The 452,348-nt window shown below is 70.5% G+C and carries 431 protein-coding genes, 11 pseudogenes and 1 riboswitch (2 of these 443 running past the window's edge); of the genes and pseudogenes, 264 read left to right on the top strand and 178 right to left on the bottom strand.

Translation table 11 applies throughout. The features are described 5' to 3' along the window. On the top strand, window positions 1-1,029 hold the 3' end of the coding sequence (locus OG504_RS46050; RefSeq protein ID WP_405995121.1) for a right-handed parallel beta-helix repeat-containing protein. It extends 1,407 nt beyond the left edge of the window; only the last 1,029 of its 2,436 coding nucleotides appear in the window; the start codon falls outside the window, past its left edge; it ends in the stop codon at window positions 1,027-1,029. Here OG504_RS46050 and OG504_RS46045 read toward each other — a convergent pair. After that, window positions 999-3,341, bottom strand: coding sequence for a hypothetical protein (locus tag OG504_RS46045; RefSeq protein ID WP_405995120.1), 2,343 nt, complete (start codon window positions 3,339-3,341; stop codon window positions 999-1,001). The two genes, OG504_RS46050 and OG504_RS46045, sit on opposite strands and share 31 nt — an antisense overlap. Window positions 3,342-3,630: 289 nt before the next feature. On the opposite strand from OG504_RS46045, the gene OG504_RS46040 reads away from it, so the two are divergent. The 3 genes from OG504_RS46040 to OG504_RS46030 all read left to right on the top strand — a co-directional run bounded on the left by OG504_RS46040 (window position 3,631) and on the right by OG504_RS46030 (window position 5,409). Further along, on the top strand, window positions 3,631-4,458 hold the full coding sequence (locus OG504_RS46040) for a DeoR/GlpR family DNA-binding transcription regulator (protein ID WP_405995119.1): 828 nt from the start codon (window positions 3,631-3,633) through the stop codon (window positions 4,456-4,458). A 70-nt stretch (window positions 4,459-4,528) separates the two neighbouring features. Then, on the top strand, window positions 4,529-4,999 hold the full coding sequence (locus tag OG504_RS46035; protein WP_405995118.1) for an SRPBCC family protein: 471 nt from the start codon (window positions 4,529-4,531) through the stop codon (window positions 4,997-4,999). A 68-nt stretch (window positions 5,000-5,067) separates the two neighbouring features. Then, complete coding sequence (locus tag OG504_RS46030; RefSeq protein ID WP_405995117.1) at window positions 5,068-5,409, top strand: hypothetical protein; 342 nt, start codon at window positions 5,068-5,070, stop codon at window positions 5,407-5,409. Between the two features lie 103 nt (window positions 5,410-5,512). Here OG504_RS46030 and OG504_RS46025 read toward each other — a convergent pair whose 3' ends face one another. Next, window positions 5,513-6,637 (bottom strand): PLP-dependent cysteine synthase family protein, encoded by a 1,125-nt coding sequence (locus OG504_RS46025; RefSeq protein WP_405995116.1) that lies wholly within the window; start codon window positions 6,635-6,637, stop codon window positions 5,513-5,515. Between the two features lie 362 nt (window positions 6,638-6,999). Here OG504_RS46025 and OG504_RS46020 point away from each other — a divergent pair, with 362 nt between their 5' ends. Both OG504_RS46020 and OG504_RS46015 read left to right on the top strand, forming a co-directional pair. Next, complete coding sequence (locus OG504_RS46020; RefSeq protein WP_019058105.1) at window positions 7,000-7,323, top strand: hypothetical protein; 324 nt, start codon at window positions 7,000-7,002, stop codon at window positions 7,321-7,323. Window positions 7,324-7,736: 413 nt separating this feature from the next. Continuing rightward, complete coding sequence (locus tag OG504_RS46015) at window positions 7,737-8,282, top strand: ATP-binding protein (RefSeq protein ID WP_405995115.1); 546 nt, start codon at window positions 7,737-7,739, stop codon at window positions 8,280-8,282. Window positions 8,283-8,722: 440 nt separating this feature from the next. Here the strand turns inward: OG504_RS46015 and OG504_RS46010 are convergent, their stop codons facing one another. The 3 genes from OG504_RS46010 to OG504_RS46000 are packed head-to-tail and all read right to left on the bottom strand — an operon-like array spanning window position 8,723 to window position 12,341. Then, window positions 8,723-11,284: an ABC transporter permease gene (locus OG504_RS46010; protein ID WP_405995114.1), complete on the bottom strand. Its 2,562-nt coding sequence runs from the start codon at window positions 11,282-11,284 to the stop codon at window positions 8,723-8,725. Further along, window positions 11,281-12,033, bottom strand: a complete 753-nt coding sequence (locus OG504_RS46005; RefSeq protein WP_405995113.1) for an ABC transporter ATP-binding protein — start codon at window positions 12,031-12,033, stop codon at window positions 11,281-11,283. The genes OG504_RS46010 and OG504_RS46005 overlap by 4 nt, the downstream gene beginning before the upstream one ends. Further along, the gene (locus OG504_RS46000; protein WP_405995112.1) at window positions 12,030-12,341 is read right to left on the bottom strand and encodes an SHOCT domain-containing protein; all 312 of its coding nucleotides are present in this window, start codon (window positions 12,339-12,341) and stop codon (window positions 12,030-12,032) included. The genes OG504_RS46005 and OG504_RS46000 overlap by 4 nt, the downstream gene beginning before the upstream one ends. Before the next feature lie 223 nt (window positions 12,342-12,564). On the opposite strand from OG504_RS46000, the gene OG504_RS45995 reads away from it, so the two are divergent. The 6 genes from OG504_RS45995 to OG504_RS45970 all read left to right on the top strand — a co-directional run bounded on the left by OG504_RS45995 (window position 12,565) and on the right by OG504_RS45970 (window position 17,043). Beyond that, window positions 12,565-13,131 carry a TetR/AcrR family transcriptional regulator gene (locus OG504_RS45995; protein WP_405995111.1) on the top strand — a complete coding sequence of 189 codons (567 nt, stop codon included), beginning with the start codon at window positions 12,565-12,567 and terminating at the stop codon, window positions 13,129-13,131. Between the two features lie 12 nt (window positions 13,132-13,143). After that, window positions 13,144-13,539 carry a cupin domain-containing protein gene (locus OG504_RS45990; RefSeq protein WP_405995110.1) on the top strand — a complete coding sequence of 132 codons (396 nt, stop codon included), beginning with the start codon at window positions 13,144-13,146 and terminating at the stop codon, window positions 13,537-13,539. A gap of 11 nt (window positions 13,540-13,550) precedes the next feature. Continuing rightward, on the top strand, window positions 13,551-14,135 hold the full coding sequence (locus OG504_RS45985) for a DUF4865 family protein (protein WP_405995109.1): 585 nt from the start codon (window positions 13,551-13,553) through the stop codon (window positions 14,133-14,135). Further along, window positions 14,132-15,043 carry a phosphotriesterase gene (locus OG504_RS45980; protein WP_405995108.1) on the top strand — a complete coding sequence of 304 codons (912 nt, stop codon included), beginning with the start codon at window positions 14,132-14,134 and terminating at the stop codon, window positions 15,041-15,043. Before OG504_RS45985 ends, OG504_RS45980 begins: the two co-directional genes overlap by 4 nt. A 204-nt stretch (window positions 15,044-15,247) precedes the next feature. Then, window positions 15,248-16,261 carry a permease gene (locus OG504_RS45975; protein ID WP_405995107.1) on the top strand — a complete coding sequence of 338 codons (1,014 nt, stop codon included), beginning with the start codon at window positions 15,248-15,250 and terminating at the stop codon, window positions 16,259-16,261. Then, window positions 16,258-17,043 (top strand): TIGR03943 family putative permease subunit, encoded by a 786-nt coding sequence (locus tag OG504_RS45970; protein ID WP_405995106.1) that lies wholly within the window; start codon window positions 16,258-16,260, stop codon window positions 17,041-17,043. The genes OG504_RS45975 and OG504_RS45970 overlap by 4 nt, the downstream gene beginning before the upstream one ends. Window positions 17,044-17,082: 39 nt before the next feature. On the opposite strand, the gene OG504_RS45965 is transcribed toward OG504_RS45970, so the two are convergent. Then, window positions 17,083-18,552 (bottom strand): ketol-acid reductoisomerase, encoded by a 1,470-nt coding sequence (locus tag OG504_RS45965; RefSeq protein ID WP_405995105.1) that lies wholly within the window; start codon window positions 18,550-18,552, stop codon window positions 17,083-17,085. Between the two features lie 88 nt (window positions 18,553-18,640). Here OG504_RS45965 and ilvY point away from each other — a divergent pair, with 88 nt between their 5' ends. After that, window positions 18,641-19,492 carry an HTH-type transcriptional activator IlvY gene (gene ilvY, locus OG504_RS45960; RefSeq protein WP_405995104.1) on the top strand — a complete coding sequence of 284 codons (852 nt, stop codon included), beginning with the start codon at window positions 18,641-18,643 and terminating at the stop codon, window positions 19,490-19,492. Window positions 19,493-19,587: 95 nt separating this feature from the next. Here the strand turns inward: ilvY and OG504_RS45955 are convergent, their stop codons facing one another. The 4 genes from OG504_RS45955 to OG504_RS45940 all read right to left on the bottom strand — a co-directional run bounded on the left by OG504_RS45955 (window position 19,588) and on the right by OG504_RS45940 (window position 23,170). Then, the gene (locus OG504_RS45955; protein WP_363100859.1) at window positions 19,588-20,769 is read right to left on the bottom strand and encodes an SPFH domain-containing protein; all 1,182 of its coding nucleotides are present in this window, start codon (window positions 20,767-20,769) and stop codon (window positions 19,588-19,590) included. A 10-nt stretch (window positions 20,770-20,779) separates the two neighbouring features. Then, window positions 20,780-21,031, bottom strand: coding sequence for a hypothetical protein (locus tag OG504_RS45950; protein ID WP_033278775.1), 252 nt, complete (start codon window positions 21,029-21,031; stop codon window positions 20,780-20,782). A gap of 130 nt (window positions 21,032-21,161) precedes the next feature. Continuing rightward, window positions 21,162-22,403, bottom strand: a complete 1,242-nt coding sequence (locus tag OG504_RS45945) for an ROK family protein (protein ID WP_405995103.1) — start codon at window positions 22,401-22,403, stop codon at window positions 21,162-21,164. A gap of 125 nt (window positions 22,404-22,528) precedes the next feature. After that, entirely contained in the window at window positions 22,529-23,170 is a 642-nt protein-coding gene (locus tag OG504_RS45940) for an alpha-ketoglutarate-dependent dioxygenase AlkB family protein (RefSeq protein ID WP_405995102.1), read from the bottom strand. Between the two features lie 77 nt (window positions 23,171-23,247). Here OG504_RS45940 and OG504_RS45935 point away from each other — a divergent pair, with 77 nt between their 5' ends. Next, complete coding sequence (locus tag OG504_RS45935) at window positions 23,248-24,381, top strand: methyltransferase (RefSeq protein WP_405996592.1); 1,134 nt, start codon at window positions 23,248-23,250, stop codon at window positions 24,379-24,381. Here the strand turns inward: OG504_RS45935 and OG504_RS45930 are convergent. Both OG504_RS45930 and OG504_RS45925 read right to left on the bottom strand, forming a co-directional pair. Continuing rightward, window positions 24,371-25,240: a ketose-bisphosphate aldolase gene (locus tag OG504_RS45930; protein ID WP_405995101.1), complete on the bottom strand. Its 870-nt coding sequence runs from the start codon at window positions 25,238-25,240 to the stop codon at window positions 24,371-24,373. The genes OG504_RS45935 and OG504_RS45930 overlap by 11 nt on opposite strands. Before the next feature lie 34 nt (window positions 25,241-25,274). Then, the gene (locus OG504_RS45925) at window positions 25,275-26,156 is read right to left on the bottom strand and encodes an SIS domain-containing protein (RefSeq protein ID WP_405995100.1); all 882 of its coding nucleotides are present in this window, start codon (window positions 26,154-26,156) and stop codon (window positions 25,275-25,277) included. A 139-nt stretch (window positions 26,157-26,295) separates the two neighbouring features. On the opposite strand from OG504_RS45925, the gene OG504_RS45920 reads away from it, so the two are divergent. After that, complete coding sequence (locus tag OG504_RS45920; protein WP_405995099.1) at window positions 26,296-27,075, top strand: DeoR/GlpR family DNA-binding transcription regulator; 780 nt, start codon at window positions 26,296-26,298, stop codon at window positions 27,073-27,075. Between the two features lie 35 nt (window positions 27,076-27,110). Here OG504_RS45920 and OG504_RS45915 read toward each other — a convergent pair whose 3' ends face one another. From OG504_RS45915 to OG504_RS45900, 4 genes are all read right to left on the bottom strand, one after another. Next, entirely contained in the window at window positions 27,111-27,701 is a 591-nt protein-coding gene (locus tag OG504_RS45915; protein WP_405995098.1) for a dihydrofolate reductase family protein, read from the bottom strand. A 55-nt stretch (window positions 27,702-27,756) separates the two neighbouring features. Beyond that, entirely contained in the window at window positions 27,757-28,209 is a 453-nt protein-coding gene (locus OG504_RS45910) for a phospholipase (RefSeq protein ID WP_405995097.1), read from the bottom strand. A 217-nt stretch (window positions 28,210-28,426) separates the two neighbouring features. Then, window positions 28,427-29,182 carry a TIGR03943 family putative permease subunit gene (locus OG504_RS45905; protein WP_405995096.1) on the bottom strand — a complete coding sequence of 252 codons (756 nt, stop codon included), beginning with the start codon at window positions 29,180-29,182 and terminating at the stop codon, window positions 28,427-28,429. Next, a complete protein-coding gene (locus OG504_RS45900) occupies window positions 29,179-30,222 on the bottom strand; it encodes a permease (protein ID WP_405995095.1) in 1,044 nt (347 codons plus the stop codon). The genes OG504_RS45905 and OG504_RS45900 overlap by 4 nt, the downstream gene beginning before the upstream one ends. A gap of 110 nt (window positions 30,223-30,332) precedes the next feature. Here OG504_RS45900 and OG504_RS45895 point away from each other — a divergent pair, with 110 nt between their 5' ends. After that, window positions 30,333-31,175, top strand: coding sequence for a PhzF family phenazine biosynthesis protein (locus OG504_RS45895; protein ID WP_405995094.1), 843 nt, complete (start codon window positions 30,333-30,335; stop codon window positions 31,173-31,175). Window positions 31,176-31,303: 128 nt separating this feature from the next. Here OG504_RS45895 and OG504_RS45890 read toward each other — a convergent pair whose 3' ends face one another. Continuing rightward, window positions 31,304-32,011, bottom strand: coding sequence for a FadR/GntR family transcriptional regulator (locus OG504_RS45890; protein ID WP_405995093.1), 708 nt, complete (start codon window positions 32,009-32,011; stop codon window positions 31,304-31,306). A gap of 293 nt (window positions 32,012-32,304) precedes the next feature. Here OG504_RS45890 and OG504_RS45885 point away from each other — a divergent pair, with 293 nt between their 5' ends. From OG504_RS45885 to OG504_RS45855, 7 genes are read left to right on the top strand one after another with little or no spacing between them, the layout of a single operon-like run. Next, window positions 32,305-33,201 (top strand): proline iminopeptidase-family hydrolase, encoded by an 897-nt coding sequence (locus OG504_RS45885; RefSeq protein WP_405995092.1) that lies wholly within the window; start codon window positions 32,305-32,307, stop codon window positions 33,199-33,201. A gap of 58 nt (window positions 33,202-33,259) precedes the next feature. Continuing rightward, on the top strand, window positions 33,260-34,987 hold the full coding sequence (locus tag OG504_RS45880; RefSeq protein ID WP_405995091.1) for an ABC transporter substrate-binding protein: 1,728 nt from the start codon (window positions 33,260-33,262) through the stop codon (window positions 34,985-34,987). Next, window positions 34,984-36,012, top strand: a complete 1,029-nt coding sequence (locus tag OG504_RS45875; RefSeq protein WP_405995090.1) for an ABC transporter permease — start codon at window positions 34,984-34,986, stop codon at window positions 36,010-36,012. Before OG504_RS45880 ends, OG504_RS45875 begins: the two co-directional genes overlap by 4 nt. 5 nt (window positions 36,013-36,017) lie before the next feature. After that, window positions 36,018-36,986 (top strand): ABC transporter permease, encoded by a 969-nt coding sequence (locus OG504_RS45870; RefSeq protein WP_405995089.1) that lies wholly within the window; start codon window positions 36,018-36,020, stop codon window positions 36,984-36,986. Then, window positions 36,979-38,052, top strand: coding sequence for an ABC transporter ATP-binding protein (locus tag OG504_RS45865; RefSeq protein WP_405995088.1), 1,074 nt, complete (start codon window positions 36,979-36,981; stop codon window positions 38,050-38,052). The genes OG504_RS45870 and OG504_RS45865 overlap by 8 nt, the downstream gene beginning before the upstream one ends. After that, window positions 38,049-39,056 carry an ABC transporter ATP-binding protein gene (locus OG504_RS45860; protein WP_405995087.1) on the top strand — a complete coding sequence of 336 codons (1,008 nt, stop codon included), beginning with the start codon at window positions 38,049-38,051 and terminating at the stop codon, window positions 39,054-39,056. The genes OG504_RS45865 and OG504_RS45860 overlap by 4 nt, the downstream gene beginning before the upstream one ends. A gap of 34 nt (window positions 39,057-39,090) precedes the next feature. After that, complete coding sequence (locus tag OG504_RS45855) at window positions 39,091-39,558, top strand: DUF5990 family protein (RefSeq protein ID WP_405995086.1); 468 nt, start codon at window positions 39,091-39,093, stop codon at window positions 39,556-39,558. Between the two features lie 6 nt (window positions 39,559-39,564). Here OG504_RS45855 and OG504_RS45850 read toward each other — a convergent pair whose 3' ends face one another. The 3 genes from OG504_RS45850 to OG504_RS45840 form a co-directional block, all read right to left on the bottom strand. Further along, entirely contained in the window at window positions 39,565-41,298 is a 1,734-nt protein-coding gene (locus OG504_RS45850; RefSeq protein WP_405995085.1) for an LCP family protein, read from the bottom strand. A 187-nt stretch (window positions 41,299-41,485) separates the two neighbouring features. After that, complete coding sequence (locus OG504_RS45845; protein ID WP_405995084.1) at window positions 41,486-43,240, bottom strand: hypothetical protein; 1,755 nt, start codon at window positions 43,238-43,240, stop codon at window positions 41,486-41,488. 197 nt (window positions 43,241-43,437) lie between these two features. Continuing rightward, window positions 43,438-44,307: a helix-turn-helix transcriptional regulator gene (locus tag OG504_RS45840; protein ID WP_405995083.1), complete on the bottom strand. Its 870-nt coding sequence runs from the start codon at window positions 44,305-44,307 to the stop codon at window positions 43,438-43,440. Window positions 44,308-44,452: 145 nt separating this feature from the next. On the opposite strand from OG504_RS45840, the gene OG504_RS45835 reads away from it, so the two are divergent. After that, the gene (locus OG504_RS45835; protein ID WP_405995082.1) at window positions 44,453-45,322 is read left to right on the top strand and encodes an SDR family NAD(P)-dependent oxidoreductase; all 870 of its coding nucleotides are present in this window, start codon (window positions 44,453-44,455) and stop codon (window positions 45,320-45,322) included. Window positions 45,323-45,339: 17 nt separating this feature from the next. On the opposite strand, the gene OG504_RS45830 is transcribed toward OG504_RS45835, so the two are convergent. The 4 genes from OG504_RS45830 to OG504_RS45815 all read right to left on the bottom strand — a co-directional run bounded on the left by OG504_RS45830 (window position 45,340) and on the right by OG504_RS45815 (window position 49,828). Further along, window positions 45,340-46,149 (bottom strand): DUF1963 domain-containing protein, encoded by an 810-nt coding sequence (locus tag OG504_RS45830; RefSeq protein WP_405995081.1) that lies wholly within the window; start codon window positions 46,147-46,149, stop codon window positions 45,340-45,342. 137 nt (window positions 46,150-46,286) lie between these two features. After that, entirely contained in the window at window positions 46,287-47,162 is an 876-nt protein-coding gene (locus tag OG504_RS45825) for a PhzF family phenazine biosynthesis protein (RefSeq protein WP_405995080.1), read from the bottom strand. 136 nt (window positions 47,163-47,298) lie between these two features. After that, window positions 47,299-49,047: an esterase gene (locus OG504_RS45820; RefSeq protein WP_405995079.1), complete on the bottom strand. Its 1,749-nt coding sequence runs from the start codon at window positions 49,045-49,047 to the stop codon at window positions 47,299-47,301. Window positions 49,048-49,219: 172 nt separating this feature from the next. After that, entirely contained in the window at window positions 49,220-49,828 is a 609-nt protein-coding gene (locus OG504_RS45815; RefSeq protein WP_405995078.1) for a serine/threonine-protein kinase, read from the bottom strand. Window positions 49,829-50,384: 556 nt separating this feature from the next. Here OG504_RS45815 and OG504_RS45810 point away from each other — a divergent pair. Further along, on the top strand, window positions 50,385-51,491 hold the full coding sequence (locus OG504_RS45810) for a sugar ABC transporter substrate-binding protein (RefSeq protein WP_405995077.1): 1,107 nt from the start codon (window positions 50,385-50,387) through the stop codon (window positions 51,489-51,491). Here the strand turns inward: OG504_RS45810 and OG504_RS45805 are convergent. The 3 genes from OG504_RS45805 to OG504_RS45795 form a co-directional block, all read right to left on the bottom strand. Beyond that, on the bottom strand, window positions 51,425-51,958 hold the full coding sequence (locus OG504_RS45805; RefSeq protein ID WP_405995076.1) for a hypothetical protein: 534 nt from the start codon (window positions 51,956-51,958) through the stop codon (window positions 51,425-51,427). The two genes, OG504_RS45810 and OG504_RS45805, sit on opposite strands and share 67 nt — an antisense overlap. A 724-nt stretch (window positions 51,959-52,682) precedes the next feature. Beyond that, window positions 52,683-53,153, bottom strand: coding sequence for a hypothetical protein (locus OG504_RS45800; RefSeq protein WP_405995075.1), 471 nt, complete (start codon window positions 53,151-53,153; stop codon window positions 52,683-52,685). A gap of 484 nt (window positions 53,154-53,637) precedes the next feature. Then, the gene (locus OG504_RS45795) at window positions 53,638-54,114 is read right to left on the bottom strand and encodes a MarR family winged helix-turn-helix transcriptional regulator (RefSeq protein ID WP_405995074.1); all 477 of its coding nucleotides are present in this window, start codon (window positions 54,112-54,114) and stop codon (window positions 53,638-53,640) included. Between the two features lie 69 nt (window positions 54,115-54,183). Between OG504_RS45795 and OG504_RS45790 the strand changes: the two genes are divergently transcribed. The 8 genes and pseudogenes from OG504_RS45790 to OG504_RS45755 all read left to right on the top strand — a co-directional run bounded on the left by OG504_RS45790 (window position 54,184) and on the right by OG504_RS45755 (window position 61,120). Beyond that, window positions 54,184-55,107: an alpha/beta hydrolase gene (locus OG504_RS45790; RefSeq protein WP_405995073.1), complete on the top strand. Its 924-nt coding sequence runs from the start codon at window positions 54,184-54,186 to the stop codon at window positions 55,105-55,107. Between the two features lie 335 nt (window positions 55,108-55,442). Beyond that, complete coding sequence (locus tag OG504_RS45785) at window positions 55,443-55,955, top strand: transposase (RefSeq protein ID WP_405995072.1); 513 nt, start codon at window positions 55,443-55,445, stop codon at window positions 55,953-55,955. Window positions 55,956-56,122: 167 nt separating this feature from the next. Beyond that, the gene (locus OG504_RS45780) at window positions 56,123-56,683 is read left to right on the top strand and encodes a hypothetical protein (protein ID WP_405995071.1); all 561 of its coding nucleotides are present in this window, start codon (window positions 56,123-56,125) and stop codon (window positions 56,681-56,683) included. 240 nt (window positions 56,684-56,923) lie between these two features. Beyond that, entirely contained in the window at window positions 56,924-57,280 is a 357-nt protein-coding gene (locus tag OG504_RS45775; protein ID WP_405995070.1) for a DoxX family protein, read from the top strand. 543 nt (window positions 57,281-57,823) lie between these two features. After that, a pseudogene (locus OG504_RS45770) lies at window positions 57,824-58,012 on the top strand (ATP-binding cassette domain-containing protein); the annotation flags it as partial. 430 nt (window positions 58,013-58,442) lie between these two features. Next, a pseudogene (locus OG504_RS45765) lies at window positions 58,443-58,731 on the top strand (response regulator transcription factor); the annotation flags it as partial. A gap of 233 nt (window positions 58,732-58,964) precedes the next feature. Continuing rightward, window positions 58,965-60,143 carry an MFS transporter gene (locus tag OG504_RS45760; protein ID WP_405995069.1) on the top strand — a complete coding sequence of 393 codons (1,179 nt, stop codon included), beginning with the start codon at window positions 58,965-58,967 and terminating at the stop codon, window positions 60,141-60,143. A 161-nt stretch (window positions 60,144-60,304) separates the two neighbouring features. Further along, window positions 60,305-61,120: an SAM-dependent methyltransferase gene (locus OG504_RS45755; protein ID WP_405995068.1), complete on the top strand. Its 816-nt coding sequence runs from the start codon at window positions 60,305-60,307 to the stop codon at window positions 61,118-61,120. A gap of 32 nt (window positions 61,121-61,152) precedes the next feature. On the opposite strand, the gene OG504_RS45750 is transcribed toward OG504_RS45755, so the two are convergent. Then, a complete protein-coding gene (locus OG504_RS45750) occupies window positions 61,153-62,043 on the bottom strand; it encodes a helix-turn-helix domain-containing protein (RefSeq protein ID WP_405995067.1) in 891 nt (296 codons plus the stop codon). A 350-nt stretch (window positions 62,044-62,393) separates the two neighbouring features. Here OG504_RS45750 and OG504_RS45745 point away from each other — a divergent pair, with 350 nt between their 5' ends. The 6 genes from OG504_RS45745 to OG504_RS45720 all read left to right on the top strand — a co-directional run bounded on the left by OG504_RS45745 (window position 62,394) and on the right by OG504_RS45720 (window position 68,592). After that, window positions 62,394-63,485: a sugar ABC transporter substrate-binding protein gene (locus tag OG504_RS45745; protein WP_405995066.1), complete on the top strand. Its 1,092-nt coding sequence runs from the start codon at window positions 62,394-62,396 to the stop codon at window positions 63,483-63,485. Window positions 63,486-63,553: 68 nt separating this feature from the next. After that, window positions 63,554-64,648, top strand: coding sequence for a mandelate racemase/muconate lactonizing enzyme family protein (locus OG504_RS45740; RefSeq protein WP_405995065.1), 1,095 nt, complete (start codon window positions 63,554-63,556; stop codon window positions 64,646-64,648). Next, window positions 64,645-65,709: an ABC transporter permease gene (locus OG504_RS45735; RefSeq protein ID WP_405995064.1), complete on the top strand. Its 1,065-nt coding sequence runs from the start codon at window positions 64,645-64,647 to the stop codon at window positions 65,707-65,709. The genes OG504_RS45740 and OG504_RS45735 overlap by 4 nt, the downstream gene beginning before the upstream one ends. Next, window positions 65,706-66,749, top strand: a complete 1,044-nt coding sequence (locus OG504_RS45730; RefSeq protein WP_405995063.1) for an ABC transporter permease — start codon at window positions 65,706-65,708, stop codon at window positions 66,747-66,749. Before OG504_RS45735 ends, OG504_RS45730 begins: the two co-directional genes overlap by 4 nt. Further along, entirely contained in the window at window positions 66,746-68,272 is a 1,527-nt protein-coding gene (locus OG504_RS45725; RefSeq protein WP_405995062.1) for a sugar ABC transporter ATP-binding protein, read from the top strand. Before OG504_RS45730 ends, OG504_RS45725 begins: the two co-directional genes overlap by 4 nt. Continuing rightward, complete coding sequence (locus OG504_RS45720; protein ID WP_405995061.1) at window positions 68,269-68,592, top strand: L-rhamnose mutarotase; 324 nt, start codon at window positions 68,269-68,271, stop codon at window positions 68,590-68,592. The genes OG504_RS45725 and OG504_RS45720 overlap by 4 nt, the downstream gene beginning before the upstream one ends. Window positions 68,593-68,631: 39 nt before the next feature. Here OG504_RS45720 and OG504_RS45715 read toward each other — a convergent pair whose 3' ends face one another. The 3 genes from OG504_RS45715 to OG504_RS45705 form a co-directional block, all read right to left on the bottom strand. After that, window positions 68,632-69,360, bottom strand: coding sequence for a GntR family transcriptional regulator (locus OG504_RS45715; RefSeq protein ID WP_405995060.1), 729 nt, complete (start codon window positions 69,358-69,360; stop codon window positions 68,632-68,634). Window positions 69,361-69,451: 91 nt separating this feature from the next. Continuing rightward, a complete protein-coding gene (locus OG504_RS45710) occupies window positions 69,452-71,026 on the bottom strand; it encodes an MFS transporter (protein ID WP_405995059.1) in 1,575 nt (524 codons plus the stop codon). A 287-nt stretch (window positions 71,027-71,313) separates the two neighbouring features. Continuing rightward, on the bottom strand, window positions 71,314-71,685 hold the full coding sequence (locus OG504_RS45705; protein WP_405995058.1) for a winged helix-turn-helix transcriptional regulator: 372 nt from the start codon (window positions 71,683-71,685) through the stop codon (window positions 71,314-71,316). A 107-nt stretch (window positions 71,686-71,792) separates the two neighbouring features. Here OG504_RS45705 and OG504_RS45700 point away from each other — a divergent pair, with 107 nt between their 5' ends. The 4 genes from OG504_RS45700 (at window position 71,793) to OG504_RS45685 (ending at window position 77,658) form a co-directional block, all read left to right on the top strand. Then, window positions 71,793-72,161: a DoxX family protein gene (locus OG504_RS45700; RefSeq protein WP_405995057.1), complete on the top strand. Its 369-nt coding sequence runs from the start codon at window positions 71,793-71,795 to the stop codon at window positions 72,159-72,161. A gap of 340 nt (window positions 72,162-72,501) precedes the next feature. Beyond that, on the top strand, window positions 72,502-76,170 hold the full coding sequence (locus OG504_RS45695) for a helix-turn-helix domain-containing protein (protein WP_405995056.1): 3,669 nt from the start codon (window positions 72,502-72,504) through the stop codon (window positions 76,168-76,170). A gap of 55 nt (window positions 76,171-76,225) precedes the next feature. After that, a complete protein-coding gene (locus OG504_RS45690; RefSeq protein WP_405995055.1) occupies window positions 76,226-76,816 on the top strand; it encodes an RICIN domain-containing protein in 591 nt (196 codons plus the stop codon). 233 nt (window positions 76,817-77,049) lie between these two features. Then, window positions 77,050-77,658: a flavin reductase family protein gene (locus OG504_RS45685; RefSeq protein WP_405995054.1), complete on the top strand. Its 609-nt coding sequence runs from the start codon at window positions 77,050-77,052 to the stop codon at window positions 77,656-77,658. A gap of 32 nt (window positions 77,659-77,690) precedes the next feature. Here OG504_RS45685 and OG504_RS45680 read toward each other — a convergent pair whose 3' ends face one another. Further along, on the bottom strand, window positions 77,691-78,512 hold the full coding sequence (locus OG504_RS45680) for a class I SAM-dependent methyltransferase (protein WP_405995053.1): 822 nt from the start codon (window positions 78,510-78,512) through the stop codon (window positions 77,691-77,693). Window positions 78,513-78,709: 197 nt separating this feature from the next. Here OG504_RS45680 and OG504_RS45675 point away from each other — a divergent pair, with 197 nt between their 5' ends. Continuing rightward, complete coding sequence (locus OG504_RS45675) at window positions 78,710-79,366, top strand: TetR/AcrR family transcriptional regulator (RefSeq protein ID WP_405995052.1); 657 nt, start codon at window positions 78,710-78,712, stop codon at window positions 79,364-79,366. 102 nt (window positions 79,367-79,468) lie between these two features. On the opposite strand, the gene OG504_RS45670 is transcribed toward OG504_RS45675, so the two are convergent. Both OG504_RS45670 and OG504_RS45665 read right to left on the bottom strand, forming a co-directional pair. Beyond that, a complete protein-coding gene (locus OG504_RS45670; protein ID WP_405995051.1) occupies window positions 79,469-81,106 on the bottom strand; it encodes an MFS transporter in 1,638 nt (545 codons plus the stop codon). Between the two features lie 302 nt (window positions 81,107-81,408). Then, window positions 81,409-81,864 (bottom strand): MarR family winged helix-turn-helix transcriptional regulator, encoded by a 456-nt coding sequence (locus OG504_RS45665; RefSeq protein ID WP_405995050.1) that lies wholly within the window; start codon window positions 81,862-81,864, stop codon window positions 81,409-81,411. Window positions 81,865-82,066: 202 nt separating this feature from the next. Here OG504_RS45665 and OG504_RS45660 point away from each other — a divergent pair, with 202 nt between their 5' ends. Together OG504_RS45660 and OG504_RS45655 are read left to right on the top strand one after the other, a co-directional pair. Continuing rightward, window positions 82,067-83,035, top strand: coding sequence for an alpha/beta hydrolase (locus OG504_RS45660; protein WP_405995049.1), 969 nt, complete (start codon window positions 82,067-82,069; stop codon window positions 83,033-83,035). 66 nt (window positions 83,036-83,101) lie between these two features. After that, window positions 83,102-83,836, top strand: a complete 735-nt coding sequence (locus tag OG504_RS45655; RefSeq protein WP_405995048.1) for a maleylpyruvate isomerase family mycothiol-dependent enzyme — start codon at window positions 83,102-83,104, stop codon at window positions 83,834-83,836. Window positions 83,837-83,849: 13 nt separating this feature from the next. Here the strand turns inward: OG504_RS45655 and OG504_RS45650 are convergent, their stop codons facing one another. Next, the gene (locus OG504_RS45650; RefSeq protein WP_033278418.1) at window positions 83,850-84,227 is read right to left on the bottom strand and encodes a MarR family winged helix-turn-helix transcriptional regulator; all 378 of its coding nucleotides are present in this window, start codon (window positions 84,225-84,227) and stop codon (window positions 83,850-83,852) included. 87 nt (window positions 84,228-84,314) lie between these two features. Here OG504_RS45650 and OG504_RS45645 point away from each other — a divergent pair, with 87 nt between their 5' ends. Next, window positions 84,315-85,805, top strand: a complete 1,491-nt coding sequence (locus OG504_RS45645) for an MFS transporter (protein ID WP_405995047.1) — start codon at window positions 84,315-84,317, stop codon at window positions 85,803-85,805. A gap of 135 nt (window positions 85,806-85,940) precedes the next feature. Continuing rightward, the gene (locus OG504_RS45640) at window positions 85,941-86,228 is read left to right on the top strand and encodes a DUF6332 family protein (RefSeq protein WP_405995046.1); all 288 of its coding nucleotides are present in this window, start codon (window positions 85,941-85,943) and stop codon (window positions 86,226-86,228) included. On the opposite strand, the gene OG504_RS45635 is transcribed toward OG504_RS45640, so the two are convergent. The 3 genes from OG504_RS45635 to OG504_RS45625 form a co-directional block, all read right to left on the bottom strand. Beyond that, on the bottom strand, window positions 86,189-86,854 hold the full coding sequence (locus tag OG504_RS45635; RefSeq protein ID WP_405837399.1) for a response regulator: 666 nt from the start codon (window positions 86,852-86,854) through the stop codon (window positions 86,189-86,191). The genes OG504_RS45640 and OG504_RS45635 overlap by 40 nt on opposite strands. Next, window positions 86,851-88,059: a sensor histidine kinase gene (locus tag OG504_RS45630; RefSeq protein ID WP_405995045.1), complete on the bottom strand. Its 1,209-nt coding sequence runs from the start codon at window positions 88,057-88,059 to the stop codon at window positions 86,851-86,853. The genes OG504_RS45635 and OG504_RS45630 overlap by 4 nt, the downstream gene beginning before the upstream one ends. Window positions 88,060-88,219: 160 nt before the next feature. Beyond that, window positions 88,220-88,912, bottom strand: a complete 693-nt coding sequence (locus OG504_RS45625) for a TetR/AcrR family transcriptional regulator (protein WP_405995044.1) — start codon at window positions 88,910-88,912, stop codon at window positions 88,220-88,222. Window positions 88,913-89,079: 167 nt separating this feature from the next. Between OG504_RS45625 and OG504_RS45620 the strand changes: the two genes are divergently transcribed. Next, complete coding sequence (locus OG504_RS45620) at window positions 89,080-89,529, top strand: nitroreductase family deazaflavin-dependent oxidoreductase (RefSeq protein WP_405995043.1); 450 nt, start codon at window positions 89,080-89,082, stop codon at window positions 89,527-89,529. Here OG504_RS45620 and OG504_RS45615 read toward each other — a convergent pair. Beyond that, a complete protein-coding gene (locus OG504_RS45615) occupies window positions 89,519-90,787 on the bottom strand; it encodes a geranylgeranyl reductase family protein (protein WP_405995042.1) in 1,269 nt (422 codons plus the stop codon). The genes OG504_RS45620 and OG504_RS45615 overlap by 11 nt on opposite strands. A 132-nt stretch (window positions 90,788-90,919) precedes the next feature. Between OG504_RS45615 and OG504_RS45610 the strand changes: the two genes are divergently transcribed. The 3 genes from OG504_RS45610 to OG504_RS45600 are packed head-to-tail and all read left to right on the top strand — an operon-like array spanning window position 90,920 to window position 93,683. Beyond that, window positions 90,920-92,275 carry a dipeptidase gene (locus OG504_RS45610; RefSeq protein WP_405995041.1) on the top strand — a complete coding sequence of 452 codons (1,356 nt, stop codon included), beginning with the start codon at window positions 90,920-90,922 and terminating at the stop codon, window positions 92,273-92,275. 38 nt (window positions 92,276-92,313) lie between these two features. Beyond that, window positions 92,314-92,616 (top strand): DUF1905 domain-containing protein, encoded by a 303-nt coding sequence (locus tag OG504_RS45605; protein ID WP_405995040.1) that lies wholly within the window; start codon window positions 92,314-92,316, stop codon window positions 92,614-92,616. 14 nt (window positions 92,617-92,630) lie between these two features. After that, window positions 92,631-93,683 (top strand): protein kinase family protein, encoded by a 1,053-nt coding sequence (locus OG504_RS45600; RefSeq protein ID WP_405995039.1) that lies wholly within the window; start codon window positions 92,631-92,633, stop codon window positions 93,681-93,683. Here OG504_RS45600 and OG504_RS45595 read toward each other — a convergent pair. The 8 genes from OG504_RS45595 to OG504_RS45560 form a co-directional block, all read right to left on the bottom strand. Beyond that, a complete protein-coding gene (locus OG504_RS45595) occupies window positions 93,656-94,726 on the bottom strand; it encodes an ABC transporter ATP-binding protein (RefSeq protein ID WP_405995038.1) in 1,071 nt (356 codons plus the stop codon). The genes OG504_RS45600 and OG504_RS45595 overlap by 28 nt on opposite strands. Continuing rightward, window positions 94,723-95,820 carry an ABC transporter ATP-binding protein gene (locus tag OG504_RS45590; protein ID WP_405996591.1) on the bottom strand — a complete coding sequence of 366 codons (1,098 nt, stop codon included), beginning with the start codon at window positions 95,818-95,820 and terminating at the stop codon, window positions 94,723-94,725. The genes OG504_RS45595 and OG504_RS45590 overlap by 4 nt, the downstream gene beginning before the upstream one ends. A 17-nt stretch (window positions 95,821-95,837) precedes the next feature. Next, window positions 95,838-96,758 (bottom strand): ABC transporter permease, encoded by a 921-nt coding sequence (locus tag OG504_RS45585; protein WP_327405882.1) that lies wholly within the window; start codon window positions 96,756-96,758, stop codon window positions 95,838-95,840. Next, window positions 96,751-97,737, bottom strand: coding sequence for an ABC transporter permease (locus tag OG504_RS45580; protein WP_405995037.1), 987 nt, complete (start codon window positions 97,735-97,737; stop codon window positions 96,751-96,753). Before OG504_RS45580 ends, OG504_RS45585 begins: the two co-directional genes overlap by 8 nt. 118 nt (window positions 97,738-97,855) lie before the next feature. Then, window positions 97,856-99,673 (bottom strand): ABC transporter family substrate-binding protein, encoded by a 1,818-nt coding sequence (locus OG504_RS45575; protein WP_405995036.1) that lies wholly within the window; start codon window positions 99,671-99,673, stop codon window positions 97,856-97,858. A 250-nt stretch (window positions 99,674-99,923) separates the two neighbouring features. Beyond that, complete coding sequence (locus OG504_RS45570; protein WP_405995035.1) at window positions 99,924-100,964, bottom strand: NUDIX domain-containing protein; 1,041 nt, start codon at window positions 100,962-100,964, stop codon at window positions 99,924-99,926. Window positions 100,965-101,107: 143 nt separating this feature from the next. After that, window positions 101,108-101,302, bottom strand: a complete 195-nt coding sequence (locus OG504_RS45565; protein ID WP_078652246.1) for a hypothetical protein — start codon at window positions 101,300-101,302, stop codon at window positions 101,108-101,110. A gap of 30 nt (window positions 101,303-101,332) precedes the next feature. Beyond that, entirely contained in the window at window positions 101,333-102,304 is a 972-nt protein-coding gene (locus tag OG504_RS45560) for a TIGR01777 family oxidoreductase (protein WP_405995034.1), read from the bottom strand. Between the two features lie 184 nt (window positions 102,305-102,488). On the opposite strand from OG504_RS45560, the gene OG504_RS45555 reads away from it, so the two are divergent. Beyond that, window positions 102,489-104,513 (top strand): NPCBM/NEW2 domain-containing protein, encoded by a 2,025-nt coding sequence (locus tag OG504_RS45555; protein WP_405995033.1) that lies wholly within the window; start codon window positions 102,489-102,491, stop codon window positions 104,511-104,513. Window positions 104,514-104,591: 78 nt separating this feature from the next. Here OG504_RS45555 and OG504_RS45550 read toward each other — a convergent pair whose 3' ends face one another. After that, window positions 104,592-105,545, bottom strand: a complete 954-nt coding sequence (locus tag OG504_RS45550; protein ID WP_405995032.1) for an ROK family protein — start codon at window positions 105,543-105,545, stop codon at window positions 104,592-104,594. Between the two features lie 178 nt (window positions 105,546-105,723). Between OG504_RS45550 and OG504_RS45545 the strand changes: the two genes are divergently transcribed. Together OG504_RS45545 and OG504_RS45540 are read left to right on the top strand one after the other, a co-directional pair. Next, window positions 105,724-106,788 (top strand): LacI family DNA-binding transcriptional regulator, encoded by a 1,065-nt coding sequence (locus OG504_RS45545; protein WP_405995031.1) that lies wholly within the window; start codon window positions 105,724-105,726, stop codon window positions 106,786-106,788. A 19-nt stretch (window positions 106,789-106,807) separates the two neighbouring features. Next, on the top strand, window positions 106,808-107,557 hold the full coding sequence (locus OG504_RS45540) for a hypothetical protein (RefSeq protein WP_405995030.1): 750 nt from the start codon (window positions 106,808-106,810) through the stop codon (window positions 107,555-107,557). Between the two features lie 79 nt (window positions 107,558-107,636). On the opposite strand, the gene OG504_RS45535 is transcribed toward OG504_RS45540, so the two are convergent. From OG504_RS45535 to OG504_RS45520, 4 genes and pseudogenes are all read right to left on the bottom strand, one after another. Beyond that, window positions 107,637-108,098 carry a hypothetical protein gene (locus tag OG504_RS45535; protein WP_405995029.1) on the bottom strand — a complete coding sequence of 154 codons (462 nt, stop codon included), beginning with the start codon at window positions 108,096-108,098 and terminating at the stop codon, window positions 107,637-107,639. A gap of 60 nt (window positions 108,099-108,158) precedes the next feature. After that, window positions 108,159-108,854 carry a hypothetical protein gene (locus OG504_RS45530; RefSeq protein WP_405996650.1) on the bottom strand — a complete coding sequence of 232 codons (696 nt, stop codon included), beginning with the start codon at window positions 108,852-108,854 and terminating at the stop codon, window positions 108,159-108,161. Window positions 108,855-109,625: 771 nt separating this feature from the next. Then, window positions 109,626-110,831: pseudogene (locus tag OG504_RS45525) on the bottom strand (serine/threonine-protein kinase); the annotation flags it as partial. Window positions 110,832-110,902: 71 nt separating this feature from the next. Next, window positions 110,903-112,210 (bottom strand): DUF6986 family protein, encoded by a 1,308-nt coding sequence (locus OG504_RS45520; protein ID WP_405995028.1) that lies wholly within the window; start codon window positions 112,208-112,210, stop codon window positions 110,903-110,905. Between the two features lie 179 nt (window positions 112,211-112,389). Between OG504_RS45520 and OG504_RS45515 the strand changes: the two genes are divergently transcribed. Beyond that, a complete protein-coding gene (locus OG504_RS45515) occupies window positions 112,390-113,286 on the top strand; it encodes an endonuclease/exonuclease/phosphatase family protein (protein WP_405995027.1) in 897 nt (298 codons plus the stop codon). A gap of 55 nt (window positions 113,287-113,341) precedes the next feature. Here the strand turns inward: OG504_RS45515 and OG504_RS45510 are convergent, their stop codons facing one another. The 4 genes from OG504_RS45510 to OG504_RS45495 form a co-directional block, all read right to left on the bottom strand. After that, window positions 113,342-114,304, bottom strand: a complete 963-nt coding sequence (locus OG504_RS45510; protein ID WP_405946332.1) for an electron transfer flavoprotein subunit alpha/FixB family protein — start codon at window positions 114,302-114,304, stop codon at window positions 113,342-113,344. 70 nt (window positions 114,305-114,374) lie between these two features. Continuing rightward, a complete protein-coding gene (locus OG504_RS45505) occupies window positions 114,375-115,163 on the bottom strand; it encodes an electron transfer flavoprotein subunit beta/FixA family protein (protein ID WP_318014726.1) in 789 nt (262 codons plus the stop codon). Between the two features lie 243 nt (window positions 115,164-115,406). Next, window positions 115,407-115,922, bottom strand: coding sequence for a flavin reductase family protein (locus OG504_RS45500; protein ID WP_405995026.1), 516 nt, complete (start codon window positions 115,920-115,922; stop codon window positions 115,407-115,409). A gap of 208 nt (window positions 115,923-116,130) precedes the next feature. Further along, window positions 116,131-116,544, bottom strand: coding sequence for a TlpA family protein disulfide reductase (locus OG504_RS45495; protein WP_405995025.1), 414 nt, complete (start codon window positions 116,542-116,544; stop codon window positions 116,131-116,133). A gap of 75 nt (window positions 116,545-116,619) precedes the next feature. On the opposite strand from OG504_RS45495, the gene OG504_RS45490 reads away from it, so the two are divergent. Beyond that, on the top strand, window positions 116,620-117,036 hold the full coding sequence (locus tag OG504_RS45490) for a DUF4395 domain-containing protein (RefSeq protein WP_328684979.1): 417 nt from the start codon (window positions 116,620-116,622) through the stop codon (window positions 117,034-117,036). A 185-nt stretch (window positions 117,037-117,221) separates the two neighbouring features. After that, window positions 117,222-117,950 carry a 1-acyl-sn-glycerol-3-phosphate acyltransferase gene (locus OG504_RS45485; RefSeq protein WP_033278392.1) on the top strand — a complete coding sequence of 243 codons (729 nt, stop codon included), beginning with the start codon at window positions 117,222-117,224 and terminating at the stop codon, window positions 117,948-117,950. Window positions 117,951-117,954: 4 nt separating this feature from the next. Here the strand turns inward: OG504_RS45485 and OG504_RS45480 are convergent, their stop codons facing one another. From OG504_RS45480 to OG504_RS45460, 5 genes are all read right to left on the bottom strand, one after another. Beyond that, on the bottom strand, window positions 117,955-118,647 hold the full coding sequence (locus tag OG504_RS45480) for a B3/4 domain-containing protein (RefSeq protein ID WP_405995024.1): 693 nt from the start codon (window positions 118,645-118,647) through the stop codon (window positions 117,955-117,957). A gap of 8 nt (window positions 118,648-118,655) precedes the next feature. Next, on the bottom strand, window positions 118,656-119,228 hold the full coding sequence (locus tag OG504_RS45475; RefSeq protein ID WP_405995023.1) for a transglutaminase domain-containing protein: 573 nt from the start codon (window positions 119,226-119,228) through the stop codon (window positions 118,656-118,658). A gap of 97 nt (window positions 119,229-119,325) precedes the next feature. Continuing rightward, a complete protein-coding gene (locus OG504_RS45470) occupies window positions 119,326-120,396 on the bottom strand; it encodes a threonine aldolase family protein (RefSeq protein WP_405995022.1) in 1,071 nt (356 codons plus the stop codon). Beyond that, the gene (locus OG504_RS45465; protein WP_318021570.1) at window positions 120,393-121,139 is read right to left on the bottom strand and encodes an SDR family oxidoreductase; all 747 of its coding nucleotides are present in this window, start codon (window positions 121,137-121,139) and stop codon (window positions 120,393-120,395) included. Before OG504_RS45465 ends, OG504_RS45470 begins: the two co-directional genes overlap by 4 nt. Before the next feature lie 38 nt (window positions 121,140-121,177). Next, complete coding sequence (locus OG504_RS45460) at window positions 121,178-122,575, bottom strand: DUF6421 family protein (RefSeq protein WP_405995021.1); 1,398 nt, start codon at window positions 122,573-122,575, stop codon at window positions 121,178-121,180. Window positions 122,576-122,991: 416 nt separating this feature from the next. Between OG504_RS45460 and OG504_RS45455 the strand changes: the two genes are divergently transcribed. Then, window positions 122,992-123,675, top strand: coding sequence for a glycerophosphodiester phosphodiesterase (locus OG504_RS45455; RefSeq protein WP_405995020.1), 684 nt, complete (start codon window positions 122,992-122,994; stop codon window positions 123,673-123,675). A gap of 12 nt (window positions 123,676-123,687) precedes the next feature. Here OG504_RS45455 and OG504_RS45450 read toward each other — a convergent pair whose 3' ends face one another. Further along, window positions 123,688-124,227: a GNAT family N-acetyltransferase gene (locus tag OG504_RS45450; protein WP_405995019.1), complete on the bottom strand. Its 540-nt coding sequence runs from the start codon at window positions 124,225-124,227 to the stop codon at window positions 123,688-123,690. A 77-nt stretch (window positions 124,228-124,304) separates the two neighbouring features. Here OG504_RS45450 and OG504_RS45445 point away from each other — a divergent pair, with 77 nt between their 5' ends. The 4 genes and pseudogenes from OG504_RS45445 to OG504_RS45430 all read left to right on the top strand — a co-directional run. Further along, window positions 124,305-124,697 (top strand): VOC family protein, encoded by a 393-nt coding sequence (locus OG504_RS45445; RefSeq protein ID WP_405995018.1) that lies wholly within the window; start codon window positions 124,305-124,307, stop codon window positions 124,695-124,697. Between the two features lie 97 nt (window positions 124,698-124,794). Then, complete coding sequence (locus OG504_RS45440; RefSeq protein WP_405995017.1) at window positions 124,795-125,574, top strand: VOC family protein; 780 nt, start codon at window positions 124,795-124,797, stop codon at window positions 125,572-125,574. Between the two features lie 60 nt (window positions 125,575-125,634). Continuing rightward, window positions 125,635-125,808: a hypothetical protein gene (locus OG504_RS45435; RefSeq protein WP_405995016.1), complete on the top strand. Its 174-nt coding sequence runs from the start codon at window positions 125,635-125,637 to the stop codon at window positions 125,806-125,808. 67 nt (window positions 125,809-125,875) lie between these two features. After that, a pseudogene (locus OG504_RS45430) lies at window positions 125,876-126,295 on the top strand (aldo/keto reductase); the annotation flags it as partial. 206 nt (window positions 126,296-126,501) lie between these two features. Here the strand turns inward: OG504_RS45430 and OG504_RS45425 are convergent. From OG504_RS45425 to OG504_RS45415, 3 genes are all read right to left on the bottom strand, one after another. Further along, window positions 126,502-129,135 carry a cellulosome protein gene (locus tag OG504_RS45425; RefSeq protein ID WP_405995015.1) on the bottom strand — a complete coding sequence of 878 codons (2,634 nt, stop codon included), beginning with the start codon at window positions 129,133-129,135 and terminating at the stop codon, window positions 126,502-126,504. A gap of 118 nt (window positions 129,136-129,253) precedes the next feature. Continuing rightward, the gene (locus OG504_RS45420) at window positions 129,254-129,826 is read right to left on the bottom strand and encodes a MarR family winged helix-turn-helix transcriptional regulator (RefSeq protein ID WP_405995014.1); all 573 of its coding nucleotides are present in this window, start codon (window positions 129,824-129,826) and stop codon (window positions 129,254-129,256) included. Further along, window positions 129,823-131,541, bottom strand: a complete 1,719-nt coding sequence (locus OG504_RS45415) for an FUSC family protein (RefSeq protein ID WP_405995013.1) — start codon at window positions 131,539-131,541, stop codon at window positions 129,823-129,825. Before OG504_RS45415 ends, OG504_RS45420 begins: the two co-directional genes overlap by 4 nt. A 189-nt stretch (window positions 131,542-131,730) precedes the next feature. On the opposite strand from OG504_RS45415, the gene OG504_RS45410 reads away from it, so the two are divergent. The 5 genes from OG504_RS45410 (at window position 131,731) to OG504_RS45390 (ending at window position 135,681) form a co-directional block, all read left to right on the top strand. Further along, window positions 131,731-132,300, top strand: coding sequence for a DUF5134 domain-containing protein (locus OG504_RS45410; RefSeq protein WP_405995012.1), 570 nt, complete (start codon window positions 131,731-131,733; stop codon window positions 132,298-132,300). Window positions 132,301-132,394: 94 nt separating this feature from the next. Beyond that, window positions 132,395-133,330, top strand: coding sequence for a M56 family metallopeptidase (locus tag OG504_RS45405; RefSeq protein WP_405995011.1), 936 nt, complete (start codon window positions 132,395-132,397; stop codon window positions 133,328-133,330). A gap of 70 nt (window positions 133,331-133,400) precedes the next feature. Further along, window positions 133,401-134,048 carry a phosphatase PAP2 family protein gene (locus OG504_RS45400; protein ID WP_405995010.1) on the top strand — a complete coding sequence of 216 codons (648 nt, stop codon included), beginning with the start codon at window positions 133,401-133,403 and terminating at the stop codon, window positions 134,046-134,048. Window positions 134,049-134,146: 98 nt separating this feature from the next. Further along, window positions 134,147-134,866 carry an HAD family hydrolase gene (locus OG504_RS45395; protein WP_405995009.1) on the top strand — a complete coding sequence of 240 codons (720 nt, stop codon included), beginning with the start codon at window positions 134,147-134,149 and terminating at the stop codon, window positions 134,864-134,866. 113 nt (window positions 134,867-134,979) lie between these two features. Beyond that, window positions 134,980-135,681, top strand: a complete 702-nt coding sequence (locus OG504_RS45390; RefSeq protein WP_405995008.1) for a Clp protease N-terminal domain-containing protein — start codon at window positions 134,980-134,982, stop codon at window positions 135,679-135,681. A 64-nt stretch (window positions 135,682-135,745) separates the two neighbouring features. On the opposite strand, the gene OG504_RS45385 is transcribed toward OG504_RS45390, so the two are convergent. Further along, the gene (locus OG504_RS45385; RefSeq protein ID WP_033278377.1) at window positions 135,746-135,994 is read right to left on the bottom strand and encodes a DUF2630 family protein; all 249 of its coding nucleotides are present in this window, start codon (window positions 135,992-135,994) and stop codon (window positions 135,746-135,748) included. A gap of 262 nt (window positions 135,995-136,256) precedes the next feature. On the opposite strand from OG504_RS45385, the gene OG504_RS45380 reads away from it, so the two are divergent. After that, the gene (locus OG504_RS45380) at window positions 136,257-136,976 is read left to right on the top strand and encodes a TetR/AcrR family transcriptional regulator (RefSeq protein WP_405995007.1); all 720 of its coding nucleotides are present in this window, start codon (window positions 136,257-136,259) and stop codon (window positions 136,974-136,976) included. A 9-nt stretch (window positions 136,977-136,985) separates the two neighbouring features. Here the strand turns inward: OG504_RS45380 and OG504_RS45375 are convergent, their stop codons facing one another. Further along, window positions 136,986-137,447 (bottom strand): DUF6214 family protein, encoded by a 462-nt coding sequence (locus OG504_RS45375; protein ID WP_405995006.1) that lies wholly within the window; start codon window positions 137,445-137,447, stop codon window positions 136,986-136,988. Window positions 137,448-137,674: 227 nt separating this feature from the next. Here OG504_RS45375 and OG504_RS45370 point away from each other — a divergent pair, with 227 nt between their 5' ends. The 3 genes and pseudogenes from OG504_RS45370 to OG504_RS45360 all read left to right on the top strand — a co-directional run bounded on the left by OG504_RS45370 (window position 137,675) and on the right by OG504_RS45360 (window position 141,466). Further along, window positions 137,675-139,021: an FAD-dependent oxidoreductase gene (locus tag OG504_RS45370; protein ID WP_405995005.1), complete on the top strand. Its 1,347-nt coding sequence runs from the start codon at window positions 137,675-137,677 to the stop codon at window positions 139,019-139,021. 136 nt (window positions 139,022-139,157) lie between these two features. Then, a pseudogene (locus tag OG504_RS45365) lies at window positions 139,158-139,871 on the top strand (solute carrier family 23 protein); the annotation flags it as partial. A gap of 29 nt (window positions 139,872-139,900) precedes the next feature. Further along, window positions 139,901-141,466 carry a recombinase family protein gene (locus OG504_RS45360; RefSeq protein ID WP_405995004.1) on the top strand — a complete coding sequence of 522 codons (1,566 nt, stop codon included), beginning with the start codon at window positions 139,901-139,903 and terminating at the stop codon, window positions 141,464-141,466. Here the strand turns inward: OG504_RS45360 and OG504_RS45355 are convergent. Beyond that, window positions 141,453-141,863 (bottom strand): hypothetical protein, encoded by a 411-nt coding sequence (locus OG504_RS45355; protein ID WP_405995003.1) that lies wholly within the window; start codon window positions 141,861-141,863, stop codon window positions 141,453-141,455. The two genes, OG504_RS45360 and OG504_RS45355, sit on opposite strands and share 14 nt — an antisense overlap. A 120-nt stretch (window positions 141,864-141,983) precedes the next feature. Further along, a complete protein-coding gene (locus tag OG504_RS45350; protein ID WP_405995002.1) occupies window positions 141,984-142,484 on the bottom strand; it encodes a hypothetical protein in 501 nt (166 codons plus the stop codon). A 159-nt stretch (window positions 142,485-142,643) separates the two neighbouring features. Between OG504_RS45350 and OG504_RS45345 the strand changes: the two genes are divergently transcribed. From OG504_RS45345 to OG504_RS45240, 22 genes are all read left to right on the top strand, one after another. Then, a complete protein-coding gene (locus tag OG504_RS45345) occupies window positions 142,644-142,886 on the top strand; it encodes a helix-turn-helix domain-containing protein (protein ID WP_405995001.1) in 243 nt (80 codons plus the stop codon). Next, window positions 142,883-143,047, top strand: a complete 165-nt coding sequence (locus tag OG504_RS45340; protein ID WP_405995000.1) for a hypothetical protein — start codon at window positions 142,883-142,885, stop codon at window positions 143,045-143,047. Before OG504_RS45345 ends, OG504_RS45340 begins: the two co-directional genes overlap by 4 nt. A 90-nt stretch (window positions 143,048-143,137) precedes the next feature. Continuing rightward, a complete protein-coding gene (locus tag OG504_RS45335) occupies window positions 143,138-144,307 on the top strand; it encodes a hypothetical protein (RefSeq protein ID WP_405994999.1) in 1,170 nt (389 codons plus the stop codon). Beyond that, entirely contained in the window at window positions 144,304-144,741 is a 438-nt protein-coding gene (locus OG504_RS45330; RefSeq protein WP_405994998.1) for a hypothetical protein, read from the top strand. Before OG504_RS45335 ends, OG504_RS45330 begins: the two co-directional genes overlap by 4 nt. Next, entirely contained in the window at window positions 144,738-145,256 is a 519-nt protein-coding gene (locus OG504_RS45325; RefSeq protein ID WP_405994997.1) for a hypothetical protein, read from the top strand. The genes OG504_RS45330 and OG504_RS45325 overlap by 4 nt, the downstream gene beginning before the upstream one ends. Window positions 145,257-145,264: 8 nt before the next feature. Beyond that, a complete protein-coding gene (locus tag OG504_RS45320; protein ID WP_405994996.1) occupies window positions 145,265-145,735 on the top strand; it encodes a LuxR C-terminal-related transcriptional regulator in 471 nt (156 codons plus the stop codon). Then, window positions 145,732-145,968 carry a hypothetical protein gene (locus OG504_RS45315; RefSeq protein WP_405994995.1) on the top strand — a complete coding sequence of 79 codons (237 nt, stop codon included), beginning with the start codon at window positions 145,732-145,734 and terminating at the stop codon, window positions 145,966-145,968. Before OG504_RS45320 ends, OG504_RS45315 begins: the two co-directional genes overlap by 4 nt. Next, window positions 145,937-146,155 (top strand): hypothetical protein, encoded by a 219-nt coding sequence (locus OG504_RS45310; protein WP_405994994.1) that lies wholly within the window; start codon window positions 145,937-145,939, stop codon window positions 146,153-146,155. Before OG504_RS45315 ends, OG504_RS45310 begins: the two co-directional genes overlap by 32 nt. Window positions 146,156-146,225: 70 nt before the next feature. Further along, entirely contained in the window at window positions 146,226-146,960 is a 735-nt protein-coding gene (locus tag OG504_RS45305) for a hypothetical protein (protein WP_405994993.1), read from the top strand. Further along, on the top strand, window positions 146,957-147,496 hold the full coding sequence (locus OG504_RS45300) for a DeoR family transcriptional regulator (protein WP_405994992.1): 540 nt from the start codon (window positions 146,957-146,959) through the stop codon (window positions 147,494-147,496). Before OG504_RS45305 ends, OG504_RS45300 begins: the two co-directional genes overlap by 4 nt. A 156-nt stretch (window positions 147,497-147,652) precedes the next feature. Further along, window positions 147,653-147,889, top strand: coding sequence for a hypothetical protein (locus OG504_RS45295; RefSeq protein WP_405994991.1), 237 nt, complete (start codon window positions 147,653-147,655; stop codon window positions 147,887-147,889). Then, window positions 147,886-149,001, top strand: coding sequence for a glycosyltransferase family 2 protein (locus OG504_RS45290; protein ID WP_405994990.1), 1,116 nt, complete (start codon window positions 147,886-147,888; stop codon window positions 148,999-149,001). Before OG504_RS45295 ends, OG504_RS45290 begins: the two co-directional genes overlap by 4 nt. Before the next feature lie 50 nt (window positions 149,002-149,051). Next, window positions 149,052-149,225 carry a hypothetical protein gene (locus tag OG504_RS45285; RefSeq protein WP_405994989.1) on the top strand — a complete coding sequence of 58 codons (174 nt, stop codon included), beginning with the start codon at window positions 149,052-149,054 and terminating at the stop codon, window positions 149,223-149,225. A gap of 70 nt (window positions 149,226-149,295) precedes the next feature. Continuing rightward, a complete protein-coding gene (locus tag OG504_RS45280) occupies window positions 149,296-149,673 on the top strand; it encodes a hypothetical protein (protein WP_405994988.1) in 378 nt (125 codons plus the stop codon). Continuing rightward, on the top strand, window positions 149,670-149,924 hold the full coding sequence (locus OG504_RS45275; protein ID WP_405994987.1) for a hypothetical protein: 255 nt from the start codon (window positions 149,670-149,672) through the stop codon (window positions 149,922-149,924). The genes OG504_RS45280 and OG504_RS45275 overlap by 4 nt, the downstream gene beginning before the upstream one ends. Window positions 149,925-149,930: 6 nt before the next feature. After that, the gene (locus OG504_RS45270; protein WP_405994986.1) at window positions 149,931-151,334 is read left to right on the top strand and encodes a hypothetical protein; all 1,404 of its coding nucleotides are present in this window, start codon (window positions 149,931-149,933) and stop codon (window positions 151,332-151,334) included. A 23-nt stretch (window positions 151,335-151,357) separates the two neighbouring features. Then, window positions 151,358-151,705 (top strand): hypothetical protein, encoded by a 348-nt coding sequence (locus OG504_RS45265; protein ID WP_405994985.1) that lies wholly within the window; start codon window positions 151,358-151,360, stop codon window positions 151,703-151,705. After that, window positions 151,702-152,106, top strand: a complete 405-nt coding sequence (locus OG504_RS45260; RefSeq protein WP_405994984.1) for a hypothetical protein — start codon at window positions 151,702-151,704, stop codon at window positions 152,104-152,106. Before OG504_RS45265 ends, OG504_RS45260 begins: the two co-directional genes overlap by 4 nt. Further along, complete coding sequence (locus tag OG504_RS45255; RefSeq protein ID WP_405994983.1) at window positions 152,103-152,483, top strand: hypothetical protein; 381 nt, start codon at window positions 152,103-152,105, stop codon at window positions 152,481-152,483. The genes OG504_RS45260 and OG504_RS45255 overlap by 4 nt, the downstream gene beginning before the upstream one ends. Further along, complete coding sequence (locus OG504_RS45250; RefSeq protein WP_405994982.1) at window positions 152,480-152,662, top strand: hypothetical protein; 183 nt, start codon at window positions 152,480-152,482, stop codon at window positions 152,660-152,662. The genes OG504_RS45255 and OG504_RS45250 overlap by 4 nt, the downstream gene beginning before the upstream one ends. Before the next feature lie 118 nt (window positions 152,663-152,780). Beyond that, the gene (locus tag OG504_RS45245; protein ID WP_405994981.1) at window positions 152,781-153,200 is read left to right on the top strand and encodes a hypothetical protein; all 420 of its coding nucleotides are present in this window, start codon (window positions 152,781-152,783) and stop codon (window positions 153,198-153,200) included. Next, window positions 153,193-153,900: a hypothetical protein gene (locus OG504_RS45240; RefSeq protein WP_405994980.1), complete on the top strand. Its 708-nt coding sequence runs from the start codon at window positions 153,193-153,195 to the stop codon at window positions 153,898-153,900. The genes OG504_RS45245 and OG504_RS45240 overlap by 8 nt, the downstream gene beginning before the upstream one ends. Before the next feature lie 8 nt (window positions 153,901-153,908). Here OG504_RS45240 and OG504_RS45235 read toward each other — a convergent pair whose 3' ends face one another. Then, on the bottom strand, window positions 153,909-154,277 hold the full coding sequence (locus OG504_RS45235; RefSeq protein WP_405994979.1) for a DUF6233 domain-containing protein: 369 nt from the start codon (window positions 154,275-154,277) through the stop codon (window positions 153,909-153,911). A 205-nt stretch (window positions 154,278-154,482) separates the two neighbouring features. Between OG504_RS45235 and OG504_RS45230 the strand changes: the two genes are divergently transcribed. The 31 genes from OG504_RS45230 to OG504_RS45080 all read left to right on the top strand — a co-directional run bounded on the left by OG504_RS45230 (window position 154,483) and on the right by OG504_RS45080 (window position 176,956). Next, window positions 154,483-154,713, top strand: a complete 231-nt coding sequence (locus tag OG504_RS45230) for a MerR family transcriptional regulator (RefSeq protein ID WP_405994978.1) — start codon at window positions 154,483-154,485, stop codon at window positions 154,711-154,713. A gap of 169 nt (window positions 154,714-154,882) precedes the next feature. Continuing rightward, window positions 154,883-155,137 (top strand): hypothetical protein, encoded by a 255-nt coding sequence (locus OG504_RS45225; protein ID WP_405994977.1) that lies wholly within the window; start codon window positions 154,883-154,885, stop codon window positions 155,135-155,137. A gap of 15 nt (window positions 155,138-155,152) precedes the next feature. Then, complete coding sequence (locus tag OG504_RS45220; RefSeq protein WP_405994976.1) at window positions 155,153-155,437, top strand: HNH endonuclease; 285 nt, start codon at window positions 155,153-155,155, stop codon at window positions 155,435-155,437. A gap of 2 nt (window positions 155,438-155,439) precedes the next feature. Continuing rightward, on the top strand, window positions 155,440-155,811 hold the full coding sequence (locus OG504_RS45215) for a hypothetical protein (RefSeq protein WP_405994975.1): 372 nt from the start codon (window positions 155,440-155,442) through the stop codon (window positions 155,809-155,811). 25 nt (window positions 155,812-155,836) lie between these two features. After that, window positions 155,837-156,277, top strand: a complete 441-nt coding sequence (locus OG504_RS45210) for an AAA family ATPase (protein ID WP_405994974.1) — start codon at window positions 155,837-155,839, stop codon at window positions 156,275-156,277. Between the two features lie 306 nt (window positions 156,278-156,583). After that, window positions 156,584-156,892, top strand: a complete 309-nt coding sequence (locus OG504_RS45205; RefSeq protein ID WP_405994973.1) for a hypothetical protein — start codon at window positions 156,584-156,586, stop codon at window positions 156,890-156,892. Beyond that, the gene (locus tag OG504_RS45200) at window positions 156,889-158,454 is read left to right on the top strand and encodes a terminase (protein ID WP_405994972.1); all 1,566 of its coding nucleotides are present in this window, start codon (window positions 156,889-156,891) and stop codon (window positions 158,452-158,454) included. The genes OG504_RS45205 and OG504_RS45200 overlap by 4 nt, the downstream gene beginning before the upstream one ends. Then, window positions 158,436-158,633, top strand: a complete 198-nt coding sequence (locus OG504_RS45195; protein ID WP_405994971.1) for a hypothetical protein — start codon at window positions 158,436-158,438, stop codon at window positions 158,631-158,633. The genes OG504_RS45200 and OG504_RS45195 overlap by 19 nt, the downstream gene beginning before the upstream one ends. Continuing rightward, entirely contained in the window at window positions 158,626-158,871 is a 246-nt protein-coding gene (locus OG504_RS45190; protein ID WP_405994970.1) for a hypothetical protein, read from the top strand. Before OG504_RS45195 ends, OG504_RS45190 begins: the two co-directional genes overlap by 8 nt. Beyond that, window positions 158,868-160,196 carry a phage portal protein gene (locus tag OG504_RS45185; RefSeq protein ID WP_405994969.1) on the top strand — a complete coding sequence of 443 codons (1,329 nt, stop codon included), beginning with the start codon at window positions 158,868-158,870 and terminating at the stop codon, window positions 160,194-160,196. The genes OG504_RS45190 and OG504_RS45185 overlap by 4 nt, the downstream gene beginning before the upstream one ends. Next, a complete protein-coding gene (locus OG504_RS45180) occupies window positions 160,196-161,008 on the top strand; it encodes an HK97 family phage prohead protease (RefSeq protein ID WP_405994968.1) in 813 nt (270 codons plus the stop codon). Before OG504_RS45185 ends, OG504_RS45180 begins: the two co-directional genes overlap by 1 nt. Further along, window positions 161,005-162,462: a phage major capsid protein gene (locus tag OG504_RS45175; RefSeq protein ID WP_405994967.1), complete on the top strand. Its 1,458-nt coding sequence runs from the start codon at window positions 161,005-161,007 to the stop codon at window positions 162,460-162,462. The genes OG504_RS45180 and OG504_RS45175 overlap by 4 nt, the downstream gene beginning before the upstream one ends. A gap of 66 nt (window positions 162,463-162,528) precedes the next feature. Beyond that, window positions 162,529-162,909, top strand: a complete 381-nt coding sequence (locus OG504_RS45170) for a hypothetical protein (protein ID WP_405994966.1) — start codon at window positions 162,529-162,531, stop codon at window positions 162,907-162,909. After that, window positions 162,906-163,328 (top strand): hypothetical protein, encoded by a 423-nt coding sequence (locus OG504_RS45165; protein ID WP_405994965.1) that lies wholly within the window; start codon window positions 162,906-162,908, stop codon window positions 163,326-163,328. The genes OG504_RS45170 and OG504_RS45165 overlap by 4 nt, the downstream gene beginning before the upstream one ends. 10 nt (window positions 163,329-163,338) lie before the next feature. Then, window positions 163,339-163,896 (top strand): head-tail connector protein, encoded by a 558-nt coding sequence (locus OG504_RS45160; protein ID WP_405994964.1) that lies wholly within the window; start codon window positions 163,339-163,341, stop codon window positions 163,894-163,896. A 21-nt stretch (window positions 163,897-163,917) separates the two neighbouring features. Beyond that, on the top strand, window positions 163,918-164,376 hold the full coding sequence (locus OG504_RS45155; protein WP_405994963.1) for a hypothetical protein: 459 nt from the start codon (window positions 163,918-163,920) through the stop codon (window positions 164,374-164,376). A 14-nt stretch (window positions 164,377-164,390) separates the two neighbouring features. Further along, window positions 164,391-164,723, top strand: coding sequence for a hypothetical protein (locus tag OG504_RS45150; RefSeq protein ID WP_405994962.1), 333 nt, complete (start codon window positions 164,391-164,393; stop codon window positions 164,721-164,723). Between the two features lie 8 nt (window positions 164,724-164,731). After that, on the top strand, window positions 164,732-164,896 hold the full coding sequence (locus OG504_RS45145; RefSeq protein WP_405994961.1) for a hypothetical protein: 165 nt from the start codon (window positions 164,732-164,734) through the stop codon (window positions 164,894-164,896). Continuing rightward, complete coding sequence (locus OG504_RS45140) at window positions 164,896-165,381, top strand: hypothetical protein (protein ID WP_405994960.1); 486 nt, start codon at window positions 164,896-164,898, stop codon at window positions 165,379-165,381. Before OG504_RS45145 ends, OG504_RS45140 begins: the two co-directional genes overlap by 1 nt. Before the next feature lie 2 nt (window positions 165,382-165,383). Further along, window positions 165,384-165,893, top strand: a complete 510-nt coding sequence (locus OG504_RS45135) for a hypothetical protein (RefSeq protein WP_405994959.1) — start codon at window positions 165,384-165,386, stop codon at window positions 165,891-165,893. Between the two features lie 13 nt (window positions 165,894-165,906). Next, a complete protein-coding gene (locus OG504_RS45130; protein ID WP_405994958.1) occupies window positions 165,907-166,347 on the top strand; it encodes a hypothetical protein in 441 nt (146 codons plus the stop codon). Between the two features lie 148 nt (window positions 166,348-166,495). Further along, entirely contained in the window at window positions 166,496-169,279 is a 2,784-nt protein-coding gene (locus tag OG504_RS45125) for a hypothetical protein (protein ID WP_405994957.1), read from the top strand. Further along, window positions 169,280-170,254, top strand: a complete 975-nt coding sequence (locus tag OG504_RS45120; RefSeq protein WP_405994956.1) for a phage tail protein — start codon at window positions 169,280-169,282, stop codon at window positions 170,252-170,254. After that, window positions 170,251-171,420 carry a siphovirus ReqiPepy6 Gp37-like family protein gene (locus OG504_RS45115; RefSeq protein WP_405994955.1) on the top strand — a complete coding sequence of 390 codons (1,170 nt, stop codon included), beginning with the start codon at window positions 170,251-170,253 and terminating at the stop codon, window positions 171,418-171,420. The genes OG504_RS45120 and OG504_RS45115 overlap by 4 nt, the downstream gene beginning before the upstream one ends. Before the next feature lie 6 nt (window positions 171,421-171,426). Continuing rightward, a complete protein-coding gene (locus tag OG504_RS45110) occupies window positions 171,427-172,365 on the top strand; it encodes a hypothetical protein (RefSeq protein ID WP_405994954.1) in 939 nt (312 codons plus the stop codon). After that, window positions 172,365-173,801, top strand: a complete 1,437-nt coding sequence (locus OG504_RS45105; RefSeq protein ID WP_405994953.1) for a hypothetical protein — start codon at window positions 172,365-172,367, stop codon at window positions 173,799-173,801. Before OG504_RS45110 ends, OG504_RS45105 begins: the two co-directional genes overlap by 1 nt. 12 nt (window positions 173,802-173,813) lie before the next feature. After that, entirely contained in the window at window positions 173,814-175,130 is a 1,317-nt protein-coding gene (locus OG504_RS45100; protein WP_405994952.1) for a CHAP domain-containing protein, read from the top strand. A 76-nt stretch (window positions 175,131-175,206) separates the two neighbouring features. Beyond that, window positions 175,207-175,458, top strand: coding sequence for a hypothetical protein (locus OG504_RS45095; RefSeq protein WP_405994951.1), 252 nt, complete (start codon window positions 175,207-175,209; stop codon window positions 175,456-175,458). Beyond that, the gene (locus OG504_RS45090) at window positions 175,458-176,438 is read left to right on the top strand and encodes a glycoside hydrolase family 25 protein (RefSeq protein WP_405994950.1); all 981 of its coding nucleotides are present in this window, start codon (window positions 175,458-175,460) and stop codon (window positions 176,436-176,438) included. The genes OG504_RS45095 and OG504_RS45090 overlap by 1 nt, the downstream gene beginning before the upstream one ends. 3 nt (window positions 176,439-176,441) lie before the next feature. Next, window positions 176,442-176,669 (top strand): hypothetical protein, encoded by a 228-nt coding sequence (locus OG504_RS45085; RefSeq protein WP_405994949.1) that lies wholly within the window; start codon window positions 176,442-176,444, stop codon window positions 176,667-176,669. Next, entirely contained in the window at window positions 176,666-176,956 is a 291-nt protein-coding gene (locus OG504_RS45080) for a hypothetical protein (protein ID WP_405994948.1), read from the top strand. Before OG504_RS45085 ends, OG504_RS45080 begins: the two co-directional genes overlap by 4 nt. Before the next feature lie 58 nt (window positions 176,957-177,014). Here the strand turns inward: OG504_RS45080 and OG504_RS45075 are convergent, their stop codons facing one another. Then, on the bottom strand, window positions 177,015-177,335 hold the full coding sequence (locus OG504_RS45075; protein WP_405994947.1) for a 4a-hydroxytetrahydrobiopterin dehydratase: 321 nt from the start codon (window positions 177,333-177,335) through the stop codon (window positions 177,015-177,017). A gap of 3 nt (window positions 177,336-177,338) precedes the next feature. After that, window positions 177,339-178,604, bottom strand: a complete 1,266-nt coding sequence (locus tag OG504_RS45070) for a Twin-arginine translocation pathway signal (protein ID WP_405994946.1) — start codon at window positions 178,602-178,604, stop codon at window positions 177,339-177,341. 133 nt (window positions 178,605-178,737) lie between these two features. Between OG504_RS45070 and OG504_RS45065 the strand changes: the two genes are divergently transcribed. The 4 genes and pseudogenes from OG504_RS45065 to OG504_RS45050 all read left to right on the top strand — a co-directional run. Further along, entirely contained in the window at window positions 178,738-179,316 is a 579-nt protein-coding gene (locus tag OG504_RS45065) for a hypothetical protein (RefSeq protein WP_405994945.1), read from the top strand. Further along, complete coding sequence (locus tag OG504_RS45060; RefSeq protein WP_405994944.1) at window positions 179,313-179,861, top strand: hypothetical protein; 549 nt, start codon at window positions 179,313-179,315, stop codon at window positions 179,859-179,861. The genes OG504_RS45065 and OG504_RS45060 overlap by 4 nt, the downstream gene beginning before the upstream one ends. Beyond that, window positions 179,858-180,379, top strand: a complete 522-nt coding sequence (locus OG504_RS45055; RefSeq protein WP_405994943.1) for a hypothetical protein — start codon at window positions 179,858-179,860, stop codon at window positions 180,377-180,379. The genes OG504_RS45060 and OG504_RS45055 overlap by 4 nt, the downstream gene beginning before the upstream one ends. A gap of 123 nt (window positions 180,380-180,502) precedes the next feature. Then, window positions 180,503-181,168: pseudogene (locus OG504_RS45050) on the top strand (solute carrier family 23 protein); the annotation flags it as partial. Between the two features lie 98 nt (window positions 181,169-181,266). Here OG504_RS45050 and OG504_RS45045 read toward each other — a convergent pair. After that, window positions 181,267-182,553 (bottom strand): SGNH/GDSL hydrolase family protein, encoded by a 1,287-nt coding sequence (locus tag OG504_RS45045; RefSeq protein ID WP_405994942.1) that lies wholly within the window; start codon window positions 182,551-182,553, stop codon window positions 181,267-181,269. Window positions 182,554-182,632: 79 nt separating this feature from the next. Further along, a complete protein-coding gene (locus tag OG504_RS45040) occupies window positions 182,633-183,958 on the bottom strand; it encodes a PHB depolymerase family esterase (RefSeq protein WP_405994941.1) in 1,326 nt (441 codons plus the stop codon). Between the two features lie 238 nt (window positions 183,959-184,196). Between OG504_RS45040 and OG504_RS45035 the strand changes: the two genes are divergently transcribed. Both OG504_RS45035 and OG504_RS45030 read left to right on the top strand, forming a co-directional pair. Further along, complete coding sequence (locus tag OG504_RS45035) at window positions 184,197-185,168, top strand: polysaccharide lyase family 1 protein (RefSeq protein WP_405994940.1); 972 nt, start codon at window positions 184,197-184,199, stop codon at window positions 185,166-185,168. A 32-nt stretch (window positions 185,169-185,200) separates the two neighbouring features. Continuing rightward, a complete protein-coding gene (locus OG504_RS45030) occupies window positions 185,201-185,995 on the top strand; it encodes a pectate lyase (RefSeq protein ID WP_405994939.1) in 795 nt (264 codons plus the stop codon). Window positions 185,996-186,066: 71 nt separating this feature from the next. On the opposite strand, the gene OG504_RS45025 is transcribed toward OG504_RS45030, so the two are convergent. Further along, on the bottom strand, window positions 186,067-186,606 hold the full coding sequence (locus tag OG504_RS45025) for a GNAT family N-acetyltransferase (protein WP_405994938.1): 540 nt from the start codon (window positions 186,604-186,606) through the stop codon (window positions 186,067-186,069). Between the two features lie 43 nt (window positions 186,607-186,649). Further along, the gene (locus OG504_RS45020) at window positions 186,650-187,405 is read right to left on the bottom strand and encodes a PaaX family transcriptional regulator C-terminal domain-containing protein (RefSeq protein WP_405994937.1); all 756 of its coding nucleotides are present in this window, start codon (window positions 187,403-187,405) and stop codon (window positions 186,650-186,652) included. A gap of 74 nt (window positions 187,406-187,479) precedes the next feature. On the opposite strand from OG504_RS45020, the gene OG504_RS45015 reads away from it, so the two are divergent. Next, window positions 187,480-189,147 (top strand): acyl-CoA dehydrogenase family protein, encoded by a 1,668-nt coding sequence (locus OG504_RS45015; RefSeq protein WP_405994936.1) that lies wholly within the window; start codon window positions 187,480-187,482, stop codon window positions 189,145-189,147. 86 nt (window positions 189,148-189,233) lie between these two features. Further along, entirely contained in the window at window positions 189,234-191,318 is a 2,085-nt protein-coding gene (locus tag OG504_RS45010; protein ID WP_405994935.1) for a HEAT repeat domain-containing protein, read from the top strand. Between the two features lie 444 nt (window positions 191,319-191,762). Here the strand turns inward: OG504_RS45010 and OG504_RS45005 are convergent, their stop codons facing one another. Next, entirely contained in the window at window positions 191,763-192,347 is a 585-nt protein-coding gene (locus OG504_RS45005) for a hypothetical protein (protein WP_405994934.1), read from the bottom strand. Between the two features lie 214 nt (window positions 192,348-192,561). Between OG504_RS45005 and OG504_RS45000 the strand changes: the two genes are divergently transcribed. The 4 genes from OG504_RS45000 to OG504_RS44985 all read left to right on the top strand — a co-directional run bounded on the left by OG504_RS45000 (window position 192,562) and on the right by OG504_RS44985 (window position 196,556). Beyond that, window positions 192,562-193,713: a WD40/YVTN/BNR-like repeat-containing protein gene (locus tag OG504_RS45000; protein WP_405994933.1), complete on the top strand. Its 1,152-nt coding sequence runs from the start codon at window positions 192,562-192,564 to the stop codon at window positions 193,711-193,713. A 133-nt stretch (window positions 193,714-193,846) separates the two neighbouring features. After that, entirely contained in the window at window positions 193,847-194,524 is a 678-nt protein-coding gene (locus OG504_RS44995; protein WP_266868406.1) for a uracil-DNA glycosylase, read from the top strand. Beyond that, window positions 194,521-195,537: an N-acetylglucosamine kinase gene (locus tag OG504_RS44990; RefSeq protein WP_405994932.1), complete on the top strand. Its 1,017-nt coding sequence runs from the start codon at window positions 194,521-194,523 to the stop codon at window positions 195,535-195,537. Before OG504_RS44995 ends, OG504_RS44990 begins: the two co-directional genes overlap by 4 nt. Window positions 195,538-195,632: 95 nt before the next feature. Further along, window positions 195,633-196,556 carry a sirohydrochlorin chelatase gene (locus OG504_RS44985; RefSeq protein WP_078652243.1) on the top strand — a complete coding sequence of 308 codons (924 nt, stop codon included), beginning with the start codon at window positions 195,633-195,635 and terminating at the stop codon, window positions 196,554-196,556. A gap of 91 nt (window positions 196,557-196,647) precedes the next feature. Here the strand turns inward: OG504_RS44985 and OG504_RS44980 are convergent, their stop codons facing one another. Both OG504_RS44980 and OG504_RS44975 read right to left on the bottom strand, forming a co-directional pair. Further along, on the bottom strand, window positions 196,648-197,685 hold the full coding sequence (locus OG504_RS44980; RefSeq protein ID WP_405994931.1) for a lactonase family protein: 1,038 nt from the start codon (window positions 197,683-197,685) through the stop codon (window positions 196,648-196,650). 367 nt (window positions 197,686-198,052) lie between these two features. Further along, a complete protein-coding gene (locus OG504_RS44975; protein WP_405994930.1) occupies window positions 198,053-199,546 on the bottom strand; it encodes an FUSC family protein in 1,494 nt (497 codons plus the stop codon). 179 nt (window positions 199,547-199,725) lie between these two features. Here OG504_RS44975 and OG504_RS44970 point away from each other — a divergent pair, with 179 nt between their 5' ends. After that, complete coding sequence (locus OG504_RS44970) at window positions 199,726-200,202, top strand: Lrp/AsnC family transcriptional regulator (protein WP_393753578.1); 477 nt, start codon at window positions 199,726-199,728, stop codon at window positions 200,200-200,202. 19 nt (window positions 200,203-200,221) lie between these two features. Then, window positions 200,222-200,905: an HAD family hydrolase gene (locus OG504_RS44965; RefSeq protein ID WP_405994929.1), complete on the top strand. Its 684-nt coding sequence runs from the start codon at window positions 200,222-200,224 to the stop codon at window positions 200,903-200,905. A 10-nt stretch (window positions 200,906-200,915) separates the two neighbouring features. Here OG504_RS44965 and OG504_RS44960 read toward each other — a convergent pair whose 3' ends face one another. The 4 genes from OG504_RS44960 to OG504_RS44945 are packed head-to-tail and all read right to left on the bottom strand — an operon-like array spanning window position 200,916 to window position 205,843. Further along, entirely contained in the window at window positions 200,916-202,142 is a 1,227-nt protein-coding gene (locus OG504_RS44960) for an XdhC family protein (protein ID WP_405994928.1), read from the bottom strand. Next, entirely contained in the window at window positions 202,135-204,270 is a 2,136-nt protein-coding gene (locus tag OG504_RS44955; RefSeq protein ID WP_405994927.1) for a xanthine dehydrogenase family protein molybdopterin-binding subunit, read from the bottom strand. The genes OG504_RS44960 and OG504_RS44955 overlap by 8 nt, the downstream gene beginning before the upstream one ends. Next, window positions 204,267-205,259 (bottom strand): FAD binding domain-containing protein, encoded by a 993-nt coding sequence (locus OG504_RS44950; RefSeq protein ID WP_405994926.1) that lies wholly within the window; start codon window positions 205,257-205,259, stop codon window positions 204,267-204,269. The genes OG504_RS44955 and OG504_RS44950 overlap by 4 nt, the downstream gene beginning before the upstream one ends. Further along, window positions 205,256-205,843 carry a 2Fe-2S iron-sulfur cluster-binding protein gene (locus OG504_RS44945; protein WP_405994925.1) on the bottom strand — a complete coding sequence of 196 codons (588 nt, stop codon included), beginning with the start codon at window positions 205,841-205,843 and terminating at the stop codon, window positions 205,256-205,258. Before OG504_RS44945 ends, OG504_RS44950 begins: the two co-directional genes overlap by 4 nt. A 245-nt stretch (window positions 205,844-206,088) precedes the next feature. On the opposite strand from OG504_RS44945, the gene OG504_RS44940 reads away from it, so the two are divergent. From OG504_RS44940 to OG504_RS44925, 4 genes are all read left to right on the top strand, one after another. After that, a complete protein-coding gene (locus OG504_RS44940) occupies window positions 206,089-206,667 on the top strand; it encodes a TetR/AcrR family transcriptional regulator (RefSeq protein WP_405994924.1) in 579 nt (192 codons plus the stop codon). A gap of 97 nt (window positions 206,668-206,764) precedes the next feature. Next, a complete protein-coding gene (locus OG504_RS44935; RefSeq protein WP_405994923.1) occupies window positions 206,765-208,957 on the top strand; it encodes a hypothetical protein in 2,193 nt (730 codons plus the stop codon). Between the two features lie 197 nt (window positions 208,958-209,154). Next, window positions 209,155-209,835 carry a class I SAM-dependent methyltransferase gene (locus tag OG504_RS44930; protein WP_405994922.1) on the top strand — a complete coding sequence of 227 codons (681 nt, stop codon included), beginning with the start codon at window positions 209,155-209,157 and terminating at the stop codon, window positions 209,833-209,835. A gap of 53 nt (window positions 209,836-209,888) precedes the next feature. Further along, window positions 209,889-211,676, top strand: a complete 1,788-nt coding sequence (locus OG504_RS44925) for a SpoIIE family protein phosphatase (RefSeq protein WP_405994921.1) — start codon at window positions 209,889-209,891, stop codon at window positions 211,674-211,676. An 18-nt stretch (window positions 211,677-211,694) separates the two neighbouring features. On the opposite strand, the gene OG504_RS44920 is transcribed toward OG504_RS44925, so the two are convergent. Then, a complete protein-coding gene (locus OG504_RS44920; protein ID WP_405996590.1) occupies window positions 211,695-213,176 on the bottom strand; it encodes an MFS transporter in 1,482 nt (493 codons plus the stop codon). A gap of 211 nt (window positions 213,177-213,387) precedes the next feature. Here OG504_RS44920 and hutH point away from each other — a divergent pair, with 211 nt between their 5' ends. Then, window positions 213,388-214,986 carry a histidine ammonia-lyase gene (gene hutH, locus OG504_RS44915; RefSeq protein ID WP_405994920.1) on the top strand — a complete coding sequence of 533 codons (1,599 nt, stop codon included), beginning with the start codon at window positions 213,388-213,390 and terminating at the stop codon, window positions 214,984-214,986. Next, entirely contained in the window at window positions 214,983-215,882 is a 900-nt protein-coding gene (locus OG504_RS44910; RefSeq protein WP_405994919.1) for an amidohydrolase, read from the top strand. Before hutH ends, OG504_RS44910 begins: the two co-directional genes overlap by 4 nt. 7 nt (window positions 215,883-215,889) lie before the next feature. Here OG504_RS44910 and OG504_RS44905 read toward each other — a convergent pair whose 3' ends face one another. Further along, window positions 215,890-217,350 carry a glycoside hydrolase family 76 protein gene (locus OG504_RS44905; RefSeq protein ID WP_405994918.1) on the bottom strand — a complete coding sequence of 487 codons (1,461 nt, stop codon included), beginning with the start codon at window positions 217,348-217,350 and terminating at the stop codon, window positions 215,890-215,892. A gap of 34 nt (window positions 217,351-217,384) precedes the next feature. Continuing rightward, window positions 217,385-218,998 (bottom strand): glycoside hydrolase family 27 protein, encoded by a 1,614-nt coding sequence (locus tag OG504_RS44900; RefSeq protein WP_405994917.1) that lies wholly within the window; start codon window positions 218,996-218,998, stop codon window positions 217,385-217,387. 213 nt (window positions 218,999-219,211) lie between these two features. Here OG504_RS44900 and OG504_RS44895 point away from each other — a divergent pair, with 213 nt between their 5' ends. Then, complete coding sequence (locus tag OG504_RS44895) at window positions 219,212-220,384, top strand: glycoside hydrolase family 76 protein (RefSeq protein ID WP_405994916.1); 1,173 nt, start codon at window positions 219,212-219,214, stop codon at window positions 220,382-220,384. Window positions 220,385-220,386: 2 nt separating this feature from the next. On the opposite strand, the gene OG504_RS44890 is transcribed toward OG504_RS44895, so the two are convergent. The 4 genes from OG504_RS44890 to OG504_RS44875 all read right to left on the bottom strand — a co-directional run bounded on the left by OG504_RS44890 (window position 220,387) and on the right by OG504_RS44875 (window position 224,775). Beyond that, window positions 220,387-221,418: a LacI family DNA-binding transcriptional regulator gene (locus OG504_RS44890; RefSeq protein WP_405994915.1), complete on the bottom strand. Its 1,032-nt coding sequence runs from the start codon at window positions 221,416-221,418 to the stop codon at window positions 220,387-220,389. A gap of 93 nt (window positions 221,419-221,511) precedes the next feature. Continuing rightward, window positions 221,512-222,807 (bottom strand): ABC transporter substrate-binding protein, encoded by a 1,296-nt coding sequence (locus tag OG504_RS44885; protein ID WP_405994914.1) that lies wholly within the window; start codon window positions 222,805-222,807, stop codon window positions 221,512-221,514. 65 nt (window positions 222,808-222,872) lie between these two features. Next, window positions 222,873-223,784 carry a carbohydrate ABC transporter permease gene (locus OG504_RS44880; protein WP_405994913.1) on the bottom strand — a complete coding sequence of 304 codons (912 nt, stop codon included), beginning with the start codon at window positions 223,782-223,784 and terminating at the stop codon, window positions 222,873-222,875. Next, complete coding sequence (locus OG504_RS44875) at window positions 223,768-224,775, bottom strand: carbohydrate ABC transporter permease (RefSeq protein WP_405994912.1); 1,008 nt, start codon at window positions 224,773-224,775, stop codon at window positions 223,768-223,770. The genes OG504_RS44880 and OG504_RS44875 overlap by 17 nt, the downstream gene beginning before the upstream one ends. Window positions 224,776-224,904: 129 nt before the next feature. On the opposite strand from OG504_RS44875, the gene OG504_RS44870 reads away from it, so the two are divergent. Both OG504_RS44870 and OG504_RS44865 read left to right on the top strand, forming a co-directional pair. Next, complete coding sequence (locus tag OG504_RS44870; RefSeq protein ID WP_405994911.1) at window positions 224,905-226,338, top strand: glycoside hydrolase family 125 protein; 1,434 nt, start codon at window positions 224,905-224,907, stop codon at window positions 226,336-226,338. Window positions 226,339-226,429: 91 nt separating this feature from the next. Then, complete coding sequence (locus tag OG504_RS44865) at window positions 226,430-227,623, top strand: hypothetical protein (protein ID WP_405994910.1); 1,194 nt, start codon at window positions 226,430-226,432, stop codon at window positions 227,621-227,623. A gap of 396 nt (window positions 227,624-228,019) precedes the next feature. On the opposite strand, the gene OG504_RS44860 is transcribed toward OG504_RS44865, so the two are convergent. After that, window positions 228,020-229,684: a glycosyl hydrolase family 28 protein gene (locus OG504_RS44860; protein WP_405994909.1), complete on the bottom strand. Its 1,665-nt coding sequence runs from the start codon at window positions 229,682-229,684 to the stop codon at window positions 228,020-228,022. Window positions 229,685-229,975: 291 nt separating this feature from the next. Here OG504_RS44860 and OG504_RS44855 point away from each other — a divergent pair, with 291 nt between their 5' ends. From OG504_RS44855 to OG504_RS44830, 6 genes are all read left to right on the top strand, one after another. Beyond that, window positions 229,976-231,511 (top strand): acyl-CoA carboxylase subunit beta, encoded by a 1,536-nt coding sequence (locus OG504_RS44855; RefSeq protein ID WP_405994908.1) that lies wholly within the window; start codon window positions 229,976-229,978, stop codon window positions 231,509-231,511. A 71-nt stretch (window positions 231,512-231,582) separates the two neighbouring features. Next, complete coding sequence (locus tag OG504_RS44850) at window positions 231,583-233,325, top strand: fatty acyl-AMP ligase (RefSeq protein WP_405994907.1); 1,743 nt, start codon at window positions 231,583-231,585, stop codon at window positions 233,323-233,325. After that, window positions 233,322-237,269, top strand: a complete 3,948-nt coding sequence (locus tag OG504_RS44845) for an acyltransferase domain-containing protein (RefSeq protein ID WP_405994906.1) — start codon at window positions 233,322-233,324, stop codon at window positions 237,267-237,269. Before OG504_RS44850 ends, OG504_RS44845 begins: the two co-directional genes overlap by 4 nt. Window positions 237,270-237,278: 9 nt before the next feature. Then, on the top strand, window positions 237,279-238,226 hold the full coding sequence (locus tag OG504_RS44840) for an alpha/beta hydrolase (RefSeq protein ID WP_405994905.1): 948 nt from the start codon (window positions 237,279-237,281) through the stop codon (window positions 238,224-238,226). Between the two features lie 122 nt (window positions 238,227-238,348). Continuing rightward, window positions 238,349-239,626, top strand: coding sequence for a PucR family transcriptional regulator (locus OG504_RS44835; protein WP_405994904.1), 1,278 nt, complete (start codon window positions 238,349-238,351; stop codon window positions 239,624-239,626). 94 nt (window positions 239,627-239,720) lie between these two features. After that, the gene (locus OG504_RS44830; protein WP_405994903.1) at window positions 239,721-240,362 is read left to right on the top strand and encodes a cutinase family protein; all 642 of its coding nucleotides are present in this window, start codon (window positions 239,721-239,723) and stop codon (window positions 240,360-240,362) included. An 81-nt stretch (window positions 240,363-240,443) separates the two neighbouring features. On the opposite strand, the gene OG504_RS44825 is transcribed toward OG504_RS44830, so the two are convergent. The 3 genes from OG504_RS44825 to OG504_RS44815 all read right to left on the bottom strand — a co-directional run bounded on the left by OG504_RS44825 (window position 240,444) and on the right by OG504_RS44815 (window position 244,769). Further along, window positions 240,444-242,114, bottom strand: coding sequence for a hypothetical protein (locus tag OG504_RS44825; protein ID WP_405996589.1), 1,671 nt, complete (start codon window positions 242,112-242,114; stop codon window positions 240,444-240,446). 224 nt (window positions 242,115-242,338) lie between these two features. Beyond that, entirely contained in the window at window positions 242,339-242,773 is a 435-nt protein-coding gene (locus tag OG504_RS44820; RefSeq protein ID WP_405994902.1) for an OsmC family protein, read from the bottom strand. 82 nt (window positions 242,774-242,855) lie between these two features. Next, window positions 242,856-244,769, bottom strand: a complete 1,914-nt coding sequence (locus OG504_RS44815; RefSeq protein WP_405994901.1) for an N-acetylmuramoyl-L-alanine amidase — start codon at window positions 244,767-244,769, stop codon at window positions 242,856-242,858. A 654-nt stretch (window positions 244,770-245,423) separates the two neighbouring features. Between OG504_RS44815 and OG504_RS44810 the strand changes: the two genes are divergently transcribed. Both OG504_RS44810 and OG504_RS44805 read left to right on the top strand, forming a co-directional pair. Further along, a complete protein-coding gene (locus OG504_RS44810) occupies window positions 245,424-246,185 on the top strand; it encodes a class I SAM-dependent methyltransferase (protein ID WP_405996588.1) in 762 nt (253 codons plus the stop codon). A gap of 220 nt (window positions 246,186-246,405) precedes the next feature. Continuing rightward, window positions 246,406-249,639, top strand: a complete 3,234-nt coding sequence (locus tag OG504_RS44805; protein WP_405994900.1) for an alpha-L-rhamnosidase — start codon at window positions 246,406-246,408, stop codon at window positions 249,637-249,639. Window positions 249,640-249,719: 80 nt separating this feature from the next. On the opposite strand, the gene OG504_RS44800 is transcribed toward OG504_RS44805, so the two are convergent. Beyond that, window positions 249,720-250,148 (bottom strand): secondary thiamine-phosphate synthase enzyme YjbQ, encoded by a 429-nt coding sequence (locus OG504_RS44800; protein ID WP_405994899.1) that lies wholly within the window; start codon window positions 250,146-250,148, stop codon window positions 249,720-249,722. Window positions 250,149-250,272: 124 nt separating this feature from the next. On the opposite strand from OG504_RS44800, the gene OG504_RS44795 reads away from it, so the two are divergent. The 6 genes from OG504_RS44795 to OG504_RS44770 all read left to right on the top strand — a co-directional run bounded on the left by OG504_RS44795 (window position 250,273) and on the right by OG504_RS44770 (window position 255,456). Next, entirely contained in the window at window positions 250,273-250,356 is an 84-nt protein-coding gene (locus tag OG504_RS44795) for a putative leader peptide (protein WP_350495123.1), read from the top strand. Between the two features lie 126 nt (window positions 250,357-250,482). After that, the gene (locus OG504_RS44790) at window positions 250,483-251,376 is read left to right on the top strand and encodes an ABC transporter permease (RefSeq protein WP_405994898.1); all 894 of its coding nucleotides are present in this window, start codon (window positions 250,483-250,485) and stop codon (window positions 251,374-251,376) included. Next, complete coding sequence (locus OG504_RS44785) at window positions 251,349-252,116, top strand: ABC transporter ATP-binding protein (RefSeq protein ID WP_405994897.1); 768 nt, start codon at window positions 251,349-251,351, stop codon at window positions 252,114-252,116. Before OG504_RS44790 ends, OG504_RS44785 begins: the two co-directional genes overlap by 28 nt. Window positions 252,117-252,158: 42 nt before the next feature. After that, on the top strand, window positions 252,159-253,184 hold the full coding sequence (locus OG504_RS44780) for an ABC transporter substrate-binding protein (protein ID WP_405994896.1): 1,026 nt from the start codon (window positions 252,159-252,161) through the stop codon (window positions 253,182-253,184). 1 nt (window position 253,185) lies between these two features. Next, entirely contained in the window at window positions 253,186-254,328 is a 1,143-nt protein-coding gene (locus tag OG504_RS44775) for an LLM class flavin-dependent oxidoreductase (RefSeq protein WP_405994895.1), read from the top strand. 42 nt (window positions 254,329-254,370) lie between these two features. Beyond that, window positions 254,371-255,456 (top strand): NAD(P)-binding domain-containing protein, encoded by a 1,086-nt coding sequence (locus OG504_RS44770; RefSeq protein ID WP_405994894.1) that lies wholly within the window; start codon window positions 254,371-254,373, stop codon window positions 255,454-255,456. 287 nt (window positions 255,457-255,743) lie between these two features. On the opposite strand, the gene mltG is transcribed toward OG504_RS44770, so the two are convergent. Next, on the bottom strand, window positions 255,744-256,586 hold the full coding sequence (gene mltG / locus OG504_RS44765) for an endolytic transglycosylase MltG (protein ID WP_405994893.1): 843 nt from the start codon (window positions 256,584-256,586) through the stop codon (window positions 255,744-255,746). Between the two features lie 43 nt (window positions 256,587-256,629). Then, window positions 256,630-258,432: an ABC transporter ATP-binding protein gene (locus OG504_RS44760; RefSeq protein WP_405994892.1), complete on the bottom strand. Its 1,803-nt coding sequence runs from the start codon at window positions 258,430-258,432 to the stop codon at window positions 256,630-256,632. 130 nt (window positions 258,433-258,562) lie between these two features. Between OG504_RS44760 and OG504_RS44755 the strand changes: the two genes are divergently transcribed. After that, complete coding sequence (locus OG504_RS44755; protein WP_405994891.1) at window positions 258,563-259,063, top strand: MarR family winged helix-turn-helix transcriptional regulator; 501 nt, start codon at window positions 258,563-258,565, stop codon at window positions 259,061-259,063. Window positions 259,064-259,146: 83 nt separating this feature from the next. Here the strand turns inward: OG504_RS44755 and OG504_RS44750 are convergent, their stop codons facing one another. Then, window positions 259,147-259,785 carry an HD domain-containing protein gene (locus OG504_RS44750; protein ID WP_405994890.1) on the bottom strand — a complete coding sequence of 213 codons (639 nt, stop codon included), beginning with the start codon at window positions 259,783-259,785 and terminating at the stop codon, window positions 259,147-259,149. Between the two features lie 142 nt (window positions 259,786-259,927). Here OG504_RS44750 and OG504_RS44745 point away from each other — a divergent pair, with 142 nt between their 5' ends. Further along, entirely contained in the window at window positions 259,928-260,896 is a 969-nt protein-coding gene (locus OG504_RS44745; RefSeq protein WP_405994889.1) for a GlxA family transcriptional regulator, read from the top strand. Between the two features lie 15 nt (window positions 260,897-260,911). Here OG504_RS44745 and OG504_RS44740 read toward each other — a convergent pair. Beyond that, window positions 260,912-261,526: pseudogene (locus OG504_RS44740) on the bottom strand (TetR family transcriptional regulator); the annotation flags it as partial. 65 nt (window positions 261,527-261,591) lie between these two features. Between OG504_RS44740 and OG504_RS44735 the strand changes: the two are divergent. After that, window positions 261,592-262,443 carry an SDR family NAD(P)-dependent oxidoreductase gene (locus OG504_RS44735; protein WP_405994888.1) on the top strand — a complete coding sequence of 284 codons (852 nt, stop codon included), beginning with the start codon at window positions 261,592-261,594 and terminating at the stop codon, window positions 262,441-262,443. Window positions 262,444-262,521: 78 nt separating this feature from the next. On the opposite strand, the gene OG504_RS44730 is transcribed toward OG504_RS44735, so the two are convergent. The 3 genes from OG504_RS44730 to OG504_RS44720 all read right to left on the bottom strand — a co-directional run bounded on the left by OG504_RS44730 (window position 262,522) and on the right by OG504_RS44720 (window position 266,545). Continuing rightward, window positions 262,522-263,937: a cation:dicarboxylate symporter family transporter gene (locus OG504_RS44730; protein ID WP_405994887.1), complete on the bottom strand. Its 1,416-nt coding sequence runs from the start codon at window positions 263,935-263,937 to the stop codon at window positions 262,522-262,524. Window positions 263,938-264,111: 174 nt separating this feature from the next. After that, complete coding sequence (locus OG504_RS44725; protein WP_405994886.1) at window positions 264,112-265,773, bottom strand: peptide-N4-asparagine amidase; 1,662 nt, start codon at window positions 265,771-265,773, stop codon at window positions 264,112-264,114. Window positions 265,774-265,783: 10 nt separating this feature from the next. Further along, window positions 265,784-266,545, bottom strand: coding sequence for a L,D-transpeptidase family protein (locus tag OG504_RS44720; protein ID WP_405994885.1), 762 nt, complete (start codon window positions 266,543-266,545; stop codon window positions 265,784-265,786). A gap of 226 nt (window positions 266,546-266,771) precedes the next feature. On the opposite strand from OG504_RS44720, the gene OG504_RS44715 reads away from it, so the two are divergent. The 4 genes from OG504_RS44715 (at window position 266,772) to OG504_RS44700 (ending at window position 271,735) form a co-directional block, all read left to right on the top strand. Beyond that, the gene (locus OG504_RS44715; RefSeq protein ID WP_405994884.1) at window positions 266,772-268,784 is read left to right on the top strand and encodes an ABC transporter ATP-binding protein; all 2,013 of its coding nucleotides are present in this window, start codon (window positions 266,772-266,774) and stop codon (window positions 268,782-268,784) included. Then, complete coding sequence (locus OG504_RS44710) at window positions 268,781-270,562, top strand: ABC transporter ATP-binding protein (protein WP_405994883.1); 1,782 nt, start codon at window positions 268,781-268,783, stop codon at window positions 270,560-270,562. Before OG504_RS44715 ends, OG504_RS44710 begins: the two co-directional genes overlap by 4 nt. A 372-nt stretch (window positions 270,563-270,934) precedes the next feature. Beyond that, window positions 270,935-271,411, top strand: a complete 477-nt coding sequence (locus tag OG504_RS44705) for a DUF5709 domain-containing protein (RefSeq protein WP_405994882.1) — start codon at window positions 270,935-270,937, stop codon at window positions 271,409-271,411. Between the two features lie 51 nt (window positions 271,412-271,462). Next, window positions 271,463-271,735, top strand: coding sequence for a type B 50S ribosomal protein L31 (locus OG504_RS44700; RefSeq protein ID WP_405994881.1), 273 nt, complete (start codon window positions 271,463-271,465; stop codon window positions 271,733-271,735). A gap of 38 nt (window positions 271,736-271,773) precedes the next feature. On the opposite strand, the gene OG504_RS44695 is transcribed toward OG504_RS44700, so the two are convergent. After that, a complete protein-coding gene (locus OG504_RS44695; protein ID WP_405994880.1) occupies window positions 271,774-272,565 on the bottom strand; it encodes a metal-dependent hydrolase in 792 nt (263 codons plus the stop codon). 145 nt (window positions 272,566-272,710) lie between these two features. Here OG504_RS44695 and OG504_RS44690 point away from each other — a divergent pair, with 145 nt between their 5' ends. After that, window positions 272,711-275,224: a DUF3516 domain-containing protein gene (locus OG504_RS44690; protein WP_405994879.1), complete on the top strand. Its 2,514-nt coding sequence runs from the start codon at window positions 272,711-272,713 to the stop codon at window positions 275,222-275,224. A gap of 19 nt (window positions 275,225-275,243) precedes the next feature. After that, window positions 275,244-276,107: an acyl-CoA thioesterase II gene (locus OG504_RS44685; protein ID WP_033278304.1), complete on the top strand. Its 864-nt coding sequence runs from the start codon at window positions 275,244-275,246 to the stop codon at window positions 276,105-276,107. A 24-nt stretch (window positions 276,108-276,131) separates the two neighbouring features. Here the strand turns inward: OG504_RS44685 and OG504_RS44680 are convergent, their stop codons facing one another. Together OG504_RS44680 and OG504_RS44675 are read right to left on the bottom strand one after the other, a co-directional pair. Next, the gene (locus OG504_RS44680; protein ID WP_405994878.1) at window positions 276,132-277,190 is read right to left on the bottom strand and encodes a DUF6397 family protein; all 1,059 of its coding nucleotides are present in this window, start codon (window positions 277,188-277,190) and stop codon (window positions 276,132-276,134) included. Window positions 277,191-277,316: 126 nt separating this feature from the next. Continuing rightward, entirely contained in the window at window positions 277,317-277,730 is a 414-nt protein-coding gene (locus OG504_RS44675) for a roadblock/LC7 domain-containing protein (RefSeq protein ID WP_019062680.1), read from the bottom strand. A gap of 92 nt (window positions 277,731-277,822) precedes the next feature. On the opposite strand from OG504_RS44675, the gene OG504_RS44670 reads away from it, so the two are divergent. Next, on the top strand, window positions 277,823-278,251 hold the full coding sequence (locus tag OG504_RS44670; RefSeq protein WP_405837578.1) for a PPOX class F420-dependent oxidoreductase: 429 nt from the start codon (window positions 277,823-277,825) through the stop codon (window positions 278,249-278,251). A gap of 10 nt (window positions 278,252-278,261) precedes the next feature. Here the strand turns inward: OG504_RS44670 and OG504_RS44665 are convergent, their stop codons facing one another. From OG504_RS44665 to OG504_RS44645, 5 genes are all read right to left on the bottom strand, one after another. Further along, window positions 278,262-278,867 (bottom strand): GTP-binding protein, encoded by a 606-nt coding sequence (locus OG504_RS44665; RefSeq protein ID WP_405994877.1) that lies wholly within the window; start codon window positions 278,865-278,867, stop codon window positions 278,262-278,264. A 182-nt stretch (window positions 278,868-279,049) separates the two neighbouring features. Further along, on the bottom strand, window positions 279,050-279,463 hold the full coding sequence (locus tag OG504_RS44660; RefSeq protein WP_405994876.1) for a DUF742 domain-containing protein: 414 nt from the start codon (window positions 279,461-279,463) through the stop codon (window positions 279,050-279,052). Between the two features lie 22 nt (window positions 279,464-279,485). Then, complete coding sequence (locus tag OG504_RS44655; RefSeq protein ID WP_019062684.1) at window positions 279,486-279,923, bottom strand: roadblock/LC7 domain-containing protein; 438 nt, start codon at window positions 279,921-279,923, stop codon at window positions 279,486-279,488. Next, window positions 279,920-282,445, bottom strand: coding sequence for a nitrate- and nitrite sensing domain-containing protein (locus tag OG504_RS44650; protein ID WP_405994875.1), 2,526 nt, complete (start codon window positions 282,443-282,445; stop codon window positions 279,920-279,922). The genes OG504_RS44655 and OG504_RS44650 overlap by 4 nt, the downstream gene beginning before the upstream one ends. Before the next feature lie 63 nt (window positions 282,446-282,508). Beyond that, on the bottom strand, window positions 282,509-283,282 hold the full coding sequence (locus tag OG504_RS44645) for an MHYT domain-containing protein (protein ID WP_405994874.1): 774 nt from the start codon (window positions 283,280-283,282) through the stop codon (window positions 282,509-282,511). Window positions 283,283-283,434: 152 nt separating this feature from the next. Here OG504_RS44645 and OG504_RS44640 point away from each other — a divergent pair, with 152 nt between their 5' ends. The 3 genes from OG504_RS44640 to OG504_RS44630 all read left to right on the top strand — a co-directional run bounded on the left by OG504_RS44640 (window position 283,435) and on the right by OG504_RS44630 (window position 285,673). Next, window positions 283,435-284,034 carry a class I SAM-dependent methyltransferase gene (locus OG504_RS44640; protein ID WP_405994873.1) on the top strand — a complete coding sequence of 200 codons (600 nt, stop codon included), beginning with the start codon at window positions 283,435-283,437 and terminating at the stop codon, window positions 284,032-284,034. Between the two features lie 238 nt (window positions 284,035-284,272). Then, window positions 284,273-284,569 carry a hypothetical protein gene (locus tag OG504_RS44635; protein ID WP_405994872.1) on the top strand — a complete coding sequence of 99 codons (297 nt, stop codon included), beginning with the start codon at window positions 284,273-284,275 and terminating at the stop codon, window positions 284,567-284,569. Between the two features lie 135 nt (window positions 284,570-284,704). Next, window positions 284,705-285,673 carry a hypothetical protein gene (locus OG504_RS44630; protein WP_405994871.1) on the top strand — a complete coding sequence of 323 codons (969 nt, stop codon included), beginning with the start codon at window positions 284,705-284,707 and terminating at the stop codon, window positions 285,671-285,673. 201 nt (window positions 285,674-285,874) lie between these two features. Here the strand turns inward: OG504_RS44630 and OG504_RS44625 are convergent, their stop codons facing one another. Together OG504_RS44625 and OG504_RS44620 are read right to left on the bottom strand one after the other, a co-directional pair. Continuing rightward, on the bottom strand, window positions 285,875-286,057 hold the full coding sequence (locus OG504_RS44625) for a hypothetical protein (RefSeq protein WP_033278297.1): 183 nt from the start codon (window positions 286,055-286,057) through the stop codon (window positions 285,875-285,877). A 133-nt stretch (window positions 286,058-286,190) separates the two neighbouring features. After that, the gene (locus OG504_RS44620; RefSeq protein ID WP_405994870.1) at window positions 286,191-287,255 is read right to left on the bottom strand and encodes a fatty acid desaturase family protein; all 1,065 of its coding nucleotides are present in this window, start codon (window positions 287,253-287,255) and stop codon (window positions 286,191-286,193) included. Window positions 287,256-287,632: 377 nt separating this feature from the next. Between OG504_RS44620 and rox the strand changes: the two genes are divergently transcribed. Continuing rightward, the gene (gene rox, locus OG504_RS44615; protein WP_405994869.1) at window positions 287,633-289,057 is read left to right on the top strand and encodes a rifampin monooxygenase; all 1,425 of its coding nucleotides are present in this window, start codon (window positions 287,633-287,635) and stop codon (window positions 289,055-289,057) included. Between the two features lie 23 nt (window positions 289,058-289,080). Here rox and OG504_RS44610 read toward each other — a convergent pair whose 3' ends face one another. Further along, window positions 289,081-289,317: a hypothetical protein gene (locus OG504_RS44610; RefSeq protein WP_405994868.1), complete on the bottom strand. Its 237-nt coding sequence runs from the start codon at window positions 289,315-289,317 to the stop codon at window positions 289,081-289,083. A gap of 175 nt (window positions 289,318-289,492) precedes the next feature. Here OG504_RS44610 and OG504_RS44605 point away from each other — a divergent pair, with 175 nt between their 5' ends. Beyond that, window positions 289,493-290,839 (top strand): esterase-like activity of phytase family protein, encoded by a 1,347-nt coding sequence (locus tag OG504_RS44605; RefSeq protein WP_405994867.1) that lies wholly within the window; start codon window positions 289,493-289,495, stop codon window positions 290,837-290,839. A 23-nt stretch (window positions 290,840-290,862) separates the two neighbouring features. Here the strand turns inward: OG504_RS44605 and OG504_RS44600 are convergent, their stop codons facing one another. Further along, the gene (locus OG504_RS44600) at window positions 290,863-291,075 is read right to left on the bottom strand and encodes a hypothetical protein (RefSeq protein ID WP_405994866.1); all 213 of its coding nucleotides are present in this window, start codon (window positions 291,073-291,075) and stop codon (window positions 290,863-290,865) included. A 388-nt stretch (window positions 291,076-291,463) separates the two neighbouring features. Further along, entirely contained in the window at window positions 291,464-292,630 is a 1,167-nt protein-coding gene (gene xylA / locus OG504_RS44595; RefSeq protein WP_033278292.1) for a xylose isomerase, read from the bottom strand. A 187-nt stretch (window positions 292,631-292,817) separates the two neighbouring features. Between xylA and xylB the strand changes: the two genes are divergently transcribed. From xylB to OG504_RS44560, 7 genes are all read left to right on the top strand, one after another. Further along, a complete protein-coding gene (gene xylB / locus OG504_RS44590) occupies window positions 292,818-294,263 on the top strand; it encodes a xylulokinase (RefSeq protein WP_405994865.1) in 1,446 nt (481 codons plus the stop codon). A gap of 28 nt (window positions 294,264-294,291) precedes the next feature. Continuing rightward, the gene (locus OG504_RS44585; protein ID WP_405994864.1) at window positions 294,292-295,524 is read left to right on the top strand and encodes an ROK family protein; all 1,233 of its coding nucleotides are present in this window, start codon (window positions 294,292-294,294) and stop codon (window positions 295,522-295,524) included. A 219-nt stretch (window positions 295,525-295,743) separates the two neighbouring features. Next, window positions 295,744-297,204, top strand: a complete 1,461-nt coding sequence (locus tag OG504_RS44580) for an APC family permease (protein ID WP_405996587.1) — start codon at window positions 295,744-295,746, stop codon at window positions 297,202-297,204. Then, on the top strand, window positions 297,201-298,214 hold the full coding sequence (locus tag OG504_RS44575; RefSeq protein WP_405994863.1) for an acetamidase/formamidase family protein: 1,014 nt from the start codon (window positions 297,201-297,203) through the stop codon (window positions 298,212-298,214). The genes OG504_RS44580 and OG504_RS44575 overlap by 4 nt, the downstream gene beginning before the upstream one ends. Window positions 298,215-298,282: 68 nt before the next feature. Continuing rightward, window positions 298,283-298,882, top strand: a complete 600-nt coding sequence (locus OG504_RS44570; RefSeq protein WP_405994862.1) for an N-acetylmuramoyl-L-alanine amidase — start codon at window positions 298,283-298,285, stop codon at window positions 298,880-298,882. A gap of 207 nt (window positions 298,883-299,089) precedes the next feature. Next, a complete protein-coding gene (locus OG504_RS44565) occupies window positions 299,090-300,367 on the top strand; it encodes a GAF domain-containing protein (RefSeq protein ID WP_405996586.1) in 1,278 nt (425 codons plus the stop codon). A 310-nt stretch (window positions 300,368-300,677) separates the two neighbouring features. Beyond that, window positions 300,678-302,201: an aldehyde dehydrogenase family protein gene (locus tag OG504_RS44560; protein WP_405994861.1), complete on the top strand. Its 1,524-nt coding sequence runs from the start codon at window positions 300,678-300,680 to the stop codon at window positions 302,199-302,201. 537 nt (window positions 302,202-302,738) lie between these two features. Here the strand turns inward: OG504_RS44560 and OG504_RS44555 are convergent. The 3 genes from OG504_RS44555 to OG504_RS44545 form a co-directional block, all read right to left on the bottom strand. Continuing rightward, complete coding sequence (locus tag OG504_RS44555) at window positions 302,739-303,584, bottom strand: SDR family oxidoreductase (RefSeq protein ID WP_405994860.1); 846 nt, start codon at window positions 303,582-303,584, stop codon at window positions 302,739-302,741. Window positions 303,585-303,639: 55 nt separating this feature from the next. Further along, window positions 303,640-304,407 (bottom strand): SDR family NAD(P)-dependent oxidoreductase, encoded by a 768-nt coding sequence (locus tag OG504_RS44550; RefSeq protein ID WP_405994859.1) that lies wholly within the window; start codon window positions 304,405-304,407, stop codon window positions 303,640-303,642. Between the two features lie 173 nt (window positions 304,408-304,580). Beyond that, window positions 304,581-305,159: an ester cyclase gene (locus OG504_RS44545; protein ID WP_405994858.1), complete on the bottom strand. Its 579-nt coding sequence runs from the start codon at window positions 305,157-305,159 to the stop codon at window positions 304,581-304,583. A 214-nt stretch (window positions 305,160-305,373) separates the two neighbouring features. On the opposite strand from OG504_RS44545, the gene OG504_RS44540 reads away from it, so the two are divergent. The 3 genes and pseudogenes from OG504_RS44540 to OG504_RS44530 all read left to right on the top strand — a co-directional run bounded on the left by OG504_RS44540 (window position 305,374) and on the right by OG504_RS44530 (window position 307,261). Continuing rightward, window positions 305,374-306,333, top strand: a complete 960-nt coding sequence (locus tag OG504_RS44540; protein ID WP_405994857.1) for a helix-turn-helix transcriptional regulator — start codon at window positions 305,374-305,376, stop codon at window positions 306,331-306,333. A gap of 91 nt (window positions 306,334-306,424) precedes the next feature. Next, window positions 306,425-306,601 (top strand): annotated as a pseudogene (locus OG504_RS44535) (aldo/keto reductase); the annotation flags it as partial. A 132-nt stretch (window positions 306,602-306,733) separates the two neighbouring features. Continuing rightward, the gene (locus tag OG504_RS44530; RefSeq protein ID WP_405994856.1) at window positions 306,734-307,261 is read left to right on the top strand and encodes a hypothetical protein; all 528 of its coding nucleotides are present in this window, start codon (window positions 306,734-306,736) and stop codon (window positions 307,259-307,261) included. Window positions 307,262-307,455: 194 nt separating this feature from the next. Here the strand turns inward: OG504_RS44530 and OG504_RS44525 are convergent, their stop codons facing one another. After that, the gene (locus OG504_RS44525) at window positions 307,456-308,142 is read right to left on the bottom strand and encodes a DUF2848 domain-containing protein (RefSeq protein ID WP_405994855.1); all 687 of its coding nucleotides are present in this window, start codon (window positions 308,140-308,142) and stop codon (window positions 307,456-307,458) included. 196 nt (window positions 308,143-308,338) lie between these two features. Here OG504_RS44525 and OG504_RS44520 point away from each other — a divergent pair, with 196 nt between their 5' ends. From OG504_RS44520 to OG504_RS44510, 3 genes are read left to right on the top strand one after another with little or no spacing between them, the layout of a single operon-like run. Beyond that, the gene (locus OG504_RS44520) at window positions 308,339-309,781 is read left to right on the top strand and encodes an MFS transporter (protein ID WP_405994854.1); all 1,443 of its coding nucleotides are present in this window, start codon (window positions 308,339-308,341) and stop codon (window positions 309,779-309,781) included. A 49-nt stretch (window positions 309,782-309,830) separates the two neighbouring features. Next, complete coding sequence (locus OG504_RS44515; protein WP_405994853.1) at window positions 309,831-310,622, top strand: carbon-nitrogen hydrolase family protein; 792 nt, start codon at window positions 309,831-309,833, stop codon at window positions 310,620-310,622. After that, window positions 310,619-310,957 (top strand): cupin domain-containing protein, encoded by a 339-nt coding sequence (locus OG504_RS44510; RefSeq protein WP_405994852.1) that lies wholly within the window; start codon window positions 310,619-310,621, stop codon window positions 310,955-310,957. Before OG504_RS44515 ends, OG504_RS44510 begins: the two co-directional genes overlap by 4 nt. A 16-nt stretch (window positions 310,958-310,973) precedes the next feature. On the opposite strand, the gene OG504_RS44505 is transcribed toward OG504_RS44510, so the two are convergent. Beyond that, window positions 310,974-311,600 (bottom strand): GntR family transcriptional regulator, encoded by a 627-nt coding sequence (locus OG504_RS44505; RefSeq protein WP_405994851.1) that lies wholly within the window; start codon window positions 311,598-311,600, stop codon window positions 310,974-310,976. Window positions 311,601-311,846: 246 nt separating this feature from the next. Here OG504_RS44505 and OG504_RS44500 point away from each other — a divergent pair, with 246 nt between their 5' ends. Continuing rightward, complete coding sequence (locus OG504_RS44500; RefSeq protein WP_405856777.1) at window positions 311,847-312,341, top strand: peptidylprolyl isomerase; 495 nt, start codon at window positions 311,847-311,849, stop codon at window positions 312,339-312,341. Between the two features lie 118 nt (window positions 312,342-312,459). Here the strand turns inward: OG504_RS44500 and OG504_RS44495 are convergent, their stop codons facing one another. The 7 genes from OG504_RS44495 to OG504_RS44465 all read right to left on the bottom strand — a co-directional run bounded on the left by OG504_RS44495 (window position 312,460) and on the right by OG504_RS44465 (window position 319,618). After that, the gene (locus tag OG504_RS44495; RefSeq protein WP_405994850.1) at window positions 312,460-313,509 is read right to left on the bottom strand and encodes an alpha/beta fold hydrolase; all 1,050 of its coding nucleotides are present in this window, start codon (window positions 313,507-313,509) and stop codon (window positions 312,460-312,462) included. 58 nt (window positions 313,510-313,567) lie between these two features. Then, the gene (locus OG504_RS44490) at window positions 313,568-314,434 is read right to left on the bottom strand and encodes an alpha/beta fold hydrolase (protein ID WP_405994849.1); all 867 of its coding nucleotides are present in this window, start codon (window positions 314,432-314,434) and stop codon (window positions 313,568-313,570) included. A gap of 72 nt (window positions 314,435-314,506) precedes the next feature. After that, the gene (locus OG504_RS44485) at window positions 314,507-315,685 is read right to left on the bottom strand and encodes a DUF5624 domain-containing protein (RefSeq protein WP_405994848.1); all 1,179 of its coding nucleotides are present in this window, start codon (window positions 315,683-315,685) and stop codon (window positions 314,507-314,509) included. A gap of 41 nt (window positions 315,686-315,726) precedes the next feature. Continuing rightward, window positions 315,727-316,833 (bottom strand): hypothetical protein, encoded by a 1,107-nt coding sequence (locus OG504_RS44480; RefSeq protein WP_405994847.1) that lies wholly within the window; start codon window positions 316,831-316,833, stop codon window positions 315,727-315,729. A 65-nt stretch (window positions 316,834-316,898) separates the two neighbouring features. Further along, window positions 316,899-317,516, bottom strand: coding sequence for a TetR/AcrR family transcriptional regulator (locus tag OG504_RS44475; protein ID WP_405994846.1), 618 nt, complete (start codon window positions 317,514-317,516; stop codon window positions 316,899-316,901). A 117-nt stretch (window positions 317,517-317,633) separates the two neighbouring features. Next, window positions 317,634-318,341, bottom strand: coding sequence for a response regulator (locus tag OG504_RS44470; RefSeq protein WP_405994845.1), 708 nt, complete (start codon window positions 318,339-318,341; stop codon window positions 317,634-317,636). After that, the gene (locus OG504_RS44465; protein WP_405994844.1) at window positions 318,338-319,618 is read right to left on the bottom strand and encodes a sensor histidine kinase; all 1,281 of its coding nucleotides are present in this window, start codon (window positions 319,616-319,618) and stop codon (window positions 318,338-318,340) included. Before OG504_RS44465 ends, OG504_RS44470 begins: the two co-directional genes overlap by 4 nt. Before the next feature lie 216 nt (window positions 319,619-319,834). On the opposite strand from OG504_RS44465, the gene OG504_RS44460 reads away from it, so the two are divergent. Together OG504_RS44460 and OG504_RS44455 are read left to right on the top strand one after the other, a co-directional pair. Continuing rightward, on the top strand, window positions 319,835-320,194 hold the full coding sequence (locus tag OG504_RS44460) for a DUF779 domain-containing protein (protein ID WP_405994843.1): 360 nt from the start codon (window positions 319,835-319,837) through the stop codon (window positions 320,192-320,194). 75 nt (window positions 320,195-320,269) lie between these two features. Next, window positions 320,270-321,508, top strand: coding sequence for a phosphodiester glycosidase family protein (locus OG504_RS44455; protein ID WP_405994842.1), 1,239 nt, complete (start codon window positions 320,270-320,272; stop codon window positions 321,506-321,508). Window positions 321,509-321,546: 38 nt separating this feature from the next. Here OG504_RS44455 and OG504_RS44450 read toward each other — a convergent pair whose 3' ends face one another. The 6 genes from OG504_RS44450 to OG504_RS44425 all read right to left on the bottom strand — a co-directional run bounded on the left by OG504_RS44450 (window position 321,547) and on the right by OG504_RS44425 (window position 326,916). Then, the gene (locus OG504_RS44450) at window positions 321,547-321,741 is read right to left on the bottom strand and encodes a hypothetical protein (protein ID WP_026150825.1); all 195 of its coding nucleotides are present in this window, start codon (window positions 321,739-321,741) and stop codon (window positions 321,547-321,549) included. 107 nt (window positions 321,742-321,848) lie between these two features. Then, entirely contained in the window at window positions 321,849-322,712 is an 864-nt protein-coding gene (locus OG504_RS44445) for a phosphatidylinositol-specific phospholipase C/glycerophosphodiester phosphodiesterase family protein (protein WP_405994841.1), read from the bottom strand. Window positions 322,713-322,893: 181 nt separating this feature from the next. Then, on the bottom strand, window positions 322,894-323,967 hold the full coding sequence (locus OG504_RS44440; RefSeq protein ID WP_405994840.1) for an acyl-CoA dehydrogenase family protein: 1,074 nt from the start codon (window positions 323,965-323,967) through the stop codon (window positions 322,894-322,896). Then, window positions 323,964-325,169: an acyl-CoA dehydrogenase family protein gene (locus OG504_RS44435; protein WP_405994839.1), complete on the bottom strand. Its 1,206-nt coding sequence runs from the start codon at window positions 325,167-325,169 to the stop codon at window positions 323,964-323,966. Before OG504_RS44435 ends, OG504_RS44440 begins: the two co-directional genes overlap by 4 nt. Then, window positions 325,166-326,143 carry an NADPH:quinone oxidoreductase family protein gene (locus OG504_RS44430; protein ID WP_405994838.1) on the bottom strand — a complete coding sequence of 326 codons (978 nt, stop codon included), beginning with the start codon at window positions 326,141-326,143 and terminating at the stop codon, window positions 325,166-325,168. The genes OG504_RS44435 and OG504_RS44430 overlap by 4 nt, the downstream gene beginning before the upstream one ends. A 191-nt stretch (window positions 326,144-326,334) precedes the next feature. Continuing rightward, window positions 326,335-326,916, bottom strand: a complete 582-nt coding sequence (locus OG504_RS44425) for a helix-turn-helix domain-containing protein (protein ID WP_405994837.1) — start codon at window positions 326,914-326,916, stop codon at window positions 326,335-326,337. Window positions 326,917-326,995: 79 nt separating this feature from the next. Between OG504_RS44425 and OG504_RS44420 the strand changes: the two genes are divergently transcribed. The 9 genes from OG504_RS44420 (at window position 326,996) to OG504_RS44380 (ending at window position 335,454) form a co-directional block, all read left to right on the top strand. Continuing rightward, window positions 326,996-327,937: an NAD(P)/FAD-dependent oxidoreductase gene (locus tag OG504_RS44420; RefSeq protein ID WP_405994836.1), complete on the top strand. Its 942-nt coding sequence runs from the start codon at window positions 326,996-326,998 to the stop codon at window positions 327,935-327,937. A 29-nt stretch (window positions 327,938-327,966) separates the two neighbouring features. Further along, complete coding sequence (locus tag OG504_RS44415; RefSeq protein WP_405994835.1) at window positions 327,967-329,505, top strand: ATP-dependent DNA ligase; 1,539 nt, start codon at window positions 327,967-327,969, stop codon at window positions 329,503-329,505. Beyond that, the gene (locus OG504_RS44410; RefSeq protein ID WP_405994834.1) at window positions 329,502-329,978 is read left to right on the top strand and encodes an NUDIX domain-containing protein; all 477 of its coding nucleotides are present in this window, start codon (window positions 329,502-329,504) and stop codon (window positions 329,976-329,978) included. Before OG504_RS44415 ends, OG504_RS44410 begins: the two co-directional genes overlap by 4 nt. A 74-nt stretch (window positions 329,979-330,052) precedes the next feature. Next, entirely contained in the window at window positions 330,053-331,438 is a 1,386-nt protein-coding gene (locus OG504_RS44405; RefSeq protein ID WP_405994833.1) for an NADP-dependent succinic semialdehyde dehydrogenase, read from the top strand. A 25-nt stretch (window positions 331,439-331,463) separates the two neighbouring features. Beyond that, on the top strand, window positions 331,464-331,700 hold the full coding sequence (locus OG504_RS44400) for a DUF6213 family protein (protein WP_033278262.1): 237 nt from the start codon (window positions 331,464-331,466) through the stop codon (window positions 331,698-331,700). Between the two features lie 337 nt (window positions 331,701-332,037). Further along, a complete protein-coding gene (locus OG504_RS44395; RefSeq protein WP_363093211.1) occupies window positions 332,038-333,102 on the top strand; it encodes a type III polyketide synthase in 1,065 nt (354 codons plus the stop codon). Between the two features lie 7 nt (window positions 333,103-333,109). Beyond that, a complete protein-coding gene (locus OG504_RS44390; RefSeq protein WP_405994832.1) occupies window positions 333,110-334,324 on the top strand; it encodes a cytochrome P450 in 1,215 nt (404 codons plus the stop codon). A gap of 7 nt (window positions 334,325-334,331) precedes the next feature. After that, window positions 334,332-334,853: a cupin domain-containing protein gene (locus OG504_RS44385; protein WP_405994831.1), complete on the top strand. Its 522-nt coding sequence runs from the start codon at window positions 334,332-334,334 to the stop codon at window positions 334,851-334,853. Between the two features lie 61 nt (window positions 334,854-334,914). Beyond that, window positions 334,915-335,454, top strand: coding sequence for a GNAT family N-acetyltransferase (locus tag OG504_RS44380; RefSeq protein WP_405994830.1), 540 nt, complete (start codon window positions 334,915-334,917; stop codon window positions 335,452-335,454). Window positions 335,455-335,611: 157 nt separating this feature from the next. Here the strand turns inward: OG504_RS44380 and OG504_RS44375 are convergent, their stop codons facing one another. After that, a complete protein-coding gene (locus tag OG504_RS44375) occupies window positions 335,612-336,841 on the bottom strand; it encodes an acyl-CoA dehydrogenase family protein (protein WP_033278259.1) in 1,230 nt (409 codons plus the stop codon). 171 nt (window positions 336,842-337,012) lie between these two features. Between OG504_RS44375 and OG504_RS44370 the strand changes: the two genes are divergently transcribed. Then, window positions 337,013-337,657 (top strand): TetR family transcriptional regulator, encoded by a 645-nt coding sequence (locus OG504_RS44370; protein WP_019070916.1) that lies wholly within the window; start codon window positions 337,013-337,015, stop codon window positions 337,655-337,657. 151 nt (window positions 337,658-337,808) lie between these two features. On the opposite strand, the gene def is transcribed toward OG504_RS44370, so the two are convergent. Beyond that, window positions 337,809-338,348, bottom strand: a complete 540-nt coding sequence (gene def / locus OG504_RS44365; RefSeq protein ID WP_405994829.1) for a peptide deformylase — start codon at window positions 338,346-338,348, stop codon at window positions 337,809-337,811. 154 nt (window positions 338,349-338,502) lie between these two features. Here def and OG504_RS44360 point away from each other — a divergent pair, with 154 nt between their 5' ends. From OG504_RS44360 to OG504_RS44330, 7 genes are all read left to right on the top strand, one after another. Then, on the top strand, window positions 338,503-339,741 hold the full coding sequence (locus OG504_RS44360; RefSeq protein ID WP_405994828.1) for a MurT ligase domain-containing protein: 1,239 nt from the start codon (window positions 338,503-338,505) through the stop codon (window positions 339,739-339,741). 21 nt (window positions 339,742-339,762) lie between these two features. Next, the gene (locus OG504_RS44355; RefSeq protein ID WP_019059556.1) at window positions 339,763-340,491 is read left to right on the top strand and encodes a type 1 glutamine amidotransferase; all 729 of its coding nucleotides are present in this window, start codon (window positions 339,763-339,765) and stop codon (window positions 340,489-340,491) included. Between the two features lie 189 nt (window positions 340,492-340,680). Next, the gene (locus tag OG504_RS44350) at window positions 340,681-341,706 is read left to right on the top strand and encodes a 6-phosphofructokinase (RefSeq protein ID WP_405994827.1); all 1,026 of its coding nucleotides are present in this window, start codon (window positions 340,681-340,683) and stop codon (window positions 341,704-341,706) included. 187 nt (window positions 341,707-341,893) lie between these two features. Next, entirely contained in the window at window positions 341,894-342,844 is a 951-nt protein-coding gene (locus OG504_RS44345) for a cytochrome c oxidase assembly protein (protein ID WP_405994826.1), read from the top strand. Between the two features lie 116 nt (window positions 342,845-342,960). Then, complete coding sequence (locus tag OG504_RS44340) at window positions 342,961-344,232, top strand: DUF6777 domain-containing protein (protein ID WP_405994825.1); 1,272 nt, start codon at window positions 342,961-342,963, stop codon at window positions 344,230-344,232. 25 nt (window positions 344,233-344,257) lie between these two features. Further along, entirely contained in the window at window positions 344,258-346,090 is a 1,833-nt protein-coding gene (locus OG504_RS44335; protein ID WP_405994824.1) for a protein kinase domain-containing protein, read from the top strand. A 13-nt stretch (window positions 346,091-346,103) separates the two neighbouring features. Further along, on the top strand, window positions 346,104-346,262 hold the full coding sequence (locus OG504_RS44330; RefSeq protein WP_019070924.1) for a hypothetical protein: 159 nt from the start codon (window positions 346,104-346,106) through the stop codon (window positions 346,260-346,262). Window positions 346,263-346,268: 6 nt separating this feature from the next. On the opposite strand, the gene OG504_RS44325 is transcribed toward OG504_RS44330, so the two are convergent. From OG504_RS44325 to OG504_RS44310, 4 genes are all read right to left on the bottom strand, one after another. Further along, window positions 346,269-347,474, bottom strand: coding sequence for a sensor histidine kinase (locus tag OG504_RS44325; RefSeq protein WP_033278251.1), 1,206 nt, complete (start codon window positions 347,472-347,474; stop codon window positions 346,269-346,271). A 67-nt stretch (window positions 347,475-347,541) separates the two neighbouring features. After that, entirely contained in the window at window positions 347,542-349,254 is a 1,713-nt protein-coding gene (locus tag OG504_RS44320) for a cation acetate symporter (RefSeq protein ID WP_405994823.1), read from the bottom strand. Between the two features lie 5 nt (window positions 349,255-349,259). Further along, the gene (locus OG504_RS44315; RefSeq protein WP_033278249.1) at window positions 349,260-349,619 is read right to left on the bottom strand and encodes a hypothetical protein; all 360 of its coding nucleotides are present in this window, start codon (window positions 349,617-349,619) and stop codon (window positions 349,260-349,262) included. A gap of 2 nt (window positions 349,620-349,621) precedes the next feature. Next, on the bottom strand, window positions 349,622-350,371 hold the full coding sequence (locus OG504_RS44310; RefSeq protein WP_033278248.1) for a LytTR family DNA-binding domain-containing protein: 750 nt from the start codon (window positions 350,369-350,371) through the stop codon (window positions 349,622-349,624). Window positions 350,372-350,448: 77 nt separating this feature from the next. Between OG504_RS44310 and OG504_RS44305 the strand changes: the two genes are divergently transcribed. From OG504_RS44305 to rocD, 3 genes are all read left to right on the top strand, one after another. Next, window positions 350,449-350,952, top strand: a complete 504-nt coding sequence (locus OG504_RS44305; RefSeq protein WP_365307304.1) for an Lrp/AsnC family transcriptional regulator — start codon at window positions 350,449-350,451, stop codon at window positions 350,950-350,952. A gap of 123 nt (window positions 350,953-351,075) precedes the next feature. Beyond that, the gene (gene ddaH / locus OG504_RS44300; protein WP_405994822.1) at window positions 351,076-351,888 is read left to right on the top strand and encodes a dimethylargininase; all 813 of its coding nucleotides are present in this window, start codon (window positions 351,076-351,078) and stop codon (window positions 351,886-351,888) included. Beyond that, window positions 351,885-353,123, top strand: a complete 1,239-nt coding sequence (gene rocD, locus OG504_RS44295; RefSeq protein WP_405994821.1) for an ornithine--oxo-acid transaminase — start codon at window positions 351,885-351,887, stop codon at window positions 353,121-353,123. The genes ddaH and rocD overlap by 4 nt, the downstream gene beginning before the upstream one ends. A 768-nt stretch (window positions 353,124-353,891) precedes the next feature. Here rocD and OG504_RS44290 read toward each other — a convergent pair. The 3 genes from OG504_RS44290 to OG504_RS44280 form a co-directional block, all read right to left on the bottom strand. Continuing rightward, window positions 353,892-354,131: a hypothetical protein gene (locus tag OG504_RS44290; protein ID WP_405994820.1), complete on the bottom strand. Its 240-nt coding sequence runs from the start codon at window positions 354,129-354,131 to the stop codon at window positions 353,892-353,894. Window positions 354,132-354,334: 203 nt separating this feature from the next. Beyond that, window positions 354,335-354,538: a hypothetical protein gene (locus OG504_RS44285; protein ID WP_405994819.1), complete on the bottom strand. Its 204-nt coding sequence runs from the start codon at window positions 354,536-354,538 to the stop codon at window positions 354,335-354,337. A gap of 193 nt (window positions 354,539-354,731) precedes the next feature. Further along, window positions 354,732-354,965 carry a hypothetical protein gene (locus tag OG504_RS44280; RefSeq protein WP_405994818.1) on the bottom strand — a complete coding sequence of 78 codons (234 nt, stop codon included), beginning with the start codon at window positions 354,963-354,965 and terminating at the stop codon, window positions 354,732-354,734. Between the two features lie 276 nt (window positions 354,966-355,241). Between OG504_RS44280 and OG504_RS44275 the strand changes: the two genes are divergently transcribed. From OG504_RS44275 to OG504_RS44260, 4 genes are all read left to right on the top strand, one after another. Next, a complete protein-coding gene (locus OG504_RS44275) occupies window positions 355,242-356,528 on the top strand; it encodes an EfeM/EfeO family lipoprotein (protein WP_405994817.1) in 1,287 nt (428 codons plus the stop codon). Then, window positions 356,525-357,742, top strand: coding sequence for an iron uptake transporter deferrochelatase/peroxidase subunit (gene efeB, locus OG504_RS44270; RefSeq protein ID WP_405994816.1), 1,218 nt, complete (start codon window positions 356,525-356,527; stop codon window positions 357,740-357,742). Before OG504_RS44275 ends, efeB begins: the two co-directional genes overlap by 4 nt. Window positions 357,743-357,915: 173 nt before the next feature. Beyond that, the gene (locus OG504_RS44265; RefSeq protein ID WP_405994815.1) at window positions 357,916-359,793 is read left to right on the top strand and encodes a phospholipase C; all 1,878 of its coding nucleotides are present in this window, start codon (window positions 357,916-357,918) and stop codon (window positions 359,791-359,793) included. Between the two features lie 203 nt (window positions 359,794-359,996). Next, complete coding sequence (locus OG504_RS44260) at window positions 359,997-360,716, top strand: lysophospholipid acyltransferase family protein (protein ID WP_405994814.1); 720 nt, start codon at window positions 359,997-359,999, stop codon at window positions 360,714-360,716. Between the two features lie 94 nt (window positions 360,717-360,810). Here OG504_RS44260 and OG504_RS44255 read toward each other — a convergent pair whose 3' ends face one another. From OG504_RS44255 to OG504_RS44220, 8 genes are all read right to left on the bottom strand, one after another. After that, on the bottom strand, window positions 360,811-362,391 hold the full coding sequence (locus OG504_RS44255) for an alpha/beta hydrolase (protein ID WP_405996585.1): 1,581 nt from the start codon (window positions 362,389-362,391) through the stop codon (window positions 360,811-360,813). A gap of 164 nt (window positions 362,392-362,555) precedes the next feature. Next, a complete protein-coding gene (locus tag OG504_RS44250) occupies window positions 362,556-363,323 on the bottom strand; it encodes an urease accessory protein UreD (protein WP_405994813.1) in 768 nt (255 codons plus the stop codon). Next, a complete protein-coding gene (gene ureG, locus OG504_RS44245) occupies window positions 363,311-363,988 on the bottom strand; it encodes an urease accessory protein UreG (RefSeq protein WP_405994812.1) in 678 nt (225 codons plus the stop codon). Before ureG ends, OG504_RS44250 begins: the two co-directional genes overlap by 13 nt. A gap of 407 nt (window positions 363,989-364,395) precedes the next feature. Next, a complete protein-coding gene (locus OG504_RS44240; protein ID WP_405994811.1) occupies window positions 364,396-365,070 on the bottom strand; it encodes an urease accessory protein UreF in 675 nt (224 codons plus the stop codon). Then, entirely contained in the window at window positions 365,070-366,791 is a 1,722-nt protein-coding gene (locus OG504_RS44235; protein ID WP_405994810.1) for an urease subunit alpha, read from the bottom strand. The genes OG504_RS44240 and OG504_RS44235 overlap by 1 nt, the downstream gene beginning before the upstream one ends. Beyond that, window positions 366,784-367,095, bottom strand: coding sequence for an urease subunit beta (locus OG504_RS44230; RefSeq protein WP_328684781.1), 312 nt, complete (start codon window positions 367,093-367,095; stop codon window positions 366,784-366,786). The genes OG504_RS44235 and OG504_RS44230 overlap by 8 nt, the downstream gene beginning before the upstream one ends. A gap of 9 nt (window positions 367,096-367,104) precedes the next feature. Continuing rightward, window positions 367,105-367,407, bottom strand: coding sequence for an urease subunit gamma (locus OG504_RS44225; protein ID WP_019059531.1), 303 nt, complete (start codon window positions 367,405-367,407; stop codon window positions 367,105-367,107). A gap of 310 nt (window positions 367,408-367,717) precedes the next feature. After that, window positions 367,718-368,014 (bottom strand): type II toxin-antitoxin system Phd/YefM family antitoxin, encoded by a 297-nt coding sequence (locus tag OG504_RS44220; RefSeq protein WP_366437279.1) that lies wholly within the window; start codon window positions 368,012-368,014, stop codon window positions 367,718-367,720. A 63-nt stretch (window positions 368,015-368,077) separates the two neighbouring features. Between OG504_RS44220 and OG504_RS44215 the strand changes: the two genes are divergently transcribed. The 3 genes from OG504_RS44215 (at window position 368,078) to OG504_RS44205 (ending at window position 370,025) form a co-directional block, all read left to right on the top strand. Next, complete coding sequence (locus tag OG504_RS44215) at window positions 368,078-368,713, top strand: ATP-dependent Clp protease proteolytic subunit (protein ID WP_405994809.1); 636 nt, start codon at window positions 368,078-368,080, stop codon at window positions 368,711-368,713. A 7-nt stretch (window positions 368,714-368,720) separates the two neighbouring features. Further along, complete coding sequence (locus OG504_RS44210; protein WP_390168918.1) at window positions 368,721-369,029, top strand: hypothetical protein; 309 nt, start codon at window positions 368,721-368,723, stop codon at window positions 369,027-369,029. 339 nt (window positions 369,030-369,368) lie between these two features. Next, a riboswitch (cyclic di-AMP (ydaO/yuaA leader) is annotated at window positions 369,369-369,548 on the top strand. Window positions 369,549-369,551: 3 nt separating this feature from the next. Further along, on the top strand, window positions 369,552-370,025 hold the full coding sequence (locus tag OG504_RS44205) for a C40 family peptidase (RefSeq protein ID WP_033278230.1): 474 nt from the start codon (window positions 369,552-369,554) through the stop codon (window positions 370,023-370,025). Window positions 370,026-370,109: 84 nt separating this feature from the next. On the opposite strand, the gene OG504_RS44200 is transcribed toward OG504_RS44205, so the two are convergent. Continuing rightward, window positions 370,110-370,568, bottom strand: a complete 459-nt coding sequence (locus OG504_RS44200; protein WP_405994808.1) for an ATP-binding protein — start codon at window positions 370,566-370,568, stop codon at window positions 370,110-370,112. Window positions 370,569-370,780: 212 nt separating this feature from the next. On the opposite strand from OG504_RS44200, the gene OG504_RS44195 reads away from it, so the two are divergent. Both OG504_RS44195 and OG504_RS44190 read left to right on the top strand, forming a co-directional pair. Further along, window positions 370,781-371,650 carry a helix-turn-helix domain-containing protein gene (locus tag OG504_RS44195; protein WP_405994807.1) on the top strand — a complete coding sequence of 290 codons (870 nt, stop codon included), beginning with the start codon at window positions 370,781-370,783 and terminating at the stop codon, window positions 371,648-371,650. Between the two features lie 9 nt (window positions 371,651-371,659). Then, window positions 371,660-371,884 (top strand): DUF397 domain-containing protein, encoded by a 225-nt coding sequence (locus OG504_RS44190; protein ID WP_405994806.1) that lies wholly within the window; start codon window positions 371,660-371,662, stop codon window positions 371,882-371,884. Window positions 371,885-371,928: 44 nt separating this feature from the next. Here OG504_RS44190 and OG504_RS44185 read toward each other — a convergent pair whose 3' ends face one another. Continuing rightward, entirely contained in the window at window positions 371,929-373,056 is a 1,128-nt protein-coding gene (locus OG504_RS44185; protein WP_405994805.1) for an 8-amino-7-oxononanoate synthase, read from the bottom strand. A gap of 146 nt (window positions 373,057-373,202) precedes the next feature. Between OG504_RS44185 and bioB the strand changes: the two genes are divergently transcribed. The 3 genes from bioB to bioD are packed head-to-tail and all read left to right on the top strand — an operon-like array spanning window position 373,203 to window position 376,447. Continuing rightward, window positions 373,203-374,411 (top strand): biotin synthase BioB, encoded by a 1,209-nt coding sequence (gene bioB, locus OG504_RS44180; protein ID WP_405994804.1) that lies wholly within the window; start codon window positions 373,203-373,205, stop codon window positions 374,409-374,411. Further along, window positions 374,404-375,696, top strand: a complete 1,293-nt coding sequence (locus OG504_RS44175; RefSeq protein ID WP_405994803.1) for an adenosylmethionine--8-amino-7-oxononanoate transaminase — start codon at window positions 374,404-374,406, stop codon at window positions 375,694-375,696. Before bioB ends, OG504_RS44175 begins: the two co-directional genes overlap by 8 nt. Before the next feature lies 1 nt (window position 375,697). Next, window positions 375,698-376,447 (top strand): dethiobiotin synthase, encoded by a 750-nt coding sequence (bioD, locus tag OG504_RS44170; RefSeq protein ID WP_405994802.1) that lies wholly within the window; start codon window positions 375,698-375,700, stop codon window positions 376,445-376,447. On the opposite strand, the gene OG504_RS44165 is transcribed toward bioD, so the two are convergent. Further along, the gene (locus OG504_RS44165) at window positions 376,444-378,795 is read right to left on the bottom strand and encodes a LuxR C-terminal-related transcriptional regulator (RefSeq protein ID WP_405994801.1); all 2,352 of its coding nucleotides are present in this window, start codon (window positions 378,793-378,795) and stop codon (window positions 376,444-376,446) included. The genes bioD and OG504_RS44165 overlap by 4 nt on opposite strands. A 115-nt stretch (window positions 378,796-378,910) precedes the next feature. Here OG504_RS44165 and OG504_RS44160 point away from each other — a divergent pair, with 115 nt between their 5' ends. Continuing rightward, window positions 378,911-379,597 carry an esterase/lipase family protein gene (locus OG504_RS44160; RefSeq protein ID WP_405994800.1) on the top strand — a complete coding sequence of 229 codons (687 nt, stop codon included), beginning with the start codon at window positions 378,911-378,913 and terminating at the stop codon, window positions 379,595-379,597. 106 nt (window positions 379,598-379,703) lie between these two features. Beyond that, the gene (locus OG504_RS44155) at window positions 379,704-380,390 is read left to right on the top strand and encodes a class I SAM-dependent methyltransferase (RefSeq protein WP_405994799.1); all 687 of its coding nucleotides are present in this window, start codon (window positions 379,704-379,706) and stop codon (window positions 380,388-380,390) included. Here OG504_RS44155 and OG504_RS44150 read toward each other — a convergent pair whose 3' ends face one another. Both OG504_RS44150 and OG504_RS44145 read right to left on the bottom strand, forming a co-directional pair. Next, window positions 380,391-380,765: a hypothetical protein gene (locus OG504_RS44150; RefSeq protein ID WP_019059515.1), complete on the bottom strand. Its 375-nt coding sequence runs from the start codon at window positions 380,763-380,765 to the stop codon at window positions 380,391-380,393. A 4-nt stretch (window positions 380,766-380,769) separates the two neighbouring features. After that, window positions 380,770-381,009 carry a hypothetical protein gene (locus OG504_RS44145; protein ID WP_033278219.1) on the bottom strand — a complete coding sequence of 80 codons (240 nt, stop codon included), beginning with the start codon at window positions 381,007-381,009 and terminating at the stop codon, window positions 380,770-380,772. Between the two features lie 235 nt (window positions 381,010-381,244). On the opposite strand from OG504_RS44145, the gene OG504_RS44140 reads away from it, so the two are divergent. From OG504_RS44140 to OG504_RS44110, 7 genes are all read left to right on the top strand, one after another. Continuing rightward, window positions 381,245-382,105, top strand: coding sequence for an ABC transporter ATP-binding protein (locus OG504_RS44140; RefSeq protein WP_405994798.1), 861 nt, complete (start codon window positions 381,245-381,247; stop codon window positions 382,103-382,105). A 4-nt stretch (window positions 382,106-382,109) separates the two neighbouring features. Beyond that, complete coding sequence (locus OG504_RS44135; RefSeq protein ID WP_405994797.1) at window positions 382,110-384,680, top strand: ABC transporter permease; 2,571 nt, start codon at window positions 382,110-382,112, stop codon at window positions 384,678-384,680. A gap of 66 nt (window positions 384,681-384,746) precedes the next feature. After that, the gene (locus OG504_RS44130; RefSeq protein ID WP_405994796.1) at window positions 384,747-385,658 is read left to right on the top strand and encodes an LLM class F420-dependent oxidoreductase; all 912 of its coding nucleotides are present in this window, start codon (window positions 384,747-384,749) and stop codon (window positions 385,656-385,658) included. Then, the gene (locus tag OG504_RS44125; RefSeq protein WP_405994795.1) at window positions 385,651-386,076 is read left to right on the top strand and encodes a GNAT family N-acetyltransferase; all 426 of its coding nucleotides are present in this window, start codon (window positions 385,651-385,653) and stop codon (window positions 386,074-386,076) included. Before OG504_RS44130 ends, OG504_RS44125 begins: the two co-directional genes overlap by 8 nt. Before the next feature lie 156 nt (window positions 386,077-386,232). Further along, window positions 386,233-387,597 carry a hemolysin family protein gene (locus tag OG504_RS44120; RefSeq protein WP_405994794.1) on the top strand — a complete coding sequence of 455 codons (1,365 nt, stop codon included), beginning with the start codon at window positions 386,233-386,235 and terminating at the stop codon, window positions 387,595-387,597. Next, window positions 387,594-388,607 carry a hemolysin family protein gene (locus OG504_RS44115; protein WP_405994793.1) on the top strand — a complete coding sequence of 338 codons (1,014 nt, stop codon included), beginning with the start codon at window positions 387,594-387,596 and terminating at the stop codon, window positions 388,605-388,607. Before OG504_RS44120 ends, OG504_RS44115 begins: the two co-directional genes overlap by 4 nt. 497 nt (window positions 388,608-389,104) lie before the next feature. Beyond that, window positions 389,105-389,944, top strand: coding sequence for an SGNH/GDSL hydrolase family protein (locus OG504_RS44110; RefSeq protein ID WP_405994792.1), 840 nt, complete (start codon window positions 389,105-389,107; stop codon window positions 389,942-389,944). Window positions 389,945-390,596: 652 nt separating this feature from the next. Here the strand turns inward: OG504_RS44110 and OG504_RS44105 are convergent. Together OG504_RS44105 and OG504_RS44100 are read right to left on the bottom strand one after the other, a co-directional pair. Then, window positions 390,597-391,259, bottom strand: a complete 663-nt coding sequence (locus tag OG504_RS44105) for a sulfotransferase family protein (RefSeq protein WP_405994791.1) — start codon at window positions 391,257-391,259, stop codon at window positions 390,597-390,599. 14 nt (window positions 391,260-391,273) lie between these two features. Continuing rightward, the gene (locus tag OG504_RS44100) at window positions 391,274-392,455 is read right to left on the bottom strand and encodes a glycosyltransferase (RefSeq protein ID WP_405994790.1); all 1,182 of its coding nucleotides are present in this window, start codon (window positions 392,453-392,455) and stop codon (window positions 391,274-391,276) included. 1,216 nt (window positions 392,456-393,671) lie between these two features. Here OG504_RS44100 and OG504_RS44095 point away from each other — a divergent pair. From OG504_RS44095 to OG504_RS44070, 6 genes are all read left to right on the top strand, one after another. After that, complete coding sequence (locus OG504_RS44095; RefSeq protein ID WP_405994789.1) at window positions 393,672-394,889, top strand: cytochrome P450; 1,218 nt, start codon at window positions 393,672-393,674, stop codon at window positions 394,887-394,889. A 570-nt stretch (window positions 394,890-395,459) separates the two neighbouring features. Further along, a complete protein-coding gene (locus tag OG504_RS44090; RefSeq protein WP_405994788.1) occupies window positions 395,460-396,491 on the top strand; it encodes an aminotransferase class I/II-fold pyridoxal phosphate-dependent enzyme in 1,032 nt (343 codons plus the stop codon). A gap of 4 nt (window positions 396,492-396,495) precedes the next feature. Then, complete coding sequence (locus tag OG504_RS44085; RefSeq protein ID WP_405994787.1) at window positions 396,496-397,554, top strand: polyprenyl synthetase family protein; 1,059 nt, start codon at window positions 396,496-396,498, stop codon at window positions 397,552-397,554. 2 nt (window positions 397,555-397,556) lie between these two features. Beyond that, window positions 397,557-398,657, top strand: a complete 1,101-nt coding sequence (locus OG504_RS44080) for a UbiA family prenyltransferase (RefSeq protein ID WP_405994786.1) — start codon at window positions 397,557-397,559, stop codon at window positions 398,655-398,657. After that, complete coding sequence (locus OG504_RS44075) at window positions 398,654-400,357, top strand: prenyltransferase/squalene oxidase repeat-containing protein (protein WP_405994785.1); 1,704 nt, start codon at window positions 398,654-398,656, stop codon at window positions 400,355-400,357. The genes OG504_RS44080 and OG504_RS44075 overlap by 4 nt, the downstream gene beginning before the upstream one ends. Continuing rightward, on the top strand, window positions 400,347-401,612 hold the full coding sequence (locus OG504_RS44070; protein WP_405994784.1) for an FAD-dependent oxidoreductase: 1,266 nt from the start codon (window positions 400,347-400,349) through the stop codon (window positions 401,610-401,612). Before OG504_RS44075 ends, OG504_RS44070 begins: the two co-directional genes overlap by 11 nt. A 59-nt stretch (window positions 401,613-401,671) precedes the next feature. On the opposite strand, the gene OG504_RS44065 is transcribed toward OG504_RS44070, so the two are convergent. Next, window positions 401,672-402,712 (bottom strand): methyltransferase, encoded by a 1,041-nt coding sequence (locus tag OG504_RS44065; protein WP_266868999.1) that lies wholly within the window; start codon window positions 402,710-402,712, stop codon window positions 401,672-401,674. Between the two features lie 197 nt (window positions 402,713-402,909). On the opposite strand from OG504_RS44065, the gene OG504_RS44060 reads away from it, so the two are divergent. Next, window positions 402,910-403,770 carry a TauD/TfdA dioxygenase family protein gene (locus OG504_RS44060; RefSeq protein ID WP_405994783.1) on the top strand — a complete coding sequence of 287 codons (861 nt, stop codon included), beginning with the start codon at window positions 402,910-402,912 and terminating at the stop codon, window positions 403,768-403,770. Window positions 403,771-403,936: 166 nt separating this feature from the next. Here OG504_RS44060 and OG504_RS44055 read toward each other — a convergent pair. Next, window positions 403,937-404,185 (bottom strand): annotated as a pseudogene (locus tag OG504_RS44055) (ISAs1 family transposase); the annotation flags it as partial. Between the two features lie 55 nt (window positions 404,186-404,240). On the opposite strand from OG504_RS44055, the gene OG504_RS44050 reads away from it, so the two are divergent. Both OG504_RS44050 and OG504_RS44045 read left to right on the top strand, forming a co-directional pair. Further along, window positions 404,241-404,423 carry a hypothetical protein gene (locus OG504_RS44050; RefSeq protein WP_405994782.1) on the top strand — a complete coding sequence of 61 codons (183 nt, stop codon included), beginning with the start codon at window positions 404,241-404,243 and terminating at the stop codon, window positions 404,421-404,423. A 6-nt stretch (window positions 404,424-404,429) separates the two neighbouring features. Next, window positions 404,430-404,779: pseudogene (locus tag OG504_RS44045) on the top strand (DUF4326 domain-containing protein). An 82-nt stretch (window positions 404,780-404,861) separates the two neighbouring features. Here the strand turns inward: OG504_RS44045 and OG504_RS44040 are convergent. Together OG504_RS44040 and OG504_RS44035 are read right to left on the bottom strand one after the other, a co-directional pair. Beyond that, on the bottom strand, window positions 404,862-405,428 hold the full coding sequence (locus tag OG504_RS44040; RefSeq protein ID WP_405994781.1) for a hypothetical protein: 567 nt from the start codon (window positions 405,426-405,428) through the stop codon (window positions 404,862-404,864). 65 nt (window positions 405,429-405,493) lie between these two features. After that, window positions 405,494-406,102, bottom strand: coding sequence for a hypothetical protein (locus OG504_RS44035; RefSeq protein ID WP_405994780.1), 609 nt, complete (start codon window positions 406,100-406,102; stop codon window positions 405,494-405,496). Window positions 406,103-406,325: 223 nt separating this feature from the next. Between OG504_RS44035 and purB the strand changes: the two genes are divergently transcribed. Both purB and mug read left to right on the top strand, forming a co-directional pair. Continuing rightward, the gene (gene purB / locus OG504_RS44030; protein ID WP_405994779.1) at window positions 406,326-407,768 is read left to right on the top strand and encodes an adenylosuccinate lyase; all 1,443 of its coding nucleotides are present in this window, start codon (window positions 406,326-406,328) and stop codon (window positions 407,766-407,768) included. Further along, a complete protein-coding gene (gene mug / locus OG504_RS44025; RefSeq protein WP_405996584.1) occupies window positions 407,765-408,310 on the top strand; it encodes a G/U mismatch-specific DNA glycosylase in 546 nt (181 codons plus the stop codon). The genes purB and mug overlap by 4 nt, the downstream gene beginning before the upstream one ends. 4 nt (window positions 408,311-408,314) lie before the next feature. Here mug and OG504_RS44020 read toward each other — a convergent pair whose 3' ends face one another. The 3 genes from OG504_RS44020 to OG504_RS44010 all read right to left on the bottom strand — a co-directional run bounded on the left by OG504_RS44020 (window position 408,315) and on the right by OG504_RS44010 (window position 410,485). Continuing rightward, window positions 408,315-408,758 carry a hypothetical protein gene (locus OG504_RS44020; RefSeq protein ID WP_405994778.1) on the bottom strand — a complete coding sequence of 148 codons (444 nt, stop codon included), beginning with the start codon at window positions 408,756-408,758 and terminating at the stop codon, window positions 408,315-408,317. An 81-nt stretch (window positions 408,759-408,839) separates the two neighbouring features. Then, a complete protein-coding gene (locus tag OG504_RS44015; RefSeq protein ID WP_405994777.1) occupies window positions 408,840-409,562 on the bottom strand; it encodes an ABC transporter permease in 723 nt (240 codons plus the stop codon). A gap of 2 nt (window positions 409,563-409,564) precedes the next feature. After that, window positions 409,565-410,485 carry an ABC transporter ATP-binding protein gene (locus OG504_RS44010; protein ID WP_405994776.1) on the bottom strand — a complete coding sequence of 307 codons (921 nt, stop codon included), beginning with the start codon at window positions 410,483-410,485 and terminating at the stop codon, window positions 409,565-409,567. 108 nt (window positions 410,486-410,593) lie between these two features. Here OG504_RS44010 and OG504_RS44005 point away from each other — a divergent pair, with 108 nt between their 5' ends. From OG504_RS44005 to OG504_RS43995, 3 genes are all read left to right on the top strand, one after another. Further along, window positions 410,594-411,748, top strand: coding sequence for a sensor histidine kinase (locus OG504_RS44005; protein ID WP_405994775.1), 1,155 nt, complete (start codon window positions 410,594-410,596; stop codon window positions 411,746-411,748). A gap of 14 nt (window positions 411,749-411,762) precedes the next feature. Next, window positions 411,763-412,425 carry a response regulator transcription factor gene (locus OG504_RS44000; RefSeq protein ID WP_318014945.1) on the top strand — a complete coding sequence of 221 codons (663 nt, stop codon included), beginning with the start codon at window positions 411,763-411,765 and terminating at the stop codon, window positions 412,423-412,425. Between the two features lie 99 nt (window positions 412,426-412,524). Next, window positions 412,525-413,679: an ROK family transcriptional regulator gene (locus OG504_RS43995; RefSeq protein ID WP_405994774.1), complete on the top strand. Its 1,155-nt coding sequence runs from the start codon at window positions 412,525-412,527 to the stop codon at window positions 413,677-413,679. A gap of 153 nt (window positions 413,680-413,832) precedes the next feature. Here OG504_RS43995 and OG504_RS43990 read toward each other — a convergent pair whose 3' ends face one another. Both OG504_RS43990 and OG504_RS43985 read right to left on the bottom strand, forming a co-directional pair. Next, complete coding sequence (locus OG504_RS43990; RefSeq protein WP_405994773.1) at window positions 413,833-414,594, bottom strand: GntR family transcriptional regulator; 762 nt, start codon at window positions 414,592-414,594, stop codon at window positions 413,833-413,835. Between the two features lie 239 nt (window positions 414,595-414,833). Beyond that, the gene (locus tag OG504_RS43985; RefSeq protein WP_405994772.1) at window positions 414,834-415,718 is read right to left on the bottom strand and encodes an RNA polymerase sigma-70 factor; all 885 of its coding nucleotides are present in this window, start codon (window positions 415,716-415,718) and stop codon (window positions 414,834-414,836) included. Window positions 415,719-415,876: 158 nt separating this feature from the next. On the opposite strand from OG504_RS43985, the gene OG504_RS43980 reads away from it, so the two are divergent. Further along, the gene (locus OG504_RS43980) at window positions 415,877-416,707 is read left to right on the top strand and encodes an alpha/beta fold hydrolase (protein ID WP_405994771.1); all 831 of its coding nucleotides are present in this window, start codon (window positions 415,877-415,879) and stop codon (window positions 416,705-416,707) included. 45 nt (window positions 416,708-416,752) lie between these two features. Here OG504_RS43980 and OG504_RS43975 read toward each other — a convergent pair. Then, window positions 416,753-417,589: pseudogene (locus OG504_RS43975) on the bottom strand (DMT family transporter); the annotation flags it as partial. A gap of 47 nt (window positions 417,590-417,636) precedes the next feature. On the opposite strand from OG504_RS43975, the gene OG504_RS43970 reads away from it, so the two are divergent. The 5 genes from OG504_RS43970 (at window position 417,637) to OG504_RS43950 (ending at window position 426,642) form a co-directional block, all read left to right on the top strand. After that, entirely contained in the window at window positions 417,637-419,103 is a 1,467-nt protein-coding gene (locus OG504_RS43970; RefSeq protein WP_405994770.1) for a PLP-dependent aminotransferase family protein, read from the top strand. Between the two features lie 136 nt (window positions 419,104-419,239). Continuing rightward, window positions 419,240-420,823: an alkaline phosphatase D family protein gene (locus OG504_RS43965; RefSeq protein WP_405994769.1), complete on the top strand. Its 1,584-nt coding sequence runs from the start codon at window positions 419,240-419,242 to the stop codon at window positions 420,821-420,823. Between the two features lie 141 nt (window positions 420,824-420,964). Next, complete coding sequence (locus tag OG504_RS43960; RefSeq protein WP_405994768.1) at window positions 420,965-422,392, top strand: SWIM zinc finger family protein; 1,428 nt, start codon at window positions 420,965-420,967, stop codon at window positions 422,390-422,392. Next, window positions 422,389-425,052: a DUF6493 family protein gene (locus OG504_RS43955; protein WP_405994767.1), complete on the top strand. Its 2,664-nt coding sequence runs from the start codon at window positions 422,389-422,391 to the stop codon at window positions 425,050-425,052. The genes OG504_RS43960 and OG504_RS43955 overlap by 4 nt, the downstream gene beginning before the upstream one ends. Window positions 425,053-425,232: 180 nt before the next feature. Beyond that, window positions 425,233-426,642 (top strand): GNAT family N-acetyltransferase, encoded by a 1,410-nt coding sequence (locus OG504_RS43950; protein WP_405996583.1) that lies wholly within the window; start codon window positions 425,233-425,235, stop codon window positions 426,640-426,642. Here the strand turns inward: OG504_RS43950 and OG504_RS43945 are convergent. After that, entirely contained in the window at window positions 426,611-427,876 is a 1,266-nt protein-coding gene (locus OG504_RS43945; RefSeq protein ID WP_405994766.1) for a trans-sulfuration enzyme family protein, read from the bottom strand. The genes OG504_RS43950 and OG504_RS43945 overlap by 32 nt on opposite strands. Window positions 427,877-427,918: 42 nt before the next feature. Here OG504_RS43945 and OG504_RS43940 point away from each other — a divergent pair, with 42 nt between their 5' ends. Next, entirely contained in the window at window positions 427,919-428,413 is a 495-nt protein-coding gene (locus OG504_RS43940; protein WP_405994765.1) for an Lrp/AsnC family transcriptional regulator, read from the top strand. A 33-nt stretch (window positions 428,414-428,446) separates the two neighbouring features. Next, window positions 428,447-430,138 (top strand): DUF885 domain-containing protein, encoded by a 1,692-nt coding sequence (locus OG504_RS43935; RefSeq protein WP_405994764.1) that lies wholly within the window; start codon window positions 428,447-428,449, stop codon window positions 430,136-430,138. Between the two features lie 317 nt (window positions 430,139-430,455). On the opposite strand, the gene OG504_RS43930 is transcribed toward OG504_RS43935, so the two are convergent. After that, window positions 430,456-430,974, bottom strand: coding sequence for an immunity 21 family protein (locus OG504_RS43930; protein WP_405994763.1), 519 nt, complete (start codon window positions 430,972-430,974; stop codon window positions 430,456-430,458). 120 nt (window positions 430,975-431,094) lie between these two features. After that, window positions 431,095-431,583 carry a rhodanese-like domain-containing protein gene (locus OG504_RS43925; protein ID WP_405994762.1) on the bottom strand — a complete coding sequence of 163 codons (489 nt, stop codon included), beginning with the start codon at window positions 431,581-431,583 and terminating at the stop codon, window positions 431,095-431,097. 147 nt (window positions 431,584-431,730) lie between these two features. Here OG504_RS43925 and OG504_RS43920 point away from each other — a divergent pair, with 147 nt between their 5' ends. Next, entirely contained in the window at window positions 431,731-432,186 is a 456-nt protein-coding gene (locus OG504_RS43920) for an Lrp/AsnC family transcriptional regulator (RefSeq protein ID WP_405994761.1), read from the top strand. A gap of 20 nt (window positions 432,187-432,206) precedes the next feature. Here OG504_RS43920 and OG504_RS43915 read toward each other — a convergent pair whose 3' ends face one another. From OG504_RS43915 to OG504_RS43905, 3 genes are all read right to left on the bottom strand, one after another. Then, window positions 432,207-435,197 carry an AAA family ATPase gene (locus OG504_RS43915; protein ID WP_405994760.1) on the bottom strand — a complete coding sequence of 997 codons (2,991 nt, stop codon included), beginning with the start codon at window positions 435,195-435,197 and terminating at the stop codon, window positions 432,207-432,209. A gap of 76 nt (window positions 435,198-435,273) precedes the next feature. Continuing rightward, the gene (locus tag OG504_RS43910; protein ID WP_405994759.1) at window positions 435,274-436,437 is read right to left on the bottom strand and encodes an exonuclease SbcCD subunit D; all 1,164 of its coding nucleotides are present in this window, start codon (window positions 436,435-436,437) and stop codon (window positions 435,274-435,276) included. A 101-nt stretch (window positions 436,438-436,538) separates the two neighbouring features. Next, window positions 436,539-437,354 (bottom strand): SDR family NAD(P)-dependent oxidoreductase, encoded by an 816-nt coding sequence (locus OG504_RS43905; RefSeq protein WP_405994758.1) that lies wholly within the window; start codon window positions 437,352-437,354, stop codon window positions 436,539-436,541. A 143-nt stretch (window positions 437,355-437,497) separates the two neighbouring features. Between OG504_RS43905 and OG504_RS43900 the strand changes: the two genes are divergently transcribed. Further along, a complete protein-coding gene (locus OG504_RS43900) occupies window positions 437,498-439,438 on the top strand; it encodes a protein kinase domain-containing protein (RefSeq protein WP_405994757.1) in 1,941 nt (646 codons plus the stop codon). A gap of 47 nt (window positions 439,439-439,485) precedes the next feature. On the opposite strand, the gene OG504_RS43895 is transcribed toward OG504_RS43900, so the two are convergent. Next, complete coding sequence (locus tag OG504_RS43895; protein WP_405994756.1) at window positions 439,486-440,112, bottom strand: YigZ family protein; 627 nt, start codon at window positions 440,110-440,112, stop codon at window positions 439,486-439,488. Window positions 440,113-440,236: 124 nt separating this feature from the next. Here OG504_RS43895 and OG504_RS43890 point away from each other — a divergent pair, with 124 nt between their 5' ends. Further along, window positions 440,237-442,222 carry an amino acid transporter gene (locus OG504_RS43890; RefSeq protein WP_405994755.1) on the top strand — a complete coding sequence of 662 codons (1,986 nt, stop codon included), beginning with the start codon at window positions 440,237-440,239 and terminating at the stop codon, window positions 442,220-442,222. A gap of 212 nt (window positions 442,223-442,434) precedes the next feature. Next, window positions 442,435-443,283 (top strand): helix-turn-helix domain-containing protein, encoded by an 849-nt coding sequence (locus tag OG504_RS43885; protein WP_405994754.1) that lies wholly within the window; start codon window positions 442,435-442,437, stop codon window positions 443,281-443,283. A 24-nt stretch (window positions 443,284-443,307) separates the two neighbouring features. On the opposite strand, the gene OG504_RS43880 is transcribed toward OG504_RS43885, so the two are convergent. Further along, window positions 443,308-443,850 carry a SixA phosphatase family protein gene (locus OG504_RS43880; RefSeq protein WP_405994753.1) on the bottom strand — a complete coding sequence of 181 codons (543 nt, stop codon included), beginning with the start codon at window positions 443,848-443,850 and terminating at the stop codon, window positions 443,308-443,310. After that, window positions 443,847-444,614, bottom strand: a complete 768-nt coding sequence (locus OG504_RS43875; protein ID WP_405994752.1) for a hypothetical protein — start codon at window positions 444,612-444,614, stop codon at window positions 443,847-443,849. Before OG504_RS43875 ends, OG504_RS43880 begins: the two co-directional genes overlap by 4 nt. A gap of 414 nt (window positions 444,615-445,028) precedes the next feature. On the opposite strand from OG504_RS43875, the gene OG504_RS43870 reads away from it, so the two are divergent. Next, a complete protein-coding gene (locus OG504_RS43870) occupies window positions 445,029-445,844 on the top strand; it encodes a carboxypeptidase regulatory-like domain-containing protein (RefSeq protein ID WP_405994751.1) in 816 nt (271 codons plus the stop codon). 11 nt (window positions 445,845-445,855) lie between these two features. Here the strand turns inward: OG504_RS43870 and OG504_RS43865 are convergent, their stop codons facing one another. Beyond that, on the bottom strand, window positions 445,856-446,737 hold the full coding sequence (locus OG504_RS43865) for an alpha/beta fold hydrolase (protein ID WP_405994750.1): 882 nt from the start codon (window positions 446,735-446,737) through the stop codon (window positions 445,856-445,858). Window positions 446,738-446,852: 115 nt separating this feature from the next. Between OG504_RS43865 and OG504_RS43860 the strand changes: the two genes are divergently transcribed. Then, on the top strand, window positions 446,853-448,832 hold the full coding sequence (locus OG504_RS43860) for a BTAD domain-containing putative transcriptional regulator (RefSeq protein WP_405994749.1): 1,980 nt from the start codon (window positions 446,853-446,855) through the stop codon (window positions 448,830-448,832). Window positions 448,833-448,847: 15 nt separating this feature from the next. Here OG504_RS43860 and OG504_RS43855 read toward each other — a convergent pair whose 3' ends face one another. After that, the gene (locus OG504_RS43855) at window positions 448,848-450,806 is read right to left on the bottom strand and encodes a hypothetical protein (protein ID WP_405994748.1); all 1,959 of its coding nucleotides are present in this window, start codon (window positions 450,804-450,806) and stop codon (window positions 448,848-448,850) included. A 191-nt stretch (window positions 450,807-450,997) separates the two neighbouring features. On the opposite strand from OG504_RS43855, the gene OG504_RS43850 reads away from it, so the two are divergent. Together OG504_RS43850 and OG504_RS43845 are read left to right on the top strand one after the other, a co-directional pair. After that, on the top strand, window positions 450,998-451,993 hold the full coding sequence (locus OG504_RS43850) for a LacI family DNA-binding transcriptional regulator (RefSeq protein ID WP_405994747.1): 996 nt from the start codon (window positions 450,998-451,000) through the stop codon (window positions 451,991-451,993). Between the two features lie 173 nt (window positions 451,994-452,166). Then, a protein-coding gene (locus OG504_RS43845) for a right-handed parallel beta-helix repeat-containing protein (RefSeq protein ID WP_405994746.1) crosses the window boundary here: on the top strand, window positions 452,167-452,348 show its 5' portion. It continues 1,693 nt past the right edge of the window; 182 of the gene's 1,875 nt are visible here — the first part of the coding sequence; it begins with the start codon at window positions 452,167-452,169; the stop codon falls past the right edge of the window.

Below are 452,348 nucleotides of genomic sequence, written 5' to 3'. Positions count from 1 at the left end.
GGTTACGAGTTCGCGGACGCCGGACCGGACGCGGCACCCGGCACGGGACCCGTCGTCGAGGACTGCACCAGCGACGAGAGCGGCCTCAAGCCGCCCACCACTCACGAGACAGCTGTGGAGACGGCGAGCCAGTCGACCAGCGTGCTGGGCGCGATCCCCACGCAGCGCACGGCCGAGCAGGACCCGCTGATCCCGGCGACGGACCCGGAGAAGGAGTCCCGCTCCTCCAAGGACGTCCTCGGTGAACTCGACGCGCTGGTCGGCCTGGACAGCGTCAAGCGCGAGGTGCGCGCCCTCACCGACATGATCGAGGTGGGCCGCCGCCGCAAGCAGGCCGGCCTCAAGGCGGCCTCCGTCAAACGGCACTTGGTCTTCACCGGCTCCCCCGGCACCGGCAAGACGACCGTCGCCCGGCTCTACGGCGAGATCCTCGCCTCCCTCGGAGTCCTGGAGAAGGGGCATCTCGTCGAGGTGTCCCGCGTCGACCTGGTCGGCGAGCACATCGGCTCCACCGCGATCCGCACCCAGGAGGCCTTCGACAAGGCGCGCGGCGGAGTCCTGTTCATCGACGAGGCGTACGCCCTCTCTCCGGAGGACTCGGGACGCGACTTCGGTAAAGAAGCCATCGACACGCTCGTGAAGCTGATGGAGGACCACCGGGACGCGGTCGTGGTGATCGTCGCGGGCTACACGGCGGAGATGGAGCGGTTCCTGTCCGTCAACCCCGGTGTGGCGTCCCGTTTCTCACGGACCATCACCTTCAGCGACTACAACCCCGAGGAACTGCTCAGGATCGTCGAGCAGCAGGCCGAGGAGCACGAGTACCGGCTGGCCGAGGGCGCGTCCGAGGGGCTGACGAAGTACTTCACGGCGATCCCCAAGGGCGCCGCGTTCGGCAACGGCCGTACCGCGCGGCAGACCTTCGAGGCGATGGTGGAGCGACACGCGAGCCGAGTCGCCCAGTTCGAGGAGCCAAGCACGGACGACCTGACCCTGCTCTACGCGGAGGACCTGCCCGAGCTGCCCTGAGGCGGCACCTCGGGCCGCAGCCGGGCCAGCAACCGCTCGCGCTCCTCCGCGAACGCCGGGTCGGCCTGGTAGTCGGAGTGGCCGAGGATCGGCGCGGGCAGCGGATGCCGTGCCGTACGGCCGTACTCCAGAGGGTCCTTGAGGGGTGGTTCGTGGTCCACCTCGGGGCCGCAGTCGCCGGACACGCGCACCGGGCCGCCGATGGGGTCGGTGAGCCGGTACAGATTTCGCCAGCAGTCGACCTCGCGGTGCAGCCGGGTCAGCGCCGCCGGTCCGAAGTGGGCCGGGAACCAGCGGCCGTAGAGGCGCTCCAGGGGTGAGCCGTAGGTGAGCAGGGCTACGCGTTTGCGCTGGGCGGGCTTGAGTTGCCAGGCTGCCGCGGCGGCGAGGACGCTGCCCTGGGAGTGGCCGGAGATGACGAGGCGGCCGCCGGTGGCGCGGGTCCAGGTGGCCATGCGCCAGGTCAGGTCGGGGACCGCACGCTCGGCGTAGCAGGGCGGGGCGAAGGGGTGGGCGGCGCGTGGCCAGAAGGTGCCGACGTCCCACAGGATGCCGATCGTGCGCCGCGCGGAGGCGTCTTTGTAGGCGCGCCTGCCCCAGGTGACGAACAGTATGAAGCCGAGTCCGATCAGCCAGGACCCGAGGCCCTGCGAGGTCTGCGCGGCGCCGTGCACGAAGGCATGGCCGTCCTCCCCGGCCCGTTCCGGTGTCCTGTCGGTGGTGAAGGCGCCGACAAGCGCTCCGGCGCCCAGGAGCAGGGTCGCGGTGGAGATGACGGCGACGAGGAGGGGGCCGCGGTCGGTGAGCGCGGCCATCGCGCGCGTGCTCGCGATCTTGGCGGTGCGCGCCCGGTCCTTCCGCCCGCCCGGGTAGTCGCGCGCCACCGCGGCCAGTTCGCTACGGCGCAGCCGCCAGGTGCGGTGGCCGATCCCGGCGCAGAGGACGAGGACGACGACGAGCAGCGGCGGGATCACCGAGGCCTGCCAGGTGAGCAGCACGGGCGGGCCCGCGATGGACGTTCCGGTGCCGTCCAACCAGTCGGAGACCCGCTGCGAGACCCCGCCGGACATCACCCCGCCCAGAGCGCAGGCCAGCATCGCGACGGCCGGTCCGCCGAGGCCCCGCATCGCGGAGCGCGGATCGGGATGGGTGCGGTGCAGGAGATGGGCCACGACGGCCAGCGCGACCACCAACAGGCCCTGAACGAGGGCGATTCCGCCGAAGGCGGCGTCACCCGGCAGCCGCCCTGACGACTGCCACGCCGGGCGCGACCAACCGGCGTAGAGGAGGGAGAGGGCGAGCAGCAGGAGTGCGCCGAGCGGCAGGCGGCGGACGAGACGGCGGTCGAGGGCCTGGTCGAGGCGGTTCTCGCTGCGGCCCCGACGGCACACTACGTAGACCACGACGAACGCGACGCCGACGAGGGCGGTCTCCAGGAGCGTGCCGAGGCGGGCCAGTGGGTCGGAGCCCTCGGGCCCGCGGTCGAAACGGGCCGCCGAGACGGTGACGGCCGCGGCGACCGTCAGCAGGCCGGCCGCCGTGTGGGCGGCGCGCAGTCGGGCCACCAGGCGGCGGCCGTACCAGAAGCCGGGGCGGCCCAGGGAGCTGTGGTCGGGCTCGTCGTCGGGTTCCGCTCTGCGGGGTATCGGCTGCTGGGACTCGTACTCGCTCCAGGTGCGGCGGGAGAGGTACCAGAGGAGAACGGTGAGCGCGGTCGGCACCAGGGCGGCGAGCGCGAGGCGGCGGCCGGGGCGGCTCCACCAGCTGTCGTGGGACATCGTGGGCGACAGGAAGCCCAGCCAGGTGTGCCGTTCGGCGCACGCGCGCGTGCCCGCGCACTGCCAGGCCGCGAGGTCGAGGGCGACCTCGCACGCGGCCGCGACGAGCAGCACGGTCAGGGTCAGTCCCGCGAGCCGCACCAGCAGGCCGTAGAAGCGGACCGTCCATTTTCGGTCGCGGGCGGTGGGGCGCATCCAGTGCGCGAGGTTGACGACCATGAACGGCAGCAGCAACAGCCACAACGCGCGCGTGCCGTTGCCGGAGGTGAGGTTGCACCAGACATAGGCCTCGCGGATCGGTCCGGTGTGCTGGTCGGCGGGCCGGGACTCGGCATCCACGTCGGCGGCGCGCCGGAAGACGGCCGCCGTGTCGTCGCCGGTGATCCGCACCGTGCGTGGATCGCCGAGCATCTCCTCGGGAGTGGCGCCGCCGACTCCGTGAACCAGGAGTTCCAGGGCGGGTTCGGTCTGTTCGGGCCGTCCGGCGAGCGTCTTCGCCTCGCTCGTGACGGCGTGTTCCTGTACACGCTCCACTGTTCGCACATCCCCCGTGACGCACTGTCTGTCCGTGTCCGTGTGCACACCAGGATCGTCCTTTCCGGCGCGTCGCACACGCCCCGTCACCGAATCTCCCCGATCCGTGTGACACGCGAGCGACGGATGATGACCGAATGACATGTGCGCGTCGGGACAGGCGGTGGCGCGGTGCTTGCGGGGGCGTGCGAGGATTGGGGCGTCCGCGCACCGCCGCCGGGGAAAATGTCCTGGTCGGGGCGGGCGCGCGGGCAGTCTGACGGGTTGCGGCGAAAGGACCGGAGCGTACGTGAGTGAGAATCAGAACCTCCTCGCGGAGCAGCGGCGCGCCCTGATCCTCGACGAGGTCCGGCGCCGCGGTGGCGTCCGCGTCAACGAACTGACCCGCAAGCTCGGCGTGTCGGACATGACCGTGCGCCGCGATCTCGACGCGCTGGCCCGCCAGGGCGTCCTGGAGAAGGTGCACGGCGGGGCGGTACCGGTCGTCGAGGCGAGCACGCACGAGCCGGGTTTCGAGGCGAAGTCGGGGCTGGAGCTGACCGCCAAGGAGGACATCGCGCGGGCGGCGGCGGAGTTGGTGGCGCCGGGTACGGCGATCGCGCTCTCGGGCGGTACGACGACGTACGCGCTCGCGCATCACCTGCTGGAGGTCGCCGACCTCACCGTGGTCACCAACTCGGTGCGGGTGGCGGACGTGTTCCACGCGGCGCAGCGGACGTCGGGGCAGCGACAGGGGGCGGCGACGGTCGTGCTGACCGGTGGAGTGCGCACGCCCTCCGACTCGTTGGTGGGGCCGGTGGCCGACCAGGCGATCGCGGCGCTCCACTTCGACATGCTGTTCCTCGGCGTGCACGGCATATCGATCGAGGCGGGTCTGTCGACCCCGAACCTCGCGGAGGCCGAGACCAACCGCCGGCTCGTGCAGTCCGCGCGACGGGTCGTGGTCGTCGCCGACCACACCAAGTGGGGGACGGTGGGCCTGAGTTCGTTCGCCGCGCTGGAACAGGTCGACACGCTCGTGACGGACGCGGGGTTGCCTGCGGAGGCGCGCGCCGACATCTCCGAGCATCTACGGCTCGTGGTGGCGGGCGAAGTCGGTGACGGGGCAGACATCTGACGGGTCGCCAGCTATCGTGACGTCGCCCACCCCGGTCAACTTCCCTTAACCGTCAAGGGGGTTCGCGTCCATGGCCAACCAACTGCGGCCCGTCGGGCTCGACTTCATCGACACCGCTCCGGTGCGTCTGGTCTTCACACAGGAGATGTCCGCGGCGCCGGACGCGGTCTTCCATGCCCTCAACGACGATGTGCCTGGGTGGGCGGAATGGTTCTCGGCCGTCACCAGTGCGCGGTCCGTCGACGACGGGGCCGGGCGTGACATCCGGCTCACGGGTGGCGGGTACTTTCGCGAGACGGTGATCGCGGCGAAGCCGGCGGAGGTGTACGCGTATCGGGTTGACGTCACCAACGCGCCGGGCGCCCGTGCGATGGCTGAGGAGTGGCGGTTGAGCCCCGCGGGGAGTGGGACTCGGGTTCAGTGGACGTTCGCCGTGGAGGGGAACGCGGTGTTCCGGGGTGCGGTGAGGTTGGCCGGTCCTGGGTTGGGGCGGGCGTTCAAGGGAGCGGTGACGGCGTTGGACCGGCGGTTGGCCGGTTAGGTCCTTTCCTGTGGACCATCGGTGCCGATGAGCGTCGAGCCGGGTCGGGCCGTCGTTAGTCTGGCCAGGTGAGCAAGATCGAGCCTCCGCTGCTGTCGCACGTCTATCCCGCGCTGGTCTCGTTCCTGGACGCGGCGCTGGTCGGAGAAGGTGAGCCCCGCCTGGCTCAAGCTCTGGTGCGGTTACGCTTCCACGGATGGTGCAGGTGCAGGCCGACCTGCCGGTACCTCCGAACCGCTCCCACAACCCGCGCGGCCAACGGCTGGATCCATCTCGACGACGAGGACGCGCCTCGCGTATGGCTTCAACTCGACCAGGACCATGCTTCGTTCGCGGGCATGGATATCTGCGAGTTCGACCTGGGTCCCGCCCCGGCGCTCGATCCCGATCGACCCGTCGACGTGTGGTGACTCACAGGCGGGCTGTTCGGACGAAACGGTCGCGTTCATGTACAGCACGGGGCGCGCTAGGCCTACAGATCCAACTTCAGTACGGCAAAGGCCACTTGGCGACTCAGGCCGGCCACACGCCCGTCGCCAGCAGCGACTTGATCGCCTCACTGTACGGACCGATGTCCAGGCCCTGTTCCGTCAGCCACGTGTCCGAGTAGTACTTGTCCAGGTAGCGGTCGCCCGGGTCGCACAACAGGGTTACTACGCTGCCCTGTTGGCCCGTTTCCACCATCTCGGCGATGATTTTCAGGGCGCTCCAGAGGCCGGTGCCGGTGGAGCCGCCCGCCTTGCGGCCGATGGCTTGTTCCAGGGCTCTTACGGCGGCGACGCTGGCCGCGTCCGGGACCTTCATCATGCGGTCGATGGCCCCGGGGACGAAGCTCGGTTCCATACGGGGGCGGCCGATGCCCTCGATGCGGGAGCCGCAGTCGCGGGTGACGTCCGGATCGCCGGTGGTCCAGCCCTCGAAGAAACAGGAGTTCTCCGGGTCGGCGACACAGACGCGGGTGTCGTGCTGCATGTAGTGGACGTAGCGCGCGAGGGTCGCCGAGGTACCGCCGGTGCCGGCCGTGGCGACGATCCACGCGGGCTCCGGGAAACGCTCCAACTCCAGCTGGCGGAAGATGGATTCGGCGATGTTGTTGTTGCCGCGCCAGTCCGTGGCCCGCTCCGCGTAGGTGAACTGGTCCATGTAGTGGCCGCCGGTCTCCACCGCAAGGGCGGCCGACTCCTCGTACATCTTGCGCGGGTCGTCCACGAAGTGGCACTGCCCGCCGTGGAATTGGATCAGGCGGATCTTCTCGGCGCTGGTCGTGCGCGGCATGACCGCGATGAAGGGCACCCCGATCAGTTTGGCGAAGTACGCCTCGGAGACCGCCGTGGAACCGCTCGACGCCTCGATCACCGGGCGGGTGGGCCGGATCCAGCCATTGCAGAGGCCGTAGAGGAAGAGGGAGCGGGCAAGGCGGTGCTTGAGGCTGCCTGTGGGGTGGGTCGACTCGTCCTTCAGGTACAGGTCGATGCCCCAGCTCTCCGGGAGCGGGAAGCGGAGGAGGTGGGTGTCCGCCGAGCGATTGGCGTCGGCCTGGACCTTGCGGACGGCTTCTTTCAGCCAGCTCCGGTAGGCGGTGTCGCTGCGGTCGACGTCGAGGGTGGCACCGGTCAGGGCCTGGGGGGTGGTGCTCACGGCGGGGCTCCTTACGCGTTGCGCCGACGGCGTCTAGCGCGGCCGACGCCTCGATCATATGCACCTTCCGCACGCTTCTCACCTGCATAAACACACCTTTGGGCGGCTCAAAGGCGGCCCTGGGGCAGGGCTTCAGCGGGCTCGTAGTGGGTTTGCGGTCACTTTGCTACGGGTTTGCGATCAGCCGCCCGTGGGGCTCGGGGGCGCACTCGCGCGAGTGCTTCGGATACTCACCGTGACCGGGCCGTACGTACTGGTGCTCGACGGCCTCGGCGGGCAGACTGCACCGGAGCGGGACGAACGTCCTGAACGGGGGCACACACTGGATCACCAGATGTCCTGGACCAAGGGGGCGGGGAAGCATGGCGGAGCCGGAGTTCACGGCCACGGGCGTGCGGATCGGGAAGCGGCTGCGCTCGCTCACCCGGGCCGGACAGGTCCGGATCAATGACGGCAGGCTGGAGTTGCTCACCAGTTACGGCAGCGAGATCGACAGCGCGCCGGTGCAGGCGGTGCGTGCGTCGAAGCCGTGGTTCGCGCCCGAGGACCGGGCGTTGGCCGACCTCAACGGCAACAGGTATCTGTTGACCCTCGGCGAGCATGACCCCGCACCCGGGCAGCCTGGGCCGCCCGCGGCACGGCGGTTCATCGAGGCCGTGCGGAAGGCGGCGGGGCGGGGCGGTTGAGCTGTGCGGTCGAGCTGCGCGGTGGGGGCCTTGCGGTGGGGTCCTGCGGTCAGAGTCGTGGCGCGGGTGCCATGGCGCGGGAGTGGCCGATCCGTTCTGCCTGGGTGGCCGATCCGTGCGGTGGGGTGGCCGATCCGTGCGGTGGAGCAACTCAGCGGCGCCATGGAGCGGCCCGTCCGGGCCGTAGAGCCGATCGCCGTGGAGCGTCGCATCCACGCCATTGATGAGCAATGACCGGCCGCGAGTTGCGGGACCGCGGCCCCTGAGTCACTCTGGTCTCACGTCACTCTGGGTTTACCGGCGATAACGCTGCGAACCAGCCCGCCGGACACAACAGCAGGCGGCCGTTCTCCGACCACTCTGCTGGATCCGAACTCCGTGTTCTTCCGGACCTCAGTCGGGGAGTCGCAGCCGTGATCAGTCACCCAAGCAGGCACTGCACGGTGGAGCTCCAAGCCCTGCCGTCGCGGATCGGCCAGGTCCGCAGAATCGTATCTGCGCAATTGCGCTACTGGCATCTGGACCCTCTGATAGACCGGGCCGCGCTCGGTGTGACAGAGCTTCTGACCAACGTCCACCGGCACGCCCAGCCGGACAAGACGTGCGTCGTCGAGATCGAGCTGCTGCTGGACCAGCTGATGGTCTCGGTGCGCGATCACGATCCCCGGCTTCCGGTGGTGGGCGACATCGACGAGGTCTCTCCTACGGCCACTTGTGGTCGGGGGCTCGCCATGGTCGCCGCGGTGAGCGAGAACTGGGGAGTGCGGCCGGACGGTGAGTCCGGCAAGGTCGTGTGGTTCACGCTGACCGCGCCCTCGTCCGCCACGGCTGCGCCGGCTCGTCCGCCGCGCCGTACGGTCGCGGAGAAACCCGCGCACCGGTTCGTCACCGAGGTCGAGCACCCGGTCGACGGCCACCGGCCCCAACACGCTCCCGCCCGGTCCGCCGTTGCCGGTTGATCGGGCGGTGATTCGTTACGGGTTGCGGGGGGGGAGGGGGGAAGCGGGTGAACGGCGGGACGCCCGACGCGGGCTTCAGATGGCGACACGCCTGCGCCCGTCCTGGAAACTCGCGGTAACTGGACCGGTGTTCAGACGGAGCGACACCCTGGCTTGTCTTCAGACAACGACACGCCTGGGCCGGTCTTGAAAGCACGCGATACCTGGGCCTGTGCTGTGAACGCACCCGCACCTCTTTTGGTTCGGTCGCCTACGGGGCGCTGGAAGCCGGTGTCGAGAGCCCCACCGTGCTCGACCCTTCGGGCCTCCGCGCGCTGGGGCTCTCGACACCGGCGCGCCCCTACGGCTCCCTCTCGGCCGTCCGCGTGGGGGCAGTTGGACTTGGTGGGCCCGCACCGCTGGTGAAGGTTGACGCCGTTCGCTTCTCCCCCGGTGTCAGATCACTCGGTGGCAATCGCCCGCAGTACGTCCAGCCGGGCCGCGCGGCGTGCCGGGCGCAGGCCCGCGAGGGCACCTGCGGCGACGCCCACCAGGGCCACCACCACGAGTTGAAGCGGTGGAACCGCGAAGGCGAAGGCGCTGTCGCTCGCGCCGTCCGAGGCCTTGACCAGGACCCAGCCCAGGAAGGCGCCGAGGGCCAGGCCGCCCAGCGTGCCGAAGGCCGCTACCAGGACCGACTCCCAGCGGACCATCGCCCGGAGTTGGGAACGGGTCTGGCCGACTGCCCTCAACAGGCCCAGTTCGCGGGTGCGTTCGTGGATTGCCAGGGTGAGGGTGTTGGCGATGCCCAGGAGCGCGATCAGGACCGCGAGGGCGAGCAGCGCGTAGACGAGGGTCAGCATCATGTCGATGCCGCCGGCCGAGGACTGCGCGTATTCGTGGCGGGTCTGGACTTGTGGGTTGCCGTAGTCGGCGGCGACCTTCTCGACCGCCGCCTTGCCCTTGGCCGTGCTCACGCCGTTCTTGAAGGAGACGGCGACCAATGTGTCGGAGTCCTGGGTGCGGTGCGGGGCCCAGGCGGCGCGGGTGATGACGTAGTCGCCGGCGAGTTCGGACTCGCCGTAGACCGCCCGGACGGTGAAGGTCTGCTTCTTGCCGTCGGTGAAGGCCAGTTGGGCCTTGCTGCCGGTGGTCAGGTGTTGGCGGTCGGCCTCTGTTCTGGTGATGGCGATGCCGTCCGCGCCGAGGGTGCTCAGGGAGCCGTGGACTGTTCCCAGGTCGAAGGTGCGGGCCAGGGCTGTGGGATTCGTGACGGTCAATGCCCGCCCCTTGCCGTCTACTTCGGCTACTCCTCGGCCGAGTCCCACTGCCGTGCTCACCTCGGGCAACTTGCCGATGGCTCCGGCGAGTTGGGGGCTCAGGCCGCTGCCGCCCGCGCCGAAGGACGGGGTGCTGACGGCCACGTCACCGGCGAAGGAGCGGGACACCGTCTGGTCCATCGTCGCCTTCAACGAGGCGCCGAACACGGTGAACAGGGACACTACGGCCACGCCGATCATCAGCGCGCTCGCGGTGGCGGCCGTACGGCGGGGGCTGCGCAGGGCGTTGCGGCGGGCTAGGCCGCCTGTGACGCCGCGCAGGCGGTCGAGGGGGCTGCCCAGGACGCGTACCGCCGTGGAGGAGGCGACCGGGCCGAGGACCACGAAGGCGACCAGGGCCAGTACCGCCCCAAGTCCCGCCAGCGGCAAGGACGGTGAGATCAGTACGCCGGTCAGCGTCGCCGCGACGGCAAGGACGGCCAGGGCCATTCCCGTCACCGCTCGGACGCGGGACGCACCTGACTGGTCTACGGCCGTCTCGCGCAGTGCCGCGAGGGGTGCGGTGCGGCCTGCTCGTACCGCCGGCATGAGTGCGGAGCCCAGGCAGACGATGATGCCGACTGCCAGTGGCAGGGCCATGGAGAGCGCTTTGATCACCAAGTCGCCCTCGGGGAACGGGAATCCGATTGCCGGGAACAGTGCCTTCAGCCCGGCCGCGATACCGACTCCGCCCGCCAGTCCTGCGGCGGATGCGGCGACCGCGACGACGCTCGCCTCGGTGACGGTGGCCGCGGTGACCTGGCGGCGGGAGGCGCCGAGGGCCCTCAACAGGGCGTTATCTCGGGTGCGTTGGGCGATGACGATCGCGAACGTGTTGTGGATGGAGAAGGTCGCGACCAGGAGAGCGATGCCGGAGAACACCAGGAGGAACGTGGTGAAGATGGTCAGGAACTGGGACGAGATCATGTCCGTGTTCTCCTGCGCCGACTTCTGACCCGTGATCGCCTCAACTCCCTTGGGGAGTACGGGAGTCAGGCGGTCGACCAGTTCTTGTTGGCTTACGTCCGGGCCTGCCCGGACCTGGATCGTCGCCGCCTCGCCCGGCTTCGCGGTGAGGTACTTCTCCGCGTCGGACTGCGTCATGCCGGTGAAGGTCACCTGGGCCATGCCGTCCTCGCCGCCGAAGGTCGCGAGGCCGACGATCGTCACCTTGACGGGGTCGGGGGTGCGCAGGGTCGTCGTGTCGCCGATCTTCAGGTGGCCCTTGTCGGCGGCACCTCGGTTGATGACAACCTCGCCCGGCCTGGCCGGAGTTCGTCCTTCTGCGAGTCGGTACGGGTTGAGCTTCCGGTCGGTGATCCAGTTGCCGGCGAGGGTCGGCGGGCCCTTGCCGCCGATGGCCTCGCCGTTGGCGCCGACGAGTTGGCCCGCGCCCTGGATGCTGGGGGCGGCGGCCGCGACGCCGGGGACCTGCTCGACGGTCTTCACCAGGGACGTGGGCACCGGTTGCCGAACGCCCTGGCTCTCGCCCGGTGTTGTGATGGCGTCGGCGCTGCGGACCACGGCATCGGTGCCGCTGGTCGCGTCGCCGAACATGGTGTCGAAGTTGGCGCGCAGGGTGTCGCCCATGACGAGGGTCCCGGCGAGGAAGGCGACCCCGAGGAACACGGCGAGGAACGTACCGGCGAAGCGCCTTTTGTGGGCCCGCAGGGAGGACATGCTCAGGCGCACGGACGCGTTCATGACCTCACGTCCTCGAAGGCCTTCAGGCGGTCCAGGACCTTTTCGGCCGTGGGGGCTTCCATACGGTCCACCAGGCGTCCGTCCGCCAGGAAGACGACCTCGTCGGCGTGGGCGGCGGCTACCGGGTCGTGGGTCACCATCACGACCGTGCGGTCCGTCTGCGCCACGGCGCGGCGGAGCAGGCCGAGGACCTCGCCGCCGGAGCGGGAGTCGAGGTTGCCGGTCGGCTCGTCGGCGAAGACGACCTCGGGGCGGCCCGCGAACGCCCTTGCCACGGCGACGCGTTGCTGTTGGCCGCCGGAGAGTTCGGAGGGGCGGTGGTGGAGGCGGTCGCGCAGGCCGACGACGTCGACGAGTGCGTCGATCCACTCCCGGTCGCCCCTGGTTCCGGAGAGGTCGAGGGGCAGGGTGATGTTCTCCGCGACGGTCAGCGTCGGCACCAGGTTGAACGCCTGGAAGACGAAGCCGACGCGGTCTCGGCGGAGGAGGGTCAGGCGGCGGTCGTCGAGGGTGCCGAGTTCCGTGTCGCCGATGTACGCGGCGCCGGTGGTGAGTGTGTCGAGGCCTGCCGCGCAGTGCATCAGGGTGGATTTGCCGGAGCCCGAGGGGCCCATGATCGCGGTGAAGCGGCCGGCCGGGAAGTCGACGCTCACCCCGTCCAGGGCGCGCACGGCGGTGTCGCCGACGCCGTAGACCTTGACGGCGTCGGCGACCCGCGCGGCCGTGCGGGTGGTGGTCGCGGTGGTCATGCCGGGCCGCCGCCCTTGCCTGCGGTGCGGCCGAACTGCTCGTCCAGGACGGACAGGCGGCGCCAGTACTCGTCCTCGTCGATCTCGCCGGAGGCGAAGCGGCGGCCGAGGACGGCGAGCGGGGAGTCGCCGGTGGGGCGGGTGTCGGCCATCGCGCGCCACGGTCCGCCGCGCCCGATCCCCCGGCCGCGCCAGACGGTGCGGCGCAGGACGGTCACCACGCCGACCACCACGGCCGCCCAGATCAGCGGGAGGAACAGGATCCACGGGCCGGGGCCGCCGCCGTGCCAGTTCGCCAGAGTCTGCATGTCGATTCATCTCCTAGAGGTCCGGAGCCCCGGAGGGGGCTTCCTGTGAATCCGGTGATGTCCGGTGATGTATCGAGACTGGCTCGGGGAGGGGGTCCGGGTCGTCGTACGGCCAGCGGCACTGTGCGTACCTCCCGGGGAGTACGCGGGGTCGTTCCGGCTGCTCCCGCCGCCCGTCGATAACCCCTCGACTTCTGTACCTACTAGTATGTACAGTCCTGCCATGAGCACCCCGGAGCGACTGATCGAGTCCACCCGCGAGCTGTTGTGGGAGCGCGGCTACGTCGGCACCAGTCCCAAGGCGATCCTGGAGCGCGCGGGCGCCGGGCAGGGCAGCATGTACCACCACTTCAAGGGCAAGCCGGAGCTGGCGCTGGCGGCGATCCGGCGGACGGCCGAGGAGTTGCTGGCCACCGCCGAGGGAGTACTCGACGGGTCCGGCACGCCGTACGAGCGGATCGAGGCGTATCTGCGGCGTGAGCGCGATGTGCTGCGGGGGTGTCCGGTCGGGCGGCTGACGATGGATCCGGACGTGATCGCCAGCGCCGAGCTGCGGGAACCGGTCGACGCGACGCTCGACGCGATCCGTGAGCGGCTCGCCGGGATCGTCGAAGAGGGCAAGGAACAGGGGCAGTTCGGGCCGGAGCTGGACGGCGAGGAGATCGCCGCCACCATCCTCGCGACCGTGCAGGGCGGATATGTGCTCGCCCGCGCGTCCGGGTCGCCGGCCTCCTTCGACGCCGGTGTCCGGGGACTGCTCTCCCTTCTCTCGCCCATGTCCTCCCGATAGGAGTCCAGGTACGTGCGGATCAGTAGGAAGCACCCCGACACACGGCAGGGCCCGGCGGAGAACTTCACCGGCACGGTGTGGCTCGACGAGATCGTCTCGCCCCAACCGCCGTCCCGGATACGGATGTTCAGCGTGCACTTCACGCCGGGCGCGCACACGGCGTGGCACACGCACCCGCACGGTCAGGTGCTGCACGTGACGGAGGGCAAGGGTCTGGTGCAGCGCAGGGGCGGTGCCGTCGAGCCGATCCGCGCGGGCGACACCGTGTGGATCGAACCGGACGAGTGGCACTGGCACGGCGCCACACCGCGCACGTTCATGACGCATCTCGCGGTCGTCGAGGCCGCGGAGGACGGTACGACCGCCCGCTGGTACGAGCATGTCGGCCCTGCGAACTACCCTGCCTGAGGGGGCACTTGATGCACGCGATGCAGTACGAACTCACTCTGCCCGCGGACTACGACATGGGCATCGTCCGGGGCCGGGTCGCGCGGGTCGGGCATCTGCTCGACGACTGGGACGGGCTCGGCTTCAAGGCGTTTCTCCTGCGTGAGCGCGGGATGCACGGTTCGCCGGTCAACCAGTACGCGCCGTTCTATCTGTGGAACACGGTCGAGGGCATGAACCGCTTCCTCTGGGGCGGCGCCTTCCAGGGGCTCGTCGACGACTTCGGGCGGCCGGAGGTCCTGCAGTGGACTGGCCTCGCCTACGAGGAGGGCGGCGCCGCGGGCTCACCGGCGGCCGTCGCGGTGCGGCGGCGTCAACGGATAGCAGGGAGTGGGGAGTTGGCAGCAGTGATGGAAGAGGCGGTGAGCGAGACCCGGCGGCTGGCCGGGGAGGACGGTGCGGTCCTCGCGGCGGCGGCCGTCGACCCGCACAGCTGGGAGATCGTCCACTTCTCGCTCTGGGAACACGACACGCCCAAGGCGGAGGGGGACGTGTTCCAGGTGCTGCATCTTTCGGCACCGGGGCGGGGCGGGTTACCGCGAGGTCGGCAGTGGTGAGCGTCGCCGTCCGTACGGTACTTGGGGATGTGGACCCACGGCTGTTGGGTGTGTGCGACGCGCACGACCATCTCTTCCTGCGCAGCCCGCAACTCCCCGGTCAGGAACTGGGCGACGCCTCGGCCGCGCAGGCCGAGTTGAACGTGTTCCGCTCCGTCGGCGGGGGCAGCGTCGTGCAGTGGACGCCGTACGGGATGGGGCGGCGGGTCGCCGATCTGCCGCTGCTGTCCCGGTCCACCGGGGTGCACGTGGTCTGCGCGACCGGGTTGCACCAAGCGGCGCACTACAGCCCGGAGTTGCTGGAAAGTCTGCGCGGCGGGCTGGCCGAGGTCTTCGTCACCGAGCTGACGAAGGGCGTCGGTCCGTCCGGGGTCCGCGCCGGGATCATCAAGGTCGCGGGCGGCTTCCACGGCCTCGACGCGCACGCCCGCTGGACGATGACCGCCGCGGCCGAGGCCCACCACACGACGGGCGCGCCCATCGCCGTCCACCTGGAGCTGGGCACGGGTGCACTGGACGTACTCGACCTGCTCTGCGGCGAGTTGGGGGTCGAACCGCACCGGGTGATCCTCGGCCACCTCAACCGCTCCCCCGACCTCGTGGTCCACCGCCAGGCCGCCGACGCGGGCGCCTACCTGGCGTTCGACGGCCCGTCCCGCGCCCACCACGCCACGGACTGGCGGATGCCGGAAGCCGTCCGGGCGCTGGCCGAGGCCGGGTTCGGAGACCGGCTGCTGCTCGGCGGGGACACGGTCGTCGCCGGGGCACGCTCGGTGGACGGCGGTCCGGGCATGCCGTACCTGCTGCGGCGGGTGCGGCCACGGCTCGCGGTGGAGCTGGGTGAGGAGCTGGTGGGGCGCGTGTTCACGGAGAACCCCGCCAAGGCGTTCTCTGTCGAGTGGCGTTGACGGAAATCCCGTGAGGCCGAACTCGCCCACACGTACGCGGGGACCGAGCCCCGGAACGTGTTCGTCACGGTGACCGGGCGACCAGTCGATCGACTGGTCGCCCGGCGATGGTGTCGCGCAGCACGCCCTCGCGCCGGAGGCGGTCGCCGAGGGCTGAGGCGGGCCCGCTATGTTCGACGCGAACATCGAACATGTGGAGCTCGTGTGCAGACGACGACGGTGGAGCCGCCGAGAGCGGCGGAAGCGGATGTCGCGGCGGCCGGGTGGCCCCGGTCCTGGCCGCTCATGCTGCTCGGGGCGGCTGTCGTTCCGGGGCTGCTGCTGTTCGTCGTCGGGCGGTGGCTGGACGCGCCGGCCGTGCAGGCCTGGCGGACCGTGTGTCTCGCCATCACCACGCAGGCACTGCCCTTCCTGCTCCTCGGTACGGCGCTGTCGGGGGCGATCAACGCGTTCGTGCCGGCGCGGGTGTTCACGAAGGTGCTGCCCAAGCGGGCCGCGTTCGCCGTGCCGGTGGCGGGGATGGCGGGGGTCGTACTGCCGGGGTGTGAGTGCGCGTCGGTGCCGGTCGCGAACAGTCTGATCGGGCGCGGGGTCACCCCGGCCGCCGCGTTCGCGTTCCTGCTCTCGGCGCCCGCGATCAACCCGGTCGTGCTGACCGCCACCGCGATCGCGTTTCCCGCCAGCCCGGTCATGGTGCTGGCCCGGCTGCTCGCCTCGCTCGCGACGGCCGTGGTGATGGGCTGGCTGTGGCTCTGGCTGGGGCGCGAGGAGTGGCTGCGCCCGGTCGCGCGGCACACCGGTCACCGGCCGGGGCACAGCCGCTTCACGGAGTTCCGGACCGGTTTCCAGCACGACTTCCTGCACGCGGGCGGGTTCCTGGTCGTCGGGGCGATGGCGGCGGCGACCTTCAACGTCGCGGTCCCGCGCTCCGTGCTGGACACCTTCGCCGGCTCGCCCTGGCTGTCCGTGCTGTTCCTGGCCGCGCTCGCGATCATCCTGGCGGTCTGCTCGGAGGCCGACGCGTTCGTCGCGTCCTCCCTCACGGGCTTCTCCCCCACTGCCCGGCTCGCCTTCATGGTCGTGGGCCCCATGGTGGACCTGAAGCTGATCGCCCTCCAGGCAGGCACGTTCGGCCGGGCCTTCGCGGCTCGCTTCTCCGCCGCCACGACGGTCGTCGCGGTGCTGTCCAGCGCGCTGATCGGAGCCGTACTGCTGTGAGACGCCCCCTCCAGGTGACCCTGCTCGTCCTCAGCGGCCTGGGCCTGCTGCACGCCTCGCTCTTCACCGACCTGTGCCTGCGCTACGTCAAGCCGAGCATGCGCCCGATGCTCGTCGTCTCGGGGTTCCTGCTGATCCTGCTCGGCATCGCGGAGGCGTGGTCGCGGTCCCGGCAGAACGCGGACGTGGGCGACCACCACATGGGCCACGACCACACGGACGGGAACCACACCGAACACCCCGAAGAACACATGGGCCACAACCACTCCAAGGTCCCCCGCGTCGCCTGGCTGCTCTTCCTCCCCGCCCTCAGCCTCCTCTTCTACGCCCCGCCCGCCCTCGGCGCCTATACCGCCTCCCGCGCCGCCACCAAGGCCGTCCCCGTACAGGACGCCTTCGATCCGCTGCCCGCGACCTCGCCGCTGCCGATGACCCTCACCGACTTCACGACCCGCGTGCAGCAGGACCACAAGCGGGCCATCAAGGGCCGCACCGTCCAGATGACCGGGTTCGTCACGCCCGACAAGGGGTCCGCCTACTGGGACCTGACCCGCATCATGATCTCGTGCTGCGCGGCGGACGCCCAGTCCATCAAGGTGCGGGTCTACGGCATCCCGGCCCTGTCGGCCAACACCTGGGTGACGATCACCGGGACCTGGCACGCGAGCGGAACCCTGGGGACGAGTTCCGCCGTGGCCGCGCTCGACGGCGTCACCGTCGCGAAGGTCGCCAAGCCGGTGAACGCCTACCAGGACGCCCTGCCGTTCGGGTCCCCACGCTGAGCCGGGCCACCGAGCCGGGCAACTCGGCAGGCAGCTGAGCTAGGCCACCGAGATGTCCACCGAAGGGCGCAGTTTCGCCGCCGCGGCCAACGCCTCGTGCATGGGATGGGTATCGAAAGCCGCCAACAGGGCCTCGTCCGCCGGGAGTTCGGACCCCGGGAAGGCGATCTGCTCGTAGGCCGCCTGGAAGCGCGGACCCCAACGCCGGGCGCCCAGGCGGGCCGTACGGGAGCAGTTGTCGACCATGTAGGCCACGTCCCGGGCGTGCATGTACGGCAGCAGGGAGTCGACCGCCTCGATGACGGACTCGTTGACGATCTCCGACCAGGGGTGGCCGCGCTCGGCGAACTCGTCGACCTGGGCGGTCATCGTCGCCACGAACACCCCGGCGGTGAACGGCTCGACGGGCAGGGCGCGTTGGGCTCGCCGCGCCCGCACCTCCGCCCCCGCCGCCCACATCGGCGAACCGCCGATCCCGCTCATCTCCCGTGCCCCGAGCCGCTGTTCGGCGAGGACGACGCTGCGCAGCTCGGTGCCGTCGGCGACCTCGTCGTAGATCTCGGCGACGATCTCGCGGGCGGGGCCGTACGTGGCCGAGTACGCGCGGTCGAAGACCTCCCGTCCGGCCGGGTCCAACTCCTCGCGGACGGCCCGGAGTCCGGCCTGGGAGATGGTGCGGGCGATCGGGCCGGTGACGTTCTCACAGGAGCGCTCGTACGCGGTCACCGCCTCGTCGCCGGTCAGGCGGTAGCGCGTGAAGAGACTCTCGACGATGCCGTGCACGGCGCCGAGGAGGATGGCACGCTCGCCGACGATGTCGGAGCGGTACTCGCTCTCCAGGGTCGTGCGGAAGGTGTACGGCGAGCCGAGCGCGACCGACCAGCCGAGCGCGCGGTCGGTGGCCCTGCCGTCGGGGTCGGCGTGGACGGCGTAACTGCTGTTGATTCCGGCGCCGTTGATCTCGGCGCCCTGTTCGTAGAGCCGGCGCACGGAGTCACCCATGCCCTTGGGACAGACCGCGATGACCCCGTGTCCGGACGGGAACTCCCCGCCCGTTTCCCGGAGATGACCGAGCAGGAAGCCGTGCGAGAGACCGATGGTCGCGCCGGGCTTGAGGGCCGCGAAGATCTCCTCGTGGTGGGCGGCGAGGGCCGCGTCCGCGATGAGCAGGATCACCAGGTCGCTCTCGGCGGTGACGGCGAGCCAGTCGCCGAGCGAGCCGTCTGCTTCAGTGAAGCCGTGCGCGCGGGCATCGGCCGCTGATGCCGAGCCGGGGCGCAGGCCGACGCTCACCCGGATGTCCGTGCCGTCGAGGGAGTCGCGCAGGTTGCGGGCCTGGGCGCGGCCCTGTGGGCCCCAGCCGATCACGCCGATGCGGCGGACGCCGGCGAAGGCGTGCGGGAGCAGCGGAAAGAGGTGCCGGCCGCCGCGCAGGATGGTCTCCGTGCCGCCGGGCACGTCCATCGTTTCGAGGGTGAAAACGGCGGAGGTGTACGTGGTCGAGGTCATGGTGGAGTTGTAGGCTCCCGGCGAGTGTTGCGGCAAGCGCAACCTGCGCAGCGGACTGTTGCACGAACTGAAATGGACAGGTCACAGCATGCGGGACGACCATCGGGAGCTGCGGCTTTTCCTGCATCTGGCGCAGACGCTGAACTTCGGGCGGACGAGTCTCGACTGCCATGTCAGTCCGGCGACGCTCACGCGGACCGTGCAGCGGCTGGAGGCCGACCTCGGACACCGGCTGTTCGACCGCGGGGCGCGCGGGGTCTCACTGACCGCGGAGGGACACCGCTTCCGTGAATACGCCGTCCAGTCACTGGAGTTGTGGCGTGCCTACCGCGAGGAGCATCCCGACCCGGCCGAACTCACCGGCAGACTCGCCCTGTTCGCCACGGTGACCGCCTGCCAGGCCCTGCTGCCCGACCTGTTGGCGCCCTTCCGCGCCGCGCACCCTCAGGTACGGCTCGACCTGCGCACCGGCGACGCGGCGGCCGCGCTGGCCCGCCTCGACGAGGGCGAGGTGGACGTGGCGGTCGCGGGCATCCCGGCCCGCCTCCCGGAGCCGCTGGTGAGCCGCACGGTCGCGGTGACCGAGTTGGTCCTGGTCACCGCGCTCGACCGCCCCGACCCGGAACTGGCGGGCCCGTTCGTCCTCCCGCACCGGGGCCTGGTCCGCGAGGCGGCCGACCGCTGGTTCCGCACCCGGGGCACGACACCCGACGTGGCCTGCGAACCGGACGGCCACGAGGGCCTGTTGACCCTGGTCGCCCTCGGCTGCGGGACCGGGGTGGTACCCCGCCTCGTCCTGGAGAACAGCGCCGTACGGGACCGGCTGACGGTGATCCCCGCGGACCCACCCCCGGAGCCGTTCCCGATCGGCCTGTGCGTACGGCGAGCGGATCTACGCCGCCCACTGGTGTCGGCCCTATGGAGCCTCACAGCACCGTAGGCGCCCCAAAGGGGCGCGGGGAACTGCGCGCCCAGCCACGACGGCGCAGCGGCAAACAGACGACGCACACCGCCCCGCTACCCCCAGGAGAGCACCTAGTCCAGATCAACCGGCCCGTCGTTCTTCTTCTCGTCCTTCTTCGCCTGCAACTGCAGCAGGTTCTTGACCTCGTCACCGGGCCGACGCCCGTCGGGGTCCGACCCGCTCAGATTCCCCCGCACCGAGTCCAGAATCGTCAGCCCCTGCGAAACCAGCCCCGCGGCGATCTCGCCGAGCCCGTCCGCCCCGTTGAGGACGTTGACATTGGCCCCCGCAAGACCCCCCGCGGCCTCCTTCACGATCTGCGGAAGCTGGTCGATCAGCATCCGGTCGAGCGCGACTCGGTCGTACGACGCCGCCGCCTCGGCCTGGATCTTCATCCGGTCCGCCTCGGCGATGGCGAGCAGCTTGATCCGCTGGGCCTCGGCCTCGGCCGGCTTGACGATCTCGGCGACGAGCTGCTGCTGGCGCAACTCGGCCTGGCGCTGGGCCAGTTCGGTCTGCGCGGCCAGCACCTCCTGCTGGGCGTGGGCCTGCGCGAGCGGTCCGGCCTGCGCGGCCTGCGCCTGGGCGCGGTCGACCTCGGCCGAGTACTCGGCCTTGACCACCGCGGTCTGCCGGGCGTACTCCGCCTGGTTACGGGCCGCGACCTGCTCCGCCTCGACGGAGGCCTGGGTGGCCTGGGCCTGGGCGATCTGAGCCTGCCGCTGAATGGCCGCCTTGTGCGGCGCGGACATGGCCTCGATGTAGCCGACCTCACCGTCGTCGATCGACTGGATCTGCAGCGAGTCCACGATCAGACCGATCTTGGCCATCTCGACCTTTGACGTGTCCAGAACCTCGGCGGCGAGCTTCTGCCGCTCCGTGACGATCTCCTCGACCGTCATCGAGCCGATGATGGACCGCAGGTGACCGGCGAAGATCCGGCCGGTCAGCACCGACATCTGGTCCTGGTCGGAGAGGAACCGCTGGCCCGCGTTGATGATGCTCTCGGTGTCGTTGCCGACCTTGAACGCGATCACGGCGCGGACGTGCAGCGCGATGCCCTGGCGGGTCACACAGGTCTCGGTGACCTCGGCCTCGCACATCGACAGCGTGAGAAAACGGGTCTTGCGGAAGACCGGCAGCACGAACTTTCCGTGCCCCGTCACCACTCGGAACGGCGCGCCCCCCAGTCCCCGCCTGCCACCCGAGATCAGCATCGCCTCATCGGGGGCGGGAACGCGGTAACCGAACATGTCTTGCTCCTCACTCTGCGCCGGCGGGTTCGCCGTCCAGCGCGTCCAATGGATCCGCCCACTCGATGACGTGCACGGCACGTCGTCCACGGGACTCGATCACGAGCACCCTGGCCCCCGTGGGCAGGGGATCATCCGACCAGGCCAGGAATGTCTCGGAGCCGCCCCGGACCCGCACGAGGATCTCGCCGGGGCCCGCGCTTCCCCGGGTCTCGATGATCACCTCTCCCGTGCATCCGATCACGGGCTCGTCCTGCGGCATCACCGGCCGCCTCCATCCTCTGGCCTTAGGTTTCCGACGATAGACCCACTCGGGTCACGGACCCAACGGGCCCACCACACGCCTTTTGTACGACGTCCTCCGGGCGACGGCCGGGCGGCACCGTCCGCGGTCAGGACAGGGCGGCCAGCGGGTCGTCGAGGACCGGCTGCCACGCCAACTCGGCTGCTCCGACCAGGCTGTTGTGGTCGAGGGTGCAGGCGAGGATCGGCACGCCCCCGCTCTGCCCCCACAGGCTCCGGTCGGCGACGACCGCGCGCAGCCGGTCCGGGTCGGCGTCGAGGAGGGTGCGGTGCAGTCCGCCGAGGATGATCCGGTCGGGGTTGAGGATGTTCACCAGGCCCGCGAGCCCCAGTCCGAGCCGGTCGATGAGGGCCTCGGCGGCCTTCCGGACGGACGGGTCGTCGTAGTGGTGGCGGATCAGCTCGTTGGACTCCTGGAGCAGGGACACCTCGGGGCCGGGCTCACGGCCGGCGGCCGTGAGGAACGCGAGCGGGTCGGCCTCGACGTCGAGACAGCCGCGGCTGCCGCAGTAGCAGGGGCGGCCCTCGGGGTTCACGGTGAGGTGCCCGACCTCGAGCGCGAGACCCGAACTCCCGGTGTGCAGACGCCCGTCGAGCACCAGCGCGCCGCCGACGCCCCGGTGCCCGGTCGCCACGCACAGCAGGTCGCGGGCACCTCGCCCCGCGCCGTGCCGGTGTTCGGCGAGCGCGGCGAGGTTGACGTCGTTGCCCGCGAACGCGGGTCCGGTGAGGCCGGCCGCGCGCACGCACTCGGCGAAGATCCGCCGCACGGGGGCGCCTGCGGGCCAGGCCAGGTGGAGGGGGTTGAGCGCCAGCCCGTCGGGCTCGGCGACGGCGGACGGTACGGCGAGTCCGGCACCGACGCATCGCCGGCCGGTCTCACGCAGGAGATCCGCACCGGCCTGGACGACAGACCCGAGCACCTTCGCCGGGTCGGCGTCCACGGCCTCGCAGCCGGGGGCGGTCGCGACGATCTGGCCGCCGAGGCCCACCAGTGCGGCGCGGAAGCCGTCTGCGTGTACCTGGGCTGCGAGGACTACAGGGCCGTCCTCGGCCAGCGCAAGGCGGTGCGAAGGTCGTCCCTGTGAACCGGCCGCGGCGCCGGGCCTGGCGTCGACCCTGATCAGGCCGAGGGCCTCCAGCTCGGCGGCTACCGCGCCGGCCGTTGCGCGGGTCACGCCCAGTTCGGCGGTGAGTACGGCTCGGGTGGGGGCGCGGCCGGTGTGCACGAGTTCCAGTGCGGGGCCGAGCGCTCCGCGGCCCCGGTCCAGTCGTGCTCTTGAGGTGGTTCCATCCCCCGCCGGCCGGGGGTCCGCCTTGCCGCCGCTCATGAGGGCGAGTCTCCCATGATCCGTAGGAGTGGCGACGAGGTGTGCAGGTCGTGTTCACAGTGCGGGCCGGTGGGGGCTGGTCGCGCCCACGCGGCGGAGCCGCATATCGATACAGCCCCGCGCCCCTAAAGACCGCTCACCCTGAGCGTGATGTTCAACCTGCCCCTCAGGCCCAACTCCCCTGGCCCCGTACCCTCGTAGACCCTCGGCACCCCGTGATACGCAAGCCGCGACGCCCCGCCGAACACAAACAGGTCGCCGCTCCTCAACTCGACGTCCGTGCACGGCTTGGTGCGGGTCTCGGTGTTGCCGAAGCGGAAGACGCAGGTGTCGCCGAGGCTGAGGGAGACCACGGGGGCGTCGGACTGTTCGTCGGCGTCGCGGTGCATGCCCATGCGGGCGTCGCCGTCGTAGAAGTTGATCAGGGCGATGTCGTACGACGCCGTCGGTGCCCCCAGTGCGTCGGTGACCGCCCGCTGCGCGAGGTCGTCGAGCCAGGTCGGGAAGGGCTTCACCGGGGTGCCGTCGCCGTCGGTGACCGTGCGGGAGTAGGCGTACGGGTACCAGTGCCAGCCCAGGCAGACCTGCCTGGCGGTCATCCTGCCGCCGCCGGGGGTGCGGACCGTGCGGAGACCTGCCGGGGACCTGGCCCACTCGCGGCAGGCCGTCAGGAGGTCGCGCTGGCGGTCCGGGGAGAGCCAGTCGGGCATGTGCACCGCGCCCGGCGCGATCTCCGTACGAACCCTCGGAAACAGCTCGGCGTCCATGGCCCCATCCTGCCCCGACCGGCCATGAGCTGGCACTCGGTTAGCCTTGGCGCACGATGGACGACCATATCGACCGAATGACGACTCCGTGGGGCGACCGCGCCCTGGCCCGCTTCCCCGAGGACCCGCGCGACCGGCTGCGCGCCTGGGACGCCTCCGACGAATACCTTCTGCGGCAGCTCGCGGAACAGGACACCCCGCTGTCCGGCACGGTCGTGATCGTGGGCGACCGCTGGGGCGCCCTGGCCACGGCCCTCGCGGAGCACGGTCCGGTGCAGATCACGGACTCGTTCCTCACCCAGGAGGCGACCAAGGCGAACCTCGCGCGCAACGAGGTCGACGCGGATTCCGTACGGCTGCTCACCACCCAGGATCCGCCGCCCGAGCGCGTCGACGTGCTGCTGGTCCGGGTGCCCAAGAGCCTCGCGCTGCTGGAGGATCAGTTGCTGCGGCTGGCGCCCGCGGTGCACGCGGACACCGTCGTCGTCGGGACCGGCATGGTGAAGGAGATCCACACCTCGACACTGAAGCTGTTCGAGCGGATCCTCGGCCCGACCCGGACCTCACTGGCCGAGAAGAAGGCCCGCCTGATCCACTGCACGCCCCGGTCGTCAGTGGCACGTGGCACCAATCCCTGGCCGCACAGTTACGCCCTGCCCGACGGCATCGGTGTCGTCTCGGGACGGACCGTGGTCAATCACGCGGGTGTGTTCTGCGCCGAACGCCTCGACATCGGGACTCGTTTCCTCCTCCAGCATCAGCCGTCAAGTCGCGGGCTCGGCAAGGTGGTTGACCTCGGGTGCGGGAACGGTGTCGTCGGTACGGCGGTGTCGCTGGCCGATCCGGAGGCCGAAGTCCTCTTCGTGGACGAGTCGTTCCAGGCCGTGGCCTCGGCGGAGGCGACGTACAAGGCCAACGGCGCACCCGGGCATGCCGAGTTCAGGGTCGGGGACGGGCTGGTCGGGGTCCCGGCCGACAGCGTGGACCTCGTGCTGAACAATCCACCGTTCCACTCCCACCAGGCGACGACCGACGCGACGGCCTGGCGGATGTTCTCCGGTGCCCGGCGCGCGCTGCGGCCGGGCGGCGAGCTGTGGGTGATCGGCAACCGGCATCTCGCCTACCACGTGAAGCTGAAGCGGCTGTTCGGCAACAGTCAACTGGTCGCCAGCGACGCGAAGTTCGTGGTCCTGAAGGCCGTCAAGCGGTAACCCCACCGCCTCCGGTGAGTACGCCGATGATCCGGGCCACCGCCCCGGCCATCGCCTCCCGCCCCACGCTCAGGTACTTGCGGGAGTCGACCGCCTCGGGGTGGTCGGCGAGGAACGCGCGGATCGCGCCGGTCATCGCCTGGTTGAGAGCTGTGCCCACGTTGACCTTGGTGATGCCGCCGGCGACCGCCGCGGTCAGTTCGTCGTCGGGGACTCCCGAGGAGCCGTGCAGGACGAGGGGGACCTCCAGGGTCGCGGTGAGCCGCTTGAGGAGGTCGTGGTCGAGGGTGGCGGTGCGGGTGGTCATGGCGTGCGAGCTGCCGATGGCCACGGCGAGCGCGTCCACGCCGGAGTCGGCGACGAAGGCGCGGGCCTGGGCGGGGTCGGTGCGGGCGCCGGGTGCGTGGGCATCGAGGGGCGGCTCGCCGTTCTTGCCGCCGACCTCTCCCAACTCGGCCTCGATCCACAGCCCTTGGGCGTGTGCCCAGTCGGCGGCGGCGCGGGTCGCGGCCAGGTTCTCGGCGTAGGGCAGGCGGGCCGCGTCGTACATGACGGAGCTGAAACCGGCGGCCTGTGCCTGTCGTAGCAGGTCGTCGCTCTGGACGTGGTCGAGGTGCAACGCGACGGGTACGGCGGCCCGTTCGGCGGCGGCGACGGCCGCGCGGGCGAGCGGGAGGAGACGGCCGTAGCGGAACTTGACGGCGTTCTCGCTGACTTGGAGGACGACGGGGGCGCCGGTGGACTCGGCGCCGGCGATGACCGCCTCGACGTGTTCCAGCGTGATGATGTTGAAGGCGGCGACCGCGGAGCGGGTCTCGGCGGCGCGGGTGACGAGCTCGCCGGTGGTGACGAGGGGCACGGTCTTCCCTTTCCTGACCTGGAGTACCGGGGCTTCAGGGGGCGAGGATCACCGAGCGGGTGAGGTGGCGCGGGCGGTCGGGGTCGAGGTCCCGGTACGCGGCGACGGCGACCGCGAGGCGCTGGGCGCGGACGAGTTCGGCGAGCGGGTCGAGGCCGCCCTCGATCCACAACCCGCCGGTGGCGCCCACCTGTTGGGCGAGTCCCTCGGGCGCCTCGCCGAACATCCAGGTGGCGGTGCCGTGGGTGGTGATGCTGATCGGGCCGTGTCGGTACTCCATCGCCGGGTAGGCCTCGGTCCAGGACAGTGAGGCCTCGCGCATCTTCAGCCCGGCCTCGTTGGCGAGCCCGACGGTCCAGCCGCGGCCGAGGAAGGTGAACTGGGTGCAGGCGACGAGCTGTTGGGGCAGGTCGGCGGCGAGCGCGGTGCGGGCGTCGGCGACCGCGGCGTCGGTGTGCAGGCCCAGGTGGGCGCGGAGCAGGGTGACGGCGGTGGTCGCGAACCGGGTCTGGACGACGGACCGTTCGTCGGCGAAGTCGATCACGACGATCTCGTCGGCAGCCGTCATGACGGGGGTGTGCGGGTCGGCGGTGATCGCGGTGGTGCGGGTGCGCCCCCTCAACTCCCGCAGGAGTTCCAGCACTTCGGTGGTGGTGCCGGAGCGGGTGAGGGCGAGGACCCGGTCGTACGTCCGCCCGTGCGGGAACTCCGAGGCGGCGAAGGCGTCGGTCTCGCCCTGGCCCGCTCCCTCGCGCAGGGCGGCGATCGCCTGGGCCATGAAGTACGAGGTGCCGCAGCCGACGATCGCGACCCGCTCCCCCGGCGCCGGCAGTACGTCCCGGTATCGGGGCGCCTCCGCCGCGGCGCGTATCCAGCACTCGGGCTGGCTCTTCAGCTCGTCCTCGACATAGGTCATGCCCGTACCCCTCCCCGTTGATGCTTGTTCCTGCAAGATATAGCGAGCTTTCGAGCACAATCAAGCAATTGGGTGAGGATCGTGTGCGCTAGGGTCGCCGGAGAAACAAGGAACGGAGAGAAACGGAGAGTGAGTGCGGATGTCGCGCGACGCCCGCTGGAAGGCGCTGCTGGACCTGCTCGTGGAGCGCGGGCGGCTGGACGTCGAGGAGGCTGCGGCGGACCTCTCGGTGTCGGCCGCGACGATCCGCCGTGACTTCGACCAACTCGCCGAGCAGCAGATGCTGGTGCGCACCCGGGGCGGCGCCGTCGTGCACGGGGTGTCGTACGAACTGCCGTTGCGCTACAAGACCGCCCGGCACGCCTCCGAGAAGCAGCGCATCGCGAAGGCGGTCGCCGAACTCGTCGCGCCCGGCGAGGCGGTGGGCCTGACCGGCGGGACGACGACCACGGAGGTGGCCCGCGCCCTGGCCGTCCGCGGCGACCTCACCTCCGGAACACCGGCACTGACCGTCGTGACCAACGCGCTCAACATCGCCAACGAGCTTGCCGTACGGCCCCAGTTCAAGATCGTGCTGACCGGCGGGGTCGCGCGCCCGCAGTCGTACGAACTCGTCGGACCCCTCGCCGACGGGGTGCTCTCGCAGATCACCGTCGATGTCGCGGTGCTCGGCGTCGTCGCCTTCGACGTGACGCACGGCGCGGCGGCCCACGACGAGGCGGAGGCCGCGATCAACCGGCTGCTGTGCGAGCGGGCCGAGCGGGTGGTCGTCGCGGCCGACTCCAGCAAACTCGGGCAGCGGGCGTTCGCCCGGATCTGCTCGGCCCAGGCGGTGAACACGCTGGTGACGGACGCGGGGGTGGGGGCCGACATGGTGCGGCGGTTCGAGGAGGCGGGGGTACAGGTCGTCGCCGTGTGACGGCGGGTCCGCGCCGGGCCACCTCCGACACCCGGTCAGTGCTTGGTCAGGACTTCGAAGCGCAGGTGGGTGATGTCCGGCGACTCGCGCGTCCAGAGCCGGCGGAGTTCGACGGGACCGCCGAGGTGGTCGAAGAGCCGCTTGCCCGCGCCCAGCAGCACGGGGACCAGCATGATGTGCACCTCGTCCAACAGACCGGCGTTCAGGGCCTGTTGGGCGACGGTCGCGCCATGGACACCGACGTCCCCGCCGTTGGCGGCCTCTTTGGCGCGGGCCACCGCGGACTCGATGCCGTCGGTGACGAAGGTGAACACGTCGGGGGCGACGACGTCCGCCGGGTCGGGGGCGTGGTGGGTGAGCACGACACAGGGGACCTTCCCCACGGGCCCTCCGTCGCCCCAGCCGCCTTCGCCTTCGCAGACGTCGTATGAGTGGCGGCCCATGAGGACGGCGCCGACGCCGTCGGCCATCTCGGCCAGGATCTTGGCGTCGGCGTCGTCCATTTCCTGGACCCATCGGTGCAGGCGTTCGCCGCCGACGCCGAAGGGGTTGGCGCGGGTGTCGTCCGGGGCGGTGATGAAGCCGTCGAGGGACATGGACATTCCCGAGATCACTTTGTCAGTCATGTCAGGTAGACCGTCCGCGCCGCCCGAACTCATCGCCTGAGCGGTCTGCAATCCGTCAGCCGAAGACCTTGACGGCCTGGTAGTACGTCCACGCCGTGCTGTTGCACGTGGTCGCGGTGGCACTGCTGTAACCCGCGCAGACGCGCCTGAGGTCGTCGTAGAAGGCGCTGTCGAGCCGCGACTTGTTGGCGCTGAAGGTGTTCGCGGCCTTGTAGTTGCGGTAGCCGAAGTCATGGCGGGCGCAGGAGGTGGCGAAGGGGAAGCCGAAGGGGTTGTCGGGCGAGTCGGAGCAGTAGTCGGTGGACCAGTCGAACGCGTAGGCGGACCAGGCGGTCCGGTTGGCGCGGGCCGCGGCCCAGAGGCTGTAGCTCGACGCGCTGGTCTGGGTCCAGTTGGAGAGGACCTGCGGCTTGTCGGCCGGGGCGGCGGTGGCGGCTGTCGCGGTGGCGACGACGGCTGCCAGAGCCAGAGTTGAGGCGGCAAGACCGGTGGCGAGTCTGCGGTGCATTCAACACCTCCATGAGACCGCGATCCGCCCGTCGGATCGCAGGTTCATGACAAGATGATTTACGTGTTGCCCCCCTCTTCACACCGCATGTGCCCCAATGACCCGTTAACTCTCGGACATGGCAGGCGATCGGAACATGGACCCGGCGGGACAAACCGGCAGAGGGGATGCGCAACACCCCTGCTGCCGGCCGGAGTTCATGCCCGCGGAAAGGGGTTCAGGACGGGGTCAGGGGCAGGTCGTCCGTGAAGGCGTTCACCGGTTGGGCGATGGGCCGGGTGGCGTGGACGTCGAGGGCCGCCGCCGCGGTTCGCGTGCCGAGCGCGCCCTGTGTGTGCCAGGTCCCGGTGACGGCCAGCCAGGTGTTGGCGGCCGGGGCCGGGGTGCCGTACATGTGGACCTTGACCGTCTGGGCGTCCGCCGCGCAGCAGGTGAAGATGATCCGGGTCAGGTCCCAGCCGCCGCTCCGGACCGGCGTCGCGAACCCGGTCATCTCGACACTGCGCCCCTTGATGGCCAGCTCCTTGTCCTGCTGGACCCGGGTGGTGAAGTCCGTGAGCGTCATCGGCAGAGGTGAGGTCGCGGGCAGCGCGGCGAACCCCTTCTGCTTCTTGACGGCCTCGCTGCCCGCGTGGGAGGCGGTGTAGGCGCCGAGGGCGGGTGGGGCGTAGAAGAGGAGGCTGAGCGCGGGGAGGAAGAGCAGCCAGGCGATGCGGGGGGCGGTGGAGTGGTCGTGCCCGTGGCCGTGCTCGTGGTCTTGGTCATGCTTGTGCTCGTGCTCCGCCGCGTCGCCGGATCCGCGGTCGAACATCGCGTGCGCCAGGCCCAGGAGCAGGAGGAGCGCGCCGGAGATGATCAGGAGCGGGCGCAGGCCCTCCTTGACGTAGCGCAGGTAGAGGTCGGTGAAGAGGGCGGTGTGCAGGAGGCCCAGGCCGGTCAGGACCAGGAGGAGTACTTGCGCGGTGCGCTTCACAGCAGGGCGCCTCCGATCAGGACGCTGGCGGCCACGGCCACGACGGTGGTCGCGGTGGAGAAACGCACCGCGAACGCCCGGCCGAAGGTGCCGGCCTGAAGAGCGATCAGCTTCAGGTCGACCATCGGGCCCACGACCATGAAGGCGAGGCGGGCGGTGGGCGAGAAGCCGGTGAGCGAGGCGGCGACGAACGCGTCGGCCTCGGAGCAGACCGCGAGGACGACGGCGAGACCGGCCAGGAACAGCACGGACAGCCAGGGCGAGCCGGAGAAGGTGTCGAGGACCGAGCGCGGGACGGTCACGTTGAAGGTGGCCGCGGCCATGGCGCCCAGCACGAGGAAGCCGCCGGCGTGCAGGAAGTCGTGCTGGAAGCCGAGCCGGAACTCCGTGAAGCGGCTGTGCCCCGACCGGTGTCCGGTGTGCCGTACGACGGGCCGCAGCCACTCCTCACGCCCCAGCCAGAGCCACAACCAGCCCATGACGGCGGCGGTGGCGAGCGAGGCGAGCAGCCGGGCCAGCACCATGGCGGGGCTGCCCGGGAAGGCGACGGCGGTGGCGGTCAGCACGATCGGGTTGATCGCGGGCGCCGAGAGCAGGAACGCGAAGGCGGCGGCCGGGGTGACACCCCGCCGGATCAGGCTGTTGGCGACCGGCACGGACGCGCATTCGCAGCCCGGCAGGACCACGCCCGCGATGCCCGCGACGGGGACGGCGAGCGCGGCCCGCTTCGGCAGCACCTTGGTGAACAGGTCCGCCGGGACAAAGGCGTTGATGGCCCCGGACAGGGCGGTGCCCAGGAGGAGGAAGGGCAGCGCCTGCACGGTGATGGCCAGGCAGACGGTCCGCCAGGCCGCCACGGCGGGGTCGTTCGGCCACGGCGTGCCCGACAGCACGAGGACGGCCACCGCGAGGCCGAGCGCGATGACGAACGCCGTTCTCGGCGGGGGCCTGCGGAGGACGCGGCGCCGTCGCTCGGGTGGGCGGACGGCGGCCGGGAACACCGTCTCCGTCACATCAAGCAGCTCATCCGTTTTTGGCATTTTTGCTCCGAATGTCTGATGTTGCGACCGAACATAGCGAGGAGTACGGCCGCTGCCGCGCCCACACGCCGTCCGGACCGCAGGTCGGGGCTCGGGAGTACGGTGCTCGTGTGATCAGCCGACTGCCCGTCACGATCGTCCGCGCGTGTCTGCGGGAGGGGCGGGGCGGAAGTCCGACCGCGGTGCTGGACGAGACGCCGTTGAGCGACGAGGAGCGGTGCCGGGTACCGGTTCTCGCCGGGACGTCACACGCCGTCTTCGTCGCGGTGCGCGGGTCGGCCGTGGCCCTTCGGTTCTTCACCGCCGAAGGCGAACTGCCCGCGTGCGGCCACGGTACGATCGCCGCCCTGGCCTTCCTCCTGGAGCGTGCCGGGGGGTCGGAGTACCGAGGCGCCCTGCGGGCGGCGGGGCGTTCCTTCGCCGGGTGGGCCGTACGGGAGGGGGCGCGGGTCCGTGCCGCCTTCGAGCCCGGTTCCGTCGAACTGCGTGAGCCGACCCCGGCCGAGTGCGGGCTCGTCCTGCCGACGCTCGGCGTCGGCCGCGACACGCTCACTCCCGGTGTCCGCGTGGCCTCGGTCGGCCGGGCACGGTTGCTGGTCCCCGTCAACTCGCGGTCCGCCCTCGCCGCACTCGCCCCGGACTTCGGTCGACTCCGGTCGGCCTGCGACCGGTTCGGGCTCCTCGGCTGCTACGTCTACTCCGCGCCGACGCGCTCGGGCCGGATCGCGGCGCGCATGTTCGCGCCGTCGATCGGCGTCCCGGAGGACATCGCGAACGCCAACAGCACCGCCTGTCTCGCCGCCGATCTCGCGGGCCGGGGCGTCACCGGGATCGCCGTCGACATGGGCGACTCACTGGGCAGCCCGGCCACGATCACCGCGACGGCGCGGCCCGGACCGGTGGTGCAGCTGGGCGGCACCGCCGAAGTCACGGGCGTCGTGCGGCTGCCGTAATCGGCCCGTGCCGGCCTGAGCGGGGCCGATGAAGTCCGGTGAGGTACAGCGCCCCCTAAGGGGTGCGGGGAACTGCGCGACCAGCCACGACGGACCCGCAGACGACGCACCGGCCTCCAGTGGAGCGCTCAGCTCGCCCGGACCCTCGCCAGCACGTCCCGGATCAGGTCGGCGCTGATCGTGAAGTGGCCCCGGGCGATCTCCTCGGCGCGCTCGGGCTCGCCCGCGGCGATGGCTTCGTACAGGGCCTTGTGGTCCTCGCCGCCCTGATGGAAGTGGGTCGGCTCGCCCTTGCCCCAGGGTTCGACCGGGAAGCCGAGGCTGATGCGCGCCAGCAGGTCCTGGCTGAGCATGACGATCTGCGGGTTGCCGGTGGCGGTGCGGACGGCCTGGTGGAAGGCGCTGTCCGCGGTGTGCGCGGCGCGCTGGGTGCTCGCGGAGAGGTAGGCGGACAGGGCGTCCCGCATGGGTTCGAGGTCCTTGGCGCTACGGCGCCGGGCGGCCGTCGCGGCGACCATGCCCTCCACCAGACCCCGCAGGTCGAAGAGTTGCTCGAACTCCTCCCAGCGGGGCAGCAGGGTGTGCCGGACGGCGGCCGCCGTCGACTCGGTCCAGCTGTCGCGGACGTAGGTCCCGCCGTTGCGGCCGCGGCGGATCTCGACCACGCCTACGGCCTGGAGGCGGGCGACCGCCTCGCGGACCGTGGGGCGGCTGACCCGCAGCAGGCCGGTGAGTTCGCGCTCGGCCGGCAGCCGTTCGCCGGGGAGGAAGTCGCCGACGGCGATCGCGGTGAGCAGCCGGTCGGACACCTCGTCGACCGCCGACGCGACCCGCACCGGGCGCAGCGCGGAGGTCGGGGAGCCGCCGAGGAGGACGCGGTCGAGGACGCGTGAGAACTCGTCCCCCGCTTCGGATGCCTCAGGTACGGATGTCAGTTGTCCTCCCCCTTCAGTGCCGCTTCTGTAAACGCGGGCGGGCCACGTGAACTCGCCGTTACGTCTTGCCCAGTCCCCGCTAAAAGGTCTTGTGCGCTGACCTTTTACCCAATCACCATCACAGCCATCCGTCACTTCCTTTTCCGATTCCGCCAGAGGCCGGCTCGCGTCCGGCCCGTCTGGGAGGCCCTCGCGTGGCGATTCCCGAACCGAATCACACCGGCACCGTCGACTTCAAAGGCCATTCGACCTGGTACCGGATCACCGGCGAGCCCGGCAGGACACCGCTGGTCGTCCTGCACGGCGGACCCGGCGCCGGTCACAACTACACGCTCAGCATCGCGGGCATCGCCGAGCAGGGCCGCCAGGTGGTGCACTACGACCAGCTCGGCACCGGCCTGTCCACCCATCTGCCCGACGAGGGCGCCGACTTCTGGACCGTCCAGCTCTTCCTCGACGAACTAGACAATCTGCTCAAGGAGTTGGGCATCGCCGATGCCTACCACCTCCTCGGCCAGTCCTGGGGCGGCATGCTCGCCGCCGAGCACGCGGTCCGCCGGCCGGCCGGGCTGCGCGGTCTGGTCATCGCCAACTCCCCCGCGTCGATGGAGCTTTGGCTGGCGGCCGCGGCCGAACTGCGTGCCGCGCTGCCGCCCGAGGTCCAGCGCACCCTGCTCGTCCACGAGGCGGCCGGGACCACCGACCACCCCGACTACCTCGCCGCCGAGCAGGTCTTCAACGAACGCCATGTGTGCCGGCTGAACCCCAACCCGCCCGAGGTGCAGGCGACTTGGGAGAACATCGCGGCCGATCCGACCGTGTACCACACGATGAACGGGCCGAACGAGTTCCATGTCGTCGGCACCATGAAGGACTGGTCCGTGATCGACCGGCTGCATCTGGTCGAGGCACCGACGCTGCTGGTGTCCGGCCGGTACGACGAGGCGACTCCCGAGACCCTGCGCCCGTTCGCCGACCACATCCCCGACGTGCGCTGGCACATGTTCGAGCGCTCCAGCCACATGCCCCACGTCGAGGAGGAGGAGCTCTACCTCCGGGTCGTGGGCACCTTCCTCGACTCCACCGACTGAGCCTTCGGCCCATTCCCCGGCCCACCCGACCGCCGTTCCCCCGACGGGAGTTCCCTGGATGTCCCGCAGCACGAGACGGAGCGCGTTCGCCGCCGCCACCGTCGCCCTCGCCCTGACCACCGCCGCCTGTTCGTCCTCCGACAGCGGCTCCTCCGACCCGGCCGGCTCCTCGTCCTCGTCGGCGGCCGGCTCCTCTGTTTTCCAGCCGCAGCACAAGGGCGGCACGCTGAAGCTGGTCGCCCACGCGGCCGGCGGCAGCTTCGATCCGCAGGTCAACTACACGCTCCAGTACTGGCAGTTGTACCAGTCGATGTACGACGGGCTGCTGTCGTTCAAGAAGGTCGGCGGCCAGGAGTCGTTCACGGTCGTCCCGGACCTGGCCGCGGCCATGCCGAAGGTCACCAACGACGGGAAGACGTACACCTTCACGCTCCGCAAGGGCATCGCCTTCTCCAACGGCAAGGCGCTGACCACCGATGACGTGGTGGCATCCTTCCAGCGCATCTTCAAGGTCTCCAGCCCCACCGCCGGCACCTTCTACAACGGCATCGTCGGCGCCGCCGCCTGTCTGAAGACCCCCGCGTCCTGCACCCTCAAGGGCGGCGTGACCGGCGACGCGAAGGCGAACACGGTCACCATCAACCTGACGGCGCCGGACTCGGAGTTCCCGTACAAGCTGGCCGTCCCGCACGCCAGCATCGTGCCGAAGGACTCGCCGACGAAGGACGCGGGCACCAAGCCGCTGCCGACGACCGGCCCGTACATGGCGGCCTCGTACGACCCGAACCGTGCGCTGAAGCTGGTGCGCAACCCGCACTTCAAGGAGTGGTCGCGGGAGGCCGAGCCGCAGGGCTACCCGGACCAGATCGACTACGCCTTCGGGCAGACCGTCGAGTCCGAGGTCACCGCCGTCGAGAACGGCCAGGCGGACTGGATGTTCGACCCGCCGCCCGCCGACCGGCTCAACGAGATCGGCACCAAGTACACGTCCCAGGCGCATGTGAACCCGCTGACCGCGTTCTGGTACGCGACGCTGAACGTCAACTCGGCCCCGTTCAACAACAAGTTGGCGCGCCAGGCCATCAACTACGCCGTGGACAGATCGGCCGTGGTGCGGCTCTACGGCGGCACCAACCTCGCATCCCCCGCGTGCACGATCCTGCCGCCGGGCTTCCCCGGGCACGTCGACTCGTGCGACTACACCAAGGGCGGCGGAAAGACCTGGACGGCCGCGGACCTGGCCAAGGCCAAGGCGTTGGTGAAGAAGTCCGGTACGGCGGGGCAGGCGGTCGGCATCGTCGTGCAGGACGACGACGTCAACAAGTCGATCGGGCAGTACCTGCAGAGCCTGCTCACCCAGCTCGGCTACAAGGCGACGCTCAAGCCGCTGTCGGCGAACATCCAGTTCACCTACATCCAGAACACGAAGAACAAGGTCCAACTCGCCCTGACGTCCTGGTACCAGGACTATCCGGCGGCCTCGGACTTCCTCAACGTGCTGCTGTCCTGCGCCGCCTTCCACCCGGGCAGCGACTCCAGCATCAACATCTCCGGCTTCTGCGACAAGGGCATCGACGCGAAGATGCAGACCGCGCTGAAGACCGCGCAGACCGACCCGACGGCGGCGAACAAGCAGTGGGGCGCGATCGACCAGTCGATCATGCAGCAGTCCCCGGTCGTCCCGCTGATCAACCCGAAGATCATCGACTTCACGTCGAAGCGCCTGGGCAACTACCAGTTCAGCAAGCAGTTCTACATGCTCGTCGGCCAGACGTGGGTCAAGTGAGCACCGCCACACCCGAGTTGGCCACCGCGGAGGCCCGGCGCTCGCCGGGCCCCTGGCGGACGGCCGGCGCCGACCTGCTGCACAACAGGTCGGCGCCGGCCGCGGCTGCCGTCCTCTTCCTCGTCGTGCTGGCGACCCTGTGCGCACCGCTGTACGCGCACCACATCGCCCACACCGACCCCTTCCAGTCCCATGTCTCCGGCACCACCGTCGTCGACGGAAAGACCGTGCCGGTGCTCACCCCGAGCAGCACCGGCCTCGGCCTCGGCGTCACCCCGATCGGCCCGACCTGGGACCCCGCCCACTATTTCCTCGGCGCCGACAACCAGGGCCGCGACGTCATGGCCCGTCTCCTCTACGGCGGCCGCACGAGCCTGTTCATCGGGTTCACCGCGGCCCTGCTCACCTGCGCCCTCGGCACGGTCGTCGGAGTCGTCGCCGGATACGCGGGCGGTGCGGTGGACGCCGTCATCTCCCGTGTCCTGGACGTGATTTGGGCGTTCCCGGTGTACCTGCTGGCGATCTGCCTGTCGGTCGTCCTCCTCACCGACGGACTGCACCTCGGGCCGCTCACCGTCGAGGCAGGAAGTCTGTGGCTGCCCGTCGCGATCATCGCGGCGATCTATGTGCCGTACATCGCCAGGCCGTTGCGCGGTCAGGTGCTGGTGCTGCGCAACAAGGAGTACATCCAGGCGGCCATCGGATCCGGGGCTCCGACCGTGCGCATCCTGCGCCGCGAGGTGCTGCCGAACGTGCTGCCCACGGCGATCGTGTTCGTCCCGCTGATGACCGCGCTCGCCATGCTCACCGAGTCGGCCCTGTCCTTCCTGTCCGTCGGGGTCCAGCCGCCGGACGCCAGTTGGGGCACGATCATCGAGGACGGACTCGGGCTGCTCTACACCCGGCCCGCCGTGACGATCGCCCCCGGCCTGCTGATCGCGCTGACCACGGCTGCCCTCAACGTCCTCGGCGACGGCGTGCGCGACGCGCTCGACCCGGGCGCCCGGCTGCGCGGCGGGGTGTGACACTCATGCTCCGGTTCATCGTCAAACGCTTCGCGTCCGCCCTGCTGGTGATGTTCGCGATCAGTGTGCTGGTCTTCCTGATCTTCTTCGCCACACCGGGAGTTGACCCCGCCGCCCGCATCGCGGGCCGCAACGCCGACCCGGCCACGCTCGCCCAGGTCCGGCACTCCTTCGGCCTCGACCGGCCCATGCCGATCCGCTATTTGCTGATGATGCGTCATCTGCTCATCGACCGTGACCTGGAGTCGTTCGTCAACCGCGGCTCCCGCGTGATCCCGCAGATCGTGCAGGCCACCCCGGTGACCCTCTCGCTCGTCATCGGCGCCGCGCTGATCTGGATGACGGCCGGCATCGTCATGGGCACCGCCGCGGCGGCCCTGCGCGGCAAGGCGGCCGATCCGCTGATCATGCTCGTCGGCGTGGTCGGGGTCTCGCTGCCGGCCTACTGGCTCGGCGAGGTCGTGAACCTCATCACCCAGAAGCAGCTGCACAGTTCGGTGTTCTCCTGGGTCCCGCCACCGGGATACGTGGACCTGAGCCACTCCCCCGGCCAGTGGGCCCTGCACCTGCTCTTCCCCTGGCTGACCCTCGCGCTGCTGTACGCCGGGATCTACGCCCGGCTGCTGCGCGGCGAGGTCGTCACCGCCCTGAACGAGGACTACGTCCGCACCGCGCGCGCCAAGGGCCTCTCCGAGCGGCGCATCCTGATCCGCCACGCCCTGCGCTGTTCCCTGATCCCGATCGTGTCGCTGTTCGGCCTGGACTTCGGCGCGTTGGTGGGCGGCGCCGCGCTGCTCACCGAGGTGGTCTTCGGCCTCCCCGGCATCGGCAAGCTGACCTTCGACGCCCTGCAGAACCTGGACCTGCCCGTGATCATGGGCACCGTCCTGTACGCGGCGTTCTTCGTGGTCCTCGCCAACGCACTGGTGGACATCCTGTACGCCCGACTCGACCCGAGGGCCCGCCATGCCTGACGAACCCCTGCTGGACGTCCGCGACTTGAGGGTGTCCTTCCGCACCCGCCGAGGCTCAGTCACCGTCGTCGACGGCCTGTCCTTCTCGGTGTCCCCCGGCGAAATCCTGGGCGTGGTGGGCGAGTCGGGCTCCGGCAAGAGCGTCTCGATGCTCGCCGTGCTGCGCCTGATCACCAGTCCGAACGTGACCGTCGAGGGCCACGTGCACTTCCGTGGGCGGGACTTGCTCACCCTCCCCGACAAGGAGATGCGGGCGGTACGGGGCCGGGAGATCGCCATGGTCTTCCAGGACCCGATGACCGCGCTCACGCCCGTGTACACGGTGGGCTGGCAGATCGCCGAGCAGATCCGGGCGCACGAGAAGGTGTCCCGCAAGGAGGCCCACGCGCGCGCCGTCGGCCTGCTCTCCGACGTCGGCATCCCGGACGCGGCCTCCCGGGCGAACGCCTACCCGCACGAGTTCTCCGGCGGCATGCGCCAGCGAGCGGTCATCGCGATGGCCCTCTCCTGCGGCCCGACACTGCTGATCGCCGACGAACCGACCACGGCCCTGGACGTGACGGTGCAGGCTCAAATCCTGGACCTGATGCGGGAGTTGAACACCCAGGGGTCGGCGGTCGTCCTCATCACGCACGACATGGGCGTGATCTCGCAGATCGCCGACCGGGTCCTGGTCATGTACGGCGGCCGGGCGGCCGAGGAGGGTCCGCGCCGGGCGGTGTTCCACGGACCGCGGCACCCGTACACGTGGGGGCTGCTCGACTCGGTGCCCCGGGTGGGCGGGCCCCGGTTGCGGCGGCTGCCCACCATCGCAGGGATGCCCGTCGCGCCGGGGAGTCTGCCGGAGGGGTGCGCGTTCGCACCCCGGTGCAGGTTGCGGCACGAACGGTGCGAGGAGCGGCCGGAGTTGAGAACGGGCTCGGTCTTCGAGTCCGGCGCCGACCTCGGTGACAGCGCGCACCGCGATGCCTGCTGGCTGCCCGACGACGACCGCGCCTCGCTGCGCCTGACCTCCCGCGCGACGGCGACGGACGTACCGGACAAGGAACGAGAGGCGACACCATGAGCGCGCTGACGACATCGACAGACGTGCTGCTGCGCGCCACGGACGTCACCAAGCACTACCCCCTGCGCGCGGACGGCCTCTCTCCGCGCCGCAAAGTGCTGCGCGCCGTGGACGGTGTGTCGTTGGAGGTGCGTGCCGGTGAGACGCTCGGCATCGTCGGCGAGTCGGGCTGCGGCAAGTCCACGCTCGGCCGCTGTCTGGTCCGGCTCACCGAACTCACCGGCGGGCAGGTCGAGTTCGACGGCCGGGACATCAGCACGCTCTCCACGCGCCGGCTGCGTCCCGTCCGTCCGGGGATGCAGCTGGTGTTCCAGGACCCGCAGGCCTCGCTGAACCCCCGCCGTCGCGCTGGGGACATCGTGGCGGAGCCGCTGCTCGTGCACCGGTACGGCGACGGGGCCGCCGTGCGCCGTCGGGTCGCCGAGCTCTTCGACGTCGTAGGGCTGGCGGCGGCCCATCTGGAACGGTATCCGCACGAGTTCTCGGGTGGGCAGCGGCAACGCATCGGTATCGCGCGGGCGTTGGCGACGAACCCGAAGCTGATCGTGGCGGACGAACCGGTGTCCGCGCTCGATGTGTCCATCCAGGCGCAGGTGTTGAACCTGTTCGCCGATCTGCAGGAGGAGTTCGCGCTCACCTACGTGTTCATCGCGCACGACCTCGGGGTGGTCCGGCATGTGTCGGACCGGATCGCGGTCATGTATCTCGGGGAGATCGTCGAACTCGCCGAGACCGAGGCGCTGTACAAGGAGCCCGCGCATCCGTACACGCAGGCGCTGCTGTCGGCCGTACCGGACATCGACGACGGCACGTTCACCGATGAGGCTCCGCGGGAGCGGATCGTGCTCTCCGGTGAGGTGCCCAACCCGGTGGACAAGCCGACGGGGTGTCCGTTCCGGACCCGGTGCCCCTACGCGCGGGAGCGCTGTGCCGTGGAGCGGCCCCGGCTGACTGTGACGGCCTCCGGTCGGCACACCGCCTGCCACTTCCCCTTGATCGACTGAGGATGCGGCGGGCGGACCCTGCATGATGGGCCGTATGCACCTCCGCATCGACGCCGTCGACCTGCCCGGCCGTACCTTCCCCGCCCCTGCCGACAAGCCTGTCGCGACGTACGACAACGTCCATGTCGCCGTGCAGCGCCGGGACCGGCCGGCCGAACTCCTCGACCCGCGGCCGGGGGACGCCGCGTCCGCGACCTGGACGCTGGAGTGCACGGCGGAGGTGACACCGGACGGCGTCGTGGTCACGGGCCCCTATGTGCAGCACCGGATGGGGCTGCGGTTCGTCTATCTGTCGTGGGGGACGGTCGACGCGGCCGGTATCTTCACCATGTTCCGGCGCGCCAAGCTCATGCTCGACTCGGTGCCGGACGACGTCCTGGCCGCGGCCGCGCCCGACGGTCTGCTGGTCGGGCGGCTCGGTCTGACGGACGCGAACGGCGGCCCGCTGTGTGCGCGGGTGGATCCCCCGCACATCACCTGGACCGCCGAGAGCGTCGTATAGCGCCCGTCAGGACGCCGAGTCCTTCTTGTTCGTCGCCAGCCGGTACGCCTGGGTCGGGGTCATCGCGACGCCGTTCAGGCTGACCGTCTTGTAGGTGCTGACCTTGGCGCAGGACTTCGACTGGTCGGCGGTCGAGGCCTGGGCGTTGGAGGTGGCCGCCTTGGTGTCGGCGGGGGCCGGGGACGAGGTGGCGCCGGGGTACGTCGTGCCGCTCGGCCAGTCCGTGCCGATCACCAGGGTCAGGCCGGTGCCGGTGCCCTGCTTGAGGTGCGAGGAGGCGAGGCCGAGAGCCTTCGCGACCGTCTGCGCCTCGGCCTTCTGATCGGTGCCGTAGGTGAGCGTGGTCGTGGTCGCGCTGACGGAGGCGTTGCCCGTGGTGGTGTCGGAGCTGAAGCCGCCGTCTATCAGGGAGGTGGCGACCGTGGAGGCGCGTCCGCTGATGCTGGTGCCGTTCTCCACCGTCACGGCGATCTGCGCGGCGGGTACGGCCGCCGCCGTGGCGGTCGCGGTGGCCGCGGAGGACTTCTTGCCGGAGGAGTTGGTCAGCGACTGGTCGTTGGCGATGGTCGCGAACAGGCTCTTGGCCGCGGCGGCGGGCACGACCCGGTCGGCGTTGCTCGGGTCGGCGCCGGTCTGCATCGTGGTGAACGTCATGCGCTTCGTGGGGACCTTGTCGAGGTCCGCGGCGAGCCCGATGAGCTTCTTGACGGTGCCGAGGCCGGTGTCCACGGTGAGCGCCTTGGTGGCGGCGTCGGCCAGGTTGTAGACCGCCTGGGGGTCGGTGAGCGTGCCGGCGCTCTTGAACTTGCGGATCATCGCGCTCAGGAACAGGTGCTGGGAGACGGTACGGCCGAGGTCGCTGCCGTCGCCGAAGCCGTGCCGGGAGCGGACGAACTCGAGCGCCGCGTCGCCCTTGAGGGTGTGGGTGCCCTTGGCGAGCTTCAGGTGCGAGTAGGTGTCGTAGACGTCGGCGTCGACGCACACCGAGACACCGCCGACCGCGTCGGACATCTTCACCACGCCGGAGAAGTCCATCTGCACGAAGTGGTCGATGGTGATGCCGGTGAGCTGGTGGACGGTCTTGACCTGGCACTCCTGGCCGTACTGCAGCGCGCTGTTGATCTGGCCGTAGTAGCCGGCCGTCGACTGGCTGCTGTCCGGGTCCTTGCAGGCGGGGACCTGGGTCATGGTGTCGCGCGGGATGCTCATCACGGTGGCGTTCGAGCGGTCGGCGGAGATGTGCACCACCATCTCGACGTCGGCGTTGCCGTTCCCGGTCTGCACGCCGGTGGTCGAACAGCCGCCGCCGAGCTTGCAGTCGGTCGCGCTGCTCCGGGCGTCGCTGCCCATCACGAGGAGGTTGATCGGCGTCCGGCCGAAGGCGTCGGCCTTCTCCTTGCCGCCCGCGCCGTCGTCGATCGCGATGCTGTTGATGTTGCCGTTCAGGTGCTCGTAGAACCACCAGCCGGCGCCCGCGGTCACCATGATCAGCACCGACAGGGATATCGCGCTGATCTTCAGTACCCGCTTGCCGCCCGCGGTCTGCTTGACGCGGCGGCGCGAGGCGGTGCGGCCGCGTGCGCGGGATCCGCCGCGCGGGGCCTGCCGGGCCGCGGCGCGGGCGGCGGCCCGGCCGCCGGTGGGCAGCGGTTCGTCGGCCTCACTCGCACGCGGCCTGGGCACGCCTCGTGTGCGGCTGCGCGTGGCGTGTCCCACGGGGCCGTCCCCGAGGTCGGTCATCTGGCACTCCCACGTACGGTCGGGCCGTTCAGGCCGTTCGATGCTGCGGCCAGGGGCGCGCGGCCGTGTCGGGTCGGGCGAGGCAGGGGGCCTGCCTCTCTTGCGTGGTTGCGCAATATAACAATCTCAGATGAGAACCCTGTAGGGCCTTTCTCATTTACGGGATATCCTTTTACGTCAAACTCGGTCAACTGATCGGAATCCGTGCGCTGGTGATGGTCATCGGGGTACCGGTCACGGCGATGAGATAGAAGCGCGGATGCGACCCTCCCGGCGCCCGCCGCACACCGCCGGGCGGCTTCACGTCGTACGTCGCGGAGGCGTGCGGGGCGAGGGTCTCGGGGCCGCCGGAGGCGGTCCACCAGTCGGAGGCGCCCTGTCCGAGGCGGCTGGCGAAGTGGGGGGTGAGCCGGGTGCCGGTGATGTTGACGACCCGGACCGCGAGACCGGTGATGTCGAGGTGGCCGGCCCGCTCGGCGAAGCTCGGTGTGACGGTCATCCGCAGCGGCGGCGAACTGGCCGCGGCGACCGTCGCGCACACCACGGCGGGCGTGACGAGCGCCACCGCGAGGACGGCCTTGGCCCGGTGCCCGGTCAGGTGCGGGATGCGGGGTTGCCAGGCCGGGGCGAACGCGGAGGCCGGGACGGTGGCGGCCGCCGCGAGCCACAGCGGGGTCATCATCAGGAAGTAGCCGTCCTGGGACCGGGTGGCGAGGTAGAAGCTCAGCCAGGGCAGCACGGTGATCGCCGGTCCGAGCCGACGTACGAAGAGCAGCGTGGCGGCGAGCAGGCCGAACAGGAGCAGCTGGCTGCCGTACGAGTAGTAGTCGAGGTGCCTGCTGCCCGCGGTGAAGTAGTACGAGATCCCCATGAGGCCCTGGCCGTGCAGGATCGCCTTCTGGGTGAGCGGGAGCAGCAGGCCGTGCAGCCAGGTGTGGAAGTCCTGGGTGGCGAAGTAGGCGTTGATCGCGGCCCAGGTGAGGGCGGCGGTTCCGGTGTAGCGGGCGATCACGCCGAGGGCGGGCCGGGGTCCGAGGTCGCCGCGGCGGACGGCGTGGAGGCCGATGAGGAGGAACGGCGTGAGGAACCAGGCGAGTTGCTGGGTGGCGCAGGCCGCGCCGAGGCAGAGGGCCTGGACCACTCCGGGGAGTCCGAGCCGGCCGCCGGCGCCGGTGTCGGGCCAGCGGACCACCACCGGGATGAGGAGCACCAGGGCGAGGACGGCGGGGTATCCGGAGTAGGCGTAGCCGGGCAGGAAGCCGAAGCCGAGGCACACGGCGGTGGCGCCGGACCGCCAGGGTGCCGGGAGCAGCCACCACAGCAGGACGGCTCCGCCGAGCAGCGCGCCGGTGGTGACTAGGGTCGCGGCGGCCGTCGAGTGGACCACGGCGTGGACGGGGGCGGCGAGCAGCGCGGTCAGGGGCGGATAGCCGTAGGTGTAGTCGGCGCCGCCCGACATGGTCTTCGTGATGCCGACCGACGAACGGTCGAACAGCCACGGCCAGGGCTGCCCGTAGATGGGGTGTCCGTGCAGGATCTCGTGGGCGGCCTGCGCGGTGAGGACGCCCTCGTCGGTGCCGGCGTGGTTGAGCCAGTACCCGCACAGCACCAGCACGACGGCGAGCAGCAGGACACCCGCGTCCACCCGGGTCAGGGCGCGCCGGGTGCGGGTGGTGAGGGCGAGGACGCCCGCGACCAGGATCCCGGCGTAGCAGACGGAGATGATCCCGGCGACGTCCGGACGGGACGTCATCGCCCTCGTCCAGGCGTCACGCGTGCCGATGAACAGGCTGATGACGGCGATCAGCGTCATCCCCCGGTGCAGCTGCTGCGGAGCGGCCGGCTCGGTCATGAGCGGCCGGGCCCACTGCGGCCCCGCCACGGCGGGCGCGTCGCGCCGCCTCAGCCGCAGACCACCGCCGGCACGGGGACCGTCATCCATGGCGTCCTTCTCCTCGCTCCGTCCCGGTCGGTCGGCAGTTCACTCCGGGGCAACCTCCACTACACGTCGTAGAGGTGAAAGGAGCCGACGAGGTTCACCGGCGGAAGGAAAGAGCTGGGGAAGAAAGTGAGGAAAGTGCCGACACGCAGGGCGCGTTGACGCGTCAGGCAGGGCCGTAGCCCTCGGTACTCGCAGGATCACTCGATGCCGGGGGCGAACCGGTCGGTGCCGAGCACGGTGAGGAGGGCGAGTTTCTCTTGGCTTTCCGTACCGGGGGTGGCGGTGAAGACGAGGAGCGACTGGCCCTGGTCCGGCTCCAGCAGGAGTTGGCAGTAGAGGTCCAGTCGGCCGACCTGAGGATGGACGAACCGTTTGGTCTCGCTCCAGCGCAGGCCCACCTCGTGCCGCTCCCACAGCCGGGCGAACTCGTCGCTGGTGCGCCGCAGGACGTCCGCCAGGCCCGCCGCGGGGGAACCGGGCCCGTCCCGGGTGGCGGAGGCGCGCAGCAGGGCGGCGTTGGTCCGGCTGTTGTCGTCGTGCTGCTCGGGGTCGTAGCGCTCCCGCTCGGCCGGGTCGGTGAACCAACGGAACGTCGCACTGCGGGAGTTGCCGGTGTACTGGGTCTGCTCGCCGAGCAGTGCCACCGCGGACGGCGTCTGCAGGAGGGTCTCCCCCAGCGGTCCCATGACCTGTGCGGTAGTGCCGGCCAGGCCGTCCATGACCCGCATCAGCCCGGGGCTCACGTGCTGGAGACACAGATCGTGGCGGGCGGTGCGGTAGCCGGCGAGCAGGAACAGGTGATCGCGTTCGTCCGGTGTCAGCCGCAGGCCGCGGGCGATGGCCGCGAGCATCTGCTCCGAGGGCTGCGGGCCGTCGCCGCGTTCCAGTCGGGCGAAGTAGTCGGCGGACATGGTGCACAGCTCCGCCACCTCCTCGCGGCGCAGGCCCGGAGCGCGCCGGCGCTGCCCTCGGCGCAGCCCGACGTCCTCCGGTTGCAGGGCCGCACGCCGGGTGCGCAGGAAGGTGCCGAGGGACGTGCGGTCGAACGTGTGGTCCATGGTTCTCATCGTTGGCCATCCGGCGCGGGTTAGCCACGACCTGCCGTTCAGTGGTTGCGGAGGTCCTTCCGGCGCCCGTGGTGCGGCGAGTTCACTGGCGATGCGATCACCGGTCGCCGCCCACCGCACACCTCCGAGCCAGGAGCCAAGTCCCATGAAAAGTACGGCTAGTTGGACAGCCAACGACCTCCCGGACCTGACCGGCCGTACGGTGCTGATCACCGGCGCCGGCCGCGGCCTCGGCCTGATCACGGCACGCGAACTCGCTCGCGTGGGTGCCCGTGTCGTGCTCGGGGTACGCGACACCGGCAAGGCCGGCGGCGCCGTCGCCGGTCTGCCCGGCACCTTCGACGTCCGGCCGCTCGACGTGTCGGACCTGACCTCGGTACGCGCCTTCGCCGACGCCTGGTCCGGCGACCTCGACATCCTGATCAACAACGCCGGCGTGATGGACATCCCGGCCGCGCGCACCGCCGACGGCCTCGATCTCCAGACCACCACCAACCACACCGGCCCCTTCCTGCTGACCACCTTGCTCCTCGAGCACATCACCGACCGCGTCGTGCACGTCACCAGCGAGCTGCACAAGCAGGGCAGGCTCGACCTGGACGACCTCGACTGGCGCACGCGCAAGCACAACGGAATGCAGGCCTACCAGGCGTCGAAGCTCGCGGTCGTCCTGTTCTCACTGGAGCTCCAGCGCCGGCTGACCGCCGCGGGCAGTCCGGTCCGCTCGGTCCTGGCCAGTCCGGGCATCGCCCGCACCTCGCTGGCGGCCCACTCCCGGTCGAACGTCGTCAACCGGTTCACGTTCCTCACCAACGCCCCCGAGCGCGGAGCCCTGTCCCTGCTCTACGCCGCGACGCAGGACGTCCCCGGCAACTCCTACGTCGGCCCGGACGGCCTGGGTGGTTTCCGGGGCTCTCCGGCCGTACGGCGACCGGGCAAGGCCGGCCTGGACGCGGCCGTGGCCGGGCGGCTGTGGGACGCGACTGCCGACCTCGTGGGGGCAGTCGCCGGCTGAGCCGAACGACGGGGTGCCTAGCACTGCTGCTCGTACTGGAGCCCGGCGTACTGCCGGGCCGCGACGTCCTCCCGGGTCCCCACGATCAGGTTCATCGTGAACACGTTGTAGTCGACCGCCTGCCCGGCCAACTGCGCGAAGAGGACGAGTTCGCCCGTGTCCGGTGCCATGTCCCACGGGTCGGAGAAGCCACCGATCCGGACGCAGACGCCGGGGCGATGCCCGCCGTAGGCCAGGTCCCCGACGGCTTCCTCGAAGCCGTCCAGCGCCTCCTGGTCGCCGTCGCCGTCGAGGAACTCGCTGATCTGCGGGCCCCCTTCCCACTCGGCGTCGAAGGTCAGGCCGGGCACGGGGTACAGGGTGCGTGGTTCATAGACCCTGATCTCCCTGGCCTCACCGTCGAGTTGATACGACGCGGAGCGCTCCGTGGTGCGTACTCCGGCAGGTATGTGGAGCACCGCGGACGACTCCGGCGGGTACTCGATCTCGGTGAAGAGCAACAGGTGCCCGTCGGCGGGCAGTTCGATGTCCAGGACGCCCCGAGGCAGGGCCGCACAGTCCACGCTGAGCACCAACGGCTCCCTCCCGTCAGGCCAGTTCACCCCGTCCGGCAGCGCGGGAAGCCCACCCGTCCGTGCGGCGGGGCGGATGCCCTCCCGACGAGCCTCAGGCACTTCGTCGTACGGCACCAGATAGAGGCACGGCCGCGCCTGGGCCATCAACTCCCGTACTACGGGGGCGGGTACGCCGTACTTGGCGGCCGTCTCAAGTAGGAGGGGTTCGTCGATCGATGTCATGCCGGCGATCGTGCCACGGGTCACTGACATGTCGCGGATCGTCCATGGACTGGCTGGACAACTGCGGCAACCGTTGACACCCGGAACCAACGAGGCTCCCGTGCCGGTGGGTTGAGGCCTCGACCACCTCTCCCCAGGGCACGGGAGCCTCGTGCGTTGCCGGGGCTTCAGGCGATGCGTGTTCCCGCGCCGCCGACGCGGACCCGCGGGTCGCCCGCGCGCAGGGTCACCGTGAGTTCGCCGGGGCGGCCGAGGTCCTCGCCCTGGTGCAGGGTGAGGACGGAGTCCTCGGGGACCAGGCCGAGTTCACGCGCGTACGCGCCGAACGCGGCCGCCGCCGCACCGGTCGCCGGGTCCTCGACGACACCGCCGACGGGGAACGGGTCACGGACGTGGAAGACGGTGGCCGACTCCCGCCACACCAACTGGACGGTGGTCAGGTCGAGTTGGTGCATCAGGGCTTCGAGGCGGGCGAAGTCGTAGGAGAGGTCCGCGAGCCGGGCGCGGGTCGCCGCCGCGAGGACTAGATGCCGGGCGCCGGCGAAGGCGATCCGGGGCGGGAAGGCGGGGTCGAGATCGGCCTCCGGCCAGCCGAGCGCGGTGAGCGCCTCCGTGAGGTCGGCGTCGGTGATGTCCTCGATGTGCGGTTCGACGCTGGTGAGGGTGGCCCGGAGTGTCCCGTCCTCCTCGACCACCCGTACCGGTACGGTGCCGGCGCGCGTCGCGAACACCAACTCCCCGGGGCCCACCCGCTCGGCGAGCGCCACGGCGGTCGCGACGGTGGCGTGCCCGCAGAACGGCACCTCGGCCTTGGGGCTGAAGTACCGGATGGTGTACGCCCGCCCGTCCTCACCGCCGAGACCCTCCGGGGGCGCGGACAGGAACGCGGATTCCGAGTATCCGAGGTCGGCGGCGATGGCCAGCATGGCGCTGTCGTCCAGAGCGGTGGCGTCCAGGACGACGCCCGCGGGGTTGCCGCCCGCCGGGTCGCTGGAGAAGGCGGTGTAGCGCAGAACCTCGGGCTGTGGCGCGGTCGTCGTCATGCTCGGGGCAACCGGGGTGGCGCCGCGGTCATTCCCGCACGTGGGCGGAGACGGTGCCGTACGGCGGCCTGCCGTTCGGTGCCGGGCGCCCGACCGAGGCTGGTCGGCCGGGCGCCCGGGCTGTCCGGACCGGGGGTCACTTCTTGACGACGGACTCCACCCAGCTGATGAAGTTGGTAGTCGGGTCGCCGGCGCGCTCGGCCATGGTGTGCGCCAGGGCCCACACGGTGGCGAAGTCGACGTCACGGATGCCGTAGTTCAGCAGGGCCAACCGGACGTTGATCTCGGTCGTGTTGGCCGTGTCGCCCTGCATGATGCCGGTGCGGATGCGCCAGTGCCGCGCCACCTTCGACTGCCGGTAACCGGCGAAGGCGGGCGAGAGGAAGTACAGCGGGTTGTACGCGTCGCCCCGCCAGGCCATGTCCTTGCCGACGCTGTCCTTCTTGGCGAAGTCGCCGTCGTACGCCGAGACGCCGTAGTCGGTGTTCCAGTCGGAGTACGTGGCGTACGTCGTCTCGTTCGCCTTGATGACGTCACGCGTGAGCGGCGCGAAGTGCGACGGGGCGTTGAGTCCCATCGCGAAGACGCTGTTCTCGCCCTGCCCGCGGGAGTACCCGTCGAACGCGCCGACCGGCTTGTTCGCGGTCTTCTGGCTGTTGACGAAGCCTTCGAGGCCGGACACCGTGGCGGTGTTCGTCGCCGCGTCGTAGGTGACCCAGGTGCTGCCGGTGTTGAGGTAGGCGATGTAGTCGGCGACCGTCTCGTACGTGGTCGAGGTCCCCGTCTGGCCCGATCCGGGCGGACCGCCCTGGGTCGTGATGGTGTACGGGAAGGTGTTGTCCGACAGGAAGTTGTTCAGCGAGGTGGTGATCACCTCGATCAGGTGGTCGTAGTAACTGCCGGACAGGTACGTGCCGTTGCCGGACTCGGTCAGCTCCAGGCGCTTGCCGTGCTCGTCGCGCAGGCCCAGGCGGTTGAGGTACTTGGGCCAGGCCTTCGCGAGGTCCGCCGAGTAGGCGCTGGTCCACGTGGTGGACGCGCGCGTGCCGGTCGAGGCGAACTGGCCCATGTTCCACTCGTAGGACAGGTTGGCCTCGGCGAGGTCGGTGATCGGGCACCAGGCCATGACGCCGGCGACCGCGTCGCTGAGCGGCCGGCCCTGGGCGTCCTCCATCGCCGCGCCGATCGTGCGCAGGTACGGGTGGAACAGGGGGCTGTCGCCGGAGGTCCCCGCCACGGTGTCCTGGGCGCCGCCGCCGCTCATGCCGAACAGGACGATGTCGTCCGTGCTGCCGGGCAGGACGCTGCGGTTGTACCGGAGGAAGCGGACCGCGGCCTTGAGGTCGGTCACGCCCCAGGGGGCCGCGTCGGAGCGGGTGCTGGTCGAGCTGTCCCGGCCGCGCAGACCCGGCCACACGTAGACGAGCCCGGCCTCCAGGTACGCCGACACGCTCGTGTAGCTGTAGGACGTGGCCGGTGCCTGCTGGGCGTAGCCGGGGGTGTTGACCGGGATCACGATCGGCGCCGTGCGTCCCGAGTACGCGCCGACGGTGCCCTTCGGGTTGGCCTTCGCGGTGTACGTGGTCCCGTCGCTGTTCGCGGTGGCCGTCAGATAGGCGCCCGGCACATAGATCGACAGGTTCTCGTAGTCCGTCGCAGCCGGGTTCGCGACGTACACCTTCCCGATCTGGTAGTACACGTCGTTGGTCGAGTCGTACGACCAGGCGGTGGGGTCGAGCTCCAGCGAATACGCCGAGGACGTGCTCGACGAGCTGCTCGACGACGAGGTGGCGGCGAACGCCGTGCCTGCCGTGCCCTCGGCGACTCCGAACGTGGCAAGGGCTGCGACGCCCGTGGCGCTACGGATAACCGTTCTGCGGTTCATGTCCACCCGTGGACCTCCTTGTACAGCAAGTTGCGTGGTCACAGCCGTACTTGGGCACCACCCCGGCGATGCCGCGGGCAAGTCGGGCTGTGCGGCTCGTACGAGTCCCAGACTGTAGGCCGGGACCCTGAGCCGGAGCCGGGCATTGTTAACAATTTCGATGATAATTTTGTTAGAAGACGTCACCGCGCCGACACTTCGGTCGCGGTGAAGCGCTCGAAACCCGCGTGGTAGGCCGCGCCCCGCGGGTCGGTCGCGCTGTAGGCGACATGTACGCGGGCGGGCCGAGCACGCTGCCCGGTGTGGTGAGCGCCGACTCCAGCGACCGGTCGTCGCGGGCGATCCCGAAGTCGATGATCCGCGGTCCGTCCGGAGAGAGCAGGATGTTGGACGGTTTGATGTCGCGGTGCACCACGCCCACCCGGTGCACCTGTGCCAACGCGTGCGCGACGGCCGGCCCCAGGGACTGGAGCCGGCCGGAGGGCAGCGGACCACCGGCGGCCACATGCTGCTGGATCGTCGGACCCTGGACGAACTCGCCGACGATGTAGGGGTGTTGTCCGGTCAGATCGGCGTCGAGGACGCGTGCGGTGGCGAGTTCACCGACCCGGCTCGCCGCGCCGAACTCCCTGCGTACTCGGGCGAGCACGACCTCGTCGAACTCCGTGCCGGGTAACAGGAACTTCACCACGCCCTGCTGCCCCGGCCGGTCCCGGGCGAGCCACACCACTCCCTGTCCGCCCCGGCCGAGTTCACGCTCACGGACGTATCCGCCCGACAACCGCTTCCGCGGATCCGTGCCCCCGCCCCAAGCCCCGCCCCCGGTTCACGGCTGTCCTGCAGCGAATCGGCAACACCGGGCCCCGACAGGCCTCTTGGCGCGGAACGGAAGTCCCGGCATCGGCGCGGTGCCGATGGACGGCGGGACCGTAGTCCCCAACACCCGCTGCAACGCGCGCGGTTACGACACCAGGGCGATGTCGGGGCGCCACCAGAGCGATGTCAGGGCGATCGTGCTTCCCCCGTGCCCTCCGGACGCGGCCGCATCAAACCGGGTCACCGAAGCCGCCACAACCTCTCCCCGCGATCACCACCCCGTCCACATCAAGGAAGTGCGACGGTGACGGCCGGAGACAGGAATCGCACAGGCGAAGGAGCAACTCCCGGTCGCGGAAGCCGATTCGAAGCCTTCCTGCCCCGCGCAAGCAGGGGCCAAGTCCCCCCGCCCGACAGCCACTTCTCACCGGACATCAACGCCCCCGAAAGCCACCCGGCCCCCTCCCCCTCACACTCGAAAGGCGCCTCACGTGAGCGCTCCCGCCCTCTGTGGAATCCCCGTGCGTCACCTCGCGACGGCCCTGACCGCCTCCGCATCCGCGCTCGCGCTCACCGCGTGCGGCGTCGTCGACGGAGTCGTCGGAAGCGACGGTTCCGCGTCTCCGAAGAAGGGCGACGACATCACGGTGGGGCTGCTCCTGCCCGACAGGGACACCGCACGCTTCGAGGCCTTCGACCACCCCGTCATCGTGAAGGAGGTCGCCTCCCTCACCAACGGCAAGGGCAAGGTCGTCTACGCCAACGCCGAGGCGAGCGAGGCCAAGCAGAGCCGGCAGTTCCAGCAGATGGTGGACCAGAAGGTCGACGTCATCCTGGTGGACGCGCTGAACTCCAAGGCCATCGCGCCGGACGTCCGGAAGGCGAAGGACGCCGGCATCCCCGTCATCGCCTACGACCGGCTCGCGGAGGGCCCGATCGCCGCGTACGTCTCGCACGACAACGAACTCGTCGGCGAGATCCAGGCCCGCGCCCTCATCACGGCGCTCGGCAGCAAGGCGGCCTCCAGCAAGGTCGTCATGATGAACGGCGACCCCGCCGACACGAACTACGCGAAGTTCAAGGACGGTGCCCTCGGCGAACTCAAGGACAAGGTCCGGATAGCCAAGGAGTACGACACCGCCGCATGGTCGCCGACGGTCGCCGAGGCGAACATGAAGAAGGCGATCAAGTCCGTCGGCCTCGACAACATCGCCGCGGTCTACGCGGCCAACGACGGCCTGGCGGGCGCCGTCATCAAGGCGCTGAAGGACGCGGGCGCCACCAAGATCCCACCGGTGACGGGTCAGGACGCGAACCTGGACGCGGTGCAGCGGATCGTCTCGGGCGAGCAGTACATGACCGCGTACAAACCGTTCCCGGAGGAGGCCACCCGCGCCGCGGAGATGGCGGTGTACAAGGTCCAGGGCCGCGACATCCAGTTCGACGCGCTGACCCGCGACACGGTCGACAGCCCCACCGAGGAGAAGATCCCCACGATGCTGGTGCCGGTGGTCTCCCTCACGAAGGACAACATCCAGGACACGGTGATCACGGACGGCATCTACACCGTCAAGGACATCTGCACCCCGCAGTACGCGGCGGCGTGCGCCGCGATCGGCCTGAAGTAGCGGCCACACTCGATACGGCTCCATGAACACCGTGCGGCACGGGACAGGTCACCGACCGCCGCACGGAACAGCCCACAAGGGAACGGCGGTTGACCTCCGCCGTCAGCAAACAGACCGGCGTCGGGGACGGGCGCGGGCGGCAGATCGGCCTCGAGTCCCCACTCGCTGTTGAACATGACGACTGTGCCGCCCGGCAGCACGTTGTTCCTGAGCCAGAGGGCGAGCCGGGCCGCCGAGTGAGCCGTGCGGTCCAGGACCGACACGCCTTCGGGCGACAACAGGGCCATGCCCTCCAGTTGCTCCTCGCCCAGGGTGACGCCGAAATGCATCGACGAGCCGCGGACCGGGCCGTCGGAGCCGTCGTCGACGCGGACGAACTCCTCGGGGTTCCGCTCACGCAACCCGGCTTCCAGGCCCTCGTACGTCAGGCCCCAACTCCGTCCGTCCGGTGGGGTGAAGACGTACATGGTTCCACGGCGATCGCCGGCACCCGTAGCCCCGACCAGCTCAGCTCGATCATCCACGCCCGCATCACCGCATCCCGCGGAGCCTTCCTCGCCCGCGACAAGCGGCGAACGACGGACCGCTCGTCCTCGTCACGCCCCGGTCGTGCCCGTAAAACCATCGCCCAGCACTAGCGCTACCACAACGATCCGACCCATAGACCGTCCGGACTGGCCAACGCACTATTTCTTTACCCTGACGTGCGCCTGGGGCCTGTGGATCTTCCGCGCGAAGGAGGCGCACCCGTCGGCACCGATCAGGTGCCTCCACGGTCGCGCGCGGAATGAGGGAGGCACGGGAGGCAGCTCCCCGAGTGCGGGTGGAAGGGCTGTGGGAGGAAGTCGCCCGGCTGGCCGGGGTGTTGGAGGCCGCCGACGCCACCGCCGCGACCAGGGCTGAACAGGAAACCGCGCCCGCGCCGCTGCCGAGATCCATCGCGCCACCTGGGCGTCAAGGATTGCATCGCCTCGCAGCCGACGGGCAACGTCTCGTAGCCCCGAGCCAGTTGGCGCGAATGCATCAACTACGCGAACGTGCGCTTGACGATCTCCAGGGTGAGCACGAGTTTCTCGTGGCACTCCGGCACTGCGCGGCTGGATTCTGAGACCCGGGCATGACTGGTCCCGGCCACGTACCGCAGGACAGCTGTCTCTCGCGAGGCAGCTGTCCGTGGAGTGCGGCTATGCCCTATTGCAGGAGCCAATGCGTAGCCTCGTACCCGATGTTGGGTGAGCTCGTGCATGTGCTGGAAGTGGAGACCTCATACCAGCCACCCCAGGTGTTGGTTGCGTAGTCAAGGTAACTGCAGTAAGAACTACTCGTCGTGACGACTTTTACGGCTTTCCCGATGTTCTGAGCATTCTGGGAAATGCCGTCGTAGATGTCATAAGCATTTGCGACATACGAGGCACGGCCGCTGCCCGGCATCTCGTACCACGTGTCGGCAGTCTGCCATGTGTGCCAAATACTGCCGGACGGCGCGACGCCAAAGCATTCACTTTCGCCTCGGTCCCAGTCCACCAGGAGAAGCCAGTTGGCGTTGAAGTTTCCCGTTTTCCCGTAACAGGTGCGCTCCACGGCCGAAGCGGGTGATGCGAGAGTGCCCAACAGGGCCGCCAGTGCAACGGCGAGGACGAACGGCAGGCGAAGTACCTTCACGTGTTTCTCCCGTATTCGGAAACCACGGATACTGGCTGGATACTGGCTGGATACTGGCTCTTGTCGTCTTATGGTCGGCGATCCGAGTGCACGCCAGACAGTAGCGGCAGACGCCCCAACAAAAATCGAACGAGAAGTGAACAGCCTCACCCCAAGTCGCCCACCGGGTCCTGGCGTTCGACTTCGGTCGGTCACACATATGGTCCACATGTAACGGCGCCATGTGTCCCAGTTCCAAACTGAAGTTTCGCCATTCTCGTGATCGGCTACTGGGTTGCGAGTGACGGTGTGTGAGGTTGGCTGGTCGTCAGGGGGTTGGCGGGTGGGCCGACCCGGAAGCCAGGCACGGAACGCATAAGCGCGCCCCGGCCTACGGCACCCAATTGCGGACCGCGAAGAGGCATCATTCCGGGGCCGACCCTGATGGTGCGCCGAGGCCGACCATGCCTGGCCGTTGCCGTTTCGACCCGGTTGCGAAAACGCGTCAGCCTGTGGGCGCGCCGATCCGGTCGCGCTCCAGGACGGAACGCAGCTCCGAGAGGGCCTGCGCGGCGGCTCTCAGGGGGGACGCCTTGAGCGCATCCGCGGTCAGCTCGGCCAACCGCTCGGTAAAGGTCTCTTCTGCTGCGTCGACCAACTGCAGGCCGTCGTCGGTCAGGGCCAGCAGTGAGGACCGGCGATCGGATGGATTCGGCTGCCGAACGGCCCATCCCTGCTTCTCCAGACGGTCGATGGTCTTGCTGGCCGCCCCGATGCCGATGGCGAACTCGGCGGCGAGGTCAGCCACGCGGGACTCGGGGTGGTCGCGCAGGTGGCGCAGGGCCTCGAACTGCGAGGTGACGATCCCGTGCCGCTCACGGAGACGGTCGTTGAGGGCGTTGTAGAGACGCGTCTCGCATCGGACCAGGTCAGCGAAGAAGCCCGGAAGGTCGACCGTGTCACTGCTTGTTTTGGATGCCACGGCATGTAGTTTACGATACATGCCACGGCATATAGTGCCGTGGAAGTCACTTGTGGCAGGGGAAGAACGATGAGCAAGGAACAGCGGGCGCAGATTGACGCGATGCTGCGGCAGCCGCGGCCCGAAGGCCCCAGGTCTCTCGAGGCGATCCGAGCCGGATTCGAGGCGCTGATGGCCAAGATGATCGTGCCCGACAACATCCGCACCACGCGGACCACGCTCGGCGACCGACCCGCACTGCGCGTCGAGCCGGGCGACGGTCTGCGCGCCGGGACGATCCTGTACTTCCATGGCGGCGGCTGGGTATACGGCTCCCCCGAAAGCGTCCTGTCGCTGACGGGACACCTCGTTGCCAAGACCGGCTTCGGGGCATACTCGGTGGACTACCGGCTTGCCCCCGAGCACCCGTTCCCGGCCGCGATCGACGACGCACTGAGCGCCTACCGCGCCCTCCTCGACAGGGGCCAGGACCCTTCGACCATCGCGTTCGCCGGTGACTCGGCCGGCGGCGGCCTCACCGTCACGACCTGCCTGGCCGCCCGCGACGCGGGCCTCCCGCTGCCCGCCGCCGTCGTGACGTTCTCCCCGGGCCTCGACGCCACCCGCACGGGCGAGAGCATGGACACCAAGGAAGACATCGACCCGATCCTCACCCGCAAGTCCGTGGAACACACCGGAGCCATGTACCTCGCCAAGCAGGACCCGCACCAGCCCATGCTCAGCCCAGCCGTCCTCGCCGACCTGACCGGCTTCCCCCCGATGCTCATCCAGGCGGGCACCAACGAGATCCTGCTGGACGACTCCACGCGCCTGGCCGCCCGCGCCCGCGCAGCCGGAGTGGACGTCATCCTCGACATCACCGCCAACGTACCCCATGTGTTCCAGTCTTTCGCCGGCGTTCTCGACGAGGCCGACCAGGCACTGGACCGCGCAGCCCTGTTCCTCACCCAGCACGTCCACATCCCCGACACAGCAGCCGCGTCAGCCGGGTAGATCTCGGAGCCGTCTGGCGATACAGCAGGCTGGGCGGCTTTGAGCTTCGCAGGGAATAGACGGCACCACGAGTCGACCGTCCGCAGAGGCGGAACGGGCCGGGGTGGCAGAAGAAAACCTCCGTGTCAGGCCAGAGTTCTTGCGGGCGTAGGAAAGGGTGCGCGGTGCAGGAGCCCCGGGTGGGCTGGTCCGGACGCGGTGCGGCGGATCGGGTCATAAGCGGTGTCCGCCCTTGCCGGAGGTGGCGGATGCGCCGCGCGTGGCTATACCGGGGAGGTCCAGGTGCCGGTGACCGTACCGTCATCCCTGTTGATCGTGCTGGAAGTCCTGCGGCCGTGCTTCACCCCCCTTCGTGCACGACGATGGCGGTGCTGGTCACCGGGGTGCCGTCGGGGAACAGTCCGCACACCGTCACCGGGATGTGGCAGACCGCCGGACCGGCCGGGAAGGCCCACTGGCCGCGAGCGCACCGGTTCTTCTCACGGGCGGTTTGGGACCTGGACCAGGTCGGACTCGCCCTGGCCCGTGCGGTCGTGGCTCGCTTCGTGCCCCGGGGCGCGGCGGTGACCCTCGCGGTGGACGACACCCTGTTCCACCGCTATGGAAAGAAGGTCCACGGCGCGAAGTACCAGCACGACGGCTCTGCCAAAGGACGCGACGGCATCGGGCGCGGCAACTGCTTCGTGATCATCGGGATCGTGGTGACCGTGCCGTTCCTGGCCCGTCAGGTCTGCCTGCCCGTCCTGTTTCGCCTGCACATACCCAAGACCAGCATCTCCAAGACCGAGCAGCCAGAACCATGGTCGACCTCTTCGTCCAAGCCCTGCCCGACCGCGTCGTCCACATAGTGGGCGACGCCTTGTACCGGGGGCCGGCCTGGTGTGGCCTGCCCGCTCGGGTCACCTTCACCACCCGCCTGGCCGCCAACGCGGTCCTGTACGGACCCCAGCCACCACGCACCGGCAAACGCTGACATCCCGCCTGGAAGGGCGAACGCCTGGGCACCGCTGCCGAGATGGCCGTCTGCGCGACCTGGACCCGTGCTCGCGTGACGCGCTACGGCGTGACCAAGGACGTGGACCTCGCAGTGATCGCCTGCCTGTGGTGGGGCAGCCTGCACCGCACCCCTATCCGCGTGGTCCCGGTCCGGGACCTGGACGAGACCCGCCCCTGCACTCTCGCCTTGGCCAGCACCCACCTGACCACCAGCGCCGAACATCTTGTGGCCCGGTACGCCTCCCGCTGGTCCATCGAGCAGTCGATCAAGGACGGGAAGAACCTCCTGGGCGCGGGCGATGCCCAGAACCGTCCACCCGCCGCCGTCGAACGCACCACACCCCTGGGACTGGCGAATCTGACCATCCTGGTCCTGTGGTACGACCACGCCGGCCACCCCGCCGCCGACCTCAACTCCCGCCGCCAGGAGGCCCCCTGGTACCGCCACAAGCGCCACGTCTCCATCGAAGACATGATCACCGCATTCCGGCGCACCCGGACAACCAGCGACACCGCAGCCCAGGGCACATCCGCCCTATTGGGCGAGAACACCCCCACCAGCCAAGCAACCGCCGCGTAACGGCGAAACTTCAGTCCAAAGGACGAGGCCGAGAAAGCCCGTATGCCTCCGCATGTGCGGAGCAGGCGCCGTAGCTGTGCTCGGTGCGCAGGGCGTCACCGGTCTGCGCGCTCGTTCCCGACCGACGGCGCGCCGGACTGGCAACTCATGTCACAAATCGAGTCGTTGGACCTCTCCAAGAGAACGACATCCCCCGACGGAGTACCCAGCCACACAACTCCCCACAGAAACGGAGAAAGCGTGTTCACCGCCTACGTCACGGTCACCGTCCTCGGCGCGGTCTTCAACGGTGCCGCCGCCGTCACCTACCTGATCGGCCACGAATACCCCAAGGCCCAGGCGGACATGAAGGGCATACCCCGGAAGTGGGTCCCCGTGCTGGGCGTACTGCTGGCAGCGGGCACCACGGGTCTGCTGGCCGGGCTCGCCGTGCCGCTCCTGGGCACCCTCGCCGCCTCCGGCCTCGTGCTGTACTTCATCGGCGCGATCATCGCCCACCTGCGAGTGGGCTCACGCAACATCGTGGGCGGACTCGTCTTCCTCGCCAGCGCTGCCGCCGCTCTGGCCCTCGGCCTGGCCGACCACGGCCCCTGGTAACCCGCGGGCCCAGAGGTTCCGCGTCCGTACACCGCGACTGCCGTCGCCCGTCCCGGCGGCACCGGATGGTCACTGCTGGAAGCGTGTCCGCCAACACCTTGGAGGTGGGCAGGTGCCGTGGGTGAACCTCCAGAACCAGCCGGTGAGTCACTCGTTTCCTGGTGTCCGGACCGGGACTACCGGACCGCGCTCGTCAGACGCCGGGTGAGGTGGACCGGGCGGGCACGGGTGTCATCGAGGACGAACAGACGGGGGCCGTGCTGTCGTCGCCCGCGGCCTTGTTCCGGATGCGCAGTGCGGATCACGGAGGGCCCCGGAGACGACGCGACGGCATGCCCGAGGCTGACGAAACCGGCTCTCGCATCGGACCCAGGTGGTCGGCGATTCGGCTGATCCACAGCGTCCGTCACAAACCGGACGATGGCGGGGTTCCCAGCCAGGTGCGGGCCCGCGTCCTCGTCCTGGCGCCGTCTGTGCCCTTGGTCGGAGCAATAGCCCGTACCCACTGTCACGACGCCCACCAACCCTCGCCCCCGCAGCGGCGTGGCTGCCCGGGCGACCGAACTCTCCAAGGTCTACGGACAGGGCGCGGCCCAGATGGTCGACCTTGACCAGGTGCCGGTCAGTTTCGAGCGGTCCCGGTTCACCGCGATCATGGGGCCCTCTGGATCCGGCAAGTCCACGCTGCTGCACCGCGTCGCCGGGCTCGATGGCTTCTCCTCGGGCCCTGTGTGACCCCACCGCCATCAAGAGCGAGGAACCAGTCGGGGGCGGGCCGGGGGCGTACCCGGCCCTGACCGACCCGTCCTCGGGACAGGTGTCATGTCGGCAGTCGAGGGCGATCGGGAAGTCGTCCCGGTCGAAGCCTTCGTCTGTGCGGTGCCGGCGGGTGTGAATACCGCGCGGTCCCTGGCCGTCGTTCGTGACGGCCGAGGTGCCGGCCACGTGCGTGATCACATGGACGCTGCCGAGGACCGCACGTCTCGGTGACATGCGCGGCGAACCCCTTCCACCTGCTGGTGTGCCGGTGAGGCACCCTCCTCTCCATTGCGTTGAGGTAGCTCCAGCAAGTCGACAGGCGGCGTCACCGAAGGCGAGAATCCCGTCTTGGGCCAGGTGGGGATCTTGCCCCCCGGGGGGGGCGACGCGGCGCGGGCCACTTCCTGTTCCTACCTTCCGCCTGCTCAAGCACGTCACCGCCCGACCACGGACACAGCCAAACCGGCCCCTCCCGCACCGGCACCGCGCGAGCCCCTCACCGAACGCGAGGCAGAGGTCGTCCAGCTGGTAGCCCTGGGCCGTAGCAACGCCGAGATCGCCGCCGCGCCGTACGTCTCCCTCTCCACCGTGAAGACTCACCTCTCCAGCGTCCAACTGAAACTCGCCGCGCGAAACCGCGTCGAGATCGCGCCTGGGCCTGGCAGCACGGCCAGGTGCGGCCAGGTTCCTGAGCCGTGCGGCGACTGCATCAGAGGCAGGGGCAACGCACAGGGCGACTTCAGGGAAGGCGTCTGCGGGAAGAGCCCTGAATCCCCCGAAGAGAACTACACAACGAAAACCCGAGCCCCGTCGCAACCTCTGAGGTCGGGCGACCTGCACCCGCCGACTCCCCCTTGTCCCTGTACCAGGATCCCCCTAGCCTCAATTTGTGCCGCAAATAAACAAACCCCGAACGCACAACGCCGTGCCGGGCACCCCCACCGACCTCACCCGCCTCCGGATCACCCTCACCGCGTTCTTCGCCCTGGACGGCTTCATCTTCGCCGGCTGGGTCGTCCGCATCCCCGCCATCAAGGAACAGACCGGCGCCTCGGCCAGCACCCTCGGACTCGCGCTCCTCGGTGTCTCCGCCGGCGCCGTCATCACCATGATGCTCACCGGCCGCCTCTGCCACCGCTACGGCAACCACCAAGTCACCGTCGTCTGCGCCGTGTTGCTGTCCCTGAGCGTCTCCCTCCCCCCGCTCACCCACTCGCCACTCACCCTCGGCCTCGTCCTCCTGGTCTTCGGCGCGGCCTACGGCGGGATCAACGTCGCTTTTAACAGCGCCGCGGTCGACCTGGTCAGGGCCATGCGGCGGCCCATCATGCCCAGCTTCCACGCCGCGTTCAGCCTCGGCGGCATGGTCGGCGCCGGGCTGGGCGGACTGGTCGCCGGGTTTCTGACCCCGACCCAGCACCTGTTCGGCCTCACCCTGATCGGCCTGCTCGTCACCGCCGTCGTAGGGCGCGAGCTGCTGCGCCTGAAGCCCCCGGCACTTCCCGAACCTCCCGAGGATTCCCCGAAGCAGGAGACCGCCCCCCGCCGCCTCAACCCCCGCACCCGCGGCCTCGTCTTCACCTTCGGCCTGATCGCCCTCTGCACCGCCTTCGGCGAGGGCGCGCTCGCCGACTGGAGCGCCCTGCACCTGGAGCAGGACCTCGACGCCACCGCCGGTGCCGCCGCCATCGGCTACTCCTGCTTCGCGCTCGCCATGACCGCCGGCCGACTCTCCGGCACGCGACTGCTCGAACGCCTCGGCCGCACCCGCACCCTCGTCTCCGGCGGCACGACCGCCGCCCTCGGCATGCTGCTCGGCGCGCTCGCGCCCACCCTGTGGGCCGCAGTCCTCGGCTTCGTGATCACCGGGCTCGGCCTCGCCAACCTCTTCCCCGTCGCCGTCGAACGCGCCGGCACCCTCGCCGGCCCCGACGGAGTCGCCATCGCCTCCACCCTCGGCTACGGCGGCATGCTCCTGGGACCGCCCGCCATCGGCTTCATGGCCGACTGGTACTCCCTCCCCGCCGCCCTCACCAGCGTGGCCGTACTCGCCGCCGTCGCGGCCCTCATCGGATTCCTCACCCGGCACGCCGCAGAGGGCTGATTCCACGTCACCGGGCGCAGCGAACCAGCCAACGAGCGGGCCGGTACGGGCAGTTGGGGCCGACGAGGCGCACGAGTCGCGCCGCGGGGGAATAACGTGGGTGTCCACGGCCGATCTTCGACGGTTCCGTGGTTCTCACCGCCGTACGCACAGGAGCTTCCATGACCGAAGCGGCAGACAACTCCGAGCAGGATCCGCTCGCCAGGTTCGACACCACCGTGCCTCAGTCGGCCCGGATCTGGAACTACTGGCTGGGCGGCAAGGACAACTACGAGGTGGACCGTCTCGCCGGTGACGCGTTCCGCGAGATCTTCCCCGGGATAGAGACCGGCGCCCGCGCCGCCCGCTACTTCCTCGCCCGCGCCGTCCGGCACCTGGCCGGCGAGGAGGGCGTCCGGCAGTTCCTGGACATCGGCACCGGGCTGCCCAGCGTGGACAACACCCACGAGATAGCCCAGCGCGTGGCTCCCGAGTGCCGCATCGTCTACGTCGACAACGACCCGCTGGTGCTGGCCCACGCCCGCGCGCTGCTCACCAGCTCCCCGGAGGGCGTCACCAACTACGTCGACGCCGACCTCCGCGACCCGGTCACCATCGTCCGCGAGGCCGGCAAGACACTCGACTTCGACAAGCCCGTCGCCCTCATGCTGATGGGCATCCTGGGCCACATCGAGGACTACGACGAGGCCCGCTCGATCGTACGGCGCCTGGTGGACGCCCTGCCCTCCGGCAGCTACCTCGTGCACTACGACAGCACCGACACCAGCGAGGCCTACGTCGACGCCATCCGCCAGTACAACGAGGGCGGTTCGATCCCGTACATCCTGCGCAGCCCCGAGCAGATCGCGGGCTTCTTCGAGGGTCTCGAACTGCTCGAACCGGGTGTGGCCTCCTGCTCGCGCTGGCGTCCCGACGAGAGCGCCTGGGGCCTGCCGGCGGAGGTGCACCAGTACGGCGGTGTCGCCCTCAAGCGCTAGAACCCGCCCGGCAGTTCAAGTTCCTTGAAGGATCACGTCTCCTGAAGGATGCGATGCAGGATCGTCGGAGTCTCCTCCGGCGATTCCGCCTCCACCACCAGCCGGTTCATGACGTCCCAGTAGCACTCGATCTCGGTCGGCCGGTCGGGGTAGAGGGCGGTGACCCGCTGCTCCAGGTAGACCATGTCGGGCAGCCGGCCCCCCGGCAGCCGCAGGATGGTCACCGGACCGGCCTCCCCCGCGTGCCCGCCCGCGAGGAACGGCATCACCTGGACGGTGACCTGCGGCAGCCGGCAGATCTCGATCAGATGCCTCAACTGGGCCCGCATCGTGCCGATTCCGCCCACCGGGCGCCGCAGCGCCGCCTCGTCGATCACGGCCCAGAGCTGTGCCGCCGGCCGCCGGCGCAGAATCCGCTGCCGGGTCATCCGCAGCTTGACCCGCCGGTCGAGTTCCGCCCTCCCGGCGCCCGCGTGGGTGAGCCGGAGGGAGGCGCGCGCGTAGTCCGGGGTCTGCAGCAGGTGGGGAACGCGCTGGACCTCGAAGCAGCGGACGAGGCTCGCCGCCTGTTCGGCCCCGAGGTAGGCCCGCGCCCACGTGGGCACCACATCGTTGAAGTGCTGCCACCAGGCAGGGGAGTTGGCCTCCTCGGCGAGGGCCAGCAGGGTGGCGCGCTCAGCGTCGTCCGTAACGCCGTAGAGCGTGAGCAGGTCGGCCACGTCGCGCGGCTTGAAGCGGTGGCGGCCTGCCTCCAGGCGGCTGATCTTGGAGCGGGAGGCGCGGATGGCCTCGCCGGCGACCACGCGGGCGATGTGCCGGTCCTCCCGCAGTTCGCGCAACCGCGCGCCCAGCACCAGCCGCGGCACCACGGGGCCGGCCGACAGCCCGTCCAGCGGCGTGGTTAAGACCTCATCGGAACCCATGCACGATCTCCCTGCGGTGAACTGCCCCTGCATGCCGGCGAGTTGTACGTCTACGACGTGCACGCCGGCGAACGCTGAAGCCAGCCATCCTAGAGGGCTGCCGGGCCCGCGATCTTCGACTTGCGGGAATGATCTGTACCTTTACGGCCAGGCCGACACGTAGGCATTTCCTATACGATTTTGCGCTCAGCTGGCCTCAACGACAGACGCGGGCACGGTCCGCCGGAGTCATAAAACCCCTATCCACCAGACCAGTTCATGTCGCAAGTCTTGACGCGCCCGGCTTCCTCCCCCACGATCGCCGCATCGATTTCCTATCTGATTCCTATCTGAATCCGCAGGGGTGGGTCATGCGCTTCCCAACCAGATCTGTCCTGCCCGGAGTTGTCGCCGTCGCGCTGCTGGCGACGGGGACAGCGGCCTGTACCTACAAGAACTCCGGTGCGCAGTCCGGCAGTCAGGCCGCGCCGGCCGCCCGGACCGGTGGCGGGGCCGAACTCGGGGACGCTTCAGGGACCAAGATCGCCCTCGTGCCCGGCGGCGCCCACCCGTACTTCCAGCCCTGGAAGACCGCGGGCGCCGCCGCGAAGAAGACGTACGGCCTCGGAGCCGTGGCCTTCGACGAGACGGCGGAGTGGGACCAGCAGAAGCAGAACAACCTGCTGTCGACGCTCGCGGCGCGCGGCTACAACGCGTTCGGGGTGTTCGGCGTCTCCCCCACCGACATCAACTCGACCTTCGCGGACCTCAAGTCTCAGGGTTTCCCGGTGGCTTCGCTGGGTTCCTGCCCCGCGGGCGACAAGGACGACGCCGACTTCTGTCTCTCCACGGACGTCCAACTCGCCGCCTACAAAGCCGCGAAGGCGGCGATCGCGGCCATGGGCGGCAAGGGCACCCTGGTCCACCTCACCGGCAACAACGTCGACGCCAACACCCAGTTGAGGATCAAGGGCGTCGCCCAGGCGGTGAAGGAGTCGGGCGGCAAGGTGAAGCTCCTGCAGACCATCACCGACATCGACACGGACCTGCAGACCGCGCAGAAGGCGGTGTCCGACCTGATGGCCGCGAAGGGCAGTCAGATCACGGGCATTGTCGCGACCGCCTACAACCCGGCCGTCGCCGCGGCCGACGTCGTCAAGTCGTCCGGGTCGAAGGCGAAGGTCATCGCCATCGACGACGACGCCAAGATCCTCAGCGGCATCAAGCAGGGCACGGTCACCGCCACCGTCGTACAGAACCCGGTCGGGCAGGCCGAGATCGGCACATGGGCGCTGGCGCTGCTCCAGACGAAGCAGTGCACGGTGCGTTCCCCGGGCGTGGAGGTGGACTCGGGTTCGTTCGTCGTCACCAAGGCGAACGTCGCCGGCTACGACAAGGCGCGGCAGGCGAAGACCGCCGAACTGAAGAAGCAGTTCGCCGACAAGATCCTCTCCTGCGCCTGACGGCCGGCCGCCACGACCGCCCGGCATCGCTGATCGCCAACTCCCCCGACAGAAAACGGAATTGCTGAATGAGCAGCAGCATCATCACGGCCGCGACCGCCCGGCTGGCCGACATCGCCGTCGAGCAGGACCGCACCGACGCGGTGCAGTCGTTCGTCAAACAGGAGACGGTCCTGGTCGACCTGGAGACGGCGGACGGCCTCGCGGGAACCGGCTACTCCTACACGATCGGCACCGGCGGCAGCTCCGTACTCGCCCTGCTGCGCGACCACTTGCTGCCCGTGCTCGTCGGACAGGACGCCCGCAATGTCGAGGCGCTGTGGCAGCGGCTGTTCGCGCTGACCCGGTCCACCACCACCGGCGCCATCACCTCGCTCGCCCTCGCCGCCGTCGACACCGCCCTGTGGGACGTGCGGTGCAAACGCGCGGGCGAGCCGCTGTGGCGGCTGGCCGGCGGTCACCGCCAGGAGGTGCCGGTCTACGACACGGAGGGCGGCTGGCTGCACCTGAGCGCCGAGGAACTGGTCAAAAGCGCCCTGCGCGCACAGGAGTTGGGCTGGGCGGGCGTCAAGATCAAGGTGGGCCGGCCGCACCCCGCCGAGGACGCGGAGCGCCTGCGCGCGGTACGCGAAGCAGTCGGACCTTCCCTCCACATCATGACCGACGCCAACCAGTCCCAGACGGCGTCCTCCGTCCTACGGCTCGCGGCCGCGCTGGAGCCGTACGACCCGTACTGGCTGGAGGAGCCGCTGCCCGCCGACGACATCAGCGGGCACGCGCGGCTCGCGGCGGCGACCCGTATCCCGGTCGCCGTGGGCGAGTCCATGTACTCGCTCGTGCAGTTCCGCAGCTATCTGGAGGCCGGTGCCGCGTCCGTCGTGCAGGTCGACGCCGCGCGGATCGGTGGCATCACACCGTGGCTGAAGGTCGCGCACCTGGCGGAGAGCCACAACGTCGCGGTCTGCCCGCACTTCCTGATGGAACTGCACGTGAGCCTCGCCGCCGCCGTGCCGAACGGCCAATACGTCGAGTACATCCCGCAGTTGAGGGCGGTGACCCGCACCGAACTGACCATCCGCGACGGGAAGGCCGTGGCACCGGACTCACCGGGCATCGGCATCGACTGGGACCCGGACGCACTGGACGACCGGAGGGTGGCATGACGACCTCGATCAGCCCACCGGACACCGTCCCGGAGGAGAGGACGGCCGCTCACCGCATGCCGTTCTGGGTCAACCAGCGGCTCGGCCTGCTGGTCCTCGTCATCGCGCTCAGCGTCCTGTTCGGCGTGCTCCGACCGGCGTTCCTGGACCAGCGGTTGGTGCTCTTCCCGCTCCTGCGCGACGTCGCCACCCTCACCGTGGTCGCGCTCGCGCAGATGGTCGCCCTGTCCGTGGGCCACATGAACCTCGCGGTCGGCCGCATGGCCGCCTTCGGCGCGATGTTCGCGGGCCTCGGCTACGACCGTCTCGGCGTCCCCATGCAGGTCGGGCTGTTGATGTGCCTGGCCGCCGGGGCGGCGATCGGTGCGGTCACCGGCTGGCTCATCGCCCGTACCGGAGTGAGCTCCTTCGTCGTCACCCTGGCCATGGACTTCGCCCTCCTGGGCCTGGTCTCCCTCCTCTACTCGTCCCTCACCGACGACGCCGCCTTCACCACCCACCCCGCCGGAATCGACGCCCTGCGCTCCTACTCCCTCGCCGACATCTGCGCGGGCCCCGTCTGCGGTTTGCCGGCCATCCCGCAGATCGCCCAGTTCACCGTCCTCGCGATGCTCGCCCTCGGTTTCCTCTACGGCTGTACGCGCATCGGCCGGGAACTGCTGCTCACCGGCGCCAATCCGGCCGCCGCGGAGCTGTCCGGCATCCCCACCGGACGCCGGATCCTGCTCGCGCACACGCTCTCGGGGCTGCTCGCGGCGCTCGCCGGGTTCATGGCGGCGGCCGGCACGGGTACGTTCCGTGCCTCCATCGGCGACGACTTCATGCTGCCGTCCTTCCTGGGCGCGGTACTGGGCGGCACCCTGCTCACCGGCGGGGTGGTGTCCGTGCTGGGCACGCTTCTCGGCACCGCCCTGGTCGGGGTGATCCGCAAGGGTCTCGACCTGCTCGGCGTCGGGCTGGAGAGCCTGAACATCTATCTCGGCTGTGTCCTCCTGCTGGCCCTGTCGGCCGACCGGATCCGCACGGTGGTGTCCTATCGCAAGGTGGTGCGCTCCACATGAACCGCTTGAACGTGACGCTGGGCCAAGGGAGTTGGGGCGGCGAGACGCTGCGCCGGTTCTCCCGTTCGACGGCGGCGATGCTGCTGTGCGTGGTCGTGGTGGGCTATGTGGCGCTGGGCATCGCCTCGTCGGGCTCGTTCTTCGAGGGGCCCTCGGTGCGGGTCTTCCTCCAGTACCTCGCGACTCCCGTTCTCATCGGGCTGGCCCAGATGGTGGCGCTCTGCGTGGGCCAACTCAACCTAGCGGTAGGCGCGTTGGGCGGCTTCACCGCCTGTCTGATGGGCGTTCTCATGGCCGACCACGGTGTGCCCGCCGGAGTCGCCGTGATCGCGGGCCTGTTGACGGCCACGGCCATCGGGCTGGCGACCGGTGTCGCCATCGTGGGCACCCAGATCAACGGGTTCATCGTCACCCTCGCCACGATGACGATCCTCCTGGGGGCGCAGTACCGGCTCACCGGCACCCGTACCGTCGACGGCTACTCCCGCACCCTGCGCGACTTCGGCACGGCGGCGCCGCTGAACATCCCGCTCGTCTTCGTCACCGCGCTCGTCGCGGCGGCGCTGCTGGCCGCGTTCATGTACCGCACGGTCGCGGGCCGACGGCTCCTCGCGGCGGGCGGCAACCCGCTCGCGGCCCGGCTGTCCGGCATCTCCACCGACCGGCAGATCGTGGCCGCCCACACGCTCTCCGGGCTGCTGATCGGCGTGGCCGCCGTGACCGCCACGGCCTCGCTGCCCGGCGTCAACCGCAGCGTCGGCGGCGACTGGCTGCTGCCGAGCTTCGCCGCGCCGATCATCGGGGGCGTGGCCCTCACCGGCGGTTCGATCGCCGTACTGGGCACGGTACTCGCCGCCTTTGTGACGCGGCTGATCGACGCCGCGCGAGCCCAGTTCTCGCTGGACCCGAGCTGGGTGAACCTGCTGATCGGCCTGGTCGTGCTGGGCACGGTCGCCGGTGGCCGACTGCACCAGACGCGCCTGGAGAAGTCCGCGACGACCGACGGCGCCGTCCTGCCCCAGACCGGAGGTGCCCAGTGAGCGACACGGTTCTTCTCGAATGCGAGGAACTGGTCAAGGCCTTCCCCGGTGTCCGGGCGCTGGACGGTGTGGGGCTACGGCTGACCGCCGGTTCCGTGCACGCGCTGCTCGGCGAGAACGGCGCCGGCAAGTCGACCCTCATCAAGGTCCTCACCGGCGTGCACTCCCCCGACGGCGGCAAGCTCACCTGGAACGGCCAACTGGTCCATCTGCGCTCGCCGTTGGAGGCGACCCGCACCGGCATCGGTGTCGTCCACCAGGAACGCAACCTGATCCCGGGTTTCTCGGTGGCGGAGAACATCACCCTGCAGAACCCGCCCTCGCACCGCGGCCTGGTCGACCGCGAGGCCATGACCGCACCGGCCGTCGCGTGCCTCGCGGAACTCGGCGTCGACCTCGACCCACAGCGACCGGTACGCGAACTCTCCGTGGCCCAACAGCAGTTGGTGGAGATAGCCAAGGCCCTCTACACCGAGAGCCGGGTGCTCCTGTTCGACGAGCCCACCGCGTCCCTCTCCCCGCAGGAGACGGAACGCCTCTTCGAGGTGATCCGGCGCCTGGCCGCCCGCGGCGCGTGTGTCGTCTTCGTCAGTCACAAGCTGGAGGAGGTCTTCGAGGTCTGCGACACGGTCACCGTGCTGCGCGACGGCAAGTCGGTCCTGGAGTCCTCGCCCCTGTCGGACCACACCCACGACGACATCGTCGGCCTCATGGTGGGCCGCGCCCACGCGGCGACGGAGATGCGCCCCCGCACGGTCGACCGCACCGCCACCCCAACTCTCGTACTGGACAAGGTCTCCACGGCCGGCGGCCACCGTGACATCAGCCTGGAGGTCCGCCCCGGCGAGATCGTCGGCCTGTACGGACTGGTCGGCGCCGGACGCAGCGAACTGGTCAAGGCGGTGCTGGGCCTGGACCGCATCACGGGCGGCGAGGTCCGGGTGCACGGCAGCCCGGTCCGCATCACGTCACCCCGCCAGGCTCTGCACGAGTACGGCATCGGGTACGTCACCGAGAACCGCAAGGAGGAGGGCGTCTTCCTGGAGCAGCCCATCGTCCGCAACATCACGGTGACGGTGTGGAAGCGACTCGCCAAGGCCCTCGGGTACGTCTCGGCACGCGAGGAGCGCGACGTCGCGCAGGACCTCGTCGACCGGCTCGGCATCCGCGTCTCGGGGCTCGGACAGAACGCCGGTGAACTCTCGGGCGGGAACCAGCAGAAGGTCAGCCTCGCCAAGTGGCTTGCCGCGGACACCAAGTTGCTCGTCATCGACGAACCGACGGTGGGCGTCGACGTCCGTACCAAGCGCGCCTTCCACGAACTGATCTGGGACCTCGCCCGCGACGGCCTCCCCATCCTCCTCATCAGCAGCGACCTCGCCGAGATGGTCACCCTCGCCGACCGCATCGTCGTCATGACGGACCACCGCATCCGCGGCGAACTCGACAACGACCGCGACTACGACCGCATGAGCGGCCGGGTCATCCGCCTGATCCACGACCGCGACGCGGTGCGCTCGTGAAGCGCGTGGCCCAGGTCATCGCCGTACACCCGGAAAAGCTGGACGCATACCGGGAGTTGCACCGCGACGTGCCCCGGCCGGTGCTCGACCGCATCCGGCGCAGCCACATCTTCAACTACTCGATCCATCTGCTGGGCGACCGCCTGTTCAGCTATTTCGAGTACGACGGCGACGATCTCGCGGCGGACCTGGCCCTGATGGCCGAGGACGAAGCCACCCGGCGGTGGTGGGAACTCACCGCCCCGTGTCAGGTGCCCGTGCCGGAGGCGGCGCCCGGCGAATGGTGGGCCACGGCGGAGCAGGTGTTCCTCATGGAGTGAGCGGGGACAGGCCCCAACTCCGGCTTCAGCAGCGGCCGTTCAGGACCCAGACCCCTCGCCGTCCTCGATCTGCCGCTCCAGGCTGCGCGTCAGGTGCTCCGTCATCGCCTCCGCCGCCCGCTCGGGGCTGCGGCGGAGCACCGCGCGGACGATCCGCTCGTGCTCGGCGACGGTCGGCCCCCAGGCGCCAACTACCTTGCTGAGCCGGAAAATGTGCAGATGCGCGTGGAGCCGTTCCACCGCGTCCGCCAGCAGCGGTCGGTGCGCGGCCCGGCCGATGGCCTCGTGGAAGCGCTGGTCGAGGGCGGCGAAGTCGCGGTAGGACGCGTACCGTTCGTTCGGGCTCGGGTGGGCCTGCATCTCCTCGACGATCCGCTCAAGGCCGTCGAGTTGCGCTTCGGTCGCGTTGACGGCGGCCAGCGCGGCTGCCTTCGGCTCCAACAGCAGCCGCATTTCGAAGAGTTCGTCGAGACCCTGACCGGTGAGCAGCTGCGTCGCCCGGTATCCGGAGAGTGCCCGCTTCACGACCAGGCCGTCGGACTCCAGCCGGGCGAGCGCCTCCCGTACGGGAGTTGGGGAGACCTTGAGGGTGCGGGCGAGTGCCTCGATGCCGACGCGGGCGCCGGGGGCGATCTCGTGGTCCATGACCATCGCCTTGATGCGCTCGTACACACTGTCCGACAGCGCCTGCCGGACGGGCGGCACACTCCGCTCGTCACCCTCGCCCTCGTCCGGCACCCCGGCCGCGGAAGGACTGTGCGGCGGCATCCCGGCTCCCCCTCAAGGCACTTGGCGTTCCCGACAGTTTACCCAGGTAGACGGGTCGGGAGGGGCTCGCGCGGAGGATTGGTTCGGCTCGTCACCCCGCCTCCGCGGCGACCGTCGCCGCTTCCCCGCTCTTCTCGGTCAGGTCGAGGCTGCTGCGCAGGCTGACCGGCTTCAGCAGGATCGCGGCGATCACCGCGAGGAGGGCCGCGGCGGCGGAGAGGAGGAAGATCCGCGCGGTGGCGTCGCCGTAGGCGACACGGATGATCTCCTGTACGGCGGCGGGCTGCGCGGAGACATCCGTGGCGGTGCCCGTGGTCCGCAGTCCCGCCGAGGCGAGGCCGTGCGCGATCTGGTCCTGGACGTGCCGGGCCAGTACGGCGCCGAGGACGGAGACACCGATCGTGCCGCCGAGGGAGCGGAAGAACGACACCGTGGAGCTGGCCGCGCCGATGTCCCTCAGCGGCACGGTGTTCTGCACGACGAGCACCAGGTTCTGCAGCGTCATGCCGACGCCCATCCCGACGCACAGCATCGCCACGGCGAGAAGGAGCATCGACGTCCTGGAGTCGATGGTGCCGAGCACGGCGAACCCGACCGTGAGGAGGACGGCACCGGTGATGATGAACGGCTTGATCTTCCCGGTCCGGCTGATCAACCGGCCCGCGACCGTGGAGGCGATGAGAATCCCGGCCATCATGGGAATCGTCAGCAGGCCCGCCTCGGTCGGGCTGTGCCCGCGGCTGAGCTGGAAGTACTGGCTGAGGAACACCGCGGCGCCGAACATCGCCGTACCGACGGAAAGACTTCCGACGATCGCCAGCGCGGTCGTGCGCTGCTTCACGATGTGGAGCGGTACGACGGGTTCGGCGGCCCGCGACTCCACCCACACGGCCGCGCCGATCAGCACCAGCCCGCCGCCCACCATGACCGCGGTCTGCCACGAGGCCCAGCCGAAGGAGTTGTCGACGAACGACACCCACACCAGCAGCACGCTGACACCCGAGGCGATCAACGTCGCCCCCAGGTAGTCGATCCTGACGTTCTCGCGCCGGAGGACGGGAAGGTTCAGCGTCCGCTGGAGCATGAACAGCGCTACGGCCGCGATCGGCACGCCGATGAAGAAGCACCACCGCCACCCCAGCCACGAGGTGTCCACGACGACTCCGCCGAGCAGCGGTCCGCCGATGGTCGACGTGGCCGTGACACTGCTCAAGTAGCCGCTGTAGCGGCCGCGTTCGCGCGGCGGGATCATCGCCGCGAGGGTGATCTGGACGAGGGCCTGCACACCGCCGACGCCGACACCCTGCAAGGCCCGCGAGGCGATGAGCTGCCCCGCGGTCTGGCTCACCCCGGATGCCACGGCGCCCAGTACGAAGACGCCGATGGACACCTGCACGAGGGTCTTCTTGCTGAACAGGTCGGCGAGCTTGCCCCAGATCGGCGTCGTCGCCGTGGTGGTGAGGAGCGTCGCGGTGACGACCCACGTGTACTGCGTCTGCGACCCGTGCACCGCCCCGATGATCTTCGGCAGCGCGCTGGAGACGACCGTACTGCTGAGGGTGGAGACGAACAGCGCGAGCAGCAGCCCGCTGAGCGCCTTCAGCACCTTCCGGCGGGCCGCGGGGGACATGTCCGACGGACTCGACTCGTTCACTGCCGTGCTCATACGCCGGACTCCAAGCGACCCGTTCGCTATACACCGCGTATAGCGACATCGGCTCACCATACATGGCGTATAGCAGGGGAAAAAGAGCCGCTACCCCGGGCCGGCGCGGGCAGGTCCGGTCGAAGCGCGGCGGCCGGGGCTCATCTCGGCGATCTTGGCGCGCCCCTCCTGCGCCAAGCGCGGGAAGCTCTAGAACTGCACGCCGAGATGCCGCACCCACGGTCGGAAGTCGTCATCGCCGCCGCGAAGGAGCTGCGGCGCGGGCCACTTCGAGACCGGATCAAGGACTACTCGCCGGACCTGCGACGGGCGTTGATCTGCTCGTGGTTGGCCATCGCCCACTCGGCGAGCGCCATCACCAGCGGCACCAGGGTCCGGCCCAACTCGGTCACCTCGTACTCGACCCGAGGTGGCACCTCGGCATAGGCGGTGCGCACGAGCAGACCGTCCTCGACCAGGTGCTTGAGCGTCAGCGTCAGCATCCGCTGCGAGATACCGGCAACGGCTTCCCGGAGCTCACCGAACCGGAGCGGCCCGGAACGCAGGGCGCCGATCACCATCAGGCTCCACTTGTCGCCGATCCGGTCCAGTACCTCACGGACCGCGCCGCCGTCCCGGATCCGCGGCGGGCCGTCGGTCTCGCGTGTGACCTTCGCCATACCTGAGCCTCCTTCCTGGACACATACATTGATGTGCCTTTTGTGGCCGACCCCGTGCGCACGGACCATCAGGTCACGCACACGTGACAACGACGGGGGAAAATACGGTGAACACCGCACTGTGGATCGTCCAGGGTCTGCTCGCACTGTCCTACCTCGCCGCGGGCGGGCTCAAGGTCGTACGGCCGCGCGAACAGCTGGTCGCGTCGGGCAACTTCGAGTGGATGAAGGACTCGTCGGATGCCGCGGTGAAGGCGGTCGGGCTGGTGGAGATCCTCGGCGCGCTCGGCGTGATCCTGCCCTGGCTGACCGGGATCGCCCCGGTCCTCACCCCGATCGCCGCGATCGGCCTGGCCGTTGTGCAGATCGGCGCACTCCGGGTGCACCTGGCTCGCGACGAACGCCGGCCGTTGCCCGTCAACGCGCTCCTGCTGCTGCTCGCCACCTTTGTCACGGTCGGCCGCTTCCTGGGCTGAGCGATCGTTCCGCAGGGCGTCCGAAAAACTCGTCAGCGGACGCCGGGGGCTACGGGGTTCGGACGGCGGACCGGTCCATTTGAGCAGCTCCGCCCAACTCCGCCTTTCTGTGCGCCAGTTCCTATTGATTGACGGCCCTGAAAGGGCTGCCAATCAACTGTCTGCCGGGTGGACTCGGTGCAGAGGGGGAGGTCGTCCCGCGTCCCCTGGGGAAGGGGCGCGGGACCTTCGACCGGCCCGCGGTTCCGCGGGTGACGCTCCAGAGAACGGGAATCCCCGTTCGAACAGAACATCCGGCGGGGACGGACGGTGTCGTCGCGTCGCGCAGAGGGGGAATGGCATGGGGCGTCCGGAGAGTCCACTGGACCCTGAGGCCGGGCCGGTGCAGCGGCTCGCGTACGAGTTGCGTCAACTGCGGCGGGAGGCAGGGGGGATCACCTATCGGGCCATGGCCGGCCGGGTCGAGTTCTCCGCGGCCACGCTGTCGGAGTCGGCGGCCGGCGAACGCCTCCCGTCCTTGGCCGTCGTCCTCGCCTACGTACGGGCCTGCGGCGCGGACCCCGGTGAGTGGGAGCGGCGTTGGCGGCACGCGGCCGAGGAGGAGGCCGGGCGGCCGGCCGAGGACGAAGAGGGGGCCACGCCGCCGTACCGGGGGCTGTCACGGTTCGAACCGGGCGACAGCGACCGCTTCTTCGGTCGGGACCAACTGGTCGCCGATCTCGCGGAGTTGACCCTGGACCACAGGTTCGTGGCCGTCGTCGGCACCTCGGGCAGCGGCAAGTCGTCCCTGCTGCGGGCCGGACTGGTCCCGGCCCTGCGCGGCGACGCCTGGCCGGGAGCCCGCCCGACGGCCGTACGCATCCTGACCCCTGGCGAGCACCCCGCGCGCACCCACGCCCGCGCGCTCACCCCCGCCGGCACGGAGGGCGGGGAGACGTGGGTGATCGTGGACCAGTTCGAGGAGGTGTTCACGCTCTGCCGGGACCCCGCCGAGCGCGCCCGCTTCCTCTACCGGCTGCTGGCGGGCTCCCGGGCCGCGGGCGGGCTGCGGGTGGTGATCGCCGTACGCGCCGACCTCTACGGCCGGCTCGGCGAACACCGCGGTCTCGCGGCCGCTCTGCACGGCGCGAGCCTGCTCGTCGCCCCGATGACCCCGGACGAACTGCGCGACGCCATCGCGAAACCCGCCACGGCCGACGGCCTGAGCGTCGAACGGGCCCTGGCCGACCGGATCATCGCGGACGTCACCGATCAGCCCGGCGGCCTCCCCCTGATGTCCCACGCGCTCCTGGAGACCTGGCGCCGCCGCCGCGGCCGCACGCTGACCCTCAAGGGGTACGAGGCCGCCGGCGGTGTCAGGGGCGCGATCACCCAGACCGCCGAGGACCTCTACGGCAGCCTGTCCCCACAGGAGGCCACGATCGCCCGCCAGGTGATGCTGCGGCTGATCGCCCCCGGCGAGGACAGCGACGACACCAGCCGTCCCGCCCACCGCGCCGAACTCGAAGGCGCCGGCGACACGGCCGTGGTCCTGGACCGGTTGGCCCGGGCCCGACTGATCACCCTCGACGACGACACCGTCGGCCTCGCCCACGAGGCCCTGATCACCGCATGGCCCCGGCTGCGTGAATGGATCGACCGCGACCGTGAGTCGCTGCGCAGACGCCGATTACTCACCGAAGCGGCCACCGCCTGGGAGCAGTTGGACCACGACACCGGCGCCCTGTACCGCGGGGCCCGGTTGACCGCGGCCGAGGAAGCCTTCACCGGCTCGCGCAGTACCGACCAACTCACCCCGCCGGAAAGGGAGTTCCTCACCGCGAGCCTCCGGACGCGGGACGCGGAGGAGCGCGTGGCAGCCCGTACGACCCGCCGGCTGCGCGCTCTGATCGCGGCGCTGGCCGCCCTCCTCGTGCTGGCGGTCGTCGCCGCCGGACTGGCGTTCGTCCAACGGCAGAGTGCCGTCACCGCCCAGCGCATGGCGCTGTCCCGGCAACTCGCCGCCCAGTCCGCGGCGTTGCTGGACACCGACCCCGACCTCGCCTCACTGCTCGCGGTCCAGGCGTACCGCACGGGCCCCAGCGCCGAGGCCGTCACCAGCCTCTACACGGCAGCCGCCCTGCCACTGCGCCACCGCCTGAACGTCGGTGGAAAGGTGCGGTCGGTGGCGTTCAGCCCGGACGGGCGCACTCTGGCCACCGCGAGCACCGACGAGACCGTCCGGCTGTGGGACACCACTACCGGCACACTGCGGGTCACACTCGCCGGCCACACCGGACCCGTCCGGTCGGTGGCCTTCAGTCCGGACGGCCGTACGTTGGCCGATGGCGGGGATCACGGCCTTGAGCTCTGGGACGTGGCCACGGGCACGGCCCGCGGCAGACTCACCGCGCATGGCCGGGTGGTGGCGGTGGCGTTCAGCCCCGACGGCCGTACGATCGCCGCTGCCGCAGTCACGAAGGTGAGCCTGTGGGACGTGGCCTCGCGGAAGATCCGTGCCACGCTCAAGGGGCACACCGACACTGTCTGGTCGGTGGCGTTCAGTCCCGACGGCCATCTCCTTGCCACCGGCAGCGACGACGGCACCACACGTCTGTGGGACGCGGCGACCGGGAAGCCCAGGGCCGTCCTGCACGGCAACGGCGCCCAGGTGTACTCCTTGGCCTTCAGCCCCGACGGGCAGACCCTCGCCGGCATCGTCGGCTACACCGTCCGGACCTGGCAGGTACGGGCTGCACTGTCTCCCCACGGCGGGAGCGGTACCGGCCGCGTCCTGCTCTCCAACCACCCCGGCGTGGAGTGGTCGCTGGCCTTCAGCCCGGACGGCCGCACCCTGGCCACCACTGGGAACGACAAGACACTGCGGCTGACGAACTTGGCCACCGACGAGACCCGGTTCATCACCACCGGGCACACAGAGGGAGTGAACGCGGTGGCCTTCAGTCCGGACGGCCGTACCTTGGCCACCGGCAGCGACGACCGCACGGCCCGCCTGTGGCAACTGGACACCGGAAAGGCCCGTACGACCTTCAGCAGCCCGCCCGGTTCCATCATGTCGGCGGCCCTCAGCCCCGACGGCCGCACCCTGGCCACCGGCGGACTCGACGGGAAGGTCCGCCTGCGGAACACGGCTGGCGGGGCTCTCAGGGCCACCCTCGTCGGTCACACCGCACCCGTCGAGTCGGTGGCCTTCAGCCCGGACGGCCGGACTCTGGCCACCGGTGGCGTCGACTGGACCGTCCGATTGTGGGACGTGCGCACGGCGAGGTCTCGCCTGGTTCTGCGCGACACGGCCTCCGTCATGTCGCTCGCCTTCACCCCGGACGGCCGCAGCCTGATCGTCCGTTACAACAGCCGCGTGAACGAACTGCGACGGTGGGACACGGTGACGGGCAAGGCACACACCCTCACCACCCAGCACACCAAAGCCATCTGGTCCGTGGCCGTCAGCCCGGACGGTCGCACTCTCGCAACCGGCTCGTACGACAACACCATCGAGCTCCAGGACCTCGCCACCGGCGCCATCCGTGCCACCCTCACCGGCCACACCAACGGCGTCCGAGCGCTCACCTTCAGCCCTGACGGACGGACCCTCGCCAGCGGCGGTGCGGACCGCACCGTACGGCTGTGGGACACCGCCACCGGCAAGCAGCGGGCTGTCCTGAGCGGCCACGGCGACGAAGTAAGGACGGTGGCCTTCAGCGCCGACGGCCGCACCGTGGCCAGCGGCAGCGCCGACGGCACGGCACGGCTGTGGGACGTGGCCACGGGAAGGCTTCGAGCCACGTTGAGCGGCGGCCTCGGGACCGTACGGTCCGTGGCCTTCAGCCCCGACGACCGCACCCTCGCCACCGCCGCCGACGACGGGACCGCTCGGCTGTGGAGCCTGACTCTGCTCGACCCGGAGCAGGCCGCCGACAAGATCTGCGCCGCCGTGCACCGCGACCTCACGCCGCTCGAACGCGCCACCTACCTCGGCGGCCACCGGGACGCGACCTGCCCCGCCTGACCACCCTGCGCCTCTCTCCGCACCAGCCGTTCTTCCTCAACAGAAGGAGAAGAGCATGTCCATGTCCGTATTCAAGCGAGTCTTCGCCATGGCGACCGCCATGGCCGCCGCGGCGGTGGTCTTCACGACGCCGAGCGCGAGCGCGGTCCCGTCCACTCCGTCGGGCTTCACCCTGGTCACGCACGGCGACGTGTCGCCCAACGTGGTGGACGGCCTGTACTACTGGCAGAACGCCGCGAGCAGCCAGTGCCTGAACCAGGACTACAGCGGCGGAACCGCGCACCACGACGTCCTCGCGTGGGCCTGCGACAGCGCTGCGGACAACCAGTGGTGGTGGCTCTCCAGCGATTCCAGCAACAGCGCTCTGTGGATTCTGGAGAACTACGAGAGCAGCCAGTGTCTGAACCAGGACTACAGCGGCGGGACCGCGCACCACGACGTCCTCGCCTGGCCCTGTGACAGCTCGGCGCTCAACGAGAAGTGGTACCTCTACGCGAACACGGCCAGGACCGTGTTCTATCTCCAGAACGCCGAGAGCGGGCAATACCTGAACCAGGACTACAGCGGCGGGACCGCGCACCACGACGTCCTCGCCTGGCCCTGGGCCGGCGGCACTGCCAACGAGCGGTGGTACCGAGAGTCGTAGGCCACCGTTCGCCACCAGGCGGTGTACGCGGCCACGCGTCATCCAGACGCGCGGCCCGCGTACCGACTCCGCTCGCCACCTGCGATGGAGGCCTTTCATCGGCCTCCTGCGCGTCGTTGTCGCAGCCGTCGATTTTCGCGTCGGCGCACGGTCCTTTCCCGTGGACGTGCTGTCCGGCCGGAACCGCCGGGACGGCAGCGCGGTGCCTCGTGGGTATCTGATATATCGCTGGTATGCGCACTGAATACAACCCGGCCCAGCTGGATCCGATGGCGGTCTATCGCCTGCTCACCTCGACCGTCGTTCCACGCCCCATCGCCTGGGTCTCGACGGTCTCGGCCGATGGGACCGACAACCTCGCCCCGCACTCCTTCTTCACGGTCTCGTCGGTCGCGCCGCCCATCGTGCAGTTCACCTCGGTCGGCCGTAAGGACTCGCTGCGCAATGTGGAGGCGACCGGGCAGTTCGTGGTCAACCTCGCCCCGGAGTCGCTCATCGACGAGGTGAACAGGACCGCCACGGACTTCCCGGAAGGGGTCAGCGAGTTCGACGCCGTGGGAGTGGAGCGCGAGGCCAGTACGCGGGTGAAGGCACCACGCGTCGCCCACTCCCCCGTGGCGCTGGAGTGCGAACTGCACAGCACCCTCCGACTGGGCAACTCCACCGTGGTCTTCGGCCGGGTGGTCCACCTCGCGATCGACGAGACCGTCCTGCACGACGGCCATCCCGAGGTCACCCGGCTGCGCCCCCTGGCCCGTCTGGGCAAGGACGAGTGGAGCACCATCGGCGAGGTTCTCGACCTGCGCCGCATCCGGTACGCCGACTGGTCCGAGTCGAGCTGAGACGAGGTCAGAGGTCTGCCTCTCCTCCCAGCTCAGTTCATCCGTCCCCACGCGGCGACCAGCTCCGACAGGTAGAGCGTCGCCTGCACTTCCGCGCACGCGTCCGACAGCCGGCCGCGCAGAGTCTCGACGTCCACTTCCTGGCCGTCGGCGGCGCCGCTGCGCTCGATCAGCGGCAGGAGACTGCGCACGGTCTCGGCGACGAGTGTCATCGCCGTCGAGTCCGCGTCTCCGGTCGGCACGGCGACGGCGACGGCGGGGTCGGTCAGCCCGGCGGATCGCAGCACCTGAGCCAGTTGTTCACCCATGTCGGGGTTGCTGCCCGCCTCTCGCTGCCCCGCGCAGATCCACTCCCGGCACCGCGTCACCAACGGCACGTCAGGGATGGCCCGCGCCCGTGAGATGTTGATCTCCTGGAACGTCACAATCCCGCCGGGACGTACCAGCCCGGTCAGCTCTTTCACCACGGCCGCCGGGTCGGCGAGATGCATCAGGATGAGTCGGCCCACCACCGCGTCCACAGGCTCCGAGAGTTCGACATCGGGCAGCACATGGCGCTCGAAACTCACATTCCCGATGGCGGCCGCGGCGGCGTTCCCGCGCGCGACCTCCAACACCTCGGGATTCATGTCCACGCCGACGACATGACCGTCCGGGCCGACGATGCGCGCGGCCGCGAGAGAGACTCCGCCCGTGCCGCAGCCGACGTCCAGGACGCGCATTCCCTCCCGTAGGCCGGCGGCCCTCAAGAGGTATTCGGTGCACCCCGCGTACAGCGCGTCCTGAACGTCCAGCCGGACCGCCTCCCCGGAGGTGTTGCCCATCGCGTATGTGGTCGCGTCCGTCCCTGGCATGTCCGTTCCGTTCTCTCGCGTTCGTGAGCACCGGGCGGGAGACTGCGTCTCCGTCGGAAAGGCCGGTGCGGTCCAGACTCTGCCAAGGCCGGACGAAGCCGTCTTTCGCGTCGGCGCACAGCCCTTTCTCCTGGACGTGTTGTCCGGCCGGAACCGCCGAGCCGCAGGTCGCACCGCACACGGCGTACAGTCGCCCCATGCCGGAGACTGGGCGAATGGAGCCGACGCCGCCCCGCAAGAACCTGCGCGAGGAACAGAAGCTCCTCACACACCGCCGACTGCTCGACGCGGCCGTCGCGGTGTTCACGGAGAAGCCGTTCCTCGACGCACGGATGGAGGACATCGCCCAGGCGGCGGGGGTGACCCGGGCCACGGTCTACGCCCACTTCCCCGGCAAGGCCGAGATCGTCGACGCGCTGGTGGAGCGTGTCTACGGCGTGATGGGCGAGGCGTACGCCGACCTGGCCGCGCTGCCGCGCTGGACCCGGGCCGGCGTCCGCACCTGGCTGGAGGAGGCCGCGGCCCGCTGGCGCGAGATGGCGCCGGTCCGCCGTGTCGCCAACTCAGCGGCCCCGGCGGCGCTTCGCAGTCTCGGCGAGGGCCGGGTGCAGTACGTCGAGGCGCACGAGCGGTATGTCGCGATGCTGGTCGCTCCCCCGGAGCGGTGGCGGGGCGTCGACCCCGCGGAGGCTCGCCAGCGGACGCTCATGGCCGTACTGCAGACCGAGTCGTTCTTCGCCGCCTGGATCGCCGTGGAGTGGCCGCTGGAGACCGCCGACCCGCTGTACCTGCTGGCCGACTCCCTGTGCCATCTGCTCGCGCCCGCATTGGAGAACGACGGCGGCCTCATCTGATCGTGGGCCGCCGGAGTCGACCAACGGGACGTACAGCAAGGGCAGTTGGCCATCTGAGCCCTACGGCCGATGGCCAACTGCCCCTCAGGCAGCAGCCGTTACTCAGGCGCTCTCACCAACACCCGCCGCCCCGGCGGCTGGATGCACCGCCGAAGGCGCCTCCCCCTCGCCGTGCGGCGCCCGGGCACGGATGCCGATCGTGAAGAGGGCGACGGCCGCGGCCACCAGCATGCCGATGCCGCCGACGAGGGCGCAGGTGTGCAGCGCGTCAGTGAAGCTCGCTCCGTAGGCGGCCAGCGCCTGGCCCGTCGCCTCGCCGGTGTTCAGGTGCAGGAAGGCGCCCGCCTGGATGCCGGCGCCGTTGACCATGCCGATGACCTGGCCCTGGTCGGCCGGGTTGAGGCCGGACGCGGCGACGTGGGCGGGCAGGGTCTCCAGGGTGCGGTGGGTGAGGACGACGCCGAAGATGGCGGGGCCCAGGGCGCTGCCGATCTGGCGGAGGGCGCTGTTGGCGGCACCGCCGGTGCTGCCCAGGCGGCGCGGCAGGCTGTTCATGGCGATGGTGGTGATCGGGGCCATCGCCAGCGCGATGCCGATGCCCAACACGGCGATGACCAGGGCCGCTTCGCCGGTACCGGTGGTCGCGTCGAAGAGGTTCACCAGGAGCGCCCCGATGCCACCGACGAGCAGGCCGGTCACCAGCACGAGGCCGGGCGAGAACCGGTGCATCAGCCGGCCGACGACCGGGCCGAGGACGACGGTGAAGCCGTTGAGCGCGATCAGGCGCAGCCCGATGTCCCACGTCGAGGCGTGGTGGACGAGCCCGAAGTACTCGCTGAGCGAGAAGACCAGACCGACCTGCGCGAACAGGGTGAGCGCCATGACGAACGCGGCCCCGGAGAACGCCCGGGACTTGAACAACCGCATGTCCAACATCGGGCAGCGCGACCGCAGTTCGACCAGGACGAAGGCCGGCAGGGCGAGCACCGCCACGACGAACGCGGTGACGACCTCGGCCGAGCCCCAGCCCGGGGCGCCGCCGCCCTCGATGACGCCGTAGACGATGGCGGTGATGGTGACGACGGCGAGGAGTTGGCCGGGGATGTCGAGGTGGCGTTCGCGGTCCGAGCGGGAGTCGGTCAGGGCGAAGGCGCCGATCAGGACCGTGACGGCGCCGATGGCCAGGGTCGGCAGGAAGATCCAGCGCCAGCTCGCGTGCTCCACGATCAGGCCGTTGAAGAGCGGGCCCAGGGTCAGGCCGAGGCCGAGGGCGGCCGTCCACAGGGCTATCGCCGCGCCCCGTTTGCGGTGGTCGGGGCAGACGTGGCTGATCAGACCGAGGGTCGCGGGGAGCAGGGCGGCGGTGCCCACGCCGGTGAGCGCCTGGCCGACGCAGACCTGGACGACGCTGTGGCCGGTCAGGGCGACGAGACAGCCGAGACAGGACAGCGTCAGGCCGATCAGGTACATCTTCTTGCGGCCGTAGAGGTCACCGATGACACCGCAGGTCAGGAGCAGTGCGGCGGTCGGCAGGATGAACGCGTCGGTGATCCACTGGAGCCCGGTGGTGGACGCGTCGAGCGCCTGCTGGATCACCGGCAGGGCGACCGACACCCCGACGACCGGCAGGTAGGAGACGAAGACTCCCACGCAGGCCAGCACGATGGTCACGGTGACGTTCCGGGACGGACTGTCCGGCTGCGGGGCCGGGGGCGAGACTTCGGAGACCAGGGTCGGCATGGCACCTCTTCGACGCGTCGTACGGGGGCGGATTGACCGGGTGTGAACTGCGCGTGGTGTTGCGTGCGCGGCTAGGGCGGGGGTGACGGTGCCGACTCCGTCAATCGCGCCCCGCGGCCCGGAAGTTGACCTGGCTGTTCGGCTTTAATCTCCATTGACGTAAGCCATTTCTTTTCGGGAAATCGCTTCGGACCGTATACCGGGGACCCGGTCCAGGAGATGCCGTTGGGCCTGCAAACTAAGGTGAACAGCGGCGACGACACACCGCCCCGAGAGGCGGGAAAGCGCAGGTGGCGGGTGGTTCAGCCCGCGGCGACGTTGGCGGTGATCAGCCGGAGGAGCTGCTTGGCCAGGGCGTCCTGAGCGGGGGTCAGGCCCATCGCGTCGCCGATGGCGAGGGGCACGGCGGCGGCCTGCTCACGCATCCGCTCCCCGGTGTCGGTGAGCCGGATGGCGACCGAGCGTTCGTCGTCCCGCCGGCGCTCGCGGCGCAGCAGACCGTTCGCCTCCAGCCGCTTCAGGAGCGGGGAGAGAGTGCTGGACTCCAGTTGGAGCGCGGCGCCCAGGTCCCGTACGGAGATCGAGTCCTGCTCCCAGAGGACGAGCATGACGAGGTACTGCGGGTAGGTCAGACCCAGCTCTTCCAGCAGCGGCCGGTAGCGGGCGGTCACCGCACGGGACGCCGCGTACAGCACGAAGCACAACTGGTCGTCGAGGAGCAGCGATCCCTCGGCCGGTTCCGCGGCGGCTGGGCTCATGGTGCGACTCCTCGCTCCGGCGTCTACGACGTCTGCGGCGCTCTTCAGGGCAATCACCACCTTATCGTTCGAGTCCACCCGATTCTATCGAGCACGCTTTAGTTGTGCACGACTTAATCGCACGCTACTCTCATCTTCGTCCCGCACCACCGGCCGAGACCCGGCCGGAACCCGTCGCGGCACCCGATCCGAGGAGATCGCCATGACCGACAGCACCGCATCCCGCCCCGTCCTCGAACCCGCCGCCCAGGCCTTCGCCGAGGCGACCGCGAACCCGCCGTACCTCTTCGACCTCGCCCCGGCGGAGGGCCGCAAGGCGGTCGACGAGGTGCAGTCCGGGGAGATCGCGAAGCCCGCCGTCGACGAGGAGTGGATCACCGTGTCCGGCGGCCCGACCGGGCAGGTCAGGGCCCGTGTCGTCCGCCCGGCCGGGGTCACCGGCACGCTCCCCGTGATCCTCTACATCCACGGCGCCGGCTGGGTCTTCGGCAACGCCCACACCCACGACCGCCTGGTGCGCGAACTCGCCGTGGGCGCGAACGCCGCCGTGGTCTTCCCGGAGTACGACCTCTCCCCCGAGGCCCGCTACCCGGTCGCCATCGAGCAGAACTACGCCGTCGCCCGGTGGATCGTCCAGGAGGGCGCGGGCAAGGACCTCGACCCGACCCGCATCGCGGTGGCCGGCGACTCCGTGGGCGGCAACATGACCGCCGCGCTGACCCTGATGGCCAAGGAGCGGGGCGATGTTCCCCTCGTGCAGCAGGTGCTGTTCTACCCGGTCACGGACGCGAACTTCGACACCGGTTCCTACCACCAGTTCGCCACCGGCTACTTCCTGCGCCGCGACGGCATGCAGTGGTTCTGGGACCAGTACACGACCGACGAAGCGGAGCGCGCCCAGATCACGGCCTCCCCGCTGCGGGCGACCACCGAACAGCTCACGGGCCTGCCCCCGGCCCTCGTCATCACCGGCGAGGCCGACGTCCTCCGCGACGAGGGCGAGGCCTACGCCAACAAGCTCCGCGAGGCCGGAGTCCCCGTCACCGCCGTCCGCTTCCAGGGGATCATCCACGACTTCGTGATGCTGAACGCCCTGCGCGAGACGCACGCCGCCGAGGCCGCCCTCACGTTGGCCACAACCGTCCTGCGCAGGGCCCTCGCCTCCGGCTGACACACCCGCCGCCCTCCCGGGACGACGACGCCCGTCGACCGCACTTCCTACGGCACACTCGGCCCCATGGACATCGATGCGTTCGTACGGACACTGGACCAGGAGGGTGGCCTGCTGGCCTCGGCCGCCGAGGCGGCGGGCGTCGAGGCCGAGGTGCCGCCCTGCCCGGGGTGGCAGGTGCGGGATCTGCTGCGGCACACGGGGATGGTGCATCGCTGGGCGACCGCGTTCGTCGCCGAGGGGCACACCGAGTACCACCCCGACGGTGGCCTCCCGGACCTGGACGGCGCCGAGTTGGTGACCTGGTTCCGGGCGGGGCACCGCTCCCTCGTGGACACCCTGTCCGCCGCTCCGCCCGACGTGGAGTGCTGGCAGTTCTTCGCGGCGCCGTCACCGCTCGCGTTCTGGGCACGGCGGCAGGCGCACGAGACGACCGTGCACCGGATGGACGCCGAGGCGGCGCGCGGCGGGGTGGCCGGCGAGATCGCCCCGGACTTCGCGGCCGACGGCATCGACGAGTTGCTGCGCGGCTTCCACCGCCGTGAAAGAAGCAGGGTCCGCAGCGAGGAGCCCCGGGTGCTGAGGGTGCGGGCGACGGACGCGGACGACGCCGTGTGGACCGTACGACTGTCCCAGGAACCGCCCGTCGCCGAGCGGGACGGCACCGGGGACGCCGACTGCGAACTGGCCGGTCCCGCAGGGCAGTTGTATCGGGCGCTGTGGAACCGGGGGCCGTTCCCGAGCGTCACCGGGGACGTGTCGGTCGCCGCGCTGTGGCGGGAGAAGTCCGCCGTCACCTGAAGCTGACGATCCGTCAGCCGGTCAGCATCTTCGTCAACACCGCGCGCTGCAACGGGAGTACCTCACCGTGCAGCGCGCGGCCCTTGTCCGTGAGGGTCACACGGACGCCCCGCCGGTCCTCCGCACACATGCCCCGCTCGACCAGACCGTCCTTCTCCAGCCGGGCGATCAGGCGGGACAGAGCACTCTGACTCAGATGGACCCGCTCGGAGATCTCCTGGACGCGGAACGCGCAGGCCTCGGCGGACAGGACGTCCAGAACCTCGAAGTCGCTGCCGCACAGGCCGTGTTGATGCAGAGCACGGTCGAGTTCGCACTGGGTGCGGGCGTGCAGCGCCAGCATCTCCCGCCACTGGTCCACGAGCGCCTGCTCGGCCTTCTTCGCCGCCATGACAGCGCACCGTAGCAGAGAAACGAGTTTGTTGCATCGGAATTAAATGTGCTCGCATTCAATGCATGCGCATGTATTGTCTGCGGCATGACCTCTCCGCTCTCCCCTCCCGCGGCCCCGTCCTCGGCGGTTCGCTGGACCCCACGGCTGTGGGGCACCCTGCTGGTGCTCTGCGCCGCGATGTTCCTGGACGCGCTCGACGTGTCGATGGTCGGCGTCGCACTGCCCTCCATCGGCACCGAACTCGACCTCTCCACCTCGACGCTCCAATGGATCGTCAGCGGCTACATCCTGGGCTACGGCGGCCTGCTCCTCCTCGGCGGCCGGACCGCCGACCTGCTCGGCCGGCGTCAGGTCTTCCTGGTCGCCCTGGGTGTCTTCGCGGTCGCCTCGCTGCTCGGCGGCCTGGTCGACTCGGGCCCCCTGCTGATCGCCAGCCGCTTCATCAAGGGCCTCAGCGCGGCCTTCACCGCACCGGCCGGCCTGTCGATCATCACGACGACCTTCGCCGAGGGCCCGCTGCGCAACCGCGCCCTGTCCATCTACACCACCTGCGCGGCCACCGGCTTCTCGATGGGCCTGGTCCTCTCCGGCCTGCTCACGGAGGCCAGTTGGCGCCTCACCATGCTGCTCCCCGCGCCGATCGCCCTGCTCGCCCTCCTCGCCGGTCTGAAGCTGCTGCCGCGCAGCGAACGCGAGAAGGACCACAACGGCTACGACATCCCGGGCGCGGTCCTCGGCACCGCGTCGATGCTCCTGCTGGTCTTCACCGTCGTACAGGCACCGGAAGTCGGCTGGGCCTCGGCCCGAACTCTCCTGTCCTTCCTGGCAGTTGCCGTCATGCTGACCGTCTTCGTGTACGTCGAGCGACGCTCCGCGGGGCCGTTGATCCGGCTCGGGGTGCTGCGCTCCGGCAACCAGATCCGCGCCCAGCTCGGCGCGATGGCCCTCTTCGGGTCGTACGTCGGCTTCCAGTTCCTGGTCACGTTGTACATGCAGCAACTGCTCGGCTGGTCGGCGTTGCAAACGGCGCTCGCCTTCCTGCCGGCCGGTGCGCTGGTGGCGGCGTCCTCGACGAAGATGGGGGCGATCGTCGACCGGTTCGGTACCCAGCGGCTGATCGTGGTGGGCTTCGCGCTGATGGCCGTTGGCTATGCCCTGTTCCTGCGGGTCAGTGTCGATCCCGGGTACGCGTCGATGATCCTGCCGTCGATGCTGCTGATCGGCGCGGCCTTCGCGCTGGTCTTCCCCTCGCTCAACATCCAGGCGACCAACGGGGTCGACGACCACGAACAGGGCATGGTCTCCGGACTGTTGAACACCTCGGTGCAGGTGGGCGGCGCGATCTTCCTGGCCGTCGTCACGGCCGTGGTCACCGCGCACGCGCCCGCGCAGGCCACCCCGCAGGCAGTGCTGGACAGTTACCGGCCGGGGTTGGTCGTGGTGACGTTCATCGCGCTCGCCGGGCTGCTGATCACGCTGCCGGGGTTGCGTACCCGGCGTGCCCAACAGTCCATCGTCGTCGCCAAGTCCACTGTGGCGGAGGCGGAGGCGGAGCGGGTGGCGCTGCGCGACTAAGAAATCGGCTGGACGGGCAGTGCGTCGTCTGCAGGTCCGTCGTGGCTGGTCGCGCAGTTCCCCGCGCCCCTTTGGAGCGCGTACGCCCGGCGGAGTTGATTGCTCCGTCGGGCGTACGCGTGTGAGACTTTCGGGATGACTATGTACGGGGGACGGCGTACGCAGGCCGAGCGGGATGCGATGACCGTGGAGATCGGGTACGCGCTGGTCAGCGCGGCGTTCGTGGCAGCGGTGCTGTTCGGGGTGATTGCCGGGCCCGCGCTGCTCTTCGAACTGCCGGGTGCTGTCGAGACGTTGCTGCTGCGCGGCGGGCTCGTGCTCGCGCCGGTCGTGTTCCTCGTGCGGGTGGCGACCGTGCTGTACCGGTATCGGCAGGAGTCGGGTCAGCCCAGCCAGCCCGGGCGTACCAACCCCGACTCGTAGGCCAGCACGACCAGTTGGGCCCGGTCCCGGGCGCCCAGTTTCACCATCGTGCGGCTGACGTGGGTCTTCGCGGTGAGGGGGCTGACGACCAGGCGGCGGGCGATCTCGTCGTTGGAGAGGCCGATGCCGACCAGAGCCATCACCTCCCGTTCCCGCTCGGTGAGTTGGGTGAGGGCGTCGGCGGTCGCGGGTTCCTTGGAGCGGGCCGCGAACTCGGCGATCAAGCGGCGGGTCACGCCCGGCGACAGCAACGCGTCGCCCTCGACCACCGCCCTTACCGCGCGCAGGAGTTCGTCCGGTTCGGTGTCCTTGACCAGGAAGCCGGAGGCGCCGGAGCGGATCGCTTCGAAGACGTACTCGTCGAGTTCGAAGGTCGTCAGCATGACCACCTTCACGTCCTTGAGGTCGCCGTCCCCAGTGATCCGGCGGGTCGCGGCCAGCCCGTCGAGCAGCGGCATGCGGATGTCCATCAGGACGACGTCGGGGCGCAGTTCACCCACCGTGCGCACGGCCTCCTCCCCGTCGGACGCCTCGCCCGCCACCTCGATGTCCGGCTGCGCGTCAAGCAGCGCCTTGAAGCCGGCCCGGACCAGGGCCTGGTCGTCGGCGAGCAGTACCCGGATCACCGGTCGTCCTCCTTCGTCGTGACCTTCAACGGCAGTACGGCGAGCACCCGGAAGCCGCCGTCCGGGCGGGCGCCCGCCTCGATCGTGCCACCGAGCGCGGCGGCCCGTTCCCGCATTCCGGCCAGCCCGTTGCCGCTGCCCCCGGCGTCCGCGCCGGTCGCGGGCCCGTCGTCGTCGATGCGCAGCCGTAGCGCACCGCCTTCGTGCCCGATGTGCACGCGCGCGTGCCGCGAACCGGAGTGCCGTACGACATTGGTGAGCGCCTCCTGGACGACGCGGAAGGCGGCGAGGTCGGCGCCGGGCGGGAGGCGGGGCGGTGTTCCGTCGACCGTCACGGTGAGGCCCGCGCTCGCCGCCTGCTGCACCAGTTCGGGCAGCCGGTCGAGGCCGGGGGCCGGGGCGCGCGGGGCGTCGCCCGGAGCGCGCAGGGTGTCGAGGACCTGGCGGACCTCGCCGAGCGCCTCCTTGCTGGCGGCCTTGATGGTGGTCAGGGCCGTGCGGGCCTGCTCGGGGTCGGAGTCGAGGAGGGCGAGGCCGACGCCCGCCTGGACGTTGATGACGGAGATGCTGTGCGCGAGGACGTCGTGCAGTTCGCGGGCCATCTTCAGCCGCTCCTCGTCGGCGCGGCGCCGGGCCGCCTGGGCACGCTCCGCCCGCTCCCGGGTCCACTGGTCGCGGCGGGTGCGGGCCAGTTCGGAGATCGCGGCGATGGCCACCACCCAGGTGGCGACGGCCACTTCACCGCTCCAGGGCATCGCGTGGTCGTGTTGCGGGGGCAGCCAGCGGTACAGCCAGTGCGAGATCAGGAGATGCGCCGCCCACAGCACACCGAGCGCGCTCCAGGCGGCCCAGCGCCGCCCGGCGACGACCGCGCTGAAGCACCCGAGGGCGACGGTCACGAAGACCGGGCCGTACGGATATCCGGCGCCGACGTAGAGCACGGTGGCGAACACGGTGCCGAAGGCCACCCACACGGGGTACCGGTGCCGCCACAGCAGCAGCGCCGACCCGGCGATGAGCAGCACGCGCGCGTAGAGGTCGAGGTGGACACGGTCGGGCTGGCTGTGCGAGGCGAAGTTGCTGCCGCCCAGCACGAACACGGTGACCAGCAACGTGGAGCGCCACGGCCACCGCGCCGAGTCACCCCACGGCGGCCCGTGCCGCCACCAGGGCGGTCCCCCGCCGCCAACCCGCTGCTCGTCCATGCACGTCACGCTAGACGCCGAGCTGCGCTGGGGGCGTCAGCCAGGCGGGGTGATCACACGTACTCCCCGGGGAGTACAGCGCCCCTTGAGGGGCGCGGGGAACTGCGCGACAAGCCCCCACCGGCTCGCAGACAAAAGAACTCCTCACCCACCGGAGCACTCACACATCCGCAAGCCCCACCCCAAGCGCAAGCCGTCGCACCGCATGCCGAAAGAACACCTCCCGCTCCTCCACCACACGCCGGAACTGACCGAAGAGCTCAAAGCTGACCAGCCCATACAGCTCGGCCCACGCGGCCACCAGGGCCACAGCCACGGCAGGCGGCAGGTCGCCGGCGAAGTCCGCGACCATCCGCTCCCCCTCGGCGCGGAGATCCCCCGGGAGCGGAGGCTCGGTCAGCCCCCCGGCCTCGTGCGCGTCCCGCGTGATGCCAATGAGAAGAAGGGCAACACGGGCAGCGGGCGGAACGGTGGTCTCGGGAGCGACATACCCCGGAACCGGCGACCCGTAGATCAACGCGTACTCGTGCGGATGCCCGAGCGCCCACCCCCGCACCGCCTCACACACAGCGACCCACCGCGGCAGCGGAACCGCATCCGCCACCTCGGAGTGCGCCGCTTCCGCGGCCTCGCCCAGAGAGTCGTACGCATCGATGATGAGAGCGGTCAGCAGGTCGTCACGGCTGGGGAAGTACCGGTACAGCGCGGAGGAGACCATGCCCAGCTCACGCGCCACGGCACGCAGCGAAAGCTTCGACGCACCCTCCGCGGCGAGCTGCCTGCGCGCCTCGTCCTTGATGGCCGCGGTGACCTCGATCCGGGCTCGGGCGCGGGCGCCTTGTGTGGTGCTCATACGAGCCAGTGTGGCACGGAATCAGAGCAGCGCACACAATCAAGAGCACCGAACAAAAAAGAGAGCACCGCTCTTGCATTGCATCGCCGAGCCGATGCAGACTGTTCCCGAGAGCGAGAGCAGTGCTCACAAAAGTGAGCCACGCTCTCCAAAATCCAGGAGTCGTCATGAGCACCCATGTCCAGAAGCCCGGCTGGTTCACCGTGAACGTCTTCAACCGCGCCGTCGCCTGGTTCACCCGCCGCGGTCTCAGCGTCTGGGGTTCACGCGTGCTGGCGGTCCGCGGCCGGAAGAGCGGCGAGTGGCGGACCACCCCGGTGAATCTGCTGACGGTGGACGGCCGGCAGTACCTCGTCGCCCCGCGTGGGCACGTCCAGTGGACGCACAACATGCGGGCGGCGGGCGGCGGCGAGCTGCGGCTCGGCAAGAAGGTGGACGCGTTCACCGCGACCGAGGTCACCGGCGACGACAAGGTGCCGCTGCTGCGCGCCTACCTCAAGCGGTGGAAGGCCGAGGTCGGGGTGTTCTTCGGAGGAGTCGGCCCGGACTCCTCCGACGACGAGCTGCGCCGGATCGCCCCCGACCACCCGGTGTTCCACGTCACGGTCAGGAGCTGACCTCGCCCTCCACGGGCTCCGTGGGCTCCACGCGCTCCACCGGCTCCGCGTTCCTGCGGTCCATCGCGGTCAGCGCGCGCTGTGCCATCGGATGGCTGCGCACGAGTTCGCCCAGCGTCGTCGAGCCCCGGGTGATGTCCATGAAGGCCTTCCAGGCCGGCCGGAAGCCGGTGAGCGCGGCGTGGAACAGACCGGGGCGCTTCTCGAAGATCGCCAGCATGCTCTTGCCGACGCTCATCTCGACGCCGAGCCCCGCCTTGATCGCGAACGCGTAGTTCAGCGCCTGGCGGCGGGTGTCCACCGCATCGTGCGCCTCGGCGATCCGCACGGCCCACTCCCCCGCGAGCCGCCCCGACCGCAGCGCGAACGAGATGCCCTCCCGGGTCCACGGCTCCAGGAGTCCCGCCGCGTCGCCGCAGACCAGCACCCGGCCGCGCGACAGGGGCGAGTCGTCCGCCCGGCAGCGGGTCAAGTGCCCTGAGGAGATGCTCGGTTCGAAGCCGGCGAGGCCGAGCCGGGCGATGAAGTCCTCCAAGTACCGCTTCGTGGCGGCGCCTTCACCGCGCGCGGAGATCACGCCGACCGTGAGCGTGTCGCCCTTGGGGAAGACCCAGCCGTAACTCCCGGGCATGGGGCCCCAGTCGATGAGCACCCGGCCCTTCCAGTCCTCGGCGACCGTCTCCGGCACCGGGATCTCCGCCTCCAGGCCCAGGTCCACCTGGTCGGTCTTGACCCCGACGTGTGCCCCTATGCGGCTGGCGCTGCCGTCGGCGCCGACGACGGCCCGCGCGAGCACCGTCTCACCGCCCTGCAGGACGACCGCGACCGTACGCCGGTCCGGGACCGCGGAGCCGTGCTGCTCGACTCGTGTCACTGTGACGCCCGTACGCAGCTCGGCGCCCGCCTTCTGCGCGTGCTCGACGAGCTGCTGGTCGAACTCGGGCCGGTTGATCAGCCCGAACAGCATCTGCCGGGACCGGCGGGTGCGCGTGAACCGCCCGTTGTTCGAGAAGGTCATGGCGTGCACCCGGTCCTTCAACGGCAGTTCGAAGCCGGGCGGGAGGGAGTCGCGAGAGGGTCCGATGATGCCGCCGCCGCATGTCTTGTAGCGGGGCAGCTCGGCTTTCTCCAGCAACAGCACGCGCCGTCCCGCGACCGCCGCCGCATAGGCGGCCGAAGCCCCTGCGGGTCCCGCGCCCACCACGACGACGTCCCACACCCGCTGTTCGTCGTCCGCCGAAGAGTTCTCGCTGCTCACGATGGTCTACTGCTCCCGATCAAGCCGCTGCCGCACCTGTCCCCCGCATCCTACGGCGGACATCGCCACAGACCGCTGTGGGAGGATCGACGGCATCATTCGTACAACGTCGCACCCACAAGGAGCGTGCCCATGTCGTCGCATCCGGTCGCCGAGACCGTCGCCTCGCTGATGCCCACGGCGCGGACCGAGCTCACCGAGCTCGTGGCTTTTCGATCGGTGGCTGACTTCGACCAGTTCCCGAAGAGCGAGAGCGAGGGCGCCGCGAACTGGGTCGCCGACGCGCTGCGCACCGAGGGTTTCCAGGACGTGGCCCTGCTCGACACCCCGGACGGCACCCAGTCGGTCTACGGCTTCCTGCCCGGCCCCGAGGGCGCCAAGACCGTGCTCCTGTACGCCCACTACGACGTGCAGCCGCCGCTGGACGAGGCCGGCTGGACGAGCCCGCCCTTCGAACTGACCGAGCGCGACGGCCGTTGGTACGGGCGCGGTGCCGCCGACTGCAAGGGCGGCGTGATCATGCACCTGCTCGCGCTGCGCGCCCTCAAGGCCAACGGCGGTGTCCCGGTGCACGTGAAGGTGATCGCCGAGGGCTCGGAGGAGCAGGGCACCGGCGGGCTCGAGCGGTACGCGGAAGAACACCCCGACCTCCTCGCCGCCGACACGATCGTGATCGGCGACACAGGCAACTTCCGGGTCGGTCTGCCCACGGTCACCTCGACCCTGCGCGGCATGACCATGGTGCGCGTGCAGGTCGACACCCTCGAAGGCAACCTGCACTCGGGCCAGTTCGGCGGTGCCGCGCCCGACGCGCTGGCCGCGCTGATCCGCGTACTCGACTCGCTGCGTGGCAAGGACGGCTCGACGACGGTCGACGGACTCGCGGCCCACGCGACCTGGGAGGGGCTGGCCTACGACGAGGAGCAGTTCCGCGAGGACGCGAAGGTGCTGGACGGCGTCGAGCTGATCGGTTCCGACGCGGTCGCCGACCGCATCTGGGCCCGTCCGGCCGTCACGGTCCTCGGCATCGACTGCCCACCGGTCGTGGGCGCCACCCCGTCCGTGCAGGCCGGCGCCCGCGCGCTGGTCAGCCTGCGGGTGCCGCCGGGCACGGACGCGGCCGAGGCGACCAAGCTGCTCCAGGCCCACCTGGAGGCCCACACCCCGTGGGGCGCCCGCGTCCGCACCGAACAGATCGGCCAGGGTCAGCCGTTCAGCGCCGACACGACCAGCCCGGCGTACACGGCGATGGCCGACGCGATGGCGGTCGCCTACCCCGGCGAGGAGATGCAGTACGCCGGCCAGGGCGGCTCCATCCCGCTGTGCAACACCCTCGCAGCCCTCTACCCGCAGGCGGAGATCCTCCTCATCGGCCTCAGCGAGCCGGAGGCCCAGATCCACGCGCTGAACGAGAGCGTGTCTCCTGAGGAGTTGGAGCGGCTGTCGGTGGCGGAGGCGCTGTTCCTGCAGAACTACGCGGCCAACTGAGCCTGAGCTGACGGTCCTTGAGGAAGGGCACCGCATCGATGAGGTTCGTCTTCACCGGCCGGGTGATCGAGTGGCGCGGCCCTTCGCCGTACTACTTCGTCCCCGTGCCGGACGAGGAGTCGGCGGACATCCGTGAGGTCGCCGCCCTGGCCTCGTACGGCTGGGGTGTCATTCCGGTCGAGGCCAGGATCGGCGACGTGGTCTTCACCACGTCCCTCTTCCCCAAGGACGGCGGCTATCTGCTGCCGCTCAAGAACGCCGTGCGCAAGCCGCAGGGTCTCGGGGCGGACGACGAGGTGAGCGTCGAGCTGTCCGTCCGCCTCCAACTCGGCGCCATCTGAAGGAGGATAGGCGTATGTCCCGCACCTCGCGCGTCGCCGCCCACAGTGACATCACCACGTCCCTCGCTCTCCTCTCCGACCACGAACTCGCCGAACTGGTCGACGCCGGTGCGCCGTTGGGGTCCGGCATCGGTGGGCGCTCGGCACTGATCGAGGTCGACGGCAGAAAGGTGTTCGTGAAGCGGATGCCGCTCACGGACGTGGAGCAGCGGCCGGAGAACGTTCGGTCTACGGCCAACGTGTTCGGAATGCCCGCCTATTGCCACTACGGCCTCGGAAGTCCGGGCTTCGGTGTCTGGCGGGAGCTGGCCGTGCACACGATGACCACGAACTGGGTACTGGCGGACCGGTTCCCGGGCTTTCCCCTGATGTACCACTGGCGGGTACTGCCCGACTCGCCCCAGCCTCTGCACGAGGAACTGGCGGATGTGGAAAGGGTTGTGGCCTACTGGGGCGGCAGCCGACAGGTGCGTGACTACATCGAGGCACGACGCACGGCGAGCGCGAGCCTGACCCTGTTCATCGAGCACTTCCCGCACACACTCCACGACTGGTTCGACGACCAGCTACGCACCGGCGATCCGGACGCCGCCTGCACCCTCGTCGAGCAGCAGCTGAAGACCACCACCGAGTTCCTCCACAAGCACCAACTGCTGCATTTCGACGCCCACTTCGAGAACATCCTCACCGACGGCCGACAGCTGTATCTCGCCGACTACGGCCTGGCCGTCTCATCCCGCTTCCGACTCGACCCCGAGGAACGGGAATTCTTCGACCGGCACCAGCACTACGACCGCTCTTACGCCACCGCTCGGCTGGTGAACTGGCTCGTCGTCGCCCTGTACGGATACGACCTCCCGAAGCGCGAAGCCTTCGTGCGCGCCTGTGCCGGCGGGGAGCGGCCCAACGGAATCCCCGAAGCCGCTGCCTCGATCATCACCCGGCACGCGCCCCTCACCGCTGTGCTGGCCGACTTCAACCGCCGTGTGCAGAACGAGAGTCGGCTCACCCGGTACCCGGACGACGAACTGAGCCGCGTCTACAACAGCTCCACGCTCTCCGCATAGTGACAGGCGACCGGATTGCCCCCACCCCGGTCCACCAGCGCCGGTATCTCCTCGACGCACGACGTCCGTTCGCTGTCGGTGAGTTGGTTGGCGAACTTGGGACAGCGGGTGCGGAAGCGGCACCCGCTGGGCGGGCGGACCGGGCTCGGGACGTCGCCCTGGATGGTGATGCGTTTCCGGGCGCGTTCCTTGCGCGGGTCGGGCAGTGGGATGGCCGAGACCAGGGCCTGGGTGTACGGGTGTGCCGGGCGTGCGAACAGCTGCCGGGCCGGGGCGATTTCGACCAGCCGTCCCAGGTACATGACGGCCACCCGCCCGGCCACGTGCCGCATCACCGACAGGTCGTGGGCGACGAAGAGGAACGACAGGCTGAGTTCGCTCTGCAGGTCCATCAGCAGGTTCAGGACGCCCGCCTGGATGGACACGTCGAGCGCCGACACCGGCTCGTCGAGGATGATCACCTTGGGGTGCAGGGCCAACGCCCGTGCGATACCGATGCGTTGGCGCTGGCCGCCGGAGAACTCGTGGGCGAAGCGGTTGCCGTGCTCGGGGTTGAGTCCGACCAGACGCAGGAGTTCGCTCACCTCGCCGGCCGCCCCGGACCCGTACCGGCCGTGGATGCGCAGAGGCTCGGCAACGATCTCGTGGACGGTCATCCGCGGGTCGAGGGAGGCGTACGGATCCTGGAAGACGATCTGCAACTCGCGCCGTAGCGGCCGCATCTGACGTCTGCTCAGCTCGGTGAGTTCGTGTTCCCCGTAGCGGACCTGGCCCGAGGTGGCCCGTTCCAGGCCGAGGACGGTGCGGGAGATCGTCGTCTTGCCCGAGCCCGACTCCCCCACCAGGCCCAGGGTCTCGTTCTCGTAGAGGTCGAAGGAGACTCCGCACACGGCGTGCACGTCGCCGACGCGGCGGCGGATGACGCCCTTGGACATGACGGGGAAGTGCTTGACCAAGTCCCTTACCTGGAGGACCGGTTCGCCGGTGCCGCCGTGGCCGGGCAGCGGCGGCAGGGGGGTGACGGCCTGCGCGGGCGCGGTCATACGGCGTCCTCCTCGGGGTTCGTGGCGGGGGCCGCGTCGGCGAAGCGGGCCAGGGCCTCGGTGTCCGCGCCCACCGCGTCGAAGACCTGACCGGCGCCGGTGTCGACGAGTTCGTCGGCGAAGTGGCAGGCGCTGAGGTGGAGGTCGCCGCCGGCCCGGCGCAGGGCGGGTTCGTCGGTGTCGCACACGTCGCGGTGCATGGGGCAGCGGGGTGAGAAGGGGCAGCCCGGTGGCAGGTTGAGCAGGCTCGGCGGTGAGCCGGTGATGGGGGTGAGGCGTGCCTCCTCACGGTCCATGCGCGGCAGGGAGCCGAGCAGGCCCAGGGTGTAGGGCATGCGCGGGGTGTAGAAGATGTCCTCGACGGAGCCGGTCTCCACTATCCGTCCGGCGTACATGACCGCGACCCGGTCGGTGTGGCCGGCCACCACCCCGAGGTCGTGGGTGATGAGGACGAGCGCCGCGCCGGTCTCGGCGCGGGCGGTCTCCAGGGCTTCGAGGATCTGGGCCTGCACGGTGACGTCGAGGGCAGTGGTCGGCTCGTCGGCGATGATGACGTCCGGGTCGTTGGCCATCGCGATGGCGATGACGACGCGCTGGCGCATACCGCCCGACATCTCGTGCGGGTAGCTGTCGACGCGCCGCTCGGGGCTCGGGATGCCGACCGTGCCGAGCAGCTCGATCGCCCGTCTGCGGGCGTCCTTGTGCTTCATCTCGGGGTTGTGACGGAGCAGGGTCTCGGCGATCTGATAGCCCACGTTGTAGACGGGGTTGAGCGAGGTCATCGGGTCCTGGAAGATCATCGCGATGCCGCTGCCGCGCAGGTCGGACAGGCGCGCGTCGGACAACCCGAGCAGTTCGGTGCCCTCGAAGCGGACCGAGCCGCGCACCCGGGCGCCGGACGGCAGCAGCCCCATCACGGCGAGCGCGGTCACCGACTTCCCCGACCCCGACTCCCCCACGATGCCCAGCGATTCGCCCCGGTCGAGCCGGTAGCCGACGCCGCGCACGGCCCGTACCAGCCCGTCCTCGGTCGCGAACTCCACGCTGAGGTCCTCGACTTCGAGCACGGCGGACGTCACGGGGACCTCCCGCACTCCATGACTCGTGGTCGTCACTGTCGCACCCTTTGCTGCCGGGGGTCGAAGGCGTCGCGCAGTCCGTCGCCGATGAAGTTGATGGTCAGCGCGATGGCGATGATGAACGCGCCGGGTATGTAGAAGAGCCAGGGCCGGGTGTCGACCGCCGTCTGCGCCTGGGAGACCAGCAACCCCAGTGAGGTGTCCGGGGGTTGGACGCCGAAGCCGAGGAAGGAGAGCGCGGTCTCGGTGAGGATGCCGGTCGCCACCAGGATCGTCGCGTTGACGATGATCGGGCCGAGCGCGTTCGGCAGCAGATGCCGGAAGATGATCCGGGTGTCCGAGGCCCCGAGCGCCCGCGCCGCTTCGATGAACTCCTTCTCGCGCAGCGACAGTACGGCCGAGCGCACGACACGGGCCACGTACGCCCAGGTGAGTCCGGCGATCACGATGGCGATCCAGTACCAGGAGCCGCCGGTGCGCGAGGAGATGACCAGCGCGATGGCGAACAGGGGCAGCGTCAGCACCAGGTCGGCGATGCGCATCATGACCGCGTCGACGATGCCCCGGTAGAAGCCGGCGACGGCTCCCCAGATCGCGCCGAGCAGCGTGGAGCCGAGCGCGATCATGATGGCGATCTTGAGCGAGGTCTGGGTGCCGCGCATGACCTGTGCGTAGCCGTCGTAGCCCGAGGAGTCGGTGCCGAACGGGTGCTTGAGGGAAGGGGGTTTGGAGTTGTCCTCGGTGTACTTCTGGTACGAGTAGTGCCACAGGTGCGGGCCGATGAACGCCCACAGGATGATCAGCACGAACACGACCAGGCTGACCATCGCGGCCCGGTGGCGCACGAACCGACGTAGCACCAGCTGGGTCTGGGTGCGCTGTCGTACGGTGAACTCGTGGTCCCCGCGCGGAAGTTGAGTGCCCGCGGACCCCGGCGCCTCGATGTCAGTCATAGCGGATCCTCGGGTCGAGTACGGCGTAGAGCAGATCGGCGATGAGGTTGAACCCGATGACGACGACGGCGGAGAGCAACAGCCAGGCCATGGTGCGGTAGACGTCGAGCGTGGTCGCCGCCTGGACCAGCATCTCGCCCATGCCGTGCCACTGGAAGATCGTCTCCGTGATCACCGCGCCGCCCAGGATGATCGCGATGTCGAGCGCGGTCACGGTGGCGAGCGGGATGAGGGCGGTGCGCAGCGCGTGCCGGGTCATCACCCTGCCGCGCCGCAGCCCCTTGGCGCGGGCGAGCCGTACGTAGTCGCTGTTGAGGACCTCCAGCATGGAGGCACGGGTGTAGCGGGTCCAGGACGCGAAGGAGACCAGCGCGAGGGTGATGGTGGGCAGGATGAGGTGGCCGACGTGATCGGTGAACTGGTTCCAGGTGGTGTCGACTTCGAGGTACGGCGACTTCTCGCCGATGGTGCCGAGGAACTGGCTGCCGGTCTTCTGGTTGAACCAGATCCCGGCCTGCTTGAGCAGGACCGCGAACCAGAACACGGGCATGGCGAGGAACAGGAAGCCGAAGAAGGTGATGGTGTAGTCGGCGGCCGAGTACTGGCGGATCGCGCTGAACACCCCGAAGACCACGGCCATGATCAGCGCGAGGATCATCGCGGCGGCGACCAGGGTGATGGTCACCTTGAAGCGGGTGAACAGGTCGTGCCCGATGTTCAGGTTGGCCTGTACGGAGGGGCCGAAGTCGCCGTGCAGGACGCCGGTGATCCAGTTCCAATAGCGTTCCATCACCGGCTGGTTGGCGTGGATGTGCCGGGCGAAGGCGGCCACCGCCGCCTTGCTGGGCGCGGGTTGGCGTGAGGTGGCGAAGTTCGCCACCGGGTCACCGGAGTTGATGACGACGAGGAACACGACGAACGTCGAGATGATCAGGACGGGTATGGAGACGAGGATGCGACGCACGGTGTAGGCGAGCATGCGGTCTTCTCTCGGAGGCCGGCGGGTCGAGGATGCCGTCCCGGCCGGGCCCGGCCCCGGTGTTGCCGGGGCCGGGCTCGACGGGCGTGCCGGTGGAGCTGTTCCCTCGGGGGGTGGGCTACTTCTTCAGGCCCCACGCGCCGGTGTTGTAGGCCGGACCCACGTTGGTGGAGTTGTTCCGCATGTTCACGAACCGCGTCTGCGTCGCGAAGAACGTCGGCTTCTGGTAGAGCGGCAGCACGTAGGCGTCGTTCGCCATGAGCTGGTCGGCCTGGTTGAGGAGGGCCGCGGCCTTCGTCGCGTCCGTCTCGCCCACAGCCTGGGAGATCAGGGCATCGGCCGTCTTGTTGCTGTAGCCGCCGTAGTTGCCGCCACCGCCGGTGAACCAGTTCTGCTGGGCGTTGCTGGTCGGGAACGGTGCCGCGACCCAGGCGAAGACGATGATGTCGTACTGGTGCCCGGCGAGGACCGTACCGAGGTCGGCCGCGCCGATCGGCTTGATGGTGACCTTGATGCCGAGGCTCGCCAGGTTGCTCTGCAGGATCTGGCACTCGCTCTGCCGGATCTGATTGCCGGTGGTGTAGCGGCAGTTGAAGGGTCCGACGGTCTTGCCGTCAGGTGTCTTCAACGCCGTGCCCACACCGGTGAACTTGGCGGCCGTGAGATCCGCCTTCGCCTTGGTCAGGTCACCCGACCCCTGACCGGTGCCGGTGACCACGTCCTTGTAACCGGCCTGCCCGGGAACGAAGTTGTGGCTGCCGAGCGGCTTCACGGCCGGGTCGAACTGGCCGACCGTCTTGGCGATGATGTCCTTGATGTTGATCGCCGTGAACATCGCCTGCCGTAGCGCCAGATACTTGCCGATCACCGCGTTGTGCAGGTTGAGGTCGAAGTGCTCCCAGGTCAGTCCGTTGCCGATGGTGTAGGTGACACCGGGGATGTCCTTGACCTGGTTGACCAGGTCCACCTCGGGCTGCGGGTAGATGCCCTGAACCTCGTTGTTCTTCAAGGCTGTTGGCTCTTGGGTGGCGTCCGAGATCACCTTGAAGATCAGCCGCTGGAGGGTCGCCTTCTTCGCGCCGGTCCACTTGGGGTCGGACACATAGGTGGCATGGTCGTTGTCGACCCACTGCTGCATCTTGTAGGCGCCCGCGGTGGGGTACTTGGTGGGCGGAGTCTTCAGGAAGTACTGCCAGGCCTGCGCCATCTGGGCGGCCGTCATGGCGGTGGCGTCACCGGCCTTGGCGCCGGAGATCTTCTCCGCGGTGTGGGCCGGATAGAGCGGATAGCCCGCGCCGAACAGGGACTTCCAGTCGGAGTACGGCTGCGACATCACCATGGTGAAGGTCTTGCCGTTGTCGGAGGGCGTGAGCGACTTGATCCGGTCGTAGCCCGCGGTGCTCTCCGGCAGACAGCCCTTGGTCTGCGTGGAGTCGCTGGCGGGCGGCGGCGGGCAGTCCTTGCCGTTGTTGGTGCGCCAGTAGTAGATGAAGTCGTCGGCGGTGATGGGCGTCCCGTCGTTCCACGACGCCTTCGGGTTGATCTTGTAGACGATGGTCTGCGGGCTGGTGCTGGTCTGCGTGGCCGAGGTCACCAGGTCGGTGTTCAGAGCGACGGTGAAGTCCGGCTGGGGTATGAACACCTGCGGCAGGACGACGTCCATGGCCTCCCCGTTCTCGAAGGAGTTGCCGTTGACGTCCTGGACGTTCCACTGCTGGATGTTCTTCTCCAGCACATAGGTGTACGTCCCGCCGGACTTGGTGGTGGCCGAGTTGCAGGTGTTGGCCTTGCCCACGGTGTTGCAGGACGTGAGCCCGGCGGAGCTGCCCTTGCTGGAGCCGCCGCCCCCGCCACTGCTGCTGCAGGCGGTGAGCGCCAGGGTGAGCCCGGCGGCGAGAGTGAGGGCCCGGGTGAGGGCCGAGGATGGCGCGCGCATGTTCCTCTCCTTCGACCGGCGATGTGTCCGGTCCCGTCGAGGCGGCCGGCGGCCGCGAGAGAACTGAGCTGCGCAAAGACGTTAGAGCTCCGATGTACCTTCTTCACGTTCTTGTTCATACCGGGAAGGCGACAATTCACCCTCGCTTTGTTATCGGAATGACCCGCACCCCGCAAAATCGCCAGGTGGTGTCCCCGAAAAGGCAAAGTCACGTCCAACATCGTTGATCTGACCGCAAATTGACGTGTCGTCAGCCAAGCGGTACGCCCGCCTCCAGGTAGAGCGCGGCCCCGCGCTCCCGGGCCCGGAGCGCCCACCGCAGCCGCTCGTAGCGGACCGGCGGCAACAGATCGGCGGCCTCCTCCTCGCTGGCGAAGCACCAGCCGCGCAACTCCGGCCCGGGCAGCAGCAGTTGGTCGGCCACCGCGGCGTCCAGGCGGCCGCCGTCGAAGAGGAGGCGCAGCCCGCCGTAGCCGGGTGGTACGGGCGGTTCCCAGTCGACGACGAGCAGTCGGGGGACCTCGTCGAGCACGATGCCGGTCTCCTCGGTGACCTCGCGCATGCCGGCCCGGGCGGGTGCCTCGCCGGATTCGACGACGCCGCCGGGGAACTCCCAGCCGGCCTTGTAGGTGGGGTCGACGAGCAGCACGCGGTCCTGTTCGTCGAAGAGGAGCACTCCGGCCGCGAGGGTCTCGGAGGTGGGTTCCGGGGTCTGCACGATGTCGCACACCGGCACGGCACCGCTGCCGACGGCCCCGGCGATCCGGGCGGCCGTCTCGTACGGGGTGAGGGCGCTGGTGTCGACGAGATGGGCGTCGGCGGTGAGCCAGGAGCCGAGCGCGGCGCGGTACGACTCGATGTGGTCGTACGCCCACTGCCGTGTCCGGATCTCACCGTCGGGGAGGTCCGGTGGGACCTCCCGGCCGGCTATTCGCTCGCGCAGGATCGTTTCCGCCGGAGCCAGGAGGACATGCCGGACCGTGACCCGGCGGGCCGCCAGACCACCGAAGATCTCGTCCCGGTACTCCTGGCGCAGCAGGGTCATCGGGACGACGAGGGTCCCGCCCAACTCGGCGAGCATGGCCGCCGCCGTGTCGATCACGAGCCGTCGCCACATCGGCAGGTCCTGGAAGTCGCCGACCTCTGCGAGGTGCTTGGGCGGGAGCAGGTGCGGCAGTGCTCCGCCAATGACCTCGGGGTCGAAGAGCGTGCTGTTCGGGATCAGTTCGATCAGTTCCCGTGCGGTGGTGGTCTTGCCTGCACCGAACGCGCCGTTGATCCAGACGATCACGGACAGTTCCCCCTCTTCTATTGGCCCCCTGAGGCTTGCCCGTTCCACCCTGCCACGGAAACCAGCCGCAGTTGAGAGCGCACATACGACGGCGCCGGTGCCCCCTCCGACGAGGCACCGGCGCCGTACGCTTTCGGCCGGTATCAGGTGTTCTCTCCCAGGGCCCCCTCGTCGGTGGCGAAGCTGCCGTCACTGACGAGGTGATCCACGGAACCCACGGTGTCCTTGACGTTCAGATCGCCGAGCACGTCGTGGTCGTGGGAGTGCGACGGGGAGATCGCGGCGACGACGAACCCGGTGGCGAGGGAGGCGATGGCCAGCATGCTGCGCTTCTTCATGCCCCGTTCAACTGACGAAGCGCGCCGGGGTCACGCCCGGACCGGCCGCCGGATGGAACCCGCCCCGTCCCGCGCCCGCCGCACGAGGTCCACGGCAGCCTCGGGCCACTGCGGATGGTCGAAGGTGAACCCCTCCGCCAGCAGCCGTCCCGGTACGACCCGGCGGCTCTTCAGCAGGAGTTCGGTGTCCGAGCGCAGCGCGAGGGCGCCCAGTTCCGCCATCCACTTCGTGGCGGGCAGCCCGACGGGGACACCCCGGGCGGCGCGCAGCACACGCATGAAGGCGCGCTGCGGGAGCGGTCCGGGGGCGGCGAGGTTCACCGGCCCGGCGATGTCGCCCCGGTCGATCAGGAACTCGACCGCGCGGACGAAGTCCTGGTCGTGGATCCAGGAGACGTACTGGGCGCCGCCCGCGACCGGCCCGCCGAGCCCGAGCCGGACCAGCCCCGACAGGACGTCGAAGACGCCGCCCCGGTCGGGGCTCATCACCATGGCGGCACGCAGGGCGACCTTGCGGGTGTGCGGGGTGTCGGCGCGCTCCTGCTCGCGTTCCCAGTTCTTGGCGATCTCGACGCTGTACGACCAGTAGTCGGGTACGTCCGGTTCGGCGCCGCCGATCACGCCGGTCGCCTCGTCGTTGGGGGCGTCGTGGCGGTGGGCGTAGACGGTGGCGGTGCTCATCTGCAGCCAGACGCGCGGCGGGCTCACGGCGGCCGCAACGGCCTCGCCGACGACCCGGGTGGAGCGCACGCGCGAGTCCATCATGGCCCTGAGGTTGGCGGGAGTGTAGCGGCAACTGACGCTGCGGCCCGCCAGGTTGATCACGGCATCGCTGCCGTCGATCTCCCGGGCCCAGGAGCCCGGGTTCTCGCCGTCCCACCACACCTCGCGGTCGCGCGACGGCCGCCGGGTCAGGACGACGACCTCGTGACCGGCCTCGGTCAGCGCGCGGTCCAGGATCGCGCCCACCTGTCCCGTGCCACCGGGAATGACGATCTTCACCGGGCTCCCCCTTCTGTCGGGAGTGAGCCTAGCGCAGAAAGTTGAACGCGTTCAAAACTTGCGCGATGGAAAGTCGAACAATAAATACGCAACTCTTCCAACAGAGTTCGACACGTCCTACCGTAATCGCGCACATGACATGCACAGGAAGTGATCCCATCTTTCGCGAGTCCGGAGGAACGTAATGACGCGTCACCCTCACACCCGCACGACCCGCCGAAGAGTTGTCGGAGCGCTCGCCGCAGGGCTGTTGTGCACGGCGGGCCTCGCCGCCCCGGCCGTAGCCGCTCCCCCGCAGGACCCCGTCTCCCCCGCCCTGGCCGACGGTCAGGCGCTCACCCCTCCGATGGGTTTCAACAACTGGAACTCCACCAACTGCCGTGCCGAGTTCAACGAGTCGATGGTCGAGGGCATCGCGGACCTCTTCGTCAGCAAGGGCCTCAAGGCGGCCGGTTACCAGTACGTCAACCTCGACGACTGCTGGGCCCTGCCGTCCCGCGACGCCGACGGCAAGCTCGTCCCCGACCCGGTCCGCTTCCCGCACGGCATCAAGGCCGTCGCGGACTACGTGCACTCCAAGGGACTCAAGCTCGGCATCTACACCAGCGCGGGCACGAAGACGTGCAACGACGCCGGATTCCCGGGCGGCCTGGGCCACGAGTACAGCGACGCGCAACAGTTCGCCGACTGGGGCGTGGACTATCTCAAGTACGACAACTGCAACAACCAAGGCGTGGACGCCAAGTTGCGCTACAACACGATGCGCGACGCCCTGAAAGCAACCGGCCGCCCGATCGTCTTCAGCATCTGCGAGTGGGGCGAGAACAAGCCCTGGGAGTGGGCCGCGGACGTCGGGCATCTGTGGCGCACGACCGGTGACATCAGCGACAACTGGGGCTCGATGCTCTCGATCCTCAAGCAGAACCTGCCACTTGCCCCCTACGCGGGACCCGGGCACTGGAACGACCCCGACATGCTGGAGGTCGGCAACGGCGGCATGACGGACACCGAGTACCGCTCGCACTTCTCGATGTGGTCGATCATGGCCGCGCCCCTGCTCATCGGCTCGGACCTGCGCACGGCGACCGCCGCGACCTTCGACATCCTCGACAACAAGGAGGTCATCGCGGTCGACCAGGACCCGCTGGGCAAGCAGGGCAACGTTGTCACGTCCGAGGGCGGACGCTGGGTCGTCGCCAAGGAGATGAAGGACGGCAGCCGTACGGTCGCGCTCTTCAACGAGACCGGCAGCGCCCAGCGCATCGCCACGACCGCGGCGGCCGTAGGCCTCCCCGGCGCCCACGCGTACACCCTGCGCGACCTGTGGCAGCACAGGAGTTACAACACCGCGGGCGCGATCTCCGCGACCGTACCGGCTCACGGAACGGTCCTCGTCCGGGTCTCCGCCGACCGGCACGCGCTCAAGAACCCGCCCGCCGTCGAACTCGGCCTGGACAGCGCCCCGTTGGTCCAGGCGGCCACTCCGACCCCGCTCACGACGACGGTCACCGACCTGGGCCGTACGACCGCCGAGCACGTCTCCGTGAGCCTGACCGGGCCCGCGGGCTGGAAGGTGCGGGCCAAGTCGTCGACGACCGCGAGGGCCGTACGGACCGGCAAGGCGCTGCGCACGAAGTGGACGGTCACCGCTCCCGCTGGGACGCCCACGGGGTCGTACGACCTGACGCTCAGGGCGAGTTACCGCTCGCCGACCGGCGCCCGGGTCACCAGCACGCTGCCGTTCACCGCGTCCGTGGTGGTGGCACCGCCCGCGGGGACGTCGTACCTCGGCGACCTTCCGTGGATGTCAACGGCCAATGGATACGGGCCTGTTGAGCGCAACACCAGCAACGGGGAGAGCGCGGCGGGGGACGGTCGTCCGATCACCCTGGGTGGAGTGGTGTACTCCAAGGGACTTGGTGTGCACGCAGAGAGCGATGTGGACTACTACACCGGGAAGGCGTGCGAGAAGGTCACCGCGGACGTCGGTGTGGACGACGAGAAGGGCGCCAACGGGACCGTCGCCTTCGAGATCTGGGCGGACGGCACGAAGGTCGCCTCGACCGGCGTCCTCACCAACGCGATGCCCGCCCAGCCGGTCACGGCGGACGTGACCGGCGCCCAGGTGGTCCGACTCGTCGTCACCGACGGCGGCGACGGGATCGACTCGGACCACGCGGACTGGGCGGACGCTCAACTCACGTGCTGAGCAAGGTCGAACAAGGTGGGACTCAGGTACCGAACTGGTGCGTAGGCCGCTGAACGAACGTTTCGGCCGGTCCGTTCCTCACACCCCGGCCGCGGTCGTGCTCGCCCGCCCGGCGAGCGCGGCCGCGGCCGCTCCCACCAGCCCGGCGTCCGTGCCCATCTGAGCCGGCGTCACCGTAAGGCGCTGCACGAAGGACAGCGTCGCGTAGTCGCTCAGCGCCTTCCGCAGCGGCGTGAACAGCACGTCGCCCGCCTTGCCGACTCCCCCGCCGATCACGGCGATGTCGATCTCGACGAGGGTCGCGGTGGCCGCGATACCGGCGGCGAGGGCCTGCGCGGCCCGCTCGAAGGAGGCCACGGCGATCGGGTCACCGGCACGCGCGGCGGCGGCCACGGCCGCGGCCGAGGCGTCGCCGTCGGGACCCGGCCGCCAGCCGCCCTCGACCGCCCGCCGGGCGATGTTGGGACCGCTGGCGATCCGCTCGACACAGCCGCGCGAACCGCACGGGCAGGGGTCGCCGTCCAGGTCCACGCTGATGTGGCCGATGTGGCCCGCGTTGCCGGTCGGCCCGGGATGCAGCTGCCCGTTGAGGACGAGGCCGCCCCCGACTCCCGTGGAGACCACCATGCACAGCGCGTTGGCGTGCCCGCGCGCGGCGCCCTGCCAGTGCTCGGCCGCCGTGATCGCCACGCCGTCGCCGATCAGCTCGACGGGCAGGTCGCCGGCCGCCGCACGGACCCGCTCGACGAGCGGATAGTCGCGCCAGCCGGGCACGTTGACCGGGCTCACAGTGCCGGCGGAGGCGTCCACGGGACCCGCGCTGCCGATGCCGAGGGCGCTCGCGCGCGACCACGAAGGTGATGCGGTGAGCTCCGCGAGCACCTCCTCCACGGCTCGCATCACGGTGTCGCCGTCGTCCTGCGAGGGCGTCGGGCGCTGTGCTCGCACCAGGATCTTGCCGTGGCCGTCCACCAGCGCCCCGGCGATCTTGGTGCCGCCGATGTCGAGCGCGGCCACGAGGTCGGTGTGCATCAGTGTCAGATCTCCCCGTCAAACATGAGAACCACCAGAAGGTGAGTTGGGCCGGTCTCGCGGTGGGGGCGCAGGCCGGAGATATCGGTGGACAGTCTCTCTCGCATATGACAACGTTGTCCAGGCTCTATGCTCGACGCCACATCCTCATACAAGCCCATGGACCTATGCATCCCCCGTGGACGACAGGACAGGACAGCGCATCGTGCCAGAGACCGCCCGCCGCCCCGAGAACCGCTACGGCAACCGTCCGACGATGAAGGACGTGGCCGCACGCGCCGGTGTGGGCCTGAAAACGGTGTCGCGCGTGGTCAACGGCGAACCGGGCGTCACCCCCGACACCGAGCGCCGGGTCCAGGAGGCCATCGACGCCCTCGGCTTCCGTCGCAACGACAGCGCCCGCGTCCTGCGCAAGGGCCGCACGGCCAGCATCGGCCTCGTCCTGGAGGACCTCGCCGACCCGTTCTACGGCCCCCTCAGCCGCGCCGTCGAAGAGGTCGCCCGCGCCCATGGCGCCCTGCTCATCAACGGTTCCAGCGCCGAAGACCCGGACCGCGAGCAGGAGTTGGTGCTCGCGCTGTGCGCCCGGCGCGTGGACGGTCTGGTGGTGATCCCGGCCGGTGACGACCACCGTTACCTGGAGCCGGAGATCAAGGCGGGCGTCGCGACGGTGTTCGTGGACCGCCCGGCCGGGAAGATCGACGCCGACGTCGTCCTGTCGGACAGCTACGGCGGCGCCCGCGACGGCGTCACCCATCTCATCTCCCACGGCCACCGGCGCATCGGCTTCATCGGCGACATGCCCCGCATCCACACGGCCGCCGAGCGTCTGCGCGGATACCGGGCCGCCATGGAGGACGCGGGGATACCGGTCGAGAGCGCCTGGATGTCCCTCGGCGTGACCGACCCCGTCCGGGTGCGCCGGGCCGCCGAGGAGATGCTGACCGGCCCCTCCCCCGTCACCGCGATCTTCGCCGGCAACAACCGTGTGACGGTCACCGTCGTCCGGGTCCTCGCCGAACAGTCCCGCCGGATCGCCCTGGTGGGCTTCGACGACTTCGAACTCGCCGACCTGCTCCAGCCGGGCGTGACCGTCGTCGCGCAGGACGCGGCGACCCTCGGCCGTACGGCCGCCGACCGTCTCTTCCGCCAGCTGGACGGCACGCTCCTCGCGCCGGAGCGGATCGAGCTGCCGACCCGGTTGATCACCCGGGGCTCGGGCGAGCTGCCGCCGTCGGACTGAGGGGCGCATGTACGACGGCGTGAGTGAGCGTAGGGGCGACCGCGTGGATGACGGTGTGGACCGGACGTTGGAGGCGCTGGGGCTGGCTCGGGCGCCGCGCGAGGATCCGCTCGCCTACCCGGGCGCGTGGCCCACCGAGTCCGGACTCCTCGTCGGGGACCGGCTGTTGCCCCTCGACGAGGACACCGCGTATGCGGATCGCACGCCGGTCCTGGCGATCGGCTCCAACGCCTGCCCCGGCCAACTACGGCACAAGATGGCCGAGTTCGGGATCACATCTCCCGTCCCGATGCTGAAGGTACGGGTCACGGGCGTCGACGTCGGTGTCTCCGCGCATGTGAGTCGCGTGGGGTACGTGTCGGCGTCGCCGGTCAAGGCACCGGGTGTCGTACGGGAGTTGTTCGTGACGTGGTTCGACGCGCGGCAGCTCGCGGTGGTGGACGCGAGTGAGGGGGCGTACGACCGGGCGTGGTTGGCCGGGCCCGGGTTCCGTTTGGAACCGGACTCCGGGATGTCGCTGCCAGGCGCGTACGTCTACGTCAACCGGCATGGCGTCCTGCACGACGGCACGGGCGTACCGCGTCGGCACCCGGGCGAGCGGACGCTGCTCACCGAACTGCTGGCTGCTTCGGCGGAGTTGAGGGCGCTGTTCGGGCGGACACCGGAGGAGTTCTGTGAACGGGCGCGCTCGGACCGGGAGTTGTGCGAGCGGGGTACTCGACTGTTCCGGGATGAGGGGCTGGTGACGGCGTCGGGCCTGGAACGGTGAGCGACGATCGCGCGCCCAGGGCACGTCGTTGGTGCGCGTGCGTGAGGTCACGCCGACGGGGCCGAGTGCTTCAGCCGACCTAGTGCCAGATCCAGGCCCCGATGAGGACGAGGCAGCCACCGAGGAAACCCAGCGCGGTCGCCAGGCGGAAGCGGGTCGTTCCGTTCCGGGGAACCCGGGCCGCCTCCATCGGCTCGTCTGTCTGCTGGAGCGCGATGTAGTCGGCTGTGCCCACGGTCACAGCACTCAGCGCCTCGGACGGCTCACCGCCGGGGGCGCAGCGGAAGGAAGTCGCCTCCCCCGGTTCCACCATGGCTGTGAGGGTCGGGCTGGTGCACCAGGCGATCCTCAGTTGCAGCCGGTGAGGGCCGGCCGGCAGGTCGAGGCGCACGGTCTGTCCGCGGCCGATCAGGCCGACTTGGGCGTCGTCGACGAACACCTTGTAGCGCCGGAACTGATCACGGCCACCGTCCGGTGCCCTGGACACCACGATGGTGCCTTGCTTCTGCCGATCCGCCTCTGCGGACGGGACGTTGTGCACAATCGTCACCTCATGCGATCGGTTCCGGGAATGACGACGGACAGTCCCCGGACGGGGACCTCAACAGACCGGGAGGCCCGGCACCGGCTCGTCGTTGTCCCCGCCCTTGAGGTAGACGTCGCTGACATGGACGTCGGTGTTGCCGCTGTCGTCGTCCGTCTTCGCCCACCAGGTGTTGGTCCACTGACCGTACGTCTCGCGGCGGCCCAGGTTCTCCTGGCAGAAGAAATAATTGGTACCCGCGCCGAGGACACCGACTTCGGTACCGGACGCGGTGTAGGACTTGGCGCTGCGCCACACCTGGCAGTTGTACTTGCCGCCGCCGATGGACTGGCAGGCGGAGGCGGGGCTGGAGCTGGGACTGGCTCCGCCCGTCGTGGACGCGCTGCCGCCGGTGCCTCCGCCGCCAGAGGACGTGGACTTGCTCGGGGCGACCGTGGGAGCCTGCCCCGCCGCCGTGCCCTTCCCCCTGCCGGTGTGCTGCTCCGTCGGCGCCTGGGTCCCGTCGTCGCCCTGCTCGGCGGGCTTGGCGTCGGCCGAGGGACGGGTGTCCTTACGACCATCGGGCGAGGCGGGGTCGCCACCGGCACCGGCCGGCGGTGAGTCGCTGGGCTGCGAAGTGACCGTGGTGTCGCCGGAGTTGGCCATGCGGGCGACGACCACTCCGGCACCGACGAGGACGGCGGCCACGACAGCGGCGGCTATCAGGATGCGGGCCCTGCGCCTGTGGCGGGGTGTGGTTGGGCCGGCGGCCATGGGACCGATGGGCGGGGACGGCTGGGGTACGGAGGCCACGAAAGCGAGGGGCGGGCCGAAGCCTTGGGGTACGGACGCGGAAGGGGCCGCAGAAGTGGGTGGGAGGGTGTCCGGTGCGGGCCACCCGGAGAAACCGGGGCCCTGCTCCACCGATCCGGACGGTGCCGTCGCGGCAGACCTGTACGCCGATGCCTCAAGTGGCCGCGAAGACCCGGGTGTTGATCCTCCCGGTCCGGACGGTCCCGCCTCGGCGGACCCGCATGCCGATGCCTCAAGTGGCCGCGAAAGCTCGGGAGTTGACCCTCCCGGTCCGGGCTGTCCCGTCGCGACAGACCCGTACCCCGATGCCTCAGGCGGCCCCGAAGACCCGGGCGTTGACCCTCCCCCGGACCGAGCCGGCGCAGCAGACCCGAACGCCGATCCCTCAAGCGGCCCCGAAGGCTCGGGAGTTGACCCTCCCGGTCCGGGCTGTCCCGTCGCGACAGACCCGCACCCCGATGCTTCAAGCGGCCCCGAAGGCTCCGGAGTTGACCCTCCCGGTCCAGGCTGTCCCGTCGCGACAGACCCGCACCCCGATGCTTCAAGCGGCCGCGAAGGCTCGGGGATTGACCCTCCCGGTCCGGACGGTGCCATCGCGGCAGACCAGTACCCCGATGCCTCAAGCAGCCCCGAAGACCTGGGCGTTGACCCTACCGATCCAGACCGCCCCAAGGCACCGGCGCCGGTATCCTCCACTCCCGCCTGCTCGGACGAACCGCCGGTCTCCGGTCCATCGCCGCCGCTGACCGGCTCGTCCGTGCCAAACCTCTGCCCGGCTGGAGCAGCATGCTGCACAGCCCCGAGGCCCTGCCCGCTCTCCGTCGGCTCCGCTCCCCGGAGCCCAGCCCCGGTATCGAGATCGACATCGCCCAGTGCCGCACCCGAGGCCCCAACACCCGCCGCCCGCGCCTCCGTTGACTCCTTCGACTCCTCCGGTTCCGGAACCCCCGCTCCCGTCCCCGCGCTCCCCCGCGACCCCACCGCTCCGAACCCCGGCGGCACCGCAGGAACCCCGCCCCCGGTCCCCCGCAGCACGGCCGTGGGCAGATCCACCCAGGGCGCCCCCGCAACCTCCTCCAGCAACCCCCGCGCCAAATCCGCCCCGGGCCGCAGCTCCGCCCGCTTCTCCATCAGTTGCCGCAGAACGGGCCCGAGTCGCCCCGCCCGCCGGGGTTCCGGCAAGGGCTCGGAGACGATCGCCGTGAGGGTGGAGTACGTGGACGTGCGGCGGAACGGGGAGGCGCCCTCGACCGCCGCGTACAAGGTCGCGCCCAGGGCCCAGACGTCCGACGCAGGCCCCGGATCCTCCCCCTGCGCCCTCTCGGGGGCCAAGTAGTCCAGGGAGCCGATGAGTTCACCGCTCCGGGTGAGGTGCGTGGCGGAGCCGTCGCCCGGGTCGTCCATCGTCGCGATGCCGAAGTCCGTGAGGACGACGCGGCCCGAGCGGTCCAACAGGATGTTCCCGGGCTTCACATCACGGTGCAGGACGCCCACGGAGTGCGCCGCGGCCAGCGCCTCCATGACCTTCGCGCCGATCCCGGCAGCCTCGCGGGGGTCGATCGGGCCGCGCCCGCTCAGCACGTCGTCCAGGGAGGGACCGTCGATCAGCTCCATGACGATCAGCGGACGTCCGTCGACCTCGGCGATGTCGTGCACGGCGACCACGGCGGGGTGGCGGACCCGCGCCGCAGCCCGGGCCTCGCGCTGCATCCGCAGGCGCAGGTCGGCCAGTTCGGGTCCGTGGGCGTCGGTGAAGGTGCGCAGTTCCTTGACGGCGACCTCACGGCCGAGGACCTCGTCCACGGCCCGCCAGACCACGCCCATGCCGCCGCGCCCGAGCCGGGCCACGACGCGATAGCGCCCGGCCAGCAACCGGTCGGCCCCGTCCACGCGTCCGCTCTCCCCCGAAGGCACCGCCGCTCCGTCCCTGTGGCACATCCATGAACGCCGTACAGCCTACGGGGCGGCAGTGACAACAGAAGCCGGCGCCAACACCTGTGACAGGTCCGCTACTTGGCGGACGCCGTGAGGTCACCCCGGCGCGGCGACGCGAAGCCCTCCAGGTCCATCCGGGTCAGCCCGGTCGCCCTGGCCACCTCCGCGATGTCGAGCGCGCCGCAGTCCAGGCCGCGCAGCAGATACCCGCTGAGGGCCTTGGCGGTGGCGGGCTCGTCCATGACGTCGCCGCCGGCGTGGTTGGCGTAGCGGGCGAGGCGGGCGGCGGCCTGCTCGAAGCCCTCGCGGTAGAAGGCGAAGACGGCCGCGTAGCGGGTGGGGATGTGGCCGGGGTGCATGTCCCAACCCTGGTAGTACGCGCGGGCCAGGGCTCGGCGGGTGAGGCCGTAGTGCAGGCGCCAGGCGTCGTGCACCTTCGCCGTGGGGCCGACCGGCAGCACGTTCGTCGAGCCGTCCGAGACGCGTACGCCCGTCCCCGCCGCGGCCACCTGCATGATCGCCTTGGCGTGGTCGGCGGCCGGGTGGTCGCTGGCCTGGTACGCGGCGGAGACGCCGAGGCAGGCGCTGTAGTCGAAGGTGCCGTAGTGCAGGCCGGTGGCGCGGCCCTCGGCGGCCTGGATCATGCGGGCGACGGTGGCGGTGCCGTCCGTGGCGAGGATGGACTGGCTGGTCTCGATCTGGATCTCGAAGCCGATCCGGCCCGGCTCCAGCCCGCGCGCCTTCTCGAAGGCCTCCAGGAGGCGCACCATCGCGGTGACCTGCTCGGCGTACGTGACCTTGGGGAGCGTCAGGACCAGGCCGTTCGGCAGCCCGCCGGCCTCCATCAGTCCGGTGAGGAAGATGTCGAGGGTACGGATGCCCCGGTCGCGCACCGGCGCCTCCATGCACTTCATCCGGATGCCCATGTACGGAGCCGCCGTGCCCTGTTCGTACGCCTCGGCGATCAGGCGGGCCGCGCGGGCGGCGGCCTCGTCCTCCTCGGCGTCGGGGCGGGGGCCGTAGCCGTCCTCGAAGTCGACGCGCAGGTCCTCGATGGGCTCGCGTTCCAACTTGGCCCGCACGCGCGCGTGGACGGGTTCGGCGAGGTCGTCGGAGAGGCCGAGGACGGCGGCGAAGGAGGCCGCGTCGGGGGCGTGCTCGTCGAGGGCGGCCAGCGCCCGGTCGCCCCAGGTGCGGACCGTGTCGGCGGCGAAGACGTCACCGGGGACGTAGACGGTGTGGACGGGCTGGCGGGTGCCGGGGTCGCCGGGGTAGCGGCGCTCCAGTTCGGCGTCGACCGGTGCCAGGGAGGCGCTGATCTCCTCGCTGACCGCGCCCGCGAGGCTCGTCGCCACCTTCTCGTGCTCCTGGCCCATTCCCACACCCTCCAGTTTTCCGCTCTACGGAATCAACAATCCGTAGAACGAAGTTATCCATGGAGCTTCCCGCCGGTCAACACCCTGTCCACGCCGTGAACCCGTCGCGTTCACTGCCGTCCCCAGGCCCTCTTCCGTCCAGCGCCTCGCCCCTTCATCCTGACTCCCAAGGGGAGGGGACGCACATGTCGACTGCCAGGACGGTCACCCGGCGCGCGGGGCTGAGCGCGCTGGTGGCGGCCGCCATCGCCCTGCCACTCATCGGAACCGCACGCTCCGCCTCCGTCCGGAAGGAGACCCGTCTGCTGGACGTCATGACGTTCAACCTGCGCTACGCCGACACCACCGAACCCAACAGCTGGAAGGTCCGCCGCCCGGTGATGCGCGACCTGCTGCTCCGCGCGGCCCCCGACATCATCGGCACCCAGGAGGGCCTCTACGCGCAGCTCCAGGACATCAAACGGGACCTCCCGCACTACGACTGGATCGGCGGCGGCCGCAAGGGCGGCAGCTTCGACGAGGAGACGGCGATCTTCTACGACACCCGGCGCCTCGCCCCCGTCGAGTACGACCAGTTCTGGCTCTCCGACACGCCCGCCGTGATCGGGTCGAACACCTGGGGCGGCGCCCACCCGCGCATCGCCACGTGGATCCGCTTCCGCGATCTCGGGGACGACGGCCGGGAGTTCTACGTCCTCAACACCCACCTGGACAACGCCAGTCAGTACGCACGCGAGCGTGCGGCCACACTCATCGCCGAACGCCTCGCCCGCCTGGACAGCTCCCTGCCGCTCGTGGTGACCGGCGACTTCAACACCGCCGCGTACACCACCTCGGTCTACTCCACGATGCTGGACGCGGGCGCGGGCCTCAGGGACACCTGGGACGCGGCGGCCGCGCGCGGGGAGCTCTACGGCAGCTTCCACGGCTACCGCGCGCTAGTGCCGGAGGGGCCCCGCATCGACTGGATCCTGGTCTCCCCGGGAGTCACCGTGCGCCGGACGGCCCTCAACACCTTCTCCGAGAACAGCCAGTTCCCGAGCGACCATCTGCCCGTGCAGTCGACCATCAGCCTGGGATGAACGAAGGCTCCCGCGACCACATGGGTCACGGGAGCCTCGTACAGCCGGAAAAGCGTCAGCCCTTGCGGGAGTTGACCTCTTCGGTGAGCTGCGGGACGACGTCGAAGAGGTCGCCGACGACGCCGTAGTCGACGAGGTCGAAGATCGGGGCCTCGGCGTCCTTGTTGACGGCGACGATCGTCTTCGAGGTCTGCATGCCCGCGCGGTGCTGGATCGCGCCGGAGATGCCGTTGGCGATGTAGAGCTGCGGGGAGACGCTCTTGCCGGTCTGGCCGACCTGGTTGGAGTGCGGGTACCAGCCGGCGTCCACGGCGGCGCGCGAGGCGCCCACGGCCGCGCCGAGGGAGTCGGCCAGGGCCTCGATGATCGCGAAGTTGTCCGCGCCGTTCACACCGCGGCCGCCGGAGACGACGATCGCGGCCTCGGTCAGCTCCGGACGGCCGGTCGACTCGCGCGGGGTGCGCGCGGTGACCTTGGTGCCGGTGGCCTTGTCCGAGAAGGTGACCGCGAGGGCCTCGACGGTGCCGGCGGCCGGGGCGGCCTCCACGGCGGCCGAGTTCGGCTTCACGGTGATGACCGGGGTGCCCTTGGAGACCCGGGTCTTGGTGGTGAAGGAGGCGGCGAACACCGACTGCGTCGCGACCGGGCCCTCGTCACCGGCCTCCAGGTCGGTGGCGTCGGTGATGATGCCGGAGCCGATGCGTACGGCCAGACGGGCGGCGATCTCCTTGCCCTCGGCGGAGGACGGCACCAGGACGGCGGCCGGGGAGACGGCCTCGACGGCGGCCTGCAGGGCGTCCACCTTCGGGACGACGAGGTAGTCGGCGTACTCCGCGGCGTCGTGCGTGAGCACCTTCACCGCGCCGTGCTCGGCAAGCGCGGCGGCGGTGTTCTCCGCACCGGCGCCGAGGGCGACCGCGACGGGCTCGCCGATGCGGCGGGCCAGGGTCAGCAGCTCCAGGGTGGGCTTGCGGACGGCGCCGTCCACGTGGTCGACGTAGACGAGAACTTCAGCCATGGGAATGATCTCCTGCGTGCGTGCGAAGTCTGAGGGGCGGTAAGCGAGTTGGGCCTTGAGCCTTGGGGCCTTAGATGAACTTCTGGCCCGCGAGGAACTCGGCGAGCTGCTTGCCGCCCTCGCCCTCGTCCTTGACGATCGTGCCGGCGGTGCGCGCGGGGCGCTGGGCCGCGGAGTCGACGGCGGTCCAGGCGCCTTCGAGGCCGACCTCGTCCGCGTCGATCTCCAGGTCGGAGAGGTCCCAGGCCTGAACCGGCTTCTTCTTGGCGGCCATGATGCCCTTGAAGGACGGGTAACGCGCCTCGCCCGACTGGTCGGTGACCGACACGACGGCCGGCAGGGAGGCCTCGAGCTGCTCGGAGGCGGTGTCGCCGTCACGGCGGCCCTTGACGACGCCGTCCTCGACGGAGACCTCGGAGAGCAGGGTGACCTGCGGGACGCCCAGGCGCTCGGCCAGCAGGGCGGGGATCACACCGGCGGTGCCGTCGGTGGAGGCCATGCCGGAGACGACCAGGTCGAAGCCGGCCTTCTCGATCGCCTTGGCGAGCACCAGGGAGGTGCCGATGGCGTCGGTGCCGTGCAGGTCGTCGTCCTCGACGTGGATCGCCTTGTCGGCGCCCATGGACAGCGCCTTGCGCAGGGCGTCCTTGGCGTCCTCCGGGCCCACGGTCAGGACGGTGATCTCCACGTCGTCGTCCGAGTTCTCGGAGATCTGCAGCGCCTGCTCGACCGCGTACTCGTCGAGCTCGGAGAGCAGACCGTCCACGTCGTCCCGGTCGACGGTCAGGTCATCGGCGAAGTGCCGGTCGCCAGTGGCGTCGGGCACGTACTTCACAGTGACAACGATCCTCAAGCTCACGCCGGCTCTCCTACTGCATCGTCATTTTCGGCTGCCTACTTCCAGGCAGCATAGGCGCCCTGAACGGCCGTTCCCGGTGGGGGCGACCGGTGCTCCGAGCGAAATATTACTCGCCAGTACGCACTCCTACGCTCCCCCAAGGGGTGCCCGCTAAGCAAGCGCTTTGAACTGTGACCTGTGCAACGCAGCGTAATCGGAACTCGACGCTTCCGCAGGGTGGCCCGTCACCCACCCGGAGTGGCCTCAGTCACGCAGCCCGTTGAAGCGCCCCTGGTGGTAGAGGAGCGGGCGGCCGGTGCCCGCATGGTAACCGAGGACGACCTCGGCCAGGACGATGCGATGGTCCCCCGCGGGCACGCGCGCGACGACCCGGCACACCAGCCAGGCGAGCACGCCGTCGAGGACCGGCACACCCTCGGGACCCTCGCGCCAGACGGTGGGCGCCCCGAACCGGTCGGCGCCGCTGCGGGCGAAGGTGGCGGCCAACTGCTCCTGGTGCTCGCCGAGTATGTGCACGCCGACATGGTCGACGGCGGATATCGCGGGCCAGCTGGAGGCGCCGGTGCTGATCCCGAAGGACAGCATCGGAGGCTGCGCGGAGACGGAGCTGAGCGAGGTCGCGGTGAAGCCGACCGGGCCGTTCTCACCGCGCGCGGTGATCACCGCCACACCGGCCGCGTGCTGCCGGAAGACGGAACGCAGCAGGTCGGGAGAGGCGTGCTGATGGTCACGGGTGCCGAGGTCGGGCGTCGCCGTCATGGAACTGTCCTTCTGCCGAGGGGACGAGCGGGGTCCGTGGCTGCTCAACAGCCCGGACAGCGCGCGCTCGCGGTGCGGGCCAGGTCGACGTGCACCCGCCCGTAGAGAAGGAGTTCCGAAGGCATACGGTCAGGCTGACGATAGGTGGTGCGCGCAGTCAAGTACGTTCCGACATATGGGAGATGACTCACCGTCGTCCTCACGACCGTCAGACCGCCTCCCCCAGAGCCGCGATGACATCCGCCTTGCGGGGGAGGCCGGTGGCACGCCGTACGACCCGCCCGTCGGCGTCGAGAACCAGCACGGTGGGGGTCTTCAGGATGTCGAGTTCCCGCACGAGGTCCAGGTGGTCCTCGGCGTCGATCTCGATGTGGCTCACGCCGGGGACCATGCCGGCCACCTCGCCCAGCACCCGGCGCGTGGCCCGGCAGGGCGCACAGAAGGCGCTGGAGAACTGCACCAGGGTGGCCTTCTCGCCGAGGTCGCCGCCCAGCTCGGTCGCGCCGAGCCGTTTTCCGCCGTCGCGCCCACGCACGCGTACTCTCCCGCTCCGCCGCCGATGCAGCACTCCGTAGGCGCTCGCCGCCGCGAGCACCGCCACGCACACCACAAGTCCGGTCATCGTCCCTTCCAGCGTTCACGAGACTGCAAAGATTCCCGGCACCCCTAATCCTTTCCGTTGCGGAATCCTTGATTCATGGACATCGACGTAAGAGGACCGCGCTTCGGGGCGGCCCTGACGACTGTGGTGCTGGCGGTCGTGCTGATCACCGGCAGCTTCTGGCTGCTGGCCTGGCAGACCCTGGCGTTCGCGCTGGGCGCGGCGGGCGGCGTGGGCCGTTCGCCGTACGGCTGGCTGTTCCGGAAGGCCGTACGGCCCCGGATCGGGCCGCCGACCGAGTTCGAGTCGCCGGAGCCGCCGCGGTTCGCGCAGGCGGTCGGTCTGGTCTTCGCCGGGGTGGGCCTGGTCGGTTTCGGCCTGGGTCCCGACTGGCTCGGGCTCGCGGCGACCGGGGCCGCGCTCGCCGCCGCGTTCCTCAATGCCGCGTTCGGGTACTGCCTGGGGTGCGAGATGTACCTGCTCGTGCGCCGAGTGACAGTTCGCGCACAGTAAAGGGAACTTAAAAGGCCGAGGTGGATCAAGCGATGTACGTGACGAGGATCTCGCCGTTCTGGGGCACGGGGACTGGCCACTCGTCCGTTCTTGGGGCACGATCTGCGCAATGCCGTAAACCTACGGCTGCGTAACTTTCCCGCCCGGAGAACCCCTTCAGGCAGAGAGAAGGGTCCACCCCGTCCATGGCTGAGCTTGTCTACCGCCCCGTCATCGGTCTCGCCCAAACGCTGTTCAAGGCCTGGGACCTCAAGATCGACTGCAAGGGGTCGGAGAACATTCCGCGCTCGGGCGGCGCCGTGCTGGTCAGCAACCACATCAGCTACCTGGACTTCATCTTCGACGGTCTCGCCGCCCTGCCGCAGAAGCGCCTGGTGCGCTTCATGGCGAAGGAGTCGGTGTTCCGGCACAAGATCTCGGGTCCGCTCATGCGCGGCATGAAGCACATCCCGGTGGACCGCAAGCAGGGCGAGACGGCCTACCAGCACGCACTGGAGTCGCTGCGGTCCGGCGAGATCGTCGGCGTCTTCCCCGAGGCGACGATCTCCCAGTCCTTCACCCTGAAGAGCTTCAAGTCGGGTGCCGCGCGCATGGCCCAGGAGGCCGGCGTCCCGCTGATCCCGATGGCGCTGTGGGGCACCCAGCGCCTGTGGACCAAGGGCCACCCGAAGAACTTCAAGCGCAGCCACACTCCGATCACCATCCGGGTCGGCGAGCCGGTGGAGGCCCCGCAGGACCAGTACGCGGGCGCGATCACCCGCCGCCTGCGCGAGCGCATCCAGGAACTCCTCGAAGCCGCCCAACGCGCTTATCCGGTACGGCCCAACGGCCCGGACGACACCTGGTGGATGCCGGCCCATCTCGGCGGCACGGCACCCACTCCCGAAGAGGTCAAGGCGGCCGAGGCTCGCTGAATCGTCACACCGGGGCGTGGACGGTGATCCGCGCCCCGGGGCTGAACTTCTCGAGCAGTTCGGCCAGTTCGGCCCCCGCGCGCTCGACCTCGGCTACGGACATCGGCGCCAGACTCTCCAACAGGAAGACGGCGGAGGTCGTTTCCTCCGTGAGCCTGGTGCGCGGCCCCTGCCGCCAGTTCCAGCGCCGGCACGTGACACCGACCGCGTCGGTCCACACCACCTCGCCCGCGTCGGGATGCTCGACGACCTCCTCGCCGCCCGCGACGGTCACGAACTCCTCGTCCCCGGTGGCCCGTTGAAGGGTCATCGCACCCTGGATGCGGTCGGTGTCCTCACCGCCCACGGGGATCAAGTGGGCGACGCTGATGGCGTTGTAGAGGTCGACCAGCACATTGATCCGGGGCAACCCGCCCTCGGAAAGCGCCCTCTTGGCCAGCGCCTCCGCCGAGTTGCGCGTCCGCGACGGCTTCGACCCGAACGCCGTGTACACCTCGCGCCAGGCCACCATGTGCGGGTCCTCGTGCGGGGCGCGCCCGTCCAGTCGTACGGCGAGACGGCGGGCCGCGTCGTCGAGGAGCGCCGAACTCGCTTCGGTACTCGGCCCGTTGACCAGTCCGTCGGCCTCGATCGCCACGTGGGTGAACCCGGGGGCGAGGGCGCGGACTTCGTCGGACACGGTCAGAGTGAGGGTCATGGGCTGCCTCAGAGTGCGGTCGGGAGTGTCTGCCAGAGGTGCGGCCGGTCGGGGGCGGCCTTGAGGGCGCTCAGCACGACCGGGTGCGGTTCAGCGTACAGCACTGGATAGTCCATCTCATTGAACTCGGGATCGGGCACGAAGGCCAGCCGCTCACCATCCAGCGAGAACTGCGCGTCCACGCCCGGCTTGTTGCCGCGCGGATCCTGACGGTGCCAGCCCCCGTTGAACCGCACGGCGACCAGCCCGTGCACCACGTCGAACTTCTGATAGCAGAGCGCCACAGGAATGTCCTCGGCCCGCAGCAGCGCGGCCAGCGCGTGCGCCTTGGCGTAACAGATGCCGGTGCCATGCTCCAGGACGTCGGAGGCCCGCCAGGTGACGCGCGGGTCACCGGAGTCCTGCGAGTGGGGAATGCCGTCCCGCACGAACTCGAACGCGAGGCGTGCATAGCCATACGAGTCGGCGGCACTTCTGGCCAGCCGCGCGGCCGTCTCCCGTACGAGGGGATGCTCATGGTCAATGACCTCGTCGGCAGCCAAGTACGCGGACAGGTCAGGGGTGTTCTGGATCAGCTCCATGACCGCAGAGCATAGGAAAGCGACCACCCGAGAGTCAATTACTTTTCAGGTGACCGCATACCTATGCACAACGCCATCCGACTCCGAGTCGGCAGACTCAGCGCGCCATCTCCTCCTTGAGCGCCGCCAGGAACGCGTCCACGTCGTCCTCGGTCGTGTCGAAGCCGCACATCCAGCGGACGTCTCCGGCGGCCTCGTCCCAGAAGTAGAAGCGGAAGCGCTTCTGAAGGCGCTCGCTCACGTCGTGCGGGAGGCGGGCGAAGACGCCGTTGGCCTGCACGGGGTAGAGGATCTCCACGCCGTGCACCGCGCGCACGCCCTCGGCGAGGCGCTGGGCCATCTCGTTGGCGTGGCGGGCGTTGCGCAGCCACAGGTCCTTGGCGAACAGCGCCTCCAACTGCACCGAGACGAAGCGCATCTTGGAGGCGAGTTGCATGGACAGCTTGCGCAGGTGCTTCATGTGGCTGACGGCGTCCTGGTTGATGACGACGACCGCCTCGCCGAAGATCGCACCGTTCTTCGTTCCTCCCAGGGAGAGGATGTCGACGCCGACCGCGTTGGTGAACGTCCGCATGGGGACGTCGAGTGAGGCCGCCGCGTTGGCTATCCGGGAACCGTCGAGGTGGACCTTCATGCCGTGTGCGTGGGCATGGTCGCAGATCGCGCGGATCTCGTCGGGCGTGTAGAGGGTGCCGAGTTCGGTGCTCTGGGTGATCGAGACGACCTGCGGCATCGCGCGATGCTCGTCGTCCCAGCCGTAGGCCTGCCTGTCGATCAGTTCGGGCGTGAGCTTGCCGTCGGGGGTGGGGACCGTGAGGAGTTTCAGGCCGCCCATACGCTCGGGGGCGCCTCCCTCGTCGACGTTGATGTGCGCGCTCTCGGCGCAGATGACCGCGCCCCAGCGGTCGGTGACCGCCTGGAGGGCGACGACGTTCGCGCCGGTGCCGTTGAAGACCGGGAAGGCCTCGGCCGTGGCGCCGAAGTGGCTGCGGATGACGCCTTGGAGGTTCGCCGTGTAATCGTCCTCGCCGTAGGCGACCTGGTGGCCGCCGTTGGCGAGGGCGAGGGCGGCGAGCACCTCGGGGTGGGCGCCGGCGTAGTTGTCGCTGGCGAAGCCGCGGATCTCCGGGTCGTGATGGCGACGGGCGTCGGTCTTCGGAGGGTTCACGGCTTCTCGGTCAGCCACAGACGGTTTCCGTTCACTTCGGTGGCGGGCTTGTCCCAGACGCCTGCGATGGCCTCGGCGAGGTCCTTGACGTCGGTGAAGCCCGCGAACTTCGCGTTGGGACGCTCGGCGCGCATCGCGTCGTGCACCAGCGCCTTCACCACCATGACGGCGGCCGCGGAGCTGGGCCCGTCCTCGCCGCCGGCCTTGCGGTAGCCGTCGGCCATGGCGAGGGTCCAGGCCTCGGCGGCGGCCTTCGAGGCGGAGTACGCCGCGTTGCCCGCGGTGGGCTTGCTCGCGCCCGCCGCGCTGATCAGCAGATAGCGCCCGCGGTCGCTGCGCTCCAGGCCGTCGTAGAAGGCCAGGGAGGTGTGCTGGACGGTGCGGATGAGGAGCTTCTCCAGCAGGTCCCAGTCGGCGAGGTCGGTGTCGGCGAAGGACGCGCTGCCGCGCCAGCCGCCGACGAGGTGGACCAGGCCGTCGACCCGGCCGAAGTCCTTCTCGATGTGCTCGGCCCAGTCGCGGGTCGCCTGCGGGTCGAGCAGGTCGACGGTGTCTCCTACGACGGTTGCCCCGCCGTGTGCGTAGCGGGCCGCGTCCACGGCCTCCGCCAGCCGTTCGGGATGCGCGTCCGCGCCGACGACGGTCGCGCCGGCCTCGGCCAGCCGCAGCAGCACGGCACGGCCCGCGGGGCCGCCCGCTCCCGCCACCGCGATCACCGCGCCGTTGAGCGCCCCGTTCCCCATGGTCCTCGCCTCCTGAGCCACTTCGGTCGTACGGTCGCTCACGCGGCGATCCGCTCGGCGTTCTCCGCCGTGATGCCCCGGGTCGACGCGATCACGTTCTTGAGCTTCTTGGAGAGTGCCTCATAGAACATGCTCAGCGGAAACTCGTCCGGAAGCACGTCATCCACGAGTTTCCGCGGCGGCAGGCTCAGGTCCAGGGCGTCGGGGCCCTTGGCCCAGCGGGAGCCCGGGTGCGGGGCGAGGTAGGTCGCGACCAGCTCGTAGGCCTTGAACCAGTGGACGAGCTTGGGGCGGTCGATGCCCGCGCGGTAGAGGTCCTCGATCTCGGCGCACAGCTGGTTGGTGACCTCGGGGGCGCGCTGCCAGTCGATGTGCAGCTTGTTGTCGGTCCAGCGGACGACGTCGTGCTTGTGCAGGTAGGCGAAGAGGAGCTGGCCGCCGAGACCGTCGTAGTTGCGGACGCGCTCGCCGGTGACCGGGAAGCGGAACATGCGGTCGCAGAGGACCGCGTACTGCACGTCACGGGCCTGCGGGACGCCGTCGGCCTCCAGCTTCACGGCCTCCTTGAAGGCGGTGAGGTCGCAGCGCAGCTCTTCCAGGCCGTACATCCAGAACGGCTGGCGCTGCTTGATCATGAACGGGTCGAAGGGCAGGTCGCCGTGGCTGTGGGTGCGGTCGTGGACCATGTCCCACAGGACGAAGGCCTCCTCGCAGCGCTTCTGGTCGTCGACCATCGTGGCGACGTCCTCGGGCAGTCGCATGCCCAGGATGTCCACGGCGGCCTCGGTGACCCGGCGGAAGCGGGCGGCCTCGCGGTCGCAGAAGATGCCGCCCCAGGAGAACCGTTCCGGCGCCTGCCGTACGGCGATGGTCTCCGGGAAGAGGACGGCCGAGTTGGTGTCGTAGCCGGAGGTGAAGTCCTCGAAGGTGATGCCGCAGAACAGCGGGTTGTCGTAGCGGGTCGCCTCCAGCTCGGCCAGCCAGTCGGGCCAGACCATGCGCAGGACGACCGCTTCGAGGTTGCGGTCCGGGTTGCCGTTCTGCGTGTACATCGGGAAGACGACCAGGTGCTGGAGTCCGTCCCGGCGGTTCGCGGCGGGCTGGAAGGCCAGCAGCGAGTCGAGGAAGTCGGGCACCTGGAAACCGCCGTCGGCCCACTGCCCCAGATCCCTGACCAGTGCGGCGTGGTAGGCCGCGTCGTGCGGGAGCAGCGGGGAGAGCTCTTCCACGGCGCCCGTCACGCGGCGCACGGCGGACTCGGCCTCCGTGCGGCCCGGGGCACCCTCGGCCGCGAAGTCGATCGAGCCGTCCTTCGACTGCCATGGCCGGATCCGCTCCACGGCGTCCTTGAGCACGGGCCATGCCGGATGCTCCACCACCGTGGTCACGGGAGGAAGCCGCTCCTCAAAACCCACCTGCACAAGAATTTCCGTCATGTCCCATCCTCCACGGGAGAACCTCGCGTATGGACACCGTATGCGTTCGGGGTTTCCTCTAGCAAGGCAAGGCTCCGCAAATTATCCTGCACCCTCCGTTTGTCACCGCTCTTTTTCCTGCCGGACACAGAGAAGGCGATTACTTCCGCTGTGGCGGGGTAGGCACGCTGGCGCCTGCGCCCCAGGGCCACCGAAGGCCGGTTTCGGTCAATGCGCGGCGGACTCGCCCACGGCCGGGTGACGGCGGCGCGCAGTACGCTCCGGATACACCCCGGTCGTCGCCCCCAATCCCCCGTGTACGCACGGGTACAACGCCGGGCCCGGCCGTTAGGCTGCGGCTCTGCCGCGTGGACGCCGGTGTCCGGCCGCGCTCACGCGCGCATGCCGAGCCGCCGTCGACGGAAGCGAGTTGAACCTTGAACTTCCTTACCATCGGTCACCGCGGAGTCATGGGTCTCGAACCCGAGAACACTCTCCGTTCCTTCGTCGCCGCCGAGCAGGCCGGCCTCGATGTCATCGAACTCGATCTGCATCTGAGCAAGGACGGCGCTCTCGTCGTCATGCACGACGCCGACGTGGACCGCACGACCGACGGGACCGGTCCGATCGCCGAGCGGACCCTCGGCGAGCTGCGCACCCTGGACGCGGGCCGCGGCGAGCGCGTCCCGACCTTCGAAGAGGTCCTGGACGCGGTCAAGTCGCCGGTCCAGGCCGAGATCAAGGACCTGGCGGCGGCGCGGGCGCTGGCCGAGGTCATGCACCGGCGGAACCTGGTCGAGCGGGTCGAGGTGTCCTCGTTCCACGACGAGGCGATCGCCGAGATCGCCCGCCTGGTGCCCGGCGTACGGACCGCGCTGATCGCCAGCCGCTTCGGCCCCGACGTGGTGGAGCGCGCCACCGAGGCCGGTGCCGAGACGGTCTGCCTCAACATCCGCCGGCTGACCCTGGAGGTCGTCGAGGCGGCCCGCAAGGCGGACCTGAGGATCATCGGCTGGGTGGTGAACACACAGGACCAGCTGCGGCTCGTACGGGCCCTGGGTCTGGACGGCGCGACCACCGACTACCCGGAGATCAAACGCACGGGCCGCTTCACGGCGTAACTGCCGTGACGATCAAGCGAGTTCCTTGACCAGCAGCTCGAACTGCAGGTCGTCGCGCTGCGGAATGCCGAACCGCTCGTCGCCGTACGGGAACGGGGTCATCCGGCCCGTACGGCGATAGCCGCGGCGCTCGTACCAGGCGATGAGGTCGTTCCGTACGGAGATCACGGTCATGTGCATCTCCCGTACACCCCAGGTCTCCCGGACCGTGCGCTCCGCCTCCGCGATGATGACCTTGCCGAGACCGCCGCCCTGGAGCTGCGGGCTGACGGCGAACATCCCGAAGTAGGCGTACTCACCCCGGTGTTCGAGCTGGCAGCAGGCGACTGCCCGACCCTCGCGCTCGACGACGAGCAGCCGGCTGTCGGGCGACTTGATGACCGCCAGCACGCCCTCGGGGTCGGTCCGCTGCCCTTCGAGGATGTCCGCCTCGGTGGTCCAGCCGGCCCGGCTGTCGTCACCCCGGTAGGCCGACTCGATCAGCACGACGAGGGCGTCCACATCGGCGTCGGTGGCGTCGCGGAAGGTCAGTCCGGTGGCGGCGGTGTCCATGGGTGCACAACTCCGATCAGGGCGCGGCTCAAGCAGAGACGAGGGTAACGCGGCCCCGGAGACTAGGCTCCGCCCCCATGGTGCACGTACTGAGCAGCCGCATCCTGCTGCGCCCCACCGACCCCGAACGCTCCCGAGTCTTCTACGGCGAGCAGCTGGCCCTGCCCGTCTACCGGGAGTTCGGCACGGGTCCGGAACGCGGAACCGTCTACTTCCTCGGCGGCGGCTTCCTGGAGGTCTCCGGCCGCTCCGACACGCCGCCCTCCCCCGCCGTACAGCTGTGGTTGCAGGTCGAGGACGCGGGCGCCGCGCACAAGGAGCTACGGACGAAGGGGGTCGAGATCGCACGTCCGCCGGCGAAGGAGCCATGGGGCCTGGTGGAGATGTGGATCTCGGACCCGGACGGCACACGGATCGTCCTGGTGGAGGTCCCGGCGGATCATCCGCTGAGGTACCGGCCGGGGATGTAGGCCTACGGCGGCCAGGGCACCCGTTCCCCGCCGGATGGCCGGGGTCGTGGCGCGGGCTTAGCGTGCTGGGAGGGGAGCTTTCTGCGGAAGGAACGCCATGAAGCTCGACAGGCCGGTGACCGGCGGCCCCTGCTGGACCGAGCTCGGGACCAGTGATCTGGAGGCGGCCAAGCGGTTCTACTCGGACGTGTTCGGCTGGCGTCCGGAGACCGATCCCCGGCCGGAGGCGGGCGGTTACACGGTCGCGCACATCGGGGACGCGGCGGTCGCCGCGCTGACACCGCTGTTCCAGGAGTCGCAGCCGGTGGCGTGGAACGTGTCGTTCGCTGTCGCGGACTCCGATGCGACGGCGGAGCGGGTGCGCGCGGCGGGCGGAACCCTGCTGATGGAGCCGATCGACGTGTTCGACATCGGGCGCTTCGCGGTCGCCCTCGACCCGGGCGGCGCCGCGTTCCAGATGTGGCAGGCGCGGACCTTCCCGGGCGCCGGGCTGTTCAACGCGCCCGGCGCGCTGGGCTGGGTGGAACTGCTGACACGGGCGCCCGAGCGGGCCGAGAGCTTCTACACGACCGTGTTCGGCTGGACCGTCCGCCCCTCGGAGCACTACCCGCAATGGGGCATCGATGGCGCCGACTTCGGCGGCATGATGACGATGGACGCGAAGTTCCCGCCGGAGGTGCCTCCGCACTGGCTGCCGTACTTCGCGGTCTCGGACGTCGACGCCACCGCCGCGTCGGCCACGGGGGCGGGCGGCACGGTCCTGATGGAGCCGACGTCCATCGGGGACGTGCGGCGGATCGCGGTGCTGCGGGATCCGCAGGGGGCGATGTTCGGGGTCTATGCGGGTGAGGAGGGCCGACGGGGCGCCTTGCATTGAGGTGCAGGTCGGCGAACTGAGCCTCGTCACCGGGCTGTTCGGCAGGGACCGGGGTGAAGCGTGGGTGAGAACACCAGCGCCCCGTTGCTCGACGGCTACCCGGACGCGGGCGGCAACCTCGTCGACGCGGCGGCCGAATACACCGACGGCAGAACAGAGTTGACCTCGGCGAACGGCTCGGCACCTCAGCCTGGCGAGCACGTTCACGTCCGGGACGCACCCCGGCGATGCTGATCGGATCAGGAATCACCGGTGACAGCTGCGCACCGACCGGCTCGACGACCTCATCCGTACCGGCAAGGTGCTGTACGTCGGTGTCTCGGACTGGCCCGCTTGGGAGATCGCGCAGGCCAACACGCTTGCGGAGCTGAGGGGTTGGACCTCGTTCGTGGGTTCGCAGCTGCGTTACAACCTGTTGGAGCGGATGCCGGAGCGGGAACTGCTGCCGCGGGCACGGGCGTTCGGTCAGGCGGTGCCGGCGTGGGCGCCGTTGGCGGCCGGGAAGCTCACCGGCAAGTACCGCCGGGGTGAGGCGGGTCGGCTCGACAGTTGGGGCGACAAGCCGAACTCGCGGGAGGAGGACGTCATTTCCGCCGTCCTGGAGATCGCCGAACAGGGCGGCTGGAGTCCGGCCCAGGTCGCGCTGGCCTGGCTGCTGGGCCGGCCCGGCAACGTCGTCCCGATCGTCGCGGCCACAAAGGTGCACCAACTCGCCGACAACCTGGGCGGCTTGGACGTCCGCCTCGACGCCGACGCCGTCGCCCGGCTCGACGAGGTGAGCGCGGTGGACCTCGGCTTCCCGCACGACTTCGTACGGAGCCGTCGTGCGGAACCTCTGCGGCGACCGCTGGGCCGACATCGACGACCGGCGCTCCGGCTACCGCCGCTCGGCGACCGTGGTCCTCCAGCGCCCCGGCGGCGTCGGTGTCACGCCAGCGGTGTCACCGTCACCCGGTCGATCACCGGGGCGTACGCGGAGCGTTGGCCGTACTGGTTCCTGGAGTGGCCGTCGTGGTCCGGGAGTTCGTCGGCGGTGAAGGTGAGGGTGTTGGCGCCCTGGTCGAGGGTGACGGGGACGGAGAGGTCGTGGAAGTTGTTGAAGTGGAAGGTGGTGGGGAACAACACGCGCTGTGGGACCGACCCGTTGACCGAGATGTCCGCGTGGCGGCAGACCGGGTCCGGGTTGTAGTGGGTGGCGGGCGCCTGCTCGCCGTTGGAGTAGCGGATCGTGAGCGCGTGACGGCCGGCGCGCTCCGCCGTCACGGTGAGCGTGAGCGCGTTCGCGGGGCCGCGGCCGATGCCATCGACCGCCTTGCCGCCCGTGGCGAACGTGTGGGCGCCGGTGACCCGGGCGCCGCCGGTCGTGGCGCCTTCCTCGGCCGGGTGCGTGGAGGTGGGGAGGAGGCCGCGCGAGGGGCCTACCTGGAGGCGGTCCAGGACCAGTTGATCCGAAGTGGCGGTGACGGTGACCTTGTTGATGCCCGACATGAGGAACAGGGGGACGGGGGATCGTTCAACAATCCCCACGTCCCCTCCCTCCACCATCCCCATGTCGTCTCCGCCCACCATCCCCACGTTCTCCCCGTTGATCGTCAACTCGCCCTCCCCCGAGCCGATCCGATCGACGCCCACAGCGGCCTCCCCGTCCTCCGCCGCGTGCACCCAGAACGTGGCGGTACCGCCCCGCGGCAGCACGACGACACCAGGGCCCGACGCTCCACGCTGCCCGTAGTCCACGCGAGCCCCGCCGCCCAGGGCCGCGAACTCCGCGTCGTACAGCGCGGGCGCGGTCACCTGGTCGTCCCGCAGGGCGAGGTCGAGCCGGTCGACGACCGCGTCACCCCGCGTGACACCGAGGTCATGGTCCTGCGCGGCGAGGGTGATCGTGTGCGCGCCGGCGGTCAGTTCGACCCGGGTGTCGGCGTGGCCCCACACCGCCCACTTGTAGCCGAGGGGCAACCGGAGTTCCTGCGGATCCCCGCCGTCGACCCGGAGGAAGACGTTGGTGGGTCCTTGCTCGCGCACAGCGTCGGCCAGGTTGTAGGAGTTGGCGAAGACGCTCACTTCGTACGTCCCGTCCCGCGGGACCTCCACGGAGAAGACGAGCACTCCATCGGAACCGGTGCGCAGTCCACCCACGTGGTAGCCGGTCGAGCCCGCGAACTTGTCGACGTCGGACGGGGACCCCTCGGGTCCGTTCAGCGCATGGCCGTCACCGATGTAGGCCGCGTCCTCCGACTGGTACGAGCGCCGCCAGCCGACCGAAGGCGGCAGCGCTACGGCCCCCTTGCCGCCCGGGGACAGGATCACCTGGTACGCCGACATCGCTTCCAGGTCGGGCAGACGCAGCGTCACTTTGCCTTCCGCGACGGGGAGTTCACGATCACCGAGCCTCAACGGCTGCGCGGAGGCGCCGACTTGACCGGTCCAGGGGATCTCAAGGAGCCGTACGTGGACGGTCGTACCGAAGACTTCCGGGTCGACGTGCTCGAACACGACGTCCGCGGAGCCGCCCGCGCCGCCGAGCAGCACCCGAGCCTGCCGCTTGGTGCGGTCGAGCGCTGCAACGCCCTGCAACGTGTACTGGACGTTGGGGTGGGGCGCCGTGACCTGGACCGTGTCGCCCGTGAACTGCCCGTAGGCGTTGAACAACCACCACTGCCCGTTGCCCTTGTTGGCCTCCACCACCGAGTCGTTGAGGTTGCCGTCGATGTTCCAGTACGCCATGTCGGCGTCGACCTTCGACTCCTCGATCGCGGCGATCCACTGGATCATCTGGCCCGGCACGGACAAGTGGTAGTTGTGGGCGTACTCGTTGATGTTGACGGGCAGTGGCCCGATGCCCAACTCCCGTTCCAACGCACGGTACTTGGCGACGCTCGTACGGATCTCGTCGGGCGTGGTCAGCTCGTGCCAGGTGATGACGTCGGGCAGTACGTCCTCGGCCCGGGCGAACTCCAGGAAGCCCCTGACCTCGTCGTACAGGAGGCAGGTGTTGGGGCCGGCGATTCGGGCGCCGGGGTCGAGTTCCTTGATGAGGCGGTAGAGGTCCCGCCAGGCGGTGAAGTAGCGGTGCGGGTCGGTGCGCCAGGAGGTCCGGTCGTAGCTCCACTCCTCCGTCCCGAACATGTTGCCCTCGGGTTCGTTGAACGGGACGTACACGACATGGGACTTGTACGCGCCTAGGGTCAGCACCTGCTCCACCTGGTGGCGGACGCGGGCCGTGAAGTCGGCGAGGCGCTCGGCTCCGGTGTCGCCGGGCCATTCGTAGGGGAAGCCGCGGTAGATGTCGGTCATGTAGACGTAGACGTCCTTGCCGCCCGCCTCGACGAAGGGGCGCAGGATCTCCAGGGCGTCGGCGCCCGGGTGCTGGGTGCCGTCCTGGGCCTTGGTGGAGACCGTGCGGACGTACATGCCCTCGACCGCGTTGCGGCTGGGGACGCCGTCGCCGTACAGGCCGTAGAGCGTGCCGCTCGCTCCTCCGTGGAAGGGGCCCGTGCCGGTGCCGAGGTCGATGGTGAGGTTTCCGGAAACAGGAGCGGCGGAGGCTGCGGCTGCCACGGCATCAATCCCTTGTTCGGCATGTCGTACGTCGGTCGGCTTCCCGGACCGGCTTGATCGAACGTAGGGAGATCACGCGACCCGCGTCAACGGTCCGTCGGCGTCCGCGTACGGCGGGTCAGACGCGCAACATGCCCAGCCGGCCTTCCAGCTGGACCAGCAACTCGCCGAGCAGGGAGGCGAGTTCGCCCTGTCCGGGGGTGTCGAGACCGGCGAGTACGGTCGTCTCGTAGGCGAGCTGCTCGGGCAGGATCGCGTCGACGAGGTCGCGGCCGGTGTCCGTGAGGCGGACGTGGGCGACCCGCCGGTCGCGGGTGTCGCCCCGGCGCTCGACCAGTCCGCGTTCGGTCAGCAGCTTGAGGCGCTTGGTGACGGCGGCGCCCGAGGAGAAGGTCTCCCGGGTCAGCTCGCTCGGTGTCAGCTCGTGCCCGGTGCGGCGGAGCGCGCCGAGCAGGTCGAACTCGGGGCGGCTGAGCCCGGCCCGGCGCAGCGGCGCGTCCTCGGCCTGCTGGAGCAGGGCGGCGCACCGGTTGATCCGGCCGATGATCTCCATCGGGCCGGTGTCGAGGTCGGGGTGCACGGCCTGCCACTGCCCGACGACGGCGGCGACGGTGTCGCGCCGGGTCGCTCTCGGAGGGGTCGGGCGGGCCGCGCCGTCGCCGTCGACCGGCCGTCCGTTCATTGCCGTCATCCCCGTACGCCCTCCGTCTTTCCGCCCGTGCGCCGATCCCCGGTCGGCCAGGAGTGCGACTCCCGGCGTCGTACCGTCGCGGCGAGCGTACGGTGTCCGGACTGTTCGGCGAGCACGACCCGCTCCTGCGGCAGGGCGCGCTGCCACCACTCGCCGGACGCGGCGTCGACGGTGGCCCGCAGTTCGACGAGCGCGGCGGCGAGCGCGCGGTGCACGGAATCGAGGCTCCCGCGCGCGGGAGCCTGCTCCGCCAGGAGCCGCGCGGCCCGCTCCCGGGCCCGTTCCACGGCGGTCAGCGCCTCCTCGATACGGTCGGTCGCGCGCCGGTTGGTGACGGCGAACGCGGCGACGAGGCCGACCAGGGCGCCGACGAGGGTGTCCACGATCCGCTCGGTGATCAGCTCGCCGGGCTGCTGGGTCCGCGCGAACTCCGTGATGAGCAATGCCATCGGGGTCACACACACGCTGCCGAGCCAGTAGTTGCGGCCGATCAACGCCTCCGCACCGAAGTTGAAGGCGAGGCAGCACAGCACGAGGGCCGCCGGGTGCGCGTGGGCGAGCGGGGCGACCGCGGCGAAGACGAGCACCCCGGCGAGGTTCCCGACGACCCGTTGTACACCCCGGCCCCAGGTGAGCGTGATGTTGGCCTGGTAGAGGGAGGCTGCGGTGACGAGGGCCCAGTAGGGGCGGCCGACCCCGAGGGCGAGGGACGCGTATCCGGCGAGCGCACACCCGAGCGCCGTACGCAGCACGAGCGGGGTGAGCGGACCGAGCCTGGTCCACAACGGGCGGGCGGGGGCGGCCAGTTCGGCGTCCACACCGAGGAGTTCGTCGGCTACGGCGCCTGCCGGGGCGTCGGTCTGCGGGACCGGTCCACGGCCGCGCAGTTCGCGGGCCCAGGTGCGGAGCAGCTCCGGGTCGGCGTCGGCGGGCGCGGCGAGGGCGACCTCGGCACGGACGAGGAGGTGTTCGAGAGCGCGCCGGGGTGGGGTGGGGGTGCCGGTCGCGAGCAGGGATTGCCAGGCTGCGTGGACGGCGGCCGCCGCGGCGGCACGCGCGCGTGAGAGGTCGTCGACGGCACGCGCGCGTGCATGGCTCCTTCCGGTGCCATGTACGGCGGCGTACGCGGCGACGGCGTTCAGAGCCTGGGCGGTGGCGCGGCGCTCCGGGCCGTAGGGGCGGACGAGTGCGGGCGCCATGCCGACGAGCCATGCCCAGACGCCTGCGGCGGCGGCCAGCGCGAGGTGGCCGGGGACCTGGCCGAGCGTCTGCGGCGCGAAGAGCGAGGCCGAGCTGATGAAGGTGAGGACGACGTTCCCGGGCGGGCCGATCCGGGTCGCGTCGCACAAGCCCTTCTGTACGGCGGCCAGGGCGGCGCCGACCGTGACCAGCACGACGGCGTTCGTGGTGAGGGAGGCCGTGACCAGCGCGACGGCGAGACCGGCGATCATGCCGAGCACCACCCAGACCAGGGCGCGGGCCCGGGCGGCGTAGGGCTTGTTGTGGGCGTAGAGCGCGCACAAGGAGCCGGCCATCGTGTACATCGCCAGGTCGAGGCGGCCGAGGGCCAACAGGGTCAGGTTGGGCGGGGCGACCGAGGCGACCGCGCTGAGCGCGGGCTTGAACCAGATGTCGGAGGGCCGGCCGAGGCGCAGCGCGCCGGTGAGCGGGAGACGTCGGACGCGCGGGGTGGGGGCGGGGGTCGCACTGCTCATGGGAAACAAGTTTAGCAGGTGTTTTACTCGTGAAATATTTTCGTCGAGCAGGCCACCGGGGCGCCACTGACCTGCCGCGCTCCGTCGAGTGCTCCCCGTGTACACCGTTGCGCTTGATTGCGCCCCGTGCGGCACGGGCATCCTGTGACCGAACGTCGACGGAGAGCGATGTCCGGGGCGGAACGGGGGATGCGCGTGCATGGTGGACCGGCTTCGCCCGGCTGGCTGCTGGTCGCGCTGTGCGCGGCGACCGGGGCCTACTGCCTGCTGCGGATGCGCAGCCCCGTCGAGGAACAGCGCCGGGCCGCGGGCGGCGAGGCACTGATGGGCTTCGGCATGGCCGCGATGGCCGTACCCGCCGCGGTGTTCACGCCACCCTCTTGGGCATGGCCCGGCTACGCGGCGGTGTTCGGCGCGGCGGCGCTGCGCGCCCTGTGGTCGGCGCGCAGGAGCCCGCACCACGTGCACCATCTGCTGGGCACCGCGGCCATGGTCTACATGGCGCTCGCGATGGCCGCCTCGCCCGCGCACCACCACGAGCACGGCGACTCCGGAGTCCCGCTCGTGACGGGTGCGTTGCTCCTCTACTTCGTGGGATACGTGCTGCTGTCCGGCATCCGGCTGGTGCCGGGCACCGGGGGGGTCACCGGCGCGGCCGTCGGCGGCGGGAGCGTCGGCTGGGGCGACCGGCCGGAGCTGGCGCGGGCGTGCCGGCTGTCGATGGGGATCGGCATGGTCGCGATGTTGCTGACGCTCTAGGCAGGACCGGCGCGGCCGTACGAAATGGTGGCCTGCGTCACTTTGCCGCAACAAGCCGTACCCCTGATCACCGCGGCGCTCATAGGGTGCTTCCATGATGGTCCCCGCGGCACTGTTGCTGCTCGGCGCCTTGGCCGCCGTCGTCGCCCCACGGCTGCTCGCCCGGGCCGACTGGCCGGACCATGAGCCGGTGCTCGCGCTGTGGGTGTGGCAGTGCGTGGTGGCGGCCGTCCTCCTGTGCTGTGCCCTGTCGATGACGCTCAGCGCGGCCGCCGCGTGGCAGGCGGTGCGCGGGCACGTGTTCGCCAACGCCCCGCACGCGGTCGTGGACGCCTATCCCCTGGTGACGACCGGGCCTTGGGCCGCCACGACCGCGGTGGCCCTCGCGTGCGGCGGGGCGTGGACCGCGGCGATGCTGGTCCGTGAGGTCGTACGGGCCCGGGCGCGGCGTCGGCTGCGGAGGGCCGAACTCCTCGTCCGCGCACCGGTGTTGCCCGGCGAGGAGCCGGGTGCCGAGCCGCTGGTCATCCTGGAGGCGGAACGGCCGGACGCGTGGTGGATGGCCGGCACCGCGCCCCAACTGGTCATCACCACGGCCGCGTTGAGGCGCCTCAAGGGGCGGCAACTGGACTCGCTGCTCGCGCACGAACAGGGCCACGCGCAGGCCCGGCACGACTGGTTGCTGCACTGCTCGGGCGCGCTCGCGAACGGGTTTCCGCAGGTACCGGTGTTCGCCGCGTTCCGGGACGAGATGCACCGGCTGGTCGAACTCGCCGCCGACGACATGGCCTCCCGGCGCTTCGGCCGCCTCACGACCGCCCTCGCCCTGGTCGAACTCAACGAGGACCGCGGGGTGTTCGGGCCGTGCCCCACTCCGCACGCCCATGTCCCGCAGCGGGTGAACCGGCTGCTCACTCCCCCGGACCGCCTCACCGCGATGCGCCGCCTGGGCTGGACCGCGACGGCGGCACTGGTGCCGGTGGTTCCGGTCCTGGTGGCGTTCGTGCCGGGGTTGCGGGCGCTGGGCTGAGGAGGGGCCGGGGGGTGTGGTCCCTGAGCGGGATTGGCTCCGCCCACCATCAGTCGGCGAGGATCGTTCCATGCACCACCCGCCCCGCCCGACCCTCCGACAGACGACCAGCATCACCCTCGCCCTGTGCTCCGCGCTGCTCCTCACCCTGGTCGCGGTGGAGTGGCGTCCGCTGATCGACGCCGACGAGCGGATCGCCCGGACCACACATCGCTGGGCGGTCGAGAACCACGGCCTGACGCATACGTTCCGCATCCTGACGGACTGGGTCTGGGATCCACTGACCATGCGCCTCGTGTGTGCGGCCGCGATGATGTGGCTGGTGTGGCGGCGTTCAGCATGGAGAACGGCTCTATGGCTGGCGGCCACATGTGCGCTGGGCACACTGCTCCAACAGACCCTGAAGGCACTGGTCGACCGCCCCCGCCCGACATGGCCCGACCCCGTCGACTCGGCCCACTACGCCGCCTTCCCCTCGGGCCACGCCATGACCGCCACAGTGGTCTGCGGCCTGCTCCTGTGGCTGCTCCACGACTACGGCACCGGACGCGCTGTATGGCGTACGGCCCTGACCCTGGCCGTGATCTCCGTCGCGGGCGTGGGACTCACCCGTGTCTGGCTGGGCGTGCACTGGCCGTCGGATGTGGTGGGCGGGTGGCTGCTGGGGGCGTTCGTGGTGACGGTGGCCGTGGGGGCGTACGAACGGTGGCGGGTGTGAACACGGCCTGGTGGCGGCACCGCCATGTCGGACCGGCGGAGTTGTTCTGCGGGAGCGACCTTCCCGCCACGTGGAACATCGCTGCGTAAGATCACCGCATGAATGCCGTCCTCTTCGACTTCTCCGGGACCCTCTTCCGTATCGAGTCCACCGAGTCCTGGCTGCGTGCCGTGTTGCGTGAGACCGGGATCGCGCTGCCGGAACCGGAGTTGGTGGAGGCGGCGCGGGCGCTGGAGGTGGCGGGAGCCATGCCTGGTGGTGCACAGCCGGAGCAACTGCCCGAGGAGTTCGCCGAGATGTGGGCGATCCGGGACGAGAGTTCCGCGCTGCACCGGGCCGCGTACACCGGCGTCTCCCGTCAAGTCCCGCTCCCCGACCCGGCGTTGCACGACGCGCTGTACGAGCGGCACATGACGCCGGCCGCGTGGACGCCGTACCCGGACACCGTGGACGTACTGGGGACCCTGCACGAGCGCGGGATCGGCGTGGGTGTGGTCAGCAACATCGGCTGGGATCTGCGGCCGGTGTTCCGCGAGCACGGGCTCGACCCGTATGTGGACGCGTACGTCCTGTCGTACGAACACGGCATCCAGAAGCCCGACCCGCGGCTGTTCACCGTCGCATGCGAGGCGCTCGGCGTCGACCCGAAGGACGTGCTGATGGTCGGTGACGACCGGCGGGCGGACGGCGGGGCGGCGGCGCTGGGGTGCGGGGTGCACTTCGTGGACCACCGGCCGGTGACGGAGCGGCCGGACGGTCTGCGTCCCGTGCTCGAACTGGTCGGGCAGGGGCGGGGGTTGGACGGCCTCCGGAGCTGACCGGTCACTGGGCCCGCCGGGTCGTAGCCCCACGGATCTCCACGCCGGAGCACCCTCGCACCAATCGTCAATTACAGGTTGACGATCGGGAATCGTCAATTTAAAGTTGACGCATGAGCCCACTCGACATCAGCCTCGCCGACCTGATCGCCCGCCTCGACGAGGAGCTCCCCGAAACCGACGAACTGGCCCGCATCAGCGAAGCGCGACTGCGTGCCCAGACCCTGTCCGACCTCGGTGACCAGCTCATCGACCACTACGTCAGCAAGGCCAAGCAGGTCGGCGCGTCGTGGACCGAGATCGGCGACGCCATCGGAGTGTCCAAGCAGGCCGCCCAGCAGCGCCACGCACCCGGCCCTTTCGAGCGGTACACCAACCTGAACCGGCACAGCATCGTGCTCGCGCAGGAAGCCGCACGGACGCACAAGCACGACTCCATCGGCACCGAACACCTCCTGCTCGGCCTGCTCGGCGAACCGCGGGGCCTGGCGTACGAGGTGCTGGTGGCGAAGACCGAGTCGGAGCAGCGGATCCGTGACGCGATCGCGGAAGCCCTGCCGCCGGCCGGGGAGAAGGCGCTGCGGGGTCACATCGCGTTCCGGCCGGAGAGCAAGGAGGCCATCGGACAGGCCCGCCGCGCGGCGGCCGACCTCGGCCACGACTGGGTCGGCACGGAGCACGCGCTGCTGGGTCTGATCCGGGTCGAGGAGAGCCCGGCCGCCCAGATCCTGCGCAACCTCGGCTTCACCTCGGACGAACTGCACGAGACGGTCAAGGCCGAAATCTCCAACAGGCTTGCCGCGCGCGGCAATTAGCGAGGAAACGACCAGCGACCGCGGAGCACCGGGCCGCCGCGGCCACCCCACCCGTCACCTCACGTCACCCCTGATACCCCTCCACCTCGGACTCCGGCCGCACCCGCGCCTCGTCCGGGTTCTCCCCGAACTCCACCTTCGCGCGACGCTGGCGCAAGAGGTCCCAGCACTGGTCGAGTTCACGTTCCAGCTGCCCGAGGCGCTGATGCTCCGTGGCACTGTCGATCGCACCGGACGCGACGGCCTCCCGGAGCTTGCGCTCGTCGTCGACCATCTCGTTGATCCGCGCGAAGATCTGCTGGTCCTGCTCCATGCCCGTGCGCCTCCTCGGCTCGACACCCGTGCCCACTCTAGGGACGGATCACGTGCCGTGCGACAGATGTGCGAGAAGGCGGCGCCGGACGCCGGTTCAAAAGTCGCCCAAGGAAACCATTGGGGTGAAAAGGAGCCGCCCGCCTGAGACGATCCCCCGCGTCGCCCCAGACGGACGGCAGCATGCGCCAGGCCCCCTCGACGGGAGACCCGGACGTCCTGAGTATAGTTGGCTGATAGCCAGTCAACGCAGGAGTTACAGCATGTCCCCGCGAAGCGCATCGGTCAATGAAGAGTTGCGCAGGCGTTCCCGGGAACGGCTCCTGCAGGCGGCCGTGGAGCTGGTCAGCGAGCGTGGGTACGAGGCCACGACCTTGGGCGACATCGCGGACCGGGCCGGTTCGGCGCGCGGACTGGTGTCGTACTACTTCCCCGGAAAACGCCAGCTCGTCCAGTCCGCCGTACACCGTCTGATGCACCGGACGCTGGAGGAGGCCCTGGAGCGCGAACCCCGGACCGACGACGGGCAGGAGCGGATGGCCCGGGCCATCGACGCGATCCTGGGTCTCGCACACGACCGCCCCGTGCTGATGCGCCAGCACATGGCGGGACTGCTGCAGGGCGAGGGCTTCGTCCAGTGCCCGGAACAGCGGCGCCTGTCCGAGCTGCTCGGGCAGACGATCGCGGGGTACGGGTCGGGGAACGTCCCCTCCGACTACCCCATGCTCCGCGCGCTGCTCATGGGCGCGGTCTACTCGGCGCTCGTGCCCGGGGTGCCGATGCCGATTCCGGTGCTGCGCACCGAGTTGTTCGAACGGTACGGCCTCGACTGGGAGTTGGGGATCCCGCCGGGGTCAGGTGAGCGGGCCGGAGCGGCCGACACGGACCTGTCACGGTTCTTCGCGACGGACGACAGATCCACGCCCCCGTCCGCGGCCGAAGACCCGGCCGACGACCGGCCGACCGAGCCCTCCGACGCGTAACTTCCCTGTTCAGCGCCGGGCATGACGAGGTGTCAGAAACCCCGCGTCCCGCGCCTGCGAGATGAGCCGGAGCGACCGGCGCCGACTGTGCCCGGTCGCGCACATCACCGCGAGGACGGGGTCAACTCCCTCGTCCTGCGCGGCCCGATACTCCTGGGCGATCTGCCACCGCCCCTCGATGCCCCGCGGCCAGGCCGGCCGCGCCCGGCGCGCCCCGCCCGACTCCGCCCCCTCCTCCTCGGGTTGCAGCCCGCACGCCTCGAAGAGCGGCCCCTCCAGCCAGTCGGCGAGCACCGTCAAGTCGTCGAGGGACAGGGCAGGTTGGGCCCGTACGTCCTCGACGGAGACGGTCTGCTCGCACACCACGGCGAGTGCGTCGACCCGGGCGCCGTCGGTGAAGGCGAGCCGGACGTGGAACCACGAGGTGGCTCCGTCGTGCTCCTGCACTTCCCACGCGGGCCACACGGACACCGCACCGTCCGACGGAGAGCGATCAGAAAGATTAACGAAGGATGCTTCTAGCACATACGCAACGTAACCGCATGATCACATTCCATACGAACGGACACGCGCGCCCTCAGCGTGTACGGGTTCGTTCGGCACCCTGTCAGCGGAGCACCGGTGGTGCGATCCTGGAGGCGTCAGTGATCTGGCGAATCAGCGATCTCCTGCGTGCCTGACGGGTGAGGAGTTCCGCCGTGCTGCGTGTCGCCGTCGTCGGCTCCGGGCCGAGCGGGGTCTACACCGCCCAGAGTCTGGTCCAGCTGGAACCCGGGGTGCTGGTCGACGTCCTGGACCGGCTGCCGTGCCCGTACGGTCTGGTGCGCTACGGCGTGGCACCGGACCACGAGAAGATCAAGTCGCTGCAGAACAACCTGCGGACGGTCCTGGAGCACGGGCGGGTGCGGTTCCTCGGCGGGGTGCCCGTGGGACCCGGCGGTCTGTCGGCCGCCCGGCTGCGGGAGTTGTACGACGCGGTCGTGTACTGCGTGGGTGCCGCCACCGACCGTCACCTGGGGATTCCCGGTGAGGAGCTGCCGGGCAGCTGGTCGGCGACCGAGTTCGTGTCCTGGTACAGCGCCCACCCGGACTCCACCGCCGACGGTTTCGTGCTCGGCGCGCGTTCGGCCGTGGTCATCGGCGTGGGCAACGTCGCGGTGGACGTCACGCGGATGCTGGCGCGCGGCGCGGCCGAGTTGAGCCGTACCGACATCCCGCAGGCCGCGCTCACCGCGCTGGCCGCGAGCGGGATCACGGACGTCCACATGGTCGGCCGGCGCGGCCCCGCGCAGGCCCGCTTCACCACCAAGGAACTACGCGAACTGGGCGGGCTCCCCGGCACCGAAGTGACCGTGGATCCGGCCGAGTTGGCGCTCGACCCGGACTGCGCCGACCTCTCCGCCCTGCCCGGCGCCCAGCGCCGCAACGTGGAGGAACTTCGCCACTGGGCCGCGCTCCCGCCCCAGGGCGCCGCACGCCGTATCCACCTCCGTTTCTTCCTCCGTCCTGTCCAACTCCTCGCCGACGCGGGGCGCGTGGGCGCGGTCCGCTTCGAACGCACCGCGCCGGACGGGCGGGGCGGCGTGGTCGGCACGGGTCGATTCGAGGAGATCGAGGCGCAGTTGGTGCTGCGTTCGGTGGGCTATCGCGGAGTGCCGCTGGACGGGCTGCCGTTCGACGCCGAGCACGGCACCGTGCCGCACCGGGCGGGCCGTGTCGTACGCGAAGGGCGGACCGTGCCCGGCGAGTACGTGGCCGGCTGGATCAAGCGGGGCCCGACCGGCGTCATCGGCACCAACCGCCCGGACGCCAAGGAAACGGTGACGTCCCTGCTCGCGGACGCGCCCGTGCTCGTACGACGGGACCCGACCGAGGACCCGCTCCCCGCACTGCGCGCCGAGGGGATCGAGCCGGTCGAGTGGGGCGGGTGGGAGGCCATCGAGCGGGCCGAGGCGGAGTTGGGGGCCTCGCTCGGGCGGGGCGGTGTGGTCAAGCTGCCGGACTGGGACGCCCTGCTGGCGGCGGTACGCGAGGCGCGCATCTAGAGATATGTGGGGCGCACACATAGCAGCTGGGCAAGACACACGGCGGCAACAACCCAGAAATCAACAAACTGTTCAAGGCGCCTACGGTCTCGAACTGTTCGCACGTTTCCCCCCTCTCCGCCGCTCAGGAGTGCCCATGGCCACGACCACACCCGTGCATCCCGTCGACGAGGTCCCACCCGTACGGCAACTGGCCGCCTTCGGGCTCCAGCACGTGCTCGCGATGTACGCGGGCGCGGTCGCGGTGCCGCTGATCGTGGGCGGGGCGATGAAGCTGTCGGCCGCCGACCTGGCGTATCTGATCACCGCGGACCTGCTGGTGTGCGGGATAGCCACGCTCATCCAGTGCATAGGTTTCTGGCGGTTCGGCGTGCGGCTGCCGATCATGCAGGGCTGCACGTTCGCCGCTGTCTCACCGATGGTGCTGATCGGTACGACGGGCGGCGGACTGCCCGCGATCTACGGCTCCGTGATCATCGCCGGGCTCGCCATCGCGCTCCTGGCCCCCGTCTTCGGCAGGCTGCTCCGCTTCTTCCCGCCGCTGGTCACCGGCACGGTGATCCTGATCATCGGCCTGTCACTGCTCCCCGCGGCGGGCAACTGGGCGGCCGGCGGTCAGGGCGCGAAGGACTTCGGCGAGCCGAAGAACATCGCGCTCGCCGCGTTCGTCCTCGCGGTGGTCCTCGGTGTGCAGCGGTTCGCGCCGGCCTTCCTCAGCCGGATCGCGGTGCTGATCGGCATGGCCGTGGGGCTCGTGGCCGCGGTGGTGTTCGGGTTCACGGACTTCAGCGGGGTCGGGGACGCCGACTGGGTCGGCATCAGCACGCCGTTCCACTTCGGTACTCCCATAGATGCATTGGGACATAGGACAATGGCCGCATGCCCGCACCTGAGATAACGACGCCGCCGCCTCGCATCAACGGGGACTACGCTCGCGTCTCCGAGGACGACCGGGGAGCCGCCGAGGGAGTCGAGTCCCAGCACGAGGAGTGCGTCCAGTTCGGCGACGAGATCGGCCGACCGGTCACCGCCTCCTATCAGGACAACAGCCTGAGCGCGTTCACCGGCCGTGCGCGGCCTGAGTTCGAGCGCCTCCTGGCGGACGTCGACGGCGGTGTGCTCGCCGCCGTCATCATCTGGCACGCCGACCGCCTCACCCGCGATGTCGGCGAGGCACTCAGGATCATCGAGCTGTTCCGCAAGCACAGCGTGCGCCTGTACTCCGTCCAGAAGGGCGGCGAGTACCTCCTGACTCGCGCATCAGGGCGGGCCGAGTTCATCTCGGACATCAACGCCGCGGCACGGGAGTCCGGCCACAAGGGCGAACGCATCACGCTGGCGCGCAAGCGGCAGGCGCGCACGGGTGCCTACGGCGGCGGCGTCCGGCCCTTCGGCTGGGGCGCACCCACGGGTCGCGTCCGTAGCAAGTGCATCAACCCCAAGGCTCCGCTGGACGAACGCGAGTACGTCGACGTGCCCGTCCTCGACATGGGGAAGCACCGCAAGGACGAGGCGAAAGAGATCCGCCGCTGGGCCCGGGAGCTGCTCGCCACGAAGGGCAACATCAAACAGCTGCTCGCAAGCATCCGGGAACGTGGCGTGCCGACCGTGAGCGAGTCCGGCCACCGCACCGTCAAGTACCGAGGAAAGCCAGCGGTACACCGCGGTTGGCGAAGCGTCACCGTCCGGAAGATCCTCACGTCGCCGCGCGTGTCCGGGCACTCCGTGCACGACGGCGTGATCATCAAGTGGGACGCGTGGCCGCCGATCCTTCCGGAGGAAACCCGACAGGCGCTGATCACTCTCCTGGAAGACCCGTCTCGGATGACCAGTCCGGGCAACACCCCGAAGTGGCTGGTATCGCACTCGCCCGGCGCGCAGTGCGGGCAATGCGATGCAGGCGGCGTAGTCACCGTCCGGCACAACTCCAAGGGGGCGATCTACCGGTGTGACGTCTGTGGCCGCGGCAACCAACTCGCCGAAGCGATAGACGAGTACCTGGCGGCGGTCGCCTGTGAGCGGCTGTCGCGCCCGGACTTGACGGAGCTCATCGCGCCGCCGCGCCCGGGCGTCGACGTAGCAGCACTGCGCGATGACATCGCTGCCCTTCAGCAGCAGAAGACCGAGGCGAGCCTGGCCTACGCCCGCCGCTCGATCGACCTGTCGATGCTGGAGACCGTGAAGGCCGAGTGCGACAAACAGATCTCGACGAGCCGTACCCAGCTGGCCGAGGCCGCCTCCGACAGCCCCCTCGTCGACTTCCTCGACGCCCGCTCGGGGGAGGCCGTCTCTAAGTTGTGGCGGTCCAAAAGCATCGGTCAGCGGCGCGAGATCGTGAGGCTCCTGATGGACGTCGTCATCCTCAAGGGTGACCCTCACCGCCTAGACCCCGACACGCTGCTGATCACGCCGAGGCGTACGGCCGAGGACATCAGTCGCGCCTGACCGGCCGATGCGTCCGCACCGCGACGTCCGGCCGGTACCCCAGGGGCCGGCGGTTCTCGCTCGCCGGGACCGAGGAGGAACGTTTCTTCCCCGGCCTCGGCGAGCGCGACACGAGCGTCAGGTGGGCCTTTGACCGCGGCCTGACGTCGGCCTCTGCGGTGCCAACGTTGTCCGGCTCCTGGGTGAAGAGGTCGAAGCGTGCCGCCGCCAGTCGGGCGATGGCCTCGACGCGCTCGGCGTCGTCGTCCACTACACGCTCCGGTGTCGGTGGCCCGGCGATCTGGTCGTCTGCTCGGCTCCGCTGTCTCAGGCGGTGCATCTCGATCCCGAGCAGCGCTGCGATCGGCAGCATCGCCCCCGTGGCAATCGCGGCGACCACTTGCGCAAGGCTGATCATCACCTCTGAACCCCCCAGTCCAAGCCGGTGACATATGCACGCATGTGCAATGAGTGATCAGCCTGTGACGCAAGCGGTTGCTTTTGGTTGAATACCAGTCAGCCGTAACCTAATCGTGACTTAGCTGGCGCGATCCTTGCGGACCCCTTTTCCGTCCTCGCTGCGTGCCGCCTGGCGCTCCTTGATCAGCTCCACCGCTCGGCGGTACGCCGCGTCCAGCTGCTCGGGAGTCAGGTCGAAACCCTCTGCTGTGCTGGCGACCATCTCGGCCAGCATTTGCTGCTCGCGCGTCGTGAGCGTCTCGGGGTTCGCGGGCTCTTCACCCTCGCCGCGCAGGATCTCCCGAAGGATCGCTGCTGCGTCGTCACGGCCGGCCTCGGCGAGCCGCTCTGGGGTTGTGCCGACTGTGTGCGCCATGTGGGCGAGGGTGAGCGCCGGCGCGAATGAGCGCTTGGGTGGGTTCTTCCTGTCGAAGCCGCTCTCGATCTGCCTCCAGCGGCCGCCCTTGATCTGAACCGGAGTCAAGTCCGCAGCAACTTCAGGGCTCATCCCTCGTGCTTGTCGCGCCAGCCGGATGAGTGCGCCCTCTGGCGTCGGTTGCAACTCGTTGGCACCGCTCACGCCCTGGTCTCCGATCAATGAATACCACTGGACATCACTGAACTTTAGCGAATATCAGCGCAGGTCACAGCCGGGGCGCCACTGTCCCACGTTGGGTCACGTTGAAACAGTGAGCATCAATGGATTGCAATGACTATCAATCTGTTCTAACGTTTGGGCATGAAGTCCTCGCCAAATCAGGACCCCTACCTCGTGCGGCGTCGGCGGGTACAGACCGGCCTGACACAGGGAGAACTCGCAGTTCGAGCCGAGATCTCGCAGTCGTACATGTCGATGCTGGAGCGCGGGCACGCCAGCGCTTCTGCGCCAGTTTTGAAACGACTCGCAGATGTCCTCGGGTGCGAGATCGCCGAGCTGATGCCGCCACTGTCCGCCCCGCGCGTTGTCGGGGCTGCGGCGTGATTCGCCCGGAGTGGCAGGAGCGCATCCGACGCATGGTGGACGGCTGGCCGCCTGTCACGCCTGAGACCTACGCCCAGCTCGCGCTGCTCCTGGCCCCGGAAACGGGCCCGGCCCTCTCGCCCGCTGAGCGCGAGCAGCCGGCCCGGCCGATGGCCGCCTGACCACATGAGAACGGGGCCGCGCCCGGCTGGACCCCGGACACGACCCCTCGGCACAGCCCACCCCCGCACCTACTGAAGGAGTGGAAGACCGTGAACGCATCATCCCAGACCCCGGGGCCCATGCCCCCCGCGTCCCCGCCGGCTGCGACGCCGGAGCAGGTGCGCGAGGTGTTCGCCGCGTACGACGTGGCCCTGCCCGTGCCCGCCGGCACCACGTACGCCGACCCGTGGGAGCAGAACCCGGACGTCCCCTACAGCCTGCGCTCGCCGTTCCCCGAGCCTGCTACTCCGCAGTGCTGCACGTGCGGACTGCCCGCCGGATCCGCCCGGCACGGCACTCCGCTGCGCCCGGACCCGGCCGGTCACAGGTACCCGTCCGGTGCGCAGGTCCTCTACTGCTTCCCGCACCTGCCCGCCGCTGCGGCCGAGGTGCCAGTGTCGGTGGAGGAGGCGGCCGCGGCCGGCGTCCTCGACGCCGTCCGCGCCCAGAACGCCGAGGCCACCTCGCTGGACCTCGCGGCAGCTGAGGCCCGCGCCGGGATCCTGTTCGACGCCACGCACGTCCAGGAGGCGGTCGACGCCGCGGCGGCGCAGGCCCGCGCCGAGACGCAGGCCGAACTCACCGAGCTGCACACCCAGCTGGCGACGCTGGCCGGTGCCCACCGGCGGGTGCAGGCCGTACTGCGCCTGTGCGAGGGCCGCCATGGTGACGACATGCTGCTCGTCTCGGCGGTCGCGGTCGCGGCCGAGTCCGGCACCACCGCCCTCGACGGCCTGCCGATGACGCTGACCTGGACCGGGCGGACCGAGGTCCATCCCACCCGCGGGCGGGCGTCCGTCGAGTGCACCTCCTCGTACGGCGGCCGCGCCGACCTCGTCCTCACCGACGAGCAGTGCGCGTCCCTCGCGAGGCAGCTCACCCCCTGGACCGTCCGCGACCTCGACGCGAAGTGTGAGACCCCGGGCTGCGGTGCGGCCGCCGATGCTCAGCTGTCCGACCTGTTCGGCTGGTCCCGCCTGGAGATCGCCAGCCTCAGGCACGGGCCCCGCTGGTACTGCTGCGACATGTGCGTCTTCGACGCCCTGGCCCGCGCCGGCCACGAGCTCGCCGCCGCCGACGACCTGGACGCGCGGTACGGGGTCGGCGCGTCGGACGAGCACGACCAGCAGGTGGCCGAGGCGATCGACTCCGCGTTCGACGACGAGCGCGGCGACGTCGACGAGGCCGACGGCCAGGCCGAGACGGGCGGCGACCTGTGAGCGGCCAGACCGAGCACACGCCGATCGAGGCCGTCGAGGCTCTGGAGTCCGGTGCGTTCCGCGTGGGCCAGGTGATGCGCCGCCTGCTCGCGGAGCACCCCGACCTTCCCATCCGCAGCATCCGCCCGAGCGTCTACGTCTCCGGGTACTTCGACGAGAAGGCATCCGTGGCGGCCAGGGTGGACGTCAGTTCGGGGAGCGTCGACGGCGTACGCGCCTGGGCGGAGGCGCTGGGCGGCGAGCCGGTGATCCGGATCATCGGGCCGGACCAGCCGTTCGAGCACGCCGAGCTGGTGGTGGACGTCGACGGCGTGAGTGTGGAGGTCGCCGGAACCCGTCGCCTGTCCGACGACGAGACCGAGGCGTGGCGGGCCGAGCAGGACCGGGCCGCCGCCGAGGAGAGCGGCGCCGTCCCGGTCGGTGATGCCGGATGACCGCCCTCGAGGAGCCCGGCACTGCCGGGCCCGTGAAGAGCACCCAGGGCAGCAGCCAGCTGTCGGTGGGCGATGCCACCCGGGCCCTGGACGTGCCGCAGCTGCCGTACGGGGACGCCGTCCACGCCGAGCTCCTCGCCGTGGCCATGCCCCCGGAGGCGTTCGAGACCGGCATCCGCGACGGCCGCAGCGGTGCCCCGGAGTTGTTCCTGCGGGCGGTGTGGCCGGCGGGCACCGCGCTCCTCGACGACCGTGTCCGCGGCCGCGGGCTGACGCTGGCCTGGTCGCACGTGACCGGGTGGAGCGCGCACGACGCCTACGGCATCTGCCGCCTCCTCGACGTCGACGCGCTCGCCGACCCCCGGCTGATCGCCCACGCGGCCCTGCACCTGGCCGAGGAACCCCTCGACGAGGGCGCCATGTGGGCGCCGCCGCCCGGGCTGGGGCGCTGGTCCGAGGCCGTCTACCTGGACATCGCGCTCGCTCACTACGACGAGCGGGAGGTGACGTGGTGATCGAGCCCATGTCGGACAGGACCATCAAGCGCCTGAGCCAGGCCGGGTTCGAGCGGCCGCGGCCGCCGTACCCGGGCAAGTTGTGGCAGCCGCACACCGACGCCGAGGGACACCTGCTGCGTGAGGGGTTCCGCCTGGACCGGGCACGGCAGTTGCTGCTCGTCGAGATCGGACGGCTGCGTGCAGAGAGCGGGACGCGGTCGCGTCAGGACGTGACCGCGTCCGCGGCCCGTGAGGCGGAGCGGCTGCGTGAGTGCCCGCTGGCACAGCGGCAGTGGCACGTCATCGCCGCGGCGGCCGCCGGCGAGACCGTGGAGGGCACCGCGGCCCGGATGTTCCTGACGTGCGACGCCATCAAATCGCACCGGCAGCGCGCACTGCTGCGCCTGAACGCCCACAACCTCACCCACGCCGTGGCCATCTGCGTGGCGGCCGGATGGGTCAGTGCCGCGCCGGTCGAAGAGGGGGCCGCACGGTGAGCGCTGTGGCCTGGCTCCTCGTCTTCGCCGTGGGCGTCGTCCTGTGGTGGGTGGTAGCGGCCGTCGCCGACACCCACATCGGTGTCCGTGCGGCCGGCGTCGTGCACCGCATCCGTCAGCCCGTCCGTGCGGCCGTGCCACACATGCCGTCTCCCGCCCGCGCCGTCTGGCACCGGGCCCGTACCGGAGAGGAGGTGCCGGATGCCGTCACGCCGCCCCGGGATCGTCGCTGAGGCCGCGACGGCGGTCCTGGCCGCCCGCATCTCGATCGAGGTCCCCGGCCTGGAGGAGGCGGAGGTCCAGCGGATCGCCCGCCGCCAGGCCGACGACCTCGTCAAGGCCGGATGGAAAGTCACCGCCCCCGTCGGCGTGATCCCCACCACCGCGCGCCGCCTCAAGGCCGAACGCACCACCACCTGATCTCCCGGTCGGTCGGGCCGTGACCTCACCCGGCCCGACCGACCGAGGCACAACGAATCTGGAGTGGCTCATGTACAACCTCGCACCGGCGAACGCGCCCTGGTTCGAGCACCTCATCGACAGCGTCCGCGCCCTCGGCGAGGCGGCCCTCGAATGGAAGCTGGTCCAGCGGGACGCCGGCACCGCCCTCATGAAGGCGGACCGCCTCCTCCACTTTCACGAGGGCAAGGTGACTGGCCGCCCGGGCCCCGAGGCCCAGGGCTGGGAGTCGCGCCCCATCGACCGCACGCCGCACTCCTCTGCCGTGTTCGGGATCCGGAAGGAGTACCTGGACGCCTTCCACCGTGCTGACAACGCCTATGAGCTGGCCGCGATGTGCTTCGCCTCGGGTGCGGCCTGGGCCGTGCGCCAGGTCCAGGACGGCGAGACGCCGCCGCTGGTCGTCCTCGGTCTGACCGACGACGGCCGGCGCCAGCTCGCACCCGGATCGCTGGACGTGCACCTCGACCGCATGGAGGGCCGATACGCCGGCATCGGCAAGCTGAGCACCGCATACAAGCGCGTGTGCGAGTGCCTGTACGCCCGGGAAGTCGCGGAGGACATCGGGGCGCAGAGCTACGTGTCCGATCACGAGGCCTCACAGATGACGGACGCCTCGGAGGCGGGCGAGGGCCTGGCTGATGCTGCCTACGCGTACGGCCTCCTGGCGGAGCGCGCCCTCAGCTTTGTCCTCCTGGGTCCGAAGGACGCCCACCGCAAGCAGCTCGCCGTGGCGCGCGCCGAGGCCGACGAGGTGGCGCAGTGACGCGTGGGGACCGGCGCACGCTGGTGCACAAGCTGCGCGACGAGGAGGGGCTGAGCCAGCGCCAGATCGCGCGGCGTCTGAACATCTCCAAGGACACGGTGCGCCGCGACCTTGAGATTGCGCCGGAGGCCGCGCCGGACGATGCGCCGCCCGCTGAGCCGGACACGCCGCTAGCGCCGCAGGCCGGCGAGGGCGACGCCGCTGAGCGTGCGCCGGGTCATGAGCCGGACGATGCGCCGGATGCCAGGGCGGCGCTGCCGCGCCGGTTCCTGGCCGATCCGCTGGCCGGCATCGACGTGAGCCAGGCGCGCGCGCTGCGCCGAGACCTCGCGGTGCTGGCGCAGTCCGGCATGTCCGCGGAGGCGGTGGTGCACCTGGCGGTCGTCTGCCTGGCGCACCAGTACGGCAAGGAGCTCGCGGCTGGACGGATCAGGCCCGGGCAGCGGTTCGTCGTCCGCTCCATGGACCTGCGCCCGAGCGGGTCGCCCCCGCCCCCGGTCGTCGCGGCCGCAGGGCCGCCGACGGCGGCCACCTGAGACCGGGTCCGGCCGCCCGGCCGCTCCCCCCGCTGAGGGGCGGCCGGACCCACCTGAACGTCCGTACGAATCGCGGAGGCTGGCGTGTACCGGATGTGGCTGCTGTTCTCCCTGCTCGCCCTGTGGGCCGTCCTCGGCCTGGCCGGCGCGTAGGCCGTGCCCGTCGTCGACGAGGCGTTCGCCCGGGCTTTCTTCGGGCTGCACGTCGACCTCGGGGACTGGCACACCAAGCGCGGCATCTGGCTGGCGTTCCCGGCCGCCCGCTTCACCTGCCGGTGGGGGTGCGTCCTGGAGGCCTCCGGCCCCGTCGACGTCGCCAACCTCACCGAACACCTGTCTGAGGATCACGCCCGGATCTGCCCGGGCCCGTCACTTGAGGACCTGCTGAGATGACCCTGACCGAGACCACGATGCAGCTGCGCACCGTGGCGAGACCGGAGCGTGCCGGGCCGCGGATCGTGGCGCTGATACCGGCCCGCAACGAGGGCGAGCGGATCGCCGCGGCGATCGCCGGGCTGCAGGCGCAGACCCGCCGCCCCGACGAGATCATCGCGGTGACGAACAACTGCACCGACGCCGGCGCCACCCGTGAGACGGCCCGCGACGCGGGCGCCTGGGTCCTGGACCTGCACGGCGTAGAGGGCAAGAAGGCCGGCGCCCTCAACACGGCGCTGGACGAGGTCCTGCCCGGCCTGGCCGACCGCGACCTGGTCCTGATCCAGGACGCCGACACCGTGCTCAACCCGGGCTTCGTCGAGCACGCCGCCGCGGCGATGCGCCGCAAGGTGGGCGCGGTCGGCGGTGTCTTCTACGGCGAGGACGGCGGGGGCCTGCTGGGCCAGCTCCAGCGCATGGAGTACCAGCGCTACGCGTGGGAGATCGGCCGCCGCGGCGGCCGCGCCACCGTCCTGACCGGCACCGCGAGCCTGTTCAGCGTGCGGGTGCTGCGCGAGGTGCGCGCCGCGCGCCTCGACGATCGCCTCCCCGGCGGCTCCGGCTACTACACGATCGCCTCCCTCACGGAGGACGACGAGATCACCAAGGCCGTCAAGACCCTCGGCTACCGCACCATGTCCCCGGCCGCCTGCACGGTCACCACCGAGGTCATGACGAGCCTGCCCAAGCTGTGGAATCAGCGGCTTCGGTGGCAGCGCGGCGCCCTGGAGAACCTGCGCTCGTACGGCCTGACCAAGGTCACCGCCCGCTACTTCGGGCAGCAGATCATGATGGGCCTCGGCGCGATCGCGTTCGCCCTGTTCCTGTGGCTCACCGCCTGGCAGCTGCTGTTGTTCGGCGCCCTCGCCGTCTCCCCGTTCTGGACCTCGCTCGGTCTGGTCTTCGTGGTCGAGAAGGTCGCCAGCGTGTGGCGTGCGGGCTGGCGCTCCCGCCTCCTGGCCGCCGTGCTCGTCGTCGAGCTGGCCTACGACCTGTTCCAGCACGCGGTCTACTTCCGCGCCCTCATCGACCTCGCGCTGCGACGCGAGGAGCGCTGGACCGCCACCTGACGGACCCAGCGGAATCTCCAACACCCCACTACAGGAAGGCAGTTCACAGCATGTATGGAGCCATCGGCAGCGCCACGGCGGGAGTGGCCGGCACGGCCGCGCTCGCCGCGACCGGCGCGGGATTCGACGTCCTCGCCTCGGTCGTCGCGGTCACGACCTTGATCGCGGCCGGCCTCGCGCTGCACAAGCTCGCTCCCCGCCGCCGCACCCGCACCGGCAGCTGACCCGTCCGCACGGTGCCGGGCCCCGGCTCACATCCGGGGCCCGGCCACCACCCATCCGAATCGAGGAGACATGGACACCGCAACCACCATCACGCCGGCGACCGCACCGCACGGCCCGCACTTCGACCGCAGAGCCTGGGAAGCCGCGCTCCTGACCGGCGACCGGACGCGGGACCAGCGCCAGACCGGCCTGGTCCTGGCCCACCTCGCCGACGCGTCCGGCGAGCTGCCCGCGGGCGGACCGCAGGAGGCGGGACGGCTGGCGGGGCTGGCACGCGTGGCGCCCAAGCACGTGCGCATGGCCCTGAACAGCTTGGAGAACGCCGGGCTGATCAGCCGCCCGTCCATCCATGAGTGGTCGCAGCAGAGCGTCGTACGGCCCGTCACGCTCACCGTCCCCGCGCTGCGGCGGACCGAGCCACCGCATACCGGCGGGACGGAGCGGTGAACGGCCAGTCGCAGTTAGCGCTGCTGCCCGACGACCCGCCCGCCTACGGCGGCCCCGCGGCCGCCGCCGTCGAGCCGATCCGCACCCAGGGCCGCACCGAGTACGCCGTGCACTGCACCGGCCCGACCGGCTGCGGCGCTGTTCACCGCCACATCTTCCCCGGCGTGCGCCGGGGCCCGTGCGGCGCCGCGTACACCGTGCCCGGCGCCGCCACCGACGACGACACCGAGCCCGCCGACGACACCAGCTAGGACCCGATGGACCAGGCCCGCGCGCTTCCCGCCGAGCCCCGCCGCAGCAGCGGCGGGGCCGGTGGTGCTGCCCGCGGACAGTGGACCACCACCCCCATGCGGATCGTGTGGGGCGCCGACGCGTACGCGGACGCCGATACCAAGGTGTACGTCAAGGTCAAGGCCCTGACGCGCGGCCGCCCCTGCACGGCTTCGGTCGAGCGGCTCGCCGAGTACACCGGCCTGGCGCCCTCGACCGTCGAGAAAGCCCTTTCCCGCCTGTCCCGCCCCGCCCCGCCGGACGGCATCACGGAGCTGACCCGGCGCCAGCGCTCCCACGAGGTGACCGGCAACGGCCGTACGAACGAACGCACCTGCCGCGCGCTGGGCCGTGACGAGCGGTACGTGTCCGCCCCGGTCCTGGCCGCGGACACCCTGCGCGGCACCCTGCACCGCCTCTACCTCCTGCTGCGCTACACCGAGATCGTCGAGCGCCGTCAGCTCACCCTCGCCGAGATCGCGTGGGTGCTGCGCCACCACTCCGGCAAGCGGGTGGGCCTGCCGCTCGCCGAGGCGGTCGTGACTCGCCTCCTGGCCGAGCTCGCGGGCCTGGGCTGGATCACCCTCGACCGACGCGCCGGCTACCGCGGCCGCCACCTCGTCACCGTCCACGACGACCCCGTCCACCCCGTCGACGGGCCCGAACCCACTCCTGACGCTGAGGGTGGGGCGGCTCCCGATCTTGAGGGCGGGGCCCTCGCGTATAAGGAAGACCACTCACCACTGAACGACCTGGGAACAACGACGGAAGCTGGGGACTTCCGCCGCAGGCGAGCTGAACGTAAGTGGGCCGCCGGCCCTGTGGACAACGCCGCCGGGCCACTCGCTCCGGTCGCCGCGACGTTCCGGCCCGCACCGGCTGTGCGCCCCCTTGAGCGCCCCGCGTACGCCGGGCCGCCGTTCACCCTCAGCCGGGACGCCTGGACGCTCCTGGGCCCCGTCCTGGAGCCCGTGAGCGACCTCCTGCCGCGCATCTCGCCGTACATGACCCGGCGCATCGTCCGCGAACTCCTCCGCCAGATCCGGGAAGACGGGATCTGGCCCGAGGAGATCCGCGACCAGATCACCCGCATGCGCCGCTGGACACCCGACGAGGACATCACCGACCCCGGCCGCTGGCTCCTCGGCGCCGTCCTGCCCGTCCGCTCCCGCTGCGGCATGACCGGCTGCCACTGGGGATTCCTCGCCCATACCGGCATGCCCTGCAAGGCCTGCGCCGAGTCACCCACCGGCCGCGTCCGCGGACAACCCCCGCCCGCCACGCCCACCCAGGCCCTGCTCGCATGCCCCGGCTGTGACGCCCCCTACCGCCCACCCCTGCGCCACACCAACTGCCGCCTCTGCCACACCGACCTCACCGACACCGCCTGACCCGGAAGGACCACCGAACTGCCATGTACGAGAGCCCCACCCGCCGGACCACCACCGGCTACGGCACCTGCGACGACTGCGGGAGGCGCGTCCTGTACGCCCTCACCACCAAGCACCGCAAGATCATCGCCATAGACCCGCGCGAGGACCCCACCGGTAACCAGGCCGTCAGCGTGAAGGACACCTTCTACTGGACGCGCCAGCTCAGCAGCGACCGGCCCACCGCCGAGGAGCGCGAGGTCCTGCGGCAGCCGCACGTCTCCTCCTGCCCCGTCGCCCGGGCCCGGGCACGCACGCGCGCAGCAGCTGCACGGCGCACCGCCGGCCGCGCCCTCACCGGCGTACGCCCCACCCCCTGGCGGCCGCGATGAACCGACGCCAGCAGCTCGACGACGAGATCGCCGCCATGCTCCGCGCCGGCGCCACCCACCAGCACATCGTCAACACCCTCCACGTCGGCCACGTCCGCGTTGTCCGCGTCCGCGCCGAACGGCGCATCCCCCTGCCTGCCAGCCGGAACGGACTTACCCCCGCCGAGCGCCGCGCCCGGGAAGAACAGGCCACCGCCATGCTCCGTGCCGGCGCCACCTACCAGCAGATCTACGACGCCACCCGCCTCCAGTACGACCGCATCAGCGCCCTGCGCAAACACCACAACATCCCCGTCCCCAACCGTCGCCCCAACCGCCCCACGACCGCCGGTACGCCAGCCCCCACCCACGACCTCGACGCCCTCTACGACGCGATCTTCCACCCCGGAGCCACGCCATGACCCACCCCGTACCACTGCCCGCCACACCCCGGGAGGCGATCGCCGCAGCCCTCGACGCCTACTGGATCACCACCCCGCCCGGCGAGGACATCTACTGGACCGTCGCCGCCGAACAGATCGACGACTACCTCACCGGCTGCGGCTGGACCATCACCACCACCGCGGCCGCCGCCGTACCGCACTGCACCTGCCCGCCCCCCAGCCGCGCCAACGTCGCCGTCACCGCCCTCCTCGCCCTGGCCTGTCTCACCGCCTGCCTCGGCGCCTGGATACGCGGCGAGGAGACCTGGGCGTTCATCGCCCTCATCGGCGCCACCGCCCTCGCCAACGAGGCCGCCGACAACCTCCGCCTCCGCACCCGCCAGGCCAGCAGATGAGCAGCAACGGCACCCTCTTCGTCGAGGCACTCACCACCCTCGCCGCCCTCCTCCACGCCTACTACCGCTGGTACATCGCCCTCATCGCCACCCTCACCGTCCTGCTGCTCGCCCTCGTCGCCGTCCTCAACGCCCTCGTCACCCGCACCCGACGCCCCCGCAAGGGCACGAGCCCATGACCGTCTCGCGCGCACGCGCCTGCGATAACCGCGCGCGGAACGCGGGCGCGTGCGCGCGAGAGAACTGTCATTACTATCCAGTAGCCATGGCCGTACACCCCGGCCGGAAAGAACGATCATGAGCCAGCCCGGCACCGAAGAACTCCGGCAGATACGCGACCAGCTGCAGGAAGAGATCCGCGAGGCCCGCGGAACCCTCAAGGACCTCCGCTACGAGATCAAGACCGCCCGCGACCTCACCGCCACCACGCACCAGCTCGTCACCGAACTCGCGGAGACCCAAGTCCGTGACCTCCTGGCGGCCGAGGTCACCCGCCAGGTCACCGCCCTCGGCGAGGAGACCGGGAAGCAGATGAGCAAGTCCACCGCCAAGGTGATCGCCGAGTTCGACAGGCTCCGCGACCTGCTCCTCGGCCGCGAACACGTCGCTGACGGCCGTGAGGAACGCTCCATCCCCGAACTCCTCCAGGACCCCGCCATCCTCGCCCGCGCCCAGCACGCAGCACGCCGCAACGCCGCCGAGGCCGACCGTGAGTAGCTGCCCCCTGTGCCCCCGTACCGCGCCGGACGGCCAGCACCTGTGCCAGTTGCACGCCGGCGAACTCCGCGGCTGGCTCACCGAGTTGCCCGGCCAGGCCGTCCTGCTCGAACAGTTCGTCGCCGCCGGCGGACGGCCCGCCGAAGGCCGCCTCGGTGGTAGCGGCCGCGCCTACGCGCCGCTGCCTGTCGACCTCCGCGTCCTGGTCCTCCTCGGCCCCGGCCGCTACGACGCCGTACCGGGCACCGACGACGACGGCGAGGCACCGATCGCCGCCGTCCTCGGCGCCTGGGCCGGACACATCGCCTACCAGCACCCGGCCGCCGCACGCGACGCGTACGGCACCGCCCGCACCCAGCCCTGCGAGCAGGCCTCGCCCCGCAAGGGCGAGACGATCCCCGGCTGGTGCGCGTGGCTTCTCGCGTACCTTCCGTTCGCGCTCACGCTGCCCGTCGCCGCCGAGCTCCACCGCCAGATCGGCGACCTCATCCGGCGCATCCGGAACCTCACCCACACCACCCCGCAGCAGCACCCCCGCGCCGCGCCCTGCCCCGTGTGCGACCTCTGCACGCTCGTCCGCACGGACGGCCGCTGGCACATCCACTGCCTCGACTGCGGCCACCAGCTGAGCCCCGACGAGTACGACCAGCACGCCGCGCAGTACCTCGCCGACCGCCAGACCCAACCGGCGCAGACCTGACCGGGGAGTCAGGGCGCGGGCCGGCACACGTCGCACACGGTGGCCCAGGAGTCCACCAACGCGCCCCGGGCCAACTCGGCGTGCTGCACGGGCTCCAGCCGGCCGGTCGCGGCCGCGCAGTCACCGACATGCAGGACCGGCGCCTCCCCGGGCGCGGCCGGCGCCTGGATCAGCCACGGCCAGTGCTCCTGAACCGTCGTGGGCACCTGGCTGTAGTCCTTCCCAGGGACAGGCTCCACGGCCTTGGCAGGGAGCTCGACGGTGACGCCGTACCACCAGCGGCCGTCGGGATCGCGGCGGCGGGCCTGGAGCTGACCGTCGAGGACATGCCCGTCCGGGAGCACGACGTGGACACGCCTGTCACCGATATCGCCCATGTGTTCGATTGTAGGACGCCGACACCCGCGCGTTCCTGCTGGACAAAGATCACCACTTAGCGTCACACTCCTCCCAGTAGCACACCTGTGCCCATAGCTACCCGTTGATGATCACCAGCGCCACAACAGCCGGACGTCGCGCACCGGCCCGCAGCCCCGGACCACCCAGGCCCGGGGCTGCGGCACATCCCGGGGGAGGTGAGCCGTGCTCTACACCACCGCCCAGGCAGCCGACCACGCCACCAGGTGGCGCCAGTTCGGCACCGGCACCCCCGCGACCGTCACCCCCGCCGCCGTCCGCAAGTGGGCCTCCCGAGGCCACCTCGACCCCGCCGGCCTCGACGACCAGGGCCACCCCCTCTACGCCCTGCCCGACATCGCCCGCGCCGAGGCAGCCACCCGCGACCGCGCCCTGCGTCTCGTCGGCGCCCAGTAGCCCCCGCTGCCCGGCGAGGCGGCCGGACCTTCGCGGGCGCCCCAACGCCCCAGCGCGGGCCCGGGACCGGGCAGCGGGACGGACGTCACGGAACGGCCACACGCTCATCACGCAGCGCGTACGCCACGGCATGATGCCCTCAGCCGACCGATCGTCCTTGGGGGGACACATGAGCGACTACCGCGCTGTCCAGTCAGCCGTACGCGTCGAGAAGTTCCGCGTCTGGTTCGCGTGGGCCAGTGGCAACGTGATCATGTTCTTCATCGCCAGAGGCACCCAGCACATCCACATCGTCAGCGTGGTCACGCAAGCGCTGTTCGTCGCCCTCTTCCTGCTGCTCACCTTCACCGCCATACGGATGAGCAACGCCTACAACCGCAAGGCCGCCGCCGCCCGTCGTGAGGTCCTCGGCGACGACCTGTAGCCGGAGGTGGCGCCCGTGGCCGGCAACCCCCGCAACGGGCGCCCCTACCGCACACTCTGCGTCCAACAGCGCGCCCTCGGCCTGCCCTGCTGGTGGTGCGGCCACGAGATCGACTACACCCTCACCGGCTACGCCGCACAGCGCAGCCGCTGGGCCTTCACCCTCGACCACGCCATCCCACTCACACGCGGCGGCGACCTCCTCGACCCCGCCAACGCCCGCTCAGCGCACCGCAAGTGCAACAGCGCCCGAGGCAACCGCATCACCCAGCCGCAGCCCCGAGCATCGAGGAGATGGTGACCATGAGCGACAGCGAGCAGAGCCGCGAAGAGCAGCGCACCGGGCGGCTGCGCGAGGCCCAAGAACGCGCCCTCTTCTGGGCCTGGACGGCGAACGGCGAGTACGTGGAGGCGATCGAGTACGAGAACCGCTCGCGCGCCCCCTACGACTCCGCCGCCCCCCGGCAGGGCGACCGCATGGCCCAGGAACGCCGCCTCGCCGACTTCCATGGCGTACGGTCCACCGAAGCCCTCAAGCTCGCCGAGATGTGGTCCCACGTGGCTCAGGCCCTCGCCACCGGCGAACTGCCCGTGACCAACCTGGTGAACGTCCCGGACCCCGCCCGGCCCCGCGACTACGCGGACTCGGTTCCCGGCGGCCGCAGTCACCCGTAGCCGCCACGGCGGGAGGTGACGCAGTGTGCTGTACGTCATCACGGGCCCGCCGGCCTCGGGCAAGAGCACATGGATCCAGGCGCACGCCAAGGCCGCGGACATCGTCATCGACCTGGACCGCATCACCATGGCCCTCACCGGCCCGGGCGCACCGCAGTGGTCACAGGACCGTGTGCACGTACGCGTCGCCCAGCGCGCCCGGTACGCGGCCATCGACGAGGCCCTCCAGCACATCGAGGACGTCGACGTCTACCTGATCCACACCATGCCCAGCCCCAAGGCCCGTGCCCGCTACCGGCGCTTGGGTGCCGAGATCGTCACCGTCGACCCAGGCGAAGACGTCGTGCGCGAGCGCGTCGCCGCGATGCGCTCGCCTGCCATGGACGGTGTGGTCACCAAGTGGTACCGGGACTACCGCAAGGGTGGGTCACGCCCCGTCACTGCCCAGACGTCCCGCGCCTGGTGACTCGGCTCGGTCGGTGTCGGACGCGGTCGGAGTCGTCGAGTGATCAGCGTTCGTGTCCGATTCGCACCGCTTGCCGAGGCGATCGAGTCCGGAGGGGAGGGGGGCCGTGGGCCGACGTGAATCGAAGGGGCGGGCGACCCAAAAGCCCTTGTCGCCCGTTTCTCTCCCCGCGCGGCGCGCACTAATCCGCTGGCCTGCGCTTCAGCGAATTAGTGACACTACGTCACCATTCATGCGGTGACACTTAGTTACTGATCATCTATCGCTGTCCGTGACTGTCTGTGTTGTTACGGGGGGTGATGTCCGATGGATGACGCTCCGAAGCGGCGCACCCTCCGCGCCGGCGCCGTTACCAAGGCGACGCAGGCCGAGCTCGCCGAACTCGGCGTCAAGCCGGACGGGAACGCCCAGGCCGCAACCGCCGTCCGGCTCGCAAAGGAACTCGACTGCGCTCCGGACCCCAAGGCCGCAGCCGCAGTAGCGCGCGAACTGCGTATGGCTATGAGAGTCGTCGTCGCTGCCGCTCCCCCCAAGGAGAGCGGCGACCGGATCGACGAGATCGCCAAGCGCCGCGAGCGGCGGATCTCCCCCCGGGCTGCCAAGGGGTCCCGGTGATCGGCTGCCAGACGCCGCGCATCCTGTCCGTCCCATGGCGGCGCCGCATCGACACAGGGCGGTGGGACGGCGTCGAGGACCAGGAGGCGCTCGACTTCACGTCGCCCGCCGGGCAGGAGTGCGTCGACCTCGCCGAGGACTCGAACGTCGACCTCGATCCGTGGCAGCGGCTCGCCCTGCACCACTCCCTGGTGGAGGACGACGAGGGCCGCTGGGCCGCGCTGGACGTCGTCATCAACGTTGCCCGCCAGAACGGCAAGGGCGGCTTCCTGGAGATCAGGCAGCTGGGCGAAGTCATCCTGTTCGGCGGGAAACTCGTCATCCACACCGCCCACCAGTTCAACACCGCCCAGGAGAGTTTCCTGCGGCTGGACCAGATGATCGAGGGCTCCTACGCCCTGTCACGCCGTGTGAAGAACGTCCGCCGCTCGCACGGCGAAGAGGGGTTCACGTTCTTCAACGGCGCGCGGATCCGGTTCCTGGCCCGGGGCGGTGACAGCGGCCGAGGGTTCTCCGGCGACCTGGTCCTCATGGACGAGGGCATGAAACTCCGGGCGGCTCCCATCGGCGCCCTCATGCCCGTTCTCTCCGCCCGCCCCAACCCGCAGCTGGTGTACACCGGAAGCGCCGGCATGGGAGACGAGAGCGAGCAGCTGGCGCTGCTGCGCGCCCGGGCCCTGGCCGACGGCGAGCCTGATCAGTCGCTCTGCTACATCGAGCACTCGATCGCCCCGCACGTGAAGGAATGCGCGACCGACCCCGAGGGCCGCATCGTGTGCGAGTCGCACGACGACCGCGGCGAGGAGGCCTCGTTCGCCCGGGCCAACCCGGCGCTGGGCATCCGCATTCGGACGGCGTACGTGCTGCAGGAGATGCGCAGCATGCGACCGGACCTGTTCGACCGCGAGCGCCTGGGCGTGGGCGACTACCCCCAGGTCTCCGACGAGACCTGGCAGGTCATCCCCAAGGCCACGTGGGAGGACCTGACCGATACCTCGTCGCAGCCCGGAGATCCGGTGGCGTTCGCCATCGACACCAACCCCGAGCGCACCTGGACGGCGATCAGCGTCGCCGGCGCCTCGGGCGAGTCCGTGCACGCCGAGGTCGTCGAGCACCGACCCGGCACGGACTGGGTCGTCGACTGGGTCGTCGAGCGCGACCAGCGCTGGAATCCGTGCGCCTGGGTCATCGATGAGGGCGGGCCGGCCGGATCCCTCGTCGAGGCCCTGCGCAAGGCCCTGCGGTACGAGGACGACGAGGACCTTGAGGACCGCTCCGAGAAGATCGTCTGTCCGAAGGTCCGCCAACTGGCGCAGGCCTGCGGCCAGTTCTACGACCGTGTCACCGACACCGGGTCGATCGCGCACCTCGGGCAGGCGCCCCTGGCGGCCGCGCTCGCCGGCGCGCAGAAACGCGACCTCGGCGACGCCTGGGCCTGGACACGCAAGAGCGACGGCGTCGACGTGAGCCCCCTGGTGGCCACGACCTACGCCGTGTGGGGGTGGGAGATGTACCACGACGTCGAGCAAGAGGAGGCGGAGCCGTGGGGCGCCTACGTGTGACCCAGTGGTCGCAGCTGGCCCGGGCGCGGCTCGGCTACTGGATGGGGTGTGCAGGCCTCTCCGTGGGTGCGGCAGTGCAGTTCGGGCCCGGATACGGGCTGATGGCCGGCGGGGCGCTCACGGCCGCCTCGTTCCTGCTGCTGGTCGACGTCGAGGGCGAAGGAGAGAGCGATGAGTGACGAGCTGACCCTGCGCCGCGTGCCCGGCGGGATCGAAATCCTTGAGGCCCCGCACAGCGCCTGCATCTCACTGGAGGTGCTGCACGAGGCGTGCGGCCACGAGATGCAGGTGCACGGCGACAAGATCACGCTTGCCGACCAGGTCGTCTACCAGGTCACGGCCTGGCAGGCATCCCCGCCCGGCCTGCGGTGCTTCCTGATCGAGGACCGGCGGCCGCGGCCCGAGGGGGAGCGTTGACGAGCCTGTGGCAGCACGCGCGGCGGCCGGCCACACGGGACGACGACTCATGGTCGGTGGCCGGGAACGTCTACTACGGCACCGGCCGGCCGATCGACGGCATGGAACGGCCGTTCTCTCCGGAGTTCGAGGCCAAGGTCCGGCACGCCTACAAGAGCAACGGCCCTGTCTTCGCGCTGATGACGGTGCGGCAGATGCTGTTCAGCGAGGCGCGGTTCCAGTTCCGGCAGATGCGCAACGGCCGGCCCGGCGAGTTGTTCGGCACGGCGGACCTGGCCCTGCTAGAAACGCCGTGGCCCGGGGGAACGACCGGGAATCTGCTGTCGAGGATGATCCAGTTCGCCGACCTTGAGGGCAGCGCCTACGTCACGAACTACAACCCGGGGCGGCTGAAGATGCTCCGCCCCGACTGGGTGACGATCATCACCGGCTCCGAGGAGGAGCCCAGCCTCGCGAGCGAGGCGATCGACTCCGAACTGCTCGGCTACATGTACGACCCGCCCACCGGCAGCGAGCCATGGTTCCTCCTGCCCGAACAGGTGGCGCACTTCGCGCCGATCCCGGACCCGGAGTTCCAGTTCCGCGGCATGTCGTGGATCACCCCCGTCATCCGCGAGATCGTCGGGGACACCGCGGCGACCCGGCACAAGCTGAAGTTCTTCGAGAACGGGGCGACACCGCAGGTCGTCGTGTCCCTGGACCCGTCCGTGACGCCGGAGAAGGTGAAGAAATTCCAGGCGCTCATGGACTCCGACCACCGCGGCGTCGACACCGCCTACAAAACGCTCTACCTGGGCGGCGGAGCCGACGTCACGGTCGTAGGCAAGGACCTGCACCAGCTCGACTTCAAGGCCACCCAGGGCGCCGGCGAGACGCGCCTGGCGGCCGCGGCCGGTGTCCCCTCCGTGGTCGTCGGCTTCTCCGAGGGCCTGGCCGGTTCGTCCCTCAACGCGGGCAACTACTCCTCGTCGAGACGGCGCCTGGCGGACGGGACCATGCGGCCGCTGTGGCGCGAGGCCGCCGGATCGCTGGCGCAGATCGTCAACGTCCCCGCCGGCGCAGACCTCTGGTACGACGACCGTGACATCGCCTGGCTGCGCGAGGACCAGCACGACGCGGCCGAGATCCAGGGCCTGCAGTCGCGCACGATCCGCACGCTGGTCGACGCCGGCTACGAGCCCGAGACGGTCGTCGCCGCGGTGGCGGCCGAGGACTACAGCCTCCTTAAGCACAGCGGCCTGTACTCGGTCCAGCTGCAGAAACCCGGCACCGGCTCGGGTGCCCCTTCCCCGACTCCCCCGACGACGGACCCGGAGGTGCCCTGATGGACGCGTTCCTGCGTTACTTCCCGCTCGAAGACATCCACGTCCGCGCAGGCGGGGACGGCCGCACGGTCGAGGCCTACGCCTCGGTCTTCGACACCCCGTCCGAGATCCACGACCAGGACGGCCACTACAACGAAGTCATCGACCGCCGCGCGTTCGACCGCACGCTGACCCAGCTCGCCCCTGCCGGCAACCGCAGCACATGGCGGGTGGGAGTGCTCTACAACCACGGCAGGACCCTGTTCGGCACGCCCTCGGAACGCGGGGCGATGCCGATCGGTACACCGGTCGAGATCAAGGCCGACACCCGCGGCCTGCTGACCGTCACCCGCTACAACAAGACCGAGCTGGCGGACGAGGTCCTGGAGAACATCCGCGAAGGATCGATCAGCGCACAGTCGTTCTCCGGCGGATTCCTGCGCTCCGACCCCGGCCGTACGCCGCGCGGCGGCTACCGGCCCGACGCCGGCGGCAAACTGCGCACCGTACGGCGCCAGGAGATCAAGCTGCGGGAGTACGGGCCCACCCCGTTCCCCGCCTACCCCGACGCCGCGGTGATCGGTGTCCGCGCCGAGCAGGCCGCGCGCCTGCTGGCAGACCTTCCCCCCGACGAGCGCGAACGGCTCGTCGACATGCTTCGGACCGGCACCCCGCTGGACTCGCCCCCGGGCGAGACTCCCGCGGGCCCGCCGGCCAACGGCGACCCCGATCCGGGCCCCGCCGCCGAGGACCCGCCCGCAGGGCACTCCGCTCGGCAGAAGATCGCGTGGATCAAGATCCGCGCGGACATCAAGGCCAGGAGGGCCCTGTGACCACCAAGCGGAAGAAGAAGAGCGACAAGCTCAAGGAATCGCTCGAAGCGCTGCGCTCGGAGCTGTTCGAGCTGGAAGACGTCGAGGAGCCGGACGAGGAGCAGGTCACGCGCGCCAGAACGCTGCTGACCGAGGTCGACACCGCGCAGGAGGCGTTCGACGAGCAGCTGGCGCACGAGCAGCGCGTCGACGCCGTACGGGCGGCCGCAACCGTCCCCGGCAGCCAGGAGCGGCCCAGCGGGGACGGCCCACAGCACATGCGCTCCCGCGGCAACCCCTACGAGGACCTGGACCGGGTCCGCGGTGCGAACCTGACGGACCGGGCGACCAAGGCCGATCTGCGCTCGCGCGCGCTGTACGCGGTCGAGCTCGCGGCCGAGGAACTGAGCGAGGACCAGCAGGAGCGCGTCGAGCGCCTGGTGCGCGGGGACCGTCGCGGCCGGATCGCGCAGCACCTGCTGCTGACCGGCTCCGAGGACTACATGCGCGCCTTTGAGGCGCTGCTCTCCAACGGCGGCAACCCGGCACTCCTGGAGGACGACGAGGCGGCCGCGTACAAGCTGGCCGAGGCACACCGCCGGGCGATGACCCTGACGGACTCGGCGGGTGGCTTCCTCGTTCCGTTCACCCTGGATCCGACGATCATCCTCACGAACGCCGGATCGGCGAACCCCTTCCGGCAGGTGTCGACGATCAAGACGATCACCACCGACACGTGGAACGGTGTCTCCAGCGCCGGCGTGACCGCGGAGTGGCTGGCCGAGTCCAACCAGGCCGCCGACGCATCGCCGGCGTTCGCGCAGCCGTCCATCACGCCCAAGAAGGCAGCCGCCTGGGTGCAGGGCTCGTTCGAGGTGCTGTCCGACTCCGGGTTCGGTGCGGAGGTCGGGCCGCTCCTGGCGGACGCCAAGGACCGGCTGGAGGCGACGGCGTTCGCCCTGGGCAACGGCAGCACACAGCCCAAGGGCGTCGTCACCGCGGTGTCCGCGGTCTCCGGCTCCGTCGTCAACTCGGCGAGCACCGACACCTACGCGGTGGCCGACGTGTACGCCGTCGAGCAGGCGCTGCCGCCGCGCTACCGGCTGACCTCGTCGCCGTCCTGGATGGCGAACAAGACGATCATCAACAAGACCCGGCAGTTCGACACGGCGGGCGGTTCCAGCTTCTGGGCCAACCTCGGCATGGGCCAGCCCGAGCAGCTGCTCGGCGCCCCCATCTACGAGGCCTCGGCGATGGACGGCGTCATCAACGCCAGCGCCGAGAACTACAGCCTGCTGCTCGGCGACTTCCGCAACTTCTACATCGTCGACCGGGTCGGAATGACCATGGTCTACGAGCCGCTCGTCAAGGGCTCCAACGGCCGGCCGACCGGTGAGGCGGGCTGGTTCGCCTACTGGCGCGTCGGTTCCGACGTCGTCAACGCCGACGCGTTCCGGCTGCTCGACATCACCTGATCCCCATCCACCCCCGGGGCGCGGCCATCACCAGGCCGCGCCCCTTCCCGTTGCAGGAGACCAGTGATGTACCGAGCGAAAGAAACGTTCTGGGCGCCGGACAACCGGCGCATCGTCAAGGGCGACCTGGTCGCCCCCCACGATCCTGTCGTCAAGGGCCGCGAGGAACTGTTCGAGGCCGTCGTCATCCCGCAGGCACTCGACCCCGCGCAGGCCGCCGCAGCGCGGCAGGAGGCCGAGCCCGACGCCGACACCGCGGCGGCCGCCGATGCGGACCCCGGCGACCCGGAGCCGACGCCCGACACCGGCGACGTCCCCGCCGCGGCGGCCGACGACGCCGGCAGCAACGGGGACACCGGCGCCGCGACCCCGCCGGCAGCCAAGAAGGCCCCGGCGAGGAAGACCACCGCGGCGTCCTCGAAGCCTGCAGGAGGTGACGCGAAGTGAAGCGCAGCGTCTACAACCACGTCCGCGCCAAGGCCTCACTCGCCATCGCTGCCCGGACGACCGCCACCAACGGCACCGCCGTCGACCGGATGCTGTCCGGTGCCTCCGGCGCCAACGAATGGCACCAGTCGGTGATGCTGCTGGTCCACACCGGCACCATCACCGACGGAACCCACGTCATCACCCTGGAAGTCAGCGACGACAACTCGTCCTGGGCGGCGGCCGCGGCCGGCGACGTGCAGGGCACCCTGCCCACCATCGCCGCCACGGACGACGACAAGCTCTACGAGGTCGGCTACACGGGCACCAAGCGCTACCTGCGCGCGGTCACCACGCCCTCGGGTGTCACCAGCGGCGGCGTCTACGGCGCGGTGATCCTCTTGGGCTTCCCCAACACCCTCCCGATCTCCCGGACATGAGGGGGACGGCATGGCGCTGCTGACCCTGGCCGAGGCCAAGAAGCAGCTCAACATCACCAGCGACACGGACGACGACGAACTGCAGACGTACGTCGACGCGGTCACCCCCGTGATCGAGGAGTACATCGGCCCCGTCGAGCCGCGCGAGGTGACCGAGCGGCTCGACGCGGAATCCGGGCGCCGCGCCCTGGTCCTGCGCACCACCCCCGTCCTGTCCCTGACATCGGTGGAACCACTCCTGACGGGCGGCATCACCTACCCGGTCGACGGCCTGGTCCTGGACCCGGACACCGGCGAGGTGCGCCGCCGGGACGGCGGCTGGTTCCGGGGCCTGCTGCTGTTCACCCTGCAGGCCGGACGCACGGAGGTCACGCCGACGGTCAACCTCGCGGCACGGATGCTCGTCCAGCACCTGTGGCGAACCCAGCACCCCAGCCGTAGCGGGGGGCTGCCCGGTGGCGGCGAGGACTACAGCGTCGGCCAGCCGATCCCCGGGTTCGGCTACGCGGTGCCCAACCGCGTCCTCGAACTCCTCGCCCCGTACCGACTCCCCCCAGGAAGTGCGTAGATGCCATCACGGATACCCGAAGTGATTGACGCCCTCGTGGCGTTGGGCAATTCCGAGCCCGCATACGAGCCGGCCGACGACGACACGCCCGGTGTCGTCGTGGCGGACGGCCCGCAGGTCACCGACGACTCGACGCCCGACTGGCTGGTCATCGGGTTCGACGGCGACCCCAACGGCGACTTCGAGGCCGCTACATCCGTGGGCGGCTGGGCCGATCTGTCGACCGGCCGCGAGGAAGAGTTCCAGGTCACTGTCGCGGCGATCGCCAGCCGAGGCGACACGGACATCGTCACCGCCCGCCGGCGCGCGTACGAGATTGCCGCACCGGTCGAGGCGTGGCTGCGCGAAGACCCGAGCATCGGCCTGCGCTCCGTCGAGGCGGCCATCGTCGGCACGCGGCTGACGCAGGACCAGACAGATCAGGGTGCGCAGGCCGTGTTGCTGCTGTCGGTGGCCGGCCGCGCCTTCACTCTCCCCTAGGAAGGAACGGACACATGGCTGCACTTGCTGCGCAGGTGGTACCCCTGACCGGTGTTGCGGTGACGTTCACCGCGGCCGCCGGTGGCGGCGACACCTGCCCGACCGGAGCCGGTGTGCTGCTGCTGGTGAAGAACGGCGACTCCGGATCGCACACGGTGACGCTGGCCACGCCGGGCACCGTCAACGGGCTGGCGATCGCCGACCGGGCCATCGCGGTGGCGGCCGGCGCCCAGGTCGCGATCCCCGTCACCAGCGACTACCGCGACCCCTCCACCGGTCGGGCCGCGGTCACCTATGACGGTGTCACCTCCGTGACCGTCGCCGTCGTGCGGGCGCTCGTCTCATGAGCGCGACGGTGACGATGACCCATCCCGATCTGCCGGAGCAGCCGATCACGGTGCGCGAGCAGGCCATCGGCCACTACCAGGCTGCGGGCTGGCAGGTCGACGAGGGCACCCCGACCAAACGCAGGCCCAGGACGGCGGCAACGCGCCGGCGGCAGACAGGAGATGAGAGCTGATGGCAGCCACACCGATCAACGCCAGCATCCGCTACTACCGGCGCGGCACGACCAAGGTCCTGTGGGCCCCGGCGATCGCCAACAAGAACAGCCCTTCCCGCTCGGAGATCAACGCGAGTACGGCGCTGGAGGGCGAGACCGGGGCCATGGGCGGCTGGCAGACCACGTCGGCCACCGTGGGCACCCCGGCGCTCGGCTCGCGGTTCACGCCGGTGGTGGGCGGTGAGATCACCGCGGCGGACAGCTCGCTGACGTTCTGGGCGTCGAAGGACGGTGACGACGTCCGCCTGCTGCTGCAGCGCGAGGACGAGGGATTCGTCATCTGGATGGACGAGGGCGACGTCGAGGGCCAGACCATGGACGTCTTCCCGGTCACGGTCACCTCGCAGGCCAAGGTCCGCGAACTCGACAGTGCGGCGCAGATCATGGCGCAGTTCGCCATCACCTCGGAGCCGGCCGAGAACGTCACGATCCCCGCGGCCTGACCATGCCGAGTTCCGTACAGATCCTCGGCACCGGGCAGCTGCTGGAGCTCTCGCGCCGCCTGCGTGCGGCGGGCGGCCCGCGGCTGCGCCAGAACACCGCACGCCGGATCCGCCGGGCGGCCGAGCCGCTGCAGAAGGACCTGCAGGACACGATCCGGACGGTCGAGCTGGCGGGCTCGGGGCGCAAGGTGCGCGGTGGCCCCTCGCCTACCAACCGCCCGCTGCGGGCTGCGCTGGCGGGCGCGGTGCGGATCAGCGTCCGCTCCGGTGCCAGCCCGGGCGCGCGGGTGTGGCTGGACCACTCCCGGCTGCCGGACGACATCACGGCGGGAGTGGCGGCCCGGATCGATGACGGGCGCCTGCGCCACCCGGTGTTCGGCAACGGCAAGCGCTGGACGAACCAGTGGGCGCGCCCGTCCGGCTGGTGGACCAAGACAGTCCAGGACGGCATGCCGCGGATGCGGGCCGAAGTCGACCGGATCCGCGACGACGTACGCCGCGACCTCCAATGAGAAGAGACAACGGATGATCATCACCTACAAGCCGGGGGACGACCTCCCCGAGGAGCGGTACTTCACCGACGAGCTGTCGGCGATCGAGGCGGCCGCCATCGAGGAGGCCACGAACGGAACGGCGTGGCGGCGCATCGAGGACCTGCTGCGCGCGCAGGACCCGACCTCGCTGCGCGCGGTCCTGTGGGCGTTCCGCCGGCGTACCCAGCCCGGGCTGGTGTTCAGCGAGTTCGACGTGCCCGGGTGGAAGCGCCGGCTGTTCGCGCGGATCGAACGCGTCGAGATCGACGACGTCCTCAACACCCTCGTCACGGAGGCCCTCGCCAACAACGAGGACGCGGCGATCGACTCGATGCTGCCGCACCTGCGCAGGCTCGCCCACGACCAGGCCGACGTCGAGGCGGCGCTCGACGCGCTGGGAAAAGGCCACCTGGCAGCGGGCCCGGAGGACTGAGGGGCCTCGTCCTGGAGTACGAGCCGCTGTTCCTGCACTACCTGAACATGCAGCCCTCCGAGTACGACCGGCTGTCGGTCGACCGGTTCCTGCGCCTGGTCGTGTGGATCGACCGGCACGCCGCCACCAGATGACGAGGGGGTGAGTCGTGGTCGACCGCCTCACCTTCACCCTCGCCGGCCGTGACGAACTGAGCCGGGTTCTCAACAACACCGCGGACGCGTCCGACCGGCTGCGGCTGCGGATGGCCGGCATCACCGGGGATGCCGACGGCCGGCTGCGCGACCTGCAGGGCAACCTCGTCACCACCGCCGATGCGCAGCGCCGCCTCGACGACCGTACGGGCCTGCTCCGCAGCCGCTTCGATGAGCTGTCGACCGCGAGCGGCAAGCTGGGCGAGAAGCTCAAGGCGAACCTGATCAGTCTGGTCCCCGCGGCGATCCCCGCCTCGGCCGCGCTGGCGCAGTCTGCCGGTGTCCTCGCCGGGCAGTTCGGGGCGGTGGCCGTCTCGGCGGCCGCCTACGGGCTGGCGCTCAAGCCGCAGATCGCCGCGCTCGGCGAGGCCGTCGACGCGCAGGCCAAGTACGAGGACGCGGTCCGCACCAGTGGCGCCACCTCCGACGAGGCGATCAAGGCGCAGGTCGCCTATCAGCAGCAGCTCAACAAGCTGCCGCCCGCCACCCGCGAGGCCGCGGTCGCGGTGGGCCTGCTCAAGGACAACTACCAGAAGTGGTCCGACTCTCTCGCGGGCGATGTGATGGCCCCGTTCAACAAGGGCGTGGCGATCGCCAACGACCTGCTGCCCAAGACCACGGGCCTGGTCCAGGGCGCGTCGACCCAGTTCGACCGGCTGATCACCGAACTCGGCGGAGCCATCTCCACGCCGGGGTTCGACAGCCTCACCGGGAAGTTCACCGACTTCGCCGACAAGACGATGGATCACGCCGTCGACGAGCTGAACATCTTCTTGGCCAAGCTCGACGCCGGCGAGATCGGCGGAGACTTCGAGAAGTTTCTCGACTACGCGAAGGCCAACGGGCCCGCCGTGTGGGACACCCTGCGCAATGTCGCCGACGCGCTGATCAACGTGCTGCAGGCCGGATCCGACGTCGGGGTCGGCATGCTCGACGTCGTCAACGCCCTGTCGGGGATCGTCGCCGCGGTACCGCCCGAGGCGATCGCGGACATGCTGCAACTGGCCATCGCCATCAAGGCCGTGAGACTCGCTGCGGCCGGCGCCGGTGCCGCCCGGGCCGCGCTCCTCGCCCTGGGCCTGCAGATCGCGGTCATGAACACCACGGCCGCCGCCACGCCTGGCCTCGTCGCCGGGGTGCGGGCCGCGATCATGGGCCTGTCCACCACCGCCAAGGTGGCGATCGCCGGTACAGGGTTGGGTCTGCTGCTCATCGGGCTGAGCGAGTTGTCCAGCCGCAGCCAGAAAGCGCCGCCGGACGTCGACAAGCTGACCACCAGCCTGAAGATTTTCGCCACGACCGGCAAGGTCTCCGGCGAGGCCGCGCGGTCCTTCGGCAAGGACCTGTCCGGACTCGGGGACAGCCTGCAGAAGATCACCGATCCCAAGGGGCTCGACAAGGTCCAGCAGTCGATCATCAGTTTCTTCGGGACCGACTCGACGCCGATCAAGAATGCGAAGGAGGACGTCGACGCCTTCGACAAGTCGCTGGCCAGCCTGGTCTCCGGCGGCAACGCCACGATGGCCGCGGCCGCCCTGCAGGACACCATCAACAAGCTCGACGCGCAGGGCAAGGACACCAGCAAGCTGCGCGGCCAGCTCGACGACTACAACGACGCGCTGGCGGGCCAGGCCCTCGAACAGCGGCTGGCCGCCGAATCGATGGGCCTGTTCGGCGAGCAGGCCCAGGCTGTGCAGGCCAAACTCAACGACCAGAAGCAGTCCGCCGACGGCTTGAGGCAGTCGATCCAGGCGCTCAACGACGTCAACCGGCAAGGCCTCTCCGGGATGATCGGGTTCGAGGCCGCCATCGACGCGTCGACGAAAGCCGCGCAGGAGAACGCCGGCGTCCTCGACATGCAGGGCGGCCAGCTGACGCTGGCCACCGACAAGCAGCGCGCCGCCGCCACGGCGCTGAACGACCTCGCGGCCAAGACCGACGAGGCCACCGCGTCCGCACGTGAGTCGGGAGCCTCCTGGAAGGAGGTCAACGACATCTACGAGCGCGGCCGCCAGGCGCTCATCAAGAGTGCCGAGCAGATGGGCCTGACCAGGACCGAGGCCAAGAAGCTGGCGGACCAGATCCTCAGCACGCCCGACAAGACGGCCAAGCTCAAGGGCAACATCGAGGACCTGCAGGCGAAACTCGCCGACGCCAAGAAGCGGCTGGCCTCCGTGCCCGACTCCCGCAAGGCGAAGGTCCGCGCCGACATTGCCCAGCTGCAGGCGCAGATCGCCGAGGCCAAGCGGCAGCTGGCGATCCTCAACGGCACCACGGTGACGGTCTACATCAACGGCAAGGCGACCGGCGTCAACGCCAGCGACTACTACTCGCAGGGCCCGCACAAGGCGCGCGGCGGACTCATCGGCCGTGCGCACGGTGGACCGATCCCGGGCTTCGCCAGCGGCAGCGGACTTCTGCGCGGTCCGGGCACCTCGACGTCGGACTCGATCCTGCTGTGGGGTTCGGCCGGCGAGTACATGGTCAAGGCCGCGTCCGTCGACAAGTACGGCGAGAAGTTCATGGACTCCGTCAACGACGGCACCCTGCCCGTCGGCAGGGCGGCGCCGCGGGCCGGACTGCCCGCGGCGACGACGGCGGCCGCCGCGGCCGCCGGGAGCGACCGGGCGCAGGTGACGTACAACCTGTACCCGCGCGCATCCGTGATCGATGTGGAGGACCTGCGGCTGATCCAGCGGCAGGAGGAGGCGCGTCAGCGTGTGGGGAGGCCGAGGTAGATGCCCCTGGTCACAGCACCGGTCACCACCACCCCGACAGAACCCCCACCGCCTCCGGTCGAGGTGCCCGAGATCGGCTATGCGGTCATCACGTACATCGACCCGACCGGTACACGGTGGCCGATGACCGACCTGTCCGCGCAGTGGTACACCCTGGCCGAGGGCGTGTCCGGGCTCGGCGCGAGCCCGTACGTGCTGACGTCGGACGATCACCCCAGGGGCGGTGCGCGGCTGCGGCACGTGCAGCCGCAGGCCCGCACGATCGTGTGGCCGGTGCTCGTCAAGGGCGCCGACCACACCGCGTTCACGGCGAACTGGCGGGCGCTCGCGCGCGCGTTCACCCGCACGCTGCGCAAGCAGCCGGACGGATCCTGGTCACCGGGCGTCCTGGAGGTGGCGCGCCCGGACGGCACCGTCCGCACGATCAGCGTGTACTACGACAGCGGCTGGGAGGGGCGCGGCCAGACCGCGACGGGCATCACGTGGGACTCCGCGGTCCTCACCCTGTGGTGCGAGGACCCGTACTGGGCCGACGCCGACCCGGTGGTCGTGCACCGGGAGACGGCCACGCCCGAGGACTACCTCGACCCGTTCCCCTCGGTGTCCTCCAGCCAGGTCCTCGGCGCGACCACCGTCGACAACCCGGGCGACGTCGACGTCTGGCCGACCTGGGTGGTCACTGGACCGGCCTCGGCGATCGAGTTCACCCGGGAGGACACCGGCGAGGCTTTCACCCTCGACATGACGGCCACCGACCACGGCGACCTCCTGGACGGCGAGACGGTGACGATCTCCACCGACCCGCCGCGCGTGCGCTCCGGCACCGGCGAGAACCTCGTCGCCGGACTCAACTGGCCCTCGGCCGTGCTGTGGTCCCTGCCGCCGGGGCCGACGCCGGTCACCTTCCAGCTCGATGGCGCCGCGACCGGCAGCGCCGTCGACCTCGTCTTTCACCCGAGGTACGAGACGGCATGACGATTCAACTCCTGGTCACCGACCGCAACTTGAATTTCCTCGGCGACCCGCTCGACGGGTGGACCAAGCTGGCGTGCGACCTGAACTTCAACGCCCCCGCGTCCGGGTCCCTCACGCTGCCGGCGCGCCCGCAGTACGTCGAGCTGCTGCAGCCCGGCAACCGGCTCGTCATCATCCGTGACGAGGCGATCTGGTGTGCGGGGCCGCTGGAGGAGCCGCAGAACTTCACGTGGGACCTGAGCACGAACGCCGGATACGGCACGATCACCGCCAACTTCACCGACGACCTCGCGCGGGTGGCCGGCTACGTCACCTACCCGCAGCCCGACTACGAGTTCACCGACCAGATCACGGCCGTCAACTTCACGCGGGACATCAACACGACGAACGCCGAGGTGATCATCAGGACGCTCGTCGACGAGAACTGCGGCCCGGGCGCCCTGACCGCCCGGCAGATCGAGCGCCTGGTCCTCGACGACGTCGCCGGGGTCGGAGGCACCCGGACGATCAGCACGCGGTTCGAGGCGCTGCTCGACGTCTGCCGTACCGCGGCCGCCACGGACGGGCTGGGCTTCCGTACCCGCCAGGTCGGTGACGAGATCAGGTTCGGCGTGTACGCGCCCGCCGACCGCACCGGCACGGCGCGCTTCTCCGCCGGGCTGGGGAACCTGCGGTCGGTCGGCTTCACGCTGGGCGCCCCGCTGGCGACGAGCGAACTCGTCATGGGCGGCAACGACCCAGCCGAGGCTGCGACCCCGCCCAACACCCGCGTCTACGTGGAGGTCGACGCGACCACCGACTGGTACCGCGTCGAGAAGCTGATCGACATGACCGGCACCGAGGACGACTCCAAGGGCCAGCTCACTCAGGCCGGCGTCTTCGCCCAGGGCGACGACGGCCCGCAGGCCAGCCTCGCCACCGTGACGATCGACACCGCCGACTTGAAGGCCGGCCGCGACTACGGCCTCGGCGACAAGGTCACCGTCGTCCTGCCCACCGGCCTGCAGGTCGCGGACATCGTCCAGACCATCCGTCTCGAAGCCACCCCCAAGGACGGCGAGGTCGTCACCTCCGTCATCGGCAACTCCGACAAGACCACCAGCTCGGCGATGGTGCGCCTGGTGCGCGACCTCGACCGCCGACTCGGACGACTGGAAGCGAGGTAACCCACCGTGGCTCAGGACTCCTGGCCCTCACCGGACCACAACGACCGGGGCGTGACGGACGTCGAATACGAGCAGCTCTCCGCCCGCTTCTCCGACGACGGTGTCTACGGCGACCCCACCGATGACCCGGTCGTCACCGCCGGGACCGGCCTGTCCGTCAACGTCCGCTCCGGTGTGTACGCCTCGGTGCGCGGACACGTGTGGACCTCCGGCGCCTCCACCGTCAACCTCACCGTCGCCGCGAACGTCTCGGGTTCCACACGGTTCGACCGGGTGATCCTGCGGCTGGACCGCTCCACCTGGAACGTCACCGCTGTGATCAAGCAGGGCACCCCCGGGGCGGATGTGCCGGCCCTCACCAAGGACATGGGCAGTACCGGCGTGTACGAGATCCCGCTCGCCACCGTGTCGATCACCGCCTCCGCCACCACCGTGGGCGTGGCCGGCAAGGAGCTGTACGTCGGGACCAGGGTCCGGCCGTGCACGTCGATCTCCCTGCCCGACCCGACCGCCCCGGGCGAACTGGCCTGGGAGGTGGGCGAGGACCGGCTGCTGCTGTGGACCGGAACGCTGTGGAAGGTCGTCTACAGCTACTCGGGGATCGTGTCGTGCAACGCGACTCTGTCCGCCTGGACGATCACCACGGACTCCGTCCTGGAGGAACGCAACGGCAGCGTTCACCTGCGCCTGGGGAGTTTCCAGCGTGCGGGCGCCCTGGCCGGGGCTGATGAGTCCCGGCTGCCCGTGCTGATCCCCGCCGCCTACCGGCACCCGAGCCGCGACCAGTACGCCCTGGCCTACTGCTCGGGGGTGGAGGTCGCGAGGATGATCATCTCCTCGGCGGCCAGTGACCGGGCCGGACAGGTGTGGCTGACCAACCATCCCGCGCTCGCCAGTGGGGACTTCGTCCTGCCCGGGTCCGGCGTCAGTTGGGTGGTGAGCTGATGCGGTACGCGTTCGGGGCGGGCGCGGCGGACTTCGTCGTGACACCGTCCGACGGCCTGTGGGCGGTCGGCCAGAACACGGCTGTCACGTTCTGGTCGGCGGCCCATGACGGCGCCCAGTACACCGACCTGCTGACCGCGGGCGGCGACGCGGTCACATCCGTCACGTCCGACACCTACGGAGCGGTGCCATCGTTCTTCGGCCCCGACGAGATCAGCGGCATGTGGGCCGAGGCCGGGGGCGGTGCCACCCGGGCATGGATGGCCGCGCGGGAGGCGTACGCGCCCACCGCCGGCACTGCCGTGGAAACTAGGGGGCTGTACGTACGGCCCGGCTGGGGCTCGTTCTGGCGGCCCGCCCGGGACGCGGCCGCCAGCGGCAGCATGGCGACCGTGGCCGTCATCGGCGGCAGCAGCACGATCGGCTTCTACGCCTCCGACCTCGTCACGAAGAACTGGCCGGCGCTGCTCGGCTCGTCGCTGCAGACCGCCTACGGAGACGGCGGCTCAGGCTTCCGGTCGGCGCTGTTCTCCGCGAACGGCATCGCCGGGCAGGACGCTGCCGCCATCACGGCCTGGACCGCCACCGGCAGCCTCGTCGTCCAGTCCGGGACCTGGGCCACCGGCGGCTACACCGCCGGACCCGGCTGGGGATACACCTACAGCAGCACCGCCAACAACTACGTGACGTTCACCGTGCGCGGGACATCAGCGGTCATCTACACCCTCGGCTCGGACGGCGGCCGCGCCTCCTGGGCGTACAGCGTCGACGGCGGCAGCGAGACCACCGTCACCGACACGGCCACGACCGGCCTTGCCGTACGGACCCGCACGATCACCGGCCTGTCCGCCGGCAGCCACACCGTCAAGATCCGCCACGCGGGCACCACGGGCCAGTACCTGTCCGTCCTCGGCGTGGCCGGCGCCAACGCCGCCGGGGTGGTCCTCAACAACTTCGGCAGGAAGAACGCCGTCGCCTCCGACTACAACGTCACCCTGCGGACGGGATGGAACGGCGGCCCCAACTACCCGGCAGACCTGGTCGTGTACGCGGTCAGCCCAGAGGACGTCACCTCCGGCCTGAGCGCGGACGACTGGGCCGCACAGACCCGCCAGCACCTGGCCAACATCCGCGACGGCGGCAGCCTCACCGGCGCCACCGACCTCGTCCTGGTCCTCCCGCACATCGGCACCGCCGACGCCCTGGGCTGGCGCTACCAGGACTACGTCGACCGCGCGCACTCCCTCGCCATCGCGCACGAGGCCGCCCTCGTCAACCTCTGGGCGCTCGGCCGCAACTCCTGGAACTACTGGTCCAGCCTCGGCTACTGGGGCGACCCGACGTCCCCGGGCACCGCGGGCACGGATGCCGTCCAGATGTCCGACGCCGGCCACGCCTACACGGCGTCCGTGATCAGCGCGCTGCTGAAGAGCTAAGGAGGCCAGCACATGGCAACAACGCAGGTCGCCCAGGTGATCGCGGTCGCCCGGTCGCAGGTCGGCTACCGGGAGGGCTACGCCGAGGGCGGCTGGAACAACATCGTGCGGTTCGCCCTGGAGGTCCCCGGCCTGTCGGGGTATCAGGGCCAGTCGTGGTGCATGACCTACACCAGCTGGGTGGCCATGCGCGCCGGAGTGCCGTCCCTGTTCCCGCGCGGCGTGGACTGCAGCGCGGGCGTCGCCTGGTTCACGGCCGCGTCCCGATGGTCCTACTACCCGGCGCTCGGCGCCCAGGTGTTCTACGGCTCCGGCGGCAGCGAGCACACCGGCATCGTCTACGCCTACGACGCCACCTACATCTGGACCATCGAAGCCAACACGAACGACAACGGCAGCCTGGAGGGGGACGGCGTCTACCTGCGGAAACGCAAGCGGACCGACAGCGTCGTCTACGGGTACGGCCTGCCCGCCTACGCGGAGGGCGTCATCACCGCGGACGCCGCCCTCTCGGGGGTGGCCGGCTACACCTACGCCACCGCCAACACCGGCCCGGGCCCGGCGTCCCTGCTGCGGGCGGCGCTGCTCGCGGGCAACGTCGTCGCCGACGCTCTGACCGTCGCCGGCCGTCTCAATGCCGGCCGGGTGAACATCCAGCAGAACGATCTGAGCACCATCGGTCTGGACGTCATCGGCTTCTCCTCGTCGGCGGTGTCCATCGCCCGCTTCCGTGACGCCGACGGCAACACGGTGTTCGAGATCGACGGCGCCGGCCGCATCATCTCCGCAGTCAACTCCAACGCCTGGAGACCGGTCGACCAGGGCCTCGTCGCCTGGACGATGGACCCCGCCTCCTGCACGCCCGCCGGATCCTCCCTGAGCGCCGGATACATCTACTTCATGGAGGTGATCCTGCGGAACGCCGCCACGATCACCAGCCTCTGCGCGGTCGTCGGGACAGCGGGCAGCGGCCTCACCTCCGGCCAGTGCCTCGCCGGCCTGTACACCGCCAGCGGCACACGGGTCGGGGTCACGGCGGACATGTCGACGACCTGGAACTCGGCCGGTGACAAGACGATGGCGCTGACCTCGTCCTACGCCGCGGCCGCCGGGAAGTACTACATCGCGTTCCTGCACAACGGCACCACCAGTCCGGTATTCGCGGCCGGCTCGTCGCTGGGCGCAACCTTCACCCCGGGCAACGCGCACCTGGCCAGCGGGAGTTACCGCTTCTGCCGCTCCGCCTCGGGGCAGACCTCGCTGCCCACCAGCTACACGATGACGAGCGCGACCGCGGACGCCAACAACATCTGGGCCGCCGCCGCCTGAGTCACCGTCCTACGCCCCTCACACTCAGCCCCGCGCCGACCGGCCCGGGGCTTTCCCCGTTCCGAAGGAGGCCATCGTGGCCGTACGCGCGAAGTTCACCTGCACCACCGAAACCACCAAACGGTGGGGCTCCGCCGATTCTCAGTCCGCCCGCTCCTACGAGTTCATGGCCGTGTACGACCAGACCATCCCCGAGGACCAGCGCTACGCCAAGGCCTCGCCCTCGGGGAGCCTCACGATCCAGGTCGACAACCCCGCCGTCACCTTCGAGCCCGGCCAGGCGTACTACCTGGACTTCACCCCGGTCGCCGAGGCGGGGGCCAGCTGATGGCCACCTGCCGCGGCATGGACGTCAGCGCGTACCAGGGCACCCAGAACTGGGCCAGCCTCAGGCGGGACGGCTTGGTCTTCGCCTTCGCCAAAGCCTCCGAGGGCCAGCACTCGCGCGACGCGAAGTTCGACACCCACATCGCCGGCATCATCAAGGCCCAGCTGATTCCCGGCGCCTACCACTTCGCGTGGCCCAACCAGCCGGTCGCGGCGGAGGCCGCGAACTACATCAGCGCCGTCAAGCCGTACGCCAAGGCGGGGGTCGGGTTCACGCACTGGCTGGACCTTGAGCGGTACTCCGACGGCCGCAACTATGCCGGCCGGAGCGCGGCCCAGATCAAGGCCTGGGCCGCGGCGTGGATCGCCGCTGTGAAGGCCGCATTCCCCGGCCAGGCCGTCGGCATCTACACCAGCGCCTCCGACCTGACGGCCGGCCACGTGCCCGCCGGCGTCCCGCTCTGGTACCCCGCCTACCCGGGCACGCGCGTCGACACCTACGCCGAGGCCGAGGCCACCGCGCAGCCCCGGCCGAGCGGACGGTACCCGCTCATCTGGCAGTTCACGTCAGACCCCGCGGGCGCCGCCCGCGTTGACCAGTCCATCGCCTACCTGTCCGAGGCTGCGCTCCGCGCCTGGGCCGGAGGCGACACCACCACCCAGGAGGACGACATGGGCCTGCAAGACAAGATCCTGCTCGGGGACTGGATCCCCGCCGCGTGGCCCAAGGATGAGGGTCTCGCCGACAAGCAGATCACGGTGAACACGGCGCTTGGCTCCGGCTATGCGCACGCCCGCCGCGCGGCCGACAACACGACGGCGATCCTCGCCCAGCTCGGCGCGCAGCAGGCCACCATCGCGAAGCTCGTCGACGCGATCGGATCGTCCGGCGGACTCACCGTCGCCGAGGTCCAGGCGGCCGCCGAGGCCGGGGCCAAGGCCGCGCTCGCCACGCTCGGCGACAAGCTGCAGGAGGACTGACACGTGAAGGACTCCACCAAGCGCACGGTGCGTACGGTCCTGCAGACCTCGGTCGGTGTCGCTGTGGCGCTGCCCGGGATCGTCGACGCCTCCGGTGTCCCCGCGTCCCTGCCCTGGGTGGCGGGAGCGCTCGCGGTTGCCGGAGGCCTCGCCCGCGTGATGGCCCTGCCGAGCGTCCAGGCACTGCTCCCGTCGTGGCTGCGGACCGACGAGACGGCGAGCAGGCAATGACCGTGCCGGAGGCCTCGGCCACCGTCGCCGTCGAGCTGGAGCGGCTCCGCGGTACGGTCTCGACCGGATTCGCCGAGGTCAAGGGCTCGCTGTCCGTCCTCGTCGAGCGGTCCGACCGCAACGAACGCGATCTCCAGCAGCTGCGCCAGGACACAGAGAAGGACCTCAGCGAACTCCGCGCGGACGTCGAGGCCTTGAAAAAGAACAGGTGGCCGCTCGCCACGGTGGGCGCGCTTACCGGGATCATCGGCGCGGCCGCGGGCGTCCTGGCCCTGCTCGGCCGCTGAACCACAATGCCCCTTGCACGGCCCACCACGGGCCGTGCAGGGGGCATTCCGCGTGCACTCAACCGTCGAGCGGCTCGGCTCCGTGCGCCGCAGCGATGGAATCGATACGGCGCGCGAGGTCGAAGTCCGCCTCGGTCAGCTTGTGACCGGCATCGTGGGTCGTGATCCCGAACCGGACCTTCCCCCACCGCAGATCAATGTCCGCGTGGTGGCTGATGAGCCGCTCAACATCGGCCACGTGCACGATCATCGCCACGCCGCCGTGATACCGGATGCCGTAAGCGCGGGTGATCTCGTCTCCCTCGCGACGCCACCCCGGCACGCCTTCCAGCGCGATCACGATCTCGTCCTCGGTCAGCGGCACCGGTGCGTCTGTCACGCGTCAGCTCTCCTCAGTCACGGGCGCCAGGACTCCGACGAGGTCCCGGCCGACCGGGGCATCCTGCCACGGTCGCATGGCTCGCTGAAGGGTCGCCAGCTCCCGCCGCATGCGCGCTGAGCGGGTCTCTACCGCGATGTCGGCGACCTGCCGGGCAATCTCCAACGCCTGGTCCGGCTCGCCTGCCCCTGCCGCTGCCGTGGCGTGCCGGGCCATGTAGACGCCGCGGTCGCGGCGCGCGGTCTCGGGGACGATGTCGAGGACCTGTTCCCACAGTGATACGGCCTCGGCTCCGAGGCCGAGGCGCCCGTAGCAGGTGGCGCGCTGGACTTCGAGGTATCCGGGTGTCCGCCGGCAGGCGTTGCCCCACGGCAGGTCGTCGTCGACCCGGCTGAGGAGTCTGGCCGCCTGGTCTATCAACTGGTCGACCGAGTCGCGGTCATTGGTGAGGCTCGCGCCGTGGGCCTGCTGTTGCATGGCCATGATCCGCACCTTCGGCACCAGGCGTCCGGCGTCGTCGAGGGCCGCCTCACACAGGTCGATGACCGCGTGCCCGTCGCCCAAGTCGGTGCGTACCTGCGCCTGGTTGACCAGCGAGTAGCCGATCAGGTGCGGGTCCCGGGACCGCATGGCGATCTCCTGGGTGACCCCACGCCAGAAGTGCGCGCCGTCCATATCGCCAGCGTCCTGGTATAGCCATCCGACCAGCGCGGCATACGCGGCACCGGTACGGAGCAGGCCTCGCCTCGTCTCGCCCTTCGCGGACCGCACGAGCTTGTCGATCAGCTGGTACTGCGCCGACACCGTGCCGATCAGGTCGTGAGGGCCGAGGTACATGTCAGCCACGTAGTGGCCTTCCAACTGCTTCTGGAAGTAGTCGATCAGGGCGGGGTCGACTTGCTGCGGTGCGACTGGTCCGGCGACGAGCGCGGCGGCGGTGACGGAGACAAACGCTCGGCGCTTCACATCAGCCTCTTCGTGGTGCTCGGGGCGGATCCAGCCGGGCGGGGTGGTGAATCCGAGATCTTCAGGCCACCGTCCGAGCGCGTCATGGATGACGATCGCGGTCTCTTCCGCCGGCCAACCGGGGCGGTCGCCCTCCCACCGTCGCCAGGTCCGTGCGGACACGGTGAACTGGCGATCGTCGAGGAGGCGTTGCCCGTGCTCGGTCAGCTTGGCCGCGGCCTGTTCGATGGTGCGCCAGCCAGCCCGGAGCCGTGCGGCTCTCAAGGCGTCGTTGCGGCCCATGCGTCCAGTCTGGAGTGTCATCGCGCCCGTCCCCGGCCATGGCCGCAACGTGGCCACGGGTGGCCACTGCTCGACCTAGTTCCGCTTCTCCGTGCCCGCCCATCATCGCCGTGTGACTAGGACGCGTGCACAGAATGCGACAGAAGTCCCTGAAGTGGGGGAGCCGGACGGTGGCCCGCACATCGTCGAGGCCTCGTCCGTACAGCCCGCGGCGGAACGACGGCTCGCCACGAGCAGTTGGCTTCTGTCGACGGTTCCGGATGGTGGCCGTGAGCGGGCCCGGATGGAGTGGCAGGAACACACGGTGGCGATGCTGCCGCTGGGCACTCTGTTCTCCGCCGTCCGTCTGCCGGGAGACCTGGTGCGCGCCGCGGGCTTCCTGAGGGGGAAACCCGACTTGGCGCAGGTTGACGCCTGCCTCGACGAGGTCCTCGACGGCGGCCCCGTCATCTGCGACCCCCAAGGGCATCGCTACTACGCGCTCGTTCCCGCCGACATGCCCGAGTCGTACAAGGGAGCAGCCGAGGACTGGCGCCCGCTCGGCGTGGAGATCCTGGGCCGCGGCACGTACCTCGGCGTACCGCCGCTCCATGTCGTGGAGTTCAACGAGCAGGCCTGCGTCTCGTACTGGTCGGTACCCATGCAGTCGCCCGCGATGCTGTGCACGCCCCTGAACGTGGCCCGCCTGATCGCGGCGGGCATGCAGCAGCTCGGCGTCGGCGGTGAGTCGTGACCGCACACCCCGAGAACGCGAGCGGCGGCCAGGCCGTCGCCGGCAGCGCCGAACATTGGCTGTTGGCCGCCCTCGACGCGAAGGACCGTGACGACGCCAGCGCGCAGTGGCGGAAGGGCCAGTGCGTCCTGATGCCGCTCGGGGGCCTGTTCAGCGCTGTACGGCTGCCTCAGGACCTGATCCTCGGTCACCACGACAGGCAGTGGGACCCGGCCGTCGCCGAACAGGTCATCGCCGCGGCGTTCGGCAGTGGCCCGGTCATCTGCGACCCATGCCGGATCAGCCGGTGGTACGCCCTCGTCCCCGCCGCAACGCCGGGGTGGCACACGGGGACTGACAACTGGCGGGCGGCAGATGTCATCCCCCTGGGCCTCGGCAGCTACATCAGCGTCCCGCCCGTGGACGCGACCGCGTACGACCCCCGTACGGAGGCGCCGTACTGGTCGATGCCGCTGACGCTGCCCGGCGCTCTGTGCGAGCCCGGACACGTGGACCGGCTGATCACCACCACCCCCGACCGTCTCGCCCAGGAGGCACAGTCATGACCGGGGCCGATGTCCTGATGATGAGCGGCGCGTCATACGACCCCGAGGCGGCACGACTGCTGATCCAGGAGGTCCCCGGCGCCGTCTACCTGACCCGCCAGCAGAACCACGGCGAGGCGTGCGTGTGGTGCGAGGCCGCTGGCGAGGGCGTCGCCCTTGCACCCCTGGGCGGCACAGGCGGCTGGCGGCCCCACGGGTGCGCCGCCTGCCGACAGGCGCGACTCACGTACGTGTGCGCCTACCTGGCCTGGAGGCGGCACGTACTGGACTGCGAGTCGTGCCGCACCGCATGGTGCCCGGACGGCTGGAGCCCGGCCCTCGCGCACCAAATCGCCTACGCGGCCACCGGCAGAAAGGCGCGAGTCTTCTGCGCGTGCGGGTGTCCCCTCGCGCTCACGTCGCGCAGGCTCCGGCCGTACGTCGTAACCACCATCCTGTTCAGCCTGCGCTACAACCACACCGGCCCCTGCCACACTCCCGAGAGGCCCGCTCCGGCCGGACCGGAGGGGACGCAGTGACCGGGCGTGCGCGCAAGAGGATCATCGTCTACGTCGCCGCGCTCGTCGTGCTGGGAGCCGCTGTGGCCTGGGGTATTGCCGCGTCGGGCTCATGCTGACTTTTTATGTCTCAACTCATCTATGGGGACGCCCACCTTCCACGCCTCGGCGATCGTGTCGATGCTGGTGGTGGCGCTGGTGACGATGACCGAGACGACCGGTGACCTGATCGCGGTCGGCGAGATGACCGACCGCAAGATCGAGCCGCGCTCCCTCGCGGACGGGCTGCGTGCCGACGGGCTCTCCACCGTGCTCGGCGGCGTCTTCAACACCTTCCCGTACACGGCGTACGCCCAGAACGTCGGCCTCGTCGGCATGACCCGCGTCCGCAGCCGCTGGGTCGTCGCGGTCGCCGGTGGCATCCTCGTCGTTCTCGGCCTGCTGCCCAAGCTCGGCGCGGTCGTCGCGGCGATCCCTGCCCCGGTACTCGGCGGCGCGGGTCTGGTCATGTTCGGCACGGTCGCCGCGAGCGGTCTGCGCACCCTGACCCAGGTCGACTTCAAGGACAACCACAACCTCACCGTCGTCGCCGTCTCGGTGGCCGTGGGCGTGCTCCCGGTCGGGGTGCCGACGATCTACGCCCAGTTCCCGGACTGGTTCCAGACGGTGATGAACAGCGGCATCAGCGCGGGCTGCCTGACGGCGATCGTCCTGAACCTGCTCTTCAACCACCTTCCGGCGAAGGGAAGTTCACCCGCCACCAGCACCCCGGCTCCCGCCGGCGCTGTCGCGGAGGAGCCGGTCGTCTAGGGCCCGTCCGGCGGATCCAGCCGCGGACGCGGGGCGCGGCACGCACGACAGCCCACTCACCGGTACCGATGCGGCACCGCCGATCCCCTGCGCCCTGATCAGCGCAGCAGTCCGGCGGGGACCGTCGCGGCCAGCACTCCGTACCCCGCCGGATTGAGATGCAGCCAGTCGCCGACCTGGAGGGACGGGAGCAGCCGGCGCGGGTCGGCGGGGTCGCGTACGGCTCGGTCGAAGTCGAGCACCGCGTCGAAGCAACCGGCCGTGCGGATCCAGGAGTTGACCGCCCGGCGGGAGGACTCGCGCTCTCCCGCCGGGTCGTCGTAGGTGTTGCCGCCGAAGGGGAGCAGGGTCGCGCCGAAGACGCGGATGCCCTGGGCGTGGGCGCGGACGACGATCTGGGCGTAGGCGCCCAACAGGTCCTCGGTGACCTGGTGTTGGGCGCTAGGGGTCGCGTCGGCGGTGCCGATGTCGTTGACGCCCTCGAAGACGATGAGGCGGGTGACGCCGCTGCGGGAGAGGACGTCGCGGTCGAGGCGGGCGAGGACGTTGGGGCCGAGCCCGTCGTTGAGGACGCGGTTGCCTCCGGCGGCCTGGTTCAGGATCGCCACGGAGGCGGTGGCGGGGTGGGCACGGAGGCGGTCGTAGAGCTGGTCGGGCCAGCGGTCGTCGGCGTTGGTCGTGGAGCCCCGGCCGTCGGTGAGCGAGTCGCCCAGGATCGCTACGGCCGTGGTGGCACGCGGGGCCAGGACCTCGACGTCGCTCAGCAGATACCAGTGGTCGACCGGTGTCGCCCCGGGCAGCAGGTCCTGGTCCTCGGTGTGGTCGCCGGTGCGGAGGTACGACGTCGTGCGCGAGCCCGGGTGCGAGGTGAGCGCGAGCGAGGGCTGGCCCGTCGCCAGGTACGTCGTGACGGTCAGGACGGACGCGGCACGCAGGTCCAAGTCCAGTGGATCGGAGACCAGTTGGGCGCCGACCGGGACGGTCGCCGATCTGCGTCCGGCGAAGGTGACCGGTCTGCTGCTGCCGGGCACGATCGCGCTCGCGCCTGCCTTCCCGTCCTGCGGGAGGGCCAGCGTCACCGCGGTGAGCGGGAGCGGGGTGTCGCCGTAGGCGTTGGAGAAGCGCAGGCGCAGCTTCCGGCCGCCGGTGGTGACGCGGAGTGTCTGGCGCAGGGTGGTGTCGACGAGGACCGAGGCGGTGCCGGTGAACGGGGCGGGTGGCAGGTTGCCGGGCTCGGTGAGCTGGGGCATCGCCGTCCAGGTGTTCACCCAGTGCGCGACAGATGGTCCCGAACTCCCCTCTGCGTGTGCCGGGTTGGTGGTGACCAGGGCCGACAGAGCCGTTGTCGTCGTGGCGACGATCGCTGTCCGTCTCGTGGGCTGCACGGAACCTGCCTTCCTCTGGCGGGATTTGGGTTCGGGGTGCGTGCCGGACGGAGGCGTCGGGCACGCACCCCGGGGCGGGTCAACCGACCGTGCAGGCCGTCCCGTTGAGCGTGTAGGCCGTCGGCGCCGCGCTGTTGCCGGTGTGGTTCGCCTGATAGCCGATGGTCACGCTCGCGTTGGGGGCGATCGTGCCGTCGTACGAGGCGTTGGTGGCCGTCACCGCGCCGGAGGCCGGTGCGTAGGTCGCGCCCCAGCCGTTGGTGACGGTCTGTCCGGCGGGCAGGGTGAAGCCCAACTGCCAGCCGTTGACGGCACTTGGACCGGTGTTGGTGATGGTCACGGAGGCGGTGAGGCCGGTGTTCCAGGCGCTGGTCGTGACGGCCACCTTGCAGGGGCCGGTCGAGGGCGGGGGTGTGGTGCCGCCCCCGGTCAGACCGAAGAAGGTGAGGACGCGGGCGCCCATGCCGTAGGTGTAGAGGTTGTGGGTGACGCCCTGGAGGCTGATCGCCTCGACGGGGGCCTGGTCACCGGTGGCGCCGTAGCGGGTGCGGGTCCAACCGGTCGCCGGGGAGTCGGTGGCGGCCGGGGTCTGGCCGACGCCCAGCACGTTGGTCCACTGTTTGATCTCCTCGCCGAAGTTGGGGTAACGCAGCGTGTCGTCCGCGGTGCCGTGCCACAGCTGCATGCGGGGGCGGTGGCCGGTGTAGCCGGGGTCTGCGCCCCGGACCAAGTCGCCCCATTGCTGCGGGGTTTGGACGACCGTGCCGTTGGCGCAGGCGGTGTTCCACTCGGAGCCGTCGGTGGTGGCGAAGCAGCCGAACGGCACGCCGGCGAAGGCGGCGCCGGCCGCGAACACGTCGGGGTAGTCGCCGAGGAGGACGTTCGTCATCATCGCGCCGGAGGAGATGCCCAGGGCGTAGACGCGGGAGGTGTCGGCGGCGTAGGTGCTGGTCACCCAGTCGACCATCGACTTGATGCCGACCGGGTCGCTGCCGCCGTCGCGGTGCAGGGCCTGGGGCGAGGAGACGTCGAAGCACTTGCTGGCACGGGTGACCGACGGGTAGACGACGACGAAGCCCAACTGGTCGGCCAGCGAGGCGTATTCGGTGCCGGAGTACATCGCCGGGCCCGATCCCCCGCAGTAGTGCACGGCCACGACGACCGCCGGGTGCGCGGTGACGGCGGCCGGGACGTACACGTACATCTGCAGGTTGCTGGGGTTGGCCCCGAAGCCGGTGACCTCGGTGAGGGTGGCGGCGGGGACGGCCTCGGTGCGGGCGGCGGCCGGGGGTGCCATGAGGGTCAGGGCCGCGAGTAAGGGCACCAGCGCTCCGAAGAGGGCGACGAGTACCGAACGCGGCGGTTTTCTCGATGACTTGAGGGTGTCGGCGGCTGTGGGGCGCACGTCATCGTCCCTTCCTGATCGCGGCTCGTGCGGCATCTTTCGGGGAGAACAATCGGCATCGTGACATGGACACGGATGCCATGGAAGCGCTCCCACGCTTCGAATAGTTTCTGCACAAGCGTTGACTAGAAAGCGCTTGCACCCTACGTTCCGTTCAGAAGTGTGACCGCACGGTCCTTCATGGCGTACATCGTTCACGTACACGATCACCCCATTCCCCCGGAAGGGACGCACCCGCATGCGTACTCGCCCCCCACACGCACATCCACGACGATCGGCTCTGGCGGCGCTCGCGCTCGCCGCGGCGGCCGTGCTCACGCTCCCCCAGTCAGCGTCGGCGGTCGACGCCTCGCCGGTCGGTTTCGGTGCCGGCACGACCGGTGGCGGCAGCGCCGCGGCGGTCACGGTGTCGACGCTGGACGCCTTCAAGTCGGCGGTCACCGGCGGCAGTTCGAAGGTGGTCAAGGTCAACGGGCTGATCTCGCTGAGCGGTCAGGTCGACGTCGGGTCCAACACGACGGTGCTGGGCGTCGGTTCGGCGTCCGGGTTCACCGGCGGCGGGCTGCGCCTGAAGAACGTGACGAACGTCGTCGTCCGCAACCTGAACATCAGCAAGTCGGTCGCGCCCGCCGACGGCATCACCGTGCAGGCGTCGACGAAGGTGTGGATCGACCACAACGCCTTCTCGTCCGACCTCGACCACGGCAAGGACTACTACGACGGCCTGGTCGACATCAGCCACGCCTCCGACTGGGTCACCGTCTCCTGGAACACCTTCAAGAACCACTACAAGGGCTCGCTCGTCGGCCACAGCGACAACAACGCGAGCGAGGACACCGGGCATCTGCGGGTGACGTACCACCACAACTGGTTCGACCAGGTCAACTCCCGTATCCCCAGCCTGCGTTTCGGCACCGGGCACTTCTACGACAACTACGTCGTCGGCGCCGAGACGGCCGTGCACTCGCGCATGGGCGCCCAGATGTTCGTCCAGAACAACGTCTTTCGGGACACGGAGGTCGCCGTCACGACGAACCGGGACAGCGACGTGGACGGCTACGCCAACCTCAGCGGCAACGACCTCGGTGGAGCCGCCACCGAGATCTCGCAGGTCGGCACGTTCACCAGCCCGCCGTACAGCTACACCGCCGAGCCCGCCTCGACCGTCGTCGCCTCGGTGACCGCGGGCGCGGGCACCGGAAAGCTCTGACCACTCCCCCACCTCGGAGAAGGAATCGGGACATGACTTCTTCCGTACGACCGCGCGTACTGACCGGCACACTGGCCGCCTTCGGCCTCTCTGTTGGCATGATCATGGCATCCGGCGCACTGTCGCCGGCCAGTGCCGCGACCTGGCCCACCGCGAGCGGCAGCCAGGCGGTGACCTCGACAATCTCGGTCTCGGGCACCAAGGACTACGGGATGCTGCGCCTGTACGGCAGCGGTGACCTGGGCACGGGCAGCCAGGACGAGGACCAGGGCCCCATCCTGGAGCTGGCCGCCGGTGCCGTCGTCAAGAACGTCATCATCGGCTCGCCCGCCGCCGACGGCATCCACTGCCTGGGCAGTTGCACGCTGCAGAACGTCTGGTGGGAGGACGTCGGCGAGGACGCGGCGACCTTCCTGGGCTCCTCGTCGTCCAACGTGTACACCGTCAACGGCGGCGGCGCGAAGGAGGCGAGCGACAAGGTGTTCCAGTTCAACGGTGCCGGAACGCTCAACGTCTCCAACTTCGCGGCGCAGACCTTCGGTACGTTCGTCCGCTCGTGCGGCAACTGCAAGACGCAGTACAAGCGCACGATCAACCTCAACACCATCGAGGCGACCTACAAGGGCAGCCGGATCGTCGGCATCAACACCAACTACGGTGACAGCGCGACCCTGAAGGCCATCACGATCGTCGGGGACACCAGCAAGAAGATGATCCCCTGCCAGAAGTACATCGGGAACAACACGGGCGCGGAGCCGACCACCAACGGCACGGGCGCGGACGGGACTTACTGCAAGTACGCATCCTCGGACATCACGTACAAGTAGGCCTCCCACGGTGACGGCGGCCGTACGAAGCGTCCCCGCACGGCGCTTCGCACGGCCGCTCCGGCACGAACTCAGCCCGACGGCGCGGCCGTTGACCGCATGCCGAGCCACTGCTCGGCGTCCCACGCCTCGAACCGCTCCACCTCGGTGAACCCCAGTTTCGCCGCGAGGCGCATCGAACGGGCGTTGGCGGTCTGGGTGGTGAGCACCACCGGCTCACCGGGAAGGACCCCGTCGAGCCAGCCGAGCGCCGCCGTGCACGCCTCGGCGGCGTATCCGAACCCCCACACCCGCGGCAGGAACAGGTAGCCGAGATCGACCTTCCCGTCGGCGGACGGGCGGATATGCCCGGCCGCTCTCCTGAGCAGGATCAGGCCGATCATCGCCCCGTCGAGCTCGACGACGAGGCTCCCGGACCGGCGCTCGGGCACCTCGGGCGTCTTGCGCTCAAGCTCATCGCGCGGGCGGGGACCGCCGAGGTACGTGTGCACCTCCGGCGAGGCGAGCAGTTCGATGAACGTGGCACGGTCCCACGCCTCGGAGGCACGGAGCACGAGCCGCCCCGTTTTGATCGGCTCAGGCGGCCAAGCCGCGACTCCCAGATCTTCCATCGGCGCACGCTAACAGACCGTCGAACCCGCCGAGCGGAAGGGCTTATGCCGTGTTCCCGAGCGTGGTCGCGATCAACTCCCGCCGGTGGCGCGTGTATTCGCTGCGCAGAGTCGCGCCCGGCCAGTCGGTGGGCAGGAGTTCGGGAGGCAGGACCGGGTCCGCGAGCAAGTGCCGTACGGCGGCGGCGAGCACGGTGAAGCGGTCGGCCGGGTGGTCCGCGGTGGCGGCGAGACGGGCGAGCAGCGCCTGGGCCGTCTTCGCCCAGGCGTCAAGTGGCCAGAGGGTGAAGGCCAGTTGGCGGGCGGGTTCCGCGGGACGGGTGGTGAAGTGCCGGGCGACCGGGCCGAGTTCGTCAGGGCGGGGTCGTAGGAGATTGGCCGGGCGGAGCCAGACTCCCTCGCGGAGTTCCGCGAGCCGGAGGGCGGTCAACTTGCCGCGCAGGTCGGCGCGTTCGGCGGGGCCGCGGCCGGTCGCGGTGACGACGGTCATCTCCCAGTCACCGCCCCAGGGGCGGGTCTCGGGATGTACGGCGGCGTCCTGGCGGCGCTGGCGTTCCAACAGGCGGTCGCTGAGCCGGTAGACCGCGTCCGTGGTCCGCAGGTCGCCGGCGGCCACCATCCGGCTGAGCGCGGCCCGGAGCGTGGAACCGGCGACGCCCAGGGGCTCGACGGCGCGCAGCAGATCCCGTACGGGCAGCTCGGGCGGGTGCGTGCCCAGCAGCAGGCTCAGGACGACCGACCGCGCGGACAGCGGGCGCAGGTCCACCTCGCCGGGGCCTTCTGACACGTTCATCCGCATGGCCTCGTACTCTACGTGGCGATTCTCGTGTTACATCATTGATGCATTCGCAGAGATAGTGCAACACTTCACCCATGGCCCAGACACTCGCGCACATACCGCCGCAGCCGCGGGACTCCACGCACGACGTCACCAATCAGCCCCCGCCGCTGACCCCGTACGACTCCTCCGAGGACGCGGCCCTGCTGGAGGGGCTGCGCCGGGAGGGCGCCGACTGGGCCGAGGAGGACGTGCGGCGGCTCGGGCGGGCGGCGGGCAGCGAGGAGGCGCAGGAGTGGGGTGAGCAGGCGAACCGGCACGAACCGGAGCTGCGCACGCACGACCGCTACGGCAACCGGATCGACGAGGTCGAGTTCCACCCGAGCTGGCACCGGCTGATGGGCGTCGCCGTCGCCGAGGGACTGGCCGGAGCGCCCTGGGCGGACGAGCGCCCCGGCGCCCATGTGGCCCGTACCGCACGGGGGTTGGTGTGGGGACACACCGATGCCGGGCACGGCTGCCCGACGTCGATGACGTACGCCGCCGTCCCCGCCCTGCGCGCGACGCCCGAACTGGCCGCCGCCTACGAGCCGTTGCTGACCAGCCGGGTGTACGACCCGGTCCTGCGCGTCCCGACCGAGAAGCGCGGGCTGCTCGCCGGGATGGGGATGACGGAGAAGCAGGGCGGCTCCGACGTCCGGACGAACACCACAACAGCCACTCCCACCGCCGAACCCGGCGTGTACACCCTGCGCGGGCACAAGTGGTTCACGTCGGCGCCGATGTGCGACGTGTTCCTCGTGCTGGCACAGGCGCCTGACGGACTGTCATGCTTTCTGGTGCCGCGCGTGCTGCCCGACGGCAGCCGCAACACCTTCCGTATCCAGCGGCTGAAGGACAAGCTGGGCAACCGTTCCAACGCGTCCTCGGAGCCCGAGTTCGACGGGACCGTCGCCTGGCTGGTCGGGCCCGAGGGGCGCGGCGTCAAGACCATCATCGAGATGGTCAACTGCACCCGCCTGGACTGCGTGATGATGTCGGCAACTCTCATGCGCAAGACGTTCGTCGAGGCGGGCCACCATGTGCGGTACCGGTCCGCGTTCGGCGCACGGCTCCTCGAACAGCCCCTGATGCGCAACGTGTTGGCGGATCTGGCGCTGGAGTCGGAGGCCGCCACGACGCTCACGTTGCGGCTGGCGGGTGCGGCGGACCGCGCGGTGCGCGGGGACGGCGCCGAGTCGGCGTTCCGCCGGATCGCCACCGCCGTCGGCAAGTACTGGGTCACCAAGCGCGGCCCGGCCTTCACTGCGGAGGCCCTGGAGTGCCTCGGCGGCAACGGCTACGTCGAGGACTCGGGCATGCCCCGCCACTACCGCGAGGCGCCGCTCCTCTCGATCTGGGAGGGCTCGGGGAACGTCAACGCCCTTGACGTCCTACGGGCGTTGACCCGCGATCCCGGTACGGCGGAGGCGCTGTTCGCCGAACTCGCCCTGGCGCAGGGCGCGGACGCCCGCCTGGACGCGGCCGTCAGTCGATTGAAGAACGCGTTGAGCGAGGCCACCGAGACGGGAGCCCGCCGTCTCGTCGAGCGGATGGCGCTGACCCTCCAGGCCTCCCTCCTGGTACGACACGCCCCGGCCGCGGTCGCCGACGCCTTCTGCGCGAGCCGGCTCGGCGGCGACTGGGGCCACGCCTTCGGCACCCTCCCCGACTCCGCCGACCTCGACACGATCCTCGCCCGCGCCCTGCCCGAAGAAGCCTGACCCTCGGTTACCCCCCGATTCCGCTTCGTTGTCAGTGGCGTGGTGCAGACTCGCGATCAGTTGGCACTGCGCCTGGGGAGGACAACGTGTTCACGGGGATCGACGAGGTCGGCTGGGCCTCACTGCGACATGCGTACGGCAGCGCGGAGGACGTGCCCGGACTGCTCCGGGGACTGGCCTCCGCGGACCCCGTCGAGCGGGCGAGCGCGCTCGACGGGATGTACGGCGCGGTGCACCACCAGGGAATCGTGTACGACTCGACGCTCGCCTGCGTTCCGTTTCTGCTCGCACTCGCCGCTTGCGAAGAGGTTCCGGACCGGGGCGGGTTGGTGGAACTTCTGGTCAGCATCGGACGGGGACACGGGCCGGAGGGGGAGGTTGTCGATACGGGTGACGGGCGGAGGCCGGAGCAGGAAGATGGTGACGGGCGTGGGTCGGCCGATGCCGCTGTCCGCGCGGGCGGCGAGGTCTTCGTCGTCCTCATCGGGGACCGGGACCCCGGTGTGCGCCGGGCAGCTGCCGAAGCGCTCGTCCGGTTCCTGGACCAACCCGCGCGCGTGCTGGGCCTGTTACGGCAGCGCATCGCGGTGGAGCGCGACGACCGGGTCCTGCTCGCCCTCACCGAGAGCGTCGGCCTGTTCGTACGGCAGCACCCGGCCCACGCCCCCGAGGCGCTGGACATCCTGCTGATGCTCGGCACTCCGCCGTACGACCCCGGTCTACGGCTCGCCGCGCTCGGCCAACTCGCGGGCTGCGCACCCGATCTGCTCCCCGCCGACCTCGTCCCGACCGTCGTCGAACTCCTCGGGGAGCGGTCCGAGCAGCGCCGGTCGGGCCGTTCGGCGCCGACGGAGGGCGACCACGTGGACCCGGACACGCTCGCCGGACGGTTACGTCGGCTACGGCCCTCGGACGAGGAGGGCGCGCTGCTGCTGCGTACGCTGCACACCGCGCTCGGCGGGCGGGTGGGCGACCGGATCGCCCTGCTGGAGGGGCAGTTGACCAGCCCGGACCCGGCTGACCGGTGCAACGGGGTGTGGACGGCGGCGGGGTTGTTCCGCGAGTGGCGGGCCGACTACACGGTGCCGGTCGCGCTGATCGGTGAGCAACTGGGCGCGGGGGCACCTCCGTTGCCCGGTGCGGCGGTGTCGGACCGGTTGCGTGATGCCGCGGTGTCGGTCCTGGGCGATCTCTTCCACCTGGCCGCGCCGGCCGCCGACCCCCTCCACGCGCTGGTGATCTCCCGCCCCGACCTGTGGGTGCACCGTTGGGAACGCCGGCCGCCGACCCTGGGCGGTCCGCTCAAGTCCCTTGCCCGCAGCGGCGATCCACGGGCGACACCGGTACTGGCCCAGGTCCTCGCGCAGCCGGTCGTACCCGACGACCTGGGACGCGTGATCGTCTACCTCGGCCGCGCGGGCGCACCCCTCACCCCGGCGCTACGACACCTCCTCGGCCAGCTACCCCTCGACTCCCCCGAGACCTACGACCGTGCCGTACCCCTGCTGTCGGCGCTGACCGCGCTCGCCGATCGGGAGGCAGTGCCGGAGGTGTTGCGGTTGCTCGGCGGGATGGCGGACGGGGTGCGGTCGAGGCCCCGGGTCGTGGAGTCGGCGGTGCGGGCGCTCGGGGTGTTCGGGGGTGGTGCGGAAGGGGTCGTACCCGTAGTGCGGGGGCTGTTGGAGTCCGAGTGCGCCGGTGTCGCCGCGGGTGCGCTGTGGTCGGTGGAGGGGGATGCCTCGGCTGTACTGCCGGTACTGGTACGGGAGTTGGCGGACCCTGACGCGCAACGGCGCCGGGCCGCCGCCGAGGTGCTGGCCCGCCTGGGCTCGGCTGCGCGGGCCGCGGCACCCGGATTGGCGCGGATGCTCGGAGCGGAGTGCGCGTGGGAGCGGACGGCGGGCGCGTGTGCACTGTGGCGGGTCAACGGGGAGGTGGAGAGGGTGCTTCCGGTACTCCGTTCGGCCTGGGTGGAGCATCCGGGTGTGCGGGGCGTCATTGCCGCGTGCCTGGTCGACATGGGGGCGGCCGGGGCGCCGCTGCACGACCTGGTGGAGGCGGAACTCGCCGCGCCGCGACGGCATTTGGTGCGGTCGGGTGGACACGGGAGCCAGGACGTCCTGGAGGACGAGCGGTTGTTGGAGGTGTGCCGGGAGGTGCGGGGGGCTTGAGATCGGGTGGGAGTGGGTGCAGGGAGTGAGGGCGCAGGGGATCGGGTGGATCCGTGTGTCGGCACGTTCGAGTCGAGCAGGGTCGGTCAGGGCCGTCTGCCAAGAGGTACGCGCGGCTTGAGACCGGGCAGGCCGGAGGACCGGAGGCGCGGGCGTGTGAGATCGGACGGGCCCGTGTGCCGAGGCGTTCGGGCGGAGTAGGACCGTCGTGGCTGCCGGGAAGCACACGCGGCTTGAGACCGGGCAGGCCGGAGGACCGTAGGTGCTGGACAAATGACATCGGGCGGGTCCATCCGCCCGGGAGTACGGGCTGGGTAGGACCGGTCAGGGCTGCGCGCCGGGAAGCACGGGCGACTTGGGGCCAATCGGGTCTGTGTGACAGGCACGACGAGGGCCCCTGTCTGCGATTCGCAGGGCAGGGGCTCGTGGCGTCGGGGCGGGCGCTCAGCCCGTCTTGCGGCCCCACAGTGGGCCGAAGCGGGCCCACTCCTCGTCCCATTGGTCCATGCGTCGGCGTTCCAGTCTGCCGCGCAGGGCCCGGGCGCTGACGAGGGGGACGGCTGCCGCGCCCACTCCCAGGAGGGTGCCGATCAGTACGGCCCGCAGTTTGGCCTGCGAGGCGCTGGCGGGCTTGGTGACCAGGTGGCCCTGCGGGTCGGTCCAGACGGTCACCGGAGTGCCTATCGCGCTGCCGGAGGGGACGCGTATCTGGCCGGTGTGGGAGGAGCCGTCCACGGCCGTCCAGCGGACCTTCGCCCAGACCGGTTCGCCGCTCGTTCTGCTCGAGTTCGCCGGGGCGGGACCCGGTGCGTCCTGGACCACCAGGGCCACCGCGGGTTTCCAGTCGACGCGTTCCTGGGCCAGCTCGTGTTCGACGGACTGGGTCGCCGTCAGACCGGCGAGCACCCCGGCGAGGACGGTGATCAGCCAGGCGCCGAGCACGATCCACGATTCCACCGCATCGGCACGGCGCTTGAGCGGATTGCGCCGCCACCGCCACAGCCACACCTTCGGACCTCGGAACGCCATCGAAGGCATCCTCCTCATGAACGCGCTCACCTACCGAACCGCCCTCCCATACGGGAGACGTCTGCTCGATGCTCACGACGAATACCCCGACTCGACGTTCCCATGGCTGCCGGGACTTCCGCAGGCGCTTCGCGGGAAGGCCTCGCGAGTCTGCCCCACGGACCGGAACGGGCCTCCTGACCTGCGGTGATGCCGATTCCAGGGGTGACTGTCAGTGGTGGGGTGCAGACTGGGCGGTGATGGGGGCAAAGTCGCCAAAAACGCAGCGGAGGTGACCGGCATGACGGAGGTACTGCTCGCGGTGGGCACGCGAAAAGGCCTGTTCATCGGGCGCAGGCGGGGTGGGATCTGGGAGTTCGACGAGAGTCCGTACTTCAACGCGCAGGCGCTGTATTCGGTCGCCGTCGACACCAGAGGCCCCACACCGAGATTGCTGGCTGGTGGTGACAGCTCTCACTGGGGTCCGTCCGTGTTCCACTCCGACGACCTGGGCCGGACGTGGGCCGAGCCGGCGCGGCCCGCGGTCAAGTTCCCGAAGGACACGGGGGCTTCGCTGGAGCGGGTGTGGCAGTTGCACCCGGCGACCGCGGAACCCGACGTGGTGTACGCGGGCACGGAACCGGCCGCGCTGTTCCGCTCCGAGGACCGCGGCGAGAGTTTCGAGCTGGTCCGCCCGCTCTGGGAGCACCCGACCCGTTCGCGGTGGGTTCCGGGCGGCGGCGGAGAGGGCCTGCACACCGTCCTCACCGACGAGCGCGACCCGCGCGCCGTGACGGTCGCCGTCTCGACGGCCGGGGTGTTCCGCACCGGCGACGGGGGCGAGAGCTGGGAGCCGTCCAACTCCGGTGTCTCCGCGGTGTTCCTGCCGGATCCGAACCCGGAGTTCGGCCAGTGCGTACACAAGATCGCACAGGACGCGGCGACCCCGGACCGGCTGTATCTGCAGAACCACTGGGGCGTGTACCGCAGCGACGACGCCGGCGCGCACTGGACGGACATCGGCGAGGGACTGCCGTCCACGTTCGGCTTCGCGGCGGCCGCCCATCCCCATCGCGGCGACACGGCGTACGTGTTCCCGATCAACGCCGACGCGGACCGCGTGCCCGCCGAGCACCGGTGCCGGGTCTTCCGTACGGCGGACGCGGGCCGGAGTTGGGAGGCGTTGTCGGCGGGCCTGCCGACCGAGGACCACTACGGCACGGTGCTGCGCGACGCGATGTGCACGGACGGCGCGGACCCGGCGGGCGTGTACTTCGGCAATCGCAACGGTGAAGTGTTCGCGTCGGACGACGACGGGGACAGCTGGCGGCAGTTGGCGTCCCATCTCCCGGACGTGCTGTGCGTGCGCGCGGCGGTGGTCGCGTGAGGGCGGAAGCTTCCGGAAGGGCAACTCCCGGCAGGGCAGGCTTCGTTCACACGCGCCCACGCTTCGGTCGTTCCCGGTCGGGCTTCGAGCACCGGTTGATCGCCGGGCCCTGTACGGCAGTAGGGTGACGCCCGTGGCACCACGACCGTTGCATGAGATCGTCGAACCGGGCTGGGCGAAAGCCCTGGAACCCGTGGCCGGACGCGTCGCCGGGATGGGGGACTTCCTGCGCGCGGAGATCGCCGCCGGGCGCACCTATCTACCGGCCGGACCGAACGTCCTCCGAGCCTTCCAGCAGCCCTTCGACGACGTCCGCGTCCTGATCGTCGGACAGGACCCCTACCCGACTCCGGGGCACGCGGTGGGGCTGTCGTTCTCGGTGGCCCCCGAGGTACGTCCGCTCCCGCCGAGCCTGCTCAACATCTACCGGGAGCTGAACACGGACCTGGGACTGCCCCAGCCGTCCAACGGCGACCTCACCCCGTGGAGCCAGCAGGGGGTGCTCCTCCTCAACAGGGCGCTCACCACGGCCCCGCGCAGTCCGGCCGCTCATCGCGGCAAGGGCTGGGAAGAGGTCACCGAGCAGGCGATACGGGCACTGGCCGGGCGCGGCAAGCCGCTGGTGTCGATCCTGTGGGGCCGCGACGCCCGCAACCTCCGACCCCTCCTTGGCGACCTGCCCTCGGTGGAGTCCTCGCACCCGTCCCCCATGTCGGCCGACCGCGGCTTCTTCGGCTCCCGCCCCTTCAGCCGCGCCAACGACCTGCTGGTCCGGCAGGGGGGACAACCGGTGGACTGGCGTCTGCCGTGACGATTCCGGGGGACGGTTCACCGTATGCCGCGGGCAGGTTCCTCGCCGTGGACTCGGGAGGCTCCGGGCTCCGGGTCGTCGTGGGCGAGGTCGGTAGTGGCCGAAGTTCCGGCCCGCTCTCGTCCGGGGAACCCGTTCGGACCGGTGCCCGTGGGATCGATCCCGGGCATTTCATGGAGCAACTGGCGCCCATGGTGCGCGAGTTGACCGATCACGCCGACGTGTCCGAGGTGGGCACAGCCGTGATCGGGGCCGCCGGGCTCGCCACGCTCGGGGACGGGTTGCGGGCGGAGTTGCCGGGGGCGTTGGCGCGGGAATTCGGGGTGCGGACCGTCGCGCTCGCCGCTGATGCCGTCACCGCTTATGTGGGCGCCCTCGGGGCAAGGCCCGGTGCCGTGGTCGCCGCCGGTACCGGGCTGATCGCGATCGGCACCGATCTCACCGGGTGGCGAAGAGCCGACGGTTGGGGGCATCTGCTCGGCGACTGCGGTGGCGGGGCCTGGATCGGGCGGGCCGGGCTGGAGGCGGCGCTGCGCGCGTATGACGGGCGGGACGGGGGTTCCGAGGCGCTGTTGAGTTGCGCCGAGGAGCAGTTCGGGGCGATGACGGGGTTGCCCGGCAAGGTGTATCCGCGGTCGGACCGGCCCGCCGTACTCGCGGCTTTCGCGCCTCGTGTCGCCGAGTGCGCGCCGGACGACCCGGTGGCCGCCGACATCCTGCGCGACGCCGCCCGGCACATGGCCGAGTCCGCCGTCGCGGTGTGTCCGCCCGCCGGTGAGCCCCAAGTCGCGCTCACCGGTGGCCTGTTCAAGATGGGCGAGCTCCTCCTCGTACCGCTGCACGAGGAGTTGGCGAAGCGGCTGCCGCATGCGCGGGTGGTTCCGGCGGAGGGTGATCCGCTGGACGGTGCCGTGCGGATCGCGCGTGATCTTGCCGCGGGGGCGCTCGCTCTGCCGCGTGACGACGTGATGTTGTCCGTGGTGAGCCCAAAAGGACAAGGTGATCACTTCTGATCCGTACGTAACTCATCAGACAAAACAGGACGGATACCGCTCACCTGCACCCTCCCCGAACAGGGGAGCCCAGGAAGCCAGTAACATGCCTCGCCATGAGCTCCCCCACTGGGCCCGCGTCCGGCCTGCCAGTACGAATGCCGCGACCTCGCCAGCCCGGGCGGCACCGCCGACCCGAGCAGCTGGCGGCTCCCGAGGGCGCGCCCGCGCTGGTCCTGGCCGTGCCGGGCACGCCCAGCGCCGCCACGCGCAGCCTCGCCGAGGAGGTCGTGAGCATCGCGCGCTCCGAGCTGCCCGGTCTCGACGGCCGCATCGGTTATCTCGACGGGGACGACTCCGAGTTCCCCACGCTGACGTCCGTGCTCGCGCACGCCGCTGAGGAGCGCACCGCCCGCTTCGAGCAGGCCAGGGCCGCCGGCGCCGACGTCAAGGAGCCCGACGGGCCGGTGGCCGTCGTCGTGCCGCTGCTCGCCGGTCCGGACAGCGCGCTGCTGCGTCAGGTCCGCCAGGCCGTCATGGACAGCCGGGTCGCGGCCGACCTGACCGATGTGCTCGGTCCGCACCCGTTGCTCGCCGAGGCGCTGCACGTGCGGCTGTCCGAGGCGGGTCTGGCCCGTGCCGACCGTGCCCGGCTGTTCACCGTGGCGACCGCCGCGGACGGCATCATCCTCGCGTCCGTGGGCGGCGAGGAGGCCGTGCAGGCGGCCGGGATCACCGGCATGCTGCTCGCCGCGCGGCTCGCCGTGCCGGTGATGGCGGCGGCTCTTGACCAGGAAGGTTCGATCGCGGCCATCGCGGAGCAGTTGCGCGGGTCGGGTTCGCAGCAGCTGGCGCTCGCGCCGTACCTGATCGGCCCGGAGATCGACCCGGGTCTGCTCCAGGCGGCCGCCGCCGAGGCCGGCTGCGCAGCCGCCGAGGCGCTCGGTCCGTACCCGGCGATCGGCAAGCTCGCGCTGGCCAAGTACACGACGGCGCTGGGCATCGCGCCGCCGCAGCCGCAGGGCGCGCCGGTTCGCTGACCCAACCGGCACGTGTAACGCCGTAGCGCCGAAAGGGCCCCTCCTCACGCGGGAGTGGGCCCTTCGGCATGTGCTGGGGACGACAGCGGGGTCAGTCGAAGACCACGCAGGACGCGGCGGTCACCTTGACCGAGCCGCTGCGGCGCGGGATGCCCGTGGCGGGGTCGACGGTGAACCAAGTGACGTCGCCGGAGCGCTCGTTCGCGACGTACAGGTGGCCTCCGGCCTCGGTGAGGGCGCGCGGCCAGTGGCCTTCGCAGGGCACCGTCCCGATCAGCCGCAGCCCGTCGCCCTCGACGGCGAGGACGGACAGCACGTCCTCGCCGCGGGTCGCCGTCCAGACGAAGCGGCCGTCCGGCGAGGTCGCGATGCCGGACGGGTAGGCGGCGTCGCCGTCGGGCGGGCCGGGCAGGACCGCCACCTCGGTCAGCGGTTTCAGCGCGCCGCTCTCGACGTCCCAGGTGCAGACGGTGACGGTCGGCGTGAGTTCGTTGAGGACGTAGGCGTGGGCGCCGTCGGGGTGGAAGGCCAGGTGGCGGGGGCCCGAGCCGGGTCGGAGCGCGATCTCGCGATGCAGTACGGGACGTCCGTCGTCCAGCGTGCACACCCGCACGGAGTCGGTGCCGAGGTCGACGCTGACCGCCCAACGACCGCTCGGGTCGGGCTGGATCTGGTGGGCGTGCGGACCCTGCTGGCGCTGCTGGTGCGGGCCGGAACCGGTGTGCCGGAGCTGTCCGGAGGGGCGGTTCGCCAGGGTGCCGTCCGGGCGGACCGGCACGGCGGTGACGCTGCCGGAGCCGTAGTCGGCGGTCAGCACGTGCCCCGCGAACAGGCTCAGGTACGTCGGTCCCGCGCCCCCCACACGCACCGGCGACCCCAGCAGCTCGGGCTTGTCGCCGTGCACGCGGTACGCGGCCACCGCGCCCTCGACCGTCTCGCTGACGGCGTAGAGCGTGTCCCCGTCGGGCGCCAGGGCGAGATACGAGGGGTCGGGGACGCCGTCGACGCTGCTCAGGACCGTCAGCGCGCCGCTGTCCGCGTCCACGGCCGCCGCGACGACACCCGGGCCGCCCGCCGCCGTGAACGACCCGATGAAGGCCCGCCGTCCCCGCCTGCCGCCGTCTGCCACCGCTGTCCCCTCTCGGTCAGTGCTGTCCGGGGTGACGGTAGCAGTCGATCATGACCGGTCTAGACCAAACCCCGGAGCTTTCTCCACCCAGCCGTACCGGTTCCGCACCCATACCGGCTCACGGTCCGACAAGCCGCGAACCGGACCGCACGCGCAGCGGTTCGGCGAGTTCGGCGAGGGCACGTTCCAGACCGTGCAGGTGGGCCAGCGCGGGCTCCGCCGGTGGCCGGACCGCAGTGGCCCTCAGCCGCGAGGCGTCGCCGTCGATGAGCGCCTCGGCTTCGATGCATCAGCAGGCGGCAGGCGGGCAGGCAGGCGGATGTCGTGGGCGGCCTCCGCGCCTCCGCCTCGGCCCAGCCGAACCGGCTCAAGCTCCGACAAGCCGCGAACCGGACCGCGCGCGCAGCGGCTCCGCCAGTTCGGCGAGAGCGCGTTCCAGCCCGTGCAGGTGGGCCAGCGCGGGCTCTGCCGGTGGCCGGGCCGCACTGGCCGTGAGCCGGGACGTGTCGCCGTCGGTGAGGGCCTCGACCGCGGTCTCCACGCGCCAGCACGCGGCGGCGAGGCGGGCGTCGTGGGAGGCCTCGGGGTCGGCGGCCACCGCGACGAGGCCGCGGATCTCGCGGGCGCAGTCGTCGAGCAGGGCGAGCACCCGGCGGGCGCGGTGCTTGCGGCCCAGCACCGGGTTCAGCGGGTGCACGAGGGGCGCGACGGACAGCCGTACCCGGCCGAGGAGTTGCTCGAGTTCGGCGACGCGTCCGGCGGGGTCGGCCGTCGCGGAACCGGCGAGGCGGGCGGCGGCCTCGGCGGTGCAGGTGTGGACGCAGCGCAGGGCGCGTTGGATCCAGGCGTCCGTGGTGGTGTGGGTGGTCACCGGCAGCACGAGGAGGACGGCCAGTACGGCACCGAGCGCGCCGACGCCTGTCTCCGCGAAGCGCAGCGCCAGCAGGCCGGGGTTCAGGACGCCGAGGAGGCCGTAGAGCAGTTCTGCCATCAAGGTCACCGAGAGCATCATCCAGGTGTAGGAGACGGCGGCCGAGTAGAAGATGACGAAGACGCAGGCGGCCACCAGGATCGCGGTGGGGACGGGGGCGCCGTGGACCGGTACGGCGACGAGCAGGCCCAGGGCGATGCCGAGGACCGTGCCGAGGACGCGACGGAAGCCGCGGACCACGGTCTCGCCGCGCGAGGCGGTGTTCACGAAGATCCACCAGGTCGCCCCGACGGCCCAGTACCAGCGCTGTCCGGACACCAACTGGCCTACGACGAGGGCGAATCCGGTGCCCGCGGTCGCCTGGACCGCTTGCCGAGTGGTCACACGGGCCAGGCCGCGAGCGGCAGTTGGGGCAGGTACGGCGGTCGGGGGCAGTCGTCGTTCGTAGCACCAGAAGCCGAAGCGGACCGTTGCCGCAGTGAGCACGGAGAGGCCAACTGCCGCGTAGAGCACGGGTAGTTGGTCGGTGGTCGCGTGCAGAAACTGCGCCACGAAGAAGGTCATGAACGCGAAGACGCCGAGGCTGTGGCCGCGCGGTCCCCAGCGGCGGGCGTAGACGCCGGCGCCGACCACGGCAAGAAAGGTGAGGTCACGGGCGACGGGGTGGTCGTGCAGTTCGGCCGCGGCGGCGAGCACCGGCAGGCCCACGCAGGGCAGCAGCGCGGTGGTGACGGCCTGCCCGCGCACCGAGGTGTCCGTCACCGTGAACAGGGCGAGCAGCGCGGCGAGACCGCCGGTCACTGCGCCCGCGAGGGACTGCCCGTTCAGTCCGCACACGACGACCGCGAGGCCGATGCCGAGGACGGCCCGACCGGCGAACCGCAGCCGCACGCGCCCCGGGTCCGGAGCCACGAACACCCTTTTCAGCACTGCTTCCCGCCCCCTGCGCGCACCTCTGGACACCGGCATGAAAAAGGCGCCGCGGAGGTCCGCAGCGCCATCGACATGCCCATGAGAGCATCATCGAGGCGAGTGGCTCAAGTGGCTCCCGATCCACTGGGCCAATGGCCCGGCCCTTAGGGACTAGTCCATTGGTACAGTCTTGCGCCATGAGTGTGGACGAACTCGACACCCGCATCCTCAGGCTGCTTCTGGAGCAGCCGCGTACCAGCGTGCGCGAGTACGCCCGTCTGCTCGGCGTCGCCCGCGGCACGCTCCAGGCGCGGCTCGACCGGATGGAGCGGGACGGGGTGATCACCGGTACGGGCCCCTTCCTCTCCCCCGCCGCGCTCGGGCACCCGGTGCTCGCGTTCGTGCACATCGAGGTCACCCAGGGGCATCTCGACGAGGTCGGGGACGCGCTGGCCGCCGTACCGGAGATCGTCGAGGCGTTCTCGATCACCGGTGGCGGGGATCTGCTGACCCGGGTCGTGGCGCGGGACAACGGTCACCTGGAGGACGTGATCCAGCAGCTGATCAGCCTGCCGGGCGTGGTCCGCACCCGGACCGAGATGGCGCTGCGCGAGCGCGTCCCGCACCGCCTGCTGCCGCTGGTGGAGTCGATCGGCCGCGCGGCCGGCACGTGACCCTTGGCATCCTGAACCCATGAGCAATCCCGGCGGCCTCTCGGTCATCTTCGATCTCGACGGAACACTCGTGGACAGCGAGCCGAACTACTACGAAGCCACCCGGCAGACCCTCGCCGAGCACGGCGTCCCGGACTTCACATGGGCCCAGCACGAGCGCTTCGTCGGCATCAGCACCCAGGAGACCCTCGTCCTCCTGAAGGAGCGCTACGGCCTGAAGGCGCCGGTGGAGGAGCTGCTCGCGGAGACGAACCGCCGTTATCTGGCGCTGGCCCGGGCCGCGACACCCGTGTACCCGGAGATGCGGAAGTTCGTGGAGCTGCTGGCGGCCGAGGGGGTACCGATGGCGGTGGCGTCGGGTTCGTCGCCGGAGGCCATCGAGGCGATCCTGACGGGCACGGGGCTCGACGCGTCGCTGCGGACCGTGGTCTCCGCGGACGAGGTGGCGCGGGGCAAGCCCGCGCCGGACGTCTTCCTGGAGGCCGCACGCAGGCTCGGGGCAGCCCCGGCCGACTGCGTGGTCCTGGAGGACGCGGCTCCGGGCGCGGCGGCGGCGCACGCGGCCGGGATGCGCTGCATCGCGATCCCGTACGTGGCCGCGCAGGCCGACGCCGCCGAGTTCGCGACGGCGGGGCTGCTACTCCGGGGCGGGCAGGCGGAGTTCAGCGCGCAGGCGGCGTACGACTGGCTCACCGAGGACTGACCCATCCACTTCAGGACACCCCCAGCACGACCTTGTCCCGGTCGCGGTGGATCGGTGCCGCCGAGCCGGTCAGCGGCACGCCCGAGCCGCCGTTGCGTACGGCGACGATCTCCGCCGCGATGGACAGGGCCGTCTCCTCGGGCGTACGGCCGCCCAGGTCGAGGCCGATCGGCGAGCGCAGCCGGGTCAACTCCCGCTCGCTGACGCCGACTTCCCGGAGCCGTCGGTTGCGGTCCTCGTGGGTTCGGCGTGAGCCCATGGCTCCGACGAAGGCGACGGGCAGCCTCAGGGCCTCTCCGAGGAGGGGGATGTCGAACTTGGCGTCGTGGGTGAGTACGCACAGGACCGTGCGCTCGTCCGTGGCCGTGTGCCGGAGGTAGCGGTGCGGCCAGTCGACCACGATCTCGTCGGCGTCCGGGAAACGGCTCCGGGTGGCGAAGACGGGCCGGGCGTCGCACACGGTCACCCGATAGCCCAGGAACTTTCCGGCCCGCACCAGCGCCGCCGCGAAGTCGACGGCACCGAAGACGATCATGCGGGGTGCGGGCACGCTGGACTCGACGAAGAGGGTCAGACCACCCGGGCAGTGCGAGCCGTCCTCCGAGATCTCGACGGATCCGGTACGGCCGAGGTCCAGCAGCGCGCGGGCCTGGGCCGCCGACGTGCGGTCCAGGTGGGGCCGACCGGCGCGGGGGCCTTCGTGCGGTCGGTGGCGGCCGCTCTCGTCCGCCTCGCCGAGGCCACACGCGTCCACCTCGCCCGGGCCGTCCGCGCCCCTCGTGCCGAGACTGCCCTCGTGCCTCCCGTCGGGATACACCAGCAGCGCCCTGCCGAGCAGTTCGGCGGGCCCCCGGGCCACCCGGGCGAGCGCCACCGGCTCGCCCCCGGCCGCCGCCGCCAACCCCGCCGCGTAGACCGGGTCGCCCCCACGCACCGGCGTGACCAGGACGTCGATCACCCCGCCGCAGGTCAGACCCACGGCGAAGGCGTCCTCGTCGCTGTAGCCGAAGCGTTCGCGGACCGGCTCGCCGTCCTGGAGCGCCTGTACGCACAGGTCGTAGACCGCGCCCTCGACGCAGCCGCCGGAGACCGAGCCGATCACCGTGCCGTCGGTGTCGACGGCGAGCGCGGCACCGGGTGGGCGCGGTGCGCTGCCGCCCACGGTGACGACGGTCGCGACGGCGAAGTCCCGGCCGTCCCGCATCCAGCGGTCCAACTCCTGGGCGATGTCAAGCACTTGGCGTCCCGCCCGCGGTCATGACCCGGTCGGGGCGGATCGGCAGGGCACGGTGGCGGACACCGGTGGCGTGCCAGACGGCGTTGGCTATCGCCGCTGCGGTCCCTACGACCCCTATCTCGCCGATGCCCTTGATGCCGACCGGGTCGTCCGGGTCGGGGTCGTCGACCCAGTCGGCCTCGATGTCCGGTATGTCGGCGTTGGCGGAGAAGTGGTAGGTGGCGAGGTCCGGTCCGACCTGGGCGCCGGACGCCGTGTCGCGGACCGCCTCCTCGTGCAGGGCCATGGAGATGCCCCAGATCATCCCGCCGACGAACTGACCGCGCGCGGTCAGCGGGTTGATGATCCGTCCGGCGGCGAAGATGCCGAGCAGCCGTCGTACCCGGACCTCACCGCTGGCGACGTCCACGGCGACCTCGGCGAACTGCGCCCCGAAGGAGTGCCGTTCCTTCTTGGCGAGCGCGGCGACGGCCTCGGCGGTGTCGCTTCGCGCGGTGATGCCGTCGGGCGGGATGTCGCCGCCCAGGGCCAGTTGCTCGCGCAGGTCGGCCGCGGCCCGCATCACCGCCCAGGCCCAGGAGCGAGTACCCATCGAGCCGCCCGCGAACATCGCGGCTCCGAGGTCGCTGTCCCCGATGTGCACCCGGACCCGGGACGGCTCCGTCTCCAGCGACTCCGCGGCGACCAGGGTCAGCGCGGTGCGGGCGCCGGTGCCGATGTCCGTCGCGTTGATCCGCACGGTGTAGGTGCCGTCCGCTTCAGCGGTGACGGCCGCCGTGGACGGGCCGACCCCGACGTGGAAGGTGGACGCGGCCATGCCGGTGCCGAGCAGCCAGCGCCCGTCGCGGCGCACGCCGGGGCGGGGGTCGCGGTCGGCCCAGCCGAAGCGCCGGGCGCCCTCGTCGAAGCAGGCGAGCAGGTTGCGGCTGCTGAAGGGGAGTCCGGAAACGGGCCCCACCGCGGGTTCGTTGCGGACGCGCAGGGCGATCGGGTCGAGTCCGCACTTCTCGGCGAGTTCGTCGAGCGCGGACTCCAGCGCGAAGGAGCCCGGCGCCTCCCCCGGGGCGCGCATGAAGGTGGGGGTCGGCAGGTCGAGCCGTACGACCCGGAAGGCGGTGCGGTGGGCGTCGGCGGCGTACAGCGGGCGTCCGAACGCGGCGCTCGGTTCGACGAATTCGTGCACGGTCGAGGTGAGGCTGAGTGCCTGGTGGTCGAGGGCGCGCAGCCGGCCGTCGGGGTCGGCGCCGAGCCTGACGCGCTGGGTGGTGGGGCTGCGATAGCCGACCAGGGTGAACATCTGACGGCGCGTCAACACCACGCGGACCGGGCGCTGGAGAACGGTCGCGGCCATCGTGGCGGCCACCTGGTGCGGCCGTACGCCCTTGGATCCGAAGCCGCCGCCGACGTGTTCGGACCGCACCCGCACGGCCGCCGGGTCGAGGGAGAAGAGTTTCGCGAGTTCGCCGGCCACCCACACGGTGCTCTGGTTGGAGTCGACGACGTCGAGCCGTCCGGCCTCCCAACGGGCCGTCGCGGCATGGGGTTCCAGTGGGCTGTGGTGCTCCTCGGGTGTCGTGTACTCCTCGTCGACGACCACGGCGGACCGGGCGAGGGCGTCCTCCACGTCGCCCTTCACCACCTCGGCCGGTCCGGCGGGCGAGCCCGCGGGCAGGTAGGCGCCGGGGTGCCCGGCGTAGAACGCGATGTCGTGCGGCTCCTCGTCGTAGTCGACCACCAGCGCTTCGGCGGCCTCCCTGGCCTGCTCGGACGTCTCGGCGACGACCAGCGCCACCGGCCAGCCCACGTAAGGGACTTGGTCGTGCTGGAAGAGTCCGAGGGCCGGGTCGGGCGGGCCCACGACACTCATGTAGTCGGTGGTGACACGCGGTGCGTTCGCGTGGTGCAGGACGGCGAGGACGCCGGGCATCGCGAGCACCGGGTCGGCCCGGACGGTGCGGACGCGGCCTCGGGCGACGGTGGACAACACCAGCCAGCCGTGGGCGAGTTCGTCGAAGGGGAAGTCTCCCGCGTAGCGGGCCGCGCCGGTGACCTTGTCCCGCCCCTCGACCCGGGTGTGGGCGGTTCCGAAGGCACCCGTCGACCGGACGGTCTGGGTCGTGGTGGTCATCGGGCGGTCTCCTCGGCGAGTTCGGTCAGTACGGCCACGACGAGATTGCGCAGCAGGGTGACCTTGTAGGCGTTGTCCGACAGCGGCTCGGCGGCCGCCAGTTCGGCGTCCGCGGCCGCCATGAACGCCTCGGCGCTCGCCGGTCCCCCGGTCAGCGCCCGCTCGGCCTGCCGCGCCCGCCACGGCCGTGACGCCACCGCCCCGAAGGCCAGCCGTACCTCGCGCACGACACCGTCGCGCACGTCGAGGGCGGCGGCGACCGAGCCGATCGCGAACGCGAAGGAGGCACGCTCGCGCACCTTCCGGTACCGGGAGTTGGCGGCGACCGGGGCGGGCGGCAGCGTGACCCCGGTGATCAGCGCGCCCGGCGGCAGCGCGGTCTCGCGATGCGGGGTGTCGCCCACGGGGAGATAGAGGTCCGTGAGCGCCAACTCCCCCGGCCCGGCGGCGGTTTCGTACGACACGACCGCGTCGAAGGCCGCCAGCGCGACCGCCATGTCGGAGGGGTGGGTGGCCACGCAGTGCTCGGAGGCACCGAGGATCGCGTGGTTGCGGTGCTCGCCCTTCAGCGCGGGGCAACCGCTACCGGGGGCCCGCTTGTTGCAGGGCTGGGTCACGTCGGTGAAGTAGGCGCAGCGGGTGCGCTGGAGCAGATTTCCGCCGACCGTGGCCATGTTGCGCAACTGGCCGGAGGCGGCGGCCAGCACCGCTTGGGCCAACACCGGGTAACGGAGCCGCACTTCGGGATGCGCGGCGAGGTCGCTGTTGGTGACGGTGGCGCCGATGCGCAGGCCGCCGTCCGCCGTCGTCTCGACGCGGTCCAGGGGCAGTTCGCGTACGTCGACGAGCCGCGTGGGACGCTCCACGCCGGCCTTCATCAGGTCGACGAGATTGGTGCCGCCGCCGAGGAAACGGGCGTCGGGCTCGGCGTCGAGCAGCGCGACCGCGCCGGAGACGTCGAGGACACGCCGGTACTCGAACTCCCTCATGCCACGGCCTCCTTGAAGTCGTCCTGCTCCTCCTCGGCCCGCGGTGCCTCCGTCCGCCGCGCCTCGGCCGCCCGGGCGACCGCCTGGACGATCGACACATACGCGCCGCACCGGCACAGGTTGCCGCTCATCCGCTCCCGGATCTCCTCGGCGGTGAGGGGTGGCGGCCCCGCCTCGGGCCGTACGTCGGCGGTGACGGCGCTGGGCCAGCCCGCCGCGTGCTCCTCGATCACCGCGAGGGCCGAACAGATCTGGCCCGGAGTGCAGTAGCCGCACTGGTAACCGTCGAGGTCGAGGAACGCCTGCTGCACGGGATGCAGCCGGCCTCCGTCGGCCACGCCTTCGATGGTGGTGACGGCGCGTCCCTCGGCGGCCACCGCCAACTGGAGGCAGGAGACGACCCGGCGGCCGTCGAGCAGCACCGTACAGGCCCCGCACTGACCCTGGTCGCAGCCCTTTTTCGTGCCGGTGAGGTCGAGGTGTTCACGCAGGGCGTCGAGCAGGGTCGTGCGGTGATCGACGGGCAGCGTGTGCTTCTCTCCGTTGATGTTCAGGGTGATGACGCTGGACGTCGATGGGGCCATGATCAGCCTTCTCTCGCGGAGGTGGGGCGCGTCGAAGTCGGACGAGGAGATCCGTGAGCCCACGGATCGCACGAGAATTACGGGTCGCACGAGAATTCCGGTCGGCGGTCGGTCCGGCCGTTCGCGCAGCCCGTTCTGCCGGTAGAGTGAGCTCTAAACGGACAACTGTCCGCTATCCAGGAACCTAACGGACAGCTGTCCGCTTAGCAAGGTCGGCTCTGCCGTATTTCCCCGAAGGAGGAGGAGTGCGCGAGGAGTTGGGCACACCACAGCGCTCGGACGCCCAGCGGAACCGCGAGCGCATCCTCGAAGTGGCGCTCGCCGAGCTGACGCTCGCGGCGGACGTCCCGCTGAGTACGATCGCCAGGAAGGCCGGCGTCGGACAGGGCACGTTCTACCGCAACTTCCCCAACCGCGAAGCGCTCCTGCTGGAGATCTACCGCCACGAGATGCAGCAGGTCGCCGACGCGGCGGCCCCGTTGCTTGAGACGAGCGCGCCGGACCGGGCACTGCGGGAGTGGATGGACCGCCTCGCCCGGTTCGCCCGGGCCAAGGTCGGCCTGGCCGGAGCGCTGCGGCAGGCGGCCGGAGCGTCCGGCACCCCGGCCAAGCCCGGGCACGGCGCGGTGACGGAGGCCGTCGCGCTGCTCCTGCGGGCGAACGACGAGGCCGGCACCATCCGCCCGGGCGTCACCCCCGACGACTTCTTTCTCGCCATCGCGGGCCTGTGGCAGATCGAACCGCACGGCGACTGGCAGGGGCGCGCCGAGCGGCTCCTGGACCTGGTCATGGACGGACTGCGGACGGGAGCGCCCGGACGCTGACCGAACGAGGAGGGCTGACCGAACGAGGAGGAAGGTCGCCGCACCCTTCACGGAAACCCGAATGCGCCCGCTTGTTCGGTTCTGGGACCATGCGGGAATGATCGACCGTCTCGAACCACTGGTCCTCCGGCACACGTTCCGCGTCCCCCTCCCCACCGGTCCCCTGGGTGAAGCCACAGGTCCCGCTGGTGAAGGCACCACCGCAGCGCGGCAGTTCGACGCCGCGCTGCTCTCCGTCGGCTTCAAGCTCTCCCCGGACCTGTTGGAACAACTGTCGGGCCTGCCCGAGGAGACCGTCGTCCGTATCGCCGCACGCACGCTGCGGACCGTCCGCGAGCTGGTCGGCGATCACGTCCAGCACAACGCCTACTTCATCGACTTCCCGGCCAACGTGCCCGACACCGTGGACTTCTGGATGTCGTGCGTCGCCGACGCGCTCGACGACGAGGAGACCTCGGCCGCGACGCTGAAGCAGCTGCGGGCCGGCGTGGTGAACCTGCTCAGCCTGCCGACGTACGGCAGGTACCAGCACACGTACGCCGAACTGCTCGCCGCCCAGGACGAGTTGATCGCGGCGGCGGGCGACCGGCTCACGGTGCTGCACGCGGGCGGAGACCTGGCCGACGAACTCACCGCCCTTTACCTGGCGTTGGCGGGAAGCACTACACCCCTGAGCGAGGAGCACCAGGGCGATCTGCGGGTGCTGGCCGAGCGGTGCGTGGCCGGGCCGCAGCCCGAGGCGATCCCGGTCCGGGAGAACCGCGCGATCGTCAACCAGGCCCGGCTGAAGGCGGGTTCGGGACTGTTGCTGGACACCGTGACCGATGTGCTGCGGCTGGCCTGCGCACTGTCGGACGGCGATGTGACGCTGGCGGAGCCGACCCGTTTCCGGTCACCGTCGCGTCCGGTGCGGCGGGCGTTGCTCGCGGGGCTGGACTCCGTGGTCGCCGCATCCCCCGCCAAGCTCGCCGACGTGCACGCGCACCGCGAGGCGTGGAAGCGGCTCGGTGAGCGGCTGCACCCGCACGAGTACCCGCAACTGCCGCGTGCCGCCGAGGTGTTCGCGGTCGCGCGCGGTGAGCTGAAGGCCCCGTCCTTCGACAGCCGGGTCGAGGAACTGCTCGCCCGGCACGATGTGTCGGGGGCGGCGGAGCTGCTGAAGTCGGCGCCGGGCAGGCTGTTCCGCGCGCTGGACCGACTGCTGCGCATGGCGCTCACGCAGGAGGAGCGCAACGCCGTGGTGGCCGCCGCCGAACAGGTCGCGCCCAAGGTGTCGGGCCGGGTCGTGCTGTCGGTGCGCGAGCATCTGCACAACCGGGCCCGGGACACCGGGGAGTTGCGGGTCTTCGTGAACCGGCGCGGCCGGGCCTGGGTGACCGACGACGAGCGAGCGGTCGTAGGACCGGCGGAGCGGGAACGGCTGATTGTCGCGCTCGACGACGAGACGCGGCGTCGACTGCCTTCTCCGGAGCGGCTGTTGGTCGATCCGGAGGTGCTGGACGTGGCGTTGCCGTTGAGCGGGAAGGCGACGGCGGCCGGGCTCGGGGTGCTGCCGCGCGGGTCCCTCTCCATGGTCGAGGGCGAGTTGCTGCGGTTCTTCGTGTACTGGAAGGAGACCGAGCGGCGCACCGACTTCGACCTGTCGGCGCTGATGCTCAACGCCGACTACTCGACGAACACATGGCTGTCGTACACCTCGCTCACCGAGGTCGAGGGCGAGCACTCCGGCGACATCACCGAAGCGCCGGACGGGGCCTCGGAGTTCATCGATCTGCGGCTCGGTGCCGTGCGCGGGGCGTTCGTCGTGCCGCAGGTCAACATCTTCGCGGGCGAGGGCTTCGAGGAGGTCGAGGAGTCGTTCTTCGGGTTCATGCTGCGCGAGGGCGAGCAGCAGGGGCGGCCGTTCGAACCGCGTACCGTGCGGATGAAGTCGGAGCTGCGCGGTGCGGGGCGGGTAGCGCTGCCGCTGGTGTTCCTGCGCGGGGAGGACGGCGCCTGGCGCGCGAAGTGGCTGCATCTGTACCTCAAGGGCAGCCCGTCGGCGAACCGGGTCGAGGAGAACCGCGTGACGGTGGCCAACCTGCTGCGCGGCATCGTCGAGCGCGAGCAGCTCACCGTGCGCCATCTCGTCGACCTGATGAGCGGGGAGGCGACGAAGGTGACCCTGTGGGACGGCGAGACGGTCCCGGACGGACCGGTCACCTTCATCGGTATGAGCCGCCCGGCCGAGCTGCCCGCCGGATCTCTTGTCGTCACTCTCGAAAATCTGCGCGACCTGATCCCCGCCTGACTGATAGCGTCGGTTTCGGCGAGGCCATGGACGGGCTTCCTTCTCAACCACTCCTTGAAACGCAGTCCGTCCGCTTTCCTCGCCCTCGACGTTCCGTGAGGGGTGCCCCAGGGCGCCCCTCACGTTCTTTTTCCGCCGAAACCTCACTTCACAGACTTGTGGGACAATCCTCTATGCGCGGACGAAAGGCCACTTCAGTGAGCGGAACGCACGACGGGTCCGACTACGACAGCCTTCGGCTCGACCGCACCGGTCAGGCCGAGGCCTTCGATGCCATCGGGGACCGGTACGACGAGGCCTTCCCGCACAAGGAGGGCCAGGTCGGCGCCGGTGACTGGCTGATCGAGTCCCTCGATCCGGACGCCCGTGTGCTGGACCTCGGCGCCGGCACGGGCGTGCCGACCTCCCGGCAGCTGGCCGACGCGGGTTTCGAGGTCGTCGGCGTGGACTTCTCCGCCCGGATGGTGGCGCTGGCCCGGGAGTACGTCCCCAACGCCACGTTCCACCAGCTCGACCTCGCCGATCTGCGCCCGGGCGGCTCCCGTGACCTGGGCCGTTTCGACGGGGTCGCCGCGTTCTTCTCCCTGCTGATGCTCCCGCGCGCGGAGATCCCACTCGCCCTGCGCACGATCCACCACCTGTTGAACCCGGGCGGGCTGCTCGCCCTGTCGATGGTGGAGGCCCATGTGGACGACTTCGAGATCCCCTTTCTCGGCCACACGATCCGGGTCTCCGGCTACCTCCTCGAAGACCTGCACAAGATCCTCGACACGGCCGGCTTCGAGATCGTGAAGGAGAACTCCTACACCTACGCCCCGGCGACCGCCGACGTCCCGCCCGAGGAACAGGTCTTCCTCTGCTGCCGACGGCGCGACTGAGGCCGTAGGACCGACACAGCGGCCGCTGCCGTACCAGTGACGGGACGAAGCGTGTGACGGAGCATCCCAGCCCCCGCGAAGGCCCCGCCGGAACCGCCCGGCGAGGCTCTCCGTCGAGCGGCCCCGCGCCCGTCGTACCGCTGGGCCGGACGCCCGTGCGGCAGATGGACCGGCTCCAGTACCTCGATGTCGCCACCCGGCGGATCGCCCGCGGGATGGACCTGGACGAGACACTGCGGGAGCTGCGGTGGGCGGCGGTGCCCGCCTTCGCCGACGCGATCGTGATCCACCTGCACGATCCGCTGCCCGTGGGGGACGAGAAGTCGGCGGCGCCCGTCGTCCTGCAGCTGCACAGCATCGACCGGGCGCCGGAGGCCAGGAGCGCGCTGCTGATGCCGCACGCCGAGTACGCGAGCGTGGCCGAGCGGGTGCAGCCGATGCCCGCCGGTCGGCTCGCGAAGCTGCTTCTGGCCGGGCGGCCGGCCTTCGGCGACGCCTCGGGCATCCACCCTGCCGTAGCCGAACTGCTGGGCCCCGCGGCGAGCGCGCACGGCACGCTGCCGCCGGGCCGCCGGCTGATCATCGCCCCGCTGCACGGCCGCCACCACGTCATGGGCACCGTCGTCCTGCTGCGCCGCCCCGACCGCTCCGCGTTCACCGCCGACGACCTGCTCGTCGCCTCCCAGCTGGCCACCCACACCGCCATCGGCGTCCAGAAGGCGGTGATGTACGGCCACGAGGCCTCCGTCGCGGACACGCTCCAGCACACCATGCTCCCGTCCTCGCTGCCCGAGCCGACCGGCATCCGGCTCGCCAGCCGCTATCTGCCCGCCTCGAAGACCGCGCAGGTCGGCGGCGACTGGTACGACGCGATCCCGCTGCCCGGCAGCAGGGTCGCGCTGATCGTCGGTGACGTCATGGGCCACTCGATGACGTCCGCCGCGATCATGGGCCAGCTGCGCACCATCGTGCAGACCCTCGCGGGCCTCGACCTGCCCCCGCACGAGGTCCTCCACCACCTCGACGAGCAGGCCCAGCGGCTCGGCAGCGACCACATAGCGACCTGCCTGTACGCGATCTACGACCCGATCTCGCACCGCCTGCTCATGGCCAACGCCGGCCACCCGCCCGCCGTGCTGCTGCGCCCGAACGGCCACGCCGAGGTCCTCCAGGTCCCGCCGGGCGCGCCGATCGGCGTCGGCGGGGTCGTCTTCGAGTCCGTGGAGATGCCCGCCCCCACCGGCACGACCCTGGTCCTGTACACCGACGGCCTGGTCGAGTCCCGCGACACCGACGTGGGGACGGGCGTCGAGGCCCTGCGCACCCACCTCCAGTCCACCCCGCACCGACACCGCCTGTCCTCGCTGGAGCGGCTGTGCGACCGCATCCTCACCGCACTGGCGCCGGGCCCCCGCGACGACGACATCGCCCTGCTCACCGCCCGCTTCGACGGCTTCCCGCCGGACAGCGTCGGCTACTGGCACCTCGACCCCCACCCCCTCACCGCGGGCCAGGCCCGCCGGCTGACCCGCAGGGTGTTGCGCCGCTGGGGCCTGGACGCCCTGCTCGACTCCACGGAACTCATGGTCAGCGAGGTCGTCACGAACGCCGTGCGGTACGCCTCCCGCCCCATCTCCCTACGGCTGCTGCGCACCGACGTGCTGCGGTGCGAGGTCACCGACGACTCGCCCCAGGTGCCCCGCATGCGGCAGGCGGCGCCGGGAGATGAGGGCGGCCGGGGCCTGTTCCTGGTCGATCGGCTCGCCCAGCGGTGGGGAGCTACGCGGTTGAGCACGGGGAAGGTCGTGTGGTTCGAGCAGCAGATCCCGAACGGCCAGTGAGATCACGGGCGTCGGCGTTCAGACCGGTCCAACTCCCGTGCCTCCCTTGAGGCGTTCAAGGTCGGAGGGCCGAACCTGGATGACCACTACGGCGATCAGCGCGGCGACGACAGTGAAGATCGCCGCCGTCACGAACGCGGCCGAGGCCCCGGCGGTGAGGACGTGATCGCCCCAGGTGCCCGGTAGTTGACCGGTGCGCTGGAAGCGGATGCGCTCGGCCGGGGTCGCCTGGGCGAGGAACGCGGGGATCTGGTCCTTCGCCTCGTTGCGGCTGGCCGTGCCGAACATCGTGACCAGGATGGACAGTCCGAGCGAACCACCCACCTGCTGCGTCACGTTGAGGAGTCCGGAGGCCGCGCCGGTCTCCTGGACGGGCACGTCGGACAGCGCCATCAGGGTCAGCGAGACGAACTCCATGCCCATGCCGAGGCTGAACACCAGCATCGGGCCGAGGACGCTGCCCAGGTAAGTGGAGTGGACGTCGGTCAGCGTCAGCCAGGACAGGCCCCCCGCCGCGAGAACGGCGCCCACCACCATGAACGGCTTGGGCCCGTAGGTCGGCAGGAACCGTGAGGCAAGGCCCGCGCCGACCGCGATGACGGCACTGACCGGCAGGAAGGCGAAACCGGCCTCGAGCGGGCTGAAGCCCAGCACGTCCTGCACGAAGAGCGTGAGGAAGAAGAACATGCCGAAGATCGCGGCGGCGAGGCAGAGCATGATGCCGTACGTCCCGGCGCGGTTGCGGTCGCGGAACATGTGCAGCGGGGTGATCGGCTGCCGGGAGCGCCGCTCGACCAGCACGAACAGGGCGAGGACGACCACGGCCGCGGCGAACGAGCTCAGGGTGAGCCAGTCCCGCCAGCCCTCCTGCGCGGCCCGGATGAAGCCGTAGACGAGGAACACCACGCCCACGGTGGAGGTCAGCGCGCCGGTGATGTCGAAGTGGCCCGGGTGGCGTTCGGACTCCTTGATCCAGCGCGGGGTGGCGAGGACGATGAGCAGTCCGATCGGGACGTTGACGAAGAGCACCCAGCGCCAGTTCAGCCACTCGACGAGGATCCCGCCCATCAGCAGTCCGATCGCGCCGCCGCCGGCCGAGACACCGGCGAAGACCCCGAACGCCCGGTTGCGTTCCGGTCCTTCGCGGAACGTCGTGCTGATCAGGGCGAGCGAGGTCGGCGAGGCGATGGCACCGCCGACGCCCTGGAGGGCGCGTGCGGCGAGGAGTTCACCGGAGTTCTGCGACAACCCGCCGAGCAGGGAGGCGAGTACGAAGAGCAGCACCCCGAACACGAACACCCGCCGCCGCCCGAGGATGTCCCCGGCCCGCCCACCGAGCAGCAGCAGCCCGCCGAAGGTGAGGGTGTACGCGTTGACCACCCAGGCGAGGCTGGTGGTGGAGAACCCCAGCGAACTCTGGATGTGCGGAAGCGCGATGTTCACGATGGTGATGTCGAGAACCACCATCAGCTGACACGACGCGATGACCAGCAACGCCATCGTGCTGCCGCCACCGCCGGTGTCCCGGGTGGTGGTCTGGTCCGCGGGGGCTTGCTGAGGGCTGCTGCTCATGGTGAATCGCACTCACGAGAGACCGGTGAACGGCTCCGTCCACCAGTTACTCACCGTTCGACGTTACGCCCGCCCCCTGCTCCCCACCACTCGATCATCACGGCCCCAGGCGCTAGGTTCACACATGACAGGACATGGGGTGAAGCCATTGGTGACCGAGGTCGTCGTCGACGGACGGACACTGTCCTACGGCGATGTCGTCGCCGTTGCCCACCACAGTGTTCAAGTCGCCCTGGCGGAAAGGGTATTGCCGCGCCTGGCCCGCGAACGGGCGGTCGTGGACGACGTGGTCGACCGCCAGATCCCGACCTACGGCCTGACGACAGGACTGGGTGCCCGCTCCTCCTACGCCCTCCCCCGCACGGAACTCGACGCGTTCAGCGTGCGCACGGTTCGGGGCCGGGCGAACGCGGTCGGCGATCCGCTGCCGACCCCCGTCGTACGCGCCGCCCTCCTCGCCCGGGTCAACGGCCTCGCGGGCGGCGGCAGCGGAGTGCGGCCGGAGATCGTACGGCTGCTCGTAGCCCTGCTCAACGCACGAGTACATCCGGTGATCCCCGAGGTGGGCTCGATCGGCGCGTCCGACCTCTGCCAGATGGCACACGTCGGCCTGGTCGTCATCGGCGAGGGCAACGCCGAGTACGGCGGCGAGGTGCTCGACGGCGCCACGGCCCTGCGCCGGGCCGGTCTCACCCCGGCGACGCTGGGCCCGAAGGACGGCCATGTCCTGTGCAGCGCAAGCCCGTTGGCGGCCGGCGTCGGCGCCCTCGCCCTGCACGAGGCAGGCGCGGTGCTGGCCTTGGCGCAGGCGGTGACGGCTCTGACCTACGAGGGTTTCCGGGCGAACACGAGCCCGCTCGACGCGCGGGTACTGGCGCTGCGTCCCGCTCCGGGGCAGTCCCGGGCGGCGGGAGAGTTGCTCGCCCTGCTGAACGGCGGCGAGTTGACCGACCCCCGCAACGCCCGCCGGGTCCAGGACCCGGTCAGCCTGCGGTGTGCCGCGCAGGTGCACGGTGCCGGGTATGCGGCGCTGGAGTTCGCGGATGCGGCGCTGGGGCCGGAGTTGAACGGGTGCGGGGACAACCCGGTGGTGCTGATCGGTACCGGAGACGACCTGAAGGGGCTACCCGGTGCCGGAGAAGGCCCTCAACTCCCGGGCAGCACAGGCGATATCGTCTCGTCCGGGAACTTCCACACCCCCGGCCTCGCCCTCGCCTTCGACACCCTCGCGCTGGCCCTGACCCAGACCGCGGCGATCTCCGCCGAGCGTATGCGCCGGCTGCTCGACCCGAGCGTCAGCGGACTCCCCGCGAACCTCTCGCCGTACGGCCCGGAGCGTTCGGGATTCGCACCGCTGGTCAAGACGGCGCAGGCGCTCGTCGCCGAGATCCGGATGCTGTCCGCGCCGGTGTGCACCGATCCCCGGCAGGGCGCGGACGCCGTGGAGGACGACTCGACCAACGCGGCGCTCGGCGCCCGGCGGTTGACGACGATGCTCACCCGGCTGCGCCAACTGCTCGCCGTGGAGGCGGTGGTGGCCGCGCAGGCGGTGGATCTGGCGGCGCCGGGCACGTTGGGGCGGGGGCCGGAGTTCCTGCATCGTGCGATCCGTGAGGTCGTGCCCACCCTGGACGACGACCGGCCGCACGGCGTGGACGTGGAGACCGTGAGCCGCGACATCCTGGGGTCCGACGACGTCCGCAGCACACTGAACGCCTTGGCGGGAGAAGCTACATGACCAACGTCGACGTACACCAGCATCTGTGGACCCCATCGCTGGTGACGGCTCTGCGCGCCCGCCGCGAACCGCCGTACCTGGCCGGCTGGACACTGTTCCTGGACGGTGAACCGCCCTTCGAGATACCGCCCGCCGACCACGACATCGCCCGGCGCGCGGAACTCGCCGCCGCCGACGGTCTCGACCAGGTCCTCGTCTCACTGTCCGCCCCGATCGGCGTGGAGTGGCTGCCCGAGGCCGAGGCGCGGCCCCTCCTCGACGCCTACCACGACGGCGCGGCAGCGCTGCCCGAGCCGTTCGGGGCATGGGCCGCGGCCTGCGTTCGGGACATCGACGCGGACGCGACCGCCAAGGACCTCGCCCGGGGCTTCGCCGGCCTCCAGCTCCCCGCCAACTCCCTTGCCGACGCGGCCGGTTACGCCCACTGTGCCCCGCTGCTCGACCTCCTCGAAGAACGCGACCTCCCGCTCTTCGTCCACCCGGGGCCCGCGGTCGGCTCCTCGGCGGACCCCGCCTGGTGGCCCGCCCTGGTCCCGTACGTCCAGCAGATGCACGCCAGTTGGTACGCCTTCCGCGCCTTCGGCCGCCCCCGCCATCCACGCCTCCGCGTGTGCTTCGCCCTGCTGGCCGGACTCGCCCCGCTGCACGGGGAGCGCCTGGCGGCCCGTGGCGGGCAGCAACAGGAGGGAGACCAGGGCGTGTTCGTCGAGACGTCGTCCTACGGCCCGACAGCCGTCGACGCGATCGTGCACGCACTGGGCGTCAACGCCGTGGTGCAGGGCTCGGACCGGCCCTACGCGGGGCCGCCCCGCCACCCGGGGTACGGGTTGGGCGGGGCGGCTGCCTACGCCTTTCGCATCGCCAATCCGCGACGGCTCCTCACCGGGCAGGGGTGACGGGGCGTCAATTCGCCGCGTTCATCAGGTCGAGCGCGCTCTGTTGCCGGGCCGCGTCGGTGGAGTCCAACGGTCCGGCCCAGTGCAGGCCGTACGCGTCAAGGGAGTTGCGGTCGTTCGCGTAGGCCGTGTCCGCCTGGCGTTTGATGTAGGTGGTGTAAGGGCGGTCGGACAGCCGGGAGTTGAAGGCGCCGAGACCCCGGATGTACGCCCCCTTGAAGGACGGGCCATCGCCTCCGCACCCACTCGTCTCGCACGGTTCCCGCAGGATTCCACCGGAGTTGAGGGCCGTCGACGTGGTCGAGGCGTCCCCGATCTGGCGGCCGGTCGTGAGCAGACCGGCGTCCCCGGTCGCCCGGTACAGCTCCGACAGTCCGCCGAGCAGCACGCCTTGGTTGTACGACCACGTGGTGTCGCCGTTGTTGCCGCAGGTCGCCAGGTTGATGCCGTCGTTGACGAGGTGGGAGCCGTTGATCATGCCGGTGCCCTTGAACCACGACCACTCGGCGTTGGCCCGGCCGAGATACGCCGTGTCGCCCGCGATGCGGTTGTGCAGCGCGGCGTTGAGCTCCAGGTAGAGGGAGTTGGCGATGGCGTTCTTGTAGGTCTTCGCCGTGCTCCACCACACCCCGCCGCCACACGTGCTGTCCCAGTACCGCGCCATGTAATCGGCGTCCGCGCGGGCGGTGTTGAGGTAGCGGGAGTCACCGGTGAGGTCGTACGCGTCGACCCAGGCCAGCCCCCACCACCCCGTGTCGTCGATGTAGTCGTTGGTGAAGTTGCCGCCCTGGGCGGAGAGGTTGCGGTCGTAGGTGTTGGCGATCGCGTACTTGTAGCTGCCCATGCCGGTGACGCGAATGTTGTCGATGAGGGCGGTCAGGGCGTTGGCCGAGTTCCACCAGCCGGTGGTGTCGAAGAGGCCGGTGCCCAGGTTGTACGACTGCATCAGCGCGGTGGCGGCGGCAGTTGGGCGGCTCCCCGCGTTCCACGTCGTCCGGGCCCACGCCGTACAGGCGATCTCAGCCCGGTCCCCCGCCTTGCCGCAGGCGCGCAGGGCGCCCACGCCGAGGGCGTTCCAGTCGTCGACGTTGTACATCAGGGTGCGCCAACCGCCTTGCGCCGCGGGGATGGTGGTGTCCCCGAGCTTGCTGCCCGAGGCCCAGGTGCGGCCGCCGTCGAAGGAGCGGTCGAGCCAGACCTCGTCACCGGGGCTGCCGTTGGTGATCGAGGCCCAGCCCATCGCGTCGGTGTCGTCGAAGTGGAGGGCGATGCTGCGGGAGTAGATGGTCGCGCTCACCGGCTGGCGGTCGCCCGGGGAGAGGGCCGGGTCGCGGGCGTCGCAGTACTTGTTGCAGATCGACGCCTGGGCGGCGGCGTTCGCGACGCCGGTGGAGACCGGCATGAACAGGGCCAGGGCGGCGATCAGACCGGTCCCGACTCTCCTGATGTGTCGTGCTGTTGAGGTCATGCCGGCTCCATCGAGGTGGGGGGAGTACGGAAGGTCAGCCCAGGCGCCACTGCTGGTTGGCGCCGCCGTTGCAGGACCAGAGTTCCAGCGCGGTGCCGTTGACGTTGCCGGCGGGCTGGTCGCCCCCGGTGACGTCGAGACAGAGGCCCGACTGGGTGCCGGTGATCGTGCCGTTGGGGTTGACGCTCCACTTCTGGTTGGCACCACCGTTGCAGGTGTAGAGCTGCACCTTGGTGCCGTTGCTGGTCTGGTTGTTGTAGGCGTCCAGGCACTGAGTACCGCCGTAGAGCCGGAGTTCACCGGCCGCGGTGATGGTCACGGCCTGGTTGGTGCCGCCGCCGCAGTCCCAGATCTCGATCTTGGTGCCGGGGGTGGTCTCGCCGTTGTAGGCGTCGAGGCAGCGGTTGGAGGAGGCGCCGATCAGCGGGTGGGTGGTGCCGACGCTGGTGCCGCTGCCGACGGACACCCGGTACATCACCGAGCCGTGGCCGGGGACGCTCGCCGAGATGGAGCCGCTGGTGCTGCTGACGACGTGCGACCAAAGGTTGTTGAGCTTGTACGAGGACGCCGAGGGGAGGCCGGCCGCCGTCGCCGAGGTGGTGACGGTGGCGGCGGAGGAGTTCTCGTTGAAGAGGACCACCGAGACGTCACCGTTGGCGAGGGGCTTGGAAAGGACGTGCAGGCCACCGGAGTTGGAGATCTCGGTGCCCTGCTTGCCCAGCGAGTCCTGGTCCACGGCGATGACGTCCTTGTTGCCGTAGAGGGAGAGCGTGGCGGCGGTCGCCTTGCGCAGGTCGGTGCCGGCGATCAGCGGTGCGGCCATCTCCGACCAGAGGCTGAAATGCGAGCGGTCCTCGGTGAACGACATCCCGTTGCCGACTTCGAGCATGTCGGGGTCGTTCCAGGCGCCCGGCTCGGCGTACGCGGCGAGTTTGACGTTGGCCTTGTAAATCGACACCACGGTCGAGAAGTTGACGTTGATGTCGTCGGTCGTGCGCCAGCTGTTGCCGACGCCCGCGCCCCAGGTCCACACATCGGCGAGGCCCCAGTTGCAGAGGCTGTAGACGATCGGGCGGCCGGTGTTGGCCAGCGCGTCGCGCATCGCGGTGTAGCGCTGCTGGTCGGGCACGTTCTGATGGTTGCAGTTGTCGTACTTGAGGTAGTCGACGCCCCACGCGGCGAAGCTGTTGGCGTCCGTCTGCTCATGGCCGAGGCTGCCCGGGTAGCCCGCACAGGTGGCGGTACCGGCGCTCTCGTAGATGCCGAGCTTGAGGCCCTTGCTGTGCACGTAGGCGGCGGTGCCGCTGATGCCGTTCGGGAACTTGACCGGATCGGGGACGAGTTGACCGGCGGAGTTGCGCGCCGAGGTCATCCAGCAGTCGTCGATGTTGACGTACTGGTACCCGGCGTCCTTCAGCCCGGAGGAGACGAGGTAGTCGGCGGTCTGCTCGACCAGTTGCTCCGTCACGTTGCAGCCGAAGGCGTTCCAGTCGTTCCAGCCCATCGGAGGCGTCTTCGCCAGGCCGTTGTCGAGGGCCTGCGCGGGCGGCGCGGCGCGCAGTACCAGCAGGGCCGGGACGAGGGCCAGCAGCAGCACCATCGTGAGGGCGGCGCTCAGACGTCTCTTGAAGGGTGACGGGACGGTCATGTCGAGGTCTCCTGCTTCGCCGTGTGGGGCCGGTCGAACTCACTTTGGAAACGTAACCATCGTGAAGGTTCCAACAGCGGAACTGCATCGTCAATGGTCCGGACCAAAATGCCCCCGGAGTGAACTGCCCGTGCCGTCAGATGCGTTGACGACCTCTTCAGTCGATGACAACGTTTCCATCATCGGCACCCACCCGCACCCTTGGAGGCCTCCATGTCGCTGCGTCCCTCCCGGCGCGTGATGATCGGTTCCAGCCTGGCCGCCGCCCTGGCCGCTACGGCCGCCACCCCCTCTTTCGCGGCCGAACGCCCAAGCGCAGCAAGGGCGTTGTCCCGCGCCAGGACCACGTACGCCGCGCTGAGAAGACACTTCGACGTGGACGACGGCTCCGGGCTGGTCCGCGAGCAGATCCCGGCGGCGGCCGGTGACAACCCGTACTCGTACGAATGGCCCTTCTCGCAGGTGCACATCGCCGCGCTCGATCTCACCGTCGTGGCGCCGGAGTTGGAGCCCGAGCTGGCGCGGCGGGCGGCGGCGCAGGAGCACCACTGGAACGCGGGCGGCGGGTCCACCGAGCTGCCCGGTTACGCCTCCTACCCGGTCGCGCCGTACGGAGCGGGCGGGGACATGTTCTACGACGACAACGAATGGGTCGGGCTGGCGAAGGTCCAGCGGTATCTGCAGACCGGGGACACCGCCGCACTAACCCGCGCGAAGGAGATCTTCGACCTGGTCAAGTCAGGCTGGGACACCGACAGCAGCCATGCCGCACCCGGCGGGGTCTTCTGGACCCAGGCCGACTGGAGCCACGACCGCAACACCGTCTCGAACATGCCCGGCGCCCAACTCGCCCTGCGCCTGCACCAGATCACCGGCGAGGCCGACTATCTCAACTGGGCCAAGCGCTTCTACGACTGGACGAACGCGCATCTCCAGAGCCCAACCGGCCTGTACTGGGACCACCTTGACCTGCAAGGGACGATCGAGAAGACCATCTGGTCCTACAACCAGGGCGTACCGGTGGGCGTAGCCGTGCTGCTCTACCAGGTCACGCGCGACCGCGCCTACTTGCGTCAGGCCGAGCAGGTCGCCGAAGCCGCGTACGCCTACTACGTCACACAGGGGCGACTGTTCGCGCAGCCCGTGTTCTTCAACTCGATCTTCTTCAAGAACCTGCTGCTCCTGGAGTCGGTGACCGGGAAGGACACCTACCACCGGGCGATGGCGGCCTACGCCGACCAGGTGTGGGACACGATGCGCGATCCCGCCACCGGCCTCGTGCACTTCGACTCGGCCGGTGGCACGCAGGCGATCCAGCAGGCGGCTCTCGTGCAGCTCTACGCCGTGCTCGCCTGGCCACGCGCCAAGTGGCGGATTCTGTACTGACGTTACGGGTGTGTGATCTCCCCGGTGCCGCGTGCGATCAGCTGCACCGGGAGGACGGTGCGATGGGAAGGGCTGTCGTCGCCGTCAATTCGGTCCAGCAGGATGTGGGCGGCGCGGCGGCCGAGTTCCTCGGTGTCGGAGGTGACGACGGTGACGGGGGTGGGGAGCATGTCGGCGAGCTTGAAGTCGTCGAACCCCACGACGGCGATGGAGACTTGGAGGTCGCGGCAGGCCCGCAGCACGCCCTCGGTGAGGAAGCCCGTGGTCGAGAAGACGGCGGTGGGCGGGTTCGCGGAGGTGAGCAGGGCCCGGGTCGCGGCCTCGGCTTCCTCGGTGGTGCCGCGGCGCAGGGTGACGACCAGGTCGTTGTCGGGCTCGATGCCGCTGCGGCGCAGGGCCTTGCGGTAGCCGCGCAGTCGGCGGCCGGTGCTGTAGTACGAGGGCGCGACGAGGATCGCGATACGGCGGTGGCCCTGGTCGACAAGGTGCTGGGTGGCCTTGTGACCGCCGTCCTCGTTGTCGACCAGCACGACATCGGCCTCGGCGCCGGTGGCCGGCCGGTCGACGAAGACGATGGGCACGTGGTCGTGGCCGTTGATCTCGTTCAGGAAGGCGTGGTCGCCCTGGTCGGGGACGATGATGAGCCCGGCGACCCGGCGGCCGATCAGCTCGCCCACGGCCCGGCGTTCGACCTCGGGGTCCTCGTCGGCGGTGCTCAACAGGACTGCGTAGCCTGCCTCGTTGGCGACTTCCACGGCGGCCTTGGCGAGAGAGGCGTAGAACGGGTTGGTCAGGTCGCCCAGCAGCAGCCCGATGGTCATGGAGTTCTGGCCGGGGCGCAGGGAGCGCGCGATCTCGTTGCGCTGGTAGCCGATCGCGGTGATCGCCGCGTTCACGCGCTCGGCCGTCTCCTCGCGGACCGTGCCGATGCCGTTGACGACGCGGGAGACGGTGACGACGGCGACTCCGGCCCGCTCCGCGACGTCGCGCATCGTGGGCCTGGTGTTCTGGCGGTGCGGGGGACGACTGCTCACGTGAGTTGAAGACCAACCTTCCATCGCGTACCGGGGGCCGGGACCGCCCTCAGGATACGTATCGGGTCCCGGCCCGCCGCTCGGCCCGGGACGCTAACTGTTGTTCTTGATCACATCGTTGATCTTGTCGGTCATCGTCTGCAGGTCGGAGAGCGGCTTCTTGCCGTTGAGGATGTCCGGCCAGTAGGCGGTGATCAAGTCATTTGACTGGCTCGCCCACTGGGTGGTGAAGCGCACGCCGATGGTGGTCGGCGTGTTCAGTCCCGCCTTGACGGTGGCCGCCACGGTCGTCTGTCCGGCCTTGTCGAGGGCGCCGAAGTAGGCGTTCTGGGCGGAGAGATAGGCCGGGGCCGCGACCGGGGAGTCGGGCAGCACCTTGGTCCACACCGTGGAGTCGAGGTACTTGAGGACCTTGAAGGTGGCGTCCGCGTTCTGGGTGTACGACGGGGTGCAGATGCCCACGGCGTCGTAGAGGGTGGCGGGCTTGTCGACCTGGGGCAGGGGCGCGAAGCCGTACTTGATCTTCGGCTTGTCGGTGAGGAAGCCCGCGGCCAGCCACTGACCGCTCCACAGCATCGGGATCTGTCCGGCGGCGAACAGGCCCTGCTGGTTGCTGATGTCGTAACCGGGCGGCGCGATGGCCCCGCTCTTTATGCCGGCCACGACCTTGCTCACGCCCTCGGTGTACGTCGAGTCGATGGTCGTCTTGGTGGGTTGGTGCACGTTGTCCGCGAAGGGCTTGCCGCCTGCGGACAGGGAGTATGTGCTGAGGGAGAAGGGGCCGTCCGTGGAGGTCAACGCGTCGGCGACCAGGCCGTACTTGGCGCCCTTGGCGTGCAGTTTGGCGGCCGCGGCGAACATCTGGTCCCAGGTCCAGCCCGCGGCGGGCACGGTGATGCCGGCGGCCTTGAAGGCGTCGACGTCGTACCAGATGCCGTAGGTGTTCAGCAGGGAGGGGACGCCGCCTATCTTGCCGTCGGCGGTCTTCCAGTTCTTCATCGTGGACGAGACGAAACTGCTCGCGCCGAAGTCGCTGGAGCCGGAGAGCCGGGAGGCCCAGTCGGTGAGGAGACCCTGGCTGGTGTACTGCTGCTCGGTGTCGTTGCCGCACCAGAACAGGTCGGGGAGCTTCTTGGCCTGGGTGAGGGCCGCGAGCTTGTCGCTGTAGTTGCCGTTCGGGGTGTCGACGCGCTTGACCGTGATGTTCGGGTCGTGGAAGCCGGTCAGGGCCTGGTCGATGGCCTTGTTGGTGGCGGCGGACTCCCAGGTCATGAGGGTGATCGTGGCCTTGCCGTCCGACTGTTTCCCGGACGAGCCGCCGCACGCCGCCGTCGCGAGCAGTCCCCCCGCCGACAGCAACACTCCGGCGCAACGGATCCATCGTTTCATCGTGGCCTCCTGATACCTGGCTGGCATACGGCTCGTAGGTGGGTCGGGGTCCAAATCGGCGCCGGTCAGCGCTGGTTGACGGTGCCCAGGGCGCTCAGGCCCTGGATGAAGTAGCGCTGCGCGACGAAGAACACGATCAGCGGCGGGAGCATGTAGAGCAGGTTGGTGGCCATGTAGAGGTTCCAGTCCGGGGTCTGGCCGGCGAACTGGGTGACGAAGGAGGCCATGCCCACGCTCAGCGGCCACTTCTGGGACGAGTACAGGTAGATCAGCGGGTTGAGGTAGTCGTTCCAGGACATCTGGAAGGCCAGGATTGACATCGTTATCCAGGCGGGTTTCGTGATCGGCAGCATCACGCTGAAGAAGATCCGGACATGCCCCGCGCCGTCGACCTTGGCCGCCTCGTCGATGGAGTGCGGGATCGACAGGAAGTACTGGCGGGCCAGGAAGATGAAGAGCGGATTGCCGCCGAGGAAGGCCGGGACGATCAGCGGCAGCCAGGTGTCGTACCAACCGATGTCCTTGAAGAGCTGGAACAGCGGGATGATGCCGACCACCGGGGGCAGCAGCATGCTCCCGACGAAGACGTAGAACCACACCTTGCGGCCGGGGAAGCGCAGCCGGGCCAGCGCGTAGCCCGCCATCATCGAGGTCATGACCCCGCCGACCACCGAAAGACCGGTGATGACAAGGGAGTTGAGCAGCAGGCGCGGGAAGTGGATGACCTTCGGGCCGTCGATGAAGTTCTTGAAGTGGAACTCGTGCGGCAGCAGTTTCGGCGGCACCTCGAAGACCGCCGAGGGACCTTTCAGGGCGACGGTGAGCATCCACAGGATGGGCAGGATCATCACCGAGCTGATCAGCAGCGCGGTCGCGTACCAGGATGCTTTGCGTACGGCCTTGGCGGGCGGCTTCGTCGGTGGGGCTGTCGGGGTCGCCGTCGTCGGCGCCCTCGTGACGTCAGGAGACGTGGTCACTGTAGGTCCAAATCGACGAGAAGCGGGCGGTGGCGGCGATCACGACGACGATGACGAGGAAGAGCACCCACACCTGCGCGGAGGCATAGCCGAACTGGGAGACCTGCCCGAGCCGGGGGAAGCCGTTGTCGTAGATCGACAGCATCAGGGTCCTGGTGCTGAAGCCGGGGCCGCCCTGGTTGTCCGGCGAGAGGATCTTCGGCTGGTTGAACGCCTGGAGGGCCGTCACCATCTGCAGCACCACCTGCAGCATCATGATCGGGCTGATCAGCGGCAGGGTGATCCGGAAGAACACCGTGCGGGGGCCGGCACCGTCGAGTCTGGCCGCCTCGTACAGCTCGGTGGGGACCGCCTGGAGCGCGGCGAGGAAGATGATCATCGTGGAGCCGACGCTCCAGAGCATGACGATCACGATCGACGGCATCGCGGAGTCGTCCCCCGACAGCCACTCGCTCGTGGGCAGGTGGAACCACTTCAACACCTGGTTGGCCAGGCCGACTTGGGGGTTGAACACGAACTTCCAGAGCGTGATCGTGGCCACCACGGGCAGCACGACCGGCAGATAGCACAGGGTGCGCAGCAGGCCGACGCCCCGCATCCGCTGGTTGCAGAACACCGCCAGGGCCAGCCCGATGGCCAGCGACAACGGCACGTACAGCACGACGAGCAGCAGCGTGGCGCGCACCGAGGGCCAGAAGGACGGGTCGGTGGTGAACATGCGGTGGAAGTTGTCCAGGCCGACGAACTTCGGGTCCGTCAGGCCGTTGTAGGTGGTCAGCGCGAAGTACGCGGACCGGAACAGCGGGTAGACGACGAACGCCGTGAAGCCGATGAGCGCCGGGGCCAGGAACACGTACGCGGCCAGGGTGTCCGAGGACCTCTTGGGCGGTCGTCGCCAGGGTCGTCCGAGACGCCCCGAACTCCCCCGGCCGGGCGGCCTGTCCACGGGCGGTACGGCTGTTCGCGTCTCTTGGTGCGGAGCGGCTGTCACACGCGCTCACCTTCTTCCTCCGAGGAGTTGACGATCACTCGGATCACGCGGACCAGACCGTCTGGTGGTCGTCGGCCCGCTCAAGGTAACGTTTCCATTCCCTGGCGATCACACGGTGGCGCACGCCACATGAGGGAGTCAAGAGGCGCGATGGTAACGTTTCCCGGATCAACATCCGGAACAGTGTGGGCAGTTCCGGAGTCGCTGAGCACGCTCGGGCGGCGGCTGTCCGGCGAGTTGCGGGGTGGTCCGGCGGGGGACATCGTCGAGCGGTGCCTGACCAATACGTGGGCTACGTCGATGAGTTGGGGGGATTCGTCGGGCGGGCTGCCAGTCGGGGTGTCGGGCGCGTCGTCAGAAGTCTTCGTGAAGACCGGCGACATCCCGGCGATGTGGCTGCGGGACAGCACGGCGCAGGTCCGGCCCTACCTCGCCGTGGCCACGGACCCGGAGGTCGGTGACGTCCTGGTCGGGGTCTCGCGCCGCCAGATCCGCTGCGTCCTGCTCGACCCGTACGCCAACGCCTTCAACGACGGCCCCACCGGCGCGCACGGCGAACCCGGCGATCTGCCCACTCCGGGCGACTGGGTGTGGGAGCGCAAGTACGAACTCGACTCCCTCTGCGCGCCGTTGCAGCTCGCGTACGCGATCCGGCGGGCGACCGGCCGCGAGGACCATCTCGACGACGCGTTCCACCGCGCCGCCTGGCAGATCGTACGGATGTGGCGGGCGGAGCAGTCCCATCACACGCGGTCGCCCTACCGGTTCGTCCGGCCGTCCGGCCCGTTCGCCGGAGACAGCCTGCCCCTCAACGGCCATGGTGCGGCAGTCGGTTGGACCGGGATGGCATGGTCGGGTTTCCGGCCGAGCGACGACGCGTGCGCCCACGGCTATCTGGTCCCGGCGAACGCGCTGGCGTCCGCGAGCCTGCACGGGTTGGCCGAACTGGCCGCAGCCGTCCTCGATGACACCGAACTCGCCCACGAATGCCGGCGGTTGGCCGACGAGATCGACGCCGGGATCCTGGCGCACGGGGTGACCGAGGTCGACGGCGACTCCGTCCTCGCGTACGAGGTCGACGGCCTCGGGGCGGTGCTGATGTGTGACGACGCGAACCTTCCGAGTCTGCTGAGCCTTCCGCTGAGCGGCTGGTGCGCACCGGAGGATCCGCTGTACCGGGCCACACGGCGTTTCGCACTCTCTGAGGCCAACCCTGCCTATTTCAGGGGGCGTTACGCGTCCGGCATCGGCAGCACGCACACGCCGGACCGGCATGTCTGGCCGCTGGCGATCGCCACGGCGGGCCTGACGGGAGACGGGGACGAGGCGGCTCGGGCGCTGGAGACCCTGGCTGCCACCACCGCCGGTACCGGTCTGATGCACGAGAGTTTCCATGTCGACGCGCCCGGTCGATTCACGCGGGACTGGTTCGGGTGGGCGAACGCGATGTTCTGCGAGCTTGCGCTGGAGGTGTGCGGGGGCGGGGTGCGGCATTTCTTTCCGGTGCACCCGCGGGCGTTGCCTGGTGGGTCGGGGGCGGGGGCGGTTGGCGGGGTGGCATGACGTGGCAGCGAACTCCCCTGGCCAGGCTGCCTGTTGCAGAGCAGCACGCCTCATCTCGACTGTCGTCGTCCCGCCCCCCTGAGGAGCCCCCGTGCCGTGTCTCCCCGACTCCGTCCACGTCATGACCGACGACACCCGACCGCGTACGGCCGCTGAGGTCACCGAAGGTGTCTGGATGGTACGCGGCGCCCGAGTCACCGCCGAGCGCACGGCGGACGGGCTGCGGGTGCGCGTTCGCGCCGGTGTCGAAGGGCTGTCGCGGATCGTGTTGCGTTGGCGGGTCGACTCGTCCGAGGACGCGCGGATTCTCGGGGATGCCTGGGAGCGCGGCTACGGCGATCTTCAGTGGCGGACGTTGCAACCGGATCGCCCGCTGCCCTGGTATGTGCTGATCACCGACGGGGCGTTCGGGGGCCCGACCACCGGGTGGGGAGTGCGGACCAGGGCCGGTGCGCTGTGCTCCTGGACTGTCGACGAGGGCGGTATCGCCCTCTGGGCGGACGTCCGGAGTGGTGGGCTTCCCGTGCTGCTCGGTGAGCGCGAGCTGGATGTGGCGACGGTCGTGACCGCCGCCGGCCCGACCCCGTTCACCGCGCACGAGGCGCTCTGCACCGCCATGAGTCCTGACCAACTCCCCTCCACCGGCCCTGTCGTGGGCTGCAACAACTGGTACTACGCCTACGGCCGCGGCTTCGGCCCCGACGCCGTGCTGCGGGACGCGCGGACGGTCGTCGAGTACGCCGATGGGCATCCCGTCCGCCCGTACTGTGTGATCGACGACGGCTGGACCGAGGGCGGCGGCTCCGTGCCCGGCGGCCCGTGGGACGCCGGACTGCCGGGTGTCTTCGACGACATGGGGGAGTTAGCCGCCCGGATCACGGACACCGGCGCCCGGCCCGGGCTGTGGTTCCGGCCGCTGCTGTCGAGGACCGAGACCACCGCCGTACGGCCGGGCATGCTCAGGGATTCCGGTTTCCCGCTCGATCCCTCGCTGGACGTGGCACTCGACACGGTCGCCGAGGACGTGACCCGGTTCCGGAACTGGGGGTACCAACTCATCAAGCACGACTTCTCGACGTACGACGTGTTCGGCCGCTTCGCAGCCCTCTCCCGCCGAACTCGCCTCGCCGGGCTGGTCGTTGGCCGACCGGACCCGGACCAGCGCCGAGATCCTGGTCCGGCTCTACCGCACGATCGCCGAGGCCGCGGACGACACCGTGGTGATCGGCTGCAACACGGTCGGGCATCTCGCAGCCGGCCTGGTGCGGGTGCAGCGGTGTGGTGACGACACGTCCGGGCGGAGTTGGGAGCGGACCCGGCGGATGGGGGTGAACACGCTCGCCTTCCGACTGGCCCAGCACAACCGGCTGTTCACCCTCGACGCGGACTGCGTGCCCTGCACACCGCAGACCGACTGGAACCTCAACCGGCAGTTCCTGGACCTGGTGGCGCGCTCAGGTACGGCCCTGTTCGTGTCGGTGGACCCCGCCGCCCGCACGGACCGTACGGACGCCGACCTGACGGCGGCCGTACGGCTCGCACTGGACGGCGGGACACCCGGTGGTGTCGAGCCGCTCGACTGGCTCTCCACCACCGCACCCCGTCGCTGGCGGTCCGGCCCCGAGACCCTCGTCTACGACTGGGCCGAACCCTGGGGAGCGACACCCCTGGCCGTCTGACCTCAGGGCGTGATGGTCAAACTGCCGTAGTCCGAGAGGTTGGTGAGGTTCGCCTGGCTCAGGGTGGTCACGCCGGTCGTGCCTCCCGGCATCACGATGTGACTCAGGGCCACGCCCGAAATGGGCGCGCCGGGAAGGCCGTTGACGCGTGCGGCGGTCGTACCGGCGTTGCGGACGCGGACGTTGGAGATCGTGACGCCGGTGACCGGCCCGATGCCCGCCGTGCTGCCGGTCATCATGGCGAGCCAGGTCCGGTTGCCGTCGTTACTGAAGCTGAGCCGTTCGATGTCGATGTCGTCGAACTTGAGGTTCGTCGCGGCGGCCGTGCCGTACTTGTGGTGGACGCCGATGCCGACGGCCGCGTCGTAGACGACGACGTGCTGGAAGGTGACCTTGTTCTGCGACTCGTAGACGCCCTGACCGACCTTGACGCCGTAGCAATAGGTCCAGGAGACAAGGTCGTTGAAGGTGACGTTGTCCAGCGGGCGGGGGGTGCCGGGGACCGAGCTGTAGATGTCGGCGCCGGCGGGCCAGGTCTTGGTGCTGAACGGATCGTCGAGGCCGATGCCGATGGCGTGGTCGACGGTGACGTTGGTGGACTCCATGACGTCGATGCCGTCGTTCTCGCCCATGTCGAACCTGTTGAACATCTTGATGTTGCGGAAGGTCATGTCGGAGGAGCGCAGCGGGATGACCGCCCAACTGCTGGACTCCCGGAAGGTGATGCCGTCGACCGTGAAGCCGCTCGTGTAGATCGGGGCGAGGAGGTTCACGCCGAGGTTGGAGGGCGCGAGCGCGGCCTGGCCGTTGCCGTCGATGATGCCGCGGCCGTAGATCTTGATGTTCGTCGAGGAGTACCGGGTGGAGATGAACCAGGTGAGGTCGCGGCCCTGCGAGGTCTTGTGTCCGTTCACCACATAGTGACTCGCCTCGCCCGTGTAGCGGAGGACCGCGCCTGGGGCGAGATAGAACGCGAGGTTGCTGCGCAGATAGAGATTGCCCAGCGTGTAGACGCCGGCCGGGACGTACACGATGCCCTGGGTGCCGTTCGCCGAGCCGTACGCGGCGGCGTCATCGAGAGCGTCCTGGAAGGGAGTTGTGGTGTAGGCGCCGGTGTTCGGCTGGGCCGAGTAGGGCGCGCTCTGCACGTTGAAGATGCCGGTGCCGCTGGTCGCCGGGCGGTTGGTCTCGGCCGGGTCTGCGGCGATGACCAGGTTGGGGCGGCCGTCGAGCTTGACGATCAGGTACTCGTCGTTCTGGACGGTGAAGGTGAGGGTCGGGCCGCTGACGGTCCCCGTGATGCCCAGCTTCTGCGGGCTGATGCTGTACGCGCCGATGGCCGTGTTGTTGAGCTTGGTCACCGAGACGGTGGCCGTGCCTGTCCCCAGGGCGAGTTGGGCGATGTCGTACCCGGTGTACTTGGTGACCGGCACGGACGTGCCGTTGACGGTCAACCTGTAGTCGGTGGACGCCGGGTAGATGGAGGGGACCGGGTACGCCGACACCGTGCCCGCCGCGGCCTGTGCGGGCTGTGGGGCGCCGAAGAGTGCCGCGACGCCGAGCAGGAGGGCCGTCAACACGAGGGCCAGGGGGCGCAGTACGCGCTTCTCGGTTCCGTCGGCCGCGGTCAACAGCCGTCTGTCGGCCGTGATCAACGGCCGTCTCATCGACGATCTCATCCGGGGGGTCCTCCTGCAGTCACATCGGTGGGGGCACGTGAGACGGAATGGAAACGTTGCCAGTGACATGACCACACTAATGGTCTGGACCGCAGATGCCTATGTGCTGTGCCGGGCCGGCGTCACTCCCTTGTCACCTCAGGACGAACCTCCGTCGCCCAGGACTCAACTCCCGCAAACAGAACGGCGATCCCTCGGTCCGCTCCCGAATCGCTGCCATATTCGAGAACCACTTCGGAGGTGGCTGTGACGCTAGAGGCGACAACATCCCTGACGTCAGTGACAGACACGGCGGACCGCACCGCCGGACGCATCGCCGACCTGGAACACCGGCGGGCACAGGCAGTTGCCACGGCCGCGCCGAGAAGACAGGGCGCTCTCGGTGCGCGGGAGCGCATCGAACGCCTGCTGGACGCGGGCTCGTTCGCGGAGACCGGCGGCTTCGTGCGGGCCCGGGCCGTCGGTGACAGCGCCCAACGCCCTTACGGCGACGGGGTCGTGACCGGGTACGGGACGGTGGACGGACGGCCGGTCTGTGTCTTCGCGCAGGACTCCACGGTCTTCGGCGGCAGCATGGGCGAGGCCTTCGGCGAGAAGACCGTGGCCCTCATGGAACTCGCCCTGAAGACCGGCTGCCCGGTCGTCGGCCTCAACGACTCCGGCGGCGCCCGTATCCAGGAGGGCGTCAACTCCCTCGCTCTCTACGCCGAGTTGGTGCGCCGGAATGTGAAGGCGTCCGGGGTGATCCCGCAGATCTCCGTCGTCCTGGGCCCGTGTGCGGGCGGTGCCGCGTACTCCCCCGCGATCACCGACTTCACCGTGATGGTGGACGGTGCCTCGCACATGTTCGTCACCGGGCCCGACGTCATCGAGGCGGTCACCGGTGAACGCACCACCGCCGAGGAGCTGGGCGGCGCCCGCACCAGCAACTCCGTGAACGGCAACGCCCACTTCCTCGCCGCCGACGAGGGCGACGCACTCGACACCGTACGCGACCTGCTGTCGTACCTTCCCGCCAACAACCTGGAGCGGCCGCCGGAGTACGCGCCCGGTTCCGTCGCCGACGGCACCCCGCTCGACGAGGTCGTGCCCGACCGGCTCGGGCAGGCCTACGACATCCGGGACATCCTGCACGCGGTCGTCGACGACGGTGAACTCCTGCACGTCCAGGAGCTGTTCGCGCCGAACATCATCTGCGCGCTGGCCCGGGTCGAGGGGGCGAGTGTCGGGGTCGTCGCCAACCAGCCGCTGCACTCGGCCGGTGTCCTCGACATCGACGCCTCCGAGAAAGCGGCGCGGTTCGTACGGTTCTGCGACGCGTTCGGCATCCCGCTGCTGACCTTCGCCGATGTCCCCGGCTACCTCTCCGGCGTCCGCCAGGAGCGGGGCGGCATCATCCGGCGCGGCGCCAAACTCCTCTACGCATACGCCGAGGCGACCGTCCCGAAGGTCACCGTCGTGGTCCGCAAGGCGTACGGCGGCGGGTACGCGGTGATGGGTTCCAAGCACCTCGGCGCGGACCTCAACCTCGCCTGGCCCACCGCGCGGATCGCCGTCATGGGTGCTGAGGGTGCCGTGGGTGTACTGCACCGGCGCCAACTCGCCGCCGCCGCCGACCCTGAGGCGCTGCGGGCCGACCTCGTCACCGCGTACGAGTCCACGCACGGGACGCCGTACCCGGCCGCCGAGCGCGGATACGTCGACGACGTGATCGCCCCGCGCGACACCCGCGCCCATGTCAGCCGCGCCCTGCGCGCCCTGCGTGGCAAGCGCGCCCCGATGCCGGAGCGGCGGCACGGCAACATCCCGCTCTGACCGTCCTGTTCACCTCGTTCACCCTCGTCAGCCGACACCGCGATGTTCCGCGATGTGAGGAGTCACACCCGATGGACAGCCGCCGCCCCCCGCTAGCGCCCGCGTACCGGACCCTGCCCGAGTACGTGCGGCACTGGGCCCAAGTCACCCCGGACCGCCGGGCGTTCACGTTCGTCGACCACCCCGCCCCCAACTCCCGTGGCGTGCACCGCATTCTGACCTGGCAGCGCCTGGATCTCCGCGTACGCGCACTGGCCGCACGGATCGCCGAGCACGCCGAACCCGGTTCGCGGGTCGCCCTGTTGTGCCCGCAGGGCACGGACTACATCACCGGTTTCCTGGCGGCGCTGACGGCCGGGATGGTAGCCGTACCGCTGTATCCGCCCGGCCTGCCTGGGCAAGGCGACCGGCTGGTCGGGGTGTTGGGCGACGCGCGCCCGTCCGTCGTGGTGACCACGGACCGCGCTCTGCCCGAGGTGACGGACTTCTGCGAGCGCGCGCAGGTGACAGTCCTCGCGGCGGACCGGGTCCCGGACTCCGCCGCCCTCGACTGGCAGGCACCCGCGCCGGATTCGGCTGCGACCGCCTACCTCCAGTACACCTCCGGCTCCACCCGCGCTCCGGCCGGTGTGGAGATCACGCACGGGAACGTCGTCGCCAACGCCCGCCAGGCACTTGCCGCTTACGGCGCCGACGCGCACCCGATGACCTGTGTGGGCTGGTTGCCGCTCTACCACGACATGGGGCTGGTGCTGAGTGTCGCGGCACCGGTCGTACGGGGCCTGCTGTCGGTGGTCATGGACCCGGCCGCGTTCCTGCACGAACCGGTGCGCTGGCTGAGGCTGTTGGCCGCGCATCCGCAGGCGCTGAGTGCCGCGCCCAACTTCGCCTACGACTACTGCGCCTCCGCCGTCACCGGGGCGCAGAAGGAGGGGCTGCGGCTGGACGGGGTCGCCGCGCTGATCAACGGCAGCGAACCCGTCCGGCCCGGCACCGCCGACCGTTTCCGGGCCGCGTTCGCCGCGCAGGGGCTCGCGGCGGGGGTCCACTGTCCGTCGTACGGGCTCGCCGAGGCCACCGTCTTCGTCAGCGCCGCCCGGCCCGGCCGCCCGCTCGGCCGCATCGCCCTCGACCGCGACGCGCTCGCCGCCGGGAAGGCACTGCCCGCGCGGCCCGAGGATCCGCGAGCCGTGCTACTGGCCGCCTGCGGTACGCCAGTTGGGCAGCGGGTGCGCATCGTCGATCCGGTCGCCCACGCCGTGCTGGCCGAGGGGGAGGTCGGAGAGATCTGGGTACAGGGTCCCAACGTGGGGCGGGGCTACTGGAACAACTCCGTGCAGACCGAGCGCGTCTTCGGCGCCGTGCTCGGCGAGGAGGCGCCGGGCGGTTGGCTGCGCACCGGCGACCTCGGGACCGTGCTGGACGGGCAGTTGATCGTCACCGGCCGGCTCAAGGACCTCATCGTGATCGACGGCCGCAACCACTACCCGCAGGACGTGGAGGCCACCGCGCAGGACGCGCATCACGCCGTACGACGCGACCGGCTCGCGGCGTTCGGGGTGCCGGGCGGCGCGGGCGAGCGGGTGGTGGTGGTCGCCGAGCACGCGCGTACGGCCAGCCTCGCCGACATCGACGTACCGGCCCTGACGCAGGCCGTACGCGCGGCCGTCTCCGCCCGGCACGGGCTGCGGCTCGCCGATGTCGTCCTCGTCGCGCCGGGCACGGTCCCCCGCACCTCCAGCGGCAAGGTGTCCCGGGCGCTGACCCGCACCCGCTATCTGGAGGGCGCCTACGCGGCGGAGACCGCCGTATGACGACCGCCGACACGAGAGCCCTGCTGCGCCGCCGGATCGCGGAACGGGTCGCCGAGTGGAACAACATCCCTGTGGACGACGTCCCGTTGGACCGACCGCTGGCCGAGCTCGGCATGTCCTCGCGGGACGCGGTCGTGCTGGCGGGTGAGTTGTCCGCGCTGACCGGGCACGAGTTGCCGGCGACGCTGCTGTGGGAGGCGCCGACCGTGGGCGCGCTGGTGGAGCGGGTGTGCGGTACGGCCGCGCGAACTGCCGCGGAGGAGGCCCCTGTTGCTGTTACGCCGGGCGAGCCGGTGGCGGTCATCGGGATCGGCTGCCGACTGCCGGGCGGGGTGCGCGGTCCGGCCGACTACTGGCAACTGCTGCTCGACGGCGTCGACGCGATCGGCCGGGCCCCCGAGGACAGACGGGCCGACTTCACGGCGTTCCCGCCGCCCGAAACCCCGCTGTACGGCGGCTACTTGGACGACATCGCCGGGTTCGACGCGGACTTCTTCCGCATCACCCCGCGTGAGGCGGCGGTGATGGACCCCCAGCAACGCATCCTCCTGGAGGTCGTGCGCGAGACCCTCGACCACGCCGCCGTCACCGCAACTTCCTTGGCGGGTACGGCCACCGGCATCTACGTCGGTGTCTCGGCCCCGGAGTACGGACAGCTCACCGGCGCCGACGCGAACGCCGTCGACCCGTGGGCCCCGGCGGGCGCGGCACTGAGTGTGACGGCGGGCCGACTGGCGTACGTCCTGGACACCCGCGGTCCCAACATGGCGGTGGACACGGCCTGTTCGTCCTCGCTCGTCGCCGTGCACCAGGCCTGCGTCAGCCTCCGCACCGGCGAGACCGACACGGCGATCGCCGCCGGAGTCAACGTCCTCCTCTCCCCCGTCGTCGGCGTCGCCTTCGAACGAGCGGGCGCCCTCGCCCCGGACGGCCGCTGCAAGCCCTTCTCCACGGCTGCCGACGGCATCGGACGCGGTGAGGGCTGCGCGGCGGTGCTTCTCAAGCGGCTGTCCGACGCGGAACGGGACGGCGACCGCGTCCTCGCGGTCATCCGCGCGACCGCCGTCAACTCCGACGGCCGTTCCAATGGTCTCCTCGCCCCCAACCCCGCAGCCCAGCAAGCCCTGTTGACCACCGCGTACGCCCGCGCCGGACTCATCCCTGCCCACGTCGACTACGTCGAGGCACACGGCACCGGCACCCCGCTCGGCGACCCGATCGAGGCGGGCGCGCTCGGCGCGGTACTGGGCGCGGGCCGTGACCCCGAACAACCGCTGCTGCTCGGCTCGGTGAAGGGGAACCTCGGGCACCTGGAATCGGCTGCCGGCATCACCGGTCTGGTGAAGACGGTCCTCGCCCTCCACCACGACCTCGTCCCACCGTCGCTGCACGGCAACACCCTCGACGACGCCCGGCTGCGCGTCGTCACCGAGCCCGAACCCTGGCCCCGCTACGGCGGTACGGCCACCGCCGGCATCTCGGGCTTCGGGTTCGGCGGCACCAACGCCCATACCGTGGTGGAGGAATGGCGGCCTGCTGTCCTCCGGGGCGAGGAGCCGGCCGCCCGCCTCCACCTCCTCTCCGACGTCGGCACCGAGCGGGTCCGCGACACCGCGTCCCGTCTCGCCGCATGGCTTCGCACGCCCGAAGGGAGCGCCGTCCGTCCAGCCGATGTGGCACGCACACTGGCGGGGCGGGCCGGGCGCGGGCCCGTACGCGCTGCGGTCGTCGCGCGCGACGGGGGCGAACTGGCCGATGCACTGGGCGCGTTGGCACGGGGTGGCGGCAGCCCGGATGCGCGAGTAGTCACCGGCGACCGTGATCTCGTCGGGCGGGGCCCGGTATGGGTGTTCTCCGGGTACGGCAGCCAGTGGACCGGCATGGGGTGCCAACTGCTCCTGGAGGAACCGGCTTTCGCCGCCGCGGTGGAGAAGGTCGACGCGCAGGTGGCTGACGTGTTCGGCTTCTCCCTCCACGAGCACCTGGTCTCCGCCGGGGATCTCGACCGTCTGGATGTCGCACAACCCGTCCTGTTCGGCGTCCAGTTGGCGCTCGCCGAGCTGTGGCGTGCGTACGGCGTCGAGCCGGTCGCCGTGATCGGTCACTCCCTGGGCGAGGTGGCCGCCGCCGTCTGCGCGGGCGCGCTGGATGTGGCGGACGCGGCCCGGGTGGTCGCCGTACGGGCGCGGCTGCTGGGGCAGTTGCACGGGGGCGCGATGGCCGTCGTGGACCTGCATGACGGTGAACTGGTCTCGCTGGAGCGGGACTTCCCGGGTGTGCACGTCGCCGTCCACTCCTCGCCCCGGCAGAAGGTCGTCACCGGTGACGAGATGGCGGTCGCCCGGTTGGTGCGTCGGTTGGAGGAGCGGGGGTGTGCCGCCCGGGTCATGCGGGTCGTCGGCGCCGGACACTCACCTCAGGTGGACCCGCTGCTGCCGGAACTGACCGAGGCTCTCAGGGACGTCAAGGGCCGGCCGCCACGCATCCCCGTCTACTCCACGGTCCTCGAAGACCCGCGCGGTGCCTGTCAGTTCGACGCCGATCACTGGGCCGCCAACCTGCGCCGGCCGGTGCGTCTGGACCGTGCCCTCGACGCCGCCGCGGCGGACGGTCACACCGCCTTCGTGGAGATCTCGCCGCATCCGGTCCTGGCCAGGTCCGTCGCCGACAACGTGCCCGGCGCCCTCACCGTGGGCACGCTGCGCCGCGACGCGGACGGATCCGCCGCGTTCCTCAAGGAGTTGGGGGCCCTGTACGCGGCGGGACTGGACCTCCCGTTGCCGGGCGGCCGCGTCATCGACCTCCCGGCACCGCGCTGGCGGCACGTCCGGTACTGGTGGACCGACGGCCGAACTGCCGTCGCCACAGCGCCTGCCGCCCACCGCTGGGCCGAGCCGGCACCGGCCGCGGAGGACTCGGTGACCGCCCGCCTCAGCCACCACATCGCCACCGTCACCGGCCATCCGGCGGCCCGCATCACCCCGACCACCGCACTCACGGACCTCGGCCTGGACTCCCTCATGGCCGTCCGCATCCGTTCCGCTCTGCAACGCGACCTCGGTGTCGAGCTACATCTGCGTGACCTGTTCGACGCCGTCACGGTCGCCGAAGTGGCGGAGCATATAAGCCAGTTGACCGACGTGCCATCCAATCTCTCCCCGCTCTTCCTGTTCCACGCCGCCGGCGGGACCACCGACGTCTACCGCGCACTCGCCGAACGCCTGGGCGAAGACCGGCCGGTGCACGGGCTGGACCGGATCGAGGACGCCCACACCGTTTCCGAGAAGGCCCGCCGCTACGCCGAGGTGATCAGCACCGCTCTCACCAACGGGCCTTGCGTGCTTGCCGGTTGGTCCTTCGGCGGCTTCATGGCCCAGGAGACCGCGCGCCAACTCACCGCTTCCGGACGGGACGTCGAACTCGTCGTACTCATCGACTCCGTACGCCCCCTCCCCCAGCCCGACCGCACCCCCGCCGACCGCGTCCGCTCGCACCTCACGGGCTTCGCCCAGCACATCGCCGACACCTACGGCATCCAACTCCCCCTCCCCTACGACGAACTCGTGGCGATGGACGACGACCACGAGCGCATCGACGTCGTGCTGCGCACCCTGCGCGGGGCTGTGCAGGTGCCGCCCGCCGCGTTGGAGCACCAGCGTGCCTCGTACCTGGATCTGCGGATCGGCGAGGCGCATCAACCGGGCCGGTACGAGGGGCGGGTGGTGCTGTACCGGGCCACCGAACCGGCGCCGCACACCGTGCGTGACCCGGCGTACGAACGGGACGACGACGCGCTCGGCTGGGACGAGGTGTGCCCGCGGCTGACGGTCGTACCGGTGGCGGGGCATCACCTGTCGCTGCTCGACCCGCCGTACGTCGACGAGATCGCCGCCCATCTGCGGCGGGTGCTCGCCTCGCCGGAGGGACCCGCCGAACCAGCCTGAGGAGCCGCCATGCCGCACCACCACCCCAACGGGATGTCCCGCCGCGCCGTCACAAGGGCCACCGCGGCCACGGGACTTGCCGTCCTGTTCGGTGCCACGGCCGCCGTGGGCCGGGCCCGGGCCGCGACGCAGGTCTCGGCGCGGACGTTCGACGTGTCCGTGTCGTCGCCCGCGCTGGGCCGCAGCGCGCCGGTGCGGGTGATCCTGCCGTCGGACTTCGACGCGCAGCCCGGTCGGACGTATCCCGTGCTGTATCTGCTGCACGGGGCGCACGACGACTACACGTCCTGGACGCGCGAGACGGACATCGAGGCCTTCACCGAGGGCCGCGATCTGATCGTGGCGATGCCGGACGCGGGGCCGACCGGTATCCCGAGCGCGTGGCGGGACGGTCCCGACTACGAGACCTTCCAACTCACGGAGGTTCCGGCGCTGTTGGCGCGCGACTACCGGGCGTCCGGGGTGCGGGCCGTCGCCGGGGTGTCCACCGGGGGCTACGGCGCGATGGCGCACGCGGCCCGCCACCCGGGGGCGTTCACCGCCGCCGCGTCGTACAGCGGCATTCTCGACACCACGGCCCCCGGGGTGCCCTCGCTGGTGGACGCCATCGTGGCCCGGGAGAACCTGGCGCCGCGCTCCCTCTGGGGCAATCCCCTGCTGGACCTGCTGACTTGGCAGGCCGCCAATCCGCGCGCCCGGGCCGGCGGACTGCGCGGGACGCCCTTGTACGTGTCCAACGGCAGTGGTGTGGCCGGGGGTTCGGGCGACTGGCTGCCCGAGGCGCTGGAGAGTCTGCTGTGGCCCTCCGCACACAGTTTCACCGGTGTTCTCGCGCTGCTCGGCATTCCGGTGACCGCGCACTTCTATTCAGGAGGAGGGCACAGCTGGGCTTACTGGAAAGGGGAGTTCACGACCTCGTGGCCAATGCTCGCCGGTGCGCTGGGGCTGCCGGAGTGATGTCGGTGCAGCCGGGGCACGGAACGGAGCGCAGGGGACGACCGTCCAACACGGGACGTCCCCCTCGTCCCACGGGCAACAGTCCGTGGGCGAGCCGCCTCCGGGGGAAAGGAGTGTCCGTCGTGGCTGTCCCCACCCCACGCGGAGTACCCACCGAGCCCGGAACCGCGCTGGTTCCGCCCGACCTGGCCGAGCTGTTGCGCGCCCAACTCTCCGCCGTCTCCGCGGAGGTGGAGGAGGTGGTCCGCAGACACGTCCCCGAGTACGCGCGGCCGGCCGACGGGACCTACCGCGAGAACCTCAGGTCCGGGGTGGTGCAGGCGCTCACGCTGTTCGTCGACCACATCGCGGACCCGCACGGCCAGAACGCCGCGATGGCGGCGGCGTACTACGAGGAACTCGGGCGCGGCGAGGCCCTGGAGGGCCGCAGCCTGGAGGCGTTGCAGTCGGCGATCCGCGTGGGCGGGCTGCACGCGTGGCGGCTGATGGGCCGTACGGCGGAGGAACTCGGCCTGGATTCCGCGGTGGTGGCCGCGCTGGGAGAGCTGGCGTTCCGGACGGTGCACGAGGTCGCGGAGGCGGCCGCCGCCGGGTACGCGGAGGCGCAGTCGCGCAGCACGGACGAGGTGGAGCGGCGGCGCCGTCGGCTGCTCGAACTCCTGCTGGGTGAGGGGCCGGTGGCCCCGGAGGCGTTGCAGGACCTGGCGCACGGGGCGCGGTGGCGGGTGCCGTCGCGGGTCGCCGTCATCGCGTTGGCGGGTCCCGCGGACCCGCGTGCGGAGGACCGGCCGCCGGCGATGCCGGGCGCGCTGGCGGACATGGAGTCACGGCCGCCGCGCGTGCTGGTGCCGGACCCGGAGGGCTACGGCCGGTTCGGCGGGCGGTCGTTCGTCCTCGGCCTGGGCGGCCGTCCGGCGGCGATCGGTCCTACGGTCCCGGTCGTCGAGGCCGCGCGGTCGCTGCGCTGGGCCACGCGGGCGTTGGGGCTGATGGGCCGCGGGGTGCTGCCCCGGCAGGGCGTGGTGCTGTGCGCCGACCACCTGTCGACGCTGTTGCTGCACAGCGACGAACCACTGCTCGCCCAACTGGAGTTACGGGCTCTCGCTCCGCTCGACGCCGCTTCCGAGGGTCAACGCCCGCGGCTGGCCGAAACGTTGCTCGCCTGGCTGCTCTCCGGCAGCAACGTCCCCGATGTCGCCGCCCGGCTCCATATCCACCCGCAGACGGTCCGCTACCGCCTGCGCCAGTTGGAGAAACTCTTCGGCGCGTCCCTGCACGATCCCGGCACGCGTCTGGATCTGATCCTCGCGCTGCGTTCGGCGGCATTGAAAGAGAGCATCCGCGACTCACGGGGCGGTGAGCGCGACTCACGAGCCGACAAAAACAGAGAGAGTTTCTGAATTCCCGTCCATAACACCGGGTACGGGAACGCGAATACCTTCGGGACAGTCCTTTCCACAGGCGCCGCAAGCGCCCCACCCTCAAAGGATCCCCATGCGTATTCGCTTATGTCTCGCCGCGCTGTCGCTGGTCGGCGGGGCCGGGCTCGCCACCCTCTCCGCACCCGCCGCATCGGCCGCCACCTGCTCGGACCTCGACGTCGTGGCGGCTCGCGGCACCTTCGAGCCGGGCACCCTCGGCCTGATCGTCGGCGACCCGGTGTTCTCCGCACTCCAGAAGAAAATCACCGGAAAGACACTCTCCAGCTATGCGGTGAACTATCCCGCCGACCTTTCCCTGACGTCCGCCGCGACGGGAAACGCCGACGTGGTGAACCACGTCAACGCGCAAGCGGCGGCCTGCCCCAATCAGCGTTTCATTCTCGTCGGCTATTCGCAGGGCGCGAACGTCGTCGACAACTCCATCGGAATCAGCAGCGACGGCGCGGTGGTCGGCAGCCCGATCGTGGCGACCATCCCCGCCGCGCTGGCACCGCGAGTCGCCGCGGTCCTGCTGTTCGGCAACCCGATCCGGGCCCTCGGCAAGAGCGTCACCGGCACCTACCAGAGCCGCACCATCGACTTCTGCGCCAACGGTGACCCGATCTGCCAGAACGGCGGAACGGACGTCCTGGCCCACCTCGGTTACACCTCCGACGCGGACGCGGCTGCCACGTTCGCCGCGGGCAAGGTCTGAGCCGTAGCAATGCACTGATGAGGACCGGGAGTCGATCCTCCCGGTCCTCATCGGTTTCCCGGAACGGCCGTGCAGGAACGGCTACTTGGGTGATGCGGCGAACGCGGCGAGGCTGCTGGAGACAGCCTCGGGGCGGCCGTCGTTCTGGACGGGCGCGGCGGTCAGTACGTCCAAGTGCTGGTAGCCGGGGGCGATCACGGGGTGCAGGTCCGCCGGGATGTGACCGGCGAGCAGCCCGTCGCCGGCGAGGACGGTGAGTGTCGGGTTGGCCGTCAACCCGCCCGGGTGCACGAGGAGTTGCTTCACCTGCGGTGAGGTGGACAGCTCGATGTCGGTGACCAGCTTGGTCGGGAAGTACTGCTCGGTGAAGTCCAGCGGCTGCTCCCCCATGCTGCGGGCCAGTTCGTGGATGTCGGTGACCTCCTTGGAGGCATTGGTGAAGGGGGTACCGTCGGCCGACCGGTACCCGGGGTCGTCGGCGGCGCCGACACGGTCGTAATTCCGCCACGTGTAGAGCGGCCCGTGCGGCTGGTCCGGGATGGCCTTGTACTCGACGCCGAACAACTGCGACTGGTCCGAACTCCCGTTGGTGGCGGGGAAGTTCTTGTCGACGATCGGCCCGCCGTCGAAGAAGCCGACGCTGCTCTGCAGGAACGCGAGGGGTACGGAGTTGTCGTCCATGAGCGACCCGAGCACGGCGTCGTTCGTGAGCCGGAAGTCCTTCACCGCGGGTGAGCCGGTGAGGAACGTGGCCGCGTCCTTGGAGAACAGGAAGCGGTTCGTGGCCTCGATGTTGACGTTGGAGGGGAGATAGGACGGCAGGTCCGCCTCGCCGTCCGGGTTCTGTACGGCGCCCAGGCCGGCGATGGCGAGCAGGGTCATCGTCTCGGGGTTGAGCAGCACGGGCGCGGACAGTGAACGCGACAGCACACCGCTGTCGAGCCCGGCCTGTACGACCGCGTAACCGAGCCCGATGTCAGGCAAGTTGGTGTCGTCCGGGATGCTGCCACTGAGGTCCGACAGGTCGGTGGAGATCGTCGTGTCGAGGGCGAAATACCCGGCGCACTGGTTCTGCCCGGCGTCCGCCGTGGTCGCGGGGTTGCCGTCGAAGTCGGCCGCCGCGAAGTACCCGGTGATGACGCCGCCGAGCGAGTGACCGCCGCACAGCACCTTGCTCTTGCGTACTCCCTGATCGGGCAACTCGGCGACGAGCAGGTCGTATTCGTCCCGTACGGTCTGCTGGATGCCGAGCTTGGCCATCCAGCCGAGCTGGTCGTTGCCGACGAACCCGGCGAAGGTCCGGCCGCCGACCGCCTTGCCCCGGTAGTAGTAGTCGACGGCCGTGTGCTGGTCGCCGGAGGCGATACCGGTGGGATCCTCAAGGCAGTTGGAGCGCCGGTCAAGGGCCCAGAACTCGATGTGCCGTCCCTGCGCGGCGGCTTGGACGACCGTGTTGCGGGCGACGCTGTCGAACGCTCCGGCCCCTTCCAGGATGCCGGGTTGGGCCACGAGGATCCGGTCGGCGTCGGCCGACGCGCTCGGGCCGTCGGCGGAGCGGTAGCGCAGATACGACAGCCAGTCGCACGCCGCCGGACGGGCGCCGAAGGACTGCGGTAACGGCACTTTGACCCGCACCACCGACTCGACCACACCGTCGGCGGGATGCGTCGACGCCACCGGGGTCTCGGTACGGGCGTTCTCTCCCTGGGCCTGTGGAGCGGCCGCGGTGAGCGCGCCCGCGGTCAACAACACCGCGAGCGCGGCACCGCGCCATGTACGTCCTGCGCTCGTGGCTTCGCGCCACGTACGACCTTTGCTCGTGGCTCCGCGCCACGAACTTCCTTTGCTGCGACTCGTGTTCATGGCCGGACCGTAGGACGGCCTGGACCACGGGATCAGGCGGTGCTCACAAGAACGCAGCGCACGCCGGCGCCCTTGTCACCTGCTCGCAGAGAACCTCGCGGCGAACGGGAGGGTCAGGCGTCCTTGATCGTCGCGGTGACGGGTGTGCCGGTCTCGACGGTACGGCTGACCGTGCACAGCCGGTCGTGCGAGACGGTGACCGCCCGGGGCAGGATCGCCCGGGCCCGGTCCCCGACCTCGCCCTCCGGGAAGGTCACGGCGAAGGTGACCGCGAGGTCGGTCATCCGGTTCCCGAGGTCGTCGCTGACCTTGTTGCCGGTCACCGTGACGGTGAACCCGTCCGGCTCCGCGTGCCGGGTGGTCGCCACGTCGACGTCGGCGGCGGTGCAGCCCCCGATCGCGGCGAGCAGCAGCTCGACCGGGGTGAACTCGGTGCCGCCGCCGACTGCGGTACCGAAGTCGATCGTGCCGCCGCGGGCGTTGGTCGCGGTGAAGCGGCCGGGGCCGGTGCGGTCGACGGTGACGAGACGTTGGGGGTTATCGCTCATGGGGAGATCCTCGCAGAGCGCCCCCGGGAAGAGCGTGCACCGGTGCGGGCAGGACCTACGTGTGCTGCCCGCACCGGTCGGTTCAGGAGACCTGCGAGGCGTCGACCAGGACGACCCGGTGGTTGTACTGGATCGTGTAGTACTTGGCCGCGCCGGTGACATAGGTGTCGCCCGAGACGAAGAAGTCGTCGGCGCTGACCGCGGGTTGGGTGGCGACGTAGGCCTGGCCCGCCGGGAAGCCGTAGACGGTCAGGGGCTTCTGGGTGGACGGGGACAGGCCGGACGGGTACTCCGACGCCTGCGGGTAGCCGGAGCCGTAGAGGGTCGCGGCCTGGTCGCCGGAGTGGAGGATCTTCGCGCCCGGCGCGGCGCAGGTGTTGACGCCGCCGGGGTTGTAGAACCACACCTTCGCGCCGCTGAACCAGATGGCGGTCCAGTCACCGTCGACGTCGGCGACCACGAACTCCTGGCCGGCCTGGACGGTGCTGCCCCAGTCGTTGATCGAGTCGGTGCCGGCGGTCGCGCCGGGGTGGATGGCCGGGTCGGCGAACAGGGGCGCGTCCGCACTCGGAGCGGTGCGCACGGGAAGGAAGTTGGAGGGCGCGGTGCTCTCGGTGCAGGCGGTGGTGGCGCCCGTGGGGTCGTCGGCCGGGCAGACCTGGACGGTCTGGTCGTTGGTCGCGAACTCGGGGCTGATCGTGACCGCCGAACCCACCCTCGGGGCGTGCCGGGATGCGCTCTGCGCGTGGACCGCCCTCGTCGGGGCGACCATGTTCATGAACGCCGTCCAGTCCCAGTAGGGGCCGGGGTCCCAGTGCATGCCCCGCACGTAACTGTCCTGCGGGCCGGGCACGTTGTCGTGGCCGATGATGTGCTCGCGGTCGAGCGGGATGTCGTACTGCGCGGCGAGGTACTTCACCAGATCGGCCGTCGCCCGGTACTGCGCCTGCGAGTACCAGGTGGCGCCGTGCGCGGCGTAGCCCTCGTGCTCGATGCCGATCGAGTGCATGTTGAACCAGTAGTTGCCGGCGTGGAACGCGATGTCCTTGGTGTGCGCCATCTGCGTGACGGCCGCGTCCGAGGCCCGCATGACGTAGTGCGCCGAGTCGCCGGAGCCCACCGTCTGGAACGTCTTGATCGCGGCGTCGTAGGACGACTCGGTGTCGTGCAGGACGATGTACTTGATCTGCACGCCGTCAGCCGGGCGGCCCGCGACCTGCCCGTTGGAGGCGGCCGCGGCGAGGAAGGTGCAGTCGACCGTGGCGGGGCACTCGGTGTCGGTGGCCGTCGCGGCGGTCTTCAGCTTCAGTTCGGACAGCTGTCGGGTCTCGGGCTGAATCGCTCGCTGCGCCGCGAGGCGGACGTGCTGTCCGTCGACAGTCGTCCGCGAGGCGCCCGAGGACACGGTCTTGAAGACGCGGTCGGCGAAGAGCTGCGCGGCCTTCTTGTCGGAGGACTGGCTGTACTTGGCCACCGCGCCGTACCAGTCGGCCGGGTCGGTGGAGCTCTTGCCCGTCAACTTCCTTTGGTACGAGGCGAGTAGGGCGGCGCCAGCGCGGATGTTCTCGCGGTCGTCGGTGCGCAGTTTCGTCGCCGGGGTGTCGGTGAGCTTCGCCGCCGCGTCCAGGGTGTGCAGCGCCGGGTCCGACGTCAGCTCGGCGAGGTCACCTCGGCCTGCGGCGCCCGCCGCGCCCCCGGACACCATCGTGGCGGTGACGTCCGTCAGGTTCATCGGGCCGTATCCGCCCGAGGTGTTGTAGTGCCCGTCGTGGTCGTCCCACTGCGACTCCTGGTACGACACGGCCAGGAGCACGGGCAGCGGTACGCCGAACTCCTTGGCGGCGTCGGTGAAGGAGGCCTGCCGGTCGGCACCCGGGGTCTGGGCGGCCTGTGCCGTGGACGGCAGAACGGCGAAACAGCCCGCGGCCACGGCACCGCCGGCCAGGATCGCGGCCAGCACCTTCCGGGGTGATCTTCTACGCGAGGATTGCTGCAAGGCTCTTCCCTTGTGTGTGTTGCCCTGATGCAGACGTGCGGGGCGACGCCTGCCCGAACCACTGTGCGGAAGTTTCCAGCATCACCCACCGGACGTCACAACTCCCGCAACCGCCAAGCGAGTCGGCGCCTTCATCAGTGGTGTCACTGGCCTCGACGTCATCCGGCGCGGTCCGGTTGCGGGGCGGCGTCGGCCTGTCTCGGCGTGGTCGCGAATCCTGCGGTCGCCGACGCTGCGGCCTCCGACTCCGTCTGGATGACGGGGTGTTGCGGGGTCGGCCCGGACGGCGGAAAGCTCCGTACCACTGGATGACGGCCGGCTCGGACGATCCGCGCGATCGCGCCCTCGTCGAGGAGGACAACCCGACCGAGGCCGAGGTGTGCTCCGCGGCCTGATCGACTCCTCGCCGTCAACGCGGTCACCTGAACGAGGGCTTGGTCGTCCCGTTCCGTCCCTCAGCCGAGGAACGACAACCGAACCTGCCGGTCCGGGCTGTGGCGATTCGTATCCGCCGAACGTCGGCCCCGCCCTGTGGCCGGGCGGCGGCACCGACACGAAGCCACGGTGGCTGCGGCGGTCCGCCCCGGGACCTCTCGCGGGGCTAGTGTCCGTCGGGTGAGCACAGACGATGTGAACCGGCTCTGGACACGGTCCATGCCCGAGGCCTACGAACGCCACCTGGTGCCGGTCTTCTTCCGCCCCTTCGCCGCCGACCTGGCCGCCAGGGCGGCAGTGCTGCGCCCCCGCACGATTCTCGAACTCGCCGCCGGGACCGGGGCGTTGACCTCCGCCTTGCTCACCTCGGTCCCCACAGCCTCGGTGGTGGCGACCGACCTCAACGAAGCGATGGTCACCGCAGGATCGGCGCGGGAACCCCGTGCGGACTGGCGGCGGGCGGACGCCCAGGAACTGCCCTTCGAGGACGGCAGCTTCGACCTCGTCGTGTGCCAGTTCGGGGTGATGTTCTTCCCCGACAGACCCGCCGCCTACGCCGAGGTGCTCCGGGTCCTGGCCCCGCGGGGACGGTTCCTGTTCAACAGCTGGGGCCCGCTGGCCTCGCACGGATTCGGGGCCGCCTTCCAGACCGCCCTGGAACAGTCCATGCCCGACGGAGCACCCACGTTCCTGAAGGACGTGCCCCACGGCTACTCCGACCCGGCCGTTGTCACCGCGGATCTGGCGGCCGCCGGGCTGACTCCGGCCACCGCCGAGGAGATCACGCTGGAAGGCGTCGCGGAGTCGGCAGCCTCCATCGCCACCGGTTTCCTCACCGGCACACCGGTGAGCGCCGCCGTGCAGGCCCGCGAGGACGCGCAGGCCATCCAGGCCGCCGTCACACGGAAGATGACGGACCGACTCGGCACCGGCCCCGTGACGGCACCGATGACCGCGACCGTCTACACAGCGCACCGGTAGACAGAGCCCCGCCCAGCACAAGGGTTCGCGGGCCGGGATTGAAACCGTTCAACTCCCGCGCATCCACCTCACGTCCCGACTCCGCCCGCGCCGATCGCGAAGTAGCCGTGTCAGGAAAACAGTTGCACGACGATTGACCCCGGCCTCACCAGGCTCTACGTTACCCACGCCTCTCACAACTGAATCGATTCATCCCATTCCGTGCGAGTGAGGAGTCGTAGTGATCAGCAGGAGGAACATGCTCGCGGGCGCGGTCGCCACGGTCGCGGCAGCGACCGTCGACAGCGTGCCGGCGATGGCCGCGCCGGCATCCGGACAGGCCCAGGCGCAGGCAGGGACACAGGCACAGCGCGGCGGGCTGCGTGTCACGGTGCCGACGGTGGAGTACGTCCAGCACCCGCTGGGGATCGACGCGCAACGCCCCCGGCTGAGCTGGCCGTTGGCGTCCGACGGGGTGGGTGCGCGCCAGAGCGCCTACCAGATCCGCGTCGCCACCACCGCGTCGGGTCTGTCCCGCCCGGACGTCTGGGACAGCGGGAAGGTCACGTCCGGCGAGTCCGTCCTCGTGTCCTATGGAGGTCCTGGTCTCAAGCCCCGTACGCGCTATCACTGGTCGGTGCGCGTGTGGGACGCCGACGGGCACGTCTCCGGCTGGAGCGCGCCCTCGTGGTGGGAGACCGGACTGATGGACGCCGGGCAGTGGACCGCCGACTGGATCTCCGCACCGGCGGGCCTCGTGGACGCGCCGTCCTTCGAGGGCGGTTCCTGGATCTGGTTCCCCGAGGGCGATCCGACCAACAGCGTTCCGGCGGCCACCCGTTGGTTCCGCCATACCGCCCGACTGCCCGACGGGATCACGTCGGCGACGCTCGCCATCACCGCCGACAACGTATACGCCGTCTCCCTCAACGGAGTTGAGGTCGCCCACACCGACCTCGACACCGACAACGAGGACTGGAAGCGCCCGGCGGTGCTCGACGTACTGGACCACTTGCAGACCGGTGACAACGTTATCGCCGTCGTCGCCACCAACGCGACCGAAGGCCCGGCGGGACTCGTCGCCGCCCTTGTCGTCGGGACCGCCTCCGGTGAGCAGACCGTGTTCACCGACGCCTCCTGGAGGGCCACGGATCAGGAACCCGCCGACGGATGGCGGGAGTTGGGCTTCGACGACGGGTCCTGGCCGGCGGTCCGGGTGGCGGCGGCCTGGGGCGGTGGACCGTGGGGGCGGGTCGTCCCCGTGTCGTACGCCGTCACCCAACTGCGGCACGAATTCCGGCTGCCGCGCCGGAAGGTGTCCCGGGCCCGCCTGTACGCCACGGCGCTCGGCCTGTACGAGAGTCACCTCAACGGCAGCCGGGTGGGCCTCGACCAGCTCGCTCCCGGCTGGACGGACTACCGCACCCGCGTCCAGTACCGGACGTACGACGTCACCGAACTCCTGCGGCCCGGCGCCAACGCCATCGGGGCGTATCTGGCGCCCGGCTGGTACGCCGGCAACGTGGGTATGTTCGGGCCCGGCCAGTACGGTCAAGTCCCGGCGCTCCTGGCCCAGTTGGAGGTGGAGTACGCGGACGGGACGAGCGAGCGCATCGTGTCGGGCGCCGACTGGCGGGCCACTGCGGGGCCGATCGTCACCGCCGATCTCCTGAACGGCGAGACGTACGACGCCCGCAAGGAGACCTCTGGTTGGGCCTCACCCGGCTTCGACGACACGGGCTGGCTCGGCGTGCGGGGCATGGGTGGCGTCGGCGACTTCGGTCCCGACCTGATCGTCGCGCAGGTGGACGGTCCGGTGCGGGTGGAGCGGGAGCTGACACCGAAGACCGTGACCCAACCCAAGCCCGGCGTCCACGTGTTGGACCTGGGCCAGAACATGGTCGGCTCGGTGCGGCTGCGTGTGTCGGGCGACGCGGGCACGACCGTCCGGCTCAGACACGCCGAGGTCCTCAACCCCGACGGCACCGTCTACACCGCGAACCTGCGGACCGCGGCGGCGACCGACACGTACACCCTCAAGGGCGGCGGGAAGGAGGAGGTCTACGAGCCGCGCTTCACCTTCCACGGTTTCCGGTACGTCGAGGTGACCGGATTCCCCGGCACGCCCTCGGTGAGGACCGTCACCGGCCGCGTGATGCATACGTCCGCCCCCTTCACCCTCGACTTCGAGACCGACGTACCGATGCTCAACCAGCTGCACCACAACATCACTTGGGGCCAGCGCGGCAACTTCCTCTCCGTCCCGACCGACACCCCCGCGCGCGACGAACGCCTGGGCTGGACGGGAGACATCAACGTCTTCGCGCCCACGGCCGCGTACACGATGGAGTCGGCCCGCTTCCTGTCGAAGTGGCTCGTCGACCTTCGGGACTCCCGGACCGCGGAGGGCGCGTTCACGGACGTGGCGCCGATGGTCGGCACGGTCGGCAACGGCACGGCCGGCTGGGGCGACGCGGGTGTCACGGTCCCCTGGTCCCTCTACCAGGCGTACGGCGACCGCCAGGTCCTCGTGGACGCCTGGCCGTCCGTCCGGACCTGGCTGACGTACCTGGAGAAGAACAGCGACCAACTGCTGCGCCCGAACCAGGGATACGGCGACTGGCTGAACGTCGAGGACGAGACCCCCAAGGACGTCATCGCCACCGCGTACTTCGCGCACAGCGCCGACCTCGCGGCGCGGATGGCCGGGGAACTCGGCACGGACACCGCCCCCTACCTCGATCTCTTCGAGCGGATACGAACAGCCTTCCAGAACGCCTACGTCACCTCCGAAGGCAGGGTGAAGGGCGATACGCAGACGGCGTACGTCCTGGCGCTGTCGATGAACCTGCTCCCGGACGCGTCGCGAAAGCCCGCGGCCGACCGTCTGGTCGCCCTGATCGAGGCCAAGGACTGGCACCTGTCGACAGGATTCCTCGGCACTCCCCGGCTCCTGCCCGTCCTGACCGACACGGGCCACACCGACGTCGCCTACCGCCTCCTGCAACAGCGTTCGTTCCCCAGCTGGGGCTACCAGATCGACCGGGGCTCCACCACGATGTGGGAACGCTGGGACTCCATCCGGCCCGACGGCAGCTTCCAGGACGCGGGCATGAACTCCTTCAACCACTACGCCTACGGCTCGGTGGGGGAATGGATGTACACGAACATCGCCGGCATCTCGGCGGGCCGGCCCGGCTACCGCGAGATCGTCATCCGCCCCCGCCCCGGCGGCGCCGTCACCACCGCCCGCGCCACGTTCACCTCGGTCTACGGCCCCGTCTCCACCCGTTGGCGGCAGCGGTCCGACCGGTTCACGCTGACCTGCGCGGTGCCGCCCAACACGACCGCCGAGGTGTGGATCCCCACGTCCACCCCGGACGCGGTGACCCACACGCACGGGACCTACCTGCGCCAGGAGGACGACTGCGCGGTGTACCGGGTCGGCTCCGGCACCCACCGCTTCACCACCTGATCAAGGCGGTACGGCTGCCCGGAGCGGTCACCGGTCCGGGCAGCTCAACCTGAGGCGGCACCCGGAGATCGGAGACGGCATCAGGACCCCACAAGAAAGGTGAGGCGCACCTTCCGCTCGGGGTTGTCCCTGTTCGTGTCGACCAGACACACCGACTGCCACGTCCCCAACTCCAGCCGCCCGCCCACCACCGGCAGCGTCGCGTGCGGCGGTACGAAGGCCGGGAGGACGTGGTCGCGGCCGTGCCCGGGGCTGCCGTGGCGGTGCCGCCAGCGGTCGTCGGCGGGGAGGAGGGTGTGCAGGGCGGCGAGGAGGTCGTCGTCGCTGCCTGCGCCTGTCTCGAGGATCGCGATGCCCGCGGTGGCGTGGGGGACGAAGAGGTTGAGGAGGCCGTCGCGGCCGGCCGCCGCCTCTCTCAGGAACGCCTCGCAGTCGCGGGTGAGGTCCATGACCCGCTCCCTGGAACCGGTGGTGACGTTCAGGACGCGGGTGGTGAAGGCAGCAGACATGTCTCCATCCTGACCCATGCGGCGGGCTCGCCGTCCGCTTCGGGCCGCCCGGCCCGTGATACGAGGGGTCCAGTCCGCGAGACACCGTTGACCGTGGCACGCCATCTGACCTATTTTCGGCCGCATGTTGCGTTCAGTTCTGCTCACCACGCGCGGTCACATCGACCTGCTGCGGGTGGCCTCCGCCGCGTGTCGCCGCGGCTGCTGACGTCTTCTTCCGCCTCACCCCTTCCTTTCTCCCGCACTCCGTCGCGCCCGTTCACATCGCCGTGACGCGGCGGCGTTGAGGCATACCCCCTCCTCACCGGACGCTCTCCCCACCCGTGGAGCACCCATGAGCATCAGTCATGCACCGCCCGGTTCCTCCGGGCCCGACATATCCCCTATATCGACATCGAAGACCGACTCGGGCGATCCCGCTCCGCTCGATCTCGTCCCCCTCGTCCCCACCTCCTCGCGCCGCACCCGCGTACCCCGCTGGCTGCGCCGCACCACCGGCCCGCTCGTCCTGCTCGCGCTGTGGCAACTCCTGAGCAGTACAGGCGCGTTGACCTCCGACGTGCTCGCCTCGCCCGGGCGGATCGCCCAGGTCGGGTGGGACCTGATCGACAGTGGTTCACTGACCTCGGCCATGGCCACCTCGCTGCAACGGGTCGCTATCGGACTGCTCCTCGGTACGGTCATCGGCACCGGACTCGCCCTGGTCTCCGGCCTGTTCAGGGTCGGCGAGGACCTGGTCGACGCCCCCGTGCAGATGCTGCGGACCGTGCCCTTCGTCGGGCTGATCCCGCTGTTCATCATCTGGTTTGGCATCGGCGAGGCGCCGAAGGTCGCCATCATCACGCTCGGCGTGACCTTCCCGCTCTACCTCAACGTCTACGCCGGAATCCGGGGCGTGGACAGCCAGTTGATCGGGGCCGGCGAGTCGCTCGGGCTGTCCCGCTGGGGGCTCGTACGGCATGTGGTGCTGCCGGGCGCGCTGCCCAACGCGATGACCGGGCTCCGTTACTCCCTCGGCATCGCCTGGCTGGCGCTCGTCTTCGCCGAGCAGATCAACGCGGACGCCGGCATCGGCTTCCTCATGGTGCAGGCCCGGGACTTCCTGCAGACGGACGTGATCGTGGTCTGTCTGATCGTCTACGCCTTCCTCGGCCTGCTGGCCGACTTCCTCGTCCGCACCCTCGAAAGGCTGTTGCTGCAATGGCGACCGACGTTCACGGGCCGGTGACCACCTCATCGGCAACCCCATCGGCGGTGACCACGCAGGCGGTACGCGTCGAGGGGCTGACCCGTTCCTTCGACGGCCGCGCCGTCATCGACCAGCTCCAACTCGACGTACAGCAGGGCGAGTTCGTGGCGCTGCTCGGCCGCAGCGGCTGCGGCAAGTCCACGTTGCTGCGCATCCTCGCCGGGCTCGACCGGGACATCGAGGGCACCGTCCTCGTGCCACGCCGGAAGGCCGTCGCGTTCCAGGCGCCCCGGCTGATGCCGTGGAAGAAGGTGTGGCGCAACGTCCTGCTCGGGCTGCCCGGGAAGCCCGAACGGGCCGTGGCCGAACAGGCGTTGGCGGAGGTCGGGCTCGGGGACCATGCCGATGCGTGGCCCAAGACGCTGTCCGGTGGTGAGGCGCAGCGGGCCTCGCTGGCGCGCGCTCTGGTGCGCGAGCCCGATCTGCTGCTGCTCGACGAGCCGTTCGGGGCGCTCGACGCGCTGACCCGGATCAAGGCCCAGCGGTTGGTGGGCGAACTGTGGCAACGGCGGGGCTGCGCTGTCCTGTTGGTGACGCACGACGTCGAGGAGGCGGTGCTGCTCGCGGACCGGGTCCTGGTGATGGACGACGGCGTCATCGCGCACGAGCAGCGCATCGACCTGGACCGACCGCGCGACATCGCCGACCCCCGGTTCGCCGAACTGCGTGCCGGACTCCTGGAACGTCTCGGCGTCGACACCGCCGCCGAAGCCGCCTGAACTCCCCCACGCATCAACCCAGTTACCGAGAACGGAACCCCCATGCGACGACGTCTCGTCCCCGCCGCCCTGCTGCTCCCCCTCGCCCTCCTGCTCACCGCCTGCGGCGGGAACTCGGCCGCCGAGACCTCGACAGGCACCGACGGCAAGGGCTCCCTCACGCTCAACGTCGGTGACCAGAAAGGCGGTTCGGAGGCAGTGCTGCGGGCCGCCGGTGAACTCAAGAACCTGGACTACAAGATCAAGTGGTCCACGTTCACCTCCGGGCCGCCACTCCTGGAAGCCGTCAACGCCAAGGCCGTCGACATCGGCGGCGTCGGCAACACCCCGCCGGTGTTCGCGGCGGGCGCCGACTCGAAGATCAAGGTGGTGGCCGCCTGGCACGGCACGTCCAACGGTGACGCCGTCCTCGTACCGAAGGACTCGAAGCTGACCTCGCCCCAGCAACTCAAGGGCAAGTCCATCGCCGTGGCCCAGGGTTCGTCCGCGCACTTCCAGCTGGTCGCCTCCCTCAAGGCGGCCGGGCTCAGCATCGGCGACGTCAAGGTGAAGTACCTCCAACCGGCCGACGCCCTGGCCGCGTTCACCTCCGGCAAGGTCGACGCGTGGGCGGTGTGGGACCCGTACACCTCGCAGATCCTCCAGGCCAAGCAGGGCCGCGTCCTCACCACCGGCCAGGGCGTGACCAACGGCCTCACCTTCCAGGTGGCGGCGCCCGGCGCGCTGGCGGACAAGAAGAAGTCCGCCGCCATCAAGGACTACCTCGACCGGTTGCGCCGCGCCCAGACCTGGGTGTTCACGCATCAGGAGGAGTGGGCCAAGGTGTGGTCGAAGGACACCGGGCTGCCGTACGAGGTGGCGCTGGCGTCGGTGAAGCGGACCAACTCCACCCGGGTGTCGGTCGCCGTCGACAAGCCGCTCATCGCCTCCGAGCAGCAGATCGCGGACACCTTCACCCAACTCAAGCTGATCCCGCGGAAGGTGGACTTCGCCGACTTCGTGGACACGCGCTACAACGGCGACCTGCCGGCCTCCACCTCCGCCCCGCGCACCACGGGAGGTTCGTGACATGGGCGTGCGTCTGCACTGGTTCCTGCCGACCGGCGGCGACGGCCGTACGCTCGTCGACCGGCATGCCTACGGGCCCAACCGTGCCGGGGCGGTTCGCGGGGTGCGTCCGCCGGACATCGAGTACCTCGCCCAAATCGCCAAGGCCGCCGAGCAGTTGGGCTTCGAGGCGGTGCTGACACCGACCGGCACGTGGTGCGAGGATGCCTGGCTGACGACGGTCGCGCTCGCGCAGCACACCGAGCGGCTGAAGTTCCTGGTGGCGTTCCGGCCGGGGGTGATCTCGCCGACGCTGGCCGCGCAGATGGCGGCGACCTATCAACGGGTCACGCGTGGGCGGCTGTTGCTCAACGTCGTCACCGGTGGCGACTCGGCCGAGCAGCGCCGCTTCGGTGACCATCTCGGCCACGACCAGCGGTATGCCCGGACGGACGAGTTCCTGTCGGTCGTACGAGGAGTGTGGCGGGGAGAGCCGTACGACTTCGACGGTGTCCACTACCAGGTCGAAGGCGGGCTGACCGCGCTGCCGCCCGATCCGGTGCCGCAGGTGTTCTTCGGCGGGTCGTCGGCGGCGGCCGGGCCGGTGGCCGCCCGGCATGCGGACGTGTATCTCACCTGGGGAGAACCGCCGGCGCAGGTCAAGGAGAAGATCGACTGGATTCGCGGGCTCGCCGAGCGGGAGGGGCGGGACGTACGGTTCGGGGTGCGGCTGCACACCATCTCGCGGGACACGTCGGCGGAGGCGTGGGCGACCGCGAACCGGCTGCTCGACGACCTCGACGCGGACACGATCGCGGCAGCGCAGGCTGCGCTCGGACGCAGTGAATCGGTGGGCCAGCAGCGGATGTTGGCCCTGCACGGCGGTTCGCGGGACGAGCTGGAGATCCACCCGAACCTGTGGGCGGGGGTCGGTCTCGTCCGGGGTGGCGCGGGCACCGCGCTCGTGGGCAGTCATGCCGAGGTGGCCGATCTCATCGAGGAGTACCACTCGCTGGGTGTCGAGCACTTCGTGCTGTCCGGGTATCCGCATCTGGAGGAGGCGTACTGGTTCGGCGAGGGCGTGATTCCCGAGCTGGCGGCACGCGGGCTGGTCGAGGGGAGGACGAAGGGCGGCCTGCCGTTGCTCGTGAGCAGCGGGCGCTGAGGGGGCGGGAAGATCCACGGCCCCGGTGCTGTTCGTACAAACGTGAACAACACGCGTGAGGTCGACGTGGTCGTCATAGGCGCCGGGCAGGCAGGACTCGCCGGCGCCTATCACCTGCGACGCACCGGTTTCGAGCCGGAGCGCGACTTCGTGGTGCTGGACCACGCGCCCGCGCCGGGCGGGGCCTGGCAGTTCCGGTGGCCGTCGCTGACGTACGGCAAGGTGCACGGGATGCACGCGCTGCCGGGCATGGAACTCACGGACGCCGATCCGGCCCGCCCGTCCGCCGAGGTGATCGCCGAGTACTTCGCCGCGTACGAGCGCGCCTTCGACCTCCGGGTGCGGCGGCCGGTGGACGTGAAGGCCGTGCGGGAGGGCGTGGACGGGCGGCTGCTCGTCGAGACGTCGGACGGGTCGGACGGTACGTGGTCGACGCGGGCGCTGATCAACGCGACGGGGACGTGGGACCGGCCGTTCTGGCCGCGCTATCCGGGTCAAGAGACGTTCCGGGGGCGGCAGTTGCACACCGCGCAGTATCCGGGGCCCGAGGAGTTCGCCGGGTTGCGGGTGGTCGTGGTGGGCGGGGGCGCGTCGGGCACGCAGCATCTGATGGAACTCGCCCCGTACGCGGCCGCGACGACCTGGGTGACCCGGCGTCCGCCGGTGTTCCGGGACGAACCCTTCACCGAGGACGTGGGCCGGGCGGCCGTCGCGCTGGTGGAGGAGCGGGTACGGCAGGGGCTGCCGCCGAAGAGCGTCGTCTCCGTGACCGGGCTGCCGCTGAACGACGCGATCCGGCAGGCGATCGCGGACGGGGTCCTGGACCGGCAGCCGATGTTCGACCGGATAACGCCCGACGGGGTGGACTGGAACGACGGCCGGCATGTGGACGCCGATGTCATCCTGTGGGCCACCGGCTTCCGGGCCGCGATCGACCACCTGGCACCGCTGAAGCTGCGCGAGCCGGGTGGGGGTATCCGCGTCGAGGGGACGCGGGCGGTCGCCGATCCGCGGGTCCATCTGGTCGGGTACGGACCGTCGGCGAGCACCATCGGCGCGAACCGGGCGGGGCGTGCGGCCGTACGGGACATCAGGCGGCTGTTGGCCGGGGAGCCGGTGGCGGTCTGAGGTCGTTCTGGCGGGGTCGCTTCACGGGCGGGGCGAAGGTGCCGCGACGCGCGAGCGGTGAGGTTTTACGATCCCGTTCCAGCTTGTTTCGGGCATGGCAGAACTGGACAGCTCCGGCCGGCCAAGGGTCTTTTTGAGGGGCGCGAGGCTGTGACATTAGCGGCTCCGCCGCGGGGCGCGACCAGCCACAGCGAACCCGCCAACGAAATACAAGGCACCCACCCCCGCGACACATCAGGCGGCGCCGGCGGGAAAGCCGAGCGCCGCCCTACGGCATCCCGCCCGGGTCATTTCGTGGGCGACGCGGTGCTCTTCTGGGCCGCGTTGAACTCGGCGACGTTGCGCTGGTGTTCCTCGTAGGTGGCCGCGAAGCGGGTGTCGCCGGGCTTGACCGTGACGAAGTACAGCCAGTCGCCCGGGGGCGGGTTGATCGCGGCGCGCATCGCGTCCTCGCCCGGGTTGTCGATCGGGGTCGGGGGCAGGCCCATGCGCTGGTAGGAGTTGTAGGGACTGTCCAGGCGGGTGTCGCTGCTCGTGGTCTTCAACGTGGCGCGGTTCAGCGCGTAGTTGATGGTGGAGTCCATCTGCAGCGGCATGCCGCGCTCCAGGCGGTTGAAGATGACCCGGGCCACCTTCCCCATGTCGGCCGGGGAGGCCGCCTCGGCCTGCACGATGCTCGCGATGGTGACGGCCTGATAGACGTTCATCGCGTTGCGCTGGGCGCCGGCCGCGACCGGGGCGCCGTTGAACTTCTTGTTGGCCGTGTTGACCATGAACGACAGGAGCGACGCGGGCGTCGACTTCTTCTCCAGCGGATACGTCGCCGGGAAGAGATAGCCCTCGGGGTTGCCCTCCGCGTCGTTCGGCAGCTTCAGGCCGGCTTTCGCGATCGACTTCTTCGTGGTCCCGACCGGCAGCGCGAGGACCTTGTCCACCGCTTCGTAGATCTGGCCCGAGCGCCAGCCCTCCGGGATCACCAGGGACGTGGGACGTGTGTCCCCCTCGCTCTCCAGGCTCAGCAGCGGCACCGCCACGGCGGTGCCGGCCACGACGGCCCCCGTCGCGATGAGGGCGACCCGGCCCCTGCGGGTCAGTCGAATCGTGCTCCGTGGCGGAGTGTTCATCTGCATGCGGGCACGGTAACCCGCATATCGTCACAAACCCGGCATATCTTCAGCTTGTCGGTTCCAGTTGGGCATCCCGGCGTACGAGGGCCGCGTACCGCCCGTCCTGATCGAGCAGTTCCTCGTGCGTACCCCGCTCCGCGACCTGCCCGGAGTCGAGGACCACTATCTGGTCGGCGCTGCGGATGGTGGACAGCCGGTGGGCGATGGTGAGCGTGGTGCGGTTGGCCGACAGGGCGTCGATGGCGTCCTGGACGGCGGCCTCGGTGCGGTTGTCCAGCGCGCTGGTCGCCTCGTCCAGGATGAGGACCGGCGGGTCGCGCAGGATCGTGCGGGCGATGGCCAGGCGCTGCTTCTCACCGCCGGAGAACCGGTGGCCGCGCTCGCCGACGATCGTGTCGTACCCGTCGGCCAGGCCCGCGATGTGCTCGTGGATCTGCGCCGCGCGCGCCGCCGTGTACAGCTCCTCGTCGGTCGCGTCCGGCTTGGCGAAGCGGAGGTTCTCGGCGACCGTGGCATGGAAGAGGTACGTCTCCTGGGAGACGACGCCGACGGCACGCGCGAGCGTGTCGAAGTCCAGGTCGCGGACGTCGACCCCGTCGAGGGTGACCCGGCCGCCCGTCACGTCGTAGAGCCGGGGCACGAGATAGCCGAGGGTCGACTTTCCGGCGCCGGTCGGGCCGACGATCGCGAGGCTGTTGCCCGCGGGGACGGTGATGTCGATGCCGTCGAGTATCGCCCCGCTCTTGTCGTCGTAGTGGAACTCGACGTCCTCGAAGCGGACTTCGCCCTTGATGGTGTCGAGGTGGACCGGGTTCTCGCGCTCGGTGATGTCGATCGGGAGGTCGAGGTACTCGAAGATGCGGGCGAAGAGCGCCAGCGAGGTCTGGATCTGCACGCCGGTCGACAGCAGGCTGACGGCCGGGCGGAACAGGCCCTGCTGGAGCGAGACGAAGGCGACGATCGTGCCGATCGACGCGTCCGGGCCACCCAGGTGGAGGGTCATGCCGGCCGTCCAGTAGATGACGGCGGGCATCGCGGCCATGACGATCGAGATGACGGCCATGCGCCAGCGCCCGGCCATGTTCGACCGGACCTCGAGGTCGACCAGCCCCTCGGACTCCTCGGAGAAGGAGCGGGTGAGCGAGTCGGAGCGGCCCATTGTGCGGCCGAGCAGGATGCCGCTGACGGACAGCGACTCGGTGACCGTGGCGGCCATCTCGGCCATCTGCCGCTGGCGCTGCGTGGCGATCTTCTTGCGTTCGTTGCCGACGCGGCGGCTGATCCACACGAAGACCGGCAGCAGCAGCAGCGAGACGACGGTCAGCCGCCAGTCCAGGGCGATCATGGCGATGATCGTGGCGACCACGCTGGTGAGGTTCGAGACCAGGGAGGTGGCCGTGGAGGTGACGGTGGCCTGCATGCCGCCGATGTCGTTGGCTATGCGGGACTGGACCTCGCCCGTGCGGGTCCGGGTGAAGAAGGCGAGCGACATGCGCTGCAGGCGGCCGTAGACCGCTGTGCGCAGGTCGTGCATGACGCGCTGGCCGACCGTCGTGGAGATGAGGGTCTGCAGCACACCGAAGATGCTGGTCAGGACGGCGCTCAGGATCATGCCGAGCGCGAGCAGGCTCAGCAGGCCCGTGCGGTTCTGCGGGATGGCGACGTCCAGCGTCTCCTTCAGCAGGAACGGGGTCGCCACGGTGACCAGGGACGCGGCGCCGACCAGGAGGCCGACGACCGCGAGCCGGGCGCGGTAGGGCTTGAAGAGCTTGAGGATGCGGCGCACCTGCCGGGGCTGGTCGGTCGAGGTGCCGGGGGACGGTGTCCAGTTGATGTCGTCGCGGGGCATGGTCTCCTACGGATGGTGAGGCGATCAGGACTGGTCAAGCGCTCAGAGCTCGTGGAGCGATGAGGCTTGGTGGAGCATAGCTCATTGTTACCTATACTCACAATGAACCAGGTCCTGATATTGTTCCCGTATGACCACCCCCGATTCCGACGGCCTGCTCGCGGAGCAGCTGCTGCGGCTCACGCGCCGGGTGCACCGCATCCAGAAGCGCCATCTGGAGCAGCGCGACCTCGGCATCACCCCCGCCCAGTCCCGCCTGCTGCGCACCCTCGCGCACTTCGACGCCCCGCCACGCATGGCCGACCTCGCCGAGCGCCTCGAAGTGGTACCGCGCGCCGTGACGACGCTGGTCGACGGGCTGGAGGCGAGCGGCAAGGTGCGGCGGGTGCCCGATCCGTCCAACCGCCGGGTGATCCGGATCGAGATCACGGACGACGGCCGCAAGGCGCTGAGCGAGTTGCGGGGCGCGCGGCGGGGGGCGGCGGACGAGATTCTGGCGCCGCTCACGGACGTGGAGCGCGAGGTGCTGCGGGCGTTGCTGGACACGTTGGTGGACGGGGCGCCCGGTGCGCATGAGGGGCATGGCGCCCATGCGGCGCACGAGGGGCACGGGCACGGGCGTTCCTGCTGACCCGGGTCGGGGCTGCCGCCAAGGCCAAGCTGTCGCCGGAGACCCGGCTCGCGTCCAGGCTGCCGTCGAAGACCGGGCTCGCGTCACTCCGGCCAGTTCGAGGCCTTGATGCGCTCGACGAAGTCACCGCGCACGAAACCGGGTACGAAGTGCTCCAGCACGTCCGCCTTGATGTTGCCGAACGTGGTCTCGGGGCGGTCCTTGATGCCCTCGGTGAAGGCGGCGAGGATCCCGTTCTTGAAGTCCGGGCGGGGGTGTGCCGCCACGACGGCCGCGCGCTGCTCGTCGGAGACGGCGTCGTAGCCGATGCCCACGACGTCCAGCCCCACACCCCGGTTGACCAGGGCGATCTCGGCCGCCATGTGCAAGGGGATCTCCTGCGTGGTGTGCAGGGCGATGCTCGCCCAGACCCGGTCGGCCGGCTCGCCGGTGATGCCGTGCCCGTGCAGGAACCGGCGCGCCTCGTCGGCGCCGTCGATCTCGAAGCGCTGGTCGGTGCGGCGGAACTTCTCGGTGAGCCCGAGGTCGTGGAACATCGCGGCCACGTAGAGCAGTTCGGGGTCGTAGTCGAGCCCCTGCTCCCGGCCGCGCAGGGCGCCCCACAGGAACACCCGCCGCGAGTGGTCGAACAGCAACGGCGACGCGGCCTCGCGCACCAGCTCGGTCGTCTCCCGCACGAGGGCGGTGTCCGGGATCTCCACGCCTGCGATCACTTCACTCATCGTTCTTGCCTCTCCTGGATGCCATTGGCTGCCGTATGCCTCCAGGATCGTCGGCGGCGTACGCTGGGGCCATGTCCTCACAGCCAGGAAAACCACAGATTCGGACATGCCTTCAGGCGCGGCTCCAGAGGTGGCTTCCGGCATGACGCACCGGGTCGGATTCCTCGTCTTCGACGGCGTGACCATGCTCGACGTCAGCGGCCCCGCCGAGGTGCTGCACCAGTCGGGCAAGCTCGGCCACCCCTACGAGCTGGTGCTGGTCTCGCCCCGCGGCGGCACGGTGACCGCCTCGAACGGGCTGACGCTGACCGGTACGGTGACCGCAGCCAAGGCCGGTACGGTCGATACCGTCATCGTCGCCGGAGGTGATCGGCTGGCCCAACTGCCCGCCGAGGAAGGGCTGTTGACCGCGACCCGTACCCTCACCGAGCACGCGGCCCGGGTCACGTCGGTCTGCACGGGCGCCTTCGTCCTCGCCCAACTCGGCCTGCTGGACGGGCGGTCGGCCACGACCCACTGGCGGCACGCCGAGACGCTCGCCCGCCGTTACCCCCGGGTGCGCGTCGAGCCGGACGCCATCCACATCCGCGACGGGCACTTCGTCACCTCGGCGGGCATCAGCGCCGGAATCGACCTGGCGCTCGCCCTCGTCGAGGACGACCACGGCGCGGACGTGGCCCGGGACATCGCGCGCGAGTTGGTCGTCTTCATGCAACGCCCGGGCGGCCAGTCGCAGTTCTCCACCGCGACCGCCACCCCTCCACCGCGCACCGATCCGCTACGGTCGCTGATCGCCTCGGTGTTGGCGGACCCGGCCGCCGACCACAGCCTGCCCGCCATGGCGGCGACCGTGGCCGTCAGCCCCCGCCACCTGACCCGACTCTTCCGTACCGAACTCGGTACCACGCCCGCCCGTTGGGTCGAACGGGTCCGTCTCGACCGCGCCCAGCATCTCCTCCTCGAAGGCCACAGCGTCACCTCCGCGGCGCACCACAGCGGCCTGGGTACCGACGAGACCCTCCGCCGCGCCTTCGCCCGCCACTTGGACACGACGCCGACGCACTATCGCAGTCGGTTCGCCAGTACGCGCGCGCAGTCGCCGACACCGTGACTCACTGGTGGCACTTCACGCCCCCGTCGACCGCGTTCCCTTCACCAACGCGGCCAGGATGCGCGTCAGTTGGGGCTCGACGTCGACCAGCGCATGCGCCAACTCGGGGCGGGATTCGTAGAGCGTTCCGAGGCGGGTACCAGGGGCGGCCATCCGCAACAGCGCCCCGGCCATGCTCGTCGCCGTGGAGATCACATCGATGGCCGAACGCTCGGCGATCGCGAGCACTCGGCACAACTCGGCCACCAACGAGGCCACTTCGCCGAGTACGACCGTCTTGAACTCGTACACCGAGTCGAGTGAGACGTTGGTTGCTCTCGAGGTTCAACGGCGCCTGAGCCAGCAGGTCGCAGAAGAACGGCCGCGCGACAAGTGTCCGCGCGATGACGGCCGCGACCGTGTCGGGGTCGGTGGCGTCGCCGGTGAGTTCGCTCAACCGCGCGCGGAGCACCGCCGGCCAGTCCTCCCGGCCTTCGGCGGTCAGCGCCAGGAAGATCTGCTCCCGGGTCTCGAAGTACCGCAGCATCGCGAACTTGCGTATCCCCACGGCGGCGGCGATGTCCGTGAGGGTGACCTCCGCACGCTGCGTTCGACGCCGAGGGATCTGGCGGCGTCGAGGATCGCCCGCTCGCACTACCGATTGGACATAGCGCAACGCGGTTGCACTAATAACGAAATGGTGTTTCGCTAGACCCATGGCTCAGACATGGTTCATCACCGGTTCGTCCCGCGGCTTCGGCCGCAACCTCACCGTCGCGGCCCTGGAGGCCGGCGACCAGGTCGTCGCGACGGCACGCAAGCCGGAGCAGCTGGACGACCTCGCGGAGAAGTACGGCGACCGCATACTCCCCGTCGCGCTCGACGTCACCGACCGAACGGCCGCAACGGCGGCTCTGCAGTCGGGAGTTGACCGCTTCAGTGGGATCGACGTGGTCGTCAACAACGCCGGGTACGCCAACCTCTCCCCGGTCGAGACGACCCCCGAGGACGACTTCCGCCGACAGTTCGACACGAACTTCTGGGGCGTCTACAACGTCTCGACGGCCGCGATCCCGTTCCTGAGGGCGCGGGGCGCGGGCACGGTCGTACAGTTCTCGTCCGTCGGCGGCCGGGTCGGCGGGAATCCCGGGCTCGGCTCGTACCAGGCCGCGAAGTTCGCGGTCGACGGCTTCACGCGCGTGCTCGCGGCCGAGACCGCGCCGTTCGGCATCAGGTACCTCGTCGTGGAACCGGGCGGGTTCGCGACCGACTGGGCCGGTTCGTCGATGCAGATCCCGGAGGTGGCACCGGAGTACGACGAGACCGTCGGCGCGATGATCCGCCTCCTCGACGGTCCCGTGACCGCCGCGGGCGACCCGAAGCGCGCCGGGGAGATCCTGGTCCGCATCGTCAAGCAGCCGAACCTCCCCTCCCACCTCCTCCTGGGAGTCGTCGCCGTGGAGATGGCGCAGAACTACTCACGCGACCAGATCGCCGAGGCGGCCGCATGGGAGGCGGTGAGCCGCTCGGCCGACTTCGACCAGGACTACCCGGTCGACCTCCCGTAGCCACGACAACGGGCCGCGACTCCCCCACCGTAGAGACGAAGCAGGAGCCGCAGCCCGCGACGGTGAACTGACGTGACGTCAACTTGCCTCAGGGGCAGTCTCCTTGACGCGCTGCGCAGGGATCTCCGCCTCTTCCGGCGCGGCTTCTTCTACGGCCACTTCCGGCACAGCCGCCTCTTCATCCACGGCTTCTTCTGCGTCCGTGATCTCGCCGTCGAGGACCCTCTTGGCCTTCTCGATGTCCAGGGCGCCTTCCCAGCGGGAGACCGCGAAGACGGCGACGCAGTTGCCGAGGAGGTTGGTCACGACGCGCATCGAGTCCATGATGCGGTCGACGCCGAGGAGCAGGGCGACCGCGCCGGCCGGGATCGCGCCGAGCGAGGAGGCGGTCGCGGACAGGGCGAGGAAGGCCGAACCGGGGATGCCGGCCATGCCCTTGCTGGTGAGCATGAGCACCAGGATCACGGTGATCTGCTGGCCGAGGCTGAGGTCGACGCCGACGGCCTGGGCGATGAACAGCGTGCCGATGGAGAGGTAGAGGGAGGCGCCGTCGAGGTTGAAGGAGTAGCCGGTGGGCAGCACCAGGCCGACCGCGTCGTCCCGGGCGCCGGCCTTGCGCAGCTTCTGCATCACGCGCGGCATGACGGACTCGGTGGAGGCGGTGCCGAGCGCGAGCAGCATCTCCTCGCGGATGTAGCGGAGGAACTTCCAGAGGCTGAGCCCGGTGACCATGCGCAGGGCGACGGCGAGCACCACGAGGAAGAGTGCGGCGGCGACGTAGCAGAGGATGATCAGCTTGGCGTAGGTCTTCATGACGCCGAGCCCGTACTGGCCGACGAGGACGGCCATCGCGCCGAAGACGGCGAGCGGGGCGAGTCGCATGACGAAGCCGACGATCGCGAAGATGATCTCCTGGGCCTGCTCGATCGCGGGCAGCACCTGCGGCACCTTGGTGTGGCCGAGGTGGAGCAGCGCGGCGCCCACCAGGCAGGCCAGGATGAGGACTTGGAGCAGGGAGTTCTCGGCGAAGGCGCCGATGAAGCTGGTGGGGAGCGAGTTGACGATGAACTCGGTCGTCGAGGGCAGCGCTGCGCCGCCCGTCTTCGCGTCCACCGCCGAGGTGTTGAGCGTGGCCGGGTCGACGTGCATCCCGGAGCCGGGCTGGACGACGTTGGCGAGGACGAGGCCGATGATCAGTGCCGCGGTGCTGGCGACCTCGAACCAGATCAGCGCCTTGAGGCCGATGCGGCCGAAGGCCTTGAGGTCACCGGCCTTGGCGATGCCGACGACGACCACGCAGAACACGAGCGGCGAGATGATCGTCTTGATGAGCCGGGTGAATCCGTCACCGAGGGGCTGAAGGTCCGTGGCCACGTCGGGCCAGAGCTTTCCGACGAGGATGCCGAGGACGAGCGCGCAGGCGACCTGCGCGAAGAGTGAGGTACGCAGTATGCGTGCGACGCGTCGCGGCAGGGGCGGGACGGACGGCGGCACGGGCACTCCTTGAGGGGGGACGGTCGTTCGCGGAAGTCGATGGGGGGAGACTTCTGCAATACGGAAAGCGGCTTCCGAGTGGACACTTTGAAGCCGTTGTTGATCGTCCGGAAAACCTCCGTGTGACGGCCGTGTAAATCACACATCTGAGTGACGCATCGCACGCACAGCAGGTCAGCAGCCGCTTCGGTCCTCGGTCAGCACCCCCTGCGCGGTCGCCAGCGAACGGTCGTAGCAGCCGCCGGAGCCGTACAGCCGGTAGCGCTCACTCGACGTCCCGACCGCGTGCCGCTGGTCGCGGGGCACGTTCAGCGTGTAGGTCGCGTCCCCGCTGTAGGTGTCGTCGAGCCGCGACGACCCGGTCCGCCGCCCGTCCCACGTGTCGACGACCGCCGCCCGGTCGCCGAGGGTGAGAACGGTCCGCAGCCGGTCGTCCGTCCCGATCGTCGTCGCACCGTTCATCGTGTACGTCCGGTGCGTGGCCGTCGTCCGGGCCGGTCCGCGCCCGTCGACGGTCACCGACTCGTCGTCCGTCCAGGTCGCGTCGAGCCCGTCCATGTTCTCGCCGTCGATCCAGCGGTGCACGGAGGTGTTCGCGAGCGTCCGGTCGACGGTGGTCCGCACCCGGCCGTGCGAGGTGTCGAGGTACCCGGCCGTGGTCAGCCGGTGGCCCGCGTCGGTGTCCACTCGCTCCTCCGAACCGGGCGTGTACACCGAGGAGTTGGCGAGTTCGCCCGCCTTGTCGAGGGTGAGCTTTCCGGTGACATGGGCGCGCTGTGCGTCCTGCCAGACGAGCACGTTCACCGGTGCGCTCCACCCGCTCTGCCCCTCGGGCACGCCCACGACGGAGACGTCGATGTGGTGCGGGCGGCCGTCGTTGAGCAGCCCGGCGAAGGGCGTGAGGTCGTATTCGATCGGCTTGACGTCGAAGGCGCGCGGGCCGGGAATGACGTACCAGAGGAAGGGGTCGGACCAGCCGCCGGTCCACACGTTCGGGAACGGGGCGGCGATTCCGGCGAGTTGACCGTCGACCTTGATCTGCACCTCGCGGTAGGGGCCCTTGTCCGCCTGGCAGGAGTACGGCGCCGAGCCGGGTACCGCGAGATACCAGAACTCCTCGCAGCCGCCGCCGGATCCGGTCGCGTAGACCTCGGCGACGATGCGTTCGGTGTTGCGCGGGGTGGTCACGGTCGAGTCGGCGGCGAGGGTGAGGACGCGGTCGGGGGTCTGCGCCGCCGCGGGTCTGCCCTCGTAGAACGTCAGGGTGGCCTTGACACCGATGACGCCGGTGTAGGTGTCGTCTACGACGTTGCCGATGAGCATCTCGACGTCCTGTGCGCTGCGGAAGGTGGCGCTGTAGCGCGTGACGTCCTTCTCCACGGACCACTTGATGCCGTCGGGCGAGGGTTCCGGTGTGGAGGTACGGAGGATCTCGACCCCGCCGACGTGCAGATAGCCGAGTCGGTCGTACTGCCGTCCGGCGACCGTCCCGTCCAGTCTCAGGACGACCTTGCTCCAGTGGTCGCCGCAGGCCTTGGGCGGGGTGTAAGTGCCCTTGTACGGGGTGAAGTCGCGGAACTCGGTGTCGGCGAGGGTGACTCGGCAGGACTTCGTCGCGGGCTCGGCGATGGGTGGGGCGGCGGTGAGGGGGTCGTGCCAGTCGGTTCCGAACTCGGCGGGGACGTCGGCGACTTGGGCCCTCGCGCCGGCCGCCCGAGCATTCGAGTCGGCCCATTGGGCTTTCGCTTCGGCCGCTTGGGCGGGGCCGGCTCCTAGGAGGGTGCTCGCCAGGAGGGTCGCTCCGGCGAGCATGGACATGACTATCCGGCTTCTCATGGGCGGTGTTCTACCCCTTGAGGTCCGCCCTGTCCCCCATCAGCACCACAGGATGCCGGTTCGGGTCGAGCGTGCGCAGCAGGTACTCCATCGCCTCTTTGGAAAGGCTGACGCAGGCCGACGTACCGCTGCCGTGGTCCAGGTGCAGCCAGATCCCGCCACCCTTGTCCTCGCCCTCGGGCTGCTCCGCGTCGTCGGGCGGGGTGCCGGGGACGCGGTTGTAGTCGATGGCGATGACGTAGTCGAAGTCGTGCCAGTGCGACTCGTCCCAGTCGCGCGGCGCCTCGTACGACTCGTCCTGGGAGTACGGGAGTGCCGTGCCCGGGTCGTCGAGGACACCGCCCGCGGCGGTCAGCGTGAACACGCCGACGGGGCTGCGTTTGTCGCCGAGGTGGTGATCGGTGGTCCAGCCCAGCTTGCCGTTGTGCGCGGGCCAACTGGCCGCCCGGGCCCAGGTGTTGCCGTTCTTGGTGAACAGGACGGCGGTGGAGTCCGAGGAGTCCTTGCCGTCGCCGTAGACCGTGAGGACCTGGCTCGTGTCGGTCGGGATGGCGCGCTGGAGCCGGTCGCCGACGTCCGGGATGCGGGTCGGGTCCGGGGCGGAGGTGGTGACGGCCGGTCTCGGGTGGGTCGCCCGGGCGCCGGGTCTCCCTTCCGTGCCGCCGGGGTGTCCGGTGTGCGCGCTGCCGCACGCGGACAGGGTCGTCATCGTCAGGAGGGAACCGAGAGCCGCCATCGCGACCGTCGCACGCCGTGTGCCGCCACTCTGCATCGAGCCATGGTCACATCGCATTCGGCGGCATTGCGTGAGGTCACGGACATCTCGCCCCTGATGGGTGAACGCCGGTTCTGACCCCCGGCGGGGAAAACCGCTTGCTTCCGACCACGCTGCGACGCGAACCTTTCACGGTTTGTTGCCGCGTTCCGCTCGCGGTCCGTCGCCGCGCTCCGCGGCTCCCTCCTCCCCTTCCCGTCTGAACAAGAGCCACTGGGACGTCATGCAGATTCAAGACCTTCCGTATCCCGACCCGGGTGTGCCGGACGCGCGCTCGGGGCCCCGATTCCTGTGGTGGCTCGGCCGGAATCAGCTCGGTGGCCAGCTGAAGTCCCTGGCCTGGGGGCTGCTGCACTTCGTGTCCGTCTCCGCGCTGCCGTTCTGTGTGGGGTTCGCCGTGCAGGCCGTGGTCGACCGCTCCGGGAGTCGGCTGGCCCAGACCGGTGGGCTGATGGTGCTGTGCGGGGCGGGTATCGCCGTGGGCGACACCTTCCTGCACCGGGCCGCCGTCACCAACTGGATCACGGCCGCCGCCCGCGTCCAGCAACTGCTGGCCCGGCAGGCGGCGCACCTCGGCTCGGCGCTGACCCGGCGGGTGGCTGCCGGTGAGGTCGTGGCCGTGTCGACGGGTGACGTCGAGAAGATCGGCTGGTTCGTGGAGGCGCTGTCCCGCTTCCTGGCCGCCGCCTTGACGATCGTCATCGTGTGCGTCGGCCTGTTCGTGTACCAGCCCGCGCTCGGTGTCGTCGTCGCCGTGGGCGTGCCCGTGCTGGCGGTCTCCGTGCTGCCGCTGCTGCCCCGCGCCACCCGGCGCGCCGACGTGCAGCGCGAGAAGGCGGGCCGCGCCACCGAACTCGCCTCCGACACCGTCGCCGGACTGCGGGTGCTGCGCGGCATCGGCGGCGAGGAACTGTTCCTCGACCGCTACCGCCGCGCCTCCCAGGAGGTGCGCCACGCGGCCGTGCGCAGTGCCCGGATGTGGGCGGTCATCTCCGCGATCCAGGTGCTGATGCCGGGTCTGCTGCTGATCGCGATCGTCTGGTACGGCGTGCACCTGGCCCGCCAGGGCCGGATCACCGTCGGCGAACTGGTCACCGTCTACAGCGCGGTGATGATCCTTTCGTACCCGCTGCGCCACTTCGAGGAAATTGCCATGGCGTACTCCTTCTCCCGGCCCTCGGCCAGACGCGCCGCGCGCGTGCTGTCCCTGGAGCGGGTCACCGACACCGTGGGGACGCGCGCGGCGGAGGTGCCCACCGGGGATCTGTACGACCCGGACACCGGTCTGCTCGCTTCTTCCGGCCTGCTCACCGCGGTGGTGTGCGGCGACCCGGACGCGGCCGGGCGGCTGGCGGAACGGCTCGGCGGACACCCCGCCGAGGCGGGCACCTCCGTGCTCCTGGACGGCGTACCGCTCGACGAACTCCCCCTCGACTCGGCGCGCACCGCCGTCCTCGTCCAGGACAAGGACCCGGTGCTGCTGTCCGGTTCGCTGCGCGAACTGCTCGACGTGCCCGCCTCGGGTGCGGTCGGCGCGGAGGAGGCCCTGGCCGCCGCGCAGTGCGGGGACGTGCTGGTGGCGCTCTCGCAGGGTTCACTCGAAACCGAGGACCCGATGGACGCCCGCATCACCGAACGCGGACGTTCCCTCTCCGGCGGCCAGCGCCAACGGCTCGCCCTGGCACGGTCGTTGATCACGGACCCGGAGGTCCTCGTCCTGGACGAACCGACCTCCGCCGTCGATTCCCACACCGAGGCCCGGATCGCCGACGGCGTACGGGAGGTGAGGACCGGCCGGACCACGGTGGTGTTCACCTCCTCGCCCCTGCTCCTGGACCACGCGGACCGGGTCGTGCTGGTGCACGAGGGCGCGGTCGTGGCGGTCGGCGCCCACCGCGAACTGCTCCGGAGCGAGCCGCGGTACCGGGCGGTGGTGACGCGGGAGACCGAGGAGGAGTCGGCTTCGCGGGAAGCGCGGGACGGTGAACAGGCCGCCCTGCGGGATGAGTCGGAGTCCCGCGCGGCCCCGCCCCGGCGGGCCGTGGAACACGGAGAGGGCACCGCTCCGCGAGGTGCCGCAGCACACGAACAAGCTGCTGCGCGAGGCGAGTTGAACCATGACGAGGCTCCTCTCCGGGGTGCCAAGGACGACGACGGGGGCCCGCTGCGGGCCGCCCTGGACGACGACGAAGCCGCTCTGCGGAGCGCGCTGGAAGAAATCGAGGAGAGCGCATGATCGGCGTGGCGCCCCCGGCCTACGACCCGGCGGCCCCGACCACGGCGAACACCCTGCCGGTCGGCGCCCCCGCGACCGTACGCGCGTACGTGTCCGAACTGTTCCACCGGCATCGCCGTGCCTTCCTCCTTCTCGTCACCGTGAACACGGTCGCCGTGATCGCCTCGATGGTCGGTCCCTATCTGCTCGGCGATCTCGTCGAGCGGGTGTCGGACGGAGCGCGGGAACTCCATCTCGGCCTGACCATCGGGGTGTTCGTGGTCGCGCTCGCCGTCCAGGCCCTGTTCATCCGGCAGGTGCGGTTGCGGGGCGCGATGCTCGGCGAGCGGATGCTGGCCGACCTGCGCGAGGACTTCCTCGTCCGGTCGGTCGGGCTGCCCCCGGGCGTCCTGGAACGGGCGGGCACCGGCGACCTGCTGTCCCGCATCACCACCGACATCGACCGGCTCGCCAACGCGATGCGGGAAGCCGTGCCGCAACTGGCGATCGGTGTGGTGTGGGTGGTGCTGCTGCTCGGCGGTCTGGTCGTCACCGTGCCGCCGCTGGCGCCCGCCGTGCTGATCGCGGTGCCGGTGCTGGTGATCGGCTGCCGCTGGTACTTCAAGCGCGCACCGGCCGGCTACCGCTCCGAGGCCGCCGGGTACGCCGCCGTGGCCGCGGCCCTCGCCGAGACCGTGGACGCCGGCCGGACCGTCGAGGCCCACCGCCTCGGCGACCGGCGCATCGCCCTCTCCGAGCGCCGCGTCAAGGAGTGGACCGCCTGGGAGAACTACACGCTCTGGCTGCGGTCGGTGCTCTTCCCGGTCATCAGCGTCACGCATGTCACGGTGCTCTGCTCGGTCCTGATGCTCGGCGGGGTGTTCGTCCTCCAGGGCTGGATCGGGGTGGGCGAACTGACGACGGGCGCCCTCATCGCGCAGATGCTCGTCGACCCGGTGAACCTGATCCTGCGCTGGTACGACGAGCTCCAGGTCGCCCAGGTCTCGCTGGCCCGGCTGGTCGGCGTCCGCGACATCGAGCCGGACGCCGGGGACGCCGCGCTGTCCCCCGAGGGCCGGGACGTGCACGCGGACCGGGTGCACTTCGGCTACCGCGAGGGCGTCGACGTGCTCCGCAAGGTGTCCCTTGAGGTCGCGCCCGGCACCCGGCTGGCCCTGGTCGGCCCCTCGGGCGCGGGCAAGTCCACCCTGGGCAGGCTGCTCGCCGGCATCTACGCGCCCCGGGACGGCCGGATCACCCTCGGCGGCGCCGAACTCTCCCGGATGACCGCGGAACACGTCCGCTCCCATGTGGCCCTCGTCAACCAGGAACATCACGTCTTCGTGGGCTCCCTGCGCGACAACCTCCTGCTCGCCCGGACCGACGCGGGGGACGCCGAGCTGTGGGCGGCGCTGGGGGCGGTCGACGCGGACGGGTGGGCGCAGGCGCTGGACGACGGCCTCGACACCGAGGTCGGCTCGGGCGGGCTCGCGCTCACCCCGGCCCAGGCCCAGCAGATCGCGCTGGCCCGGCTGGTGCTGGCCGATCCGCACACGCTGGTCCTGGACGAGGCGACCTCGCTGCTCGACCCGCGTGCGGCCCGGCACCTCGAACGGTCCCTGGCCCGCGTCCTCGACGGCCGTACCGTCGTCGCGATCGCCCATCGCCTGCACACCGCCCACGACGCGGATGTCATCGCCGTCGTCGAGGACGGGCGGATCAGCGAGCTGGGGAGTCATGACGAGTTGGTGGCGGCGGAGGGGGCGTACGCGGCGCTGTGGCGGTCCTGGCACGGGTAGCTCCGCTGGTCGAGCGGTGACTGGGTTGCGGGTCGGTGGAATCCTGCGGGCCGGTGGGGGCTGGTCGGGGAGGGAGGTGACTGATCTGCAGGCCGGTGAGTACCTGCCGGCCGGTGGGGGCTGGTCGCGCCCACGCGGCGGAGCCGCATATGTCACAGCCTCGCGCCCCTTTCGGGGCGCCGTACCGCACCGGAACCGGACGCCTGCCGTTGCGCCCGGGGGAAAAGGGGTGGAAGGCTGGGGAGCGGCACCGGTTCGGGGAGTGCCCGGGGACCATGTGGTTCGTGCCGGGCGCCGACTGTGCCCCGCACAGCGGCGACCCGCCGCCGACCGCGGTGAGAACGGGCCGGTCCCCACCACCTGGAGGTACCCGTGAACAGCGCCGACGGATGGGGAGACGACGTCTACCAGCCCGACGGATCCGAGGTGCAGGACGACGCGGGTCTGCTCGACGCGGAGGACACCCTGGTGGCCGACGGTGTCGAGGACCCCCTCGACCGCGGCTGGTCCCCGCCGGAACGCCCCTGGGCGGTGGAACGCGACGACGTGACGGCCGCCGGGCGCGAGCACGGCGAGACGCTCGACCAGCGGCTCGCCGAGGAGATCCCGGATCTCGCCGCGTCCGACGGCGACGGCATCGGCGACTCCGAGGACACCGACGGCGAGCTCCTCGACATCGAGGTCGGTGACACCCGCTCGGGCCGGCTCGTGGCACCCGACGAAGGGGCGCACGAGGACGAGGAGAGCGGCCTGATCGCCACGGACGTGGGCATCGACGGTGCCGCCGCCTCCGCCGAGGAGGCCGCGATGCACATCGTCGACGAGGACGAGGACTCCCTCTACGGCTGACCTCGCCGCCCCTTCGCCGTCCACCGCACCACCGTCGCAGGAGGAGCAGTCATGCAGCAGGACAAGCAGCCCGACTACCACCCCGTGGTCTTCCGCGACCGCGCCGCCGGATACGCCTTCCTCACCCGGTCCACCGCGACCAGCGACCGGACCATCGAGTGGGACGACGGCGAGACCTACCCGGTCGTGGACGTGGAGATCTCCTCGGAGAGCCACCCCTTCTACACCGGCAAGGCGCGGACGGTGGACACGGAGGGCCGCATCGCCCAGTTCGAGCGACGCTACGGCAGCGGCGGAGCGGGCGAGAGCTCCGGCGGGGCGTAGGCAACTGCCCGCGCCGAAGCCGGAACCGAGGCCTGGCCTCAGATCACGTTGAGCGCCGCCGCGCAGCCCACTCCCCCGAGGAGTATGAACGCCGGCATCAGCACCTTGAGCTCGACCCAGCTGCCCGCGCGGAACCGCATCACCTTCGGCGGCCCGATCGGGTACCAGCGCTTGCGGCCCAACGGGATCGGCCACAGGATCGGGCAGCCGGAGACGGTCAGCGCGTCCCCGATGTCGTGCACCAGCGCCCCCAGCACGACCGGCAGCCCCAACCACAGGTACTGGTGCTGTTCCGTGAACAGCCAGTTCGAGCCGTTGCCCGGCTTGTCCAGCACGCCGGCGAGGATCCACGCACTGGTCGCCGCCAGCAGCCACACCAGGATGTCGCTGCTGGAGCCGCGGGCCGCCCGCCACAGCAGACCCTCGATGGCCAGCACCATGTGCACGAAGAGGATCGCCAGCACCCCCCAGCGGCCGCCCAAGATCGCCGCGGCCGAACTCCCCGCCCCGATCAGGACCGCCCACAGCCAGGTGTGGGTGAGGGTGCGGTGTCCACCGGAGCGACGCGGGTCGCCCTGCTTCCTGGTCCCCTTGTACGCGGCGTACGAGAGCTTGTCGACGATCTCGCACAGGCCCCGGGAGACGGGTCCGAAGGCCCGGGAGATGGTGGCCGCCTTGTGGTCGAGGTCCGGGGCGAGCGCGGCACCGGCACAGATCAGGGCGCCCACCAGGATCACCGGCCAGGGCATCGGGTGTCCGGCCGCCGCGGCCGCGGCTCCGACGCCGAGCCAGGCCGCCGCTCCCGACAGTGAGTGTGCTGGTCCCATCATGGCCGTTCCCCGCCCCATTCCTCTTACGCCGCCGGTCAGTTGCTCGGGCGCCCTGACACTCTGTCGGCGACACAGCGTAGCGGTAGCGATCTTCGTCCCCGCAGCCGATTCCCCCATCGGCCACGACGCCAGGCAAGATGGGGGCGTGACCCTCATCGACCAGTTGCCGCCGACCGCAGATCCCGACGCCCTCTACGAAGCCTTCGAGTCGTGGGCCCGGGAGCGCGGTCTCACGCTCTACCCCCATCAGGAGGAGGCGCTGATCGAGGTGGTCTCCGGTGCGAACGTGATCGTGTCGACGCCCACCGGCTCCGGCAAGAGCATGATCGCCGCCGGTGCGCACTTCGCCGCGCTGGCCCGGGACGAGGTCACCTTCTACACCGCCCCGATCAAGGCCCTGGTCTCGGAGAAGTTCTTCGAGCTGTGCAAGATGTTCGGCACCGAGAACGTCGGCATGCTGACCGGCGACGCGTCCGTCAACTCCGACGCCCCGATCATCTGCTGCACCGCGGAGGTCCTCGCCTCGATCGCCCTGCGCGACGGCAAGCACGCGGATGTCGGCCAGGTCGTCATGGACGAGTTCCACTTCTACGCGGAGGCTGACCGCGGCTGGGCCTGGCAGATCCCGATCCTGGAGCTGCCGCAGGCACAGTTCATCCTGATGTCGGCCACGCTCGGCGACGTCGCGATGTTCGAGAAGGACCTCACCCGCCGCACCGGGCGCCCCACTTCGGTGGTCCGCTCGGCGACCCGGCCGGTGCCGCTGTCCTACGAGTACAAGCTGACCCCGCTCACCGAGACCCTGACCGAACTGCTGGAGACCAGGCAGGCGCCGGTCTACATCGTGCACTTCACCCAGGCGCAGGCCGTGGAGCGGGCGCAGGCGCTGATGAGCATCAACATGAGCTCGCGCGAGGAGAAGGACCAGATCGCCGAGCTGATCGGCAACTTCCGCTTCACCACCAAGTTCGGCCGCAATCTCTCCCGTTACGTACGGCACGGCATCGGTGTGCATCACGCCGGCATGCTGCCCAAGTACCGGCGCCTCGTGGAAAAGCTCGCGCAGGCAGGCCTGTTGAAGGTCATCTGTGGCACGGACACGCTCGGGGTGGGTGTCAACGTGCCCATCCGCACCGTGCTGTTCACGGCCCTGGCCAAGTACGACGGCATCCGAGTGCGCACGCTGCGTGCCCGTGAGTTCCACCAGATCGCGGGCCGCGCCGGACGCGCCGGCTTCGACACGGCGGGCCTGGTGGTCGCCCAGGCCCCCGAGCACGTCGTCGAGAACGAGAAGGCGCTCGCCAAGGCGGGCGACGACCCGAAGAAGCGCCGGAAGGTCGTCCGCAAGAAGGCGCCCGAGGGCTTCGTCGGGTGGACGGAAGGCACCTTCGAGAAGCTCATCACCTCCGATCCGGAGCCGTTGACATCCCGCTTCCGGGTCACGCACACGATGCTGCTGTCGGTGATCGCCCGCCCCGGCAACGCCTTCGACGCGATGCGGCATCTCCTGGAGGACAACCACGAGCCGCGCAAGCAGCAGTTGCGGCACATCCGGCGCGCGATCGCCATCTACCGCTCGCTCCTGGACGGCGGCATCGTCGAGAAGCTCGACACCCCGGACGCCGAGGGCCGCATCGTGCGCCTCACGGTCGACCTGCAGCAGGACTTCGCCCTCAACCAGCCGCTGTCGACCTTCGCGCTCGCCGCGTTCGAGCTGCTGGATCCCGAATCGCCGTCGTACGCGCTGGACATGGTGTCCGTCGTCGAGTCCACGCTGGACGACCCGCGGCAGATCCTCGCCGCCCAGCAGAACAAGGCGCGCGGTGAGGCCGTGGCCGCGATGAAGGCGGACGGCGTCGAGTACGAGGACCGCATGGAGCGCCTCCAGGACGTCAGCTACCCCAAGCCGCTGGAGGAGTTGCTCTTCCACGCGTACAACACGTACCGCAAGAGCCACCCGTGGGTCGGCGACCACCCGCTGTCCCCGAAGTCCGTGATCCGTGACATGTACGAACGAGCCATGTCCTTCACGGAGTTGACCTCGTACTACGAGCTGGCCCGCACCGAGGGCATCGTGCTGCGCTACCTCGCCGGCGCTTTCAAGGCCCTCGACCACACCGTCCCGGACGACCTCAAGTCCGAGGACCTGGAGGATCTGATCGCCTGGCTCGGCGAGATGGTGCGCCAGGTCGACTCCAGCCTGCTGGACGAGTGGGAGCAGCTGGCCAACCCGGCGGATATGACCGCCGAGGAGGCCCAGGAGAAGGCCGACCAGGTCAAGCCGGTCACCGCGAACGCGCGTGCCTTCCGTGTCCTGGTGCGCAACGCGATGTTCCGCCGCGTCGAACTCGCGGCCCTCGACCATGTCGACGAACTGGGCGAGTTGGACGCCGAGGCGGGCTGGGACGCGGACGCCTGGGGCGAGGCGATGGACAAGTACTGGGACGAGTACGAGGACCTCGGCACCGGCCCCGACGCCCGCGGGCCCAAGCTCCTGCTCATCGAGGAGGAGCCCCAGCACAACCTGTGGCGCGTTCGGCAGATTTTCGCCGACCCGAACGGCGATCATGACTGGGGCATCAGCGCGGAGATCGATCTCGCGGCCTCCGACACGGAGGGCCGTGCGGTCGTCCGTGTCACCGACGTCGGACAGCTGTGAGCACAGGAGAATCCCACCCATGACGAACCCGGCAGAGCGGCTCGTCGACCTGCTCGACCTGGAGCAGATCGAGGTCAACATCTTCCGTGGCCGCAGCCCGCACGAGTCCCTGCAGCGGGTCTTCGGCGGCCAGGTGGCGGGCCAGGCGCTGGTCGCCGCGGGGCGCACCACGGAGGGCGACCGGCCCGTGCACTCGCTGCACGCGTACTTTCTGCGCCCGGGCCGTCCTGGCGTGCCGATCGTGTACCAGGTCGAGCGGGTGCGGGACGGGCGGTCGTTCACCACCCGTCGGGTCACCGGCGTGCAGCAGGGCCGCACGATCTTCAATCTCACCGCCTCCTTCCACAAGCCTGAGCAAGGTCCGTTCGAGCACCAGCTGCCGCCTCGCGAGGTCCCGGACCCGGAGTCCCTGCCGACGGTGTCGGAGGAGGTCCGGGCCCATCTGGGCGTGCTGCCCGAGCAGTTGGAGCGGATGGCACGCCGTCAGCCCTTCGACATCCGGTACGCGGACGGGCTGCGCTGGAGCGCCGAGGAGATCAAGGACGCCGAGCCGCGCAGCGCGGTGTGGATGCGCGCGGTCGGGCCGCTCGGCGACGATCCGCTGGTCCACACCTGCGCGCTCACGTACGCCAGCGACATGACGCTCCTGGACGCCGTCCGCATCCCCGTCGAACCCCTGTGGGGACCGCGGAACTTCGACATGGCGTCGCTGGACCACGCCATGTGGTTCCACCGGCCGTTCCGCGCGGACGAGTGGTTCCTGTACGACCAGGAGTCCCCGATCGCGACGGGCGGCCGCGGTCTGGCCCGCGGGCGCATCTACGACCTGGAGGGACGCCTGCTCGTCTCGGTCGTCCAGGAAGGGCTGTTCAGAGCGCTGTGACCGGTGGCCGTGCCGCGCTGTAGCTCACGCGCTTCTGCGGCGCAGCCAGCCCAACATGCCGCGTGATCGCTCGGGTTCCGGCGCCGGCTCCCGCTCCAGCGCGTGCTCGCTCGGGGACGACGATGGTCCGACGGGTTCGGCGGCCGGCGACGATCGAGCCGGTTCGACGGTCGGTCGCGGTGCGGTCAGTTCGACGGTCGGTCGCGGTGCAGTCGGTTCGACCGTCGGTCGTAGTGCGGCCCATGCGGCGGTCGGTCGCGGTGCGGCCCGTTCGACAGCGGGCTGTGGCCCGGTGGGTTCGGCTGTCGGTCGCGGTGCGGGGTGGTGGCCGCGTGCCTCGTCCAGCACTTGGGCCAGATCCGCCCGCAGCCAGCCGATCTCGTCCGGGTCCTCCGCCGTCATGATCCGCTCGGCGAGGTGGGCGGCGGGCGAGCCCGGAGCCCCGTGGGCGGGCGGGTCGGGCCGGAAGCGGTTCAAGTAGGCGCGCTCGTACGGGTCCTGGACGATCTCCGCGATCTGGACGGGGTCGAGCAGCGCGGCCAGGGCGCCGGCGCGCTCCCACGGGCCGTCGGCCTGGTGGAGCAGGAACCCGAGATGCCGTCCGCGCCAGTTGCGGGGCCGTAGGTCCAGGCCCTCTTGCAGTTGGTCCCGCATTCCCTCGGGCGTGCGGCCGTTCAGCAGGGCGGTGTGGTTCTTGTCGGCCGCGAACTGCCGTAGTTCTTCGGCGAGATAGAGCCAGACGACGGCCCGATAGCGGTTGAGGTAGAACTTCACCGGCACCACCAGTCCCAGCCGGGCGAGGCGGGTGAACCTGGCGGAGGTGACCTCCATGAGGGCCGCGCCGTCCGTGGTACCCACGGTCCTGACGCCTTCCAGGAGAGTTTCGGGGAATCCGCCCGCCGAGCGCAGTCGGTCGATCTCGGCACAGGCGACGCGTCGGCCGCCGCCTTCGTCGGGCGCGGTGCGGATGCGTCCGAGATGGACGGCGAGGTCGAACTCGCCTCGCTTGAGCCCCAGTTCCCGTGCCGCCCGACCGAGCGTGCACGAGAGGTCGGACGGTTTGGTGATGGTGTTTCCTGCCATGGTCGATCTCCCCCACGGAGTCCAATGCTCACGCTGTGTGCGCTTGCGGTGAACAAACCGTAACCGGGTCGGCGGATCTCGTGGCAGGCCTGTGGATAACTCTGCGAAGGCCAGAGAAATAGCAGGTCAGAGGTCTGTGACGGGGGTCCGCTCGGGTTGGCGGGCGTCCACGCCGAGGTGCTCGCCGACGCGGTTGACGAGGAGTGTCATCTCGTAGGCGATCTGGCCGATGTCGGCGTCCGCGCCGCTGAGGACGCACAGACAGCTGCCGCTGCCCGCGGCGGTGACGAACAGGACGGCGTCGTCGAACTCGATCATCGTCTGCCGTACTCCGCCGGCTCCGAAGTGGCGTCCCGAGCCCTTGGCCAGGCTGTGCAGTCCGGACGAGACGGCGGCGAGGTGTTCGGCGTCCTCGCGGCGCAGTCCCGTGCTCGCGCCCGTCACCAGTCCGTCGTTGGACAGGACCAGGGCGTGGCGTACGTGCTCGACGCGCTCGGTCAGATCGTCCAGCAGCCAGCTCAGTCCCTGGTTCTGTGCCATGTTCCGGCCTCCCCGTGTCGCCTCTCCCCCTGGCCGGAGGATCTCCCGTCAGCCTTCCCCACCTCCGTCGCCCGGGCAAGGAGGATAGGGGCATGGCACAGAAGATGACCGACGAGGAATGGCGGGCGTTCGTCTCGCTCGGCACGCGGACCGGCAAGCTGTCGACCGTACGCGCCGATGGGAGCCCTCATGTGGCGCCGATCTGGTTCCTGCTGGACGGCGACGATGTGGTGTTCAACACCGCGAAGGAAACGGTAAAAGGGCGCAATCTGGCCCGTGACGGGCGAGTCGCCCTGTGTGTGGACGACGATAGGCCGCCGTTCGACTTCGTGGTGCTCCAGGGACGCGCCGAGTTGTCGGAGGAACCGGGCGAACTCCGGTACTGGGCCGCCCGGATCGGGGCCCGGTACATGGGCGAGGAGCGCGCCGAGGAGTTCGGTGCCCGCAACGGAGTCCCGGGCGAACTCCTCGTCCGCGTCACGGTCGAGAAGGTCCTGGCGCAGAAGGGCATTTCGGAGTGAGCTGCCCCCGTCAGCCCACCGAGTCGAGCATGCGGGCGGTGTGCATCCGCCCGGCGTACTCGACGAGCCGGATCAGCACCTCCTTCCCCGAGTCGCGGTCACGGGCGTCGCAGAGGACCACGGGTGTCCCCTGGTCGAGGTCCAGCGCGCGGGAGACGTCGCGGGCGCCGTAACTGCGGGCGCCCGTGAAGCAGTTGACGGCCACCACGAACGGGATGTGCCGGTGCTCGAAGTAGTCGACCGCCGGGAAGCAGTCCTCGAGTCGCCGGGTGTCCGCGAGGACCACGGCCCCCAGAGCACCCTGCGACAGTTCGTCCCACAGGAACCAGAAGCGGTCCTGGCCCGGCGTGCCGAACAGGTAGAGGGAGAGGCCGGACCTGATGGTGATGCGGCCGAAGTCCATGGCGACGGTCGTCGTGACCTTCTGGTCCACACCGTCGGTGTCGTCCACCGACTGACCGGCCTCGCTGAGCAGTTCCTCGGTGCGCAGCGGCCTGATCTCGCTGACCGCGCCCACCATGGTGGTCTTGCCCACGCCGAATCCGCCGGCGACCAGGATCTTCAACGCCAGGGCGGTCGTCTCGCCGTCCTCGGCGTCGGAGTGCTCGGAGACCATCGATCACTTCTCTCGGGAGTGCCGGAAACGCTCGACGTCCGTAGATACGCATCCTGGCAACTGCGGCCTCGCCCTGGGCGGTTGGACCGCTATTTGCCCGATGTGACCGCCTCGCACCCGTTCGGTGAGCGAAAGGGTGCGCAAGTCGGCGTCGTACGCGTTCGAGTGGTTCTGAAGTTTCGTCACAGTGCCCGCAGTCCCTCGATCACCTCGCGCAGAATCCGTTCGTCGGGCAGCTGCGCGGGCGGCACCGGACGGCTGACGGTGACGCAGCCGAGCTCCAGGAGGTCGCCCAGGAGCACCCGGACCACGCCCAGTGGGAGGTCTGCTCCGGCGGCGAGTTCGGCGACGGACTGCGTTTCCGGGCGGCACAGGTCGATGAGCGCCCGGTGTTCCGGTCCGAGCCCGGTGTCGTCGTCGAAGCCGGGCGCGCCCTTGTCCAGCGTGACGAGTGCGATCAGGTCGAAACGCACCCCCGTAGGGCCTGATTTGGTCCGTCCGCCCGTCATCGCGTAGGGGCGGACCAGAGGCCCGGCTTCCTGGTCGTACCACTGGCTGCCCGGCTCGCGCCGGTCGCCGGTCGTGTCCTCGGTCATCGGAACGGATCGCCCTCTCGCCTCATCCGGCTGCGGGCGGCCGCGCACCGACACGCGGCGGCGTGTAGAGGTGCTCGCCGACGCGCTTGACCAGCCGCGCCATCTCGTACGCGACCAGGCCTATGTCGGCCGTGACGGCGGTGAGGACGGCGAGGCAGGAACCGTCTCCGGCCGCTGCCACGAACAGGAATCCGTCGTCCATCTCCACCATGGTCTGCCGTACTCCGCCGGCTCCGAAGTGCCGCCCCGCGCCCTTGGCCAGGCTGTGGAATCCGGAGGCGACCGCGGCGAGGTGTTCGGCGTCCTCGCGCTTGAGGTCGGTCGACGCGCCCACGGCGAGGCCGTCGTTGGACAGCACCACGACATGCCGTACCTCGCTCACGCGCAGCACCAAGTCGTCCAGCAGCCAGTCGAGTTCGCCGGACCGCTGGGCGGCCCTCATGCTCGGGTCCTGGATCACGCGGGGTCTCCTTCGCTGCTGTCGCTGCCCGTTGCGGGACCTGGGGTGGCACCGCGGCCCGGTTGTCTGCCGCCGCCGCGCGTCCAGCCTTCGCGGTAGGCCGCCATCCGGTCCCGTACGACCTCGGGGGTGCGGTGCTCGTCGCGCGGGGCGGCCGGCTTCTGTTCCCGTTCCGCGGTGGGCTGTTCGCGGAGTTGGGGCGCGAGGTGCGCCTGGCGTACGCGGCGCGGGAGGTCGTCGTTCTCGTCGGCCCCTTCGGTGTCCTCGGAGGGACGGTGCAGTCGCAAGGTGGTGACTCCGGGGGGCGGGGTGTCGTTCGCCGAGTCCGCGGCGGCCCGTGTGGAGACCGCCAGGGCGGGCCGGTCGGCCGAGGCCGGGACGGACTCCTGGTGCTGGGGTGCGGTGGGTACGCGCGCGTACTCGCGTTCCACGGCGCGCTCCCCGTCCTCGACCGCCGCGCGCGGGGCACGTTCCGCCGCGCCGCCGTGCAGCAGCGCCGTCGGCAGCAGGACGACCGCCGTCGTGCCGCCGTAGGGCGAGGTCCGCAGGTGCACCTTGATGCCGTGGCGGGCTGCGAGCCTGCTCACCACGAAGAGGCCGAGCCGGTCGCTGTCGAAGAGGTCGAGGGCCTCGGACTGCTCGATGCGGCGGTTGGCGTCGCCCAGGGTCTCCGTGCCCATGCCGAGGCCCCGGTCCTCGACCTCTACGGCGTAGCCGTTGCCGACGGGTTCGCCGGTGACCCGCACGCGTGTGTGCGGCGGCGAGAACTGGGCCGCGTTCTCCACGATCTCGGCGAGCAGGTGCGTGAGGTCGGCGACGGCCGCGCCGACGACGGACGCCTCGGGGAGTTGGCGTACCTCCACGCGCGCGTAGTCCTCGACCTCGGAGACGGCCGCGCGCACGACGTTGGTCAGGGAGACCGGCATACGCCAGGCCCGGCCGGGTGCCGCCCCGGAGAGGATGATCAGGCTCTCGGCGTGCCGTCGCATACGGGTGGTGAGGTGGTCGAGGCGGAAGAGGTCGCTCAGTTCGTTCGGGTCCTCGGAGCGGCGCTCCATGCTGTCCAGCAGGCTGAGTTGACGGTGCACCAGGACCTGGCTGCGGCGGGCGAGGTTGACGAAGACCCCGGAGATGCCGCTGGCGAGTTCGGCACGTTCGACGGCGGCCCGCAGAGCCGCGCGGTGCACGGTGCTCAGGGCCTCGACGACCTGTCCGATCTCGTCCTCCGCGGGCGACCCGGGCGGGGCCTCGGCCCTGATGTCGATCTCCTCCCCCGCGCGCAGTCTCCGCATGGCCTCGGGGAGTTTGTGGCGGGCGATCGCCAGGGCGTCGTTGCGCAGACTCACGAGTTCGACGACGAGGCCGCGTCCGATGCGCACGGAGATGATGAGTGACGCGATGACGGCGGCGAGGCCGAGGAGGACCGCGGCACCGGCGGAGGTGAGCAGCCCGCGGGTGAAGGGATCGGCGCGGTCGGCGACCTCGCTGCCCGCGTCCGACTCGATGGTGCGCATGCCGTCCTGCACGCGTGCGTGCGCGTTGTTCCAGGTGGTCTCCGGAGCCGCGGCGATCGCCCGGGTACCCGAGCCGGTGGCGAGGACCTTGTCCTCGACGGTGCCGACGGCGGCGTAGGCGCTGGTGTCGGCGAGGCGCTGCCAGGCGTCGCGTTCGGAGCCGCGCAGGTCCTCGACGGCGGAGTCGGTGAGAGTTCGTCGGGTGTCGACGGCGCCGGTGAACAGCCGCAGCCGCTCCCCGTCGAGCCTGCCGTCGAGACGGGCGCCGGCGAGCATCACGTCCTCCTGGGAGAGCGATTCCCCGGCCCGGGAGAATTCGAGGAGCACGCGCGCGTCGGATCCCAGGTCGGCGTCCTGGATCCCGGTGAGCGCCCCGCCCACGGCGAACGCCGTCGTGATGGTCTTCGTGTACTGCCCGTAGGTCTCGTCCCATCCCGCGCGGTGCGCGAGCACGTCGGCCCGCAGGGAGCGCAGTTGCTCGGCTCCGGTGACGAAGGTCTTCAGGCGGCGGGCGACTCCGGCAGGCAGTTCCTCGCTGTCGGCGACGGTGTTGTCGTCGCCGAGCCGCAACCGGGCGACCGCCCGGTCCGTGCTCGCCGCCAGCTTCTTCAGATCCCCGCTCTGCTCGGCGTCGGGGTCGGTCGCGTACCGCACGGCGGCCGACCGCTCGGTCTGCAGCGCCGCTACGGCGACCGCGACGGGGCTGCGCACCGCGGAGTCCACGCGCTGCAACTGCCGTAGCCGGGAGACGTCCTGGGCGGTGCTGACGGTGGCGTACGCCCACAGGGCGAGCAGGGAGACGACCGGCACCATCAGGAGGCAGACGATCTTGGCTCGTACGGTGCGGGGACGCAGCCGCCATCGTCCCGCGCGCGGGGGTATGTCCTCCGACGGGGCGTCCAGGGGCTCGTCGAAGAGTTCGTCGGCGGGTGGTCCGGCATGCGCGCGACGACCGCGCACGGGCGGCGCCTCGGCGCCGGCTCTCGGGGTCCTACGGGGGGTACGCATGGCCTCCTCGCTCGGGAGTGGTTCGGGGGCGGGTGTGGGCAACGGCCGCTCCTGGTCCGCCGGTCAGCGGGCGACGCTCTCGACCGGCCGCTGGGCCGAGGCGGTGGCCTCGCGTTCTCCCGTGGTCGGCGACAGCGCGACGAACGCCGAGGTGAGGAACAGGTAGGACCCGAGGCCTACGGCGAGGGGGAAGATGAACTGCATCGCCGTGGCGCCGGGAAGGACCGCCCCGGAGGGCGTGACGTGAACACGCACCGCGAACATGCCGGTGTAGTGCATGCTGCTGACGGCCGCTCCCATGACGAGGGAGGCGGCGGTGACGGCTACGGGGGACTTGATGTTGAGGGCCGCCCACAAGGCCGCCGTCGCCGCGACGACGGCGATGAGCACGGAGAGCCCGACGAGCATCGGGTCGTAGCTCACGCCCCCGTGCAACCGCATCGCCGCCATGCCCAGGTAGTGCATGCTCGCGACGCCCAGTCCGGTGGTGAGGCCGCCGAGGAAGAGCGCGCGGCCCCGGTCGCGGCCGTAGCCGACCGCGAAGACGCCCGCGCAGACGACGACCATGGCGACGAGGAGGCTGAGCACGGTCAGAGGTACGTCGTAGCGGATGTCGGTGCCGGTGACGCCGAAGCCGAGCATGGCCACGAAGTGCATGGTCCAGATGCCGGTGCCGAGCGCGGAGGCCGCGGTGATGAGCCAGTTGCGGCGCGACCGGCCGGTGGCGCCGAGCGCGCGGACGGTGCAGCGCAGCCCGAGTGCGGAGCCCATGCAGGCCATCACGTATGACAGCACGGGGGTCAGCCAGCCGAAGGTGGCGTGGTCCAGGTGTCCCATGACCAGGGGACGCTAGTAGGGGCACGGGTGCACAAAGGGGGCGCATTTCGAAAGGTGTTGCAATCTGACACGGAGAGGCACCTGAACGACCGCGTCACGCTCGAACGTGTGCGCCGAAGCGTCATCCGTGTCGGTGAGGGATCATGCGGAACATGAGCGACGACCACACGCATGTCCAGGAGTTCTTCGGTGCGCGCGCCGCGGACTGGGACAGCCGCTTTCCCGACGACGGCCCCGCCTACGCCGCCGCGGTCGCCGAACTCGGGCTGCGGGCGGGCGACCGGGTCCTCGACGCGGGCTGCGGGACGGGACGCGCGCTGCCGCCGCTCCGTGCGGCCGTGGGGCGCTCCGGAGTGGTGGCCGGGGCCGATCTCACCCCGGCCATGCTGGAGGCCGCTGTACGGGCCGGACGCGACCGTGACGGGCTCCTGCTGCTCGCCGACGTCGCCGCGCTGCCGTTGCGGTCGGAATCGCTCGACGCCGTGTTCGCGGCGGGCCTCATCGCGCACCTGCCCCAACCCGATGACAACCTGCGGGAGTTGGCGCGTGTGGTGCGCCCCGGCGGCACGCTGGCCCTGTTCCATCCGATCGGCCGGGCGGCGCTCGCTGCGCGCCAGGGGCGGCAGATCACGCCGGACGACCTGCGCGCGGAGCCCAATCTCCGTCCGCTGCTGGCCGGTTCGGGATGGCGCATGACGTCGTACGCCGACGAGGACGCCCGCTTCCTGGCGCTGGCCGTACGCGAGAGCTGAGCCCGCGCGCGGGTCACACGCCTCTCGGAGAAGCCCGCGAGCTTCTCCTACGCCGGTGACCGGCCGCTGCGCGCCGAGGAGTTGTTGGACGCGCTCGACGGCTGACCCGTTTCCGCGCGGGGTGTCCGATGCGCTTCACCGCAGCGTCCCCCTTCTGTCACCGCACCTCCAACTCTACGTTGGGTAGCAGTAGATGGACGGTCAGCGACAGAGAACGACGCAGGGGAAGGTGGTCAGCATGTTCGACGGGCCCCGCAAGACCTTCGCCAGATTTCTCACCTCCACGCGCACGGAGCCGAGCAGCGGCCCGCAGCGGCGCCCGCACAATCTCTTCGAGGCCGCGGCCGTCTACGTCTCGGCCCGCGCGGAGGACGACCAGGACCGGATCGACGAGGCCGCGGGCTGGGTGTCGCCGGAGGCGCTGTCCTTCGGGGTGAGCGAGCTGGCGTGCCGGGCCGTCGTCGCGCTCGCCAGGGAACGTGACGAGTCGCCAAGGACGGTGGCTCGTGCGCTTCTTGGGCTCCCCGCGGCCTGACAGTTCGGGCCACCGGAGGTCATTTCGCCCTGTCCAGCCGGAAAACTGCAGCTCCGGGTGTACTTGGGAGTCGTGACAAGCGCCTTCCGCGCACACTAGGGTGCGCGCGGTTGGACGAATGATGGGGAGGCTGGGATGGCCGACACGGATGAAGAGGCCGTCGCCGCCGAGGACGATGCGCTCTATGTGCTCACGGCGGTGCTGCTGACGCCGGCGAAGTTCCCGAGTGTGCTGGGCGACGACTACCCGGAGGCCTGTGCGGCGCTCGGTATGGCGCCGCTCGCCGACGGGTACGGCCTGGTTCTCGGCCAGGACGGCGACGGGTCACGGTGGACCGTCGTCATCGACGACGTGTCGCTGGTCGCGGTCGCCATCGCGTCCTGGGACTGCGGCATGGAGTACGACCTGTCGCCGAGCGAGCGCACAGTGGTCGCCGCCCTGCCGGGCTGGCCGCTCGCGGTCGCCGTGGCGGCTCCCAACGTGCCCGCGCCGCACGATCCGGACCCCGACCTCGTGGACCGGCCACCGCTGACTCCACCGGACACCACCACCTGGGGTCCCGCGCAACGACGGCTGGGTGCCGACGAGATCGCGCTGCAATGGGCCCTGTGGCGCGAGCAGATCGACGACTCGACCTTCTCGACGCAGGAGGTCCAGGAGGCCGAGGAGGCCCAGGACGGGACGAGCGACGCGTCGAAGACGGACAAGGCCGCCGCTGACGCCACCAGCGATGCCGCCACCCCCGACGCCGCGTCCGAGGCGGACGGAACTCCGTCGGACGACAACGCCTCGGGCGGCACCTCTGCGGGCGACAGCGGGGAAGGCCCTCAGGCGGGCCACAGCGGAGTCCGCCGGGTGCTGACGGAGGTCCGCGCCTACGTCGACACCCCGCCGCCCCTCGGCCGCGTCAGATCGTCCTTCGCACCGGGCGACGCACGCACGCTGCGCGCCGACGGCCCCGGCTGGTCGTTGGTGGCCCGGACGGACGACATAGCGTTCGTCCTCCTCGACGACGAGCCCGGCGAGGTCCTGCCGGTCGGCCGGGGCCCCGAGCTTCCTGGTCTCCTGGAAGCACTCGACAAGCTGGCCGTACGGCCGAGTTGAGGCCTTGGGCGCGGATCCGGGCGTTCAGGGCCCGGACGCCCGGGTCACGCTCGATCGACCGGGGCGACGAGAAGTGCTCGGTTCGTGGACGGTGCCCGGCCGCGCACCGTCCGCAGGGCTGTTGCCGGCAGTCCCGCGGACGGCGCTGTGCTGTGCTCTGCTCCCGTACGCCACCCGGGAACGCAGCCGGACATCGGTGCGTCAGCGGCCGATCTCCTTGCCTGCCACGCGGCGCAGCCGACGCCGCTGCGAGGGGTCCAGCGTGAGATATGCGGCCGCCGGCACTCCCACGACGATCAGGAATGAAACCCACCAGGGCAGCCAGATCAACAGGATCAGTCCGACCGCCACACCTCCTACGGCGATCTTCGCGTTCCTCGACATATGTCGCCTCCTCCGCGGCCGCAGCCGCTCTCTGATCTGAAAACGGGTCCGCGCTCCGTACAGTTCCGGATCGCGACCCTGAGACATCCCTGAGGCGCTTCCCCTACTGGTATCCGGGCCGTCGGCCGTTCCGTCACTCCGTCCACTCCATGCGCAGCGGTTCCCCCACCTCGTGGAGGTGGCGCAGGGCCTGCCGGTAGGAGTCGACGAGCCCCGTCTCCACGTAGGGGATACCCACATCCTGACAGTGGGCGCGCACCAGGGGTTGTGCGCGCCCCAGATTGGGCCGCGGCATGCTCGGGAAGAGGTGGTGTTCGATCTGGTAATTGAGGCCGCCGAGGAACCAGTCGGTCAGGAAGCCGCCGCGGATGTTCCGCGAGGTGAGGACCTGACGGCGGAGATGGCCCCACCGTTCGCCGTTCGGGTCCGGCATCTCCATGCCCTTGTGGTTGGGCGCGAAGGCCAGGCCCAGGTGCAGGCCGAACAGGGCCTGGTGCAGCGCGGCGAACGCGAGTGCCTTCCCCGGGGACATCGAGATGAGCAGCAGCGTCGCGTAGGCCACGACATGGCTCACCAGAAGAGCGCCTTCGACGACCCGCTCGCGGCGGGGCTGGCGCCGCAGGTCCTGGAAACCGTGGACCTTGAGGACGACGCCTTCGAGCAGCGTGAGCGGGAAGAACATCCACGCCTGGTTGCGCGTGAGCCAGCGCCGGAACCCTGAGCGGTCCTTGGCCTGCTCGCCCGTGAAGACGAGGATGTCGGCGACGACGTCCGGGTCCTTGTCGATGTGGTTGGGGTTGGCGTGGTGGCGGTTGTGCTTGTCGTTCCACCAGGAGTAGCTCATCCCCAGCAGCAGGTTGCCGTGGATCAGGCCGATGACGCGGTTGACGGCCTTGCCGCCGGCGATCTGGGAGTGGCCCGCGTCATGGCCTATGAAGGCCGTGCGGGCGCCGAACACGGCGAGCAGCGGGGCCAGGAGCAGCGTCAGCCAGGAGTCGCCGATCAGGACGATGCCCGTGACGATGCCGCCCAGCGCGAGGGCGTTGATGGCGATGCAGCGCGCGTACCAGGCATACCGCCGCTCCAGTAGGCCTCTGCCCTTGACCGTGCGCAGGAGGGGCGCGAACTCGCTTCCTGGGGGCGCCGCGACGGCATCCCCCGGATCATGCACGCCGATGACTGCGGTGGTCTGGGACATGTCCGGTCTCCGGCTCTACTCAGGCAACGGGCTGACCTGAGCAAACGTACGAATCGGTGACCGGTCGCGACCATGGCGGAACCCCCCGTGTTCGTACGGGGGTCAGCCGGGTCCTCACAGGGGGGTTGACGACACCCTCGACGACCCGGCCCCACAGGAGTAACGAGCTTGCGGAGAGGTGCCCGAAAACAGGCGATGGCAAGGAGCTCATCCGCTCCTTGCCACACCCAACGTATAGCGCAGTGGGGGGCTTGCGGCAAGGCCCCGGGTGTCCCACAGAATGGCCGACCGAGGCCGGGACCTGCGGAAACGAAGGATTCGCGAGCGCGGGTCCACGGATCGGCGGGCCGGAACAATCTCGTGGGACGGGCGTTTTGATGATTGACGTGATCGTGGTCGGCGGCGGACCGACCGGCTTGATGCTGGCCTGCGAATTGCGGCTGCACGGCGTGCACGTCGTCGTGCTGGAGAGGTTGACCGAGCCGACCGGGGAGTCCCGCGGACAGGGTCTGCACGCGCGCAGTGTCGAGATCATGGACCAGCGCGGCCTCCTCGACCGGTTCCTCGCGGTCAGCGAGAAGTTCCAGACGGGCGGTCTCTTCGGAGCCATCGTCAAACCCTGGCCGGACCGATCGGACACGGCTCACCCGTACGGCGTCGCCACCCCGCAGCCGGTCACGGAGCGGCTGTTGGAGGAGCGCGCCGTCGAACTCGGTACCGAGATCCGGCGCGGCTGCGAAGTAGTCGGGTTGAGTCAGGCCGAGGACGAGGTGACCGTCGAGTTGGTGGACGGCTCGCGGCTGCGCTCGCGCTACGTCGTCGGATGCGACGGCGGCCGCAGCACGGTACGCAAGTTGCTCGGTGTCGGTTTCCCCGGCGCGCCCGCGACGGTCGAGACGCTGCTGGGCGAAATGGAGGTGACCGAGGATCCGGCGACCATTGCCGCCGTCGTCGAGGAAGTCCGCAGGACTCAACTGCGGTTCGGCGTCAGCCCCGGCGAGAACGGCGTGCACCGCGTCGTGGTGCCCGCCGACGGTGTTGCCGAGGACCGTGCGACCGCGCCGACCCTCGGCGATTTCAAGCAGCGGCTACGGGCCGTCGCGGGCACCGATTTCGGCGTGCACTCGCCGCGCTGGCTGTCCCGCTTCGGCGACGCCACCCGGCAGGCCGAGCGCTACCGGGTCGACCGGGTCCTGCTGGCCGGCGACGCGGCACACATCCATCCGCCGACCGGCGGACAGGGGCTCAACCTGGGTGTGCAGGACGCGTTCAACCTCGGCTGGAAGCTGGCGGCCGAGGTCAACAGCTGGGCTCCGGAAGGGTTGTTGGACAGCTACCACATCGAACGACACCCTGTAGGCGCCCGAGTCATCGCCAACACGCGCGCGCAGATCACGCTCCTGGGGACCGATCCCGGTCCGACCGCGCTACGGGAACTGTTCTCGACGCTGATGGACTTCGAGGAGGTGAACCGGTACGTGACCGAGATGATCACCGCGGTCGGGATCCGTTACGACTTCGGCGAGGGCCATGAACTGCTCGGCCGACGGCTGCGCGACGTGAAGCTGAAACAGGGGCGCCTGTACGAGTTGATCCACGCCGGCCGAGGCCTACTCCTCGACCAGACCGGCCGGCTCTCGGTCGCGGGTTGGGCGGATCGCGTCGACTACGTAGTCGACGTCAGCGAGGAACTGGACGCACCCGCGGTGCTTATGCGGCCGGACGGCCACGTGGTGTGGGTCGGCGACGACCAGGAGGACCTGTTGAGTCGGCTGCCCAAGTGGTTCGGTGTGGCCCACTAGTTGCTCTCCCCCGCCCGCTGTGGTCAGTACGCCGGGAACACCCTGCCTCCCGGGTAGAACGGCTCGCGGTCCGCGCGGAACGCCGTCGTCGCGCCGACCAGGACTCCGAGCCGCAGTCCTTGCACGAGAACAGTCGCGGCGAGTGACCCGGATCGGTCAGCAGGTGCGGCAGCGGTCCGCCATCGGCCCTCGTACTCGGTCCAGGAGACCATCTCGAACTCGTCCTCGGCGACCGGGCGAAGGGCACAGGGATCCGTCACCGGGCCTGTGTGGCCGACAGCACCTCGCGACGCGATCGGATTACGGACGCCCCGTCGCCGGTGTCGCGCCCGCCCGACAACCGGCCGACACCCCGGATCCACCTCACCGTCAGGCACCGTTCCTCATGAGCACCAACTCTGGCCGCTGTCAGCCAACTTGTCCTCAGGAGGCCCGATGTCCCCGCACGACCTCGTCCGACGCCGCGTCCGTCGTCCCGTCGCGGCGGGTGTTCCGCTCGCCATGGTGGTCGCCCTCGTGGCCGCCGGTACGGCCGCAGGTGCCCCCGCGAAGGCCGAGGCCGCCCATGTCACGCGGACGGCGACGCTCGGAGACATCCCGCTCGGCGCGTTCAGCAACGCGCTGCTGCCGGGGACGGTGGTCAACGACCGGGGCGTGGACCTCGGCGGCATCGGCAGCGACATCTACCCCGCCGGCCGCAAGGGCGAGTACTGGACCGTCACCGACCGTGGGCCCAACGGCCAGATCAAGGTGAGCGGGACGAAGCGCCGCACGTTCCCCGTGCCCGGTTTCGACCCGGCGATCGTGAAGATCCGTGTCTCCGGGGACAAGGTGAAGGTCCTGGACGCCCTCCCGATCACCACGTCCTCCGGGAAGGCCGTCACCGGGCTGTCGAACCAGCAGGGACGCGACGAGGCCCCGTACTCCTACGACGCGCAGACGGCGCTGTCGTACAACCCGAACGGGCTGGACACGGAGGGCATCGTGCGGGCCGGGGACGGGTCCTTCTGGCTCGTCGACGAGTACGGGCCCTCCCTGGTGCATGTCTCCGCGCGCGGGAAGGTGCTCACGCGGTACGTACCCAAGGGGCTGCACCTGACCGGGGCCGACTACCCGGTGGTGGAGGCGTTGCCGGCCGTCCTGCTGCACCGGAAGATCAACCGCGGCTTCGAGGGGCTCGCCCAACTGCCGGGCGGCGACCTGGTGATGGCCCTACAGAGCCCGCTGTCGCTGCCGGACGGGGACGCCGGGGACGCGTCGCTCAACACCCGCCTGCTGCGCTTCTCCACGAAGAAGAAGGCGGTCACGGCGGAGTACGCGTACCGCTTCGACCCGGTGAACGTGGTCGACCCCGGCGAGGACGACACCTCCGAACTCAAGATCTCCTCGGTGGTCGCCGTGGGCGACGACCGACTCCTGGTCGAGGAGCGCACCGACAAGGCGGCCCGGCTGCAGGTGGTGAAGCTGAGCCGGAAGTCGGACATCCTCGGCGGTCGATACGACGACGACTCGACGTCCCCGTCGCTGGAGCAACTCGACGACCCGGCCGCCTCGGGTGTCCCCGTGCTGGCCAAGAAGCTGGTCGTCGACCTGGGGACCGTCTCCGGGGTGCCGCAGAAGATCGAGGGCATCGCGCGCGTGGATCACGACACGCTCGCCCTCGTGAATGACAACGACTTCGGGATGACGGACGGCGCGGGCGCGTTCGACGCGCAGGGGCGGTTGGTCGACAGCGGTATCAAGACGACCGTGGTGTACCTGAAGCTGCCGCACGGCATCTGAGCGGCCGTCGGCTCCTGAGGCGGCTAGCCGAACAGGGACGGGAGCAGGGACTCGATGTCGCTGGGAACCTCGCTCGGCAGTTCCGAGGGGAAGTTCGACGGAAGCGACGTCGGGAGCTTGGTCGGCAGGCTGGTGGGGATATTCGTCGGGAGGGCGAGGGACGGGCTGCGGCTCGTACTCGAACTGCTCTCCGCGGGCGTCTTCTTGTCCGGTGAGTCGTGTCCCCCGGAGGCCATCAGCACGATGGCGGCGACGGCTCCGGCGGCGACGACCGCCGCGAGCAGTATGAACAGCGGCCGGGGGCGCCTACGGGGAGGTGGTCCGTAGGCCCCGTAGTCCCCTCCCGGCGGGTGTCCGAAGTCTCCGGGAGGTGGTGGTCCGAAGCCGCCTCCCGGAGGCGGGGCGGCGCCGGGTGGCCCAGGCGGTCGAGGCGGTACGGGCGGCATGGCCATACCGTCAAGAGTCGCCTCGCAGAGGTCATGGCGCGACCCCCGCGCGGTGGTTGATACGGGCTCATGCCGTGGATCGCATGATTCCGGAGCATTCCGCGCGGGGGCCGGTCACGAACGGGCACTCACGCACACCCACGGGCTCGCGGGTGACGTGACGCACGCGTGCGTGCCGTCAGCCGCGTGCTCCCAGGAGGTGGTCCATGGCGAGCTGGTCGAGCTGCTCGAAGGCCATACCGCGCTGGGCGGCCGCCTCGATGTCGAAGTCCTCGAAGGCCGAGCGGTCCGCGAGCAGCGACTTGAGGCCGTCCGCCGCGGTCTGCTGCGCCAGTTCGTCCAGACGCGAGGCGCGCAGCGCCTCCTGGACCACCGGGTCGGCGCGGAACGCGGCCGAACGCTCCTTCAGGATCAGGTAGTTGCGCATGCAGCCGGCCGCGGACGCCCACACGCCGTCGAGGTCCTCGGTGCGCGGCGGCTTGAAGTCGAAGTGCTTCGGGCCGGCGTAACCGGCGCTCTCCAGGAGGTCGACCAGCCAGAAGGCGGCACGCAGGTCGCCGTTGCCGAAGCGCAGGTCCTGGTCGTACTTGATGCCGGACTGGCCGTTGAGGTCGATGTGGAAGAGCTTGCCCGCCCACAGGGCCTGGGCGATGCCGTGCGGGAAGTTGAGCCCGGCCATCTGCTCGTGGCCGACCTCGGGGTTGACGCCGTAGAGCTCCGGGCGTTCCAGGCGCTCGATGAACGCCAGGGCGTGGCCGACGGTGGGGAGCAGGATGTCGCCGCGGGGCTCGTTCGGCTTGGGCTCGATCGCGAACTTGATGCTGTAGCCCTGGTCGGTGACGTACTCGCCGAGGAGGTCGAAGGCCTCCTTCATGCGGTCGAGGGCGACGCGCACGTCCTTGGCGGCGCCGGACTCGGCGCCCTCGCGGCCGCCCCAGGCGACGTAGGTCTCGGCGCCGAGCTCGACCGCGAGGTCGATGTTGCGGATCGTCTTGCGCAGGGCGTAGCGGCGCACGTCGCGGTCGTTGGCGGTGAACGCGCCGTCCTTGAAGACCGGGTGCGTGAAGAGGTTGGTGGTCGCCATCGGCACCTTCATGCCGGTCGCGTCGAGGGCCTCGCGGAAGCGCTTGATGTGCGATTCGCGCTCGGTGTCCGAGGACCCGAAGGGGATCAGGTCGTCGTCGTGGAAGGTCACACCGTGGGCGCCGAGCTCGGACAGGCGCTGCACCGTCTCGACGGGGTCGAGGGCACGGCGGGTGGCGTCGCCGAACGGGTCCCTTCCCTGCCAGCCGACGGTCCAAAGGCCGAAGGTGAACCTGTCCTCGGGGGTGGGCTGGTAGTTCATGACGCGGCTCCTTGTTGCTTCGCTGCGACTATTTCGTCATGGCGGTTTACAAATTAGTATGCACACGCAGCTCTGGGAAGGGACAAGGTGTCCCTGAAGGAGTGGGGTACGGGTCACCGCACCCCGGACAGCCTTGAGAACACCAGGTCAGAGCCCGCAGAGCCGCGGAAAAAACAGGGAGAGCCCGATGTCAGCAGCCGAGGGTCCGCTCGTCGTCGGCGTGGACACGTCCACCCAGTCCACGAAGGCACTGGTCGTCGATGTGTCCACCGGACGGATCGTCGCGAGCGGCCAGGCGCCGCACACCGTCTCCTCGGGGACGGGCCGGGAGAGCGATCCCCGCCAGTGGTGGGACGCCCTGTGCGAGGCCCTGCGCCAGTGCGGGGACGCGGCCCACGAGGCGGCGGCCGTGTCGATCGGCGGCCAGCAGCACGGCCTGGTCACCCTGGACGCGCAGGGCGAGCCGGTACGCCCGGCGCTGCTGTGGAACGACGTGCGTTCGGCGCCGCAGGCCACCCGGCTGATCGAGGAACTGGGCGGTCCGAAGGCCTGGGCGGAGCGCACCGGCAGCGTGCCCGGAGCCTCCTTCACCGTCACGAAGTGGGCCTGGCTCGCCGAGCACGAGCCGGAGGCGGTGCGCGCCACGGCGGCCGTGCGCCTCCCCCACGACTACCTCACCGAGCGACTCACCGGGCAGGGCACGACCGACCGGGGCGATGCCTCCGGCACCGGCTGGTGGGCCTCGGGGACCGAGTCGTACGACGAGGAGATCCTGCAGCACGTCGGGCTCGACCCGGCGCTGCTGCCCCGGGTGGTGCGGCCGGGCGAGGTGGCCGGGACGGTGCGCGACTGCCACGATCTGCCGTTCTCCAAGGGCACGTTGGTCGCGCCGGGCACCGGCGACAACGCGGCCGCCGCGCTGGGTCTCGGGCTGCGCCCCGGCGTCCCCGTGCTCAGCCTCGGCACGTCCGGCACCGTGTACGCCGTGTCGAAGCACCGCCCCGCCGACCCGTCCGGCACGGTCGCCGGCTTCGCCGACGCGCACGGCGACTGGCTGCCCCTGGCCTGCACCCTGAACTGCACGCTCGCCGTCGACCGGGTCGCCGCCCTGCTGGGCCTGGACCGGGAAGCCGTAGAACCCGGCACGTCGGTCACGCTGCTCCCGTACCTGGACGGCGAGCGCACCCCGAACCTGCCCAACGCCTCGGGCCTGTTGACGGGCCTGCGCCACGACACCACCGGCGGCCAGCTCCTCCAGGCCGCCTACGACGGTGCCGTGCACGCCCTGCTGGGCGCGCTCGACCTGGTCCTCGACAAGGACGCGGACCGCACGACGCCCCTGCTGCTGATCGGCGGAGGCGCCCGGGGCACGGCCTGGCAGGAGACCGTACGGCGGCTGTCGGGGCGCCCTGTCCAGGTGCCCGAGGCGAAGGAACTGGTCGCGCTCGGTGCCGCCGCGCAGGCCGCGGGGCTGCTGACCGGCGAGGATCCGGCCGCGGTGGCCCGGCGCTGGAACACGGCGGCCGGGCCGGTGCTGGACGCCGTGGAGCGCGACGAGGCGGCGCTGGCCAGGATCTCCGGGGTACTCTCCGACGCGGCTCCGCTGCTCGAACGGGGGCCGGACGCCCGTTGACGCACACCGACCGAGGACTGACGGAGGCATGACCGCACCGCTGCACGAGGCGCACCCCACCGGGTCCGGGCGTGCCCTGCCCGACACCCAGCAGGGCATGCGCCGCCGCAACCTCGCGCGCGTGATGCACACGGTGAGCGCCGAGGGCCCGCTCTCGCGTGCTGGCGTGGCCTCGCGCATCGGGCTGACGCGTGCGGCGGTGTCGACGCTGGTGGACGAGCTGATCCGGTCGGGGCTCCTCGAAGAGCTGGGCCCCGAGCGGCCCGGCCGGGTGGGCAGGCCCGGATCGGCGCTCGCCGTCAGCGGGCGCGGTCCGGCCGGGATCGGCGCGGAGATCGGCGTCGACCATCTCGCGGTCTGCGCGGTCGATCTGCGCGGCGAGATACGCGCGCGTGCCGTGCGGCACGGCGTGAACCGCGGCCGCTCCCCCGAGCCTGTGCTCGCCGAACTCACTGCCCTGGTACGGCAGGTCGTGGCCGAGGCGGAAGCGGAGGGCCTGTGGCCGGCCGGGCTCGCGGTCGCCGTGCCCGGTCTGGTGGCACGCGACGGCCGCACGGTCGTCCGTGCCCCGAACCTCGACTGGCACGACACGGACCTCGGCGCCCTGCTGCCCGCCGGACTCCCGCCCACGGTGGACAACGAGGCCAACTTCGGCGGACTCGCCGAACTCTGGCTGGGCGGGACCACTCCGCGCGACTTCCTGCATGTGTCGGCCGAGATCGGCATCGGCGCCGCGGTCGTGGTGGACGGGGGGCTGCTGCGCGGAACACGGGGATTCGCGGGCGAGTTGGGGCATGTCCCCGTGCGTCCCGACGGGCCGCGGTGCGCGTGCGGCGGGCGCGGCTGCCTCGAACAGTACGCGGGCGAGGAGGCGGTACTGCGCGCCGCCGGTCTGAAGCCGGGCGCGGACCGGGTCGGGCTGCTCGCGACGCGTGCCGCCGACGGCGACGAGGCGGTACGACGTGCCCTGCAGGACGCCGGTACGGCGCTCGGCATCGCGCTGACCGGCGCGGTCAACCTCCTCGATCCGCAGCTGGTGGTGCTGGGCGGCGCGCTGTCCGGGCTCGCGCCATGGCTACTGCCGTCGCTGGAGGCCGAGTTGGCGCGGCGCACGGCGGGGCCTGCCTGTCCGGTGTCGGTGTCGCGGCTGGGGCCCGAGGGTCCGCTGCTGGGGGCCGCGCACTCGGTGGTGCGGGCCGTCCTCGACGATCCGGCGGCGGTGGCCGAACGGGCTGGGGACAACGTGGCTGAACAGGCCTGAAACGGGGCCGACTTCACCCGTCCGAGTGATCGAGTTATCCACAGTTTCGTCGTCGTCCACGGAACCCCGCCACGCCCTACTGTCCAACCCGCAAGCGCCGTACCGTGATTCACGCGAGGCGCAGCCGTCGAGTCGTGACGACGGCGTGCGGATACCGGTGGACGAGGGGGGATTCACGTGTCGGGGGAGACAGTACGAAGGCCGGAGACAGTTCCGGGGCTGAGGCGGGATGCCGTCGGGCTGCGCGAGGTTCTCTTCCAGAGCGTCACGGCGATGGCGCCGGCCGCAGCGGTCGCCGCGTCGATCCCGTCGGGCGCGGCCTTCGCGGGCGGAAGCCTCCCGCTGTCGGTGCTGATCGCGCTGGTGGCCTGCCTGTTCACCGCGTCCTGCGTGGCCGAGCTGGCCCGCGAACTGCCCGCCGCCGGCTCAGTGGCCACCTACGCGGCACAGGGACTGCATCCGGCCGTCGGCTTCCTGGTCGGCTGGGGCTACGTCTTCGTGGAGGCGCTGATCCCACCCCTTCTGCTCCTCCAACTCGGCTTCACCACGGCGGGCACCCTGCACCAGGAGTGGAACTCGTATCCGGAGAACCTGTGGTGGCCTTGGGCGCTCGCGGGCGCCGCGATCATCGCGGCGGCGGGCTGGTTCGGAGTCCGCGCCTCCGCCCGCTTCGGCACGGTCCTCGGGGTCTTCGAGATCCTCGTCTTCCTGGTGTTCGCCGTCTGGCTGATCGGCAAGGCCGGCAGCGCCAACACCCTCTCGGTGTTCGGCACTTCACACACCGGCAAGGACTACCCGGCTCTCGGCGGGGTCTTCGCCGGCTCGGTCTACACGGTGCTCGCGTTCGCCGGGTTCGAGGCCGCGGCACCGCTCGCCGAGGAGACACGGGACCCACGCCGGACGATGCACCGCGCGGTGCTCGGCGCGGCCCTCGGGATCGGCCTGTTCTACGTGCTGACGACCTACGCCATGACGGTGTACTTCGGGCCGGACCGCTTCAGCGGATTCGGTGCCTCCGGTACCGCGTCCTGGGAGGGGGTGGCCCGCGCGTCGTTCGGACTGTTCTGGGTGCTGGTGTTCCTGGCCGTGGTCAACTCGACGATCGCCAACGCCAACGCGTGCGCCACCGTCTCCACACGCACCGCCTTCGCCCTGGCCCGCATCCGGGTGCTCCCTCGCGTCCTGGCCACCCTGCACCCACGCCACCGCTCCCCCGTCGCCGGCATCGCCGTGCAGACCGTCGTCGCGGTGGGGGCCGTCCTGGGCCTCGGCTTCGGCTACGACCCGGTGACCGCGTTCCTCCTCCTGGCCACGGTGATCGTCACGGTCGTCATCGGCGTCTACATCGTCGTGAACCTGGCCTGCGCGGGCTATTTCCTGCGCCGCAGGCGCGAGTTGCTCAAGCCGCTGCGACACCTGCTGGTCCCCCTCCTCGGGATCGTCGCCTTCGTCCCCGCCCTGCTCACCGCGGCAGGCATCCCGGCCTTCGACTTCGTGACCGAACTGACCGCTCCCGTGTCCTACGCCGGACCGGTCGTCGGCATATGGATGGCGGCCGGGGTCGTGGTCCTGCTCGTTCTCCTACGACGGCACCCCGAGCGAATAGCCGAAACCGCCCGTGTCCATCTCGACGAACCCGCCTCCACCGGTCATCCGCAGAACGGAGCAGTACAGCCATGAACGACCCCCGGATCCTGACGGTGCGGCCCGAACCGGGCGAGTACGCCTGGACGTTCGGCGGCGCCCCGCCCGTGGCGCGCATCGCGCCCGGCACGGTTCTCGACCTGTACACGGAGGACTGCTTCGCCGGACGGGTACGGTCCGAGAAGGACCTGGTGTCCGAGGTGTGCGAGTTCCCGTTCCTGAACCCGCAGACCGGCCCCTTCCATGTGGAGGGCGCGGAGCCGGGCGACACGGTCGCCGTCCACTTCGTGTCGATCGAACCCGCCCGGGACTGGGCCGCCTCGACCACGGTCCCGCTCTTCGGCGCGCTCACCTCGACGCACACCACGGCGACGCTGCAGCCGCCGCTTCCGGAGACCGTCTGGATCTGGCAGTTGGACCGGACCCGCCGTACGGCGTTGTTCCGCGCGCGGGACAGCGACATCGAGATCGAGCTGCCCCTCGACCCGATGCACGGCACGGTGGGTGTGGCCCCCGCCAACCTCGAGGTGCGTTCGGCGCTGGTGCCCGACGCCCACGGCGGGAACATGGACACGCCCGAGATGCGGGCCGGGGTCACCTGCTACCTCGGCGTGAACGTGGAGGGCGCACTGCTCAGCCTCGGCGACGGGCACGCCCGGCAGGGCGAGGGAGAGACCTGTGGAGTCGCGGTCGAGTGCGCGATGAACACCGTGGTGATCGTGGAGCTGCTCAAGGGGGTCGCCACGCCCTGGCCGCGCATCGAGTCGGACACGCACATCATCTCGACCGGATCGGCTCGCCCGTTGGAGGACGCGTTCCGGATCTCCCAGCTCGACCTGGTGCGTTGGCTGGTGCGCGACTACGGGTTCAGCGAACTGGACGCCTACCAATTCGCAACCCAGGCGGTCGAATCGCCGTTGGCCAACGTGTGCGACACCAACTACACCTGTGTGGCGAAGATCAGGAAGGAATGGCTGCCCGCGCGCGAGACGCACCGCGGACTGCACGCGCGGCTGCGTGAGACCGCGGCCGCACTCCAGCACTGAGCCCACCGCCCACTCCGAACACCCGGAAGACCCCGAACACCCCGAAGAACTCTGAAAGGCAACCCGCAGTGGACCGTTCAAGACCGCTTCCGAGCAGGCGGCGCATCCTCAAGGGTGCCGCGCTGGCCGCCGTACCGTACGCGTTACTTCCCGACGCGGAGGCCGGTGCGCAGACCCAGGCCGTCGACTATCCGCCGGCCGAGTGGCAGCCGGCGAGCGCCTCCAACTACACGGCGTCCAACCGCCCCGGCACCTATCCCGTCGACTACGTGATCATCCACGTCACGCAGGAGACGTATCCCAACACCCTGTCCATCTTCCAGAATCCGCAGAAGAAGGTGTCCGCGCACTACCTCGTGCGGTCGGCCGACGGGCATGTGGCGCAGTGCGTGCGGGAGGCCGACATCGCCTGGCACGCCGGGAACTGGGACTACAACACGCGCAGTGTCGGTATCGAACACGAGGGCTGGGTGGATCAACCCCAGTGGTTCACCGACGCGTTGTACGAGCAGTCGGCCAGGCTGACGGCGGCGATCTGCGCGAAGTACGGGCTCCCGAAGGACCGGGCGCACATCATCGGGCACTACGAGGTACCGGGTACGGACCACACGGATCCGGGGCCGAACTGGGACTGGACACGCTACATAAGGCTGGTCAACTTCGCCTGAGCCGAGGCGGATCCGAGCCGGTTCCGAGCCGGATCCGAGAGCGTCGCGATTCGTTCGGGGCGTACCTGGTCGAAACGGTTGTCCGGATCCGTCCGCGGAGTGACGATGTCCGCATCCGTTGCGACGCCGTGTCGCTGTCATGTCGTCGCCGTATCGCCGTTGTACCGCCGCTGCACCGCCGTCGTATCGACTTCAGGGGAGGCCGAGTTGACCGATCCATGGGTGGCCCTGGAGCCGGGGGCCGACCCTGCCGAGCGGGTGCGGGTGCTGCGCCGGGCGCACGAGACGTTCGCCGTGGCGGGTACGGTGCCGCAGCCGGTGCGGTCGGTGGTGGCCGATTCCTGGCGGCGTTCCGCGCGGGCCGGGGTCGGCCCCGAGGGCACTGCGAGTGTGGAGCTGACGGACGGTGACCTGGGTGTCCACCGCGCGGAGCATCCGCTGGCGCGGGTGATGCCACTGATCCGGGAGCTGGTGGGCACGTTCGCCGCGGACGGCGAGCATCTGCTGGCGGTGTGCGACGCGCAGGGCAGGCTGTTGTGGGTCGAGGGCGACCCGGCGACCCGGCGGAAGGCGGGCCGGATGAACTTCGTGCCGGGTGCGCGCTGGGCGGAGAGCGCGGTCGGGACGAACGCGCCGGGTACGGCGGTCGCCGTGGACCGGCCGGTGCAGGTGTTCGCGGCCGAGCACTTCATCCGGCGGGTGCAGCCGTGGACGTGCGCGGCTGCTCCGGTACACGATCCCCGCACGGGGCGGGTGCTCGGTGCCGTGGACATCACCGGCGGGAACGGGCTGGCGCATCCGCACAGCCTCGGCTTCGTGCAGGCGGTGGCGCGGGCCGCCGAGTCCCAACTGGCGCTGCTCGCACCGGAACAGACACCCGTCGACGGACCCGAACTGACCGCGCTCGGCCGGGACGAGGCCCAACTGTGCCTCCACGGACGCAAGATGAGGCTGAGCCGCCGGCACAGCGAGATCCTGGTGCTGCTGGCCCGGCATCCCGAGGGGCTGACCGGCGACGAGTTGCTGTGTGCGCTGTACGAGGACGAGTCGGTGCCGCCAGTGACCCTGCGGGCCGAACTCGCCCGGCTGCGGCGCCTGTTGGGCCCGGGTCTGCTCGCCTCGCGTCCGTACCGGCTCACGTCGCCGGTCGAGTCCGACGTGGCGATCGTCGAGCGGCGGCTGGAAGGGGGCACGGTCATGGGAGCGGCGACGGCGTACACGGGTCCGCTGCTGCCCGGTTCGCAGGCACCGGCCGTGGTCCGGCTCAGGACCCGCCTCGCGGACGGCCTCCGTACGGCGTTGATCGCCCGCCGCGACCCCGACCTGCTGGCGGACTGGGCGCACGCGCCGTGGGGCGAAGACGACCTCGATGTCTGGCGGGCGCTCGCGGCGATACGGCCGACGGCGCCGGTGCGTTCGCGACTCGCCGCGCTGGAGTCCGAGCTGGCGGCACCGGCCGGGTGGTCACGGCAGACGGGACGCTGACGTAACTCGCGCTCGACGTAAGGCGCTTACCGCCCAGCCGACTCTCCGCCCTCCGGCTCCCGGCTCCCGGCTCCCGGCTCCCGGCTCCCGGCTCCCGGCTCCGGGGGTGCCCCTGTCTCCAACGCCTCCGTCGTCTACTCCCGCGTCCACTCCCGTCCCGCGTCCACTCCCGCCAGGACGACGGCTCCCGGCCCCCGCCCCCTCCCTCCACCCACCGCTTCCGCGCAACGTACATGCAACGTCTCGCTCCCTAGCCTCGCGCCGAGAGCTGCCCAACGGCGGGCAGCGCTGTTCCGGGAGGCAGACCAGGATGACCCGTTACACGGCACCCGGCACCGAGGGCGCGATCGTCTCCTACCAGGCGCGCTACGACCACTTCATCGGCGGCGAGTACGTGCCGCCGGCCCGCGGGCAGTACTTCGAGAACCCGTCACCGGTGAACGGGCAGCCGTTCACGGAGATCGCGCGCGGCACCGCGGAGGACGTGGAGCGGGCGCTGGACGCGGCGCACGCGGCGGCGCCGGGGTGGGGCCGGACGTCGGTGACCGAGCGTTCCGACATCCTGCTCAAGATCGCCGACCGGATGGAGGCGAACCTGGAGACGCTCGCGGTCGCGGAGAGCTGGGAGAACGGCAAGCCGGTCCGCGAGACGCTCGCCGCCGACATCCCGCTCGCCATCGACCACTTCCGCTACTTCGCGGGGGCGATCCGGGCGCAGGAGGGTTCGCTGGGCGAGGTCGACGACGACACCGTGGCGTACCACTTCCACGAGCCGCTCGGGGTCGTGGCGCAGATCATCCCGTGGAACTTCCCGATCCTGATGGCGACTTGGAAGCTGGCGCCGGCGCTCGCGGCGGGCAACGCGGTCGTCATCAAGCCGGCCGAGCAGACCCCGGCGTCCATCCACTACTGGATGAGCCTGATCGCGGACCTGTTGCCGCCGGGCGTGGTGAACATCGTCAACGGCTTCGGCGTCGAGGCGGGCAAGCCGCTGGCGTCCAGCCCGCGCGTGGCGAAGGTCGCCTTCACCGGCGAGACCACGACGGGGCGGCTGATCATGCAGTACGCCTCGGAGAACATCAAGCCGGTCACGCTGGAACTCGGCGGCAAGTCGCCGAACATCTTCTTCGACGACGTGTCGTCGGCGAACGACGACTTCCTCGACAAGGCACTCGAAGGCTTCACGATGTTCGCGCTCAACCAGGGCGAGGTGTGCACCTGCCCGTCCCGGGCGCTCATCCAGCGCGGCCACTACGCGGACTTCCTCCAAGCGGCTGTCGCCCGCACGGAGTTGATCAAGCCGGGCCACCCGCTCGACACGGACACGATGATCGGAGCGCAGGCGTCCAACGACCAGTTGGAGAAGATCCTCTCCTACCTGGACATCGGCCGGCAGGAGGGCGCGAAGATCCTCACGGGCGGCGAACGCCTCGACTACGACGGGGAGTTGAAGGGCGGCTACTACGTCCAGCCGACGATCTTCGAGGGCGACAACCGGATGCGGATCTTCCAGGAGGAGATCTTCGGGCCGGTGGTCTCGGTGACGTCGTTCGACGACTTCGACGACGCGATCAAGGTCGCCAACGACACGCTGTACGGTCTCGGGGCGGGCGTGTGGACCCGGGACATCAACACGGCGTACCGCGCGGGCCGGGCGATCCAGGCGGGCCGGGTGTGGACGAACTGCTACCACGCGTATCCCGCGCACGCGGCGTTCGGCGGCTACAAGCAGTCCGGCATCGGTCGCGAGAACCACAAGATGATGCTGGACCACTACCAGCAGACCAAGAACCTTCTCGTTTCATACAGTCCGAAGAAACTTGGGTTCTTCTAGAGCCTGAAGTCGGTTGCCTGGAGGCCTGGTTGAGCTCCGGGCAACCCGACTCGACGCATATCCGTAGGCGGCACTCGAACCGCTGACACCACTGCCCCACACTCCGCGGTGCCTTCCGGTGGCAGGCGCATCTCTTAGGTTCCGTGCAGACCGTCCCCCCTGTCGAACCTGGCCTCCAGCGTCCCGGACGGGGCCGGCGACGGACAGATCGATTGCCGTCCCGACCGTTTCCCCTCCAGGGGCAACTCCTCTGTGCCCGGGCCCCCTCTGCGCAGTACGCAACGGCACCACTTCTGTCGCGGCGAGGCGCAGGAGCGGGATGTCCAACTCGGCGCGGCGGTGAGGGTGACGCGCAGCAGTGCGCGTGCCTTGGCCGCCGGACGGGCTGACGAGCGCTCAGGTGCTCCATGGCCGGTGCCGCGCCGTCCGGACAGGAAAGTGATTCCGTCAGCGGGATCCGCGCTCGTCCGAGAGCGCGCACATGTGCGGCCCGGGCTCCTCACCGCGGTGTGAGCCCACAGCCCGGGTCCGGGCGTGTCAGGCGCTGATGTCGTCGTGGCCCAGGTCGCCGCCGAGTTCGCGGGAGGCTTCGGCCTGTGCGAGGAGTTCCCTGGCCTTGGCCTGGACGCCTTCGATGGCGTCGGCACCGGCGACGAAGCGCAGCAGGGGCTTCTCCTGGCCGGCGATGGTCAGCAGGGCGCGGGCGAGCTTGGCGGGGTCGCCGGTCTGCTGGCCGTTCATGCTCTTCCAGGCCGCGATGGTGGCGGTGGTGCGCTCGGCGTAGTCCTCGATGGTCGGCTCGGGCCAGGTGGTGGAGGCGTCCACGAGGAGCTCGGTGCGGAAGAAACCGGGTTCCACGACCGTGGTGTGGATGCCGTAGGGCTCGACGTCGTAGCGCAGGGATTCCATCCAGCCCTCGACGCCGAACTTGGAGGCGGCGTAGGCGACGCAGAACTCCTGTCCGATGATGCCGGCGGAGGAGGAGAGGGTGATGACGTGGCCGGCGCGCTGCTTGCGCAGGACGGGCAGGACGGCGCGGGTGACGTTCATGGGGCCGAAGAGGTTGGTCTCGATCTGCCGGCGCATCTGTGCGGGCGTGATCTCCTCGAAGTAGCCGGCGAAGAAGTTCCCGGCATTGTTGATCAGGACGTCGATGCGTCCGAAGCGGTCTACGGCTGCCTGCACGGCTGCCTCGGCGTCCTCCAGGCTGGTGACGTCCAGCTTGGTGACCAGCAGGTTGTCCTGCGGTCCGCCCAGTGTCTTCTCCACCTCTTCGGGGCGACGGCCGGTGGCGACGACCTGGTGACCGGCGGCGAGGGCTTCGCGGACGATGTCCGTGCCCAGACCGCGTCCGGCACCGGTGACGAGAATGACCTTGCTCATGAGGGGTTCCTTCGCGGGTACTTGGGGTGCTTGGGGTGTTTCGGTGGGTGGGAGGTCAGGCCTGGTCGGTGGGCATGATCCACAGTTCGCCGACGGAGGCGTGGCGGGGCCGGGTGACCATGTAGGCGACGCCGTCGGCGATGTCGTCGGGGGCGAGGACCTCGGTCTGCTCGTAGAAGGTGCCGATCGCATCGCGGACTTCGGGCTTGTGGTCGTTGTGCGAACCCAGCTCGGTGTCCACGCCACCCGGCTCCAGTACGCCGACGCGGACGTGGCGCCGGGTGACCTCCTGGCGCAGGGACTCGGTGAAGCCGTTCACGCCGAACTTGGTGAGGTTGTAGACGCCGTAGCCGTTCCAGGCGACCCGGCCTGCGATGGAGCTGATGTTGACGATGTCGGCGACCCGGCGCGGACCGTCCTCGGCGGCCTTCAGCAGGTGCGGGAGGGCGGCGCGGGTGGTGTGGAGGAGGCCCTGGACGTTGACGGCGATCATGCGCTCCCATTCGTCGGCGTCCGCGCCGACGACCGGGCCCAGGAGCATCAGCCCGGCGTTGTTGACCAGGGTGTCCAGACGTCCGAAGTGCTCGACGGTCCGCTGTACGGCGGCCTCGGCCCGGGTGCGGTCGGTGATGTCCGCTTCCACCACCAGGGCGGTGCCGCCCGCCTTCTCGATCTCGGCGGCGAGGTCGTTCAGTCGGTCCTTGCGGCGGGCCACCAGGGCGACGAAGGCGCCGTCCTCGGCGAGTCGGCGGGCGGTGGCGGCGCCTATACCACTGCTCGCGCCGGTGACGAGCGCGACCGTGTCGGTCAGTTTTGTTGCCATGGGGGTGTCCTGTTCTTCCTTGGTTCTCTGGGTGTGCGGCGCAGGGCCGACGGGGACTCGTACGGGCCGAACCGAGGGGTGCGGCGAGCGCCGGTCATCGCGTCGGCGTAGGGGTGGCCACGGCGGAGGCGGGTGGGGTACGGCGGAGGCGAGTGGAGTACGGCGCTCCGCTGCTATGCGGCGGGCAGGGCGCCCAGCTGCTGGAGGATGCCGAGCATGTCGAGCTGGGCGCGCTCCTCGACGATCTTGCCGTGGGACAGGCGGTAGAACGCGGAGCTCTCCGCGTGGATCTTCGTGCCCGTACCCTCGGCTCCGGCGAAGGGTCCCTCGTGCGTGCCGGTCATGGTGTAGCGGATGGCCACGGTGTCGCCCTCGGCCCGCATGTCCTCCACCGTCCACTTGAGGTCGGGGAATGCCTTCATGTTCGCGGCGACGATGCCGAGATACGTGTCCCGGCCCTGCTGCGCCCGGCCGCCGAAGTGCATGACGATGTCCGGGCTGATGAACCTCCTCGCCGACGCGGGATCACCGGTGGGCAGGAACTCGCTGGTGAAGCGCTGCATGACGCGCTTGTTCAGTTGGGCGGTCCCGTGGTTCCGGGAGGCGGATACCGCGGTGACGCAAGTCGACGACTCGGCGCCGGTGTTGCCGTCGGCCGCGCCGGCCGCGTCCGCGGCACCCGATCCGAAGGCCGTGAGGCCGAGCGTTCCCAGCGCTGTGACTACGACAGCGGGCTTGGTGTATCGACGCATGATCCGTCCTCCGATTCCGGGGATCGCGGCGCCGACGGCGCCGCGGAGGGGCTGGAGAGCGGTGGCAGAAGCACCGCCGTATCCGGGCCGTTCACACCGCCCTGGGCGGTGCACCATCAACAGAACCGGTTGTCACGGGTGTGTGGGAGTCCCTGATGAGGGGGTCACTGAGAGGGACTCCCAGGCGGCGGGAAGCGTTCGTAGAGTGGAGCACATGACAGGAATAAACGACCCTTACGGCACCAACCATGACATCCGTGGTGATTTCCGTGCGGAGATCAGGGAATTCCTGGGCACGCGACGGGCCAGGGTCACCCCCGAGCAAGCCGGACTGCCCTCGTACGGCGGAGACCGTCGGCGGGTCACCGGGCTGCGCCGGGAGGAGGTGGCTCTGCTCGCGGGCATCTCCAGCGAGTACTACACCCGGCTGGAGCGCGGCAACGCCACCGGCGTCTCCGAGAGCGTCATCGAAGGCATCGCGCAAGCGCTGAAGCTCGACGAGGCCGAGCGCGCCCACCTGGTCGATCTCCTGCGTGGCGCCGGCACGGCCCGCCCTCCGCGCCGCCGACCGGCCCAGCAGCGTGTCCGGCCGGCGGTGCGGCGCGTCCTCGACTCGATGACCGGCACGCCCGCGTTCGTCATGAGCGGCCGCCTGGACGTCCTGGCGGCCAACCTCCTCGGGCGGGCGCTGTTCTCCCCGGTCTATGCCGACCCGGTACGGCCACCGAACAACGCCCGGTTCGTCTTCCTCGACCCGCACGCGTCCGAGTTCTTCCGCGACTGGGACGAGGTCGCCAACGACACGGTCGCCATGCTGCGCGCGGAGGCCGGCCGCGACGCCTACGACCGCCGGCTGACGGACATGATCGGGGAGCTGTCCACCCGCAGCGAGGAATTCCGCCGCCGCTGGGCGGCCCACAACGTCCGGATCCACACCACCGGCGCGAAGCGCCTCCACCACCCGGTCGTCGGCGACCTGGACCTGCCGTTCGAGACCTTCCCGCTCGGCGGCGACCCGAGCCAGTTCCTCCTCACCTACACCGCCGAGCCCGCGTCACGATCACAGGACGCCCTCAACCTGCTGGCCAGCTGGGCCGCGACCAACGACGACATCGACGAGTCCGCACCGGTCAGCGATTCCAAGACGGCCGGGACGGCCGAGACGTCAGACTGACTGGCAAGCCGTTGTGTGAGCGCCCCGCGTCCAGCAGGCCGGTAGGAGATCCCTTCTCGTCTCGTGAAGTGCACGGCACGGCGTACGGCGTCGCGCGTTCGACCTGGGCGTCACCTTCATCGGCACCGCCGAGGTCTACGGCCCTTTCGCCAGCGAGGAACTCGTCGGCCGGGCCGTCAAGGGCCGGCGTGACGAGGTGGTGGTGGCGACGAAGTTCGGATTCGTCTCACACTCGGGCCGCGCCGCCGGTTCCCTGGACAGCAGCCCGACCACCGCACCCGCGAACCCGCCCACGCAGACTGCACCACCGCGCCCCGACTCCCTCCGACCCTCCGGAGCCCAGCCGCCGAAATCAAGGAATCCCCTGTGCCCCGGCCTTGATGTGACGGAAGATCCCCGTATGACTCAACATCAGAGTGACCCGGCACCGGCGACCGGCGCGGCCGACTCCTACCTGGCGGGACTCCGTGAACGGCTGGCCGCCGACGGGACGGTGGTGACCGGGACCACCTGGCGCGACCGCCCGGTGATGATAGGCAGCCGGTCGGACCGCAAGGCGCGGTGGTTCGGGACCAAGGCGGAACTGTTCGTCCTCGCCGCCTCGGTCCCCGAGGTCGACCAGGCCCTGCTGACCGAGTACACCGGGTGGGCCCTGGACTACGCGAAGAACCTGCGGGGCGGCCTCGCCGGCGCCCGCAACGCCGCGCTGATCCTGCCCGCACTGGTCACCGGCAGCGCCCGGCCCGACGCGCGGACGTGGGCCGCCAAGGACGCCCGGGTCCTCGGAACGTCCCTGATCGGACGGCCCGTCACCGTGGAGACGTCGGGATCGGGAGTCACCCGGGTCACCATGTATCGGGGCGGGAGCATGTACGGCGGGATGTTCACGGGGCACGTCCTGGAGAAGGCCGCACTGTACTTCCCCTAGCAACTCACCCCGTAACTCCCCTAGCAACTCCCTTGGTTGCTCTCCCTGGTTGATCGGGCATCGGGCCGGGCCGGACGCCGGGAACCGCAACCCGGCCGAATCGTTCACCCCGCCGGACGAAGAGAATCCACCCCGCCGGACGGCGGGAGTTCGCCCCGCCGGACCGCGGGAATTCACCCCGCACGCCCGCCCTGTCAGCCGATGGGCTCCGGCATGGCCCGGACATCGTAGGAGAGGCCGATGACGTCCCCGCCCGCCGGATCCCCCAACTCCACACGCCAGCCGTCGGCGAACTGGTCGACACCCGCGGCCATGGGGATGGTCCCGGAGATCAGGACGGTCCCGGGGATCAGCTCGCCGCGGGAACGCAGAACGTCGACCCAGTAGGCCGGGGTGAGGAGTTCGGCGAGCGTGCCGGTCTGGATCTCGGTCTCCGCGCCGGCGTGGCTGACCCACGCGCGCAGGGTGAGTTCGTCGAGCCGGGACTCCACATCGGCCAGCCGCCAGGCGCGGCGGGCGAGGACGTCGGGACCGGCGTTCTTGCTCCAGGCCACACCGTGCACCTCCAGGTCACGGTCGGTGTGATCGCACGCGGCGGTCAGCAGCAGCTCCCCGCCCTCCGCGACGACCAGCGCCCACTCGGCCTCGCCGGAAGTGCGCCCGTGCTGGACCGCGACCCGCTCGGTCTGCTGGGCGAGGTACGGCGAGACGGGGTAGAGCGCCGGCGTCACGGACGGACCCGGCACGCCCAGCTCGGCGAGTTCCGCGACGTGCGCGGCGACATCGTCCTGGCTGCGCCCGGCGTACCCGGCGTTGAGGACCTGGACGACATCGACCTCGCGCGTCGATCCGTCGGGCAGTTCGAAGGTCAGCACGGACATGAGGACACTCCCAGCGATCGGGGAACAGAGAACGAGGACAGGGAACGGAAGCCCGGGAAACCGGGCTCGGACAATGCCGAGCCGGCCCGCAGAACCTGATTTCTCCACGGTTAACTTCCGGCGCAGGGCTTGCGCATACGACCTGTATACAAGAAGTATGCCGGAAGGTCGATGTTCCCGAGCAAGGATGGGCACCATGCACGACACCCCGAAGGGCGACGCCGGCGCTCCGCGGAACGAACCCGAAGCCCCGCGGAACGCCGCCGACGCCGCGCAGAGCCACCCCGCGCGAAGTGGCATCGACGTCACGGCGAAGCGCTCCGGCGTCCGCCGTGCCTTCATCGCCAGCCTCACCGGCACCGCCCTGGAGTGGTACGACTTCGCCGTCTACTCCGCCGCCGCTGCCCTCGTCTTCGGCGACCTCTTCTTCCCCTCCGAGGACCCGCTCACCGGCACACTCCTCGCGTTCTCCACCTACGCGGTCGGCTACCTCTCCCGCCCCCTCGGCGGCTTCGTCTTCGGACGGCTCGGCGATGTGATCGGCCGCAAGAAGGTGCTGATCGCCACACTTGTCCTGATCGGCGTGGCCACCTTCGCCATCGGCCTGCTGCCCGCCTACGGCACGATCGGCGTCGCCGCACCCATCGCACTGGTCGTGCTGCGCTTCGCCCAGGGCGTCGGCGTGGGCGGCGAGTGGGGCGGCGCGGTGCTGCTGTCCAGCGAGTTCGGCGACTCCCGCCGCCGGGGCTTCTACGCCTCCGCCGCACAGGTGGGACCGCCCGCGGGCAACCTGCTCGCCAACGGTGTGCTCGCCGCCCTCGGCGCCCTGCTGACCGAGGCGCAGTTCGAGTCGTGGGGCTGGCGGGTGGCGTTCCTGCTGTCCGGCGTCCTGGTCGGCTTCGGCCTGTGGATCCGCGCCAAGCTGGAGGAGACCCCGGTCTTCAAGGCGATGGAGGCCGAACAGTCCCGCCCCCAGACCCCGATCCGCGAGGTCTTCACCACCCAGCCCCGCGCCCTGACCGCCGCGATCCTGTGCCGGGTCGGCCCGGACGTCCTCTACGCGATGTTCACCGTCTTCGTGCTGACGTACGCCACCCAGGAACTCGACATGTCACGCGGCTCCGCCCTCGCCGCCGTCCTCATCGGCTCCTCGGTCCAGGTCTTCCTGATGCCCCTGGCCGGCGCCCTCTCCGACCGCGTCAACCGCCGCCTGCTGTACGGCGTTTCGGCGATCGCGGCCGCGGTGTGGCCGTTCGTGTTCTTCCCGATGGCCGCAGGCGGTTCCTGGCTGCCGCTCGCCGCCGGAGTCCTCGTCGCCCTGGTGATCCACTGCTGCCTCTACGGCCCACAGGCCGCCTTCATCGCCGAACAGTTCTCACCCCGCCTGCGCTACACCGGCTCCTCCCTGGCCTACACCCTGGCCGGCATCATCGGCGGCGCCATCGCCCCGCTCCTCTTCACCACCCTGCTGAGCGCCTACGACAGCTGGGTCCCGCTGGCCCTCTACATCGCCCTCGCCTCCGCGATCTCCCTGGTAGGCGTCATCCTGGGCCGCGACCCCGAAGCCGCCGTGGACGAGGACGCACAACTCGCCGCACCGAAGACCCCGGTCGCAGCGGACCTCCCCCTCCCCCGCTGAGAAAAAGCCACGCAACCCAGCTCCCGCCCCAGACAAGGAGGCACCGCCCATGCGGATCGCCCTCAGCCAGCTCACCACCGGCCCCGACCCTGAGAAGAACCTGCGCCTCATCGAGGAGTGGACGCGCCGCGCCGCCGACGCCGGAGCCCGTGTCGTCGTCTTCCCGGAGGCGTCGATGGCCTGCTTCGGCACACCACTCGCCCCGCTCGCCCAGCCCCTCGACGGACCCTGGGCCGACGGCGTCCGCGAGATCGCCCGCACGACCGGCACGGTCGTCGTCGCCGGCATGTTCACCCCGGCCGGCGAGAGCCGGGTGGCCAACACCCTGCTGGCCACCGGACCGGGCGTCGAGGAGTCGTACGACAAGATCCATCTCTACGACGCGTTCGGCTTCCGCGAGTCGGAGACCGTGGCCCCGGGTTCGCGCCCCGCCGTGATCGACGTGGACGGCGTCCGGCTGGGCCTGGCGACCTGCTACGACGTCCGGTTCCCCGAGCTGTTCCGGGCGCATGCCGACGCCGGGGCGGTGGGCACCCTGCTGGCGGCCTCCTGGGGTGCGGGGCCCGGCAAGCTCGACCAGTGGGAACTGCTGGTGCGGGCCCGCGCGTTGGACGCCACCGTCTGGATCGCCGCCGTCGGCCAGGCCGATCCCGGCACCGGTCCGGGCCCGGTGCCGACCGGCATCGGGCACAGCCTGGTGGTGGGCCCCGACGGGACCGTTCGGGCCTCCCTCGGCGCCGAGCCGGAGCTGCTCGTGACCGACCTGGACGTCGACGAGGTCGGCGCGGTGCGCGAGAAGACGTCCGTGCTGGCGAACCGGCGACCGGAGGTGTGGCGATGAGCGGGCCCGAACTGGAGTTCCACCTTCCCGACGGGCCCTGGCGTGCGCCTGCCGGTGCCGGACCCGGCGTAGAGGAGTGCGTGCTGGCCGAGGATCCCGAGAGCGGGCGGCGCACCGCGCTCGTCCGGTGGGCGCCGGGCACGGACTCCTCGGCCGCGGGCGTGGCCCTGCACGACGTATGGGAGGAGGTCTATCTCGTCGAGGGGGCGATGCACGACCTGACGCTGGACCGCACCTTCACGGCGGGCATGTACGCCTGCCGTCCCCCGGGGATGCCGCACGGGCCGTGGACCTCGGCGGACGGCGTGACGATGCTCGTGATCACCTACCCCTGACTCCCGCGGAGTGGCCTCAGCCGTCGAGGAGCACCTTGAGGGTCGACTGCAGGTGGTGGTCGATGGCCGCGCACGCGGCCTGCGCGTCACCGGCGGCGAGGGCGTCGACGATGGCCTCGTGCTCGTCGAGCACCACCTTCTGCCGGCCCTGCTGGTTGAAGACGGCGACCACTCCGGCGCGGACCTGGCGGCTGCGCAGACCGTCGTAGTGCCGGTCCAGCAGCGTGTTTCCCACGGCCGACACCAGGGACGCGTGGAAGCGGTGGTCCACGGTGATGAACTCGTGGGCCTCCTCGGCGCCGGTGAGCGCGCGCTGCTGCTCCAGCAGGGAGCGGAGTTCCTCCAGGGGCACCCGCCCGGCCGCGACGAGCCGCTCGGCCGCGTACCGCTCGACCATGCCGCGCAGCTCCATCAGCTCCCGGACCTCGCGCCCCGTCAGAGGCGCCACCCGGGCACCGCGCTTGGGCACGAGTTCGACCAGGTCCTCCGCGGCGAGCATGAGCAGCGCCTCGCGGATGGGGGTGCGGGAGACGCCGATACGATCGGCGAGGTCCTGCTCCGACAGGAAGGCCCCCTGCATCCCGGGGTCCGTCAGCACCGTGTCCTTGAGATACGCGTAGGCCTTCTCCCGACCGGACGCCACGGCAACCCCCAGACATCGCATACAGTTTGTATACCGACGCTACCACGCGCGTTCCCGCCCGAGAGAGCCGTACGGCGCGGCCGACGCCCCGCCCCTGGAACCCGGCGCCGACGCACGAGCCCTGCTCTGTGGATAGAGTTCGACGGACTGGACTCCGATCAGAGCCCTTTGACGTAACGGCCTGGTGTTCGGCACACGGCCACACCAGGCAGAGGGTGCAATACACCGAAAGTGACAGAATTGACCATGAGCAACGTCTACTTCGACATCACCATCGACGGCGCCCCCGCCGGCCGCATCGTCTTCAACCTCTTCGACGAGGTCGTCCCGAAGACCGCCCGCAACTTCCGCGAGCTGGCCACCGGGCAGAACGGTTACGGCTACGCCGGTTCCGGTTTCCACCGCGTCATCCCCCAGTTCATGCTGCAGGGCGGTGACTTCACCAACCACAACGGCACCGGTGGCAAGAGCATCTACGGTGAGAAGTTCGCGGACGAGAACTTCGACCTGAAGCACGACCGCCCGTACCTGCTGTCGATGGCGAACGCCGGCCGCAACACCAACGGCTCGCAGTTCTTCGTCACCACCGTCGTCACCTCGTGGCTCGACGGCAAGCACGTCGTCTTCGGCGAGGCCGTCGAGGGCACGGAGATCATCGACAAGATCGAGTCCCTGGGCTCGCAGTCGGGCGCCACGAAGGCCAAGATCGAGATCGCGGCGTCGGGCGTCGTCGAGGGCTGAACCAGCCCGTACACGGTCGTGATCGCGGGCCCCGGTGATGAAGTCTCATCGCCGGGGCCCGCGGCATGTTCAGGGCGGGACAGCGGGGCAGACGCCACACAGGCGCTGGTATACGCCCTCAGCCGTGCAAGGTCCGGCCCAGGAAATCCGTGACCAGGTCCATCGTGCGGCGGGTGGACCAGGGCTGCCCGACCTCCGCGTCGGCGAGGACGGCCAGGTCGCCGTGGCCGGCGCCGAGGAGGACGACGCGGGTCGAGTCGGCGCTGTGCGCGCGCAGGGCCTCGTGCAGCAGCAGGGTCTGGCTGGGCGAGACGATCGGGTCGGCGGTGCCGTGCAGGAGCAGGAAGGCGGGCAGCGCCGGCGCTGAGTCGAGGTGGCTGATCGGGTTCGCCTCGGCGGCTGCCTCCGGGTCGCCGGCCAGAGTCGCCCCGCTGGTACGGCCGTTGACGAACATGGCGGCGATGTTGTCCGCCCCCTCGAACGACGCCTGGGTCACCGGGTCGAAGTCGGCCGCGATCTTGGCCAGATCCGAGGCGCCGAAGTTGTCCACTACGGCCTGGACCGCGGCGTCGGGGTCCGTCGTCGCGGGATCGAGCAGTGACCGCCCGCCGAGCACTCCCGTCATCGCGACCAGGTAGCCCCCGGCCGACTCGCCCCACAGCGCGACGCGCCGCGTGTCGATGCCGTACTCCTCGGCGTGGGCGCGCAGATGGCGCAGCGCACTCTGCACGTCGGCGACGGCCTCGCGGAAAGTGGTGCCCTGGGGGATGGTCCGGTACTCGATGCTGGCGACCGCGAAGCCCGCTTCCGCCACATAGGCCTTGGTGTCCGGCGACAGCTCCTTCCTGGCGATCATGAAACCGCCGCCCGGGACGAAGAGCACGAGCGGCGCCGGTTCGTCCGTGTCGGGGACCAGCAGGTCCAGCCGTAGCGGGAACGGGTTGCCGTCGGCGTCCTGCGGAGTCGCGTACACGATGTCGCGCTGCTCGGAGAGCTTCCGCTTGCCCAGGGTGATCTGGGGCTCGCCCGTGGGGTCCACGACGATGCTGGTGCTGGTGTCGCTCTCGGCCACCGTCGTGGCGAAGGCGAGGACGTCGCGGGGCTGCGGCGGGGCCGATGATGCGGGGTCGGCGGTGAACTCGGGGCGCGGGGTGGTGGGTTCGGGCATGGTGTCACGTCCATGAGGGGGGTCGGGAAGGTCTGGAGCGGGGATCCGTGGGGCGCCGTCAGCTGGTCAGGAAGGAGTCCAGGAGGCTGTTGACCAGGTCGGGGCGGGTGGCGAAGGCGAAGTGGTCCGCGCCGGGCAGCTCGGCCAGGCGGGCGCGGGCGATGGTGGTGCGCAGGTACAGGGAGACTCCGGTGGGCACCTCCTGCCCGATGGTGCTCGCCATCAGAAGGGTGGGTGCCTCGATGTCCGGGAGCAGGGCCCGGTCGTCGTCCAGGGAGATGTCCTCGAAGAAGCCGAGCAGGGTCCGTACGCCGGCGTTGTGGCTCATCTCCCGGAACCAGGCGCCGAGTTCGGCCGCGCGGGCGGCGTCCACGTCGGCGAGGACGACCTCGGGGTCGAGCACGGCGTCGGTGATGCCCTCGATGCCGCCCTCGGCCGCCGCGTCGGTGAAGCGGGCGATCCCCTTCTCGTCGAAGCCGTAGGGCCAGTCGGCGGAGCGGCGGAACTTGGGTGAGCCGTTGAGCACCGCCAACTTGCCCACGAGCCCCGGGTGTTCGGCGGCGAGACGCATCACGACGTGTCCCCCGGAGGCGAAGCCGACCAGCATCGGGGCCGTGAGTCCCAGGTGTTCGATCAGGCCCGCCAGGTCGGCAACGTACAGGGCCGTCACGCCGGTCACGTCGGACGGAAGCTCGCTGGAGGCGCCGTAGCCGCGCAGGTCGAGGAAGACATTGCGGGCGCGGGTGTCGAAGAACTCCCGTTGCGCAGACCAGGATCGGGAGTCGAGCGGGAGGCCGTGCACCCAGACGATCACCGGTGCGGCGGGGTGGGTCGCGCCGGTCTCGTAGTAGGCGATACGGCCGCCGTCCGGTACGTCGAGGTGGCGGGCCTGATCGAGGGTGAGGGGGGTGGTGGTCGTGGGCATGGTGAGGTCTCTCCCGGAGGGTGTACGTGGGCCAGGACCGGGGCGGAGGGGTTGGCAGGTGCGGCGATGGATCTACAGGTCGGTGGGGTACGTGACGCCGTCCAGGCCGGGGACGACGACCTTGGCGGGGTCGTTCCCGGCCTCGACGAGTTGGCGTACGGCGAAGTCGGTGACGCAGCCGGAGAGCAGTTGGCGTGGGTCCTCCAGGACCATGCGCAGCCGGGTGGTCAGGGCACGCCGGTCGTCGGGGCCGTGGATCACCGGCATCTCGCTGACCTCGGTGACGGCGGGGTCCGCGACGTCGGGGGCCGTCAACTGCCCCGGGGCGTAACGGGGATAGCCGTCGAACATCAGCTCACCCAGTTCGACGGTGGCGCGGGTGTTGAACCAGATCCGGCGCAACGGCTCCTCCAGCGCGGCGACTTCCGTCAGATCACCGTCGACGGGGGTGGCGAAGGTCGGCGCGTGCGGGGCCATGTAGAGCCGTTCCAGGGGCAGTCGGTACTCGGAGGCGCCCAGGATCATGGTGGCGACGCTGGAGGTGTTCCAGGTGACGCCCGCGGTGGGGCGGCCCTGCTGACCGGCGATCACGACCATCGCGCGGGCCCAGTCGATCTTCTGCGTGGTGAACCAGCGCAGGATGCGGTGGGAGACGTCCAATCCGGTGAGGAAGAACGTCGCGATCATCATCTGGTCGACGGGGACGGGCAGTTGGGCGCCGGGCCCGCCGCCTTCCAGGTAATCCTCGCGCAGCGTACGGGAGTTGAGATACGACTCGTCGGCCAGGGCGGCGCGCAGATAGCGGGCGGTGACCGCGCACGCGTAGTCGACCATGTCGGCGATCGCCTGCTCGCGCCCCCGGTACGCCTCGACGGCGATGGTGTCGCGCCACAACTCGGCGCCGTTGGCGGCGCGGGAGCGCTCGACCTCGCGCAGCAGCCGCTCGGCCTCGGCGCGCCAGCCGAAGTCGGCGTACTTCGCGCGGAGTTGGACGAGGGTGGCCACGGCGGGACCGAGGTGCGAAACACCGGCCAGTTCCTTGAACCCGCGGGTGGAGAAGCGGAAGCCCTCGACGGTGGGCGGCCGGCCGTCACCCGGGTAGAGGGCGAAGTCGGCGCTGGTGGCCACGATCAGCGGGTCTGCGCTGCCGTGCTCGACGGCGGCCCGGGTCAGCTGCGAGCCGATGCTGCCGGGCCCGGCGGTGTAGGTGGTGAACAGGTCGACGAGTTCGGGACTTTGGTGGGACGGCATCGGCGGATCCTTTCTCCAGAGGGGGCAGAGCAGGGCCCGTACTACTCGAAGCGGTACAGAACGGTCCGAGCGGCGAAGCGGATGTCGGCGGTGAGGCTGTTGCTGACGGCCACCAACAGGCCGCCGTCGCGGGCGCGGAGCACGGCGGCATCGGTGGCACCCGTGGTCGGGAAGGACTGCACGGACGTGAGGCGTCCCTCCGCGAACCGGTAGAGCTCGGAGTCCAGCGCGGTGACGGGCTCGGCCTGGGTGCCGAGGATGAAGTTGACGCGGACTACGTACAGCCCGTCCTCGGTGTCGAGGACGGCGAACTCCCGGGCCCCGAGCCCATCCAGAACCTGGTGTTCGACGAAGCGCTCCCCGTCCCAGCGCAGCAGCCGCGAGGGGCTCGCCAGACAGGCCACGAGCAGGTAGGTCTCGCCCTGTCCGTCGGTGAAGTGGGCGAAGGCGCGGCCGTGTTGGGGCGCGAGGTCCTGCACGTGCTCGAACTTCTCGCCGTTCCAGCGCAGCAGCACCGAGGGGCGCACGTGGTCGGCGTAGGCGAGGAAGTGCTCGCCGCCGAGTTCGAAGGCGTGCCAGTTGTAGCCCCAGAGCGCGTCGACGTCCTGCAGCGCGGCGAAGCGGGTTCCGTCCCAGGTGTAGATGCGGGAGGGTCGGTTCTCGTCCTCGTGGCCGGGGACGGTCACGCCCTGCGCCAGGGCGAGGAAGTGCCGCTCGCCGATGGCGAAGTGGCGCCACTGCTTGGCCGCGAAACCCTGGACGCTCTGGAAGGGCGTGAACCGGGTCCCGTCCCACTCGAAGACCGTGGAGTCGGTGGTGTATTCGTACGGCCCCTTGCCCGAGCGGATGTCGGCCACGGCCAGGAAGGCACGCTCGCCGATCCGGAAGAACTCCGCGTCCTCGCCACCGGGCGCGGGCAGGGTCTGGAAGGGCTCGTAGGTGTCGTCGCCCTCGGCCCGGCGCAGCAGGAGCAGCTCGGTGTCGCTGTCCCCGCCGTTCATGCCGGCCGGAGTACCGGGGATGTCGTAGGCGAGTTGGGGGACCGCCAGCAGCCGCATGCCGTCGAGCTCGAAGGGCTCCACGGCACGCGCCCCCGAGGTGGGCAGCACGGCCACCTCCGTCAGGCGCGGAGTGTGGGTGGCGAACATGTGGTTCCTCACTTCGGTCTACGACAGCAGTTCGCGGTACGGCAGCGGAGGCGGGGGCGCCCCGGTCAGCGGGGCGGGTGAGGCAGGTCGGGCTGGAGCACACCGTGCGCCGCCAGCCGCGTCAGCGCCTCGACCGCCGCGTCGCCCGCCGCCTCGCTCTCCGGCGGGGCCACGACCTGGCAGAAACGCTCGATCATGGAGACGACCGCGAGCGCGGTCAGTCGCGCGTCCACATCCGGAGCGGCGAGTCGACGTGCTTCCGCCACATGTGCGGTCCAGATCGTGACGTGCCGCGCCCGCATCGCCTCCCAGTGCGTGGCGAACTCCGCACTGACCAGTGAGGCCTCGTAGATGGCGGTCATCTCCGCGCGGTGGTCGCGGTAGATGTCCCAGTAGGCGCGCACGTGCCCGCGGATGTCGTCGATCCCGTCGAGGGCGTGCCCTTCCCCGGACTGCTCGACCACGCGCTCGCGCAGGGCGGCGGCGAAGTCGTCCGCTATCGAGCGCAACAGGTCGTCCTTGTCGGTGAAGTACCGGTAGAAGATCCCGGCCGACTTGCCCGCCTCGGCGGTGATGTCGCCGATCTTCGTCGACAGGTAGCCCTGGCGCGCTATCACCCGCAGGGCGGCGGCCTTGAGCTCGGCCGCGGAGCGCTCGCCCTTGGACGTGGCGGTTGCGGGCATGGGTCCTCCGACGGTCTCGTCATCAAAAAAGTAAATCTGAATTCAGTTTCAGTTGCGGCCGCGCACTTGTCAACCCGAGCGGAATCCGGGGCAGAGACTGGTGCTCCGCAGGGGGTACTACGCCGGTACTTCGCCGCCGGCGGCGTCCTCGTGCCGCGTCCCCGGGCTGACGAGCCCCGTCTCGTACGCGACGACCACCGCCTGGGCCCGGTCGCGCAGGGAGAGCTTGGCGAGGATGTGGGAGACGTGGGTCTTGACCGTGGCCTCGGAGAGATGGAGCCCGATGGCCAGTTCGGCGTTGCTCAGACCCTGGGCGAGCTGGCGCAGGACGTCCAGTTCGCGGGGTGTGAGGGCGGCCAGGTCGCGGTGGAGGGAGGCTGTCTCCGGGGCCCGGCGGGCGAACCGCTCGACCAGGCGGCGCGTGATGGCCGGGGCGAGCAGCGCGTCACCGGCGCGGACCGTGCGGACGGCGGCGACGAGGTGTTCCGGCGTGACGTCCTTGAGGAGGAAACCGCTGGCTCCGGCGGCCAGCGCCGCGTAGACGTAGTGGTCGAGGTCGAACGTGGTCAGCATGACCACGCGCGGCGCGTCCACGGCGCCAACATCCCTGAGAATGCGTCGCGTTGCCTCCAGGCCGTCCATGTCCGGCATGCGGATGTCCATCAGCACCACGTCGGGCCGGGTCCGCCGGACCGCGTCGACGGCTTCCGCTCCGTCGGTCGCCTCGGCGACCACCTCGATGCCGTGGGCGTCGAGGATCAGCCGGAAGCCGGTGCGTACGAGGGCCTGGTCGTCGGCGACCACGACGCGCGGGGCGCGATTCACAGGTCCTCCAGGGGGATCAGGGCGCGGACACGGTAGCCGCCGAGCGGGCGGGGGCCGGTGCGCAGGGTGCCGCCGTAGACGGCGAGGCGTTCGCGCAGGCCGATCAGGCCGCGGCCGTTGCCGGTGGCCGCGGCGGGGCCGGGCCTGCCACCGGTGTCGGTGACCTCCACGTGCAATTCGCCGTCGCCGTACGACACTTGGACGCTCGCGTCGGCGCCGGAGGCGTGTTTGACGGTGTTGGTCAGGGCCTCCTGGACCACGCGGTAGGCGGCGAGTTCGATGCCTGCGGGGAGGGGCCGGGGCGCTCCGGAGACGGTCAGTTCGACCGGTACGCCGGCGCCGCGCATGCGGCCGACGAGCGCCTCCAGCCGGTCCAGCCCCGGTTGCGGATCCAGATCCAGGTCCAGGCTCTCCAACTCGGCGGGATCCTGGCCCAGTTCCATGGTGAGCAGGCCCATCACGTCACGCAGCTCCCCCATCGCCGCCCGGCCGCCCGCCTCGACGGCGAGGAGCGCCTCGCGCGCCCGCTCCGGGGACTTGTCCATGATCGTGCGGGCGGCGCCGGCCTGGATGACCATCACGCTGACGTTGTGCGTGACGACGTCGTGCAACTCCCGGGCCATCCGGGCCCGTTCATGTTCTACGGCCCGATGCAGCTCCTCGGCCCGGGCGCTCTCCACCGCGGTGAGCCGGGTGCGGGTCTCGGCGGCCCGGAGTTTCCAGGTGCGCAGTCCGATGGCGGCCACGACGATCGGCACCGAGATGAACAGGGGCACGTACTGGGTGGGCACGGTCGGGGCGACGTAGAAGTACGGGTTGGCCGGGCCGACTTGGCCCGATCTGCTGATGACCGCGACCGCCACGGCGAGGCTCGCCAGGGTCGGCAGGCGGTGGGGGCTGTAGGCCGCCGCGCTGTAGGCGCCGATGACGCAGGCGTAGAAGGTGAGCCGGGCGACGTCGTCCGGGGTCAGTGCCGTCGCGACCGTCACGAGCCACAGGACGGCGAGGGGGTAGCGGCGTCGCCACGCGAGCGAAGCCGAGGCGAGGAACACCAGAATGACCAGGTCGGTCATGCGGTGCCGGTGGGCCTCGTCGTAGCCGTCGCCCCACGCGTACTGCACGGACACGCATGTGAGAACGAGCGCGAGCGCGGCGTCGACGAGCCGCTGTTGCCCTGTGGGGCGCGGCAGTCGACCACCGGGGCGCAGCAACAGGCCGACCGCCCGCCGCAGCCGAGCGGAGACCGACCGACCCGGGACTTCCTCTCCCACCGTCACCGGCCCATTCTCTCGGGTACCGACGGCGCCCGGAATCCCTCCGGCGGACGGGCCGCATACATCCGCCGGCTACATCTCAGGGATGACGTCGTGACCCATCACCCCAGTGCGGTACGGCAATTGGTCCGGCCGACCGGCGCGCAACCCTCTCGCAACCTTGCGTGTGATGCCCTGGGTCACCTGCACAACCCCACCCGGCTCCCTGGGACGGCTGACATGGACGACACCACCCCGCGCGTCGAACTCACCCCCGCCGCGGCCGACCTGCTGCGTCAACTCCACGCACAGCACGGCCCGTTGATGTTCCACCAGTCCGGCGGCTGCTGCGACGGCAGTGCGCCCATGTGCTATCCGGAGGGCGAGTTCCGCACCGGCGGTTCGGACGTGCTGCTCGCCGAGCTGGTCGTCGAGGGCGTGCCGGAGCCCGTGACGTTCTGGATCTCGCGCAGCCAGAACGAGGTGTGGAGCCACACCCGGCTGATCGTGGACGTCGTAGCAGGGCGCGGCAGCGGTTTCTCGCTGGAAGCACCCGAGGGGGTGCGTTTTCTCACTCGTTCCCGTGTAGTCGGCGCCTAGCAGCCCCGCCGGTCACCGTCATCTGCTGCACTTCCCCTGAGACTTGAGAGAGTTGACGAGACATCAGGGGATCCTGTGACGCACCGTCAAAAGCCTTTAAGAGCAAGCAGATTCGTACTCACACAGCTCACGGCACTCGGCGCGCTGGCCGGTGCGGCCCTGGTCGGGGCGGCACCGGCCAACGCCGTACCGGGCACCACACAGCTCGCGCCCGGTGTCACCTACCGGCAGTTCGACATCACCGCGGCCAAGGGTGTGACCCACGCCCATGTGGTCGTCGTGGACCTGCGCAACGCCCATGTGCGCGTCAACCTGCTGTACCCGGGCGCGGTGGCGGCCCGCGAGCCCGTCTCCCAGCTGGCCGACTCGGCGGGTGCCGTCGCGGGCGTCAACGGTGACTTCTTCAACATCACCGAGACCCAGCACCCGGGCGTCGAGGCCACCGGCTCCACCGACGGACCCGCCATCGCGAGCGGCATCGCGCTCAAGGCCGCGGTACCGGACGGCCAGCGCTTCGGGCCCGCGCTGCCGCCCGGCACGAACACCCGGAACGTGCTCGGCGTGGGGGTCGACCGGGTCGCCCGGCTGGACAGCCTCGCCCTCAGCGGGTCGGTCAGCACCCCGCACGGGCGGCTGACGCTCGGCGGGTTCAATCAGTACGCGCTGCCGGAGAACTCCATCGGTGCGTTCACCACACAGTGGGGCAGCGTCTCCCGGGTGCGTGCCACATGTGGCACGGACACGAACCGGGCCGGCGCCTGTAGTGCCGACACCTATGAGGTGACCGTCCGCAACGGCCGGGTCGTGTCGGCGTCCAACACCCCTGGCACCGGTGCCATCGCCGCGGGCACCACCGTTCTCGTCGGCCGTGAGGCGGGTGCGCAGCGGCTGCGGAAGCTGTCCACCGGCGAGCGGGTCCAGGTGAAGCACCGTCTCGTGGCGTCGAGGTCCGGAGTTCCGTACCGCTTCGCCCTCGGCGGCTATCCCGTCCTGCGCAACGGCCGGCCGCTGGCCGGTCTCGACAACACGACCTCGGCCGTCCGCACCGCCGTGGGGATCGCGAACGGCGGCCACCGTCTGCTGCTGTTCGCGACGGACGGCGCGGTCGCCTACCGCAACGGACTGACGATCGCCGAAGTCGCCACCGAGATGCGGGAGTTGGGCTCGGTCGACGCCTTCAGCCTGGACGGCGGCGGCTCGACGACCCTGGTCGCCCGCGCACCCGGCGCGAGCGCCGTCACGGTACGGAACCACCCCAGCGGCGGCGCCGAGCGTCCCGTACCGAACGGTGTCGGAGTCTTCTCGACCAACTGATCAACCAGCCGATCCGTCAACCGGTCGGCCGGCTGACCTCACGGATGCAGGCCGCTCACCAGATCCGCGGTGGCCGTCAGGCCGCTGTGGATCGTGGGCGCCATGCTGGTGCTCGCCATGAAGAACCCGAGCAGTGCGCAGACCAGCGCATGGGAGAGCTTCAGCCCGCCGCTGCGCATGAAGATCACCGCAAGGATCAGGAGCAGCAGCACCACAGAGATGGAAATGGCCATCGTCACCCTCCTCCGCCACGCCGCCATGTCTGGTTCGCGGCGTTCGGCCGCAAGTGTGGCGTAGCGGAGGGTTCGTCCGGGCTACCGACGTGTCCCCCGAACGGGTGTCACACGGACCGGCGCGCGTCCAGGAACGCTTCCAGCCCGGCCAGGTCGTCGGTGTTGAGGAAGTCCACGCCGGCGGCGAAGAGTTCGTCCCACAGCGCGTCGCGGGCGGGGCCCGCCACGTCCGGGGTGTTCCAGAACCGCACGGTCTGGTCGTGGGCGTGCGCCCGCGCGACGATCGAGCGCAGCTTCTGCCATTCGGTGTCGGGGAAGGCGCCGGTGCCGAGCCACGTGAAGTTGGCCTGCCAGTCGTCGCTGATGAGCGAGATGAAGGAGGCGGGCGCCGAGCTGCCGAGGTCGGCTAGCCGGCCGTCGTAGAAGGCGCGTCGTACGGTCTGCGCCTCCATGGGGACACGGGCCGCGCGGTCGCCGGAGATGACGTTGGTGACGGCGCCGGGGTGGACGCGTCCGTGGGCGCAGGTCGTGAACAGGTGCTTGTAGCTCTGGAGATGGCGGTCGAGTTCGAGGTAGGTCGAGGAGCCCTCGGTCTTGATGTCGATCAGGAGTTGCAGCGGATGGCGCCAACCCCGGTACACCGAGCCGTGGTTGGCCTTCACGAGGGCGGAGAGCGGGTCGAGGTAGAGGGATTCGAGTGTGCGGCTCGGATCGAGTTCGGTCGCGTCGTGACCGATGAGGAGTTGGTCGCCGACAAGGAAGATGTCGGCCTCGACACTGCCGAATCGGTGGTCGAGGGCGTCGAAGAGCGGGCGCGGGTGCTCGTAGTCGTTGTGGGCGTGGGCGCGCCACAACGGCCGCTTGCGGTGCCCCTGTTCGCCGGCGAAGGCGCTGCCCGCGGGCGGGGCGAGGACAGCCGCGAGGGTGGCGCCGAGCCCGGTGAGAGCTCTGCGACGGGTGATGAGGGCCATGGTGTTCCTCCGTGTGGGGCGGGCCAGAACCACAGGGAGTATGAGGCTGTGAGGACTCCAACGAACCTGCACATGACAGGAGTTGGCCGGACTGCCCTCGCGTGTTCACTCCTTCGGCGGAGGCGCACGGAAAGCCCGCCCCAGGTGGGACGGGCTTTCCGCGGACTTCACCTCATGGCGCTCAAGGAGCTTGCAGGTCGACCAATTCGGCCAGCGCCTCACGATGGGCACCCGCCGTGCCGTAGGCGATCGAGTCGGCCTTGGCCCGCTTCAGGTAGAGGTGGGCCGGGTGCTCCCACGTCATGCCGATGCCGCCGTGCAACTGGACGGCCTCCTCGGCCGCGTGGACGGCGACGGACGCCGCGTAGGCCTGCGCGACGGCGACCGCCACGTCGGTGTCGTCACCGGTCGCGAGGGCGTCGGCCGCGTTGCGCGCGGCGGCCCGCAGGCTGACGACCTCCAGCCACAACTGCGCCAGCCGGTGCTTGAGCGCCTGGAACCCGCCGACGGGCCGGTTGAACTGCTTGCGCTCCTTCAGATAACGGACCGTCTCGGTCAACGTCCAGTCGGCGAGCCCGAGTTGCTCGGACGCGAGCAGCCCGGCCCCGGCCCGCAGAGCACGTCGTACGGCGGGTTCGGCGTCCCCGATCCGACGCCCGGCGGCCCCGTCGAACACCACGCGCGCCAGCGGCCGGGTCAGGTCCAGGGACACCTGCGGTACGACGGTCACGGCGGCCGCGTCGACGGCATACAGCCCGCCGTCCTCCCCCGGCACCAGCAGCACATCGGCGGCGGCAGCGTCGGCGATCCCGGTCAACTCCCCGTGCAGGGAGCCGTTTTCGTGCCGTACGGCCTTGTGCGCGCCGCCCGGTGCGACACTCAGGGAGACGGCGAGGGCGCCGATCTTCCGTCCGGACGCCAGCTCGGCGAGGAGGTCCTCGGCATCGCACGCGAGGAGTGCCTCGGTGGCGACGACCGCGCTGGTGAGGTACGGGACGGGGGCGACCGCGCGGCCCAACTCCTCCAGTACGACGGCGACTTCACGATGGGTCGCGCCCTGGCCGCCCTGCGCCTCGGGCACGAGGAGGCCGGCGAGGCCCATGCCGTCGGCGAGGGACTTCCAGAGGGACAGGTCGTGCGGGGCGTCCGACTCGGTGCGGGCGATCACGCTCGCCGCGTCGCAGTGGTCGGTCAGCAGGTCCCGGACGGCGGCGCGCAGCGCCTCTTCCTCCTCCGAGTAGAGCAGATCCGTCATCGCGCGAGGTCCTTCCAGGCGACGTCCTTGTCGGTGCGCGGCTCGGCCGGGAGGCCCAGGACGCGCTCGGCGACGATGTTCAGCAGGACCTCGCTGGTCCCGCCCTCGATGCTGTTGCCCTTGGAGCGGAGGTAGCGGTAGCCGGCGTCGCGGCCGGTGAAGTCCACCAGTTCCGGGCGCCGCATGGTCCAGTCGTCGTACAACAGGCCTTCCTCGCCCCGGAGTTCGACCTCAAGGCCGCTGATCTCCTGGTTGAGGCGGGCGAAGGAGAGCTTCATGCCGGAGCCCTCGTGGCCGGGCTGGCCCGCGACGAGCTGCTGGCGCAGCCGCTCGCCGGAGAGCCGGGCGACCTCGGCCTCGACCCAGAGCTTGAGGAGGCGCTGGTGGAGGTCGTGGGTGCGCAACTCCGGGCGTTCGCGCCAGGTTCGGCTGATCGGGCCGATCATGCCGCCCTCGCGCGGGATGCGCATGCCGCCGATGGAGACGCGCTCGTTCATCAGCGTGGTCTGCGCGACCCGCCAGCCGTCGCCGATCTCGCCGAGGCGATGGGCATCGGGGATACGGACGTCGGTGAGGAAGACCTCGTTGAACTCGGCCTCGCCGGTGATCTGGCGCAGCGGCCTGACCTCGACGCCGGGGTCGGTCATGTCGCAGATGAAGTAGGTGATGCCCGCGTGCTTGGGCACGTCCGGGTCGGTGCGCGCGATGAGGATGGCCCAGCGGGCGAGGTGGGCGCTGGACGTCCACACCTTCTGCCCGTTGACGACCCACTCGTCGCCTTCACGCACCGCGCGCGTGCCGAGCGCGGCCAGGTCGGACCCGGCACCGGGTTCGCTGAAGAGCTGGCACCAGACCTCCTCGCCCACCCAAAGCGGCCTGAGGAAGCGCTGCTTCTGCTCCTCGGTGCCGAAGCGGAGGACGGTCGGCGCTGCCATACCCAGGCCGATACCGATCCGGCGCGGGTCGTTGTCGGGGGCACCCGCGGCCTCCAACTCGGCGTCCACGACGGCCTGGAGAGCCCGCGGGGCACCCAGCCCGCCGAGGCCCTCGGGGTAGTGCACCCACGCGAGCCCGGCGTCGAAACGGGCCTTGAGGAAGTCGAGGTGGTCGGTCTCCAGCGGCGGGTGCGCGGCCAGCAACTCCTGGGTACGGCGGCGCAGTTCGGCCGCGGCCGAGTCCGCTCCCGTGGTCTCCTCGCTCATGCGGCGGCTCCGTTCTCCAGCGACGGTACGACGACGACCCGGCCGGTGGTGACACCGTCGCCGAGGCGCTGCACGGCGGCGGCCGCACCGGCCAGCGGGACGCGCTCGCTCACCAGCGGCTTGATGACGCCGCGTGCGGCCAGGTCGGTCAACTGCTCGTGGCAGTGCAGGATCAGCTTCGGGTTCTTGGTGGCGTACAGGCCCCAATGCAGGCCCTGGATCGAGTAGTTCTTCACCAGGGCGTGGTTGAGACCGGGGCTGGGGATCGTCCCGCTCGCGAAGCCCACGACCACGATCCGGCCCTCGAAGGCGACGACCTTCGTGGACTGCGTGTAGGCATCACCGCCGACCGGGTCGAAGACCACGTCGGCGCCCCGCCCGCCGGTGGCTTCCTTGACAGCCGCGACGACGTCCCGTGTACGCCGGTCGATCACGACGTCGCAGCCCAACTCCCTTGCCACGACTGCCTTTTCGGCGCCGCCGACGACACCGATGACGGTGGCACCGGCGGCCTTGCCGAGCTGTACTGCCGCGCTGCCGACTCCGCCGGCGGCGGCGTGCACGAGCAGGGTCTCGCCGGCCTCCAGGTGGGCGCGGCGGTGGAGGGCGAACCAGCCCGTCTGGTAGCCGATGTGGAGTGCGGCGGCCTCGGCGTCGTCCAGCGAGTCGGGGGCGGGCAGCAGGGCGGCGGCGTCCGCGATCGCGTACTCCGCGAAACCGCCGTACGGCAGTGCGGGGTTGGCGATCACGCGGCGGCCGTCCTCGGTCTCGCCGCAGATCTCGACACCCGGGGTGAACGGGAGCGGGGGCCGGACCTGGTAGTGGCCTCGGCACATCAGGACGTCCGGGAAGTTGATGTTCGCGGCGCGTACCTTCAGCAGGACCTGGCCGTCGCCCGGCGTGGGTCGTTCCACCTCCGCCAGGCGCATCGCCTCGCTTGGTTCGCCGTTCTCGTGCACTTGCCATGCCTGCATGCGGGGCCTCCACGGGACTGCTCTGTCTGACCGGGGTCGGTTGCATACTAAGCGGTCGCTTGCGCGTCGGGGAACAGTCGGGTTCGTCACGATCCCCAGGGTGCGTGTAGTTCTTTGGCTGCCGGCCGGTGGGGGCTGGTCGCGCAGTTCCCCGCGCCCCTAAAAGGGGCGCTCCAGCAGGGCGGCATTTTTCACTGGCCGCGCTTCGGCCTGGCCCTCACATGCATTCGCTCCCCCTGCGGGCCGAACAGGCTCAGGAACTCCACCGGGCCCTCTCCGGTCGAGCCGAACCAGTGCGGGACCCGGGTGTCGAATTCGGCTGCCTCGCCCGGGCCCAGCACCACGTCGTGCTCGCCCAGCAACAGCCGTAGGCGACCGGACATCACGTACAGCCACTCGTAGCCCTCATGCGTCCGCAGATCCGGCTCGACCTTCCGCTGCGGTTCCAGGACCTTGTACGCCTGGAGGCCGCCGGGCTGGCGGGTCAGGGGCCAGTGGGTGCGGCCGCCTCGGACGATCGGCTCGGCGCGTACGCGGGGGTCACGGACCGCCGGGGCTCCGACCAGTTCGTCCAGAGGCACCCGGTGGGCCCGTGCGATCGGCAGCAGCAGCTCCAGGCTGGGCTTGCGCAGCCCGGACTCCAGCCGCGAGAGGGTGCTCACCGAGATGCCGGTCGCCTCCGAGAGGCCGGCGAGCGTCGCGCCCTTCTCCTTGCGGATCCGTCGCAACCTCGGGCCGACCTCCGCGAGTACGTCGTCCATGTCGTCGTTCATGACCGATATTGCAGTTTCGGCAAACCTGTTTGTCAATACGGCAGCGACGGGGCGACCTTCGGGGGTGGAGGTGGTCACCATGACCGAGACACGTACCGGAACCTACGAAGTGGTCGTCATCGGCGGCGGAGCGGCGGGGCTCTCCGCCGCGCTGGTCCTGGGCCGGTCCCGGCGTCGCACGCTGGTCGTCGACGCGGGCGAGCCGCGCAACACGCCCGCCGCGCACATGCAGGGCTACCTGACCCGGGACGGGATGTCTCCGGCCGAGTTCCTCGCCCTGGGCCGCGAGGAGATCGCGCGCTACGGCGTCGACCTGGTCCGGGACCGCGCGGTGGACGTCACGAAGGGCGCGGACTTCGCCGTGGCGCTTGCCGGTGGGGAGACCGTGCACGCGCGGCGGATCGTCGTCGCCACCGGGCTCAAGGACGAGCTGCCCAGCGTCCCCGGAGTCGCCGAGCGGTTCGGTCGGGACGTGATCCACTGCCCGTACTGCCACGGCTGGGAGGTCCGTGACCGGGCCTTCGGGGTGCTCGCGACGACGGCGATGAGTGTGCACCAGGCGCTGATGGTCTCGCAGTGGTCCAAGGACGTGACCCTGTTCCTGCACACGGTCGCCGAGTCCGAGCTGACGGACGACGACCTGCGCAGGCTGGCCGCGGCCGGGGTCGCCGTGGTCCCCGGCGAGGTCGCCGAACTGGCCGTCGAGGACGACCGCCTCACCGGCGTCCGCCTCACGGACGGCAGCACGCATCCCCGCGAGGCCCTGTTCGTAGCGCCTCGCGCCGTCCCGCGGACCGGGCTCCTGGAGAAGCTGGGCGCCGAGCTGCAGGAGACCCCGTTCGGCGCGTACCCCGTGGTCGACCCGACGGGGCTGACGACCGTGCCCGGGGTGTGGGCCGTGGGCAACGCGATGGGCTTCGGGGAGCAGGTCGTGAACGCGGCCTCCGCCGGGTACCGGGCGGCCGCCACGATCAACGGCGAACTGCTCATGTCCGACCTCGACGCGGCCGTCCGGGTGTAGACCGCCCGCCTCCGTTGCACGATGGCTGCATGCTGCTGACCCGGCTCGCGCATGTGTCCCAGGAGGTCGCCGCCACCTCGGCGCGGTCCCGGAAGATCGCCCTGCTCGCGGAGCTCTTCCGGGACGCGGAGGCCGACGACGTCCCGATCGTCATCCCGTACCTGGCGGGCCGCCTGCCACAGGGGCGGCTCGGCATCGGTTGGAAGGTACTGAGCCAGTCGGTCGAACCGGCCCTCGAACCCACCCTCACCGTGCGCGAGGTGGACGCGCGGCTCACCGCTCTCGGCAAGGTGTCGGGCGCCGGTTCGCAGGCCGAACGGGCGCGCCTGGTGGGCGAGTTGATGGGCGCGGCCACCGCCGACGAGCAGCGCTTCCTGTTCGGGCTGATCACGGGTGAGGTCCGGCAGGGCGCGCTCGACGCGGTCGCCGTGGAGGGCCTGGCCCAGGCAACCGACGTGCCCGCAGCGGATGTTCGACGGGCCGTGATGCTGGCGGGTTCGCTCCAGACGGTGGCCGAGGCGCTGCTCGCCGACGGCCCGGCATCGCTCGACCGCTTCCGGCTGACCGTGGGCCGCCCGGTCCTGCCGATGCTCGCGCACAGCGCCACGTCCGTCGCCGAGGCGGTCGAGAAGCTGGGCGACTGCGCGGTCGAGGAGAAGCTCGACGGCATCCGCGTCCAGGTCCACCGCGACGGCGAAGTCGTACGGCTCTACACCCGCACCCTCGACGACATCACCGACCGGCTGCCCGAACTCACCGCCGCCGCTCTGGAGTTGAGAGGCGAGCGGTTCATCCTGGACGGTGAGGTCATCTCCTTCGACGCGGACGGGCGTCCGCGTTCCTTCCAGGAGACGGCAGGCCGGGTCGGATCGCGGGTGGACGTGGCCACGGCCGCCGAGACGGTCCCCGTCTCCCCCGTGTTCTTCGACGCGTTGTCCGTCGACGGCCGCGATCTCCTCGACCTGCCGTTCGCCGAACGGCACGCGGAACTGGCCCAGTTGGTGCCCGAGCCGATGCGCGTCCGCCGGACTCTCGTGTCCGGCCCGGAGGATGTCCCGGCGGCGGAGACCTTCCTCGCCGAGACCTTGAAGCGCGGCCACGAGGGGGTCGTGGTGAAAGGCCTCGACGCCCCCTACAGCGCGGGCCGCAGGGGCGCCTCCTGGCTGAAGGTGAAGCCCGTCCACACGCTCGACCTGGTCGTCCTGGCCGCCGAGTGGGGACACGGCCGGCGCACCGGCAAGCTCTCCAACCTCCATCTGGGCGCCCGGAGTTCGGACGGTTCCTTCGTGATGCTCGGCAAGACCTTCAAGGGCATGACCGACGCCGTGCTGACCTGGCAGACCGAGCGCCTCCAGGAGCTGGCCGTGCAGAGCGACGGCCACGTGGTGACCGTACGGCCCGAACTCGTCGTGGAAATCGCGTATGACGGACTGCAGAAGTCGACCCGCTATCCGGCCGGTGTCACGCTGCGCTTCGCGCGGGTCGTGCGGTATCGGGAGGACAAGCGGGCGGAGGAGGCGGACTCGGTGGAGACGTTGTTGGCGGCGCATCCGGAGGTGAAGCCGTGAGCGGGGACGCGAGGGGGAAGCGGAGTGCCGGGCTGTTGTTGTTCCGGCACACCGATCGTGGGCTGGAGGTGTTGCTCGGCCATATGGGCGGCCCGTTCTTCGCGCGACGGGACGCCGGGGCGTGGGGTGTGCCCAAGGGTGAGTACGAGCCCGACGAGACCGCCTGGGACGCGGCCCGGCGTGAGTTCCAGGAGGAGCTGGGGATCGCGCCGCCGGACGGCGAGGCGATCGAGCTCGGCGAGGTGCGGCAGAGCAACGGGAAGGTCGTCACGGCGTGGGCGATCGAGGCCGATCTCGACCCGGCGGACATGGTTCCCGGCACCTTCCGGATGGAGTGGCCGCCGAAGTCGGGGCAGGTCCAGGAGTTCCCGGAGCTGGATCGCGTGGAGTGGCTGGGCCTCGAACGGGCGCGGGCCGTCATCGTCACCGCGCAGGCCACGTTTCTCGACCGGCTGGTGGAGCACTCGGGCTGAAGGACCGTGTACGCGTTGCGGTCCCCCGTGCCACGCGGGAAGGTCGAGGTACAGCCCGCTCCAGGAGGTCAGCCATGCCCATCGCGACGGTCAACCCGGCGAACGGCGAGACGCTCAAGACGTACGAGGCCATGGGTGCCGAGGAGATCGAGCGGCGGCTCCAGCTCGCGGAGGCCACGTTCCGTACGTACCGGACGTCTTCCTTCGCCGAGCGCGCCCGGCTCATGCACCGGGCCGCCGATCTGCTCGACGAGGACCGGCAGGACATCGGCCGGACCATGACCACCGAGATGGGCAAGCCGGTCAAGCAGGCCCGCGCGGAGGCCGCGAAGTGCGCGAAGTCGATGCGCTGGTACGCCGACCACGCCGAGGGACTCCTCGCCGACGAGGAGCCGGACGCGGCGGACGTCAAGGACTCGGGCGGCTCCCGGGCCCTTGTCCGCTACCGGCCGCTCGGCCCGGTGCTCGCCGTAATGCCGTGGAACTTCCCGCTGTGGCAGGTGATCCGCTTCGCCGCGCCCGCGCTGATGGCGGGCAACGTCGGCCTGCTCAAGCACGCGTCGAACGTGCCGCAGACCGCCCTCTATCTGGAGGACCTGTTCCACCGCGCGGGCTTCCCGGAGGGCGCGTTCCAGACCCTGCTGGTCGGTTCCGGTGCGATCGAGGAGATCCTGCGCGACGAGCGGGTCAAGGCGGCCACCCTCACCGGCAGCGAGCCGGCCGGGCGTGCGGTCGCGTCCGTCGCCGGGGACATGGTCAAGAAGACGGTTCTGGAACTGGGCGGCAGCGACCCGTACGTCGTGATGCCGTCCGCCGACATCGAGCGGGCCGCGCAGATCGCGGTGACCGCGCGCGTGCAGAACAACGGGCAGTCGTGCATCGCCGCCAAGCGGTTCATCGTGCACACGGATGTCTTCGACGCGTTCGCCGAGCGGTTCGTGGCCGGCATGAAGGCGCTCACGGTCGGTGATCCGCTGGCGGAGGAGACCGAGGTCGGACCGGTCGCCAGCGAGCAGGGCCGTAGCGATCTGGAAGAACTCGTCGACGACGCGGTGGAGAGCGGGGCCACTGTGTTGTGCGGCGGTGAGCGGCCCGACGGAGCCGGCTGGTTCTACCCGCCGACCGTCCTCACCGACATCACCCGCGAGATGCGCATCCACCGCGAGGAGACGTTCGGGCCCGTCGCCACGCTGTACCGGGTCGCCGACCTCGACGAGGCCGTCCTCCTCGCCAACGACACACCGTTCGGGCTGAGTTCCAACGTGTGGACGCGGGACGAGGCGGAGGTCGAGCGGTTCGTACGGGACCTGGAGGCGGGCGGGGTGTTCTTCAACGGGATGACCGCGTCGCATCCGGCGTTCCCGTTCGGCGGGGTGAAGCGGTCCGGGTACGGGCGGGAGCTGTCGGGGCACGGAATCCGCGAGTTCTGCAACATCACCACGGTATGGCACGGAGCGTGAGCGTTCCGCGGCTACGATCCCCTCTGTGAACCGCGAAGTGACTCTGCCTCTGATCGTCGACGACCGCGGGACCTTGCAGGTGGCTGCCGCGGATGTCAGCAAGCTTTTGCGTACCGTGGGTGGGCGGTGGCTGCACCTTGTCGAGGCCGGGGAAGAGGGGCTGGACGAGGACACGGTTGCCGCGCTGACGATCGAGTTGGCGAAGCTGGCCGACCGTATTGACGTTGCGTGTATTGCGCACAGCAGTGGGGGCGGTTCGTAGTTTGTCGGGTGCGGGCCGATGGGGGCTGGTCGCGCCCACGCGGCGGAGCCGCAAATCGATACAGCCCCGCGCCCCTGGGGAGTGCGCTGAGCGGTGTTTGAGAGCTCGGCCCCTCGTCCCTGACTCGGACCACTCAACCGCGAGCAGAAGCTCGGGCGGTTCACTGGCTTTGCACAGGTATCACTGATCCCGTCTTTATGAGCTTGTCCCTGAATTGGAGTAGTCCACCGCGAGATCGTCGTCCTCCCGGGTGATCGTGGGTGCACCACCCTCTGAGGTGAACCACCTTCTGACCGGCGGGCGAAGGCCTTCCGGAAGGCGAAAGCAGGGACGGTTCATGGCGACTTTGTGCAAGCCCTCGGTGTCGGTTCCCGAGCACGTGATCACGATGGAGGAGACGCTGGAGCTGGCGCGCTCCCGTCACGCGGACCACCCCAACCTGCCGCTGGCCCTCCGACTGATCGAGAACACCGGTGTGCGCACCCGGCACATCGTGCAGCCCATCGAGGAGACCCTGAAGCACCCGGGGTTCGAGGACCGCAACAGGATCTACACGGCCGAGGCGAAGGCCCGCGTCCCCTCGGTCGTGCAGCGCGCGCTCGACGAGGCGGAGCTCCTCACCACCGACATCGACGTGATCATCTACGTCTCGTGCACGGGCTTCATGATGCCCTCGCTCACGGCCTGGCTGATCAACGAGATGGCGTTCGACGCCACCACCCGGCAGATCCCCATCGCCCAGCTGGGCTGCGCGGCCGGCGGCGCGGCCATCAACCGGGCGCACGACTTCTGCACGGCCTACCCGGACGCCAACGCGCTCATCGTGGCCTGCGAGTTCTGCTCGCTGTGCTACCAGCCGACCGACCTCGGCATCGGCTCCCTGCTCTCCAACGGGCTGTTCGGCGACGGCATCGCGGCCGCGGTCGTGCGCGGACGGGGCGGCACCGGCATCCAGCTCGAGCGCAACGGGTCGTACCTGATCCCCAAGACCGAAGAGTGGATCATGTACGACGTCCGGGCCACCGGATTCCACTTCCTGCTGGACAAGCGGGTGCCGGCCACCATGGAGCCCCTCGCACCGGCGCTCCAGGACCTCGCGGGACTGCACGGCTGGGACGCGGCCGACCTGGACTTCTACATAGTCCACGCGGGCGGGCCCCGAATACTCGACGACCTGAGCAAGTTCCTCCAGGTCGACCCGCACGCGTTCCGGTTCAGCCGGGCCACCCTCACCGAGTACGGCAACATCGCCAGCGCCGTCGTCCTGGACGCGCTGCGCCGGCTCTTCGACGAGGGCGGTGCCGAACACCGGGCGCGCGGACTCCTCGCCGGGTTCGGACCCGGTATCACCGCCGAGATGGCCCTGGGCCGCTGGCACAGCGACGACCGAGAGACGGCTTGAGTACGGCATGACTGAAGAGACGCTCACCGAGACCCTGCCCCCGGTCCGGCCCTGGCCGGCCCTCGACCTGACCGGGGTGGACTTCGACCCGGTCCTCGCCAAGCTGATGCGGGAGGGTCCGGTCAACCGGATCAAGCTGCCCAACGGCGAGGGCTGGGCCTGGCTGGTCACCCGGCACGACGACGTGCGGATGGTCACCAACGACCCCCGGTTCAGCCGCGAGGCGGTGATGGCCCAGCCGGTGACCCGGCTCGCCCCGCACTTCATCCCCGCCCGCGGCGCCGTCGGCTTCCTCGACCCGCCGGACCACACCCGGCTACGGCGCTCGGTCGCCCAGGCGTTCACGGCACGCGGGGTGGAACGGGTGCGGGAGCAATCCCGCCTGCTGCTCGACGAGTTGATCGACGAGCTGCTCCAGAACGGGCCGCCCACTGACCTCACCGAGACCGTGCTGAGCCCCTTCCCCATCGCGGTGATCTGCGAGCTGATGGGCGTCCCGGCCGCCGACCGGCACGGCATGCACACCTGGACCCAGCTCATCCTGTCCTCCTCGCACGGCGCCAAGGTCAGCGAGAAGGCGAAGCAGGAGATGGGCGCCTACTTCGGCGATCTCATCGGCCTGCGGGAGGGCAGCGACGGCGAGGACGTCGCCTCGCTGCTCGGTGCCGCCGTGGGCCGGGAGGAGATCACGCTGGAGGAGGCGGTGGGGCTCGCGGTGCTGCTGCAGATCGGCGGCGAGGCGGTCACCAACAACAGCGGGCAGATATTCTACCTGCTGCTGACCCGCCCGGATCTCGTCGAACGACTGCGCGCGGAACCGGAGTCGAGGCCCCAGGCCATCGACGAGCTGCTGCGCTACATCCCGCACCGCAACGCGGTCGGGCTGTCCCGGATCGCCATGGAGGACGTGGAGATCCGCGGGGTACGGATGCGGGCGGGCGACCCGGTGTACGTGTCGTACCTGGCCGCGAACAGGGACCCGGACGTGTTCCCGGACCCGGACCGGATCGACTTCACCCGCAGTCCGAATCCTCACGTGTCCTTCGGCTTCGGCCCGCACTTCTGTCCCGGCAACATGCTGGCGCGACTGGAGTCCGAGCTGCTCGTGGACGCGCTGCTGGACCGGATTCCGGGGCTGAAGCTCGCTGTACCGGCCGATCAGGTCCCTTTCAAGAAGGGCGCGTTGATCCGCGGGCCCGAGGCCCTGCCCGTGACGTGGTGAGGTGCCGATGACGGCGACGGAGGGGCTGCTGGTACCGCCCGGTCACGGCCGGGTCGTCCAGACACCCGCGCAGCACGTGACGTTCAAGGTGACCGGCTCTCATTCGCGGACGGCGTCCACCTTCGAGGTGCTGGTGCCGCCGGGCTTCGACGTCGGCGCCCATGTGCACACGCGCAGCGAGGAGTTGTTCTACGTGCTCGAAGGCGAGCTGGACGTCCTCGCCTTCGAGCCGCGGATCCGGACCCCCGACAACTGGCAGCGCTGGGAGTCGAGTTCGGGCACGCGGGTGGTACGGGCGACGCCGGGCACGGTGATCGTCGTACCGCCCGGGTGTCCGCACGCGTTCTCGAACCCGACGGAGACGGCGGCGAAGATGTTCTTCCAGGCGTCTCCGCCACCGGATCATGAGCGGTATTTCGAGGAGCTGTTGGAGATCCTCGGGAGCGGGGGGCCGCCGGATCACGCGGCGATCGAGGAGTTGCGGGGGCGGTACGACATCGAGCAGCTGACGCCTCTCAAGCACCGTTGACCCTTGGACTCGGTCGGTAATCGAGTTGATCGGCATCGAGCGGGTCGGCTAGGAACTGTCCATGCTGCGAGGAACCAAGATCGGGCTCCGGGCCCGGCACGAGTCCGATGTCCCGGTCCTGCACGCCGAGTTGTACGACGACGTGGCGACGAGATCGCGAGTGGACTCACGGCCCTGGCGCCCCGTCTCACCGGGCTCCGAGGCCTCACCCTTCGCGGTCACCGAACCCGACGACGATGCCGCCCCCTTCGCCGTCGTGTCCCTCGACAACGACGAGTTGGCGGGGACCGCGGGGCTGTGGGGCATCGACACCCACAACAGGACCGCCCATCTGGGCATGTCGCTGCGGCCGGGTTTCCGCGGCCGCGGACTCGCCGTCGACGTCGTCGCGGTGCTGTGCACCTACGGCTTCACCGTCCGCGGCCTCCACCGGCTGCAGTTGGAAACCCTGGCCGACAACACCCCGATGATCCGGGCCGCCTCCCGCGCCGGCTTCATCCAGGAGGGGACGCTCCGCCGCGCGGCGTGGGTCAACGGCGAGTTCGTGGACGAGGTGATCCTCGGGTTGCTCGCCGAGGACTGGCACCGCGCCCCGCACTGAGAGCGCCGGTCAGCGTTCGCGCCCTGAAGGGGCGCGCGGCTGCGTCGATATGCGGCTCCGCCGCGCGGACGCGACCACCTCTCAGCACCGGTGAGCGAAGGTTTTTGAGGGGCGCGGGGAACTGCGCGACCAGCCCCCACCGGCCCGCACCCGAAACTCAACGAATCGGCATCCCCGACAACGTCCGCGCAATCACCAGCCGCTGAATCTCACTCGTCCCCTCGAAAATCGTGTAGATCGCGGCGTCACGGTGCATCCGCTCAACCGGATACTCACGGGTGTAGCCGTTGCCGCCCAGGATCTGAATGGCCTGGCCGGTCACCTTCTTCGCCGTCTCGCTCGCGAACAGCTTCGACATCGACCCCTCGGCCGCCGTGAACTGCTTCCCGTTGACCGCCATCCAGGACGCCCGCCACACCAGCAACCGCGCCGCGTCGATGGACGTACGCATGTCGGCGAGCTGGAAGGCGACACCCTGGTTGTCGATGATCGGCCGGCCGAACTGCTCGCGGGTCATCGCATAGTCGAGAGCGACCTCGTACGCGGCACGGGCGGTGCCGACCGCCATCGCACCGACAGCCGGGCGGGACGCCTCGAACGTGGCCATCGCCGCGTTCTTCACCCGCTCGCCGCCGCCGGCCTTCGCGCGCTCACGGGCGCGGGCGAGGCGCTCGTCCAGCTTCTCCTTGCCGCCGAGCAGGCAGGAACCGGGGATGCGCACGTCCTCCAGGACGACCTCGGCGGTGTGCGAGGCGCGGATGCCGTGCTTCTTGAACTTCTGCCCCTGGGACAGGCCCGGCGTGCCCGACGGGACGATGAAGGAGGCGTGGCCCTTGGAGCCGAGGTCCGCGTCGACGACCGCGACGACGACGTGGACGTTGGCGATACCACCGTTGGTCGCCCAGGTCTTGGTGCCGTTGAGCACCCACTCGTCCTTGGCCTCGTCGTACACGGCACGCGTGCGCATGGAGGCCACGTCGGAACCGGCGTCGGGCTCGGAGGAGCAGAAGGCGGCGACCTTCACGTCGTTGGCGTCGCCGTACATCTGGGGAATCCAGGTGCCGATCTGCTCCTCGGTGCCGTTGGCGAGGACGCCGACCGCGGCAAGACCGGTGCCGACTATGGAGAGGGCTATGCCCGCGTCGCCCCAGAACAGTTCCTCCATGGCCATCGGGATGCCGAGGCCGGTGGGGTCGAAGTACTGCTGGGCGTAGAAGTCCAGGGAGTAGATGCCCACCTTCGCGGCCTCCTGGATGACCGGCCAGGGAGTCTCCTCACGCTCGTCCCATTCGGCGGCGGCGGGGCGGATGACGTCGGCGGCGAAGCCGTGCAGCCAGTCCCGCACCTCCTTCTGTTCGTCGTTGAGTTCCATGGTGAACTCGGCCATGACTCCTCCAGCAGCGCACTAGCATGTTACTTGCGGTAACGACAGAGTCTGTTACCGACGGGTAGGAAAAGTCAACTCCCGATGACCACTCGGCAGCCCGTTCGAGGCGTTGGGGCCATTGAGTGTTAGTTTGCGCAGGCGTCACCGATTCAGCACGGGTGGGGAGAGACCATGGACACCACGCAGCGGACCGATCAACAGCGGTCCGCCGATCGCCGACGGCGCGAGTTGCTGGAGGCCGCGGACAGAGTGGTGCTGCGTGATGGTCCGCAGGCCTCGATGAACGCGATCGCCGCGGAAGCGGGTATTACGAAGCCGATTCTGTACCGGCACTTCGGGGACAAGGGTGGACTGTACGCGGCCCTTGCCAAGCGGCATACGGATGCCCTGTTGTCGTCGCTGCGGGCGGCGTTGGACGCTCCCGCCGAGCGTCGGGAGCGGGTTGAGGCCACGCTCGACACGTACCTCGCCGCAATCGAGGCGCTGCCTCAGGTGTATCGGTTCCTGATGCATCCCGTGGAGGGTGGGCAGACCGCGGACCAGGGGTTCGACACGGGGAATCACTCGGTTCCGTTGCTGCGGCGGATGGGCGAGGAGTTGGCCCAGGTCATCGAGGAGCGGGTGGATCTCGGGCCCAACAGTCAGCAGCTGGCTCGGGTGTGGGGGCATGGGATCGTCGGGATGATGCACGCGGCCGGGGACTGGTGGCTGGGTGAACGGCCTTGCTCCCGGGCCGAGTTGGTGCGGAGTCTGGCTGATCTGCTGTGGGGACGGTTGGCTGCCGCCGGGGACAAGGTTGGTGGGCCGGGGTTTTAGCCGGTTGTGTTTCGGGTGCGGGTGCGTGGGGGCTGGTCGCGCAGTTCCCCGCGCCCCTAAAAGACCCCGGTCACCGGTGCTGACAGCTGGTCGCGCCCTCGCGGCGGAGCCGCACATCGACACAGCCCCGCGCCCCTGAAAAGACCTCAGCTCACCGGGACCACGGAGCTCGGCTCACTTGTCGCATCAAGCGGCTGTGGCGCCAGCCCGTCACGCGGTCCGCGTAGACCTTTCCCTCCACGTGGTCGTACTCGTGCTGCAAGCACCGCGCGAACCAACCCGTCCCGTGCACGGTGATCGGCTCCCCGGTCACCGTGAAGCCCTCGACGATCGCGTGGTCGTAACGCTCCGTTCCCGCTTCCAGGCCCGGTAGGGAGAGACAACCCTCCGGGCCCCTCAACACCACGCCGTCCGTCTCGACGAGGCGTGGGTTCACCACATGGCCGAGGTGGCGGACCTCCTCGTCGTCGGGACAGTCGTAGACGAACACCCGCAAACGCTCGCCTACTTGGTTCGCGGCGAGGCCCACCCCCTGGGCCGCGTACATCGTCGCGAACAAGTCCTCTACGAGGCGGGCGAGTTCCGGCCCAAAGTCTGTTACCTCGGCGCACGGGGTATGGAGCAGGGGGTCGCCGAGCAGGGTGAGGGGACGGACTCGCCCGTGGGCGCCCGGGATGGAGCCGTATCGCATGGGCGCAAGGGTACGGTTCTCTACGGCGCACGCCCGCCGCGAGGGGTTCGCGGTGCCGCGGTTCGGGCACCGATAAGGATCTCGATAGGCTGAGGTCCACACCACGTTGCCGGAGGCAGAGGCGCGGCGCGTACGCAAGGAGGATCGAGAACTGATGGCAGGCAACTCGGACCCGCTCACGCCGCGGGCCAAGCTGGCCGTGACGGCGGGCAAGGCGGTCGCGGCGGCATCGCGTGCCGCGGGGCGGGGCAGCGGATCGGTGATCGGCGGCCGAGTGGCACTCAAACTCGACCCCGACCTGCTCGCCCGGCTCGCACAGAACCTGGACGTGACGCTCGTCTCGGCCACCAACGGCAAGACCACGACGACGCGTTTGATCGCCGAGGCCCTCGGGGCCGCCGGTGAGGTCGTCTCGAACGCGCTCGGCGCCAACATGCCCGCCGGCATCACCTCGGCGCTGGCCGGTGGCTCGGACGCCAAGTTCGGTGTCATCGAGGTCGACGAGAAGTACCTCGCCGGCGTCGCCCGTGACACCGACCCCAAGTGCATCGCGCTGCTCAACCTCTCCCGCGACCAGCTCGACCGCGCGGCCGAGACCCGCATGCTCGCGGAGAACTGGCGTGAGGGGCTTGCCGGTTCGAAGGCCGTCGTCGTCGCCAACGCGGACGACCCGCTGGTCGTGTGGGCCGCCTCCTCCTCCCCCAACGTGATCTGGGTCGCCGCCGGGCAGATGTGGAAGGACGACGCCTGGTCGTGTCCTTCGTGCGGTGGCGTGATGCAGCGGCCCGGTGACGACTGGTTCTGCGGTGAGTGCGGTTTCCGTCGGCCTACGCCGAGTTGGGCGCTGTCCGGGGACCATGTCCTCGACCCGCACGGCTCCGCCTGGCCCATTCACCTCCAACTGCCGGGGCGCGCCAACAAGGCCAACGCCGCCTCCTCGGCCGCCGTCGCCGCCGTCTTCGGGGTGCCGCCGCAGGTCGCCCTGGAGCGCATGTACCGCGTGCAGGCCGTCGCCGGGCGCTATGACGTCGTCCAGTTCATGCAGCGCGACCTGCGGCTGCTGCTGGCGAAGAACCCGGCGGGCTGGCTCGAGACGTTCAGCCTGATCGATCCGCCGCCGACCCCGGTGATCCTCTCGGTGAACGCGCGCGGCGCCGACGGCACCGACACCTCGTGGCTCTGGGACGTCGACTACACCCGACTGACCGGCCACCCCATCTTCGTCGTGGGCGACCGCAAGCTGGACCTCGCGGTCCGCCTGGAAGTGGCCAACCAGCACTTCCAGGTCTGCGACAACCTCGACCAGGCCGTGCAGATGGCCCCGCCCGGACGGATCGAGGTCATCGCGAACTACACCGCGTTCCAGGACCTGCGCCGCCGCGTCGGCAACTGAGACTCAGAGGACGAATTGACCATGAGCGACAACCAGCTGCGTCTGGTGTGGATCTACCCGGACCTGCTGAGCACCTACGGCGACCAGGGCAACGCCCTTGTCGTGGAACGCCGGGCACGGCAGCGCGGCCTCGACGTGGCCCGGCTGGACGTGCGCAGCGACCAGCCCATCCCGACCTCGGGCGACATCTATCTCATCGGTGGTGGCGAGGACCGTCCGCAACGCCTCGCGGCGGAGCGGCTGCGCCGTGACGGCGGTCTGCACCGGGCCGTCGGCAACGGCGCGATCGTCTTCTCGGTGTGCGCCGGCTACCAGATCCTCGGCCACGAGTTCATCAACGACCTCGGCCAGCGCGAGCCCGGCCTCGGCCTGCTCGACGTGGTGTCGACGCGCGGTGAGGGCGAGCGGTGCGTCGGTGACGTACTCGGCGACATCGACGCGCGCCTGGGCCTGCCCCAGCTGACCGGCTTCGAGAACCACCAGGGCGTCACCCATCTCGGCCCCACCGCCCGCCCGTTCGCACAGGTGCGGCTCGGCAAGGGCAACGGCACGGGCGACGGCACGGAGGGCGCGTACAACGACACGGTGTTCGGTACGTACATGCACGGGCCCGTGCTCGCCCGCAACCCGCTGATCGCGGACCTGCTGCTGAAGCTGGCCCTCGATGTGAACGCGCTGCCGCCGATCGACGACCGCTGGTACGAGGCGCTCCGCAACGAGCGCATCAGCGCAGCTCAGCAGCCTGCCTGAACCAGGTGTCCACCTCCTCTTCGGATACCGGAAACCAGCCCGTCTGACGGCCCGTCCGCGCAGGTGAGCGGGGTCGTCCAGCAGGCGGACGCACGTTACGACCCCGCCCCCTCCTGCCGTTAGGGTGGCGGGGTTCGTACCGGACAACGTGGTCCGGTTTCGGCCCACGTTGAGAAGGTTCTTCGGGCTATGCGCATTGGTGTCCTCACGTCCGGCGGCGACTGCCCCGGCCTGAACGCCGTCATCCGGTCCGTCGTGCACCGCGCCGTCGTGGACCACGGCGACGAGGTCATCGGCTTCCGGGACGGCTGGAAGGGCCTCCTGGAGTGCGACTACCTCAAGCTCGACCTCGACGCGGTGAGCGGCATCCTTGCTCGCGGCGGCACCATCCTCGGCTCCTCCCGCGTCCAGCCCTCCCAGCTCCGGGACGGTGTCGAGCGGGCCAAGGGCCATGTCGAGGAGCTCGGCCTCGACGCGATCATCCCGATCGGCGGCGAGGGCACGCTCAAGGCGGCCAAGCTGATGTACGACGCCGGTCTCCCGATCGTCGGCGTCCCCAAGACCATCGACAACGACATCGCGGTCACGGACGTCACCTTCGGCTTCGACACGGCGGTCGGTGTCGCGACGGAAGCGCTCGACCGGCTCAAGACGACCGCCGAGTCCCATCAGCGCGTGCTCGTCGTGGAGGTCATGGGCCGCCACACCGGGTGGATCGCGCTGCACTCCGGCATGGCGGCCGGTGCGCACGCCATCGTCGTGCCTGAACGGCCCTTCGACATCGAGGAGTTGGCTGCTCGGGTCGGCGAACGCTTCGAAGCGGGCAAGCGGTTCGCGATCGTTGTTGCCGCTGAGGGTGCCAAGCCGCGGGCGGGGTCCATGGACTTCGACGAGGGCAAGAAGGATGTCTACGGTCACGAGCGCTTCGCCGGGATCGCGCGGCAGCTGTCCATCGAGCTGGAGGAGCGGCTCGGTAAGGAAGCGCGGCCGGTGATTCTCGGGCATGTGCAGCGTGGGGGTACTCCGACCGCGTATGACCGTGTGCTCGCCACTCGGTTTGGGTGGCATGCGGTGGAGGCTGCGCATCGGGGGGAGTTCGGGAAGATGACCGCGCTTCGGGGGACCGACATTCTGATGGTTCCGCTGGCCGACGCGGTGGAGACGTTGAAGACGGTTCCCGCTGATCGGTATGAAGAGGCCGAGTGCGTGCTCTGAACGCCGTGAGGTAGTTCGTCGGGTGCAGGTGTGTGGGAGCTGGTCGCGCCCGCGCGGCGGAGCCGCCAATGTCACAGCCCCGCGCCCCTGGGTGGGTTCCGCTGGCCCCGGTCGCAGAAGTGACCGGGGGCGGTTCTACCCTGGTGCGGACAGACGACGCACAACCCCACGAATCAGGAGCCGTTCGATGGATCACGGCGGGCACGGTATGACCATGGATCTGCCGCCGTTCACCTTTGCGCGCGGGCTTGAGTGGTCGGCCGACCCGTTCTTCCTGACCGCCTGCCTCCTCGGGCTCGGGCTGTACGGCTGGGGGGTCGTGCGGTTGCGGCGGCGGGGGGACTCGTGGCCTGTGGGGCGGACGATCTCTTTCGTCATCGGTGTGCTGACCATCGGGCTGGTGATGTGCACCAAGCTCAATGACTACGGAATGGTCATGTTCAGCGTGCACATGGTGCAGCACATGGTCATCAGCATGTTGACGCCGATCCTGTTGCTGCTCGGCGCACCGGTCACCCTGGCATTGCGCGCGCTGCCGCCGGCCGCGCGGGGTCGCAAAGGGCCCCGCGAGCTGTTGTTGATGTTTCTGCACAGCCGGTACATGAAGATCATCACCCATCCCGCGTTCACGATCCCGCTGTTCATCGCGAGCCTGTACGCGCTGTATTTCACGCCGATCTTCGATTTCCTGATGGGCTCGAAGACCGGGCACATCGCGATGATGGTGCACTTCCTCGCCGTGGGTGTGGTGTTCTTCTGGCCGATCATGGGCGTGGACCCGGGGCCGAGCCGGCCGGGCTATCTGATGCGGATGCTGGAGTTGTTCGCGGGGATGCCGTTCCACGCGTTCTTCGGCATCGCGTTGATGATGGCGTCGGAGCCGATGGTCGAGACGTTCAAGAACCCGCCCGCCTCCCTCGGTATCGACGCGCTCTCCGATCAGAACGCGGCCGGCGGTATCGCCTGGGCGTTCAGCGAGGTTCCGTCCGTGCTGGTGCTGATCGCCCTGCTGTTCCAGTGGTACAGCTCGGAACAGCGGCAGGCCAAGCGCCAGGACCGGGCCGCAGACCGGGACGGCGACAAGGAACTCGAGGCGTACAACGCCTATTTGGCCTCATTGAACACACGAAGCCATTGAACACATCCGGCAACTGAACGGGAATTTCGTTCAGTAGCATAAGCGCGATGGGGGAACCGCGGCCGGGGGGAGCGGTAGTGACATTTCGCGCTGTTGTGCAAAGTACCGGAATTCCGGTGATCCGCAGGATCGCCGTGCTGCTCGGCTGCGTCCTGGTCTTGAGCGGACTGAGTGGATGCGGCGGGGACGCACATACGTTCGGCGTGAAGGCGGTCGCCGCCGGAGTTCCGTCGCTCGCGCCTTTCTTCGACGAGAAACAGGGACTGGGGCAGGACGCCGAGGTCCGGTCGATGCCCGTACAGGGCAGCTTGCAGCAAGGGGACACGCCTGGGCTGTACGGGGGCACCAAGAAGCCGACCATCTGTGACGTGGCGAAACTCAGGAGGTTCCTGACGGATCCCGCGAATCATCAGAAGGCCGTTGCCTGGTCGGGCGTACTGGGTATCAACACGGTCCAGATACCGGGCTATCTGGACCGGCTCACACCCGTACTCCTGCGTCACGACACTCTCGTACAGAACCACGACTACAAAAAGGGAAAGGCCACGCCCTACAACTCCCTTCTCCAGTCGGGAATCGCGATTCTCGTCGACGAGCAGGGAGAACCCGCCGCGAAGTGCTCGTGCGGAAATCCACTGCGCCCCTTCAAGGGCGCCGCGAGCCGCATTTCCGTCAAGTTCGCGGACGGCAACAAGAAGTGGAACGGATATCACGCGTCCTCGGTCGTGGCCGTACGTCCGGCGCCGCGGAGAATGGAGGGGCTCGCTCTCGTCGACGTCGAGGATCCCGACACCGGCATCACGCGTCCGGTCGGTACGACGGGCAAGCACGACACCACCTTCGACGCCCGGAAGCAGCACGCTGTGCCTGACCTCGCGGGGGCGACGTTCGGGGACGCGCGGCGGCAACTGGTGAGCAGTGGTCTGGCCGTGGGGTACGGCGGTGGTGCGCTGCCGTCCGACGATGCGCGAGTCACGGCTACCGATCCGCCCGCCGGGACCGAGCTGCGGTTCGGGGAGTACGTGCTGCTGAGCGTGGCCGGCGGGACAAGTGGGGGCGCTACTTCCACTCCCCCGGGTCCGACGTCCTCCAGCCCGACGACCTCCAGCCCGACGACCTCCGGGCCGACACTGGCTCCACCGACGTCCACGGCACCGCCCTCGACGTCCGCACCGACACCGCCCCCGTCCTCGCCCCCGAGCGAGCCACCACCGTCGAGCAGTTCGCCTACGACCGGGTCGCCCGCGGTGGCGACCCACTCGCCCCCGTCGAGCGCACCGGTCATCAGCAGCGCCCCGGTGACGAGTGCTCCCGTGACCGCCGGCGCCTCCGTGCCGACCGGCACGCCCGCCGCCACCACCGTCACTGCGACCACGACCGAGACGTGACGCAGCCCCGGAAGGAGGAGTCCGGATGCCGCAGGGATCGCCGACCTCGGGAGTGGGCCGGGTCATCGCCGGCCGTTATCTCCTGCTGAACCGGCTGGGCAGTGGCGGGATGGGACATGTGTGGCTCGCACACGACCAGCGGCTGGCCTGTGAAGTCGCGCTCAAGGAGATCGTGTTCAGCAACCCGGCCTCCGCCGACGCCGAGCGGGAGGCCCGGGTCGCGCGGGCCCGGGCCGAGGCGCGGAACGCGGCGGGGTTGCGCGGTCATCCGCATGTGGTGACCGTGCACGACGTGCTGGAGCACGAGGGGCTGCCGTGGATCGTCATGGAGTACGTGGCGGACGCCGTGGACCTGCGCGACATGGTCGGCCGGTACGGCTCGCTGGCCCCGGCGGAGTGCGCCCGCATCGGGCTCGCCGTACTCGACGCGCTGACGGCCGGGCACCAGCGGGGCGTCATGCACCGGGACGTGAAACCGGCGAACATCCTGCTCGCGCCGGACCGCACCGGTTCGCCGTACGCCCGCGTCCTGCTCACCGACTACGGCATCTCGGTACAGCCGGACGCCGGGGAGACGCGGTACACGCTGACGTCCGTGCTCGTCGGTACGGCCGGGTATCTGGCACCGGAACGGGCCACGGGCGGGCCGCCGACCGCCGCGGCCGACCTGTTCTCGCTGGGCTGCACGCTCTACCACGCCGTCGAGGGCCACGGCCCGTTCGTGCGCGAGACCCCTCTCGCGGAGATCACCGCGGTGGTCATGGAGGACCCGCTGCCTCCGGTGCACGCGGGCGCCCTGGCCCCGGTGCTCCACGCGATGCTGGAGAAGGATCCGCTACGGCGGATTCCGGCGGCGGAGGCCGAGGCGGAGCTGTCGCGGATCGTGACGCCGCAGACGGAGGCGGAGGCCTACGCACGGACCCAGACCGACCTGGGCTCGCCGTCCCCCTGGGAAGGGCAGCCGGTGTCTTTCACACCGGCGCCGCCGGCTCCCTCGTCCTCCCCCACGGGTCGGCGCCGCCGCCCGCGTCCCCGTCTCCGCCAGGCCGTCCTCGCGGGCCTGCTCGGGCTCGCCCTGGCCCTGGGCGGCGTCTGGTACGCCATGGCCCTCCAGTCGTCCGGCGACAACTCGAGCCAGAAGAAGGACAGTTCGCCGTACGGCAGCATCGTCGGGCTCTCCGCGCCGCTCAAGGACGGCGACTGTGTCACCGCCGACTGGCCCGGCGGAAAGCTCTTCCACGGGACGCCGAGGCTCGCGGTCGACCCCACCTGTCGGAACTCCGTGCCCGACGGGCAGGTGATGGCACTGGTCTCCACCGCGTCCGCGGGCGAGGCGCGCAAGGTCGGGGTGGACCGGTGTGCGCGGCGGACGCAGGAGATGCGGGAGAAGCTCGCGGATGTGCGGGGCTTCGCCGTCGTACCGACCGACGCGGGTTTCGAGGCCGCCGGGCATCGCACCGCGTGTCTGGTGCTGGGCGCGCACGGGCCGGTCTACGGGCCGCTGGCCAGTCGTCGCGCCCTGGGGTCTGCGTTCGCGGACACGTCGACGATGCAGCGGCGGGACTGTCTGGCCGTACCCTCGGACCGGGCCGCGAGCCTGGTCTCCTGCGCGGGCAAGCACGACCAGGAAGTGCTCGGGTTCACCCGGTTGGGCGCTGGCGTCACGCTGGCCCGGGCGCGTGCGGAATCGGACGCCGCGTGTGCCCGGGATGTCCCGCCGGCCGACTACGGCTTCGATCCGACGGTGTACGAGGCGGCCTCCTGGACCAGCCAGGGGCCGTGGAAGTCGGGCACACATTTCGTCGTGTGCTCCGTTCGGAGGCAGAACGGGGGCACCATGGAGGGGGACGAACCATGAGGAGGGTGTTGCGATGCCCGGTTCCACGAAGACCATGGGGGTGATCACCGTCGGCGGTCTGGTGGTGGTGACGGCCTACACGGTGGCGCTCGGGAGTAACGGCTGGCTGTGGTTCGGCTGGGTCGTGCTCGGGCTGATCACCCTCGGGATGGTGGCCACGCGCAGCACCTGACGTCGGCTACGGCTCACTCCGCCGGCTCGCCGAGTGCACGCCCGGCTGGTACTTCGGCAGCCGGGCGGTGATCTTCATGCCCGCTCCTACGGCGGTCTCGATGACGAGGCCGTAGTCGTCGCCGTAGACCTGGCGGAGCCTGTCGTCGACGTTGGACAGGCCGATGCCGCCCGAGGGGCTGACCTCGCCCGCGAGGATGCGGCGCAGCAGGTCGGGGTCCATGCCGGCGCCGTCGTCCTCGATGACGACGAGTGCCTCGGCGCCCGCGTCCTGCGCGGTGATGCTGATCCGGCTCTTGTCCGCCTTGCCTTCGAGGCCGTGCTTCACGGCGTTCTCGACGAGTGGCTGGAGGCAGAGGAACGGGAGCGCTACCGGGAGTACCTCGGGGGCGATCTGCAGGGTGACCGAGAGGCGCTCGCCGAAGCGGGCCCGCACGAGCGCCAAGTAGTGGTCGATGGCGTGGAGTTCGTCGGCGAGGGTGGTGAAGTCGCCGTGCCTGCGGAACGAGTAGCGGGTGAAGTCGGCGAATTCCAGCAGCAGTTCGCGGGCGCGCTCGGGGTCCGTGCGGACGAAGGACGCGATCACAGCGAGCGAGTTGAAGATGAAGTGCGGGGAGATCTGGGCCCGAAGTGCCTTGATCTCGGCCTCGATCAGACGCGTGCGGGACTGGTCCAGATCCGCCAACTCCAACTGGACGGAGACCCAGCGGGCCACCTCCCCAGCGGCCCGCACGAGTACGGCGGACTCGCGTGGTGCGCAGGCGACCAGGGCGCCGTGGACCCGGTCGTCGACGGTGAGCGGGGCGACCACCGCCCAGCGCAACGGGCAGTCGGGGGCGTCGCAGTTGAGCCGGAACGCCTCGCCGCGGCCGGTCTCCAGCGGGCCCGCGAGGCGTTCCATGATCTCGGCCCGGTGATGGTCCCCGACGCCGTCCCAGGCGAGAACCTGCTTCTGGTCGGTCAGGCACAGCGCGTCCGTGCCGAGCAGGGTGCGCAGTCGGCGGGCCGAGCGGCGGGCCGTCTCCTCCGTGAGACCGGCGCGCAGCGGGGGCGCGGCGAGGGACGCGGTGTGCAGGGTCTGGAAGGTGGCGTGCTCGACGGGGGTGCCGAGCCCGCCTAGGTTCTCGGGGCGTGCCGTGCGTCGGCCGAGCCAGAACCCGGCGGCCAGCAGCGGGAGTACGGCGACGCAGAGGCCGGCCAGGAATCCGCTCATGTGGCCACCTCCGCAGGGCAGTTGGGCGATCCGTTCACGGCGCCACGAAGGCCCCCCTTGGATTTCGTCACGCCTTCACCTCCGCCCGCAGCTCCTCCGGCAGATGGAACCGCGCCAGGATCGCCGCCGTCCCCGTCGGCACCCGGCCCGGCGTGGCCAGTGACACCAGCACCATGGTGAGGAAGCCCAGCGGTACCGACCAGAGCGCGGGCCAGGCGAGCAGCGCGTGCAGGGGCCCGGTGCCGGGGAAGCCCGCCATGGTCGCGGCCACCGCGACGAACGCCGAGCCACCGCCCACCAGCATCCCGGCCGCCGCACCGGGCGGGGTGAGCCGCGTCCACCAGATACCGAGGACCAGCAACGGGCAGAAGGAGGACGCCGATACGGCGAACGCGAGCCCCACGGCGTCGGCGACCGGCAGCCCGCCGACCAGCACGCTCGCCACCAACGGTACGGCCATGGCGAGGACCGTGCCGAGCCTGAAGTGCCGTACCCCGCGCGACGGAAGGACGTCCTGGGTGAGAACCCCGGCGACGGCCATGGTCAACCCCGAGGCGGTGGACAGGAACGCGGCGAAGGCGCCGCCCGCGACCAGTGCGCCGAGCAGGTCGCCGCCGACTCCGCCGATCATGCGGTCGGGCAGCAGGAGTACGGCCGCGTCGGCGTCGCCGGTGATGGTGAGTTCGGGGGTGTACAGGCGGCCGAGCGCGCCGTAGACGGGCGGGAGGAGGTAGAAGGCGCCGATCAGGCCGAGGACGGCGACCGTGGTGCGGCGGGCGGCGACGCCGTGCGGGCTGGTGTAGAAGCGGACGACGACGTGCGGCAGGCCCATGGTGCCGAGGAAGGTGGCGAGGATGAGGCCGTACGTCGCGTACAGCGGGCGTTCCTCGCGGCTCGCGGCGAGGGAGGTCGACATGCCGCCGTTGGTGCCCCGGTCGGCGACGGGCACGGGGGCGCCCTTGGCGAAGGTGAGGCGGGTACCGCGCTCGATGTGGTGGGTGCCGGCGGGGAGTTGGAGCTTCGTCGCGTCGTACGCGTGGCCGTCGACCTTGCCGGTGGCCGTGACCGTGAGGGGTCGTTCGAGCCTGAGGTCGAGGGTCTCGTCGACCCGAACTGCCCGTTGTTCACGGAACGTTGCCGGTTCCTCGAAGGCGTGCCGGGGTGCTCCGTCGCTCTGCCAGGCGAGGATCAGGAAGAGGGCGGGGACGAGCAGCGCGGTGAGCTTCAGCCAGTACTGGAAGGCCTGGACGAAGGTGATGCTGCGCATGCCGCCGGCCGCGACGGTGGCGACCACGACGACCGCCACGATCAGGCCGCCGAGTGAGTCGGGCGCGCCGGTGAGGACGGTCAACGTGAGTCCGGCGCCCTGGAGTTGGGGCAGCAGGTACAGCCAGCCGACGCCGACGACGAAGGCGCCCGCGAGGCGTCGTACAGCGTGCGAGGCGAGGCGGGCCTCGGCGAAGTCGGGGAGGGTGTAGGCGCCGGAGCGGCGTAGCGGGGCGGCGACGAACAGCAGCAGGACCAGGTATCCGGCGGTGTAGCCGACCGGGTACCAGAGCATGTCGGGGCCCTGGACCAGGACCAGGCCCGCGATGCCCAGGAACGAGGCCGCGGAGAGGTATTCGCCGCTGATGGCGGCCGCGTTGAGGCGGGGGCCGACCGTGCGGGAGGCGACGTAGAAGTCGGAGGTGGTGCGGGAGATGCGCAGGCCGAAGGCGCCCACGAGGACCGTGACCACGACGACGAGGGCCACCGCCGGTACCGCGTAACTGGAGTTCACCCGGCTCAGCGGTCCTCGACGAGGCGGACGAAGTCGCGTTCGTTGCGTTCGGCGCGGCGCACGTACCAGAGGGCGAGGAGGACGAGCGGGGCGTAGAGGCAGAAGCCGAGGATCAGCCATTCGAGGCGGTGGGAGTCCGGGGTCGCCGCGAAGACGAGGGGCAGGGGGCCGACCAGGAGCACGAGGACCGCGAACACCGTGAGGGCGGCGCGGAGTTGGGTGCGCATGAGGGAGCGGACGTAGGTGTGGCCGAGGGTGGTCTGTTCGTCGATCTCGGTGCGGGGGCGGGAGTAGCCGGAGGCGCGGCGGGTGCGGCGGGGCGGGCCGGTGACAACCACCCTGCGCTCGCTGGGGTCCTGAGGCACCGTCAGGACCTCCGCATCAGCAGGTCCCGCAGTTCGCGGGTGTGGCGGCGGCTGACCTGGAGTTCCTCGCCGCCGACCAGGACGCTCACCGTGCCCGCGTCCAGGCGGAGTTCGCCGATGTGGCGCAGGGCGACGAGGTGGCGGCGGTGGATCCGGACGAAGCCGCGGGCGCGCCAGCGGTCCTCCAGGGTCGACACCGGGATGCGCACGAGGTGGCTGCCCCGGTCGGTGTGCAGGCGGGCGTAGTCGCCCTGGGCCTCGACGTGGGTGATGTCGTCGACGGCCACGAAGCGGGTGACGCCGCCGAGTTCGACGGCGATGTGGTCGGGGTCGGGTTCGTGCACGGGTATCCGCGGTGCGGAGCCGCCGAGTTCGGCCGCCCGGCGCACCGCCTCGGCGAGCCGTTCCTTGCGGACGGGTTTCAGCACGTAGTCGACTGCCTTGAGATCGAAGGCCTGTACGGCGAAGTCCTCGTGCGCGGTGACGAACACGACGAGCGGCGGCTGCGCGAAACCCGTCAACAGCCGTGCCATGTCGAGCCCGTCGAGGCCGGGCATCTGGATGTCGAGGAACACGACGTCGATGGCCTCCGGGCCGTCCGGGCCTGATTCCAGGGCCCTGTTGATGCGGCGCAGCGCCTCGGTCGCGTCGCCCGCGCCCTCCGCGCTGCCGATGCGTGGATCGGCGTTGAGCAGGTAGAGCAACTCCTCCAGCGAGGGGCGTTCGTCGTCGACGGCGAGGGCGCGCAGCATGAAGGTGGAGTGTAGGAGTAATTCGTACGGCTGGACATGTACCGGGCGTGGACGTTCGCGCTGGATACAGTGCGGGCATGAACAGCAGGACCACTCCGTTCGACGATCTCGACCGGAAGATCATCACCGCGCTCATGGCGAACGCCAGGACCAGTTTCGCCGAGATCGGCGGGGCGATCGGGCTGTCCGCGACGGCGGTGAAGCGGCGTGTGGACCGGCTGCGTGAGACGGGGGTGATCACCGGGTTCACGGCGACGGTGCAGCCGTCCGCGCTCGGCTGGCGCACGGAGGCGTACGTGGAGGTGTACTGCGAGGGCGCCGCGCCCCCCAGGCGGCTCGCGGAGGTGGTGCGCAACCATCCGGAGATCACGGCGGCGATGACGGTGACCGGCGGCGCGGACGCGCTGCTGCATGTGCGGGCGACCGATGTGGACCACTTCGAGGAGGTCCTGGAGCGCATCCGGCAGGAGCCGTTCATCCGGAAGACGATCAGCGTGATGGTGCTGTCCCACCTCCTCCCGGAAAGCCCGGAAGCGGGCGCCACCCATCCGGCACCGGGAGACGCATCAGACGTGCGTTGAGGGCACGAAAGACGCAGCGTTCCTGCGTAGACACGCAGCGCTCATCGCTTGTCGGGCGTATAGGTCGTTTCCTACCGTGGTGTCAACCCCAGTCGTCATCACAGGAAGCGGAGGGACCCCTCTGTGCCCGACACCCGTGTGCAGCGCCGGCGGCGCTTTCTCGTCTGTGAACCCAGACACTTCGCCGTGCAGTACGCGATCAACCCCTGGATGCATCCCGATGCCCAGGTGGACGTCGATCTCGCCCACGAGCAGTGGCGGACGCTGATCGACACCTACCGTTCCCACGGCCACACCGTCGACACGGTGGCGCCGGTGGCCGGTCTCCCGGACATGGTCTTCGCCGCGAACTCGGCGGTCGTCGTCGACGGCCGCGTCTTCGGCTCCCTCTTCCACGCGCCCGAGCGGCGCCCCGAGTCCGACCACTACGACATGTGGTTCAAGGCTGCGGGCTACGACGTCCACCGCCCCGAGTCGGTGAGCGAGGGCGAGGGCGACCTGATCCCGACCGGCCGTTACGTCCTGGCCGGCACCGGATTCCGTACGACCCGCGAGGCCCATCGCGAGGTGCAGGAGTTCTTCGGCGTGCCGGTGATCAGCCTGACGCTGGTCGACCCGTACTTCTACCACCTGGACACGGCGCTGTTCGTGCTCGACGACGACAACATCGCGTACTACCCGGAGGCGTTCTCGCCGGGCAGCCGTGAGGTGCTCGCGCGGCTGTACCCGGAGGCGGTGCTCGCGACCCGCGAGGACGCGATGACGTTCGGTCTGAACTCGGTCTCCGACGGCCGTCATGTCTTCATCTCCCCCCGGTCCGAGGCACTCGCCTCGCGCCTCGCCGACCATGGCTACGTCCCCGTCCCTGTCGACCTGTCGGAGTTCCACAAGGCCGGCGGCGGCATCAAGTGCTGCACCCAGGAGATCCGCTCATGACTGCGCCCACTCGTGACCCCGCCGGCACCCGTACGTCCGCCGACCTCATCCGCGCCGAGGAGCCGGTCCTCGCGCACAACTACCACCCGCTGCCCGTGGTCGTCGCCCGCGCGGAGGGCACCTGGGTGGAGGACGTCGAGGGCCGCCGCTACCTCGACATGCTCGCGGGCTACTCGGCCCTCAACTTCGGCCACCGGAACCCGGTGTTGATCGAGGCGGCCCACCGCCAGCTCGACCAGCTCACCCTCACCTCCCGCGCCTTCCACAACGACAAGCTGGCCGAATTCGCCGAGCGGCTCGCGGAGTTGACCGGGCTCGACATGGTGCTGCCGATGAACACCGGGGCGGAGGCGGTCGAGAGCGGCATCAAGGTGGCCCGCAAATGGGCCTACGACGTGAAGGGCGTCCCCGCCGACCGGGCGACCATCGTCGTCGCGGCGGAGAACTTCCACGGCCGTACGACGACGATCGTCAGCTTCTCGACGGACGAGACGGCGAGGGCGGGCTTCGGCCCCTTTACTCCCGGCTTCCGGATCGTGCCGTACAACGACCTCGCGGCGCTGGAGGCGGCGGTCGACGAGACCACGGCGGCGGTGCTGATCGAGCCCATCCAGGGCGAGGCCGGGGTGATCATCCCGGACGCGGGCTATCTGGCCGGTGTGCGTGAACTCACCACCCGCAAGGGCTGCTTGTTCATCGCGGACGAGATCCAGTCGGGCCTCGGCCGTACGGGCCGCACGCTCGCGGTCGAGCACGAGGGTGTCGTCCCGGACGTCCTGCTGCTCGGCAAGGCGCTCGGCGGTGGCATCGTGCCGGTGTCGGCGGTCGTCGCACGCCGGGAGGTGCTGGGGGTACTGCACCCCGGCGAGCACGGGTCGACGTTCGGCGGCAACCCACTCGCCGCCGCGGTCGGCACGGCGGTCGTCGAACTGCTGGAGACCGGTGAATTCCAGCGCAGGGCCACGGAGCTGGGCGTCATCCTGCGGGACGCCCTGACCGAGCTGGTCGGCAAGGGCGTGGTCGGCTTCCGCGCGCGTGGCCTCTGGGCGGGCGTCGACGTAGACCCGGCGATCGGCACGGGGCGCGAGATCAGCGAACGCCTCATGCGCGAGGGCGTGTTGGCCAAGGACACGCACGGCTCGACGATCCGGCTGGCCCCGCCGCTGACGATTACGGCGGACGAACTCCGGTCGGCGATCGGCGCGTTGGAGAAGGTGCTGACGCAGGGGGCGTAAGCCTGCGTGAGTTGTGGGGGCTGGCTGGATCGGCGGACGGGGGTGGGGAGTCGGTCCGGCCAGGCCCATAGGGAGGCGCGCAACTCCCGTGCGCCAGCAGCTACTTACCCTCGGCACGCTGCTCCACAGGAAGATGCCGACGCAGGGCCGGAGGTGCGGCCGCGGGGCCATCGACGCACGAGATCGGTCCAGCCACACCCGCCGGAAGGCACACAACCCCCATACGCCAGCCGCCACTTACCCTCGGCACGCCGCTCCACACGAAGATGCCGACGCAGGGCCGGAGGTGCGGCCGCGGGGCCATCGACGCACGGGGTCGGTCCAGCCACGCCCGCAGGGAGACACACAACTCCCATGCGCCAGCCGCCACTTACCCGCGGTGCTCCGCAAGAAGGCGCTGCCCCAAGGAACCTGAAGTGTGGGGATCGATTGGACCGACACACGGGGCTCGGTCCAATCCGACCCGCAGGGGCGACTAACTCCCATGCGGCAGCGGCTGCTCACCCGCCGCGCTCCGCTTCGCAGGAAGGTGTCGACTCAAGGGGCGTGAGGTGGGCGGGTCGGGTGGAGAGGCCCTCGGAGGCCGGTCCAATCCGCCCGCACGGCGGCACGTAACTCCCTTACAGCAACTGCCACTTGACTGCCCCGCACTGCTCCACGGGAAGGTCCCGACCCAAGGAACGCGAGGTGTGGGTGCCAACCGGATCGACGCACGGCGGCCGGTCCAGCCCACCCGCAGCGACGCAGGTAACTCCCGGACGGCAGAGGCTACTTGCCCGCCACGCCCTGCTCCGCAGGAGTACCCGGGCCGGTGCCACCGTCGGCCAAGGCGGCCTGGGCGAGGAGGCGGCGGGCCAGGTCGCGGGCCTCGTCGACGGTGAGGGAGGCCCAGAGTCCGGGTTCGCCGCGTACGACCGGGCCCACGTCCAGGGTGACCCGGCTGATCGGCCGTTCCGGGATCGCCAACAGCAGTCGCTTCACCGCGACCTGTCGGCCGCAGGTGGTCACCAACGGTGCTTCTCCTGACGGCGGGAGCGGCTCCTGCCCTGACCGATTCATCTCCTCCACGACCCTTCCCTGAGTACCCGGCGAGGTATCAGGAGCAGCGCCGTAGGAGGCCGGGTTGTTCCCGGGCGGCTGCGGCGCCACCCGTTCGGGCCGACACCGGGAACGGCGGTTCCCGATCGACTCCGGTCGGCTGCCGGGTCGTGTCAGTCCGCCGCGGCGTCCGGCCCACCGTCCGTTCCCGCGAGCGCGTCCCGCACCCCGGTCTGTATCCAGTCGGCCTGGCTGTCGTCGGCCTCGGCACCCGCGACAGCGATGAGCCGTGCTGCAGCCACCGTCCCCACCCGGGCCGGCGCCTCCGGCGTCCGCCGGGTCACCGCCGAGTCCTCGACGTCCAGCAGCAACCTCACCAACGCGTCCGCGGCTTCGGGAACATCAGCGAAGGGGGCGAGGTCGCACCCGGCACGAACCCGTCTCGACCACGAAGGGGACGAGACCCCGGCCAAGGCCGTCCGCAGCCCACTCGTCATCTCCGGCACGACCAGACGGTCTCATGTTCCCCGACCAGGATCGGGCCCGGGCCGATACCACCCACGCTCGACGTCAGTCCTCCGGCCGAAGTCGCTGTCGAGCGGCATCGAGCCGCTGGTCGTAGTCGGCGGCGAAGAGCTCAGGAAGTGCCTTGTCCAGCGTTCCGGCAATTCGATGGATCGGCGCCCAGACCGCCGGATCGTCGACAACGCGCCTGAGGTCCGTCATCTGAAGCTTCTCCAGCCAGTGCGACAGCACCAGCGCCTCGTCACTCGTGAGCTTGATCGTGACCCGGCCATCCTTCATACGCACCCCTCCGGCTCGGCCCCCACCCTCGACCACGCGAACCTACTGCTCTTCGACCTCGGCCAAACGCATAGGGGCACCCCCAGCCCACCCGTAGCCCACCGTGCACCCCCACCCACCGCACCGTGGCCGTCGCGGGCCGTCCGGTGAACCCCGGGCGAATTCTCGCCCGCCCTCCGGTCAGAACAGGGTCAAGGGACGCGGTGGGGGCCGTAGCGCACTCATAAGATCGCTGGCACCGCCACCTTTCGTACGACTCCCCACTGGAGGCCCGGCGTGCCCGAAACCGCGCGCGGCGCCGAAGCCGATGCCGAGCCCGGTCCGACACCGGCCTCGGAACTGAGCTCGCCCACGCCCGCACCCCGTACCGCCCGCCGCCGCCCCGTGCTGCTCGCGGCCGGTGCCCTGGTCGCCGTAGCGGCAGTGGTCGCCGGAGTGCTCGCGGCCCGCGGCTCCGGTTCGGACGGAAAGGCCGCGGTTGCTACCGACGGGCTCCCGCACACCACCGTCGAGGTCGCGACCGCCGGGTGCGGCAGCGGCTGGACGCACCCGCAGGGCGGGCACCAGGTCTTCGAGCTGCACAACACGTCCAGCACGGCAGCCGAGGTGTATCTCACCGACGTGAAGACCGGTGCCGTCTACGGCGAGGTCGAGGGGCTGGCGCCGGGTACCGTCCGGCCGCTCGGGGTCACCCTCGGGAACGGGTCGTACGCCTTCAAGTGTCTGCCCGACGACGCGGACGCCGTGACCGGGCCCACCGTGCGGATCACCGGCTCGAAGGTGAAGAGCGGGCCGGCCGCCGTGCCCATCACGCAGCAGGAACTCATCCCGCCAACGCTGGCCTATCAGAAGTGGATTCAGGGCCGGACCGTCGAACTCGCCCAGAAGACCGACGTGTTGCGTGCCGCCGTCGACCGCGGTGACCTCGCCGCCGCCCGTAAGGCCTGGCTGCCCGCCCATCTCGTCTACGAGCGGATGGGCGCCGCCTACGGCACGTTCGGCGACTCCGACGGCGCGATCAACGGCACCACCGCCGGGCTCGCGGGCGGGGTGCACGACGCCGGGTTCACCGGGTTCCACCGGGTCGAGTACGGGCTGTGGCACGGCGAGTCGGCGAGCGGGCTGCGCGGACCCGCCGATCAACTCGCCAAGGACGTCCACGCGTTGGAGAGCAGCTGGCCCTCCCAGCGGATGGATCCGGCCGACACCGGGCTGCGCGCGCACGAGATCCTGGAGAACACCGTGCAGTTCGAGCTGACCGGCCGCACCGACTACGGCAGCGGGACAAATCTGGCCACCGCCCGAGCCAACCTCGACGGCACCCGCGTACTGCTCGGCTATCTGCAACCGCTGTTGAAGACCCGGGACACGGGGTTCGCTGAACTGGGCGACTGGATGGACCGCGCCCAGCACACCCTGGACGGCCTCGACCACTCCGGTAAGTGGACGCCCTTGGCTCAACTCACCCGTCCGCAAAGGGAGAAGGTCGACGCCGACCTCGGTGGGCTGGTCGAGCGGCTGGCCGATGTGGCCGCCCTCACGGACGTACGGAGGACCGCGTGAAGCGCGTGAACGAGGTGGGCCGCCGGGGTTTCCTGGCGAGTGCGGCGGCCGTGGCCGGTGCCGGGCTGGTGGCCGCCGATCGTGGTGCGGCCGTAGCCGCGGTGGAGACCGCCGGGAGCGTGCCCTTCCACGGCCTTCATCAGGCCGGGATCGTCACCCCCGCCCAGCGCGCCACGGCGTTCGTCTCCTTCGACACGACCGCTGCCGACCGGACCGAACTGACCGATCTGCTGCGGACGTTGACCGAGCGGGCGCGTTTCCTCACCGCCGGTGGCAGCCCGGAGGACCTGGGCATCACCGCCCCGCCCTCCGACTCGGGCACGCTCGGCCCGGACCTCCCGGCCGACCGGCTGAGCGTCACGGTCGGTGTCGGGGCGTCCCTCTTCGACGACCGCTACGGGCTCGCGAAGCTCACGCCCCGCCGGCTCACCACGATGCCGTCGTTCCCCGACGACGATCTCAACGCCGACTGGTGTCACGGCGATGTGAGCGTGCAGTTCTGCGCCGACAGTTCGGACACCGTGCTGCACGCGCTGCGCGATGTCACCCGGCACACGCGTGGTGGTCTCCAAGTGCGGTGGCGGACGGACGGGTTCATCAGCCCGCCGCGTCCCTCGGGCACCCCGCGCAACCACATGGGGTTCAAGGACGGCATCTCCAACCCCGAGGTGACCGACGCCCGCGCGATGAACGACCTTGTGTGGGTGGGCAGTAGCAGGGGCGAGCCGGACTGGGCGACCGGCGGCAGCTATCAAGTCGTACGGCTGATACGGATGTTGGTGGAGTTCTGGGACCGGGTCTCCATCACCGAGCAGGAGCGGATGTTCGGCCGCGCCCGGGACACCGGCGCCCCGCTGGACGGGCACCACGAGAAGGACACGCCCAACTTCGCGCAGGACCCGCAGGGCGATGTGATCCCGCTCGACAGCCACATCCGGCTCGCCAACCCGCGCTCCACGCAGAGTGCCGGTCAGCGCATCCTGCGGCGGGGCTACAACTACGACCGGGGCATGGACAGCAACGGCAACCTCGACATGGGGCTGCTGTTCTGCTGCTACCAGCAGGACCTGGCCCGGCAGTTCGAGAACGTGCAGAAGCGGCTGGCCGGTGAACCGCTGGTCGACTACATCTCGCCGTACGGCGGCGGGTACTTCTTCGCGCTGCCCGGCGTGCGGGACGCGTCCGACTGGCTGGGCCGCAGCCTGCTGGCCTGAGAGCAGGGTCAAGAACAGGCCAACAGACCATGAGAATTTCCTGACCGGGCGTTCGCTCCCACGTCATTGCCGCTCCCCCGCCCCGCCGTCACCATTGCCCAGGCTACGGCGGTAGGTGCCACGGCCATGGACGGTGTGGCAGCAGAACCACTGCTCCCGGAAGGCGAGACAGCATGATCGGCAAAGGAAGTAACCCCGGTGCACGGCGCCGGTTGACGCGCGTGGGCGCCCTGCTCGGCGCCGCGGCCCTGGCCACCGCGGGCGGGGTGGTCCCCGCGTCGGCGGCCTCGAACGGCCACCAGCCCTCGGGCGGCACGCACACGTCGACGCCGATCAAGCACGTGGTCGTGATCTACGACGAGAACATCTCGTTCGACCACTACTTCGCCACCTACCCCAAGGCCGCGAACACCGACGGCACCAAGTTCAAGGCCGCGGCGCACACGCCGAAGGCCGACAACCTGCTCAACGCCGGGCTGCTGAAGAAGAACCCGAACCTCTACACGCCCACGCGGCTGAGCAGTTCGCAGGCGATGACCTGCGACCAGAACCACTCCTACGGCCCCGAGCAGTACGCGGCCGACGGCGGCAAGGCCGACAAGTACGTCGAGAACACCGAGGTCAACAAGTGCACCGGCCTCTTCGGTGAGCCCGGTCTGGTGATGGACTACTACGACGGCAACACCGTCACGGGCATGTGGAACTACGCCCAGCAGTACGCCCTCAACGACCACTCGTTCAGCTCCAACTTCGGTCCCTCGACGCCCGGCGCGCTGAACCTGATATCGGGCCAGACGCACGGCGTGATCTCCGTCGACCCGGCCTCGGGCACCGAGAACCCGAAGCAGACGACGACCCCGGACTCGTACGCCGTGGTCTCCCCGAACGCCAAGGGCGTCGGCACGGTCATCAACGACCCCGACCCGGCCTTCGACGACTGCTCGGACAAGGATCACACCGCGACCAGCGCGCTCGCGGAGATGCAGGGCAAGAACATCGGTGACCTGCTCAACTCCAAGAACGTGAGCTGGGGTTGGTTCCAGGGCGGCTTCCGGCCCAGCACCGCGTGGGACGGCAAGAGCGGTGACTACGCGCAGTGCGCCGGCACCACCCACACCAACGTCGGCGGCGCCGCGTCGGAGGACTACAGCGCGCACCACGAGCCGTTCGAGTACTACAAGTCGACGTCGAACCCGCACCACTTGGCGCCGAAGTCCGTGGCCGAGATCGGGCACAACGGCCGCGCGAACCACAACTACGACCTGACCGACTTCGACGCCGCGCTGAAGGCCGACAACCTTCCCGCGGTGAGCTTCCTGAAGGCGGCCGAGTACCAGGACGGGCACGCCGGTTACTCGGACCCGACCGACGAGCAGAACTTCCTGATCAAGGAGATCAACGCTCTTCAGAAGTCGCCGGAGTGGAAGTCGACGGCGGTCGTGCTCGCCTACGACGACTCCGACGGCTGGTACGACCACGTCTCCTCGAAGGTCCTGAACGGCTCGAAGGACTCTACGGTCGGCTCCAACAGCAAGGCCACGGACAGCCCGGCCTGCCAGGCCGGTCCGGCCGCCAAGGGTGGCTACGCCGACCGCTGCGGCCCCGGCACCCGGCAGCCGCTGCTGGTCATCTCGCCGTACAGCAAGGTCGACAAGATCGACCACACCGCCACCGAGCAGGCGTCGATCACGCAGTTCATCGAGGACAACTGGCACACCGGCCGGATCGGTGACGCGTCCTTCGACCAGCGGGCGGGCACCCTGGGCGGCATGTTCGACTTCCGGCACCCCAACAACAAGCAGGTGCTGCTGAATTCGAATGGCTCCGTGAAGTCGGTCAAGCGCATCCCGCACTACACGCAGACGTCGTCGACGGCGACTAAGGCCCCGTACCCGGCGTACGTCCAGGACCTGAAGGCGCAGAACGTCGCCGCCAGCAGCGACTCCTCCACGGCTCTGCCGGTCGCGATCGGCGCCGGTCTGCTCACGGCGGTGGGAGCGACCACGGCGTTCGCCGTGTACCGCCGCAGGAGCCGTAGCGCGGCCCTGTAAGTCACCGAGAACCGGGGCCGGTTGGCCCGCACCGAGGGCGGCGAGGACGATCTCCTCGCCGCCCTCGGTCGTGTCGACGGCGACCTGATCGCCCCGGTTCCACCGGACGGCGCCTGCCCCTACACTGACAGCTCACGAGGTACCGGGTGACCTGCGAGAACAGGTCGGTCGAGCCGACCCGCCGGAGTGAGGAGCGACCCCCCTTGTTCTACTACCTCCTGAAATACGTCATTCTGGGGCCATTGCTCAGACTGGTCTTCCGCCCCCGGATCGAGGGCCTGGACCACATACCGGAGGAGGGCCCGGCGATCGTCGCCGGCAACCACCTGTCGTTCGCCGACCACTTCCTGATGCCGGCGGTCCTCAAGCGCCGCATCACCTTCCTCGCCAAGGCCGAGTACTTCACCGGCCCCGGCATCCGCGGCCGCCTCACCGCGACCTTCTTCCGCAGCGCGGGCCAGATCCCGGTCGACCGCTCCGGCAAGGAGGCGGGCCAGGCCGCGATCCGCGAGGGCCTCGGCGTCCTGAGCAAGGACGAGCTGCTCGGCATCTACCCCGAGGGCACCCGCTCCCACGACGGCCGCCTCTACAAGGGCAAGGTCGGCGTGGCGGTCATGGCGTTGCGGGCCCAAGTCCCCGTCATCCCCTGCGCGATGATCGGCACCTTCGAGGCCCAGCCGCCCGGCAAGGTCATCCCCAGGATCCACCCCGTGACGATCCGCTTCGGCAAGCCCCTCGACTTCTCCCGCTACGAAGGCATGGAGAACGAGAAGGCGATCCTGCGCGCCATCACCGACGAGATCATGTACGCGATCCTCATGCTCTCCGAGCAGGAGTACGTCGACCAGTACGCGGCGGTCGCCAAGGCGGAGGAGGCGGCTGCGGCGAAGGAACGCAAGTTCCCGCGCCTGCCGCTGAGTTGAGGCCCCGAGAACCCTGAGTCGATGTGAGTGAGGGGCGGCCGGTTCAGCACCGGCCGCCCCTCACCACGTACAACTACTGCCTACGACTTGCTGCTTACGGCACCGGCGTCGCGTGCGGGGTGCACGTGAAGTCGGCCGCGTCGAGCTTGCCGGTCAACAGGTAGGCGTCGACACGGGAGTTGATGCACGGGTTGACCAGACCGGTCACACCGTGCGAACCGGCGTCCTTCTCGGTGATGAGCCGGGAGCCCTTGAAGCTCTTGTGCAGGACGACCGCGCCCTCGTACGGCGTGGCGGCGTCGCGCTGCGACTGCACGATGAGGACGGGCGGCAGACCCTTGCCGGTCTTGACCTTGACCGGCGACTGCTGCTTGACCGGCCAGGTGGCGCAGGGCAGGTTCATCCAGGCGTTGGACCAGGTCAAGAACGGGTACTGCTTGTTGAGCGCCGTGTTGTCCTTGTCCCACTTCGCCCAGCTGGTGGGCCACTTGGCGTCGGTGCACTCGACGGCCGTGTAGACGGCGTTGCCGTTCTCCGAGGAGATGTTGCCCGCGGTGTCCGACAGGTCGGGCGAGGCCGCGTCGATGAGCGGCTGGGGGTCACCGGCGAAGTACTTGCTGAACGCGGTGGCGACCGGCACCCACGAGGAGTCGTAGTACGGGGCGCCCTGGAAGAAGCCGAGCAGCTCGGCCGGACCGACGACCCCGCCGAGCGGGCTCTTCTTGGCGGTGGCGCGCAGCTGGAGCCACTTGGCCTGGACGGCGGCACGCGTGGTGCCCAGGTGGAAGGCCGCGTCGTTCTTCGCGACCCAGTCCTCCCAGTCCTTCCAGCGGCCCTCGAAGGCGACGTCCTGGCCCAGGTTGGCCTCGTACCAGATGTTGTCCTGCGCCGGGTTGACGACGCTGTCGACGATCATGCGGCGGAGGTGGCTCGGGAACAGGGTGCCGTAGACGGCGCCGAGGTAGGTGCCGTAGGAGACGCCCAGGTAGTTGAGCTTCTTCTCGCCGAGGGCTGCGCGGATGACGTCGAGGTCGCGCGCGGTGTTCGGCGTGGTCATCTGCGCGAGCATGGTGCGGCCTGTGCGCTTGGCGCAGCCGTCGGCGTACTCACGGGCCAGCTTGCGCTGCGCGTTCTTGTCGGCGGTGCTGTCCGGTACCGGGTCCGCCTTGGGCGCCTTCACGAACTCCTGCGGGTCGATGCAGGAGATGGGCGCCGAGTGGCCGACACCGCGCGGGTCGAAGCCCACGAAGTCGTACGCCTTGGACGTGTTGACCCACAGCGGGTTCTTGGTGGTGACCCGGAGCGGGAAGCGCAGTCCGGAGCCGCCGGGACCGCCGGGGTTGTAGACGAGCGCGCCCTGGCGCTCGGCCTTCGTCCCGGTGCTGACAGCACGGTCGACGGCGAGCTTGATCTTCTTGCCGTTCGGCTTGGTGTAGTCGATCGGCACGGTGACCCACCCGCACTGGACCGGCTTGGCCAGCGCCCAATCGGCGGGGCAGTCCTGCCAGTTGATCCCGGCCTTGGCGGCGCGGGCGGCGGTGAGCGCGGCGCCCTGGGCGGCCGCACGATCCTGACTGTGCCCCGCCGTCTGGCCGGTCTGCGCGTTGGCCGCGGGTGCCACCACGGCACCGGCTATCAGTGCCGCCGCCGCGAATCCGGCCGAACCGAACGCCATCACCCGGCTCTTCGGTCTGTTGTGCCTCAAGTGGGCCCCTCCCCGTACATCGTTGCGAAATGGTCTCGGAGGATCCTCGCGGCTGTGAGCCACCTGAGAACAGAGGCAGTTGACCTTCTTTACCAATCCGATAAGCGGAAACATCCGTACCGCTCAGCGGATACTCACCCGAGGATCGACATCGCCTCGTCCAGCACCCGCCGCAGTCGCAGCGCGTCGGGGGCGATCGCACTCACCAGCACAGCGGGCCCGGCGAGCGGCACGAGGCTCGCACACTCCCCCAGCATGCGCGCCGCGACCGGCTCCTGGGTGAACTCCGGCCGTACGACGAGGAGTTGCCCCACAGCGCGATGTCCCCCGAGCACGGCGGGCCCGTCCCAGCCGCCCGGCGCCCCCGGCCCACAGGCCAACTCCTGATCAAGCACGGTCCGTCCGGCGATGCGCAGAGTGAGCCGACTGGTAAGCCGCCCGGGCTCCTCCCCGACCCTCCCGAGCACCTGCTCCTCACGCAACACGAGCCGGGCGGAGCCGGCGAGATCGACGCGTGTGGTGACGTACAGATCGCTACCGCGCACGGAGATCAACTGCTCGGGCAGCCAATGCAGTTCGCCGTCCTCGGCAACGTGGATCCTCACGTCGTACCGAGACTCCCCCTTCGCCTGCCCGGGCAGGGCGATGGTGGCGGCAGCGGACCCGACCCGCAACCGGGCCCCACGCTCAACATCCGCTTCAACAGCAAAATGATCCCCGCCGAGCGGCCCGCTCATGGCCCCCACGAGCATGAGCTGAGCCTCGGCCCCACTCCCCCGGGTCCGCCGCAACGCAAGCGGCCCGTCTCCCTCCAACACGGGCAGCGCGGTACCGCCCCGTCCGTCCTCCCGGGCCACGATCCGCGCGGTGGCCCGCACCCCGGTCACGATCACACCGTCCACGCGGCAAGCCGCTCCCGCACCCAGCCGGCGACGTCGGCGACCCCGGCCTCGCTCCTCAACGACTGGAAGACAACGGGCAGTTCGGCCCGCTGAGCCTTGGCGTCGGCGGCCATCCGCCCCAGATCGGACCCGACGTAGGGCGCAAGGTCGGTCTTGTTGACGACAAGCAGATCTGCCGTGGTCACTCCCGGCCCACCCTTGCGCGGAATGTCATCCCCACCGGCCACGTCAATGACAAAGATCTGCGCGTCGACAAGCCCCTTGGAGAAGGTGGCGGTGAGATTGTCCCCACCGGACTCGACAAGGATGAGATCCAAGGGCCCGACCTCGTCCTCAAGATCCTCCACGGCTTCGAGGTTGGCGGAAATGTCGTCCCGGATAGCGGTGTGCGGACAGGCCCCGGTCTCGACGGCGGTGATCCGCTCAGGCGGCAACACGGCTTCCCGGAGCAGAAATTCGGCGTCCTCGCGGGTGTAGATGTCGTTGGTGACAACAGCGAGGGAGAGCTCGTCCCGCAGGATCCGGCAGAGCGCGGCGACGGTAGCGGTCTTGCCCGATCCGACAGGCCCACCGAGCCCGATACGCAGGGCACGGTGGGTCCCGTCGGGACGGTGAGCGTCGGCACTGACGGCGGCGGGGCCGTCGTGGGTGTGGTCGAGATGCATGGGGCGGCTCCTTCTGGTTTCTTACGGTTCCTGGCGGCTTCGGTCTCTTTCGACTCCGGGGCCTCGCGGTTTCAGACTCTTGCGGCTTCGGTGTCTGGCGGCTTCGGGGCCCTGCGGCTTCGGTCTCTTGCGACTTCAGAGCCTCGCGGCTTCAGAGCCTTACGGATTCGGGGCCTTGCGGCTTCGGGCCTTGTTTCCTACGGCGCTGTGCAGCTCCGGGTCCTTGTAAACCGGGGCCGGCACCACTCAGCCCGTCCGGCGTTTGAGGACGAGGCCGTCCAGGCCGATCGGGGGTCCAGGGGGCGGAGCCCCCTGGCGGGGTCGAAGGGGCGGAGCCCCCTGGCGGGGTCGAAGGGGCGGAGCCCCTGGGGATGGGACGGGTAGGGGCGGCGGGGGCGAGAAAACCCCTACGACGCGAACAACCGCACAGCCCAAGCCGCATGCACCTCCGCCCCGATCTCCAGCAAGGGCGCAGACGCACACGGCAGCACGTCAACCCCCTCGTCGAGCACACCCCGAGCCGCCTCAACCGCCCGATCGGCGACAAGGTCCAACTCCGGCGCCAACCGGGCCAGTACAGCCGTAGCGTCGAACGGATCAAGACTCAGCAACCGCACCGTCGCGGACGCCGGCCCACTCACGCTCTCGTACGCCGCGCAGTACGCCGCATCCACCGGCCCCAACCCAGCCGACCGAGCCACCAACCCCAACACCACCGGCTGATGCGCCCCCTTGGGGAACTCCCGCGCCAGGGCGTCAAGTTCGGCGGACGGCCAGGTGGCCCGAGCCGCCCGCATCAACTGCCGCCCCAGCTTCCGCGAGGCCACCCGCAACGCGGGCGAAGGAGTCCGCGCATCCGCAGCGCGGTCCAACTCCCCCGGATCAACGCCGAGTACAGCCGCAGCGGCCAACGCGGCGGACACAAGCCCGGCCGTGTGCAACCGCCCCCGGCAGAACTCCCCGAGGTTGTCCGCCCCGGTGACCCGCCCGGCCTTGACGGCAGCCTCCGCCCCGCCGGAGTGCGCATGCCCCCCCGCGGGAAAGCGCCCGTCGGCCAGAACCAGCAACGCTCCCCTGGACATCAGAAGAGGAAGTACCGCTGGGCCATGGGCAGTTCGGCCGCCGGAGTCGCCTCGACGAGCTCCCCGTCGATGTGCACGGCGAAGCTGTCGGGATCGACCTGGACACGAGGCCGGGCATCGTTCTCCCGCATGTCGGCCTTCGTGACCCCACGCGTCGACTCGATCGCGACGAACTTCTTCCCGAGATCGAGCCGCTCGGGCAACCCGTCCTCGATCGCCAACTGGGCGACGAAGTTGAAGGAGTTGGCGGCCGGCGCCCGTCCGATCGCCCCGAACATCGGCCGCGGCAGGATGGGTTGAGGCGTCGGGATGGACGCGTTGGCGTCGCCCATCTGCGCGTACGCGATCTGTCCGCCCTTCATGACGAGGTGCGGCTTGACCCCGAAGAACGGTGGTTCCCACAGCACGAGGTCGGCGAGCTTGCCGGTCTCGACGGAACCGATCTCGCGGGCGAGGCCCTGCGCGAGGGCGGGATTGATCGTGTACTTGGCGATGTAACGCCGTACCCGGTGATTGTCCGCACGCCCGTCACCCGGCAGCGCCCCCCGCCGCCGCTTCATCACATGCGCCGTCTGCCAGGTCCGCATGATGACCTCGCCGACCCGGCCCATCGCCTGCGCGTCGGAGGAGATGATCGAGATGGCGCCGAGGTCGTGGAGGATGTCCTCCGCGCCGATGGTCGACGGGCGGATGCGGGACTCGGCGAAGGCCAGGTCCTCGGGGACCGCCGGGTTGAGGTGGTGGCAGACCATCAGCATGTCGAGGTGTTCCTCGGCGGTGTTGACGGTGTAGGGCCGGGTCGGGTTGGTGGAGCTGGGCAGCACGTGCGGCTCGGAGACCACGGTCATGATGTCCGGCGCGTGCCCACCGCCCGCACCCTCGGTGTGGTAGGCGTGGATGCCGCGTCCGGCGATCGCGGCGAGGGTGTCGCCGACGAACCCCGCTTCGTTCAACGTGTCGGTGTGGATGGCGACTTGGACGCCCGTGCGGTCGGCGACGGTGAGCGAGGCGTCGATGACGGCGGGAGTCGAGCCCCAGTCCTCGTGCAGCTTCAGTCCCAGCGCTCCCCCTCGGATCTGGGACATCATCGCGTCGTGCGAGACGGTGTTGCCCTTGCCGAGGAAGCCGATGTTGAGCGGATACTGCTCCATCGCCGCCATCATCCGGGCGAGGTGCCAGGGGCCCGGGGTGACCGTGGTCGCCTTGGAGCCCTCGGCCGGTCCGGTGCCGCCGCCGACCAGGGTGGTGACCCCGGCGGAGAGTGCCTCGTCGGCGATCTGCGGGCAGATGAAGTGGACGTGCGCGTCGACGGCGCCGGAGGTGAGGATGCGTCCGTTGCCGGCGATGACCTCGGTCTCGGGGCCGATCACCAGGTCGGGGTGGACGCCGTCCATGGTGTCGGGGTTGCCGGCCTTGCCGATGCCGGTGATGCGGCCGTCGCGGATGCCGACGTCGGCCTTGACGATGCCCCAGTGGTCGACGATCACGGCACCGGTGATGACGGTGTCGGGGGTGCCCTCCGCGCGGGAGGCACGCGCCTGGCCCATCGACTCGCGGATGACCTTGCCGCCGCCGAACACGGCCTCGTCACCGGCGAGTCCGGGACCGCCGCTGCGGTCCTCCTCGATCTCGATCAGCAGATCGGTGTCGGCGAGCCGGATGCGGTCGCCGGTGGTCGGCCCGAACAGGTCCGCGTACGCGGCACGGGAGATCTCAGGCATCGAGGGCACCTCCGGTCTCCCCGCGCAGTCCGGGCACGATCCGGGCACCGGCCAGCGGGACGAGTTCGACGTCGACGGGGATCCCCGGCTCGAAGCGCACGGCCGTACCGGCGGCGACGTTGAGCCGCTGCCCGCGCGCGGCGGCACGGTCGAACTCGAGGCCGGGGTTGGCCTCGGCGAAGTGGTAGTGGGAGCCGACCTGGACGGGCCGGTCGGCGGCGTTGAGGACGGTCATCCGTGTGACCTCGCGGCCCGCGTTGTAGACGATCGGGTCGTCCGCGAACAGGATCTCGCCGGGAATCATCGAGGCCTCCTACACGATCGGGTCGTGGACGGTGACGAGCTTGGTGCCGTCCGGGAAGGTCGCCTCGACCTGTACGTCGTGGATCATCTCGGGGATGCCCACCATGACGTCGTCCCTGGTGAGCAGCTTGCGCCCGGAGGACATCAGCTCGGCGACGGTCCGGCCGTCACGGGCGCCTTCGAGGATGTGCGACGTGATGAGGGCGACCGCCTCGGGGTGGTTCAGCTTCAGACCACGGGCCCGGCGCTTCTCGGCCACGTCGGCCGCCACATGGATCAGCAGCCTCTCTTGCTCGTGCGGGGTCAGTTGCACGTCCCACCTCACAGTCCTCGCTCCGGACCGTGCGGGGTCCGGCTGCCGCCTAAACGCTCCGCTCGGAGTGCGGGACGTCGTCCGAAGGCCCGTCGTGGCTGGTCGCGCAGTTCCCCGCGCCCCGTCGGGGCGCTGCCGAACCGCAGCCGACTTCGCCGGACGCGCTCAGCCACCTGGGCAAAGTCCCTGGTGGCGTGGATCGGCAGGCTAGTTGGACCGAGTTTCAAGCAAGTTAACCGAGCTGTGATCAGGACAATCACATCTACGCACGTAGAGCCGCCCCGCGCACGGCCCCTCGCGCGACCTGCCGCTACGAGGGATTCGGCCCCCGGTGCTCGGCCGCGATACCGAACCGCTGGCGTTCGCGGGGAGCGGACGCGACCTCGTGGACACGCGAGACGGAGCTGATCACCTGCTCCTCGGCCGGCTCGTCGAGGCGGTCCAGCTTGTCGAGTTCGTCGAGTCGCTCCAGGTCGGCGGCGGAGACCAGCGCGACAAGGGGCTTGCCGTGCCGCGTCACGACGACGCGCTCACCGCCGTACACCACCCGGTTGATCAGGTCGGCGAGCTCAGCCCTGGCTTGTGTCACCGGAATCTCGTAGGCCATACCCCCATCATAACGTCATGTACGTCCTGTACATTTCTTACAGATGCCGAAGGAGGGGTACCCATGACCCGACCGTCCGCCCGTCACGTCCTGCCCGAGTTCACCGAGCGCACCAGCGCCGGCCACCGGACCCTCGACCCGTACTCGAAGCTGCTGGAGGAGCGGATCGTCTTCCTCGGGACGCCGATCGACGACATCTCGGCGAACGACGTGATGGCCCAGTTCATGCACCTCGAGTACCAGGCACCGGACCGGGACATCTCGCTGTACATCAACTCGCCCGGCGGATCGTTCAGCGCGATGTCGGCGATCTACGACACGTTGCGGTTCGTCACGTGTGACGTGGAGACGACCTGCCTCGGCCAGGCCGGCACCTCCGCGGCGGTGCTGCTGGCGGCGGGCACCCCGGGCAAGCGGTCCGCGCTGCCGGGTGCGCGAGTGGTGCTCCGCCAGCCCTCGCTCCCCGAGCCGATCCAGGGTCAGGCGAGTGATCTCGCCATCCAGGCCGAGGAGTTGGCGCGTACGCGGGTCCAACTGGAGGAACTGCTGGCCCTGCACACGGGCCGGACGGTGGCGCAGGTGAGCGCGGACATCGAGCGGGACCGGATCATGGATGCCCAACAGGCCCTGGAATACGGGTTGGTGGACCGGATCGTGGCCACCCGCAAGACCTCGCTCACCGAGCCGGGCGGGGAGTGAGCCGACGATGCTGCCGCCGGAACTGCCGCCGCTGCCCGCACTGACGCGCGCCGAGGGCGAGTTGATCGACCGTTACCTGGATGTGGCCGACCTGCTGGGCCGTATCAACCCGGCGCACAACGGTGACACGTACCGTGGCCTGAGGGCCGCTCAGGCGCTCGTGGCCAAGGCCGCCGAGCTCCGGGACGCGCTGGCGCTGATGCACCAGCGGGGCGAGACCGAGCTGCACGCCCCCACGCTGGCGCGGGCGCTGCGCGTGCTGGACGGGGAGCGCCGCACGGCGCGCGTCACCCTGCCCTCGCCCTCCGACAGTTGACGGACCCGAAGCTGTCCCGAACGACGTCGAAACGAGCCGAACGACGTACCCCCGATCGGCGTAGTCGCGACTCCGTCCATACGGCCGTCCGGGTTGCGCAACACGCGTAGCCCGAGGCCCGGATGAACTGTTCCGGCGCTGGTCCGAGCGTCACACCCCCCTCGACACTCCCTCGAACACCGTTGCGTTCAGCCGAACGGGTGAGTGGTGAGTAACCCCACAAATCCCCGGTTCCGTTGGGCTTTTCGGACATTCATAGGTGAAGATCCCTGTCTGACGACAAGACCCCGCCACAGCGGCGGGGCGATCCGGGCGGACGCCGAGTCCTGCCGCCGCCCGGATGACAGGTCGACAGGATTGCATCGGCAGGAGTGGAGGACCCAGGCACGACGGGTCGCCGGGACGGTCACGCCATGACCGGGTCGAGCAGCCCTTGGGGTGAAGCCGCGTCAGCGGCCGGGCAACTTCGCCAGCCCGAATCCGACAGGTCATCCTTCACAGGCGGCTGACGAAGGGTTGCGCATGACTGCGCTCAATCGTGTCCCGTCGCTGATGGTCAGGGCCGGTACGGCCTCGGCCTTCGCCATCGCCGCCGTGGGCGGCTCCGTCGTGATACCGGGCGTCGCATCCGACGCCGCGGCCGCGACACCCGCGACGAAGGCACTCCAGGTCGCGGCGTCCAAGAAGGGCGCCCCGTACAGGTACGGGGCCACCGGACCGGGCCGCTTCGACTGCTCCGGGCTCACGCTGTACTCGTACAAGAAGGCGGGCAAGAAACTGCCCCGTACGGCGGCCCAGCAGTACAACAAGACCCACCACATCTCGGCCAAGAGCCGCAAGGCCGGGGACCTCGTCTTCTTCCACTCGGGCTCCAGCGTCTACCACGTCGGCATCTACGCCGGCAAGGGAAAGATCTGGCACGCCCCGAAGACCGGGGACGTGGTGAGGCTGCAGAAGATCTGGACCAAGAGCGTCTGGTACGGCCGGGTCAGCTAGGCCTGTCCGAATCTCCCGAGGGGGTGGCGGCCACCTGACAGGCCACCACCCCCTCGGGTGTCCAGGGACGTTCACCACACTGTTCTACGGCTCCTGCTGACCCGCGGCGGTCACCGGCCGGGCCGGTACCGTCCAGGGCACCTCGATGGAGACCGTCTTGCCGCCCTCCAGGGTGGGCCGGACCTTGAGTTTGCCGCCGCACTCCGCGGTCAGCCAGCGGATGATCACCATGCCCCGGCCGTTGTCCTGCTGGACGGCGGCCGGCAGGCGTTTCGGGAACCGGGGGTGGCTGTCGGTGACCCCGATGCGCAGCCGTTCGTCACGCTCCAGCTGGATGTCCACCGTGAAGGTGGGTGACTGCCCGAAGGTGTGTTGTACGGCGTTGGTGGCGAGTTCGGAGACGATCAGGCGGATGGTGTCGGCGACCTCCGTGTCCGCCGGAAGTCCCCATTCCACCAGGGTCCCGACGACATAGGTGCGGGCGGTGGAGACCGAGGCGGGATCGCTCGGCAGAGTGACGGATGCTTCCAGATGGTCTGCCATGGCGCGGTCGTCCCTTTCCCGCGGGACCGGTGTCCGACACGGAGCGGATGGTTCGAGTACGGTCCCGGACTGGTGCTTCTTCGCCAGACTGCCATTACCGCGTCGGTAACGGTGGCGATCCACCAAGATATGCATATATCTGTCGCTCGAAGCGGTGAACTCTGCGACCCCAGACCGTATTTGGGCGGCTCGGAAGGAGTAAGGAGAAACCCATGCAGTACGGTCCCGCGGTGCGCCGCCGGAAACTGGGCGCCGAACTCCGCGCGTTGCGTGCGGAGGCGGGGCTCACCAGCGGTGAGGCGGCCCGGCTGGTCGGCTGGCACCAGTCGAAGGTGAGCCGCATCGAGACCGGCGCGAGTGGCGTGAAAGCGCCCGACGTCCGGTTACTCCTGGACGCCTACCAGGTCGGCGACCCACAACTTCGGGACATGCTCCTCGTGTTGGCCGGCTCCGACGACGGCGGCGGCCGCCACCACTGGTGGCACGCCTATCGCGGTGTACTGCCGCCCGCCTACCGGGACTTCATCAGCCTGGAGTCCCAGGCCAGCACACTCCGCACCCTGGAGACCTCGGTGGTCCCCGGCCTGCTGCAGACGCCCGAGTACGCCCGTGCGGTGACCCGGGCCGCCGTGGGAGGCCTCGACAACGACGGCCCCGAGCGGCTCGACGCGCTGGTGCAGGTGCGGTTGGCCAGGCAGGACGTGCTGCGCGCGGATCCGCCGCTGGCCCTGAGCGTGGTCCTCGACGAGGCGGTGCTGCGGCGCGAGGTCGGCGGGCCGGGGGTGATGGCACGTCAGCTGGACCGGCTCGTGGAGGCGGCCGAGCTGCCCCAAGTGAGGCTTCAGGTACTGCCGTTCGCCGCAGGAGCACACATCGGCATCACCGGACCTTTCGTTATCTTCTCCTTTCCGAGCACTTCTGATCTGGACGTGGTTGTTCTAGACCACTTGACGAGTAGCCTCTACCTCGAACGGAAAGAAGACCTAGAGGCCTACAGCGAGGCCTTCAACACCCTTCAGTTCCACGCCCTTTCGCCCGAGGATTCGTCGGATTACATCGCCGGGATAGGTGACGGCGCGTAAGGAGGCACCATGTCTGCACTGCCTCGGAACGTACCTTCCAGTTCTGAACTGTCCGGTGTGCGGTGGCTGCGCAGCAGCTACAGCACGGGAGCGAACAACTGCGTCGAGGCGGCTCGTCCGCGCTCAGGCCCCCGCGCGGGGCTGCTCGCCGTACGCGACTCGAAGGACCCGCAAGGACCCGCCCTGCTGTTCTCCCCCGAGAGCTGGACGGGTTTCCTCAGCGCGTTCCACTGATCGCTTCCCCCGTCATCAGCGACGCACGACCGTGTCACGCCGACTCATGGTCGCGTCTCGCCGATCACACGTACAGCGCGTTCGATCTCGGCCCCGGAGAGGTCCGCTCGGGCAGTCAGCCTGAGCCGTGAGATGCCGTCGGGCACGGAAGGAGGACGGAAGCAGCCCACGGCCAGCCCTGCCGTACGGCAGTCGGCCGCCCATTGCACGGCCGCCTCCGGGGACGGCGCACGCACCGAGACCACGGCGGCGTCCGGACGTACCGCTTCCAGACCCGCGGCGGTCAGCCGTGCGTGCAGGTCACCCGCCACGGCGCGGGCCCGGGCAGCCCGCTCGGGCTCGCGCCGCAGCAGGGTGAGCGCGGCCAGCGCCGCACCGGCCGCCGCGGGCGCCAGTCCCGTGTCGAAGATGAACGTCCGCGCCGCGTTGACCAGATGGTCGATCACCCGCGCCGGCCCGAGCACGGCACCGCCTTGGCTGCCGAGCGACTTGGACAGGGTCACGGTCACGACCACGTCCTCACCCCCCGCGAGCCCCGCCGCGTACGGCGCCCCACGGCCACCCGCGCCCAGCACCCCGAGCCCGTGCGCGTCGTCGAGCAGCAGCCCGGCCCCATGCTCCCGGCACGCCTCGGCGAGCACCCCGACCGGAGCCGCGTCCCCGTCCACGGAGAACACCGAGTCGGACACCACGACGGCCTGCCCGTCGTGCGTCCGCAGCGCCTTGCGCACCCCGTCCGGATCTGCATGCCCTACGACCTGGGTCGCGCCCCGCGCCAGCCGGCAGCCGTCGATCAGCGAGGCGTGGTTGCCCGCGTCGGAGACGATCAGCGAGCCGTGCGGCGCGAGGGTGGTGACCGCGGCGAGGTTGGCCGCGTACCCGGAGGAGAAGACGAGGGCCGCCTCGAACCCGCAGAACTCGGCCAGTTCGCGCTCCAGTTGGGCATGCAGCTCGGTCGTACCGGTGACGAGCCGCGACCCGGTGGACCCGCCGCCCCAGGTCCGCGCCGCATCGGCAGCGCCCTCGACGACCTCGGGGTGATGAGCCAGACCCAGGTAGTCGTTGCTCGCGAGATCGAGGAGCGGCGAGTCGGCGGGACGGGGCCGCAGCGTCCGTACGAGCCCGGCGCGGCGGCGCTGCTCCGCCTGCTCGTCGATCCAGCCGAACGCCATGGTTCCTCCGGGCTTTTGTAGGCAGTGCACAGACACTAATCGGACGACGAGCCGCCCATGGTGTGGTGATACCCACATGCCCGGGGCCATGTCTTGTGCATTCTCTCCTTGGCCGCAAGCGGTCCCGTAGGACAGGATCGGGCCTCATGGACCTGCTGAACACGCTCGTGGACAAGGGGCTTCGGCGCGAGCTGCCGACCCGCGCGGAAGCACTCGCCGTCCTCGCCACCTCGGACGACGACCTGCTGGATGTCGTGGCCGCGGCCGGAAAGGTGCGCCGGCACTGGTTCGGCCGACGGGTGAAGCTCAACTACCTCGTCAACCTGAAGTCCGGCCTGTGCGCCGAGGACTGCTCGTACTGCTCACAGCGGCTGGGCTCCAAGGCCGACATCCTGAAGTACACATGGCTGAAACCCGACGATGCCTCGAAGGCCGCGGCCGCCGGTGTGGCGGGAGGCGCCAAGCGCGTCTGCCTGGTCGCCTCGGGCCGGGGCCCGACCGACCGGGACGTGGACCGGGTCGCGGGCACCATCAAGGCGATCAAGGACCAGAACGAGGGCGTCGAGGTGTGCGCCTGCCTCGGCCTGCTCTCCGACGGCCAGGCCGACCGGCTGCGCGAGGCCGGCGCGGACGCCTACAACCACAACCTCAACACGTCCGAGTCGACGTACGGCGACATCACGACCACCCACACGTACGCCGACCGCGTCGACACCGTGCAGAAGGCGCACGCGGCCGGCCTGTCCGCCTGCTCCGGCCTGATCGCCGGCATGGGTGAGACGGACGAGGACCTGGTCGACGTCGTGTTCTCCCTCCGCGATCTCGACCCCGACTCGGTGCCGGTCAACTTCCTGATCCCGATGGAGGGCACCCCGCTCGCCGCCGAGTGGCACCTCACCCCGCAGCGCTGTCTGCGCATCCTCGCGATGGTGCGGTTCGTCTGCCCGGACGTCGAGGTCCGTATCGCGGGCGGCCGCGAGGTCCACCTGCGAACGATGCAGCCCCTCGCCCTGAACCTCGCCAACTCGATCTTCCTCGGCGACTACCTCACCAGCGAGGGCCAGGCCGGCCACGCCGACCTGGAGATGATCGCGGACGCGGGCTTCGAGGTGGAGGGCGCGGGCGAGGTGACGCTGCCGCAGCACCGGGCGACGGTGGGCGGCTGCGGTTCGCACGAGGACGCCGGATGCGGGTCCCACGAAGGTGCCGGCTGCGGGTCGCACGAGGGCGCCGGAGTCTGCGGCTCCAGCTCCGCCGCTACGGCCGCTCCCGCGCCGCAGGTCGACGAGGTACGCCGTGACCTGGTCTCCGTACGCCGTCGAGGTGCCGGGACGGACATCGCGCCCAATGCCTGACCCGATCAGCCGCCTGCCCGTCCCGGAGCTGCTGGAGCTGGACCGGCGGCACGTCTGGCATCCGTACGGTCCGATGCCCGGCCGTGCCGACCCGCTCGTCGTGGAGTCGGCGAGCGGGGTGCGGCTCCGACTGGCGGACGGCGGGGGCGAGTTGGTCGACGGGATGTCGTCCTGGTGGTCGGCGATCCACGGCTACAACCACCCCGTGCTCGACGAGGCCGCGCGCGAGCAGCTCGGCCGGATGAGTCACGTGATGTTCGGCGGGCTCACGCACGAGCCCGCCGTACGGCTGGCGAAGCTCCTTGTCGACATGTCTCCGGACGGTCTGGAACACGTCTTCCTCGCCGACTCGGGCTCGGTGTCGGTCGAGGTGGCGGTGAAGATGTGCCTCCAGTACTGGCGCTCGCTCGGCCGCCCCGCGAAACAGCGCCTGCTGACCTGGCGCGGCGGCTACCACGGTGACACCTGGCAGCCGATGTCGGTGTGCGACCCCGAGGGCGGGATGCACGAGCTGTGGTCCGGGGTGCTCCCCCGCCAGGTGTTCGCCGACGCGCCTCCGACCGAGTACGAGGAGTCGTACGCCGACCATCTGCGCGAGTTGATCGGGCGGCACGCGCACGAACTGGCCGCGGTGATCGTGGAGCCGGTGGTGCAGGGCGCGGGCGGGATGCGGTTCCACTCCCCCGCCTATCTGCGGGTGCTGCGCGAGGCGTGCGACGCGCACGACGTGCTGCTGGTGTTCGACGAGATCGCGACGGGTTTCGGCCGCACGGGCGCGCTGTTCGCCGCGGAGCACGCGGCGGTGACCCCGGACGTGATGTGCGTGGGCAAGGCGCTGACCGGCGGCTACATGACGATGGCGGCGACGCTGTGCACGTCACGCGTGGCCGAGGGCATCTCGCAGGGCGAGGTACCGGTCCTGGCCCACGGCCCCACCTTCATGGGCAACCCCCTGGCGGCGGCCGTCGCCTGCGCCTCGCTCGAACTCCTCCTGAACCAGGACTGGTTGACGGAGGTCAAGCGCATCGAGACGGGCCTGCGGGAGGGCCTGGCCCCGGCGCGGGAGATCCCGGGCGTCCAGGACGTCCGCGTCCTCGGCGCCATCGGCGTGGTCCAACTCGACCACGCCGTCGACATGAAGGCCGCCACGGACGCGGCCGTACGCGAGGGCGTGTGGCTACGGCCGTTCCGCGACCTCGTCTACACGATGCCGCCGTACGTCACGGGCGACGCCGACCTGGCTCGGATCACCCGCGCGGTGCGCGCGGCGGCACGGGAGGGATGACATGCCGGTACTGGTGATCACAGGCACGGGCACGGAGGTCGGCAAGACGATCACCACAGCCGCGGTAGCGGCGGCGGCGCTCGCCTCCGGCCGCACGGTGGCCGTCCTGAAGGCCGCCCAGACGGGTCTACGGCCGGACGAGCGCGGGGACGCGGACGAGGTGGCGAGGCTCGCGGGCGCGGTGACGGCGAGCGAACTCGCCCGGTATCCCGAGCCGTTGGCACCGGGCACGGCGGCACGCAGGGCCGGCCTGGCACCGGTACGCCCGCACGAAATCGCCGAAGCCGCCCAGAAGTTGGCCACCGAGTACGACCTGGTGCTGGTCGAGGGTGCGGGCGGGCTGCTCGTACGGTTCGACGCGGAGGGCGGCACGCTGGCGGACGCGGCGCGGCTGCTGGGGGCGCCGGTGCTGGTCGTGACATCAGCGGGCCTGGGCACCCTGAACACGACGGAACTGACGGCCCGTGAACTCCGTTCCCAGGAGCTCGACTTGCTCGGCGTGGTGATCGGCAGCTGGCCCAACTCACCTGACCTGGCGTCGCGTTGCAATGTGGCCGACCTGCCGGAGGTGGCGGGGGCACCGCTGCTCGGGGCGTTGCCGGAGGGAGCGGGGACACTGACACCGGCGGACTTCCGTGCTGCGGCGCCGAGTTGGGTGGCGCCGCGGCTTGACGGGACGTGGGATGCGGAGGAGTTCGGGGGGCTGGAGGCGCCGCCGTCCTGGAACTCCCGCTCGACCGGCGCGGTCTAGGAGGCCTCCCCCTCTGCCAGCAGCCGTACCAGTTCGATCCGCGACCGGATGCCCAACCGGCTGAAGACGCCGCGTAGATGGTGGTCGATCGTGCGGGGGCTGAGGGCGAGGCGGACGGCGATCTCGCGGTTGGTGGCGCCGTCAGCTGCCATGCGGGCGACCATGAGTTGCTGGGCGGTCAGGCGGGTGGTCGGGGCGAGGGCACCCGGTGTGGGAAGGGCGGTCGCGGTCACCGGGGTGCCGAGAGCGCGGAGTTCGGCGCGGGCCTGGGCGGCGCAGTGCGGGGCGCCGAAGGACTCGAAGGCCTCCAGCGAGGTGTGCAGCCGGTCGCGGGCCTCGGTACGCCGGCGCAGTCGACGCAGCGCACCGCCGAACAGCAGCTCGGTGCGGGCCCGTTCGAAGTCACGGGTGCCGTGCGCGTGGAGGTCGAGGGCGACGCGGTAGTGCTCGACGGCTTCGGCGCCGGGCGCGAGCAGGGCACGGCAACGGGCGCTCAGGGCAAGGTCGTCGGGGCTGTGGACGGCACGAGCCCAGCGGTCGTAGTCGGCGTGTGCGGCACGGGCGATCCGGGTGTCGCCGCTATGGACGGCGGCCTCGACGTAGTGAGGGGTTGCCAGGTGCCGGATCGCCCGGTGGCCGTGCCCCGGCCCGAACCCGGCCAGCGCCCGCAGCCGGGCCGCGGCGGCGGCGAACCGGCCACTGCTGAGGTCCAGGTAGGCGAGTGCCCATTGCGCGAGGGCGGCCGGCAGACCCAGCCCACGGCCGAGGGCGTACGAGCGGGCGGCGGCGGCACGTTCCCGGCAGACATCGCCGTCCCCGGTGAGCGCCGCGAACATGGCGAGCGCTGCCTGCAGATGACAGGCTCCGTTGTCCTGCCCGGTGGCGTGGGCCTGCCACAGGGCGTCGGCCACGGCCGTCTCGGCGGCCCGCGGATGCCCGGTCCAGAACTCGGCGTACGCCCGGAACTCCATCGCCTGCGCCACGACCACGGTCGCACCCCGCGCCCGCGCCGAGGCCGCCGCCCGCACGGTGGCGGTGGTGGCACGGGTGTGGTCACCGAGCATCAACGCGGCGATCCCGGCATGGATGAGAAGGGTGGGGTCACCCCCGGGCCCGCACCGCCCGGCGGCGGCCTTGAGCAGATCCCGCGCGTCCTCGTACCGCCCCTCAAAGGCAGCGGCCAGTCCCCCGAGCGTCCCGTGCGGAACGATCCCGACCCGGGAGGCGACAGCCGCCGCCTCCCGGCACCGTCTCAGGTCACCGGTGTAGACGGCGGCCTCGGTGGCCCGGGCGAGGAGGTGAACTGCGTGGTCGGGGGCGGGAGTTCGGGGTACGGCGGCGATGCGAGGTGATCCGGTGGTGAGAGGTGCCGCGGCCGGCGAAGCCGCGTTCAGCGAAGCCGCGTTCAGCGAAGCCGGATTCGACGATGCAGCGTTCGGTGAGGTCACGTTCGGCGAGGCCGCGGATTCCTCCGGCTCCCGCCGCACCACCGCCGTCAGCAGCGCGTCGAACGCCTCGGCCGCGTTCCCCGCCCGTAACGCGAACACCCCGTTCAACGCATCGCTGTCCGTCGCGGCCGCGAGTCTTCGAGCCCGGTCCCCCTCACCGGACTGCCAGGCGTCACCGGCGGCCCGGTTGAGGAGGCGGGACTGTTCGCGCGGGTCGCTGGAGAGCGCGGCGGCGCGTTCCACGAGGGCGCAGGCGAGCGGGTGTTCGCCGGCGTCACGTGCCTGTTGGGCGGCCGTGCGGAGTTCCGCGGTGAGCCGCACGCTGGGGCCGAGCGCGCCCGCGCCCCGGTGCCAGGAACGGCGCGATGTCTCTCCCTCCGCGCGCAACACCCGTGCCAGCAACCGGTGGACGTCCCGCCGGTCCGCCGGTGACCCGGTCTCGTACGCGGCGATCCTCGTCCACGCGTCGCGGAAGACGACCCCGCCGGCCATCGCGTGGGCGACCCCGGCCGTCTCGGCGGCTTCGAGGGGCCTGGTGTCGAGTCGGGCCGCCGCGACGGCCCGCAGGAAGGCATGCGTGGCGACCGGGTACTGGTCCGCCGCCGCGAGCAGCAACAGCAGCCGCGTGTCGTCGGGCAGGGCACGGATCTCCCGGCGGTGCCGGGTGAGCAACTCCGGTGCCAGGGACGCCGGTTCGGTCGGGAGGGGGTCGAGTCCCGCGGCCTGACGTGGGGTCAGGCGCGGGAGGAGTTCGGCGGCGGCGCGCGGATCGCCGTAGACCGCGCGCAGCATGCGGATGCGGACCCCTTCGGGGAGCTCGGGGTCGAGGGTTCGCCCGGTGTCGGTGCGCGACGGGGGCGAAGTGCGGTCTAGGGAAGTGGGGTTCACCGGAGTCAGCACACAACTGACGTTACTGGCGAGTTAATTCACCCGTAAAGACCGGCGATTTCGCCGATGCGGCGCGCGTAGACCCGCGCTGACACTCCTGACAACCCCACCCGTATCAGGAGGCATCATGCAGCGCCACAAGCGTCGCATCGCCACGGCCCTGTCGGCCGTGACGACCTCGCTCCTTCTGTCACTCTCCCTGACCTCGACGCCCGCTCATGCGGCGAGCCACAACCCGATCGTGTTCGTGCACGGTCTGAGCAGCGACTCCACCAGCTGGGACGACTGGATCGCGGACTTCGAGGCGGACGGCTACTCGTCCTCCGAGCTGTACGCGATCTCTTACGACTGGACGAAGTCGAACGTCACGACCGCTTCGACGCTGTCGACCTACATCCAGTCCGTCCTCTCCAAGACCGGCGCTTCGAAGGTCGACCTGGTGGTCCACTCCATGGGTGCGCTCAACAGCCGCTACTACCTCAAGAACCTGAGCGGGACCTCGTACGTCGACGACTTCGTGTCGGTCGCCGGGGTGAACCACGGGACGAGCATCGCCTCGCTGTGCGGCTGGCTGTACACGTCCTGCAAGGAGATGCAGACGGGGAGTTCGTTCCTCACGGCGCTCAACTCCGGTGACGAGACGCCCGGCAGCGTGTCGTACGCGGCCTACTGGTCGGACTGCGACGCGGCGATCGACCCGGACACCTCGGCCGAGCTGAGCGGCGCGACCAACGTGGACGTCGGGTGCATCTCGCACACCGACATGAACAACGACCACGGCGTCTACGAGCAGGTCCGGGACTTCATCTCCTGAACCCGGCCCCGCCCGGTCCCCGGCGGCAGCGGGGGTGGTCAAGGACGGCAGGGGGGACAATCCCGGTAGGGACCGGTTTCGGCCCGGTCCGGCCCGGGAGGTCGCCATGCCGCTACGGTCCGCAGGCTCCGGCACAGTGCCGCGGGACACCGTCCCCCACCCGCTGTTCGCCCGTTACTACGCCCGCTTCAGCGTGAGCGCCGAGTCGCGGTTCGGCCTCGCCGGGATGCGGGACCGGCTGCTCGCCGGGCTCTCCGGGCGGGTGATCGAGATCGGGGCCGGGAACGGCCTGAACTTCGCGCACTATCCGAGCGCCGTCTCGGAGGTCGTCGCGATCGAACCCGAGCGGACTCTGCGGCAGCTCGCCGTGGAGTCCGCGCTCCGCTCCGACGTACCCGTCGACGTGGTGCCGGGCGCGGCGGAGAAGCTGCCCGTGAAGAGCGAGGCCTTCGACGCGGTCGTGCTGTCCCTGGTGCTGTGCAGCGTGCGCGACGTACCGCGGGCGCTCGCTGAGGTACGGCGGGTGCTGCGGCCCGGTGGAGTCGTCCGGTTCTTCGAGCACGGCAAGGGAGGCGGACCGGCGATGGAGTTCACCCAGCGCGCCCTGGACCGCACGCTGTGGCCGCCGCTGAACGGCGGCTGCCATCTGGCCCGCGACCCGGTCGACGCGCTGCGCGACGCGGGGTTCGAACTCGGGCCGTACCGAAGGGTGTTGATCCCGGAGAAGGGGCCGACGCTGCCCAGCTCGTACTGCGTCCTGGGCACCGCATGGCGCCCCGACACCGTGGAGTGATCACAGGCTCCACTGACGCAACTCCCGCGCGATGTCATCGACCGACGCCTCGCCGCTCTTGACCAACCGGGCCAGATCGCGGACCTGTTCGGGCGAGGTGACGACCTTCAGGCCGCTGGCGACGAGGTAGGCGTAGGCGACAGCCGAGGCGAAGAGGGCGTTGGAGCGCTCCAACGCGGGGACGTGGATGAGGAGTTGGAGTAAGGCGGCGGCGCGTGCGTGCGGGCTGTCGTAGACGGGGACGTCGAATATGTCGGCCTGGTGGCGCGCGACGGCGGCGACGAGCGCGCCCCAGTCGGTGACCTGGGGGTCTCCGGGTGTGTTGTGTTCGGCGAGCATGAGCAGCCAGGCGAGGTCGATCCTGAGGTTGTTCAAGGGATCAGCGGCGACCTTCGCGGGTGCTCTTCCCGTCGGCACCGAACTCGTCGGCGAAGACGGACTCGTACTGCTTCATGAAGTCGGCCGCGGCCTCGACGAAGGTGTGGCCGACCTCCCCGGTGTCCTGTCTGACCAGTTCTTCTATGTACCGGTTCACGCTCATGCCACGCGCCAGGGCACGTTCACGGGCCGCGCGGGCGGTGCCCTCGTCCACGCGTACGTTCAGCTGGGTCTTCGCCATACCTAGACGCTAGCGCCGGATTGCTAGCACCGGCAAGGGCTCGTCCGGTGGGTGGAGAGTGCCCCTTACACCGGTATCGGGGGCCCGACCTGAGGTGGAGACCGCCTCGGTCGCACGGGGGATATCGGGTGTGTGGCGCGTCACACTAGGCTCGGCCCGCGACGAAGGCGTCGCAACGACAGCTTGCGAAGACGACGAGCTGAGACGACGAGCGAAGGAATCCCAGGGGGCCGTCTTGTCCACATCTGCCGCGCAGCACGTTCCGGGTCAGGCATCGGCCGGCGGGATCGCGGCCCGCGCCCGCGGGCTGACCAAGGCGTACGGTTCGGGCGAGACGACCGTGCTCGCCCTGGACTCGGTGGACGTGGACATCGCGCGGGGCCGTTTCACCGCGGTCATGGGCCCGTCGGGGTCCGGGAAGTCCACCTTGATGCACTGCCTGGCGGGGCTCGACACCGTATCGGCCGGGCAGGTGTGGCTCGGCGACACCGAGATCACGGGGCTGAAGGACCGCGAGCTGACGCGGCTGCGGCGGGACCGGATCGGGTTCATGTTCCAGTCGTTCAACCTCATCCCGACCCTCAACGCGGCCGAGAACATCACGCTGCCCATGGACATCGCCGGCCAGAAGCCGGACCAGAAGTGGCTGGACCAGGTCATCGACACGCTCGGCCTGCGCGACCGGCTCAAGCACCGGCCGTCCCAGCTCTCCGGCGGCCAGCAGCAGCGCGTGGCCTGCGCGCGGGCGCTCGCCTCCCGCCCCGAGCTGATCTTCGCGGACGAGCCGACCGGCAACCTCGACTCACGGGCGGGCCTCGAAGTGCTCGGCTTCCTGCGCAACGCTGTCGACGATCTCGGCCAGACCGTGGTCATGGTCACCCACGACCCGGGCGCCGCCGCCCACTCCGACCTGGTGCTCTTCCTCGGGGACGGGCGGATCGTGGACGAGATGGAGCGGCCCACGGCGGAGGCGGTGCTGGAGCGGATGAAGCGGTTCGACCTGGCGAGGGGCCAGTTCGACGGTCCCGGATCCGGTGCCGGCCCCGGGCCCCGCCGCTCCGGCGACTCGACCGACGTCACCCTCGACAAGGACTGAACCCGTGCTGAAAGCGACCCTCCGGAGCTTCCTCGCGCACAAGGGACGGCTGCTGCTCTCGGCGCTCGCCGTCGTGCTGTCGGTGGCGTTCGTGGCCGGCAGCCTGATCTTCTCCGACACGGTGACCCGCACCTTCGACCGGCTCTTCGCGTCCACGTCCGCCGATGTGACCGTGGAGCCGAAGCAGGACCTCAAGTCCTCGGTGCCGACCGGCGCGACCGAGACCGTGCCCGCCTCCCTCGCCGGACAGGTCGCGAAGGTGCCCGGGGTCGCCTCGACCCACGCCGACGTGTCCGTCGAGAACATCGTGGTCGTCGACAGCGACAACAAGTCCGTCGGCCCCACCACCGGCGCCCCCACCATCGCCACCGACTGGTACCTCACCGACCGCAGCCCGGTGAAACTGACCTCGGGCCACGCCCCGCAGGGCGCCGGCGAGGCTCTCCTGGACGCCGACACCGCCGACAACAAGCACGTGAAGATCGGTGACACCCTGGCGGTCCAGGCGCAGCCGGGCACCTTTCACGTCAAGATCGTCGGCATCGCCACCTTCACCACCACCAACCCCGGTGCCGCACTGGTCTTCCTGGACCCGGCCACCGCGAAGTCCCAGCTCCTGGGCGCGTCCGACCGCGCCACGAGCATCTCGGTGGACGCGGCGAAGGGCGTCGACGACGCCGTACTCAAACAGCGGGTGAGCGCCGCGATCGACTCCTCCGGTACGTACGACATCAAGACCGCGGGCGAGCAGGCGAAGTCGGCGGCCGCTGATCTGGGCGGCTTCCTCGACGTGATCAAGTACGTGATGTTGGGATTCGCAGGCATCGCCGTCCTGGTCGGTGTCTTCCTGATCGTCAACACGTTCTCGATGCTGATCGCCCAACGCACCCGCGAACTGGGCCTGTTGCGTGCCCTGGGCGCGGACCGCAAGCAGGTGCGGCGGTCGGTGCTCACCGAGGCACTGCTGCTCGGGCTGGTGGGCTCAACTCTGGGTCTGGCGGCCGGGATCGGGCTCGCGGCCGGGCTGATCAAGCTGATGACCGCGTTCGGGATGAACCTCAAGACCACGGAGATGGTGGTCGGTTGGCCGACTCCCGTGGCGGCGTACGTCGTTGGGGTCGGCGTCACGTTCGTCGCCGCGTACCTCCCGGCCCGACGTGCGGCCGGTGTCTCGCCGATGGCGGCCCTCGCGGACGCCGAAGTCGCAGGCGTGGGGCGGCCGTTGAAGGTGCGCGCGGTCGTGGGTACCGTCGTCGGGGCGATCGGTGTGGCCGCGCTGGCGGGTTGCGCCGCCGCGACGAAGACAGCCTCCGCCTCCTCCTTCCTGGGCCTCGGGATCGTCCTCACCCTCATCGCGACCGTGATCGCGGGCCCGCTCCTGGTCCGCCCGATGATCCGGGTGCTGGGCGGCGCCTTCCCCGCCCTGTTCGGCTCGGTCGGCCGGATGAGCCAGCGCAACGCCCTGCGCAATCCGCGCCGTACGGGTGCCACCGCGGCGGCGCTGATGGTGGGGCTCGCCCTGGTCGGCGGGATGTCGGTGGCGAGCGCGTCCATGTCCAAGTCCTTCGACCAGCAGATCGACAGGACCCTGGGCGCCGACTTCGTGATCCAGAACGGCAACTTCCTGCCGTTCTCCAAGGAGGTCACGGACCATGTGCGCGCCACCCAGGGCGTCGGTCTCGTCGTACGGGCCCGCTTCGCGCCCCTCGCGGTCCGACTGCCGGACGGTAAACGGGTGGAGACGACGGCGGCCGGCTACGACACCCCGCTCGACGACGTCGCCCACATCAAGTACGCCCAGGGCAGCACGAGTTCGGCGCTCGCCGCCGGACACCTGGCCATGGAGGTCGACTTCGCGAAGAAGCACGGCGTACGGATCGGCAGTGTGCTCCCCGTCGAGTTCCCGGGCGGCCGCACCACGAAGCTGACGGTGGGCGCCCTCAGCGACCAGGGTTCCTCGGGCGGGTTCGGGACGCAGGGCGGGCTGTTCTTCGGGATCGCCACGGTCGAGAAGTACGTCCCGAACGGCCAGGACTCCTCGCTGTACGTGAACGCCGCGTCCGGCACCGGCGCCGACCAGCTCCGCAAGTCCCTTGAGACGACGCTGAAGCCCTATCCGCAGGTCCAGGTCCGCGACCAGGCCGACTACAAGAAGCTCGTGCACGACCAGATCGCCGTACTGCTCTACCTCGTGTACGCGCTGCTCGGGCTGGCCATCGTCATCGCGGTGCTCGGCGTGGTCAACACCCTTGCCCTGTCGGTCGTGGAGCGCACCCGCGAGATCGGCCTGCTGCGTGCGATCGGTCTCGGCCGACGCCAACTGCGGCGCATGATCCGGCTGGAGTCGGTGGTGATCGCGGTGTTCGGCGCGGTACTGGGACTCGGGCTCGGCCTGGTGTGGGGCGTGTGCGCGCAGCAAGTCCTGGCGCTCCAGGGCATGAAGGCGCTCGCGATCCCGTGGACCACGATCGTCGCGGTGGTGATCGGCTCGGCGGTGGTCGGCATCGTGGCGGCACTGCTGCCGGCGTTGCGTGCGTCGCGCATGAACGTGCTGGCGGCGATCGCGCACGAGTGATGGAATCGCGACAGCAACTCACACCTAGTGACGCCCAGTCAGGTCACCTGCCTGCGAGGAGAGTTCATGCCGCGCCCGTTCCGCTTCGGAGCCAGCCTGCTCACGTCCTCACCTGCCGATGAGTGGCGGACCAGATGCCGTCGGGTCGAGGAGCTCGGCTACGACGTGATCCTGGTCCCCGACCATCTGGGCATGGTCGCGCCCTTCCCGGCACTGGTCGCCGCGGCGGACGCGACCGAACGGCCGCAGGTGGGGACGTTCGTGCTCAACGCGGGCTTCTGGAACCCGACCCTACTGGCCCGCGAGGTGACGACGACCGCCGATCTGACCGGCGGACGCCTCGAACTCGGCCTCGGCACCGGCTACGTACAGGCGGAGCACGACACGGCGGGCCTGCCCTTCGGTTCGCCGGGTGAGCGCGTCGACCATCTGCGGCGCACCATCGAGGAGTTGGGGAGGCTGCTGGACGCAGCGAAGTGCCGCGTACCGCTGCTCCTCGGCGGCAACGGTGACCGCATGCTGCGCCTGACCGCCGAGCACGCGGACATCGCGGCGTTCGCGGGGGCGAGCCTGGAGCCGGGCAGCACAACGGGCAAGCTGGCACCGGTCGATGCCGCCGGGTTCGGTCAACGGGTCTCCCGGTACCGGGAGTTCGCGGCCGGTCGCGAGGAACCCGCCGAACTCAACCTGCTGATCCAGATGGTGGCCGTGACGGACGACCCCGCGAGCGCGCTCCGGCCGCTGCTGGACCGCCGACCGGACCTGTCCCTGGAGTACGTGCTGGACCTGCCCGTCTTCCTGGTCGGCACCCTGGACGAGATCACCTCGAAGCTGCGCGCGCTGCGCGACCGGTACGGGTTCTCGTATCTCACGGTGCTGGAGCCGTCCATGGAGGCGTTCGCGCCGGTCGTGGAGGAACTGCGCCGAAACCCGCTCGCCCCGCACGCCCACCCTCTGCTTGGCTCGTCCCATGAGTGATCTTCATATCCGTAGCGCAGCCCTCCCCGACATCGACGCCGTGCTGGCCTTCTGGGGCGAGGCCGCCGAAGGCACGAGCATCAGCGACGACCGCGACGGCGTGGCCCGGCTGATCACCAGGGACCCGGACGCGCTGATCCTCGCGGAACGCGACGGGCGACTCGTCGGGTCCGTGATCGCCGGTTTCGACGGCTGGCGCTGTCACCTGTACCGGTTGGCCGTGCACCCGGAGCACCGTCGGCAGGGCATCGGCTCGGCGCTGCTCACCGCGGCCGAGGAGCGGTTCGTGGCGCTGGGCGGGCGTCGCGGGGACGCGATGGTGCTGGAGCGCAACGAGACCGGCCGGCATGCGTGGCGCGCGGCGGGGTACGCACCCGAGGAACAGTGGCGGCGCTGGGTGAAGCACCTCACCACCTGAACGCTTTGCCCATCCTTTACCATTGGTGGACCACTCCGAACTTCTGATTCTTTTCGAAAGGTGTGAGCGTCCGCCCATGGGCGAGCCTCCCGGTCCCGGCGCGCGACATCGCGCGAACCTCCCTGCCCTGTCCGATCATGGGACGGAGGTGACCCGATGACCGAAGTGCTTCTGCTGCTGGTGGCGATCCTGCTGTCGCTCCTCTGCGGCGCCTTCGTCGCGGCCGAGTTCTCGCTGACCACCGTCGAGCGCGGCGAGCTGGAGCGCGCGGTCGAGCGCGGTGAGCGGGGCGCCGCGGGCGCCCTGAAGGCCGTACGGAATCTGACGTTCCAGCTCTCCGGGGCGCAGCTCGGCATCACCGTCACCAACCTGGTCGTCGGCATGCTTTCCGAGCCGTCGATCGCCGCGCTGATCGCGGGCCCGCTCGAATCCCTGGGCATCTCGCACTCCGCGTCGAAGTCCGTCGCGCTGGTGCTGGGTACGGCAATGTCGACGGTGTTCCTGATGGTCGTCGGCGAGCTGGTGCCGAAGAACTGGGCGATCTCGTCGCCGCTGAGTGTGGCGAAGCGGGTGGGCAACGCGCAGCGGTGGTTCAGTGCCGCGTTCCGCCCGTTCATCAGCCATCTGAACAACACGGCCAACCATGTCGTGCGCGCCTTCGGCCTGGAACCGGCCGAGGAACTGGCCTCCGCGCGCGGGCCGCAGGAGCTGGCCGCGCTGGCCCGGCACTCCGCCAGGGCGGGCGCCCTGGAGCCGGACACGGCCGAGCTGTTCGTACGGACCCTCAACCTCGCCGACCTCACCGCGGAGAACGTGATGACGCCCCGCGTCCAGGTCGTCGCCCTCGACGCCCAGGCGACCTGCGAGGACGTGGCCAACGCGACCCGGGCGACCGGGCTGTCCCGGTTCCCGGTCTTCCGCGGCAACCTCGACGAGGTCGTAGGCACGGTGCACATCAAGGACGTGTTGGCGGTACCGGCGGAGCGCCGCGCCCGTTTCCCCCTCTCCGAGGTGATGCGCGAACCCCTCCTGGTCCCGGAGTCCCTGACCGTGGACCGTCTCCTGGACCGGCTGTCCGGCAAGCGCACGATGGCGGTCGTCATCGACGAGTACGGCGGTACGGCGGGGGTCGCGACCCTGGAGGACATCGTCGAGGAGGTCGTGGGCGAGGTGCGGGACGAGCACGATCCGCACGAGACGCCCGACCTGGCCCCGGCCGGGGCGGACGATCACGGTCGCACGCTGTACTCGGCGGACGGCGCCGCCCGTATGGACCAGCTCGCGCGCGTGGGACTGCGGGCGCCGGAGGGGCCGTACGAGACGCTGGCCGGTCTGGTCGCCAATGAGCTGGGGCGGATTCCGGAGGTCGGGGACGTCGTCGAGGTCGCCGGGTGGCGGATCGACGTGGTTGACGCGTCGGGGCGCAGGGCCGCGCGGCTGCTGCTGCACGCGCCGCTCGACGACGCCGATTCCGGCTCCGATTCCGGATCTGGTTCCGACTCCGCGAAGGGGGAGCTGTGACCGCCGTACAACTGCTGATCGGGTTGGCGACGCTGGTCGTCAACGCCTTCTTCGTGGCCGCCGAGTTCGCGTTGATCTCGGTGCGCCGCAGCCAGATCGAGCCGCACGCAGAGCAGGGCGACCGGCGCGCCAAGAGCGTGCTGTGGGGGCTGCAGCACGTGTCGGCGCTGATGGCCGCGGCCCAGCTCGGCATCACGCTGTGCACGCTGGTGCTCGGCATCGTCGCGGAACCGGCGATCGCGCATCTGCTGGAACCGGTGTTCCACGCGGTCGGCGTTCCGGAGGGCGCGGGACACGCGGTGTCCTTCGTGATCGCGCTCGCCGCGGCGACCTATCTGCACATGCTGCTCGGCGAGATGGTGCCGAAGAACATCGCCCTGGCCGAGCCGGTGCGCAGCGCGCTGCTCCTCGGGCCGCCGCTTGTGACGTTGTCCCGGGCGCTGCGTCCGGTGATCTTCACGATCAACGCGTTCGCCAACACGCTGCTCAAGCTGCTGCGGGTCGAGGTCAAGGACGAGGTCACGGCATCCTTCTCGGACGCCGAACTCGCCCGGATCGTACGGGACTCCGGCGAGGCGGGACTCATCGACGAACGGGCCCTGGAGCGGCTGAACGACGCGCTGGAGCTGGGCAGCAGGCCCGTGCGGGACGTCGTACTCCCCCTCGAACGCGTCGACTACGTGGTCGCGGGCATCACCCCGGCCGAGCTGGAGGTGCTGTCGGCCGAGTCGGGCTTCTCCCGCTTCCCGGTGGTGGACGGCGAGCGCCGGATCATCGGCTACCTGCACGTCAAGGACGCGCTGGACGCCTCACCGCGCGACGAGCCGTTCAAGGTGGAGGACATGCGCTCCATCGCGAACGTGAAGGAGAGCACCCCGCTGGACGACGTCCTCACCGCGATGCGCAGCAGCCGTACGCATCTCGCGGCGGTCCTCGACGAGGAGGGACGGCTGACCGGCCTGGTGACCATGGAGGACGTGCTGCGGGAATTGTTCGGGCAGCGCGCGTGAGGGAGTGAGGGGGCGGTCGGGCCGGGGGCGGCCTCGGGCGGGTGGCTGGTCCGGGGCGGGATGCGGCCGCGGGCGGGTGGCTGGTCCGGGCCGGGATACGGCCGCGGGTGGCTGGTCCGGGCCGGGATACGGCCGCGGGCATGCGGCTGGTCCGGGCCGGGATACGGCCGCGGGTGGCTGATCCGGGCCGGGAGGCAGCGCGGTGCGCGACGGGCAGGGGGCAGGCGGCAGGCGGCAGGCGGCAGGCGGCAGGCGGCAGGCGGCAGGCGGCAGGCGGCAGGCCATGATCCCCGCGCGGGACGCGTCGGTGCCTGGCCGGTGACTCGGACTGGTTCCCGGCCGGTGCCGGTGGCAGGTCGAGCGCTCGGTGAGTGGCTTTGCGGGCCCGCGTCCGACAGCAGGCCGGGGCCCCGGCGGCCCGTCGGCGCAAGCCCGACCGGTCATGGCGGAGGCCGACCTACCGACGGGTATGGACGCGGGATATCATCTTCGTCGCCATGCAGACGAATCCCACGCACACCAGCCTGGTCGCGATCGGCGACTCCTTCACCGAGGGCATGTCGGACCGGCTCCCGGACGGCACCTACCGGGGCTGGGCCGACCTCCTCGCCGGCCGGATGGCCGCCCGGACGCCCGGCTTCCGGTACGCCAACCTCGCCGTGCGCGGCAAGCTGATCGCGCAGATCGTCGACGAGCAGGTCGGCCCGGCGGCCGCCATGCAGCCCGATGTGATCACGCTGGTCGGCGGCCTGAACGACACCCTGCGCCCCAAGTGCGACATGGGCCGCGTCCGCGCCCTGCTGGAGGAGGCCGTCGAACGCCTCACCCCGGCCTGCAAGCACCTGGTCCTGATGCGCAGCCCGGGCCGGCAGGGCCCGGTCCTGGAGCGTTTCCGCCCCCGCATGGAGGAACTCTTCGCGTGCGTGGACGACCTCGCCGCCCGCCACGGCGCCCTCGTCGTCGACCTGTACGGCGCCCCCTCGCTCGCCGACCCGCGCGCGTGGGACGTCGATCGCCTCCACCTCACGGATGAGGGTCACCGCCGCGTCGCCGAAGCGGTCTGGCAGACCCTCGGCTACGAGGCGGAGGACCCGGAGTGGCGCACCCCGATGCTGCCGACCCCGCCCCCGAACTGGACCGCCCGCCGCGTCGAGGACGCCCGCTTCACCCGCCAGTACCTCCTCCCCTGGATCGGCCGCCGCCTCACGGGCCGCTCCTCGGGGGACGGCCGGACAGGCGCCCACTTCAGCGCTGAGCTGGGCAAAGCCTTTTGGGTCACCCCTGTGGACCACACAAACCCTGGCCCTGTGACGGACTGGCAACAGGTAGAGCCCTGAACCGGAGCCTCGCCGGATGCCATGCACCGATCGAACGCGGAGCCTCACCCGCACGACACCTGCAGCCGACGGACCGACGTCACGCCGCGAGTCGTACAGCATCCTGAGCGAGGACCTGCGTCCTGTCGACCTCAACGACCGGCCGCCTGTCGCTCACGGCGAGCCCGGAGCGTGTGCTGAACTCCACCAGTTCACATCGCAGCACACCCAAGGCCGACGCAACCGCCACCTCCAGGGCAGCAGCCAACGCGGCCGGCTCGGCAGCGAGCTCCCACGAAGTCGACACAACAGAGAACACACCCAGCTCGGGGAGATCCGTCAGCCGGAAGCCGATTCGGACTTCCGGCATCGGTCCGCGACCCGCCCGGGCTGCCGCCTTGCGGTCAGCCAGGTTCGTCGGACAACCACACAGCGATCCACGTGCGCCCACCGGCTCCAAGAACCGGGTTCCGTCGCAGACTTGGAAAGCCTCACCAGGTCCGCGGAAGATTTCAAGTCCAGTGAGACGGTCTTGGCGCTATGAGGTTTGTGGTGCGGGTTCGCGGCGCTTGGCCGGGTCGTTGATCCAGGCGGGGCAGCACCAACCGGATCACCGAGATGGTGAAGGCCGTCCTCGTCCTTCACCACGCGTCAACGTGAGGTTGGAAAACGCTCAATGGCCAGACGCCTGTCCGGGAAACACTGGGCCCCTCACGAGCGAACGGCGGTGCTTTTCGGCTTTGTCCACGTACTCCGCGGTGTTGTTCAGCCACGGGAACGGCGTGACGGGCGAGTCCACTCCGATGAATTCACAGAGCGGCGCCCAGCCTTGAGTCACCTCGTACACCAGCAGCCTGTCTGCGGGGACTTCGCGCTGCACCTCGGCGTTGTGCCGATTGAACACCGCCGTGAGGTGCGCTTCATCGCGGCGGTTGTCGAAGACATGGTCGAACATCGCCAGCGCCAACCGGCGCAGCCCGGCGAGGACGGGATCAGCCGATTTATCGAGGAGGTCCTGACGAAGGACGGTGTCGCTCATGCTCCGGTACCACGTTTGCGCATCACGAATACTGAGGATGACCTTCGCTTCCGGATATTCCCGGATCAGCTCTCGCCAGAAAAAACAACCGGGTGCGTCCGCTGTCGCCTGGTAACCGGCGAATATCGTATGCGGATCGATCGGCCCGCCCTCGTAGACCTGTACCCAGTGTTCGATGTGATCGGGTTTCTTTATCATTTCCTTCGTGTGATAACAGGGACCGAGGCCCAGTTGATTCAATGCTTCGTACAGGGTTACCGTGCCCGTTCTGGGGAAACCGACACCGATTATCTTCACGTTTAGTCCCCTTTTTAGCAGAGGGTGGCCAGATCATCGACGAGCACGTCATACCCGGGATCGGCCAGAATGCGCCTGGACATGTCGGCCGCTCGGTACCGGAAGGTCCGGTCCGCCAGCACCCGACCGCATGCCTCGGCCAGTACTCGGGGGGATGCGTCGGCCGGGTCCACATGTATTCCAAGACCCAGTTCTTCGACCCGGTGCGAGTTGGCAGGCTGGTCGCCGAACATCGGCAGGTTGACCATCGGTGTGCCGGCGATCATCGCCAACTGCACGCTGCCGAAACCGCCGTGCGACAGGAACAGCTCGGCAGTGCCAAGCAGCAGAGAAAGCGGGACGAATGGCACCAGCCGGACATTGGCCGGGCGCGGTCCCTGCCAATCGGATTCCGCCGCGATGATCGCCGTACAGGGCAGTTCGCCAAGCGCGGTGACCATCGCCGTGAGCAACTGCCGAGATTCCGGCACGACAAGAGGTGCGACCGTGCCGAGCCCGGCGAGCACCAGCGGTCGGTCGTCGGGCAGGTCAGCGAGCGCGCGGTCGAGAGCGGCGGTGACCGCATCCGGACGGTAGGAACGCGCCGGGGAAATCGGCAAGGACTCCGGATACCACTCGCGGGGGATGATGCCGGCGAGCGGGCCACGGATCGGGTGCCATACATCGTCGACCGGGTCCAAACCCAACGCTACCCGCTGACCGTTCACCCGATCGTGCACGAACGGGAGGTTCAGTGCCGAGAACGGCGAGATGTCAAGCACGGCGCGAGGCAACCCCAGCCTCTCCGCGGCCAGGTAGCCGCCGAACTCGTTACACTCCCGCACGATCAGGTCCGGCCGCCACGCCTGCGAGGCCCTTATCACCTCTCGTGCGAAGATCCCGGCCAACGCTCCGGCTCTCGCCTGTGTCAACCGTCCCGGTTGCGCCCTGGCCCGTGCCTGTTCTTCGGGGCTTTCCTCCCGCGCCTCCGGCATCCCGGGGCTGCCGGCGAACTCGGGATCGGCGAGCAGCTCTTCCAATGTCTGGACGTGCGGCAGCGGCAGATGCTCGACGCCGGCACGGACGAGTGCGTCAGCCATCGCCGGCGCGGTCGCCACGGCGACCGCGTGACCGGCCCGCTGTAGCGCCATCGCCACCGGCACCACCACCGGCATCATGTGTGAGTAATAGGGTAAACAGGTCAGTATCACGCGCATCCGACACCCTCCTCCTGTCGCCGCCTCACGGACACGGTCTCCGTACCCGGATCGGCGAACGCATCCGTCTCGGCCCTCCGACGTCGATCGCGACCAAGGCGATGGCCTCCACGGGGTGGACATTGGCCGGCAAGTCCGAAAACGACTCGGCAGGTAGCCGTACCTCGCGCGTGCCCGTCAGCAGCCGATCCCGGTACTCGTGTTCCCGGGGCTGCGCCGGGCAGTGGCGCGCGCGACGCGCGGAACGTGACGGGCGTACGTTCGAAGGCCAGTTCCTGCGGAAGGTTGCGGTGTGGATGAATCCGGTCCCGGAGGTCTACCGCTACCGATCTCCGGGGCGTAGCAACCGAATCCGTCGTCGAGTTCGACGTACTGCGGGGTCTCGTCCGCGGCTGTCACGTCCGGATCACTGACACCTGGCCCCCGGTGTTCACTTGGGGTGAATACACACGCTGCGGCAAGGCTGCCGGCAATGCCGTTTCCTCGAAAGGAAGCGGTGGTTGCGTGCCTGAAAAGACTGCTGCCAGACATTGGTCAGTACGTCCTGTTCATCGAACTAGGGCGGATCTTCACCTGCCGCTTTTTGAGCCTAAAGACTGGAGCGCGCGCATGCAAGTACGCCTCCGGGATGGATGGTTTGCCCCCGATACAAATGAATTATGGCGATCAACGGTCTTCTATTCTCCCGTGATAGAGGCGGTCCCATTGGCGCGGCCCACGCACGACGCTGGACATCTCGGCGGACTGCGCATACCGCGCTTACGGAGCCATCGGCGCAGGTGGTCATGACCACTGCTGGCGACATAACCCTTGCCGGCCTGCGGTTTGCCGGATCGGCGTCGGTGCGGACCGCGGCGTGCACGGACCGACGGTGTCCCGTGCGCGAGCGGTTGTGTCTCCAGCACCAGGAGGTGCGGCCCGACCTCGGCCCTGGCCTTGGACCATTTGTTGAAGCGGCGGCGGGCCGTTTGCCCGGGGCCCGAATGGCGGGGCGACGGCCTCCAGGTACAAACCAGAAGTGACCACCACCACCGGCTCGAAAAGCTCCCACGGCTCATACGGCGCCAAACGCTCCACGACGCCCGCAACCGCAGGCTGCCGAACCAACCAAGCGGAATGTTCTCCTGGTTGACGGGGCAATGATCGTCTGTAAAGTGACGCTGCTCGACCGATCATGCCGGGAAGTCTTCCGCCCCCCACGAGAGGGGAATCCCCCGTGCCAGAGACCGTTCCAGAGCGCAGGGCCATACCGAAGGAGCGCTCGCAGACCTGCCCCTTCGATCCGCCGGCGACGCTGCGCGAATTACGGACGCAAGACCCCGTCTGTCCGGTCGCGATGGCGGACGGCAGCAGCGGATGGCTGCTCACCCGTCACGAGGACGTACACGCGGTACTGGGCGACCACCGGCGGTTCAGCTCACGCGGCGAGCTGCGCAACTCGGCCCTCGACGGCCAGGTGACCGCCGCCAGACCGGCGAGGCCCGGCGAGATCAATTCCGTCGATCCGCCGGAACACACCCGGCTGAGGCGCAAGCTCTCCGGCAAGTTCACCACGAGTCGTATGGCGCAGCTGTCCGAGCGCATTGCCGGGATCGTCGATGACGCTCTGGACACAATGGAACTCCTGGGCCCGCCGGTCGATCTGGTGGAGGCGTTCGCGTCTCCCATTCCCTCGCTGGTCATCTGCGAGCTCCTGGGTGTCGATTACGCGGAGCGGGCGGAGTTCCAGGAGCGGACCAAGGCAATGCTGACCCTGGGCGCCAGCGCTGATCAGTTCATGGCGGCGGTCGAGGAGATGACCGGCTACGTCACGAAGCTGGTGGTTGCCAAGCGTGCCCGGCCCACGGACGACGTGCTCAGCAATCTCGCCGCCGACGAGGAACTGACCACGGAGGAGGTCGCCCGGATGGGCCTGGCTCTGCTGGCGGCAGGCCACGAGACCACTGCCCACATGCTTGCTCTGGGAACCTTCGCGCTGCTGCGCAACCCCGACCAGCTCGCGGCCCTGCGCGCCGACCCCGACCTGGTCAACGGCGCGGTCGAGGAACTCCTGCGCTATCTGACCATCGCACAGTACGGTGCGGAACGGTCGGCCACCGAGGACGTCGAGGTGGGTGGTCGGCTGATCAGGAGGGGTGACGTCGTCGTGCCCGCGCTGATGGCCGCCAACCGCGACCCGGAACGCTTCGGCGATCCCGACGTATTGGACGTCACCCGCCAGGCCGCCGGCCACGTGGCCTTCGGATTCGGCATCCACCAGTGCCTGGGCCAACAACTCGCCCGGGTCGAGCTGCGGATCGGGTACAAGGCGCTGTTCCAACGCTTTCCCACACTGCGGCTCGCCGTCCCGCCGGAGGACGTGCCACTGCGCACGGACTCCATCACCTACGGCCTTGCCAGGCTCCCTGTGACATGGGACGCGGTCGGCCTCTGACGCTCAAGTGCCGGACACGGGCGGTCAGTTACCGGGAGTGGTTTCCGTCGGGTCGCGCAACGGAGGCCAGGCCCGCACACCCGGGACCTCCGTGGTGGCGCCGCCCCTCCGGCTGACCCGCTCACCACCCCTTTCACCCTCGACCCCTCGCGTCTCCCCTCCGTCCGCAGACCACCCGCCCCGGCCGCGCATGCTCACGTCCGGGGCGGCGCCATGTCCTGGTGGCCGCAGCGCCTTTCCAGGACCACACGAAACGGGCGACAGACCGCCAAACGCGGACACCGAGGCCACTAAATATGGTGTAGATCACTGTAAACCGCAACGGAATATCGTATCCAGCAGATATCCCTTGGGTTCCCATCAATGAAACCGCAGGAAATCTGGCTAATCAGTGTAAAGGGCATTCTCATTCCGGTACGCAAGCCGCAGTTCAACCTGCTGTGCGCGCGGTAGGGCGCTATTGACCAATGGATCCGGCGTCGAGGACAGTGAATTAGCGTCCCGACTGCACCAGCGAACCCACCTGCAGGCGGGGTGCCTTGGCGCACAATCGCAGAATGGAGCGTCGCCATGACACCGATACGTCATCAACTCGCCCTGAATGAAAATTTCTCGTTACATCTTCCAGGTGTACAAGAAGCCATCAGGGACTCGCTGAAGGACATCAACCTCACCTTGGACGCACTGTCGACCGGGTTGTCCACGGCTCTCGCTGAGCATCTGGATGTACCAGTCCGACATGTGTTCGTCAGCCCTGGTTCGGGTGCTCTGCTGTTGCAACTCCTCAATGCCTACGCCGGCAACGGCGCCGAGGTCGTGCACGCCTGGCCGTCCTTCGACATGTATCCGCTGCTCATTCGTAACGCGGGCGGCATCCCGGTCCCGGTGCCCCTCAAAGAATTCTCGCACGACCTGGACGCCATGGCCGCCGCCGTCACTCCGCAGACCCGGGTCGTCGTTTTGTGCAACCCCAACAACCCCACCGGGACCATGCTGGGCGAGGCCGAGTTGAAGGAGTTCCTCGACCGGCTGCCCAGCGATGTACTCGTACTCGTTGACGAGGCATATCTCGACTTCGCAGACCCGGACTCGATCGCCAACGCCATCGACCTCCACCGGGGCGACCCGCGCGTCTGCGCGGTGCGGAGCTTCTCCAAGTCCTACGGCCTGCTCGGGATGCGCGTCGGCTACCTTGTCGCCGACCCGGCCGTCACCTCCGCGCTCGCGCCGACCTCGCCGTTCCTGCGGGTCAGCACCCCGGCGCAGGCCGCTGCGCTCGCGGCGCTCAAGGCCGAGACCCATATGCGGCGGCAGTGCGCCGAGGTCAGCCGCGAACGGGACCGGGTGCACCGGGCGCTGACGGAACTGGGCTACCGGGTACCGGGCAGTGAGGCCAACTTTCACTGGCTGCCGCTGGGCGAGGACAACGGCCGGTTCGTGGAGTTCTGCGCCGACAACGGCGTCTCGGTCCGTGAGATCGCGGGGGCGGGCGTACGAGTGACCGTGGGGACCCCGGAGGCCAATGACGCGGTGATCGAACTGGCCAGACGTTTCGCCGGTGGCGCGCCGCCCGGTGCGGCTCATCCGAGTGAGCGGCAGTAGCCGGATGGCAGCAATGAACGCCCGAACTGCCGATGCTCCCGCCGCCAACCCCACCAGCGCCCCGGCCGACACCCTCCTTCACGAACTCAGTTCCTCACCCATTGCCGAATCGCTCCGCCGTGAACTGCTGAAACGTTGGCCGAGCACCCCCGACCGGGTGCGGGAGATCAGCCGCTACGCCCTGCTGGCGCCGGGCAAGACCCTGCGCCCGCTGCTGCTGGTCGCGTCGGCCGACGCGGTCGGCGGCAGCTACGACGGCGTCCTTCCGGCGGCGATGGCGGTGGAGTACCTGCATGTGGCCACGCTGATCCACGACGACGTGATCGATGACGACGAGCTCCGCCGGGGCCAGCGCTCGGTGCACGCCCACTACGGGATGGCCGACGCGATCGTCACCGGTGACTTCCTGATCCTGACGATGTTCACCTCACTGGCCGAGTGCGTCGAGCGCGGGGTTCCCGCAGCGGCCGTACTGGAAGCGGTCCGCGTCCTGGCCGAGGCCGGGGCCGATGTGTGCCGGGGCCAGACAAAGGAAGCCGAGCTGACGAGCGACCCCTCGTCCCCCATCGCCGACTACGAGACGGTGATCTCGCTCAAGACCGGTGCGCTGTTCCGGGGAGTGTGCCGCGCCGGGGCGATCCTGGGCGGGGCCGGCCCGGACCATACCGAGGCGGTCACCCGGTTCGCCGAACACCTCGGCCTGGCCTTCCAGATGTACGACGACCTGCTGCCCTACCTGTGGGAACCCGGGACCACAGGCAAGCCGAACACCAGCGACGCCGGCAACCTACGGCCCACCTTCCCCGTGCTGTTGGGCTACGAGAGCGCCGGGAGAGGGGACCGCGAACGGTTCACCGAGGCCCTCAGCGGCCGGATACCGGCGGCGGAGGCCTACGAGCGGTTGCGCGAGTTACTGGAGTCCACCGGGGCACTGCACCGGGCGCGCGCGCGGGCCGAGACCGAAGCCGCTCTGGCCAGGGAGCAGCTGGCGGGTTTGCCCAGTTCCGAAGGCGTCGGCCTGCTCGCGGCCGTAGCCGAGTTGTCGATCAACCGGGACCGGTAGCCGTGGCCGGAAACGGGACCGGACACGCCACACGGGGCACGGACGGACGGTGGCGGCGCAGCGTCCACCGCACCGTCCAGGCGCATGTGCAGACCTGGCGCCCGTACACCCTTGCCCACCCCGCCCTCGTCGGCGTGGCGGGTGCGTGCACGGCGGGCGGTGCGGACCGGCCGGGTACGCTCGCGCTGGCCGCCGGGGCGCCGGGGCTGGGCTGGCTGGCCGGCCACTACCTCGGCGACTACTTCGACCGGCACCTCGACGCGATCGCGAAACCACAGCGGCCGATCCCCTCCGGCCGGCTGCTCCCCGAGGCCGCACTGGCAGGCGGTGTCGTCTGCGCGGCGGGCTCGGCGCTGATCCTCGCGGCGGCGAACTGGCGGACGTTGCTGCTGTTCGCCCTCGCGATGACCGGAATCGTCGTATACAGCAGGATCTGCAAGGGACGCGGCATCTCCGGCAACCTCGTACGCGGGGCGCTCACCGCCTTGGCATTCGTGGTCGGCGCGATGCTCGCGCAACCCGATCCGCCGTGGCGGGTGTTCGTGCCCGCGCTGATGTTCCTGCTGCACGACACCTCCTCGAACCTCGTCGGCACCATCCGCGACGTGGACGGCGACCGCGTCTGCGGTTACTTGTCGGTGCCGGTCCGCCACGGGGTGGACGTGGCCGCGCGGTTGGCACTGGCGCTGTACGCAGGCGCGATCGCGGTTGGCACGGCCGGCGCCGTGCTCCTGCCGATGGCGCACCGGTCCGGCTATACCGTCCTGCTCGTCGTGGCGGCGGGCACCGGCGTGGCGGCTTTCGTTCCGTTACTCCGGCGGACGCGGTCGGTGACCCGGTCTGTGACGGGGGTGGCGGCTCCGACGGAGACGCAGGCGGTGGCGTTGCGGGCGCACAAGGTCCTGGTCGTCGAACGCCTGGTACTGGCGGCCGCCGTCATCGCCGCCGGAACGGGGGCCCGGACCGTACTCGGGCTGCTGGCACCGGTACTGATGTTCAGCGTCGTCACCCAGCGCGCGATGCGTTCCCGGCACGAACTCCCGCCGCCCTCCCCCGTAAAGCAAGGAACGCCTGGAACGCAGAGAAAGGCATACCAGCCATGACCTCGCTGAAGATCGACATCAGTCATGTCACCTCGGCCATCGCCTCCGGCGCGGAGGCCATGTTCTCCGTCCAGCGCACCGACGGGGTCTTCGACTACGGCGCGGGAACCCTCACCTCGACGCTCAGCACCGTCGGCGCCGTCTCCGCCCTGCACTTCGCAGACCCGGAAGCCTCGGCCGATCTGATCGCGCTCGGCGTGGACTGGCTGAGCCGGACACAACTGCCCGACGGCGGGTGGAGCATGGTGCCAGGCGGCGAATCCGAAGCCGGTCCTACGGCAGTGGCAGCCGCGACCCTGCACCTGGTCGCCCCCTCGGGCGCCGAGGCGGCGGTGCGCTCGGGCCGTGAGTGGATGGCGGCCCACGGCGGGCTGGAAGCGATCCCGCACCCGGAGGTGACCGCCTGGTGCCGGCAGTTCTACGGCTATGCGGGATGGCTGGACCCGCAGGACATGCGGCGCTTCCCTCTCGAACTGGCGCTGTTACCCGGGCTGTTCCGGCGGCTGTTCGACCTGCGCAGCCCGATGGTCGCCGCCCTGGCCCTGGCCCAGACCCGGTACCGCCGCACCAATCCGGTTCTGCGGCTGCTCGCCGCCGCCGGGGCACCCAACGCGCTGTCCGTCATCCGCCAGGTGTACGAACACGAGGGCAGCACCGGCGGCTGGTGCGAGGACGCCTGGGTGACCGGGCTGATCTGCGCGGGCCTGGCACGGGCCGACCTGGCCCCCGACATGGTCGCCGGGGCCGTGAAGTGGTTCCGCGACATGGCCAACCCCGACGGCTCGTGGAACAGCGGCACCCTGGACCTGACCTGGTCGATGTACGCGGCCGGCGGGCTGCTGGAAGCCGGGTACGCAGCCGACGAACGCCTCCGGTCGACCCGGCAGCTGTTCCTGCGGGATCAGCAGGACCAGCCCTTCACAGCCTTCGGATGCCCGGCCGGGTTCTGGGGCTGGTCCGGGTCGCGCGGATGGCCCGCCTCGATGGAGACCGCCGAGATCGTCTCCGCGCTGACCGCCCTGCCCGACGAGGACGGACAGGCCGGCTCCAGCATCCAGCGCGGGATCGCCTGGCTGACCACCCAACAGGACACCCGCGGCTCCTGGGGCCTGTGCGTACGCAACACCAAGGTCGCCAACAGCGGCCCCTGCCCGCACATGACCGCGCAGTCCGTCGACGCTCTGCTGGACGCCGGAGCTCTCCCGGACGATCCCCGTGTCCTGCGAGCGGTCAAGTGGCTGCACACCGCGCAACGGCCCGACGGCACCTTCGAGTCCGTCTGGTACCGCATGCACACCGCCGGCACCTCCGCCGTAGTGCGGACGCTCGTCAAGGCGGCGCAAGGCGGGCACCCCACCGTCGCCAAGGCTCGGCAGTGGCTGATGGACACCCAGCTCGCGGACGGCTCCTGGAGTACCGGGGACGGCACCACGCCCGGGACCGTCGAGGAGACCGCGTGGGCCGTCGGCGCACTGCTCTCCTCTGCGGTGCCCGCCGCCGATCCGGCCGTCGACCGAGGTGTCCAGTGGCTGCTGGCCGTCCGGCGCGCGGACGGTTCCTGGCCCGAGGCAAGGGTGAACGAGTACGTCCGCCACGTCTGCCGCTACCCCAACGGTGGTCTCGCAGGCGGTCTCGCCCTGCGCGCTCTCGCCCGCTACCGCAGCGCCGTCGAGGAAGGACAACACACGGATGCGTACTGACGTTGTCGTGTGCGGGGCAGGCGTGGGCGGCCTCGCGGCAGCTCACGCGCTGGGCTCGCTGGGCCTGCGCGTCCTGTTGGTGGACAAGCAGGCCGAGCCCACCACAGCCGCCAAGGGTGAGGTCCTGCAGCCCGGAGCGTTGAAGATCCTCAGCGAATGGGGCGTCACCCGACGCCTCCAGGAGCGTGGCGCGTTACGGCTGTCCCACCTGGTCGCCCGCGATCCCGAGGGGCGTCCGCAGATGTCCCTGGAGTACGACCGGCTGCCGGGCGAGGCCAACTGGCTGCTCGCCCACGACTACCCGGCGATCCTGGCCGCGCTGGCCGACGGTCTTGCCCCCACCGTCGACTTCCGACGGGGCGTGCTCGTACGCGGCCCGCTGCGCGACGGCACGGGGCGGATCTGCGGCGTAACGCTCAGCGAGGGCGGCCCGGACCACGACGTCCACGCCGCGCTGATCGTCGCGGCCGACGGGATCTCCTCCCGGCTGCGGCGCGAGGCCGGGATCGAGGTCCACCGACAGGAGTACCCCCATCGGCTCGTCGCCTTCGACATCCACGACGCCCCGCCGACCGAGCCCGACTTCTCCGCCTACGTCAGCGGTCGCGGCCTGCGGCTGCGCTACCCGTTGCCCGGCGGCCGGGTACGCCTCTACGTACAGACCGCACCGGACGAACTGCGCGGCCTCGACAAGGACGGGCTGCTGCGCTGGACGGATCGGCTGCTCTCCGAAGTACCAGGGCTGGCGCCCCTCGGCGACGCGTTGCCGGCCGCCCTGGACAGCCGCCAAGCGCTGCCCGTCTCGCGCTTCCTCGCGCCCCGCCTCGCCGCACCCGGCTTGGCGTTGGTGGGAGAGTCCGGGCATACCGTGCACCCGATGGCGGCCCAGGGTATGAACAGCTCGGTCTGCGACGCGCACTGCCTGGCCGGGGTGATCGGCGCGCTCTCCGGTGACCTCACCCCGTCCGGGGTGGACACCGCGCTACGGGCCTACGAGTCCGAGCGCCTGCCCAACCTCGCCCACACCGGCCGGACCAGCCACAACGCGGCGCGGATGATCACCGACCTGTCGTGGGCGGGCCGTACGCTCGGCCGACGCGCCATGCGGCACACCGGGGCGAACTCCCGGCTGCGCTACACCGTCATGCACAACATGGCCGGCCTGGGCATCCACGAGCTCTCGCTGCTGGACCGCCTGCACCAGGTCGGGCTCCTCCCCGACCCCCGCGCCCGGCAGTTGCCGGCTTGGGCGTGAGGGCCGCCCCGCCGACCCTCACGCCGGCCGGCTCCCGTCCTACTGGATCCTGTCCCGCTTCACCGGGCCGCGGCGCACTCGACGACCACCAGACCGCCGGGCCAGCTTCGCGAACGGGCCACCCTCAGCCCGGCCGCCCCGGCCAGTACCTCGAAGTCCTGCACGGTGCGCTCCTGGCCGCCGAGCAGAACCAGGGACTGCAGGTCGAAGGAGGCATTGCGCTTGGCATGGTCATCCCCGGCGAGCACCTCGACGATCAGGACACGGCCGTCCGCCCCGGCGGCCTCGGCGCAACGTCGCAGGATCAGCTTCGCGTTCTCGTCGTTCCAGTCGGTCAGCACCCGCGAGACCACGTACACATCGCGGCCCGCCGGCAGCGGGTCGAAAAAGCTGCCGGGCACGAACTGCGCCCGGTCGGCCACCCCGGCCCGGCCCAGCGCTTCCTCGGCCTCGGGAGCGACCGGCGGCAGGTCCAGGACCTCGCCCTGCAGGTGAGTGTTGACCCGTACGACTTCCGCGAGCAGCGCGCCGATCCCGCCTCCGACGTCGATCACGGTGCGCACCCCGGACCAGTCGAACTCGGTGGCCAGCACCGGCCCGGTCTGCCAGGCGAAGGCCGCCATCACACCGCAGAAGAAGCCACGCAGGTCCGAATCCTGCTCGTATTCCTGCCAGAACGGCGTGCCGTGCACCGTGCCGTAGGCGGACTCACCGGTACGTATGGAATGCAGCATCCCGGTGAAGGCCAAGTCCATCCTGGTGCCGGGGCTCTCCAGGTTCAGCCAGCCCCGGTACCAGGTGCTGTCCTCGCTGAGCAGTTGCCGGGACAGTCCGGTCAGCCCGTACGTCCCGGGGGTGGTCTCGGCGAACAGCCCGACACCGACGAGGTGACGCATCAGGCGGCCCAACGACTCCTGGTGCGCCCCGGACGCCTCGGCGAGCCCGTCGAGTCCGGTGGTGCCCTTGGCGACCAGTTCCGGCAGGCGCAGGGTCACCGCGGTGCGCACGGCGAACGGGGTGGCCAGGTCTATGAGCCGGGTCAGCTCGGCAGTGGCCGTGGCAGCGGTGGCGGCAGTGGGCTCGGCAGACTGAGATTCCATACGTGTTCACTCCCTGTCGACGTCGACTGTGACGGGCGCTCGCCACCGGATGAAGACTATTCCGGAAAACGCGAGCGCGATTGAAAGAATATATCAATGGACACCGAAAAGGCAATTGATTCGCGATTGCCTAATCGGAATTCAAACGCGCCCTCAAAAATATTCTCGGGCATCAGAAAAAGGAAGGTCCACGGGTAATGGCTACCATCAGTCATGGCATCGCGTTCGACGTAAGCCCGGTCTCAGGGGCACTCGGCGCCGAGGTCCGAGGCGTTGATTTCGAAGAACTCACCGACGAAGGTTTTGAACGACTGCACGCACTCCTGCTGCAATACCTGGTGCTGTTCTTCCCCGAGGCGGCCGGCCTGAGTCCGCAGGCACACAAGGCATTCGGGAGCCGCTTCGGGGATCTGGAGATCCACCCCTTCCTGCCCAAGCTGGACGAGCACCCGGAGATCGTGGTACTCGACTCCGACCAGGGCGCGAAAGCCGACGTATGGCACACCGACGTCACCTTCAGCCCGAGCCCGCCCATCGCCTCGATCCTCCAGATCGTGCGGTGCCCGCCCAGCGGCGGCGACACGATGTGGAGCAACCAGTACCTGGCCTACGAGGCGATCTCGGTGCCGCTCCGCGACCTGCTGGACGGGCTGACCGCACTGCACCTTTTCGCTCACCCCAACGGTTCCTTCCGCAGCGAGGCCGAGCACCCCGTGGTGCGCGAGCACCCGGGCACCGGCCGGCGCTCGCTCTACGTGAACCGCATGTTCACCACCCGCATCCCCCAACTCGGCAAGGACGAGAGCGACATGCTGCTCAACCATCTGTTCACTCTCTCCGAACGCCCCGAACGGACGTGCCGCTACCGATGGGTGCCCGGCGCGATCGCCCTCTGGGACAACCGGGCCACTCAGCACTTCGCGGTCAACGACTACACCGAGCGCCGCGTGGGCCAACGGGTCACGATCCTGGGCGACAAGCCGCAGGGCGATGAGCCCCGCTGGGGCCACCACACCGGAACGGAGAGCGCCGCGGCCGTGGCTCGCGCCAAGCGCTGATCGCCGGGTCCCGTCCCTGACCGTGCAGATCGCGCGTGCGAGCAACCCGGGCGGCACCGTCAGCGGACCACTGCCGGGCCGCCACCCCGGAGCCGAAAGCACCATCAACGAGTTCACCCACGGACCAGGGCCCCGGCGCGTATCCCGGTTGTCCGGTTCGTGGTGATCATGTGATGCCGTAGAGCGCGAGGACGCGGTCGCGGTCGGTGTGGGAGCGTCGGGCGGCGGCGATGTTGGCGTGGCCGGCCAGTTTGAGGGCACCTCGGACGAGGTCGCGCAGGTCGGCCAGGACGGCGCGGGTGTTGTGGGTTCTGACCTGGGATTTGTCCTCGTTGAAGGTGACGTCCCGGTACCAGTGGACAGTATTTTGCACGGTCCAGTGCCCGCGAGCCCGGGCGGCGATCTCGGCGGCGGTACGCGGTCTCGTTCTCGCGGTCGTTCCGCCGGTACTGCGGGTCGACGGTCGCGAGGTGTGCGAACAGCTCGGGCCGGGTGATGTTGCCGCGCCCGGTCGCCTCGGCGGCCTGGCGCATGTGGTCCAGGACGCTCAGCGGCCGGTGGCGGGCGACCGAGCCCTTGCCGCCCGCGCCTCCGGCGACGGCCTCTCCCCCAAGCACCCGGACCTGCTCCCCTACGAGGGCCCGGCGGCGTAACTCCCCATGACCACGCGGGTGATCAACGTCAGGGGCCGAATCCACGACTTCGGCCCCCGCCTGGAACTCGCCCCGGCCGACATCACCTACGTAGGCCGCCGCTGGACCCTCGGCGGCTGGGACCTCCCCCGCCACCCGCTCCACAACCCCTTCGCCTACGACACCCCCACGCGCCGCCGCGACGGCACACGCGCGGAGGTGATGGCGAAGTACCGGGCGTATCTGCTGGAGCGGCCTTTTCTGCTGAAGCTGATTCCGCCGCTGCGGGGACGGGGGCTGGCTTGCTGGTGTGCGCCGTTGGTTGTCATGCGGAGGTGTTGGCTGAGCTTGCCGACGGCGGGGGTTGCGGGCCGTGACGTGGGTCGTGGTGACGGACGGCCCCGCTCCGGGATCGGATCGCCCAGGAGCGGGGCCGCCGTACACGCGACCTAAGGCGTCTCATTCCCCCTGAACCGAGACGTCCGTGATCTCCGCGGACACCTGCGTGCCCGACGAAGCAGTACTGATCATGGACGGCGTGTAGTTCAGACTCGTTCGGTCCGACAGCTCGGCCGTCTCGATGACCGGGCCGGACTCATCTCCGTGGATCTCGTAGGTGATCTCGTACACGGCGTCCGGATCGATCGCCTCGGTGTCACCCAGCAGGGTCAGGTCCGGCTCGACCGTGACGTTGCAGCCCGCGGACCCGAAGCACTGCCGGGCGGTGGTCTTGAGCCCGATCGTGAAACTGTCGGCGTCGACTGTGATGTATGTCGGCTCAGGGTCCGGCTTCTCCGCGGGGACCGCGTCCTCCGTGTGTGCGTTCGGATTGGCGGTGGATGCCGGCTCACTGCCGTCGTTCCTGGACTGCGTGACCACGAAGCCGGTGGCCACGATGGCGGCGATGACTGCGGCGGCCGAGCCGATGATGACGAGGTTGGTGCGCGGCTTCTTCGCCGGTGGCGACGGATCGTTCGACGGCGTGGGCGGCATCGACGGCATGGGCGGCAAGCTGGTGTCGGTCATGGTCCCCCAGGAGTGGTCGTTCCGTTCGTGGTCGGGCGCGAACGTCCCCACGCCCGCAGAACCGGCTACGACCAGCCCCCCGTGAAGTTGCTGCTCAGCTGCGCGTTGCAGATGTTGTAGCCACCGGACGCGTGGCCCTTCTTCGTCTTCCCGTCCACCGTGACCGAGCAGTTGATGTCTCCGGAGCCCTGGAGCTGCGCATGCACGTCGTAGTAGAGGGCGTCCTTGCGGAGGGTCAGCGTCGCCTCGAACTTGCCGTCCTTGAACGTGCCCTTACGCGTGTCCGAGTCGGAGCCGTACCCGATGTCGAGACCGCCGAGGGCGCCGGCGGGGGCGGTGCCCCACACCTTGAAGACGGCCTTGCCGTCGGTGGCGTCCTTCTTGGTGTCGTTCTTCTTCGTGTCGCCGGCGGCCTTGTCGGAGCTCTTGCCGGCGGGCGCCGCGCTCTTCGAGCTGCCGCTGGAGTCGTTGTTGCCGCTGCCTCCTCCGACGGCGGTGACGATGATGACGATGACGACGAACAGACCGACGATGCCTAGGCACCCGAGGCCGACGACCTTCCCGACGGAGCGCTTCTTCGGGGGCTGCGGCGGGAACGGGGGCTGTCCGTAAGGCTGTTGACCACCGTTGCCCCAGCCGGGCTGCTGTGGCGGGTAGGGCGGTTGGTTGCTCATGTGTCCCCCTGAGGTCTTCGCTGGTAAATGCGAGATGTGTGACTTGTAAACACAGCGTGTGGTTGCTGCCTGCTGGGGGGATTCACCCATTCGTGTCGGGGCAGATGTCCGGCCTCCCGGACGGCCCTGTCGCGGCCCGCTGTCCGGAGAGTCCTTGACCTGGGATCTCTGGGCCGAACGGACGGTCCGGATCCCTCGAGGACGCCGGGTAAACTCCGTACACGTGACTTCCGCTCCCGCCAAGCCCCGCATCCCGAACGTCCTCGCCGGACGTTATGCCTCCACCGAGCTCGCCACGCTCTGGTCTCCCGAGCAGAAGGTGAAGCTGGAACGGCAGCTCTGGCTCGCCGTGCTGCGGGCCCAGAAGGACCTCGGGATCGAGGTGCCGGACGCGGCGATCGCGGACTACGAGCGTGTGCTCGGCCAGGTCGACCTGGCGTCGATCGCCGAGCGTGAGAAGGTCACACGGCACGACGTGAAGGCGCGGATCGAGGAGTTCAACGATCTCGCCGGGCACGAGCAGGTACACAAGGGCATGACGTCCCGGGACCTGACGGAGAACGTCGAGCAGTTGCAGATCCGGCTCTCGCTGGAGCTGATGCGCGACCGCACGGTGGCCGTTCTGGCCCGTCTCGGCAAGCTGGCCGGTGAGTACGGCGAGCTGGTCATGGCCGGTCGCTCGCACAACGTGGCCGCGCAGGCGACCACCCTCGGCAAGCGCTTCGCGACCGCCGCCGACGAGCTGCTCGTGGCGTACGGCCGGGTCGAGGAGCTGCTGGGTCGTTACCCGCTGCGCGGTATCAAGGGCCCGGTGGGCACGGCGCAGGACATGCTGGACCTGCTCGGCGGCGACGCGGCGAAGCTCGCGGAGCTGGAGCAGCGGATCGCCTCCCACCTCGGTTTCTCGCAGGCGTTCACCTCGGTCGGCCAGGTGTACCCGCGCTCGCTGGACTACGAGGTCGTGACCGCGCTGGTGCAGGTCGCGGCGGCGCCCTCGTCACTCGCGAAGACGATCCGGCTGATGGCCGGGCACGAGCTGGTCACCGAGGGCTTCAAGCCGGGCCAGGTCGGTTCCTCGGCGATGCCGCACAAGATGAACACCCGCTCCTGCGAGCGCGTCAACGGTCTGATGGTCATCCTGCGCGGCTACGCCTCGATGACGGGCGAGCTGGCGGGCGATCAGTGGAACGAGGGCGATGTCTCCTGCTCGGTGGTGCGCCGGGTGGCCCTCCCCGACGCGTTCTTCGCGCTCGACGGGCTGCTGGAGACGTTCCTGACCGTGCTCGACGAGTTCGGCGCGTTCCCGGCCGTCGTGGCGCGTGAGCTGGACCGCTACCTGCCGTTCCTCGCGACGACCAAGGTGCTGATGGCCGCGGTCCGCGCGGGCGTCGGCCGCGAGGTCGCGCACGAGGCCATCAAGGAGAACGCCGTCGCCTCCGCGCTGGCGATGCGCGAGCAGGGCGCCGAGCGGAACGAGCTGCTGGACAAGCTCGCCGCCGACGAGCGCATCCCGCTCGACCGCGCCCAGTTGGACGCGCTGATGGCCGACAAGCTGTCCTTCACGGGTGCCGCGGCCGACCAGGTCGCCGTCGTCGTCGCCCGGGTCGAGGAGCTCGCGAAGCAGCACCCGGAGGCCGCGGGTTACACCCCGGGGGCGATCCTCTGACCCGCTTCACCCAGGCCGAGCTGGAGGCCGCCCGCGACCGTCTCGTACCGGACGTCGTCGCGAACGGCCTCGCCGTGCTGTTCTGCGGCATCAACCCCGGTCTGATGACGGCGGCCACGGGCCACCACTTCGCCCGTCCCGGCAACCGCTTCTGGCCGGTGCTGCACCTGTCCGGCTTCACCCCGAGGCTCATGAAGCCCGCGGAGCAGGGTGAGTTGCTGTCCTACGGGCTCGGCATCACGAACGTGGTGGCACGGGCGACGGCCCGGGCCGACGAGCTGAGCGCGGAGGAGTACCGCGAGGGCGGGCAACTCCTCGCGTCGAAGCTGACGGGGTGGAAGCCGCGCTGGCTGGCCGTCCTCGGGGTGACCGCGTACCGGGCCGCGTTCGACGACAAGAAGGCCCAAGTGGGGCCGCAGGAGCGGACGTTCGGGGACACACGGGTGTGGGTGCTGCCCAATCCGAGCGGGCTGAACGCGCACTGGACGGCGGCGATGATGGCCGAGGAGTTCGGACGGCTGCGGGCCGCCGCGCAGAACTAGATCCTCACAGTGGGTCCGTCTCCGTTACGACGGCGAGGAGTTGGAACGGGAGTTCCTTGTCCCACTGGGACACCCCGAGTGCGATCCACCGGCCGGTCTCCGGTGACTTCCACAGGTGTACGTCCGGCACGTGTGCGCTGAGCGAGGCCCAGGGCTCCGGTATGTCCTCGCCGCCTTGTGACCGCTCGAACGCTCCGGCCAGGCTGATGACTTGGGACGCTCCCCACCGTTCGCTCAGCCGCTCGCCGAGTCCGTCCCGGTCGATCTCGTACTGTGCCTCGGTCTGCTCCCGCTCCGCCCCGTCGTCCTCCCAGAAGTCGCCGCTCGTGTGTAATTCGGCGATGTGATAGCCGGGTCCCCCCGTACCCACGTCCGTCCTGCCGTGCTCCGCGGGGAAGTCCCGGGTGCACAGCAGGTCGATCGTCGCCGGCCAGTGCGTGATGTTCATGCCTCCAGTAAACCGGCCCCCACTGACAATTGACGGGGCGTCAGTGCCCGCTTGGGGTCAAACGTTCCGGCACGTCCGGGGTCAGGCGTCCCGGCGCCGCACGCTCCACGCCCCCGCCGTCAACGCCGCCGCAGCCCACAGGGCCGTCACCCCGAGCCCGGTCCACGGCCCCATCGCCCCGGCCCAGGTCTCGTGGAGCGCCACCTGGCCGGCCCGGTCGGGCAGGAGGTCCGCGATGCCGCTCGACGCGTCGCCGACCACGAAGCTCACGATGAGCAGGAACGGGATGACGATGCTCAGCGTCGCAACTCCGCTGCGCAGCACCGCCGTGAGACCGGCCGCGAGCAGCGCCATCAGCGTGAGATAGACGGCGCAGCCGACCACACCGCGCACCTGCTCCGCCCAGCCGAGCCCGTCCGCGTCGGCACCCAGCACCGCCTTGCCGACCACCAGTGTCACCACGCCGGTGACCAGTCCGGCGGCGAACACGGGCATGGCGACGGCCGTCGCCTTGGCCGCGAACCAGCGTCCCCGGTGCGGCACCGCGGCCAGCGACAGCCGTAGCGCTCCGCCCTGGAACTCGGAGGACACGGCGGTCGTGCCGAAGGCGATGGCCGCGATCTGGCCGAAGGTCACGCCGAAGAAGACCGCGAACAGCGGGTCGAAGTCGTCGCCTCCGGTGTCGGCCGAGGCGAGCGCGGAGAAGAGTGCCGTCACCACGAGCATCATGGCGAGGGCCGCGAGCTGTGAGCGCAGGGTACGGATCTTGATCCACTCGGAGTGGAACACGGGCGTGAACGCCATGGTCAGGCCTCCTGGAGCGGTGCGGTGAACTCGGTCTCGGTGGCGGTCAGATCGAGGTAGGCCTGCTCCAACGTGCCCTCCGTAGCGGTCAGTTCGAGGATCGGTACGCCCGCTGCGGACAACAGGGTGCCGATCTCGTCCACGCGTGCGTGCGCCACGGTCCAGTGCCCCTCCTCGTGCTCCACGGCGTCGAGACCGTGCTCGGCGAGCGTGCTCTTGAGGGCACCGGCGTCCGTCGTACGGATGCGTACCTGGGGTTGCACGCGCGCGTCGATGAAGTCCCGCATCGGGGTGTCGGCGAGGAGGCGGCCGCGGCCGAGGACCACGAGGTGGTCGGCGAAGGACGCGGTCTCGTTCATCAGGTGGCTGGAGACCAGGACCGTACGGCCCTCCACCGCCAGCCGGCGCAGCAACTCCCGGATCCAGACGATGCCTTCGGGGTCGAGGCCGTTCGACGGCTCGTCCAGCAGGACCACCTCGGGGTCACCCAGGAGGGCACCGGCGATGCCCAGCCGCTGACGCATGCCCAGGGAGTACGTCTTCACCCGGTGCCGCGCGACCGACGCGAGCCCCGTCTCCTCCAGCACCGCGTCGACCCGGGCGGCCGGGATGCGGTTGCTCGCCGCCAGGACCCGCAGATGGTCGCGGGCGGTACGGGAGCCGTGCGCGGCCTGCGCGTCGAGCAGGGCGCCCACGTGGCGCAGCGGCTCGGTGAGCGCGGCGTAGGGGCGGCCGCCGATGGTGGCGGTTCCGGAGGTGGGCCGGTCGAGGCCCAGGACGAGGCGCATGGTGGTGGACTTCCCGGCGCCGTTGGGGCCGAGGAAGCCGGTGACCTTGCCGGGGCGGACGTCGAAGGTGACGTGGTCCACGGCCCGCCGGGTGCCGTACTCCTTGGTGAGGTCTCGTACGTCGATGCTGGTCATGGCCAACAGCCTGGCCGTTCAAGGGGGTTGGGGCCTCCCCCGCCGGTGGCGATCGTCTCCCCCGCCCGGGGGAGGCCGATTGTCGGTGCCGGCTGTCACGATGTCGGAATGGCCCGCTTCCTGCGCCCGCTGCTCCGGGGGACGACGTACACGCGTCTGCTGCACCTCTGGGTTCCGATGCTCATCGTGAGTGTCTGGCTGTACATCGACATGTCGACGCCCTATGTGCCCGCGCTCGTGCTCATCCCGGTCGGCCTGATCCCAGCCGTGCGGATGGGCGAGGGGGTGCAGGCACGGCTGCTGCTGACGCCGGGCGAGCAGGACTCGGGGATCTCCGTCGCACCGGCGGCGACCTGGCGGGACCGGGGCCGGACCGTGCTGTGGCTGCAGACACGGATGGCGCTGAGCGTGCTGGCTTCGTTCAGCACCATCTGGGGGCCGCTCCTGTCCGTCACGCTCGTCGGGTTGGCGATCGGCAAAGTACCGGACGACGTCCCCGTGCTGAGCAACGCCCAACCGCACTGGGGATACGCCGTCCTGGCGCTGCTCCCCCTGATCGCGATGTACGCCGTCGTCGTCGGCCTCGGCGAATTGACCACGCTGCTGGCCCGGAAGCTGCTCGGCCCCTCCCGCGCGGAGCAGCTCGCCGCCCTGGAGGAGCGCACCGAGCAGCTGCTCGAACGCACGCGTATCGCGCGGGAGTTGCACGACTCCATCGGTCACGCGCTGACGGTCGCAGTCGTGCAGGCGGGCGCCGCCCGCGCGGCGGGCGACCCGGACTTCACCGAGCGGGCGCTGGGCGCCATCGAGGAGACCGGCCGGGCCGCGCTGGAGGACCTGGAGCGCGTACTGGGCGTACTGCGGGAGGCGGAGCGGCCCGTGAGCAGTCGGCCGACGCTCGTGGACGCCGACCGGCTGCTGGAGTCGGCGCGGGCCTCCGGGGCGAAGGTCGACGCCGAGGTGACCGGGCCGTTGGAGACGGTTCCGGGGTCGGTCTCCCGGGAGGGCTACCGGATTCTGCAGGAGGCGCTGACCAATGTGCTGCGGCACGCGGGGTCCGTGCCCGTACGGGTCCGTATCGGGGTCGCCGACGGCACCCTCGACCTGGAGGTCCGCAATCCGCTGACGGCGGCGATAGCGGGCCCGGGCCGAGGCAGTGGTCTACGGGGCATACGCGAGCGTGCCGCGCTGCTCGGGGGCCGGGCGTACACCGGGCCCGACGAGGGTGACTGGCAGGTGCACGCGGAGCTGCCGCTGGGCTGATCTAGGCTGACCGGATGCCGGTCACCGTTCTCCTGGTCGATGACGAACCTCTCGTACGCGCTGGTCTGCGGGCCGTGCTGGAGGCGCAGCCGGACATCGAGGTGGTCGGGGAGGCCGCCGACGGGGCCGCGGTGATCCCGCTGGTGCGGCAGCTGCGGCCGGACGTGGTCGCCATGGACGTACGGATGCCGCTCCTGGACGGCATCGAGGCCACGCGCGCGGTGCTGCGCACGGTCGACGATCCGCCGAAGATCCTGGTCATCACGACCTTCGAGAACGACGAGTACGTCTACGAGGCGCTGCGCGCCGGTGCCGACGGGTTCCTGCTGAAGCGGGCGCGGCCGGCCGAGATCGTGCACGCGGTGCGGCTGGTGGCGGAGGGCGAGTCGCTGCTGTTCCCGGCCTCCGTACGGCAGTTGGCCGCCGAGTACGGCGACGACGGCGGCAACCGGGCGGCTCGCGCGGTGATGGAGCGGGCCCAACTGACCGAGCGCGAGGCCGAGGTGCTGCGACTGATGACGCGGGGTCTGTCGAACGCGGAGATCGCCGCCCGGCTGGTCGTCGGGACCGAGACGGTGAAGTCGCATGTGAGCGCCGTGCTGGCGAAGCTGGGGGCGCGGGACCGTACGCAGGCGGTGATCGCGGCGTACGAGTCGGGGTTCGTGGCGCCGGGGTGACGCGGTGGGGCGGACGGGTCGGGGGTGCCCGGCACTCGCCGGGGTCCGCCACGCCGAGTACGATCCGCCCAACACGCGCACGAGCTGGGAGGACAGACCTTGGCGGGGCTGACCGGCGGGGACCCCTCGCTGCTGCGGAGGATCAACTCCGCGGTGGTGTTGCACGCGTTGCGTGCCACGGACTGCGCCACGCTGACGGAGATCACCCGGGTGACCGGTCTGTCCCGGCCGACCGTCGAGGGCGTCGTCGAGGGACTGATCGACGCCGGGCTGGTCGTCGAGAAGGCGGCCGACGAGAGCGTTGTACGGCGGCAGGGGCGGCCCGCGCGGCGGTTCAGGTTCCGGGCCGAGGCCGGGCATCTGCTGGGCCTGGAGATCGGCGCACATCGCGTCGCCGTGCTGCTCGCCGACCTCGACGGCCGGGTGCTCGGCGCGATCGCCAAGGACGTCGACGAGACGGCCTCGGCGGACGAGCGTCTTGAGCGGCTGCGCACCGCGGTCGCCGAGCTGCTGCGCCGGGCCGGGGTCGCCCGCGGCTCGCTGCGCGCGGTGGGCGTCGCCACGCCGGGCATCGTCGAGGCGGACGGCACCGTACGGCTGGGCACGGCGTTGCCCCAGTGGACGGGGCTGCACCTGGGCGAGCGGTTGAGCCGTTCCTTCAAGTGCCCGGTGCTGGTCGAGAACGACGCCAACGCGGCGGCGGTCGCCGAGCACTGGAAGGGCGCGGCCACCGAGTCCGACGACATGGTGATGGTGCTGGCCGGGTTGAGTCCGGGCGCCGGTTCGCTGATCGGGGGGCGGCTGCATCGGGGGTATCGCGGGGCGGCCGGCGAGATCGGCGCGCTGCATCTGCTGGGGCGGGACGTGACTCCGGAGACGCTGCTCTCCACCACGGACGAGCCGCTGCATCCGTTGGACGAGCAGGCGGTGGCGCAGGTCTTCGCGCTGGCGCGGGACGGTGACCAGCGGGCGGTGGCGGCCGTCGACCGGTTCATCCAGCGCCTTGTGCACGATGTCGCCGCGCTGGTGCTGGCGCTCGATCCGGAGCTGGTCGTCGTGGGTGGGTGGGCTGCTGGGCTGGACGGTGTACTGGAGCCGTTGCGGCGGGAGTTGGCGCGGTATTGCCTGCGGCCGCCGAAGGTCGCGTTGTCGTTGCTCGGGGAGGCGGCTGCGGCGACTGGGGCGCTGCGGTTGGCTCTTGACCATGTCGAGGAGCAACTGTTCGCGGTCGAGGGCACGGTGACGCGGCGCTAGCTTGGCCGTCAAGGTCGTCTGTTGTCTGCCGGTTCGTTGTGGCCGGTCGCGCAGTTCCTCGCGCCCCTTTGGGGCGCGCTGCCGTGCCCTGTACCGAAAACGCGTTGCGCCCCGGAGCAGTTCCGGGGCGCGACGCGATGAACTGTGGCCGGGTCAGGAAGCCTGGCGTTCTGGGCCGTGGTGGATTTCTACGCCTCCGGAGTCGGCGAAGGTCAGGCGGCAGGTGTCCGCGCGGTAGGTCGCGACGGAGACTGCGGCGGTGCGGCCCTCGGCGAAGAAGCGGGTCGTGACGACGAGAACCGGGGCTCCGGGGAGGCGATCCAGTTCCTTTGCGTCGTCCGCGCGGGCCGAGCCGAGTTCCACGGCGCGGTCCTGGCCCTCCAGTTCGAGGCGCTGCAACTCACGCAGGACCGCACGCGCGCGTGCGGTCGCGGAGGGAGCGTCTATGGCGGAGAGGTCGGGTACCGACGACTCCGGGATGTAGAGCAGTTCCGCGGCGACCGGCTGGCCGTGGCTCACCCGGGAGCGCCGCACGGTGTGGACCAGTTCCTCGGAACCGGTCTCCAGGACGTCCGCGACGGCCGCCGGCGGAGCCGCCAGCACACAGTCGACGGACTGCCAGGCGTCCTCCCCGGCGCCCGGCCATGCGTGCTGCTCGGTGCCGACGGCGACACCCACGCGCGGCGGCGCGACGGTCGTACCGACGCCGCGGCGGCGCTGCAGCCGGCCTTCCAGTTCGAGTTGTTCCAGAGCCTGCCGGAGCGTGGCCCGGGCGACGCCGAAGCGGGCCGCCAGGTCGCGCTCGTTGGGCAGGATCTCACCCACCGAGAACTCGGAGTCCAGTGCCTCACTCAGCACTGTCTTGAGATGCCAGTACTTCGGCTCCGGCACCGATTCCAACTGCGTGGTCCCCACCCTGTCCTCCGCAATCGCCGTGTTCCGGCGGCGTTTTAGCGCCCTTGTTTATTAAAGGTTGTTTCACTTATCTGCGACCATAGGACGGCCCCCACCCTTGGTCAAGACCAATCCTCCATGTCATATGCAATGCACAGAGCGTCTGCCGCAGAGCGTTCACAGGGCGTTCGTACTGGGTGTTCTTCGTGACGTAACAGCAAAGCCCCCGTCGCGAAACGGGGGCTCCGCGCGGGCCGCGGCTAAGCGGAAGCCAGTGATCGAAGCTTGTCGGGGTTGCGGACGATGTAGACGGAACGGATGCGTCCGGCGGATACGTCCACCTGGAAGACACTGTCGGGCGTGTCACCCGAAAGGATCAGTACCGCGGGTCCGCCGTTGAGCTCGAGGAAGCGGAACGACATGTCCGGGATCCCCTTCCCGGCGACGGCGACCAGGAAGCGGCCCACATTGTCGGCGGTCTCCAGGATGCGCAGCGGCGCCTTGGACTTGCCGCCGCTGTCGCCGATCAGACGGACGTCCGGGGCGAGCATCTTCATGAGGCCCGCCAGGTCTCCCTCGGCCGCCGCGGCGAGGAACCGCTCGGTGAGATCGCGGCGTTGGGCGGGGTCGACCTCGTAGCGCGGGCGCCGTTCGTCGACGTGTTTGCGGGCCCGTCCGGCGAGTTGGCGCACCGCCGGTTCGCCGCGGTCCAGCATGGCCGCGATGTCGGCGTACGGGTAGCCGAACGCCTCCCTGAGGACGAACACGGCGCGTTCCAGCGGGGACAGCGACTCCAGGACGACGAGTACGGCGAGGGAGACGGAGTCGGCGAGCACAGCGCGCTCCGCGGTGTCGGGGACGGTGTCCCCGAAGTCGGTGACGTACGGCTCCGGCAGCCACGGGCCCACGTAGGCCTCCCCGCGCGCCTTGACCTGGCGGAGCCGGTCGATGGCGAGGCGGGTCGTGATGCGCACCAAGTAGGCGCGTGGTTCGCGGACCTCGGCGCGGTCGGCGGCGGACCAGCGCAGCCAGGCGTCCTGGACCACGTCCTCGGCGTCGGCCACCCGCCCGAGCATGCGGTAGGCGACTCCCATGAGGACGGGGCGGTGTTCTTCGAAGACATCGGTCGGGGTGTCGGTGGTCACCACCTCATCCCATGCGTTGGGCGCTGCTCTGTCCAGCAGAAAACCGCGGGCCGCAAGGTCCCCGACTCTTGGGGCTACCGGTCAGTAGCAGTTGCTGACAAGCTGTCTACACGGCCTGTACGGCGTCTGCCGGCGCGTCCCAGACGAGGAGTACCCCCATGTCCGCCACCGTCTCCTTCCCGGTCCCCACTTCGCGGGGCCCGAAGACCGTGACCGTGTCCTACGCGCGCGTGGGCCGCGGCGAACCGCTGCTCCTGCTGCACGGGATAGGTCACCACCGGCAGGCCTGGGACCCGGTGGTGGACATCCTCGCGACCGAGCGCGATGTGATCGCCGTGGACCTGCCGGGGTTCGGCGCCTCGCCCGCGCTCCCGGAGGGGCTGGCGTACGACCTGCCCACGACGGCCGCCGTGTTCAGGGCCTTCTGTGAGGAGCTGGGGCTCGAACGTCCGCATGTGGCGGGCAACTCGCTCGGCGGCCTGATGGCTCTGGAGCTGGGCCGCGAGAAGGTCGTACGGTCCGTCACCGCCCTCTCCCCCGCCGGGTTCTGGTCGCAGGCCGAGCGTCGCTACGCCTTCGGTGTGCTGCTCACCATGCGGCAGATCGCCCGCCGGATGCCGCTCCCGCTGGTCGAGAAACTCGCGCGCACGACAGCCGGCCGTACCGCGCTCACCAGCACCATCTACGCCCGCCCCGGCCGCCGTTCACCCGAGGCCGTGGTCGCCGAGACGCTCGCGCTGGTCAACGCCCCCGGGTTCGACGACACGCTCCGGGCCGGTACGAGCGTCCGGTTCACCGACGACATCCCCGGCATCCCGGTGACCGTGGCCTGGGGTACCCAGGACCGGCTGCTGCTGCGCCGGCAGGGCGTCCGCGCCAAGCAGATGATCCCCCGGTCCCGGCTGGTACGGCTGCCCGGCTGCGGGCACTGCCCGATGAACGACGACCCGGCCCTGGTCGCGCGCGTCATCCTCGACGGCAGCCGCTGACCGGCGCGGGAACAGCCCCAACGCGCCCGATCCCAGGGCCACTCCGGCGCCGACAAGGGCGCTGCCGACGGCCTGGGCGGCCCCGTAGGAGCCCGTTCCGACGAGCGGCGCGGTAGCGGCGGCGGCGACCGGGATGAGGCCGGAGAAGAGCGTGGCGCGCTCCGCGCCGATCCGCTGCATGCCCATGTACCAGCACACGAAGCCGACGACCGTGACGACCGCCGCCTGCCACAGCAGCGCGGCGGCCTCGGTGCCGTCGGGGCGTCGCAGCCAGGCGGTCCCGTCGAGGACGAGCCCGGCCGTCGCCGCCTCGATCGCGGCGAGCCCGCACACCGTGGCCGACAGCAAACGCGGTCCCAGGGGCCGCAGTACGGGAACCGCGAGCACCGCGAAGCCCACCTCTCCCGCAAGTGCGCACCCGGAGAAGGCGATTCCGGCGCCGTCCGTACGGCCCCACCCCTGGACCGTGAACGCGCCGACGGCGACGAGTGACGCCCCGTAGAGCACGATCCGGCGCGGACGGCGGCCCTCCAGGAGGGGGACGAGGACCGCGACCGCTACGGGGGCGCAGCCCACGAAGACGCCGGGGACTGCCGGTTCGGCGCTGCGTTCGGCGGCGATGACGGCCAGGTTGAAGCCGACCATGCCGACGGCCGCGAGCAGGGCGAGACGGGCCCATTGGCGTGGGGTTAGCGCCCGCAGCCGGGCCCTCGCGTCTCTGCCGGTGAACGGGACCAGGAGCAGGCAGGCGAGGCCGTAGCGCAGGAACTGGCCGCCCGCGTACGGGTAGTTGCCCAGGACGCTGTTCGCGGTGAAGGACGCACCTACGAGGACGCAGGCGAAGGCGGCGAGCGGGGCGCCGCGGGCGGTGGTGGCGTTCATGGCGGCGACGCTAGGGAGAGCGGCGGTCCGGTTTAAGGTCCATTTCCATGACGTCATCGGGGACCAATCCGGAGGGGCCGACCAATGCGGAGGGGCCGACCGGTCCGGAGGGGCTGACGGGTTCCGCCGCCTGGGAGTTGCTGCTGCCCGCCGCCTCGGCACCGGCACGCGCGCGTGGCCGCTCCCTTCAGGCGGCGCTGCGCGAGGCGGTGCGTGCGGGGCGGCTGGCGCCGGACACCCGGCTGCCGTCGAGCCGGGACCTGGCGGCCGACCTCGGGGTGTCGCGAGGCCTCGTCACGGAGGCGTACGAGCAGTTGACGGCGGAGGGCTATCTGCGCAGCGGCCGCGGTGCGGGCACCTGGGTGGGCGGTGCCGTACGGGCGGCGCGGCCACGCGCGCGTGACCTCGCGCCGCGTTCCCCCGGCGCCCGCGCCGACTTCGTGCCCGGCACCCCGGACCTGTCGCTGTTCCCGCGTGCCGCCTGGGCAGCGGCGCAGCGCGGTGTGCTGGCGGAGTCGCCGCACGAGTTGCTCGGCTATCCCGATCCGCGCGGGCTGCCCCGACTGCGTACGGCTCTGGCGGAACTCCTGGCGCGCCGCCGGGGTGTGGTCGCCGACCCGGAGCGGCTGATCGTGGTCTCCGGAGTGGCGCAGGCGACGGCGCTGCTCGGATTCGTGCTCCACGCGCGCGGGACACGCACCGTCGGCGTCGAGGACCCGGGCAGCCCCCAGCACGACTCGCTGTACGCCTCTGCGGGCGTCGGCACCGTACCGCTGCCCCTGGACGAGGAGGGACTGGCGATCGGTCCGTTGCGAGCTTCGGGCGTACGGGTCGTCGTGACCACGCCCGCCCATCAGTTCCCCACGGGCATCGCCTACTCCGCACGGCGGCGCGCCCAACTTCTGGACTGGGCGAGGTCGTTGGACGGGCTGGTCTTCGAGGACGACTACGACGGCGACTTCCGCTACGACCGAGCCCCCGTGGGCGCGCTCCAGGGACTCGATCCGGAGCATGTCGCCTACGCGGGCTCGGTCAGCAAGTCCCTCGCCCCGGGGCTGCGGCTCGGCTGGCTGCTCGTCCCCGAGTCACTGGCCGACGAGGTCGTCGAACGCAAGCGCACCATGGACCTCGGCCACCCGACCCTCGACCAGGCACTGTTCGCCCGCTTCCTGGAACGCGGCGACTACGACCGCCAGTTGCGGCGCTGCCAGCGCGCCTACCGAGAGCGCCGCGACGCCCTCGTCGTCGCCCTGGAGGAGCACTTCCCCGGAGCGCAGGTGACCGGGATCGCGGCGGGACTTCACGTCATCGCCGAACTGCCGGAGAAGTACGGCCCACAGGAGGACTTCCTGGAACGCGTGGCCTCCGCCGGTGTCGCGGTGCGCCCGCTCACCGCCTACAGCCACGCGCGCGTGGACGACGCGGTCGTACGGCTGGTCCTGGGGTACGCGCATCTGTCGCCCGGGCGGATTCGTGCGGGTGTGGGCCTGATGGCCGGCGCCGTGCGCCCGTAGAGAGTCTCTGGTGTCGCACGCGGGCCCCCATGTCACCGCGTTCCGTTGTTCACCTGTGGTTTCCGTGTGCGCTGTGGCGCACCAGTAGTTGTGGCACTGCACCCTGACCGCATCCCGTCCGTGGAGGCGCAACCCCATGTCACATCGTCCGTTCCCCGCCCGCCGTAGCGTCCTGCGCGGCTCCCTGGCCGCGTCGGCGGCCCTGACCGTGCCCGCCGCCCTCGGAGCCGCCCCGGCCTTCGCCCTCTCCGGGCGTCCCAAGGCGGGCTGGGGCGTGCAGGCGGGGGACGTGACCTCCGACTCCGGGCTGGTGTGGGTGCGCTCGGACCGCCCTGCTCGGATGATCGTGGAGACCTCGGCCACCGAGTCGTTCCGCAATCCGCACCGCTGGCACGGCCCGCTGCTCGGCGCGGACACGGACTTCACGGGCACCACCCGGCTGCGCGGGCTGCCCTCGGGGCAGCAGATCCACTACCGGGTCCTGCTCGCCGACCCCGACGACCCGCGCCGTACGGGCGAGCCGGTCGACGGCACGTTCCGCACGGTGCCGACCGGGCGGCGCGGCGTGCGTTTCCTGTGGTCCGGTGACCTGGCGGGGCAGGGCTGGGGCATCAACCCGGACCTGGGCGGTTACCGGATCTACGACGCGATGGCCGAGCTGGACCCGGACTTCTTCGTGTGCAGCGGCGACAACATCTACGCCGACGGTCCCATCACGGCGACCCAGGCACTGCCCGACGGCAGCCTCTACAGGAACGTCACCACGCAGGAGAAGTCCAAGGTCGCCGAGACCCTGGCCGAGTTCCGCGGGAACTTCCGCTACAACCTGCTCGACGAGAACCTCAAGCGGTTCAACGCCCAGGTCCCGTCGATCATCCAGTGGGACGACCACGAGGTACGCAACAACTGGTACCCGGGCGAGGTGATCTCCGCCTCCGACACCCGCTACACGGAGAAGAACGTCGACGTCATGGCGGTGCGCGCCCGGCGTGCGTTCAGCGAGTACTTCCCGATCTCGACACTGCGGCCGGGCGCCGAGGAGGGCCGCGTCCAGCGTGTGATGCGGCACGGCCCGCTGCTCGACGTGTTCGTCCTGGACATGCGGACCTACCGCAACGCCAACTCGCCCGACCAACAGACCGTGGACCCGCAGGGCATCCTCGGCCGGGAGCAACTGGAGTGGCTCAAGCGGGAGTTGTCGCGCTCGCGTGCGGTGTGGAAGGTGATCGCCGCCGACATGCCGCTCGGCCTGGTCGTGCCCGACGCGACCGAGGGCAAGCCGAACATCGAGGCCGTCGCGCAGGGCGACCCGGGCGCGCCGCTCGGACGTGAACTGCAGATCGCGGAGCTGCTGCGGTACATCAAGCACCGGCGGATCACCGGCACCGTATGGCTGACGGCCGACGTGCACCACACCTCGGCGCAGCACTACCAGCCCTCGCGGGCCGCGTTCACCGACTTCGAGCCGTTCTGGGAGTTCGTCTCCGGTCCGCTGAACGCGGGCGCCTTCCCGGCCAGCGATCTCGACAACACCTTCGGTCCCGAGCGGGTGTTCGTGAAGGCGCCGACCGCGCAGAACGTGTCGCCGGCCGAGGGCTACCAGTTCTTCGGCGAGGTCGACATCGACGGCCACAGCGGGGAGTTGACGGTGCGTCTGCGCGAGCAGGACGGCACCGTGCTGTTCACGAAGACCCTTCAGCCGGGACGGGTCGGCCAGTAACTCCACTACCCTCGTACCTGAGCCGCGCACCGGCGTCATCCCCCGGTGCGCGGCGCGGTGCGCAGCGTGCCAACTCCCCGCCGCAGACCGTGTTTCCGCAGGTCAGGTCCGATTGTCAGTGGTGGCCTCTACGGTTTTTGCATGACGCGATCTTTGCAGGCCGTGACCTATCCCCGACCCTCCGTGCTGGAGTCGTCGGCGGACGGACGGCGCCTCGGGCTGGAGACCTCACGAGGTGCGACTCCTTCGGGTGTCACCGACCATCCGCGCTTCTTCGCGGGCTTCCTGACCTCGCCTCAGGTGGCCTCGGCGGCGCTGCTGGCGGTGGCCGACGTGGCGGCCACGCGCTACTACCAGCGCCAACTGGCCGCCTCCCTCGACCCGGTGGTCACGGCGGGCGGCGACCGGCTGCGCTTCGAGTCCTTCTCCGGCTGCGGCGGGGTGTACGCGCGGCTGGACGTCCTCGCTCCCGGACTCGACGGCGACGAGGTGGGACACGGCACGACGAACGTCGACGTCAACAACCCCCTCCGCGAGGCCCTCTCCCGGATCGGCACGGACGATCCGCTCCACCTCCGGGTCGGCCCCGAGGAGTTGGCCGTCACCACGCTCGACGGCCCGGTCGTGGAGAAGAAGGTGCCGCTCCCGGACCGATGGCTGCGCGGCTTCGCGGAGGCCCAGGTCATAGCGGCGGGCTTCGACCTGCGCGCCGAACTCCCCGCGGCGGAGGCGGTCCGTTTCCTGCGCTCGCTCCCGAAGGGCGGTGCACGCGGCACCACGAGCGGCCCGCGCTGGGTCGTCCCGGCGGGACGCGGCCTGCGCCCGACCACCCGTCCCGTACCGGGCGCCGTCTGCCTCCCGGGCCCGGAGCGCCTGATCGCACTCCAGCGGATCCTGCGCCACGCGACGGCCCTGCGCATCTACGGCCCCTCCGTCGTCGGCGCCGACGCCACGGCCGGTGCGTGGGAGGCCGTCCTGCCGGGCATGCGGCTCACCCTCACGCTGTCGCCGGACGCGTCACGCGGCTTCTCCGGCGAGGGCGGGGTCCTGGACGCGCTCGCGACCGACGAGGCGGGCGAGGACGCGGAGTTGATCTCCGTGCTGCTGGCCTGGGAGCCCCGCATCGACGTCGCCGACATGGCCGCCTCCTCGGGACTCACCCCGGAGCGGGTCCGCGCGGCGCTGACCCGGCTGGGCACCTCGGGGCGCGTCGGCTACGACACGGCGGAGGCGGCCTACTTCCACCGTGAACTCCCCTACGACGCACAGCGCGTGGAGCGTCACAATCCCCGGCTGCGTTCGGCCCACGCGCTGGTGGCCGCGGGGGCGGTGACCCTGGAGGGCGCGATCGGCACGGTGACCGCCGAGGACGGTCATGTGCACCGGGTGCGGGACGAGGCGGGGGTGCTGACTTGCAGCTGCGTGTGGTGGGCGAAGTACCGGGGCGGGCGGGGGCCGTGCAAGCACGCGCTGGCGGTGCGGATGGTGCGGCGGGGCGCCGCGACGGAGCGGGACACACAGCAGAACACGAAGCAGGACATGGCGCGGGTCGACGGGGGTGTGCGATGAGTTCGCTGATGGAAGCGGTGCGGGCGGGCCGGACGGCCGAGGCGGTGGGCCTGCTCGACGGGTTGACGGACGCCGAACGGCGGGGGTTCCTCCCGGAGTTGAAGGAACTCCGCAAGGAGCTGCGCAAGGCACCCTGGGAGGAGCCGTCCCGCCGCGCCTATCCGGCTCTGCACGCGGCCGGGGCCGCCTGTGAGACGGGGGCGGCAGCCGCGGCGACCTGGATCGCCGCCACCGACATGCGCTGGTCGCAGTCGTCCCCGGCGCTGCTGATCCACATCCTGGGCGACCGCGACACCGCCTGGCTCACCGACGTGACGCACCGCCTCGCCGGACGCCCGGCCTCCACCGCCGTGCCGTACGAGCTGATGGCCGGTCTGGTACGGCTCTCCGGCTGTCCGGTGCCGACGACGGACGCCTATGTGCGGGGCTGGGTTGAGCACATCGGCAACCTGCGGCAGCTCGGGAACACCCTGCTCGACCGGTTGCGCAAGGATCCGCATCTCGCGGAGCTGGTGGACGCGGTCTTCGGGACGGAGGACATCGGCAGCCCGCTGGAGTGGACCTCGGCCGAGGGGCCGAACAGCTGGGTCGACGCGCTCGCCCAGCTCACCACGGAAGGCGTCCTCGACCGGAAGCGGACGGTGGACGCGTGTGTGGCGCGGCTGCTGCGGGGCGGTACGACCCTCGACAACCGGGTGTTCCTGCGCATGCTGAAGGCCCTCGCCCTGACCCGTGACGAGGAGCGGGAGCGGATCGCCGACTGGCTGGCGCTGGCCTCGGACGCGGTGTCGATGGTCGCGTCGCATGCCCAGTCGGTGCTCGGTTCCCTCGCTCTGGACGGGGAGTTGACGCCGCGCCGGCTGGCGGAGATGTCGGACGCGGTGCTGTTCCGCCCCGAGAAGAAGCTCGTCCGGGCTCAACTCACGCTGCTGGGGAAGGTATTGGCACGGGACGCGTCGGTCGCGGTCGAGGTACTGCCCTCCCTCGCCCAAGCCTTCGGGCATGAGGACGCGGACGTGCAGGAGCGGGCACTGAAGCTGGTCGAGCGGCATCTCAAGAAGGTCGACTCCCTCGAGGTGCGGGCCGAACTCGGCGCAGCGGCCGGCCAGTTGATCCCCGCGCTGCGCACACGCGCGGTCGAGACGCTGGGCGCGGCGCCCGCGACGGCGGCGGCGCTGGTGCACGAGGAGCTGCTCCCGCCGGCACCGGAGGCGGCACGCCTCGCACCGGCACCCGAGTCTGCGGTCGAACTCGCCGAGGAGGTGGGGGCGTTGATGGCGACCGAGGGCGACGTGGCCGCGTTCGAGCGGGGGCTGGACGGGCTCGTCCGCCATGCGTACCGGGACCGGGACGCCCTGCTGGAGGCGTTGGGGCCGGTGGTCGCGCGCCGTTGGTGGGCCGGTGAAGGCCCCGGGCACGTCCAGCATCCGGACGACCGCTTCAGCAGGTCGCACCACAGCTTCGGCAGCGCGTCGTACGGGTTCGACCTCCTGCTGGCCACCCTCCTGGACAAGGTGCGCACCGACACACTCCACGAAGGGGCGCGGCACGGTCACCGGGGCCGGGAGTGCGGGCACAGCGCGCTGTCCCGGGTCTTCGACGCCCGGGTGTGGGAGGTGGCGTACCGGCTCCGCGCGGAGCCGCTGCCGTTCCTGTTGTCGACGCCGAGCTGGAGCACGGGAGTGCTGGAGCCGGACGAGTTGGTGGACCGGCTGGACACCTACCGGCGCCTGGGCGCGCGGGTCTCGGACGCCGACTTCGCGCAGGCGCTGCTGCGGGTGCGTCGCGAGGACCGGAGGGCGGCAGCCGTCGCCGCCGAGCGGGCGGAAGCTCTTGGCACGGCGGAGGGCACCCGGCTCGCGCACTGGTTGATGTCCGAGAGCCCCGCCCTGCCGCTGAGCAGGCGCCGGACGTCCGGGGTGCGCGTCGTGGTGGAGCTGGGTGAACTCCTCGATCTGCAGGAGGACTTCCCGGCGGAGTTCAGCGCGCTGGGCAAGCCGGTGACCGCCTACGGCGACCGCTGGTACTGCTACCACTGGAACCAGGACATGCAGCGGCACTGGCTCGCGATACTCCCCGAGCGTCGCGAACTGGTGGCGGCTCGGCTGCTGCGGGACGTGGCCGCCGCCGCGCTGGAGGACACCCGGGGCGCGGCCGCCGTACTCCCGCTGCTGGCCGAGTCGGAGGGGGTGGCCGGGCAGGCCACGCACCTGTGTCTGGCGTACGGGCTCGGTGCGCGGCACCCCGAGGACCGGCTCGCCGCCGTGGACGCGTTGCTGGTGCTCGCGGCGCGGGGACAGCTGGACGGGGCCCGGCTCGGGGCGGATCTCGGGGAGCTGGTGCGGAGCGGAGCCGTGAAGCCGTCGCGGCTCGCCGAGTCGGTACGGACGGGGGCGGCGACCGGGGCGAACGCGACCATCTGGGGGATCCTCCGGCACACCCTGGCCGCGCTGCTCGCCGACCTCGACGGCGACGCCAAGCCCGCCCACGCGCGGGGGCTCGGGGACCTCCTGGCCGTGGCCGCCGAATGCGCGGAGCGGTCGGGGGCGCGGGGTGAACTGCCGTATCTGGCGCAGACGGCGGCCCGGAGCGGCTCGTCCCGGCTGGTCACGCAGGCACGTCGGCTGCGCAGTGCGCTGGTGGCGGAGGTGGCCGCATGACGTAGGGCGACAGGGCTGACCTCCGGTGCGTCGCACTCGCCAAAAGAACGGCAAAAGGTACAGAACCACGCTTTTACCGGTAGGTCACAGAGCGTTCGTGATCACGCAACACCCTTCCTTCACAGTGGGTGCATGAGTCGAGACATGTTTGACGTGACGCGCGCGAAGCACGGGCGTCCGGTGCACCACTGGCGGCGGGACCTGGTGGAGCTGGCCGCGCTGTTCACGGCGGTCGCGGTGGCGGACGTCGTGGCGGATCTGGTGGGGCACGGGCCCGACGGACCGGCACTGCTGGCGATCTCCGCGCTGGCCCTGGTCGCCACGGCGGGGTTCCACACGTGGTGGTCACGCCGCCACGGTCATGCGCCGCCGACGGGCGATACCGGCGCCCGGCCGACCGCGGAGCCGCGGCAGGCCGGGCCGACCGAGCGGGCCGAACCGACCGGGGCAGAGCCCGAGTCTGCGCCTGCCGACCCCGTCGCCGAGGCGGCCGCGCTGTGGCGGATGCGGACGACGGTGCAGGACGCGCCGGGCTCGCTTGCGGTGTTGTGCACGGCGCTGGCCGGCCAGCGGGTCGACATCCTGAGTCTGCAGACGCATCCGCTGGCCGAAGGCACGGTGGACGAGTTCCTGCTGCGGGCGCCGGCCGAGGTCGCGGCGGCCGAGATCACCCGGGCGGTGGCGTCGGCCGGCGGTTCGGGCACGTGGATCGAGCGGGCCGATGCCCACGACCTGGTGGACGCGCCGACCCGCGTCCTGGGCCTGGCCACGCGCACAGCCCTGGACGCGGCGGAACTTCCCCTGGCGCTAAGGCAGTTGCTGGGCCGGTGCACCATCCGTTCGCTGCCCGCCAACGTTGTCGCCGGCAAGGGACGCGAGCCGGAATCGGTGCCGGTGGAGGGGTCGTTGGAGGACACGGTCATGCGGCTGCGGGCGCCGGAAGGCGGAGTGATCACAGTGGAGCGGCCGTATCTGCCGTTCACGCCCACCGAGTTCGCCCGGGCCCGGGCGCTGGTCGAGCTGGACGCCCGGCTCGGTCCCCGCATCCCGCGCAGCCAGGACGTACTGACGCTGCCCGAGGGCAACGCGATCACCGTGCGGCGCGCGGACACCGGCGATCTGGACGCGGCGCGGGAGATGCACGAGCGGTGCTCGGCGCGGACGCTCGGTATGCGGTACCACGGGCCGGTCGGTGACGCCGACCGCTATCTCAACCACCTGCTCTCTCCGCGCTTCGGGCGGACGCTCGCCGTGCAGACGGCGTCGGGGCGGATCGTCGGGCTCGGGCATCTGCTGTGGGACGGGGACGAGACGGAGGTCGCGCTGCTGGTCGAGGACGACTGGCAACGGCGCGGTATCGGGAGCGAGTTGTTGGGGCGGCTGGTGGGGATGGCTGTCGAGGCGGGGTGCGAGAGCGTGTACGCGGTGACGCAGGCGTCCAACACGGGGATGGTCGCGGCGATGCGGGGGCTTGGTCTGCCGCTCGACTATCAGATCGAGGAGGGGACGCTGGTGGTCACGGCTCGCTTGAGTGCGGCCGCCGTGGAAGTTGCGGAAGTTACGGAGTTCGGGCGGGCCGAAGCGCCGTAGGAGCTCCGGATTCGTTGGCCTCTGACGGTTCGTTGTGGCTGGTCGCGCCGTTCCCCGCGCCCCTTTGGAGGGGCGCAAGCGCCCTCTCCAAATCCGCCCACAGGTCATCGACGTCCTCCAGTCCCACCGACAGCCTCAGCAAGCTGTCGCTCACGCCCGAACCCCTCCTGTCCTCCTCGGTCACCACCCGGTGGCTGATGGAGGCCGGGTGTTGGATGAGGGTGTCCACGCTGCCGAGGCTGACGGCGGGGGTGATGAGGCGGACGGCGGCGATGACCTCGTGGGGGTCGCCGTGGACCTCGAAGGCGATCATCGCGCCGCCGATGCGCGGGTAGTGGACGCGGGCCACGCGCGGGTCGGCGGTGAGGCGGCGGGCGAGTTCGGCGGCGTTCGCGGACGCGGCCCGCACCCGTACCGGCAGGGTCGACAGGCCGCGCAGCAGCAGATAGCCGGCCAGTGGATGCAGCACGCCGCCCGTCGCGAACCGCACCTGGCGCAGCTGCCCGGCGAACTCCTCGTCGCAGGCCACCACGCCCGCCATCACGTCGCCGTGGCCGCCGAGGTACTTGGTGGCGCTGTGCAGGACGATGCGCGCGCCGTGTTCGGCGGGGCGCTGCAGGACGGGGGTGGCGAAGGTGTTGTCCGCGAGGAGCGGCACCGAGCCGCAGGAGTGGGCGACGGCGCGCAGGTCGAGTTCGGCCAGCGTCGGGTTGGCCGGGGACTCGACGACGACCAGGCCGGTGTCCGGCCGCAGCGCGTCGGTGATCCCGGCCGGGTCGGTCCAGGTGACCTCGGAGCCGAGCAGTCCGGCGGTGAGCAGGTGGTCACTGCTGCCGTAGAGGGGTCGTACCGCCACCACGTGCCGCAGCCCCGCCGCGGCCCGCGCCAGGAGGATGGCGGTCAGGGCCGCCATGCCGCTGGCGAACGCCACCGCGCTCTCGGTGCCTTCGAGGCGGGCGAGGGCGGTCTCGAAGCGGGAGACGGTCGGGTTGCCGAGGCGGCCGTAGACGGGCGGGCCGTCCGGTTCGGCACCGGTGGCGGCGAAGGCGTCGACGCGGGCGGCCTCGCCGCGGCTGTCGTACGACGGGTAGGTGGTCGACAGGTCGATCGGCGGGGCGTGCAGGCCCTGCCGGGCGAGGTCGTCGCGGCCGGCGTGCACGGCTTCGGTGGCCAGGGCTCGGGGGGCCGGGACGGGGTGCGGGCTCGTGGTGTCCATGGAGGGAAGGGTGAACATCGACCGACCAGTAAGCGGAGATCACCGTGTTACGTTCGGCCGATGACCGATTCTGTCGTACTGGATCCGGTGGATCTCCATCTGCTGCGGCTGCTGCAGAACGACGCCCGGGCCACGTATCGCGAGCTCGCGGCGCAGGTGGGGGTCGCGCCGTCGACGTGTCTGGACCGGGTGGCGCGGCTGCGCCGGGCCGGGGTGATCCTCGGGCATCAACTGCGGCTCGATCCGGCCAAGTTGGGGCGTGGGCTGGAGGCGTTGCTGTCGGTGCAGGTGCGGCCGCACCGGCGGGAGCTGGTGGGTCCGTTCGTGGAGCGGATCCGGGCGTTGCCGGAGTCGCGGACCGTGTTCCATCTGACCGGGCCCGACGACTATGTCGTCCATGTGGCCGTGGCGGACATGGCGGACCTGCAGCGGCTGGTGCTGGACGAGTTCACGTCACAGCGCGAAGTGGCCCGGGTGGAGACCCGGTTGATCTTCCAGCAGTGGGACTGCGGGCCTTTGCTGCCGCTTGCCACGCCCACAGCTGAATTGGGGTGACGGGTCCGAGTTCCGCGTATGAGGATGGTCCTCATGTCGCAGACCAATACTCCGCTGCCCCGGCAGGTCGCCGACGCCTACGTCGACGACCTCATCACCCTCGACCCGGTCATCGGTACGTATCTCGGCGTGAAGGAGAGTTCGAGCAGGCTGCCCGACCTCTCCCCCGCAGGTCAGGAACGGCTCGCGGAGCTTCAGCGGGCGACCCTCGCGAAGCTCGACGAGGCCGAGCGCCGGCCCGGCGCGGACAGTGACAGCGAGCGCCGTTGCGCACGCCTGCTGCGCGAGCGGCTGACCGCCGCGCTCGGTGTGCACGACACCGAGGAGGGCCTGCGCGAGGTCGGCAACATGCACACGCCCGCGCACACGGTGCGTGATGTGTTCACGGTGACGCCGGCCCAGACCGACGAGGACTGGGCAGCGATCGCCGAGCGGCTGCGCGCGGTGCCCACCGCCCTGGCCGGCTACCGCGAATCCCTCCAACTGGGCCTGGACCGCAAGCTGTTCGCGAGTCCGCGCCCGACCGCCACCTTCATCGGCCAGCTCACCGAGTGGTCGGACACGGACGGCCACGGGCGCGGCTGGTACGAGGACTTCGTCTCGGCCGGACCCGAGTCCCTGCGCGCCGGACTGGACGAGGCCGCCCGCACCGCGACCGCGGCCCTGGTGGAGCTGCGGGACTGGATGCGCGACGTGTACGCGCCGGCCATCGAGGGCGCGCCGAACACGGTGGGCCGTGAGCGGTACGCGCGATGGGCGCGCTACTACAACGGCACGGAGCTTGATCTCGACGAGGCGTACGCGTACGGCTGGTCCGAGTACCACCGGCTGCTCGCCGAGATGAAGCAGGAGGCCGAGAAGATCCTGCCCGGCGCCGAGACCCCGTGGGTGGCGCTGGCACACCTCGACGAGCACGGCCGGCACATCGAGGGCGTGGAGGAGGTCCGCGAGTGGCTCCAGGGCCTGATGGACAAGGCCATCGAGGAACTGGACGGCACCCACTTCGAACTCGCCGAGCGGGTACGGCGGGTGGAGTCGCGCATCGCGCCCGCGGGCAGCTCGGCGGCGCCGTACTACACGCAGCCTTCGCAGGACTTCTCGCGTCCCGGCCGCACCTGGCTGCCGACGATGGGACAGACCCGGTTCCCGGTCTACGACCTCGTCTCGACCTGGTACCACGAGGGCGTCCCCGGCCATCACCTCCAGCTCGCCCAGTGGACGCACGTCGCCGACGACCTCTCCCGCTACCAGGCCTCCGTCGGCATGGTCAGCGCCAACGCCGAGGGCTGGGCGCTGTACGCGGAGCAACTGATGGACGAACTGGGCTACTTGGAGGACGCGGAGCAGCGACTCGGCTTCCTCGACGGGCAGATGATGCGGGCCACCCGGATCATCGTCGACATCGGCATGCATCTGGAGATGGAGATCCCGGCGGACTCGCCGTTCCACCCCGGTGAGCGGTGGACGCCGGAGCTGGCCCAGGAGTTCTTCGGCGCGCACAGCAGCCGCCCGGCGGACTTCGTGGAGAGCGAACTGACCCGCTACCTCACGATTCCCGGCCAGGCCATCGGCTACAAACTCGGCCAGCGGGCCTGGCTGTCCGGCCGCGAGAACGCACGGCAACGACACGGCGACGCCTTCGACCTGAAGGCCTGGCACATGGCCGCACTGTCCCAGGGCTCGCTGGGGTTGGACGACCTGGTGGACGAGCTGTCGCAGCTCTGACGCGGGGTGCGGTGACGCACGGGTCATGCAGGGCGTGACATGTCGGCGGCCGGGTCCGGAAGTTCAGGACCCGGCCGCCGCCCGCGTCTGACACTGGGAGCTGAAGTCCCGCCCGCCGAGCGACAGTTCCGGGACCCGGGCGCCGCCCCTGTGTGTCGCCGGAGCCGACGTCCCCTTGCGCATACGCCAGTTCGGGACGTGGACGCGCCGTCCGTGTCTGACGCCGAGCAATGAAGTCCCCTCAACCAACCGCCCGGCTCCGAGACACGACCACCCTCCGTACCCAACGCCGGAGCTGAAGTCCCGCCCCCCACCCGTCAGCCGGAAAGCCGCCGCAGCTGAACAAGCCCCAGCCACGTCTCCGGCGCAGGCTGCGCCTGACCCGCCCGCACGGCATAACGCCCTGGCTCCAGGTCGACCTTCAGATGTTCCGTGCCCTCCGACTCCCGTCCCGGCCATGCCGAGTCGAACAGGACGACAGGGCCGGGTACGTCCCAGTGCACCTCGTTCTCCCAGGTCGCGTCGGCGAGCGCGGCGGGGATGACGGCCAGGACCTCGTCCTCGGAGTTCGCGGCGCACCACCGTACGAACGTGCCGTGTTCCGGGAGGAAGGAGGTCGACGCGGGGTCGTCCCCGAGGACCAGCGCCGCGCTGTCCCCCACCGGCAGCAGGCCGGCGTATCCACCGACCTCGCAGGCCCGGTCGTAGTCCGAGGCGAGTTCGTCGCCGTCGGCTCCCGTCCAGAACGGCAACACCGTCGTCGGCACCGCTATGAGCGGTCCGCCGCCCGACTCCACCCACTGCACCGCCGTTCCCGGCTCCGCGTATCGCGCCATGGGCAGAACCTACACGCACAGCGATCCCACATGTTGAGGGTTCAAGAGATCCGGCGCGTCGACGGTCGATGTACGAACTCGCCCTGCAAAGCGCCGAGTTGGCGAAACATCGCCCAGGAATCAGCAGCCGCAGTCGTCCGCCCCCACCGGGGCCGTCAACGAATCGACCGCACGCCTTTCACTCCCCTCCCACGTCTCGAACTCGAAGCCCTCACGCACCCAGTACTCGAACCCGCCGAGCATCTCCTTGACCTGGTACCCGAGTTCGGCGAGCGCGAGAGCGGCCCGGGTGGCGCCGTTGCAACCCGGACCCCAGCAATACGTCACGACCGGCACGGACTTGTCGAGGAGTTCCTCCGCCCGCACCGGGATGAGCGCCGTGGGGAGGTGGACCGCTCCAGGGACGTGACCCTGATCCCACGACTCGGTGGAGCGTGAGTCGAGGACGACGAAACCGGGGAAACCGGGGTCGCCATCGCCCGCGAGCGCCGCCGCCACGTCGGAGACGTCCGCGTGGAAGGCGAGGCTCGCGCGGAAGTGGGCGGCCGCTGCCGAAGGAGCGGCGGGGGCGACCCGCAGAACGGGGTTGACGACGGTACTGCTGCTCATGATCCGGCCTTTCACCGAGGTGCCTCTGCGTCGATACGTCCCTACATCTCTACGTCGAGAAATCTATGGTCGCCGACCGGCCCACTGAAGGGACGATCCCCGCCGTACCTCTTGATCAGCCGGGGATTCCCCTGCTATTCGTGGGACATGACCGCGGATTCCACTTACACCCCGGACGTCACCGACTGGCGCATCCTCGACGTCCTCCAGCGGGAGGGCCGGGCCAGTTTCGCCGAGCTGGCCCGGGCCGTCTCCATGTCCGCGAGCGCGGTCACCGAGCGGGTGCGGCGACTGGAGGAGGCGGGGGTGATCCAGGGGTACGCGGCGGTCGTGGACCCGGAGCAACTCGGGCTGCCCATCCTGGCGTTCGTACGGCTGCGCTATCCGAACAGCAACTACAAGCCCTTCCACGACCTGGTCGCGGTGACGCCGGAGATCCTGGAGGCGCATCACATCACGGGCGACGACTGCTTCATGATCAAGGTCGCGGTCCGTTCGATGCGCCACCTGGAGGAGGTCTCGGGGAAGATCGGCGCCCTGGGCTCGGTCACCACCAGCGTCGTCTACTCCTCACCGCTCCCCCGCCGCCCCCTGGGTCACTGACCCAGCCGGCCTCGACGACGTCACTGCCCCCGCTGCCGTACGGCCGACCCGTCCCGCCCCTTCACGACCTCCAGCTGCGCGTGGATGCGCCGCCGCAGATCGGCGACATGGCTGACGATGCCGACGCTGCGGTCCCGTTCGCGCAGGGAGTCGAGGACGTCGAGGACCTCGTCGAGGGTCTGCTCGTCGAGGCTGCCGAAGCCCTCGTCGATGAAGAGCGTGTCGAGCCGGACCCCGCCGGCCTCGTCAGTGACCACGTCCGCGAGCCCGAGCGCGAGGGCGAGCGACGCGAAGAACGTCTCCCCGCCGGACAACGTCGCCGTGTCCCGCTCCCGCCCGGTCCACGCGTCGACGACATGCAACCCGAGTCCGCTACGGCCGCGCCCGGCCCGGTCGTCGGAGTGCACGAGCGTGTAACGCCCGGACGACATGCGCTGCAACCGTACGGTCGCCGCCGCGGCCACCTGTTCCAGGCGGGCGGCGAGGACGTACGACTCCAGGCGCATCCGGCGTTCGTTGTCGGCCGAGGTGCCCGCGGTGAGGGCGGCGAGGCGGGCCACCCGGTCGTACTCCTCGCGCAGCGGGGCGAGTTGGCGTGCCCCGGCCGCCGACCGGGCGGAGAGCCGGTCGAGTTCGGTGCAGCGCCGGGCCGCCGCGTCGCGCGCGGAGGCGGCGTGACGTGTCCGCCGAACGGCTGCGGTCGCGGCCCGCTCCGCCGCGTCCAGGTCGGCGGGCGCCTGCTGCGCGGCCGCCGCCGTGTCGGCCTCCGCCAGCACGGCCCGTACGGCGGCCTCCTCCGACTGCCAGGCGTCCAGGCGCCGTTGGAGTTCGCGATGGGCGGTGTCGTCGAGAAGGGCGGCCGCCGCGGCCTGCGGGGTGTCGAACCCGGCACGGAAGGCGGCATCGGCTAGCCGGGCGTCGGCGTCCTTGAGACGCTGCGCGGTGTCCTCGGCGGCACGAACGGCGTCGGCCGCGTCGGTGAGGAGCACGGCCTGTCGCTCCAGCTGGTCGGCACGCGCGGCAACACTCTCGGCGATACCCCTCGACTGCGCCAACTCTCCTTCCAGCAATGCCCGTTCGCGGTCCTGGGTATCGCGGAGGGTCGTACGGGAGGCGGCTCGCAGGGCGGCCTGCTGCTGGATCACGGTTCGCCGTTCGTGCTCCTGCTCGGCCCGGCGCAGCTCCTCGGTCGCGGGGTGCAGCCAGGACGCGTCTCGGCGGGCCTGCTCGTAGAGCCGCTCCAACTCGGCGACCTCGTCGGCCAGTTGATCGGTCGGTGTGTCACCCGCCTCGGCGGTGGCGGCGGCGAGGGCTTCGCGTACGACACCGAGGCGGCGCTCGGCCTCGGTACGCTGTTCCTCGGCGCGCTGGTGGGCGGTGAGGGCCTGCTCCTCCGCCGCGCGGTCGACGTGTCCGGCGGATTTGCGTGCGGGGGCGGGGTGTTCGGTGGCTCCGCAGACGGCGCAGGGTGCGCCGTCGGTGAGGTGGGCGGCGAGTTCGGCGGCGATGCCGTTCAGCCGCTGTTCCTTGAGGTCGAGCCAGTGGGCACGAGCCTTCAGGGCATGTTCGGCCGACGCGAGCACCTGCCGGTGCGCGTCCTCCGTGTCACCGGCGAACTGGTCCCGCTGCCGGGCCGCACCGAGCCGTCGCTCGGCGGGCTCGCGCCGGACGCCGAGCTGTTCGGCCCGGGTGGTGGCCTCCTGGGCCGACTCGATCCGTGTCTGAAGTCCCGCGCGGGTGGCGTCCCACTCGGCGAGCCAGGCCTCGGCCTCCTGCCGTACGTCCTCGTCGGCACGCTCCTGGCGGTCCAACTCGGCGCGCTCCACGCCGAGTTCGGTGAGCCGTTGCTCGGCGCGACGGGCCGATTCCAGCCCGCCCAGTTCCTCGGCGGCCCGGCGTGCGGCGGCGGCGAGCCCGGCCGCACCGGCGCCCGCGAAGGTGTCCGGCAGCAGGCCCCGCGCACGTGTCTCGGCCCGGGCGGCGTCCCGGTGCTCGGTGTCGGCGGCCTCGCGCAGCTCCAGCGCCGGTGCCACCGCCTCCGCCTTCCGGGCCCGCTCCATCCGCGCCTGCGCCTGCCGATAGCCGTCGGCCCGCTCCTCCATGAGCGTGGCCCGCTCCCGCGCCTGCGTGAACCGCTGTTGCAGGCGGGCCAGTTCACGGATGTCGGCCAATTCACGATCGGCGGCGGCCTGGGCGGACTCGGCGGCAGTCAACCCGCCCTGCGCGACGGTCAGTTGCTCGCGTGCGGTGCTGCGGGCGACAGCCGCCGCGCCCAACACCGCGTCGGTGAGGCCGGGTTCGCCCGGGGCGAGGTCCGGCAGCTCCATGGCGTCACCGGCGGCCTGCTGCATGCGGTGCGCGTCGGCGAGCAACTGCGCGTCGCCCTCACGGACTTGGGCCTCGGTGGCCCGGCGCCGCTCGGCGAGCCGCTTCTCGACCTCGGCGAAGCGGTGGGTGTCGAAGAGCCGGCCGAGCAGCTTGCCGCGCGCCTCGGCGTCGGACCGCAGGAAACGCGCGAACTCGCCCTGGGGCAGCAGTACGACCTGGCAGAACTGTTCCCGGCTCATGCCCAGCAGCTGGGTGATCTCCTCGCCGATCTCCTGGTGCGAGCGGCTGAGGTCCTTCCAGGCACCGGCCGTCGCGTCGTACTCGCGCAGCCAGCTCTGCGCCTTGTCCAGCGTGCTGCCGGTGCCGCGCTTCTTGGGACGCGCCCAGGGCGGCTGCCGGGTCAGCTCCAACCGCCGCCCGGCGACGGTCAGTTCGAGCCTGACCTCCGTGCGCGTACCGGCCGCCGCGTGGTCGCTGCGCAGGGTGAGCCCCTGGCCGGACTGACGGACGCCCGGCACGGAGCCGTAGAGCGCGTAGCACACGGCGTCGAGGACGGAGGTCTTGCCGGCGCCGGTCGGCCCGTGCAGGAGGAAGAGCCCGGCGGAGGACAGTTCGTCGAAGTCGACGGTCTGGGACCCGCCGAAGGGCCCGAAGGCGGTGATGTCGAGCCGATGCAGCCTCACTGGCGACCGCCCCCTTCTCCCGCTCGCCTCGTGAGGCCGACAGCGCACCGCACGTCCACCGCACTCATCCGAACGCTCACGGCGTCACCTCCCGTACGACCGAGTCCGCGCGCACCGCGTCGAACGCCTCCTGGAGTACGGCCTGTTCGTCCTCGTCGGGTCCGGCGCCGCGCACATGGGCCACGAAGTCGTCGGCGATCTCACGGTCGTTGCGCCCCGCGAGGCGGCGGGCGTACGACACGTCGGGGTCGTCCGGGCCCCGCTCGGGGTCGAAGACGAGGCTGAGCGTGTGCGGGAAGCGCTCGGCGAGCCGGGCCATGGGGTCGGCCGGGCGCACCGGGTCGGTGAGCGTCGCCTCGACCCACGCCTCCTCGTGCCGCGCGAGGTCCGGATCGTCGAGCAGGTTCTCCAACGTGCCCCGGATCCGGGCCAGTTCACGTGGCACCGGGCAGTCGACCCGCTCGGCGGTGACGGCGCCGTCGGCATCCAGGTCGACGAGCCACATGCTCTTGCGGTGGTCGGCCTCGGAGAAGGAGTACGGCAGCGGGGAACCCGAGTAGCGCACGCGCCCGGTGATGGTCTGGGAGCCGTGCAGATGCCCGAGCGCCGCGTAGTCGACGCCGTCGAAGACACCGGCCGGTACGGCGGCGACTCCGCCGACGGTGATGTCCCGCTCACTGTCGCTGACCTCGCCGCCGGTGACGAAGGCATGCGCGAGGACCACGGAGCGGGTGCCGGACGGCCGGTCGGCGAGGTCGGCACGGACGCGGTCCATGGCGGCGGCGAGGACCGCCTCGTGGCCGGCCTTCTCGACCCCGAACTCGGCCTTCACCAGGGCGGGTTCGAGGTACGGCAGCCCGTAGAAGGCCACGTCTCCGAACGCGTCCGGAATCACCACGGGCGTCCCACAGGCTGACGGCTCGGTGCGCAGATGGATACCCGCGCGGTCGATCAGACCGGCGCCCACCCCGAGGCGGCGCGCCGAGTCGTGGTTCCCGGAGATCATCACCGTGGGCACGCCCAGGTCGGCGAGCCGGTGCAGGGTGTCGTCGAACAGCTCGACCGCGGCCAGCGGCGGCACCGCCCGGTCGTACACGTCTCCCGACACGACCACCGCGTCCACGGCGCGCTCGCGCACGGTGGTGACGAGGTGACTCACGAAGTCGGCCTGGGCCCCGAGCATGTTCACGCGGTGGAACGCCCGGCCCAGGTGCCAATCGGAAGTGTGCAGCAGTCTCATCGGTCCACCACGCTAGCGCCTGCGGGCCCCTGAACCACCATTGACCTCGGAGTTCCCATGCATTCGGGACCTTATGGCAGGAAATATGCCTCATACGCGGATCAGTGACCGCCGTCACGGCGCTGAAGGCCGAAGTCGAATCCGACCGTTCCCGGGTCCAGGGTCGTGACCCCGCCGTCCACCGTGAGGACCGCGCCGTTGACGAAGGACGCGGCCGGTGAGAGCAGCCAGGTGATCGCCTCCGCGACCTCGGCGGGATCTCCCGGGCGTCCCGCGGGGATCAGCCGGGTCGCCTCCTCGTAGGCCTCCTCGACCCCACCGTCCAGTCCGGCCTCCTCCGCGAAGCGGGTCATGCGGCGGTCGGCCATCTCCGTGCGGATCCAGCTGGGGCACACCGTGTTGGCGCGCAGTCCCCGGTGGCCGTAGTCGACCGTGAGGGAGCGGCACAGCTGGAGGAGGGCCGCCTTGGAGGTGGCGTAGGCGGCGTTGGCCGTTCCGTTGCGCAGGGCGGAGACGGAGGCGACGGCGACCACCGCGCCGCGGGTCTCCAGGAGGTGCGGGAGGGCGGCGCGCAGCAGGTGGAAGGGGCCGGTCAGGTTCGTCCGCAGCACCGTGTCCCACGCCTCGTCGGTCAGGTCCCCGACCGCGCCGCCGCGTCCGACGCCCGCGTTGAGGACCAGTCCGTCGAGTCGACCGAAGCACGAGACGGTCGTAGCGACCAAGTCCTGTACGGCAGTCGGGTCCGTGATGTCGACGGGGTGGGCCAGCGCGCCCGTCTCCTCGGCGACGCTGTGCAGCGGCTCGGGGCGGCGGCCGCCGATGACGACGTGGTGTCCGGCGGCGCGCAGCGACCGTGCGGTCGCGCGGCCGATGCCGGTGCCTCCTCCGGTGACGATGACGACCCGTTCGTCGGCCATGACTTTCGGTACTCCTCGTCTGCCGGGAGAGAGCGATGTCACGTGGTTGAGCAGCGGCTGTGGAAAACCCCAACTCCCTTGTCGCACACATGTGCTGCGCTAATCTCACGTCACACGCACCACGCGAGAGACACAGGGTTCCCATGCCAGTCGAGTTCCGCGGTCGGTCCGAAACGATGGCCTATGCGGCGGCGGGGATGGAGCCGCCGCCTGTGGTGCCGCTGCGGAAGAGCGACCCGCGCCAGGCGGGTCCGTACCGGTTGATGTCGGTGCTCGGCAGCGGTGGGATGGGCCGGGTCTATCTGGGCCGCGACGCCACCGGCGCCACGGGCCCCGCCGCCGTGAAGGTGATCCGGCCCGAGTACGCGGAGGACCCGCTGTTCCGCAAGCGCTTCGAGCGCGAGGTCGGCGCGCTGGGCCGGATCCAAGGGGCGCACATCGTACGGCTGTTGGGCAGCGGCTGTGACGAGGATCTGGTGTGGGTCGCCACCGAGTACATACCCGGGCCCACCCTCGCGGAGCTGGTCGACGCGCGCGGACCGGTCGACGCGGCGACGGCCTGGCGGCTGCTGGCCGACGTGGGGCGGGCGATCGAGGCGATCTGGCGCGCGGGGATCGTGCACCGCGACCTCAAGCCGTCCAACGTCGTGCTGGGTGCCGACGGCGCCCGTGTCATCGACTTCGGTGTCGTCCAGGCCGGCGACAGCACCTCGATCACCGTCACCGGCCAGAACGTGGGCACCCCCGCCTACATGTCCCCGGAGCAGGTGCGCGGCCAGGAGGTGACCGCCGCCTCCGACGTCTTCTCGCTGGCCTCCACGCTGACCTACGCCGTCGCCGGGGAGGCCCCGTTCGGCGAGGGCACGGGCGTCGACGTGCTGCACCGGGTGGCGTTCGACCCGCCCCGGGAGGACGTTCTCGACAAAGTCGCGGGCGTCGACGCGGAGTTGGCCGCGTTCATCCGCACCTGCCTGGACAAGGACCCCGAGCTGCGGCCGTTACCCGAGGCGGTGTTCAGAACGGCCATCGGGCATCAGCTGTCCGCACCGGCCGGCGTTCCTCCACGGCTCGCCCCCAGACGCGGGCCCTCCCGCGTCGAGCAACCCGCGGCCCACCCTTCGGCGGCGCCGGCCGACCCGCCCGCCGCGCCGGGGAAACACGGCAACACCCGTGGAAAACGCGGGAGGTTGATCGCGGGGGCCGTCGCCGCGGCGGCGGTCCTGGTCGCCGGCAGCATCACCGCGACCCTGCTGCTGCACCACGACAACTCCGGGCCGTCGGCCGGTTCCCCGCCGGAACCGCCTCCGACGGCCGCCGCACTGGGTAACTCGCCCTCGGCTTCGAGCAGTTCACCGAGTGCGTCCCCCACTACGTCGGCGACGAAGGACAAGGCGTCGCAGAGTCCGACGAACGCGCCGGCCGCCCAGGATCCCGCGAGCCTCGACATCCGTGTCACCTCCTGCGTCCACGAACTCGTCTCGGGTTCCCACGGCGACTGTGTGAAGGCGCTCCAACTCCTCCTTGCCGGTTACGGGTTGCACGTCACGGTCGACGGCGACTTCGGGGCGGCGACGGTCGACGCGTTGAAGGTCTTCCAGACCGAGGCCGGGACCCCTGCCAGCGGCACCGTCGACGCACAGACCGCGAAGCTGCTGTACGGCACGGAGCGCGGGCCGGTCCGGGCCGGTCCGGTGACGGTGACCGAGAGCGATGTCGCCCGGTGCCTGGACGCCCACGTCACCGCGGTACAGGTGTGGGCGTGCAACGGCACGGCGCCGCAGAAGTGGGCGCTCTTCCGGGTGCCCGGGCACAACTCCCAGTACCTGGTGGTCAATCAGGGCAACCACGCCTGCCTGGACGCCGACGCCAGTACGGTCGGCCAGAACTTCTCGAAGATCCGGGCCAGGAGCTGCGACGGGCTGAGCGCGCAGCGGTGGCAGCTGGGCAACGGCGGAACCCTGGTCAGCGCCCCGGACGGTTTCTGTCTGGACGCGGAGGCCTCCGAGTCGGGGAAGGACGGTCAGACCGTCCAGACCTTCGGCTGCGCGGGCAGCTCCAACCAGGTCTGGAACTGGGCCTCCTGACGGACCGTCAAGAACCCCGCCAATCAACCACCGAGACCTTCCGAGACTCAGGCGTCCCCGTACGCCTCGCCGCCCAGTTCCAGCCCCGCCGTCCCCGCCGTCGCGTCCGCCAACCACCCCCGGAACGCGTCCACTTCGGCGTCCGGCAGGCCGATCTCGATCGTGACCTCCTCGCCGTAGCGGACATCGCGTACCTCGCGGCCGGTGGCGCGCAGGTCGTTCTGGACCTTGCCCGCGCGCTGGTGGTCGACGGTCACCGTGGCGAGGCGGAAGCGGCGGCGGGTGATCGTGCCGAGGGTGTCGAGGGCCTCGCCGACCGAGCCGCCGTAGGCCCGGATGAGGCCGCCCGCGCCGAGCTTGACGCCGCCGTAGTAGCGGGTGACGACGGCGACGACGTACCGCATGTCGCGGCGGAGCAGCATCTGGAGCATGGGGACGCCCGCCGTGCCGCCGGGTTCGCCGTCGTCGCTCGCCTTCTGGATCGCGGCGTCGGCGCCGATGACGTAGGCGAAGCAGTTGTGGGAGGCGTCCGCGTGTTCCTTGCGGACGCGGGCGATGACGTCCTGCGCCTCCTGTTCGGTGGCCGCCGGGGCGAGGGCGCACAGGAAGCGGGAGCGGTTGACCTCGGTCTCGTGCACGCCCGGGCGGGCCACTGTGCGGTACTCGTCCTGCATCCGGCCAGCCTATGCGCAGGGCCGGTGGTCGCCCCCGGTCCGGGTTCGGACGGGGATGTGGTGGATACTCGCTCCTCGTTGCCCGGGCCCCGGGCACGTCGTCCGATCGCAGGGAGTTCTCAGCATGACCGGCGCGCAGGCGGACCCCACGGAGACCACGGCGTCCGGCGGTTCCGCATCCGCCGCGGAGCAGTGCCGGGCCTGGCTCCTGGACGGTCTGAGCGAGCAGAGCGCCCGGCATCCGGGCCCGCACGCCACGCCGAACCCGGAGCACGAGGGGCACCGCTGGTGGCGGGTCATGTGCCTGACCGGCGTCGACTACTTCTCCACCCTCGGCTACCAGCCGGGCATCGCCGCCCTCGCGGCCGGACTGCTGTCCCCGCTGGCGACCGTCGTCCTGATCGGGCTGACGCTGCTCGGGGCGCTGCCGGTCTACCGGCGGGTGGCGCACGAGAGCCCGCACGGCGAGGGGTCGATCGCCATGCTGGAGCGGCTGCTGCCGTGGTGGTCGGGGAAGATCTTCGTCCTGGTGCTGCTGGGCTTCGCGGCGACGGACTTCATGATCACGGTCACCCTGTCGGCGGCGGACGCGGCGGCGCACGTCGTGGAGAACCCGTTCGCGCCGGGCTGGATGCACGGCGGGAACACGTGGATCACGCTGGTGCTCGTCGGGGCGCTGGGCGCGGTCTTCCTCAAGGGGTTCCGGGAGGCCATCGGGATCGCGGTGGTGCTGGTGGGCGCGTATCTCACGCTCAACGTGGTGGTGCTCGCGGTGTCCGCCTGGGAGGTGCTGAGCCATCCGGTGAAGATCGGCGACTGGACGGACGCGATGACGGCCGCGCACTCCTCCCCGCTCGCGATGGTCGGCGTGGCGCTGCTGGTCTTCCCGAAACTCGCCCTCGGCATGTCCGGCTTCGAGACCGGTGTGGCGGTGATGCCGCAGGTCAAGGGCGATGACACGGACACCTGGGCGAAGCCGACGGGCCGCATCCGCGAGACCCGCAGGCTGCTCACCACGGCCGCCGTGATCATGTCCGGCTTCCTGCTGCTGTCCAGCCTGGCGACGACGATTCTCATCCCGCAGAGCGCGTTCAAGACGGGCGGCCCGGCGAACGGCCGCGCGCTCGCCTACCTCGCGCACGAGCACCTGGGCCAGGTCTTCGGCACGGTCTACGACGTCTCGACGATCGCGATCCTGTGGTTCGCGGGCGCCTCCGCACTCGCCGGCCTGCTGAACCTCGTACCGCGCTATCTGCCGCGCTACGGCATGGCACCGGAGTGGACGGGGGCGGTACGCCCCTTGGTCCTGGTCTTCATGGTGACGGCGATCGTCATCACCCTGTGGTTCCACGCGAGCGTCGACGCGCAGAGCGGCGCGTACGCGACGGGCGTGCTGGTGCTGATGCTGTCCGCGGCTTTCGCCTCCACGGTCACCGTGCACAAGCGGGGCCACCGGAAGGCCACGCTCGGGTTCGGCGTGATCACCGCCGTGTTCGCGTACACACTCGTCACGAACGTCATCGAACGGCCCGACGGCATCAAGATCGCGGGCATCTTCATCGTGCTGATCCTGGTGACGTCGTTCGGTTCGCGTGTGCACCGCGCCTTCGAACTCCGCGCCGCCGAGATCACGTTCGACGACACCGCGGCACGCTTCATCGACGAGGCGGCGGAGCACGGGCCGCTGCGGCTGATCGCGAACGAGCCGCAGGAGCACAGCAGGCGGGAGTACCGCGCCAAGGAGTACAGCCAGCGCGAGGAGACCCATATCCCGGACGGCGGGCCTGTGTTGTTCCTGGAGGTGTTCCTCCACGACTCCTCGGACTTCTCGGCGGACATCTCCGTGCACGGCGACGAGAAGTACGGCGTACGACGACTCCGCGTCGAGGGACCGACGGTGCCCAACGCGATCGCCGCCGTCCTCCTCTCCCTCCGCGACCGTACCGGCAAGGTCCCGCATGCCTACTTCACCTGGACCGAGGGCAACCCGGTCAGCCACCTGATCCGCTTCCTCGTCTTCGGCGACGGCGAGGTCGCCCCGGTCACCCGTGAGGTACTGCGCCGCGCGGAACCGGATCCGGAGCGCCGGCCTCGCGTGCACGTCGGCTGAACGGCCGCTCGCGGCAAGGGTGTTGACCGCCGACCGGAGTCCGGCCGTACAGGCGAGGGGGCCTCGGCGGAGGCGCGGGCCGTTCTCGACCGCGCGCCGGATCCAGCGGGCAGGGCCGCTGCCCCGGCCGGGTTCCTCCCCCTGCGACCGGGGGTCCGACAGACCCCCTCTGGCTCGGCTGTTCCCCAGGTCACCCGGTCTACGGTGGTGACATGGCCCAGGAACCCAACAGCGAGCTGCGGGACTTTCTTCGCTCGCGCCGCGCGAAGATCACCCCCGAGGAGGCGGGCCTGGCACCCCTGCCCGGCACTCGCCGCGTTCCGGGCCTGCGGCGCGAGGAGGTCGCCCAGCTCGCCGGTGTCAGCGTCGACTACTACGTCCGCCTGGAGCGCGGGCGGCACCTCAACGTCTCCGCGTCCGTCCTGGACGCGATCGCCCGCGCCCTGCGCCTGACCGATCTGGAGCGCGCCCACCTGTTCCGCATCGCCAGACCGGCCCGCACCCGTCCGCGCCCACTGCCCCCGCAGCGCGTCCGCCCCGGCCTGCGCCTGCTGCTCGACAGCCTCACCGAGGTCCCCGCCCTGGTCTACGGCCGCCGCATGGACGTCCTGGCCGCCAACGACCTCGCCCGCGCCCTGTACACGGACTTCGAGGCCCTGCCCGCCCGCGGCCGCAACATGGCCCGGCTGGTCTTCCTCGACGACCACGTCCGGAGCCTGTACGCCGACTGGGAGGACGCCGCCCGCTCCATCGTCGCCTCCCTCCGCCTGTACACGGGACGTCACCCGCACGACCCCGCCCTGGCCGAGCTGGTCGGTGAACTCTCCGTCCACGACACGGACTTCCGCCACTGGTGGGCCGACCACGACGTGTTCCAGCGCACCCACGGCACCAAGCGCTTCCACCACCCCGTCGTCGGCGAACTCGTCCTGGGCTACGAGGCCTTCAGCCCCGCCGACGACCCCGAGCAGACCCTGGGCGTCTCCACCGCCGAACCAGGGTCCCCCTCCGCGGAACGCCTTCAGCTGCTGGCGAGTTGGTCCCGCTCCCCGCGGCCCTGAAACCACGCGCGCGCACCGGGCACCCTACTTCTTCTTGCCCCTCGGCACGGTCAGGCCCGTCAACAGGGCCGTACCCGGGGCGAGTTCCCGCCAGGTGGTGCCGTGCCAGGCCAGGATCGCGATCGCCGAGGTCGGGAACTTCACCCGGACCTCGTCGAGCGCGTCGTCGAGACTGTCGCCGGCGAGGTCGAGGACCAGTTCCTCCAGGCCGGGGTTGTGCCCGATCAGGAGCAACGTCTCGACCTCGGGCGGCACTTGGTGGACGGCGTCGAGGAGTTCCGGTACGTCGGCCGCGTACAACCCCGGTTCGTACCGCACCGGCGGCGGGGTTCCCCACTCGGCGGACGCCAATTCCCAGGTCTGACGCGCCCGTACGGCCGTGGAGCACAGGGCGAGATCCGGCAGGGAGTCGGTCTCGGCGAGGGCGATGCCGGCGGCCGGAGCGTCACGGCGCCCGCGCGGGGCGAGGGGACGCTGATGGTCGGGAACACCCTCCGGCCAGGCGGACTTGGCGTGCCGCAGTACGACCAGTCGACGCAACGGACGGGCCCCGGCGCGGGCGTTCACGCCAACGACCCGATGTCACGGGTGAGTTCGAGCCCGAGGAGCCGGTCCGCGTAGGCGTACGTCTCGAAGCGGGCGCCGTCCGACAGCTCGGGCCAGGTCTCCACCCGCCGCAGCACCCGCAGCACCTCGGGCACGTTCAGGTCGTCCTCCCAGGCGGTCCGCAGCTCCACACGCACCTCGTCGGGCACCGGCCGCGAGGGCCGCCGCGCCCAGTCGGCGACCGAACCACGCCAGTGCGCCAGCGTCCGCCGCGCCTCCTCCAACACCTCGGCGTCGAGCCGTACCGGCAGGTCCCGGGCGTGCGAAAGCAGAGCAAGGCGCAGCGCGCCCGGGTCGGAGAGGTCGGGGGCAGCGGTCGTAGGCGATTCGACTGGCGCTACGGCTACCAGGACTCCCGCGGTCGCCTCGGCGCCGCCCTCCGTCGCCACGTGGAGGACCTGGGCCTCGCCGAGTCCGGAGCCGAGGTCTCCGCCGTCCTCGAAGGGCCGTATGCCCAAGGCCCTTGCGGCGGCGCGGAGTTCGGCCTGCTCGTGTTCGCCGGTGAGGAGCGACCACACGGGGGTGCCGCCGAGTTCCAGGGCGCGTACGAGGAGGTCCGACAGGAGGAGCACGCGTAGTGCCGTGGGGTCCAGGCCCGACGCGTGCGCCTCGACCCTGGTCAGGCCACGGCGGGCGGGGGCGGCTTCGACGGGCTCGCCGGTTCGGGCGTCGGTGATGCGCAGCACGGCCTGAGCGTAGGCGGGCGGAGGGCCGTACGCATGCATGTTCGCCCTGTTCCGAGCGAGGAGTTTCCCAGGACGTCGTGGTCCAGACCGGGTCCGAGGCGCCCGGGGCGCAGTTCGTGCCGAGGGCGGTGACGCGATCCGCGCCTCGCAGGTGCGGGTGAACTCGGTTGCCGGCATGTGCGGTTCGGGCGGAACCGCGCCGGTGATCCGTGGTCCGTGGTCCGGTGGCACGGGCGGGCCCGGCGTCGGCCGGCCGGTGGGGTGCCCGTACCGAGACACAGGCCGAGGGCGGTCTTCGGGGCCTGTCGCGCTCCTCCTGCACTCTTCCGGCCGTCCCTGTCGCCCCGTCGGCGTTCACCCGTTCGCCCATCCCGCCTTTCGCCGGGGCCGGTCGGGCGTGTGGGGTGGGAGCACCGACCAGCACCCCGGACGAGACGACCCCGGAGACTTCCGATGACCGACCGCCGCACGTTCCCCCACGAACCCCCGTCGCCGACGCCCGTTCGACGACGGCCACTGCTCCTCCTGACCGCCGTGCTCGTCACCGGTACGGCGCTCGTCATGACGGGTACCGCCACGGCCGCCCCGCTCCACACCGCCTCCGGGGAGTTCTCCGCGCGGGGTCTGGGCGGCGGGGTGACCATCGTGCCGGGGCGTTCCGGGCTGGTCGAGATCAGCGGGTACGACGGTGCCGACCTGCCGGCCGGGTCCTCGCTTCGGCTGACCGCGCCCGCCGGGGCCCGGGTCACCGGTACGCCCCTCGCCGACACGGCACGGTTCCAGGGCGAGGTGACCGCCGACGGCGCGACCGGCACGTACACCTACGTCCGTGACTCGGGGCCCGGTTCGTGGAAGGACGGCGGCTATCCGTTCGCGCTCGCCGTGGACGCGCGGGCGGTGCCGGGGACGCGGCTGCCCGGGTGCGCCGTCGTGCTGACCGACGCGGGTGGGTCACGTCGCGCGTCCGGCAGCTGCACCGTGACCGTCGGCATGCCCGTGCCGACGCTGACCGAACCGGCGGGCGGCACGTTCGTGTCCGGCGCGGCGCGGCTCGCCGGGACCTCCTATCCGGGGGCGCGGGTGAGTGTCCTGGACGCCGCCGAGCGCAAGGTGTGCGCGGGCGTCGCACGCATCGACGGCACCTGGTCGTGCACCCCGGACACCCCGCTCCCGGAGGGCGCCAACCGGCTGCACGCGAGCGCCGCCTTCAACGGGGTCTCGGCGGTCGGCGAGGACGTCGACTTCACCGTGACCGCGAGGACCGCCTGAGGCGCACCGGTTCACCGGGCGGCGACAAGCTCCCGCAGTGTCTTCGCCACGACGGCCGGGTCCTCCTCCGCCATGAAGTGGCCGCAGGTCACGGTCTCGTGCCGGAGGTCCGGTGCCCAGGCGCTCCACAGGGCAGCCGCGTCGAAGCCGAGGGCGGCGCCCCAGTCCTGCTGGAGGACGGCGACCGGCATCCGCAGCCGGTTGCCGGCGTCGCGGTCGGCCCGGTCGTGCGTGACGTCGATGCCGGCGGAGGCGCGGTAGTCGGCCACGATCGAGGGGACCGCGGCGCGGCAGGCGTCGAGGTAGGCGGTGCGGATGCCGGCGGGGATCGCGGACGGGTCGTCGGTCCAGAGGTCGAGGAAGTGGCCGAAGAACGCGTCGGGCGCGGCGGCGATCAACTGCTCGGGCAGGCCCGGGGGTTGGGCCATCAGGTAGAGGTGGAAGCCCACGGCGGCGGTGACACCGTGCATCACGTCCCACATGTCCAGCGTGGGGAGTACGTCGAGGCAGGCGAGATGCGTGATCGTGCCCGGGTGGTCGAGTCCGGCACGGAAGGCGACCAGGGCGCCGCGGTCGTGCCCGGCGAGCGCGAAACGGTCGTGCCCCAGTGCCTGGGCGAGAGCGACGACGTCCGCGGCCATGGTGCGCTTGGCGTAACCGGACCCGTCGGTCTCGGCGGGCTTGTCGCTCGCGCCGTAGCCGCGCAGGTCGGGGCAGATCACGGTGTGGTCGGCCGCGAGGTCGGCGGCGACATGGCGCCACATGAGGTGGGTCTGCGGAAAGCCGTGCAGCAGCACGATCGGGCTGCCCGAGCCGGAGACGGCGGCGTTCAGGGTGACGCCGTCCGCGACGGGGACGCGGTGGTAGGTGAAGCCGGGGATGGCTGGTGGCACGGGTGCGCCTTCCTTCGTAGCGATGTCAATGTCCCAGAGCCTGCCGCGAACCAATGAGCAACGAATGAGCGCGCTACCGTGACCTGGGGCGATGCCCCGGAAAGGGTGGTCGGCGATGGAGGTCGCGTTCGGGGTGCTGGGGCCGGTCGCGGCCTGGGACGGTGCCGGGGACGCGATCGCCCTGAAGGGCCCACGGCACCGGGCCGTGCTGGCCCGGCTGCTCGTCGCCCGGCGTCGGGTCGTACCGGTCCCACGCCTGGTCGAGGACCTGTGGGCGGGCCAGGACGAGCCGCCCGCCGACGCGGTGGGCGCGCTCCGCACCTTCGTGGCCGCACTGCGCCGCGCGCTGGAACCGGATCGCCCGCCGCGAACCCCGGCCCGACTGCTGGTCACCGAGGGCCCGGGATACGCCCTGCGCGCCGAGCCGGAGACGGTGGACGCCTGGCGCTTCGAACGGACGGTGACGGCCGCCGCGACCCTGCCGGCCTCGCACGCGCTCAACCACTTGCAGGAGGCGCTGAGTTGGTGGCGAGGCCCGGTCTACGCCGACTTCGCCGACGAGTCCTGGGCCCGCGCGGAGCGCTCCCGCCTCACCGAACTCCGGCTGCACGCCGTCGAACGCCGGGCGGAGGCCCAACTCGCCCTGGGCCAGGCCGCCGAGGCGGTCCCCGATCTGGACGCCCACGTCGCCGAACACCCCTGGCGCGAGGACGCCTGGCGCCTGCTGGCCCTGGCCTTCTACCGCACCGGCCGCCAGGGCGACGCGCTCGCGGTACTACGCCGGGCACGCGCCCTCCTCGCGGAACAACTCGGCACGGACCCGGGCCCGGCCCTGCGCCGCCTGGAGGCGGACATCCTGGACCAGGCCCCGCATCTGGACCCCGGTCCCGGTGATCCGGCGGAACAGGTGTGGGCGCAGGCGACCGCCGCCTACGACCGGACGGTGGCGTCCGGCGCCCGTGCCCGTCTGGAATCGACGGTCGGCCTCCTCCGCAATCTCGCGGTGACGGGAGGCGGCGGCCTGGAAGCGGCCCGCCGACACCGTCTCGCGGCGATCACGGCCGCGCAGGACCTGGGCGACCCGGAACTCACCGCCCGCGTGATCGGTGCCTACGACGTCCCCGCGATCTGGACCCGCGTCGACGACCCGCAGCAGACGGCGGACACGGTGACGGCGGCCGAGCGCACCCTGGCCGCGCTCCCACCGGACGCCCATCTCGCGGCGCGGGCCCGCCTGTTGGCCACGATCGCCCTGGAGTCACGGGGCACCCGCTCCGCACGCGGACCCCAGGCCGCCCGCCAAGCCGAGGACATCGCCCGCCGGTTGAACGACCCCGCGCTGCTCGCCTTCGCGCTCAACGGCACCTTCATGCAGACCTTCCACCGCGCGGGCCTGGCCCCTCAACGGGACGAGATCGGCGCCGAGTTGGTCGCCCTGTCCGCCCGGCACGGCTTGGTCACGTACGAGGTGCTCGGGCATCTCGTCCGGCTCCAGTCCCGCAGCGCCCTCGCGGACTTCACCGGAGCCGACGGGCACGCGGCAGCCGCGGAGCAGCTGGCCGACCGTCACGAACTGCCGCTGGTGGGCGTGTTCACCGAGTGGTACCGGGTGCTACGACTCACCGCGAGCGGCAATCCCGATCCCGCCGAGGTGGCAACCGCGTACCAGGACGCGGCACTTCGGCTGGACGGAGCCGGTATGCCCGGGCTGGAACGCGGGCTGCTCCCGCTGGCCCTGCTGTGCCTGCACCTGCGGAACGCGCAGCCCGCTCAGACCGACGAGCACATCGACTGGGGACCGTACGGACCATGGGCCCGCCCGCTGGTGTTGCTGGCCCAGGACCGTCCCGACGAAGCCCGGGCGGCGCTGAGTTCGCTCCCGGACCCGCCCCGCGACCTCCTCTTCGAGGCCCTGTGGTGCCTGGCCGCCCGCGCCGCACTCGCCGTGGGTGACCGGGACACGATGGAGCGCGCTCTCGCCGAACTGACGCCCGCCGCGGCCGAGTTGGCCGGGGCGGGCAGCGGCCTGCTCACCCTGGGGCCGGTCGCGCACCACCTCGACGACCTCGCCGCGGCGCTACGACACCCCGGGTGAGCCGGTGTTCGCGTGTCAGCCCGTCACCTGCACCACCGCCGTTGACCCCGCCCGCACCGTCGGCGTCGCGTACGTGTAGGTCACGCCGTTGACCACCTTCGTGCGCACGTGCTGCGGGACGCCGTTGACCTTGATGTTCTTGTGGACACCGGGGAAGCGGGCCTCCCAACTATAGGAGCCCTTGCGGGAGTTGTTCGTGAGCGTGGTCTTGATCGCACCGTCGTGGCGGACGGTGACCGTGCCGGTGCCGATGGGGACGTCGGCCGCCTGGAGCCACTTCATGCCGGTCGGCAACTGGGACTGGGTGGTCACCTTGTGGCCCGGCGCGTCCGGTGTGATCCCCATCAGGCCCTGGACGGTCTGGCTGACCAGGGTGAACGACACCTCGGGGTAGTCGCCGTTGGGGCCCTGGCTGGCGTTGACGTGCTGGGTCTCGCGCTCGCCGTAGATCTTCTTCATCCACTGCCAGGCGGTGTCGGGGCGGTTGTTCTTGAAGAACATGTCGGGCAGGTAGGTCGTCGACTCGATGTTGGGCGAGCCGTCCGGTCCCAGCTCCTGTGCCTGGATGTAGTCGAGGTAGGCGTCGTTGCGCGGGCCGGGGTCGATGATCTGCTTCATCGGCATGAAGACGCTGTTCTCCTTGCCCCAGCCGGTGACCGGGGCGCCGGAGGTGGTGTACGCGCGGACCATGTCGGCGCCGCTGCCGGTGCCGCTCCAGTCGTCGTTGAAGTACGTCTTCAGGTCGGCGGCCCGCTTGTCGTACGTCCTGGCCAGCGCGGTGTCGCCCTTGCCGCGGGCGAGTACGGCCATCGCGAGGTACGCCTGGTACTCGGAGGCGATGCCGTCCCCGGCCTCGGCGAGACCGTCGCCGTCCTGCTCGTTGTAGCTGGCGGCGCCCTGGAAGATGCCCTGGCCCGTGCCCTCGGCGACCTTCACCTTGCCGTTGTCCTTGGCGGAGTTGTGCAGGTCGATGAACTGCTCGGTGGCGTGCCGGTAGAAGTCCCACAGCACCGGGTCGTCGACGTAACGGCGGTCGCCGGTCCAGAGGTAGGCCTGGGCCGCCTTCTCGACGAGTTCGAAGGTGGCCGGGACCTCGCGGACGAAGTTGTCCGGGCTCTTGTAGTCGATGCTCAGGTAGGTCTTGGCGTCGAAGTTGAGGGACCACACCGGGAAGTACTTGTGCTCGGCGGTGGCCGACGCCGCGTACGAGCGGAGCATCGTCTCGTTCTCGGCGTCGAGGCCGATGAGGTGGGCCCCGGCGAGCTGGTGGGTCATGTCGCGGGAGTAGTAGGCGCTGCGGTTGGCGTATCCGGCCCAGTAGGTGGGCTCGTACGTCGCGGTGCCGGTGCCGCCGGTCTGATACTCGTCGACGTTGACCGGGCCCACGGTGCCGGGGAGTTGGACCCAGCTGTTGGCCTTCTTCTGGGCCCAGTCGAACATCGCGACGACCTCGGGGTCGGACGAGGTGACCTTCGGGTCGGCGGGCGCGGCGGGCGAGATCATCAGGTCGTCGGCGTTGACCCAGGCGCTGCCGGAGCCGAATTCGATCTGGAGCCGGTCGCCGGTCCTCAACGCGACGTCGCTGATGGTGTACCGGGCGTACCCGGGGTGCTGCGGCAGGGTGATCGTCTGGACGGTCTGGCCGTTGCGCCGGATCGTGTACGTGCCGCCGGTGCCGGCGCTGCCGATCCACGCGGAGAAGTCGTAACTCCCGTTCCTGGGCGCGACGATGGTCAGCTGGGCGCTCTTCCCCGCTCCGGCGTCGAGGTAGAGGAAGCGTTCGCCGCCGTGCCTGTTGCCGGTGCCGACGCCGGCCCCCGAGGTGAAGGTCCAGCCCGTGCCGCCGTTCTCGAACCCGGGGTCGGGGATGGCGAGTTGGGGACGAGGTGCGGCGGACGCGGTGGCCGACAGAGCGGGAGCCATCGGGGCGAGCAGGGCAACAGCGGTGAGCAGCATGAGCCTTGAGGGCTTCATCGGGTCTCCCGGTCTTCGGTCACTGCGGGATGGGGCCGCGTGGTGGCCGGAAAGCTAGCAGGGGCCGAAGTGGCGATTCAATGGTCATGCGCAAGAAACATGGAAGACATGCAGCCTCACTGCTATGTTGCGTGGGAGGTTGGACTGAAAGTTTTCGTCCATCTGTTGCAAGTAGGGGTGGAGGGAAGCGGATGAAGGTCGGTATCACCGAGGTCGCGGAGCGCGCGCGGGTGAGCGAGGCCACGGTCAGCCGGGTCATCAACCGGCGTCAGGGCGTGTCCCGCAAGACCCGCGAGGCGGTCGAGGAGGCGATGGCCGACCTGGGGTACGAGCGGCAGACCCGGGGTCAACTCGTCGCCGTCGTCACCGAGTTGGTCTCCAATCCGTTCTTCGCCGATGTCGCCGAGCGCATCGAGTCCGTCCTCGCCCCGCACGGCCTGAAGACGGTGCTGTGCCCGTGCTTCCCGGGCGGGGTGCAGGAGTTGGACTTCGTGACCTCGCTCGCCGACCGGGGCGTCGCCGCCGTCGTGTTCCTCTCGGCCAGCAACACCCTTGAGGGCGCGGACCCTTCGGCGTACGAACTGCTGCGGTCCCGCAGAATCCCCTTCGTCGGGATCAACGGCCGGTTCGAGGGCGTGAGCGAGGCGCCGGTCTTCTCCACGGACGACCTGCTCGCCGCCGAACTCGCCGTCGACCATCTGCACCGGCTCGGCCACCGCCGTATCGGCATGGCGTCGGGACCGATCGGCAACCGCCCGGCGGACCGGCGCGTCAGCGGCTTCGTCGCCTCGCTCACCAAGCGCGGTGTCGAGGACGCGGAGCAGTGGGTGGTCCGGCAGTCCTACACCGTCGAGGGCGGCCAGTCCGCCGCGATCTCGCTGCTCGGGCGCGGTGCCACGGCGATCGTCGCGGCCAGCGACTACATGGCGCTGGGCGCGATCCGCGGTGCGCGCCGGCAGGGGTACGACGTGCCGGGTGATGTGTCGGTGGTCGGCTACGACGGCTCCATGATCATGGACTTCGTCGACCCGCCGCTCACCACGGTCCGCCAGCCCGCCGACCGGCTGGCCTCGGAGGCGGGCCGCAGCGTCCTCGCCCTGGTCGGCAACCGTGACGTCCCCGTCGGTGAGCTCCTCTTCGACCCCGAGCTGGTGATCCGCGCGAGCACCGGGGCACCGAAGGCGTGAGGCGGCGGAGCGGATGACCCGAGTTCCTCTGAGCTCGTCCAGACCATTGACCTAGAGGTCGGATCTAAGCACACTCCAGTCGGAGTTCCGACGAGACGATGGACGGTAACTCCGCCTATTCATCGGGTGTTTCGCGGCTCACGGCCGTGCATCATGAATGCTCCGGAGGGTCTATGTCTCGGTCTCGGTTCGTGTTTGTCGGGGTGGCGCTCGCGCTGCTCGTGGGCGGCGGCGGTCCTGTCGCCGCGGCGCAGAGAACGACGCCGGTGGCGGTGGTCGACGTGGACGCGTTCGGGGCCGACCCCACCGGCCGGACGGACTCCACGCCCGCCGTCGTCGCGGCCCTGCGGCACGC

It is taken from the genome of Streptomyces sp. NBC_00986, from assembly GCF_045162565.1.
Lineage (GTDB): Bacteria > Actinomycetota > Actinomycetes > Streptomycetales > Streptomycetaceae > Streptomyces.
The sequence above is the reverse complement of the archived record's forward strand: the minus strand, read 5'-3'. Positions and strand labels throughout refer to the sequence as shown.

Excerpts from the sequence above, each read along its gene's own strand:
- OG504_RS46035 (WP_405995118.1), top strand. The coding sequence starts at position 4,529 with ATGGCCAACCAACTGCGGCCCGTCGGGCTCGACTTCATCGACACCGCT.
- OG504_RS46020 (WP_019058105.1), top strand. The coding sequence starts at position 7,000 with ATGGCGGAGCCGGAGTTCACGGCCACGGGCGTGCGGATCGGGAAGCGG.
- OG504_RS46010 (WP_405995114.1), bottom strand. The coding sequence starts at position 11,284 with ATGAACGCGTCCGTGCGCCTGAGCATGTCCTCCCTGCGGGCCCACAAA.
- OG504_RS46005 (WP_405995113.1), bottom strand. The coding sequence starts at position 12,033 with ATGACCACCGCGACCACCACCCGCACGGCCGCGCGGGTCGCCGACGCC.
- OG504_RS46000 (WP_405995112.1), bottom strand. The coding sequence starts at position 12,341 with ATGCAGACTCTGGCGAACTGGCACGGCGGCGGCCCCGGCCCGTGGATC.
- OG504_RS45995 (WP_405995111.1), top strand. The coding sequence starts at position 12,565 with ATGAGCACCCCGGAGCGACTGATCGAGTCCACCCGCGAGCTGTTGTGG.
- OG504_RS45985 (WP_405995109.1), top strand. The coding sequence starts at position 13,551 with ATGCACGCGATGCAGTACGAACTCACTCTGCCCGCGGACTACGACATG.
- OG504_RS45965 (WP_405995105.1), bottom strand. The coding sequence starts at position 18,552 with ATGACCTCGACCACGTACACCTCCGCCGTTTTCACCCTCGAAACGATG.
- ilvY (WP_405995104.1), top strand. The coding sequence starts at position 18,641 with ATGCGGGACGACCATCGGGAGCTGCGGCTTTTCCTGCATCTGGCGCAG.
- OG504_RS45955 (WP_363100859.1), bottom strand. The coding sequence starts at position 20,769 with ATGTTCGGTTACCGCGTTCCCGCCCCCGATGAGGCGATGCTGATCTCG.
- OG504_RS45950 (WP_033278775.1), bottom strand. The coding sequence starts at position 21,031 with ATGCCGCAGGACGAGCCCGTGATCGGATGCACGGGAGAGGTGATCATC.
- OG504_RS45945 (WP_405995103.1), bottom strand. The coding sequence starts at position 22,403 with ATGAGCGGCGGCAAGGCGGACCCCCGGCCGGCGGGGGATGGAACCACC.
- OG504_RS45940 (WP_405995102.1), bottom strand. The coding sequence starts at position 23,170 with ATGGACGCCGAGCTGTTTCCGAGGGTTCGTACGGAGATCGCGCCGGGC.
- OG504_RS45935 (WP_405996592.1), top strand. The coding sequence starts at position 23,248 with ATGACGACTCCGTGGGGCGACCGCGCCCTGGCCCGCTTCCCCGAGGAC.
- OG504_RS45925 (WP_405995100.1), bottom strand. The coding sequence starts at position 26,156 with ATGACCTATGTCGAGGACGAGCTGAAGAGCCAGCCCGAGTGCTGGATA.
- OG504_RS45920 (WP_405995099.1), top strand. The coding sequence starts at position 26,296 with ATGTCGCGCGACGCCCGCTGGAAGGCGCTGCTGGACCTGCTCGTGGAG.
- OG504_RS45915 (WP_405995098.1), bottom strand. The coding sequence starts at position 27,701 with ATGACTGACAAAGTGATCTCGGGAATGTCCATGTCCCTCGACGGCTTC.
- OG504_RS45910 (WP_405995097.1), bottom strand. The coding sequence starts at position 28,209 with ATGCACCGCAGACTCGCCACCGGTCTTGCCGCCTCAACTCTGGCTCTG.
- OG504_RS45900 (WP_405995095.1), bottom strand. The coding sequence starts at position 30,222 with ATGCCAAAAACGGATGAGCTGCTTGATGTGACGGAGACGGTGTTCCCG.
- OG504_RS45880 (WP_405995091.1), top strand. The coding sequence starts at position 33,260 with ATGTCCCGCAGCACGAGACGGAGCGCGTTCGCCGCCGCCACCGTCGCC.
- OG504_RS45870 (WP_405995089.1), top strand. The coding sequence starts at position 36,018 with ATGCTCCGGTTCATCGTCAAACGCTTCGCGTCCGCCCTGCTGGTGATG.
- OG504_RS45865 (WP_405995088.1), top strand. The coding sequence starts at position 36,979 with ATGCCTGACGAACCCCTGCTGGACGTCCGCGACTTGAGGGTGTCCTTC.
- OG504_RS45860 (WP_405995087.1), top strand. The coding sequence starts at position 38,049 with ATGAGCGCGCTGACGACATCGACAGACGTGCTGCTGCGCGCCACGGAC.
- OG504_RS45855 (WP_405995086.1), top strand. The coding sequence starts at position 39,091 with ATGCACCTCCGCATCGACGCCGTCGACCTGCCCGGCCGTACCTTCCCC.
- OG504_RS45850 (WP_405995085.1), bottom strand. The coding sequence starts at position 41,298 with ATGACCGACCTCGGGGACGGCCCCGTGGGACACGCCACGCGCAGCCGC.
- OG504_RS45845 (WP_405995084.1), bottom strand. The coding sequence starts at position 43,240 with ATGGATGACGGTCCCCGTGCCGGCGGTGGTCTGCGGCTGAGGCGGCGC.
- OG504_RS45840 (WP_405995083.1), bottom strand. The coding sequence starts at position 44,307 with ATGAGAACCATGGACCACACGTTCGACCGCACGTCCCTCGGCACCTTC.
- OG504_RS45835 (WP_405995082.1), top strand. The coding sequence starts at position 44,453 with ATGAAAAGTACGGCTAGTTGGACAGCCAACGACCTCCCGGACCTGACC.
- OG504_RS45830 (WP_405995081.1), bottom strand. The coding sequence starts at position 46,149 with ATGTCAGTGACCCGTGGCACGATCGCCGGCATGACATCGATCGACGAA.
- OG504_RS45825 (WP_405995080.1), bottom strand. The coding sequence starts at position 47,162 with ATGACGACGACCGCGCCACAGCCCGAGGTTCTGCGCTACACCGCCTTC.
- OG504_RS45820 (WP_405995079.1), bottom strand. The coding sequence starts at position 49,047 with ATGAACCGCAGAACGGTTATCCGTAGCGCCACGGGCGTCGCAGCCCTT.
- OG504_RS45805 (WP_405995076.1), bottom strand. The coding sequence starts at position 51,958 with ATGTACGTCTTCACCCCACCGGACGGACGGAGTTGGGGCCTGACGTAC.
- OG504_RS45790 (WP_405995073.1), top strand. The coding sequence starts at position 54,184 with ATGAGCAAGGAACAGCGGGCGCAGATTGACGCGATGCTGCGGCAGCCG.
- OG504_RS45780 (WP_405995071.1), top strand. The coding sequence starts at position 56,123 with ATGGCCGTCTGCGCGACCTGGACCCGTGCTCGCGTGACGCGCTACGGC.
- OG504_RS45755 (WP_405995068.1), top strand. The coding sequence starts at position 60,305 with ATGACCGAAGCGGCAGACAACTCCGAGCAGGATCCGCTCGCCAGGTTC.
- OG504_RS45750 (WP_405995067.1), bottom strand. The coding sequence starts at position 62,043 with ATGGGTTCCGATGAGGTCTTAACCACGCCGCTGGACGGGCTGTCGGCC.
- OG504_RS45745 (WP_405995066.1), top strand. The coding sequence starts at position 62,394 with ATGCGCTTCCCAACCAGATCTGTCCTGCCCGGAGTTGTCGCCGTCGCG.
- OG504_RS45740 (WP_405995065.1), top strand. The coding sequence starts at position 63,554 with ATGAGCAGCAGCATCATCACGGCCGCGACCGCCCGGCTGGCCGACATC.
- OG504_RS45735 (WP_405995064.1), top strand. The coding sequence starts at position 64,645 with ATGACGACCTCGATCAGCCCACCGGACACCGTCCCGGAGGAGAGGACG.
- OG504_RS45730 (WP_405995063.1), top strand. The coding sequence starts at position 65,706 with ATGAACCGCTTGAACGTGACGCTGGGCCAAGGGAGTTGGGGCGGCGAG.
- OG504_RS45715 (WP_405995060.1), bottom strand. The coding sequence starts at position 69,360 with ATGCCGCCGCACAGTCCTTCCGCGGCCGGGGTGCCGGACGAGGGCGAG.
- OG504_RS45710 (WP_405995059.1), bottom strand. The coding sequence starts at position 71,026 with ATGAGCACGGCAGTGAACGAGTCGAGTCCGTCGGACATGTCCCCCGCG.
- OG504_RS45705 (WP_405995058.1), bottom strand. The coding sequence starts at position 71,685 with ATGGCGAAGGTCACACGCGAGACCGACGGCCCGCCGCGGATCCGGGAC.
- OG504_RS45695 (WP_405995056.1), top strand. The coding sequence starts at position 72,502 with ATGGGGCGTCCGGAGAGTCCACTGGACCCTGAGGCCGGGCCGGTGCAG.
- OG504_RS45690 (WP_405995055.1), top strand. The coding sequence starts at position 76,226 with ATGTCCATGTCCGTATTCAAGCGAGTCTTCGCCATGGCGACCGCCATG.
- OG504_RS45685 (WP_405995054.1), top strand. The coding sequence starts at position 77,050 with ATGCGCACTGAATACAACCCGGCCCAGCTGGATCCGATGGCGGTCTAT.
- OG504_RS45680 (WP_405995053.1), bottom strand. The coding sequence starts at position 78,512 with ATGCCAGGGACGGACGCGACCACATACGCGATGGGCAACACCTCCGGG.
- OG504_RS45675 (WP_405995052.1), top strand. The coding sequence starts at position 78,710 with ATGCCGGAGACTGGGCGAATGGAGCCGACGCCGCCCCGCAAGAACCTG.
- OG504_RS45670 (WP_405995051.1), bottom strand. The coding sequence starts at position 81,106 with ATGCCGACCCTGGTCTCCGAAGTCTCGCCCCCGGCCCCGCAGCCGGAC.
- OG504_RS45665 (WP_405995050.1), bottom strand. The coding sequence starts at position 81,864 with ATGAGCCCAGCCGCCGCGGAACCGGCCGAGGGATCGCTGCTCCTCGAC.
- OG504_RS45660 (WP_405995049.1), top strand. The coding sequence starts at position 82,067 with ATGACCGACAGCACCGCATCCCGCCCCGTCCTCGAACCCGCCGCCCAG.
- OG504_RS45655 (WP_405995048.1), top strand. The coding sequence starts at position 83,102 with ATGGACATCGATGCGTTCGTACGGACACTGGACCAGGAGGGTGGCCTG.
- OG504_RS45650 (WP_033278418.1), bottom strand. The coding sequence starts at position 84,227 with ATGGCGGCGAAGAAGGCCGAGCAGGCGCTCGTGGACCAGTGGCGGGAG.
- OG504_RS45645 (WP_405995047.1), top strand. The coding sequence starts at position 84,315 with ATGACCTCTCCGCTCTCCCCTCCCGCGGCCCCGTCCTCGGCGGTTCGC.
- OG504_RS45640 (WP_405995046.1), top strand. The coding sequence starts at position 85,941 with ATGACTATGTACGGGGGACGGCGTACGCAGGCCGAGCGGGATGCGATG.
- OG504_RS45630 (WP_405995045.1), bottom strand. The coding sequence starts at position 88,059 with ATGGACGAGCAGCGGGTTGGCGGCGGGGGACCGCCCTGGTGGCGGCAC.
- OG504_RS45625 (WP_405995044.1), bottom strand. The coding sequence starts at position 88,912 with ATGAGCACCACACAAGGCGCCCGCGCCCGAGCCCGGATCGAGGTCACC.
- OG504_RS45620 (WP_405995043.1), top strand. The coding sequence starts at position 89,080 with ATGAGCACCCATGTCCAGAAGCCCGGCTGGTTCACCGTGAACGTCTTC.
- OG504_RS45610 (WP_405995041.1), top strand. The coding sequence starts at position 90,920 with ATGTCGTCGCATCCGGTCGCCGAGACCGTCGCCTCGCTGATGCCCACG.
- OG504_RS45605 (WP_405995040.1), top strand. The coding sequence starts at position 92,314 with ATGAGGTTCGTCTTCACCGGCCGGGTGATCGAGTGGCGCGGCCCTTCG.
- OG504_RS45600 (WP_405995039.1), top strand. The coding sequence starts at position 92,631 with ATGTCCCGCACCTCGCGCGTCGCCGCCCACAGTGACATCACCACGTCC.
- OG504_RS45595 (WP_405995038.1), bottom strand. The coding sequence starts at position 94,726 with ATGACCGCGCCCGCGCAGGCCGTCACCCCCCTGCCGCCGCTGCCCGGC.
- OG504_RS45585 (WP_327405882.1), bottom strand. The coding sequence starts at position 96,758 with ATGACTGACATCGAGGCGCCGGGGTCCGCGGGCACTCAACTTCCGCGC.
- OG504_RS45580 (WP_405995037.1), bottom strand. The coding sequence starts at position 97,737 with ATGCTCGCCTACACCGTGCGTCGCATCCTCGTCTCCATACCCGTCCTG.
- OG504_RS45575 (WP_405995036.1), bottom strand. The coding sequence starts at position 99,673 with ATGCGCGCGCCATCCTCGGCCCTCACCCGGGCCCTCACTCTCGCCGCC.
- OG504_RS45565 (WP_078652246.1), bottom strand. The coding sequence starts at position 101,302 with ATGAAGAAGCGCAGCATGCTGGCCATCGCCTCCCTCGCCACCGGGTTC.
- OG504_RS45555 (WP_405995033.1), top strand. The coding sequence starts at position 102,489 with ATGACGCGTCACCCTCACACCCGCACGACCCGCCGAAGAGTTGTCGGA.
- OG504_RS45550 (WP_405995032.1), bottom strand. The coding sequence starts at position 105,545 with ATGCACACCGACCTCGTGGCCGCGCTCGACATCGGCGGCACCAAGATC.
- OG504_RS45530 (WP_405996650.1), bottom strand. The coding sequence starts at position 108,854 with ATGGCCGCCGGCCCAACCACACCCCGCCACAGGCGCAGGGCCCGCATC.
- OG504_RS45515 (WP_405995027.1), top strand. The coding sequence starts at position 112,390 with ATGTCGACTGCCAGGACGGTCACCCGGCGCGCGGGGCTGAGCGCGCTG.
- OG504_RS45510 (WP_405946332.1), bottom strand. The coding sequence starts at position 114,304 with ATGGCTGAAGTTCTCGTCTACGTCGACCACGTGGACGGCGCCGTCCGC.
- OG504_RS45500 (WP_405995026.1), bottom strand. The coding sequence starts at position 115,922 with ATGACGGCGACGCCCGACCTCGGCACCCGTGACCATCAGCACGCCTCT.
- OG504_RS45495 (WP_405995025.1), bottom strand. The coding sequence starts at position 116,544 with ATGACCGGACTTGTGGTGTGCGTGGCGGTGCTCGCGGCGGCGAGCGCC.
- OG504_RS45490 (WP_328684979.1), top strand. The coding sequence starts at position 116,620 with ATGGACATCGACGTAAGAGGACCGCGCTTCGGGGCGGCCCTGACGACT.
- OG504_RS45485 (WP_033278392.1), top strand. The coding sequence starts at position 117,222 with ATGGCTGAGCTTGTCTACCGCCCCGTCATCGGTCTCGCCCAAACGCTG.
- OG504_RS45480 (WP_405995024.1), bottom strand. The coding sequence starts at position 118,647 with ATGACCCTCACTCTGACCGTGTCCGACGAAGTCCGCGCCCTCGCCCCC.
- OG504_RS45475 (WP_405995023.1), bottom strand. The coding sequence starts at position 119,228 with ATGGAGCTGATCCAGAACACCCCTGACCTGTCCGCGTACTTGGCTGCC.
- OG504_RS45465 (WP_318021570.1), bottom strand. The coding sequence starts at position 121,139 with ATGGGGAACGGGGCGCTCAACGGCGCGGTGATCGCGGTGGCGGGAGCG.
- OG504_RS45460 (WP_405995021.1), bottom strand. The coding sequence starts at position 122,575 with ATGACGGAAATTCTTGTGCAGGTGGGTTTTGAGGAGCGGCTTCCTCCC.
- OG504_RS45450 (WP_405995019.1), bottom strand. The coding sequence starts at position 124,227 with ATGGACACCGCCGCCACCGGACTGACCTTCCGCGACGCCACCGACGCC.
- OG504_RS45445 (WP_405995018.1), top strand. The coding sequence starts at position 124,305 with ATGGTGCACGTACTGAGCAGCCGCATCCTGCTGCGCCCCACCGACCCC.
- OG504_RS45440 (WP_405995017.1), top strand. The coding sequence starts at position 124,795 with ATGAAGCTCGACAGGCCGGTGACCGGCGGCCCCTGCTGGACCGAGCTC.
- OG504_RS45420 (WP_405995014.1), bottom strand. The coding sequence starts at position 129,826 with ATGACGGCAATGAACGGACGGCCGGTCGACGGCGACGGCGCGGCCCGC.
- OG504_RS45415 (WP_405995013.1), bottom strand. The coding sequence starts at position 131,541 with ATGAGCAGTGCGACCCCCGCCCCCACCCCGCGCGTCCGACGTCTCCCG.
- OG504_RS45410 (WP_405995012.1), top strand. The coding sequence starts at position 131,731 with ATGCGCGTGCATGGTGGACCGGCTTCGCCCGGCTGGCTGCTGGTCGCG.
- OG504_RS45405 (WP_405995011.1), top strand. The coding sequence starts at position 132,395 with ATGATGGTCCCCGCGGCACTGTTGCTGCTCGGCGCCTTGGCCGCCGTC.
- OG504_RS45400 (WP_405995010.1), top strand. The coding sequence starts at position 133,401 with ATGCACCACCCGCCCCGCCCGACCCTCCGACAGACGACCAGCATCACC.
- OG504_RS45395 (WP_405995009.1), top strand. The coding sequence starts at position 134,147 with ATGAATGCCGTCCTCTTCGACTTCTCCGGGACCCTCTTCCGTATCGAG.
- OG504_RS45390 (WP_405995008.1), top strand. The coding sequence starts at position 134,980 with ATGAGCCCACTCGACATCAGCCTCGCCGACCTGATCGCCCGCCTCGAC.
- OG504_RS45385 (WP_033278377.1), bottom strand. The coding sequence starts at position 135,994 with ATGGAGCAGGACCAGCAGATCTTCGCGCGGATCAACGAGATGGTCGAC.
- OG504_RS45380 (WP_405995007.1), top strand. The coding sequence starts at position 136,257 with ATGTCCCCGCGAAGCGCATCGGTCAATGAAGAGTTGCGCAGGCGTTCC.
- OG504_RS45360 (WP_405995004.1), top strand. The coding sequence starts at position 139,901 with ATGCCCGCACCTGAGATAACGACGCCGCCGCCTCGCATCAACGGGGAC.
- OG504_RS45355 (WP_405995003.1), bottom strand. The coding sequence starts at position 141,863 with ATGATCAGCCTTGCGCAAGTGGTCGCCGCGATTGCCACGGGGGCGATG.
- OG504_RS45345 (WP_405995001.1), top strand. The coding sequence starts at position 142,644 with ATGAAGTCCTCGCCAAATCAGGACCCCTACCTCGTGCGGCGTCGGCGG.
- OG504_RS45325 (WP_405994997.1), top strand. The coding sequence starts at position 144,738 with ATGACCGCCCTCGAGGAGCCCGGCACTGCCGGGCCCGTGAAGAGCACC.
- OG504_RS45320 (WP_405994996.1), top strand. The coding sequence starts at position 145,265 with ATGTCGGACAGGACCATCAAGCGCCTGAGCCAGGCCGGGTTCGAGCGG.
- OG504_RS45310 (WP_405994994.1), top strand. The coding sequence starts at position 145,937 with ATGCCGTCACGCCGCCCCGGGATCGTCGCTGAGGCCGCGACGGCGGTC.
- OG504_RS45305 (WP_405994993.1), top strand. The coding sequence starts at position 146,226 with ATGTACAACCTCGCACCGGCGAACGCGCCCTGGTTCGAGCACCTCATC.
- OG504_RS45290 (WP_405994990.1), top strand. The coding sequence starts at position 147,886 with ATGACCCTGACCGAGACCACGATGCAGCTGCGCACCGTGGCGAGACCG.
- OG504_RS45285 (WP_405994989.1), top strand. The coding sequence starts at position 149,052 with ATGTATGGAGCCATCGGCAGCGCCACGGCGGGAGTGGCCGGCACGGCC.
- OG504_RS45280 (WP_405994988.1), top strand. The coding sequence starts at position 149,296 with ATGGACACCGCAACCACCATCACGCCGGCGACCGCACCGCACGGCCCG.
- OG504_RS45270 (WP_405994986.1), top strand. The coding sequence starts at position 149,931 with ATGGACCAGGCCCGCGCGCTTCCCGCCGAGCCCCGCCGCAGCAGCGGC.
- OG504_RS45265 (WP_405994985.1), top strand. The coding sequence starts at position 151,358 with ATGTACGAGAGCCCCACCCGCCGGACCACCACCGGCTACGGCACCTGC.
- OG504_RS45260 (WP_405994984.1), top strand. The coding sequence starts at position 151,702 with ATGAACCGACGCCAGCAGCTCGACGACGAGATCGCCGCCATGCTCCGC.
- OG504_RS45255 (WP_405994983.1), top strand. The coding sequence starts at position 152,103 with ATGACCCACCCCGTACCACTGCCCGCCACACCCCGGGAGGCGATCGCC.
- OG504_RS45250 (WP_405994982.1), top strand. The coding sequence starts at position 152,480 with ATGAGCAGCAACGGCACCCTCTTCGTCGAGGCACTCACCACCCTCGCC.
- OG504_RS45245 (WP_405994981.1), top strand. The coding sequence starts at position 152,781 with ATGAGCCAGCCCGGCACCGAAGAACTCCGGCAGATACGCGACCAGCTG.
- OG504_RS45235 (WP_405994979.1), bottom strand. The coding sequence starts at position 154,277 with ATGGGCGATATCGGTGACAGGCGTGTCCACGTCGTGCTCCCGGACGGG.
- OG504_RS45225 (WP_405994977.1), top strand. The coding sequence starts at position 154,883 with ATGAGCGACTACCGCGCTGTCCAGTCAGCCGTACGCGTCGAGAAGTTC.
- OG504_RS45215 (WP_405994975.1), top strand. The coding sequence starts at position 155,440 with ATGAGCGACAGCGAGCAGAGCCGCGAAGAGCAGCGCACCGGGCGGCTG.
- OG504_RS45205 (WP_405994973.1), top strand. The coding sequence starts at position 156,584 with ATGGATGACGCTCCGAAGCGGCGCACCCTCCGCGCCGGCGCCGTTACC.
- OG504_RS45190 (WP_405994970.1), top strand. The coding sequence starts at position 158,626 with ATGAGTGACGAGCTGACCCTGCGCCGCGTGCCCGGCGGGATCGAAATC.
- OG504_RS45180 (WP_405994968.1), top strand. The coding sequence starts at position 160,196 with ATGGACGCGTTCCTGCGTTACTTCCCGCTCGAAGACATCCACGTCCGC.
- OG504_RS45170 (WP_405994966.1), top strand. The coding sequence starts at position 162,529 with ATGTACCGAGCGAAAGAAACGTTCTGGGCGCCGGACAACCGGCGCATC.
- OG504_RS45160 (WP_405994964.1), top strand. The coding sequence starts at position 163,339 with ATGGCGCTGCTGACCCTGGCCGAGGCCAAGAAGCAGCTCAACATCACC.
- OG504_RS45150 (WP_405994962.1), top strand. The coding sequence starts at position 164,391 with ATGGCTGCACTTGCTGCGCAGGTGGTACCCCTGACCGGTGTTGCGGTG.
- OG504_RS45140 (WP_405994960.1), top strand. The coding sequence starts at position 164,896 with ATGGCAGCCACACCGATCAACGCCAGCATCCGCTACTACCGGCGCGGC.
- OG504_RS45135 (WP_405994959.1), top strand. The coding sequence starts at position 165,384 with ATGCCGAGTTCCGTACAGATCCTCGGCACCGGGCAGCTGCTGGAGCTC.
- OG504_RS45130 (WP_405994958.1), top strand. The coding sequence starts at position 165,907 with ATGATCATCACCTACAAGCCGGGGGACGACCTCCCCGAGGAGCGGTAC.
- OG504_RS45120 (WP_405994956.1), top strand. The coding sequence starts at position 169,280 with ATGCCCCTGGTCACAGCACCGGTCACCACCACCCCGACAGAACCCCCA.
- OG504_RS45115 (WP_405994955.1), top strand. The coding sequence starts at position 170,251 with ATGACGATTCAACTCCTGGTCACCGACCGCAACTTGAATTTCCTCGGC.
- OG504_RS45105 (WP_405994953.1), top strand. The coding sequence starts at position 172,365 with ATGCGGTACGCGTTCGGGGCGGGCGCGGCGGACTTCGTCGTGACACCG.
- OG504_RS45100 (WP_405994952.1), top strand. The coding sequence starts at position 173,814 with ATGGCAACAACGCAGGTCGCCCAGGTGATCGCGGTCGCCCGGTCGCAG.
- OG504_RS45090 (WP_405994950.1), top strand. The coding sequence starts at position 175,458 with ATGGCCACCTGCCGCGGCATGGACGTCAGCGCGTACCAGGGCACCCAG.
- OG504_RS45080 (WP_405994948.1), top strand. The coding sequence starts at position 176,666 with ATGACCGTGCCGGAGGCCTCGGCCACCGTCGCCGTCGAGCTGGAGCGG.
- OG504_RS45070 (WP_405994946.1), bottom strand. The coding sequence starts at position 178,604 with ATGACACTCCAGACTGGACGCATGGGCCGCAACGACGCCTTGAGAGCC.
- OG504_RS45055 (WP_405994943.1), top strand. The coding sequence starts at position 179,858 with ATGACCGGGGCCGATGTCCTGATGATGAGCGGCGCGTCATACGACCCC.
- OG504_RS45035 (WP_405994940.1), top strand. The coding sequence starts at position 184,197 with ATGCGTACTCGCCCCCCACACGCACATCCACGACGATCGGCTCTGGCG.
- OG504_RS45030 (WP_405994939.1), top strand. The coding sequence starts at position 185,201 with ATGACTTCTTCCGTACGACCGCGCGTACTGACCGGCACACTGGCCGCC.
- OG504_RS45025 (WP_405994938.1), bottom strand. The coding sequence starts at position 186,606 with ATGGAAGATCTGGGAGTCGCGGCTTGGCCGCCTGAGCCGATCAAAACG.
- OG504_RS45020 (WP_405994937.1), bottom strand. The coding sequence starts at position 187,405 with ATGCGGATGAACGTGTCAGAAGGCCCCGGCGAGGTGGACCTGCGCCCG.
- OG504_RS45015 (WP_405994936.1), top strand. The coding sequence starts at position 187,480 with ATGGCCCAGACACTCGCGCACATACCGCCGCAGCCGCGGGACTCCACG.
- OG504_RS45005 (WP_405994934.1), bottom strand. The coding sequence starts at position 192,347 with ATGGCGTTCCGAGGTCCGAAGGTGTGGCTGTGGCGGTGGCGGCGCAAT.
- OG504_RS44985 (WP_078652243.1), top strand. The coding sequence starts at position 195,633 with ATGAGCTCCCCCACTGGGCCCGCGTCCGGCCTGCCAGTACGAATGCCG.
- OG504_RS44970 (WP_393753578.1), top strand. The coding sequence starts at position 199,726 with ATGAGTGTGGACGAACTCGACACCCGCATCCTCAGGCTGCTTCTGGAG.
- OG504_RS44965 (WP_405994929.1), top strand. The coding sequence starts at position 200,222 with ATGAGCAATCCCGGCGGCCTCTCGGTCATCTTCGATCTCGACGGAACA.
- OG504_RS44955 (WP_405994927.1), bottom strand. The coding sequence starts at position 204,270 with ATGACCACCACGACCCAGACCGTCCGGTCGACGGGTGCCTTCGGAACC.
- OG504_RS44950 (WP_405994926.1), bottom strand. The coding sequence starts at position 205,259 with ATGAGGGAGTTCGAGTACCGGCGTGTCCTCGACGTCTCCGGCGCGGTC.
- OG504_RS44945 (WP_405994925.1), bottom strand. The coding sequence starts at position 205,843 with ATGGCCCCATCGACGTCCAGCGTCATCACCCTGAACATCAACGGAGAG.
- OG504_RS44935 (WP_405994923.1), top strand. The coding sequence starts at position 206,765 with ATGATCGACCGTCTCGAACCACTGGTCCTCCGGCACACGTTCCGCGTC.
- OG504_RS44920 (WP_405996590.1), bottom strand. The coding sequence starts at position 213,176 with ATGGCGTTGCTGGTCATCGCGTCGTGTCAGCTGATGGTGGTTCTCGAC.
- OG504_RS44910 (WP_405994919.1), top strand. The coding sequence starts at position 214,983 with ATGACCAACGTCGACGTACACCAGCATCTGTGGACCCCATCGCTGGTG.
- OG504_RS44905 (WP_405994918.1), bottom strand. The coding sequence starts at position 217,350 with ATGACCTCAACAGCACGACACATCAGGAGAGTCGGGACCGGTCTGATC.
- OG504_RS44900 (WP_405994917.1), bottom strand. The coding sequence starts at position 218,998 with ATGACCGTCCCGTCACCCTTCAAGAGACGTCTGAGCGCCGCCCTCACG.
- OG504_RS44895 (WP_405994916.1), top strand. The coding sequence starts at position 219,212 with ATGTCGCTGCGTCCCTCCCGGCGCGTGATGATCGGTTCCAGCCTGGCC.
- OG504_RS44885 (WP_405994914.1), bottom strand. The coding sequence starts at position 222,807 with ATGAAACGATGGATCCGTTGCGCCGGAGTGTTGCTGTCGGCGGGGGGA.
- OG504_RS44870 (WP_405994911.1), top strand. The coding sequence starts at position 224,905 with ATGAGGGAGTCAAGAGGCGCGATGGTAACGTTTCCCGGATCAACATCC.
- OG504_RS44860 (WP_405994909.1), bottom strand. The coding sequence starts at position 229,684 with ATGAGACGGCCGTTGATCACGGCCGACAGACGGCTGTTGACCGCGGCC.
- OG504_RS44850 (WP_405994907.1), top strand. The coding sequence starts at position 231,583 with ATGGACAGCCGCCGCCCCCCGCTAGCGCCCGCGTACCGGACCCTGCCC.
- OG504_RS44845 (WP_405994906.1), top strand. The coding sequence starts at position 233,322 with ATGACGACCGCCGACACGAGAGCCCTGCTGCGCCGCCGGATCGCGGAA.
- OG504_RS44840 (WP_405994905.1), top strand. The coding sequence starts at position 237,279 with ATGCCGCACCACCACCCCAACGGGATGTCCCGCCGCGCCGTCACAAGG.
- OG504_RS44830 (WP_405994903.1), top strand. The coding sequence starts at position 239,721 with ATGCGTATTCGCTTATGTCTCGCCGCGCTGTCGCTGGTCGGCGGGGCC.
- OG504_RS44820 (WP_405994902.1), bottom strand. The coding sequence starts at position 242,773 with ATGAGCGATAACCCCCAACGTCTCGTCACCGTCGACCGCACCGGCCCC.
- OG504_RS44810 (WP_405996588.1), top strand. The coding sequence starts at position 245,424 with ATGCCCGAGGCCTACGAACGCCACCTGGTGCCGGTCTTCTTCCGCCCC.
- OG504_RS44800 (WP_405994899.1), bottom strand. The coding sequence starts at position 250,148 with ATGTCTGCTGCCTTCACCACCCGCGTCCTGAACGTCACCACCGGTTCC.
- OG504_RS44795 (WP_350495123.1), top strand. The coding sequence starts at position 250,273 with ATGTTGCGTTCAGTTCTGCTCACCACGCGCGGTCACATCGACCTGCTG.
- OG504_RS44790 (WP_405994898.1), top strand. The coding sequence starts at position 250,483 with ATGAGCATCAGTCATGCACCGCCCGGTTCCTCCGGGCCCGACATATCC.
- OG504_RS44785 (WP_405994897.1), top strand. The coding sequence starts at position 251,349 with ATGGCGACCGACGTTCACGGGCCGGTGACCACCTCATCGGCAACCCCA.
- OG504_RS44780 (WP_405994896.1), top strand. The coding sequence starts at position 252,159 with ATGCGACGACGTCTCGTCCCCGCCGCCCTGCTGCTCCCCCTCGCCCTC.
- OG504_RS44775 (WP_405994895.1), top strand. The coding sequence starts at position 253,186 with ATGGGCGTGCGTCTGCACTGGTTCCTGCCGACCGGCGGCGACGGCCGT.
- mltG (WP_405994893.1), bottom strand. The coding sequence starts at position 256,586 with ATGCAGATGAACACTCCGCCACGGAGCACGATTCGACTGACCCGCAGG.
- OG504_RS44760 (WP_405994892.1), bottom strand. The coding sequence starts at position 258,432 with ATGCCCCGCGACGACATCAACTGGACACCGTCCCCCGGCACCTCGACC.
- OG504_RS44755 (WP_405994891.1), top strand. The coding sequence starts at position 258,563 with ATGACCACCCCCGATTCCGACGGCCTGCTCGCGGAGCAGCTGCTGCGG.
- OG504_RS44750 (WP_405994890.1), bottom strand. The coding sequence starts at position 259,785 with ATGAGTGAAGTGATCGCAGGCGTGGAGATCCCGGACACCGCCCTCGTG.
- OG504_RS44745 (WP_405994889.1), top strand. The coding sequence starts at position 259,928 with ATGACGCACCGGGTCGGATTCCTCGTCTTCGACGGCGTGACCATGCTC.
- OG504_RS44735 (WP_405994888.1), top strand. The coding sequence starts at position 261,592 with ATGGCTCAGACATGGTTCATCACCGGTTCGTCCCGCGGCTTCGGCCGC.
- OG504_RS44725 (WP_405994886.1), bottom strand. The coding sequence starts at position 265,773 with ATGAGAAGCCGGATAGTCATGTCCATGCTCGCCGGAGCGACCCTCCTG.
- OG504_RS44720 (WP_405994885.1), bottom strand. The coding sequence starts at position 266,545 with ATGCAGAGTGGCGGCACACGGCGTGCGACGGTCGCGATGGCGGCTCTC.
- OG504_RS44715 (WP_405994884.1), top strand. The coding sequence starts at position 266,772 with ATGCAGATTCAAGACCTTCCGTATCCCGACCCGGGTGTGCCGGACGCG.
- OG504_RS44710 (WP_405994883.1), top strand. The coding sequence starts at position 268,781 with ATGATCGGCGTGGCGCCCCCGGCCTACGACCCGGCGGCCCCGACCACG.
- OG504_RS44700 (WP_405994881.1), top strand. The coding sequence starts at position 271,463 with ATGCAGCAGGACAAGCAGCCCGACTACCACCCCGTGGTCTTCCGCGAC.
- OG504_RS44695 (WP_405994880.1), bottom strand. The coding sequence starts at position 272,565 with ATGATGGGACCAGCACACTCACTGTCGGGAGCGGCGGCCTGGCTCGGC.
- OG504_RS44685 (WP_033278304.1), top strand. The coding sequence starts at position 275,244 with ATGACGAACCCGGCAGAGCGGCTCGTCGACCTGCTCGACCTGGAGCAG.
- OG504_RS44680 (WP_405994878.1), bottom strand. The coding sequence starts at position 277,190 with ATGGCAGGAAACACCATCACCAAACCGTCCGACCTCTCGTGCACGCTC.
- OG504_RS44675 (WP_019062680.1), bottom strand. The coding sequence starts at position 277,730 with ATGGCACAGAACCAGGGACTGAGCTGGCTGCTGGACGATCTGACCGAG.
- OG504_RS44670 (WP_405837578.1), top strand. The coding sequence starts at position 277,823 with ATGGCACAGAAGATGACCGACGAGGAATGGCGGGCGTTCGTCTCGCTC.
- OG504_RS44665 (WP_405994877.1), bottom strand. The coding sequence starts at position 278,867 with ATGGTCTCCGAGCACTCCGACGCCGAGGACGGCGAGACGACCGCCCTG.
- OG504_RS44660 (WP_405994876.1), bottom strand. The coding sequence starts at position 279,463 with ATGACCGAGGACACGACCGGCGACCGGCGCGAGCCGGGCAGCCAGTGG.
- OG504_RS44650 (WP_405994875.1), bottom strand. The coding sequence starts at position 282,445 with ATGCGTACCCCCCGTAGGACCCCGAGAGCCGGCGCCGAGGCGCCGCCC.
- OG504_RS44645 (WP_405994874.1), bottom strand. The coding sequence starts at position 283,282 with ATGGGACACCTGGACCACGCCACCTTCGGCTGGCTGACCCCCGTGCTG.
- OG504_RS44640 (WP_405994873.1), top strand. The coding sequence starts at position 283,435 with ATGAGCGACGACCACACGCATGTCCAGGAGTTCTTCGGTGCGCGCGCC.
- OG504_RS44635 (WP_405994872.1), top strand. The coding sequence starts at position 284,273 with ATGTTCGACGGGCCCCGCAAGACCTTCGCCAGATTTCTCACCTCCACG.
- OG504_RS44630 (WP_405994871.1), top strand. The coding sequence starts at position 284,705 with ATGGCCGACACGGATGAAGAGGCCGTCGCCGCCGAGGACGATGCGCTC.
- OG504_RS44625 (WP_033278297.1), bottom strand. The coding sequence starts at position 286,057 with ATGTCGAGGAACGCGAAGATCGCCGTAGGAGGTGTGGCGGTCGGACTG.
- OG504_RS44620 (WP_405994870.1), bottom strand. The coding sequence starts at position 287,255 with ATGTCCCAGACCACCGCAGTCATCGGCGTGCATGATCCGGGGGATGCC.
- rox (WP_405994869.1), top strand. The coding sequence starts at position 287,633 with ATGATTGACGTGATCGTGGTCGGCGGCGGACCGACCGGCTTGATGCTG.
- OG504_RS44605 (WP_405994867.1), top strand. The coding sequence starts at position 289,493 with ATGTCCCCGCACGACCTCGTCCGACGCCGCGTCCGTCGTCCCGTCGCG.
- OG504_RS44600 (WP_405994866.1), bottom strand. The coding sequence starts at position 291,075 with ATGGCCTCCGGGGGACACGACTCACCGGACAAGAAGACGCCCGCGGAG.
- xylA (WP_033278292.1), bottom strand. The coding sequence starts at position 292,630 with ATGAACTACCAGCCCACCCCCGAGGACAGGTTCACCTTCGGCCTTTGG.
- xylB (WP_405994865.1), top strand. The coding sequence starts at position 292,818 with ATGTCAGCAGCCGAGGGTCCGCTCGTCGTCGGCGTGGACACGTCCACC.
- OG504_RS44585 (WP_405994864.1), top strand. The coding sequence starts at position 294,292 with ATGACCGCACCGCTGCACGAGGCGCACCCCACCGGGTCCGGGCGTGCC.
- OG504_RS44575 (WP_405994863.1), top strand. The coding sequence starts at position 297,201 with ATGAACGACCCCCGGATCCTGACGGTGCGGCCCGAACCGGGCGAGTAC.
- OG504_RS44560 (WP_405994861.1), top strand. The coding sequence starts at position 300,678 with ATGACCCGTTACACGGCACCCGGCACCGAGGGCGCGATCGTCTCCTAC.
- OG504_RS44555 (WP_405994860.1), bottom strand. The coding sequence starts at position 303,584 with ATGAGCAAGGTCATTCTCGTCACCGGTGCCGGACGCGGTCTGGGCACG.
- OG504_RS44550 (WP_405994859.1), bottom strand. The coding sequence starts at position 304,407 with ATGGCAACAAAACTGACCGACACGGTCGCGCTCGTCACCGGCGCGAGC.
- OG504_RS44545 (WP_405994858.1), bottom strand. The coding sequence starts at position 305,159 with ATGCGTCGATACACCAAGCCCGCTGTCGTAGTCACAGCGCTGGGAACG.
- OG504_RS44540 (WP_405994857.1), top strand. The coding sequence starts at position 305,374 with ATGACAGGAATAAACGACCCTTACGGCACCAACCATGACATCCGTGGT.
- OG504_RS44530 (WP_405994856.1), top strand. The coding sequence starts at position 306,734 with ATGACTCAACATCAGAGTGACCCGGCACCGGCGACCGGCGCGGCCGAC.
- OG504_RS44525 (WP_405994855.1), bottom strand. The coding sequence starts at position 308,142 with ATGTCCGTGCTGACCTTCGAACTGCCCGACGGATCGACGCGCGAGGTC.
- OG504_RS44520 (WP_405994854.1), top strand. The coding sequence starts at position 308,339 with ATGCACGACACCCCGAAGGGCGACGCCGGCGCTCCGCGGAACGAACCC.
- OG504_RS44515 (WP_405994853.1), top strand. The coding sequence starts at position 309,831 with ATGCGGATCGCCCTCAGCCAGCTCACCACCGGCCCCGACCCTGAGAAG.
- OG504_RS44510 (WP_405994852.1), top strand. The coding sequence starts at position 310,619 with ATGAGCGGGCCCGAACTGGAGTTCCACCTTCCCGACGGGCCCTGGCGT.
- OG504_RS44500 (WP_405856777.1), top strand. The coding sequence starts at position 311,847 with ATGAGCAACGTCTACTTCGACATCACCATCGACGGCGCCCCCGCCGGC.
- OG504_RS44495 (WP_405994850.1), bottom strand. The coding sequence starts at position 313,509 with ATGCCCGAACCCACCACCCCGCGCCCCGAGTTCACCGCCGACCCCGCA.
- OG504_RS44490 (WP_405994849.1), bottom strand. The coding sequence starts at position 314,434 with ATGCCCACGACCACCACCCCCCTCACCCTCGATCAGGCCCGCCACCTC.
- OG504_RS44485 (WP_405994848.1), bottom strand. The coding sequence starts at position 315,685 with ATGCCGTCCCACCAAAGTCCCGAACTCGTCGACCTGTTCACCACCTAC.
- OG504_RS44480 (WP_405994847.1), bottom strand. The coding sequence starts at position 316,833 with ATGTTCGCCACCCACACTCCGCGCCTGACGGAGGTGGCCGTGCTGCCC.
- OG504_RS44475 (WP_405994846.1), bottom strand. The coding sequence starts at position 317,516 with ATGCCCGCAACCGCCACGTCCAAGGGCGAGCGCTCCGCGGCCGAGCTC.
- OG504_RS44460 (WP_405994843.1), top strand. The coding sequence starts at position 319,835 with ATGGACGACACCACCCCGCGCGTCGAACTCACCCCCGCCGCGGCCGAC.
- OG504_RS44450 (WP_026150825.1), bottom strand. The coding sequence starts at position 321,741 with ATGGCCATTTCCATCTCTGTGGTGCTGCTGCTCCTGATCCTTGCGGTG.
- OG504_RS44445 (WP_405994841.1), bottom strand. The coding sequence starts at position 322,712 with ATGGCCCTCATCACCCGTCGCAGAGCTCTCACCGGGCTCGGCGCCACC.
- OG504_RS44440 (WP_405994840.1), bottom strand. The coding sequence starts at position 323,967 with ATGACGGATCTGCTCTACTCGGAGGAGGAAGAGGCGCTGCGCGCCGCC.
- OG504_RS44435 (WP_405994839.1), bottom strand. The coding sequence starts at position 325,169 with ATGAGCGAGGAGACCACGGGAGCGGACTCGGCCGCGGCCGAACTGCGC.
- OG504_RS44430 (WP_405994838.1), bottom strand. The coding sequence starts at position 326,143 with ATGCAGGCATGGCAAGTGCACGAGAACGGCGAACCAAGCGAGGCGATG.
- OG504_RS44425 (WP_405994837.1), bottom strand. The coding sequence starts at position 326,916 with ATGAACGACGACATGGACGACGTACTCGCGGAGGTCGGCCCGAGGTTG.
- OG504_RS44420 (WP_405994836.1), top strand. The coding sequence starts at position 326,996 with ATGACCGAGACACGTACCGGAACCTACGAAGTGGTCGTCATCGGCGGC.
- OG504_RS44415 (WP_405994835.1), top strand. The coding sequence starts at position 327,967 with ATGCTGCTGACCCGGCTCGCGCATGTGTCCCAGGAGGTCGCCGCCACC.
- OG504_RS44405 (WP_405994833.1), top strand. The coding sequence starts at position 330,053 with ATGCCCATCGCGACGGTCAACCCGGCGAACGGCGAGACGCTCAAGACG.
- OG504_RS44395 (WP_363093211.1), top strand. The coding sequence starts at position 332,038 with ATGGCGACTTTGTGCAAGCCCTCGGTGTCGGTTCCCGAGCACGTGATC.
- OG504_RS44390 (WP_405994832.1), top strand. The coding sequence starts at position 333,110 with ATGACTGAAGAGACGCTCACCGAGACCCTGCCCCCGGTCCGGCCCTGG.
- OG504_RS44385 (WP_405994831.1), top strand. The coding sequence starts at position 334,332 with ATGACGGCGACGGAGGGGCTGCTGGTACCGCCCGGTCACGGCCGGGTC.
- OG504_RS44380 (WP_405994830.1), top strand. The coding sequence starts at position 334,915 with ATGCTGCGAGGAACCAAGATCGGGCTCCGGGCCCGGCACGAGTCCGAT.
- OG504_RS44375 (WP_033278259.1), bottom strand. The coding sequence starts at position 336,841 with ATGGCCGAGTTCACCATGGAACTCAACGACGAACAGAAGGAGGTGCGG.
- OG504_RS44370 (WP_019070916.1), top strand. The coding sequence starts at position 337,013 with ATGGACACCACGCAGCGGACCGATCAACAGCGGTCCGCCGATCGCCGA.
- def (WP_405994829.1), bottom strand. The coding sequence starts at position 338,348 with ATGCGATACGGCTCCATCCCGGGCGCCCACGGGCGAGTCCGTCCCCTC.
- OG504_RS44360 (WP_405994828.1), top strand. The coding sequence starts at position 338,503 with ATGGCAGGCAACTCGGACCCGCTCACGCCGCGGGCCAAGCTGGCCGTG.
- OG504_RS44355 (WP_019059556.1), top strand. The coding sequence starts at position 339,763 with ATGAGCGACAACCAGCTGCGTCTGGTGTGGATCTACCCGGACCTGCTG.
- OG504_RS44350 (WP_405994827.1), top strand. The coding sequence starts at position 340,681 with ATGCGCATTGGTGTCCTCACGTCCGGCGGCGACTGCCCCGGCCTGAAC.
- OG504_RS44345 (WP_405994826.1), top strand. The coding sequence starts at position 341,894 with ATGGATCACGGCGGGCACGGTATGACCATGGATCTGCCGCCGTTCACC.
- OG504_RS44335 (WP_405994824.1), top strand. The coding sequence starts at position 344,258 with ATGCCGCAGGGATCGCCGACCTCGGGAGTGGGCCGGGTCATCGCCGGC.
- OG504_RS44330 (WP_019070924.1), top strand. The coding sequence starts at position 346,104 with ATGCCCGGTTCCACGAAGACCATGGGGGTGATCACCGTCGGCGGTCTG.
- OG504_RS44325 (WP_033278251.1), bottom strand. The coding sequence starts at position 347,474 with ATGAGCGGATTCCTGGCCGGCCTCTGCGTCGCCGTACTCCCGCTGCTG.
- OG504_RS44310 (WP_033278248.1), bottom strand. The coding sequence starts at position 350,371 with ATGCTGCGCGCCCTCGCCGTCGACGACGAACGCCCCTCGCTGGAGGAG.
- OG504_RS44305 (WP_365307304.1), top strand. The coding sequence starts at position 350,449 with ATGAACAGCAGGACCACTCCGTTCGACGATCTCGACCGGAAGATCATC.
- rocD (WP_405994821.1), top strand. The coding sequence starts at position 351,885 with ATGACTGCGCCCACTCGTGACCCCGCCGGCACCCGTACGTCCGCCGAC.
- OG504_RS44280 (WP_405994818.1), bottom strand. The coding sequence starts at position 354,965 with ATGAAGGATGGCCGGGTCACGATCAAGCTCACGAGTGACGAGGCGCTG.
- OG504_RS44265 (WP_405994815.1), top strand. The coding sequence starts at position 357,916 with ATGATCGGCAAAGGAAGTAACCCCGGTGCACGGCGCCGGTTGACGCGC.
- OG504_RS44255 (WP_405996585.1), bottom strand. The coding sequence starts at position 362,391 with ATGGCGTTCGGTTCGGCCGGATTCGCGGCGGCGGCACTGATAGCCGGT.
- ureG (WP_405994812.1), bottom strand. The coding sequence starts at position 363,988 with ATGCATCTCGACCACACCCACGACGGCCCCGCCGCCGTCAGTGCCGAC.
- OG504_RS44240 (WP_405994811.1), bottom strand. The coding sequence starts at position 365,070 with ATGTCCAGGGGAGCGTTGCTGGTTCTGGCCGACGGGCGCTTTCCCGCG.
- OG504_RS44235 (WP_405994810.1), bottom strand. The coding sequence starts at position 366,791 with ATGCCTGAGATCTCCCGTGCCGCGTACGCGGACCTGTTCGGGCCGACC.
- OG504_RS44230 (WP_328684781.1), bottom strand. The coding sequence starts at position 367,095 with ATGATTCCCGGCGAGATCCTGTTCGCGGACGACCCGATCGTCTACAAC.
- OG504_RS44220 (WP_366437279.1), bottom strand. The coding sequence starts at position 368,014 with ATGGCCTACGAGATTCCGGTGACACAAGCCAGGGCTGAGCTCGCCGAC.
- OG504_RS44215 (WP_405994809.1), top strand. The coding sequence starts at position 368,078 with ATGACCCGACCGTCCGCCCGTCACGTCCTGCCCGAGTTCACCGAGCGC.
- OG504_RS44210 (WP_390168918.1), top strand. The coding sequence starts at position 368,721 with ATGCTGCCGCCGGAACTGCCGCCGCTGCCCGCACTGACGCGCGCCGAG.
- OG504_RS44205 (WP_033278230.1), top strand. The coding sequence starts at position 369,552 with ATGACTGCGCTCAATCGTGTCCCGTCGCTGATGGTCAGGGCCGGTACG.
- OG504_RS44200 (WP_405994808.1), bottom strand. The coding sequence starts at position 370,568 with ATGGCAGACCATCTGGAAGCATCCGTCACTCTGCCGAGCGATCCCGCC.
- OG504_RS44195 (WP_405994807.1), top strand. The coding sequence starts at position 370,781 with ATGCAGTACGGTCCCGCGGTGCGCCGCCGGAAACTGGGCGCCGAACTC.
- OG504_RS44190 (WP_405994806.1), top strand. The coding sequence starts at position 371,660 with ATGTCTGCACTGCCTCGGAACGTACCTTCCAGTTCTGAACTGTCCGGT.
- OG504_RS44185 (WP_405994805.1), bottom strand. The coding sequence starts at position 373,056 with ATGGCGTTCGGCTGGATCGACGAGCAGGCGGAGCAGCGCCGCCGCGCC.
- bioB (WP_405994804.1), top strand. The coding sequence starts at position 373,203 with ATGGACCTGCTGAACACGCTCGTGGACAAGGGGCTTCGGCGCGAGCTG.
- OG504_RS44175 (WP_405994803.1), top strand. The coding sequence starts at position 374,404 with ATGCCTGACCCGATCAGCCGCCTGCCCGTCCCGGAGCTGCTGGAGCTG.
- bioD (WP_405994802.1), top strand. The coding sequence starts at position 375,698 with ATGCCGGTACTGGTGATCACAGGCACGGGCACGGAGGTCGGCAAGACG.
- OG504_RS44160 (WP_405994800.1), top strand. The coding sequence starts at position 378,911 with ATGCAGCGCCACAAGCGTCGCATCGCCACGGCCCTGTCGGCCGTGACG.
- OG504_RS44155 (WP_405994799.1), top strand. The coding sequence starts at position 379,704 with ATGCCGCTACGGTCCGCAGGCTCCGGCACAGTGCCGCGGGACACCGTC.
- OG504_RS44145 (WP_033278219.1), bottom strand. The coding sequence starts at position 381,009 with ATGGCGAAGACCCAGCTGAACGTACGCGTGGACGAGGGCACCGCCCGC.
- OG504_RS44130 (WP_405994796.1), top strand. The coding sequence starts at position 384,747 with ATGCCGCGCCCGTTCCGCTTCGGAGCCAGCCTGCTCACGTCCTCACCT.
- OG504_RS44125 (WP_405994795.1), top strand. The coding sequence starts at position 385,651 with ATGAGTGATCTTCATATCCGTAGCGCAGCCCTCCCCGACATCGACGCC.
- OG504_RS44120 (WP_405994794.1), top strand. The coding sequence starts at position 386,233 with ATGACCGAAGTGCTTCTGCTGCTGGTGGCGATCCTGCTGTCGCTCCTC.
- OG504_RS44110 (WP_405994792.1), top strand. The coding sequence starts at position 389,105 with ATGCAGACGAATCCCACGCACACCAGCCTGGTCGCGATCGGCGACTCC.
- OG504_RS44100 (WP_405994790.1), bottom strand. The coding sequence starts at position 392,455 with ATGCGCGTGATACTGACCTGTTTACCCTATTACTCACACATGATGCCG.
- OG504_RS44090 (WP_405994788.1), top strand. The coding sequence starts at position 395,460 with ATGACACCGATACGTCATCAACTCGCCCTGAATGAAAATTTCTCGTTA.
- OG504_RS44085 (WP_405994787.1), top strand. The coding sequence starts at position 396,496 with ATGGCAGCAATGAACGCCCGAACTGCCGATGCTCCCGCCGCCAACCCC.
- OG504_RS44075 (WP_405994785.1), top strand. The coding sequence starts at position 398,654 with ATGACCTCGCTGAAGATCGACATCAGTCATGTCACCTCGGCCATCGCC.
- OG504_RS44070 (WP_405994784.1), top strand. The coding sequence starts at position 400,347 with ATGCGTACTGACGTTGTCGTGTGCGGGGCAGGCGTGGGCGGCCTCGCG.
- OG504_RS44065 (WP_266868999.1), bottom strand. The coding sequence starts at position 402,712 with ATGGAATCTCAGTCTGCCGAGCCCACTGCCGCCACCGCTGCCACGGCC.
- OG504_RS44060 (WP_405994783.1), top strand. The coding sequence starts at position 402,910 with ATGGCTACCATCAGTCATGGCATCGCGTTCGACGTAAGCCCGGTCTCA.
- OG504_RS44040 (WP_405994781.1), bottom strand. The coding sequence starts at position 405,428 with ATGACCGACACCAGCTTGCCGCCCATGCCGTCGATGCCGCCCACGCCG.
- OG504_RS44035 (WP_405994780.1), bottom strand. The coding sequence starts at position 406,102 with ATGAGCAACCAACCGCCCTACCCGCCACAGCAGCCCGGCTGGGGCAAC.
- OG504_RS44020 (WP_405994778.1), bottom strand. The coding sequence starts at position 408,758 with ATGAACATCACGCACTGGCCGGCGACGATCGACCTGCTGTGCACCCGG.
- OG504_RS44015 (WP_405994777.1), bottom strand. The coding sequence starts at position 409,562 with ATGGCGTTCACGCCCGTGTTCCACTCCGAGTGGATCAAGATCCGTACC.
- OG504_RS44010 (WP_405994776.1), bottom strand. The coding sequence starts at position 410,485 with ATGACCAGCATCGACGTACGAGACCTCACCAAGGAGTACGGCACCCGG.
- OG504_RS44005 (WP_405994775.1), top strand. The coding sequence starts at position 410,594 with ATGGCCCGCTTCCTGCGCCCGCTGCTCCGGGGGACGACGTACACGCGT.
- OG504_RS44000 (WP_318014945.1), top strand. The coding sequence starts at position 411,763 with ATGCCGGTCACCGTTCTCCTGGTCGATGACGAACCTCTCGTACGCGCT.
- OG504_RS43980 (WP_405994771.1), top strand. The coding sequence starts at position 415,877 with ATGTCCGCCACCGTCTCCTTCCCGGTCCCCACTTCGCGGGGCCCGAAG.
- OG504_RS43970 (WP_405994770.1), top strand. The coding sequence starts at position 417,637 with ATGACGTCATCGGGGACCAATCCGGAGGGGCCGACCAATGCGGAGGGG.
- OG504_RS43965 (WP_405994769.1), top strand. The coding sequence starts at position 419,240 with ATGTCACATCGTCCGTTCCCCGCCCGCCGTAGCGTCCTGCGCGGCTCC.
- OG504_RS43960 (WP_405994768.1), top strand. The coding sequence starts at position 420,965 with ATGACGCGATCTTTGCAGGCCGTGACCTATCCCCGACCCTCCGTGCTG.
- OG504_RS43955 (WP_405994767.1), top strand. The coding sequence starts at position 422,389 with ATGAGTTCGCTGATGGAAGCGGTGCGGGCGGGCCGGACGGCCGAGGCG.
- OG504_RS43945 (WP_405994766.1), bottom strand. The coding sequence starts at position 427,876 with ATGTTCACCCTTCCCTCCATGGACACCACGAGCCCGCACCCCGTCCCG.
- OG504_RS43940 (WP_405994765.1), top strand. The coding sequence starts at position 427,919 with ATGACCGATTCTGTCGTACTGGATCCGGTGGATCTCCATCTGCTGCGG.
- OG504_RS43935 (WP_405994764.1), top strand. The coding sequence starts at position 428,447 with ATGTCGCAGACCAATACTCCGCTGCCCCGGCAGGTCGCCGACGCCTAC.
- OG504_RS43930 (WP_405994763.1), bottom strand. The coding sequence starts at position 430,974 with ATGGCGCGATACGCGGAGCCGGGAACGGCGGTGCAGTGGGTGGAGTCG.
- OG504_RS43925 (WP_405994762.1), bottom strand. The coding sequence starts at position 431,583 with ATGAGCAGCAGTACCGTCGTCAACCCCGTTCTGCGGGTCGCCCCCGCC.
- OG504_RS43920 (WP_405994761.1), top strand. The coding sequence starts at position 431,731 with ATGACCGCGGATTCCACTTACACCCCGGACGTCACCGACTGGCGCATC.
- OG504_RS43910 (WP_405994759.1), bottom strand. The coding sequence starts at position 436,437 with ATGAGACTGCTGCACACTTCCGATTGGCACCTGGGCCGGGCGTTCCAC.
- OG504_RS43905 (WP_405994758.1), bottom strand. The coding sequence starts at position 437,354 with ATGGCCGACGAACGGGTCGTCATCGTCACCGGAGGAGGCACCGGCATC.
- OG504_RS43900 (WP_405994757.1), top strand. The coding sequence starts at position 437,498 with ATGCCAGTCGAGTTCCGCGGTCGGTCCGAAACGATGGCCTATGCGGCG.
- OG504_RS43895 (WP_405994756.1), bottom strand. The coding sequence starts at position 440,112 with ATGCAGGACGAGTACCGCACAGTGGCCCGCCCGGGCGTGCACGAGACC.
- OG504_RS43890 (WP_405994755.1), top strand. The coding sequence starts at position 440,237 with ATGACCGGCGCGCAGGCGGACCCCACGGAGACCACGGCGTCCGGCGGT.
- OG504_RS43885 (WP_405994754.1), top strand. The coding sequence starts at position 442,435 with ATGGCCCAGGAACCCAACAGCGAGCTGCGGGACTTTCTTCGCTCGCGC.
- OG504_RS43875 (WP_405994752.1), bottom strand. The coding sequence starts at position 444,614 with ATGCATGCGTACGGCCCTCCGCCCGCCTACGCTCAGGCCGTGCTGCGC.
- OG504_RS43870 (WP_405994751.1), top strand. The coding sequence starts at position 445,029 with ATGACCGACCGCCGCACGTTCCCCCACGAACCCCCGTCGCCGACGCCC.
- OG504_RS43860 (WP_405994749.1), top strand. The coding sequence starts at position 446,853 with ATGGAGGTCGCGTTCGGGGTGCTGGGGCCGGTCGCGGCCTGGGACGGT.
- OG504_RS43855 (WP_405994748.1), bottom strand. The coding sequence starts at position 450,806 with ATGAAGCCCTCAAGGCTCATGCTGCTCACCGCTGTTGCCCTGCTCGCC.
- OG504_RS43850 (WP_405994747.1), top strand. The coding sequence starts at position 450,998 with ATGAAGGTCGGTATCACCGAGGTCGCGGAGCGCGCGCGGGTGAGCGAG.